A 453647-nucleotide genomic window follows, 5' to 3' on the forward strand; every position below is an offset into this window, starting at 1 on the left:
CGGTGAGCACACCCGAGCCTAAGCACCGAGGCGTGCCCGCAACCGTCGTCCACAGGCGCCGATCTGCGGCGAGCCCGGCGAGCCTGCCGGGCGCGCGCGGTGATCACGGCGACCATGGGTCGCGATGAGCCTTCTCGATCGTGCCCGCAACCTGACCGGTCTCGCCACGCCGCAGTCACCGGCGCAGAGCCGGGACCCCCGGCAGCTCGCGATCGCCGCCGGGTATGGCGCAGTCGGCGCCCTGTCGCTGGCGCTGCTGCTGGTGATCCCGGTGCTGCTCGCCTGGGCGGCCGACCCGCACAGCAGCGTCGGCTGGACCGATGCGCTGAGCTTCAGCGGTGACGGCTGGGCCCTGGCCCACCGCGGGCACGTCGGCGTCGACGGCTCCGGCCGGTCGGTGGTGCTCGCCCCCCTGTTGCTCACCGCACTCGCGCTGGTGCTCGCGCGGACCGCGGCGAAGGCGATGCTGGGTTACCTGTCCGAGCGGTCGGGCGCCTGGTGGGAGGGGCCTGCGTCATACGTCGGTGGGTATGTCGTGACCGGTCTGGTGATCAGCGCACTCGCGATGAGCGGACCCGCGTCGCCGAACGTCTTCACCGTGCTGCCCGGCGCGCTGCTCGTCGGAGTCGGCGGCTGCGCCTGGGCGTTGCTGCGCAGCGAGGAAGCCGTGGCCGGGCAGGCTCGTGAGTTCGTCGACGAGCGGGTGTCGCTGTCGACCCGGCGCGCGCTGCGACCGGCGGCTGAGGGTGTACTCGGCTACCTCGCGATCGGCCTGGTCATCGTGCTCGCGCTGGTCGTCTTCCACCTCGGCGCCATCGGTCAGCTGAACGGTCAGCTGCGGCCGGGCTTCTTCGGCGGCATCGTGCTCTGGCTGGGCCAACTCGCCGCCCTGCCCAACCTGGTGCTCTGGGCGGCCGGCTGGACCACCGGCGCCTCCGCACAACTCGGCGCGGTCAGCGTCGGCACGGGCAGCGTGCACGGCGGCCTGCTGCCGATGATCCCGGTGCTCGGTGCGGTGCCCGACGCCGGTCCGCTGCCCTTCTTCACCACCGTCGCGCCGCTGCTGCCGGTCGCGCTCGGCTGCCTGGTCGGCTGGCGCGCTCTCGGCCGGCTGACGACCTACACCTCGCTGCGCACCAAGGCGGTCACCGCCGCGCAGGCGGCCGCCGTGACCGGCGTGCTGGTGCTGCTGCTCAGCTGGCTGTCCACCGCCGGGGTGAGCGGTGGCTCCCTGGACTACGTCGGTCCCTCGCTGATGCTGGTGCCGCTGCTGCTGGTCGAGCTCGTGCTCGGCGCCGTGGTCACCACCCTGGTGCTGCACTGGCAGCGCGCGCTGCGGCGCTGACGGTTGTCGGTGGGCGGTCCTATCCTCGTCGGATGGATGACGAGGTGGCGCGAGCCCGCCTGCGCGAACTCGGCGAGTCCGCCGACGCACGGCTGCGCGAGCTGCGGGCCAGCTTCGACGACGTGGTCGAGGCGCTGCGCGACAGCAACGCCGACGACGAGCACGACCCGGAGGGCCGCACGATCGCGGTCGACCGCTCGATGATCGACACCCTCGCCAAGGACGCCGCGGCCCAGCGGGTGGCCGTCGACGCCGCGCTGGCCCGGCTCGCCGACGGCAGCTACGGCGTGTGCGAGCGGTGCGGCGCACCGATCGGCGACGGGCGGCTCGAGGCACGCCCGACCACCACCTTCTGCATCGACTGCGCGCGGGCCTCCTAGGGCGTCACGGAGCCTCAGCTGCCCGTGATGAGCCGGCGCATGTCGTTGCTGCGGTCGCTCAGTTGCTGCTTGCACACCGCCTGCGTCGTCTTGGTGTTGGCCTTCGACATGCAGGTCTCGTAGCGCTGGGTCGTGCCCCAGAAGACGTAGGGGACCGCGACCATCACGATCAGCGCGACCGTCAGCGCGAGCCCGACCGACGTCCAGGCCTTGATCGGCCCCGGGGTGCGGGCGGCCGCGAGCGCGCGCAGCGTCAGCACCGACTCGACCGCCGACGCGACGAGCGGCACCAGCGCGACGATGTTGTAGGGCACCGGCATCAGCGTGGTGAGGAAACCGAGCAGCAGATAACCCAGGCCGCGCCGTGCGTGGACCACCGACCGCGGCGTGATCGGCTGGTCGCTCATGCGTGGTCCCCCGGGATGGCTGGTGCGGTCGGCGCGGGCGATAGGTTGGCCCGTCGTGAGCAACGATTCTGCGGCGCCCGAGGTGCCCCGCCCGGCCGGTCCGGTGCCGATCGTGGTGCTGGTCTCCGGCTCCGGCACCCTGCTCCAGGCACTGCTCGACGCGTCCGCCGACCCCGCCTACGGCGTGCGGGTCGTGGCCGTCGGGGCGGACCGGGACGGCATCGAGGGACTGGCGCGCGCGCAGCGGGCCGGGGTGCCGACCTTCGTGCACCGGTTGCGGGACTACCCGGACCGGGCCGCGTGGGACCGGGCGTTGACCGAGGACGCTGCGTCATACGGCCCGGCGCTGGTGGTGTCGGCCGGCTTCCTCAAGCTGGTGGGGGAGGAGTTCCTCGAGCGCTTCGGCGGCCGCTACCTCAACAGCCACAACGCGCTGCTGCCCAGCTTTCCCGGCATCCACGGACCGCGCGACGCGCTGGACTATGGCGTAAAGGTCGCCGGCGCAACGCTTTTCGTCGTCGATGCGGGTGTCGACACCGGCGCGATCGTCGCCCAGTGCGTGGTGCCGGTCGAGGACGACGACACCGTCGACACCCTCACCGAACGCATCAAGCAGGCCGAACGCCCCCAGCTGGTCGAGTGGGTCGGGCGCCTCGCGCGGGAGGGGTTCCGGGTCGACGGGCGGCGGGTGCTGCTCGGCGATTCGGCCGGAGGCGCCGACCCCCGTTAAGCTGGCGGCACACGACTGGCGAGGGTGGGCAACCACCGGGGAGTGGAGTCGCGTGCATCGTCCGCCTGGGTGCGCGCCGGATGTCCGCCGAACTCTGCGAGGAGAGTCATGTCCGAGTCGCCCGCCCCCGACAACTCCGGCCGCCGCCCGATCAAGCGCGCGCTGATCTCCGTCTACGACAAGACCGGTCTGGAGGAACTCGCCCGCGGGCTGCACGACGCCGGTGTCGAGCTGGTGTCGACCGGCGGCTCGGCCACGCTCATCGACGGACTCGGCATCCCGGTGACGAAGGTCGAGGACCTCACCGGCTTCCCCGAGTGCCTCGACGGCCGGGTGAAGACCCTGCACCCGCGCGTGCACGCCGGGATCCTCGCCGACACCCGTGTGCCCGAACACCTCTCGCAACTGGACGAACTCGGCGTTGCGCCCTTTGAGCTCGTCGTGTGCAACCTCTACCCGTTCCGCGAGACCGTCGCGTCCGGTGCCACGCCCGACGAGTGCATCGAGCAGATCGACATCGGCGGTCCGTCGATGGTGCGCGCCGCGGCCAAGAACCACCCGAGCGTCGCGATCGTGACGGAGCCTGCGTCATACAACTCCGTGCTGGAGGCCGTGACCGGCGGCGGTTTCACCCTTGATCAGCGAAAAGCGTTGGCAGCACGCGCTTTTGCACACACCGCCGACTACGACAACGCCGTCGCCAACTGGATGGGCAACGCGTATGTCGACACCAGCGACGGCACCGGCTTCCCGGCATGGTCGGGCGCGACGTTCGAGAAGGCGCAGGACCTGCGCTATGGCGAGAACCCGCACCAGGCGGCCGCGCTCTACCGCCACTGGCGGCCCGGCGTCGCCTCCGCCGAGCAGCTCTTCGGCAAGGCGATGTCCTACAACAACTACGTCGACGCGGACGCTGCGGTGCGCGCGGCATACGACCACGGCGACCTGCCCACCGTGGCGATCATCAAGCACGCCAACCCGTGCGGCATCGCGGTCGGGGACAAGGACGAAAGCATCGCGTCGGTGCACGCGAAGGCGCACGCGTGCGACCCGGTGTCGGCGTTCGGCGGCATCATCGCGACCAACCGGCCGGTCACCCAGGAGATGGCCGAGACGGTCAAGGACATCTTCACCGAGGTCGTGATCGCGCCCGACTTCGAGCCCGGCGTGGTCGAAATCCTGAGCAGCCGCAAGGCGATTCGGCTGTTGAAGCTGCCGGCCGAGCAGGCACAGCAGCGCGACCCCGTCGAGATCCGGCCGATCAGCGGAGGCATGCTCATGCAGCAGGTCGACAAGGTCGACGCAGTGGTGCGCGACGAGTCGGGCGAGATCACCGGTGGCGACGACGCCGCCAACTGGCGGCTGGTCTCCGGCCCGGCAGCCGACGAGCAGACGCTCGCCGACCTGCAGTTTGCCTGGCGGGCGGTCCGCGCGGTGAAGTCCAACGCCATCCTGCTCGCAGCCGACGGAGCATCGGTCGGTGTCGGCATGGGCCAGGTCAACCGGGTCGACTCCTGCGAGCTCGCGGTCGACCGCGCCGGCGCCGAGCGCGCCCGCGGATCGGTCGCCGCCTCCGACGCGTTCTTCCCCTTCCCCGACGGGCTGCAGGTGCTCATCGACGCCGGCGTCAAGGCGGTCGTCGCCCCCGGTGGGTCCCTGCGCGACCAGGCAGTCATCGACGCCGCCACCGAGGCCGGCCTCACGATGTACTTCACCGGGACGCGGCACTTCGCGCACTGAAGAGGAGACGCGAGCGAGCTCGCCTCTCCTCTTCAGTGCCCCGTGTTCTTGGCGCCGGCTCCTCCTCCGCCCGAGCTCGCTGGCGCTCGCCCGGGCGGCATCGTCGCCGGCGCGGGTCTCGGGGCGAGCGACTCGTCATACAGAACGGGGACTTGTCACACAGAGGGGGACTCGTCACACGAAGTGGGGACTCGTCACACAAACAGGGACTTGTCACACAAAGTGGGGACTTGTCACGTGCTGTAGCACGTGACAAGTCCCCACTTTGTGGACGAGTCGCCCCGAGCGTGACAAGTCCCCTTTTCGTGGACGAGTCGGCCCGAGCGTGACCAGTCGCCATTTCGCGGACGAGTCGTCAGCCGGCGGACACGTGGCGCGTTCGGTCAGGAGTTGTTCGCGGCGGCCTCGACCTTGCGCAGGCGGGCCACGAGGGTCTTGAGCAGCGCAGCGGCGATGTCGCCGTCGCCGCGGACCAGCGGCATGAACGCCGCCGACGACAGCGCGAAGGTGGTCACCCCGCCAGGTCCGGCGACCACGGTGGCCGACCGCGGCGCACCGTCGATCATCGACAGCTCGCCGACGTAGTCGCCGACGCCGATCTCACCGCGCGACTGACCACCGACGTCGACCGTGGCGCTGCCGTCGAGCACGACCCGCAGACCGGCCTCCTGCGCGCCCTCGCTGATCACCTTGCCGCCGGCGGCGGTCTTGAACGTCGCGCCCGTGTCGGCGATCTGTGAGATCGCGGCCGGGCTGAGGCCCGCGAAAAGGTCGATACCTGCAAGAACCTGCTTCAGCTGGGCGCTGGCCATGAATCCCTCCGGATGAGAACTGTGCAACAGGCAAAAGCTAGCAGCGGTCGCTGTAACCCGCCGGGTAGATTCGCTCGTCGTGACCACCTGTGCGCGCTGCGGAGCCGAGGTGCCGGACGCCGCGCGCTTCTGCTCGGCCTGCGGCGCCGCCGTCGCCGGGGGCGATCAACAGGCGCCGGTGCGCAAGCACGTGGTCATCCTCTTCTGCGACCTCGTCGGGTCGACGGCGCTGGGCGAAGGTGCCGACCCCGAGGTGCTGCGCGGTCGCCTGGCCCGCTACTTCGACGCCGTGTCGGCGGTGATCTGGCACCACGGCGGCACCGTCGAGAAGTTCATCGGCGATGCCGTGATGGCTGTTTTCGGCGTGCCGAGCAGCCGCGAAGACGACGGCGCCCGCGCGGTCCGCGCGGCGATCGGCATACATCAGGCGGTCGCCGCACTGCCCGATGCACTCCACGTGCGCATCGGGGTCAACAGCGGCGAGGTGTTCGTCACCCATCAGCCGGACGGGCAGTTCTCGGTCACCGGTGACGCGGTCAACACCGCGCAACGTCTGGAGTCTGCGGCCGGCATCGACGAGACGTATGTCGGGGACACCGTCGCCGAGCTCCTCGGGGACGCAGTGGTGCTCGACGAGGTGGGCGAGATCCTGCACAAGGGCAAATCGGCGCCGCAACTGGTCTATCGCGTCGCGGCCGGCCAGACTCCCCGCGACCGCGTGCGCGAACCCGCGTTCGTCGGGAGGGCCGCCGAACTGGCCGATCTCGCCTCCATCGCCGACCGGTCGGCACAGCGTCGCCAGGGCTGGTTGTTGACGTATGTCGGGGACGCCGGCATCGGCAAATCGCGGATGATCCGAGAATTTGCAAGAAACAGAGACGAATTGCGAGTCGTCGTCGGCCGCTGCGACCCGATGAGCACCGGGGCGTTCGCGCCGCTCGCCAGCTGGCTCGCCGATCTCGCCCCGGACTGGCAGGCGTATGTCGGGCGGTTGCTCGGCGACGCCGCGCCGCCGGTGCTGCAGCGGCTGCGGTCCGCCGCCGGCGTGTCGGAGGCGCAGACCTCGTCCGACGACGTCGCGTGGGCGGTGCGACAGGTGCTGGAGGCGCTGTGCGCCGAGTCTCCGGTCGTCTCGGTGTGGGATGACCTGCACTGGGCGACCGAGGCGCAACTCGACCTGCTCGAACTCCTCGCGGCCGCGAGCCGGTCGCTGCCGGTGCTCACCGTGTGCCTCTCACGCCCGGACCTTTTCGAACATCGCCCGCGATGGGGAGGCGGTCGCAAGTCGCGCGTCGAGGACGTCGAACCCCTCGACTTCGAGGACATGCTCGAGATCGCTGCCGATCGGATCGCCGTGCAGGCGACCGACCTCCCGGCCACCGCCGAGGACCTCGTCGACCGGGCGGACGGCAATCCCCAGGTGGTGCAGCTGCTCGCGCAGAACGCTGCGACCGGTGGCGGACTGCCGGCATCGGTCGCGCAGCTCTACGAGGCCGCGCTCGACCGGCTTTCCGCCGACGAGCGGACCTTGGTCGAGGTCGGCTCGGTGGCCGGCCGCGAGTTCGCGCTGGTGGACGTTGATCACACGGCGGCTCTGCGCGACCTGCACGAGGTCGCCGAAACCCTGCGCGCGCGTGGGCTTCTCGAGCTCACATCGTCCGGCGACTACCGCTTCTCCCAGTCCGTGCTCATGCAGACCGCCTACCGGTCGATGCCCAAGCGGAGGCGCGCCGAGCGGCACGCAGCGCTCGCCGCGGACCTCGAAACCCGACGCCGCGACAGTCACGCGGTGTCACTGGCGGCCTCCCACTACGACCGCGCTCACGCGCTACTTGCCGAGATCGGCGACACCGGTGCCGAGCGCGAGGCCGCTCGGCAGCGTGCGCTGGCCACCGGCATACGGGCACTGGACGATCGCTATGCCCGGGGCGAGAGCCACCTTGCCGACGGCTATCAGCACCTCGCCACGCTGCTGCACCGTGATGACGACCTCGTCTTCCGCGTCGGCTGGCGGCTGATGCTGACCGCCCAGCGCGATCAGCGGGACGCGATGCCCGATGCCACGCTGACCCCACTGGATGCCGTGCTCGACGGCGATCCCCAGTGGGTGACGGTGCGCGAGGCGATCACCACCTTCTGGACCCTCGGTCTCGGGCGGGCCCGGCCGTCCGTCGCGCGCGAACGCGCACATGCACTCGTCGCGGCCGCCGAGGCCGACCCCGCAATGTCCGCCGACGGCCGGCTCGCCGTCCTGCTCTTCGCCGCCCAGGCCTACGCGGACGCACAGGCCTTCGGTGAGTGCATCGAGGTGCTGCGCCCGATGCGTGCGCTCGCGCCCGCCGACGATGTCGTCACCGCGCGCGTGATCGACAACTTCGAGATCCAGGTGCTCTGGATCGGTGACGCGTCCGTCGGGCAGGCCGTCGAGGTCGCCGAGCGGATGCGCGCCGACCTCGCCGGTGTCGCCTTCCAGCTCGTGACCGTCAACGCGATCCTCGCCGCCGGCTACGCGGTGATGGGGGACACCGTCCGGTCGGACGCGGCCTGGCGCGCCGCGCAGGACAGCCTGTCGCCCGACGCGGTGCTGCCCGCGCAGTTCCCGCGGCACTATCGCCAGGTGGCGCTGGCCGCACGCGGCGCACACGACGAGGCGGCCCAGGAGTATGACGCGATGAGCGCCGCGGCCGAGCCGATCTCGGCGCTGTGGGCCTGCGGCTGGGCCGCCGATGCGAGCGGGTCGTGGATTCGGGCCGGCCGCCTCGACCGGGCGCGCGCGGCGGCCGGTCGCGCCTCGCGACTCGTCCAGGATGCCTTCGCCGAGCGGGTGCAGCCGCGGCTGGCCGTGGTCTCCGCCGTCGAAGCTGCACTGCGTCGCGAGGCCGCGGCTGCCCGGCACGCGCTCAGCGTCAGCCGAGGAGCGGTCGACCGCGACCTGCTCTGGAATCGGGCGGAGTCGGCGGTCGACCGGGCCATCGTCGAGACCGTGCTGGGGCACACCGATGCCGCCGCGACTGCCGCGGAGGAGGCTCGGGCGGCATACCTCGCCAAGGGCGCGACCGCCATGTCCGAGCAGGTCGACACCTGGCTCGCCAACGCGGCGAAGCTGCGACAGAGCACGCGGTGACTCCTGAGAGAATGCAGCCGTGATCACCTGTGCGCGCTGCGGATTCCAGTCGCCGGTGGGGACCAGGTTCTGCCCCAACTGCGGCGCCGCACTCGCCCAGGGCGGCCTGCAGGCGCCGGTGCGCAAGCACGTGGTCATCCTCTTCGTCGACATCGTCGGCTCCACCAGCCTCGGCGAGTCCATCGACCCGGAAGCGTTGCGTGCCAGCCTCGCTCGCTATTTCGACGCGGTCTCCAAGGTCGTCTGGAAGTACGGCGGCACCGTCGAGAAGTTCATCGGCGACGCCGTCATGGCCGTCTTCGGCGTCCCGGCGACCCGCGAGGACGACGCGACCCGAGCCGTTCAGGCCGCCACCGAGATCCACTCCGCGGTCAAGGAGGTGTCCGGCCGCATGCAGGCGCAGCTCGGGCAGAGCCTGCGGGTGCGCATCGGGATCAACTCCGGCGAGGTCTTCGTCACCCACCAGCCGGACGGGCAGTTCTCGGTCACCGGTGACGCGGTGAACGTCGCGGCGCGGCTCGAGGCGGCCGCCGGCCCCGGTGAGACGTATGTCGGTGACACGGTCGCCGACCTGGCCGGACCCACGGTCACGCTCGACTACGTCGGGCCGATCACGCACAAGGGCAAGACCGAGCCGCAGGACGTCTACAAGGTCTCCGAGAGCGGCACCCGGCACGGGGTGTTGCGCCGAACTCCCTTTGCCGGCAGGGAGATCGAGTTGCGCGACCTCGGCGCGATCGCCGACCGGTCGTTGCGCTACAGCCAGGGCTGGTTCCTGACGTATGTCGGGGAGCCCGGCATCGGCAAGAACCGCCTGGTGTCGCACTTCCTCGACGAGCGCGACGGGATGCGGGTGCTGCGTGGCACTGCCCAGCCGCTCGCGACCGACGGCAGCTACGGACCGCTCGCCAAACTGCTGTCCGCGATCGGCGACGACTGGCCGGACATCGTCACCGGCATGTTCGACGACCCGACCGCGACCGCGATCGTGCGGCGGCTGAAGTCGGCGACGGCCCGCTCCGAGGAGACCACCTCCACCGACGACATCGTCTGGGCGGTCCGCAAGGTGCTGTCCCGACTGGCACTCGCCGGCCCGATCGCGGTGGTGTGGAAGGACATCGAGTGGGCGAGCGACCCGATGCTCGACCTCATCGAGCAACTCGTCGAGCCGCTGCGCACCTATCCGGTTCTCACCATCTGCACCGCGCGTCCCGAGCTCTTCGAGCGGCGCCCGATGTGGGGCGGCGGCCAGCAGTCCCGGGTCGAGCCCGTCGACGCACTCGATGCCGCGGCGCTGCGTGAGATGGCGAGCGAGCGAATGCCCGAACTCGAAGCAGCCGCAAAGGAATCCGGCCAGTCGGTCGACGTCTCGCTCAACGCGCTCATCCGGCGCAGCGACGGCAACCCGCAGGTCTTCCAGGTGCTGCTGGAGTGCATGTGCGACGGGGAGGAGTTGCCCGTCTCGGTGCACACCCTCTTCGAGGCGACCCTGGACCGGCTCACTCCGATGGAGCGCGCATTCTGCGAAGTCGGCAGCGTCCTCGGGCGCGAGTTCTACGCCGAGGCGGTCGGGCCCGTGCGCACCGCCAGCCCCGACCCGGCCGACGACGGCAACGACGTGGCCGGGCGTCTGCGGCAGCTGAACATCCTGGAGTTCGGCGACCAGGACACCAGCGGATTCACCCGCTACCAGTTCGTGCAGTCGATGCTCATGGAGACCGCCTACCGCACACAGGCCCGCCAGGTGCGGTCCGAGCGACACGTGCGCGCGGCCGACTGGCTGGCCGCCAATGCGGAGCGACTCGACGGCTCGCAGCGGCAGGCGATCGCCGAGCACCTGCGTCAGGCGTATGACGAAATCGCAGCCGTGTCAGCCGATCTCGACCTGGTGAACGGCATCCGGGACCGCGCGGCACAGGCGGGCTTCCAGGCAGCAGAGGAGCTTGACCTGCGGGGTGAGCCAGGTGCTCGCGAGTCCTATCTCGACCTGCTGCCGCTCTATGCCAACGGCGACCCCCGCCTGCACGACGTGGCCCACCGGGCGTTCATGCGCACCGACCACATCGAGATGTCCGAGATCGAGGAGATCGTCCAGCTGCTCGACCGCAAGCTGGTGGAGTCGCCGGCCTGGCTGGTGCACCGTGAGGCGATGCTGCTCGCCGGACGACTGCAGACCGGGGTGACCCTCCCGCTCGATGGCATCGACGTGGCCACCGAACTCGTCGGTGCGTCAAGCTCTTTCGCCGACCTGGAGGGCCTTCGCTTCGATGCCGGGTGGGCGCGCGTCCTGGCCTACGGTCTCGCCGGCCGGATGAGCGAGGGACTGACCGAGGTCGGCCGGCTGAGCGACCTCGCCGAGGAGGCCGGCGACCGCCCGGTGCGCCGCCGCCTCACCTTCGCGCGGGTCGAATACGGCATGTGGAGCGACGAGCCGGTGACCACCGTGCTCGAGGACGTCGACCAGGCCCTCGCCGCCGCCGGCGCCCAGCGCGATCGCATCCTCAGCCTGCTGCCGATGCGGGTGTGGTTGCGGGCCATGCGCGGCGACCGCACCGGCGCGACGGCCGACTGGGACCGGGTGCTCGAACTGTCCAGCGGCGCGGACTATCTCGCCCGTGAGACCGACCGGTGGGCGATGGCGCTCTACAGCTTCGGCGACGCCGCCGGTGCCGCCGACGCGCTGCAGGAGAGCCTGCCGCTGCTCACCCCGATCGCGCAGCTCGACAACAGCCTCTGGATCGTGCGGCTGCGCATGCGCGCGGGGGATTTCGCGGGCGCGCTCGAGGTCTTCGACGGCGACCTCGAGGCACCGACCTTGGAGGACGACGGCTACAGCCCCGGCCTGCGGGACAGCGTCACCGGGCTGCTGCTCGCCGCCACCGGCCGGGAGGACCTGGCGCGCGCACGCCTGCAGCAGGCCCGCGACGGCACCCGGGGCATGTCGATGCCGATCACTCTCGCGGAGCGCGACATCGACGAGGCCATGGCGCTGCGCCTGCTGGGCGACGAACCGGCGGCGCGACTGGCGCAGGAGCGGGCGGCCTCGGCATACGACCGCAAGGGGGCCACGGCCATGGCGCGTAACGTCGACACGTGGCTCTCGGTCACCGACACCCTGAAGGGAGACACCGATGCTCACCCACACGCGTGAATTCCGCACTGGGGGAAGCGAAGTCGTGCTCGACATCACCAGTGAGTGCGCCGACTTCGTGACCCGGGCGCCGGACGGGCTGCTGCAGCTCTTCGTGCCGCATGCCACCGCCGGCATCGCGATCCTCGAGACCGGCGCCGGCAGCGACGAGGACCTGCTCGCCGCGTTGCGCGACCTGCTGCCCGCCGACGACCGGTGGCGGCATGCGCACGGCAGCCGGGGGCACGGCAGGTCCCACGTCATGCCGGCACTGATCCCGCCCTACGCGACGGTGCCGGTCGTCGACGGCCGGCTCGCGCTCGGCACCTGGCAGAGCATCTGCCTGGTCGACCTCAATGTCGACAACGCGGTGCGCACTGTGCGCTTCTCGTTGATCCCTGGCTGAACGCCGAACGGTGAACGCGGGACGGCGCGCGGCGTGAAAAGATACGAGCCGTGACCGCGACGATGCTGGACGGCAAGGCAACCCTGGCGACGATCAAGGACGAGCTGCGTGCGCGCATTGCCGCGCTGCGTGAGCGCGGGGTGGTGCCCGGGCTCGGCACCGTGCTCGTCGGCGACGACCCGGGCTCGACCTGGTATGTCAACGCCAAGCACCGCGACTGCGCGAGCGTCGGCATCACGTCGATCCGTCGTGACCTGCCCGCCACCGCGAGCCAGGCGGAGGTCGAGTCGGTCATCGACGAGCTCAACGCCGACCCGGCCTGCACCGGCTTTCTCGTGCAACAGCCCACCGGACTCGACGAATTCGCTTTGCTGTCAAGGGTTTCGCCGGACAAGGACGTCGACGGCCTGCACCCGACCAACCTCGGCAAGCTGGTCCTGGGGGAGCCCGGACCGCTGCCCTGCACCCCGATCGGCGCGATCGAGCTGCTGCGTCGGTATGACGTGCCGCTCGCGGGCGCAGAGGTCGTCGTGGTGGGTCGCGGCATCACCGTCGGCCGGCCGCTCGGGTTGCTGCTCACCCGCCGCAGCGAGAACTCCACGGTCACGCTCTGTCACACCGGCACCCGCGACCTCGCTGCCCACACCCGCACCGCCGACGTCATCGTCGCGGCCGCCGGAGTGCCGCACCTCATCACCCGCGACATGGTCAAGCCGGGAGCGGCGGTGCTCGACGTGGGCGTGTCCCGGGTCGACGGCAAGATCGCCGGCGACGTGGCGCCCGACGTCGCAGAGGTCGCCGGGCACCTGAGCCCCAACCCGGGCGGCGTCGGCCCGATGACCCGGGCGATGCTGCTGACCAACGTCGTGCAGGCGGCGGAGCGGCTCGCCGAGGCCGACGCACCGGCGTGACCGCGTTCCGGCTCGGCCCGCTCTGGTGGCTGCTCGCAGCGGGCTGCCTGCTCGCGCTGGCCGTCCTCGTCACGACCTCCGTGCGCGCCGGCGGCTATCTGCTGGCGGGCTGCCTCGCCGTGGCCGGGCTGTTGCGGATCTACTTGCCGGAGAAGGCAGCCGGCGCGCTCGTCATACGCTCACGAATGGTCGACGGCGTGTTCTTCTTCACGCTGGCCGCGGCGGTCGCCTTCATCTTCAGCATCGTCAAGCTCGGCGGCATCCCGGGCTGAGCACGTCTCGGCGTCAGCCCAGGTCGATCTGCACCGCGGGCGCGGACACGTCGTGCACCGACCAGAGCGCCCAGCCGGCGAGCAGCAGCACGAAACCGACCAGCGCGACGGCGACGACGCGCCGCCCGCCCGTCCTCCCGTCCCCCGCGAGAGCAGCGATCAGCCACGCCCACGCCGGCCACGCGAGGTAGCCGTAGCGAGCCGCGACAGCGGTGAACCAGGTCAGGGTGACGAACCAACCGGCGATGCTCACGGCCGCCGTCATCACGATCGCGAGCTGCGGCTGGGTCAGGGGCCCGGCGGTCAGTCTGCGGATGACGCGCGCTCCGCCGACCACCAGCACCACCGCGGTGACCGCGACCACGGCGGCGTCGATCACCGCGGGGGAGGCGATGACATTGCGCCAGTATTCGGTCGGCGACCACAGGAAGGTGACGACGCCTCGGGCGAGTTCGAGCACGGCATGCGGCGAGGCCGGCAGCCCGCGCGCCGGGAAGGGGGCGCTGCCGAGGTCGCGGGGCGGCAGCGGGCCGCCGAAGGCGACGATGTTGTAGACGTACCACCAGCCGCAGATCACCACCAGCGGCACGAGGTATGACGCAGCGCGCGCCAGGCGGCGCTCCGCCGGACCGGCGAGCAGCACGATGACGACCGCGATCACGACCGCGAGCGCGTTTTGTTTGGCAAGGGCGGCTGCACCCGCCACCACACCCGCGGTCAGTGCCGCGCCCGTCGAGCGGGTCTGCAGCGCTCGGCAGCCGAGGTCGAGCGCCGCGAAACCGAGCGCCAGGAAGAGCGAGTCGTTCTGGATGCTCCACGCCATCGCGAGCAGCACCGGGTTGAGCACGAACGTCGCCACCGCGACGCGCCGGGCGAGCGGCGGGAGCGCGAGGCGGCCGAGCAGGCGCCACAGGAAGACCGCGGCGACGAGGAACTCCATGCCGCCGAGGAGCCGCACCGTGTAGAACTCGGCGGGCACCCCGGCGACGGCGCGGCCGGCACCGCCGGCCAGCGCGGCGAGCAGGTAGGCGAGCGGTGGCTGCTGTTGCTCGTAGGAGAGGCCGGTGTCGCCGGAGTGCGGGAGCCGGTGCTGCTCCAGGAGGAAGTTCACCGCGGTCCAGTGCGACGGTTCGTCGTACGGCACGCCGGGCGGGACCCACGCTGCATAGGCAGCGCCCGCGAGCGCGCCCGCCAGCAGGATGACGAGAAGCCATCGATCCCGCAGAAAGGAGCGCTGGGCCCCGGTCAGTGGCCGCATCGCGTTACTGACCGGGGCCCGGTGTGACTGACTCAGTTGACTGAACGGACTGATCTGACTGATCGGACTCAGATCAGGCCGAGTTGCTTGACGGTGTCGCGCTCGCCCTCGAGCTCCTTGACCGAGGCGTCGATCTTGCCGCGGGAGAAGTCGTCGATCTCCAGGCCCTGCACGATGCTCCACTTGCCGTCGGCGACGGTCACCGGGAACGAGGAGATGATGCCCTCGGCGACGCCGTACGAGCCGTCGGACGGCACCGACATCGACACCCAGGCACCGTCGGTGCCGTTCTGCCAGTCGCGGGCGTGGTCGATGGTGGCCGACGCCGCGGACGCGGCCGAGGAGGCGCCGCGCGCGTCGATGATCGCCGCGCCGCGCTTGGCGACGGTCGGGATGTAGGTGTTCTCGATCCAGTCCTGGTCGCCGACGGCCTCGGCGGCGGACTTGCCGCCCACCTGGGCGTGGAACAGGTCGGGGTACTGGGTCGCGGAGTGGTTGCCCCAGATCGACATCTGGGTGATGTCGGTGGTCTTCACCCCGAGCTTGGCGGCCAGCTGCGCGAGCGCGCGGTTGTGGTCCAGGCGAGTCAGCGCGGTGAAGCGCTCGTTCGGGATGTCGGGGGCGTTGCTCATCGCGATGAGCGCGTTGGTGTTGGCCGGGTTGCCGGTCACGGTGACCTTGATGTCGTCGGCCGCGACCTCGTTGAGTGCCTTGCCCTGCGGGCCGAAGATGCCGCCGTTGTCCTTCAGCAGGTCGCCGCGCTCCATGCCCGGGCCGCGCGGCTTCGCGCCGACCAGCAGGGCGTGGCTGACACCGTCGAAGACCTTCTTCGCGTCGTCGCCGATCTCCACGCCGGCGAGCAGCGGGAAGGCGCTGTCGTCCAGCTCCATGACGACACCCTCGAGTGCCTTGAGCGCCGGAGTGACCTCCAGCAGCCGGAGTTCGACCGGGGTGTCCGGGCCGAAGAGGTCGCCTGCCGCGATGCGGAAGAGCAGGCTGTAACCGATGTTGCCGGCGGCGCCGGTGACGGCGACCTTGACTGGCGTGGTGCTCACGAGATTCCCCTTAGGGCGCGAAATTGAATGCTGGGTTTGCAATTACCGGAAACGACGCTAGCAGCGGCTCTCGTCAGGCACGGTGCCGGTCCCTGGGTGCGAGACGGCGTATGGCGAGGCGCGTCGAACGCGCCAGCCGGCGCAGGCGACGGTCCGGGGAGGTGGTCAGCACGGTGAGGGCCAGCCGCTCCAGGGGGCCGACGCCGCTGCCCGGCAGTTCGTCGACCAACTGGTCGATGAACTCGCTGCGCGCGTAGTGCGCCCGCCGCCGGGGCGATCCCAGCCGGTCCTCCACGAGGTGGGCGAGGAACGCGGTGGTGACGCTGCTGTTGTTCATCCGGGCGGCCGGGTGCACCCGGTAGTAGAAGGCGGGGTGGTCGATGCGCACCGCGCCACCGCCGAGCCGCGCGACGTTGTAGTGGAAGACATGGTCGTCCATCGCGTCGTAGGCGAGCGGAAAACCGCCTGCCGCGGTCGCGAGGTCGGTGCGCACCAGGAACGACGTCGACCAGCTGCCCGGCGCGCGCAACCAGCGATCCGCCCCCAGCGTCTCGACCTCGCCGGTGCCACCCCGCACGGGATCCTCCTCCCGCCGCAGCTGCGCCAGCTCGTCGCCGTCGTCGACCCAGGCGAGCTCGAGCTGCGACCGGCTGTCGCCGATGCGGAGCAGCTCGGAGCGGTCCGCGGACCGGGCGAACAGCCGCTCGGAGGTGCCGACGACGTCGCGGCCGGTGCGGTCGGCGAGGTCGAGCAGCATCGCGGAGCGGTCGGGGTGCCAGAGGTCGTCCTGGTCGAGGAAGGCGACCCAGGGGGAGCGCACCTGCGCCAGCCCCCGGTTGCGGGCGACCGCCACCCCGGCGTTCGGCTGCTCGAGCAGCAGGTCGACGACCGGGTGCCGGCCGGCGATCTCACGGGACTGGTCGGCCGATCCGTCGTCGACGACCACAACCCGGGGGCGCGGCGACTGGGCGGCCAGCGAGTCGAGGGTGGCCCGCAGGAAGGGCGCACCGTCGTGCACCGGCACCACGACGGTGATCGGTGCACTCACAGGTAGTCACGCAGCCTGGACTTGTTGGACCCCTCGCAGTTGCGACCCTTCTCGATGACCACCAGGTTGTGGTAGGCGTGCACCGCGACGACCGTCCGGTCGAGGTCGCTCGGCCGGTAGTCCTCGTCCAGGAACTCCTCGTGGTTGAGGCCGTCGAGCAGGTCCTTCACCAGCGCCATCGTCGTGGTGGTGTCGTGCCGGTCGAGGCTGCCGTTGAAGGTCGGCCAGTATGACGTCTGGGTGTCCTCGATGACGTAGACCCCGTCGTCGGCGAGGAGCGGGAAGAGGGTCGCGAACGTCGCCCGCACGTGGTCGCTGTGGTGGCTGCCGTCGTCGATCACCACATCCGGCCGGCCGGTCTCGCGCACGATGCGTTCCAGCAGCGCGGCGTCGGACTGGTCACCCTGGTAGACCGAGATCCGGCGTCCCGCGTGCACCCTTTTGTCCTCGATGTCGAGCCCGACGATCTGTGCCCGCGGGAAGTATCTGCGCCACGTGCGCAGCGACGCGCCCTCGAAGACACCGATCTCCAGCAGGGTGAACCGTCGCCGCCGGAAACGCGCGAGGTGGCGGGCGTAGTGCGGCGTGTAGTGGTGGTCCCCGACCTTGTCCGTGCCGTAAACCGTTGCCACGTGGGTCAATCCGGAGAGTCCGAATGCCGTCCGCGCGGTGCGCACGGCCTCGGCGGCCTGCCGGAGGCGGGTCTCGCCGACCACTCGTCCCGCCAGCCCTCGCACCGTCATGACGCGCACAATAGCGACCAGCGGTCCGCCGGCCGCCCTGCGGCGCTCGGCCGCCCCGGCCCGGGGGGTTCGAGGGCCGGCGAGTCTGCCGGATAACCTGGAGCCCGCGCGCCACCGCGCGCCCGCCGCCCGGTCGGTGCCCTCGCCCGCTCGGACCGCGACCCCCGCTTTAGCAAGGAGCCCAGGCAGGTCATGGAGAAGATCAAGGTCAAGAATCCCGTCGTCGAACTCGATGGCGACGAGATGACGCGGATCATCTGGCAGTTCATCAAGGACCGGCTGATCCACCCCTACCTCGACATCGACCTGAAGTACTACGACCTGGGCATCGAGAACCGCGACGTCACCGACGACCAGGTGACCGTCGACGCGGCCAACGCGATCAAGGAGCACGGCGTCGGCGTCAAGTGCGCCACGATCACCCCGGACGAGGCGCGCGTCGAGGAGTTCGGCCTCAAGGAGATGTGGAAGAGCCCCAACGGCACGATCCGCAACATCCTCGGCGGCGTGATCTTCCGCGAGCCGATCATCATCTCCAACGTGCCGCGTCTCGTGCCGGGCTGGACCAAGCCGATCATCATCGGCCGCCACGCGCACGCCGACCAGTACAAGTCGCAGAACTTCAAGGTGCCCGGCGCCGGCAAGGTGAAGATCACCTATGAACCCGCCGACGGCAGTGAGCCGCTGGAGCTCGAGGTGGCCGAGTACGGCGACGACGGTGGCGTCGCGATGGGCATGTACAACTACAACAAGTCGATCGAGGACTTCGCCCGCGCCTCGCTCAACTACGCCCTGCAGCGCAAGGTGCCCTGCTATCTGTCGACCAAGAACACCATCCTCAAGGCCTACGACGGCCAGTTCAAGGACATCTTCCAGCGCATCTACGAGGACGAGTTCAAGGCCGACTTCGACGCGGCCGGGATCACCTACGAGCACCGGCTCATCGATGACATGGTCGCCTCCGCGCTGAAGTGGGAGGGCGGTTACGTCTGGGCCTGCAAGAATTACGACGGTGACGTCCAGTCCGACACGGTCGCACAGGGATTCGGCTCCCTCGGCCTCATGACCTCGGTGCTGATGACCCCCGACGGCAAGACCGTCGAGGCCGAGGCGGCGCACGGCACGGTCACCCGCCACTACCGCCAGCACCAGCAGGGCAAGGCGACCTCGACCAACCCGATCGCCTCGATCTTCGCCTGGACCCGTGGCCTGGCCCACCGCGGCAAGCTGGACAACACCCCCGAGGTCACCCAGTTCGCCGAGACCCTCGAGCGGGTCTGCATCGAGACCGTCGAGTCGGGTCAGATGACCAAGGACCTCGCGCTGCTCGTCGGCCCCGACCAGCCGTTCCTCACCACCGAGCAGTTCCTCGACGCGATCGACCAGAACCTGCAGAAGGCGGTCGGTCAGCCCGCGGCCTGAGCCTGCCCCACGCGCTCGAGCAGAGCCCTGACCTGACGCACCCGGTCCGCCCAGTCGACGCCCGTCGGCCGGTGGGCCGGGCGCGGCGTTTTGTGTTCCTCCACGGCACGCCGCACCGCGGCCGGGAACGCCGCACGGTCGGCGATCGTCGCGGCCGGACTGTCGACGAAACCGGCCACGGCGGTGGAGACCACCGGCCGGCCCGCGGCTTCGTACTCATATCGCTTGATCGGGTCGAGGGAGTCGGTGAACTCGTCGACGACATGGGGCACCAGCAGCACGTCGGCGTGCAGCAGGTAAGCGGGCACCTCCGACGCCGCACGTGCCCCGAGTATGACGACGCCCGCGTCCGCCAGGCTCGCGCGAGATGCCGGGTCCAGCGCGTCCGGCCCGAGCAGCACAACCGTTGCGGCGCCTACGAGTTCGGCGGCGGTCGCCCGGACGAGCCCGACGTCGAGCCGGTCGGTGTGCAACGTCCCGGCATACAGCGCGACCGGTCCGGCGGGCAGGTCGCCGGGCCGGGGGAGACCCGCGGCATACGCGGAGAGATCGGCGGCGTTGGGCACGAGCTCGACCCGCCGGCCCTGCCCCTTCACGCGGCGCAGCCCGGGCGAACAGACGACCACCTCGGCAGCTTCGGTGAGCAGGATGTGCTCGTGCGCCGCCAGCCGGGCGATCTCCCGCGACGGCCGCCGCGCGGCGAGCCAGTCGTCGGTGATGTCGTAGAGCGCCGGCCAGCTCGTCCGGGAGAGCACCGCGGCCCCCGCGGGGTCGTTGACCCACAGGAGCGGTGCGGAGAAGCCGAGTCGGTCGGCGGCCCGGACGACCTGGGCCGCCCAGCGCCGGTCCCAGGACGGATCGATCCGGCGGGGCAGCCACTTGGTGGGTCCGAGCAGCCAAAGCCGTTGCCAATGCTGCGAATCCGTGGGCCGGGCACGACGCAGACCCGGCCCCGGTCGCGGTCGTGAGCGGCGTCGTGCGGCATGGATCGGGTCGTGCGCGGGCTCCACGAACAGCACGCGGAGGCCCGGGTGGAGGTCGAGCAGGCCGTCGACCAGGTGCTGATTGCGGCGGCGGACCTGGTCCCAGGGTTCGAGGGAGATCACCACCAGGTCCATCAGGCGACCCCGGCGTAGATCTCGCTGACCCGGCGCGCCATGTGCTCGGTCGTGAAGCGCGCCCGTTGCGCGAGCCGTAGGGCCCGACCGACCTCCTCGCGTCGTGCCCGATCCCGCGCGAGCCCGGCGAGCAGGGCCGCCGCCGCGCGGTGGTCGCCGGGGGCGAACAACAGCTCGGGGGTGACCGACCCGACCGTCTCGCGATGGGCTCCGCCGTCCGCGGCGATCACCGGCAGGCCGGACGCCATCGCCTCCAGGACGGTCAGCCCGAACGCCTCCAGGCGGCTCGGCGCGAGCAACGCCGACGACCCCCGCATCAGCTCCGGCCCGTCGAGCCGAAAACCGAGGAACCGCACCGCATCCGACACTCCGAGCTCGGCAACCAGCCTGCGCAGCGCGGGCCCCTCGGCGCCGTCGCCGGCCACGTCGAGGCACCAGCCCTGCTCTCGCAGGCCGGACGCGGCGAAGGCACGGATCGCCACGCCGGTCTCCTTCTCCGCCTCGAAGCGCTGCATCACCAGCAGCCGCCTGCCCGTGGGATGGGGATGGTCCGGCCGGGCGTCGACACCCGGGTGCACGACCTGCGCCGCGACACCGATGTGTGCCGCGACATAGGCACTCACCGCGATCTGGGCCGCAAGGAGCCGGTCCATCCCGCGCAGCACCAGACTGCGCGCCGACGACTGCCCGCGGCGCCGCGCGAAGTGGCGGGTCGCGACCACCGGCACGAGCGCGGGCGACCGGGGGAGGAGGGCAGCGGTCTCCGAAGCGGTCATGTGAGCACCGACGACGTCCGGTCTCGGCAGCGCTCGTAGCACCCGCCAGCTGTCGACGATGCTGCCGGCAGCCACGAAGCCGGCCCGGCCCTCCGCGAGACGCGGTGCCATGATCTCCGCGGCCCCGCCGACCACGACGACCTCGTGGCCGAGAGCGACCTGCCCGGTGGCGAGCCGGGCGACATACTGCTCGACCCCGGCGAACCGGCCGGAGGTGACGACGTGGACGATGCGCACGATCAGGCACCCGCCGGCACGGTCCGGCGATCGGCCGCCGCACGTTCGGGACCCTCGGTGTTCGGCAGCAGCCGCTGCTCGGCGTTGGCCTCCGCGCCCAGGGCGATGCCGGCGATGAGAAACGGCACCGAGGACAGCGGCGACACCCAGAAGATGTCGAACTGGGTGGCGGCGAACCGGTTGGCGAGCACGGCCAGCGCGACGGTGCCGAACAGCGGGTTCATCCGGGTGACGGTGCGCAAGGTGCCGCCGACCCAGATCAGGAAGCAGATCAGGCCGAGCGCGCCGACCGAGCTCAGCACTTCCAGCTCGGCGTTGGGCGGCTGGAACTTCGGGTAGCGGTCGGTGTACCACCAGCGCAGCCCGGCACCGAACCACGGATTGGCCACCCAGACGTCGAGGGCTCCCTGATACCAGTGCAGTCGCTGGTTCGCGGAGTTGAACTCGTTGGTCGAGGTCAGCTGGTCGCGCACGAGCACACTCAGCACGGCCACCGCGGGCACCGCCGCGAGCACGATGAGCTGCGAGCGCCGCACGTGCTGCCCGCGGCGGAAGACCAGGATGAGCAGCCCGACCGCGAGGCCGACGACCGCCTGCCGCGACTGGCTCGCGCCGATCGCTGCGACATACAGCCAGAAGCAGGCGATCGCCGCCGACTCCGGCAGCTTCAGCCAGGGCGGGCGGGCGTAGGCCACCACCGCGAGCATGGACAGCACCGGACCGCTGAAGTTCTTGTTCATCGGCAGCGGCGCGCCGGTGTAGATCGGCCCGAAGTCGCCGCGCGAGTAGTTGACCAGCGCGCTGCCGATCACGAAGAGCGCGAGCAGCACGCCCGTGCCGAGGAGGAGTTTCGCCGCCATCGCCGCGCGCCCGTGGCGGCCAAGCACCCAGCCGACGAGCAGCGCCCCGGACACGAGCATCCAGGAGTGGAACCACTCGACGAGGTTGGCCGGGTAGGGGTTGGCGACCACGGTGAGCGACGCGGCGGCCTGGTAGAGCGCGGACAGCCAGAGCAGCGACCGCATGGGTGGGGTGAGCGGGCGCGCGCCGGCGACGAACGCCGGTGCGACACACAGACCGAGCGCGAGGTCCGAGGCGGTCAGGCTGGTGTCGGGGCCGCCGACGCGGGACACCAGCAGGAAGAGTGGCGTGCAGATCAGGCACATCAGCGCCGGGTCGGTCAGGCCGAGGGTGAAGACGACCGAGGCGACCACGATCGCGACGATCACGACCTGGTGGGTCGGCAGGAAGTGGCCGACCGCGAGCGCGACGACGACCAGGGCGAGGGCGCCGAGCAGGTGCAGGGCGTTGCGCGCGACCGTCTGCCAGATGGTCATGCGGCATCCCGCTCGAGGTAGCGACGTTCGTGCCGGATCGGACCGGCGGCGAGCCGGCGTGCCCGGTCGACGAACTCCGCCCGCCGGCCCGGTATGACGCAGGCCCGCACCACGGCACCGGAGAAGCCGGCCGCCCGCGCCACCTGCCAGCCGGCGGCGCCGAAGTGCTTGCGCAGAAAGCGCTCCTGTCCGGCCGCGAAGTGCGCCTCGCGGCGCTGCGGGTCGGTGCTGGTCGCGGCGCCGAAGTGGGTGGCGGTCACGTCCGCGCTGACGCCGTGACGCCACCCCAGCTGGACGGCGCGCCGGGCCCAGTCGGTCTCCTCGGCGTAGAGGAAGAAGGAGTCGTCGAAGCCGCCGACCGCGAGGAGCGCCTCCGCGCGAAGCAGCAGCACCGAGCCGATCGCGAAACGGTCGCGACGCAGCCGCCCCAGGCCGAGCGCCTCGACCCAGGCACCGGCCGGTGTCGGCCAGGGCCAGCCGACGCGGGCGTGGTCGCCGGACGCGTCGACCTGTCGCGCGCCGAGACTGGCCAGGCCGGGGTCGGCGCGCAGCTGCTCCTGCAGACGCAGGGCGCCGGCGGTGTCGAGGCGGGCGTCCGGATTGAGCAGGAGCACGTCGGCGCGGTCCGGGACCGTCGCGAGGCCCCGGTTGACGCCACCGGCGAAGCCGAGGTTGGCGCCGGGATCGAGGTAGGTCGCGCCGGCGGCGGTCGCGACCTCGCGCACCGCAGCGTCGGAGGAGTTGTCCACCACCACGACCGGGAGGCCACTGACGCCGCGCAGGCAGGGCTCGAGCAGGTCGGCCGCCCGGTAGGCGACGACGATCACGTGCAGCGGCCGGGCCGGCTCGGCAGCGAGTGGGCCGGCAGCCGGATTGCGTTGTGCGACAGCGTCATACAGCTGCGCGAAGCGTGCGCCGACCGCGCTCCAGCTCCACCGCGGCGCACGCTCCAGCGACCGGTCGCGCAGCCGCGCTCGCAGGTCCGGGTCGGTGCCGACCCGCAGCAGCGCCGCCCGCAGTGCGTCCGGGTCGCCCTCGGGTACGAGCAGCCCGGCGTCGCCGACGACGTCCGGCAGCGCGCCGCTGTCGCTCGCCACCACCGGCGTGCCGCACGCCATCGCCTCGGTCGCCACCCGGCCGAACTGCTCCACCCAGCGCGGGGTGGTGCGGGACGGCACCGCGAGCACGTCCAGCGAGCGATAGAAGTCCGGCAGGTCCTCGTGCGGGACGGTGCCGAGGAAGCGCACCCGGTCACCCGATGCGCGGGCAGCGGCCCGCAACTGCGCGTCCGTGGTCCCGGACCCGGCGATGTCCAGGTGCAGCCGCGGGTCCCCGGCGACTGCGTCGAGCAGCACGTCCACGCCCTTGTGCGACTCGAGCCGGCCGGCATACCCGACCCGGATCCGGTCGGGGTCGGTCGTGGCGGTAGGGGTCGGCGTGCCCGGCGTGAATGTCCTCTCGTCGAGGCCGAGCGGGATCACCCGCGCCCGGCCGGGGAAGCCGCGCCGCTCGCACCGGCGCGCGGCCGCGACGTTGCAGGTCTGCACCGCGGCTGCGTGACGCAGCGCCCACTGCTCCAGCCACCGGAACGGCGGCGGATAGCGCTTGTCCAGGTTCTGCGCCGAATAGAGGATGTATGGCGCAGGTCGCCGACGCAGCAGCCGTAGGGCGAGGACCTGCGCGGTCGCGAGCGCGAAGGGCTCCTCGTGCAGGTCGAGCACGTCGTGGCGCCGGCCGAGCAGTCGCCAGAGGGCGATCGGCTGGTAGACGAACAGCGCGGGGTGCCGGCCGAAGGTGCGCACCCCCACCACATCCTCGCCCGGCCGTGGTCGCAGGGGCACGTCGCGACCGGCCTCGTCCCACACCTGCGCGGTGACCGAGGTGACCTCGTGCCCGAGCGCGCGGGCGACCCGCTCCCGCTCCCGCCAGGCGTCGACGACGCCGCTGTGGCTGATGCGAAGTACGCGCACTGGCAGGCAGGTCTTCCGGTCTCGTCGGGCGGTCTTGGGGTCAAGGATGCACGGGCCGAAGTGTATTGGGCGAAGCGGTCCGTGGCCCGCCATGTGTCAGACTAGGCCCCGGATCGCACGCCGACAGATTGAGGACGCCAGCCGATGACCCTGCGCGAGTTCTTCGCGATCCTGCGCGCGCGATGGAAGATCATCCTCGTCGTCACCGTGCTGGTCGCGGCCGCTGCTGCCGCGGCGTCGTTCGCGCAGCCGAAGGTCTATCAGGCATCGACCTCGGTCTATCTCACCGCGCAGTCCGCTGGGCAGGGCGCGATCGCCCGGCAGGACCTGCTGACCTACACCCAGGTCATCGACTCGCCGGAGGTGACGGGCCCGCTCCGGCAGGACGCCGGGGTGTCGCCGTCGACACCGATCGGGGTCAAGGCGAGCGTGTCGGCCAGTTCTAACGTGCTCAACATCACCGCCACCGCACCGACCGGGGCGCAGGCGGCCGCGGTCGCCAATGCGACCGGTCCGGCCCTGGCCAAGGTCGCCCCGAAGTTCAGCTCGCTGCTCGCCGGCAGCAACTCCACGGTCACCTCCCAGACCATCACCCCGGCGACGGCGCCCGGGTCACCGACGTCGCCCAAGACCGCGCGCAACATCGCGCTCGGGCTGTTGCTGGGCCTGTTGCTGGGCTGCAGCGCGGCCCTGCTGCGCCACGCGTTCGACACCCGCATCCGCTCGGTCGAGGATCTGCAGGGGCTGTCCGACCGACCCGTGCTCGGCGAACTCCCGCTCGGCGCGCACGGTCTCGAGCCCGACAGCCTGGTGGAGGAGCCGGTCGGTGCCGCGATCGAGGCGACCCGGCGGCTGCGCACCAACGTGCGCTTCGCGAGCGTCACCACCGGCAAGCACGCGATCGTCGTCACCTCGCCGGCGCCGGGTGACGGCAAGACGACGACGGCGGTCGCGCTCGCCCTCGCGATGGCCCGCGACGGCGCCGACGTGCTGCTGGTCGACTGCGATCTGCGGCGGCCCAACATCGCCTCGGTGCTGGGGCTGGAGGGCGGCGTCGGCCTCACGACGGTGCTGCTCGGCAACGCATCGACCGAGGAGGTCACCCAGCGCTGGCACGACACCACGCTCGACGTGCTGCCGGCGGGGGAGCTGCCGCCCAACCCGACCGAGTTGCTCGGCTCGGAGCCCATGCAGCAGACCTACGACCAGCTGATCAAGCGCTACGACTTCGTGGTGATCGACAGCCCGCCGTTGCTGCCGGTGATCGACGCGGTGCTGCTGGAACGCCTGGCCGGCAACCTGCTGATGGTGGTGGCGGCCGACCGCACCACCCGCCGCGACGTGCACGCCGCCACGCGGGTGCTGGAGACCGCCGGTGCGCAGCCGTCCGGCTTCGCGCTCAACTTCGTGGCCAAGTCCGGCACCACCGGCCGCTACGGCTACTCCTACTCGTATGGCGACAACCCCCGCGCGTCCACCACGCGGCTGCGCCGGCGCGGCAAGTCCGGCGCACGGGCCGCCCAGCTCGCTCCGGCGAAGCAGAGCAAGGGCTCACGCTTCGCCCGGCGCGGCCGCTGACCGTTGCCCTGACCGCTCGTGCCCTGGCTGAGTCTGCACCGATTGACTCTGCTCTGACTGACTCTGCACCGATTGCTCCTGCAGGTAGCCGTCGCGCAGCAACTGCGCGACGAACTGCTCGGTGGCGTCGGCGACGACCGCGAGCGGTCGCCCGCTGACCGCGCTCACCCGCAGCGTGAGCTCGTCGTCGACGGTCTGCAGCGCGCATTCGAGGATGATCGCCGCCTCGACGGGCAGCATCATGATCGGCCCGGTGCGCAGGTCGGCGAGCCAGCCCGCGGCCGGCGACGTCGACGGGTCGGGGACGTAGCCGACGTGCGGTGCCAGCCGGTAGCGCGCCGTCATGACCGCAGCTCGTCGCGCACCGCGCGGGCGAAGCGGCCGACGAAGTCGCGGGCGAGCTCGACCCGGGACGGCGGGTGACCGAGACGCACCCGCAGGCTCTGCGGGTTGACCAGGACCGAGCGCACCGCGGTGCGTGCGCCGGTGCGCAGGTCGGGTGCGGCCCGCACCCGGGCGACCCACTCCTCACGGCGGCTGCCGCCCTCGGACATGACCTGCCAGATCGCGTGCTGCGGGTGGTCGCGGTGCCGGTCGAAGTCGCCGGTGACGATCGAGAACGCGACCTGGCCGCCCAGCCGGTCGGCGCGGGCGAGCAGGACGCTGCGCAGCTGAGGGGTGGCCTGCTGCCAGGCCTGCGCGACGTCGGGATGGTCGGCGTCGGCTCCGTCGCGGACTGCGTTGATGCTGAGGATGATTCGCTGGTCCGGCAGGCTCGGCGTCGCGCAGCTGATCGCGCAGATCGTCACCTGCTGACGGTCGTGCCAGAGCGTCTCGAACACCTCGGCCGGGTCGCGGGCGAAACCGGGCCAGCTGCGGTGCACGTCGAGGTAGCCCCAGGTCTCGTGCCGCAGCGTCGCGGCGTGCTCGAAGGACGAGCCGTGCGCGAAGTCGGTCTCCAGCTCCCAGCCGTCCTCGACGAGGCGCTCCAGGTAGCCGTCCACCTGATCGGGGTGCACCAGCACGTCCCCGTCGGTCGACATGCGGGGCTCGCCGTCGTGCCACAGCCGCCGGTCGGTCGCCGCTCCCTTCAGGTGGAGCAGCCGCACACCGGCCTCGTCGGCGATGCGTTGCGCGACACCGTGCCCGAACTGCACCACGACCTGCACGGGCACAATGGGGTCGCTCATGGCGTCATCGTATGTCGTCGCCCGCGCCCGGCCGGGCAGCGCGAGCAGCACCACGAGCAGGGCGAGCAGGACGAGCAGGAGGAGTCGGTATGACGATGGCGGTTGCGCAGGTGCTGGTCGTCTGCACCGGCAACGTCTGCCGCTCGCCGGCGGCGGCCGCGTTGCTCGCCGCACACCTCGGGCGCCAGGGCTGCGACGGTGGGACGTCGGTGCGCAGCGCCGGCACGGCCGCACTCACCGGCGCGCCGATGACCGAGGACATGTCGCGGCTGGTGGCGGCGGCCGGTGCGAGCACGCAGCATGCGGGGCGACAGCTCGACCGCGACCTGGTGGCGAGCGCCGACCTCGTCCTGACGGCGACCACGGCACATCGCTCGGAGGTGGTCCGGCTGGTGCCGGGTGCGGTGCGACGGACCTTCACTCTGCGTGAGTTTGCCCGACTGACAATGGATTTCGTCGACGTCGCGGCCCCGTCGACCGGGATGGCTGCGGGCCGCGTGAGCACGTTGGCGGCATACGCGCAGGGCAGGAGGCGTCCGGTGCCGGGCGCCGACGACATCGCCGACCCGTTCGGTGGCACGTCCGACGACTACGAGGCGGCCTTCGCCGCGATCAGCGACGCGGTCGGCGTGATCGCGGCGCGGCTGCTCGGCGCGAGCGGCTGATCAGCCCGGGCGCAGCACCGACCGGGTCGCCTCCAGCCAGGCCCGGCCGTGCACGGTGTCGGGTTCGAGGTGGTTGCCCTCGGCCCACTCGTTCCACGACTTGATCCAGACCAGGCGCTCCTGCGCCGGGCGGTCGCGCACCGCGTCGACCGCGGCGCGCAGGTTGCTGGCATAGCCGTCCGGGTCGGCGCCGGTGAGCACCAGCCCGGCGCGCTTCGCCCGCGGCGTGTTGTCCCAGTTGGGATAGACGCACGGCTGGGTGAAGCCGTCGCCGCTCATCGCCTCCACCGCGTGCTCGTCGTAGGGATAGATCTCCGGGCCACCGCCGAAAGCCTTGCGGCGCAATCGCATTCGCGCCTTGGTGCCGCGCGTCATGCGGGCTGGCAGCCGCATCCGCACAGCCGCGTCGAAGCCGTCGGCTGCCGCGGTGCGGTAGCGGCCGCCGGCGCCCAGCAGGTCGGAGACCTCCGCGACCAGGTAGAGGCCGGGCAGCCCCGCGGCCCGCGCGAAACCCTGCCAGCGGTCGACGAACGCGGCCCCCGACGGCAGCTCCTCGGGCCGGAAGACGTAGAACACCGGGCGCCCGTCGACCCGCAGGTAGCGCTCGTCGCGCAGCGCGGGCAGCACGGTCGCGAAGTGCCGGGCGTCGTCCTCGGCGCCGAGATAGCGCTGCTCGCGCAGCACCCGGTCCGGGGCGCCGTGCCAGGTGCCGGTCCAGCTCTGGTTGGCCCACGCGAGACAGAAGCCGATGTCCGGCGCGCCCGACGCGACGACCTCCTCGACGACCCGCTCCAGGATCCGGACGCCGTCGCCGAACCAGTAGTGCCAGTAGGCAAATGCCTCGATGCCGTGCTCGAGCGCGAGCGCGCTCTGGCGCTCCCGGGTCTCGGGCACCCGCAGGTCGTAGAAGCCGAGTTCGCCGGGCAGCAGCGGCTGACGATGCCCGGGGAAGAGCCGGCGGGCGGCGGCGACGTTGCTCCATTCGGTGAAGCCCGGTCCCCACCACGCGTCGTTCTCCGGGATCGGGAAGAACTGCGGCAGGTAGAAGGCGACGGCCCGTGCGGCGTAATCGGTCAACGGACCCGGTTTCCCTTCGGTCGAGGTAGGCGAGCAGCACGGTAGAGCACTTCGTAGGCGTCGAGCACGGTGTCCATCGCGAAGTCGCGACTGCGCTCGAGCGCGGCTGCCGTCATACGGTCGCGCAGCGGGGTGTCGGTGAGCACCGCGACCAGCGCCTCGCCCAAGTCGTCGAGGCCGGCCAGGGTGCCCGAGCGACCGTCCTCGGTGACGTAGCGGGCGCCCACGTTGGGCGTCGCGACGACCGGCGTGCCGCTGGCCATCGCCTCGGCATAGGGGATGCCGAAACCCTCGTAGGACGAGGGCAGGCAGAAGACCCAGGCGCTCGCGTATGCCGCGGCCAGTTCCTCGTCGGTCAGCCGGCCAAGCACCCGAACGCCCTCGGGCAGGTTGTCCGGCGCGTCCTGCGCGACGAGCAGCAACTCGGCGTTCGGCACCGCCGGCCGGATCTGTTCGGCGAAGATGCGGGTCAGCTCGGCGCCGCGCTTGCGGCCCCGCCACGTCCCCACGAAGAGGATCGTCGGGTGCGCGCTCTTTGCTGCTGCGTCCGGCCGGAAGCGTTCAGTGTCAACGCCGTTCGGGATGACGTCCCGCACCCAGGGCGTCCACCTGCGGGTGTGCGGCGAGACCACGACGGTGCGGTCGGCGACGACGCTGGCGAGGAGTTCGGTGCCGCCGAGCAGCAGCATCCGCAGCTTCTCCTTGAGGCCGGGCACGTGCCGGGCCTCCTCGAAACACGAGCCGTGCAGGGTGCGCACGTGCGAGGCCGTGCGCCGGCGCCACATCCAGTAGTCGTCACCGTGCGCGTGCAGCACGTCATACGAGGAGAAGTCGACGCGACGCAGGCGCGTTGCGAACCGGAAGGTGCGCAGCGCCCCGCGCAGCCGGATGTGCTGGTGGTGGTAACGGGCGCCCTCGACCGGCGGGCACTCGCTGAGCACGGTGACGTCGTGGCCGCGGTCGGTGAGCGCGGTGGCCAGCGCGTGCACCTGGTAGCCGACGCCGATCTTGCTGCTACTCGGCAGGTAGTAGGAGATCATCGCGATGCGCAGCGGCGGGCGGGTCATCGCGGTGCCACCAGCAGGCCAGTCAGCCGGCGTGCGATCGAGTTCGCGCGGTCCGGCACGTGCCGCAGCAGCACCTGCCGGTCGTCCGCGCCGAGCCCGGCACGCAGCAGGTGCACGGCGACCGGGCACACCGCGGCACCGACCACCGCGCTGGCGATGGCGACCAGCCACGGCGCAGCGGGCAGCGTGCCGGCCGCCCACCAGATCAGCGGCACGGCCACGACCGGGGCGAGCAGGTAGCGAACGGCACCGAGCGCCTGCCGGCCGGACAGCCCGAGCCCGGGCAGCTCGACACGCAGCAGCAGGGCCGTGCGCAGGAGCACGGCGGCGGATGCGGCGATCACCGCACCCCAGGCGCCGTATGCCGGGATCAGCGCGACCGACAACGCCAGATCGACCACGAGCGCGACCAGGCTCAGCCAGAACTGCTCCGTGGCGTGGCCGCGGGCCAGCGAGAAGGCGGTGAGCGGGCCGGCGATCACCGCGACCGTGCTGCTCAGCGAGAGCGCGACGAAGATCGGCGCGGCGTCCGCGAAGTCCGAGCCGTAGATGGTCGGGATCAGCACCGCGATCGGCGCCGCCGCGATCAGGCAGAGCACGGCACTGGCGGTACTGGTGACGCGCAACACCCGCAGGAGTGCCGCACCCATGCGCTGGGGAGCGACCGTCCGCAGACCGGCGAGGGCGGGCAGCAGCGGGCCGGTGAGCGCGTTGGCGGGCGCGTACATCTGACCGGCGATGCCGAAGGCGAGCGCGAAGACACCGACCGCGACCGGCGTCGACAACCACTCCAGCAGAAGCACCTCGCTGCGTGAGGTGACCAGTCCGGCGACGAGACCGGCGGCAGCGGTCGGCAGCGCGAAGTGCCAATAACCATCAGGGAATCCGACCGGCAGGCGAGGTCGCCATACGGCATGGCGATAGCGGGGGGCGACGAAGACGACGGCGAGCACGGGCACGAGTGCGGTGATCGCGGCGCGGACGATCCAGGTCAGGTCGGCGTCGCGGGTCACCGCGGCGCACAGCACGACCCCGATCTGCGCAAGCAGGTTGACGCCGAGGACGACCTTGGCCTCGGTCGCGGTCTTGTTCTCCAGCGTCAGGCAGTCGCTGAGCCCCGCGGCGGCCGACGGCACCCATACCGCGAAGACGAGCGCGCCCGCCATGGCCCAGCCGTCGAGGTCGATGGCCAGCAGCATGAAGACCGAGAGGACCGGCGCGGTGACGAGCAGGCGGAAGCCCTGCGTCCGGGTGAGCAGGGCCTGCACCCGCTCGACGTCTCCGGCGGCATGGGCGCGTGCGCCGAACTGCACCATCGCTGACGTGGTGCCGAGGTCGACGAGGGAGACCACGAGTGACAGGGCCGCGGTCAGGTAGGCCAGCCGCGCATAACCGGGCACGGCGAGCAGGTGGGCGAGCACGACGTTGACGACGGTCGCGACCGGCACCCCGACGAACGTGTTGAGCATCGTCCAGGAGACGCCGGCCACCGCTCCACGCTGGAGGTCCGCGCCGTCGACGGCGGGTGGCTCCGAGGGAAGGCTCATGGCTCGTTTCCGGGTTACGGCTGGAGGGGCGCGGCCATCTTCGCATCGGCACCCATCCGACCGTTACCGCTGGTCGCTCGTCATAATCGAACAGGACCGTCGGTCGATGTCCCGCCGAGACAGTCGTGCAGGAGGTAAGAGGTGGCTCACCGCGTGGTGGTGCTGTCCTTCCGTGAGCTCTCCTTGCCTGGCCGTCTGGCCGCACGACCGCTGCGGTCTCTCGCCGGAAGGGGGGCGCGATGACCCGCGTCGCGCTGTTGTTCCACACCCCGCAGCTGGGGGGCGCCGAGCTCGGCTCCGCACGGATGCTGCGCGCGCTGCCGGACGACGTTACGGTCGAGTGCGTGGTGCTCGGCGACGGCCCGCTGGTCGACCTGCTGCGGGCGGACGGACACCGGGTACACGTCGTGCCGGCCGACGACGCGCTGGTCGCCCGGACTCGCGAGCAGACCTCCCGGGTGCGCGCCGTCACCGGGGCGTTCCGCGCGCTGCCGACCGTATGCCGCGTGACCCGCCTGATCCGGCGCCTCGACGTCGACGTGGTCTCCAGCACCTCGCTGAAGAGCGCCCTGCTGTCGGTGCCGGTCGCCCGGCTGACCTGCCTCCCGCTCGTCTGGCACCTGCACGACCGCATCGCGCCCGACTACCTGCCGCGCCACCTGGTGCGGCTCGTGCGCGCGCTGGCCCGGTGGGCACCGAAGGTGGTGGTCGCCAACTCCGCGGCGTCCGCGCGGACGCTGCCCGGTGTGCGGTCGCTCGTCGTCGTACATCCGGGACTCGAGCCCGAGCAGATCGCGGACGATCCACGGCCCACGCCGTCCGGCGCTCCGGTGATCGGCATGGTGGGCCGCCTCAGCGAGACCAAGGGGCAGCGCGAGCTCGTGCAGGCGCTGCCCGCCGTGCTGGCCGCACACCCCCGCGCGCGACTGCGGCTGGTCGGCTCGGCGATGTTCGGCCAGGACGGCTACGAGGAGGAGCTGCGTGCCGAGGTCGACGCGCTCGGGCTCACCGACACCGTCAGTTTCACCGGGCAGGTCGAGGCGGACGACATCCCGGCCGCGCTCGCCGGTTTCTCGGTGGCCGTCCACGCCTCGCCGGTGCCCGAACCCTTCGGCCAGGTCGTCACCGAGGCGATGGCGCAGGGTGTGCCGGTCGTCGCCACCGCGGCCGGCGGCACCCTCGAGATCGTCGCCCCGACCGACGTCGCGTTCGATCGCCCGCTCGGGCTGCTCACCCCACCGGGCAACGTGCCGGCGCTCGCCGATGCGATGATCGCGGTGCTCGACGACCGGCAGGATGCCGAACGCCGCGCGCGGCGGGCACACGACTACGTGCAACGGAGGTTCACGATCCAGCGCAGCGCCGACCAGCTCGCCGAGGTATGGCGAGGGGCCGCGACCCGCGGCCGGCCCCCGGTGGCGATCGGCCACGACTACGTCACCCAGCGCGGCGGCGCGGAGCACGTCGCGATGGCGATCGCCGAGGCGTTCCCCGGTGCGCCCGTGCACACGATGCTCTACGAACCCTCCGGGTCCTTTCCGGGCTTCCGGTCGCTGCCGATGCGGGCGGGTGCGCTCAACCGGGTCCGGACCTTCCGCGAGCACCATCGCCGGTCGTCGCCGTTCCTGCCGTTCGTCGCACCGCTGACCCGGGTCGACGCCGACGTCAGCGTGCTGTCGACGAGCGGCTGGGCGCACGCGTTCCGCGTCTCGGGCCGCAGCGTCGTCTACTGCCACTCGCCGGCGCGCTGGCTCTACCAGACCGGCGCCTACTTCGGCGGTCTGTCCTGGAAGTCGCCGATGACGTTGTCGTTGCTGGCGTTTCGGCCGATCCTGCGCCGCTGGGACCGGTGGGCCGCGCAGCGCGCAGATCGCTACGTGGTCAACTCCCGGGCGGTGCAGGCGGAGGTGCGCGCGATCTACGGGATCGACGCGGAGGTGCTGTCCCCGCCATACGGCGTCGACCCGGAGGGGGTGCGATCGCGGCCCGACGGCGTCGACGGCGAGTTCTTCCTGCTGGTGTCGCGGCTGATGCCCTACAAGCACGTCGACCGCGTCGTCGAGGCGTTCCGCGGCACCCCTTACCGGTTGGTGATCGTCGGCGCCGGTCCGGAGCGGGCGGCGATCGAGCAGCTGCTGCCGGCGAACGTCACGTTGCTGTCCGACATCGACGACGCACAGTTGCGCTGGCTCTACGCGGCAGCCCGGGCGCTGGTCGCCGCCAGCCTCGAGGACTTCGGTCTCACGCCGGTCGAGGCGGCGGTCTTCGGCACCCCGACGATCGCGCTGCGGGCGCGGGGCTACCTCGACACGGTGGTGGAGGGGGAGACCGGGCTGTTCTTCGACGAACCGACCCCGGCGGCGATCGCGTCCGCGGTGCAGCGCGCGCTCGCGGTCGACTGGGACGAGGAGCGCATCCGCCGGCACGCGGAGCAGTTCTCCCCGCAGACGTTCGCGGCCCGCATGCGGGCGCTGGTCGACGACCTCGGCCGGTCGGCACCTGCCTGACGGCCGCGGTCGTGGAAGATGTCGGTATGACGAATCGCAGGCCGGTCAATTGCTGGCTCACCGACATGGACGGCGTGCTGGTGCACGAGGAGCACGCGATCCCCGGTGCGGCCGAGTTCCTGCAGCAGTTGCAGGAGCGGCAGCTCCGCTTCCTGGTGCTGACCAACAACTCGATCTACACCCCGCGCGACCTGCGGGCCCGGTTGCTGGCCAGTGGGATCGACGTGCCGGAGGAGGCCATCTGGACCTCGGCGATGGCGACCGCGCAGTTCCTCGACGAGCAGCGCCCGAACGGCTCGGCATACGTGCTGGGCGAGGCCGGCCTCACGACCGCGCTGCACGACGTCGGCTACATCATGACCTCTCGCGACCCCGACTACGTGGTGCTGGGGGAGACCCGCACCTACTCCTTCGAGGCGATCACGCGGGCGATCCGGCTGATCGAGGGCGGCGCCCGTTTCATCGCGACCAACCCGGACGCGACCGGCCCGTCGACCGAGGGGTCGCTGCCGGCGACGGGCGCGATCGCCGCGCTGATCACCAAGGCGACCGGCGTCGAGCCCTACTACGTGGGCAAACCCAACCCGTTGATGATGCGCAGCGCGCTCAACCGCATCGACGCGCACTCCGAGACGACCGTGATGATCGGCGACCGCATCGACACCGACATCGTGAGCGGTCTCGAGGCGGGTCTGCGGACGATCCTGGTGCTGAGCGGGTCGACCCGGCCGGAGCAGGTCGAGCGGCACCCGTTCGTGCCGACCCGGGTCGTCGAGTCGATCGCCGACGTCGTGCCGCTGGTGGGGCAGCTGGCGCCGAAAACCGATCAGCCGGAGGCGGATCCGGCCTGACGTGATTGATTTCGTCCGCTGTTGCGCCGGACGAAGTCGATCAGGTCGGCGCTCTGCTGCACGCGGCTCGGCTGGTGCACGTAGGTCATGTGTCCCGCCTCGTAGAACTTGTGCTCCAGGCGCGGCAGCAGCTCGGGTGCCAGGCGGGCAACGTCGTCCTGCGCGCAGTAGTAGGGCGTCGCACCGTCGTAGTAGCCGTAGGCGAAATGCACTGCCAGTGAAGGGTTCTGGCGCATCGCACGGGACAACCGGTCGATCACGTAGACGGGGGAGTTCTCGAACTCCTTGAAGCTCCACTCCTCCCCGACGCCCTTGCCGAAGACCCGGAAGACCTCGCCGTCGGTCACGCCGAGGTCGGCGTGCAGGTAGTGCTGGAACGCGGCGGCGTAGGGGCCGGAGATCGCGTCCATGGAGGGGTCGGCGTCCATCGACTCGGCGATGCGGCTGGCGGCGGGGCCGGTGAAGCGCGAGTCCAGGCGACCGACTGTGCTGCCTTCGTCGCGCAGCAGCTCCCCGAAGTAGCGCCAGTGCTCGATGCGCAGGTCGGCGCGGTCGACGTAGTCCTCGGTCAGGCCAGTGAGCCGGGCGATCGTCGAAACCGCTTCTGCGCGCTCGGTTTCGGTGAGGCGGTTGCCGCGGGACAGCACCCAGGGATAGTCGCGCTCGGCATACGCCTCGGCCTCGGCGAGCACCTCCGCGAGCGGCCGGTCCCCGTGCTTGCCGTGGTAGTGCGCGGTCGCGGCGTAGAACGGCAGGTAGAGCACGTGCGCGCGGTCATTGCCGTGCTCGAAGTTGGCGGTGCCGAAGTTGAGCACGCTGCTGATCATGATGAGCCCGTTGAGGTACATCGCGTGATCGGTCTGCAGGTATTGCGCGAGGCCGGCCGCGCGGGTGGTGCCGTAGGACTCGCCGGCGATGAACTTCGGGGACAGCCATCGCCCTTGCGCGGTCACCCATTGCCGGATGACCTCGCCCACCGACTCGATGTCGGCGGTGAAGCCGTGGAAGTCCTTCGGTTTGCCACCCTCCACGACCCGTGACTGACCGGTCGAGACCGGGTCGATGAAGACCAGATCGCTTGCGATGAGCAGGGTTTCGAGGTTGTCGGTCAGGTCGTAGGGCGGTGGGAGCAGGTCTCCTGCGTCGCCCATCACCACCCGTCGCGGACCGAGCAGGCCCATGTGCAGCCAGAGACTGGAGCTGCCCGGCCCGCCGTTGAAGGCGAAGGTCACCGGCCGGTCGTGCGGCTCGGCGTCGTCGAGGGTGTAGGCGGTGATCGCCACCCGTGCGGTGGGTTTGCGCCCCTGCCAGACGCCGTCCTCGATCTTGTCGTCGCGCAGCACGACCGTGCCGGACGTGCTCGTGTAGGCCAGCGGGCCCGACGGGGTCGTCAGGGTGTGACTGCGGGTGACGAGGTGGTCAGTGGGATCAGGCTGCGGATCGGGCGACGTGGTCTCGGGCACGCGCCGAGGCTAGCGTGACCTCAGATCAGCACGCGGCGCCGTCGGCGGCCACCGTGGGGGCTTGTACGGCGATGTCGTCGGAGGTCGAGGTGCCAAGCGAGGCAAAACTCCACTGGTATCGGAAGGTGTAGGACCCGGTCGCCGTGGGTTGGTAGCTGAGACTCACGGTGCCGCTCGATGCCGTGCTGTCGAAGGTGGTGCCGTTGACCAGCACGGTGCCCGTGGACGAGAGAATCTGCGGTGTCAGCGTCTGTGTCACCGTGTTCGTGGTGAGGGCTATCGTTTGGGCGGTGAAGGTGTAGTTGACGCCGCCGCGGAGGCAGATGCTGGTGCTGTACCAAACGTACGGTGTCGTCGAGGAGCGGCAACTGCAGCCCAGGACGCCGCAACCGGATTGTGAGTAGGGGTCGCGCGACTCACCGATCGCGTTGTCCAGGGTCCGTCCGCCGTAGTTCAACGTCCCAGGGCCGTCGAGAGTCGAGCCACTCTGCCAGCAACCACTGGTCCGGGTGGCGGACCAGTTGGCGCCGAACGCCATCGTCGGGCAGGTGGATACGCAGTTGCCGGAGGCGGTCGTGGCGACGGCGGGCGTGCTGATCATGAGAATAGGCGTCGCCCAGGCGGCACCCTTAGCCAGGGTGCGTCGACTCGGCCGAGCGGTGGTTGTCATCCAAACCCCTTCGTCATCCGCGTTTTGCGATGGAGCCGCGTCCGTACGGTCGTCACGATACGGGGCATCCGGCCACTAGTCCAAGCTGGTCAGCGTGCCCGGAGCCCGTGGCGCGGTCCGGTCCGCGGGTTCAAGCTGCTGTGGTCGCCGGTGCGGAGCTGAGTCGTCGTACCCTCGTGCACCTCCGCGCTGAACATCGCGATCTCCGACGCCTGTGTCGCCGGTCGACCCGTTCACCACGGGTCGCGTTCACGATCCAGGTGACGAACATGTCGGTGCCCGCGACGTCGGTCTTCACCCAGGCCAGCAGCGGGCTGAGATTGAGGTCGACGGTCGGCAGGACGCTGCTGCCGTACGTGACCGCGAGCCAGTCCAACACGGTGTTCACCCCGAAGGCGAACATCCCGGCCGGGACCTACACCCTCACCGTCACCACGACATCAGCATTGGCGAGCCTGACGCTCAGCGTCACCTCGTCGGACACGTACCCGGGCGACGACTCGGCGACGGCGAACGTCCTGGCACTCGGGATCTGCGGCTGACTGCCGGCAGAGTCAGCTCGACCGCTGCGCGACGATGAGGTTGATGCCGTTCTTGCTGATCTCCCGGCGCGCGCGTTCGTCGAGTTCGGCGTCGGTGACGAGGGTGTCGACCTTGTCGAGCGTCGCGATCGTGGACAGCCCGATGATGCCCCACTTGCTGTGGTCGGCCACGACCACGATCCGCTTGGCCGACTTGATCAGGGCCCGATTGGTCTGTGCTTCCTGCAGATTGGGCGTCGTGAGGCCTGCTTCGAGGTCGATGCCGTGGACCCCGAGGATCAGCGTGTCCACGTGGACGTCGGCGAGCATCTGGTTGGCCACCGGCCCGGCGAGCGCGTCGGACGGCGTGCGCACGCCGCCGGTGAGCACCACCAGCCGGTCGTGGTCCTCCGGGTCGTAGAGCAACTCCGCGACCCGCGGCGAGTTGGTGACGACCGTGAGCCGCTTGATCGGGCGCAGCTCCTGCGCCACGGCGTACGCCGTCGTGCCGGCGGACACCGCGACCGACGATCCGGGTGAGATCAGACTCGCCGTCGTCCGCGCGATCTCCGACTTCTGCACCGGGTTCATCTCCGACTTGGCGGTGAAACCGGGTTCGTCCGCGCTGCGGTCGGCCTGCGTCGCGCCGCCGTGCACCTTGCGCACCAGGCCCTTGTGGGCGAGCGCTTCGATGTCGCGGCGGATGGTCATGTCGCTGACGCCGAGGTCGGCGACCAATTCCGACACCCGCACTCCGCCGTGCTCCTGCACGGCCTGCGCTATCAGCTCCTGACGCTGACGAGCCAGCATCAGCCCTCCTCCGCTCGGTTTGCGGCACTTTCCCCATATCTAAACACGTTCAAACACCGGGGCGCGCCCACCGCAGCCACCCGGGGCGTCGGCGGCATACGGCCGTGGTGAGAGAATCGCCGCCGGAGTCGACCGACGAGGAGAGCACGACAATTCCATGAGCGACCAATCCGCCACCCCGCGAATCCTGTCGGGCATGCAGCCGACGCACGACTCGCTGCACCTGGGCAACTACCTCGGCGCCCAGGTCAACTGGGTGCGCATGCAGCGTGACTTCGACGCCTTCTTCTGCGTTGTCGACCAGCACGCGCTCACCGTCGGTCCGGCGCCCGAGGAACTGCGCCGGCGCACCCGCGTCACCGCCGCGCAGTATCTCGCCGGCGGCATCGACCCGGATGTCTCGACGGTGTTCGTGCAGTCCCACGTGCCCGAGCACTCGCAACTGGCCTGGGTGCTCAACTGCATCACCGGGTATGGCGAGGCGGCGCGCATGACGCAGTTCAAGGACAAGGCCGGCCAGCGCGGCGCGGAGGGCACCAACGTCGGCCTGTTCACCTACCCGATGCTGATGGCCGCCGACATCCTGCTCTACGACACCACCGCGGTGCCGGTCGGTGAGGACCAGCGCCAGCACCTGGAGCTGACCCGCGACCTCGCGCAGCGCTTCAACGCGCGCTACGGCGACACCTTCGTCATCCCCGAGGCGCACATCCCCGGCGAGACGGCCAAGATCATGTCGCTGCAGGAGCCGACCGCCAAGATGAGCAAGTCGGCGGCCAACCAGAACGGCAATCTGATGATGCTCGACGAGCCGAAGGTGAACACCAAGAAGCTCAAGTCGGCCGTTACCGACACCGACAACTCCGTGCGGTTCGACCCGGAGGCCAAGCCCGGCATCGCCAACCTGCTGCGCATCCACTCGGCGCTGTCGGGCGAGTCGATCGACGCCCTCGTCGAGCGTTACGCGGGGGAGAACAAGTACGGCGCGCTCAAGACCGACGTGGCCGAGCAGGTCGCGCTCGTGCAGGCGCCGTTCAAGGCGCGCGTCGACGAACTGCTCGCCGACCCCGCCGAACTCGACCGCATCCTCGCCCGCGGCGCCGAGCGGGCCCGGTCGGTTGCCGCCGGCGTGCTCGAACGCGCTTATGACGCAGTCGGATTCCTGCCGTCGGTGACGCAGAAGTGAGCGTCGGAGTGAGCCTGGAAGTACGCGCAGAGGTGAGCCGGAAGTGAGCATCGCCCGATGAGCACCATCGGGGTGTCGATCCCGATCCCGCCGCCGTACGGCGGCCAGTTGCAGCAGGCGCGCCGCGATGTCGGCGATCCGCTCGCCGACGCGGTGCCGCCGCACGTGACGCTGATGCCGCCCACCGAGGTCGAGGCGGATCAGCTGGAGCGGCTGCGCGAACACTTGGTGCGGGTCGCCAAGGACGCACAACCCTTCCGGATGACGCTGCGCGGCACCGGCACGTTCCGGCCGCTGTCACCCGTCGTCTTCGTCGCGGTGGCGGAGGGCATCGCCAGCTGCGAGCGCCTCGAGCAGGCGGTGCGGTCCGGGCCGGTCGAGCGCGAACTGCAGTTCCCCTACCACCCGCACGTCACCATCGCGCACGGTCTCGACGATGCCGCGCTGGACCGCGCGTTCGACGAGTTGGCGTCATACCACTGCACCTTCGAGGTTTCCGGCTTCGATCTCTACGAGCACGGCGACGATCAGGTGTGGCGCCCGGTGGAGACCTTCGGCTTCGCCGGCCGTTGACCGCACCCGCGGCGGATGTGACCCACGCCACTTAGGTGGACCTTCTTTCGATGTCAAGGTACTTTCCGGCGTAATCTGAAGATCGTGGCAACCTCAACCGTCTCCAAGCCGCCGCGCACCGGCAAAGCCGGAAGCACCGTCTTCCTCAAGACCCTCATGGCGGTCACCGGCGTCATCTTCGTGCTCTTCGTGCTGGCCCACATGTACGGCAACCTTTTCAAGTTGTTCGACGGGCACCAGGCGTTCAACGAGTACTCCGAACACCTGCGCACCATCGGCGAGCCGATGCTCCCGCGGCACGGGCTGCTCACGATCCTCGAGGTCGTGCTCGGCATCAGCCTCGTGCTGCACGTCTACTCCGCGGCCCAGCTGTGGAAGCGCGCCAAGGCGGCCCGCCCGCAGCGGTATGTCGCCAAGAAGTCGGTCGCGCAGTCGTTCTCGAGCAAATGGATGCGCTGGGGTGGCCTCTTCCTGCTGCTCTTCGTGATCTGGCACATCCTGCAGTTCACCAACCCCAAGATCAACGTCGGCGACGGCGGCAACGGGCCCGCGATCAAGGACGACCCCTACATGCTGGTCGTGCACAGCTTCCAGGTGTGGTGGCTGACGCTGATCTACGTGCTGGCGATGCTCGCGCTCGGCATGCACCTGCACCACGGCATCTGGAGCGCCGCGCAGACGCTCGGCTTCACGCCGACCGCGCGCGCTCGCAAGATCGCCAAGACCACGGCCACCGTGGTGGCACTGGTCGTGGCCGTCGGCTTCGTCATACCGCCGCTGGCCATCCTCTTCGGCGGAATCAAGTAAGGAACGCCCAACATGGCTGAACTCATCGACGACCTCTACCGTCTCGGCGCGCCGATCAAGGACACCAAGGCCCCCGAAGGTCCCATCGAGGACAAGTGGACCGCGGCGAAGTTCGACAACAAGCTGGTCAACCCGTCCAACCGGCGCAAGCTGTCGGTCATCATCGTCGGCACCGGCCTGGCCGGAGCGTCGGCCGCCGCCACGCTCGGCGAGGCCGGCTACCAGGTGAAGTCCTTCTGCTACCAGGACAGCCCGCGCCGCGCGCACTCGATCGCGGCGCAGGGCGGCATCAACGCCGCGAAGAACTACAACGACGACGGCGACTCGGTCTACCGGCTCTTCTACGACACCGTGAAGGGCGGTGACTACCGCTCCCGCGAGGACAACGTCTACCGGCTGGCGGAGGTCGCCAACAACATCATCGACCAGTGCGTCGCGCAGGGCGTGCCGTTCGCCCGCGACTACGGCGGCCTGCTCGACAACCGGTCGTTCGGCGGTGTGCAGGTGGCCCGCACCTTCTACGCCCGCGGCCAGACCGGTCAGCAGCTGCTGATCGGCGCCTACCAGGCGATGGAGCGGCAGGTCGCCGCCGGCACCGTCGAGCAGTTCACCCGGCACGAGATGCTCGAGGTCATCGTCGTCGACGGCAAGGCCCGCGGCATCATCGCGCGCGACATGGTCACCGGCGAGATCGAGACCCACCTGGCCGACGCGGTCGTGCTGGCCTCCGGCGGCTACGGCAACGTCTTCTTCCTGTCGACCAACGCGATGGGCTGCAACGTCACGGCCACCTGGCGCGCGCACCGCAAGGGCGCCTACTTCGGCAACCCCTGCTACACGCAGATCCACCCGACCTGCATCCCGGTGAGCGGCGACCACCAGAGCAAGCTGACCCTGATGAGCGAGTCGCTGCGCAACGACGGCCGCATCTGGGTGCCGAAGAACCGCGAGGACGCCGACAAGGACCCGCGCGACATCCCCGAGGAGGACCGCGACTACTACCTGGAGCGGATCTACCCGGCGTTCGGCAACCTGGTGCCGCGTGACATCGCCTCGCGTCAGGCCAAGTACATGTGCGACGACGGTCGCGGCGTCGGCCCGCTGGTCGGCGACTTCCGCCGCGGCGTCTACCTCGACTTCGCCTCGGCGCTGTCGCGGATGAGCCGCGAGGCGATCGACGAGAAGTACGGCAACCTCTTCGACATGTACCAGCGCATCACCGGGGAGGACCCGCGCGAGGTGCCGATGCGCATCTACCCGGCGGTGCACTACACGATGGGCGGACTCTGGGTCGACTACGACCTGGAGACCACGATCCCCGGCCTGTACGCCGTGGGCGAGGCCAACTTCTCCGACCACGGCGCCAACCGCCTCGGCGCCTCGTCCCTGATGCAGTGCCTGTCCGACGGCTACTTCGTGCTCCCGAACACTATCCGCAACTACCTCGCGCAGGGCCCGTTCGAGCCGGTCGCGCCGGACGCCCCCGAGGTGCGCGAGGCCGAGGAGTCGGTCAAGTCCCGGATCGACACGCTGCTGTCGATCAACGGTGAGCGTTCGGTCGACTCCTTCCACCGCGAGCTCGGCCACATCATGTGGGAGTACTGCGGCATGGAGCGCACCGAGGAGGGCCTGCGCAAGGCGATCGACCTGATCCGCTCGCTGCGCGAGGAGTTCTGGCGCAACGTGCGGGTGCTCGGCAGCGCCGAAACGCTCAACCAGTCGCTGGAGAAGGCCGGCCGGGTCGCCGACTTCCTCGAGCTCGGTGAGCTGATGTGCATCGACGCGCTGCACCGGCGTGAGTCGTGCGGCGGTCACTTCCGCGCGGAGAGCCAGACCGAGGACGGCGAGGCGCTGCGCGACGACGAACACTTCCTCTATGTCGCGGCCTGGGAGTTCGCGGGCGAGCCGAGCGGCGCGCCCGGCGCCCCGGTGCTGCACAAGGAAGACCTGATCTACAAGGCCATCGAGCTGAAGCAACGGAGTTACAAGTGAATCTGACGCTCAAGATCTGGCGACAGGCCGGACCGGAGGCACCGGGTGAGATGGTCACCTACCCGGTCTCGGACATTTCCGAGGACATGTCGTTCCTGGAGATGCTCGACGTGCTCAACGAGCAGCTCAACGCCAAGGGCGAGGAACCCGTGGCGTTCGACTCCGACTGCCGCGAAGGCATCTGCGGCATGTGCTCGCTGATGATCAACGGCGAGGCTCACGGCCCCGAGGTCACCACCACCTGCCAGCTGCACATGCGGTCCTTCTCCGACGGCGACACGATCACCATCGAGCCGTGGCGCGCGAAGGCGTTCCCGCTGGTGCGCGACCTCATCGTCGACCGCTCGGCGTTCGACCGCGTCATCCAGGCCGGCGGCTACGTGTCGGTCAACACCGGAGCCGCGCCCGAGGCCAACAACCTGCAGGTGCGCAAGGAGAAGGCCGACCGCGCCTTCGACACCGCGACCTGCATCGGCTGCGGCGCCTGCGTCGCGGCGTGCCCCAACGCCTCCGGCATGCTCTTCCTCGGCGCCAAGATCACCCACCTCGGTGAGCTGCCGCAGGGGCAGGCCGAGCGCGACGCCCGCGTGGTGAAGATGCTGGGCCAGCACGACGCGGAGGACTTCGGCGGCTGCCAGAACCTCGGCGAGTGCTCGGCCGCGTGCCCCAAGGAGATCCCGCTCGACGTGATCAACCAGCTCAACCGGGACTTCATGAAGGCCAAGCGCTGACCCGCTGACGGCATACGGCCGGCTGGGGCGGGTCGGGCCGGGCTCCGACGGGCTCGGTGGGGCTCGGTCGGCTCCGACGGCTCGGTGGGCACGTTCGGGCGCCCCGGCTCCGTCAAAAGTCGACCCTCGGCATAACAACGCGCCGCGAGACCTCGGTTTCGCGGCGCGTCTGTATGCCGAGGGTCGACTTTTGCCGAGCGTCTCGCGCGGGTATGCCGGGTCAGCCGGCCAGGCCGCGTCGGTCGGGGAAATGCGCGCGCCACGCGTCGGTGCGCCGCGGGAGCACGACGCCGCGCTCGCGGAGGGCGGTGCCGACCCGGTCGAGGGTTGCGCCGGGAGTGCGCCAGATGTCCGGTGACGTGATGACCACGAACCGCCAGCCGGCTTGCTCGAACTCCTCGCGCCGCAGAATGTCGCCGTGCCATTGGCCGGTGCGTTCGATGTGGTGCCGGCCGTCGTACTCCACGGCGAGCAACTGCTCGAGATAGGCCAGGTCGAGCCGGCGGAGCAGGCTGCCGTCGGCGGCGTGGATGCGGTGATCGACGACCGGTTCGGGCAGACCGCCGAGCACGAGCAACAGCCGCAGCATCGTCTCCCGCGGCGAGTCGACGTTGCCGCGCACCAGGGTCGCCGCCCGGCGGGCCAGCCGGATGCCGCGACCGCCTTCGTGCCCGGTGGTGGCGGCGACCAGATCGGCGGGGGTGAGTGCGCAATGGCGAACGAGCGAGTCACCGAGCACGACGAGTGGCACCAACTCGGTGAAGGACGCCAGATCGAGATAGGTGCCCAAGGGTGTGGTGAGTCCAATCCCATTGCGGTGCACCATTTTTGGCGGCTTGCGATATCTGTGCACGCGTATGCCGGGGATCTCGCAGCGCACCTTGTGCGGAACGGCGAGGTGCACGTCCGCGCTCTCGGGCGGTGTGGCGCCCCAGAGCGACGCGGCGGTGTGATGACTCACGCCATACGACATCGGGACGAGTGCGAGCGCGGCGTGGATCCTGGTGAGCAGGTTGAAGTCCTGGCCGGTCGCCACGAAACAGCCACGAAAGACTCGCTGGTAGTCGTCGCCGACGAGTTGCGCCCTGGTGATGCCGGCGGACTTCGCGTCGGCCGGCCGGAACGGTCGGCGGTCGTCGAACGGATGCGTCATCCGTCCGAGCATCGGCGATTTCCGGATCGGCCGTCGGGCGTTGTCCACAGGGGGCCCGAGCCGCTCCGTCGCCCGGCCCGTCAAAAGTCGACCCTCGGCATACGAACACGCCGCCGATCGGGCGGATTGCGGCGTGTCGGTATGCCGAGGGTCGACTTTTGCTGAGCGTGAGGGGCGGGGGTGAGGCGGGCGGTCAGGCGACGCGGCGGGCGTATGCCGGGTTGATCGCGTCCGCGTAGAAGTCGAGCAACTGGTCCACGACCGACGCCCAGCTGCGCTGCTCGACCTTGCGGCGGCCGCTCGCGCCCATGCGGGTGCGCATCGACTCGTCGGCGGCGAGGCTGCCCACCGCCTGGCGCAGCGCGCCGTCGCGCTCGGGGTCGAAGAGCAGACCGGTGACGCCCGGCTTGACGATGTCGAGCGGGCCACCGGCCGCGGGTGCGACCACCGGCAGGCCGGCCGCCATCGCCTCCTGCAGGGTCTGCCCGAATGTCTCGTGGCAGCCGGTGTGCACGAACAGGTCGAGCGCCGCATAGGCCTGGGCCAGCGGGAGGCCCTCGCGGAAGCCGAGGAAGTGCGCCTTCGGCAGCAGCCGCTCGAGCCGGTCGCGCGAGGGGCCGTCGCCGACGATGACGATCGAGGTGTGCGGCAGGTCGGCGACCTCGGCGAGCCGGTGGATCTCCTTCTCGGGCGCGAGCCGCCCGACATACCCGAGGACGGTCTCGCCGTGCGGGGCGACGCACCGGCGCAGGTCGGCGACCTCTTCCTCGAAGCGGCGGTCCGGGTGGTAGGTCACGGTGTCGACGCCGCGACCCCAGAGCGCCGTGCGGGGTATGCCGTGGTCGTTCAGCTCCTGCAGCGTGGTCGAACTCGGCGCGAGCGTGATGTCGGCGAGCGAGTGCAGGTGGCGCAGCCAGCGCCAGGTGGCCCGTTCGACGCCGCCGGAGATCGGTCCGCCGTGCTGCGCGAGGTAGGTGGGCATGTCGGTCTGGTAGACCGCGACCGACGGCAGCCCGAGGTTGCGCGCGGCGGCGAGCCCGCGGGCGCCGTGCCCGAAGGGTGATGCCGCGTGCACGACCTGGGGCGCGTAGTCGGCGAGGATCCGCTCCAGTTCGAAGGTCGGGACGCCGACCCGGAAGCCGCGGACGGTGACGCCGCGCACCGTGCGGACCGGGAATCCGCGGTATGCCGCCGGCGCGGGGCCGGGGCAGACGACCATCGCCTCGTGCCCGGTGTCGGCCAGATGGTCGAGCACTCGGCACACGCTCGTGGTCACGCCATTGAGGGTCGGCAGGAACGACTCGGTCACGATCGCTACTCGCACGACCCTCAGCGTCGGCGTGACGGGTGGAATCGCGGTGAACCGCAGTCGGCCGGTCCAGTGAGCGTCATATGAACGTCATGGTTTAACGTCAGCCCCATGTCTGAGATCTCGGAGGGGCCGATCGACGGTTTCTGGGCCGTCATTCCAGCGGGAGGATCGGGCACCCGGCTGTGGCCGCTTTCCCGATCCGGCTCCCCGAAGTTCCTGCACGACCTGACCGGATCCGGCTGGTCGCTGCTGCAGGGGACCGTGGACCGGCTGGCGCCCCTCTCCGAGCAGCGCCTGCTGATCGTCACCGGCCTGCGGCACGCCGAGGAGGTGCGCGAGCAGCTGCCCGACCTCGGCATCGACTCGTTGCTGGTCGAGCCGTCACCGCGGGAGTCGATGCCCGCGATCGGCCTCGCCGCCGCGATCCTCGCGCAGCGTGACCCCGACGCCATCATCGGTTCGTTCGCGGCCGACCATGTGATCCGCGACGACGAGTCGTTCCGCCGCAGCGTCCGTGAGGCGGTGGCGGTCGCCCAGACCGGGATGCTCGTCACGATCGGCATCGAACCCACAAGCCCGGCAACCGGATTCGGCTACATCAAACTCGGGTCGGAGCTCGATGTGCAGGGCGCTCCGAGAGCGCACGGTGTCGAGTCGTTCGTCGAGAAGCCGGACGCCACGACCGCGCAGTCCTACCTCGACAGCGGCGACTACCGTTGGAACGCAGGCATGTTCGTCTTCAAGGCGACCGCGCTGCTGGAGATGCTCGACCAATATCAGCCCGGGCTCGCGGCCGACCTGCGGGCCATCGCCGGCAACCCGCTGCGGCTGACCGAGCTGTGGCCACGCCTCACCGAGATCGCGATCGACAAGGCCATCGCCGAGCCCGCGGCCGCCGACGGGCGGGTGGCCGTCATACCGGGCGAGTTCGACTGGGACGACGTCGGCGACTTCGACTCGCTCGCCTCCCTGCTTTCCGAATCCGCCGACGGCGTCAAGGTGCTCGGCAAGCCCGAGTATGTCGTGGCACAGGAGACCACCGGCGTCATCGCGCCGCGCTCCGGCCGGGTCGTGGTCACGCTGGGAGTCGAGGACATCATCGTCGTCGACACCTCCGACGCGGTGCTGGTCACCACCCGCGCCCGCGCGCAGGACGTCAAGCGGGTCGTGCAACGCCTCAAGGCCGACGGCCGGGCAGACCTGACCTGACGACTGATCCGTAAACTCGCGCGCATGGACCTGCGGACCCGTGTGCTCGACGCAAGCTACCGCGCGGCCGTCCGGCCGACGCTGTTCCGCATCGGCGGGGGAGACGCAGAAGCCGCGCACCACGCGACGCTGTCCCGCATGGAGCAGCTCGGCGAGCGACCGACGGCGCTGCGCGCCCTGGACCGTGCGCTCCGGGTCGCGACGAAGCCGGTCGAGGTGGCCGGCGTCACCTTCCCCGGACGGGTCGGGCTTGCGGCCGGCGTCGACAAGAACGGCGTCGGTGTGAAGGCCTGGGAACACTTGGGATTCGGGCACGTCGAGCTGGGCACGGTCACCGCGCAGGCGCAGCCCGGCAACCCGCAGCCGCGGCTTTTCCGGCTGCGCGGCAGCGACGCGATCATCAACCGGATGGGCTTCAACAACGACGGCGCGCAGGCTCTCGCCGAGCGGTTGAAGCAGGCCGGCCCGATCGGCATCCCGGTCGGGGTGAGCATCGGCAAGACCAAGGCCACCCCGGTCGAGGAGGCGACCGCCGATTACCTCGCGAGCCTCGCCGCGCTCGACGACTACGCCGACTACTTCGCGGTCAACGTCTCCAGTCCCAACACGCCCGGGCTGCGCTCCCTGCAGGACAAAGAGCCGCTCGCCGAACTGCTCGCCGAACTCGTCGTCGCCACCACCGAGCGCAGCGGCACCCCGATCTTCGTCAAGATCGCGCCCGACCTCACCGACGAGGCCATCGACGACGTGCTCGAGGTCGCCCAGCGCGCCGACGCCAGCGGCATCATCGCGACCAACACCACGCTGAGCCGTGACGGCATCGCCGGGCGGGACCTGCCCCTCGCCGACGAGGCGGGCGGACTGTCCGGCGCTCCCCTCACCCGGCGGGCGCGCTATGTCGTGGGCCGCGTGGCGCAGAGCTCGCAGCTGCCCGTGATCGGTGTCGGGGGAGTGATGACCGCCGACGACGGGAAGGCACTGATCGACGCCGGTGCCTCGCTCGTGCAGGTCTACAGCGGGTTCATCTACCGCGGTCCCGCGTTGGTCGCCGAGCTCAACCGTGCCCTCCAGTGACACCCTGCGATGACCCCGGTGCGCCGCAGCTTCGTGCCGGACTCGCCGGTGTCGTCGGACCGTCCCTGGGCCGGAACGGCTAGCCTGGCCGAATGTTCCAGCGCGCCAAGCAGATTCGCGATGGTTTCATCCCGGCAGTCTTCGGGCTGCTCGTGCTCATCACGCTGCTCTGTGTGCTGGCCGGCTGCTTCGGTAGCACCTCGGGCAGCGACGCGTCGAGCAGTCACGGCACCCTCCCGGCGACAGCCAGCGACTCCGGGCGGCGTGACGGCCTGCCGACGGTGCGCGCGGGCGACCTGCCTCGCGAGGCGCGGGCGACCATGGCCCTGATCGCCCAGGGCGGTCCCTACCCCTACGGGCAGGACGGCGCAGTCTTCGGCAACCGCGAGCGCATCCTGCCCCGCGAACCCTCCGGCTATTACCGCGAATACACAGTGGTGACACCGGGATCCAAGGACCGCGGCGCGCGCCGGATCATCGCCGGCAAGGATGGCACGCTCTACTACACCAGCGACCACTACGACAGCTTCCGGAGGATCGTCCAGTGACCGGTGTGCAGAGTCTGATCGAGAGCGCGAGCTCCGGCATACACCGCACGAGCGATGCGGCCGCCGCGGAGCGGCTCGCTCGTGAAAACGACTGGCGGATCGTCGAGCTCGACACCCGCGACGCACACGACAAGGCCGCCTTCCTGGCCGTATGCCGCAGTGCCTTCGACCTGCCGGACTGGTTCGGTGACAACTGGGACGCGCTGGAGGACTCGCTCACCGACGTCGACGCGACGCCGGGCGTCCTCGTGCTCTGGCGCGGCGCCGCGTCCCTCGACGAGGCCACCCGCGAGGTGGCGACCGACATCCTCGCCGAGCGGGGACGCCGGACCGAGCGCGGTCTGTCGCCGTTCCTCGTGCTCGTCGTGCGGTGAGTGCCGTCGGTTGAGGCCGTCCGGTGAGTGACGCGCCCGACGCGCGTGCTGGGTGGCGGCATACCATCAAGATTTTGTGAGCGATCTTGCAGCCGATCCTGCGACCCCGACGGCGACGACCCGAGCCCTGCTGGCCGAGGTCGACCGTCTGGTGCCGCAGCTCGTGCTGTGGCGGCGCGACCTGCACGCCAACCCCGAGATCGCGCGCACCGAGACCCGGACGACGGCGTTCCTGACTGACACCCTGCGGGCGCACGACATCGCGGTCACCGACCTGCCGCACACCGGCCTGGTGGCGGAGGTCGGCGCCCCGGACCCGCAGCACCGGGTCGCGCTGCGCGCCGACCTGGACGCGCTGCCCGTGCCCGACCGCAGCGAACTGCCTTACGCCTCAACGGTGCCCGGCATCTGCCACGCGTGCGGCCACGACGTGCACACCGCGGTGGTGCTCGGCGCGGCGCTCGCGCTCAAGGCCATCGAGCCGGCGCTGATCGAGCGGGGGCTCGCGGTCCGCTTCCTCTTCCAGCCGGCCGAGGAGGTGATGCCCGGCGGCGCGCACGACCTGGTCGACGCCGGTGCCATGCAGGGCGTGGACCGGGTGCTCGCCGTCCACTGCGACCCGAGCATCGACGTCGGCACGGTCGGCCTCGCCGACGGGCCGATCACCGCGGCGTGCGACGCGATCGACGTGACGCTGACCGGGCCCGGCGGGCACACCTCACGACCGCACCTGACCGCGGATCTCACCTTCGCCCTGGCGAAGCTGCTGACCGACCTGCCCGCTGCACTCAGCCGCCGGCTCGACCCGCGCGCCGGGGTCGCCCTGGTCTGGGGACAGGTCGACGCGGGCAACGCGGCGAACGTGATCCCGGCCACCGGGCACGCGCTCGGCACCCTGCGGATCCTCGACGTCGAGGAATGGCGTCGCCTCGACGGTCTGGTGGAGCGCCTCGCGCAGGAGATCGCTGCGCCATACCAGGTGAGCGCGCGGGTGCAGCACATCCGCGGCGTGCCGCCGGTCGTCAACGACCCGTCGGCCGTGGCGCTCCTGCGCAGGGCGTGCTCGGCGGCGCTCGGCGACGACGCGGCGGTGCCGACCCGCCAGTCGCTCGGCGGTGAGGACTTCGCCTGGCTGCTCGAGAGCTGCTCGGGGGCGATGGCCCGGCTCGGCACGCGCACCCCGGGAGGCCACACCTACGAGCTCCACCAGGGCGACCTGGTGATCGACGAGGCGGCGATCGCCGCCGGCGCCCGAATGCTCGCGGTGGCCGCGCTACTGAGCAGTTAATAACGGTTCGGTCGCAGCCCGGCGACATCCGGGAGACAACCCCGGTGTGACGCCGCTAACCTTGCGCCTTGGCCCACCTCCGCGACCTGCGGCAGCGGTCCGTCACACGGGCTCGGCAGCCCACCGGCAGCCGCGGCAACATTTGAACTAGACGAAGGAGACACCGTGCGTCCGGTGATCAAGATTGCGGCCGTGGGGGCCGTGGCGGCAATGGCACTGGCAGGGTGCGGCAGCAAGCCCGCCCAGAACTCCGGCGGGTCGGCCGCGGGCGGCAGCCAGGGCAGCGCGTCGGGCAAGAAGCTCAGCGCCTGCATGGTGCTGGACACCGGTGGCGTCGACGACAAGTCGTTCAACGAGAACTCCTGGGCCGGCATGCAGGCCGCCAGCAAGGCCAACCCGAACATCTCGGTGAAGTACGTGCCGTCCAACTCGGGCAGCGACTACACCCCCAACCTGACCAAATATGCGCAAGGCGGCTGCGACACCGTCGTCGGTGTCGGTGGCCTCATGGGCGATGCGATGAAGAAGGCCGCCCAGCAGTTCCCGAAGGTGCACTTCGCCGAGATCGACAACTCCGGCCAGGGCATGCCCAACATGTACGGCATCGAGTACAACACCGCGCAGGCCGGCTTCCTCGCCGGTTACCTCGCCGCGGGTATGACGAAGTCCGGCACCGTCGGCACCTGGGGCGGTCTGTCGATCCCGCCGGTGACGATCTACATGGACGGCTTCTGGGAGGGCGTCCAGTACTACAACAAGCAGAAGTCCAAGAGCGTCAAGGTGCTCGGCTGGAACGAGACCAACCAGAAGGGCGGCACCTTCTCCGGCTCGTTCACCGACCAGAACAAGGGCAAGTCGATCACCCAGGCGATGGTCAGCCAGGGCGCCGACATCGTCTTCCCGGTCGCCGGCGCGTCCGGCCTCGGCGCCGGTGCGGCAGCTGCCGCCTCGGGCGGCAAGCTCAACCTGATCTGGGTCGACACCGACGGTTGCGAGAGCGCCGCCAACTACTGCCAGTACTTCATCTCCAGCGCCACCAAGAACCTCTCCGGTGGTGTCGAGACCTACCTCAAGGCGGCCGCCGACGGCAGCTTCCCGACCGGCAACTACGTCGGCACCCTGAAGGACGACGGTGTCGGCCTCGCGCCCTACCACAACTTCGACGGCAAGGTCTCGGCCGAGCTGAAGAAGGAGATCGAGCAGGTCAAGGCCGACATCACCTCGGGCAAGATCAAGGTCACTTCGCCGAGCCAGCCGAAGTGATGTAGTGAGCAGGGTGGGCGCAGCGGTCGCTGCGCCCACCCTGCTGCCTGTTCTGTTTGACTTGACGGCAGGCGTGTAGGACGAAACCGCCCCGAGGAGGACGACCGGTGAAGCTCGAACTGCGTGGGATCACCAAGAGATTCGGCACATTCACGGCCAACGACCAGATCGACCTGGTCGTCGAGCCGGGTGAGATCCACGCACTGCTCGGCGAGAACGGCGCCGGCAAATCGACGCTGATGAACGTCCTCTACGGGCTCTACGAGCCGACTGCGGGCGAGATCCTCATCGACGACGTGCCGCAGCGCTTCTCCGGCCCGGGGGACGCGATGCGCGCCGGCATCGGCATGGTGCACCAGCACTTCATGCTCGTGCCCGTGCTCAGTGTCGCCGAGAACGTCATGCTCGGCGACGAATACACCCGCGCCGCAGGCATGTTGGATGAGAAGCGCGCCGAGAAGGTGGTGCGGCAGCTGTCGCAGGACTATCACCTGGAGGTCCACCCCGACGTGCTCGTGGAGGACCTGCCGGTCGGCATCCAGCAGCGCGTGGAGATCCTCAAGGCGCTCGCGCGCGACGCGAAGGTGCTCATCCTCGACGAGCCGACCGCCGTGCTGACGCCGCAGGAGACCGACCACCTCATGGACGTCATGCGCTCGCTCAAGGAGCGCGGCACGTCCATCGTCTTCATCAGCCACAAGCTGCGCGAGGTGCGCGCGATCGCCGACACGATCACGGTCATCCGCCGCGGCAAGGTCGTCGGCCAGGCGGAGCCGTCGGCCACCGCCGCCGAACTCGCCGCGCTGATGGTTGGCCGCCCGGTGCAGCTGCAGGTCGACAAGGCGGAGGCGCAGCCGGGCGAGACCGTGCTCGACATCGACAACCTGCGGGTGATGGCGCCGACCGGGCAGGTGCTGGTCGACGACGTGAGCCTGGAGGTCAAGGCCGGCGAGATCTACGCGATCGCCGGTGTGCAGGGCAACGGCCAGTCCGAACTCACCGAGGCGATCGTCGGCCTGGTCGAGCCCGCCGCCGGCACGATCCGGCTGGACGGGGCGGACATCACCGACTCCTCCACCGACGACATCCTCGCCCGCGGGGTCGGTTACGTGCCCGAGGACCGCATGCACGACGGCCTCGTCGGCAGCTTCAGCATCGCCGAGAACCTCGTCCTCGACACGTATGACGAGAAGCCCTTCGGCAGCGCAATCTCGTTGAACCTGGGCGCGATCGGCAAGAACGCGACCGAGCGCATCGAGGAGTTCGACGTGCGCACGCAAAGTGCCGATGCGGCCGCGTCCACCCTGTCGGGCGGTAACCAGCAGAAGGTGGTGCTGGCCCGGGAGATGTCCCGACCGCTCAAGCTGCTCGTGGTGTCCCAGCCGACCCGCGGCGTCGACGTCGGATCACAGGAATTCGTGCACAAGCGACTCGTCGCCGAACGCGACCAGGGCACCGCGGTGCTGCTGGTCAGCACCGAGCTCGACGAGGTCATCGGCCTCGCCGACCGGGTCGGGGTGATGTACGGCGGCAAGATCATCGGCGAACTCCCGCCCACCGCGTCGGCGGAGGAGTTCGGTCTGCTGATGGCTGGACAGGCCTCGACGGAAACCAAGGAGACAGCATGAGCACCGGCGGCGACGGGCCGGACTTGAGCAAGCGCGAACCCAAGGCCGAGGAGACCGGCGAGCAGTCGGCGGTGCAGGGCGACACCGAGCTGAAGCGCGCGGAGAGCGGCGACGACCGCACCCGCGAGACGATCACGCAGATCCTGCGCAGCGACCACCCCGCGGTGGTCACCGTGCTCGCGGTCATCTGCGCGATGATCGTCGGCGCGATCCTGATCATCGCCTCCGACGGCCCGACCCGCGACGCGATGAAGTACTTCACCGCCGCGCCGGCCGACACCTTCAACGCCGCCGGCTGGGCCGTCCGGGATGCCTACCTGGCGATCTTCCAGGGCGCGATCTACAACCCGAACGCCGGGCAGAAGCTGGCACCCATCTCCGAGACATTGGTCTACGCGACCCCGCTGATCCTCGCCGGTCTGTCGGTCACGCTCGCGTTCCGCGCCGGGTTGTTCAACATCGGCGCCCAGGGACAGATCCTGATGTCGGCGGCCCTCGCCGGCTACATCGGCTTCGCGTGGGACCTGCCCGCCGGCATCCACATCGTCGTGGCGATCGTCGGCGGCATCGTCGGTGGCGCGATCTGGGCCGCGCTCGCCGGCGTGCTCAAGGCGAAAACCGGTGCGCACGAGGTCATTACGACCATCATGCTCAACTACATCGCGGTGTTCTTCGTCAACTTCCTGCTCACCGAGACGTGGTTCCAGGCGCCGCCGTTCAGCCAGGCCGTCTCGCGCACGGTCGACGACAACGCGCAGTTCTGGCACCTGTTCGGCTCCGACCTGCGGGTGAACTTCTCCTTCGTCCTCGCCGTGCTCGCGACGGTGTTCGTCTGGTGGCTGCTGAAGTACGGCACGTTCGGCTTCCGGGTGCGCGCGGTCGGCGCCAACCAGGACGCCGCACGCACCGCCGGGATGAGTGTCTCCTCGACATACATCTGGGTGATGGTCGTGGTGGGCGCGCTCGCCGGACTCGCCGGTGTGTCGCAGATCCTCGGCAGCGCCAACAACTACCAGGTGACCGCGAGCGTCGACGGCGGCGTCGGGTTCACCGCGATCACCGTCGCGCTGCTCGGTCGCGGCACCGCGTGGGGCACGCTCTGGGCGGGTCTGCTCTTCGGCGCGCTGACCGCCGGCAGCGGGCAACTGCAGGCGTCGACGTCGACACCGCCCGACCTGGTGCAGGTGCTGCAGGCGCTCGTCGTCATCTTCATCGCCGCGCCCGGTCTGATCCGGTTGATCTTCCGGTTGCGCCGTAGCTCCGCAGGCGGTTCCGCCGTGCTCGCGAAGGGATGGAACGGATGAGCCAGCACTCCGTCGAACAGGTCGAGGTCGCGCCGGGCGAGGTCGTCACCCAGCGCCTGGTCGAGGTGCCGATGTCACCGTCCCGCCGCATCGGCATCGGTGCCGCGATCGTCGTCGTCGGCCTCGTCACCGCCGTCCTGCTCGGCAAGTCGGCCGGCTCGTCGTCGACCAAGTTCGACCTCAACGGCTCCGGCGCGGGCATCACCGTGCCGACCTTCTCGGTGCCCGGCACGGGCCTGATCATCGCCTGCGGCATCGTGATCATCGCGCTGGGCGCGGTGCAGATCGTGCGCGGCTTCGGCAAGCGGGCGCTGCGCTTCGTCGGCATCGCGGTCGCGCTGCTGTTCATCGTCGCGTTCCTCACCTGGGCCGGCACCGAGGGCAAGCAGTCGGTGCAGGTCGGCTCGCTGCTGCAGCAGACGCTCTTCCTCGCGACCCCGCTGATCCTCGGCTCGATGGCCGGCCTGATGTGCGAGAAGACCGGCGTCATCAACGTCGCGATCGAGGGGCAGATGCTCTTCGGCGCGTTCGCCGGTGCGCTCTTCGGCACCATCGCCAGCAACTGGTTCGGGCTGCTCGCGGCCGTCGTCATCGGCGGCCTGGCCGGTGCGCTGCTCGCGGTCTTCGCGATCAAGTTCACCGTCAACCAGGTGATCCTCGGCGTGGTCATCAACGCCTTCGCCCTCGGCCTCACCGGTTATCTCTATGACGCGGTCATGGCCAACGACGCCACCAGCACCAACCAGCCGTCGGTCTTCAACCCGATCAAGATCCCGCTGCTCGGCGACATCCCGGTCATCGGCTCGCTGCTGTTCAACCAGACGATCATCACCTACCTGATGTACGTCATCGTGATCGTCATCGACGTCATGCTGCTGCGGTCCCGGTGGGGCCTGCGCACCCGGGCGGTCGGTGAGCACCCGAAGGCCGCCGACACGGTCGGCATCAACGTGCTGCGGCTGCGCTACCGCAACGTCATCCTCGGCGGTTGCATCGCCGGCCTCGCCGGTGCCGCGCTCACGATCGGCTCGGTCGGGCAGTTCAACAAGAACATGACCTCCGGACAGGGCTTCATCGCGCTCGCGGCGCTCATCTTCGGCCGCTGGACACCGCGCGGCGCGCTCGGCGCGTCGATCTTCTTCGGCTTCGCCAGCGCCCTGCAGACCGCGCTGTCGCTGCTTGCGACCCCGGTCAAGATCGACTCCAACCTGCTGCAGATGCTGCCCTACCTGGCCACCATCTTCGCCGTCGCCGGACTCGTCGGGCGGGTGCGCGCACCCGCCGCCGACGGCGAGCCCTACGTGAAGGGCTGAGCGTGCCGGGAGATCGGGTGATCGACTGGGACGCGCTGACCGACACGGCGATCGAGGCGATGCGGACGGCGTACGCGCCATACAGCCACTTCCCGGTGGGGGTGGCCGGGCTGGTCGACGACGGCCGGGTCGTCTCCGGCTGCAACGTCGAGAACGCGGCGTATGGCGTGACGCTCTGTGCCGAGTGCGGCATGGTCAGCGAGCTGGTGCGTTCCGGCGGTGGCCGGCTGGTCGCGGTGTCCTGCGTCAACGCGCAGGGCGAGGCGCTGATGCCGTGCGGCCGATGCCGCCAATTGCTCTGGGAACACGGCGGACCCGAGTGTCAGCTGCGCACGCCGGAGGGCGTGTGGACAATGCAGCAGGTGCTGCCGCAGGCCTTCGGCACCGCCGACCTGGAGCACGTCGCCGGCGACTGACCGGCCTCAGCTCACGCTGGGCACGGCGCTGCCCGCGCCCCTCGCCAGGCACGTCGTGGTGGTCGAGGCGAGCGTGGCCGCGTCGAGCGGGTTGAGCTTGTCGATCTGCCCGGACTGCAGCGCTCGCAGCGTCGTGTCGGAGAACTTGTCGTAGCCGTCGTCGACGACGCAGTCGGCGACGTTGCTCATCAACGCCCGCGGGACACCCTTGCCGACGAAGTAGTCGTTGAGCCCGGTCTTCACCTGCTCCTTGGTGGGCTTGCCGGAGGCGGCCTCACCGGACCCCGTGCCCGGCGCGGCGGAGGGCTGCGACGACGGAGCGGCAGCACTCGAGGAGACCGGCGCCTTGTCCGCCGACGACGATCCGAAGCTGCAGCCGGTCAGGCCGACGGGCAGCACGAGCAGCACCGCGGCTGCGCCGAGCGAGGCGGGGGTGATCGAGCGCATGGGTGTTCTCACTTTCGCGGGACGTTCGTGACCGGCCGTTGGACGCAGCGGAGCCGGTGCCGGTTGCATCGCAGCCGGCACCGGCTCCGCCGGCGATGTCGGGACGGTCGTCAGCGGGCCGTCACCGTGGACTTGCAGCTGTCGGTGGCGTCGGTCAGCGTCTTCTCGTCCTTGGAGTCGATCTTCTCCGAGGTGTTGCCGCTCTTGATCGCGTTGAGCGTCTTGGCGCTGACCTTGTCGTAGCTCTTGTCGAAGATGCAGTCGGCGAGCTTGTTGAAGGTGGCGTCTGGCACCGAGGACGCCATGCTGCCGCCCTCCTTCTTGATCGCCTTGACGTAACCGGCCTTCACCTCGTCCTTGCTCGGCTTGCTGCCCCCGCCACTGCCGCCGCAGGCGCTGAGCGCGATCGGCATGCTGACCAGCATGGCGGCGGCCGCGGTGCGCGTGAAGATCTTCATGATGTTCCCCTCCTGGATGACGGTGCGTGGTGTGGATGTCGAGGCATCGATGGGACTGACGCACCGGCGTGACGACCGGTTCCCCTGCCCTGGCAAGATCCTTGCATGAGTGAGAAGTTCGACGCCGTCGACGTCATCCGCGCCAAGCGCGACAAGCAGCCGCTCGCCCCGGAGCAGATCGACTGGGTCATCGACGCCTACACCCGCGGCGTGGTCGCCGAGGAGCAGATGTCGGCCCTCGCGATGGCGATCCTGCTCAACGGGATGAGCCGGGACGAGATCTCCCGGTGGACCGCCGCGATGATCGCCTCCGGCGAGCGCATGGACTTCGGCTCGCTGTCCAGGCCGACCGCCGACAAGCATTCGACCGGCGGTGTCGGCGACAAGATCACCCTGCCGCTCGCGCCGCTCGTCGCCGTGTATGGCGTTGCGGTGCCTCAACTCTCGGGTCGCGGGCTGGGGCACACCGGCGGCACGCTGGACAAACTCGAGTCGGTCCCCGGCTGGCAGGCGAGCCTCTCCAACGAGGCGATGATGCGGCAGCTGGATGACGTCGGGGCGGTGATCTGTGCGGCCGGCTCCGGGCTGGCGCCGGCCGACAAGAAGCTCTACGCGCTGCGCGACGTCACCGGCACCGTCGAGGCGATCCCGCTGATCGCCAGCTCGATCATGAGCAAGAAGATCGCCGAGGGCACCGGCTCGCTGGTGCTCGACGTCAAGGTCGGCAGCGGCGCCTTCATGAAGTCCACCGCCGACGCGCGCGAACTCGCCCGCACGATGGTCGACCTCGGCACCGACGCCGGCGTGACCACGGTCGCGCTGCTCACCGACATGTCCACGCCCCTCGGTCTCACCGCGGGCAACGCGCTCGAGGTGCAGGAGTCGATCGACGTGCTCGCCGGGGGCGGTCCCGCCGACGTCGTCGAGCTGACCGTGACCCTCGCTCGCGAAATGCTCGCAGCCGCAGGCAAATCCGATGTCGACCCGGCAGAGGCTCTCCGCGACGGCCGCGCGATGGACGTATGGCGCAGGATGATCGCCGCGCAGGGCGGTGACGTCGATGCTCCGCTTCCGGTCGCCACCGAGCACGAGGTCATCACCGCCGACGAGAGCGGCGTGTTGCAGCGGCTCGACGCGCTCGCCGTCGGGGTCGCCGCGTGGCGGCTGGGGGCGGGCCGCGCCCGCAAGGAAGACCCGGTGCAGGCCGGGGCCGGCGTCGTCATACATGCCAAACCGGGGGAGCGAGTGACCGCGGGTCAGCCGCTGCTCACCCTGCACACCGACACGCCCGAGCGTTTCGCCCGGGCGGAGGAGGCGCTGCAAGGATCCTGGACGATCGGTGAATCCGTCGCAGACACAACGCCGTTGGTCATCGACCGGATAGCCTGAAGCAATGGTTGACCTCTATCCCGAGCCGGTGCGCATCCCGGTCCCCGGCGGCAAGATCATCGACGAGCACATCGGCCTGGCGAGCACCGGTGAGCAGCGCGTGAGTGTGGCGCACATGGTGGCGCCGGCGGGCTGGGACGAGCCGTTCCAGACCCCTGAGTTCGATGAGTTCACCGTCGTATTGCGCGGTCAGGTGATCGTCGAGCACGGCGACGGCGAACGCACCACGGTCGATGCGGGACAGAGCGTCAGGACGACGGCCGGCGAGCGCATCCGCTACTCGTGCGGACCGGCCGGCGCCGACTACCTGGCCGTGTGCCTGCCGGCGTTCAACCCCGAGACGGCGCACCGCGATGAGTGAGCAGGCCGTGATCCGCCCCGAGATCAAGGCGTTGCCGAAGGTGCTGCTGCACGATCACCTCGACGGGGGTCTGCGCCCGGCGACGATCGTCGAGCTGGCCGAACAGAACGGTTACGTGGGCCTGCCGACGACCGACCCCGAGGCGCTCGGCAGGTGGTTCCGCGAGGCCGCCGACTCCGGGTCGCTCGAGCGCTACCTGGAGACGTTCGACCACTCGGTCGCGGTCATGCAGACGGCGGACGCGCTGCGCAGGGTCGCCTCGGAGGCCGCCCAGGACCTGGCGGAGGACGGCGTCGTCTACGCCGAGATCCGCTATGCGCCCGAGCAGCATCTCGAGGGTGGGCTCACGCTCGAGCAGGTCGTCGAGGCGGTCAACGAGGGCTTCCGCGAGGGCGAAAGCGCCTCGGGCAACCGCATCGTCGTGCGCGCGCTGCTCACCGCGATGCGGCACGCGGCCAAGTCCACCGAGATCGCGCAGCTGGTGGTCCGCTACCGCGACCAGGGCGTCGCCGGCTTCGACATCGCCGGCGCGGAGGCGGGCTTCCCGCCCACGCGGCACCTCGACGCGTTCGAATACCTGCGCCGCGAGAATGCTCACTTCACCATCCACGCCGGTGAGGCGTTCGGCCTGCCGAGCATCTGGGAGGCGATCCAGTGGTGCGGCACCGAGCGACTCGGGCACGGCGTGCGCATCATGGACGACATCTCCACCGATGACGCGGGCGCCGACAAGCTGGGGCTGCTCGCGGCATACGTGCGCGACCGGCGCATCCCGCTCGAGATGTGCCCGTCGTCCAATCTGCAGACCGGAGCGGCGGATTCGATTGCGGCACACCCGATCACGCATCTGAAGGACCTGCGCTACCGGGTGACCATCAACACCGACAACCGGCTGATGAGCGGCACGTCGATGTCGCAGGAGATGCAACTGCTGGTCGACGAGGCCGGCTGGACCGTCGACGACCTGCGCTGGGCGACCATCAACGCGATGAAGTCGGCGTTCCTGCCCTTCGACGAGCGGCTGGCGATCATCGACGACGTGATCAAGCCGGGTTACGACTGACCGACCACGCGCTCAGAGCGCGTCGGGTGGCAGCAGCCGCGCGCGAATCCCGTTGTCCCGCCGCAGTTTCACGCCGTCGCGGGCGCTGCGCTCGGCCAGCACCGCGGAGAGGAAGTCCTCGGGGTTGGTGTGCGGCGGCGGTGGCGGCGACACCAGCGGCTGCACCTGGCCCAGCAGACTGTCGGTGAGGGTGGCCCGGGCGGCGGGGGAGAGGGTCCAGCGCCGGATCAGGAACTGCCGCACCGCGAGCGCGACCCCGTCGGGCAGCGGCGCGATGTCGGCACTCTGCGCCCACGCCCGCAGGTATGGCGGGGGCTGCGGCGGCGGCACGAGCTTCATGCCGGTCTGCTCGCGCACGACATACGTGCCGGCGGCCAGGTCGCCGAGGCGTTTGCTGCGGGCATTGCTCGCGGCGGCGACGAGCGCGGGGATGCCTTGCAGGGTCCAGATTTCGACGACCGCGAGCAGGCCGCGCACGAAGGCGTGCCGGAAGACGATCGGTCCGCCGTCGTCGCGCACGACCCGCAGTTTCATGATCAGCTTGCCGAGCGACCGGCCTCGGGTCAGTGTCTCGACCGTCACCGGGATCACCAGCAGGCAGAGCACCATCGAGAGCAGCACCAGGGTGCTGAACGTCGCGTCGCTGGCGCCGCCGGAGGCCAGGCTCAGCAGCAGGATCAGGCCCACGAAGAGCAGGACGTAGACGGCCCAGTCGATCACCGCGCCGACCACCCGGGTCGGAAGGGGCGCCGACGGCACGTCGATCAGCACGGCCTCGCCGGTGATCATCAGGTCCTTCTCGGCGCCGCGCAGCCGCCGGGGCGGTTGCTGCGTGCTCGGCGCGGACATGTCAGCACCATATATTGAGCCCGTGGACCTGGACGCTTACGTCATGGCGCATCACGCCGAGTGGGAGCGGTTGCGGGTGCTCGGCGCGCAACGACGGCTCACCGGCGCCCAGGCGGACGAGTTGCTGGATCTCTACCAGCGCGTCGCCACCCACCTGTCGGTGATTCGGTCCGCCGCGCCCGATCCGACTGTCGTGCAATACCTTTCGACGCTGCTCGCCAAGGCACGCACCGCGGCGCTCGGCCGGCGCACGGCCTCCTGGTCGTCGGTCGCCGACTTCGTGGTGCGGCAACTGCCGGCGGTGCTCTACCGGGCGCGGTGGTGGTGGATCGGTGCTGCCGCGGCCAGCATCCTGGCCGCGTTCGTGATGGGGGCGTGGATCGCCCGCAACCCCGACGTGCAGACGTCCTTCGTCTCACCGGAGCAGGCGAAGAAGCTGGTGAACGGCGACTTCCGCGACTACTACTCCGAATACGCCGCCACCGACTTCGCGGCCCGGGTGTGGACCAACAACGTCTGGGTCGCCGCGCTCTGCATCGCCTTCGGGGTGCTCGGCGCACCCGTCGTCTACCTGCTCTGGCAGAACGTCGTCAACGTCGCCATCTCCGGCGGCATCATGGTGTCCTACGGCCACGGGGGAGAGTTCTTCGGACTCATCCTGCCGCACGGAATCCTCGAGTTGACAGCGGTTTTCGTCGCAGCCGGCGCCGGGCTGCGACTGTTCTGGTCCTGGGTGGAGCCCGGTGCGCGCACCCGCTCCGACTCCCTCGCGCACGAGGGCCGCGCGACGGTGATCGTGGCGATCGGTCTGGTCGGCGTGTTGCTCGTCAGCGGCATCATCGAGGCGTTCGTGACGCCGTCGCCGATGCCGACCTGGGCGCGGATCGGCATCGGCATACTCGCCGAGATCGCCTTCCTCGCCTACGTTTTCGTGCTCGGCCGCCGTGCCGCACTGGCCGGTGAGACCGGCGATGTCGGACAGGTCGATCAGGCGGCGGTGCGGCCGGTCAGCGCCTGACCGGCGCGGGTCGGCGCGGCGGGGTGGCGTGCAGAAGTCGCGACGGTTGCGGGGTGTGCACGCGGGGCTGGTTGCTCGTCTCGTAAGCGCCCGTGACGTTAGCCGCACTCCCGCTTACGAGTAGCGCGGGGCTGGTTGCTCGTCTCGTAAGCGCCCGTGACGTTAGCCGCACTCCCGCTTACGAGATGCGTGGCGGCGTGCAGAAGTCGCGACGGTTGCGGGCTGTGCACAGGCTGCGCACGTCGGGCCGTGCGCGCCGACCTACAACAGCCCGCGGCTCTTGAGCAGCAGGTAGTGGTCGACGAGCGCGACCGGGAGCTTGTCCGGTGGCTCGTCGAGCACGGTGACGCCGAGGCGTTCGAGAGCCTCGCGAGTGCGGCCGCGGAGCAACTCGGTGCGTTCGGCGGCGGCGGCGTCATACACCTCGGCGGCGTTGTCCCGCTGCCCCGTCATCGCCCGCACGCTCGGGTCGGCGACCGACGCGACGACGACCCGGTGGCGACTCGCCAGGGTCGCGAGGACCGGGAGCAGTCCCTCCGCGATCGCCGCGGGTTCGAGCGGCGTGACCAGCACGACGAGCGATCGGTTGCGGGGCAGGCCGGTGCCGACCAGATGCGACCAATCCGCTTCCACGAGAGCGGGTTCGAGAGGTGCCATGGCGGTCACCAGGGCATGCAGCAACTCCGCCCGGTCGGTGATGCCGGACACCCGGGCGCGCACGCGCCGGTCACCGGCGAGGAACTGCACCTTGTCACCCGCACGGGAGGCGAGCGCCCCGAGCAGCAGCGTGGCATCCATGCCGGCGTCGAGCCGGGTGAGATCCCCGATGCGGCCGGCGGAGGTGCGGGAGGTGTCGAGCACGACGACGATGCGGCGATCCCGCTCGGGCTGCCAGGTGCGCACCACCGGGTGCTGCCGCCGGGCGGTCGCCCGCCAGTCGATGCTGCGAACGTCGTCCCCGTCGACATAGTCGCGCAGAGAGTCGAACTCGGTGCCCTGGCCGCGCACGCGCACCGCGGAGCGACCGTCGAGCTGCTGCAGCTGCGCCAGCTTGCTCGGCAGGTGGCGACGCGACGGGAAGCCCGGCAACACGCGCACGCTGCCCGGGACCGGCGTCGACCGCTGCCGCTGCGCAAGCCCGAGCGGCCCGGCCGAGCGCACGGTCAGCAGGTCGGTACGACGATCGCCGCGTCGGGTCGGGGTCAGGGTGGTGGTCAGCCGGGCCTGTTCGCCCGGCGGCAGACGCAGCGCCATACGCTCGCCGACCGCGCCGGCAGAGGGCGGCCACGCGTCGCGCACGGCCCCGCGAAACGTGCGGTCGCCGGTGTTGCGCACCAGCAGTTCGCTCGACGTGGACTCGCCGAGGCGGACCTGCCCGGTCGGAACCCGTGTCGGCAGTAGTGATTTCGTCGACGGCGCGAGCCACAGGTCGATGCCGACCAGCGCGGCCACGAGCAGCAGCCACCAGAAGACCGTCCACAGCCCCGGGTGGATGACGACCGCGACGAAGCCGACCGCGGCGAGCAGCGCGGTGCGACCGGTCAACCTCATCGGCGAATCACCTTGGCACCGGGACGGATCCGATCGCGGAGTCCAGCACCGTCGCCACTCCGACGCCCTCCAGCTCCGCCTCCGGCCGCAGCTGCAGCCGGTGCGCGAGCGTGGGCACGGTCATCGCCTTCACGTCGTCCGGGGTGACGAAGTCGCGACCGTTCAGCCACGCCCACGCGCGGCTCGTCGCCAGCAGCGCGGTCGTCGCACGAGGGCTGGCGCCGAGCGAGAGCGACGGCGAGGTGCGGGTGGCCCGCGCCACGTCCACGATGTATGACGCGACGTCGCTCCCGACCTGCACCCGGCGCACCGCCTGGGCTCCCGCGGCGAGGTCGGCCGGATCCGCGACCGGCCGGACACCCGCCGCATCCAGGTCCTTGGGGTCGAATCCCGTTGCGTGCCGCCGCAATACCTCCAGCTCGGCGTCCCGGTCGGGCAGCGGGAGCACGACCTTCATCAGGAAGCGGTCGAGCTGCGCCTCCGGCAGGGGATAGGTGCCTTCGTATTCGACGGGGTTCTGGGTGGCCGCGACCAGGAAGGGCTGCGGCAGGGCGCGCGGCGTGCCGTCGATCGACACCTGCCGCTCCTCCATCGCCTCCAGCAGGGCCGACTGCGTCTTGGGCGGTGTGCGGTTGATCTCGTCGGCGAGCAGCAGGTTGGTGAAGACCGGTCCGGGACGGAAGGTGAACTCCGACGTGCCGGCGTCGAAGACGAGCGAACCGGTGATGTCGCCCGGCATCAGGTCGGGCGTGAACTGCACCCGCTTGGTGTCGATGGCCAGGGCCGCGGCGAGCGCGCGCACGAGCAGGGTCTTGGCGACGCCCGGCACGCCCTCGAGGAGCACGTGGCCGCGACTGAGCAGACCGATCACCAGCGCCGAGACGGCGGCATCCTGGCCGACCACCGCCTTGGCGACCTCGCCGCGCACTGCGCCGAGTGCTTGGCGCGCGCGCTCGGCGGCCTGGTGTTCTTCGGGGGACAGCGGGGTCATCGTCGGACCTGCCTTTCCAGCAGTTGCAGTCTGTGGGCGATGTCGGTCATCGAGGATTCGTCGGCGGCGTCCGGGCCGAGCAGCAGGTCGTGCACGTCGCGCGGGTCCGCACCCGCCGCGTGCGCGACACGCTCGACCAGCGGCCCCGCCGGACCGGACGGGGGAAGGCCGAGGTAGCTGGCCAGTCGTCCGCGGGTGGCGGCGCGCAGCACGCGTGAACTGCGCGCTGTGTCGCCCGCCTTGCGGTAGAGCAAACCGCGGCTGCGTGTCGTCTCGTCGGCGGGGACGACCACCGGCAACGGCTCGGGGACGAGGCGGCCGAAACGCCTTGCCCGCCATACGATCACGAGGATCGCAACCGCCGCCGCCAGCCACACCGACGGCCCGAACCACCGCGGCCAGGCCGGTCCCTGCGCGAGCGGGTTGTCGGCGGTGGCGACGGTCGGGGCGAACCACACGACGCGATCGGCCGAGCCGAGCGTGCGCAGCGCGATGGCGGCGTTGTCGTCGTCGACCACGGTCTTGTTGGCAAACACCGCGTGGCTGCCGACGAGCACGGTCTCGGGGCGACCCCCGTTGATCTCTGGCAGCACGAGGACGGTTCCGCTGCCGCCCTCCCCGAAGCAGGAGGCGCCGACCGATCCGGCGGTGTATTCGACGTCGGCGTAGCTCATCCGCAGACCCTGCAACCACGGCACCGAGCAGACCGTGCTGGGCGCGTCCTCGACCGGCGCGGCCTGCACGTCGGGCAGCTGCATCGCGCGCGCCGTCGCCGGGTCGGCGTCGACCACCACGACGCGGCGTGCACCGGCCGCGTGCTCCATGACCGATCGCAGCGTGTCGTCGGCGAGCAGTTGCGGTCGGGTGATCAATACCGTTGCGCCGGCTACGGATCGGGCACCGAACTCGTCCGGGCTGCGCGCGATGTCGACCGAGAGCCCCTGCTGGCCCAGGACTTGAGCGGCGGCGCGGGTGCCGTCCGGGGCGGGGGAGTCCGGGTCGAGCGGCTCGCTGGCGTTGCGCGGCAGGAGCAGGCTGACCCCGACGAGGACGAGCAGCAGCACCGCTACGACCGCGCCCAGGATCAGCCGCCCGCGCGTGATCACGCCGGAGCTCCGTGGGTCACGGTGTGCTGCGGCCGGGTGCGGGTGAGCGCTGCGTCGAGTGCGCGCATCCTCGTGGCGTCGTCGTCCGTGGCGGTCGCCCCGCCGTAGCGCACTCTGTCGAAAAGGTTTGCGGCAGAGCGCAATTCGTCACGCTGGCTGGGGAAGAAAGTGGATAGCTCGGCGCCGACCTCGTGAGCTGTCCGGCCGGGGCGAGGCACGATCAGCGCGCGCTCCTCGGCTGCGCGTGCGATGGCCCGGAAGAGGTCGAGCGTGGCGGATCGCAGATCACCCTCGGACTGCGCCTGCTCGGCGCGGCGGCGCAGCTGGTCGGCCGTGAGGGTGGTGTCGGCCAGCACGCCGGCCTGCTCGACTGCACGCTTCGTGCGTCCGCGCCGCCGGAGCTGAGTGAGCGCGACGGTGACGACGCCGGCGAGCAGCAGGAGTGCTGGCAGCAGCATCCACAGGGGGAGCGCGGTGCCGATGCCGTTCAGCAGGTCGTTCAGCCGGTCCATGGCCCAGTCCCACAGCCGCTCCAGCCAGCTGCGCTGGTCGGCGTATGCCGGTTTGGACAGCTCCCGCTCCAGCAGGTCGCGCGCCTGACCGTCGCCCGGGTTCAGCGGCGCGTCACGCTGCACCGGCTTTGTCCTGACCGGCCGCCTGCATCAGCGTGACGTCGAGGGCTTCCTTGCGGATCCGCTGGTCCAGGTAGAGCAGGGCGCTCACGCCCGCGACGAACGGTGCGGTGAGGGCGCTGATCGCGACCGTGATCAGCTCGAAGGCGACGATCGCGCCCACCGACGGAGTGCCCGAATCCGCGGCACTGATGCCGAGGATGAGTGCGGCGGGCATGGTGGCGATGCCGGCCACGAAGCTCACCAGCAGCTGGCCGAGGAGCGTGATGCCGAAGATGCGCCACCACTGGCCCTTGGTGAGAGCCCAGGAGCGTTTGAACGCGGCGATCGGCCCGATCCGCTCCAGCACGAGCGCCGCTCCGGCGAAACCGATCTTCACCCAGACGTAGACGAAGCCGACCACCAGCGCGAGGCCGAGCACGATCCCGACGCTCACCGTGACCGCGAGCGGCGCGGTGAGCGCGAGCACCACGACGATGGCGGTACCGATGACGAGGAACACCACGAGGGCGAGGATCTGCAGCATCGTCATCCCGAGCAGCGGCAGCAGCCGGCCACGCACCTTCTGCCAGGTTTCGCCGATCGAGATGCGTCGCCCGAGCACCGCTTCGGCCACGACGATCGTCAGCATCCCGGTGAGGAAGATCCCCGCCAGCCCCATGTAGATGCCGCTGACGTTCTGCCCGATCTGGGTGCCGAAGTTGAGAGTGGTGCCGGAGTCGTCGGTCGTCGACAGGTCGGCGTTGCTGAAGGCGATCGTGGTGAGGATCGCCGGGATCGCGACGACGAGCGCGACGATCGCCGACAGCCCGAGCGTCGCGCCGGGGTTGCCGCGGATGGTGGCGAAGGTGCCTTCGAAGACGTCACCCAGACGCAGCGGACGCAGCGGTATGACGCCGGGTTTCGGTGCCAGCTGGGCATATCCGGGCGCCGGCGCTCCGTAGCCCGGCGGTGCGCCGTACTGCGGGTACGGCGGCTGGGTGGGCGGCTGCGGCGGCCCGTACTGGCCGTACTGAGGGGGAGCCTGCTGTCCGTACTGCCCGTACTGGCCGTACTGCGGCGGAGCCTGCTGCCCGTGCTGCCCGTATTGCGGCGATGGCGGTGGCGGCTGCTCACCGCTCGGCGAGTCTCCCCCGGGGCTCGTCCAACCGTTGCTCATGGCACGACCCTAAATGACCGGACCCTCGATGTCGGCACGCTCGGCGAGCAGCCGCGCCAAATCGTTCGGCCGGATCGGCTGCGCGCCGAGACGCTGCTGCTCGGCGACGATCCGCGGTTCGGCGCGCGCGAGGCGCAGGCCGCGGCGCACGAGGACGGCCGGGGGTTTGCGCCGCTCGGAGAGGTCGCGGACCAGTCGCCGGGCGAAGGTCACCCACCGGTTGTGACACACGCAGTAGGCGCCGTCGAGCAGCCCGCGCTCGCGCAGCGGCTCGATCACGTATGGCGCGAAGATCCCTTCCGCGACGACGATCCGCGCACCGGCCAGCACCAGCCGCTCGGTGCCGGTCGCGGACGACGACCCGATGTCGTAGGTCGGCTTGACCACTTCGCCGGTGCGGCACAACCGGTCGAGCGCGTCGACCGCGGCGTCGAGGTGCCACGACCGCACGTCGTCCCAGTCGGCGATCCCGAGGCTCGACATCGGCAGCGTCGGGTCGTCGCCGTCCTTGTAGAAGTCATCCAGCCGCAGGATCGGCCAGCCGTAGTCGCGGGAGAACTGCGCCGCCCAGCGTGACTTGCCCGACCCGCTCGGGCCACCGAGCACGAGGACGCGGGCCATCGAACTCATGCAGCACCTTCGGGTCGATCGGTTTCCCCCGCGAAGTATCGGCGGGGGAGCGTAGCGGGGGAGCCGAACTTCGTGGGGTGATCGTTCGGGGTGATCGTGCGGGGTGATCACATCCCCTTGGGATGCCAGACCGTCTTGGTCTCCAGGAAGGCGTGCATCCGCGAAAGGTCAGGCGTGGCAAGCCAATCCGGCTCTTCGGCGCCGGAGCCGTCGCCCGCCGGGCGGACGACCCGCTTGAGCGTCTCGGCGGCCGAGGCCTCCAGCTCCGCCCACGGCAGCTCGGTCGCACCGGTGAGGTCGAGGGCGTTGACGTCGGCGTGCGAGGCCAGCCAGGGCGCGAGCTCCGCCGTACGGCCGGTGACGATGTTGACCACACCACCGGGCACGTCCGACGTCGCCAGCACCTCACCCAGGGAGATGGCCGGCAGCGGCCGGTCCTCGCTCGCGACGACCACGACGGTGTTGCCGGAGACGATCGCCGGCGCGATCACCGACACCAGGCCGAGCAGCGAACTGTCCTGTGGCGCAAGCACTCCCACCACGCCGGTCGGCTCGGGCGCGGAGATGTCGAAGTAGGGCCCGGCGACCGGGTTGAGGTTGCCGAGCACCTGCGCGAGCTTGTCCGGCCACCCGGCATACCAGACCCAGCGGTCGATGGCGGCGTCGACGAGCCTGGTCGCCTGCGGCTTGGTCAGGCCCTCGCTCGCGGCGACTTCGGCGATGAACTGGTCGCGGCGTCCTTCCAGCACCTCGCCGACCCGGTAGAGCACCTGACCGCGGTTGTAGGCGGTCGCACCGGACCAGCCCTTGACCGCGCCGCGCGCCGCGACGACCGCGTCGCGGATGTCCTTGCGCGAGCCCTGCGCCGCGTTGGCGAGAAACTTCGGCGACCGGCCCGAGGAGGTGACCTCGTAGGAGCGGCCGGACTCCGAGCGGGGGAACTTGCCGCCGATGTAGAGCTTGTAGGTCTTGCGGACCTCGAGGCGGGGCATCAGTGCGTTCCTTCCGTGTCGAGATATGCCGCGAGGCCCTGTCGGCCTCCTTCGCGGCCGTAGCCGCTCTCCTTGTAGCCGCCGAACGGCGAGGTCGGGTCGAAGCGGTTGAACGTGTTGGCCCACACCACGCCGGCGCGCAGCTTGTCGGCGATCGCGAGGACGCGAGAACCCTTCTCCGACCAGATGCCGGCCGAGAGTCCGTAGGGCGTGTTGTTGGCCTTCGCGACGGCTTCGTCGGGGGTGCGGAAGGTCAGCACCGACAGCACGGGGCCGAAGATCTCCTCGCGCGCGATGCGGTGCGCCTGCGACACCCCGGTGAAAACCGTTGGTGCAAACCAGTATCCGCGCTTCGGCAGCTCGACGTCGGGGCTCCACCGTTGCGCGCCCTCGGCGACGCCGGCCTCGGTGAGCTCGGTGATGCGGGCGAGCTGGGCGGCGGAGTTGATCGCGCCGACGTCGGTGTTCTTGTCCATCGGGTCGCCCACCCGCAGCGTGCGCAGCCGGCGCTGCAGACGGTGCACCACGTCGTCGGCGACCGACTCCTGCACCAGCAGCCGGGAGCCGGCGCAGCAGACGTGACCCTGGTTGAAGAAGATCCCGTTGACGATGCCCTCGACCGCCTGGTCGATCGCCGCGTCGTCGAAGACGATGTTGGCCGCCTTGCCGCCGAGCTCGAGGGTGACCCGCTTGCGGGTGCCGGCGACCGCGCGGGCGATCGCCTTGCCCACGTCGGTCGAGCCGGTGAAGGCGATCTTGTCGACGCCGGGGTGTTCGACGATCGCCTGCCCGGTCGGGCCGGCCCCGGTGACGATGTTGACGACCCCCGGCGGGAGGTCGGCCTGGCGGCATACCTCGGCGAAGAGCAGGGCGGTGAGCGGCGTGGTCTCGGCCGGCTTCAGCACCACCGTGTTGCCGGTCGCGAGAGCGGGCGCGATCTTCCAGGCGAGCATCAGCAGCGGGAAGTTCCACGGGATGACCTGGCCCACGACGCCCAGCGACTTCGGTGCGGGACCCAGCCCGGCATACTCCAGCTTGTCCGCCCAGCCGGCGTGGTAGAAGAAGTGCGCCGCCGCGGTCGGCACGTCGACGTCGCGCGACTCCTTGATCGGCTTGCCGTTGTCGAGCGTCTCCAGCACCGCAAACTCCCGCGCCCGCTCCTGCAGGAGGCGCGCGATGCGGTAGAGGTACTTGCCCCGCTCGGCGCCGCTCATCCGGCTCCAGGTGCGGTCGTAGGCGCGGCGTGCCGCGCGCACCGCCTTGTCGACGTCGGCGGCACTCGCCTCGGAGACGTCGGAGAGCTTCTCCTCGGTGGCGGGGTTGACGGTCTTGAAGGACTTCCCGTCGGCCGGGTCGACGAACTCACCCCCGATGAACAGCCCGTATGACGAGGCGATGTCGACGACGGAGCGCGACTCGGGCGCCGGTGCGTACTCGAATTTCGGTGTCATTACTTGTCTTTCACGTTGGTTGAGTAGGCGAAGGAACGCCGCGGGGGAGCCGCGTCGAAACCAGCGCCGACGGCCACCATGCTCATCAGTCGATCGTCACGTAGTCGGCGCCGGAGTAGGCACCGGTGCGCAGCTTCTGCCGTTGGAGCAGCAGGTCGGTCAGCAGGCTGGACGCGCCGAAGCGGAACCACTGCGGCGTCAGCCAGTCGTCCCCGGCGATCTCGCTCACCATGACCAGGTAGCGCAGCGCGTCCTTGCTGGTGCGGATGCCGCCGGCCGGCTTCACCCCGACCATCTCGCCGGTCAGTTCGCGCCAGTCGCGCACCGCCTCCAGCATCAGCAGCGTCACCGGCATCGTCGCGGCGGGCTGGATCTTGCCGGTCGAGGTCTTGATGAAGTCGGCGCCGGCGAGCATCGCCAGCCAGGAGGCGCGGCGCACGTTGTCGTAGGTCGCGAGTTCGCCGGTCTCGAGGATGACCTTGAGGTGGGCGTCCGGGGTGTCACCGGGACGCGCGCAGGCCTCCTTGATCGCGGCGATCTGGTCGAAGACGAGGCGGTAGTCGCCGGCGAGGAACGCGCCACGGTCGATGACCATGTCGACCTCGTCGGCACCGGCCTCCACCGCGTCCCGGGTGTCGGCGAGCTTGACCGGCATACTCGCCCGCCCGGACGGGAAGGCGGTCGCCACCGCCGCGACGTTGATGTCGCTGCCCTGCAGTGCATCTTTGGCGACACCGACCAGGTCGTTGTAGACGCACACCGCGGCGACCTGCGGGGTGGAGAGGTCGCTCGGGTCGGGCAGTTGCGCCTTGGCGCACAGGCTGCGGACCTTGCCGGGGGTGTCGGCGCCCTCGAGGGTCGTCAGGTCGATCATGCTGATCGCGGTGTCGATCGCCCACGCCTTGCTGTCGGTCTTGATCGACCGCGTGGCAAGGGCCGCCGCGCGGCCTTCGAGCCCGACCTGGTCGACCCCCGGCAGTCCGTAGAGCCAGGTGCGCAATGCTTTGTTCGTGAGAGACGCGACACCGAGCAACTCCCGGGCCTGCGACGTTGCAGTTGAAGGGCTCACCGGTGCAGCCTACCGGGCATGCCGATGAACCCCGCACGTCGCGGCGCCGGCCCGGATGAGGGTGCGCGTCGCACCTATCGCCAGCCGACCATGCTGATCACCGGGCTGATCCTGACGCTCGCCTGCGTCGTCATCCTGGTGATGATCCTCGTCTCGGACGGCTTCGGGCAGGCGCGCGAACTCCTCTGGCCGGTGGCGGGCCTGCTGGTCGTGTGGGTGGTCTTCATCCGGCCGTGCGTCGTCCTGGACCAGGCCGGGGTGCGGATCAAGAACCTCGTGCGCGACGTCTTCATCGGCTGGCCGGCGGTGTCGCTGGTCGAACAGCGTTGGAACCTCAAGATTTTCACCCCGAACGACGAGGGCTACGGCTCGTGGGCGATCGCCGCGCAGCGGCCCAAGCGTCCGCCGCGCAGCGGCATGGGCGGCATGGGCATGGGGCTCGGCGGTGCCCGGGCGACGTCCGCGGAGCCGTCGGTCGACTTCACCGACCGCCCGGCGTCGTCGGCCGGCGTGGCCGACGCGATCCGCCGGGCCAAGGACGACTACGAGGTCGCGGTCGCCAAGGGTGTCGCGGACGAGGCGCCGGCGACCGCGGTGGTGCGCCCGGCGATCGACGCGCTCGTCGCGCTCGCGGCGGCGCTCGTCTGCATCCTCATCGCCGTCGTATGACGGCAGCCCCGATCAGGCCGGTGCCGTGAGCCGTTCGAACTCCGCGCGGGTGGCGGCCAGTTTCGTCGCGGCCATCGCTGGGTCGGCATCAATGGTCTCGAGGTAGACCTTCAGTTTCGGCTCGGTGCCGCTCGGCCGCACGATGACGCGGGTGTCGTCGTCGAGGAAGTAGCGCAGCCCCTCGGTCGGCGGCAGTCCACCGGCACCCTCGGCCAGGTCGTCGACCCGCACGACCTGCCGGCGGGCCACGACTTGCGGAGGCTCGGCCCGCAGGCGTGCCATGATCGCGCCGATCACCGCGAGGTCGGTGACCCGCACCGAGAAGCTGTCGGTGGCGTGGGTGCCGTGGGCGGCGGCGAGATCGGCCAGCACGTCGTCGAGCGTGCGCCCCGTCGTCTTGAGGCCGGCCGCGAACTCGGCGATCAGCAGTGCCGCGCTGATGCCGTCCTTGTCGCGCACCGCGGCGGGGTCGACGCAGTAGCCGAGCGCCTCCTCGTAGCCGTAGGCCAGGCCCGGCACCCGGCTGATCCACTTGAAGCCGGTGAGGGTCTCGGCGTGCGGGACCCCGGCCGCGCGGGCCATCGCCGCGAGCAGCCGGGAGGAGACGATGGAGTTGGCGAAGCACGCGCCGGGCGCGACGCCACGCTCCAGCAGGTAGGCACCGAGCAGGGCACCGACCTCGTCGCCGCGCAGCATCGTCCACGCGCCGTCGCGGGGCACGGCCACCGCGCAACGGTCGGCGTCGGGGTCGTTGGCGATGACCAGGTCGGCGCCGGTGCGCTCGGCCAGGGCGAGTGCGTGGTCGATCGCGCCGGGCTCCTCCGGGTTGGGGAAGGAGACCGTCGGGAAGTCAGGGTCGGGCTGCTCCTGGTCGGTGACCGGGTCGGGTGCCTGAAAACCCGCCTGCAGGAAGGATTTTCGCACCACGGCCGCGCCGACGCCGTGCAGCGCCGTGTGCACGATCGCGAGGTCGCGCGGGCCGTCCGGCTGCACGACCCGGCACACCGCGTCGACGTAGTCGTCGATCACGTCGTCGTCGAGGGTCTGCCAGCCGTCGTCGGCGAGCGGCACGTCGGCAGCGCGCGGGAAGCGGGCGATCGCGTCGGCGATCCGGGCGTCCGCGGGCGGCACGATCTGGCTGCCGTCGCCGAGATAGACCTTGTAGCCGTTGTCCTGCGGCGGGTTGTGGCTCGCGGTGACCATCACGCCCGCGTCCGCGCCGAGATGCCGGATCATGAATGCCAGCACGGGTGTCGGCAGCGGGTGCGGCAGGATCATCGCGCGTCCGCCGGCGCCGACGACGACCGCCGCGGTGTCCCGCGCGAACGTGTCGGAGTGATGCCTTGCGTCATACCCGATGACGAGGGTGACGTCGGGCTTGCCCAGCTCCTGCTGCAGGTATGACGTCAGTCCCGCCGCGGCGCGGATCACCACGACCCGGTTCATCCGCGCCGGGCCCGCGCCGAGCGCGCCGCGCAGCCCCGCGGTGCCAAACTCCAGCAGTCCGGAGAAGCGGTCGGCGAGGTCGTCCAGCGCCGCCTGGTCGCCGGATTCGGCTGCTGTTACTACTTTTTCGAGCTCCGCCCGGGTCGCCGCGTCGGGGTCGTCGGCCAGCCAGTCGCGCGCCTGCACGATGAGGTCGGCGCTCGCCGGGGTGCTCACCGGTCGCCACCTTCGGCGATGCGGGCGACCACCTGCGCGAGCAGGGTGCCGCAGCGTTCGGCGGCGGCCTGCCCGGCCTCGATCACTTCCTGGTGCGAGAGCGGCTGGTCGCTGATGCCGGCCGCGAGGTTGGTGACGAGGCTGACGCCGAGCACCTCGAGGCCGGACTGCCGCGCCGCGATTGCCTCCAGGGTCGTCGACATGCCGACCAGATCGGCGCCCATCGCCTTGGCCATCTGCACCTCCGCCGGCGTCTCGTAGTGCGGCCCGCGGAACTGCGCGTAGACACCCTCGTCCAGACCGGGGTCCACCGACCGGGCGATCGCGCGCAGTTGCGGCGAGTAGAGGTCGGTGAGGTCGACGAAGTTGGCGCCCTCGATGGGGGAGGTGGCGGTGAGGTTGAGGTGATCGCGGATCAGCACCGGGGTGCCGGGGCCCCACGCCGGGTTGAGTCCGCCGCAGCCGTTGGTCAGCACGATCGTGTGGCAGCCGGCGGCGGCCGCGGTGCGCACGCCGTGCACGACCGCCCGCACGCCCTTGCCCTCGTAATAGTGGGTGCGGGTGCCGAAGACGAGTGCGCGAGCGTCGCTGTCGCCGATCTGCACCGAGCGCATCGCGCTGGAGTGACCGGGCACCGCCGCCGCGGCGAAGCCCGGCACGTCGGCGTTGTCGACGGTCGCGACGGTCTGCCCGATCCGGTCGGCGGTCTGCCCCCAGCCGGACCCGAGCACGAGCGCGATGTCGTGGCGCGGGGTGCCGGTGCGGTCGGCGATCACCTCGGCGGCGGAACGGGCGACCTCGAACGGGTCGATCGACGGATCGGCAAGCGGCGCGGTGTCAGTCACGCGCGCCAGCGTATGCCGTGATCCGGCGGCGTGAAATGATGCGGGCCGTGAGTGGGCGTCAGAAGCAGGTCGTGATCATCGGCGGAGGCCCCGGCGGATACGAATCCGCGCTGGTCGCTGCGCAACTCGGCGCACAGGTGACGATCATCGAGGACGACGGGCTGGGCGGCGCCGCAGTGCTGACCGACTGTGTCCCGAGCAAGGCGCTGATCGCCACGTCGGACTTCATGTCGCGCTTCGCGACCGCGGGCCGGCTCGGTGTCGGTTTCGAGGGCACCGAGGAGGACCAGCACGCCGAGGCCAACGTCGACCAGGTCAACCACCGCATCGTCGACCTGGCCAAGGCGCAGAGCACCGACATCAGGGCGCAGCTGGAGAGTGTCGGCGTGCGGGTGCGGCAGGGCCGCGGGCGGCTGCTCGGCAACGGCCGGGTGGCGGCGGAGCTCAGCTCCGGGCAGGCCGGGGTCTCCGGGAAGGCAGGGGCCACCGGGGGCACCGAGGAGTACGACGCCGACGTCATACTCGTGGCGACCGGGTGCAAGCCGCGGATCATGGACACGGCCGTCCCGGACGGCGAGCGCATCCTCACCTGGCAGCAGATCTACGATCTGACCGAGCTACCCGAGCACCTGATCGTCGTCGGGTCCGGTGTGACCGGTGCCGAATTGGCGCATGCCTACTTGGGATTGGACTGCGAGGTCACGCTCGTGTCGTCGCGTGACCGCGTGCTGCCCGGTGAGGACGCCGACGCGGCGACCGTCATCGAGAACGTCTTCCGGCGGCACGGGATGAAGGTGCTCAACCGCTCCCGCATGCAGTCGGTGCGGCGCGAGGGCGACGGTGTCGTCGTCACGCTGGAGGACGGCCGCGAGGTGTCCGGTTCGCACGCGCTGCTCGCGGTCGGTTCGGTGCCGCAGACCAAGGGCATCGGGCTGGAGGAAGCCGGCGTCGAGCTCAGTACGTCAGGGCACATCGTCGTCGACCGCGTCTCCCGCACCTCCGCCCAGGGCGTGTATGCCGCGGGCGACTGCACCGGCGTGCTCCCGTTGGCGTCGGTCGCCGCCATGCAGGGCCGCATCGCGATGGCGCACTCGCTCGGCGACGCGGTGGCTCCGCTGAACTTGCGCGGCGTGTGCGCGAACATCTTCACCGACCCCGAGATCGCGACCGTCGGCTACTCGCAGGCGGACGTCGAGGAGGGCCGGATCGAGGCGCGGGTCGTCACGCTGCCGCTGTCGACCAACCCGCGCGCCAAGATGCGCAACATCCGCGACGGCTTCGTCAAGCTCTTCGCCCGCCCGGGCAGCAACACGATCGTCGGCGGCGTGGTCGTGGCGCCCCAGGCGTCCGAGCTGATCTACCCGATCGGTCTGGCGGTGCAGAACCGCCTGACCGTGGACCAGCTCGCCAATACCTTCTCGGTCTACCCGTCGATGACCGGCTCGATCGCCGAGGCCGCCCGCCGGTTGCACTCACACGACGTGTAGTCCACGACGTGTAGTCGCCGCTCAGGGGCGCCGGGTGTCCGGGTCGTCGTCCTGGCGCGGCGCGTGCGGATCGACCTGGTGGGGGAGCAGGCCGTCCCGCTCCCACGCGCGGTGCCGCTGCTCGCGCAGCTTCGGGCGGATCACCCGCAGGAAGCCGACGACCACGACGACGGCGACGACGAGTGCGACCAGGCTCCAGAACATCCCGCCAATCTACGCGGGCGCGCAGCAGGCCCGCGACCGGTCGGTCGCGGGCCTTTTCGCACGAGGTATGGCGGGAGTTCCCGCCGCGCGGTCAGTGACCGACCGCGAGCCCGCGGTAGTAGCTCACGAACGGCTCGTGACGAGCCAGGCGCTGCTTGCGGTTGGCGGTGAAGAACTTGGTGAGCTCGGTCGCGGCGAAGGCCACGAAGAGCGCGAGGGCGATGGCGTTGATGATCATGAAGCCGATGAAGAAGGTGGTGATGTCAGCCATGACTCGACTCCTTGTCGAAGGTGGAGGATGACTACTACGGGTGTAGTGGTCATGACAATGAAACTACGCCTGTAGTGTCGACTTTGCAACTCGGCGTGCGGTGTCCTCGCTCACACCGGCCACCACCCGTGAGAAAGTGAGCAAATGCCGGTCTCCGCCAAGCGTCATCACCACCGTCGTCGCCGCAACGGCCAAGCACCGGAGGGTGCACAGGCCCGGCAGGAGCACCTGCTCAGCTGCGCGATAGCGGTCGTCGGCCAGTCGGGCATGCGGGGCCTGACCCACCGCGCGGTCGACCGGGAGGCGGGCCTGCCCGAGGGCACCTGCTCGGTCTACTACCGCACGCGGCTGGCGCTGCTCACCGCGCTCACCAACTTCGTGGCCGGCAAGCTCAACGACGACGTCAAGCAGATGGCCTCCGCCCTGCCCGACCCGGGCACCGACGAGGGCCGCGACGCCGCGATCGAGGCCACCACCGACCTGCTGCTCGGCTGGTCGGTGCACCCCGAGCTCATCATCACCATCTCCGAACTCGCGCTGGAGGCCGCACGCAACCCCTCGCTCAGCGGCCCGATCACCGCCTGGCGCGAGGGACTGACCGTGCTGGTGGAGGAGATCGTGCGGCGCGGGGACAGCAGCGAGCCCCGGCGCCGCGCCGAGGCCATCGTGGCCAGCCTCGACGGTGTCGTGCTGAGCGCACTGCTCGCCACCAACCCGGCGGATCGCCCGGCCTACCTGCGGTCCACCGTCGACCTGGTCCTGCGCGGTCTGATCGCCGGCGACGAGGGCGGCTGCTGACCGCCGCCACCCGCACCGACCTCACCGACCGCCGCCACCCACTTCGCCGAGAGGCTCACTTATCGCCGAAAGGCCCGCGTAAGCGGGGCGAAATGCGCCCGAACACGTGAGCCTCTGGGCGATAGGTGAGCCTGTCGGCGGAGGGGGAGCGGAGCGGGTCAGTCCGTGATCTCGGCGAGGACCGCGCCGGCGGAGACGGTTTCGCCGACCTTGGCGGTCAGGCCGCTGATCGTGCCGGCCTTGTGTGCGGTGATGGGCTGTTCCATCTTCATCGCCTCGAGTACCACGACGGTTTCACCGGCCTCGACGGTCTGGCCGTCCTGCGCCACGAGTTTCACGATCGTGCCCTGCATGGGTGCGGTGAGGGAGTTGCCCGACGCGGCGGCGCCGCTACCGCCGGAGCGGGTGCGCTTGGGTGCCTTCTTGCGGGCCGGGCCGGCGCCGCCGCCACCGCCGAGTTGCAGGTCGCCGGGCAGGGAGACGTCGAGGCGTTTGCCGCCGACCTCGACCACGATGGTCTGCCGGGGCGTCTGCTCGGTGTTGGCGGAGGGGGTGCCGGCATACGGCTCGATCTGGTTGTCGAACTCGGTCTCGATCCACCGGGTGTGCACGCTGAACGGCGTCTCGTCGTCGGTCGCGAATGCCGGGTCGGCGACGACCGCGCGGTGGAAGGGCAGCACGGTCGGCATGCCCTCGACGACCATCTCGGCGAGCGCGCGGCGGGAGCGCTCGATCGCTTCGGCGCGGTTGCGGCCGGTGACGATGAGCTTGGCGAGCATCGAGTCGAAGGCGCCGCCGATGACGTCTCCGGAGACGACGCCGGAGTCGACGCGGACACCCGGGCCGCCGGGTGCTTTGAAGACCTCGACGGTGCCGGGCGCGGGCAGGAAGTTTCGGCCGGCGTCCTCGCCGTTGATGCGGAATTCGAAGGAGTGCGCGTGCGGCTCGGGGTCGGGGTAGCCCAGCTGTTCGCCCTGGGCGATGCGGAACTGTTCGCGCACCAGGTCGATGCCGGTGACCTCTTCGGAGACCGGGTGCTCGACCTGCAGACGGGTGTTGACCTCGAGGAAGCTGATCGCGCCGTCTTGCCCGATCAGGAACTCGCAGGTGCCGGCACCGACGTAGCCGGCCTCGGCGAGGATCGCCTTGGAGGCGCGCACCAGCTCGGCGTGCTGTGCTTCGGACAGGTATGGCGCAGGCGCCTCCTCGACCAGCTTCTGGTTGCGGCGCTGCAGCGAGCAGTCGCGGGTCGAGACCACGACCACGTTGCCGTGCTCGTCGGCCAGGCACTGCGTCTCGACGTGCCGCGGCTTGTCGAGGAAGCGCTCCACGAAGCACTCGCCGCGACCGAAGGCGGTGACCGCCTCGCGGACCGCGGAGTCGAACAGCTCGGGGATCTCCTCGATCGTGCGGGCGACCTTCAGGCCGCGGCCGCCTCCGCCATAGGCGGCCTTGATCGCGACCGGCAGGCCGTGCTCCTTGGCGAAGGCCACGACCTCGTCGGCGTCGGCGACCGGGTCCTTGGTGCCGGGCACGAGCGGGGCGCCGGCCTTGGTGGCGATGTGGCGGGCCTTGACCTTGTCGCCGAGGGAGTCGATGGCCTGCGGCGGCGGGCCGATCCAGGTCAGCCCGGCGTCGATCACGGCCTGTGCGAACTCGGCGTTCTCGGAGAGGAAGCCATAGCCCGGGTGCACCGCGTCCGCGCCCGAATCCTGAGCAACCGCAAGCAGTTTCTCCTGCACGAGGTAGGAGTCGCCGGGCGTCGAACCGCCGAGGGAGTAGGCCTCGTCGGCGGCTGTGACGTGGACGGCGTCGCGGTCCGGGTCGGCATAGACGGCGACCGAACCGATACCGGCGTCCGCGCACGCGCGCGCGACACGGACGGCGATCTCGCCACGGTTGGCGATCAGTACCTTGTGCAGTTGCGGCATGGGCCCGACTCTAGCCAGCGACCGAATCCTCCGGTGACGCGGATCACGTGTTTCGGGTGGTGAGACGATGCGCGTGTCCCGGCATACATCGACGACGAGTGAGGTTGGCACCGACATGACGGACAACACCACCAATCCTGTCCCGACAGTTCCGCTGCGCGCCGGCGAAGGCACCGTGGAGATCCCACAGCTCGGCTTCGGCGTCTGGCAGGTGCCCGACGACGAGGTCGGCGGCGCCGTGCAGACCGCGCTGCAGGACGGCTATCGGCACATCGACACCGCGAAGGCCTACGAGAACGAGGCCGGCGTCGGCAAGGCGCTCGCGTCCACCGACGTGCCGCGCGACCAGATCTTCCTCACCACCAAGCTGTGGAACTCCGACCAGGGGTATGACGAGACCCTCGCGGCCTTCGAGGGCTCGCACGAGCGCCTCGGCAAGGACAACCCGGTCGACCTCTACCTGGTGCACTGGCCGACGCCGGAGCGCGACCGCTACGTCGACACCTTCCGGGCGCTGCTGAAGCTGCGTGACGAGGGCAAGATCCGCGTCGCGGGCGTGTGCAACTTCGAGATCGAGCACCTGCAGCGGGTCAAGGACGAGCTCGGGGAGTTCCCCGCGGTCAACCAGATCGAGCTGCACCCCTACCTGCAGCAGCAGGAACTGCGCGACTTCCACGCGGCCAACGACATCGTCACCGAGGCGTGGAGCCCGCTGGCGTCCGGTGGCGATGTGCTGACCGACGAGACGATCAAGAGCATCGCCGACAAGCACGGCAAGACCCCGGCCCAGGTCATCCTGCGCTGGCACCTGCAACTCGGCAACGTGGTGATCCCGAAGTCGGTGACGCCCGAGCGCATCGCGCAGAACTTCGACATCTTCGACTTCGAGCTGGACGAGCAGGACCTGGCCGCGATCAAGGGGCTGGACAAGGGTCAGCGCACCGGCCCGGACCCGAAGACGTTCAACATGGCCTGATCCGGCCGATTGAAAACGTGGCCTGACCCCGGCATCGCGGGACTTGTCACGCCATACGCGACTTGTCACGTAAAACGTGACTTGTCACGTCACACCCCGACTTGTCACGTGCTGTAGCACGTGACAAGTCGGGGTTTCGTGGTTGTAGTCCCGGGCCGACCTGGCATGCTGCTGACTCGTGGGAGAGGTTTTCGCGGGTCGGTACGAGCTCGTCGACATCATCGGCGAGGGCGGCATGGGCTCGGTCTGGCAGGTGCACGACCGCAAGCACGACCAGCTGCTGGCGGCCAAGGTGCTGCGGCAGTCGGACGCCGGCTCGCTGCTGCGCTTCATGCGCGAGCAGGGCGTGCGCATCCACCACCCCAACGTGGTCACGCCGCTCGGGTGGGCGGGTGAGGACGACCGCGTGCTGTTCACCATGCCGCTGGTCGACGGCGGCTCGGTGAGCGACCTGATGCGCGACGGACACCGCACCCTGCCGCCGCTCTATGTCGCCGAGCTGGTCCGCCAGCTGCTCGCGGCGCTCGACGCGGTGCACCGGGCCGGTGTCGTCCACCGCGACGTCAAACCGGCCAACCTGCTGCTCGCCGCGACCGGCACCGACCGGCCGCAGCTGCGCCTCACCGACTTCGGCATCGCGGTGCCGGTCGATTCACCGCGTATGACGACACAGGCCGTCGTGCTGGGCACCCCCGGATATCTCGCGCCCGAGCAACTTCGCGGTGGCGAGCCGGCACCGAGCTGGGATCTCTACGCGACGGGCATCGTTGCGCTGCAACTGCTTTCGGGGGAGAAGGCCGGCGACAACAGGCAGCACCGCGACGACCTTCCGATCCGGCCGCCGCACGTGCCCGACCAGCTGTGGCGAGTGGTCGTGGACCTCGCCGACCCCGATCCGGCGGGCCGGCCGCCGTCGGCAGGAGCCGCTGCGGCGGCGCTCGCCGGGCCTGACGTCGCGTGGGTGCCACAGACCGCGATCAGCGTGCCGCGCCGGGTCGACGCGGACCCGGAGCGCACCAGGGCACAGAGCTTCGACGCGACCGGCACCGCGCCGTTCGGGCAGACCGCCAGCCCGGCGCAGGCGCCCGCGTCGCCCACCGCGGTGCAGGGCAATCAGCAGCCGGCCCAGGGTGCCGGCCGCACGAACGTCCCGGCGCCCGGCGCGGCCCCGGCCCCGGAAGGCGCCCCGGCGCGAGCGACGCCGGGCCGCCGGGCGAAGCTGGCCGGGCTGGTCGCGGCACCGCTCGTCGCGCTCGCTGCGCTGGCGTTCGTCTGGTGGCCGCAGGGCAGCGATGCGGGCAACCTGCCGCCCGGGGCCGCGAAGATCGGCGGCACCTGCCAGTGGCAGGACGCCGGCACCACCGAGGCCGACAGCGCCGGCAAGACACTGCTCGTGTGCACTGCGCAGGGCAGCGAATACACCTGGCAGCGCGTCAAATAACGCGACCGAGCCGGATCACGCCAAGCGGGTCAGCTCAGGCGGCGCAGCCAGATCAGCACGCCCGCGGCGGCGGCCACGATCAGTGCACTGATCCCGATCTTCGGCAGCACCGAGCCGCCGCCGTCCGCGTCGGCCCCGCCGACCGACAGCTGGCTGGCAGGGGGAGCGGTGACCGCTGCGCCGGCGGCATCGGCATACGTCGGCCCGGTGGTCGGGCTGCCGACCACGTCGAGGTTGAGCCGGGCCGGCACCGTGGTCGTCGGTTGGGGTTGCGTGTCGTCGGTGGCGCTGACGTAGATCGCCACCGTGTACCAGCCGGCCGCGGTCGTCCACTGGGCGGAACCGATGCCGATGTCGCCGGTCTTGTTGCCGTAGTCGAGTTGGCGGTTGGCGGCGTTGACCTGCGCGGTGTAGGTGGCGACGGTCTGCTGGTCCCCGCTGTTCTTGCTGATGATGCCGGTGGCGCTCGACCTGACCTGGGACAGTTGCGGACTGAAGAGGGTGAGCGCGACGTTGAGCGAGGTCGGCGGAGCGAAGTTGGTGCCGTTGCGCGGTGCGTCGACCGACGCCGCGAGGCGTTGCCCCCAGCCCACCCGCACCCGCGCGACGGCGAGCTTGCCGGGCTGCAGCGACACCGGGTAGCTGCCCGGTGTCAGCGTGTCCGGCGCGAGCAGCTTGTCGCTGAGCGTCCTGTCGTCGCCCGTGGTCGACTTGGATGCGGCGGTGATCTCGCTGAAACCCGTTGCCGGAGTGGCGGGTTCGAGCTTGGTGATCTTCGGCTCCTCGGTGAGCACGAGTTGCACGTCCCGGCTCGGCGGTGCCGAGCTCGAGGCGGAGGAGCTGGTGGTGTCCGGTGCCTTGAGGGTCAGCCGGAGGTCGGTCACGCTCTCGCAGCCGCTGTCGATGTAGGACTGCCGCTTGGTGGCGGCGCCGTCCAGGAAGATGAAGCGGTATCCGCCGACCGCCTCGAAGCTGCTGGTGTCGGACGAGGAGCAGTCGGTCTTGCCGTCGGCGGTGGTGATGGACGCCTGCACCGCCCCGAAGACGGCGACCGCCACCGAGCCGCCGGCCGGTCGCTTGATCGTCGCGTAGGTCGTGGTGTTGCCGGTCGGCGCCTGTGTCGTGATGCGGCCGGGGGAGAGCACCGGGGCGTCGCCCAGTGCGGTGCTGAACTCCACCGGCTGACTGCCGGGGGCGCCGCCCGGGCCCCCCGTCTCGGCGACCGCGACCGGGGCCGCCGCGAGTCCGGTCAGCAGTAGCGCGGGCACGGCGGCAAGTTTTCGCAGTCGCATGATGGGGCCAGTATGCCGGGGTCGCTTGCCGGGCTCAGCCGATGCCTCAAATGGGCTCTCAGATGGGCTCTCAGATGGGCAACGTCCGGGCGACGAAGTCGCGCAGTTGCTCCAGGTTGCGGCACTCGTGCATCGGCGCGATCCGGCCGTAGACCTGCGCCGCCGAATCTCCCTGCCGCCAGAGGACTTCCGGCTCCGGGTTGAGCCAGGTCAGGTGCCTGGCGCGGTCGGCGATGCGTTGCAGATCGGCGATGCCCGGGTCGGCGAAGTTGTTCCGGGCGTCGCCGAGCACCAGCACGGTCGAGCGCCGCCCGAGCGCGTCGAGGTGGCCGCGCACGAAGGTGCGCAGCGCCCAGCCGTAGTTGGAGTTGGTGCCGCGTGCGATGAGCTCCGGGGTGCCGAGGGCCCAGCTGGTGAGCGACGTGCCGGGCGGCAGGTCGTGCACCACGTCGGTGATCTCCGCGGTGCTGCTCACGAAGCCGAAGATGCGCACCTTGCGGAAGTGCTGGTGCAGGGCCTGCATGAGCAGCATGGTGAAGCCGGAGAAGCCGCCGACCGAGCCGGACAGGTCCGCGAGCAGCACCAGGTCCGGGCGATGTGGCGCGCGGCGCTGGTAGACCGGGTCGATCGGCACCCCGCCGGTCGACATCGACGCGCGCAGGGTGCGACGCACGTCGATCGCCCCACGTCCGGCCCGCTCGCGGGACGTCAGCCGGGCCGCGAGTTTGCGCGCCAGCGGGTCGAGTTCGCGCCGCAGCTGGTGCAGCTGGTCGCTGCCGGCGGTGAGGAAGTCGCGCTGCCGGATCGTGCGCGGTATGGCGAGCCGCGCCACTTGCTCCCGATCGCGCACCTCCGCGTTGCGGCGGCGGCTCTCGCTCTCGACCTGGCGGCGGAACGCCTCGACGCGGGCCCGCAGCTCGTCCCGGTCGATCCGGTCGGTGAAGCGCTCGGGGCGGCCCGGCTCCCGGTCCCAGGGGTTGATCGCCCAGTCGGTGTCGGTGGTCGCGCCCTGCGGCGATGCGGCCGCCATGCCGCCCGCGCCCTGGCCGCTGCCGGGTCCCGAGCCGGCGCCCTCGCCGGGAGCGTCACCGCGCAGGAGGTCCTGCGCCGCGGAGATCGCCCGCTGCGGCGCGAGCGCGTCGAGGGTGCGGGCGGCACTCCATCCTGCGGCGTCGTCGCCGACCCTGCCGAGGAGCTCGACCGCGGCGGCCGCGAGTTGCTCCGCCGCTGCCGTGTCGCCGGCCGCGAGCGCGCGGGCGAGCCGGTCGCGCAACGCGTCGGCGTCCTCGGCGCCGCCCGCGGCTCCCGTCATACGGCGCCCGGCGGCAGCCGGGAAGTAGATGTCGAAGAGCTGGTCGAACGACGAGCGGTCGTCGCTGCGGCGCAACATCGCCGCGGCGACCCCCGCGCGCAACCGCTCGCGGTCGTCCAGTCCGAGTGCCTGCGCGACCCGGGCCGCGTCGGTCACCTCGCTGGTGCCGACCCGCATGCCGTGGGCGCGCATCGCCGCGCCCAGCGCGACGAATCGCGCTGGCAGTGTTTCGGTTTCAGCCGTCGCGGAGGAATCAGCCCGCGAGTTCACGATCCAGGTCCAGCTTCGCGTGGGCGAGCTCGATGTCGCTCTGGTGCTTGAGCACCACACCGAGGCTGTCGCGCACCAGCTGCGGGTCGAGCCGGTCGGCGCCGAGACTGATCAGCGTCCCGGCCCAATCGACGGTCTCGGCGACCGACGGTGCCTTGCGCAGCTCGAGCCCGCGCAGCGCGCCGACGACGCGCACCAGCGACGCGGCGAGCGTGTCGTCCAGATCGGGCACGTGGGACTGCACGATGCGTTGTTCGAGCGCGGCGTCCGGGTAGTCGATGTGCAGGAAGAGGCACCGGCGTCGCAGCGCCTCGGAGAGTTCGCGGGTGGCGTTGGAGGTCAGCACCACCAGGGGCCGGTGCCGGGCGTGGATCGTCCCGAGCTCGGGGATGGTGACCTGAAACTCCGAGAGCAGCTCCAGCAGCAGGCCCTCCATCTCCTCGTCGGCCTTGTCGAGCTCGTCGACGAGCAGCACGACCGGCCGCTCGCTGCGCACCGCGGTCAGCAGCGGCCGGGCGAGCAGGAACTCCTCGCCGAAGATGTCGGTGCGCACGTCGTCCCAGCCGCCGCTCTGCTCGGCGGAGATGCGCAGCAACTGCTTGGCGTGGTTCCACTCATAGAGGGCGCGTGCCTCGTCGACGCCCTCGTAGCACTGCAGCCGCACCAGGTCGTTGCCGGTGGCCGCGGCGAGTGCGCCGGCGAGCGCGGTCTTGCCGACACCGGCCGGGCCCTCGATGAGCAGCGGCCGGCCGAGGGTGGCCGCGAGGTAGACCGTGGTGGCGATCGCGTCCGACGGCAGGTAGCCGGTCTCGGCGAGCCGGTCGCGGGTGTCGTCCACGCTGGTGAAGACGGGCGTACTCATGAGTACATCCTCGCGTATGGCGCGACACCCGCGCGGCATACGCGCTCGCGCCTCAGCCGCCGGCCTCGGCGATCAGCCCGTCGATGGGCGCGGCGAGCCCGTCCGCGCCGGGCACCCCGAACCTCGCCAGCAGTCCGGCGGCGACCGCACCGTCGATGGCGTCGCCGATCGCCCGCACCGTGGCGTTCCAGAGGAGGTTGTGCCTGAGCAGGGCGTTGGGGGTGGGCATCGGGACCGGCAGCGGCGCGCCATACCCGATCCGGGGTGTCTGCGGCTGGTAGTGGTCGCCCGGGCGGGCGTCCGCGCCGAAGGGGTCGAACCGGTAGGCGTGGTCCCCGCTGCGATAGCCCTGCACGCCGTTGGCGACCGCGAGCGCATTGGTGAACGGGTTGGCGGCGTTGCAGATGACGTCGTTCTGGTTGCAGACCTCGCTCACGGCGACGTCGCGGAAGTTGCGCGGCCCGGGTGCGTCGATCGTCGGCAGGTTGGGCAGCATCGTCAGCACCCCGCCGGCGGGTCCCTCGATGCCCTTGGTCTGCGGTGCCCGGCGCGGGTCGCCGTAGAGCACGGCGCTCAGCTGGTTGTGCGGGATGTCGCTCTTGCCGGCCAGGGACTCGACCACGTTGCCGGCCACGAGCGCGCCGAACGAATAGCCCATGAACGCGATGCGTGCGCTCGGGCAGGCGCGGTGGTAGTCGATCGCCGCGCGTTCCAGGCTCGGGACCGCCCTGGCGACGGTGTTGTTGAGTGTCGTGGGGTCGAGCACCGGGATGATGCCGTTGCGGTAGTAGAAGATCTCCCGGTCCCAGCCGGGCGCGGACGCAACGTTGCTCAGGCTGGGTCCGCCGAAGCTCGCGGCCGACTCGCCGCTCTTGTAGCCGTCGACGAGGAAGATCTTGTTGCCGCAGCCGGCGGCGCCCGCGGCGGGTGCCGTGGGCAGCGCCAGGGCGGTCATCCCGGTGGTGGCGAGGGCGGCCGCTGCGGCGGCGGTGGCGATGCTGCGAGGGCTGCGCATGTGCCCTGACGCTAGCGCTGATCGGGCGGCAGGATCAGCTTTGCAGCCGACGCAGATCTGCCCGGCAGCGCCGCTCCATCGACTCCATCTCGGCGAGGGTGCGGTCGATGTCCGCGCGGCGCTGCTCCAGCTCGGCGCGGCGGGCGGCGATCTGGTCGAGCAGGTAGACGAGCTGGCCGGACTCGCCGGGAGTCTCGTCATACATGTCGATGATCGTGCGAATCTCCTCCAGCGGGAAGCCGATTCGCTTGCCCCGCACGATGAGCTCGAGCCGGGTGCGGTCGCGCCGGTGGAAGACCCGCACGGTGCCGCGGCGCTCGGGGGAGAGGAGGCCGAGCTCCTCGTAGTGCCGGATCGTGCGGTGGGTCAGCCCGAACTCCTCGGCCAGCTGCGCGATCGACCAGGTGGCCTCGACGTGCGGGGTTGTCATGGCGGCGATCATGCTTTACGTTTACGTCAACGTCAAGCGTTGTGTGACGGGCCACACACTCGAGATTGCGAAGGACGAGGATGTTCGAGCTGAGCAAGGAGCACGAGGAATTCCGGCAGCTGGTGCGGGATTTCGCCGAGCGTGAGGTCGCGCCGCACGTCGCGCAGTGGGACAAGGAGCACCACTTCCCGACCGACCTGGTCCCGAAGATGGGCGAGCTCGGGCTCTTCGGCCTGGTCGTGCCGGAGGAGTATGGCGGTGCCGGCCTCGACGAGGGCAGCTTCACCTACCTCTGCCTCGCGATCGAGGAGCTCGGCCGGGTGGACCAGTCCATCGGGATCACGTTGTCGGCCGGTGTCGGCCTCGGCATCAACCCGATCCTGACCTACGGCGACGACGAGCAGAAGCAGCGCTTCCTGCCCGACCTGGTGGCCGGCCGCGCCCTGGCCGGCTTCGGCCTTACCGAGCCGGACGCCGGCTCCGACGCCGGGGCCACCCGCACCAAGGCGACGCTCGCTGACGGCAACTGGACGATCAACGGCGCCAAGGCGTTCATCACCAACTCCGGCACCGACATCACCTCGGTGGTCACGGTCACCGCCCGCACCGGCACCGACGACAACGGCCGCGCCGAGATCAGCGCGATCATGGTGCCGGCCGGCACTCCGGGCTTCACCGCCGAGCCCGCCTACGACAAGCTCGGCTGGCACATCTCCGACACCCACGGCCTCACCTTCTCCGACTGCGTGGTGCCCGAGAGCAACCTGCTCGGCCGCCGCGGGCAGGGCTTCAAGCAGTTCCTCAAGACGCTGGACGACGGCCGCATCGCGATCTCTGCGCTCGCAGTCGGGCTGTCGCAGGCGTGTCTGGAGGCGGTCACCGAATATGCAAAGACGCGAACGGCTTTCGGCAAGCCGATCGCGGTCAACCAAGGTGTGTCCTTCCAGATCGCGGACCTCGCCGTCATGGTCGAGGCATCCCGGCAGCTGACCTACAAGGCCGCCTGGCTCAAGGACGAGCTGGAGGCTGGCCGTCGATCCGTCGCCGAAGTGAAGCAGGCCGCGGCCATCGCCAAGCTCTACTCCACCGAGGCCGCGGTCAGCGCGACCCGCATCGCCACGCAGATCTTCGGCGGCAACGGGTTCATGGAGGAATATCCCGTCGCGCGCTTCTACCGCGACGCCAAGATCCTGGAGATCGGCGAGGGCACCTCTGAGGTGCAGCGCATGGTGATCGCACGCGGGCTCGGGCTGCCGGCATGAGTGAGCAGGTCACCACCGAGGTGAGCGGCGACCCGCGAGTCGCCGATGTGCGTGAGCGGCTGGCGGCGGCCTACGAAGCGTCGGCCGCGGCGCCCGAGCGGGCCCAGGCCAAGCTGGACTCGCAGGGCAAACTGTATGTCCGCGAACGGATTTCACTGCTCTTCGACGAGGGGTCCTTCGTCGAGGACGGTCGGTACGCCAACGCCACCGCTGGCAACCTGCCGGCCGACGGGGTCGTCACCGGCCGGGGCACGGTCGAGGGGCGTCCGGCGATCGTGGTCGCCAACGATCCGACCGTGAAGGCGGGCTCCTGGGGCGCGCGCACGGTCGAGAAGATCGTGCGGGCGACGGAGGCCGCGCTGCGGGAGGAGCTGCCGGTCTTCTGGTTCGTCGACTCGGCCGGCGCCCGCATCACCGACCAGGTCGAACTCTTCCCCGGCCGCCGCGGCGCGGGACGCATCTTCCACAACCAGGTCGCGTTGTCGGGCAAGGTGCCGCAGATCTGCTGCTTGTTCGGGCCGTCGGCCGCCGGCGGTGCCTACATCCCGAGCTTCACCGACATCCTCATCATGGTCGAGGGCAACGCGTCGATGTATCTCGGCAGCCCGCGAATGGCGGAAATGGTTGTCGGAGAGAAGGTTTCGCTCGAGGAGATGGGCGGCGCACGGATGCACTGCACCGTCAGCGGCGTCGGTGACCTACTCGCCTCCGACGACGCCGAGGCGATCGAGCTCGCCAAGCTCTTCTTCTCCTACGTGCCGTCCACCTGGCACGACGAGCCCCCGTCATACGTGGGGGAGGAGCCGGCGACCGAGCTCACCGAGCACACCGTGCCGGAGATCGAGAGCCAGCCGTTCGACGTGCACGAGGTCATCGACGGGCTGATCGACGACGACTCGTTCTTCGAGATCAAGCCGCTCTTCGCGCCCGAGCTGGTGATCGGCTTCGGCCGCATGGACGGCAAAACCGTTGGCATCGTTGCCAACAACTCGATGGTCAAGGGCGGCGTGCTCTTCACCGACAGTGCCGACAAGGCCGCACGCTTCATCTGGATGTGCGACGCCTACTCCATCCCGCTGATCTACCTGGCCGACGTGCCCGGCTTCATGATCGGGTCCGAGGTGGAGCGCGGCGGCATCATCCGGCACGGCGCCAAGATGGTGTCGGCGGTGTCCGAGGCGACCGTCCCGCAGTTCTGCATCGTGGTCCGCAAGGCGTATGGCGCAGGCCTCTACGCCATGGGCGGCCCCGGCTTCGGACCGGACGCCACCCTCGCGCTGCCGACCGCTCGCATCGCGGTGATGGGCCCGGAGGCCGCGGTCAACGCCGTGTATGCCGGCAAGATCGCCGAGATCGAGGACCCCGCCGAGCAGGAGGCCTTCGTGCAGGCCAAGCGCGAGGGATACCTCGAGGACGTCGATCTGGAGCGGTTGGCGTCCGACCTGGTCATCGACGGGGTTGTCGAGGCGTCGTCGCTGCGCACCGAGCTGCTGCACCGGCTGGCCTATGCCTGCCGCCGGGACCGGCGCTTCAGCGAGCGCCGCCGCGCCATACCGCCGGTTTAGAGTCCGAGCCGCACGGATGCGGGTCGAGTAGGCCGAGCCCGCTGAGTGCTGGTCGAGTAGGCCGAGCCCCCAGGGGCGAGGCCGTATCGAGACCAGCCCGCGGGCGCTGGTTTCGATACGCGCTTCCCCCGCTTCGCTCCTCCGCGCTACTCAACCAGCGACACCGCTGGTCGAGTGGGCCGAGCCCCCAGGGGCGAGGCCGTATCGAGACCAGCTCACGGGCGCTGGTTTCGATACGCGCTTCCCCCGCTTCGCTCCTCCGCGCTACTCAACCAGCGACACCGCTGGTCGAGTGGGGCGAGTCCCCAGGGGCGAGGCCGTATCGAGACCAGCGACCGAGCGGGGGAGCGCTGGTTTCGATACGCGCTTCCCCCGCTTCGCTCCTCCGCGGTACTCGGGCCAGCGACACCGCTGGTCGAGTGGGCCGAGCCCGCAGGGGCGAGGCCGTATCGAGACCAGCCCGCGGGCTGGTCTCGATACGCGCTTCCCCCGCTTCGCTCCTCCGCGGTACTCGGGCCAGCGACACCGCTGGTCGAGTAGGGCGAGCCCCCAGGGGCGAGGCCGTATCGAGACCAGCGACCGAGCGGGCGAGCGCTGGTTTCGATACGCGCTCCCCCGCTTCGCTCCTCCGCGCTACTCGGGCCAGCGACACCGTCCAGCGACACTGCGACTCACCCCACCGAAGTTCCCGACCACGCGTGGGGTGAGCGGGACTCACGCCTGCCGCCGGTACCGTTGAGCCCGTGAGCGTCGTCGCATCCATCGACCGGACCCAGCGGAGGTTCCCGCCGCTGGGCTACCCGATCGCGGTCGTCTACAAGTTCTTCGACGACCTCGGCAACTTCATGGCGGCGCTGTTCGCCTACTACGCGTTCGTGTCGCTCTTCCCGATGCTGATCCTCGCGACCACGATCCTCGGTGTGGTGCTGGAGGGAAACCCCGGCCTGCAGCAGGAGCTGATCAGGTCGGCACTCAGCGAGTTCCCGATCGTCGGTGACGAGATCAAGGCACCGAGCGCCTCCACCGGCAGCTGGATCTCGATCGCGGTCAGTGCGCTGGTGGCGCTCTACGGTGCGCTCGGTGCGGCACAGGCGTTCCAGTACATCGCCAACTCGGTATGGCAGGTGCCGCGCAACTCGCGGCCCAATCCCTTTGCGGCGCGCGGGAAGTCGGTCGGTCTGATCGCCGTGCTCGGCACCACGCTGCTGGCGACGATCGGCCTGACATCGGTGGTGCCACGAGTCATCCACCTGGCGGGCCTGGCGGCATTCGGGGTCAGGGTCGGCACCATCTGCGTCGACATCCTCGCGATCACCTTCGCCTTCCGCATCGCGACCGCACGGCGCATCAAGACCCGCGACCTGCTGCCCGGCGCGGTGTTTGCCGGGCTGATGTGGCAGGTCCTGCAGACCGTCGGCGGGATCTACGTCGAGCACGTGGTGCAGCGCAACACGGCCATCGCCGGACAGTTCGCCGTCGTCGTCGGCCTGATGATCTTCCTCTACATCGCCGGGGTCGCGATCGCGATGAGCATGGAGATCGACGCGGTGCGGGTGCTGCGGCTCTGGCCGCGGGCGCTGCTCACGCCGTTCACCGACAACGTGCGGTTGACCGCCGGCGACATCCGGGCCTACACGGGGCTGGCCGAGGCGACCCGGCTCAAAGGCTTCGAGCGGATCAATGTCACCTTCGACCGGTCGACCGACCCCGTCGAGGACAGCGCCGACCACGAAGAGGTCGAGCTGCCACTCGATTTCGACGACGACGGCTCACCGGGCAACGAGGTCGAGGCCGTCCCGCCGCACCCCAGCACACCCCAGCACCGGTTGCCCGAGCGGCCCGCGTCGGATGACGACGACGACTTCGATCCGGGCAGCCAGCCGACCATCCCGCTGGTCACCCGGCGCCGACCCGCCGAAGCGGACTCCGACGACTCGTCGATCGTGCGCGGGCCGTGGTCCAAGGGCGGCTGACCGACCCGCGACATGCCCTCAGCGCAGCGGGGTGAAGTCCCGCGCGCCGAGGAACGACGGGCGAGGGGCCGGCGCGGCATACGGTGCGACACAGGTGTTTTCGACGCTGTTGTAGACGATGAACACGTTGGACCGCGGGAACGGCGTGACGTTGCCGTTCGAGGCGTGCATGCAGTTGGAGTCGAACATGATCGCGCCGCCCGCGCTGCCCTCGAGTACGTCGATGCCGTGCTCGTCGGCGAGTGCCGTGAGGGTCTGCCGGTCGGGGGTGCCGGCTCCCTGCATCACCAGCGAGCTCTTGTAGTTGTCCTCCGGGGTGCCACCGACGCAGGAGACGTAGTGGCGGTGTGACCCCGGCATGATCATCAGCGGGCCGTTGAACGAGTGGTTGTCGGTCAACGAGATCGAGATGCTGACCGCCCGCGGGGTGGGCATGCCGTCCTCGGCGTGCCAGGTCTCGAAGTCGGAGTGCCAGAAGAAGTCCTTGCCCTCGAACGCCGGCTTGGCATTCACCCGGCTCTGGTGGATGTAGACATCCGAGCCGAGGAGCTGCCGTGCGCGAGCCACCACGCGCGGGTCGCGCGCGATCGCGCCGAAGACCGGGCTGGTCAGGTGCACGTCGAAGATGCTGCGCACCTCCTGCGACGTCGCCTCGATCACCGTGCGTTCGTCGGCCCGTATGGCGTCGTCCGAGGCCATCCGAGTGAGTTCCCTTCGCATTGCTGCGAGTTCGTCACCGGTCAGCAGCTGGTCGATCAGCAGGTAGCCGCGGTCGTCGAAGTCGCGCAGCGTCTCGGCGTCGAGCGGTCCGTCGCCGGCCGATCCGTGCACGACCGGGCCGGTGCGCGGCAGCACGCGCGGGCGGTCGTCGGTGCGGGTCGGGTAGTCGTCGGTCGGTCTGGTGGTCGTCGTCACGGGGTCTCCTCTCGGGGCGTCAGGCGGTGGCTGCTTCCTCGTGGATCACGGGGTAGACGCCGTGCTCGTCGTGCACCTCCCGGCCGGTGACCGGCGGGTTGAAGACGCAGGCGCAGTGGATCTCCTCCTCGACGCGGACGGTGTGCTTGTCGTGCTTGTCGAGCAGGTAGACCGTGCCCGGCGCGAGCGGGAACTCCTCGCCGGTGTCGCGGTTGAGCAGGGTGCCGCTGCCGGCATAGACGTAGACGCACTCGACGTGGTGGGCATACCAGAAGTCCGACTCCGTGCCGGCGTAGAGCACGGTGTCGTGGAAGGAGAAGCCGACGCCGTCCTTGGCGAGCACGAACCGGCGGCTGCGCCAGTTGCCGTGCTCGACGTCATGCTCGGTGTCGTCGAGATCGTGCAGGTTGATGACTTTCATGGGTTCCCTTTCAACGCAGTCATTTTCGAGATGTATGACGGGGCTCGCTCAGCCGACGAGTGCCGACTCACGGACCGGCGTGGTCACCGCCGCGCATGCCTGCGTCAGCAGCTCCAGGCCCTCCTCGAGCTCGGTCTCGGTGACCGTGAGCGGAGGCATCACCTTGACCACCTCGCCGCTCGGGCCGGACGTCTCGACCAGCAGCCCGCGCTCGAACGCCGCGGCCTGGACCCGGCCGGCGGTCTCGACGTCCTCGAAGGCGATGCCGGCGAGCAGCCCGCGGCCGCGCACCCAGGCGCCCTCGTGGCTGTCGGCGATGTGCTGCAGGCCGGTGTGCAGTTGCTCGGCGCGGGAGGCCACCTGCTGCTGGAAGCGGTCGTCGGCCCAGAAGAGTGCGAGGGCGGCGGTGGCGGTGACGAACGCCGGGTTGTGACCGCGGAAGGTGCCGTTGTGCTCGCCCGGCTCCCACTGGTCCAACTCGGGACGCAGCAGGGTGAGCGCCATCGGCAGCCCGTAGCCGGAGATCGACTTCGACAGGCAGATGATGTCCGGGGTGATGCCGGCCTCCTCGAAGGAGAAGAAGGTGCCGGTGCGGCCGCAGCCGGCCTGCACGTCGTCGACGATCAGGAGCACCCCGTGGCGGCGGCAGAGCGACTCCAGCTCGCGCAACCACTCGGCCCGGGCCGCCTTGAGTCCGCCCTCGCCCTGCACGGTCTCCACGATCACGGCGGCGGGCAGCTCCAGGCCGGAGCCGCTGTCGCTCCACGTGCGGTCCAGCCAGAGGAAGTCCGGCGTCTCGCCGTCGAAGTAGTCGTCGTAGGGCGCGACGTCCGAGTGGTAGAGCGGAGTGCCGGCGCCCGCGCGCTTCATCGAGTTGCCGGTGACGGCGAGAGAGCCGAGCGTCATACCGTGAAAAGCGTTGGTGAAGCTGACGATCGCCTGACGTCCGGTGCACTTGCGGGCGATCTTGAGTGCCGCCTCGACCGAGTTGGTGCCGGTCGGTCCGGGGAACTGCACGACGTGGTCGAGCCCGCGAGGCGTGAGGATGAGGTCCTGGAAGGTCTGCAGGAAGTCGCGCTTGGCGACGGTGTGGGTGTCGAGCGAGTGCACGACGTGGTCGCCGGTGAGGTAGTCGATCAGACGCTTCTTCAGCTCGGGGTGGTTGTGCCCGTAGTTGAGTGCGCCGGCGCCGGAGAAGAAGTCGAGGTAGCGGCGGCCGTCCTCGGTCCACTGGTGGGCGCCCTGCGCGCGGTCGAAGACCGCGGGCCACTCGCGGCAGTAGCTGCGCACCTGGGATTCGCGCGTCTCGAAGATCGTGGTGTCCGTGTTTCTCATGCTCGTCATGCTCGTATTTCCTTCCGTGGCAAGCAGATGCAGCGCAGGTTCAACGTCAGCGCAGGTTCAGTGCAGCGGCGCGATGCGGTAGAGCCGCTCGGCGGAATGCGCGTCGGGAAAGTGGCCCCTGCCGAAGAGCTCGCGCTGGTCGATCGCGGCGTCACGCTCACCGGCGAAGCGGGTGAAAAGCCCGATCGACGCGGTGTTGTCGTCGGTGATGGTCGTCTCCATGGCCGACGCCTCGCCGACCCGGTCGGTCAGCTCGTGCAGCATGCGACGTGCGATGCCCTGCCCGCGGAAGCCCGGATCGACGGCGACCTGCCAGATCATGAGTGTCTGCGGGTCCTCCGGCCTGAGATAGCCGCTCACGAATCCTGTTGCCACCCCGCCGGATTCGGCGATCAGCGAGGTGCGAGCGAAGTCGCGTGCCCAGAGCAGGTAGGCGTAGGACGTGTTGACGTCGAGCTCACCGGCGCCTCTCGCGAGCATCCAGAGCGCGCCGCCGTCGGTCACCTCGGGTGCTCGGAAGGTGATCGTCGAGGTCGAGGCGAGCGGACGGGTGGGCGTTGTCGTCGGGCTGTTCACGCTCAACGAACGTAACGACTCGTCGGTAACAATCAACCGTCATGCGACGAGATCGCACGCCTGGCGGTCGACCAGTGCGGGGTCGCTGAGCGTAGTGAGCGGCGGCATCTCAGGCAATGCCCGGGCCGCGGTCCGGACCGGGGAAAAATCTCGGACGCACCGTCCACGATATGGACGGCCGGGTCGAATTGTGTGACGGGTCACAGCGATTCGAGCTCAGCGCGGGTCGGGTGCGCTCCACTCGCGCTCGCGCAACAGCCGCAGGCTGTTGAGTCCGACGATGACCGTCGAGCCCTCGTGGCCGAGCACCCCCAGGGGGAGGGGCAGGGTGCCGATCAGGTCCCACAGCACCAGGCCGCCGATGAAGACTGCTGCGATCACGAGGTTCTGGAGGACGACCCGGCGCGCGCGTCGTGACAGTCGCACCGCGGCGGGGATGGCGGCCAGGTTGTCGCGCACGACCACTGCGTCCGCGGCGTCCAGGGTCAGATCCGACCCGCCGCCCCCCATTGCCACGCCGGCGTGGGCGGTGGCCAGTGCGGGTGCGTCGTTGACCCCGTCGCCGACGGCAAGGACCCGATGTCCGGCGACCTGGGCGGCTGCGATCGCGTGCACCTTGTCCTCCGGCAGCAGGCCGGCGCGCACGTCGGCGATGCCGACGACGGCCGCCAACTGCGTTGCCGCCGCCTGGTTGTCACCGGTGAGCAATACCGGCGGCGCCGCGGTGAGTTCGGCCAGGGACTGCACCGCAGCGGGTGCGTCGTGCCGCACCCGGTCGGTCAGCCCGATCGCGCCCACGGCCGCGCCGTCGCGCAGCACGATCACCACGGTGCGGCCGGCGGCTTCGAGACGCCGCACCGTCATACCCAGTGACGCCGGCAGGATGGCGGTCACGGCAGATGGTGAGACCACAGCGGTGCGCACGCCTTCGACCACACCTTCGACGCCGCGGCCGGGCACCGAGGAGAAGTCTTCGGCCGGAGCCGGACTACCGGCGGCGTCGACGATCGCCCGCGCGAGCGGGTGCTCACTGAGATGTTCGACCGCGGCAGCCCAGGCCAGCACCTGTGCTCGCGTCGGCAGGTCGGGCCCGGCGGCCGCCTCGACCTCGCTCACCGCCGGGCTGCCTTCGGTGAGGGTGCCCGTCTTGTCGAAGGCGACCTGGTCGACGTGTCCGAGTTGTTCCATCACCACCGCGGACTTGACCAGCACGCCGTGCCGTCCGGCATTCGCGATCGCCGACAGCAGCGGAGGCATCGTGGACAGCACGATCGCGCAGGGCGAGGCCACGATCATGAACGTCATCGCACGCAGCAGGGCATCGGTGAGATCGGCTCCGAACAGCAGGGGCACGGCGAACACCGCGACGGTCACGGTGACCATGCCGATCGAGTAGCGCTGCTCGACCTTCTCGATGAACAGTTGGGTCGGCGCCTTGGTCTGCGAGGCCTGCTCGACGAGCGCGACGATGCGGGCGATAACCGAGTCCTGCGGGTCCCGCCCGACCTCGACCCGGAGAGTGCCGGTGGTGTTGAGAGTGCCGGCGAACACCTCGTCACCGGTGGACTTGTATGCCGGCAGCGGCTCCCCGGTGATGCCGGCCTGGTCGACGTCACTGGCACCACCCGTGACGACGCCGTCGGCGGCGATGAGTTCGCCGGGACGCACCAGGATGACGTCTCCGATCCGCAACTCCTTCGCCGGCATCGTGCGCTCGCCGCCCTCGGCGTCGAGCACGGTGGCGGTGGCCGGCGTGAGGTCGAGCAGCCCACGGATGGAGTCCTGCGTGCGCGCGGTGGCGACAGCTTCGAGGGCGCCCGACGTGGCGAAGATGACGATGAGCAACGCGCCGTCCATCACCTGACCGATGGCCGCGGCTCCGAGGGCGGCGACGATCATCAGCAGGTCGACGTCGAGTGTCTTCTCGCGCAGCGCCTGGAGGCCGGCCCACGCCGGGTCCCAGCCGCCGGTGACGTAGACGGCGGCATACAGCGTCGCCCAGAGCGGGGTGGGAGCGCCCGCGAGGTGCAGGGGCAGCGCCACGAGAAACAGCAGCAGCGCGGCGGTCGCCCAGCGCACCTCGGCGACCGCGAACAGACGGGTCCGGCGTCGCGGAGGGGACAGCGTGTCCGGCATGTGCGGGAGCGTCGTGGTCGTCGTCACGCGGGACAGCGTAACGGAACAATTGAACAGTTATTCAAGTGTCGGAGGCTAGGCTCGCTGCATGGGACATCGCACGGGCGTCGTATCCGCCACGATCGAGCAGCGACTCGATCGGGTCGGGGCCGGGGAGGTCGCCACCACATTGCAGGCGCTCGCGACGCCGTCCCGACTGCGGATCCTCGCCACCCTCGTGGAAGGGCCGTGCGCGGCAGGTGTGCTTGCGGAGCGCGCGGGCCTCGAGGCGTCCGCCTGCTCGCACCAGCTGCGACTGTTGCGGCATCTGGGCCTGGTGAGCGGCGTGCGCGACGGGCGCTCGATGATCTACTCGCTTGCCGACCAGCACGTCGCGGACCTGCTCGAGCAGGCGATCGGCCACGCCGAGCACCAGCGCGACGGTCGCTGACGTCGGCGGGCGCTCTCAGCCGGCCTCTGCCACCGCACTGGTGCGCCGGGTGCCGAACTCGACGCCCCTGCGCTCCTTGCCGATCAGCGTCAGCACGATCACCGCGACGAACACCGGCACCATCGTCGCGGCGAGTGCGAACGGGTAGCCGTGGCGGGACGCGAGCGACTCCTGGATGGGCAGGTTGAACGCGGCCAGGCAGTTGCCGAGCTGGTAGGTCACCCCCGGGTAGAAGCCGCGGATCTCGTCCGGTGACATCTCGGTCAGGTGCGCCGGTATGACGCCCCACGCGCCCTGCACCATCACCTGCATCAGGAACGAGCCGAGGATGACCATCCCGACGGTCGTCGAGTAGGCGAACAGCGGGATGATCGGCAGCGCGACCGCCGCGCAGACCACGATGATGATCTTGCGGCCGTACCGCTCCGAGAGGGCACCCGCGATCGCCCCGCCGGTGATGGCGCCGACGTTGTAGATCACCGCGATCCAGGTCGCGGTGGAGCCGGCGAACCCGAGCCCGTCGTCGACGTGTTCCTTGAGGAAGGTGGGGTAGACGTCCTGCGTGCCGTGGCTCATCCAGTTGAACGCGGTCATCAGCAGGACCAGGAAGATGAACCGTTTCCAGATGGCCGGGTTCTTGAGGATGTCGGAGGCCTTGGTGGTGCTCTGCCGGAAGCGTTGCCGCGTCGACTCCCAGACCTCGGACTCCTCGACCCGCGAGCGGATGATCAGCGAGATCAGCGCCGGGATGATCGACAGCGCGAACATCCACCGCCAGGACAGGCCCCACCAGGTGTTGACCACGAGGAAGGCGAGCGCGGCGAGCAGGTAGCCCATCGAGTAACCGCCCTGCAGGATGCCGGAGAACAGGCCGCGCCGTCGGCTCGGAATCTTCTCCATCGCCAGGGCCGCGCCGAGGCCCCACTCGCCGCCCATGCCCAGTCCGTAGAGCATGCGCAGCACCATCAGCACGGTGAAATTCGGCGCGAACGCGCAGAGGAAGCCGACGATCGAGTAGAAGATCACGTCGACCATCAGCGGGATCCGTCGCCCGACGCGGTCTGCCCAGAGACCGAAGAGGAACGCCCCGACCGGCCGCATGATCAGCGTCATCGTGGTGATGAGCGACATCTCGGTGAGCGACTTGCCGAAGTCCTTGGCGATCTGCGCGTAGATCAGCACAACCAGGAAGTAGTCGAACGCGTCCATCGCCCAGCCGAGGTATGCCGCGGCGAACGCGTTGCGCTGGTCCGCGGTCAGCTTCGGCGGCGCTCCGGCGGTGGCGGCTGGGGACGACATACGGCTCCTTCGGCAGGGTGCCTCGGTGCGGCAGAGTGCATAGTTTGACGAAGGGTCACCGTAGACCCGTCACCTGGAAATCCGGGCGATCCGGGGCAGCCGATTTCGGGCGGGTGGGGAGTGGCGCGAGCGCGGCGTATGGCGTGCAGAAGTCGCGACGGTTGCGCCGTACGCACGCGGGGCCGGCGTATGGCGTGCAGAAGTCGCGACGCTTGCGCCGTACGCACGCGGGATCGGCGTGTGGCGTGCAGAAGTCGCGACGGTCGCGGGGTGTGCACGCGGGATCGGCGTGAGGCGTGCAGAAGTCGCGACGGTCGCGGGTTACGCACGCGAGGCCGGGGCGGGATCGGCGTATGCCGTGCAGAAGTCGCGACGGTTGCGCCGTACGCACGCGGGGCCGGTGTATGGCGTGCAGAAGTCGCGACGGTCGCGCCGTCGGTCGCGGGTTGCGCACGCGGGCCGGCCGAAGAATCAGCCGGGGTGCCGGACTACCCGCGCAGGTCGTGGAATCCGATCCCGAGCTCGGCGAGCATCTCGCGCAGCACCGGCAGGCTGAGCCCGACGACGTTGTGGTGATCGCCCTCGATGCGTGTCACGTAGGGGCCGCCGAGGCCGTCGATGGTGAAAGCGCCTGCGACGTGGAGGGGTTCGCCGGTGGCGACATACGCGTCGATCTCGTCGTCGGTCAGGTCGGCGAAGTGCACGACGGTCGAGGCGACCACTCCGAAGGTCGCGCCCGACGACTCGTCGCGGGCGTCGATCAGCCAGTGGCCGGTGTGGAGCGTGCCGGACCTGCCGCGCATGGCCTTCCATCGCGCGGTTGCCTCGGCGGCGTCAGCGGGCTTGCCGAAGGTCTCCCCGTCGAACTCCAGCACCGAATCGCAGCCCAGCACAAGGGAATCCGACTCGACCTGCGAGGCGACGTCCTCGCCCTTCGCGCGGGCGAGCAGTAATGCGACGTCAGCAGGGTCGAGGCTGCCCAACGACTTCTCGGCATCGGCAACGACGGCCGGCTCGTCGACCGACGAGACGACGACCTCGGGCGCGACACCCGCCGATCGCAGGGTCGTCAAGCGGGCGGGGGAGGCGGAGGCGAGCACGAGTGAGACGGTCACCCGCACAGGCTAGTCACCCCAGCCGGTCGTCCACGAAACACCAGCGCCACGCCTCGCCCGGCTCGAACGAGCGCATCACCGGGTGGCCGTGCTGCTCGAAGTGCTTGCTCGCGTGCCGGCCGACCGAGGAGTCGCAGCAGCCGACGTTGCCGCACTGCAGGCACAGCCGCAGATGGACCCAGGTCAGTCCCTCGCGCAGGCAGTCGGCACAGCCCTGCGGGGTGAGCGGGTCGATGGCGAGCGGCGCGGCCGCCAAGTGTTCACAACCGAATTGGCGCTCTTCGGGGGTGAGGAGCAACCGGTCGGAGGCCTCGGCGTTGGCGGTCTGATAGCGGGTGATCATGGACTCCTCGACGTCGAGGTTGTCCATCACCGCATTCAGCACCTCGTGGTCCATGACGCCCTTGTCGCGCAGCCGCAGCACCTTGCAGCGTTCGGCGTCGAGCATCGCCGCTCGCAGGCGCCGGTAGGCGTCGCCGGGTGTCTCGACCGAGACGTCGTTGTTGCCGAGACGCTCCCACGCGAGGTTGGCCCGGCGGCTGCCCTGGTTGCGCAGCGCGGTGACGACCTCCTCGGGCACCTCGTGCTCGCCGTCGTCGAGCTCCTGGTCGAGGCGCTCGGCGCCGGCCGTCACGGTCGCCTGCATGAGTTGCGCGGTCTGCAGCGCGTCCTCCCGCGGATCCGGCCCGTGCAGGTTGAGCCTGCGCGCGACCCAGCCGAGCGAATACCCTTGGATCACAAGGGTGCCCACCGTCACCGTCAGGGCGATGAAGACCATCGACTGCCGGTGCGGCGTGTCGGTCGGCAGCAGCGACGCCGCCGCCAGCGTGACCACGCCCCGCATGCCCGCCCACGACGCGATCGCCGACTCCTTGCCGGTCAGCGTGGTGTTGGTCCAGCCCATCACCCGGCTCACCGAGGCAAGGCCGAGCAGCCAGATCGGACGCAGCAGCATCACTGTCGCGAGCACCGCCAGCGCGATCAGCGACGTCTCGGCGAGGCCCGGGTCGGAGTCGCGCACCTCGTCGACGATCGTGCGGGTCTGCAGACCGATCAGCAGGAAGACCATGTTCTCCAGCAGGAAGGTCATCGACACCCAGTTGAGCCGCTCGGACACGCGTGCCTGCGCGGTCTGGATCACCGGTGCCGAATGGCCGAGCGCCACCCCGCACACCACGGCGGCGATGACACCGGAGGCGTGCACCTCCTCAGCCGGCAGGTAGGCGACCCACGGGCTGAGGAAGCTGATCGCGACGCTCGGCACGGCGTCGGTGACGTAACGCCATACGAGAGAGACGAGACGGTAGGCGAGATAGCCGATCAACGCGCCGCCGAGCGAGGCCCACAGGAAATCCCGGCCCGCGGTGAGCACGGTGGCCGCGCCCGCGCCTCCGGCGATCAGCCCCTTGGCGGTGTTGACCGTCACCAGCGCGGTCGCGTCGTTGAAGAGCGACTCGCCCTCCAGCACCGACACCACCCGGCGCGGCAGGCCGATGCGCCGCGCGACCGCCGTCGCCGCGACCGCGTCCGGGGGCGCGACGACACCACCCAGCGCGACGGCCGCCGCGAACGGGATGTCGAGCAGCTTCCACACCACGAGCGCCACCCCGAACGCCGTGAACAGCACCAGCAGCACCGACAGGCTGAGGATCTGCCGCCGCTCCCGGCGCAGATCGATCAGCGAGGTGTTGCTGGCGGCGCCGAAGAGCAGCGGCGGCAGGAAGCCGAGCAGGATGATCTCCGGCTCGACCTCGAACGGGTGCGGCACCAGCGGCAGGAACGACGCGGCCGCGCCGAGCGCGGTCAGCAGCAGCGGTGCCGAGAGCCCGTAACGGCGGGCGCAGGTGGCCACCACGACGACGAAGGCCGCGAGCAGGAAGATGGGTAGTGCGACGTCCACCGCACCATCCTTGCAGCGAGTCCGGCTACAACGTGCCGAGGACAGCCCCTCGCAAGGTGTCCAGCCCGACCGAGCCGATGTCGAGCGCGCGGCGGTGGAACGCCTTGAGGTCGAAGCCGGCGCCCTCGCGCTCCTTGACCTCGTCGCGCAGCTGCATCCAGATGCGCTCGCCCACCTTGTATGACGGTGCCTGTCCCGGCCAGCCGAGGTAGCGGTCGAGCTCGAAACGCAGGAACCCCTCGGCCATGTCCGCATGCGCGGTCAGGAACTGCCACGCCTTGTCGTAGGTCCACTCGCCGCCGCCGACCTCTGCCGGCGCCTCGAAGCCGCAGTGCACCCCGATGTCGAGGACTACGCGCGCCGCCCGCAGGGACTGTCCGTCGAGCATGCCCATCCGGTCTCCGGGGTCGGTGAGGTAGCCGAGTTCGTCCATCAGGCGCTCGGCATACAGCGCCCAGCCCTCCCCGTGCCCGGAGCACCAGACATCCATGCGGCGCCAGTTGTTGAGCAGCCCGGAGCGGTAGATCGTCTGGCCGCACTGGAGGTGATGGCCGGGCACGCCCTCGTGGTAGACGGTGGTCAGCTCGCGCCAGGTGCCGAAGTGGTCGACGCCCTTGGGCACTGCCCACCACATGCGGCCGGGGCGCTCGAAACCGTCGCTCGGCGGCGTGTAGTAGATGCCGCCGGATTGCGTTGGGGCGATGCAACATTCGATGGTGCGCACCGGCTCCGGCACGTCGAAGTGGGTGTCGGCCAGCTCGGCGATCGCCGCGTCGGCCTTCTCCTGCATCCAGCGCTGCAGGGCGTCGGTGCCCTGCAGCGTGTATGCCGGGTCGTTGTCGAGCGCGTCCATCGCCTCGCGCACGCTCGCGCCCGGCTTGACCTGGTCGGCGACGCGGGCCATCTCGGCCGTGATGCGCGCGAGCTCCTCCTGACCCCAGGCGTAGGTCTCCTCGAGGTCGATCTCCGCGCCGAGGAAGGCGCGCGAGTGCAGCGGATACTTGTCGCGGCCCACCCCGTCCGCCTCGGGCGCCTTCGGCAGGATCTCCTCGCGCAGCCGGTCGCCCGCCCTGGCGTATGCCGCGGCCGCCTCGTCGATCGCGTCCCCGATCTGCGGGTGCTGCTTCTTCAGCGTCGCGAAGTAGCCGTCGGAGGCGGTGTGGTCCTTGGTCTGCTGGATGCACGCAGTCACCTGCCGCACCGGGCTGACCATCCCGCGCCCGGCGGCCTCGTGCAACGACTCGAACCACTGGTCGAGCGCCCGCGGCACGGCGCGCATCCGGCGGCCGACCGTCTCGACCTGGTCCGGGGTGTCGGTCGGCATCAGGTCGAAGATGTCGCGGATCCCCTGCAGCGGTGACTCGATCACGTTGAGCGATGCGTGCTGGATGCCGGCGTCGTAGACCTCGACGTCGAGACCGAGGCGCTCACGCATCGCGTCGATCGTCACCCGGTCCACGTCGTCCTGGGGCTGCGCCGCGCCGATCTGCGCCAACGCCTCCCGGGTGGCGGCGTCGCGGGCGGCCAGGCCCTCGGGGGAGAAGTCGTCGAGTGCGTCCTGGTGCTCGTCGAGCCCCAGGTAGGTGGCCATCATCGGGCTGAGGGCGACGGCCTGCTCGTGGTAACGGTCGGCGATGGCGTCGACGGGCGTGGGTGTGCGCGTGGTGTCTTCAGTCACACCGCCGAACGTATCGCGAGCAAATGCGGGTGCGCTCGCGGATTCGGTCGGGGACAATGCTCGCATGCAGCACGGAGCCTCTGCGTCATACGGGATCGGGAGAGTGCTGTCGGTGAATATCGGCCGGCGGCAACCCAATTCGGCCAAGGACACCGCAACCGGCATCGACAAGCAGGCGGTGGACTCCGCGCAGCTGCGAGCGCCGGGGCCGAAGCACGGTGGCCTCGGCAGCGGCGTCGTCGGTGACTTCGTGGGCGACACCCGCCACCACGGCGGCGACGACCAGGCCGTGTATGCCGTGGCGCGCGAGGAACTCGACTGGTGGTCGGCGCAATTGGGCCGCGACCTGCGCAACGGCACCTTCGGGGAGAACCTCACGACGTCGGAGCTCGACGTCGACCACGCCCTGATCGGGGAGCGCTGGCAGGTCGGTGACGAGGTGGTGTTGCGGGTCGCCGGGCCACGCATCCCGTGCGGCACGTTCCGGATGCACATGGGGGAGCGGGGCTGGCTGAAAAAGTTTGTCGCGCATGGGCTTTCGGGTGCCTACCTGGCGGTGGAGGCACCGGGCACGGTGCGGCCGGGCGACGCGATCCGCGTGCTGTCGCGACCCGGCCACGACGTCGACGTGCCGACCACCTTCCGGGCGTTCTACGACGACATCGACGCGGTGCGTGCGGTCGTCGACGCGCGCGCTTTCGGCGACGGCGAGCACGAGGCGATGGTGAGCCGCCTGGCGAAGCTGGAGCGCCGAGCGGCGCGGGCCTGAACCGGCCGAAACCTCACCAAGTCTTGACCCGCCACTGACCCGGAGTTCACCTGCGGCGCTGGGCGCGTCGCTAGCGTCGTCATACATGAAACGTCGCACCCTCATTGCGTTTTCGTTGACAACTGTCCTGGCCGCGGCGACCGTCACGCCGGCGCAGGCATCCCAGATCGGCACGGTCTCCGGCACGACCGCCGCCAACCAGCTGAAGCTCGGCATGAGCGGCACCTCGACGCAGGCCACGTCGGACCTGACGACGCTCACCGTCAAGGCGCAGGACCCGATGACCGGCTACTCGCGCGACCTCTTCCCGCACTGGCGGGACGCCTCCACGTGGGGCTGGCCGGTCGCGCCCAACGACGCCTGCAACGCCCGCAACGCGGCGCTCTACCGGGACGGGCAGAACGTGCAGATGTCGTCCACCTGCACCAACCTGACCGGCACGTGGGTCGACCCCTACGGCGCGGGCAAGTACAACGCCGCGTCCGACATCGACATCGACCACATGGTGCCGCTCGGCAACGCGTGGGCGACCGGTGCGGACAGCTGGACAACCACCAAGCGCACGCAATATGCCAACGACCCGCTGGTGCTGGTGTCGGCCAAGGACACCCTCAACCAGAGCAAGGGCGACAAGGACCCGTCGGTCTGGAAGCCGCCGAACACTTCGGCATACTGCCTCTACGCGACCCGGTGGGTGCTGGTGAAGAAGAAGTACAACCTGTGGGTGACGAGCGCCGAGAAGTCCGCGCTCAACATGATGCTGGGTGGTTGCTGATGGCGCAGGACAAGCGCGACTTCACCGCGCCTCCCGGCGGCGTGATGACCGACGAGGTCGGCGCGATCACCGGTGACCTGTCGACCTGGCTGGACCCGGAGGAGACCGGCGCCGTGCGGGTGTCGTATGCCGGGGCGCTCGACACCTACACGGTCACCGGTTCGCCGGTCGCCGACCTGACCATCGACCAGGTCGTGGAGCGACTGTCGAAGGATCCCGGGCCGGACGAGACCGGCAACCCGGGCAGCGCCGACCTGCGCTGACGGTCAGCTGTTCACGCAGCCGGGCCGGGGAGCCGCTCAGCCACGAATCGCGTTGACGGCGCTGAGGATTCCGAGCACGACCATCACGACGGCCGCCGCGCGGGTGATCCACTTGATCGGCAGGAATTTCAGCAGCGTCCGGCCGCCGAGCAGCGCGATCAGGCTGACCGCCCACAGGCCGAGCACGGCGCCGATGCCCACCGACAGCGGGTCGTGATACTTGGCCGCCAGGTTGGCCGTCATGATCTGGGTCAGGTCGCCCCACTCGGCCACGAAGATCACGCCGAAGCCCACCGAGGCGACCTTCCAGAAGCCGGCGCCGTCGGCGACCGACGTCGCGGCCTCCTCGGCGTCGTCTTCTTCGCCCTCGTCGTCCTCCTGACCTTCCCGCCAGATGAGGAACGCGCCGAGCAGGAAGAGCACCGCGATCACCGCCTCCAGCAGTTGCGCGGGCAGCAGGTGCAGCAACTGGCCGGCCGCGAGGGCGACCAGGACGTGCACCACGAACGCGGCCCCGGTGCCGGCGAAGACCCAGATCCAGGGGAAGCGGGTGCCGAGCACCAGGCTGGCGATCGCGGTCTTGTCGGGCAGCTCCGCGACGAAGACGAGCGCGAAGACGGTGAGGATGATGCCGATGTCGAGCACGGGAATCCTTGCGGTCGAGCCGGCCGCCGCGCTCGCTGGCAAACAAAAAAGAACGAGCGCGTCGAACCGGCAGCGGAAAACACTGATGGTTCGAACGTCTCGTCCGGTCACCTGCTGTCGCTGGTGACCCCGGACACCGGGCGGCGGACCGCCAGTATGTCGACATCCGGTCGAGGGACTACTCCCGTTCGGGGAGGGAGCTTAGCGGGCCGGCGCGCTCGCACGCAAAAGTCCGTCACCCCGCCGGGTGTGGTGGGGGTGACGGACTTTCGCGGGGTCAGTGGGTCAGTGGGTCAGTCAGTAGGTCACGACCGCCCGGAAGCGGACATCGCCGGCGGTCACCTTGTCGACCGCCTCGGTGATCCGCTCCTTCGGGAAGACCTCGATCATCGGCTTCACCGCGCCCGACGCGGCGATGTCGAGCGCCTCGGTGAGGTAGTTGAGGCCGTTGTGGGTCGCGCCGATCACCTTCTGCCGCTGGGCGAAGAACGGCTGCGGCTCGGTGGGGATGGTGAAGTCGGCGAACGGGTCCAGCCCGACGAGCACCGCGCGCCCGTCGTGTCGCAGACCCTTGAACGCGTCGCGGCCTGCGTCATACGAGTTGGAGCAGAGGAGGAGCACGTCGGCGCCGCCGGCGGCCTGGAGCTCGGCACCGTTCGCGACGACGAGGTCGGCCCCGAGCTCCCGCGCCAGGTCGTGCTTGTCGGGGGAGTGGGTGACGGCGATCGTCTCGTGCCCGGCCGCCTTCGCGTACTGCACGGCGAGGTGCCCGAGGCCGCCGATGCCGACCACCGCGATCTTCTCGTGCGGCTGCGGCTCGGCGGCGCGCAGGCCGCTCCAGACGGTGTAACCGGCGCAGAAGATCGGCGCGGCCTCCTCATAGGACAGGCCGTCCGGGATCAGGACGGTGCCGGTCGCGGTCGCGGCGAGGTATTCGGCGTGGCCACCCTGGGTGGTGAAGCCGGTGAGGCGCGCATTGGGACAGTTGACTGCCGCCTGGCCGGACAGCGGGAGGTTTTCGCGGCAGTAGTCGCAGCGGCCGCAGGTCGACTGGACCCAGGTGGTGCCCACCCGGTCGCCGACCTTGCGGCTGATGACGCCTTCGCCGACCTCGACGACCTCCCCGACCACCTCGTGGCCGGGGGTGTTGGGGAAGAGGTCGCCGGCGGCGCCGCGGGTGGTCCAGATGTCGGTGAAGCAGATGCCGGTGGCGTGCACCTTGATCAGCACTTGCCCCGGCTCGGCCTTCGGGGTCGGGATGTCGCGCAGTTCCCAGGTGCCGTTGAGCTCCGGGATGACGGCTGCCTTCATGATCGGTTCCTCTCGTCGCGTTGCACCGAATGTGTTGGTGAGCAAGAAATTACGTCGTACGCCGGGCAAAGCCACTGGCATCGAACGCCAGGTTGCTTGCAGTTCGCGCCACTTCAGTGGTGGCGCGGATTGCGAGTGGCGCGGCGGCCGATGTAGGTCCATGGCGGCGCGCGGCTGAGTAGGGTCTCGCCGCATGGCGGGTGACAACTTCGACCTCGACCCGAGCTTCACGGTGCTGCTGCGTGATCTCGGCATACGTCCTGCGCAGGTGCTGCGGCGGGCAGGACTGCCCGGGGACACCTTCGCTCGGCAGCCGGCCGAGCTGAGCGTCGCCGACTACTACCGCTTCTGGGCGGCGATCGAGGCCGAGGGCGGGTCCGGTGGCTCGGGTGACGGGGTCGGCGGCGGGGCCGACGACCTCGCGGTCGCCATCGGCGAGGCGATCTCGGTGGAGCACTTCTCGCCGCCGATCTTCGCCGCGATGTGCAGTCCGGATCTGCGCAGTGCGGCCGGTCGCCTCGCCCGCTACAAGCCGCTGATCGGGCCCGTGCGGCTCGAGGTCGACGCAGGCAGCGAGCTGACTATCGGCTACCGCTGGCCCGCGGGGCAGACTCCGCCCGCGCTTCTCGCCAGTGCCGAACTCGTCTTCTGGGTCGCCCTCGCCCGGATTGCGACCCGCGAGCAGGTGCGTGCCGCACGGGTCACCATGCCTGAGCCGCCCGCAAACCCCGCGGCCCTGGAGCGCTACCTCGGCTGCCGGGTGCGCGCCGGCAGCACCTACTCGGTGGCCTTCGCAGCGGCCGACGCGGTGCGCCCGTTCCTCACCGAGAACGACGCCATGTGGCGGATCTTCCGCCCCGACCTGCGTCGCCGGCTCGCCGACCTGCAGGCGAACGCAACCACCGCCGAACGGGTGCGCGCCGCGCTGGTCGAGACGTTGCCGGCCGGTGACGCCTCGATCGACGCCGTCACCGGACAACTCGCGGTCAGCTCACGCACCCTGCAGCGCGCGCTGCACCAGGAGGGCACGTCGTTCAAGGCCGTGCTCGCCAGCACCCGGGAGAACCTCGCGCGGCATTACCTGACGCGTGACGACCTGCGCACCGCCGAGATCGCCTTCCTGCTCGGCTACAACGACACCACCTCGTTCTACCGCGCCTTCAAGACCTGGACCGGCGTCACACCGGACACTGCGCGCCAGGGCCGGTAGCGGCGGGGGCGTGCAGAAGTCGCGACGGTTGCGGGGTGTGCGCGCGATTCGGGGCGGGGGCGTGCAGAAGTCGCGACGGTTGCGGGGTGTGTGCGCGGATCGGGGCGGGGGCGTGCAGAAGTCGCGACGGTTGCGGGGTGCGCACGCGGATCGGGGCGGGGGCGTGCAGAAGTCGCGACGGTCGCGGGGTGCGCACGCGGATCGGGGCGGGGGCGTGCAGAAGTCGCGACGGTTGCGGGGTGTGCACGCGTGGCGCGTATGGCGTGACGCGTCGGTCAGCGCGGCAGCGCCGGAGACCGCCAGCCGGTGCGCGCGCGGCCGGTCCAGGCCGATCCGCGGGATGGCTCCGGTGCCTCGTCGCCGCCACCGACCGCGGAGAGCACGGCGACGACGGCCGCGATCTCCGCGGCCGTCGCGTTGCCCGAAAGCACCTGCAGCTGAGGCGTTTTCGCCGCTTCGGCTGCCGCCTCGGATGTCGTGTCGGGAGCCGACTCGGGCGTCTGCTGGTCGCTCACAGCGGGATGTTCCCGTGCTTCTTGGGCGGCAGCTTCTCCCGCTTGGTGCGCAGCGCCCGCAGCCCGCGGATCACCTGCACGCGGGTCTCGGACGGGGGGATGACCGCGTCGACATACCCACGCTCGGCCGCGATGTAGGGGTTGGCGAGGGTGTCCTCGTATTCGGCGATCAGCTCCTGCCGCTTGGCCTCGACCGCCGCCGGGTCACCGCCGGAGGACTCCTCGACCTCGGCGATCTGCTTGCGGTAGAGGATGTTCGCCGCGCCCTGCGCACCCATGACCGCGATCTGTGCGGTCGGCCAGGCCAGGTTGAGGTCGGCGCCGAGGTGCTTGGAGCCCATCACGTCGTAGGCGCCGCCATAGGCCTTGCGGGTGATCACGGTGATCAGCGGCACGGTCGCCTCGGCGTAGGCGTATAGCAGCTTCGCGCCGCGGCGGATGATGCCGCCCCACTCCTGGTCGGTGCCGGGCAGGAAGCCGGGCACGTCGACGAAGGTCAGGATCGGCACGTTGAAGGCGTCGCAGGTGCGCACGAAACGCGCCGCCTTCTCCGAGGCGTCGATGTCGAGCGTGCCGGCGAACTGCATCGGCTGGTTGGCCACGATGCCGACCGACTGGCCATCGACGCGGGCGAAGCCGGTGACGATGTTGGGCGCGAAAAGCTCTTGGGTCTCGAGGAATTCGTCGTCGTCGGCGACAGTGCGGATGACCTGTTTGATGTCGTAGGGGACACCCGGTGAGTCCGGCACGAGCGTGTCCAGCTCAAGGTCCGCGGCGTCGATCTCCAACTCCTCGTCGGCGACCGGATCGAAGCGCTCAGGCTCGTCGAGGTTGTTGGACGGCAGGTAGGAGAGCAACTCCTTGACGTAGGAGATCGCGTCGGTCTCGTCCGAGCCCATGTAGTGCGCGACGCCCGAACGCGTGTTGTGGGTGCGCGCGCCGCCCAGCTCCTCGAAGCCGACCTCCTCGCCGGTCACCGTCTTGATGACGTCCGGGCCGGTGATGAACATGTGCGACGTGTGGTCGACCATCACCACGAAGTCGGTGATCGCCGGCGAGTAGACGGCGCCGCCGGCCGACGGCCCCATCACCAGCGAGATCTGGGGTATGACGCCAGATGCGTGCACGTTGCGGCGGAAGATCTCGGCATACAGCCCGAGCGCGACCACGCCCTCCTGGATGCGCGCGCCGCCGGAGTCGTTGATCCCGATCACCGGGGCGCCGATCTTCATCGCCAGGTCCATGACCTTGACGATCTTCTCGCCGAACACCTCGCCGAGGGAGCCGCCGAAGACGGTGAAGTCCTGGCTGAACACGCAGACCGTGCGGCCGTCGACCGTGCCGTAGCCGGTCACCACACCGTCGCCGTAGGGGCGGTTGCGGTCCTGGTCGAAGTTGGTCGACCGGTGCCGGGCCAGCGCGTCGAGCTCGACGAACGAACCCTCGTCGAGCAGGAGCTCGATGCGCTCGCGCGCGGTCTGCTTGCCCCGGGCGTGTTGCTTCTCCACGGCCCGCGCCGAACCGGCGTGCACGGCCTCGTCCACCCGGTGCCGCAGGTCGGCCAGGCGGCCGGAGGTGCTGCGCATGTCAGGTGTCTCAGGGGAGTTCGCGGCGTTCGGTGCCGCTGCGTCGCTCATGACGACTCACAGTAGTGCGGGCTCCGCGAGCACAGTGAGGGCGGTCACGTACTGATCGGTTCGGTGCTGTGACCGGAGTCTCCGGGTGCGCGGACTAATCTTCTATGGCGTGAGCCACTTCCTCGACCGCGCCGAGATGAACGACCGGCTGGCGGACACCCCGTGGGAAGATCTCGACGTGACCCCGCAGATCGGCTCCACCAACGCCGAGCTGCTCGCCGACCCGCACCCGTGGCGGGCGCTGGTCACCGACAACCAGACCGCCGGCCGGGGCCGGCTCGATCGCGCCTGGGTCGCCGAGCCCGGTCAGTCGATCGCGCTGTCCGCGACCCTGCCGCTGCCGGACGACGCGACCCGCTGGGGGTGGGTGCCGCTGCTCGTCGGGGTCGCCGTGCGCCGTGCGCTGCGTGAGGTCGCGCCGCTCGACGTGGGCCTGAAGTGGCCCAACGACGTGCTGGCGCGGCCCGACGCCGACACCGACTGGGGCAAGATCGCCGGCATCCTGTGCAATGCGACCGGCGGCGCCGCGCCGACCGTCGTCGTCGGCATCGGCATCAACGTGCACCAGGAGCCGGGCGACCTGCCGGTCGACACCGCGACCTCGGTGCGCATCTGCGGGGCCGACGTGCGCTGCGAGGACCTGGTGGTCGCACTGCTGCGACAACTCGCCGACATACAACGGCAGTGGGACCTGCCGACGCTGGACGACGCCTACCGGGCCGCCTGCCTGACGATCGGCCAGGAGGTGCGCATCGAGCTGGCCGGGGACGAGGTCGCCTCCGGCCGGGCGATCGACGTCGACGTCATGGGCCGGCTGGTCATCGAGACCGCGGACGGCCCGGTGCCCCATGCCGCGGGCGACGTCGTGCACGTGCGCCCGAGCGGGCCGGCCACCCGCCCGCTCGCCGGGCCGCACGACCGCGCCGCCTTCGTCGACGGGCTGGAGGAGCGGCTGGTCGGCGAGCCCCGCACCCTGCGCCGCGCGGAGGTCGCCGACGCCGCGGGCGTCACCACCGACGACACGCGGAAGCTCTGGCGCGCTCTCGGCTTCGCCAACGCCCGCGACGACGACGTGGTGTTCACCGCGAGCGACGTGGAGGCGCTGCGCTCGGTGGTGGCGACCATCCGCGACGGCGAACTCGACGAGACCACCGCGCTCGGGCTGGCCCGCGCGGTCGGCCGGTCCACCGACCGGCTGGCGATGTGGTCGCTGCAGCTGATCACCGACATGGTCAGCGGCGGCCAGGGCCTCGGCGTCGACAGTCACATCGCGCAACTGGCCGCCGAGCGTGCCGTCGAGCTGTCCGACCAGATGGGCCCCCTCATCGACTACGTATGGCGGCGCAACCTCGCCGTCGCGATCTCGCGCATGATCGCCGACTCCGAGCCGGAGTCGCACGTCGGCGTCATCCGGACGATCGGATTCGCCGACCTGGTCAACTTCACCCAGCTCGTCCGTCAGCTCAGTGAGCGCGAACTCGCAACGCTGGTGCTGCGATTCGAGTCGCTCGCCTCCGACGTGGTGAGCGCGCACGGTGGCGCCATCGTCAAGACGGTCGGCGACGAGGTGCTCTTCTCGCACACCACCGTCGAGGGCGCGATCGCGATCGCGTTCGACCTGCTCGACCAGGCCGCGGCCGACGACCTCATCCCGAGGATGCGCGTCGGTGTCGCGACCGGCCGTGTGCTGGCCCGTCTCGGCGACGTCTACGGCAACACCGTCAACCGGGCGAGCCGGCTGACCGCGGCCGCGGATCCCGGCACGGTGCTGGCGGATTCGGACGTCGCGGCCGCGCTCGCCGACAACGACGACGTGCGCACGATCGCCCGGGAAGCCATCCAGTTGCCCGGCATCGGACAGATCACGCCATGGGTGCTGTCCCGGCGTGGGGGAGAACTACTATCGCCACCATGACGAGCGTGCTGCTGGCCGAGGACGATCCGGCGATCTCCGAGCCCCTCGCCCGTGCCTTACGCCGCGAGGGCTACCAGGTCGACGTCCGCGAGGACGGCGTCGCCGCGCTGGACGGGGCGCAGAGCGGCCCTGACCTGGTCATCCTCGACCTCGGACTGCCGGCCCTCGATGGCCTCGAGGTGTGCCGTCGGCTGCGGTCCTCCGGCAGCTCGGTCCCGGTGCTGATCCTCACCGCCCGCGCCGACGAGGTCGACACCGTGGTCGGTCTCGACGCCGGCGCCGACGACTACGTCACGAAGCCGTTCCGTCTTGCCGAGCTGCTCGCCCGGGCGCGGGCGCTGCTGCGCCGTACCCCGCCCGACGAGGTGGTCACCACCCCGCTAGTGCGGCTCGACGCCGAAGCACGCCGCGCGTTCCTCGGCGACAACGAAATCCAGCTCACCGCAAAGGAATTCGAGCTGCTGCGAGTGCTGGTGCGCGAGCAGGGCAAGGTGGTCTCGCGCGAGCAGCTGATGCACGAGATCTGGGACACCGCCTGGCTCGGCTCGACCAAGACCCTGGACATGCACGTGTCGGTGCTGCGCCGCAAGCTCGGCGACGACGCCACCCGGCCGCGCTTCATCACCACGGTCCGCGGGGTCGGCTTCCGCTTCGAGTCCGCCGGCGGGGCGGACTGATCCGTTGCGCGGCCGACTGGTCCGGACCGGCTGGCGGATCGCGCTGCCGGCGATGCTGCTGGTGGTGGTGCCCGCGCTACTGCTCGTCCCGGGCTGGTGGCAGCGGGCGGTGATCGTCGCCTGCGCGGTCGCCGCAGGTGTGCTCGTATGGCGGGTCAGTCTCGCCGAGGCAGCGGCGACCGCCGCCCCGGTCGAGGAGCTCACCCGCCGCGCCGAGCGGGTCGAGGACGGCCCGGTCATCTTCGAGCCGCTGCGCAGCGGCATCGACGAGATCGACCGCATCTCACAGGTTTTCGAGGGGCGCGCCGCCGAGCTGACCCGCACGCTCGCTGCCGAACGCGAGTTTGCCTCCGACGCCAGTCACCAACTGCGCACCCCGCTGACCGCGCTGCTGATCCGGCTCGACGAGATCTCGATGAGCGAGGAGATCGCCGAGGTGCACGGCGAGGCGATGGTCGCCATCGACCAGGTCGAGCGGCTCACCGGCGTGGTCGACAAGCTGCTGCAACGCGCACGGGAGACCCCGGGCGGCGGGCCGCTGCCGACCATCTCGCTGGACTCGGTGATCGCCGAGCTGCAACGCGAGTGGCAGCCGTCCTTCGCCTCGGCCCGGCGCAGCGTGAAGGTGAGCGGCGAGCGCGGCCTGCAGGTGATCTCCACCCGCAGCGGGCTGTTGCAGATCCTCGCCACGCTCCTGGAGAACACCCTGCACCACGGGGACGGCACGGTCGAGGTGATGGCTCGCCGCAACGGGCCGTCGGTGGTGGTCGAGGTCAGCGACGCCGGCAAGGGTGTCGACCCGTCGCTCGCGCCGCACATCTTCAAGCGGCGGGTGAGCACGGGCGGCACCGGCCTCGGGCTGGCGCTGGCCCGCGACCTGGCGCAGGCCAACGGCGGGCGGCTGGAGCTGCGCAGCTCGCAGCCCGCGGTGTTCGCGCTCTTCCTCTCCGAGGGGACGCCGGTGCGCTCGACCCTGCCCGACCGGCCCGCGACGAGCGCGGAGCTGGGGGCGCCGGGTCAGGCGGAGTGACGCTGGCGCTGGCCGGGCTCGGCGGTGTCCTGCAGCGGCTCGGTGAGTGCCTCGGTGGCGGGCTCGGAGTCGATCGGCTCGTTGGCGAAGACATATTTCTTGTAGGCCCAGAAGCGGAAGATCGTGCCGAGGCCGATGCCGATGAACGCGTTGACGTTGAGCCAGAGCGTGCCGCGCATGTCGAGCGTGTAGTGCGCGAAGGCCACCCACAGCGCCGAGATGCCGAGGGCGATGCCGTTGACCACGAAGAAGAGCACGACCTCGTGGTGCACCGGACGGTTGCGGCGGTGCCGGAAGGTCCAGTAGCGGTTGCCGATCCAGGCCAGCACCGTGGCGACCCCACCGCTGATGATCTTGGCGGTGGTCACCTTGTCGTTCATCGGGCCGTCAACGAGCAGGTTGAACAGGCCGATGTCGACGAAGGTGTTGAGGACGCCGATCACGCCGAACTTGGCCGCTTCACGCCATACCGAGCGGACCAGCGTCTGGATACGTTGCACTAGCACACGCTCCAGCCTACGGGCAGCCACTGGATGGTTGCTGTCAAGAACGAGCGCACCGGCGGATTAAGGTGTGCGGGTGACAGCACCGAAGCGCGCCCCCGGAGGGTTCCCGGTCGTCGGCATCATCGGGGGCGGTCAGCTCGCCCGCATGTGTCAGCCCGCGGCGGAGAACCTCTCGATCACCCTCAGTGTCCTCGCCGAATCCCCAGACGCCGCAGCGGCATTGGTCATTCCGTCCGCGCCCGTCGGGTCACACCTCGACGTCGACGAGGTGCTCGCCTTTGCCCGCGACTGCGACGTGGTCACCTTCGACCACGAGCACGTGCCGGCCCCGGTGTTGCACGCGCTGGTCGAGGCCGGGGTGCCGGTCCACCCGAAGCCCGAGGCGCTGGTCTACGCACAGGACAAGCTCGCCATGCGAGAGCGGCTGACCGAGCTCGGCATCCCCTGCCCGGCGTGGGCGCAGGTGCACGACACCGTCGAGCTGGCCGCGTTCGGCGACCTGCACGGCTGGCCGGTCGTGCTCAAGACCCCACGCGGCGGGTATGACGGCAAGGGCGTCCGCGTGGTCGACTCCGCGACCGAGGCGCAGGACTGGTTCGACCGCGGCGAGCCGCTGCTCGCCGAGGCGAAGGTGCCGTTCACCCGCGAGCTCGCGGTGCTCGCCGCCCGCAGCCCGTCGGGGCAGGCGGCGGTGTGGCCGGTCGTGCAGACGGTGCAGACCGACGGCATCTGCACCGAGGTGCTCGCACCGGCGCCCGGCCTCGACCCCGACCTGCAGGCACAGATCGCGCAGGCGGCGCTGCGCCTGGCCGGGGAGCTCGACATCACCGGGGTGTTCGCGGTCGAGGTCTTCGAGGTGCCCGGCGTAGCCGGCGGGCCCCCGTCATACGTGGTGAACGAGCTGGCGATGCGTCCGCACAACAGCGGGCACTGGACGATGGACGGGTCGGTGACCTCGCAGTTCGAGCAGCATCTGCGGGCGGTGCTGGACCTGCCGCTCGGCGAGGTGGCGCCGCGCGCGCCCTGGACGGTGATGGGCAACGTGCTCGGCGGCGCGGACGAGGAGCTCTACTCCACCTACCGGCACCTGCTCGCCCGCGACCCCGGGCTGAAGGTGCACCTCTACGGCAAGGCGGTCCGGCCGGGCCGCAAGATCGGGCACGTCAACGTCTACGGCGACGATCTTGACCAGTTGCGGGCCCGGGCGCAGCACGCCGCCGACTATCTGGAAGGCACGGTCCGGCAATGACCGCAGTGGGCATCGTGATGGGCAGCGACTCCGACTGGCCGGTGATGAGCGCGGCCGCCGAGGCGCTGGACGAGTTCGAGGTGTCCTACGAGGCCGACGTCGTGTCGGCGCACCGGATGCCCGCCGAGATGATCGCGTATGGCGAGCAGGCCGCGGGCCGCGGGCTGCGGGTGATCATCGCCGGCGCCGGGGGAGCGGCGCACCTGCCCGGCATGCTCGCGTCGGTGACCACGCTGCCGGTGATCGGGGTGCCGGTGCCACTGAAGTATCTCGACGGGATGGACTCGCTGCTGTCGATCGTCCAGATGCCCGCCGGCGTGCCGGTCGCGACCGTCTCGATCGGCGGTGCCCGCAACGCCGGGCTGCTCGCCGTCCGGATGCTCGCTGCCGCCGGTGACGCGGAAGGCGAACGCCTCACCGCCGCGATGCGCGACTTCCAGACCGCGCTGCGCGATCAGGCGCACGCCAAGGGGGCGAAGCTGCGCGAGCAGCTCTAGCTCGCGCCGGGGCGTGCAGAAGTCGCGACGGTCGCGGGGTACGCACGCGAAAGTGGCCTGGGGGCGTGCAGAAGTCGCGACGGTTGCGCCGTGCGCACGCGAAGTGGCGCGGGGGCGTGTAGAAGTCGCGACGGTTGCGGCGTGTGCACGCGAAACGTGCTGGTCGCGTGCACAAGTCGCGACGGTCGCGCCGTACGCACGCGGCAACTCTCCCCAAGCGGCGACCAGGGCACTCCCGGCTCGCGGGACGACAGCTGTTCGCGAGACGTCAGCTGTCGGAGCCGAAAAGGTCTCGGGTGTATACCTTTTCGGCGACATCCGCCAGGTCGTCGGTGCGCCGGTTGGCGACGATCAGGTCGGCCCGCTGCTTCAGCTCGGCCAGGTCGTGGGTGACCTTCGACCCGAAGAACTCGGTCTCCTCCAGTTCGGGCTCGTAGACCAGCACCTCGACGCCCTTGGCCTTCAGGCGCTTCATGATGCCCTGCACGCTGCTGGCCCGGAAGTTGTCGGAGCCGGACTTCATGATCAGCCGGTGGATGCCGACCACCTTGGGCCGGCGGGAGAGGATGTCGGTCGCGACGTAGTCCTTGCGGGTGGTGTTGGCGCTCACGATCGCGCTGATCAGGGTCTGCGGCACGTCGGTGTAGTTGGCGAGCAGCTGCTTGGTGTCCTTGGGCAGGCAGTAGCCGCCGTAGCCGAACGACGGGTTGTTGTAGTGCCGCCCGATGCGCGGGTCGAGGCCGACGCCCTCGATGATCTGCTTGGTGTCGAGCCCGTGCCGGGAGGCGAAGGTGTCGAGCTCGTTGAAGTAGGCCACGCGCATCGCCAGGTAGGTGTTGGCGAACAGTTTGATGGCCTCGGCCTCGGTGGAGTCGGTGAGCAGCACCGGCACCTCGGTGTCCTCGGCGGCCTCGACCAGCAGGTCGGCGAAGCGCTGCGCGCGGTCGCTGACCTCGCCGACCACGATCCGCGACGGGTGCAGGTTGTCGAGCAGCGCCTTGCCCTCGCGCAGGAACTCCGGGGAGAAGACGACGTTGCCGGTGCCGAGCTTCTTGGACACCTCGGCGGTGTAGCCCACCGGCACCGTCGACTTGATCACCATCGTCGCGGTCGGGTTGAGCGCCGCGACGTCGGCGATCACGCTCTCGACCGTGGAGGTGTCGAAGTAGTTGGTCTGCGGGTCGTAGTCGGTCGGGGTCGCGATGATCACGAACTCCGCGCCGTCGTACGCCGACCGCTTGTCGAGGGTGAACGTCAGCGACAGGTCGGCGTGCGCGAGCTGGTCCTCGATCTCCGCGTCGCTGATCGGGCTGCGCTTCTGCTGCAGCATCGCGACCCGGTCGGCGTCGATGTCGAACGCCACGACGTCGGCCACCGACGCCAGCAGGACCGCCATCGAGAGGCCGACATACCCGGTGCCGACCACGGTGATCCTGCTGCGCGAAGACATGCGCCCAAAGGTACCCGGCACCGCGTGATTCCTCCGCAATGGGAACGCAACAGCATGTGAAGTTCGGCGGACCGCCACGTGGCCGGCACCCTGCCCGTGCGGTGGACGACCGCGGCGACCCCGTGCGATCGGGGCGTGAGATTATGCCGGGGATGGACCGGTGAGCCAGCCGTTTGAGAGATGAGTAGGAACTGCCAATCGTGAGTCAGACCGACGACCTCTACCCGCTGTTCAAGACCTCCGAGGACCACGACGCGCTCCGCGACGCCGTGCGTGCCGTCGCCGAGGACAAGATCGCCCCGCACGCCGCGGAGGTCGACGAGAAGAGCGAGTTCCCGCAGGCTGCGCTGGATGCCCTTGTCGCCTCCGACTTCCACGCGCCGCACATCGCCGAGGAGTATGACGGCGTCGGCGCCGACGCGCTCGCGACCTGCATCGTGATCGAGGAGGTCGCCCGGGCGTGCGCGTCGTCCTCGCTGATCCCGGCGGTCAACAAGCTCGGCTCGATGCCGGTGATCCTGGCCGCGAACGACGAGATCAAGAGCAAGTACCTCCCGCCGGTCGCCCGCGGCGAGGCGATGTTCTCCTACGGTCTGTCCGAGCGGGAGGCGGGCTCCGACACCGCGTCGATGCGGTGCAAGGCGATCGCGGACGGCGACGACTTCGTGCTGAACGGCCAGAAGTCGTGGATCACCAACGCCGGCGTCTCGCAGTTCTACACGGTGCTCGCGGTCACCGACCCCGCCGGCGAGCGCGGCCGCAACATCAGCGCGTTCGTGGTGGAGAAGTCCGACGAGGGCTTCGGCTTCGGTGAGCCCGAGCGCAAGCTCGGCATCAAGGGCTCGCCGACCCGGGAGCTGCACTTCGACAACTGCCGCATCCCCGGCGACCGGATGGTCGGCAACCCTGGCGAGGGCCTGAAGATCGCGCTGCGCACCCTCGACCACACCCGCGTCACGATCGGCGCCCAGGCGGTCGGCATCGCCCAGGGGGCGCTCGACTACGCGATCGGCTACGTCAAGGAGCGCAAGCAGTTCGGCAAGGCGATCGCGGAGTTCCAGGGGCTGCAGTTCATGCTCGCCGACATGGCGATGAAGCTGGAGACCGCGCGGCAGATGGTCTACGTCGCCGCGGCCAAGTCCGAGCGCGGCGACGCCGACCTGCCGTTCTTCGGTGCGGCCGCCAAGTGCTACGCCTCGGACGTCGCGATGGAGATCACCACCGACGCGGTGCAGCTGCTCGGCGGCGCCGGCTACGTCAAGGACCACCCGGTGGAGCGGATGATGCGCGACGCCAAGATCACCCAGATCTACGAGGGCACCAACCAGATCCAGCGCATGGTGATGGCGCGCCAGCTGCTGAAGTAGGGCCGGCTCGTACGACGCGCCCGGAGGCGACCCGAGAGGTCACTTCCGGGCGCGTTTGTCGTATGCCGGCGCCTGCGACCGACCTGAGAGGTCACTTCCGGGTGCACTCGTATGCCGGGGCGGCCGCCCGCTACTGGCTGACGCTGATCGACCGGTCGTTGTTGAGGTCGTCGAAGAGTTTCTTCGCGCGGGAGCTGTCCCACAACACGCCGGATTCGCCGCCGACGTAGTAGTTGGCGTCGGCCACCGGCACCTGCACCGACTGGCCGCCGCTGGTGATGCCCTTGAGCGTCCACATGATCTTGAGCGCGCGGAGCGGCGACATGCCTTGGTCGACCGCGATGCCCTGGGCGCCGGACTCGCCGACGCTCTTCAGCCGCCACGGCACGAGCAGGTTGGCCGGGCTCGCGACCTTCTTCATCAGCGCACCGAGGAACTCGCGCTGGTGCTGGGCGCGGGCGAGGTCGCCGGTGGCGAAGGCGTGCCGCGACCGCACGTAACCCAGGGCGTCGGCGCCCTGGAGGTTCTGGCATCCCTTCGGCAGGTTGATGTGCGCGTAGGGGTCGTTGACCGCCTCCGGCAGGCACATCCGCACGCCGCCGACCGCGTCGACGACGCCGGCGAAGCCGCCGAAGCCGATTTCCATGTAGTTGTCGACCCGCAGCCCGGTGGCCTGCTCCACGGTCTGCACCAGCAGCTTCGGGCCGCCGATCGAGAACGCGGAGTTGATCTTGTTGCGGCCGTGGCCGGGGATCTGCACCCAGCTGTCGCGCTGCATGCTGATCAGCGTCGGCTTCCCGCTGTCGGGCACGTGCAGCAGCATGATCGAGTCGGTGCGCGACGTGCCGCCGCCCACGTTGCTGCCGCCGGTGCGCAGCTTCTTGGCCTCTGCACTGGTCATGCCGGCGCGGGAGTCCGAGCCGACGAGCAGCACGTTGGTGCCCTTCCCGCCACCGGGCCGATCGCCGGCGGGGAACGCGTCGACCTTGCGCACCTTGCCCCACGCGGACAGGCCGGCCCAGACCAGCAGCCCGGCCCAGAGCGCGACGATCACCGCGAGTACGACGAGCACCCGCAGCCAGGTCCGCTTGCGACGCGGCGGGCGGGTGGCGGCCGGCGGCGTCGTGTCGGGGCGTGGTCCGCGCGGCCCCCGCGGTCCGTCCGGACCCGGCGGGCGACCGGGACCACCCGGACCACCCGGGCGGCCAGGTCCACCCGAACCACCCGGCCCCCCCGGGCGGCCCGGACCACCCGGCCGCTGCGCGGGCATCGGCACCCCGTCCTGCGGGTAGGACGCGGGCCGGGTCGGCATGACCCGCGTCGAGTCGTAGGCAGGCGGCGCGGGCGCCGGCTCCTCCCGGCGCGGCGGTCGGGCACCCGGTAGCGGCGCTTGCCGCCGCTCGTCCGCGCCCGGGCGCACCGGGATCTGCTGCGGCTCCTCCGCCGGGCGTCGGCGAGGTCGCCGCGGGGCGTCCTTGCCTCGTCGGGTGTCGATGATGATCGGCTCGTCGTCGTCCGGCACCGGACGAGGGTAACGTCCCATGCTGGGTGTCTCATGTAGCCTGGAGAGCGTGCCCAAATCCGAAACACCCTCCGCTGACGGCGTTTCGGTGATCATGCCGATCCTCGACGAGGAGCGGCATCTGGCCGAGTCGGTGGCCGCCGTCCTCGCGCAGGACGTGCCGTGCCCGCTGGAGGTCATCCTCGCGCTGGGACCGTCCGGCGACCGCACCGACGAGGTCGCCGAGGCGCTCGCGAGGGCCGACGACCGGGTCACACTGGTGGCCAACCCGAGCGGGCGCACCCCCGAAGGACTCAACGCCGCGATCGGCGCCGCGTCATACGACGTGGTCGCGCGGGTGGACGGTCACGGGATCCTCTCCGACGGTTATCTGGCCACGGCGCTGCGCACTCTTGCCGAGACCGAGGCGGCCAACGTCGGCGGCATCATGGACGCCGAGGGCACCACCGACTTCGAGCGCGCGGTCGCGGTGGCGATGAAGTCCAAGCTCGGCGTCGGGGGAGTGAAGTTCAAGCAGGGCGGCGCGGCCGGTCCGGCCGACACCGTCTACCTCGGCGTCTTCCGGCGGTCCTGGCTGGACAAGGTCGGCGGCTACGACCCGCGCTTCACCCGCGCCCAGGACTGGGAGATGAACTACCGCATCCGGTCCGCCGGGGGCGCGGTGTGGTTCACCCCGCAGCTCAAGGTCACCTACCGGCCGCGCGGCTCCTTCCGCGCCCTCGCGCGGCAATATCGGCAGTACGGCCAGTGGCGCCGCGTCGTCGCCCGGCAGCACAAGGGGTCGATCAACGCCCGCTACCTGGCCCCGCCCACGGCGCTGGTCGCGATCGCGGTCGGCACCGTCGGCGGGTTCGTATGGCGCCCGCTCTGGGTGGTTCCGGCCGGCTACCTCGGGGCCATCACCGCCGGTGGCGCCGCCATCTCGCGCGGTGCCGGCCCGGCGGTGCGGGTGCGGGTGCCCCCGGTCCTTGCGACCATGCACCTCAGCTGGGGCTGGGGCTTCCTGACCAGTCGCATCCGTCTCACCGAAGACGTTCAGCGGACGTCCAGTGACCGGCGGGTAGCCTGACGACGCTCCAGTCCGGGCGCGCCCCGCGCCATACCGACCGACGATCAACGAGGAACCGATGAACATGGCTGTGCGCCTACGGCGCATCGTCGAGCACCGCAAGGTGCTCTGGACGCTGGTCAAGCGCGACCTGCGGGTGCGATACGCCCGCAGTGTGCTCGGTTACCTCTGGACGCTGATCGACCCGCTGGCGATGGCGCTGGTCTACTGGTTCGTCTTCGGCGTGATCTACAAGACCCGCTCGGAGCTGAGCAGTGACGGTGCGCCGTTCGTGCTCTTCCTGGTGGCCGGGCTGCTGCCGTGGAACTGGTTCAACATGTCGATCAACGAGTCCGCCCGGGCGCTGTATGCCGAGCGACTGCTCGTCCGGTCCACCAACCTGCCGCGCGAGCTGTGGGTGATCCGGCTGGTGATCGCCAAGGGCATCGAGTTCGTTATGTCGCTGCCGATCCTCATCGGGTTCATGCTCTACTTCCGCTTCGGCACCGACCAGATCTACATCCACCCGGAGAAGTTCCTCTACTGGATCCCGGCGCTGGTGCTGGAGTTCCTGCTCTGTGTGGGGCTCGGCTTCGTGATGGCGCCGGTGACCGCCCTGGTCGACGACTTCGTCCGGCTGGTGCGGATCGGCTTGCGGGTGCTGTTCTATCTGACCCCGATCGTGTACTCGACGCAGATCCTCTCCGATCGCGCGCCGTGGGCGCGGCACATCCAGCAGTTCAACCCGCTGACCGGCATCAACGACATGTTCCGGCAGGTCTTCCTCACCCACGTCACCCCCGACTACCACGCCTGGATCTTCGCCGCGGTGGTCACCGTCTTCTGGTTGTTCGTCGGCATGTGGGTGTTCAAGAAGCTCGAACCGGCGGTTCTGAAGGAGATCTGAGATGTCCGACGCCACCCCGCAACTCGGCCCGGTCGGCGACCTCGTCCTGGGCGAGAACGGCAAGCCGCGCTGGCGCCCCGAGCGTCGGCCGAACGACCCGCCCGGCTACGACCCCGAGCACAAGCGCACCCTTGCCGACTACCACTTCCCGCCGGTGCCGAGCACCGTCGACTGGAAGTCGCAGCCCGGCGAACCGGTGATCGAGGTCGAAAACCTCGGCATCGAGTTCCTGCGCGGGCGCAAGCGCAACCTGTCGCTGCGCGAGATCGTCTTCCGCGGGGGCAGCGCGCACGACCGGGAGACGTTCTGGGCGCTGCGCAATCTCAACTTCACGGTGGGCCGCGGCGAGGCCGTCGGCCTGGTCGGCGGCAACGGCGGCGGCAAGTCCACCTTGCTGAAGATGATCGCCGGGACTCTGTTGCCCGACGAGGGTCGCGCGCTCGTCCGCGACGGCGTCGCCCCGCTGATCGAGCTGACCGGTGGCTTTATCGGGGAGCTCTCGGCCCGGGAGAACGTCTACCTCACCGCCGGCCTGCACGGGATGTCCCGTGAGGAGATCGACGAGCGCTTCGACGACATCGTCGACTTCGCCGGACCGCAGGTGCGAGCCGGGCTCGACGTGCCCTACCGGCACTTCAGCTCCGGTATGCAGGTGCGGCTCGGCTTCGCGGTCATCACCTGCCTCGACGAGCCGATCATCCTCGTCGACGAGGTGCTCGCCGTCGGCGACGCCGCGTTCCGCGAGAAGTGCTACAACCGCATGGAGAACCTGCTCGACCAGGGGCGCACGCTCTTCCTGGTCTCGCACTCCTCCGGCGACCTCCTGCGGTTCTGCACCCGCGGCCTCTACCTCAACGGCGGCGAACTCGTCGGCGACGGACCGATGGACGAGATCATGGACCGCTACATGAGCGACCTCATGGGCAAGGCGCACCAGAGCCCGACCCCGGAGGAGATGGCCGACCAGCGGCTGGCGCGGGAGGACGGTCAGATCAAGCGCCGGCTGCAGCGGGAAGAGGACCGCCGGGCGCGGCTGGGTAGCACCATCTGACCCGCTGGCCGACCTGCTGACTCGCTCGCAGACCTGCTGACCTGACCTGCTGACCGTCAAGCTGCCGCGGGGCGCTCAGAGCAGGGGCGCGGCGGTCTTGTCGCGAACCTCGTCCTCGGTGACGCCGTCGGCCACCTCGACGAGTTTCAGCCCGTCCGGGGTCACGTCGATGACTGCGAGGTCGGTGATGATCCGCTGCACGACCTGCTTGCCGGTGAGCGGCAGCGAGCACTCGGCGAGGATCTTGGCCGAGCCGTCCTTGGCGACGTGCTCCATGAGGACGATGACCTTGCGGGCGCCGTGCACCAGGTCCATCGCGCCGCCCATGCCCTTGACCATCTTGCCGGGGATCATCCAGTTGGCGATGTCCCCGGTCTGCGACACCTGCATGGCGCCGAGGATGGCTGCGTCGACCTTGCCGCCGCGGATCATGCCGAAGCTGGTGGCGGAGTCGAAGATCGACGCGCCGCGGCGCAGCGTGACGGTCTCCTTGCCGGCGTTGATCAGGTCGGGGTCGACCTGATCGGCGGTCGGGTAGGCGCCGACGCCGAGAAGGCCGTTCTCGGACTGCAGCACCAGCTCGACGTCGTCGGCCACGAAGTTGGGCACCAGGGTCGGCAGACCGATCCCGAGGTTGACGTAGTCGCCGTCGGCGAGCTCGCGGGCCGCGCGGGCGGCCATCTCGTTGCGGGTGAGCGCCATGTCTACTGACCGTCCTTGGTGGTGACCTTCTCGATGCGCTTGTCGGCGGCCTGCTCGGGGGTCAGGGCGACCACGCGCTGCACGTAGATGCCGGGCAGGTGCACCTCGTCGGGCTCGATGTCGCCCGGATCGACCAGCTGCTCGACCTCGGCGATCGTCAGCCGGCCGGCCATCGCGCACAGCGGGTTGAAGTTGCGGGCGCTGGAGTGGAAGACCAGGTTGCCGTGCCGGTCGCCCTTGGCGGCGCGCACCAGCCCGAAGTCGGTGGCGATGGAGCGCTCGAGCACGTAGGGCCGGGTCTGGCCGAGGAAGTCGAAGTCGCGGGTCTCCTTCGGCGGGGACGCCAGCTCGACCGAGCCGTCGGCGGCATAGCGCCACGGCATGCCGCCGTCGGCGACCTGGGTGCCGACGCCGGTCGCGGTGTAGAACGCCGGGATGCCGGCGCCGCCGGCCCGCAGCTTCTCGGCGAGCGTGCCCTGCGGGGTCAGCTCGACCTCGAGCTCACCCTCGAGGTATTGCCGCGCGAACTCCTTGTTCTCGCCGACGTATGACGCGATGATGCGCCGAATCCGCTTGTCCCGCAGCAGGATTCCCAGACCCCAGTCGTCGACTCCGCAGTTGTTGGAGACGACCTCGAGGTCGGTCGCCGTGCCCTTGTGGAGAGCATCGATCAGCACGCTGGGGATGCCGCAGAGACCGAATCCACCGACCGCGAGCGAGGATCCGCTGGCGATGTCGGCGACGGCCTCGGCCGCGGAGGAGACAACCTTGTCCATGTGATGGAGATTACAAGACGGTGGTCACGCCCTCGGCGGCGAGGCGGTCCTCCCGGCGGCTCGCGTCGGGGGAGCGCTGCAGCACCACCGACCCTCCGGCGAGCAGCACGCGCGCAGCCGTCGTGAGCAGCCCCGCGACCGGCGATTCGACGAGCACCCTTGTGCCGTGCGGGATTTCGGCTGCCGACACACCGGAGTAGGGCGTGGTCGCCGAGTTCGTGGCCGCGGCCACGGTGGTGCCGTCGAACGCTCCCACGCCCTGCGGCGGCGCGTCGGGCATCGCCTGCAGCGGGCTGGCCGCGAGCGAGGCCGTGGGTTCGACGAGGTCGGCGCCGGCCGGGTCGGTGTCGAGCGCGACGACCGCGTCCGCGGCGCCGCCGGTCAGGTCGAGGGTCAGTCCCCGGGTCCAGGCGGCCAGCGCCCAGTAGACCGCTCGCCAGTGGTCCGGCGGTATGGCGAGGCCCACCACCTCACCGGGCTGCAGCGCGGCCTCGAGGTCGAGCCAGTTGCCGGCCTTGGCCACCCAGTTGCCGAGCGTGCGGGAGGACAGCTCGATCCGCTCGCCGGAGCTGTCGTCATACCAGGTGAGGAGTGGGCGGCCGGGGTCATCGGTCCGCAGCGCGGCACGCAGGTCGTCGGGGGTCACCTGTGCACTGTAGGCAACCGGTGGGGATAGCGTCCTACCCCATGCGCGTACGTGTGGTGATCCAGTCGCGGCTGTCCTCCAGCCGGTTGCCCGGCAAGGCGATGCTGACCCTGGCCGGGATGCCCGCGGTGGTGCTCGCCGCGCGCCGGGCCGGCAACTCCGGCCTCGAGGTGGTGGTCGCCACCAGCGACCAGTCCGACGACGACGTGCTGGCCGCAGCGGTGAGCGGCGCCGGGATCCCGGTGTTCCGCGGGTCGCTCCACGACCCGCTCGACCGCTTCGTCCGGGCGACCGACGACCTCGCCGACGACGACCTGGTGGTGCGGCTGACCGGGGACAACGCAGTGCCCGACGGAGAGTTCCTCGGCGAGCTGATCGACACGATGACCGCGGCGGGGGAGGGCTACATCCGGGTGACGATGGCCGACATCTACGGCGTCGGCGCGGAGGTCATCCGGGTGGGGCTGCTGCGCGCCGCCGCGGCCGACGCGACCGACCCCTACGACCGCGAGCACGTCACGCCGTGGATCCGCCGGCACACCGATGATCTCGACTTCGTGCCGACCCTCGCGCCGGGCGACCCGGCCCGGGTGCGCTGCACGATCGACACCCTGCAGGACTACATCGTGGCCGCGACCGCGCTCGGCACCGTGGACGACGCGGTGTCCGCGCCGTGGCGCTCGCTGCTGCGGGCCTGGGCGGCCGCCGGGGGCAGGCTGCCGGAGCCGCTGGCCGGGGGCCGGGACAACGCGATCGGCCAGGGGCCGTGGGTGCTCGGTGCCGTCCAGATCGGCGTCGCCTACGGCGTCGCCAACCGCACCGGCCGGCCCGATCCGGTCGGCGCCGCCCGCATCCTCGCGATCGCCGCCGCGTCCGGTGTCACCCACGTGGACACCGCCCGCGCGTACGGCGACAGCGAGAGCCGCATCGGCAGCTCCCTCGCGCACGGCCTGTCCGAACGCATCGGTGTCGTCACCAAGATCCGGCCCCTCGACGACCTGCCGGTCGACGCCGGTGCCGCGGCGGCCCGTGACGCGGTCGCCGCGTCGGTGCAGGAGTCGCTGCGACTGTTGCGGTCGAGCAGCGTCGGCGCTCTGCTGGTGCACCGCTGGGCTGACTGGTCCCGCGGCCAGGGCGGGGTCGCCGACGCGATGGTCCGCCTGCGCGAGGACGGCGTCGCGCGGGTGGTCGGCGTCTCGCTGTCCACCCCGCAGGAACTGCTCGAGGCGCTCGCCGACGACCGCGTCGGCTACGTGCAGTTGCCGTTCAACCTGCTCGATCGCCGGTGGGTCGGCCCGCGGATCCGGCAGGCGCTGCGCGACCGCCCCGACGTCGTCGTGACCGTGCGCAGCGTCTTCCTGCAGGGGCTGCTGGTCGGCAGTGCCGACGCCCGCTGGCCGGACAACGTGGAGGACGACCGCGCCCGTCTGGAGGAGGCGCTCGCCGCACTGGTCGCCGAGTTGGGCAGGGAGAGCCAGATCGACCTGGCCCTGGCCTATGTGCGGGGCCAGGACTTCGTGACGTCGGTCGTGCTCGGTGCCGAGTCGCCGGACCAGGTGCTGGAGCACGCGCGGCTGATGCAGCGAGAACCGTTGACACCAGCGCAGATCGAGCGGGTGCACGAGGTGCTCCCCGCCGGGAGTGCGACCCTGGTCGACCCGAGCAGTTGGAAGGTGGCGTGATGTCCGACCTGTTCCGCCTCGACGGCGCGACCGCCGTGCTGAGCGGCGCGTCCGGCTGGCTCGGCGTGAGTATGACGGGAGCCCTGCTCGACGCCGGGGCGCACGTGCACGCGCTGGGCCGCGACGAGGGAAGGCTGCGTGCCGCGCTCGGTGCGGCCGCCGATCACGACCGGCTGACCCTGCACGCGATCGACGTCACCACTCCGGAGTGGCCGGACTTCCTGGCCGGGCTGCCGCGGGTGGACGTGCTGGTCAACAACGCCCACGTCGGCCGCGGCGGGTCGCTGCGGACCGCGACCGCGGACAACTTCGACGAGGCGTTCGACCTGGCGGTGAAGGCGGCCTGGGCCGGCCTCAACGCCGCACGCCCCGGGCTTGCCGCGTCGGTGGCGGCCGGGTGGTCGCCGAGCGTGGTCAACGTGGCGTCGATGTACGGAATGGTGTCGCCGGACCCGGCGATGTACGCGACCGAGGAGGGCCGCAACCCGCCGTTCTACGGCGCGGCCAAGGCGGCCCTGCTGCAGCTGACCCGTTATGCCGCAGGCGAGCTCGGCCCCGAGGGCATCCGCGTCAACTCGCTGACACCGGGTCCGTTCCCGTCCTCCGCCGCGCAGGAGAACGCCGCACTCGTCGAGCAGTTGCGCAGCCGCACGATGACCGGCACGTTCGGTGAGCCGGACGACATCGCGACGGCGCTGCTCTTCCTCGCCTCGCCGCACTCCCGCTTCGTGACCGGGAGCAATGTCGTCGTGGACGGCGGCTGGACCGCGCGTTAGCGCGCTCGGTGTCGCCGAGGTAGCACTCGCTGTCGCAATGACCTGCTCATAAGGACACGGAGTACTACCTCGCGGGCCGGGCCGCCCGCAACGGTCAGCGCGGCCCGCCAGGCCGGGCGTCGAGCGCGTCGGCGACCCGCCGGCGGCCGTCCCCGTCGAACATCGCCTGGCCGCGCCGTGCCATGGCGGCGGCCGCGCCGGGGTCGGCGATGAGCGCCGCCAGCCGGTCGGTCGCGACAGCCCGGTCGAAGCCGTCGAGCAGGCCCAGAGGCGCTACGACGCCCGCCTGGGCCGTCTGCTGGTAGCCCAGCTCCTGGTTGTCGGCGACGCAGACGACCGCGGTCGGCACGCCGATCGCGAGCAACTCCCACACCGACGACCCGGAGGCGCTGATCGCCAGGTCGGCTGACGCGGCCAGCCCGGCGAGGTCCGGACTGGGCGGGATCGTCCGAAGGGTCTGCCCGTCGGACGGGACGAGCGCGGCGAGTCGCTCGGCGATTTCGGGGTTTCCGGCAATCACGGTGATGTCGAGCGGTCGTCCCGTCGCGAGCAGCGCTGGTATGACGACGGGCGCCGCGCCCATCGGGTCCGTGCCGCCGAAAACAGCCAGCACCGAACGGATTTCGCCGGGCGTGCCGCTGAGGTCGCGCCGCCGGTCGAGGACCGAGTCGCGGAAGAGCGCATAGTCGGCCCCGGCCAGAGCCACCGATCCGGGCGGCCCGCCGCGGTGCGGGAGGGAGCCGAGGTTCTGGTCGACATAGAGGTCGGCCTCCTGCCCGGCACCGTAATCGCCGTCGACCATCGCCAGGACCGTCCGGCCGTCCGCGCGCAGCCGTGCGCCGGCGTCGGCCGGCAGGTCGTAGCCGTCGAGCACGACCGCGCCGAAGCCGGCCGCGGCCGCCTGTCCGGCGAGGGCCGGGCCGGTCGTGGCTGCCGTCATACGGCCGAAACCGGCGCGTGCGACGAGCGGTTCGAGCCAGCCGGCGCCGCCGAGATCGCCCCACAGGGTGACCGGGTGACCGCGGTGCCGGAGTTCCTCGCCGAGCGCGATGCAGCGCACCGCGTGTCCCACCCCGATGCGGGCGCCGGCGTCGCAGCGCAGGGCGACATGCGCGGGCGGCGCAGCGGGACGGGAGGGCATCGCCCGAAATGTTAACCTCGTGGGTGGTCCGCGCCTCCTGCGCGACCTCTTGTTCCCTTGGATCGCCAGGAGTTTGTGTGTCTGAATTGCAGGGTTCGTCGGTTCTCGTCACCGGTGGCACCGGGTCGTTCGGCAAGGCGTTCATCCGACGGTTGCTCGATGACATCAAGCCCAAGCGCGTCATCGTCTACTCGCGGGACGAGTTGAAGCAGTGGGAGGTCCGTCAGCACTTCGGTGACGACCCCCGCCTGCGCTGGTTCATCGGCGACGTGCGGGACCTGCCGCGGCTGCAGCGGGCGATGCACCAGGTCGACTATGTCGTGCACGCCGCGGCGCTGAAGCAGGTCGACACCGGCGAGTACAACCCGTTCGAGTTCGTCAAGACCAACGTGCTCGGCTCGCAGAACGTCATCGAGGCCGCGATCGACGCCGGCGTGAAGAAGGTCGTCGCCCTCTCGACCGACAAGGCGTCCAGCCCGATCAACCTGTATGGCGCAACGAAGCTCTCGGCCGACAAGCTCTTCATCCTCGGCAACCACTACGCGGCCGCCTACCCGACCCGCTTCGCGGTGGTGCGCTACGGCAACGTGACCGGTTCGCGCGGCTCGATCGTGCCGAAGTTCCGCGCGCTGGCCGAGGCCGGCGAGTCGCTGCCGATCACCGACCTGCGCTGCACCCGCTTCCTCATCACGCTGCCCGACGCGGTGCAGATGGTGCTCGACACCTTCGACATGATGCAGGGCGGCGAGCTGGTGGTGCCGCACATCCCGTCGCACAAGGTGACCGACCTGGCCCAGGCGATCGCGCCCGGCGCCAAGATGCACGACATCGGCCTGCGCCCCGGCGAGAAGCTGCACGAGGAGATGATCTCCCCGGAGGAGGGGCGTCGCGCGGTCATCGTCCAGGACGGCAAGTACTACGTGCTGCAGCCGGAGCTGGCCAGCTGGGGTTACAAGCCGATCGAGAACGCCACGCCGGTGCCGGAGGGCTTCCACTGCTCGTCGGACAAGAACGACATCTGGATCGACGCCGACGACATCCGCAAGATCCTCGACTCGGGCGTCTGATCGGGCGTCCAGTCACCCCGACGACGTTCTCCGCTCGTTCCGCGCAGCGACCCGTTGCGGGGCCGGCATGACTCAAGGAGCCTTTCCACCGTGCTGAACTACGGCCGCCAGTCGATCAACGACGAGGACATCGAAGCGGTCGCCGCGGTGCTGCGCGGCGACTGGCTGACCACCGGCCCGGCGGTGACCGCGTTCGAGCGCGATGTCGCCGACACCGCGGGGGTGGCCGAGCCGGCCGTGTCGGTCACGTCCGGCACCGCCGCGCTCCACACGGCATACGCCGGCCTCGGTGTCGGGCCGGGCGACGAGGTGATCACCACCCCGCTCACGTTCTTCGCCACCGCCACCTGTGCGATGTGGCAGGGCGCGAAGATCGTCTTCGCCGACGTGAGTGAGGACACCGGCAACCTCGATCCGCAGGCGGTCGAGGCGGCAATCACCGGCAACACCAAGGTGATTGCCGGTGTCGACTACGCCGGCCACCCGATCGACGCGCCGGCACTCGGCAAGCTCGCGCACGACAACGGCGCGCTGCTGCTCGAGGACGCCGCGCACTCGATCGGCGGCACGCTCGACGGTGTGCCGGTCGGCTCGCTCGCCGATGTCACGACCTTCTCGTTCTTCCCGACCAAGAACCTCACCACCGCAGAGGGCGGCGCGGTGGTCGGCACCGACCCGGAAGTGCTCGAGCGGGCCCGGATGTTCAAGAGCATCGGCTACACGCGCGACCCGGAGCGGTTGCGCAACCCGCAGGGGCAGGGCGGCTGGTACTACGAGGTGCACGAGCTCGGCCTCAACTACCGCCTGCCCGACGTGCTCGCCGCGCTCGGCTCCAACCAGCTGAAGCGGCTGGCCGACTTCAAGAAGCGCCGCGCCGAGGTGACCGCGCGCTACAACGAGGGCTTCGCCGGCATCGACGCGCTGCGCACCCCGGCCCAGCGCGAGGGCGCCGACCCGATGTGGCACCTCTACCCGCTGCGGATCCTCGACGGCCGCCGCCGGGAGCTGTTCGACCACCTGCGGGCGAACGAGATCGGCGCGCAGGTCAACTACATCCCGGTGCACCACCAGCCGATCTTCGCCGAACTCGGCTGGCGGCAGGGGCAGTTCCCGGTCGCCGAGGCCTACTCCAGCGGCGAGATCAGCCTGCCGATGTTCGCCGGGCTCACCGACGGCGACGTCGACCGGGTGATCGAGCTGGTGCGCGACTTCGTCAGCGGCTGACCGGCGCGCTGACCGCGATGCATCACGCCAACGTCTTCTACGGGCACGCCGCGATCCTGGCGCGCTACTGCGGACTGAGCGATCCGGGGCCGATCCAGGGCTACCTGCAGCACGGTTGGAACTTCCACGACGGCTTCGCCGTGGGGCACGAATTCGTCCCTGGCACACCGAAATTCGTCTGGTCGGAGACTGTGCGTCGACGCGGCTGGTCACTCGGGTTGCGCGACTACTACGTCGTCGGTGCACCCTGGGCATACCTGGTCGCGATGCAGGAGGACCCGCCGCCGCCCGGCGACGGCACGATCGTCTATCCGTTCCACGGCTGGGAGGGGCAGCAGATCATCGGCGACCACGCGGCATACGCCGACGAGGTGCGCGCGATGGAGGGCGACGTTCCCCTCACGATGTGTCTCTACTGGAACGACTACGACAAGCCCGAGGTCCGAAAGGTGTATGCCGACAAGGGTTTTCGGGTGATCACCCACGGTCGCCGGGGTCACATGTACATCGGTGGCGACACGGACTTCCTGGACAACCAGCTGCTCGAGCTCCGGCGCCATCGTCGGGTGGTCAGTAACCGGCTCGGTTCGGCGCTGCTCTATGGCGCGTCGCTGGGCCGGGAGATCGGCGTCTATGGCGATCCGATGGTGTTGCGCAACGATCACGCGGTGCTGGGTGGCATGGCACGGCAGCAGCGACTCTTTCCGCAATTGCACCGCGCGCAGGTCGATCCGGGCGTCGCGGCGGGCGTGGTCCGCGCCGAGCTCGGGACTGAGCTGTTGCTGCCGCCGGGCGCGCTGGCGGCCCGGCTCGGCTGGGCGTGAGAGCCCGGCCGAGCCGGCCGTGTCCTACTTCTTGTTCTTCGCCGCCCGGGTGCGCTGAGCGCGTTTGACGACGCGGTCGACACCGGCGGTGAGTTCGCCGAAGCTGCGCACCTGCGCGGTCCGCTTCACCAGCCGCGCGGCGACTCCCGCACGGGTCGGAGCAGCCGCGGCGCCTGCGCCACCGCCGCCGCCGGGCCGCATGTTGCGGATCACCTGCTCGCGGGTGCGCAGTTGCTTGTCCCGGAAGCCGATCGTGCGTTCCAGTCCGAAGATGTGCCCCTGCGCCTCGGCCAGCTCGCGGCGGGCCTGCGCTGCGTCGGCGAAGGCGGTGCGCAGGTCCGGCACCGTGCCGGACGGCTGCGGCCGCGACCGGCCGATGGCGTCGGCGAGTGCGCGGGCCTGCGCGATCTCCTCGCGGGCCGGTTCGGCACCGGACGCCATCTCGACCCACATCCCGACGAGGGCCTCCCCCTGCACGTGATCGGGCCACGGCTGCCGGACGTGCTCGCGGCGGAGCCGGTCCTGCAACAGCCAGAACGCGGCGGCGAGGGCGTCGGTCGTGCCCACGCTCTCGGTCCACCGGGCTCCGTCGGCGCCCGGGGCGAAATCGCGCCCGGTGACGTGCAGGTTGTCGAAGGTGATCACCCGGCGCTCAGTCACCGGCACCGACTGCACGTAGGCACCCACGGCCTGCGCGAGCTCGCGGAAGGCCGGCACGTCGCCGGCCGTCGCCTGGTCGACGAACAGGTCCTCGACGGTGGCGGTCAGGTGCAGCTGTGGCGGCACGAGCTCCGGGTCGATGTCGACCCGGGCGTCGGCGTCACGCTGTGGTGCGGTCTGCGCGGACAGGTAGTGCGCCGTCTCGGACGGCTGGGCGGTGTCGCGTTCCTCGACCTCGGTCGCGGCGTCGTCCGGCCACTCGGCGGAGCGCACGTCGGCCGCCGACAACACGGCGAGATTGCCTGTGGTGTCGTCGAATTCGCCGATCACCAGGGTGCCGTCGGGAGACACCCGTGCGAGGTCGAAGTCGGCCGATGTCCCGAGCAGGACCAGGCCCCCGTCGGCCGCGTCGGCCAGGCGGCGGCCGCGAGCCAGGGTGCGGATCAGCTCGTCCGGCTGCGCGAGCAGCGGGCGCCGATGCGCGTGCGCCGCATCGATCGCATAACCGGTGATCGCCGGGGGCGCCTGGTCCAGCGTCTCGGGCGCCCCACTCGCCAGCAGCCGCGGGGCGGCCGTCGGGCCGAACACGGCGACCAGGTCGCCGGCTGCGTCGCCGGTCACCGTGGCGACGAGCGCGAGCAGGCCCTCCGCGGTGGTCGGCCGGGTCGGGTCGGCGTGGAAGGCGCGGAACTCGTCGTCGCCGTGCCGATCCTTGGCCGGCCGGGCATCCAGCACGTTGACCGGCGCCGCGTCGTAGGCGTGGGTGAAGGCGACACGGGCGTCCGGCGTCGCCAGGCCCAGCAGCAGCCGGAGGGTGTCGTCGAAGGGGAGTGGCTCGGAGTCGTAGGACAGCACCCGGTCGAGCCCGTCGAGCGCGACGACGACCGAGAACGGTTCCGGCGCGGACTCCACGAAGCCGTCCAGGCTGCCCGCGACGACCTCCGCCGGCAGCCCCTGCGAGGCCAGGGCAGTCGCGTCCGGGGTGCCGCGGACCAGCACGGTCGGTGTGGAGTCGGTGGCCGCCGCGACGGCGGAAACGAGTGCGGGGGAGTGCGGGCCGACGATCAGCACCCGGTCGGCCGCGCCGAGGCCGAGCCGCTGCACCACCGACTCCAGCAGCGGGCCGCCGGCGGCATACGACCGGCCGGAGTAGTCGCTCCAGGGGTCCTGCATCGTCCCGCGGACCACCGCGGGCATCGTCGGTGCGACCTCGAGGGTCGTGGCGTCCGGCTCAGTCATTGGTGCTCCCGTCGAACATGGTGTGTCGGACCTCGTACGGCGTGAGTCGGAAGTCGGCTCCGAGCTCGTGCCGGGTGATCTGTGCGGCGGCGTTCTGGTCGATGTCCTTGCCGATCAGCTCCGGCCACTGACGCTCGACGCGGGCATTGCCGCCGAAGCGCGCGTCCTCCCCGTCCATCAGCATCGGATCGCCGTAGACCGCGACCTCGCAACCCGCGGACGCGCCGTAGAGGATCGCGCTCGACAGCCGGTTGGCCGCGACGCGCCGGTGCCGGCGGATCGCGGCGAGTTGCTTGTAGAGAAAGTCGGGGTCGGTGCCGAGGTAGGAGAAGCCGCGACGCCCGAAGCTGATGACGTCGAAACCGGCGTCGAGGTAACGGTTGCGCACCTCCGGCCGGTCGTACTCGGTGTAGTAGAGCGAGAACGTCACCGGGCCGTCCTCGGTCTCGCGGATCTCGTCGATCAGGCGCTGGTGGTCGCCGTGGATCTTGCCGCCCTCCCACCCGTGGAACAGGAACCACAAGGTCCCCTCGCGCTCGATCGGCTTGCCGTTGTCCTCGTCGAAGAGGCCGAGCGTCGGCTCGAGCTCCTGCAGGTAGAGCCAGGGCGAGCCGACGACGTGGTAGTTGCGTCGCCCGAGAGCGTAGCCGCGCTGCGCGACGTCCGGGCTCCACACGAATCGCGTTGCGCCGTCGAAGAACTCGTGCGTGGGGTTGAAACCGTCGGCGACGTTCCAGCCGTGCTGGAGATAGCCGCGGATCCGTGGGGGCGCCGCGTCGTCGAGACCGGCGTAACGAGCCATGATGTGCGCGTGGCCGTAGTAGTGGTTGTGGTGGTGCATCAGCTCACTTTCCTCCGGACTGCGGGGCCCGAGCGGCGGTCGCGGGCACGTCGAACCGGACGTCGACCTGCAGTGTGTCACCGTGCGGACGCAGCGTGCCGCGTCGCCGGTCGCCGGTGCAGACCAGCGGCAGACGGCTGACGAGCAACGTCTCCGGCAGCACCGCGGTCGACAGGTCGTTCTCGGCGCTGGTGCTGAAGAGTGTCCAGGTGACGAGGCTGGCGAGCGGGTCCACCTCGTGCGGGACCCCCTCCACGTCGAGCAGGTCGGCGACCGGCACCCGGACCGTCCAGTCCGTGCCGGTGACGCTCGTCGCCGCCACCTCGACGTAGTCCTCGGTGCCGGGCAGGTAGCGCCGCCAGGAGAGCACCCAGTCGCCGTCGGCAGCAAGCGACCGCCCGCGGACCACCAGGTCCGGGCCGTCGAGCTCCGCGCTGTCGGCGACCAGCCGGACTGCGGATTCCCAGAGGTTGGCGTAACCGGCAGCGGACCGGGTCAACCGGAACTGGTTGTCCCCGACCCGGCTGATCACACTGCGCCGTCCGGCGTCCCAGAGCAGCGGGTGGTGCTTGCCGCCGGCGCGCACCTGGATGCCGCGGGTGGTGATCCGCAGGAACGGATCGTCGTCATCGGTGCGTGCGGCGACTTCGGACAGCGGGATGCGGCCGATCAGGTGGGTCGCGCCGCCGTCGATGCGACAGGTCGCCGGGTAGCGCAGGTCCTCGGCGTAGCGGTTGCCGGGCAGGACGAACTGCGCGACCTGCAGCGGGCGCGGGGCGCGGGCGGTGAGCACCAGGTCGTCGCCGTCCACCTCGCCGGCGGTGATGGTCCACGGCGCGACGTGCCAGCTGAGGAGAAGCTCCCCGCTGCGGTTCGAACTCGGCTGGACCCACAGCTGATCGGTGAGAAACCCGCCCTCGGGGAAGGTCGCGCTGCCGGGTCGCAGACCACGCAGCAGGCCGTTGCGTCGCGCACCGCCGCTGCTCAGCTGAAGGTCGAATCGCACCGGCGCCTCCGCGGCACCCCATCGGGCGAGCGTCGCGCGGTCGATGACCATCTCGAAGCCGCAGTAGGCGAGTTGGCCGTGCGAGTCGACGTCCTCGAACCGGCGGACCGGGACCTGCTCGCGGATCGCGCTGGACACCGCGAACACCCGCAGCGAGCTGTCGGCACCGGTCGGCAGGTGCCGGACCTCGGCGACCGCACGGACATGCAGACCGTCGTCCTCCCAGCGGACCGCGTTGACGGTCGTGCGCAGGGCCAGATCCTTGGCCGGGGAGAGGAAGACGTCCTTCGGCAGATAGGACCTGCCGTGGCCGGGGTAGGCGTACTCGTATCGGCCGAGGCTGCGCGGCACCTTGAACGCGCGGGCGCCGCCGCGCAGTCCGCCGTCGCGGCGGAACACCGCGAGCTCACGCAGGAGTTCGACGTCCCGGGCGAGCATCGCGTGATACTGCAGCTGGTCGTAGCGGGTGCGCTGCTGCAATGCGTCGATGCCGAGTCGCTCAACGAGCTCGTGGCCGAGGTCGATGAGTTGATAGCACTCATCCTCGGTGGCGGTCGCGAACGCCTGCACGATCGAGACGAAGTCGGACTCCGCGAGCATGACGTGGGTGCGCAGGCGCACGGGTTTCGGCGCGGCGGCGACGAGGTCGACGACCATGCTCGCCGACCGGACGCGATCGAGCAGGTTGTCGTAGCGGAAGACCTGCTGGGTGATCGAGTCGCCTGATTCACGCTCCCGCCAGTAGTAGACCGGCTGGGAGAGGATGTCCACGGTCACCGCATCGAGGTGGGCCTTGAGCGTGACCGGGTAGTCCTCGTAGCGGATCGCCGGGAACTCGTAACCGAACTCGTCCCAGAAGTCGCGCCGGTAGACCTTGTTCCACACCATCCGGTCGCGGGCCAGCACCGGATGATCGAAGACGTGCGTCGCGAACCGCGTGCGGGCGAACGCGTGCAGCTGGGCCCATGACGGCTTGACACCGCTGGAGTTGTTGAAGCGCCGGGCGTTGCCGCCGACGAACGACGAGCCGGTGGTGTCCAGCGCCTCGATCATGCGGCTGAACCCGTGCCGAGTCACCAGGTCGTCGCTGTCGACGAACGTGAGGTACTCGCCGGCCGCGTGTTCGGTGCCGGTGTTGCGGGCCGGTCCGAGGCCGCCGTTCTCGCGGGTGACCACCCGGAAGCGCGGGTCCTGCGCGGCATACGCCTCGGCGACCGAGCGGCTGCCGTCCGGCGAGCCGTCGTCGACCATGATCACCTCGATGTCGCTGAGGTGCTGCACCCGGATCGACTCGAGGCAGTCGCCGATGTAGTTCTCGACGCCGTAGAACGGGACGACGACCGACAGGCGAGGCTTCGAGCCCAGGCGACGGACCGTCGAGGGGGCACTGACGGAAGGCTGCGCCATCGAGGTCAGACCAGGTCCCAGCTGAGGGCCGTGCCGCGCTTGACGTCGGTGGCGAAGGTGCGGCCCTCGACGACCTCGAACAGGTCGGGTGCGAGGCCGCCGGCCGGGCGGATCGAGCGCACATTGTGGCCGGTGACGCGCTCGCCGGCGCGCACGTCCTGCACGACATACAGCGAGCGACGGAAGCGCAGCCCCTCGCGCTCGCCCTCCTTGGCGCCGATGGTCGGCTGACCCAGGCACTGCCAGGCGATCTCGGATTCGCGCACCAGTGCTGCGAGTTCGGCCGGTTCGAGCGAGAACGACGAGTCGACCCCGCCACCCTCGCGGGCCAGCGTCACGTGCTTCTCGACCACGACCGCGCCGAGCGCGACCGCGGCCAGCGGGGCGCCGATGCCGGGGGTGTGGTCGGACAGTCCGATGTGGGCGTCGAACGCGTCGCGCATCACCGGGATGCCGCGCAGGTTGGACTCCTCGGGGTTGGCCGGGTAGTCGGCGGTGCAGGACAGCACGATGATCCGCTCGTTGCCGGTGCTGCGCGCCGCGGCCACCGCGGCGTCGATCTCGCTGATCGAGGCCATGCCGGTGGAGATGATGATCGGCTTGCCCTTGCTCGCGGCCAGGCGGATCAGCGGCAGGTCGACGATCTCCGACGACGCGATCTTGTATGCCGGGGTGTCCAGCGACTCCAGCAGGTCGACGGCGGTCGGGTCGAACGGCGACGAGAAGCAGGCCAGGCCAAGGGAATTGGCCAGCTCGAAGATCGGCTCGTGCCACTCCCAGGGGGTGTGCGCCTCCTGGTAGAGGTCCCACAGGGTGCGCCCGCCCCACAGCTCGTGCCCGTCGGACAGCCGGAAGTCCGGGGCGTCGGACTCGATGGTGATGGTCTCCGGCTTGTAGGTCTGCAGCTTGACCGCCTGCGCGCCGGAGTCGGCGACCATGCGGACGATGTCGAGCGCCTTGTCCAGGGAGCCGTCGTGGTTGCCGGACACCTCAGCGATGATGAACGGCCGGTGGCCCGGACCGATCTGGTGTTTGCCGATGGTGATGTCGGGCAGTCGGGAGTGGTCTGGCTGGTCAGTCATTCGGCATTCTCCTGCGTCGGATGGTGTGCACGACGGTCGGCTCTCCGGCGATCTCGCGCTCCTGCGTGTCGATCTCCTCGAACCCGTTGCGGGTGTTCATGCGGCGGACGGCCTCGTTGGCGTCGAGCACCTCGCCGCGGAGCTCGTCCAGGCCGAGCCCGGCATCGGGTTGTGCGAAGGCGAACTTGACCGCCTCGCGCTGGATCTTGATCCATGCCGGCAGCAACTCGCCGCGCGCGCCGAGGCCCTCGTTGTCGAGGTAGTAACCCCACATCGCCGACTTGGCGTCCTCGTCGATGTCGAAGAAGGTCACCACGCCCGCCGGCTCGCCGCCGCGTTCGTAGATGAACACCCGGCGGGCCGGATTGTCCTGCAACGACTGCCAATAGGCGTCGTGCTGCTCGGGGGAGATGACCTCACGGTTGAGGGAGACCGCGCGCACGTCGGGGTGGTTCCGCCATACGCGCACCAGCTCCTTGTCCGCATCGGTGGCGGGGCGAAGCAATCGAGCCTCCGGAAGGAAAGTGCGGGCGGGTATGGCGTGGCTGCAGGGCAGGCCCAGCCGTCTACACTACAGCAGGCCGATTCGACTACCACGGAGGTTCTTTTGTCCACGCTGAGCCGTGATCAGGTGCGCACGATGATGGGAGAGGTGCTCGCGACGCAGGGCAAGGAGCTTCCCGCCGACGACAGCACCCGGCTCGACGCGATCGGCTTCCGTTCGCTCGACTTCTCCGAGCTGGCGCTGCGGGTCGAGGACGAGCTGGACACCGAGCTCAACTTCGACGCGCCCGAGCTGCGCTCCATCGAGACCGTCAGCGACGTGCTCGACTTCGTCGACCAGCTGCAGCAGGCGTGAGCCAACCGGCCGGCGCGGGCAACCGCATCGTCACCAGCCGGTATGACGGCACCTGGGCCGGCCTGCCGGGGTGGCCCGAACTTCCTTCTGCCGCAGCGGTGCTCGTCGCCGACAACACCGACGCGGTGCGAGCCGTCTGGCAGCACGTCACCGACGGCGACCGGGAGACGCTGATCGCGACCGCCACCCGGGTGGAGGACGAGCAGGCCGAGGGCTTCCGCGCCGACGGCCTCGCGGTGGTGCGCGGCGACGTGGTGCAGCCGGCGACCGCGCAGCGCGCAGCGGACGGCGGACGGGTGTGGCTGCTCACCAGCGGCTCGACCGGCCGGCCGAAGCAGGTCGCCCACACGCTCGACTCCCTGACGACCGTCGCCGGCGACCAGCCGGCCCGGACCTGGCTGTGCCCCTACGCGACCGGCGCATACGCCTGGTGGCAGGTGGTGACGCTGTCGCTGTCGCTGCCCGGGCAGGACGTCGTCTTCGTCGAGCCGTCCCAGCTCGACGAGTGGCCGCAGCTGGCCCTGGAGCACGGCGTCACCGCCGCCTCCGGCACGCCGACCTTCTGGCGGCAGGCGCTCTGGCGCGCCGGCGACGTCGTCGCGCAGCTGAAGCTGGAGCAGATCACCCTCGGCGGCGAGCCGGTCGACCAGGCGATCCTCGACCGGCTGCGCGAGGTCTTCCCGGACGCCCGGATCTCCTGGATCTACGCCTCCTCCGAGGCCGGTGCCGCGATCGCGGTGCACGACGGGCGGGCCGGTTTCCCGCAGGCCTGGCTGGACCGGGAGACCGCCGGCCGGCCGCGCCTGTCGGTCGCGGACGGCGAGCTGGTGATCGCCTCGCAGAAGGCTGCCGAGGGGATGGCCCCCGCCATACGCACCGGGGACCGGGTGGAGATCGTCGACGGCCGGGTGCTCATCACCGGCCGGATCGCGTCCGACGAGATCAACGTGGGCGGGTCCAAGGCGTCCGCGTCGAGCGTGCGCCGGGTGCTGCTCGACCACCCCGACGTCGTGTGGGCGGCGGTGCGCGGCCGCAAGGCGCCGCTGGTGGGCAACATGGTCGTCGCCGACGTGGTGCTGCGCGACGGTGCCGAGGCGGACACCGCACGCCTGCAAGCGTTTTGCGCGGAGCGCCTGCCCGACTATTCCGTGCCGCGCCGGATGCGCGTGCTGCCCGAGATCCCGATCAAGGAGACCCTGAAGAGCGATGTCTGAAGTTGAGCCGATCCCCGCCGCGTCGTGCGTGCTGATCACCGGTGGGTCCCGCGGGCTCGGGCTGGAGCTGGTGCGCGACGCGCTGCGCCGCGGCGCCAAGGTCGCGACCTTCTCGCGGTCGATCACCCCGGAGCTGCAGGCACTCGCCGACGAGCACCCCGACACGCTCTTCGTCGGGTCGGTGGACATCACCGACGACACCGCGGTGAAGCAGTTCATCAAGGACGCGTCGGCCAAGCTCGGGCCGATCGACTCGCTGGTCAACAACGCCGCGATCGGGCAGGACTCGATGCACGTGCACACCTCGCCCGACCGCATCGCCCAGATCGTCACCACCAACCTCACCGCGCCGCTGGTGCTGACCCGGCAGTTCATCCGGCACGCGATGGCCAAGGCCGGTCGCGGCCGCATCGTGATGGTGACCTCGGTCGGCGCCCAGCGCGGCTACTCCGGCCTGGTCACCTACGCCGCGACCAAGGGCGGCCTCGACTCGGCGATGCGCACCCTCGCTCGTGAGATGCACGGCCGCTTCCTGGTCAACTCGGTCGCGCCGGGCTTCTTCGCCTCGGAGATGTCGTCGGTGCTCGGCAACGAGCAGTTGTCGGCGATCAGTCGCCGCACCCCCTCCGGGCGGATGGTGACCCCGGAGAACATCGCGCCGGTGGTCGGTTCGCTGCTCTTCGACGACACCAACCTCAACGGTCAGGTCATCACCGTCGACGGCGGCAGCTCGATCTGACGGCGGCGTCATGGCGTCCTCGCGTGCACGGCAGGTCCTCTCGGTGTATGCCGTGCCCGGGCGCCTCACCGTCGGCGCCTCCCACCAGGTGCGCGCCGCCGGCGTCGGGGTGCGCTCCCACCTCGCGGACGGTCGCGGCGTGGTCTGGGATCCCGCCCTGCCACAAGGGTTTTCGGCCGCGATCGACGCGGAGATCCTGCTGCAGTCGGTGACCCCGCGGCTGGCGCGGCGGGTCGGCAGCGACGACCCGGCGATCGTCTGGCCGCGGTGGACCCGCTGCGAGGTCGCGGCGAAGCTGCTGGACCTGCCGGTGCTGTCCTGGCTGGCCTGGGACCGCCTGCAGCTGCCGGCCGACGTGGCCGCGCGCATTGACACCGCGCACGTGCGGGTCGGTGACGTGCTGGTCTGCTGCGGGGTGCGCGGGCCGGAGGGCTGACCGAGCGGTCAGCGCTGCCACCGGGCGCGGGCCGCCTCGACGATGCGCTGCGTCGGTGCCGTCATCAGGAAGAGCGCGCGGCGCGCCCGCGGCCCGTGCTCGGTCGCGATGGCGTGCTCCAGGGCCCGGACCCGTCGAGTCTGCTTGCCGAGGTCCGCACGCGCCGCGGCCAGCTGGGCGTCGCGCTCCTCCAGGGCGCCGCGCAGCTCGGCGATCCGGTCGGCCGCGGCGTCAGGTCGGGTGCGAGTGGGCTCGTGGCGGTCGGGCAGCGCAAGGGCGAGCCGGAGCGACTGCGCGTCCACCCACACCTGGTCGGGCAGGCCGACCATGGCGCCGAGTTCGTGGGCGAGTGAGTCGGCGGCGAGTTCCGGTGGGTAGCCGGCCGCGGCCCCGGGAGCGGTCGTCGCGTGGGCCAGGTCGAGCATGCCGTGTGCGACTGCGACCTCGACGGGTGGCGCGTGATCGCTGACGGGAGTGGGGGATTCGAGCTGGGTGAAGGTGCCGTCGGCGACGAGGGTGCGCCTCGGCACCGCGAGTGCGCGCCGGTCGGCCGGGAGCGTGCCCACCCACTGCGCGTATGACGACACCAGCCGCCGCAGGTCGAACTGCCGGTCGAGGCGCAGCGCCGTCAGCAGCTCGGCCTCCAGCGACCGGCCGGCCGTCGCGGGCACGTCGAGCGCGGGATCGCCGCCGAGGCGTCGGCTCCAGACCGGGGCGGCCGCCGGACCGGCGGCCCCTCGGGACACCAGCCAGCCGTCCGCCAGAGCGGGCAGCACGCCAGCGTCGACGGCGGTGGAAGTCGCCGGGTGGGTCGAGGTCAGCGCGCGCAGCAGCGCGCGCCCGCCTGGGTCCGAGACGACATCGAGGGCCGCCACGACGACCGGCTCGTCGTCGGTGGTCAGCACCAGATGTGTTGGCTGCCAGGGGAGTTCGTTGAGAGCGGGTGCGCGGTCGTCATACCCGTCGGTGCCGACCCACCACGCGTCGTCACCGTCGAGCCGGTGGACCGGGGGAGACGTCTCACGTCGGGCGCTCAGCGCGCCGGGCACGAACGCCACGAGCCGGCCGTCCGGCGTCAGGTGCCGGGCGGCTTGCTCGACGAGTTCGACGTGCGACCACCCGTCCGAGTCGGGGGTGAGCACGGCGCCGGGCGGATCGAGCAGGAGGACCAGGTCGGCCCGGACGTCGGAGGGCAGCCGGTCGAGGCCGCCACACCGCACATCGACGCCGGCGGCGTGCAGGGCCTCGGCGTCACGCTGTCCGCGCACGACCACCGTCGCGCCCGGGAAGTGGGGGTGCAGCTGTGCGGCCGTGCGGCCGAGCAGCAGCACCGACCCGGGCTCCCCGGCGGTCGCCCGCAGGTGGTCGCCGAGCACCCCCAGCGGGGCGGGCGGATCAGTCCAGTCGGGCATCTCGCCGCCGAGCAGCGGGACACCCCCGGTGGGCGCGGCGTTCGGGACGGACACGGCACGTAGCCTAATCTTCCGCACCAGCCACCGATCCGATTGGAGTCATCCGTGCCCGCGATGTCGAGGACCGACGGGTCCGCGTTGCCCACCGTCGGGGTGGCGATGCTCCACATGGGGGACCGGCCGGCGGAGCTGGCGCGGGCCCTGGAGACCCTGCGCGCCCAGGAGGGCGTCGCACTCGACGTCGTGATCGTCGGAAACGGCTGGGAACCGGTCGGATTGCCGGACTGGGTGCGCACCGTGCACCTCCCGGAGAACGTCGGCATCCCCGAGGGCCGCAACGTCGCGGCGCGCGAGGCGCGCGGCGAGCTCATCTACTTCTACGACGACGACGCGGCGCTGCCGACCACCGACGTGCTCGCCCGGCTGGCCGCCGTCATCCTCTCCGACGACGAGGTCGCGGTCGCGCAGCCGCGCGGGGCCGACCCGGACGGCAAGCCGTCGCCGCGGCGCTGGGTGCCCCGCTTCGACGTGCGCGACGGTGGCAAGGCCGGTCCGGCGACGTGGTTCTGGGAGGCGGTCTTCATGATCCGCCGCACCGCCTTCGAGCAGGTGGGCGGTTGGCCCGGCCGGTTCTTCTTCGGCCACGAGGGGATCGACCTCGCCTGGCGCCTGGTCGACGCCGGATGGCGGATCGAATACGTGCCGTCGATCGTCGTGCACCATCCCGCGACCAGCGCGGCACGGCACGCGATCTACTACCGCACCAACGCCCGCAACCGGGTCTGGGTCGCGCGCCGCAACCTGCCGGCGCCCCTCGTGCCGGTCTACCTCGGCGCCTGGACCGCGGTCACCCTCGCCCGGGTGCACGACCCGGAGGCGCTCAAGGTGTGGTTCAAGGGCTTCGCCGAGGGTGTGCGCACCGACGCCGGGGAGCGCCGGCCGATGTCCTGGCGCACCGTGGGGCGGCTGACCCGGGCCGGCCGGCCGCCGGTGATCTGAGGTGCAGGTCGTCGTCACGGGAGTGCGCAGCCGCACCCACCTGATCCACCTGGCCGCCTACCTGCGTGACCTGCTCTCCCGCGGCGAGCGGCTCACCGTCACCTACCTCGGCGGCGGCACTTTCCTGGGGCACGCATCGGTGACCGAGACCGACGTCCGCCGCCTGCTGCCCGACGACCCCGCGCTGCAGGTGCGTTTCGTGAGCGGGCTCGCCGAGCTCGCCGCCGTCCCCGGCGACGTGACCTACCTGTCCGTCGGCGCCCCCGGCATCAAACCGTGGATTGCGTTGCGGCGAGCCGACATTCGCCGTCGCGTGACGACCGTCGTCACCGACGAGGGCATCGGCACCTATGGCGATTGGCGCACCCGCCGCGACGCGTGGCGGCGCCAGGGCGTGCGCGAACCGTGGACCACCACCCGCGCGCTCGCCATCGAGGGCGCGGTGCGCGGCCTGACCACCACCCGCTTCCCGATGTATGACGAGAGCCGCGATTTCGCGCTGCACCCGGGGATCGCCGCGGAGTTCCGGCGGCACAGCGGGGACGCCGCACCGGACCCGGCGGACGGGCGCGTGGTCTTCCTCGGGTCGCCGTGGGTCGAGATCGGTGCGTTGACGCCGCAGGCCTACCTCGCGCACGTCGACGGCATCGCGCGCCGGGTCGCCGCCGACGGCGGGCGCCTCGTCATACGGCCCCATCCGGCGGAGGACCCGGCCCGCTACGCCGGGCGTGAGGTGATCGCGGGTGACCTGCCTGCCGAGCTCGACCCGCAGGTGGTTGGCGCCTCGGCCGTGATCGGGGGCGCGAGCACCGCGCTGCTCAACCTGGCCGCGCTGCACGGCATGCCGGCGACGAGGGTGCTCACCCCCGGCCTGGAGCACCTGGAGAGCGAGCTGGGGGAGCGGCAGCGGGCTCTGCTGGACCGTTACCTGCGGCCGCCGGCCGGGGGCTAGGGGGCTCGGGTCCGCCTACCTGCCGGCACCGGTCGGTGTCGCCGGTTAGAGTCGATCCTGTGAAGGTCCCGTCCACGGCAGCAGCTCGCATCTCCGGCTCACCCAGCGTGCAACGCGCAGTGGACCGTGCCCGGCAGGCGGCACGCGACACCGCGTCCCGGCTGCCGCATCCGGCCGACCAGAAGGTGTCGCTGCGGGCCACCGACTTCACCGGCATCCGCACCACCGGGCTGTTGCTCGACGGTGCCGAGGCCCGGCTCGCGCGCAAGGCCGCTCGCCGCCTGGGCCTGCCGCGCACCCTCGACGACACCAGCGCCTGGGCGGCGTTCGGCGCGCTCGCGGCGCTGCTGCGCATCGTCGACGACGGCAGCCGCCGCTCGGTGGTCGTCGACACCGCCGGCCCACGGTCGGTCTTCACCCGCTGGGCGACCAAGATCGGCTTCGCACCGGTGCACGTCGACGTGATGCGCGCCGAGGTGGTCGGCACCGACGTCGACCCCGGCTCGGTCGACCTCGTCGTGCGGCTGCACCCGCACTCCAGCGACCCGCAGACGGTCGACGAGGATCTCGCCCGCGGCGCGTCCGCGCTGCGGCGCGGCGGGCTGATCATCGTCACGCTCCGTCTCGGCACCGACGATGCGGGTGGTGTCGGGGTGGCCGACCTGCGCTCGCTCATCGCCCGCGCCGACGAGCAGGGGCTGTCCCTGATCGGCGACATCCCGCTGGAGGAGGGCCGTCAGGCCCGCGCGGTCGCAGAGGGCGAGCCCGGCAACTTCGGGCTGGCGCTGCTGACCTTCCGGCGGCGGTGACGGCCCACCCGGCGACCGCCGACCACGCTCCGGGCCGGCCCGTGCCGCTCGGGTCAATCCTCGGTGCGCTGCGCCGCGGGGCCGGTGACCCAACCTGGCACCAGGAGCGCCACCAGCGCCATCAGGGCCACCAGAGCCACGGTGCGATCTGGCGGGCCTCCCGCACACCCGACGGGCCGGTCACCCTGCGGCTGCACCTCGAACCCGCGCAGACCGGCGACCGGGTGGTCGCCCGGGCGTGGGGGCCGGGCGCGGGATGGGCGCTGCAGGGTCTGCCCGCATTGCTCGGCGCCGACGACGACCCGAGCGGCTTCGCACCCCGCGAGGACGTGCTGCGGCGCGCCGCCCACACCCATCGGCACTGGCGGCTCGGCCGCACCCGGCTGGTGCTCGAGGCGCTGGTGCCGGCGATCATCGAGCAGCGGGTGACCGGCAAGCAGGCGTTCGGCGGCTACCGGCAGCTGGTCCGCAGGTGGGGCGCGGTCGCGCCCGGGCCGCCCGAGGCGATCGCCGCCATGCGGCTGATGGTGCCGCCGTCGGTCGAGCAGTGGCGGCGCATCCCGTCCTGGGAGTGGCTGCGGGCCGGCGTCGACGCCCAGCGCGCGGACACCATCGCGCGCGTGCTGCAGGTCGCGCCCCGGCTCGAGGAATGCTCGGCGTTGCCGTGCGAAAACGCTTGGCAACGCTTGCGATCGGTGCGCGGCGTGGGCGTGTGGACGGCGGCCGAGACGATGCAGCGAGCGTGCGGTGACGCCGACGCCGTCAGCTTCGGCGACTATCACGTCGCCAAGGACATCGGCCACGCACTCACCGGGTCACCCGTCGACGACGAGCAGCTGGAGCGCCTGCTGCGGCCCTATGCCGGGCACCGCTTCCGCGTGCAGTTCCTGGTGACCGCCCAGCGTCTCGGGCCGGCGCGTCGTGGCGCGCGGCTCGCCATACCGACGCACCTGCCGGGGTAGTCGGGCCGTGTTTTGGGAGAGCCCGTCGGTCAGAGGCCAGTGTCGGTGGGGCGCGGGTAGGTCCGCAGGAACTTGCGCACGTGGTTGGTCGTCATCGCCAGCACGCTGGCGCGCCGCTGGGGTGAGCCGTCCGCCGGGTTGGCGAGCGGGTGCGCGACCCGCCCCTGCCGCATGAGCCGCACCACCCGCGAACGCAGTGCCCGCTCGGGCAGGTAGCGCAGCAGGAGCAGCCGCGGCACCACGCTGTAGACGAGGTGCGCGGTCGCGCGCTCCTGCGGCACCGACCGCCCCGCGACCAGGTCCTCGACCGGGAAGCGGGCGACGTTGTGGCCGGCGGCGGTGACGTAGTAGTTGTTGCGGCCGATGCGCGGGTTGACCTCGAAGAAGACCAGCTCACCGGTGCGCGGGTCCTGCTTGAAGTCGAAGTTGGCGAAGCCGAAGTAGTCGGCCGCGTCGAGGAAGCGGGCGGCCGGCTCCATCGCCTCGGTGAAGTCGCCGGTGAGGATCGCGGCCGGGATGCCGAGCGCGTCCGGGGTGTGCTCCTGCAGCAGCACCCGGCCGGTCGCGAGCAGCGTGACCTCGCCGTGGCTGTCGCGGTATGCCGTCAGCGAGCCGAGCTGCGGCTCGCCGCCGGGCACGAACTCCTGCAGCAGGAACGTCCCGGCATACCCCGCCGCCCGGAGGCGGAGCAGGACGATCTCGAGCTCCGCGCGGCCCGCGAAGTGGTGCACCTTCTGCTTCCCGACGAAGTCGACCGCGTGGTAGTCGGCGCTCGAGGCCGGCTTGCCGATCAACGGGTAGCGCAGCGGCACGTCGAGTGCGGCGACGGCCGCGTCGTCGTCGAGGTCGGGCAGGTGCACCGCGACCGTGCGCGGGGTGGCGATGCCGAGCTTCTCGCACAACGCTGCGAAGCGCTCCTTGTCGGAGACGGCGTCGAAGGTCTCCGGCGACGGGAGCACCAGGCGGTAGTGCGGCTCCAGCTGCTCCCGGTGCGCGGAGAGGGTCCGCACGAACCAGTCGGCGTTGGTCATGAGCAGGCGGATGCGGCCCGGGTGCTGCTGGGCGAGCTCGACGAGGGTCTGCACCAGCACGGTCTCGTCGGCGATGCCGCGCTGGACGAGGACGTCGGCGATCCGGGTGTCGATGAAGGGCGACGGTTCGACGGAGCTGATGGCGACGCCGCGCACGCCGTACTCCTCGTGGAAGGCGCGCAAGAGTGCGTAGGCGCCGATGTCGCCGCCGACGACGACGGGCAGCAGGGCGGACGGATCGAAGTCGTGACGGTCGGCTTCGGGCATGGCTGCGATGTTAGCCAGGCGCCCCGCCCGGATCGGACACGGTCACCCGCACCCCGGCGCCGTCCCGCGCTGACCGCGCGTCCAGTCGTTCGCCGGCGAGCGCGACCTCCAGCCGAGCCCAGGCGCGACCGAGAGCCACCGCGTCGTCGCTCGAAAGTTGTATGACGACAGCGGTTTTCGACGCGCTCACGATCTGCGGGTCGGCGGCGTCACCGGCCGCCAGTGCGACGCGGGCGGCTCGTGCGACGCGCTCGGCGAGCGGCTCGGGGTGCACCGACTCGATGCCGACAGCCTCCGACTCGGCGGTGCCGGGAGCGACGCCGAGCGCCGCGCGCACGGCCTCGGCGCGGCCCATCCCGAACCAGTCGCCGGGGCCGGTGCGGACCAGCTCGGCGGCACCCTCCGTGCTCGGGCCGACCAGGGCGTCCAGGCCGCGCACGAGGGCCACCGGCACCCGCTCGAGCTTGCCCTTGACCAGGTCGGCGGCGGCGGCGATCTCGTCGGCCAGGTTGCGCAGGGTGACCGCCAGGTCGCGGCCGTGGGTGTCCGGCAGGCCGCGCAGGTCGTCGAACGGCGCGAGGTGGGACAGCCCGAGCGCGAAGTCGGTGACGCCCGCGCGCCACGGGCGCCCCGAGGTGTCGCTGAGCACCACCCCGATCGGCGGCGCAGGGTCGCCCCATGCGCCCCGGAGGGCGACGCGGATGTCGTCCGCGGCCCGGTCCGGGTCGTGCGGCAGCAACAGGATGCGTTCGTCCTGCGCGTTGGAGGCGTCGATGCCGGCGCCCGCCATGACCGGGCCGGCCGCGGAAACGACCACGCGAGTAGGGGATCCGGTGGTGGCGCGCTCGCTGACGACGCCGACCGACTCCTGCAGCACCAGGGCCGGTCGCGCGGCCGGATCGGCATACAGCCCGAGCGCCTTGGAGACGATCTTGCTGGTGACCACGACCACGTCGCCGGTCTCGAGGGTCATCCCGGCGGCGCGCAGCGCGGTCGCGATCAGGCTGCCGAGGTCGTCGCCGGCCTGCACCTCGGGCATGCCCGGCACGGGCACGATCGAGATCACGAGCGCAATGAAAGGCCGAGATCGACTGTGGAAGCTGCGATTTCGGCTGCGGCGTCGATGTCGGTCATCAGCAGCGGCACGGCGTCGACGGCGATCGAGGCACCGGCCATGCTGGCTTCGTCGGCCTTGTCCACCAGCCAGCCGTCGAGGAAGTCGGCGTAGAGACCGGCGACCCCGTCCGGCGTGACCGGGATGCCGATCGCGGTGAGGCAGGCGTCGGCGTGACCGCGCACCGGTGCGCCGCCGACCAGGGGCGAGACGCCGACCACCGGCGCCTTGGTGCCGCGGAGCGCGTCGCGCACGCCGGGCACCGACAGGATGATGCCGATCGAGACGACCGGGTTGCTCGGCGGCAGGATCACCAGGTCGGCGCCGCGGATGGCGTCGAGCACCCCCGGCGCGGCGGCCGCCTGGTTCATGCCCGCGACCACGAAGCGCTGCGCCGGCAACGACGCCTGATGGCGAACCCACCACTCCTGGAAGTGAATTGCCCGCTGCTCGCCGTCCTCCTCGACCACCACGTGGGTCTCGACGGGGGTGTCGGTCATCGGCAGCAGCGTCACGCCCTGCTCGGGCAGGCCCCACCGGGTCGCGAGGCGCTCGACGACGCCGCTGAGCGGGACGCCCTGGCCGAGCCACTGGCTGCGCACGATGTGCGTGCCGAAGTCGCGGTCGCCGAGCCCGAACCACTGCGGCGTGGCGCCGTATGCCGCGAGTTCGCCTTGTACGACGAAGGATTCGTCGGCGCGGCCCCAGCCCTGCCCCTCGTGGACGCCGCCGCCGAGCGTGTAGAGCAGCGTGTCGAGGTCGGGGCAGACCCGCAGTCCGAAGAGGGTGATGTCGTCGCCGGTGTTGCCGATGACCGTCAGCGTGTGCGGCCCGTCGTCGCGGGTCTGCAGGTGCTGCAGGAGGCCGCGCAGGAAGCGTGCTCCGCCGACTCCGCCGGCCAGTGCGGTGATGCGCATTCGTTCATGGTGTCACGCACGCACCGTCCATCCCGAGGCAGGCCGGACCGTGCAACGCACTCGCGTGTGTCGCGAAAATCGTTGGGGCGGCAAGGACCCGGGCTTGACGGATCGTAATGACACGCGTGTAATTAGGCCCGTCAACGTCAGCAGGACTTTTCAGGAGGAGCCGTGCAGGAGTTCACTCTTTTGACCTTGCACGAAGGGCTCGAAGCAGACGAGGAGTTGACGGAGCTCTCGTGGCAGGAGCGCGCGCTGTGCGCGCAGACCGACCCCGAGGCTTTCTTCCCCGAGAAGGGCGGATCCACCCGCGAGGCCAAGAAGGTCTGCGTCGGGTGTGAGGTCAAGGCCGAGTGCCTCGAGTACGCCCTCGCGAACGACGAGCGCTTCGGCATCTGGGGCGGCCTGTCCGAGCGAGAGCGTCGCAAGTTGAAGAAGCGGGCGGTCTGACCACGACCCAAGCCCGGCTCACCCGGTACTCAGCCGAGCTGGACCGTGCCGGGTTGTCGGCGACCGATGACGACGTCGACACTGCGCTCGCCGTCACCGCACTGCTGGTCGTGCAGCACGCCGACCACCCCCATCTGACCGACACCCTGCAGGCGCTCGCCGCGTCGACGCGCGCCCCCGACCGCCTGGTGATCGTGGACGCGACGCCCGGCCGGGACATCCCCGAGCGGCTCGCCGACCACGAGGAACTCGGCGCGGCATACCCCACGATGTCGGTGGTGACCGTGCCGAGCGGCACGCCGTTCGCCGAGATCGTCGACACCGCGGTGACCGCGCTGCCCGACCCCGGCGAGGACGTCGTGGTCGCGCTGCGCTCGCGGCGGCGGGCCCGCAAACGGCCGGTGCGCCCGCGCGACCGGGACGAGTGGCTCTGGCTGCTGCACGAGGACACCGCACCCGCGCCCGACGCCCTTGAGCGGCTGCTCGCGGTCGCCTCCCGCAGCGACCGCATCGGCATCGCCGGCTGCAAGGTGCTCGACAGCGACGACCCGCGCCGGCTGGTCAACGTCGGGCTGGACCTGACCCGGACCGGACGCCACGTCGGCTCCCGGATGCAGGGCGAGCCCGACCAGGGTCAGCACGACGACCGGCGCGACGTGCTCGGCGTGAGCAGCGCCGGGATGCTCGTGCGGCGCGACGTCTACCTCGTGCTCGGCGGCTTCGACCCGGCATTCGACGGAGACGGTGACGGTCTGGACCTGGCCTGGCGGACACACCTCATCGGCCGGCAGGTCGTCGTCGTTCCCGCCGCTCGGGTGCGCCAGGACCTCGGCGGCAAGGACAGCGACGTCGACCGGCCCGCACCCCGCAGCCCGCGCACGCTGCGCCGGCACCGGCAGGTGGCCCTCGCCCGGTGCTCGCTGCTCACCCTGCCGGTGATGGCGCTCTGGATCCTGCTGAGCTGCACTGCGCTCGGCGTCGTCATGCTCCTGCTCAAGAGGCCGCGCCGGTCGCTCGCCGAATTTGCCCAGGCCACAGCGCCGTTCGGCATCGCCCGCATCCTCGGCGCCCGCTGGCGCTTCGTCGGACGGGCCACCACGCGGCGGCGCAACCTGCGCGGCGTCTTCGTGCCGTGGACCGGCGCGGTCGGCCACGCCCTCGACTCCATCGGTGACGCGGTCGCCATCGAGCCGACGCGGCGCGACATCGCCACGCCCGGGTCGACCGAGACCGGTCCGGTGCCCGACGAGGCCGAGGCGATGCCCGCCTCCACGCGCGCCGGAGGCGTGCTGCGCAACCCCGGCGTCCCCCTCGTGCTGGTGCTGCTCGTCGTCGCCGGCTTCTGCTGGCGCGACCTGATCACCGGCGGGGCGGTCCGCGGCACCGGCAACGGCCTGGCCGGCGGAGCGCTCCAGCCCTTCGCGACCGACGCCGCCGGCGTCTGGCGGATGTGGCGCGACTCGTGGACCGGCAGCGGGCTCGGCGAGGCGGCGACGCCCACGCCATACCTCGTGGTGCTGGCGCCGCTTGCCTGGCTGGTCCAGCAACTGCCCGGGGTGCACGGCTCCGCCTCGGCCGCCGCGGTCGTCGCCTGGCTGCTCGTGCTGGCGATGCCGCTCTCCGGGCTCGTCGCCTACCGCGCCGGCCGCGTCGCCACCCACGCGCGCTGGCCGCGTGCCGCCGCCGCCCTCGCCTGGGCGACCCTGCCGACCCTCACCACCGCGGTCGCCGCCGGCCGCATCGGCGCGGTCGTCGGCCACATCGTCTTCCCCTTCGCACTGGCCGGTGCCTTCGAGATCGGCCGTCGCCGCGCCAGCACACCGGTCACCTGCGGCACCGTGCTCGCCGCGGCGCTGGTCGGCGCGTTCGCGCCGCCGCTGCTGATCGTCGTCTCGCTCGTGGCGCTGCCCTCGGTGCTGCTCGGACCCGGCTGGGCACGGCTGCGCGGCGCGGTCGTCGCGGTGGTGCCGTGGCTGTTGCTCGGCTGGTGGACCCGTGCACTCTTCAGCGACTGGCGGGCCGTGCTCGCCGGCCCGGGCGGGCTCGACGTGCCGCGCGACCTGCCCGCCTGGCAGCTCGCGCTGCTGCACCCCGGCGGACCGGGCTCGTATGCCGTGCTGGCGTCCCTGCCGGTGCTGGTGCTCGGCGTGGCCGGCCTGCTGCGCACCGGCTTCGGCAAGGCATCTTCCGGTCTCGCGCTCGTCGGGCTGCTTGGCCTCGGGGCGGGCCTGGCCGCGGGGCACCTGGACCTGGTGCAGTGGGCGGACGGCCCGCGCACCCCGTGGGCCGGGTTCGGCCTCGACGTGCTCGCCGCGGCGCTGCTCGGCGCCGCGCTGCTCGGGGTGCGCGGAGTGCTCGCCGAACGCCGCGGACCGGCGCCCGCAGCGATCCGCCGGCCGCTCGAGATCCTCACCGCTCTCGCCTGCGTCGTCTTCGTCGCGGTCGCCGCGCTCGTGGGCTGGAAGGCACAGCCGACGCCGTCGCTGCGGGCCGCGCCCGCGGGGCCGCCCAGCGTGATCGCCGAGCAGGTCGGCGGCCCCGCCGCCGTGCGCGTGCTGCGGCTGACCGTCGGTGACTCCGGGGTGCTGACCTACCGGCTGGACGGACGGGAGACCGGGGCGCCCGCGGCGTCGCTGCGCCAGGCGCCACTTAGCGGGGGCGCTCCCACCGCCGGCGTCGTCGCCGGTCTGGTGCAACCGGGTGCGGGCGCCGACGCGGCCCGCGGATTGCGAGACCTGGCAGTCGGTTTCGTCGTGGTCGACGGCCCCGGAGACCGAGCCGGAGTCTCCGACGCACTGCAGCAGGTCGCCGGGCTCACCCAGCTGTCGGCGGCGGCGAAACAGTCGATCTGGCGGGTCGACGGTGCCGCCCCGAGCAGCCGGCTCTGGCTCGAGCAGGGTGGCCGCGCAGTCGGCGCCCTGCCCTCCACCGTCGCGCACGCGCGGTCGATCACCCGGGTGCCGGCCGGCCCGGACGGCCGCTCGCTGGTGATCGCCGAGGGTGCGGGCTGGCAGACCCACGGCCGGGTCACCGTCGACGGCACGCGGATCGAGCCGGTGGTGGCCGACGGACTGCTGCGCTACCCGATGCCGGCCGCCGGCGGCCGGCTCGTGGTCGACCCCGGCCTCGCGCACGACACCGTCAACCTGGCGCAGGGCGCGCTCGCCGCCGCACTGATCTTCCTCGCCGTGCCGTTCGGCAACCGCCGGTCCCGCAGGAGCGCCGCATGAACGCCACCGGGATCGCTCGCGCGGTGGTCGCCGTCGCCGTCGGCGCGGGGATGGTCTGGGGTGCCGGTCAGGCCACCGGCACCGTCGACACCACCCGCCGGTCCGACGCGCGGCAACTCCGCGACGACGCGACGTCGAGCGCGCTGCGGCAGGTCAGCCTCTCGTGCCCCGGCCCGGACCGGGCCGGGGCCGCCGGCAGTGGCGGCCAGGGCCAGTCGGTGACCGTGCTGGCCGCGTCCGCACCGGCCGCACTGCTCGGCGGGACGGGATCCGGCGGCGCGTCGTCCGGGGGCACCGTGACCCTCACCGGTGCCGGTGGGAGGACGACCGATGTCGCCATACGACGTGGGGGAGTGGGGTCGGCGACGGTGAGCGGTGCAGTCGCTCCCACGCTGCAGGCCCGCGGCGGACTCGCCCCGGGTCTCGCCGGCAGCCAGGCCGGTCTGACCGACGACTCCTCCGGCCGTGGACTCACGCTGGCCGCGTGCGGCGCGCCGGTGCGCGACGGCTGGCTCTTCGGCGGCGGCACCGACAAGGGCCGGGTCGCCCGGCTCGTCGTGGCCAACCCGGGTGCCACGCCGGTCACGGTCGACGCCGCGGTGCTCGGTGCATCCGGCGTCGACGCCGGCAAGTCCGTGAAGGGCACCGTGCTGGCGCCGGGGGAGCGGAAGGTGCTGGTGCTGGGGGCGTTCGGCCCGGCGCTCGCGAGTGCCGCCATACATGTGACCGCGACCGGTGGCGGAGTGGTCGCCGCGCTCACCGACGCGTGGATGTCGGGCGAGACTGCGGTCGGCGAGGCGACCGCCGGGCCCGCCACACGGCCCGCGAAAAGCCTTGTGATCCCAGGAGTTTCGGCCTCCACCGCCGCGCCGCAGGTGCGCGTCGCGGTGCCGGGGTCCGAGGACGCGATCGTCCGGGTGCAGGCGGTCAGCACCTCCGGAGCCGTGGCCGCCGACACGGTGCAGACCGTCCCCGCCGGCAGTGCCGGCGCGGTGACCCTGAGCGGGCTGGCCGCCGGCACCTACGCACTGCGGGTGACCGCCGACGTGCCGGTGGCGGCCGCCGCGCTCAGCCGCACGGGACCCACCGGGACGACCGACATCGCCTGGGCGCCCGCCGCAGACGCCGTCGCCGGCTTGACCGGTGGCGCGTTGCCGACGGCGGTCCCGGGCGCGCGGTCCGCGCTCATGCTCGTCGCACCGAAGGGTGTGACCGTCGATGTCCAGACCGTCACCGCCGGCGGCAGTCACACCTCCCGCGTGGCACTGCGGGCAGACCGGCCGCTCGAGCAGCAGCTGCCGAGCGATGTGCGCGCGGTCTGGGTGCGGCCGGCCGGCACGGCGGCGGTGCACGCCGCGGTGACGGTGAGGGGCAAGGATGCCAAGGGCGCTCTGCTCGCGACGATGCCGCTGCAGCCGGTGTCGACCTCCGGCACCTCGGTGTCGATGGTCCCGGCGCGCGACTGACCCCGGGCTGACACTGCGACTGACACCAAGACTGACCTCGGGACGACACTGCGGCTGACGCTGGACTGACCGGAAAACCGGCGCTGGTCTCTAGCGCCGTTGGTCGGCCAGCCACTGCGCGTAGGTGCGGCCGCCGCGTCGCGCCTGAGGGCCGGGCAGATTGCTGCCCTCGGCGAGACCGCGCAGGATGCCACCGACGCGCGGCAGACGCACCTGCCGGGGGGTGCCGCGGCCCTGCACGTGGGCGGTCAGCACGGCCAGCTCGCGCGCGCTCAGCACCTCCGGCCCGGCGAGTTCCGGCGGCTCCGCCGGCACCTGCTCCTCGAACGCCGCATCGACCAATTCCGTTGCCAGCCAACGGGAGTCACAGGGCGCGAAGCGCAGCCCACGCAGGCCGATGCTGAGCCGGCCGAGATGAGCTCCGACGATGCGTTCGACGAGTTCGTGCACCTGGGTCGCCCGCACGATGACGTGCGGACGGCCCGACGCGGTGACCACCGTCTCCGACTCCGCCTTGACCCGGTAGTAGGGCAGCGGGTTGTCCCAGCAGCCCACGATCGACACGTGCACCAACCGCGCGTCGGGTGCGACCTGCGCCATGGCCTCGGTGAGTCGTCCGGTGCCCTCGACGTCGACCGCGCGGCCCTGTTTCGCGTCGGATGCACAGTGGATCACCGCCTGCACCCCGGTGAGCGCCTCCTCGAGGCCGGCGCCGCCCAGCAGGTCGCCCTCGACCAGTTGCGCGCCGGGTGCCGCTCCGGGCCGGGCCAGGCGGGTCAGCACCCGGGCCGGGATCTGCGACTCCAGCAACTCCACGACGACCTGTGAGCCGATCGTGCCCGTGCCGCCGGTCACCAGCACCGGTTGGCGGCCGAGGCCCGGCATGCCCGGGATCAGCGGCGGCGGCAGGGCGGCGTCGGTCATGCTGGTCAGTCCTCCAGATCGTCGGGATGGATGCCGATGACGTGCGCGACCTGTTCGGCCAGGACGTCCTCGACCAGGTCGCCGAGCTCGGTCTCGGTCACCGCCCGGGACTCGATCGGCCGCCGGTAGAGCACCACGCGTGCGGGGCGGCCGCGCTCGGCCGGGAAGCTGCGGCCCAGCGCCAGTTGTGCCTCCCACGGCGCGGGATCGGTGGACGGCACGTCCTCGACGGCGAACTCGATGTCGGCGAGCTGACGACGCAGCCGGCGCTCCAGGGTCTCGACCGCGTCGAGCACGACGTCGTCGAACTGGGCCGAGCGGCTCTGCATGGCGGGCACCGGCGGCCAGGCCAACGGCCCGCGCACGCCGCGTCCGTGCCGGTCGGACCTCATGCGAACCTCACGGAACGACTTTAACCACAGTCATGTCCGCGGCTACGGCGTGCCTGGGCGGCGGGCGCGTCGTCGGGCGTTAGAGTCTCCCCTCGTGACGGCGCCGAGGGTCAAACGACAGTGTTCCCGCACAGCGTGCAGCGGCGGGGCAGTGGCGACCCTCACCTATGTGCACGCTGACCAGACCGTCGTCGTCGGCCCGCTCGCCACGTATGCCGAGCCGCACTCCTACGACCTGTGCGCCGAGCACACCGCACGCCTCACCGCCCCCCGCGGGTGGGACGTCGTACGCCTCGCGATCGACCTCACCGAGCCCGAGCCGACGCCCGACGACCTGCTCGCGCTCGCCGACGCGGTGCGTGCCGCGGGGCGGCCTCCGGCGCCGCGACCGGAGCCCGAGCGAGCCACCGGACGGCCCGTGCTGACGGTGCTGCCCGGGCTGGAGGCGCACCGGTAGGCTGCCCGACTGTGACTAGTCGCCGGCTTGCCGAATTCATCAAGGCGTATGACGTCCGGGGTCTGGTCCCGGAGCAACTCGACGAGTCCGTGGCGGCGGAGATCGGGGCGGCGTTCGCCGACGTCGTGGCGATCCCCGAGGGCGCGAAGAGCATCATCGTCGGCCACGACATGCGGCCGAGTTCGCCGGTGCTGTCCCGGGCGTTCGCGTCCGGCGCGGCGCAGCGTGGCATCGACGTGGTCGAGATCGGCCTGTGCTCCACCGACGGCCTCTACTACGCGAGCGGCGCGCTCGACGTGCCGGGTGCGATGTTCACCGCCAGCCACAACCCCGCGCAGTACAACGGGATCAAGCTGTGCCGCGCGGGTGCGCGACCGGTGAGCCAGGAGTCGGGGCTGGCGGAGATCACCACGCTCGCCCAGCAGCGCCTCGACGGCGGCGAGCCGGAGCCCGCGGCGGCCGCGACACCCGGCACGATCACCCAGCGCGACATGCTCGCCGACTACGCCGCGTTCCTGCGCGGGCTGGTCGACCTGAGCGGCGGCCGGCAGCTGACGGTCGTCGTCGACGCCGGCAACGGGATGGGCGGCCACACGGTGCCGGCGGTGCTCGGCACCGCGGCGGGGCTGCCGGAGCTGCCGCTCAAGGTGGTGCCGCTCTACTTCGAACTCGACGGCACCTTCCCCAACCACGAGGCCAACCCACTCGAACCGGAGAACCTGCGCGACCTGCAGGCTGCGGTGCGCGAGCACGGCGCCGACCTCGGGCTTGCCTTCGACGGCGACGCCGACCGCTGCTTCGTGGTCGACGAGCGTGGCGAGCCGGTGAGCCCGTCCGCGGTGACCGCGCTGGTCGCGACCCGGGAGATCGCCAAGGCCGGTGCCGGGGCGAGCGTCGTGCACAACCTCATCTCCTCGCGTGCGGTGCCGGAGATCGTCACCGAGGCAGGCGGTGTGCCGGTGCGCACCCGCGTCGGGCACTCCTTCATCAAGGCCGAAATGGCAACGTATGACGCCATTTTCGGCGGCGAGCACTCGGCCCACTACTACTTCCGCGACTTCTGGTTCGCCGACACCGGCATGCTCGCCGCCATGCACGTGCTGGCCGCGCTCGGCGAGCAGGAGCTGCCGCTGTCGCAGCTGATGGCGTCATACAGCAGATATGTCGCGAGCGGCGAGATCAACTCGACCGTCACCGATGCACCGGCCGCGACCGAGCGGGTGCGCGCCTGGGCGACGAGCCAGGGCGACGTCAGCGCCGACCAGCTCGACGGTCTGACGATCACCCACGACGCGGCGCCCATGTGGTGGCTCAACGTGCGGGCCAGCAACACCGAACCGTTGCTGCGCCTCAACGTCGAGGCGGCCGATGGTGCGACGATGGAGCGCGTGCGCGACGAAGCGCTGCGTCAGATCCGACAGGAGGCATGACCCGAATGACCACGACCACCCTCGACCCCTGGCTGCGTGAGATCCTGCGCTGCCCGGTCGGCCTGCACGAACTCGTCGACGCGACAGGGACTTCCGGCGACCCGGAGTTGCACTGCGCGGCCGACTGCGGCGGCCCCGGACAGCGTCGGGCCTACCGCATCGACGCCGGGGTGCCGGTGCTGCTGGCCGACGAAGCGCGCGTCTTCACCATCTGACCCATGCCCTACCTCGACGAGTCGTGGATCGACGAGCCGGACGAGCTCGCTCGGCGCGACTCGCGCGACAGCCTGCGCGCGCTGGCCACGGCGGGCGCGCAGGTGCGCGAGGCGGTGACGCTGTCGCAGGAGGGCGGCATCGACAAGGTCGCGTATGGCGAGCGGCCGCGATCGGTCGTGGTCGCAGCGCTCGGTGGGAGCGCCCTCGTGGCCGACGTGCTCGAGTTGCTCGCCGAACCGTCCTCCCCGGTGCCGGTGACCGTGCGGCGCAACCTGCCGCTGCCCGGCTGGGTCGGGCCGCTGGACCTGGTCATCGCGGTCTCGCTCTCGGGCAATGCCGACGGGCCGGTCGCGCTTGCCCGGGAGGCCGCCCGCCGGGGTGCCGCGTTGCTGACCGTCGGTGCCGACGAGTCGCCGCTCGCCGAGGTGAGCCACCGCTCGCGAGGGGTGCACATCGGGGTCGGTCGCGGGCGCACGTCGTCGCGCACCTCGTTGTGGTCGCTGCTGACACCTGTGCTGCTGGCCGCGGACGTGCTCGGCCTGGCGGATGTGCCGGCCGACGTATTTCCCCAGCTGGCAACGCGATTGGACGATCAGGCAGACGCCTGCCGCCCGTCGTCGGAGTCCTTCGTCAACCCGGCGAAGCTGATCGCGGTCCAGCTCGCCGAGACCGTGCCCGTCGTGCTCGGTGACAATGCGCTCGCCGGTGTCGCGGCCCGGCGCGCATCGTCGATGCTGGCGCGCACCGCGCGCATCCCCGCGACGTGGGGTGAGCTGCCCGACGCGGCGTCGCAGGTGGTGGCCTGTTTCGACGGGCCGTTCACCGCGGGCGGCGGAAGCGGTGCCGGCGGCGGCTCGGGCGCGGCGTCGGACCTGTTCGCCGATCCCTTCCTCGACGCACCGGCGCAACCCAAGCTGGGGCTGATGATGTTGCGCGACGTGCCGCCGTCGCCGCCGACGCCCGAGAGTGACGAGGCGGCGGCGCTCACCGAGGCGCTGCTGCAGACCGCGCGTGCCGCGGGGGTGAAGGTGATCGAATCGACCGCCTCGGCCGGCCACCCGGTGGTGCGCCTTGCCGAGCTGGTGTCGTTGGTCGACTTCGCCGCGACTTATCTGGCGATCGGCCTGGGGGTCGATCCCGCGGTGTCGCCGCACATCGCCGACCTGCGCGACCGCACGTCCAGGGAGTGAGACGCACCCGGGTACGGTGCAGGGCGTGAGCCACGACACTTCCCGCGACATGTCCTACGCGGACTACCTCGACCTGCGGACCCTGCTCTCGGCGCAGCACCCGCTGGCCCAGCCGCCGCAGCACGACGAGTTGCTCTTCATCATCCAGCACCAGACGAGCGAGTTGTGGTTCAAGCTCGTGCTGCACGAACTCCGTTCGGCCCGTGAGCTTTTCGAGCGTGATGAGCTGCAGGCGGCGCTGAAGCGGCTGGCCCGGGTCAAGCACATCCAGGCGACCCTGACCGGCCAGTGGTCGGTGCTGGCCACGCTCACCCCGAGTGAGTACTCGCAGTTCCGGGAGTTCCTCGCCACCTCGTCGGGCTTCCAGTCGGTGCAGTACCGCGCGGTGGAGTTTCTGCTCGGGAACAAGAAGGCCGAGATGGTGCGGGTCTTCGACCGCGAGCCGGAGTGGCGTGCGGTGCTCGCCGAGTTGCTCGACCAGCCGAGCCTCTACGACGTCTTCCTCCAGCTGCTGGCCCGCCGCGGGTTCGCCGTGCCGCGGGAGGTGACCGATCGCGACTGGTCGCAGCCCTACACGCCGCACGACGAGGTGCTGCAGGTCTTCCGGCAGGTGTATGCCGATCCGGCGGCGCACTGGGACATCTACGAGACGTGCGAGGAGCTGGTCGACCTGGAGGACAACTTCCAGCAGTGGCGGTTCCGGCACCTGAAGACCGTGGAACGCATCATCGGCACGGCGCCGGGCACCGGTGGCAGCTCCGGGGTGACGTTCCTGCGCAGAGCGCTGGACCAGACGTTCTTCCCGGAGCTGTACGCCGTGCGTGGCGTGATCGCGACGGGTTCGGTGGAGCGGAGCGGTGAACGATGAGCGGCGAGGGGATGATTGACGAGGGCAGAGGCGCGACCGAGGACACGAGCCAGACTCAGGACAGCGGGGAATTCGCCCGGCGCGCAGCGGAACTCGACGCTGCGGATCCGCTGGCGTCATACCTCGAGGAGTTCGTGCCGGTCGACGAGCCGGGTTTCGTGGCCTACCTGGACGGCAACTCGCTGGGTCGGCCGACGAGGCGGGCGGCAGCCGAGCTGGGGGAGCTGGTGCGAGGTGCGTGGGGGACCGACCTGATCCGCAGCTGGACCGACGGGGCCGATCCGTGGATGGAGTGGCCCGAGCGGGTCGGTGACGAGATCGCCGCTGCCTGTCTGGGCGCCGCGGCCGGGCAGACCGTGGTGGCCGACTCCACGACGGTGCTGCTCTACAAGCTCGCCCGTGCGGCGCTGACGGCGCGTCCCGGCCGTGACGAGATCGTGCTGGACACCGACAACTTCCCGACCGATCGCTATGTGCTGGAAGGGATTGCGGGCGAGTGCGGGATGTCGTTGCGGTGGATCGACGCCGACCCGCGTGAAGGGGTGCATGCCGAGCAGGTGGCTGCCGCGGTGGGGGACCGCACGGCGCTGGTCGTGCTCTCGCACGTGGCCTACCGATCCGGCTGGATCGCGGACTTGCCTGCCATTGCGGCGGTTTCGCACGGTGCCGGTGCCTTGTTCCTGGCCGACCTGTGCCACTCCGTCGGCGCGGTGCCGGTGGAGCTGGATGCGTGGGGAGTGGACCTGGCGGTCGGCTGCACCTACAAGTTCCTCGGCGGCGGGCCGGGTGCGCCGGCATTCGGCTACATCTGTCGTGACCTGCAGGATCAGGTGCGTCAGCCGATCCAGGGCTGGATGGGCCGGGCGGACCCGTTCACGATGGGGCCGGGTTACCAGCCGGCCGCCGGCATTCGCTCGCTGGTGAGCGGCACGCCGCCGATCGTGGGCATGGTGCCGGTGCGGGCCGGCGTGGGGCTGGTCGCGCGGGCCGGCATCGACGCGATCCGGTGCAAATCGATCGAGCTGACCACGCTCGCGATCGACATCGTCGACAGCTGGCCGGATGCGCTCGGGGTGCGGGTGAGTTCGCCACGCGACGCGGCGCGACGCGGCGGGCACGTCACGATCAGCAGAGGCGACTTCCGGCAGGTGAACGCCGCGCTGTGGCAGCGTGGCGTCATTCCCGACTTCCGTGCGCCGGACGGCATCCGGCTCGGCCTTGCTCCGCTCAGCACGTCCTATGCGGACGTCGTGCGGGCGCTCGACGTGGCACGCACGGTCATGACGCGAGGTGCCGGGGCTCCCTGAACACCGAGGTGTCCCACTCGTAGTTGACGGCGGCGGCCGACTCGAGCGCGATGACGATGTCGGCGAGCGCGCTGGTCACGATCTCGTCCTGCGCCGGGTCGTCCGCGATCAGCGACGGCTGGAAGCGCACGGCGGCCACGAGCTCGGTGCCGGCGTCGAGCAGCTGCTGCCGGGCGTGGATCACCGGCAGGTCGCTGCCCTCGGAGACGCACACGATCGCCACGGGCAGGTCGGCCAGCGGGTTCGGGATCCGGCGGCGTGGCAGTTCGAGCGCGGCGGTCAGCGCCGTGGTGTCCGACTGCTCGCTGCTGCCGACATAGACAATCGCGGCGTGCGCGCGGTTGAGTCGGACCCGGTAGTCGCGCCGGGCCGCCTGAAGGCGCGCCCGGGTGGAGGAGATCCCGCTGTAGGTCACCGCGTCGAGGGAGAACGGGTCTGGTGGTATGGACCGCGCGAAACTGCCTGCCAGGTCGGCCAGGGTCGCGAGCAGCGGGTCCGGACGGGCACCGGCAATCAGTGCCTGGAGACCGATGGTCGCTGTCGGTGGGCAGGCGAAAGTCGCCGAATGCCGTCCGGTTTGCATATTGATACCTTCCCCACTGATCCGGTTGGGGACGGTAAGGGTGCGGAGTGCCACCTGTCCAGAAAAGAGTGAACATGTGAACTCCATATGACGCAAGTCATGCGTACTCCCACCGGAAGCCGAATGATCCGGGGCCGAACCCCCAGCGGGCAGCGAACAGTTCGCCGTCGTGCAGCGGCACCTCCCAGGAGCGTTCGACACCGGCCTCGTCGGTGACGAACTCGGTGCACCGCACCGGGCGCAGTGCGTTGTCGAAGCGCACCGACACCACGCACTCGACCATCCGGGTCGGAGCGAGGAGTGACCACACCAGGTCCGGTGAGCCCGTCCAGGGCTCGGGCACTTCATACTCGGTCAGGATCGATTCGTGCAGCCGCAGCGGACGTGGGATGACCGCCTGCGCGGCCAACACTCCATGCTCCGCGTCGAACACGACCTCGCCGAGGTCGAAATTGGTGACCGGGCGCACGATGGGGGGACCGTCGATCGCTTTCTCGGCCGCGTAGAAGATCGGGAAGATGCGCGCCCCATCGCGCCGAGCGCGCCAGATGTCCCGGACCGCGACATGGCACGTCTGCCCGCGGTCGTCGACGGTGGCGATCTGCTGGCTGCTGCGCTGCTCGAGCTCGGTCGGCGAGTCCGGCAACGCGGTGGACCGTCCGGCGCGCACCCGATCAATGCCGTCGTCCAATGCGCGGTCCACCAGCGTGCGGTAGCCGACCGCTTTGCTCGGACCGCCGCGGCGAGAGGGCCCGCGCGCTTCGAGCAAGGTCCCGGGCGCCAGGTCCAGCACCTCCTCGATCGCCGAGATCGCGGTGAGCGAGCGTTGCCGCTCGGGCAGGCGGTCGCCGGAGCGCCAGTAGCTCAGGGTCGACAGGCCGATCGAAATCCCTCGGGCGGCGAGTTGCTGATGCAGCGAGCGCAGGGTGCACCCACGATCATCCATGGCGCGACGCAGCGCCTGGTCGAATGTCAAGGTGCGCATTGGGATGAGCGTGCCTCATCGAGCCCGCCTCCGGGTGGATGCGCGCCGGTCATTTGGGCACAGAATGCGAACCGTGAACAGCCGCATCGACCGCAGCCACCGTGAGGAGGACGACGGCGGTGGCCACGAAGACCGTCCGGAGCCCGAAGTGCGCCCCGACATACCCGCCCATGAGCGGTCCGGTGACCTGCCCGACATACTGCGCGGAGACCGAGAATCCGAGGATCCGGCCGACCACCCGGTCGGGGGTCCGATGCCGGATGGCGGCGGTGATCGCGGGCAGCAGACCGCCGAGCGCGGCGCCCATGAGGAAGCGCAGGACGGCGAGCACCGGCACGTTGGGCGCGGCGCCCTGGGCGAGCAGGAGCGCGCCGGCCGCGACGAGGCAGGCGATGACCACCTGCAGGTGTCCGACACGGTCGGCGAGGCGGCCCAGGCGCGGTGCGGTGATGATGCTGCCGAGGGCGCCGAGGGCCATGATGAAGCCGGCGCCGAGCGACGCATGATCCCTGCCACCCGACAGCTCCGCGACCAACAGGGTGATCGTCGGCTCGACCGACATCGTCGCGAACATCACCAGGCTGGCGGTCCCGAGGAGGACGAGGACGACGCCCGGCCGGTCGAGTTGCGACCACGGACGTCCCACCCGAACTCGCCCCTGGCCCGCGGGTTTGCGGTCCTCGTGCAGGAACAACACCGTCGCGAGGAAGGCCAGGAAGATCAGTCCGCCGGAGAGCAGGAAGGTGGTGCGCACGCCGACGAGCTCGGGTGCGAAGCCGCCGAACAGCGGCCCGACGACGTTGCCGGCCATCACGCCGCCGGAGAGTATGCCGAGCGCCCAGGCGCTGCGCTCCTTCGGTGTCTGGGCGGCGACGAGGATCGTCGATCCGGACGAGTAGCCGCCGAGCAGGCCCGCGAGCAGCCGCAGGCCGACCAGCTGCCAGACGTTCTGGGCGAGTCCGATGCACGACATCACGATCGCCATGCCGAGGCTGGCGCGGATCAGCATCGACTTGCGGCCGAAGCGATCGCCGAGCGCGCCCCAGAGGGGCGCCGTGAGGGCGGCGGTGAAGAAGGTCGCGCTGTAGGCGATCCCCGACCAGCGCACCACCGACCCGCGGTCGTCGACACCGAGCTGCTCGACGAAGATCGGCAGGTAGGGGATAAGCATCGTCATCGCCACGATCGTGCTGAACGAACCGGCGACGCAGACGGCGAGATTGCGCTTCCAGTGTGCGCTCCCGGCCGGTGTGTCGGGTGGTGTTGCGACGGGTGCCGTCGCGGGTTCGGGCATGGGGCCCAGCGTGGCCCCGGGGTTCCGGCGCCGAGAGATGGCATCCACAATATGGACGTTTGTCTCGCGATGTGACACGGCCTACTCTGGTGTCGTGACGCATTACGATCTCGCCGTCATCGGCACCGGCTCCGGAAACTCACTGGTCACCCCCGACTTCGACGACAAGTCGGTCGCGGTCATCGAGGAGGGCACCTTCGGCGGAACGTGCCTCAACGTCGGGTGCATCCCGACCAAGATGTTCGTCTATGCCTCCGACGTCGCCGACGCGGTGCGCGGGTCGGGCCGCTACGGCATCGACTCGACCCTCGACGACGTGCGCTGGCTGGAGATCCGCGACCGCGTGTTCGGGCGGATCGATCCCATCGCGCAGGGCGGCAAGGACTACCGGGTGAACGGACCCAACACCACGGCGTACCTCGGCCACGCGACGTTCACCGGCCCGACGTCGCTCACGATCGACGTCGACGGGGTGCCGCAGGAGGTCACCGCGGACCAGATCGTCATCGCCACCGGAGCACACTCGGTGATCCCGCCGGTCGTCGCCGAGAGCGGCGTGCCCTTCCACACCAGCGACACGATCATGCGGATCGACCGGCTGCCGCGCTCGCTCGTCATCCTCGGCGGGGGCTTCATCGCCTCCGAGTTCGCGCACGTCTTCGGTGCGCTCGGTGTCGACATCCGCATCGTCACGCGCGGCCCGGCGATGCTGCGCGCGGAGGACGAGGAGATCAGCCGCGACTTCACCCAGCTCGCCGGCAAGCAGTGGGAGCTGCATCTCGACGCGACGCTGACCGGCGCGCGCGAGCGCGACGGCGAGGTCGTGCTGGAGCTCGCCGGCGGAGAGACGGTGGCCGGCGAGATGTTGTTGGTCGCGACCGGACGCGAGCCCAACACCGCACGCCTCGGGCTCGAAAAGGCAGGCGTCGCAACGCATTCGGACGGCCGGGTGCAGGTCGACGACTACGGACGCACGACGGTGCCGGGGGTCTGGTCGCTCGGGGACGCGACATCGCCATACCAGCTGAAGCACGTGGCCAACCACGAAGCGCGAGTCGTCGCGCACAACCTCGCGCACCCGGACGACCTGCAGAAGTTCAACCACGAGTTCGTGCCGTCGGCGGTCTTCACCCACCCGCAGGTGTCGTCGGTCGGCCTCACCGAGGCCCAGGCGCGGGAGGCCGGCATCGACCTGACGGTCAAGGTGCAGCGGTACGGCGACACGGCATACGGCTGGGCGATGGAGGACACCACCAGCATCTTCAAGGTGATCGCCGACCGGAAGACCCGGCAGATCGTCGGCGCCCACGTGATGGGCCCGCAGGCGAGCTCGCTGATCCAGCCGGTGATCCAGGCGATGAGCTTCGGCCTGCCGGCGCCGGAGATGGCCCGCGGTCAGTACTGGATCCACCCGGCGCTGATGGAGGTCGTCGAAAACGCCGTGCTGGGACTGGACTTCGAGTGACCTGGACGTCTCCTGCATAGACTGCGCGCATGGCTGGAGGACTCGTAGCCCTGCTCGACGACGTTGCCGCGCTCGCCAAGCTGGCGGCGGCATCCGTCGACGACGTCGGCGCCGCCACCGGGCGCGCCAGTGCCAAGGCGGTCGGCGTCGTCGTGGACGACACGGCGGTGACCCCGAGGTATGTCGAGGGTCTCTCCGCCGCGCGCGAACTGCCGATCATCCGCAAGATCGCCATCGGGTCACTGCGCAACAAGCTGCTGCTCATCCTGCCCGTGGCGATGATCCTCAGTCAGTTCGCCGAGTGGGCGCTGACCCCGATCCTGATGCTCGGCGGCACCTACCTGTGCTTCGAGGGTGCCGAGAAGCTGTGGGAGGCGCTGCGCGGGCACACCGAGGACGCGTCGGGCGAGCCGAAGGACGAGAAGACGGTCATCGCAGGTGCGATCCGGACCGACCTGATCCTGTCGGCCGAGATCATGGTCATCGCGCTCAACGAGGTCGACCACGAGCCGTTCGTGTCGCGCCTCATCATCCTGATCGTGGTGGCGATCATGATCACGATCCTGGTCTACGGCGTGGTCGCGCTCATCGTGAAGATGGATGACATCGGCCTCGCGCTCGCCGACGGTGCCACCGGGCTGCGCGAGAAGATCGGCCGCGGCATGGTCAAGGGCATGCCGATGGTGATGCGGGTGCTGTCGACCGTCGGCGTCGTCGCGATGCTGTGGGTCGGCGGGCACATCCTGCTGGTCGGCACCGACGAACTCGGCTGGCACACGCTCTACAGCTTCGTGCACCACGTGGAGACCGCGGTCAAGGACGCCACCGGCGCCCTCGGCGGCGTGCTCGGCTGGATCACCAACACCTTCTTCTCGGCCGTGCTGGGACTGGTCGTCGGTGCGATCGTGGTGGCCGTGCTGCACCTCGTGCCGCGGCGGAAGGCCGAAGCGCACGCCTGAGACGCGTCAGACGACCCGCCGGAACGTCGCGATCGCGGCGGCCGCTGTCGCGATCAGCGCGGTCGCGCACGCGACGGTGAACGCGGCGCGGTAGCCGGAGTGCTGGGCGATCGCCGGCAGTGCCGCCAGGCCGAGCGCTGCGCCGAACTGCTGGGCGGTCGCGAGCAGACCGGCGGTGATCCCTGGGGGTGTCGGGCCGGCGTGCGCGGCGGTGGCGATGTTGGTGGTCATCGCGGTCGAGGGCACCCCGAAGGCGACGATGAGCGTCGGCAGCACGGTGGCTGCGAGGTAGCTGCGGTCCGGCCCGACGAGCAGGGCGAGCGCGCCGGCACCGACCGCGATGGTGGCGAACCCGGTGATCAGGAGCGTCCCCAGGCCGAGGCCGCCGAGGATCCTCGGCAGGAGCGGCGCGATGAGCACGATCGCCACCGACATCGGCAGCAGGATCAGCCCCGCCGCGAAGGCGGTGTAGCCGAGGTTCTCCTGGGGGTACACGCTCACCATCAGGAACATCGGCGTGAGCGTGCATTGAGAACCGGCCGCGAGCAGGAGGGCGCCGAGCATGGGCCGGTTGCGCCATACCGCGCGGGGGATCACCGGTGCCCGGGTGCGCAGCTCGAGCGCGGCGAACGATGCGGCCGCTGCCGCGGCGACCGCGGCGGCGCCCCACACGTGCGGTGAACGTGGCGGGTGTTGCGCAGTGGCAGTGATCGCGTAGGCCTGGCGCTCACCACCACTGACACGAGCCTCCCCGCGCCATCCGAAACCCGCGGGTCGGCGCGGCGATCGCGACGATCAACGCGCGCTATGCCGAGCCGTGGACCGTCCACTCGCTCGCTGCCCACACGGGCGTCTCCGCCTCCACCCTCGCCCGCGAATTCCTCGCGGTCATCGGGACAACCCCCGCCGCCTACCTGCGTGGCCGCCGCATCCTGGAGGCCAAACGCCTGCTCCGCGAGAGCAGCCACCCTCTCGAATCCATCGCGGTCGCAGTCGGATACACCAGCGCCGTCGGGCTCCACCAGGCGTTCGCCCGGGAATGCGGTGAGACGCCCGGTGCCTTCCGCAACCGCAGCAGATCCACCTGACTCACGTGCGGCTCGGCGCGAAAAGCGTTGGCGGTCAAGGTCGTCGGGCTGCTTCAGTGCCCAGGTGAACGACGTCCCAGCGCACGCCTTCTACACCGGCCTGGTGGCCGAGCTCTACTCGACGCTGCGGTCGACCAGCTTCCCGGCGGACCGTTACGCGCGGTTGATCCGCAGGTATGGCGAGCCCGCGCTCGAGCTCGGCTGCGGCGACGGCGATCCGTTGCTCGCACTACGCGAGCTCGGCCTCGACCTCGACGGCATCGACTCCTCCACGGACATGATCGACCGGTTGCGGACGCGGGCGGCGGAGGCCGGGATCGCGGTGAACGCGTGGGTCTCGACGATGCAGGACCTGGCGCCGGCACGTGCGTATCGGACGGTGTTTCTCGCCGGACCGACATTCAACCTGCTGCCGGACGACCAGTCCATGGCGGCGACGCTGCGGTCGATCCGGGGTGCGCTCGCGCCGGGCGGGACTGCCGTCATACCGCTGTTCGTGCCGGAGGCGTATGACGACGCCGATCTCGGGGTCCGGGTGGAGAGTGCGGACGGTGCCATGGCGTGGCAGGTCGTGTCGGCGACGCGGGACGAGGCAGCCCGCACCCAGATACTGCGGCTGCGGTATGAGCGACAGACAGGCGCGAAAACCGAGATGGTCGAACGCGATTGGCTGATGCACTGGGTGACGCCGCGTCGATTCGCCGACCTCGCCGAGGCTGCGAGCCTGGTCGTCGATGCGCTGCCGGACGAGTTCGGGTCGGACGAGCGGGACGTGGCCCTGCGGCGGGAGTCAGTCGGCGCCGTCAGCGCGGCGAGTCAGCCGCTGTGCCCACCGGGGAGGCGACCGTCAGTCCCGGGAGCCAGCCTGTGGCCTCGGCGCGGAATCGATCCCGCGCCATCGCGCCCGCACCGTCCGCTATGACGCCGAGCAGCGGCGCCGGGCCGTCGGCCAGGGTCCGCCGATTGCTCAACTCGACCTGCGACGGATCCCGGGGCCAGGAGCCGATGATCACGCCGGCGATGCGAATCTGCCTGCGCTGCAACGCTTCCAGCGTGAGTGCCGTGTGGTTCAGCGTGCCGAGACCGGGGCGCGCAACCACGACGGTCGAACTCTGCGGCAGGGTGGCTGCGAGGTCGGCGAGAGTCTCGCCGGCTGAGGTGAGTTCGACCAGCAGGCCGCCCGCGCCCTCGACGAGCACGGCGTCGTGCGACGCGGCGAGCCGCTCGATCGTGGCGACATGGTCGGCGAGCGTGGGCAACTCGGCGTCCTCGAGCGCCGCCGCCGGTGGCGGCGCCATCGGCTCCCGAAGTCGCACGCCCTCGACCCCGGCGACGCCGGTGAGTCGCTCGACCTCGGCAACGTCCCCGGCCTCGCCGGCTTGCACCCCGGTCTGGGTCGGCTTGTAGACGACGACGGAGTCGCCGGCCTGCTGCAGCGCGGCGGCGACGGCGGCCGTGGCGACGGTCTTGCCCACGTCGGTGTCGGTGCCGGTCACGATCAGGACGGTCATCAGGCAGGCAACTCCTCGTGTGCGACCGCGTCGCTCACGGCGCGGATCCGGTCTGCGGCGCCGACCGCGTCCGGCAGCGCCAGATCGGCCCGGGCCGTGATGCGGAGCCGGGAGATCCCGTCCGGGACACTCGGCGGGCGGAAGCACCCGACGAGCACGCCCTGGGCGCGCAGCGCGTCGCGTGCCTGCACTGCGGTCGACGGACTCGGCATCGGCAACGACTGGACGGCGCCGGCGGACGGTGCGATTCGGCATCGTGCCGCGATGGCCGCGGCACGCTCGTGGACGGCGGCCGCCAGGTGCGGCGACGACGCCACGATGTTCGCGGCGGTGGCGGCGGCGCCGGCCGCGGCCGGCGCGAGTCCGGTGTCGAAGATGAACGTGCGGGCCGCATTGACCAGGTGATCGCGCAGCCGGTCCGTGCCGAGCACCACGCCGCCCTGTGCTCCGAGGGACTTGGAGAGCGTCGCCGTCACGACCAGGTCCGGTGCTCCGGCGAGGCCGGAGGCGTGCACCAGCCCCCGGCCGTCACCGGCGACGCCGATGCCGTGAGCCTCGTCCACCACCAGCAGCGCACCGTGGCGGCGGCACACGTCATAGAGGTCGGTGAGCGGAGCGGCGTCGCCGAGCACGGAGTAGATCGACTCGACGGCGACGAGGACGCGCACCCCGTCGAGCGCGCGCAGGCGGGCGTCGAGCGCGGCCGGGTCGTTGTGCCCGACGAGTTCGTACGGCGTACGCGACATCCGCGCCGCATCGTGCAGGGAGGCATGCGCATGCTCGTCCAGCACGATGTGCGCACCGCGCCCGGCCAGCGCCGTGACGACCCCGAGGTTGGCCGCGTAACCGCTCGAAAGCGCAAGAGCAGCAGGCTGATCGGTGAGGGCGCGCAAGGACGACTCGAGCTCCCGGTGGACCGGAAGCGTGCCCGTGACCAGGCGTGACGCACCCGCGGAGGCGCCGAACCGGTCGGTCGCGTCGATCGCCGCCGCGATCACCCGGGGGTTGTGCGAGAGGCCGAGGTAGTCGTTGGAGGCCAGGTCGATCACCGCATCGTCCCGCAGCACCCGGTCCGCGCGTTCGGTGCCGCGCTGCCGTCGCAGTGCCGCGCGCTCGGCGAGCCAGTCGTCCCAGGTCATCCGTGCACCTCGCGCACCGCGCCGATCAGGCCGTCGCAGATCTGCGCCACGTCGGCGTCGGTGCAGACGTAGGGCGGCATCGTGTAGACGAGATCGCGGAACGGCCGCACCCACACCCCACGATCGAGGGCAGCTCGTGTCACGGCCGGCACGTCCACCCCACCTCCGAGCTGTATGACGCCAACCGCGCCCAGCGTGCGCACGTCGATGACGGAGGACAGCTCGCGCGCGGGTGCGAGTCCTCGGCTCAACGCCTGCGAAACCCGGGAAACGTTGTGTTTCCAAGTGGATTCGACGATGTCTACGGACGTCCCGGCGATCGCGCACGCCAGCGGGTTGGCCATGAAAGTGGGTCCGTGCAACAGGGCGCCGAACTCCGAACGGGTGATCACCCGGCCCACCTGCGCCGTCATCAGCACGGCGGCCAGGCTGAGGTAGCCGCCGGTGAGTGCCTTGCCGACGCACATCACGTCCGGCGCGACGTCCGCCCACTCGGAGGCGAAAAGCCTTCCGGTGCGGCCAAATCCGGTTGCGATCTCATCAGCGACCAACAGCAGGCCGAGCTCGTCGGCGACCTCACGCATCACCCGCAGGCAGCGGGGGTGGTAGGGCCGCATGCCGCCGGCGCCCTGGAGCACCGGCTCGACGACGATCGCCGCGAGCGTGTCGCGGTGCGCACTCGCCATCGAGCGAAACTCCGATTCCCATGCCGCCAGGGCGTTTTCGTCGGTCCGCCAGGTCTCGTCGTCGGCCAGTCTGGCGATCGGCGGCCGCGGCGCGAAGACGTGCCGGGCGAGCACACCGGGGAAGGCCGAGTGCATACCGTCGACCGGGTCGCACACGCTCATCGCCGCGAACGTGTCGCCGTGGTATCCACCGCGAATCGTGAGGAACCGCTGACGACGGGGCCGGCCGGCCGCCGCCTGATACTGCAACGCCAGCTTGAGCGCGACCTCGACGGACACCGACCCCGAGTCGGCGAAGAAGACGTGCGCCATCGGTCCCGGCGCGATCGCCGTCAGCCGCTCGGCGAGCGCGACCGCCGGCTCGTGCGTGAGCCCGCCGAACATCACGTGACTGAATGCGTCGAGTTGCCGCCGCGCCGCCTCGTCGAGCTCCGGGTGGCGGTAGCCGTGCACCGCACACCACCAGGAGGCCATCGCGTCGATCGCCTCGATCGGCACCCCGCCGTCCGGCGGCTGCAGCGTCAACCGCACTCCAGAAGCGGCCGAAACCCCATAGGGCGCAGGGCCGTTCAGTGGCGCGTACGGGTGCCAGACGAGCCCGCCGTCGCGTGCGGACAGCGAGTCGCGCGCCGCGAGCGAGTCGGTGACGGCCGGAGCCGTGGTCTCAGGCATTCGGCTGCAGCTGAGTCCCTGCGCCGCGCCGCCGGATGGCCGGATCGTGTGACTCCTCGAGTGCCACCGACCCATCCTCGGCCGCCGCGCCCAGGTCTTCGTCCGACCCCAGCACCACGAACCCGTTGTCCCGGATCAGCGCCAGGTCGGCCTCCGCGGCCTGCCCCTCGGAGGTGAGGTAGTCGCCCAGGAAGATCGAGTTGGCCAGGTGCAGGGCCTGCGCCTGCAGTGACCGCAGATGCATCTCGCGACCACCGGCGATGCGGATCTCCTTGTCGGGACAGACGATCCGGGCCATCGCAAGGATCTTGAGGCATCGCAGGGGAGTGAGCTCCCATCGGTCGGCGAACTCCGTGCCGTCGAACGGCATGAGGAAGTTGACCGGGATCGAGTCGGAGTCGAGCTCGCGGAGCGCGAAGAGCGCCTCGACCAGTTGCTCGTCGGATTCGCCGAGCCCGGCGATCAGGCCCGAGCAGGGCGACAGGCCGGCCGACTTTGCCTTGCCGACGGTGTCCACCCGGTCGGCGTAGGTGTGACTGGTGACGATCGAGTCGTGGTGGGACTCGGCGGTGTTGATGTTGTGGTTGTAGGCGTCGACACCGGCGTCGCGCAGTCGCTCGGCCTGACCGTCCTTGAGCAGTCCGAGGCAGGCGCAGACCTCGACCTCCGGGTGCTCGTCCTTCAGCGCGCCGACCATCGCCGACACCCGGTCGACGTCGCGGTCGGTCGGCCCGCGGCCACTGCTCACCATGCAGATGCGGGTGGCGCCGCCGCGCAGCCCGGCCGACGCCTGCTCGATCGCCTCGTCGGTCTGCAGCCACTTGTACTTCAGGATCTCCGCTTTCGATCCGAGGGCCTGCGAGCAGTAGTGGCAGTCCTCCGGGCACAGCCCGGACTTCAAGTTGACCAGGTAGTTCACCTTGACGGTGTTGCCGAAGTGCTCGCGCCGCAGGCGTGCCACGGCCGCGACCATCGGCAGCACCTCCTCGTCCGGGGTGCGCAGCACGGCGAGTGCGTCGGCCTCGGTCGCGGCGTCTCCGGCCAGGATGTCGGTGACTCGCTCTTGGATGGACGGCATGGCACTCCTTCGGGGAAACTGAACGCCGAAACGGCTCTTGAACGCTGTTCAAGTATGCCGGTCCAGGTCGCGCACGGAGAGCGGGGAGGGGAAATCGGGTGCCGTTGTCCACGGACGAGGTCATCGACACGGCCGCCGAGCTGCTGCGCCGGCACGGGCTCGCCGACCTGTCGATGCGCCGTCTGGCGAGCGAGCTCGGCGTGCGGCCGGGCGCGCTCTACTGGCACGTGGAGAACAAGCAGACCCTGCTCGTCCGGGTCGCCGATCGCGTCCTCGCAGACGTGCCGACGACCACCAGCGGCGCGCCGGCCCGGGACATCCGGCGTCTGCTCACCGCCATCCGCACGGCCGTGCTGCCCGTCCCCGACGGCGGTGAGGTCGTCGCCCTCGGCTACGCGCTCGACCCGACCTCGGTGCAGGTCTTCGTCCACCTGCGCCGGCTGATCGGTGACCTCGGTGTCGCCGGCCGCGACCGGGCGGCGGCCACCGACCTGATCGTGCACCACGTGCTCGGCTCGATCGCCGCGCAGCAGGACCGGCAACTCGCGGGCCTGCCCACCCGCGGCGCGTCCGCCGCCTTCGACCGTGGTGTCGCGCTCGTGCTCGACCGGCTCGGCCGGCCAACCGAGACCACCGAGACCGCCGGGGCCACTGAGAGCACGGAGACCACCGACCGGCGCCAGGAGGAAGCGACATGACCGACGAAACACCGATCGTCCCGGACGCCAAGGACTGGACCTGGACCATCGAATCCCGTTGCCCCGAATGCGGATTCGACGCCAGCACCGTCGAGGCGTCTCAGCTCGGCGACGCCATCCGGTCCGCGACCCTGCCATGGGGCGCGGTGCTCGCCCGCGCGGACGTCCGCACCCGCCATACCCCCGGCGTGTGGTCCGACCTCGAGTACGGCGTGCACGTGCGCGACGTCTGCCGGATCTTCGACGAGCGGCTGCGCCTGATGCTCGATCACGACGACCCGGAGTTCGCCAACTGGGACCAGGACGCCGCCGCCGTCGCCGGCCGCTATGCCGAGCAGGACCCCGAGACCGTCGCCCGCGAGATCGGCGCCGACGCGTCGGCGCTCGCCGCCGACTACGACACGGTCACCGGCGACCAGTGGCAGCAGCGCACCGGACGACGGTCCAACGGCTCGCGGTTCACCGTGCTCACCCTCGGCCGCTACTGCCTGCACGACTTGACCCACCACCTGCACGACGTCGAGGCGCCGGACGTGACCGGGTAAGCTCGCGCGTGGCCGGCGTGGGTGATGACCCTTGCGACTCCGTGACGACGGAACGACTCCGAGACGACGGAACGCCATGCAGCCCAGAGGGGCGCGCCGGGTCCGATACCGATCCAGTAGTCGATCTCAAGGAGAACGGGCACCCATGTCCTTCGATCACAAGGTTAAAGACCTGAGCCTCGCCGAGGCCGGCCGTCACCAGCTGCGTCTCGCCGAGCACGAGATGCCCGGCCTGATGGCGCTGCGCGAGGAGTATGGCGCGAGCCAGCCGCTCAAGGGCGCGAAGATCGCCGGTTCGCTGCACATGACCGTGCAGACCGCAGTGCTCATCGAGACCCTCACCGCACTCGGCGCCGAGGTCCGCTGGGCCTCCTGCAACATCTACTCCACCCAGGACGAGGCGGCCGCCGCGGTCGTCGTCGGCCCGAACGGCACCGTGGACGACCCGCAGGGCGTCCCGGTCTTCGCCTGGAAGGGCGAGACCCTCCCGGAGTACTGGGAGTGCACCAACGAGATCCTCACCTGGCCGAACGGCGACGGCCCCAACATGATCCTGGACGACGGCGGCGACGCCACCATGCTGGTCCACAAGGGTCGCGAGTGGGAGGCCGCCGGCCAGGTGCCGCCGACGACCGACGAGGACCCGGAGGAGTTCCAGGTCTTCAAGGAGCTGGTGCGCGAAACGCTGAAGTCCGACCCGCAGAAGTGGACCAAGATCTCCGAGGGCATCCAGGGTGTCACCGAGGAGACCACCACCGGCGTGCACCGTCTCTACGAGCTGGCCAAGACCGGCGACCTGCTCTTCCCGGCGATCAACGTCAACGACTCGGTCACCAAGTCCAAGTTCGACAACAAGTACGGCATCCGTCACTCGCTGCCGGACGGCATCAACCGCGCCACCGACGTCCTGATGGGCGGCAAGGTCGCGGTCGTCTGCGGCTACGGCGACGTCGGCAAGGGCGCCGCCGAGGCGCTGCGCGGCCAGGGCTCGCGGGTCATCGTCACCGAGATCGACCCGATCTGCGCGCTGCAGGCCGCGATGGACGGCTACCAGGTCGCGCGCCTGGAGGACGTGCTCGGCGAGGGTGACATCTTCATCACCACCACCGGCAACTTCGACATCATCACCGCCGACCACATGCAGCGCATGAAGGACAAGGCGATCGTCGGCAACATCGGTCACTTCGACAACGAGATCGACATGGCGGGCCTCGCCAAGGTCCCGGGCATCACCAAGACCGAGATCAAGCCGCAGGTGCACGAGTGGACGCTGGCGGCGACGGACGGCCAGCCGGCCAAGTCGATCATCGTGCTCTCCGAGGGCCGGCTGCTCAACCTGGGTAACGCGACCGGTCACCCGAGCTTCGTGATGTCCAACTCGTTCGCCAACCAGACCATCGCGCAGATCGAGCTGTTCACCAAGCCCGGTGACTACGAGAAGCAGGTCTACGTGCTGCCCAAGCACCTCGACGAGAAGGTGGCGCGCCTGCACCTTCCGGCGCTCGGCGTCGAGCTCACCGAGCTGACCAAGGAGCAGGCCGAGTACATCGGCGTCGACGTGGCCGGCCCCTACAAGCCGGAGCACTACCGCTACTGATCGGGCCGCGGGCCCGTCGAGGGCGCCGACGCCGGGGGCGCGAGCCCCGGGTGTCGGCGCCCTTCGCGTATGACGACATACGCTGGTCCCCGACGCCGCCAGGCCATCGGGGGCACGCGGCGCTTTGACGGAAAGGAACGGGTCAAGAAGGTGACCAACGCACGAGTGCTCGTCGTCGACGACGATCCATCGCTCGCCGAGATGCTCGGCATCATCCTGCAGGGCGAGGGCCTTGAGGTCAGCCACTGTGCCGACGGCAGCGGCGCGCTGGAGGCCTTCCACGAGAGCAAGCCCGACATGGTGCTGCTCGACGTGATGCTGCCCGGCGTCGACGGCATCGAGGTATGCCGCCGCATCCGTGCCGAGTCGCACGTCCCGATCGTCATGCTCACCGCCCGCACCGACACCGTCGACGTGGTGGTCGGCCTGGAGTCGGGCGCGGACGACTACATCACCAAGCCGTTCAAGCCGCAGGAGCTGGTCGCCCGGGTGCGTGCCCGGCTGCGCCGCGGCGACGAGCCGGAGGCCGAGCTGCTCGAGCTCGGCGACCTCACCATCGACGTCGCCGGCCACTCGGTGAAGCGTGACGGCGCGCCGATCGCGTTGACGCCGCTGGAGTTCGACCTGCTGGTCGCGCTCGGTCGCAAACCGTGGCAGGTGTTCTCCCGCGAGACCCTGCTGGAGCAGGTGTGGGGTTACCGGCACGCCGGTGACACCCGCCTGGTCAACGTGCACGTGCAGCGGCTGCGCTCGAAGGTGGAGAAGGACCCGGAGAACCCGGAGATCGTGCTGACCGTCCGCGGCGTCGGGTACAAGGCAGGACCCGCCTGACCGTGTCCGGTCTGCTCGGTGACGCCCGCGACCGCCTCGGACGGCTCGCCGTCCGGGGCGCCCGGGCGATCGCCCGGCTCTGGCGGCGGTCGCTGCACTTCCGGGTGGTGGTGATCACCGTGCTGCTCGGTGCGATGGTCGCCCTCGCACTCGGCAGTTACATGTACCAGCGGATCGCCTCCGGCCTGGTCGACCGGGCCACCCGCATCACCGAGCAGGAGGGTCTGCAGCAGCGCGACAGCACGCAGCGCGCCTTCAACAACGCGCCGAACACCGACCTGGCGTCGCTGCGCTCGCTGGCCGACCAGATTGCCGGCAGCATCGGCTCGAAGGTCGGCGACCAGAATGCCCGCATCGTCATCACCCGCGCGCCGGACAACAGCTTCCAGTCGCTCGGCACGATCAGCACGCTGCCCGGGGACGAGTCGATCGTCCCGGCCTCCCTGCAGAAGGCGGTGCAGCGCGACACCGAGCACGTGCAGATCCAGATCGCGTCGATGCAGGTCGACGGGCGGGACACGCCGGCGGTCGTGGTCGGGTCGCGCATCGTCATACCCAACGCCGGCGCTTACGACTACTACCTGATCTCGCCGATGTCGGCCGAGTCCCAGATGCTCGCGGTGGTCAAGACCAGCTTCGCGCTCGGCGGCCTGGTGCTGGTGCTGCTCCTCGCCGGCATCGCGTATGTCGTGACGCGCATGGTCGTCACGCCCGTGCGGGCGGCCGCCCACGTCTCCGAACGCCTGACCGCGGGCGCCCTCAACGAGCGCATGCAGGTGAGCGGGGAGGACGACCTGGCCCGGCTCGCGACGTCGTTCAACGCGATGGCCGACAGCCTGCAACGGCAGATCCGGCAGCTCGAGGACCTCTCCCAGCTGCAGCAGCGCTTCACCTCCGACGTGTCCCACGAGTTGCGCACCCCGCTCACCACGATCCGGATGGCGGTCGACATGCTGCACGCCAGCCGCGCCGACTTCGCCGCACCCGTCGCCCGGTCGGCCGAGCTGCTGAGCCGTGAGCTCGACCGGTTCGAGGTGCTGCTGACCGACCTGCTGGAGATCAGCCGGTTCGACGCGGGGGCGAGCACGGTCAGCGCGGAGCCGGTCGATCTGCGCGACATCGTGTCTCGGGTGGTCGAGGCGTCCACCCCGCTCGCCGACTCCCACGGGGTGAAGCTGCGGGTGCACGCCCGCAAGCCGGCGGTGGCGCCGATGGATGCCCGGCGCATCGAGCGCATCGTGCGCAACCTGGTCGCCAACGCCATCGAGCACGCGGAGGGCAAACCGGTCGACATCACCGTGGCCGCCAACAGCACCGCCGCGGCGGTCGCGGTCCGCGACTACGGTGTCGGGCTGCGGCCGGGAGAGGCGGCCCAGGTGTTCAACCGCTTCTGGCGGGCCGACCCGGCACGCGCCCGGACCACCGGCGGCACCGGGCTCGGCCTGTCGATCTCGCTGGAGGACGCGCGGCTGCACGACGGGTGGCTGCAGGCCTGGGGCGAGCCCGGCAAGGGTGCCTGCTTCCGCCTCACGCTGCCGGTGCGTCCCGGCATACCGATCCGGCGGTCGCCGGTGACCCTGTCGCCGGACGACTCGGAGATCGGCGGCGCGATGCCCGGCGGCAACAGCCTCACGATCGGCACCCGGGCGGCGCTGCCCACGCTGCAGGGGCCGCCACGGAAGGCCGACTGATGCGGCGCCTCCGGCTGGTGATCGCGACCCTGGCGGCGGTGCTGGTGCTCGCCGGCTGCGGCGGCCTGCCGACGAGCGGTCCGGTCCGGGCGGGCGGCGCGATCAACAACCAGGTGCCGGCGCCTGCCGGCAACGTCGACTACCCGGAGCCGCGCGAGGGCGCCTCCCCGAAGGACATCGTCCTCGGCTTCCTCGACGCCGGCGCCGAACGCAACAGCGACTTCCCGGCGGCCCGCAAATACCTCACGCCGGAGGCGAGCGCCTCCTGGAAGCCGCGCACAGTGTCGGTGGGAGAGGGACAGCAGGACGCCAAGATCACCGGCAACCAGGTGGTGACCGCGACGACGAAGCGGATCGCGACCCTGGATGCCACCGGCCATCTCAGCCAGAGCGTGCAGGCGGCCACCGACAGCGTCCGTTTCAGCATGGCCAAGATCGCCGGTGAGTGGCGAATCTCCGCGCTGCCCAAGGACTTCGGGCTCTGGATCCGGCAGGACGTCTTCCAGACCAACTACCAGCCGCAGACCGTCTACTACCCGGCGTCCACCGGCCACACGCTCGTGCCGGACATCCAGTGGTACCCGGCTACCGGCCTGGTCAGCTCGCTCGCCGCCGCGGTGCTGCGCGGACCGCCGGGGTGGATGCGAGGTATGACGCTGCCCGCGCTGCCGAGTGGCAGCGCGCTCGGTGTGTCGTCGGTGCCGGTCGACAACGACGGGGTGGCGTCGGTCGACCTCAGCGAACGCGTGCTGGGCGCCACGCCCGAGCAGCGGACCGCGCTGTGGGCCGCGATGCTCGCCACGCTGCGCCAGGGCGATGTCCGCCGCGTGGTGTTGCAGGTCGGCGGCGCGCGCCTGCAGGCTCCGGGCCTGCCGCCCGAGCCGACGACGCCGAGCGACGTCGGCTACCAGGTGGTGACCGGCGACTCGACCGCGATGATCGTGCGGTCCAACGCGACCGACCTCAACTGGTACGACCTCGGCGAGAGCGGCATGCAGGGCCGGCCGCTGGAGCGGCCGTCCAACGGTCGCGCGAAGCTGCCGGCGATCAACCGCAACTGGTATCAGCTGGCGGCGTCCGCCGACGGGAGCCAGGTCGCCGCCGTCGACGGCAGCAACAGCCAGGTGGGCCGATGGGTCGGCGGCACGTTGACCCAGCTGCGCGGTTTCGGCGACAACCTGGTCAAGCCGAGCTTCTCCACCGTCCACCTGGGCGGCAACGACTCGGTCGGCGAGCTCTGGATCGGCGGCCAGTCGGCCTCGCCCGCCGGCGCGCAGCGGTCGGACACCAGCGCGGCCACGGTGTGGGTGATCGACACGGCGCTGCCGGCGGCCAACGCCCAGCCGCAGCCGATCGACGCCTCGTGGATCGGCGACCGGTCGATCGTCGCGCTCAAGGTCGCCCCGGAGGGCTCCCGCGTCGTCCTGGTGCTGAAGGACGCCGAGGGCCACACCGGCGTCTATCTCGCCGGCATCGTCCGCGACGCCAAGGGCCGGGCGCGCGCGCTCACCGAGCCGACGACGGTCGCCGCGGCGGTCGACAACGTGCGGGACGTCTCCTGGATCGACTACGTGACCCTCGGCGTGCTCGGCACCACGGACGGGAGCGAGGCGCACCCGCTCAGCGCGCCCCTCGGGCAGTTCGTCACCGACCTCGGCGCCGCGCCCGGCGCCGAGGCGCTGGTGTCGTCGGGGGCCGGCTCCAGTTCGCTCTACGTCGTCACCGATCGCAAGAGCGTGCTGACCCGGGTCGGCGCTGCCTGGCAGCCGATCCGCGGTGCCACCGACCTGGTCGCCCCGGGCTCCTGACGGTCCACATCCCCGCTCCGCCGAGTGCGTCGTCCACCGGTCGATGCGCGCTCGCGCCGGTGTGCCGGGCCGGTCGAGCACACTGGCCCGATGGGCACGGTGGCCGCGCTGCGGGCGTTCGCCGAGCTCGTGCTGCCCAGTTGCTGCGCCGGTTGCGGGGCGCCGGTCGCGCCGCTCTGCCCGGCGTGCGACCAGGTCGTGCGGACCGCGCGGCGGGGGCGCGCCCGGCCCGCCCGGCCGAGGCCGTGCCCGTCCGGCTTCCCGCCCACGTGGTCCGCGGTGCCCTATGACGGGCCGGTCGCGGCGATGCTGCGCGCCTTCAAGGACGCCGGTCGCGGCGACCTCGCGGGGCCGCTCAGCGGTCTGCTGCGCACGGCCGTGGCCGGTGCGATCGCCGGCGACCGGCAGCTGCGCGCGGCGCTGCTGGAGGATCGCCCCGTCCTGGTGGTCCCGGTGCCGTCCCGGGGCGCCTCGGTGCGGGCGCGCGGCCGGGAGCCGATGTCCGAGCTCGCCCGGCACGCGGTCGCCGGCACCGGCCTGCGGGTCGTGCCGGCGTTGCGGATCGGCAGCCTCGTCGCGGGTGCGGGTGTCGACCAGGCCGGCCTCGGCGCCGACGCGCGTGCGGTCAATGTCGCCGGCACCATGCGGGTGCGCCGCCGGGCGGCGGTGGTGCCCGGCAGCGTCTGCCTGGTCCTCGACGACATCGTCACCACCGGCTCGACGCTGGCCGAGTCCGCACGTGCCCTCCGGGCCGCCGGGGCACGCTCGGTGAGCGCCGCGACGGTGGCCGCGACGCAGCGCCATACGACCTCGCTGTGAGTGCGCGATGGATGTTCGTTCCGTGATCATTTGCCGTTTACGTCGGACGCTTCGGTGGATTAACGTCAGGGGATGAAGCACAGGCTGCGTCCGGCGCCGCCGACAGCTGTGCTCGACTCCTGCACCTCCCGATTCAGGGGGTGGTGACCCGGCAGCCACGGGATGCCGTCCCACCTCTGCATGCGAAACCGATGAAGGAGTGCACCATGGAGATCACCGTTACCGGACGCCACGTCGCGGTTTCCGAGCGCTTTCGCCGTCACATCGAGGAGAAGCTGGGCAAGGTCGCCCAGCTCGACCCACGAGTCAGTCGTTGTGACGTGGTGATCACGCACGAGGCCAACCCCCGGCAGGCAAAGGAAGCGGAACGCATAGAGATCACCTGCCACTCCAAGCGCTCGGTCATCCGGGCGGAGGCGAGCGCAGACGAGGAGTATGCCGCGCTCGACGTGGCCATGACCCGGCTGGGCGAGCGCCTGCGCCGGCTGCACGACAAGCGACGCATCCACCGCGGCCGACGCCAGCCGGTGTCGGTGCACGACGCGACGGCGGCGATCAGTCCGCCGCCGGACGAGACCCCCGACGAGGCGGCACCGCTGCCCGCGCACATCGCCAAGGTCGGCGGTGACGAGGACTGCCCGATCCAGTTGCGCGAGAAGGTGCACACCAGCACCCCGATGGGCGTCGACCAGGCCCTCTACGAGATGGAGCTGGTCGGCCACGACTTCTACCTCTACCAGGACATCGAGACCGGGCGGCCGAGCGTGGTCTACCGCCGCCGCGGCTGGTCCTACGGCGTCATCCAGCTCGACGTGAGCGAGGCGCCGGTCGCGCTCGCGGACGCGCCGGCGTGACCGATCACCTGACGAGCGACCCCGCGGCCGGTGACACGCCGGCCGCGGGGTCGCTGCGGGTGGTGCTGGTCGAGGACTATGCGATCTACCGGCGCGGCCTGCAGACCCTCCTCGAGCTCGAGGACGACATCGCGCTCGTCGACCAGGTCGGCACCGCCGCCGAGGGCGTCGCGCGCACCGTCGACCTCGCGCCGGACGTCCTCGTGCTCGACATCTACCTGCCCGACGGCAGCGGGCTGGAGGTGTGCCGCGCGGTGAAGGCCGCGGTGCCGCAGATCCAGATCCTGATGCTCACCGCCTCCGACGAGGAGGGCGACCTGGTCGAGGCGATCAAGGCCGGCGCCACCGGCTACCTGCTCAAGGACGTCGCGCCGGACCAGCTGCCGGGCGCGATCCGCGCCGTCGCCGCCGGCCAGGCGCTGCTGTCGCCGTCGCTCGCCTCCACCCTGCTCTCGGAGTTCGCGGCGATGGTGCGCTCCGGCCCCGAGCCGCACGCCGACCCGGCACCCGCACTCACCGATCGCGAGCGCGAGGTGCTGCGGCACGTCGCCCGCGGCATGTCCAACCGGCGGGTGGCCGAAGAACTCTTCATCTCCGAGAACACCGTGAAGAACCACGTCCGCAACATCCTCGACAAGCTGCAGCTGCACAGCCGGGTCGAGGCGGCGATGTATGCCGTGCGCGGCGGCCTGATCGACGACCCGAAGACCGGCGGCCGCTCCGACTAGTCCTCCTCGCCGGTGCCCGGCGCGACCCGATCGAGCAGTAGCAGGTCGACCACGCTGCCGTCGCCGAGCGCCTCGGCCTGCCGGGCCCGGCCGACGACCTGCAGGCCGGCGCTCTGCAGCGCTCGCAGCGACGCGGTGTTGCCGTCGCCGACGCCGGCGGTCACCCGCCGCACGCCCAGGCCGCCCCGGCCGGGAGCGAGGAACGCGAACGCCACCAGTGCCCGCACGGCGGCGGTCGCAAGACCGTGCCCGCGGGCGTCCGGTGCGAGCCAGTAACCGACCTCGGCGGACGACGCCGGCCCGCCGGTGATGTGCTGCAACCCGGCTACTCCCGCGAAGTCGTCGCTCTCGGCAGCGCAGACGACCCACCACAGGCCGTGCGTCTCGGGGTCGGCGTATCGCTTGGCCCGCACGTAGTCGGCGGCCTGCGCGCCGAGGTCGTCCTGGGCGATCGACAGCCATTTCGCGATCTCCGGGTCGGCCCAGGTGCGCGCGAGCGGGCCGACGTCGTCGCGGCGCAGCGGCCGCAACCGGACATCGGGGAAGTCCAGGGCCGGCGGCGTCGCCGACCTCCGGCTCTCGCGATCGTCGGAGGACAGCAGCTCGAAGTAGGCGCCGTCGGAGATCGTTCCGTCACTCCCGGTGTAGGCCTGCCGGTCCTGCCCCCACCGCCGGAAGCCGGCGCCGGTCAGCAGGGCCTGCGACGCCGCGTTGGCGAGATCGGTGGCGGCGTGGAGCCGTGTCAGCCCCATGCCACCGTCATCGACCGACGAAAAAGCGTGTGGCACAACGAGTTCCAGCGCCTGTTGCAGATAGCCGTGCCCTCGCGCGTCCGGCAGGAGCCAGTAGCCGATCTCGGCCGACGTCGCGGTGCCGTCGCCGATGCCGAAGAGCAGCATGTCGCCGACCGCACGGTCGGTGGCCGGGTCGGCGATGCACCAGGCGACTGCGCTCCCGGAGTCGATGTTGCGGCGCCGCCGTGCGAACCACGCGTCGAAGGTGTCCGGCGTCGGCTGCGCACCGGCCGGCATGAACGTGCGCGCGAGCTCGTCGATCTCCGATGGGAGCGCCTCCCGGTCCGACTCGCGCCAGGGTCGCAACCGGATGGTCTCGTCCTCGAGTACCGGGACGTCCCGTGGCCAAATCGCCTGTGCCGCAACATCGTCGGTGGCGAGCAACTCCCAGTTGAGTGCGTCGGTGTGCGAGCCGTCGGCCTGCCGCAGCACCGACCGCTCGGTGCCCCACGAGCGGAAGCCGGCCCGTCGCAGGGTGCGCTCCGATGCCTGGTTGCGGGCGTCCGTGCCGGCCTGCAGCCGGTGCAACCCGAGACCGGTGGTGCCGCTCTCGTCGGTGCGTTCGGCGAAGGCGTGCTCGCGCACCAGCTCCAGTGCGGTCGTCATCACACCGCGGCCGCGGGCGTGCGGGTAGAGCCAGTAGCCGACCTCTCCGGTGCCGGCGATGAAGTCCACGTCGAGGCCGGTGACCTGGATCTGGCCGAGTGGCTCGTCATGCGCTGCGTCGGCGACGCACCAGACGACCGCCGCGCCGGATGCCATCCGTTCGCCGGTGCGCAGCAACCATGCAGGGAAGTCGCCGGGCGTCGGCTGCATGCGCGTCGCCATCAACCGCATGCCGTCGTCCGGCTCCTGCAGGTGATCGTCCGCGCGCCAGGGCCGCAGCCGAATCCCGTTCTTCTCCAGCACTTTCGGCTTCCACCACGGCCGGGTCGGTGCACCGGTCCAACCCTCCGCGTGCACGTGACCGACCCAGAGGTCCTCGGGTGCGCCGTGACCGTCGGTCGCCTGCGCGGGCCAGACCCCATCGACGGTGAAGCCGGCCGCCCACGCGGCGCGGCGCGAGCCCCAGTTGCCGCGGCCCGCGCGCCAGGTTACCGTCGGCAGCTGCATGTCCTCGAAGGCGTGCCGGACGACCCGGCGGACCGCCGCACTCGTCACCCCCTGACCGCGAGAGTCGGGATGTGTCAGGTAACCGACCTCACGAGCGGCGGGGGAGCGCCGGTGCAGGGTGATCGAGCCGGCGTATTGCCCGGCCGCCTCGACGGCCCACACGCATTCGCTCTCGTCTGCCCATCCTTGCGCGACGTGGGCGAGGTAGTCGCGGGCCTGCTCCGCGGCATACGGAGCGGGCAGTGACAGCCACTGACGCGAGCGGCGATCGTTGCAGCTGCTGACGATGCGCGGGATGTCCGCCTCGGTGTGGGCGCGCAGCAGCACGCCCTCGCCGGTCAGTCGCGGCACGTCCTGCGGAAACCGTGGCATGGCGGCAGCCAATCACGTGCCGGTGAGCGGCGCTACGAGGTTTCGTGGTTCTCGGCGTACTCGCTGGCGAGTAGCTCGAAGTAGGCGCTGTCGTGCGCGGTGCCGTCGGCGGTCACGAACGACTGGTGGTCCTGTCCCCACTGCCGGAAGCCCGCGTCGGCGAGAGTGAGCATCGACGCGTGGTTGTCTGCGACGGTTTCGGCCGCGAGCCGTTCCAGCGCGAGGCCGTCTGCCGAGAAGGCATGGTCCACAACGGCTTTCAGTGCTTCGGCGGTCACGCCGTTGCCGCGTGCCTCCGGCAGCAGCCAGTAGGCGACGGTGCCGCTGCGCAGCGGTGCGTCGAGCCCGCGCACCGACATCGCACCCAGCACCCGTCCCGACCCGGCGTCGGTGACGCACCACCGCACCGCACCCCCGGACAGTGCGTCGGCGCGCAGCTCCGCCAGCCACCGGTCGTATGACGCAGCCGGCGGACGCGGGTCGATGCCCATGCTGCCGACGATCACCGGGTCGCCCTCGGGCTCGGACGTCGGCGCATCGCCGTCGCCCCATGCGCGCAGCACCAGCCGCGCGGTGCGCAGGGTCGGTACCGGCAGGGCGGTGCGGCGCTGCGCGTCGCGGTCGTCGCTCGCGAGCAGCTCGAAGATGTTCTCGTCGGCGACGGTGCCGTCGTCATACGTGAGGACGGCGTCGGCGACGCCGGTCTGCCGGAACCCCGCCGCGCGCAGCGCCCGCTGCGACGGCAGGTTGCTGCTGTCGACCAGGCCGCCGAGGCGACGCAACCCCAGCCCGCCCTCCGTGGGCGGCGAGAACGCATGCGGCACAAGGAGTTCCAGAGCCCGCCCCAACGCGCCTCGGCCGCGCGCGTGCGGCTGCAGCCAGTAGGCGAGCAAGGCGGTGTCGCGTTGCATCGGCAGGTTCATCCGGAAGAGCTGGATGCCGCCGAGCGGCCGGTCGTCGGCGGCGTCCGCGATGCACCAGAAGACGCCTTCCCCGACGGCCATGCGCTCGCGGCGGCCCATGAGCCACTCGGCGAAGTCGTCGGTCGTCGGCGCGGTCCCGTGCAGGAAGCGGGTGATTGCCGCGTCACCTTCGTCCTGCGGTGCGTCGTCCTCTCGCCAGGGCCGCAGCCGGACGGACCCGTCGGTGAGCTCGGCGGGCTCGAACCACGGGTTGCGCGGGGCGACCCGCTCACCGGCCCGCAGGTGGCCGTACCACGTGTCCGCGACCTGGCCGTGGGCGTCGACCCGGGACGCCGGCGCGATGCCGTCGACGCCGAAGCCGAGGGCCCAGCCGACCCGGCGCGATGCCCAGTTGCCGCGGGTCGCCCGCCACTGCAGCACCCGCAGCCCGAGCTCGCCGAAGGCGTGCGCGATCACCAGCCGCGCCGCGTCCGCGACGACCCCCTGCCCGCGGACGTCGGGGTGGGCGGCATACCCGATCTCGGCGGTGCCGGGCACCCGGGCATTGAGACTCACCGTGCCGGCCCACTCGCCGTCGAACTCGACGGCCCAGATCCGGTCGGTGCCCGACTCCCAGCCCGCGCGCACCGTCTCGAGGAACGCCCGCGCCTCCGGATCGCCGTATGGCGCAGGCAGCGCGATGCTCGCCCTGCTCGCCGGGTCGGTGGCGAACTCCACGACGCGCGGCAGGTCCTGCTCGCGCAGTGCGCGCAGCACCACGCGCTCGTCGGCGAGCTCGGGCACGTCGTCGGGGTAGACCGGCATGCCGGGCAGCAAACCATGTCCGGCAACCGATTAGCATGGGTGGGTCTGTCCACTTGTCCGTCATCCCGCGGGGAGCGTCCGTGCCGAAGGTTGTCGAAAAGGTTCTGCGAGCCGGTGAGGGTCGCACCCTCAAAAAGCTGCAGGGCATTGCCGCGCAGGTCAATCTGCTCGAGGAGGACTTCGAGGGGCTGACCGACGCCGAGCTGCGGGCCGAGACCGACAAGTTCAAGAAGCGGATCGCGGCGGGTGAGTCGCTCGACGACCTGCTGCCGGAAGCGTTCGCGGCCGTCCGCGAGGCGAGCAAGCGCACGATCGGCAAGCGGCACTTCGACGTGCAGCTGGCCGGCGGCGCCGCGCTCCACCTGGGCAACGTCGCCGAGATGCGCACCGGTGAGGGCAAGACCCTCGTCGCGACGCTCCCGTCATACCTCAATGCGTTGACCGGCAAGGGTGTTCACGTCATCACCACCAACGACTACCTGGCCGAGTCGCAGTCGGAGATGATGGGCCGCGTGCACCGGGCGCTCGGCCTGGAGACCGGCTGCATCCTCGCGTCGATGACGCCCGAACAGCGCCGTGTCGAGTACGCCAAGGACATCACCTACGGCACCAACAACGAGTTCGGCTTCGACTACCTGCGCGACAACATGGCGTGGTCCAACGACGAGCTGGTGCAGCGCGGTCACAACTTCGCCATCGTCGACGAGGTCGACTCGATCCTGATCGACGAGGCCCGCACCCCGCTGATCATCAGTGGCCCGGCCGACGAGGCGACCCGGTGGTACGTCGAGTTCGCCAAGATCGTCGAGCACCTCAAGCGGTCGCCGAAGAAGGAGAACTCCCAGCCCGGCGACGGCGACTACGAGATCGACGAGAAGAAGAAGACCGTCGGCCTGCTGGAGTCGGGCATCGAGAAGGTCGAGGACCTGCTCGGCATCGACAACCTCTACGAGGCGCACAACACCCCGCTGATCGGTTATCTCAACAACGCGATCAAGGCCAAGGAGCTGTTCAAGCGCGACAAGGACTACGTCGTGATGAACGGCGAGATCCTGATCGTCGACGAGCACACCGGCCGCATGCTCGCCGGCCGTCGGTACAACGAGGGCATGCACCAGGCGATCGAGGCCAAGGAAAGCGTCGAGATCCAGAACGAGAACCAGACGCTCGCCACGATCACGCTGCAGAACTACTTCCGCATGTACGACAAGCTCTCGGGGATGACGGGCACCGCCCAGACCGAGGCCGCGGAGCTCTACCAGATCTACAAGCTCGGCGTGGTCACCATCCCGACCAACAAGCCGATGATCCGCAAGGACCAGCCGGACCTGATCTACCGCACCGAGGAGGCCAAGTTCCGGGCCGTCGTCGACGACATCGTCGAGCGGCACAAGGAGGGGCAGCCGGTGCTGGTCGGCACCACGAGCGTCAACAAGAGCGAATATCTCTCCGAACAGCTGCGCCGCAAGGGGATCCCGCACGAGGTGCTCAACGCCAAGCACCACGAGAGCGAGGCCGCGATCGTCGCGCAGGCGGGTCGCAAGGGCGCGGTCACCGTGTCGACCAACATGGCCGGCCGAGGCACCGACATCATGCTCGGCGGCAACCCGGAGTTCATCGCGGTCGCCGCGCTGAAGCGCAAGGGCCTGGACCCGGTGGAGACGCCGGAGGACTACGAGGCTGCTTGGGACGAGGCGCTGGAGAAGGCCGAGAAGGCCGTCGCCAAGCAGCACGAGGAGGTCGTCGAGCTCGGCGGGCTCTACGTGCTCGGCACCGAGCGGCACGAGTCGCGCCGCATCGACAACCAGCTGCGCGGTCGCGCCGGCCGTCAGGGCGACCCCGGCGAGAGCCGTTTCTACCTGTCGCTGCAGGACGACCTGATGCGGCTGTTCAACGCCAACATGGTCGACCGCTTCATGCAGACCGCGAAGATCGAGGACGACGTCCCGATCGAGTCCAAGATGGTCAGCCGCTCCATCCAGAGCGCGCAGGGCCAGGTGGAGAGCCAGAACTTCGAGATCCGCAAGAACGTCCTGAAGTACGACGACGTGCTCAACCGGCAGCGCGAGGTCATCTACGGCGAGCGTCGCAAGGTGCTGGAGGGTGCCGACCTGGAAGAGCAGGTGCGGCACTTCATCAACGACACCGTCGATGCGTATGTCGACGGCGCCACCGCGGAGGGTTTCTCCGACGACTGGGACCTCGACACGCTCTGGAAGGCGCTGAAGGACCTCTACCCGGTGTCGATCACCGAGCGGGAGATCGAGGAGGAGGTCGGTGGCCGCGCCGGTCTGCAGCCGGACCTGCTCGCCGAGGAGCTGCGCTCGGACGCCCAGCACGCCTACGACGCGCGGGAGAAGGAACTCGGTGACCGGGTCGCGCGCGAGGTCGAGCGCCGCGTCGTGCTCACGGTGCTGGACCGCAAGTGGCGCGAGCACCTCTACGAGATGGACTACCTCAAGGAGGGCATCCACCTGCGGCAGTACGCCCAGCGCGACCCGCTCGTGGAGTACCAGCGGGAGGGCTACCAGTTGTTCGGTGCGATGAACGACGCGATCAAGGAGGAGTCGGTGCAGCACTTGTTCCACGTGCAGGTCGACCCCGCCGAGGTCGAGGCGTCGCTGCCGGCGCCGAAGGAGAAGATGACCTTCACCGCGCCCGGCGAGGACGGCGCCGCGCAGGCGCACGAGGTCGACGACGACGGCCGGGTGCTCGACGAGGACGACTCGAGCCTGCCGCGCGCGCAGCGTCGCGCCAAGAAGAAGGCGAAGAAGACGACGGGCAAGCAGAAGGCCAAGTCGAAGCGGTGAGCCGCATGCGGCGGCGACAAGGCAGCAGGGTTAACCGAGCTCCATCGCGGTGATCATCCAGCGGCCGTCGACGCCGACCATTCGCAGCGCCATCGCCCGCACCCGTCCGTGGTGGTGGACGACGACGCTCGCCTCGGCGACGCCGTCGTCCGGCTCGCACACGTGCACCTTGCGCACCCGCGGCGGGGAGATGGGGTGCGCGCCGCGGCGCCGGGCGATCACGTTGCGCCGGTTGACCCGCTCGAGCACCAAGGGACTGACCCAGCGGGCGATCTGCGACGGGGCGCGCACGCCGGTCATGCACTCCAGCATCGCCGCCGCGAGCTGACGCAGCCACGGCTCCGGGTCGGGGAGTGCGGCGCGCTGCGTGGCCTGGGGTCCGAACATCGGGTCCAGGTCGGCGGCCCGCAGGTGCACCCGCAGCGTCGGCTGGGAGTAGCCCCGGCGCTGGTCGCGGGAGAGGGCGACGGCCTCGTCATACAGCAGGTCGACCGCCTGCTCGTCGAGTGCCGGGGGCCCCCAGCCGGACGCGGGACGCAACCGCAGCGGCGCGGAGTAGGCGGGCAGGCTCATCGCGTTTTCCCTTCGAGGGCGGTGGGTGCGTGCAGTCGGGTGCCGACCCGCAACAGGTCGGGGTCGTCGCCGATCTGGGCGCGGTTGGCGGCATACCACCGGGGCCACTCGCCGGCGACCGCGGTCGCGTCGGCCTGCGGGCCGAGCCTGGCGGCGACGATCGACCAGAGGCTGTCGCCGCGGCGCACCACCACCTCGCCGGACCGGTCCGGCACCGCGCATCCGGCGACGAGGGCGGCGGAGTCGCGCGCCACCTGGGCGGTGCGGGCCGGTTGCTCCGGTAGCCATCCGGGCACCGGCGGCTCCTCGGCGACCGCGCACGGGTCGTGAGCGGTGTGGGCCGCTCTCGCATCGGGTATGACGCCGGCCGCGGCCGCCGGGGCCGCGGCCACCGGAGAATCGGTCGCCGGCGCGGCGCTCGCTGCGGACAGGCCGCCCGTCGCCCCGAACGCGGTCACCGCGAGCAGCACCCCGGCGATCCGGCCGACCAGCCCGGAGCCGCTGGACGCCGACCGGTCGCGGTAGACCTCCGCGGGACGGGTCAGCGCGGCGGTGGCCATCGCGGTCAGCGTGGCCGCCCAGAGCAGCGCGAGCACCAGGGCGCCCCAGAGGACCAGCGGCAGTGCGTCGATCGGGGCGATCGAGAGGCGCGTGCCGAGCCGGCGTGCCTCGTGTGCGGCGCCGCCCGCCCCGGCCACCACCGCGACGAGGAGTGCGACCGTGGCGAGCGTGCCGAGCGCGGCGGCGCGCGCCCGGTGCGTGAACAACCGCGTGACGACCTGCGTGACGACCTGCGTGACTGCCCGCATGACGATCTGCATGACGATTTCCCCTTCCCCAAAGCGGCTGCCGGCCGGGCCGGGTGACGGACCCGGCACAACTGTCATCAACCGACAACAAACGACATTAACTGCACTTAACCACAGCATTGGTCAGGTGTCTACGGATTGCCCCTTTTGATGTCGATCAATGTCAGGTGATGACCTTTGTCACTATGGCGGCGGGCGGGTGGCTACGGTGATCCGCATGCGCTGGCAGGAGCTCTTCGCCGACCTCGAGGCACAGCTGGTCGCCGAGGCGCGGCTGGAGCAGGCGGCGGAGGTGCCCGACCGCACCCGCCGCGAACGCGCCGACGTCTCGTGGCTGGACCGCGCGGCGCGGTCCGCGGGAACGGTGATCACCTGTGCGACCGCCGCCGGAGTGGTGCGCGGGGCGCTGGAGGACCTGGGCCGGGAGTGGCTGCTGGTACAGGAGCAGGGGCGGCACGCCGCGCTGCTGCCGACCGCCGCGGTGCTCTCGGTGACCGGGCTGTCCGTGCGCAGCGACGACGACCGCGGCATGGGACGGCGGTTCGGGCTGGGGGTGGCGCTACGGGCGATCGCCCGGGACCGGGCGCCGGTCGCGGTGCACGACATCGCCGGCGGACTGGCCACCGGCACTATCGACCGCGTCGGATCGGATCACCTCGACCTCGCCGAGCACCCGGCCGATGCGCTGCGCCGGCCGACCGCCCTGACCGGCCACCGGGTCATCCCGTTCGCCGCCATCGCGATCGTGCGCCGCGCCTGAAGCCGGCCGGTCCGCGGGGAGGGCGCGCCGGTGTGGCTTCAGGGCGTCCCGCCCGGAGACCAGCCCTTCGCTGCTCCTTGGTTATTCCTCGGTCTCGGGCTCCGGCTCGGTGTCGGCGAACTCACCCGAGGCGATGCGGGAGCGCGAGTCTTCGTACTGCCGCTGGATGAACGCCTCCAGCTCGACGAACTCGATGCGCCACGCCTTGCCGATCTTGATGGCCGGCAGCGCACCGCTGGTGACCAAGCCGTAGGCCTGCCGCGAGGAGATGTTGAGCGTCTCGGCGACATCCGCGATCGATGCGAAGCGTGGGGCCACGGTCGATGCACTCCCTCTCGGTCTTGCGGTCGTTGTGCGGACCATTGTGGCGCATGATCCGCAAGCCGCCGATACGAGCCTGTGGATAACTTCCGCGGCGCCTTCGCGAATCTCTCTAGTCTGGCCGCCCGGCCACCGGAAGCGGTGGACCGCCGAGCGGAGGAGACATCGGATGGCGCAGAAGGGGCGAGCAGCAGCGGGCGCTGCCGCAGGAGAGGACCAGGGGCTGCCGCGACCGGTCGCGGGCCGCTTGCAGCGACCCTCGTGGCGCGACGCACGGCTGGTCGCCGGTGTGCTGCTGATCCTGGTGGCGATGCTCGCCGGGGCGGCCGCGCTGCGCCACTACGACGACTCGGTCGAGGTCCTGGAGGCAGCCCGGCCCCTGGTCCCCGGCCAGCCGATCACCGCCGGCGACGTGCGCGCGGTCAAGGTGCGCATCGACAAGGGTGGCGCCACCTACTTCCGGGCCGGTGCGCCGCTTCCGTCGGGCGAGGTGCTCCGTGAGGTGCGCCCCGGGGAGTTGCTGCCACGGTCCGCGGTCGGCGCGGCGTCGTCAGTGCGCATGAAAGCCGTTGCCCTTCCTGTGGATTCGTCCCAGTCGACCAATCTGGTCAAGGGCTCCATCGTGGACCTGTGGGTGTCGGCAAAGCAGAAGGGCGCGGCCGGTCAGGAGTCCTTCGACGCCCCGCAGCGGCTGCTCGACCGTGCCGTGGTGTCGCGGGTGCCGCAACGCACCGGTGGCCTGACCGTCGCGACCGACTCCGATGCGGTGCACGTGCTGGTGCTGGACGACAAGGTCGCCGACGTGCTCGCCGCGGTCAACTCCGGCGCGAAGGTCAACCTCGTGCCGGTCGCCGGCTCGCCGTTGAAGGGGGAGTAGATGAGCGTCACCGTGGTCACCGGCATCGGTGCCGCAGGGGAGGCGACCGTTGCCGAGGCGCTCGGCAACGCGGGCGACGTGCGACTGGTGCGCCGTTGCCCGGACGTCGCCGACCTGCTCGCGATCTGCGCCGCCGCCCGCGCGGACGTCGCCGTCGTCGCACCCGACTTCACCGGCCTCGACCGCACCGTCCTCGCCGACCTGCGCTCCGCCGGGGTCGGCATCGTCGGGGTGTTCCGCGCCGGCGACGAGGAGCAACAGCGGGTGCTGCAGCAGTGGGGTGTGGTGACCTCGCTGCCGATCGGGGCCGCCGTGCGCGACCTCACGGCCGCCGTGCACGCCGCCGCGTCGTCGGCGTCGTCGGCGTCCACGGCAGCCGGGCAGGCCGCCGGTGCCCACGGTGCCGAACGCCCGGACCCTGCTGCCGCCACGAGGGATTCGGCCGCTGACCTCGACCGTGAACTCGAGGCGCTGGCCGCGGGCGGCTCCGACGCGGCATACGTCGCGACCAACCCGTTCATCGGCGACGACGCCGTCGGTGGCGCCCCGGCCGAGGAGCACACGGCCGGCCAGGTCGTCACCGTGTGGGGGCCGGTCGGCGCGCCGGGGCGCACGACGCTCGCAGTCAACCTCGCGGCCGAGGCGGCGCGGTCCGGCGTGCCCGCGATCCTGCTCGACGCCGACACCTATGCTGCCTCGGTCGCACAGCACCTCGCGCTGCTCGACGAGGCACCGGGCATCGCCGCGGCCACCCGGCTGGCCGACTCCGGCCATCTCGACCTGCACAGTCTGGCCGGGGTCGCGCCGGAGGTTGCACCTGGCTTCCGGGTGCTCACCGGGTTGCCCCGCGCGGAGCGGTGGCCGGAGCTGCGCGAGGATGCGCTGACCGCGGTCGTCGAGCAGTGCCGGCGGCTCGCGCGGCTGGTCGTGATCGACATCTCCGGGCCGCTCGAGGAGGACGAGGAGCTGAGCTACGACACGGTGGCGCCGCGCCGCAACGCCGCCACCCTCGCCGCGCTCCGGGCGGCCACGACGGTCGTCGCGGTCGGGAGTGCCGACCCGGTCGGCCTGCAGCGGCTGGTGCGCGGTCTGGACGACCTGCGCGCGGTCACCGCCGACCCGCCTCTCGTGGTCGCCAACCGGGTGCGGGCGGCGGCTGTCGGCGGCAGTCCCGAGCGCCGGGTGACCGAGGCGCTGCAACGTTTCGCCGGTGTCACCCGGCTGACGCTCGTGCCCGACGACCGCGACGCGACGGACGCCGCCCTTCTCGCCGGCCGGGTGCTGGCCGAAAAGGCACCGTCCTCCCCGGCGCGGCGAGCGATCGCCGAGCTCGCCGGGCAACTCACCGGCCAACCCGTCACCACCCGTCGGTCGCGCTTCGCGGGGCGCCGCTGACCGCGTGCCACTATGGCCCCGTGGCCGATCGACTGAGCGCCCTCGATGCGTCATTCCTCTACCTGCAGGACCGCACGACGCCCATGCACGTCGGGTCGGTGATGATCTTCGACCCGCCCGACGGCGGCTTCGAGTACGAGAACCTCGTGAGCTTGGTCAGCAACCGCATCGCCTACGTCCCGCGCTACCGGCAGAAGGTGCGCCAGGTGCCGGGCCGGCTGCTGCCGCCGGTCTGGGTCGACGACGGCGGCTTCGACGTGAGCTACCACGTGCGCCGCGCCGCGCTCCCGCGCCCGGGCAGCACCGCGCAGCTCGAGGAGTTCGTGGCCCGGGTGCAGGCCCGCGTGCTCGACGCCACCCGGCCGCTCTGGGAGCTCTACCTCGTCGAGGGCCTCGAGGGCGGACGCTTCGCGATCGTCACCAAGTCGCACGTCGCGCTGGTGGACGGCATCCACGCGATCGACATCGGCCAGATCATCGTCGACCCGGAGGCCGGTCGCGACCAGCCGGTGCCGCACACCTGGCGCGCGTCCCGGACGCCGAGCGAACTCGAGCTGCTGCTCGGGGTCGCCGTCGACGTGGTGCGCCGCCCGACGCGGGTGGTCGAGCTGGCCCGCGGCGGCGTGAGCGCGGCATCGGGGGAGGTGTGCCGCATCGCCCGTCGCGGCACCGCGACCGCGGCCGCGGCGGCCGGCGCGATCGCCAAGGCCACCGCGCGACCCGCGCCGTCCAGCCCGCTCAACCGCTCGGTCGGCGTGCACCGCCGCTTCGTGATGGTCTCCACCCCACTGGCCGACTACCGCCGCATCCGTGCCTCGTGCGAGGAGCGGGTCACCGTGCACGACGTCGTGCTGGCCACCATCGCCGGAGCCCTGCGCGGCTGGTTGCTCGCCCGCGGCGAGGCGGTCGACGCGACCGAGACTGTGCGGGTGCTCGTGCCGCTCAGCGTGCGCGGCGGACAGGCCGCCGAACAGCTCGACGAGGAGGTCATGCCGGCCTTCGTGGACCTGCCGGTCGGTGAGCCGCGGCCGATGATGCGGCTGCACCAGATCGCCTTCGCGATGCAACAGCAGCTCGAGAGCGGCAGCGCAGCCGTCGACGCGGCGTCGATCGCCGGGCTCGCCGGCTTCGCGCCACCCACCCTGCACTCGCTCGGTGCCCGGCTCGGCAACGCCATGTCGCGGCGGATGTTCAACCTGGTGGTGACCAACGTGCCGGGCCCGCAGCAACCGCTCTACGCCGGGGAGGCCCCGATGGTCGAGTCCTACCCCGTCATACCGTTGCCCAAGGGACAGACCCTGGCGATCGGGTTGACGTCCTACAACGGTCGGGTCGATTTCGGGCTCAACGCCGACCGCGATCAGATGCCCGACGTGGACCTGCTCGGCCAGTGCGTCACCGACGCCCTGACCGAGTTGCTGGACGAGATGGAGGCTCGGGCATGACGAAGGACGCCACCAGCCGCAGACGCGTCTACCTACCGCTGGACGACGCGTCCCTGGCACAACTCGATGAGTCGAAAGTGTTGGACGGCAAGGGCATTCACGGTTACGCGGTGACGCCGGAGCTGCGCGAGTCCGAGCCGAACGAAGACGCCGAGGGGCTGGAGTACCTCGCGATGCAGGATGCCGCCACCGCCGCCGCCGGTCGCGACCTGCGGGTCGTCGCGGCGGTCGATCTCGACCCACAGCAGGTGGGGGAGGGCGCGCACGGCGACGTCGACACCGAGGTCTCGCTGCTCGGCGACGTGCGGCTGCGGTGGGTCGCCAGCCTGCACGTGCTGGACCCCGCGGGGGAGCGGGACGTCGACTCCGATCTGGAGCTCTCCTGGTATGACGTGACCGAACTGCCCGACGTACGAACGCTTTTGCAGTCCTGAGCGGTCCTGATCGGGCCTCAGTACTTCTGAGTGGCAAGTCAGCAGATCCGAACAGTCCTGGCACTCCTCCCACCCCGCGCGATTGCACGGGTGCGAGGATGGGATGACCGCTTACGTCATACATCTTCACGAAGGAGCCGCATCGATGGACGCTGTGACCCAGGTCCCCGCACCGGTGAACGAACCCGTACTCGACTACGCGCCCGGTAGCCCGGAGCGTGCCGCGCTGGAGGTCGCGCTCGTCGAAATCGGTTCGGAGCAGGTCGAATTGCCGCACACCATCGGTGGGAAGCGGGTCATGGGTGGTGGCCGTGCCATCGCGGTGCGCCAGCCGCACGCGCACAAGAAGGTGCTCGGCACGATGAAGAACGCCACGGTCGGCGACGCCCAGGCCGCGGTGGACGCGGCGAAGGCGGCGGCGCCGGCGTGGCGTGCGCTCTCCTTCGACGACCGGGCGGCGGTGCTGCTCAAGGCCGCTGACCTGCTCGCCGGCCCGTGGCGGGCCCGGATGAACGCCGCGACGATGCTCGGCCAGAGCAAGACCGCGACCCAGGCCGAGATCGACAGCGCGTGCGAGCTGATCGACTTCTGGCGCTACAACGTGCATTTCGCGAAGGCGATCATGGCCGAGCAGCCGATGGCCAACTCGCGCGGCGTCTGGAACCGCACCGACCACCGCCCGCTCGAGGGTTTCGTCTACGCGATCACGCCGTTCAACTTCACCGCGATCGCCGGCAACCTGCCGACCGCGCCCGCGCTGATGGGCAACACCGTGGTGTGGAAGCCGTCGCCGACGCAGACCCGTGCGGCGCAGCTGACGATGGAGTTGCTCGAGGCGGCCGGACTGCCCGACGGCGTCATCAACCTGGTGACCGGCGACGGCATCAACGTCTCCAAGGTCGCGCTCGCCGACCCCGATCTGGCCGGCATCCACTTCACCGGTTCGACCCCGACCTTCCAGAACCTCTGGCAGACGGTGGGTTCCAACCTGACCAAGTACCGCACCTACCCGCGGCTGGTCGGCGAGACCGGCGGCAAGGACTTCATCCTGGCGCACCCGTCGGCCGACCCGGATGTGTTGCGCACGGCGATGATTCGCGGCGCCTTCGAGTTCCAGGGGCAGAAGTGCTCGGCCGCCTCGCGCGCCTACGTCCCGGCGAGCGTGTGGCGCAAGATCAAGTCCGACCTGGTCGGCATCACCGACTCGATCGCGATGGGCGACGTCACCGACTTCTCCAACTTCATGGGCGCGGTCATCGACGCGCGGGCGTTCGCCAAGCACAAGGACGCGCTCGACATGGCGCACGCGCACAAGGACATCAAGGTCCTCGCCGGTGGCACCTATGACGACAGCGTCGGCTATTTCGTGCGGCCCACCGTGCTCGAGGTCGGCGACCCGGACAACGCGGTGTTCTCGACCGAGTACTTCGGGCCGATCCTCGCCGTGCACGTCTTCCCCGACCGGCAGTACGACAAGGTGCTGGACCAGATGGAGTCGGTGGCCCCCTACGGCCTGACCGGCTCGATCATCGCCCAGGACCGCGAGGCGATCGCCGACGCGCAGGAGCGGCTGCGTTTCGCCGCCGGCAACTTCTACATCAACGACAAGCCGACCGGTGCGGTCGTCGGCCAGCAGCCGTTCGGCGGCGGCCGCGCCTCGGGCACCAACGACAAGGCCGGCTCCGCGGCCAACCTGATGCGCTGGACCAGCCCGCGGTCGATCAAGGAGACGTTCGTGCCGCCGACCGACTACAGCTACCCGCACATGCAGTGACGCCCGTATGACGAAGGCCCCGCAGCGCGTGCGCTGCGGGGCCTTTCGCGTGCCCGCCGGTCAGGCGAGGTACCTGGCCCCGGTCTCGGCCTCGATCCGCACGCCGTTCGAAATCGCCGGTGCCGCAGCGGATTCCACCCGTCCACCGACGAGCGGGATGCGCGCCTTGAGGTCACCGACCAGGTGCATGGTGGTGGTCGCGCCCTGCGGGGTCATGGTGAGCTTGCCGACGTAGTTGACCGGCAGGCCGCCGAGCGAGACGTCGAGATCGGCGGTGCGCACGCCGTCGGCCTCGGGCTGCCCCCAGAGCTGAATCTCGATGATCTTCAACGATTTGCCGACGATCTTGGCGACGTTGTCGGGCAGGCCCGCGGTCGACATCTCGCGGCGGGTCTCGATGACCTCGACGGGCGGCTCGGTGCGGACGTCGACGGTGCTGGAGAGCGCACCGGTTGCCTCGCACTTGGCCTGCTGGAACTTCGGGTCGAGCAGCATCTCGAAGACGCGGTCGGCCGGGGCGTCGTAGCTCCAGGTCTCCTCGATCTTCACGGCGACTCCTCCTTGGTGGTCATATCCGCAGGGTAGCCGCGGCCGCGACTCGCGCCGCGTGCTCGGCGCGCACCACCCGGGCGAGGACCTGGTCGGCGCCGCCGGAGGTGCCACCGGCGAGTCGCCGCATCTCCACGCGCAAGGTCTCGGCGAGCGCACTCAGCGCGCCCGCGAGCTCGCCGAGCGCGCTCGCGATCTGCCGCCCGTGCTCACCGGCCGGATCGTCGCCGTCGCGCGCGCCGGCGACCCGGCGGATCGTCGAGGCGATGCCGCGCAACTCGGTGGACGCGATCTCGATGCTGGCCGGATCAGCAGGGATCACACCGGATTTCACCTGCTCGGCGAGCCGGCGGCTGGCCCGGGTGGGGCTGTCGGACGCCGCGTCGCCGCCGAGGGCGAGGCTGCCGTCATACACCCGGCACGGGCGGATGTCGGCGAGCTCGTCGTGCCAGCGCAGCAGCTCCTCGGCGGCGCGCTCGACCGCCTCGGCGAGCGCGTCGGCGGTCTCGAACTCGGCCGGATCGGCCTGCACACCGAGCAATCTGGGGACCAGCAGGGCAACACTGCGCGTGCTGTCGCTGGTCTGCATTCGAGGCAGGATAGTGGGCGAAGCAATGCGGACGCATCGCGGCGCCCACAGGCCCGCCGGACCTGCCGCCCGGTCACGCGGCGCCGGGGCTAGTCTTGGCCGCAGGGGCCACAACGACGTCGCCCCTGATCGAGTCACGACGAGGGCCGAAGACGATCTATGTCCGTGGACACACCTTCCCGCACTTCCATCCTGCGCGACTGCGCACGCGACGACCACGGGGAGCCGCCGGCACCCTGGTTGCTCGAGCGCTACTACCGGCACGTTGCCGATGAGGACATCGCCGCCTTCGGGCCGCAGCGCCTCGCCGGAGTGCTCCGCTCGCACACGGAGCTGGCCCGGCACCGCGCTCCCGGCACCGCCGACGTGCAACTGATCCACCCCAGTGCCGACGCCGACGGCTGGTCCTGCCCCTACACGGTGCTGCAGATCGTCACCGACGACATGCCCTTCCTGGTCGACTCGGTGGTCGCGGCGCTCGCGCACCGCGACCGCGACGTGCACGCGCTGATCCACCCGCAGATGTTCGTGCAGCGGGATGCGGCCGGCAATCTCGTGCAGATCTACGACACCGACGAGCTGCCGCCGTCGACCGGGAACGGCCTCGCACCGATCGCCGAGTCGTGGATGCACTTCGAGATAGACCTCGCCGCCGACGACGCCGACGACACCGAGCTGCTGGACGCCGTACGCCGGGTGCTGGCTGACGTGCGCGTCGCGGTCGATGACTGGCACCGCATGCAGGGCGAGTGCGAACAGGTCATCGCCGACCTCGACGCGCACCGCCCCTCGTCGGTGCCCGGATGGGCGGTCGACAACACCCAGGGCTTCCTGCGCTGGCTGGCCGACAACCACTTCACCTTCCTCGGCTACCGCGAGTACGAGCTCGACACGGTCGACGGCGAGGACGTGCTGCGCATCAAGCCCGGTTCGGGCCTCGGCATCCTGCGCTACGACAAGCCCGCGTCGCAGTCGTTCAGCAGGCTGACCCCCAACGGCCGCGCGACGGCCCGCGAGCCGCAGCTGCTCACGATCACCAAGGCCAACTCCCGGTCGACCGTGCACCGGCCGACCTACCTTGACTACATCGGCGTCCGCACCTTCGACGACCAGGGCAACGTCACGGGGGAGAAGCGCTTCCTCGGGCTGTTCACCTCCAGCGCCTACACCGAGTCGGTGCGCCGGGTGCCGGTCGTGCGCGAACGGGTCGCCAAGGTGATCGCCCGCACCGGCTTCTCACCCGACAGCCACTCCGGCAAGGACCTGCTCCAGGTGCTGGAGAACTACCCGCGCGACGAGCTCTTCCAGACCTCCAGCGAACAGCTCTACCGCATCTCCACCCAGGTGCTGCGGCTGCAGGAGCGCCGCCAGGCGCAGCTGTTCCGCCGCGTCGACGAGTTCGGCCGCTTCGTCTCGGTGCTGGTCTACCTGCCCCGCGACCGCTACAACACCAGCGTCCGCCTGCGCATCGAGCAACTGCTGCGTGAGGCATATGACGCCGACAGCGTCGACTACACCACCCGCATCGCCGACTCCGCGCTCGCGCTGATCCACTTCGTGGTCCGGCTGCGCCCCGGTGCCGACGTGCCGGAGGTCGACGACGACGAGTTGCACGCCAAGCTGCTGGAGAACAGCCGCACCTGGGGTGAGCGGCTCGGTGCCGTCGCGGCCGAGGAGGACGGCGAGGACGCGTCGGCGCGGGTGATGAGCCTCTACGCCCGCGCCTTCCCGGAGGCCTACAAGGAGGACTTCAGCCCGCGCCAGGGTGTGGCCGACCTGCGCCGCATCGAAGCCCTGGAGTCCGACGAGCACACCCTCTTCACGCTCTATCGCGACCCCAAGAGCGCCGACCCGCGCGAGCGCCGGTTCAAGCTGTTCCGCCGCGACCGGGTCATCCTGACCGACGTGCTGCCGGTCTTCACCGACCTCGGCGTGCAGGTCACCGACGAGCGCCCCTACTCGATGCAGCGCGCCGACGGCGTCGTGGTGCACGTCTACGACTTCGGCCTGCGCGCCGACGACGCCGCGCTCTGGGGCACCGACGACGCGTCGCTGGCCCGGGTGCGCGACCGCGTCCAGGAGGCGTTCCGCGCGGTGTGGGAGGGCGACGCCGAGAGCGACGGCCTCGGGGCGCTGGTGTTGCGCGCGGGGCTCACCTCCCGCCAGGTCGCGGTGCTGCGCGCGATCAGCAAGTACCTGCGGCAGATCGGGTTCACCTTCAGCCAGAACTACATCGAGCAGGCGCTGCGGGGCAACGTCGATCTCGCGAGGTCCCTCGTCGATCTCTTCGAGGCCCGCTTCGACCCGGCGCGCGCCGGTGCCGGTGCCCGCCAGGACACCGACCGCGAGGCGGCGCAGGCCGCGATCGTGCAGCGCATGGAGACCGCGCTCGACGACGTGAGCAGCCTCGACCACGACCGCATCATCCGCACGATGATGGGTGTCATCCGGGCGACGTTGCGCACCAACGTCTTCCAGCGGGACGAGCAGGGCAACCCCAGCCCGGTGATGAGCTTCAAGCTCGACTGCAAGCGGGTGCCGGGGCTGCCCGAGCCGAAGCCGATGTTCGAGATCTGGGTCTACGGCCCGCGCGTCGAGGGCGTGCACCTGCGCTTCGGCAAGGTCGCCCGCGGCGGCCTGCGCTGGAGCGACCGGCCCGAGGACTTCCGCACCGAGATCCTCGGTCTGGTCAAGGCGCAGATGGTCAAGAACGCCGTCATCGTGCCGACCGGTTCCAAGGGTGGTTTCGTCGCCAAGAAGCTGCCGGACCCGGCCGACCGCGAGGCGTGGCTCGCCGAGGGCGTTGCGTCATACAAGCTGTTCATCTCGGGACTGCTCGACGTGACCGACAACCTGGTGTCCGGTGAGGTGGTGCCCCCGAAGGACGTCGTGCGGCACGACGAGGACGACACCTACCTGGTGGTCGCCGCCGACAAGGGCACCGCGACGTTCAGTGACATCGCCAACGGTGTCGCGCAGAGCTACGGCTTCTGGCTGGACGACGCGTTCGCCTCGGGCGGTTCGGCCGGGTACGACCACAAGGCGATGGGCATCACCGCCCGCGGCGCGTGGGAGTCGGTCAAGCGCCACTTCCGCGAGATGGGCGTCGACACCCAGTCCGAGGAGTTCACCGTCGTCGGCGTCGGTGACATGAGCGGTGACGTCTTCGGCAACGGCATGCTGCTGTCCGAGCACATCCGGCTGGTCGCCGCGTTCGACCACCGGCACATCTTCCTCGACCCCGACCCGGTGGCCGCCAGTTCGTATGCCGAGCGCCGCCGGCTGTTCGACCTGCCGCGGTCGTCGTGGGCCGACTACGACACGTCGCTGATCTCGCAGGGCGGCGGGGTCTACCCGCGCACGGCGAAGTCGATCCCGATCACGCCGCAGGTGCGGGAGGCGCTCGATCTGCCCGCCGGGACCACCGCGATGACGCCGACCGAGCTGATCCACGCGATCCTGCTCGCGCCGGTCGACCTGTTCTGGAACGGCGGCATCGGCACCTACGTGAAGTCGGCCGTCGAGGCCAACTCCGACATCGGCGACCGTGCCAACGACCAGATCCGGGTCGACGGAAAACAGTTGCGGGTCAAGGTGATCGGGGAGGGCGGCAACCTCGGCGCCAGCCAGCTCGGCCGCATCGAGGCCGCGCAGCACGGCGTGCGGGTCAACACCGACGCGATCGACAACTCCGCCGGCGTCGACACCTCCGACCACGAGGTCAACATCAAGATCCTGGCCACCGACCTCATGCGTCGTGGCCGCTTCGACCTCGACGAGCGCAACACGCTGCTGCACTCGATGACCGACGAGATCGCGCTGCAGGTGCTGCGGGACAACTACGAGCAGAACACCCTGCTCGGCAACGCGCGGGCGCAGACCCACGCGATGCTGCCGGTCCACCAGCGGCTCATCCGCTGGCTGGAGGAGCGCGGCGAGCTGGACCGCGAGCTGGAGTTCCTGCCCAGCGACAGCGAGATCGACGCGCGGGCCGCGGCCGGCACGGGCCTGACCTCGCCGGAGTTCTCGGTGCTGGTCGCCTACGCCAAGCTGGCTCTCAAGGCCGACCTCAGCCACTCCGGGCTGACCGACGACCCCTGGTTCGGCGGGACGCTCACGTCATACTTCCCGGCGCCGATCCGGCAGCAGTATGCCGACGAGCTCACCGCGCACCCGCTGCGCAAGGAGATCGTGGTCAACTCGGTGGTCAACTCGATGATCAACCGCGGCGGCATCACCTTCGGCTACCGGCTCGCCGAGGAGACCGGCGCGTCCCCGGAGCAGGCGGCGCGGGCCTATGTCGTGGCCCGCGAGGCGTTCGACATGGCCGGGTTCGTGTCCGGCGTCGAGGCGCTGGACAACAAGGTGCCGACCGACGCCCAGACGCCGCTCTACCTGGAGTTCCGGCGGCTGATCGACCGGGCCACCCGGTGGCTGGTGCACAGCCGGCCGGCGCACCTCGACGTCGGCGCCGAGATCGAGCGGTTCAAGCCGGTGATCGCGCAGCTCGCGCCGAAGCTGCCCGACCTGTTGCAGGGCGGGGAGCGCGAACGCTGGGAGCGGAGCCGGGACGAGCTGGTCGAAAGCGGCGTGCCGGAGGAGCTGGCCGGGCGTGCGGCGGCGCTGCTCGACGCCTACTCGCTGCTCGACATCACCGAGCAGGCCATCCGCACCGGCACACCGGTGGCGGACGTGGCCGAGGTCTACTTCAAGCTGTCCGAGCGGCTGGGCATCGACCGCATTCTGCACGCGGTCTCCCAACTGCCGCGCGACGACCGCTGGGACTCCCTGGCGCGTGGCGCGGTCCGTGACGACCTCTATGCCGTGCTCGACTCGTTCACCGCGGCGGTGATCGCCGACACCCCGGCCGACGCGACCGCCGACGAGCGGCTCGACACCTGGGCGGAGGCCAACGCCGACTCGATCAACCGTGCGCAGCAGGCGCTGGTCGGGGTCGCCGACCTCGACGAGCCGGGGCTCGCCCCGCTGTCGGTGGCGCTGCGCACGCTGCGCTCGGTGGTGCGGTCCGGCTCGGCCCGGTAGCAGGCGGCCCGGCGGCCGCCGGGTAGGTTCGCGGCATGCCGTCGATGAACGACGTGCTCACCGAGCACACCGACCTGCCGCAGTCGGCGCGTGAGTGGCTGCACCTGCTGGTCGGCGACTGGCAGTTGCTGTCCGACCTGTCGTTCGCCGATCTGGTGCTGTGGGTGCCGACGCGGGGCGGCAACTGGGTCGCGGCCGCGCACGTGCGGCCGACCACGGGCGTTGGGGTGTTCGTGGAGGACCTGGTCGGCGCCGCCATTGACCACACCCGGGTGCGCCCGGTCGCCGAGGCGTATGACGGCAGGCGCATCGTCCGGTCGCAGTCGACGATGTGGCGCGACGACCTGCCGGTGCGCGAGGAGTCGATCCCGGTGCTGCAGCGGGGCGTGCCGGTCGCGGTGCTGACCCGCCATACCAATCTGGCGTCGATGCGCACACCCAGCCGGTTGGAGGTCACCTATCTGGCGACCGCGGACGCCCTCGCCCGGATGATCGCCACCGGCGCGTTCCCCGACCCGGCGTCGGCCCCGGCCGGTCGCCGCGGCGCGCCGCGCGTCGGTGACGGCGTGCTGCGGCTGGACGCCGAGGGCAACGTCACCTACGCCAGCCCCAACGCGGTGTCGGCGATCCACCGGCTCGGCTACGAGGGGGAGCTGATCGGGGTGCGGCTCGCGTCGGTGCTCGGTGACGTGCTGCCCGAACGCGGCCCGGTCGACGAGGAGCTCATGATGGTGCTGACCGGCCGGGTGCCGTGGCGCACCGAGATGGAGTCACGGAGTGCGTCGGTCAGTGCCCGGTCGATTCCGCTGTCGGAGAACGGCCGCCGGATCGGCGCCGTGCTGCTGGTGCGCGACGTCAGCGAGTTGCGCCGCCGGGAGCGCGAGCTGCTGAGCAAGGACGCCACGATCCGGGAGATCCACCACCGGGTGAAGAACAATCTGCAGACGGTCGCCGCGGTGCTGCGCCTGCAGGCGCGGCGGCTCGACGACCCGGGCGCGCGGGCGGCACTCGACGGCGCGGTGCGGCGGGTCGCGACGATCGCGACCGTGCACGAGACGCTCAGCGGAGAGCTGGACGACACGACGCCGTTCGACGAGATCGCGGCGGGCGCGCTGCGGTCGGCGGTGGAGATCAGCAACCGTTCGCAGGAGCGGGTGCAGGCCGAGCTGACCGGCGAGTTCGGGATGCTGCACTCCGACGACGCCACCGCGGTCGCGATGATCGTCGCCGAGCTGGTGCAGAACGCCATCGAGCACGGCTTCGCCACCCACGGTGGGCGGGTGGTGCTGGATGCCGCCCGCAGCGTGGACGAGACCGGTCAGGAACTGCTGACGGTGACCGTCACCGACGACGGCTCGGGACTGCCGGAGGACTTCAGCCCGGCGACCTCCGGGCTCGGCATCCAGATCGTGCGGTCCTTCGTGCAGGACCTGCGGGGGGAGATCACCTGGCACGCAGAGCAGCCGCGCGGAACGCGGGTGCGTTTCGTCGCGCGGCTGCGGGGGGATATGGGTAGTGGGTGAACGCTTCGCAGGTGCTGTCCAGTGTTATCCGGCGCGGCGAGCCCGGGCGTTGCGGCGCTTGAGAGCGCGCCGCTCGTCCTCGGACAGACCGCCCCAGACTCCGGCGTCCTGGCCGGACTCCAGTGCCCACTTGAGGCAGGTGTCGATGACCTCGCAACGCCGGCAGACCTGCTTGGCGTCCTCGATCTGCTGCAGGGCGGGCCCGGTGTTGCCGATCGGGAAGAACAGCTCCGGGTCCTCGTCCAAGCACGCAGCGCGGTCGCGCCAATCCATGTGGTTCTGCTCCTTGCATCAGCCGCATGCGCACGAAGGCACGGAGCGGCATCGGTCCGTATGGGGATGGTGTGGTGGCCTTGACGGCAAGTGCCACTTGCGTCAAATCAACGCGGGCACGTCACACGCTGTTCCCAACTCTCACAGATTCGAACAACACTCCACAAGTGCTTTGGGTCAGAAATTCGCCCTCGAAGGTGAGGTATCGATCACATCGGGTTCACCCAGAGTTGACCGGGGCGACACGCGCCGGGTGATTCCGGCTCACCTGCCTTGGTATGGCGACCCGGTGTGGCGACCTCTGGCGACGTGGCGACCGGGTATGGCGACCACCGGCTGCGCGCCGCCGCGGGTCTACGCATACGGTGCATGACGTGACCGCGAACTCCCGCCGGACGATGTCCTTCTGGCGCCTTGCCGCCGCCCTGATGGCCGTGCAGACGGCGGTGTTGGTGATCCTGGCCCTGGTGCTGATCGTCGTCACCCTCACCGGGAACAGCAGCGACACCGCCCGGGCGCTCACCGAGGCGGCCACCGTGCTCGCCCTCGCGGTGTGCGGCGGGCTGCTCGCGTTCGGCTTCTGGCGTGAGCGCAGCGTCGCCCGCACCCCGTCGCTGCTCTGGAACGGCCTGGCCGCGATCACCGGGCTGACCCTCGCCACCTCCGGCGCACCGGCGATCGGTGCGGCCGTCGGGCTGATTGCGGTGATCACCTTCGTCATCACCCTCGGCGTGCCGCGATACGAGCTCGAGGACGACGCCCCGGAGAGCTGAGCGCGTCGGGGGTGCTGGGACGTGCTGCGGGCGCGCGTGCAGAAGTCGCGACGGTCGCGGGGTGTGCACGCGGAAGTGGGCTGGGGCGTGCAGAAGTCGCGACGGTTGCGGGGTGCGCACGCGGAACTGGCCCGAGGCGTGCAGAAGTCGCGACGGTCGCGGGTTACGCCCGCCAGCGATACTCCACCTCCGGCCGCCCGGCGCGGGTGGGACGGGTGCCGCGGGTCGCGAGCCGGCGGCCGGCGAGGTGCTCGGCGTAGCGGCGGGCGGTGACTCGGCTGACCGAGAGCGCCACCCCGAGCTCGGCCGCCGTCATACCGGAGTCGGCCGCGCGCAGGGTGGCAGTGACCCGGTCCAGCAGCTCCCGCGACAGCCCCTTCGGCAGGTCCTCGGCCGGCTCGTGGCGCAGCGTGCCGAGCATCCGGTCGACGTCGGCCTGGGTGTCGAGCTCACCGGCGCTCGCCGCGGCATACTCCAGGTATGCCGTGAGCCGGTCGCGCAGCCCGGCGAAGACGAACGGTTTGAGCACGTACTGCACCACCCCGAGCGACACCGCCGACCGCACCACCTCCAGCTCGCGCGCCGAGGTGACCGCGATGACGTCCGCGGTGTGGCCCGCGGCGCGCATCGCGCGCACCACCTCCAGGCCGTGCCGGTCGGGCAGGTTCATGTCGAGCAGCACCAGGTCGACGTCCTCGCGCTGCAACGCCCGCAGCGCATCGGCGCTCGTCTGCACGGTGGCCGCCACCTCGAACCCCGCCACCCGCTGGACGTATGACGTGTGGGCCCGCGCCGCGACCGGGTCGTCCTCGACCACCAGCACCCGGAGCGTCCTCATCGGGCGTCCCTCGAGACCGGCAGCCGCACCTCGAAGAGCGCCCCGGACCGCCCGGCGCCCGGGCCGGTGTAGACCTCGATGCTCCCGTGCAGCCGCTGCACGGTCTGCGCGACGAGCGCCAGCCCGATGCCGCGCCCGTCGGTGGCCTTGGTGGAGAAGCCGGGGCGGAAGACCTCGTCCCGCTCGGCCTCGGTCAGTCCGGGCCCGTTGTCGCTGACGGTGAGCACCAGGTCGTCGCCGTCGCGCTCGCCGGTGAGGCTCACCCGTCGCTCGCTCTCGTTGTCCGCGACCGCGTCGAACGCGTTGTCCACCAGGTTGCCCACGATCGTCACCAGGTCGTGACTGGTCGCGTCCGTCGGTGGCCACACCTCGCCGGCGTCGATCGCCAGGTCGATGCCGCGCTCGTGCGCCTCGGCGGTCTTGCCGACCAGCAGCGCGGCGACGGCCGGCTCACCGGTCACCGACTCGACGACGGTGTCGGTGAGCCGCTGCGCGTGCTGCAACTGTCCGGTCGCAAACTCCACGGCCTCCTCCGGCTGCCCCAGCTCGATCAGCGACACGATGGTGTGCAGCCGGTTGTTCGACTCGTGCGCCTGCGCGCGCAGCGCGGTCGCCAGGCTCCGTGCGGAGTCCAATTCCCCTGTCAATCCTTCGAGTTCGGTGCGGTCGCGCAGAGTCACGACATACCCGAGCACGTCGCCGCGCCAGGTCGCGGCGGCCTTGTTGACGACCAGCACCGCACCGCCCGCGACGTGCAGCTCGTCCTCGCGCGGAAGGCCGTCGGTCAGCACCTGCTCGATCGAGGCGGGCAGCCCGAGTTGCTCGGTGGGCAGCTGCACGGCGTCTGCGGGCAGACCGAGCAGGCGCGCCGCCTCGTCGTTGACCACCCGGAGCCGGCCGTGCGGGTCGGTGAGCAGCAGCCCCTCACGGACCGCGTGCAGCACGGCGTCGTGATAGTCGGTCGCCTCCTGCAGCTGGCGGGCCCCGAGGCCGCGGGTGCGGCGGCGCACCCGCGCGGCGACCAGCACGGTGCCGAGACCGGTGAGCGCCGCCGCGAGGAGGCCGGCGAGCAGCAGCGCGGGCAACTGGTCGCGCACCCGCGCCGCGACCGCGGACTTGGCGACGCCGACCGCGACCAGCCCGACGACCCGGCCGCCCGACGTCACCGGCACGACCGCACGGCGCGAGGGGCCGAGCGTGCCGGTGTAGTCCTCGACGACCTGGCCGCCGCGGCCGGCGTCCGCGATGTGCCCGACGAACTGCTTGCCGATCTGCGCCGGATCCGGGTGGGTGTAGCGGCGACCGGTCGGGCTCATCACGACCACGAAGTCGGTGTGCGTGCTGCGGCGCACCGCCTCGGCGAGCGGCTGCAGGGTGGCCGACGGGTCGGTGGTGGAGAGCGCCTGCGCGACCTGCGGGGTGGCGGCGACCGACTCGGCCACCGACAGCACCTGCGCGGTCGCCTGCCGGTTGCTCGCACTGCGCGCCTGCAGATAGGCCGCGCCGGTGCCGAGCCCGACCACGAGCAGCGCGATCGCCGCCTGCAGGGCGAAGGTCTGCGCCGCGAGGCTCCACCGGGCGGGGGAGCGGGGGCGCCGGGCAGTGGTCACGGACATACCCGACCCGTGAACTCAATGAACACAAACGTGACCCGCATCACTTCCGACCGCACTGTATGACGTGCCCCGATCCGTCCGACTTGGAGACTCTCATGAGCACAGCCGCTCCGGCAGCGCAACCGGTGCAACGCCGCAAGGACCGCACCCACTATCTCTACCTCGCCGTCATCGCCGCGATGATCGCGGGCGCGGCGGTCGGTTTCATCTGGCCGGACTTCGGTGTCTCGCTGAAGTGGCTCGGCACCGGCTTCGTCAGCCTGATCACGATGATGATCTCGCCGATCATCTTCTGCACGATCGTGCTCGGCATCGGCTCGGTCCGCAAGGCCACCCAGGTCGGCAAGGTCGGTGGTCTCGCACTCGGCTACTTCGTGGCGATGTCGACGGTCGCGCTCGCGATCGGTCTGGTGGTCGGCAACATCATCCATCCCGGTGACGGGCTGCACCTGACCCAGGAGTTGCAGGCCGCGGGGCACAAGCAGGTCGACGCCGAGGCCGGCTCGACGCAGGACTTCATCCTCGGGGTCATCCCCAAGACGCTGCTGTCGTCGCTCACCGAGGGCAACGTGCTGCAGGCGCTGCTGGTGGCGCTGCTGGTCGGCTTCGCCCTGCAGAAGATGGGCAAGGCCGGTGAGCCGATCCTGGTCGGCATCAAGCACGTCGAACGCCTCGTCTTCCGGCTGATGGCGATGATCATGTATGTCGCGCCGGTGGGCGCCTTCGGCGCGATGGCGGCGGTGGTCGGCGCCACCGGGTGGAAGGCACTGCAGAGCCTGGCGGTGGTGATGATCGCCTTCTACATCACCTGCTTCCTCTTCGTCTTCTGCGTGCTCGGCGCGATCCTCTGGTTCGTGGCAAAAGTCAATGTTTTCAAGCTGTTTCGTTATCTCGGGCGGGAGTTCCTGCTGATCCTGTCGACGTCGTCGTCGGAGTCGGCGCTGCCGCGGCTGATCGCCAAGATGGAGCACCTGGGTGTCTCGCGCCCGGTCGTCGGCATCACCGTCCCGACCGGCTACTCGTTCAACCTGGACGGCACCGCGATCTATCTGACGATGTCGTCGCTCTTCATCGCCGACGCGCTCGACAAGCCGCTCAGCCTGGGGCAGCAGATCTCACTGCTGGTCTTCATGATCATCGCGTCCAAGGGCGCCGCCGGGGTCACCGGCGCCGGCCTCGCCACGCTCGCCGGCGGGCTGCAGTCGCACCGCCCCGACCTGGTGGGCGGCGTCGGCTTCATCGTCGGCATCGACCGGATGATGAGCGAGGCGCGGGCGCTCACCAACTTCGCCGGAAACTCGATCGCCACCGTCCTGGTCGGCACCTGGGTCGGCGAGGTCGACCGGCCACAGCTGGAGGCGGTGCTCGCCGGGGACCGGCCGTTCGACGAGCAGCAACTGCTCGACGACGAACCGGTGCGGGAGGCGCCGGCCGGGCACAAGGAGCCGGTGCCGGTCGGTTAGCCGGTTCCCGTCATACCTGCTGCTCGTCGCCTGCTCACATGCGGGCGGCGAGCAGCTGCATGATGAGCGGCATCACCTGACCCTGCAGCACCTGGTCGCTGTCGAAGTTGTCCGACAGGGGAGTGAAGTTGTCGGTGTCGAGCTTCAGCTGCATCGCGGTCCTGCCGTTGCCGATGACGACGGTCCAGGAGTTGATCGCGCGACTGAGCCGCTGAGTCTTGAAAGCCCCGTCCTTGTAGTAGACGCGGCCGCTGTTGGGTTTGCCGTCGCCGCCGGTGTAGATCGACTGGTCGCCGCGCCGCTGGGAGTCGTAGTCGCCGAGGACCTTCTCCTCCGTGCCGACCGCGGTGATCGTGGTGGTGATCGTGGAGTCCTCGGAGGAGTTGGGCAGCTTGACCGCGATCTGCACCTTGCTCGGGCCCTGCGGGTTGAGCGCGATCGTGTAGGCGTCCGGGAAGACGCCGATGAGTTCCTTGATGCTGTAGAGCCGCCCGGCGACCGGCCAGTTGCCCTGCTCGACGGTGTCCCCGGAAAGCGGCGGGTCGAAGACCGGCAGCGCCGGGTCGAGCACGACCTTGCGGCCCTTGTCGTTGGCGATCACCACACCCTGGGAGTAGTAGGGCTTGGGTGCCTCGGTGGAGAACGACACCGGCCCGCGCGAAGTCGCGGCGCTGCTGTTGCTCACGACGGTCGCGCCCTTGCTGCACGCGGCCAGGCCGGTCGCCGCGACGACGGCCGCGGTCACTGCGGCGAGTCGCCTCATGATGTCGCCTTCCCAGGGTCGAGTTTGGTGGCCAGCAACCGGACGAGTGCGGGCACGATCGTGGTGCGGTAGCTGTTGCGGGAGGCCAGGTAGTCGCTCTTCAGCCGGGTGAATCCGACACCGCTGAACCAGATCTCGCCGGCGACGTTGCCCTTCTGGAGCAGCACCTTGGTGGTGGTGCCGTCGGTGTAGCTCGCCGAGGCGCCGAGGGCGCCGTTGCGGTAGAAGGTGTAGAGGCCCGGCCGGGCGGCCGACCGTTTGACGTCCGCCGCCAGGTCCTTGGTCCACCGGGCGCCGACGGTCGCCGGCAGCCCGAAGCCGCGGATGTCGACCACCAGCTTGCTGCGGTCGTCGGAGCGCTCGCCGTTCATCGTCAGGGTGAGCGTGCAGGTCGTCGGCTTGGTGGTCGCGCCGCCGCCTGGCCGGTCGCCGGTGCTGCAGCCGGACGGGGTGAGCGCGCTCAGCTGCGGGAGCACCTGGCGCAGTTCGGCCAGCGTGAAGACGTCCTGCGCGGACGGCCAGGTCCCGTCCATCGGCTTCCTGCCGGTGGCATCCACCTGCACGGCGAACGCCGACGACGGGGTGATCGTGGTGGGCATCGGTGCGACCGCTCCGGACGGCGCGGCCGGCGGGGTGTATGGCGTGACCTTCGGCGCGGGGGCGCTCGTCACCGGCGCGGCGGGCGCGGCCGCAGCCGGCCGGGCGGAGCCGGCCCCGGGATGACCGGCCGCGGCATACGCGCCGACGGCGGGGACCGCGACGGCGACCAGGCCGGCAACGGCGATCATCGGCAGCTTGCGGCCGGGGGAGGAGCGTCGTGGGGTGTTCATGCGTATTTCCGGGGGAGTCGGTCGGCGAGGTCGGCGGCCAGCACGGGGAAGATGCCGGTATTCACGGCGCTACGCCAGTCGGGCAGGGAGGTGAAGCCGACGAACCGCAGGTTGATCCAGGCCGCGATGTTGCCGTCGGAGACCAGCACGGAGGCGTTGCCGTTGTCGAGGTAGTAGGCGCCCTTGGCCCCGAACGCGCCCTGCTCGAAGAACCGCTCGTCGGCCTTGCGGCTGGAGAAGCTTGCGTTGCGGGCGTTCTGCCAGTCGGTGGTGATGCGTTGGTCGGCGGCGACCGCGACGAGGTCGACGGTGATGCTGCTCGGGTAGGCGGCGCTGCCGCCGGGCAGGGTGAGGTCCCAGGTGCAGGAGGCGTTCTTGGCGGTGCTGCCGCTCGGGCCGCTGGTGCCCTTGACGCACGACTTCTTGGTGACCGCGGTTGCCTCGGGTACCGCCGCCTTGAGCTGAGCCTCCGTGAGCACGTCGGCCGCGTCCGGCCACTGCTCGGTCGGCACGTTGGGGTTGGTCGAGTCCTTGGCGAGGGTGAACGACCAGGTGCCGTCTCCGGTGGTCTTGCGGCCGGGGCTGCCGGTCGGCGTGCTGCCGGCGATCAGGCCCTGCTGCCCCGGGTCGGCCGACCACGGGGGAGGCGTCGCGGTGTTCCCGCCGCCACCACAGCCGGTCAGCAGTCCGGCACCGAGCGCAATCGCCGCGGACGCGGCGATGCCACGTGCCCTGTGCATGAACGATCCCCCTTCGTCGGCCTGGCAGTTGCCCGCACATTATGACCCGGGCCCGGCCGGAGTCGTTCCATGGCCGCCACGGCGGGTCCGGTGTCAGGCGATGACGAGCAACAGATCTCCGCCGGCCACCTGCTGATGTGACCGTATGGCGAGGCGCGCGATCCGGCCGCTCACCGGCGCCGTCACGACCGCCTCGAGCTTGGTGAGTTCGACGATCGCGACCGCGTCGCCCTCGGCCACCTCGTCGCCGGCGCGGACCAGCAGGGTCACGACGCCGCCGAAGCGGGCGACCACCTCCACGCCGGCGCCCGGGCCCGCCCCGGTGGGATCGTCCGCCGCGACGGCACGCCCGATGCGCTCGCCGTCACGAGGTCCCTTCGCGAGGTCCTCAGCCAGGTCCTTTGCCACGACCGCCACCGTACTCAACGCGCCGCCCGCGGCATACCGGATCGCCGCACTCTGAACACGCACGACCGGCACGACCGGCACCACCCACATCACCACCCGCACCGAAAGGCCCACGTACGCGACGAGAGGCCCACGAAATCACGCGGATTTCGTGGGCCTCTCGGTGCGGTGCTGTGCCTCTCGATGGAGAGAGTGCGCCGGTGCGGCGTCGTCAGCCGACGTGCACCGCGGCTTCCTCGGTGGACAGCTCGTCGTGCTTGATGCCGAGCAGCGCGACGACCAGCACGGTGCCGACGAGCAGCATGCCGGCGGCGAACCAGAACGCGTGGGTCGAACCGAAGGTCTGCGCCTGCAGCTGCGCCTGGTGCGTGGCGTCGGCGATCTGCTCCTTGGTCGGGGTCTGACCCGCCGCGGTGGCCTTCGCCATCGCCGCGCGCCCGGCCTCGGCCAGCTCGTTGCCCTTCTGCGTGGCGTAGTGCGTGAACGCCGTGGTCAGGGCGGCGATACCGACAGCTCCTCCGATTTGCTGTGCGGTGTTGAGCGCCGACGCGGCGGCACCCGAGTCGTTCTTGTCCACGCCTGCTGTCGCGGTGAGCGTCAGCGGGATGAACAGGAAGCCCATGCCGAAGCCCATCACGATGACCCACGGCAGCAGGTTGGTCGCGTAGCTGCTGTCCATCGACAGGTTGGTCAGGCCCCACATCGACACCGTGGTCAGCAGGCCGCCGAAACCGGCGACCCAGCGCGGGTCGACCCGGCTGACCAGGTTGGACGCGATGCCCGCGGCGGCGACGATGCCGACGCTGAACGGCAGGAACGCGAAGCCGGACTTGATCGGCGAGTAGCCCAGCACCTGCTGGATGAACAGGCCGAGGAAGAAGAACATCGCGAACATGCCGGCGCCGATCAGCAGCATCGAGAAGAGGGACACCGCACGCGTGCGGTCGGCGAGGATCCGCATCGGCAGCAGCGGGTGCTTCACCCGGGTCTCGATCAGCACGAACATGCCGAGCATGACGAGTCCGCCGATCAGCGGGAAGAGGGTCTCGAAGTCACCCCACGAGGCACCCTGCTGGCCGGCGTGCGACAGGCCGTAGACGATCCCGAACAGACCGACGGTGCCGGCGACGGCGCCCCAGATGTCGAGCGTGCCGTCGTTGCCCTCCGACTCCACGAGCACGCGCGGCGCGATGGCGGCGACGATCAGGCCGATCGGCACGTTGATGAAAAACGTTGCGCGCCAGTCCCATTCGGTGAGGATGCCACCGAGGATCAGACCGACGGCGGCGCCGGCACCGGACATCGCGGCATACACGGCCATCGCGCGGTTGCGCTCCTTGCCGGCCGGGAAGGTGGTGTTGATCAGCGCGAGTGCCGCCGGAGAGGCGAGCGCGGCACCGGCACCCTGCAGCCCGCGGGCGGCGAGCAGCATGGCGCTGTTGGCGGCGATGCCGCCGAGCAGTGAGGCGATGGCGAAGATCGCCACGCCGAGCACGAACATGCGACGGCGGCCGAAGAGGTCACCGAGCCGGCCACCGAGCAGCAGCAGGCTGCCGAAGGCGAGGGCGTATGCCGTCACGACCCACTGCACACTCGACTGACTGAAGTCGAGGTCGGTGAGGATGTGCGGGGTGGCGATGTTCACGATCGTGCCGTCGAGCACGATCATGAGCTGCGCCATGGCGATCACGATGAGTGCCACGGTGAGGTTTGTCTTCCTCGGTGTGACTTCCTCGTCGCGAGCCAAGTCGACGGGTGTCGTCATTGGCGGTTCCTTCCTGGTTATGAATCTGTTGTAAGCACAGGGGTTTTCGCGCCGTCTGCCAGGTCGGCATGACGGCGGTGGTCTGTTTGGGTCTGGTCACGCCACCGCCCGCGTCGCGGCGGTGCGAGATCAAGTAAGCCGCAGGTTCAGGACGCTTTCGGTCCGCTGGCTATTCCGCCCGGCGTCGCGGGCCCGCGATCAGGAGACCGTGGCGCGACAGGCGGGCAGCATGACGTTGTCGATCACCTGCGTGACGAAGGACTTGTCCGGACAGTCGCCGGTGGTGAGCACCCGGAAGGTGACCGCCGCCGGCAGGATGGAGGCGAGCAGGTCGAGGTCGGCGTCCGGGCCCACCTCGCCCCGCTGTTGGGCACGCTCGATCGCCTTGCGCAGCTCGGCCATGCGTGGTTTGACGAACCGATCGGTGAAGACCGCCGTGAGCTCGGGGTCTCGGTGGATCGCCGAGGTGACCGCTCCGAAGACCTGGATCGAGCGGTCGTTGTACTGCGGGTCCTCGCAGAAGTGGAACGTCAGGTCCCCGACCAGGCTGCCGGTGTCGGGCAGCTTCGGGTCGTGCCCGGCGGGCATCGACTGCGCCTTCAGATGCTCCAGTGCACCCACCACCAGGTCGGGCTTGGTGGGCCACTTGCGGTAGAGCGTCGCCTTGCTGGCACGCACCTTCGACGCGACGGCGTCGAAGGTGAGCCGGTCGTAGCCGACATCGATCAGGGTGTCGATCACGCCGTCGAGGATCTCGGCCTCGCGCTCACCCTCGATGCGCGGCTTGGTGCCGGTCTCGGTGGTGGCGGGCGCATTCATGGTGCTTCCCCTCTCGCGTTGCAGTTCGCGTGCTGGATTCGCTGCCGGATGACCGACGTGGATAGAACGAAACTGTTTCGTTCTATCCACAAGCTAGACCTGCGGCTGCGCCGGCGCAAGTCGGGTTGGTGTGACGTGCACCGCTCCGTCACGGGCTGGGCGTCTGCCGTCGGTCGGGGGAGAGTAGGTTGCTGGGCGCACATCGGCAGGCAATCGACACGCATCCAGGAGGACCCCGTGACGCGGGAGAACGGCGAGATCGTCGGGTGGGCGCGACATCGCGAGGCGGTTGCCGATCTGCAACGACAGCTGGCGGCGATGCCCACCGGCGCGCCGGTCCGGCTGGCCAAGAAGACGTCCAACCTCTTCCGCCCACGAGAGGCGAATGCCGTTGCGGGACTTGATGTTTCGCAGCTCCGAGGTGTCATCGAGGTCGACCCGGAGGCGGGCACCGCCGACGTGCAGGGGATGACCACCTACGAGGACCTGGTCGACGTCACGCTCCGCTACGGCTTCATGCCGTATGTCGTGCCGCAGCTGCGCACCATCACCCTCGGCGGAGCGGTCACCGGTCTCGGTGTCGAGTCGAGTTCGTTCCGCAACGGGCTGCCGCACGAGTCGGTGCTCGAGCTCGATGTGCTGACCGGCGCGGGCGAGATCGTGACCGCGACGCCGGACGGGGAGAACTCCGAGCTGTTCCGCGCGTTCCCCAACTCCTACGGATCGCTCGGCTACTCGGTCCGGCTGAAGATCAAGCTGGAGAAGGTCTCGCCATACGTCCACCTCCGGCACGTGCGCTTCACCGACCTGCACCAGCTGACCGAGCAGTTGCGCACGATCCTCGACCTGCGGCGTCACGACGGTGAGTCGGTCGACTTCCTCGACGGCGTGGTCTTCTCCGCGGACGAGAGTTATCTGGTGCTGGGCAGTTTCGTCGACGAGGCGCCCTACACCTCCGACTACTCGAGCCAGCAGATCTACTACCGCTCGATCCAGCAGCGCACCGAGGACTACCTCACGATTCACGACTACATCTGGCGCTGGGACACCGACTGGTTCTGGTGCAGCCGGGCGTTCGGGGTGCAGAAGCCGGCGTTCCGGCGGATCGTTCCGCGCAGCCTGCTGCGCAGCGACGTCTACAGCAAGATCATCCGGTGGGAGAACCGCCACGGCTATTTCGCCAAGCTCGACGCGGCGAAGGGCAAGCTGCCGAGGGAGCGCGTCGTCCAGGACGTCGAGGTGCCGGTGGAGCGCACCGAAGAGTTCCTCCGGTGGTTCCTCGACAATGTGCCGATCGAGCCGATCTGGTTGTGCCCGTTGGCTGTTCGCGATCGCGAGCACGGCGTGCAGCCGTGGCCGCTCTACCCGCTGCAGCGCGACGAGCACTACGTCAACGTCGGCTTCTGGTCGACGGTCGAGATCACGCCGGGCCGTGAGGACGGCGACGTCAACCGCGACATCGAGCGGGTGGTGCACGACCTCGGCGGGCACAAGTCCCTCTACAGCGACGCCTACTACGACGAGCAGACCTTCTGGTCGCTCTACGGCGGCGACACCTATCAGTTGGTCAAGAAGCAGTACGACCCCGACGGCCGGCTGCCCGACCTCTACTCCAAGGCGGTGAAACGGCGATGACACAACTCAGCATCGGCGAGATCTCCGACCGCATCTTCGGCACCGACGTGCCGTTCGCGGTCACGGCATACGACGGCTCGACGGGTGGCAACCCGGCGGCTGCGGTCACGATCAACATCTCCAACGAGACCGCGCTGCGCTACCTGGTGACGGCTCCCGGCGAGCTCGGCCTGGCCCGCGCCTACATCACCGGCGACCTGATCGTCGAAGGCATCGACCCCGGCGACCCTTACGACTTCCTCGCGCTCTTCCTGGACGACTTCGGCCCGAAGCGGCCGGCGCCCCGCGACGTCGTCGATGTCGCAAAGTCGTTGGGCCTCAGTAGTTTTCGGGTGCCGCCTCTGCCCGCGCAGGAGGTGGCGCCGCAGTGGCGGCGTGCGGTCGAGGGACTGCGCCACTCCCGCAAGCGGGACGCCGAGGCGATCCACCACCACTACGACGTGAGCAACGACTTCTACGAGTTGGTGCTCGGTCCGTCGATGGCCTACACCTGTGCGTGCTACCCGAGCGACGGCGCGACCCTCGAGGAGGCGCAGGAGCACAAGTTCGACCTGGTCTGCAAGAAGCTCGGGCTCCAGCCGGGGATGCGGCTGCTCGACGTCGGCTGCGGCTGGGGTGGCATGGTCAAGCACGCCGTCAAGCACTACGGGGTGACCGCGCTCGGCGTGACGCTCTCGGCGGAGCAGGCGTCGTGGGCGCAGCAGCACCTCAAGGAGGAGGGGCTGGACGACCGGGCCGAGGTGCGGTTCCTGGACTACCGGGACGTCACCGAGGGCGACTTCGACGCGGTCAGCTCGATCGGGCTCACCGAGCACATCGGCGTGAAGAACTACCCGAGCTACTTCAGCTTCCTCTACGGCAAGCTGAAGGAGGGCGGCCGGATGCTCAACCACAGCATCACCCGCCCGGACAACAAGGCTCCGGCGCTCACCCGTGGCGGCTTCATCAACCGCTACGTCTTCCCGGACGGGGAGATCACCGGGGTGGGCACGATCATCTCGGCGATGCAGGACCAGGGTTTCGAGATCCGGCACAGCGAGGACCTGCGCGAGCACTACGCCCGCACGACCCGCGCCTGGTGCAAGAACCTCTCGGCCAACTGGGACGAGTGCGTGCAGGACGCGGGCGAGCAGATCTCCCGCATCTGGGGTCTTTACCTCGCAGGTTCGTCGATCGGCTTCGAGCGCAACAACATTCAGCTGCACCAGGTGCTCGGTGAGAAGCTCACCCGCACCGGCGCGGGCGCCTACCCGTTGCGGCCCGACTTCGGCGTCTGAGGCCCGGCGGCCTGCTTCGCCGCGACCCGGCGACGCAGGCGCTCGGACGGCCAGACGTGCCACCACATCGACGCCAGTCCGAAGGGCAGCGCGATGAGGTATGCCGTGGCGGTGTGCGCGAGGAACGCGCCGATGAAATTGAGGATGATCGGCACCTCGGTGATCGCGAAGCGCAGCATGATGCCGGCGACGTAGGGCGAGGTGGAGGCACCGGCGCCCGCGGCGCTGTCGAGCACCGGGCGGTAGCCGGCCACCTGCGCGACCAGCCAGCCGAGCGCGACGAGCAGCAGCCCGCCGACGACCCAGCCCACTCCGACCGAGCCGACGCCGACCGTGATCGCGGCGACGACGCCGAGGATCACCGGTGCCGCGAGCAGCGCGTAGATCGTGGTGCGCAGCGACTGGGCGCTGGTCGGGGCCTCGCCCGGCGTGGGTAGGTGCGTCATACGGCACGAGCGTAGGCGGAATGCGTTCGCGTCGCGCGGCGTTGGACCGTATGCTCATCCAACACAACTGAACAGTGATGTACCCGCATGTTCGGCCGCCCGGCACAGCTCGAGCGATCGAATGAAGGAAACATCTCATCGACGATGCTTGGACTGACCGAGGAACGAGGTCAGGGCAAGAGGAGGAGATGGGATCGAAAAAACATCTCATCGACGATGCTTGGGACTGACCGAGGAACGAGGTCAGGGCAAGAGGAGGAGATGGGATCAAGTAACACCCAACGGGGGTGATCGGTTTCGACGTTGATTGCCGTTGTAGGGGAAGCGGGTCGAGGAAGCACGGTTATCTCGTTAACGCTCCGTGCACAACCAATAGGTGCCAACTCCAAGCGCACCGACTTCGCCCTCGCCGCCTGAGCGAGCCTCGAAGTCCGTCAGCCTGAGCTAGTTCTCGACTCAGTGTCTGGCGTCAGCTAGAGAACTTGCTGCGTCGTCACGCCGAGGGGCGACGCGGGACTCTTACTCGGCTGGGCCTGTCAGGGAACGTGTGCGTGCGAGCCCTGGGGCCGAGAAAATCCTCAAGCGCACTGCACCCGGAGAAGCCCTACTTCGTGGTCAGCGGACGCGGGTTCGATTCCCGCCACCTCCACGAGCTGTGTACATCACCGCCGAACGCCGCCCGGAGCCGTTGCGCTCCGGGCGGCGTTCGTCTGTCTGCGGCGGGTCAGTGGCGCGCGTCGCCTTCCTTGCGGCGCTCGTCCTGCGAGCCGAGGTCGTCGACGCCGCCGCCGGTCTCCTCGAAGACCTCGTCACGGATTTCCTGCCGGCGCTCGTCGTGCTCGAGGTTTTCCTCGCGGCGTTCTTCGTTGCCTTTGTGGTGGCCCATGGCTGCCTTTCCGTGCGACTGGTGGTGTTCCGATGGCGCGAGTCTAGGTCTCGCGCCACTCCGGTAGGCCCTGCCGCTGCAGGTCGTGCAGTTCCAGTTGGAGCACCCGCCCGTCGGGCAGGAAGTCCAGTGCGGCGACGACCTCCCCGTCGGCGTCGCGGACGGTGAGGGTGCGCGGCTGCTCGCCGACGGCGCGGCGGGTGAAGAAGATCGTCGCCATGTTCGCCTCCGGATCGACATACAGGTCGGCTTCGATCCGGCGAAGCCCTCGATCTTCTGTCGGTTCCGGCATGACCGTGGACGTTAGCCGCGAAAGGGTGTCTTTCGCCATACGCTGACCGCAGCCCTCACCAAAAGGACGCGCATGCGCATCGGAGTCGTCAAGGAGTCACAGCCGGGTGAGACGCGGGTCGCCGCGACGCCGGCGACCGTCACCCAGCTGCGGGGACTCGGGTATGACGTGATTGTGCAGCCGGGCGCGGGCGAGCGGTCCGGCTTCCCCGACGAGGCGTATGACGAGGCCGGCGCGACGATCGGTGACCCGGCGGAGGGCGAGGTCGTCCTCGGCGTGAACGCGCTCGACGCGCAGCAGCTGCAGGCGGTGCGGCCGGGTGCGACGGTCGTCGGCATCCTCGCGCCGCGGCTGCACCCCGAGCTGGGCGAGGAGTGGTCCGCCCCGAGTCTGGGCAAGCCGATCACCGCGCTCGCGCTGGACGCGGCGCCGCGGATCTCGCGGGCGCAGTCCCTGGACGTGTTGTCGTCGATGGCGAACATCGCCGGCTATCGGGCGGTGGTGGAGGCGGCGCACGCCTTCGGGCGGTTCTTCACCGGTCAGGTGACCGCGGCGGGGAAGGTGCCGCCGGCGAAGGTGCTGGTCGCCGGTGCCGGGGTGGCCGGTCTGGCGGCGATCGGCACGGCGGTGTCGCTGGGTGCGGTCGTGCGGGCGACCGATCCGCGCCCGGAGGTGGCCGATCAGGTCGCGTCGCTGGGCGGGGAGTATCTGCCGATCGAGGCCACCGACGAGGCCGACGATGCGCCGAACACCGGCTACGCCAAGGAGATGGGGGAGGACTACAGGGCGCGCGAGGCGCAGTTGTATGCGCAGCAGGCGGCCGACTCCGACATCATCATCACGACCGCGCTGATCCCCGGCCGTCCCGCGCCGCGGCTGCTGACCGCCGACATGGTCGCGTCGATGAAGCCGGGGTCGGTGATCGTGGACATGGCCGCCGCCAACGGTGGCAACGTCGAGGGGTCGGTGCCCGGTGAGGTCGTCACCACCGGCAACGGCGTGACGATCATCGGCTACACCGACCTCGCCGGCCGGTTGCCCGCGCAGGCGTCCCAGCTCTACGGCACCAACCTGGTCAACCTGATGAAGTTGCTCACGCCCGGCAAGGACGGGCAGCTGGTGCTCGACGAGGACGACGTGGTGCAACGCTCGATCACCGTGGTCGAGAACGGCGAGAACCGTTGGCCCCCACCGCCGGTCGAGGTCTCCGCGGCGCCCGCACAGACGGCCGCGGCACCGGCGCCGGCGGCGGAGGCTGGCGAGCCGGCGAAGCCGCCGATGACGCCGGGGCGCCGACTGATGGTGGTGCTGGGTGCGGCGGCAGTGGTGTTCGTGCTGCTGGCGATCTCGCCGGAGGCGTTGACGGTGCATCTGACGGTGTTCGCGCTGGCGATCGTGATCGGCTACTACGTGATCCGCAACGTGCACCACGCGCTGCACACGCCGCTGATGTCGGTGACCAACGCGATCTCGGGGATCATCGTGGTCGGTGCGTTGCTGCAGGTCGGGCACTCCGGGGCGGCGGTCACGACGCTCGCGACGGCGGCGATCCTGCTGGCGTCGATCAACGTGTTCGGCGGGTTCGCGGTGACCCGCCGGATGCTCGCGATGTTCTCCCGGTCCTAGTCGCCGATTTCGTGAATTCATCACAACGACAGGTGTTTTCGACATGCTCACGGTAGCTTCCGCGGCGTCTGCGGCATACATCGTCGCGGCGTTGTTGTTCATCCTCGCCCTGGACGGGTTGTCCCGGCACGAGACGGCGAAGGTCGGCAACAACTTCGGCATCGCCGGTATGACGGTGGCCCTCGCCGCGACGATCGCGCTCGCGATCGACCGGCACATCTCCTCGCTCGGTCTGGTCCTGCTGATCTGCGCGATGCTCGCAGGCGCCGCGATCGGATTGTGGCGAGCCCGGGTGGTCGAGATGACCGGCATGCCGGAGCTGATCGCGTTGCTGCACTCGTTCGTCGGGCTGGCCGCGGTGCTGGTCGGGTGGAACGGCTACCTGCAGGTCGAGCACGACCCGGGCGGTGCCGAGGCCCGCAGCCTGGATGCGATGAGCACCCTCGGCATCCACCACGCGGAGGTCTTCATCGGGGTGTTCGTCGGTGCGGTCACCTTCACCGGGTCGGTCATCGCCTACCTGAAGCTGTCCGCGCGGATCAACTCCAAGCCGCTGGTGCTGCCCGGCAAGAACCTGCTCAACCTCGGCGCGCTGGCGGTGTTCGTGGCGTTGACCGTGTGGTTCGTGATCGACCCGCAGCTGTGGCTGTTGATCGTGGTCACCGTCGTGGCGCTGTTGCTCGGGCTGCATCTGGTCGCGTCGATCGGCGGCGGCGACATGCCCGTCGTGGTGTCGATGCTCAACAGCTACTCCGGATGGGCGGCCGCCGCGTCCGGCTTCCTGCTCGAGAACGACCTGCTGATCGTGACCGGCGCGCTGGTCGGGTCCTCGGGTGCCTACCTGTCCTACATCATGTGCAAGGCGATGAACCGGTCGTTCCTGTCGGTCATCGCCGGCGGGTTCGGCATCGAGGCCGGCCCGGCAGGGGAGGAGGATCTCGGCGAGCACCGTGAGATCACCGCTGACGGTGTCGCCGACCTGCTGTCGCAGGCCAGGTCGGTCGTCATCGCCCCGGGTTACGGCATGGCCGTCGCCCAGGCGCAGTATGGCGTGGCGGAGCTGACGAAAGCCTTGCGGGACAAGGGTGTTGACGTGCGGTTCGCCATACACCCCGTTGCCGGACGGCTCCCCGGACACATGAACGTCCTGCTCGCCGAGGCCAAGGTGCCCTACGACATCGTGCTGGAGATGGACGAGATCAACGACGACCTCGCCGACACCGACGTCGTGCTGGTCATCGGCGCCAACGACACGGTCAACCCGGCCGCCGCCGAGGACCCCGGCTCACCGATCGCCGGCATGCCCGTGCTGCGGGTCTGGGAGGCCGGCAACGTCATTGTCCTCAAACGCTCGATGGCCTCCGGATACGCCGGCGTGCAGAACCCGCTGTTCTTCCGCGACAACACCCAGATGCTCTTCGGCGACGCCAAGGATCAGGTCGCGTCGGTGATCTCCGACCTGCGGTGAGACCGGACCTCGGACCCGGTGGCACGCGCGCGCGGCATAGCGCTTGAATGGACGGCATGAGCGCCCAGCCTTCCGTGTCCAACTCCATCACCGTCCGCCTCGAACTCCCGGGCCGAGCGACCGCCGTCAGTGAGCTGACCGGCGCGGTGGAGCGCAGCGGGGGACTGGTCACCGCGCTCGACATCACCCACTCCGACAACGACCGGCTGCGGGTCGACGCGACCATCGCGGCCCGCGACCAGGACCACGCCGACGGCATCGTCGAGGCGATGCGCGAGATCGAGGGCGTCGAGATCCACAAGGTCAGCGACCGCACGTTCCTCGCTCACCTGGGCGGCAAGCTGAAGATCGAGTCCAAGGTGCCGATCCGCAACCGCGACGACCTGTCGATGGTCTACACGCCGGGTGTGGCGCGCGTGTCCCTCGCGATCGCCGAAAACCCCGAGGACGCAAGGCGATTGACGATCAAGCGCAACACCGTCGCGGTCGTCACCGACGGAACGGCGGTGCTGGGCCTCGGCGACATCGGCCCGCTCGGTGCACTGCCGGTGATGGAGGGCAAGGCGGCGCTCTTCAAGCGCTTCGCCGACATCGACGCCTTCCCGCTGTGCCTCGACACCAAGGACACCGAGGAGATCATCCGCACGGTCAAGATCGTCGCGCCGGAGTTTGCCGGCATCAACCTCGAGGACATCTCCGCGCCGCGCTGCTTCGAGATCGAGCGCCGGCTGCGCGACGAGCTCGACATCCCGGTCTTCCACGACGACCAGCACGGCACCGCGATCGTGGTGCTCGCCGCCCTGCGCAACGCGCTGCGGGTCGTCGGCAAGGACCTCTCCGACGTGCGGATCGTGCAGTCCGGCGCCGGCGCCGCGGGCACCGCGATCGCCTTCCTGCTGGTGCACGCGGGCGCGAAGGACGTCGTGCTCGCCGACATCAACGGGGTCGTCGAGCCGGAGCGTCCCGACATCAAGGCCAACCCCGGAAGCGACCTGGCCCAGATCGCCGCGCACACCAACCCCAAGCGGGTGACCGGCACGCTGAAGGACGCGTTGCGTGGCGCCGACGTCTTCATCGGCGTCTCGGCGCCGAACATCCTGACCGGTGACGACATCGCCACGATGGCCGACGACGCGATCGTCTTCGCCCTCGCCAACCCCACCCCCGAGGTCGACCCCGACGAGGCGGCCAAGCACGCGACCGTCGTGGCCACTGGCCGCAGCGACTTCGCCAACCAGATCAACAACGTGCTGGTCTTTCCGGGCGTCTTCCGCGGGCTGCTCGACGCGGCCGCCACCAAGGTCACCCTCGACGTGATGCTCGCGGCGTCCGAGGCGCTCGCCGACGTGGTGAAGCCGGAGGAGCTCAACCCGGCATACATCATCCCGAGCGTCTTCCAGCCCGACGTGTCCAAGGTCGTCGCCCGCGCGGTCGCCGACGCCGTGCGCACCGAGCACCCGGAACGAGACTGAACTCACGCCGCCGCGTTTTGTCGCCGTGGCATCGGCTCCGCTACGGTTGAAGGGTTAATCACGCGATCTTGCGTTCATTGTTTGTGATGTCTTTGTTCTGAGCGCCGAGATCTTTGGCGCTCAAGGCATCCCTCGAGCAGCACGTCACCCGCCCCACAACTGCGGGTCACTTCATCGTGCTTCGAGGTACGTGCGCCCTTTGGACACGTAAAGGACGTGGGTCACTCATGACCAAGAAGACAATGGACGGCAAGAAGGCCCGGTGGACCCGGGCCCAGAAACTCGAGGCGAAGCGGTCCTCCGCTCGCAAGCAGCGCGGCGCCGATGGCGGCCGCGAATTCGACCGCGACGCAAAGCGTTCCGCGCGCTCCGACCGCTCCGAGCGGTTCGACAAGCGCGCCGGGTCGGCCCGTGCCGAGCGCGGTGACGACCGTCGCCCGCGGCGCGCGTATGACGAGCGCGACGACCGCCGCGGCGGCTCGCGCTACACCGACCGCCGGGACGACAACCGCGGCTCGCGCGGCTACCGCACCGACGACCGGCGCGATGACCGTCGTGACTTCCGGCGCGATGACCGCCGGGACGACCGGCGTGATTTCCGCCGTGACGACCGTCGGGATGAGCGTCGTGACTTCCGCCGGGACGACCGGCGCGATGAGCGTCGTGACTTCCGGCGGGACGAGCGACGGGATGACCGTCGTGACTTCCGGCGGGATGACCGTCGTGACTTCCGACGTGACGACCGGCGCGATTTCCGGCGCGACGAGCGACGGACCGAGCGACCGGCCCCGGCATACCGCGACGACAAGCCCGCCACCCGCGAGCCCGTCGTGCAGGAGCCGATCAGCTTGGACGGCAACGGTTTTGCCGATCTCGGCCTGCCCGAGTCGCTCGTCGAGCGGCTCGCCCGCGACGGCATCACCCAGCCGTTCCCGATCCAGACCGCGACGATCCCCGACGCCCTGGAGGGCCGGGACGTGCTCGGCCGCGGCCGCACCGGCTCCGGCAAGACGCTGTCCTTCGGCCTGCCGGCGCTCACGCGTCTGGCCGCCGGTGGGCGGGCCCGGCCCAACCAGCCGCGCGCGATCGTGCTCGTGCCGACCCGTGAGCTCGCGATGCAGGTGAGCGACGCGCTGCAGCCGCTGGTCCACGTCATCGGGCTGCGCCACAAGCTGGTCGCCGGTGGCATGCCCTACGAACCGCAGCTGTCGGCGCTCGAGCGTGGTGTCGACCTGCTGATCGCCACCCCGGGCCGGCTCATCGACCTGATGGAACGCGGTGCGGCCGACCTCAGCCGCGTCGAGATCGCGATCCTCGACGAGGCGGACCACATGGCGGAGATGGGCTTCCTCGAGGCGATCACCCAGATCCTCGACGAGGTCCCGGCGGACGGCCAGCGGCTGCTCTTCTCGGCGACGCTCGACCGCGGCATCGACACCGTCGTGGAGCGTTACCTGACCGACCCGGTCGAGCACGCCACCGACGACGGCACAGCATCGGTCAGCACGATGGCGCACCACGCGCTGCTGATCGAGCCGCGCGACAAGAAGATCGTGACCGCAGAGGTCGCCAACCGTTCCGGCCGGACGGTGGTCTTCGTGCGCACCAAGCTCGGCGCCGACCGGGTGGCCGCCGAGCTGCGCGACCAGGGCGTGATGGCCGCGGCTCTGCACGGTGGCCTCAACCAGGGTCAGCGCAACAAGGTGCTGAGTGCGTTCAAGGACGGCAAGGTGCCGGTGCTGGTGGCGACCGACGTCGCCGCCCGCGGCATTCACGTCGACGACGTCGGCGTGGTCCTGCAGGTCGACCCGCCGGCCGACCACAAGGACTACCTGCACCGCGCCGGGCGCACCGCCCGCGCCGGTGAGCAGGGCACGGTCGTCACGCTCGCGTTGCCGCACCAGCGCCGCACCATGCAGCGGCTGCTCGACGAGGCGGGCGTCGAGACGACCCTGCAGCGCGCGCAGCCGGGCGACGACGTCATCCGCGCCGCGGGCGGCAGCACCCCGGAGGGGCGCCGCATCACCGACGACGACCTGCAGCGCATCCTCACTCCGCCGCGGGCAAACCGTGGCGGCCGTGGCGGCGACCGTCGTGGTGGCGGTGGCTACCGCGGCGGACGGTCCGGCGGCTACGGCGGCGGGTATGGCGCAGGCCGCCCGCGCCGCGACGGGTTCCGTTCCGGCAGTGGACGATCCGGCGGTTACTCCGGTGGCAGCCGCGGCGGTCGGTACGACCGGCGCGACCGGGACTGACGTTCGCGCGGACCGGTGTCGCACCTGTCGTCATAATGGTGGCGTGGACGATCTGACCAGCCGGCTGCTCGTTGCGGTCCCGCGCGAGCAGTCGGAGGTCCGCGACGACGACGTCTTCGATCGCAGCGTGGTGCTGGTGCTGCACCACGACGACGACGGGGCGCACGGCCTGATCCTCAACCGTCCGCTCACCGCCGAGGTCGACGCGGTGCTGCCCGGCTGGCAGGAGCACGTCTCGCGCCCCGACTGCGTCTTCCAGGGCGGTCCGGTGTCGCTGGACACCGCGCTCGGGCTGGCGTCGTCGCCCGGCGACGAGGACGAACAACTCGGCATCAAGCGGCTCTTCGGCGGGGTCTGCCTGATCGACCTCGACGCGCCGCCGCCGGTGGTCATGCCCTCGCTCGCCGCGCTGCGCATCTACGCGGGTTACGCCGGCTGGGGCCCCGAGCAGCTCGAGAGCGAGATCGAGTCCGGTTACTGGTTCGTGGTCGACGCCGAGGCCTACGACCCGTTCAGCGACGACCCGGACGACCTGTGGGAGCAGGTGCTGCGCCGGCAGCGTTCGTCGATGGCGTTCGCGGCGAGCTTCCCCGACGACCCGGAGCTCAACTAGCGCGGCCGCTCGCGGGCCCGGCCCGAGCGGGCCACCCCCGGCCGGCGAGCACCGTCATACACTTGACGGCCATGAGCACTGTCGACGAACCAGACCGTCTCTCCTCGCCCGAGGCCGCACCGAGTGTGCCCGGCACCTCGACGGCGACGATCGAGCGGCCCGACGTTCAGGAGCAGCTGCAGGAGCCGGGCGACCATGAGCGCTTCGCGCACTACGTGCGCAAGGAGAAGATCATGGAGAGCGCCCTGTCCGGTGAGCCGGTGACGGCCCTCTGCGGCAAGGTGTGGGTGCCCGGCCGCGACCCCGAGAAGTTCCCGGTCTGCCCGACCTGCAAGGAGATCTACGAGGGGCTGCGCGAGCCGCAGGACGGTGGCGACGGCAAGTAGCCGCCACGTGACTCACGCCTCGCGAGTCGCCCGCGGGGGTGTCACTCGCGGAAGTTAGCCTGGTCCACCTATGAGCACCTCCGCCGCCTCGCACCTGTCCCCGGCGTTTCCCGACAAGGCGGCGTGGGGCACGGCGGGCAAGCTGCGCGCCTGGCAGGCGGCGGCGATGGAGCGATACTTCACCGACCAGCCGCGTGACTTCCTCGCGGTGGCGACGCCCGGCGCCGGCAAGACCACCTACGCGCTGCGCCTCGCCACCGAGCTCATGGACCGCGGGATCATCGAGCAGGTGACGATCGTCGCACCGACCGAGCACCTCAAGACGCAGTGGGCCGATGCGGCCTCCCGGGTCGGCATCCACATCGACCCGCGTTTCACCAACGCCCAGCAGGAGCACGCCGCCGACTTCGACGGGGTCGCGGTCACCTATGCGGGCGTCGCCAGCCGCCCCGCGCTGCACCGGATCCGCACCGAGAAGCGGCGCACGCTGGTGATCCTCGACGAGGTGCACCACGGCGGTGACACCAAGTCGTGGGGCGACGCCATGCGCGAGGCGTTCGAGCCGGCCACCCGCCGCATCTGCTTGACCGGCACCCCTTTCCGGTCCGACACCGCGCCGATCCCGTTCGTCCGTTACGAGGAGGGCGACGACGGCATACGGCGCTCGGCCAGCGACTTCACCTACGGCTATGCCGAGGCGTTGCGCGACGGCGTCGTCCGTCCGGTCCTCTTCATGGCCTATGGCGGGGCGATGCGGTGGCGCACCTCTGCCGGTGACGAGATCGCGGCCCGTCTCGGGGAGCCGCTCACCAAGGACGCCACCGCGGCGGCCTGGCGCACCGCGCTCGACCCGACCGGCTCCTGGATCCCGGCGGTGCTGCGGGCCGCGGACAAGCGGCTGACCGAGGTGCGTCGGCACGTCCCGGACGCCGGCGGCCTGGTGATCGCGTCCAACCAGACGGCGGCGCGTTCCTACGCCCGCACCCTGCGTGAGGTCACCGGTGTGCAGCCGGTCGTCGTGCTCTCCGACGACGCCGGAGCCTCATCGCGCATCGAGGAGTTCGCACACTCCGAGGACCGCTGGATGGTCGCGGTGCGCATGGTGTCCGAGGGGGTCGACGTCCCACGACTCGCGGTCGGCGTCTTCGCCACCTCCACCTCGACCCCGCTCTACTTCGCCCAGGCGGTCGGTCGTTTCGTGCGCGCACGGCGGCGCGGCGAGACCGCGACGGTCTTCCTCCCCACGGTGCCGCAGATCCTCGAGCTGGCGTCCTCGATGGAGAAGCAGCGCGACCACGCGCTGGCTCGACCTGAAAAACAAGAGGATTCGATCTGGTCGGAGGAAGAGGGCCTGATCGCGGAGGCCAACCGCGAGGAGAAGGCACTCGGCCCAGACGACGGGAAGTTCGAGGCCCTGGAGTCGGAGGCGGAGTTTGATCACGTCCTCTTCGACGCCCAGCAGTTCGGTCTCGGCGCCGAGGTCGGCAGCGACGACGAGCAGGAATACCTCGGGCTACCAGGCCTGCTCGAGCCCGAGCAGGTCACCGACCTGTTGCGGCAGCGGCAGGACAAGCAGAACAAGAAGGGCCGCGCCCGCCCCGCGGAGGACCAGCCGGTCGCCGCTCACCGGGCCCTCGCCGCGCAGCGCAAGGAGCTCAACGCGCTCGTCGCGGCATACTCGACCAAGACCGGCAAGCCGCACGCCCACGTGCACCACGAGCTGCGGGTCAAGTGCGGCGGCCCGGCGCTCGATCGGGCGTCGACCACCGAGGTCAGCGAGCGCATCACGATGATCCGCAACTGGTTCGTGGGGAGGAAGCGCTGACTTCCGTTGCTTGCAGTCGGCGATTCAGTCGGAGATCGAGTCGCTGATTCAGTCGGTGACGCCGCCGGTCTGCCGCACCAGCGGCAGGGTGCGGTGCGCGACGAGTTCGGCGAGCGCGATCGTGGTGGATGCCCGCACCACGAGGCCGTCGCCGACGACCTGGTCGATCACCCGCTGCAGGTCGCTGTTGTCCTTGGCCACGAACCGCGCGAAAAGGTCCCCGCTGCCGGTGATCGTGTGCACCTCCAGCACCTCGGGGATCTGCGAGAGATGCTCGACGACCTTCTCTCGGCCCTTGCGCTGCTGGATCTCCAGGGTGCAGAACGCCATCACCGGGTAGCCCAGCGCGGCGGGGGAGACCGACGGGCCGAGCGAGGAGATCACGCCCCGCTCGATCAGCCGGTCCAGGCGGGCCTGCACGGTGCCGCGCGCGACCCCGAGCACCCGCGAAGCTCCGAGCACGCCGATCTGCGGGCGCTCGCTGAACAGCGCGATCAGGCGCGCATCGAGGTTGTCGATCGACGGCATGGCCCTGACGGTAGCGGGCGGGGCCGCTCAGCGAGGTGCTAGACCGGCGAGGAAAATGTCCAGCCAGCGCTGCCGGACCGGCTCGGGCTGGTCGACGGGGGCGGTGGCGACGAGCAGCTGGAAGTCGGCCGGGCCCACGTCGGGGCCGAGGACGCCGGCCTCGATGCACGCCTGCACCACCACGGTCAGGCTGCGCATCGCGCGCTGCCGATCACCTACGCGCGACGCGTGCTGCCCGACCGGGTGATCGACGGTGGGGTGAAGCTGATGTTCGGCGCGGCCGGTCGCATGCGCTGACTGCATATCGCAGTGCGGCCGTCGGACGCTGACGACGCGCCCGGCGGCCAGCCAATTCCCGGCATACTCACCGGTAACGCTCATAGTGATGCGGGTCACAGCCGTTTCCCGGTGAGAGGACACCGCGATGTCGTCCGGTTCGGAATTGCCCGCAGACACCGCCCAGGCCTACCTGCGGGTCGAGCAGTCACCTGAATTCAGAGATCTGCGCAGCAGATTCCGCCGTTTCGTCTTCCCGATGACGGCGGTCTTCCTGATCTGGTATTTCGTCTACGTCCTGCTCGGCGCCTATGCGCACGACTTCATGGCGCACAAGCTCTTCGGCAACATCACCGTCGGGCTGGTGCTCGGCCTGCTGCAGTTCGTGTCGACCTTCGCGATCACGATGATCTACGTGCGCTGGGCCAACCGGGTCTTCGACCCGGCCGCCGAGCGGCTTGCCGCATCGGTCGGACTCACCGAGCACGAGGGTGGTGAGTCGCGATGACCGCGATGAGCGCGCTCGCTGCCGCCGAGGCGACCAAGGTCGGCAACTCGACCGTCAACATCCTCATCTTCGCCGCGTTCGTGCTGGTCACGTTGGCGATCGTGATCCGCGCGTCCCGCAACAACAACACCGCGGCCGACTACTACGCCGGCGGCCGGGCCTTCACCGGCCGGCAGAACGGCATTGCGATCTCGGGTGACTACCTGTCGGCGGCGTCCTTCCTCGGCATCGCCGGCGCCATCGCGGTCAACGGCTACGACGGCTTCCTCTACTCCATCGGCTTCCTAGTCGCCTGGCTGGTGGCGTTGCTCCTGGTCGCCGAATTGCTCCGCAACACAGGGCGATTCACCATGGCGGACGTCCTGTCGTTCCGGTTGCGCCAGCGCCCGGTGCGCACCGCGGCCGCCGTCTCCACGCTCGCCGTCAGCTTCTTCTACCTGCTCGCCCAGATGGCGGGAGCCGGAGGTCTGGTCGCGCTGCTGCTCGGCATCGACGGCAAGGCCGCACAGAGCGTGGTCATCGCCGTCGTCGGCGTGATCATGGTCTTCTACGTGCTGGTCGGCGGCATGAAGGGCACCACCTGGGTGCAGATCGTCAAGGCCGCGCTGCTCATCGTGGGCGCCGCGCTGATGACCGTATGGGTGCTCGGCAAGTACGGCATGAACTTCTCCGACGTGCTGCAGGGCGCCGTCGACAACTCCAAGTCGGGCCAGGACGTTCTCGGCCCGGGCCTGCAATACGGCAAGGACTCCACGACCAAGCTCGACTTCGTCTCGCTCGGGCTGGCACTGGTGCTCGGCACCGCCGGCCTGCCGCACGTGCTGATGCGCTTCTACACCGTGCCGTCAGCGAAAGAGGCTCGTAACTCTGTGGTCTGGGCGATCTGGCTGATCGGCATCTTCTACCTCTTCACCCTTGTGCTCGGGTATGGCGCGGCGGCCCTCGTCGGGCCCGACAAGATCCTCGCCGCACCCGGGAAGGTCAACAGCGCGGCGCCGCTCCTGGCATACGAACTTGGTGGGGAAGTCCTGCTCGGGGTGATCTCCGCGGTCGCCTTCGCGACCATCCTCGCGGTGGTCGCCGGTCTCACGATCACCGCCAGCGCGTCGTTCGCGCACGACATCTACGCCAACGTGATCAAGAAGGGCACCGTCGATTCGGCGGGCGAGGTGCGCGTCGCGCGCATCACCGCCCTGGTGATCGGCGTCATCGCGATCGTCGGCGGCATCTTCGCCAACGGTCAGAATGTCGCCTTCCTCGTCGCGCTGGCGTTCGCGATCGCGGCCAGCGCCAACCTGCCGACGATCCTCTACTCGCTCTTCTGGCGGCGGTTCAACACCCGCGGCGCGCTGTGGTCGATGTATGGCGGCCTCGGGTGCGCGCTGATCCTGATCATCTTCAGCCCGGTGGTGTCCGGCAAGGTCGACAAGGCCGGCAAGGCGACGTCGATGATCACCGACACCTCCATCGACTTCCACTGGTTCCCGCTGGACAACCCGGGCATCGTGTCGATCCCGGTCGGCTTCTTCCTCGGCTGGCTCGGCACGGTCACCAGCAAGGAGAAGAGCGACGACGCGAAGTTCGCCGAGATGGAGGTGCGGTCGCTCACCGGCGCCGGCGCGGAGAAGGCCGTCGAGCACTGAGGAGCAACGCTGAGGAGCTCCCGTCATACTCTGGTCAATATGTATGACGAATCCGCATTCATGCCTGACAGTTTGTGCATGGTGACCAGCGGAAAATCGACTGGTTGCGCGGTCACTGTGGTTGGCGCCACAGTGACCGCATGACCTCGACGCTGAACCTCACCCTCGACGAGCTCGCCGCCGGCCAGGACCTCGACCAGCTCAAGCAACTGGTCGGTCTGGTCGACTACGACGCCGACAAGGATCCCTTCCCGGTCACCGGCTGGGACGCGATCGTCTTCGTGTCCGGCAACGCCACCCAGTCGGCGCTCTACTACCAGTCCGCGTGGGGCATGGAGCTGGTCGCCTACAGCGGCCCCGAGACTGGCAACCGCGACCACAAGTCGTTCGTGCTGAAGAGCGGGTCGATCCGCTTCGTCATCAATGGGGCTGTCGACCCGGACAGCCCGCTGGTGGAGCACCACCGCAAGCACGGCGACGGAGTCGTCGACATCGCGCTCGAGGTGCCCGACGTCGACAAGTGCATCGCCCAGGCGCGCGCCGCCGGGGCGACCGTCGTGCGTGAGCCCGAGGACGTCAGCGACGAGCACGGCACGATCCGCACCGCCGCGATCGCGACGTATGGCGAGACGATCCACACGCTGGTCGACCGCTCCAAGTACGACGGCCCCTACCTGCCGGGTTACGTTGCGCAGCAGTCGAATTACCAGCCGCGGCCGGGTCAGCCCAAGCGCCTCTTCCAGGCGCTCGACCACATCGTCGGCAACGTCGAGCTCGGCAAGATGGACGAGTGGGTCGGCTTCTACAACCGGGTCATGGGGTTTGTGAACATGGCCGAGTTCATCGGCGATGACATCGCGACGGACTACTCGGCGCTGATGAGCAAGGTCGTGGCCAACGGCAACCACCGGGTGAAGTTCCCGCTCAACGAACCGGCGATCGCCAAGAAGAAGTCGCAGATCGACGAATACCTGGAGTTCTACCGCGGCGCCGGCGCACAGCACCTCGCGGTCGCGACCGGCGACATCATCGCGTCGGTGGATGCGCTGCGCGCCAACGGCGTGGAGTTCCTCGACACCCCCGACAGCTACTACGAGGACCCCGAGCTGCGCGCCCGGATCGGGCAGGTGCGGGTGCCGGTCGAGGAGCTGCAGAAGCGCGGCATCCTGGTCGACCGCGACGAGGACGGTTACCTGCTGCAGATCTTCACCAAGCCGCTCGGTGACCGCCCGACGGTGTTCTTCGAGCTGATCGAGCGGCACGGCTCGCTCGGCTTCGGCAAGGGCAACTTCAAGGCGCTCTTCGAGGCGATCGAGCGCGAGCAGGACAGGCGCGGCAACCTCTGAGCGACGAGCGGGCCAGACCCTAGAGGGCCGGGAGACCGCGCGAGCGGTGAGCGCGGGTCTACATTCGAGGTCCCGTGACACGCGGCGGAAAGGACCGACATGTCATCCAAGCGCACGTCGTCGAAGGCCGATCCGAAGGTCGTCTGGCTGCAAGAGACCCAGGCGCACGACTACCCGGCCGCCGCGTCATACCTGTCGTTGCTCGCGGTGCCGAAGGTGGTGGACAAGGTGGTCGCCAGCCTGCGCAAGACCACGCCCACCCATTTCAAGGCCAAAGACATCCTGCGGGCCGCGCAGCTGCCGCTGCTGCCGCTCGACAACGAGCACGTGGTCCGCGACCTGCGCAAGATCATCCAGGGTGAGGCGCTGTCGCCGGTGCTACTCGTGCGCGGCGACCTGCGCCTCGGCGTGGCCGCGCAGGTCGCCGACGGCTACCACCGGGTCTGCGCGAGCTACCACGTCAACGAGAACACCGACATACCCGTCACGATCGTCGACCTGCCCACGCGCTGACCTGCGGTGGGATTCGCCGGCCTCGCCCTGATCTGTGCGGTGGCCCTGCTCGGGCCGCTGCTGTCGGTGCCGCGCGGTCTGCACCTGCCGGTCGTCATCGGTGAGCTTGCCGTCGGCATCGTCGTCGGGCAGACCGGCTTGCGGGTGCTGCAGCCGGACAACGGGACGTTCGTCTTCCTGGCCGAGATCGGCTTCGCGCTGGTGATGTTCGTCGCTGGATCCCACGTGCCGATCCGCGACCGTGCCCTGCGCACCGGCCTGGTGCGTGGTGCGGCACGCGCGGTCGCGATCGGCGTGCTCGCGGTGCCACTGGGTCTCGGCGTCGCCGCACTCTTCGGCACCGGGCACGGCGTCCTCTACACGGTGCTGATCGCGTCGTCGTCGGCGAGCATCGTCATGCCGGCACTGCAGGGTATGCCGACCGACGCGCCGGCCATCCGCTCGCCATCGATCCGGAGCATGCGTTGCGGGCGGTTGTCGGTGCTGTCGCGGTCGCCGTTGCTGCCGGGATCCTCTTCGTCGTATTGCGCAGGTTGGTCACCTCCGGGGTGCAGCGCCGCATCCACGTGCTGTCCGAAGACCGTGGTCTGGCAATGGAATTGCGCTTCTCGCTGGCCGCCGTCTTCGCGATCGCGGCGGTCGCCGTGGCCCTGCACGTCTCGGTGATGCTGGCCGGTTTCGCGGCCGGGCTGGCAGTCGCCGGGGCGGGGGAGTCGCGGCGTCTCGGCAACCAGCTCTTCGCGGTGACGGAGGGCCTCTTCGGGCCGATCTTCTTCGTCTGGCTCGGCGCCTCGCTCAATCTCCGGGAACTGGCGTCCCACCCGTCGTCGGTGCTGCTCGGCATCAGCCTCGGCCTCACCGCGATCGCCGCGCACGGCGCGATGGCCCTGACCCGGCAGCCGTGGCCGGTCGCCGTCATCACCAGCGCACAGCTCGGGGTGCCGGTTGCCGCCGCGACGCTCGGCGCCACCCTCGGGGTGCTGCGCCCCGGGGAGAACACCGACATGCTGCTCGGCGCGCTCGTCACGATCGCCGCGACCGCGCTGGTGGCCGGGCGGGTGCGGCGGATCGCCGGCGGGTGAGAGGATCGGTGACCATGACCGATCGCCCGTCGGGTTGGTACGACGACCCAGATGATCCCGACCTGCTGCGCTACTGGGACGGCATCCTGTGGTCCGACCGCACGATGCCGAAGGTGAAGCCCGGCCTCGACCAATCCCGGATCGGTGACTCCAAGCAGCAGTGGGAGGAAGCCGAGGCCCGTCGGCAGGCCGCTCAGGTGGGGTCCGCCCCACCCGCCGGGGGTCCCCGGCCGCCCCTGCAGCCCTATCAGTCCGGTGACCGCGACCCCTACCGCCGCGACGCCGGCCAGCGACCGCCCAGCGGGCAGCGATTCGGCGAACAGGGACCGGCGCCGTACGGGCAGCCTTACGCGCCATACGCACAGCAGGTCGGCAAGACCACCCCTGACGGCGAGCCCACCGCGTCCTGGTGGCGCCGGCTGGTGGCCTACTTCCTGGACTACCTGCTGATCGCCGCGGTGGCGCTGGTGATCGCGCTGCCGTGGGTGCGGCCGTGGATGGACAAGTTCTCGACCTGGTACGGCGACGTGATGGACGCCGCCCGGGCCGGACGATCGCAGCCGCCGATGCCGGACTCGCTGCTGCAGCTGCCGTGGCAGTATCCGCTGATCATGCTCGGGCTCTACCTGGTCTACGAGATCGGGCTCGTCACCTGGCGCGGACAGACGCTGGGCAAGATGGCGCTCGGCATCCGGGTGCGCGGCGCCGGGTCCACCGCACGGCCGCCGCTGGCCGCGGTCGCGGTGCGGTCCCTGGTGAAGGGCATCCCGTTCCTCGGTGGGCTCATCCCGCTCGCCGGGTCGCTCGGCAGCGTCTTCGGTCTCATCGACGGGCTGTTGCCGCTGGGCGACAAGCACGCGCAGTCGCTGCACGACAAGGCCGCCAAAACCTATGTCGTGCCTCGCGATCCGAAGCTCCCGGCATACGGTCAGGGCCCGTATGCCGGACCCCCGCAAGGTCGCTGAGCGGCTACCTGCTGGGGAGGATCGTGCCGCTGACCTCGCCGAGCGCAATGCGACCGCCGCCCGCGGACGGCGCGGTCGCGGTGATCGTGACCACGTCGCCGTCCTCGAGGAACGAACGCTGCGAGCCGTCGTCGAGAGTGATGGGATCCTGGCCGCTCCAGGCGAGCTCGAGCAGACTGCCGCGCTGCCCCGGCTCATCCCCGGAGACCGTGCCGGAGGCGAAGAGATCACCGTCGCGCAGACTCGCGCCGTTCACCGTCAGGTGCGCCAGCATCTGCGCCGGGCTCCAATACATCTCCTTGTAGGGCGGCCGTGACACGACGGTGTCGTTGATCCGGACGATGAGCTCCAGGTCGAGGCCGAAGAGCTCCTTGCCGAGGAGATAATCCAGCGGCTGCGGATCCTGCGCCGGCAGAGGGGTTTTCGCGGCTTCGAGCGCGGCCATCGGCGTGACCCACGGGCTCAGTGACGACGCGAAGGATTTGCCGAGGAACGGCCCGAGCGGCACGTACTCCCATGCCTGGATGTCACGCGCCGACCAGTCGTTGAACAACGCCACACCGAACAGGTGGTCGGCGGCCTCGTCCACGCTCACCCGGGAACCGAGTTCGGTCTGGCCGCCGATGACGAAGCCGACCTCGGCCTCGATGTCGAGCCGCACGCTCGGGCCGAAGACCGGTTGGGCGTCCTTCGAGGTCTTGCGCTGGCCGACCGGACGCACGATGTCGGTGCCGCTGACGACCACGGTGCCGGCCCGGCCGTGGTAGCCGATCGGCAGATGCTTCCAGTTGGGGGTGAGCGCGTCCCCGTCGGGTCGGAAGATCCGCCCGACGTTGGTCGCGTGCTGCTCGCTGGCGTAGAAGTCGACGTAGTCGGCGATCTCGACCGGCAGGTGCAGCGTCACCTCGTCGAGCGGCCTCATGGCCGACCTGACCTCATCACGCCGCGCGTCGTCGCCGATGAGCTGCTGCAGCCACTCGCGGGCCGATGCCCAGGACGAACGCCCTTGCGCGATAAAGGGATTGAGCGACTGGTTGCTCCACGCCCGAGCCCACTTGGGATAACCGTCGAGGGTGGCCAGCGCGGCCAGGTCGATGACGTGATCGCCGAGCCGGGTCACCACGTGGGCGTCCTGGCCCTCGGCGCTCGCCACACCGAAGGGGAAATTGTCGGGACCCCACAGGTCGTCGGCGGACAGGTCGAACGGGTCTGGCGTCATACGTTCCTCAGATCAGGCCGAGCGTGGTCAGGTCGTCGATGGGGTCGAGCACATTGCAGCACCCGAAGCTACTGAAGCTGTTGCGGGTGGTCACCGCGCGCGCCTCGGAGAAGCCGGCGAGTGCGGCGGTGATCGCCTCGGTGTCGCGGCTGTCGAGCAGCGCGGCCGGATCTCCTTCGCGCAGAGCGGCGTCCGTGGCGAGCAGCACGTTGAGGAAGCCGAACTGGTCCTCTGCGCCGTGGCCGGTCGTCACGGTGGTCGAGATCGCGTGGTGCAGGCCGCCGGTCAGTTTGAAGGCCAGGCCCGCGTGCACACACCCGGTGATGAAGGCCGCGAGATCGTCGGTGGACGGGACCGTGTTGCTCGCGGTGGCACCGGTGCGCAGCTTGGCGACGACCTCCTCGCGCGGGCCGGCGAGGTCGGCGAGCAGTCCCAGCCCGATCGAGCCGGCCGGCACCTCGACCGCGATCGGCACCGACAGCTTGATCGCCTCCTGCCAGCCGTCGGCCGCCGGCACCTCGACCCCGGCGAGCGCGTGCGCCGGCGAGTCCGCGACCCGCGTCGCGGCGTCGATGACGTCGGTGATCGGGGTGCCCGCGCGTCCGACGACGGTGATCACCAGGCCGCCCGGATCGGCCAGCGCGTCGTCGACCAGTGCCGGCGGCAGCAGTAGCGGCCCGACGAAGTCCGACGCAGGGGTGCCGCGCCGCCCGGCTCGTCGCTCGATAGCCTCGTCGAGCGGGAAGTTACCCGGTGGGAAGACGGCAGCGTCGTCGATCAGCTGAGTGAAGAGTGCTCGCGTGGGCAGACTCGGCATGGTGGCCACCGTAACGAAGTCAGGAGTGGGAACAATGGCGTTCTACCGAGCGATGGGCCAGTTGCCGCGGCAGCGGCACACCGCGCTGCGCACCTCCGAGGGTGGCGTGTTCTACGAGGAGCTCATGGGGGAGGAGGGCTTCTCCAGCGATTCCTCGCTGCTCTACCACCGGGGTCTGCCGTCGGCGATCTCGGACGCGAAACCGTGGGAGTTCGCGCGGGCGCTGGACACCGAGCCCAATCATCCACTGCTTCCGCGTCACCTGAAGCTGCACGATCTCTTCCCCGAGGGCGAGACCGGCGTCGACGTCGTGAAGGGCCGGCGGCTGGTGCTCGGCAACGGTGACGTGCGGCTGTCGTATGTCGTCGCCGACGCGCCAAGTCCCTGGTATCGCAACGGGATTGGCGACGAATGCCTGTATGTCGAACGCGGCGCCGCACGTGTCGAGACCGTCTTCGGCAGCTTCGACGTCGCCGAGGGCGACTACCTCATCGTGCCCCGCGCGACGACACATCGGTGGCTGCCGGTGACGAAGGGCGACGAGGGCTTCACCGAGCCGTTGCGGGTCTACGCCATCGAGGGCAACTCGCACATCAGCCCGCCCAAGCGCTACCTGTCGCGCTTCGGGCAGCTGCTGGAGCACTCGCCATACTGCGAACGCGACCTGCGCGGACCCCAGGGGCCGCTGCTCGCCGAGGACATCGGCGAGCAGGAGGGCGAGCCGACCGAGGTCTACGTCAAGCACCGGGGGACCGGTGCGGGCTCCAGCGGTGGCATCGTCGGCACGATCTACACCTACCCTTACCACCCGCTCGATGTCGTCGGCTGGGACGGCTGCCTCTACCCCTACGTGTTCAACGTCGCCGACTTCATGCCGATCACCGGCAAGGTGCACCAGCCGCCGCCGGTGCACCAGGTGTTCGAGGGCCACAACTTCGTGGTCTGCAACTTCGTGCCGCGCAAGGTCGACTACCACGAGGACTCGATCCCGGTGCCCTACTACCACTCCAACGTCGACAGCGACGAGGTGATGTTCTACGTCGACGGCGATTACGAGGCCCGCAAGGGCTCCGGCATCGGCAAGGGCTCGGTGTCGCTGCACCCGGGTGGCCACGCCCACGGCCCACAGCCCGGTGCCTACGAAAACTCCATCGGGGTCACCGAATTCGACGAACTCGCCGTCATGGTCGACACCTTCCGCCCGCTCGAGCTGGGCGAGGGCGGCCGTGCCGTCGACGACGGCAAGTATGCGTGGAGCTGGGTCGGCGGACGCTGAGGCGACCGGCCGGGTTGAGGGCGGATGAACGTTGGCCGAACCTGTGGCCCGGTTCGGGCGCCGGGGCGGCCGCCGCCCGCTAGCGTGGACCGGCCGCCACGAGCGGCGTTCCGTCCCATGTGCTCGAGGAGCAAAACATGTCGCACCCCGTCATCCGCACGTCCGCCAGCCGCCGTCAGTTGCTGGCGATGACCGTCATCGGTGGAGCCGGCCTCGCCGGCCTGGCCTCGGCGCCGGCCGCCGACGCGAAGCCCGGCGGGAAGGGGCTGCGGCTGACCGTGCTCGGCACCACCGACCTGCACGGCAACGTCCTCAACTGGGACTACTTCAAGAACGCCGAGTATGACGACGCGAAGCACAACGACGTCGGCGCCGCCAAGTGCGCGACCCTCATCAAGGCGGTCCGTGCCGAGCGCGGCGCCGACACCTGCATCACCCTCGACGCGGGCGACACCATCCAGGGCACGCCGCTGGCCTACTACTTCGCCAAGATCGAGCCGATCAGCGCGACCGTGAAACACCCGATGGCGTTGGCGATGAACGAGATCGGGTATGACGCTGCCGCCCTCGGCAACCACGAGTTCAACTACGGCCTGGACATCCTGCGCACCTTCGAGAGCCAGCTCGACCACCCGCTGCTCGGGGCCAACGCCCTCGACTGGCACTCCGGCGAGGCGGTCTTCCCGTCATACACGCTGAAGACGGTGCAGGTGCCCGGCAACAAGCCGGTGACCGTCGGCATCGTCGGCCTCGTCACCCCGGGCGTGGCGATCTGGGACAAGGCCAACGTGGACGGCAAGGTGAAGTTCAACGGCATCGTCGAACAGGCGAAGATCGTCATCCCCGAGGTCAAGCGGCGCGGCGCGGACATCGTCGTCGTGTCCTGCCACTCCGGCATGGACACCTCGTCGTCCTACGGCGACGCTCTGCCCTACCCGGAGAACGCGAGCACCCTTCTGGCGCAACAGGTCCCGGGCATCGACGCGATCCTCGTCGGTCACGCGCACCAGGAGATCCCGCAGCGCTACGTGACCAACGACAAGACCGGCAAGCAGGTGCTGCTGTCGGAGCCGCTGTGCTGGGGCGAGCGCGTGACCGTCATGGACCTCGACCTGGAGAAGGTGCGCGGGCAATGGCAGGTGAGCAGTGCGACCGCCACGCTGCTCAACTCCAACACCGTCCCCGAGGACCCGGCGGTTGCCGCGCTGCTGCGCCCGCAGCACCAGAAGGTCCTGTCCTACGTCAACGGCGTCATCGGCACCTGCACCCAGGAGATGACGGGAGCCCGTGCGGTTGTTGAGGATTCGGCTGCCGTCGACCTGATCAACCTGGTGCAGGCGCAGGCGGTCAAGGCGGGCCTCGTCGGCACTGCCGACGAGAAGACGCCGGTGCTGTCGATCGCGGCGCCGTTCAGCCGGACCGCGTCGATCCCCAAGGGCGAGGTGACCGTGCGCGACGTCGCGGGCCTCTACATCTACGACAACACGTTGCTCGGCATCAAGTTCACCGGCGCCCAGGTGAAGGCCTACCTGGAGACGTCCGCGCAGTACTTCAAGCAGGTGAGCGGGACTGGCCCGTTCACCATCGACCAGCTCACCAACGCGGTCACGCCGACCGCACCGCGGGGCACGCCGGACTACAACTACGACGTCATGGGCGGCCTCGACGCGCCGCTCACCTACGACATCGACGTCAGCGCCGCCCCGGGCAGCCGCATCAAGAACCTGGCGTATGCCGGGAAGCCGGTCGCCGACGGCGACAGCTTCGTGATCGCGATCAACAACTACCGCCAGTCCGGCGGCGGTGGCTTCCCGGGGGTGACGACCGCACCGGTGGTTTACAACCGGCAGAACGAGATTCGGCAGTTGATCATCGACTGGGTGACCGCCAACAAGGTGATCGACCCGCCGACGTTCCACACGATCAACTGGCGTCTGGTGTCGGGCAGCACCCCAATCACGATCAGCTGACGTCGGACCGGACGGCCACTCCCGCGGCGCGTAGCTCCTCGAGTGCGGCAGACGTCGACTCGGGGGCCACGCCGGCGGTGAGGCCGTCCAGCACGGTCGTGCTGAAGCCCGCCCCGGCGGCGTCCAGCGCGGTCGCCCGCACGCAGTAGTCGGTCGCGATCCCGACGACGTCGACCGTGTCGACGTCATGGTCGCGCAACCAGTCGGTGAGCTTTTCGCCGTCCTCGGTCGCGCCCTCGAACCCGCTGTATGCGGCTTCGTACTGTCCCTTGCGGAAGATCGCCGCGGCCCGCGCGATCGCCGGCTGCACCTCGGAGCGGAAGTCCGCCCCAGGCGTGCCGACCTTGCAGTGCACCGGCCAGCTGTGCTGGAAGTCGGGGTTGTCCGACCAGTGATCGCCCGGGTCGATGTGCCAGTCGGCCGTGGCCACGATCTGGTCGTATGCCGGGTCGTCGCCCGCGACATACGCATTGATCCGCTCGGCGACCTCGATCCCGCCGTTGACAGCGAGCGAGCCGCCCTCACAGAAGTCGTTCTGCACGTCCACGATCACCAGTGCGCGAGCCATGCCCGGAGCATACGGCGATGATCGAGGATTCACCATAATGGACCACAACTAGCCCATTGACGTACCCGCGGGTCCGGTGTTTGATCAGCGCAGCGCTCAGCCACCACGGAGGTTTGCCATGACCGACACTCGCGAGGGCAACGACGAGGACCTGCTCGCCGAACTCGGCTACAAGCAGGAACTGCACCGCGGCATGTCCGCCTTCTCCAACTTCGCCGTGTCGTTCTCGATCATCTCGGTGCTCGCTGGCTGCATCACGACCTACTACCTGGCGATGGACGGCGGCGGTCCGGTCGCGATCACCCTGGGCTGGCCGCTGTGCTCGATCATGGTGCTCTGCGTCGCGATGGCGATGGCCGAGATCTGCTCGGTCTATCCCACGTCGGGCGGTCTCTACTTCTGGGCAGGCCGGCTTGCGCGCACGCGGAAGCGCGAATGGGCTTGGTACACAGGGTGGTTCAACTTTCTCGGTGAGGTCGGAGTCACCGCGTCGGTCGACTACGGCGCAGCCGTGACGTGGATGGCCTTCGCCAACGAGGTGTGGGGCACTGAGGTCACCATCCGCAAGACGTTTGTCCTCTTCCTGGTCTTCATCGTCGCGCACGGATTGCTCAACACGTTCGGTGTCAACGTCGTGAAGGTGCTCTCGTCGGTCAGCGCGTGGTGGCACCTGGTCGGCGTCGCCTTCATCGTCGCGGTGCTGGCGTTCGTGCCGGATCGGCACCAGTCGGTGCACGACACGTTCCTGAAGTTCAACAACGGCCTCGGCTTCACCGACGGCATCTTCGCGACCTCCATCTACGCATTCTTCATTGGTCTGCTGATGGCGCAATACACCTTGACGGGGTATGACGCGTCGGCTCACCTCGCCGAAGAGACCCACGACGCGAGCAGAGAGGCGCCCAAGGGCATCGTGCGGTCGGTCTGGGTGTCGGCGATCGCCGGCTGGGTGTTGCTCATCGCGGTCACCGCCGCGATCCAGAACTTCTCCGCCGAGCGGGAGACCGCCACCGGGCTGCCGCCCGCCCAGATCTTCATCGATGCCGCCGGCCACTCGCTCGGCCTGACGCTGCTGTTCATCTGCGGGGTCGCGCAGTTCTTCTGCGGTATGGCGTGTGTGACGTCCAACTCGCGGATGTCCTATGCGTTCTCCCGCGACGGCGCCCTGCCCGGGTCCTCCCTGTGGGCGCGGGTCAACCCGCGCACCGGGACGCCCACCAACTCGATCTGGTTCTGTGTGGCGTGCTCGGTGGTGCTGACACTGCCGGCGCTGTGGAGCACTACGGCGTTCTTCGCGGTGGTGTCGATCGCCGTCATCGGCCTCTACATCGCCTACACCGTGCCGATCTTCCTGCGGCGCATCAACCGGGATTTCGTGCCAGGACGCTGGCAACTCGGACGCTGGTCGGCACCGATCGGCTGGATCGCGGTGGTGTGGGTGATCTTCATCGTGGTCATGTTCATGCTGCCGCAGTACTACCCGGGCACGATCGGGTCCGACACCTTCAACTACGCCCCGGTCGCGGTCATCGTCGTGCTGGTCTTCGCGACCGGCATGTGGATCGTGTCGGGCCGCAAACACTTCATGCGTGACGTGCCGCCGGGCCACGAGACCAAGGCGGCGGACGAGATCTTCGAGGAGCGCGATCCGGCATGAACCAGGCGACGAGCCCGCCACTGGCCGAGTTGGTGCTGCAGCCGACGGGAGCCAACATCTTCGAGGCGACGGTGCGTCAGCTGGCGACCGCGATCCGGCTGGGTGTCTTTCCCGACGGACAGCAACTGCCGCCGGAGCGTGACCTCGCCGAACAGCTCAAGGTCAGCAGGATGACCTTGCGCGAGGCGATCAGCGCCCTGCGCGACGCCGGGCTGGTGCGCACCACCCGCGGTCGCGGGGGCGGCACCGTCGTCACGTATGACGGGACGTCCGCCGCGGCGGTCGACCGCCCGGACGCCACCACCCCACGTCGCCTGGAGGACGTGCTCGGTTTCCGGCAGGTGGTGGAGCCGGGCGCGGCGGCGCTGGCGGCAGGCCGAGCGCTCGATGCGCAACAACGCGCCTGGCTGGTCGACTCGGCGCGCGAGTGCGCGGCCGCGGTGGGCTCACCGGCATACCGGGTCGCCGACTCCCGCCTGCACCTGGCGATCGCCGCCGTGTGCGGAAGCCAGATGCTGGTCGACGCGGTCACTCAGGCGCAGGTGGCCGTCGGTGAGTTGCTCGGTCAGATCCCCGTGCTGCCGTTGAACATTCGCCACTCGGAGGAGCAGCACCACACGATCGTGCAGGCGATCCTCGGCGGCGATGCCGGCGCAGCGAAGGCTGCGATGCAGGAGCACTGCGACGCCACCGGCGAGTTGCTGCACGGTCTGGTCGGCTCGCGACATCACACCGACGTGCCCGTCGAAGGAGAATCATGAGCGGCCTGACTGTCGACGAGCTCCGTGCCGCGGTCGACGCAGACACGATCGACACGGTGATCGTCGCGTTCACCGACATGCAGGGGCGGCTGCAGGGCAAGCGACTGCACGCCCGCTACTTCCTCGACTACGCGCTCGCCGAAGGTGTCGAGGGCTGCAACTATCTGCTGGCGGTCGATGTCGACATGAACACCGTTGACGGCTATGAGATTTCGTCCTGGAAGACCGGCTACGGCGACTTCCAGCTGGAGCTGGACCTCTCGACCCTCCGGCACACGCCAGGCGATCATCGGTCGGCGACCGTGCAGTGCGACCTCGCGTGGCTGGACGGGAATGGACCTGTCCGGCAGTCGCCGCGCACCGTGCTCAGCGGGCAGGTCGACCGCGCCGCCGGACAGGGATGGGCGGCACTCGCCGGGACCGAGCTGGAGCTCATGGTGTTCGACGACAGTTACGAGAATGCTTGGGACAAGCGCTATCTCGGCCTCACACCGGCAAACCGCTACAACATCGACTACTCGATCCTCGGGGGAGCACGCGTCGAGCCGCTGCTGCGCGAGATCCGGGTCGAGATGGACCGGGCCGGCCTCACGGTGGAGGGCGCGAAGGGCGAGTGCAACTACGGCCAGCACGAGGTGGGCTTCCGTTATGACGAGGTGATCCGCACCTGCGACAACCACGTCATCTACAAGGAAGGCGCCAAGGAGATCGCGGCGCGGCACGGCAAGTCGCTCACCTTCATGGCCAAGTATGACGAGCGAGAGGGCAACAGCTGCCACATCCACCTGTCATTGCGCGGCACGGACGGCACGCCGGTCTTCGCCGACGACTCACGGGACGGCGGGCGCAGTGCTCTCTTCGACCATTTCCTCGCCGCGCTGCGCGAGTTCAGTCTCTTCTACGCGCCGAACATCAACTCCTACAAGCGGTTTGCCGGTAACTCCTTCGCGCCGACCGCAGTGGCGTGGGGCACGGACAACCGCACCTGCGCGCTGCGCGTGGTCGGACACGGCGCGGGCCTCCGGGTCGAGAACCGCCTGCCGGGCGGCGACGTGAACCCCTATCTCGCGGTCGCCGCCATGCTGGCCGGCGGACTCCATGGCATCGAGCAGGAGCTGGCGCTGGAGCCGGCCTTCGTCGGCAACGCCTACGAGAGCGACAAGCCCAAGGTGCCGGCCACCCTTGCCGAAGCGCGGCAGTTGCTGCTCGACTCGCGGCTCGCCCGCGACACCTTCGGCGACGACGTCGTCGAGCACTACGCGCGCAACGCGGAGGTCGAGATCGAGGCCTTCGGCGCTGCCGTGACCGACTGGGAACGAGTGAGAGGATTCGAACGACTGTGACGGCGTACGACGTGGTCGATCCGGCAACCGCCAAGCCGATCAGCACGGTGGAGCTCGCCGACCTCGGTGCGACCGACGCCGCGATCGAACGCGCCGCGCGGGCGGCGCCGGCGTGGCGTGACGTCGCACCCGCCGACCGCGCCCGACTTCTGCGGTCGTTCGCACGGGTCGTCGACGAACACCTCGAAGAACTCGCGCAGCTCGAAGTGCGCAACGCCGGGCACGTCATCGGCAACGCCCGGTGGGAGGCCGGCAATGTCCGGGACGTCCTCGACTACTACGCCGGAGCGCCGGAACGGTTGTGCGGCAAGCAGATTCCGGTCGCCGGCGGAGTCGACATCACCTTCCACGAACCACTCGGAGTGGTCGGCATCATCGTGCCGTGGAACTTCCCGATGCCGATCGCCGGGTGGGGGATGGCGCCGGCCCTCGCCGCCGGGAACACGGTCGTGCTCAAACCCGCCGAGCTCACCCCACTCAGCGCGATGCGGCTCGGTGAGCTGGCGCTGGAGGCAGGCCTGCCGCCGGACGTGTTGACCGTCGTGCCCGGTGCGGGAGACGTGGTGGGGCACCGGTTCGTCACCCATCCGCTCGTGCGGAAGGTGGTCTTCACCGGATCGACGCGGGTCGGCAAACAGATCATGGCGCAGGCGGCGGACGACCTGACGAGAGTGACGCTCGAACTCGGCGGCAAGAGTGCCAACATCGTCTTCGCCGACGCCGACCTCGAGAAGGCGGCCGCTGCGGCTCCCGGCGCGGTGTTCGACAACGCCGGGCAGGATTGCTGTGCCCGCAGCCGGATCCTGGTGCAGCGTAAGGCATTCGACCGGTTCATGGAGCTGCTCGAGCCGGCCGTCCGTTCGTTCCGGGTCGGGGAGCCGGGCGCGGACGACACGCAGATGGGTCCGTTGATCAGTGACGGGCAACGTTCTCGCGTCAGGGGATTCGTGGAGGAGGCCGACGTCGACGTTGCGTTCCGCGGCGACGCCCCGGACGGCGACGGTTTCTGGTATCCGCCCACGGTCGTCCTGCCGCGAGCAACGACGGACCCGGTGTGGCACGAGGAGGTCTTCGGGCCGGTGGTCGGGGTGCTGCCGTTCGACGACGAGGCGGACGCGATCCGCATGGCCAACGACACGGCATACGGGCTGTCGGGGTCGATCTGGACCCGCGACGTCGGCCGCGCCCTGCGGGTCGCGCGCGGGGTCGAGGCCGGCAATCTCGCGGTCAACAGCAACTCGGCGGTCCGCTACGCCACCCCGTTCGGTGGCTTCAAGGGATCCGGCCTCGGCCGAGAGCTGGGCCCGGACGCGCTCGACGAGTTCACCGAGGTGAAGAACGTCTTCATCTCGACCGATGACTGAACGGCTTGAGGAACAAGGAGATTCAGCGATGACAGGACGGCTCGACGGCAAGACGGCGGTGGTGACCGGTGGGTGTTCCGGCATCGGCCTCGCAACGGTGCGGCGGTTTGCCGAAGAGGGCGCCCGCGTCGTCATCGGCGATGTCGACGACGACAGCGGCAAGCAGGTCGCCGACGAGGTCGACGGCCTCTTCGTGCACTGCGATGTCACCGACAAGGCCGAGGTCGATGCGCTCTTCGCTGCGGCGAAGAGCGCGTTCGGCAGCGTCGACGTCGCGTTCAACAACGCCGGCATCTCGCCGCCCGAGGACGATTCGATCCTCACCACCGAGCTCGAGGCGTGGCGCAAGGTGCAGGAGGTCAACCTCACCAGCGTCTACCTGTGCTGCAAGGCCGCACTGCCCTACATGATCGAGCAGCAGCACGGCTCGATCATCAACACGGCATCCTTCGTCGCGGTGCTGGGTGCGGCGACCTCGCAGATCTCCTACACGGCCAGCAAGGGCGGGGTGCTCGCCCTGTCGAGGGAGCTCGGGGTGCAGTTCGCCCGCGAGGGCGTGCGGGTCAATGCGGTGTGCCCCGGACCGGTGAATACCCCTTTGTTGCAAGAGCTTTTCGCCAAAGACCCGGAGCGGGCGCAACGCCGCCTGGTGCACGTGCCGGTCGGGCGCTTCGGCGAGCCCGAGGAGATCGCCAACGCGGTCGTCTTCCTCGCGTCGGACGAGTCGAGCTTCGTCACGGCCACCGACTTCATGGTCGACGGGGGCATCTCGGCCGCCTACGTCACGCCGTTGTGATGGCTGCCGTCGTCGGGATCACCGCCTACGCGGAGCCGATCACCCGCGGGTTCTGGCCGACCGAACGGGCGACGTTCGTGACCCAGCCCTACATCGACAAGGTGTATGCCGCAGGCGGGCTCCCGCTCGTCGTGCCGCCTCGGGTGGGGAACGGCGCCGACTGGGCGCATGCGGTGCTCGATCGGCTCGACGCGCTGATCATCGGTGGCGGAGCCGACCTCGATCCGCAGCACTACCAGGCGGACCCGCACCCGCTCGTGCAGGAATACCGACCCGATCGCGACGACAGCGAACTGGCACTGGTGCGCGCCGCGGTGGAGCGGGACCTCCCGCTGCTCGGCATCTGTCGTGGCATGCAGGTGATGGCGGTCGCGGCCGGCGGCTCGCTCGACCAACATGTGCCGGATCGTGTTGGCCACTATCGACATTCGCCGACAGTGGGTCAGTTCGGCAGCCACCCGGTGCGCACTCGCAGCGAGACCCGGTTGCGTGCGTTGCTCGGCGAGCACCTCAGCTGTCCGACCTATCACCACCAGAGCGTGCTCACCCACCCGTCATACGAGCCGGCGGCGGATGCCGACGACGGTGTGCTGGAAGCGATCGAGGCGCCCGACGCCCGATGGCGCTTCGGGGTGCAGTGGCACCCGGAGGTCGGTGAGGACCCGCGACTGTTCGACGCGTTGGTCGCGGCAGCCCGCTGAGCCGATCGGCACCGTCGCGCAAGCCGCCGACGTGCGCCGAGGTAGCAGTCGCTGCCGTTCTGGCCGCGGCGAAGCGACCTCAGGTGCTACCTCGGCGTGGTTGGGGATGATCAAGGATGATCAGGGCAGTTCGCGGCCCATCACCTGGCGCGCCGGATCGAGCAGGCCGAGCGTGCGCCAGCCGGCAGACCGATAGAGCCGCACTGCCGGGTCGGCCGGATCGCTCGTGGTGCCGAGCAGCGCTCGTCCGGTGAGCCCGTCGAGGAGCGCGTCGTGGAGGCGGCGTCCGAGCCCGCCACCGCGATGGCCGGGATCGACGGCGAGCTCGACGAACTCGAAGTGGTCGCCGATCCAGCCGCTCGTCGCCTCGGGCGGCAGCGTCCGCTCGACCAGGTCGCTCCAGAACTGGCCGCGCTGCCCGACATACCCCCACGCGAAGCCGGCCAGCGCGGTGTCCGCGGTGGCCGTCGCCAGCCGGAAGCCGTCGCGGGCACGATGCCGGTCGAACATCTGCTCGCGCCACGACTCGAAGCTCTCGGCGTCGCCGAACACCTCGTCGTAGAGGCGGAACACCGCAGGCGCCAGGGCCGCGGCGTCGGACGCGGTCAGCACGGCGATACGCGGGTTCACGAGATCGAGTCTGTCAGCGAGGTAGCAGTCGCGGTCGTGATGCGGGCTCACGAAGCGACCGGGAGTGCTACCTCGGCGAGGCGCTGGGTCTCGATACGCGGCTCGTTCCTCGCCGCTACTCGACCAGCAGGGGGTGGCCTACTCGACCAGCAGGCGGGGAGTCAGTCCTCGTAGACCGTCGGGATCACCGGCTCGCCGCGGGACATCTGGCGCGCGGTGGGCGGCAGCTCGTCGCGGGCGGAGGAGTGCAGCTTGCGGGCGTCGTCGAGGGTGCCGTGGAAGACCCGGTCGCCGTCCTTGACCAGCGGGACGAGCAGCTGGCGGTCGTCGCCGTCGTCCTCGGGGCGGGTGCCGATGCCGATCAGCTCGGCCTCGGCGGTGCCCCGCGCGTTGCGGCGGCGCAGGGCATATTTGCGGCCGCCGACGGAGGTCTTGTCCTTGCTCTTCTTGGCGACGCCCTGCATCTGGCCGGTGGAGTCCTCGCGGGCGACCAGCTTGTAGACCAATCCCGCTGTGGGAGCGCCGGATCCGGTCACCAACTGGGTGCCGACGCCGTAGCCGTCGACCGGGCCGGCCTGCAGCGCCGCGATCGCGAACTCGTCGAGATCGGACGTGACGACGATCTTGGTCTTGGTGGCGCCGAGGCTGTCGAGTTGGGCCCGCACCTCCCGCGCCTGTTGCAGCAGGTCGCCCGAGTCCAGGCGCACACCGCCGAGCTCGGTGCCCGCGACCTCCACGGCGAGCTTGACCGCGTTGGTCACGTCATAGGTGTCGACCAGCAACGTGGTGCCGACCCCGAGCGCGTCCACCTGCGACTGGAACGCGGCGCGTTCGTCGTCGTGCAGCAGCGTGAACGAGTGCGCCGACGTGCCGGTCGTCGGCACGCCGTAGCGGCGGCCGGCCTCCAGGTTGGAGGTGGTCGCGAAGCCGGCGATGTATGCCGCCCGGGCCGCCGCGACGGCCGCGTCCTCATGGGTACGACGAGAGCCCATCTCGATGCACGGCCGATCCTCCGCAGCTGCCGTCATACGGGAAGCCGCCGACGCGATCGCGCTGTCGTGGTTGAGGATCGACAGCACGAGCGTCTCCAGCACGACCCCCTCGGCGAAGGTGGACTCGACGATCAGCATCGGCGACCCGGGGAAGTAGACGTCGCCCTCGGCGTAGCCCCAGATGTCGCCGGTGAAGCGGTAGTCGGCCAGCCAGTCGAGTGTCGGCTCGTCCACCACGCCGCGCTCACGCAGGTCGGCGAGCTCGGCGTCGCCGAAGCGGAAGTCGGCCAGCGCGTCCAGCAGCCGGCCGGTGCCGGCGACCACGCCGTAGCGGCGCCCGTCGGGCAGCCGGCGCCCGAATGTCTCGAACACGCTGCGGCGGTGCGCCGTGCCGTCCTTGAGGGCGGCGCTGAGCATGGTCAGCTCGTACTGGTCGGTGAGCAGGGCGGTGGACACGCCCGGTGGTGTCGTCACCCGCGTCACTGTAGTTGTTCACCCGCCGAGGGCCGGGCAGCCTCGCGCGCCGGGCGGTCGGGTGCTTATCGTGGAGAGCGTGTCCGTTGCGCCCCCCGAGCATGCCTCGCCCGACGTCGAACTCGACACCGACGCCGAGCAACAGCTCGACCAGCCGTGGGTCACGATCGTCTGGAACGACCCGGTCAACCTGATGTCCTACGTCTCGTGGGTGTTCCAGAACTACTTCGGTTACTCGCAGGCCAAGGCCGAGAAGCTGATGATGAGCGTGCATCGCGACGGCAAGGCGGCCGTCTCCCACGGCCCCCGCGAACGCATGGAGACCGACACCGAGGCGATGCACGGCTACGGACTGTGGGCCACCTTCGAAAAGGACGTATGACGTGGCAACCCCCTTCAAACGCAAGGGTTCTCGCGTCGTGGCCAAGATGGCGCCCGAGGAACGCGAGGTGGTCAGCGAGCTGCTGACCCAGACCCGGCAGCTCGTCGCACCCGACGACGGCACGACCGGTGACCCGGTCGAGGACATGATGGCGTCGATCGGCCGCACGGCCGACCCCGACGAGCTCGCGTCCCGCGACCCGGCGCTGGCCCGACTGCTGCCGGACGGTCACCGGGAGGACGCCGAGGTCGCCTCGGAGTTCCGGTCGCTCACCGAGCACGGCCTGCGGCAGCGCAAGGCGGCCAACCTGTCCACCGCGATCACCGCCCTCGACACCACGCGCGGCGACAAGCTGGAGCTCGACCTCGGGCAGGCCCAGGCTCTGCTCATCGCGCTCACCGATGTGCGGCTGGCGCTGGGGGAGCGGCTGGAGCTGCGCACCGACGACGACGGCGACCGCCTGCAGCACGACATCGCCGAGGCCGGCGACGCGGTCGGGGAGGACCCGAGGTTGCTGACCGGGCTCTACTACGACTTCCTCACCTGGATGCAGGAGTCGCTCGCGCACGCGCTGCTGTAGGTGTCGCCGGTCCGTCCGTCGGCCCCCTCCGTCGCCGCACGGCTAGCATCGTGCCCATCATGAGCACCGCTACGCCCGCACCCGCCCGCAAGCCCCGCCTGCGCGTCGCGCCGTCGCCCACCGGCGACCCGCACGTCGGCACGGCATACGTCTCGATCTTCGACCTGGCGTTCGCCCGGCAGCAGGGTGGCAGCTTCATCCTGCGCATCGAGGACACCGACCGGACGCGGTTCCAGGCCGACAGCGAGCAGCAGCTCTACGACACGCTGCACTGGCTCGGGCTGGGCTGGGACGAGGGCCCCGACAAGGGCGGGCCGTTCGCGCCCTACAAGCAGTCCGAGCGGCTCGAGACCTACAAGCCGTATGCCGAGCAGCTGCTCGCCGACGGTCACGCCTACCTGTGCTGGTGCTCCAGCGAGCGCCTCGCCGAGATGCGCGAGATGCAGCAGAAGACCAAGCAGCCCACCGGCTACGACCGGATGTGCCTCGGCATGACGCGCGAAGAGCGCTCCAAACTCCCGGGATTCACCGAGACCCCGGTGGTGCGCATGCTGATCCCGGACGACGTGCCGCTGGAGTTCGACGACCTGATCATGGGCCGCACCAAGGCGCCGAAGCCGGACGACCAGGTGATCGTGAAGGCCGACGGCTACCCGACCTACCACCTGGCCGTCGTGGTCGACGACCACCTGATGGAGATCACGCACGTGGTGCGCGGGCAGGAGTGGATCTCGTCCACGCCCAAGCACCTGCTGCTCTTCACCTGGCTCGGCTGGCAGGCCCCGGAGTTTGCGCACATCCCGCTGCTGCGGGACGAGAAGAAGGCGAAGATCTCCAAGCGCAAGAGCCCGTGGGCCAAGCTCACCTGGTTCAAGGACGAGGGCTACGTGCCGGAAGCGCTCGTCAATTTCCTTGCGCTGCAAGGCCACCCGCCGATCATCGAGGACGATGCGTCCGAGCGGGAGGTCTTCAGCTTCGAGGAGTTCAGCAAGAATTTTGCCTGGCACAAGATCAACCCGGCGGGTGCGGTGTTCAACCTCGACAAACTCAACTGGCTCAACGCGCATTACATCCGCGAGTTGTCCGAGCAGGACCTCACGGCGCGGTTGCTGCCCTTCCTGCAGCGTGACGGCGTGCTCCCGGAGAACCCGTCGTTGCCGCAGTTCGGCCGGCTGGGCGCGATCGTGCCGCTGATCCAGACGCGCATCAACCTGCTGACCGAGGCCACCCCGCTGGTGGCACCGTTCTTCGTCGACGACGACAAGCTCGAGATAGCCGATGACGCGCGAAAGCAGTTGAAGGAGAGCGCTCCTCAGGTGCTGGATGCGGCGATCGCCGCGCTCGAGCCGATCAGCGGCGCCATCGGCAACCCGGACGGTTCCGGGCGCGAGTGGACCGCCGACCGCCTCGAGGAGGCGCTGCGCGCCGCGATCGTCGACGGCCTCGGCATCAAGCCGCGGCTGGCGTTCGGGCCCATCCGCACCGCGATCTCCGGGCAGCGCATCTCACCGCCGCTCTTCGAGTCGATGGAGATCCTCGGCAAGGCCTCCACGATGCGACGGCTGCAGGCGCTGCGCGACTCGCTGTGAGCGTGACGTTGGGCGTCCACGCGGTGTTGGTGGACATCGACGACACGCTGCTCGACACCACGGCGGCGATGATCGGCGCCGGCGAGGTGGCGATGGCCGCGGTCTGGCCGGACGAGTCGGACGTATGGCGGCAGGCCGCGGCCCGCCGCTTCCGCAGTGACCCCGGCGGCTTCTTCAAGCGCTACACCGCGGGCGAGCTCGACTTCGAGGAGATGCGCGCGGCACGCCTCGCCGAAGTCGCTGCGACACAAGGGCGTTCGCTGCCCGATGGCGCGATCGACAGCTACGAGACGGCGTTCCGGCCGGCCTTCCTGGCGCGTCAGCGGGTCTACGACGACGTGCTGCCGTTCCTCGACGCCTGCGCCGCGGCCGGCCTGCGCTTCGGCGCGTTGACCAATTCGTCGGCGGCGGCGACGCAGTCGAAGCTCGCGGCTCTCGGGCTCGAAGGGCGGCTGGGACCGGTCGTCACCCGGGACACGCTCGGCGTCGGCAAGCCGGACCCTGCGGTCTTCCGGCACGCCGTCGCCGCGCTCGGCAGCGACCCGTCGCGCACGGCATACATCGGCGACGAGTACGAAGCGGACGTGCTCGGCCCGGCCCGCGCCGGGCTGCAGCCGATCTGGCTGCGCCGGCCCCGTCATACCGAGGTCGGACAGGCGCCCGACGCCGCGATCCCGGACGCGCAGGCGCCGGGCGATGTGCCGTTGATCACGGGACTGGACCAGCTGCGGCCGACGCCCGACGGTGTGGCGGTGCTCGATTTGGGCCGGACGGCACCTGCCCGGTAAGGTTTCTCCTCGGTTCACCTCGCACGGCCGCTACCGGCAAGCGCGGAGTGATACCCCCTTGGGGTATGGTGTAATTGGCAGCACGACTGATTCTGGTTCAGTTAGTCTAGGTTCGAGTCCTGGTACCCCAGCCAATCGGTGAGCAATCACCCGATTGGGCAGAACGCACTGGAACCGGTAATGTTCTGCCAGCCGCGGCCCCATCGTATAGCGGCCTAGTACGCCGCCCTCTCACGGCGGTAACGCGGGTTCGAATCCCGCTGGGGTCACGTTTGAAAAAAGACGGCCCCCGATCCTTGTCCAAGGATCGGGGGCCGTTCTGCGTTGTGCACCCGGGTGCGATCATCGGCCGATGACCGATCGACTCTGGTACGCCGCGTACGGATCGAACATCTCGCCGGAGCGACTGGCCTGCTACCTCGGCGGCGGCCGGCCCGCCGGGGCGACGCGTGACTACCCCGGCTGCCGGGACACGACCCCACCGGACGAGCGCGTGCCCCTGGAGCTGCCCGGCGCCGTCTTCTTCGGCTGGCAGTCGCCCACCTGGGGCGGGGGAGTCGCCTTCTACGACCCCGACGCATCGGGGCGCGCGTTGGTGACGGCCTACCGGGTCGGGGCCGACCAGCTCGCCGACATCTGGGCGCAGGAGATGCACCGGCAGCCGGGAGCCGACCTCGATCTGGACCTCCTGGTGCGGCACGGCTCCCTCGTCGCGGGACCCGGCAGATACGAACGGCTGCTCGTGGTCGACGAATACGGGTCGCAGCCGGTGGTCACCTTCACCTTCCCGCCAGGGCATCGCCCGGTGGAGAATCCGCCGAGCCTCGCGTATGCCGAGACCATCGTGCGCGGGCTGGAGGAGACGCACGGTCTGTCGGCGGACGTCGCGCAGGGCTACGTCGCGTCCCTGGCTCCGGCGGCGTGAGGTCTACTTCTCCTCGAAAAGCGTTGCGCTGCGGTGCTGTTGGGCGAGGCGCCGCAGGGTGGCGAGCACCGGGTCGGTGAGCACCGTCCCGACGACGACCTGGCGCAGCGCCGCGGCCGGGTCGTCCGGGACCGTCGACAGGTCGGCATCCGCGATCGACTCGGCGGCATCCGCCCAGGCCATGAGCGGCGCCCCGTCGTCGACCTCGATGCCGGCCTCGGCGAGGGCGTGCAGCTGCCCGCCCAGCAGGTCGATGAGTGGTTCGTCGTCGCGGATCTGCCAGCCGCGTCGATCGACGAATCCCCTTGCGAAAGCTGACCATTCGGGGTCGCATGTGGTCCCGTCCGGCGTCAACGCGTCCTGTGCCGCACCGAGCAGGTGGTGCCGGCTGGATGGCGGGTCGCCCAGTGCGTCGAGCACCTGACGCACCCGCGCGAGGCTCAGCCCACCCGCTTCGCTCAGTGCCCGGATCAGGCGGACCCGCTCGGCGTGGCTCTCGTCATACCGCGCCTGGGTGCGGCTGGTCTGCTCGCCGGGATGCAGGAGCCCTTCGCGCAGGTAGAACTTCAGCGTCGGCACCGGCACGCCGGTCGCGTCGGAGAGCTGGGAGATGCGCATGCGGTCGATCTTGACATTGGATAGTGCGACTCGCCAATAATGGGGAGTCGCACTATCCGATCGAGGAGCGGGCATGGACAGCACCGGGACCACCGACGCCGGCGAGCGGCTGGAGGTCGCGCGCTTCATCCCGTTCGCGGCAGAGCAGATCTTCGCGGTGCTGACCGACCCGATGGGGCACGTCGACATCGACGCCAGCGGCATGCTCCAGGACGCGGAGGGGAAGCCGGTGACACGGGCGGGCGACTCCTTCGTCGTCCACATGGACCGGGAGGCGCTCGGTGACCTGCCGATGGGCAGGTATGACGTGACCGTCACCATCGAGACCTTCGAGGCGGATCGGGCGATCAGTTGGTCGGTGCTCGGCACCGTGCGGCCGGGCATCGGGCACACCTTCGGCTACCGGCTCGAGCCCGTCGACGGCGGCACCACCGTCACGTCGGTCTACGACTGGTCGACGGCCAGTGCCGAGTGGCGGACCAGCGGCATCTTCCCGGTCGTGTCGCAGGCGGCGCTGCGCGGCACGCTGGGGATTCTGGAGCGAGTCGTCCGGCGGCGCACCGCCGATCCGCAGCAGGCTCAGGCGGTTTCGGTCTGACGCGGCTGCTGGGTGGCGGCGTGGGCGCGCGCCAGCACCTCGGTGAGCTTGTTGGCGCCGGCGACCACGGTGGCGGCGTGCAGGCGGCCGGGCTGGCGTGAGACGCGCTCGATCGGCCCGGAGATGGACACCGCGGCGATGACCCGACCGGAGGGGCTGCGCACCGGTGCGGACACCGACGCGACGCCCTGCTCGCGCTCGCTCACGCTCTGCGACCAGCCGCGCCGGCGGACCGCCGACAGCATGGTCGCGGTGAACTTCGCGCCCTGCAGGCCCCGGTGCAGCCGGTCCGGCTCCTCCCACGCCAGCAGGATCTGTGCCGCGGAGCCGGCCTGCATCGACAGGGTGGCGCCGACCGGGATGGAGTCGCGCAGGCCCATGGGGCGGTCGGCGGCGGCGACGCAGATGCGCTGGTCGCCCTGACGGCGGAACAACTGGGCGCTCTCACCGCAGTGATCGCGCAGGGCGCCGAGCACCGGACCGGCGGCGGCGAGCAGGCGGTCCTCGCCGGCGGCGGAGGCGAGTTCGGCCAGGCGCGGGCCGAGGATGAAGCGCCCCTGCATGTCGCGGGCCACCAGCCGGTGGTGCTCCAGGGCGACCGCCAGGCGGTGCGCCGTGGGACGGGCCAGGCCGGTGTGTGCCACCAGCTGGGCAAGTGTCGACGGACCCGCCTCGAGGGCGGACAGCACGACTGCGGCCTTGTCGAGAACGCCGACTCCGCTAGAGTTGTCCATGCACTGATATTGCAGTCTCATTCCGCGAGACGCAAGTCCTTCCGCAAAATCGGCGAGTCACGCTGAGGACGCAAGGGGCGAGAAGAACATTCGTGAAGGAGGCCCATCGTGGGGCGCACGTTGGCGGAGAAGGTCTGGGAGCAACACGTCGTCCGGCATGCCGAGGGCGAACCGGATCTGCTCTACATCGACCTGCACCTGCTGCACGAAGTCACCAGCCCGCAGGCGTTCGACGGGCTCCGGCTCGCCGGCCGCAGTGTGCGCCGGCCGGACCTCACCCTTGCGACCGAGGACCACAACGTGCCCACCACGCCGGGGCCGATCGTCGACCCGGTCAGCCTGACGCAGGTGGAGACGATGCGGAAGAACTGCGCCGACTTCGGCGTGAAGCTCTTCCCGATGGGCGACGCCGAGCAGGGCATCGTGCACATCATCGGTCCGCAGCTGGGCCTGACCCAGCCCGGTATGACGATCGTCTGCGGTGACAGCCACACCTCCACGCACGGCGCCTTCGGCGCCCTCGCGTTCGGCATCGGCACCAGCGAGGTCGAGCACGTGCTCGCCACCCAGACGCTGCCGTTGAAGCCGTTCAGGACCATGGCGATCAACGTCGACGGCGCACTGCCCGAGGGCGTCACGGCGAAGGACATCATCCTGGCCGTCATCGCCGAGATCGGCACCGGCGGCGGCCAGGGCTACGTGCTCGAGTATCGCGGCGAGGCGATCCGCGCGCTGTCGATGGAAGCGCGGATGACGGTGTGCAACATGTCGATCGAGGCCGGCGCACGCGCCGGGATGATCGCCCCCGACGACACCACCTTCGACTATCTGAAGGGCCGAGACTACGCGCCGGAGGGTGCCGACTGGGACGCCGCCGTCGCCGCGTGGCGCGAGCTGGCGACCGACGACGACGCGACCTACGACGCGGAGATCGACATCGACGCGTCGCAGCTCTCGCCCTACGTCACCTGGGGGACCAACCCCGGCCAAGGACTGCCGCTGTCGGCGAATGTCCCTGACCCCGAGATGCTTTCGGACGACGGTGAGCGCACCGCGGCCGAGCGCGCGATCGAATATATGGGCCTGACGCCGGGCGCACCGCTGCGCGACATCAGCGTCGACACGGTCTTCCTCGGCTCCTGCACCAACGGCCGCATCGAGGACCTGCGGGCTGCGGCCGAGATCGTCAAGGGCCGCAAGGTGGCCGGCAGCGTGCGGATGCTCGTCGTGCCCGGCTCGGCCAAGGTCCGGCTGCAGGCCGAATCCGAAGGCCTGGACAAGGTGTTCACCGATGCCGGTGCCGAATGGCGGCTCGCCGGTTGCTCGATGTGTCTCGGCATGAACCCCGACCAGCTGTCGCCGGGGGAGCGCAGTGCGTCCACTTCCAACCGCAACTTCGAGGGGCGGCAGGGCAAGGGCGGCCGCACCCACCTGGTGAGCCCGCTGGTGGCGGCGGCGACCGCGATCCGCGGCACGCTGTCCAGCCCGGCCGACCTGTCCAACTAGACCCCGCCACCCGAGAGGACTTTCGCCATGGAGCAGTTCAGCAAGCACACCGGCGTCGGGGTGCCGCTGCGCCGCAGCAACGTCGACACCGACCAGATCATCCCGGCCGTCTACCTCAAGCGCGTCACCCGCACCGGCTTCGAGGACGGGCTCTTCTCCGCCTGGCGCAACGACGACACCTTCGTGCTGAACAACCCTGATTTCGCTCAGGGTTCGGTGCTGGTCGCCGGTCCCGACTTCGGCACCGGGTCGTCGCGCGAGCACGCGGTGTGGGCGCTGATGGACTACGGCTTCCGGGTCGTGCTGTCGTCGCGCTTCGCCGACATCTTCCGGGGCAACTCGGGCAAGTCCGGCCTGCTGACCGCGCAGCTGCGGCAGGAGGACATCGAGCTCATCTGGAAGCTGCTCGAGAACGAGCCGGGCATGCAGCTGACGGTCGATCTCGAGGAGCGCACGGTCACCGCCGGCGAGCACGTCTTCGCCTTCGAGGTGGACGACTACACGCGCTGGCGGCTGCTCGAAGGGCTCGACGACGTGAGTTTGACCCTTCGACACGCTGACGAGATCACAAATTTCGAATCCAGCCGTCCGGATTGGAAACCGGCGGTCGAACCGGCCTGAGCCAGACTCGATCCCGCTGATTCGCGTGGGCCACCCTCCGGGGTGACCCACGCGAATTTCATTGTGCGATAAAGGCATTCGGGATTCTGTGGTATGGCGGGGCATCCTGCCCGCGATCGCGCCCCGGCGGTGGCTGCGCCCGACCGACGCAGTGCCCGGACCTCCCAAAGCTGTTGTGCCTTAGGCAAATTCCGCGCGTTGTTGGTTGCCGACCGGGCGTCCTGGGCATACCGTCTGTCTCAATCGAGTGCAAGAAGCTCGAGGTATGCAAACCAGCCGCCCGGCACGTGCCGGCCGCACCTTTGAAGGGGACACGACCCATGAACAAGGCAGAGCTCATCGAGAGCCTCGAATCTCGCCTGGGCAGCAAGAAGGCCGCCAGCGACGCACTCGAGGCTGTCGTGGATGCGATCATCCGCGAGGTTGCCAAGGGCAACAAGGTCGGCATCACCGGCTTCGGCACCTTCGAGAAGATCTCGCGTGCGGCTCGCACCGGCCGCAACCCGCGCACCGGCACGACCGTGCGCATCAAGAAGACCGCCGTGCCGAAGTTCAAGCCCGGCACCGCGTTCAAGTCCGTTGTCGCAGACCCGCGTTCGCTGCCGAAGACCGGCAACGCCGGTGGTCGCGCCTCGGCGGCCGGCACTCCGGCCAAGAAGACCACCACCAAGAAGGCGGCGGCCAAGAAGACGACCGCGAAGAAGGCCACGGCCAAGAAGGCGACGACCAAGACCGCGGCCGCCAAGAAGACCACCGCCAAGCAGGCGGCCTCCAAGACGACCGCCGCGAAGAAGACCACGGCGAAGAAGGCCACGACGGCTGCCGCGAAGAAGACCACGGCCAAGAAGACCGTCGCCAAGAAGGCTCCGGCGAAGAAGGCCCCCGCCAAGAAGACGACCGCCAAGAAGACCACGGCGAAGAAGACCGCGCGTCGCTGACGTCCGCACGCGTTTCGGCCCGCCCCGTCATACGACAGGGCGGGCCGAATTGCGTTGTCGCAGAGGCTTTCGGGTCAGCGAATGCGCTGGCCCGAGCCGATGCCGACGATCCAGAGGCGGCTGACGCCCGAGGAACCGACCTCGATGCTCACCCGCTGGCCGACGCGCAGGTGCCGCAGCTCCGAGGCGGCAAAAACCGTGTGCGAGAAGGGAAGCACCCGGCCGTTGTCGGTCAGCACCGACCCCTCCCCGGAGTCGTGGTCGAATTCGTGAACCGTTGCCTGCATGGGCACGACCCTAGTGCTCCCAGTGCTCCCCAGTGCTTCTGGTGTTGCTCAATGCTTCTGGTGGTCGCCGCGCCCGCGGCCCGGCGACGGCGCCCTACGCGCCGGCGGCCGCCGGCAGGTCCAGCACCCGCCGCGTCCACGGGCCGACGCCGAGCGAGACCGCCTCCCGCAGAGCCTTGTCGTCGTCGACATCGGTGCGCAGCCGGGGCAGTTCGGGTTGCAGCACGGTCGCGGTGCGCGCATGCCGGGCCGCCGACCCGGTGCCGAAGCGCGGCACCAGCCGGCCCGCGTCGTGGTGGGTGAGCAGCACCGTGCCGGTGCCGTCGCGGTCGGGCACGACGGCCGCCTCGGTCGCGGCGCACGCCGCGAGGCCGTCGCGGAGTTCGTCTGCCGTGAGCGCCGGCAGGTCGCCGAGCAGCACCGCCGCCGGCGTGCCGGCGGCCTCGCGGCGGACCCGGTCGATGCCGGCGGCGATCGCGGGGTTGAGGCCGCGACCCGGATCCGGCAGGACGTGTGCTCCGCGGTCCTGCATCTGCAGGCGCACCTCGGCGTCCTCGGTCACGACGATCACCTGCGCCGGCTCGACGACCTCCAGCACCACGTGCAGCGTGTCCAGCGCGATCGCGAGCGCGAGATCGCTGCGGCGCACCCCCGGCGGAGGGTGCAGCCGCGACTTGCCGTGCGCGCTGTGCTTGACCGGCACAATCACGTGCCAGGTCGACGTCGCAGGGGAGTTCACGGGCAAGATGTTCTCAGACCGGCCTGCGGTCACTCGCGGCGGTTCGGTCGCAACTGCGGCCGGTCTCGGTTTAGATAGCCGGTGAGCCGCACGACGCCTCGGCTCACCGGACGACCCAGAGCGAAGGAGACTCGATCCGTGTCTCGGCCACCGATGAGCGAACACATCGAACCGATGTATTCCAAGGTCATTGCGACCCTGTACCCGGTGATGCAGCGCATCACCGTCCGCGAGTGGACCGGCATGGAGAACATCCCGGCGACGGGCGGATTCGTGGTCGCGTCCAACCACACCTCCAACATGGACCACTTCCCGCTGGCGCACTTCCTGGTCGACGCCGGACGGGCGCCGCACTACCTGGCCAAGTCGTCATTGTTCAAACCGCCGGGCGTGAAGCAGATCATGTGGGGCACCGGGCAGATCCCGGTCTACCGGGGCACCACCAAGGCGACGTCGGCGCTGTCGGCGGCCGAGGAGGCGCTCGAGCGCGGCGCCTGCGTGTGCGTCTATCCCGAGGGCACGATCACCCGTGAGCCCGACTTCTGGCCGATGGTCGGCAAATCCGGCGCGGCACGGCTTGCGCTGGAGACCGGCGTGCCGCTGATCCCGATGGCGATGTGGGGCACGCGCGACATCATGTGGCCCTACAAGGACAAGCTGCCGCGGATCTGGCCGCCGAAGAAGGTCAGCGTCAGCGCCGGCCCCGCGGTCGACCTCGACGACCTGCGCGGCGGGCCCGTCGACGGCAAATCGCTGCGGGTGGCGACCGATCGGCTGATGGAGGACATCACCGGTCTCCTGGAAGGCATTCGGGGCGCCAAGGCCCCCGACCACCGTTTCGATCCGCGCACGGAGAAGGCCGCACGCGGCCACGGCGAGGGTCGCGCGCGATGACCCGCGTCGCGGTCCTCGGCGGCGGCAACTGGGGCACGGCCTACGCTGCGGTGATGGCCGACGCGGGCTGCACGGTCCGGCTCTGGGCCCGCCGTGCCGAGGTGGCCGACGAGATCAACCGCACCAGGGTCAACTCCGCCTATCTGCCCGAACTCACCGTCCCCGAAGGGATTTCGGCGACCAGCGACTCAGCCGAGGCGCTCGCCGACGCCGAGATCGTCGTGCTGGCGGTGCCCTCCCAGAGCTTGCGCGACAACCTCGCCGTATGGCGGGAACAACTGCCCGCCGACGCCCCCGTCGTGTCGCTGATGAAGGGCATCGAGCTCGGCACCGGCGAACGCATGAGCGAGGTCATCGCCGACGCCGGGGGAGTGGACCCCGATCGCATCGTGGTGGTGTCGGGGCCCAATCTCGCCCACGAGATCGCCGCGCAGCAGCCGGCCGCGGCGGTCGTCGCATCGGCCAGCCCCCGGGCCCGCGCACGGGTCGCGGAGGCCAGCGCCACCGGCTACTTCCGCCCCTACCTCGGCAACGACGTCGTCGGCACCGAGATCGCCGGCGCGACCAAGAACGTCATCGCGCTCGCGGTCGGCATGGCCTCGGGCATGGGGATGGGCGACAACACCATGGCGAGCCTGCTCACCCGTGGGCTCGCCGAGACCGCCCGGCTCGGAACGGCTTTGGGCGCAGACCCGCAGACCTTCCTCGGGCTCGCGGGCGTCGGTGACCTGGTGGCGACCTGTGCGTCGCCGTTGTCGCGCAACCGCACGTTCGGCTACAAGCTCGGCTCGGGGATGACGCTGGCCGAGGTCACCGCGAGCACGACCCAGACCGCCGAGGGCGTGAAGTCGTGCGAATCCATCCTGCAGCTCGCGCAGGGTGCCGGCGTCGACGTGCCGATCGTCGAGAACGTCGCTGCCGTCGTGCACGAGGGACGCAGCCCGCGTGACGTGGTCGGTGCGCTGATGTCCCGCGCCCGCAAGCACGAGGGTCACTGAGGTCTCTGGGCTCACTGACCTCGTCGGTTCAACCGCGTTCTGGCAGCGGCGGATCCGGCGCCCAGGTGGAGCCGGTCAGCCGCGCAGCGCCTGGTCCAGGTCGCGCCAGAGGTCCTCGACGTCCTCGATGCCGACGGACAGCCGCAGCAGAGCGTCGGGCACGGTCTCGGGCTCTCCGGGGTGGCGCCGGCGGCGTTCGAGCAGCGACTCGACCCCGCCGAGGCTGGTGGCCGGCAGCCACACCCGCACGCGCTGCTCGACGGCCTCGGTGGCCGCGCGGCCACCGACGGGCTCGACCGCGATGACCGCTCCGAAGCCGGGGTAGCGCACGTCCGCGACCTGGGGATGATCGGCCAGCCGGCGCGCGAGCTCGGCCGCGTTGGCGCACGAGCGCTCGAGGCGCACGTGCAGCGTGCGCATGCCGCGCAGCGCCAGCCAGGTCTCGTGCGGGCCGGGGATGGCGCCATACATCACGCGGTGCAGCGAAAGGCGTTCGTAGAGCTCGTCGTTGGCGGTGACGGCGGCGCCGAGCAGCACGTCGGAGTGACCGGCCAGGAATTTCGTCACCGAGTGCACCACGACGTCCGCGCCGAGCGACAGCGGTTGGGCCAGCAGTGGGGTGTTGAAGGTGTTGTCGACGATGCTCAGCACGCCCTTGCTGCGGGCGGCGGTGAGGATCGCGGGCAGGTCACCGACCTCCAGCATCGGATTGGTCGGTGACTCCATCCAGAGCACGTCCGCGCCGTCAAGCGCGGCGACCACCGCGGCGGTGTCGGTCGGGTCGACCCGGCGCGTGCGCAAGCGGCCCTGCTCCTCCTGCGAGGTCAGCAGTGAGGACGAGCCGTTGTAGACGTGCTCCGGCAGCACGACGGTGCCCCCCTGCGGGGTCAGCGACATGGCGGCACTGATCGCCGCCATACCGCTGGCGAAGGCGAGAGCCCGTCCGCCCTCCAGCGCACCGAGGACGTCCTCGAACGCCGTCCAGGTGGCGTTGCCGGACCGGCCGTAGTTGACCGGGCCGTCTGCCACGAACGTCGAGCTCAGCTCCACCGGTGGGCTCACCGGGGCACCCGGCTGTCGTGCCGGCCGGCCGAGACCGACCAGCCGGGTGGCCGGGGAGTGTGCGGTGTCATCTGCCATGCGTTCACCCTGGCACGCCGGGCTGCGTCCGGCCGTCGGCGTTCGCAAGGTGAGCGCCGGACTCCGTTACGCTCCTTCGTGATGAGCACCAGCAACCAGCCCGAGAAGGCCGAGAAGATCGAGGACGCCGGCCGAAAGCCGGTCGTCGCAATTGTTTTCGGTGGACGGTCGAGCGAGCACGCGGTCTCCTGCTCCACCGCCGCGAGTGTGCTGCGGGCGATCGACCGAGATCGCTTCGACGTCGTCCCGATCGGCATCGCGCAGGACGGCCGCTGGTTGCTCATGGCCGACGACCCCGAGCCGTTGCAGCTGACCGCCGAGCACACCCCGAGCGTGCAGGGCGACACCACCGCGCTGATCCCGGCGGACCCGGGCAACCGCGAGCTCATGGTCTTCCCGCCCGACGAGCCGCCGCGCCGGCTCACCACCGTCGACGTCGTCTTCCCGCTGCTGCACGGCCCGTTCGGCGAGGACGGCACGCTGCAGGGCATGCTCGAGCTCGCCGACACCCGCTACGTCGGCTCCGGCGTCGCCGCCTCCGCGGTGATGATGGACAAGGCGCTGATGAAGGTGGTCTTCACGGCCGCGGGCCTGCCGGTCGGGCGCTATGTCGTGATCACCGACAAGGAGTGGCGCCGCGACAAGGCGGCCGCGCTCGACCCGATCGCCGCGCTCGGCATGCCGGTCTTCGTCAAGCCGGCCCGCGCCGGCTCCAGCGTCGGCGTCGTGCGGGTGGACGACCCGGCCGACCTCGAGGCGGCGATCGAGCAGGCGCGCGAGTCGGACCCGAAGGTGCTGGTGGAGGCCGCGATCGACGGCCGCGAGGTCGAGTGCGGCGTCCTGGAGGGGCGCGGCGCGGATCGGCCGCGAGCCAGCGAGATCGGCGAGATCACCGTGACCGGCGACCGCCATACGTTCTACGACTTCGAGGCGAAGTATCTCGATGACGACGCGCAGCTCACCTGCCCGGCCGACCTGCCGAAGAGCGTCGCCGACGAGATCCGCGAGTTGTCGATCAAGGCGTTCGACGCCGCGGGGTGTGAGGGCCTTGCCCGGGTCGACTGGTTCTACACCACCGACGGGCGGTTGATGCTCAACGAGATCAACACGATGCCCGGTTTCACGCCGAGCTCGATGTTCCCGCGCATCTGGGCCGAGACCGGGTTCGACTACCCGTCCCTGATCACCGAGCTCATCACGCTGGCGATGGAGCGGCGCACCGGGCTGCGTTGAGCCGCAGGGTTTCGGCTCAGTTGCAACGGCTCAACTGCAGTGGTGTGAGCCCTGGGGGATCTGCGATGCAGCACCGGAAAACGCCGCGAGCGGCCAGCCGCCGTATTTGGTCGGCACCAGCAGCTCGATGGCCGGGCTCCGGCCGTAGGTGACGTAGCGGGTGCCGTCGGACAGCGGCGTCGCCACCCAGTCGATGTTGTCGGCGCTGACGCACTTGTCGGTGGTCGGGCCGGGGGAGGTGACCCCGCACCGCGCGATGATCGCCGGATCGCCCCACGCCCGCACGGTCGGCGAGTCGGTCGTGACCTTGCGCTGCTTCTCACTCGAAACGGTTGCCGGCCAGTGCTGGGAAACCTTGGTGCACAACGGGTTCGACGCCTGATCGGCAGGTGCGGCGTCGACCGCCTTCTCTCCGCCACCACCGCAGGCGGCCAGCGCGAGAGTGACGCCGACCGCGCCGGTGGCCGCCGCGGCGCGGCGCATCAGCCGCATTAAGGGTGGACGACGGTGCACGTGAGCGTGCGCATGATGCCGGGCGCGTCCTGGATCTTGGCGATCACCAGCGACCCGAGCTCGTCGAGGGTCGGCGCCTCGGCGCGCGCGATCACGTCGTAGGGGCCGGTGACGTCCTCGGAGGACAACACACCGGGGATCTCACGCACCGCGGCGGCGACCGCGGTCGCCTTGCCGAGGTCTGCCTGAATGAGGATGTAGGCCTGGACCATCAGGATCTCCCGAGACTGGCTGGAGTGCGTCGCGGGCGACGCACGAGCGCGGCGCCGTCGCCATGCTCGTGCGCACGCTACCGTGCGGTGCTGTCGCGGAACGAACGAAGGGCGGGATTGGACGTATGACTGGCGATTGCGCACCTCGCACACTCGCCGACCTGGACGAGGACGGTCTGCTGGCGCAGACCCTTCCCCGCTTCGCGACCAGCGACGACGTGCTCGTCGGGCCGGGGGACGACGCCGCGCTGCTGCAGGTGCGCACGGGTGCCGTGATCGCGACGACCGACACGATGGTGCTCGGCCGCGACTGGCTGGACGAGTGGTCGACCGGGTCGGACGTCGGGCACAAGATCGTGGTGCAGAACGTCGCCGACATCGCGGCGATGGGTGGCCGCTGCACCGGCCTCCTCGTGACCCTGATCGCCGACCCGGCGACGCCGCTGCAGTGGGTGCTCGACTTCAACGCCGGCGTCGACGAGGCCGCAACTGCCGCGAAAACCGTTGTGCTGGGCGGGGATCTGTCATCGGCACCGCCTGGGGTGCGTGCGGTCTCGGTCACCGCGCTGGGCGAGCTGGACGGCGTGTCACCGGTGCTCCGGTCCGGCGCGCAGGTGGGCGACGTCATTGCGGTGTGCGGCACGCTTGGCCATGCTGCTGCGGGATTGCTTCTGCTCCAACGGGATTCAGGAGATGCACCGGAGGCGGGGCCGGTGGCGTCGGATCTCGTGCTGGCGCAACGCCGCCCGCGTGCGCCATACAAGCAAGGACCGGTGGCCGCCCGAGCCGGTGCCACGTCGATGCTGGACGTCTCCGACGGCCTGGTGCGGGACGCCGGCCGGATAGCCCGGGCGAGCGGCGTGCGCCTCGACCTCGACGTCGACGCGTTGGCGCCGGACATCGAGATGCTCGCGCCCGCTGTGGGTCCCGACGCGGCCCGGGAGTGCGTGCTGGCCGGGGGAGAGGAGCACGCGCTGCTCGCGACGTTCCCGCCGGAGGGCGTGCCGGCCGGCTGGCGCACGATCGGGTCGGTGCTGCCCGGAGACGGTGTGACACTCGGAAAAGTTCCCCAAACCGGCGGTGGCTGGGATCACTTCGGCGCGCGTTTCCGGTGAATTACACAGGGCCACACGCGTTTCGACGTTCGATTGTGTAGGGGCGGCGGTAGGGTCAACACCGGGCGTGTGTAGCGTGTCACGTCGCTCCATCAAAGCTCACGTGTAGAAAGCCCGAGGTCGACCATGCACATGGATTCCTCCGCGTTGAGGTTGGACGCCGGTCCGATCGACTACTTCCTCATCGCGCTCTACTTCGTCTTCGTCCTCGGCATCGGGCTCATCGCCCGGCGCCAGGTTTCCAGCAGCGTCGACTTCTTCCTGTCCGGCCGGTCACTGCCGGCCTGGATCACCGGTCTGGCGTTCATCTCCGCAAACCTGGGCGCCACCGAGATCATGGGTATGTCGGCCAGCGGCGCGCAGATCGGCATGGCGACCTTCCACTACTACTGGATCGGCGCGATCCCGGCGATGCTCTTCCTCGCCGTGGTGATGATGCCCTTCTACTACGGGTCCGGCGTGCGCAGCGTGCCGGAGTTCATGTTCCGCCGGTTCGGCTCGGCGGCACACCTGGTCAACGCGATCAGTTTCGCCGTCGCCCAGGTGCTGATCGCGGGCATCAACCTCTACCTGCTCGCGACCATCGTGAACACCCTGTTCGGCTGGAACATCTGGATTTCCACGGTCATCGCCGCGATCATCGTGCTGTCGTACATCACCCTCGGCGGGCTGTCGGCGGCGATCTACAACGAGGTGCTGCAGTTCTTCGTGATCGTCGCGGCGCTGCTGCCGCTGACGCTGATCGCGATGCACAAGATCGGCGGCTGGAACGGCCTGTCCGACAAGTTGCACTCGATGAGCTACGCGCACGACCCGATGAAGTCCTGGCCCGGTCAGGGGCTGACCAACTTCGACAGCGCGTTCCTGTCGGTGGTCGGCATCGTCTTCGGGCTCGGCTTCGTGCTGTCCTTCGGTTACTGGACCACCAACTTCGTGGAGGTCCAGCGCGCGATGGTGAGCAAGGACATGAACTCCGCGCGGCGGGCGCCGATCATCGGCACCTTCCCCAAGATGTTCATCCCGTTCATCATCATCATTCCGGGTATGGCGGCCGCCGGCCTCGGTGCCTTTTCCGGCTCGGGCGAGAAGGACTACAACAACGCCCTGCTCTTCTTGATGCGCGACCTGCTGCCCAACGGTCTGCTCGGTGTCGCGATCGCCGGCATGCTCGCCGCCTTCATGGCCGGTATGGCGGCCAACATCTCGGCGTTCAACACGGTCATGTCCTACGACATCTGGCAGACCTACGTGGTCAAGGACCGCGACGACAAGTACTACCTGAGCTTCGGCCGTATCGCGACCATCGTCGCGACGGTCCTCGCGGTCGGCACCTCGGCCTTCGCCAGCCAGTACAGCAACGTCATGAACTACCTGCAGACGTTGTTCGGCTTCTTCAACGCGCCGCTGTTCGCGACGTTCATCCTCGGCATGTTCTGGAAGCGGATGACCCCGACCGCCGGTTGGACCGGTCTGGTGGCCGGAACGCTCGGTGCGGTGCTGGTCGGCATCGCCTCCGAGGACGCGCTCGGTGGTGCGTCCCAGGGCTGGATCGGGTTGTCCGGTCAGGGCGCGAGCTTCGTGTGCGCCGGTGCCGCCTTCGTGATCGACATCCTGGTGAGCGTCGTGGTGACCGCCTTCACGGTGCCCAAACCCGACTCGGAGCTGCGCGGCCTGGTCAAGTCGGTGACGCCCAAGGAGGACCACGCCGAGGAGGCCGTCGCACACTGGTGGCTGTCCCCGGTGAAGCTGGCCGGCGTCTCGCTGGTCATGGTCATCGCCCTCAACGTGATCTTCCACTGACGCACAGGAGCTGAGAGATATGACGACGAAAACTGGCTCCCAGCGGCACACCGCGGGCCTGTTCGACGTGCGCAACATCATCGCCGCGTTGATGGGCATCTACGGCGTGGTGCTGTTCATCATGGGCCTGGTCAACTTCACCGAGGCCGACAAGCAGCGCGCGGACAACTTCAACTTGAACCTCTGGTGCGGCCTCGGCATGTTCGTCTTCGCCGTTTGTATGGCGGCCTGGGCCTACCTGCGACCGATCGTGGTCGACGAGCAGGAGCTCGCCCGGGAGAAGGCGGCGGCCGAGATGGAGAACCCCAACCTGCACAAGTAGTGCCCTCATGAGGCGTCACCCCCGCGGTCGTCTCGTGAGCGACAGTGACGCAGGCGTCACTGTCGCTCACGAGACGCGCGGGGGTGTTTGCCGTTCGCGAGTGGCGGCATACGAAAGCGGGCCGCCCCGGTGAGGGGCGACCCGCTTCGAAGATGCGTCGAGAACGCGTCAGCGCTTGACCTTGCCCGCCTTGAGGCAGGAGGTGCAGACGTTGATCCGCTTCGGGGTCACGCCCGCCTCGCCGACCAGCGCACGGACACGCTGGATGTTGGGGTTCCAACGGCGCTTGGTGCGGCGGTGTGAGTGCGAGATGTTGTGACCGAAGCCGGGTCCCTTGCCGCAGACGTCGCAGGTGGCAGCCACGGTGAATCTCCTTGGAATGAAATGGTTGAGCGTCCGATGCCCGGTGCATGACGCCATGAGATATGGCGAGCAGTCGCACGCGGGAACCGCACAAGCGTAGCCGAGGCGGGGTCGGGACACCAAAACGGCCGGTGAACTAGTCTCGCGGTGGCCAAGCATCCGCCCGAGAAAGTGTGCCTCCTCCATGCCGCTCGCGCAGCTCGACCTGGTGGCGTTGCGTCGTTGGGTGATCACCGCGCGCGCCGACCTCGCCGCCTATGCCGAGGCGCTCAACCGGCTCAACGTCTTCCCGGTGCCGGACGGCGACACCGGCAGCAACCTGCTGCTCACGATGAGCGAGGCGATCGACCAGCTCGGCACCGACGGTCCGGGCGACCTGCGCGACGCGACCGCGACCATGGCCCGCGCCACGCTCGTGGCTGCCCACGGCAACTCGGGCGTGATCCTCAGCCAGCTGGCCCGCGGCGTGAACGAGGTGGTCTCCCAGGTCGAGGGCGACGCGCTCGACGGGCACGACCTGGCCGCCGTGCTCTCCCGGGCCTCGCAACTGGCCCGCGACGGCGTCTCCCGGCCCGAGCGCGGCACCATGCTGACCGTCGCCGGCGCGGCAGCGTCCGCCGCGGTGTCCGCCGACAGCGGCGGCGCAGACCTGCCCGGCGTGGTGGACGCCGCGGTCAACGGCGCCGGTGCCGCCCTGTTGCGCACCCGCACCGAGCACGAGGTGCTGCGCCGCGCCGGTGTGGTCGACGCCGGGGGAGCCGGCTACCTGCTGGTGATCGAGGCGTTGCAGCGCGTGGTGCGCGGCGAGGGCGGCCTCGCGCAGCGACCCGCCGCCGAGCCGGAGTGGCTGCGGATCAGCGCGCAGGGCAGCGCCGTGCGCAACTCCGACCCTGCGGTGCTCGACGGGTGCGACGGCCACGGTGTCGCGGGCGGCCCGGCATATGAGGTGATGTTCCTGCTGGAGGAGTCCGACGCGCCCCGCGTCGCGACGCTCAAGGGCACCCTCGACGGGCTCGGCGACTCGCTCGTGGTCGCGGGCGGACCCGACCTGTGGTCGGTGCACGTGCACGTCGACGACGTCGCCGCTGCCGTCAATGCTGCGGTCGGTGCCGGGCGGGCGCACCGTTTCGTCATCACCCGCTTCGCCGATGACGCCGCGGCGGGCGCGCTCGTCGTGCTGCCACTCGTCGCAAGCGACGGTATGGCGCAGGCGGTCCGCGACGCAGGTTTCGTGCCGGTGCAGGACGCCACTCCCGCACAGTTGCGAAGCCGGCTGCGTGACGCGAACGCCCTTGTGCTGTGCGGCAGTCCGCACCTGCGCGAGCTGGCCGACGACGCCGCCGCGGGCGGCGCCCCGCACGGCGCACCCGACGCCGACCGGGTGCAGGTCGTCGGCACGGACGCCGCCCAGTTGCTCGCGGCGCTCGCGGTGGTCGTCCCGGACGCCGGCCTGCAGGCCGCGGGCGCTGCGGCCCGCGACGCGCTCGAGGGCGTGCGCAGCCTGCGGGTTGTCAGTGCGGTCGGCGACGATGACGCCATGCGGGAGGTGCGGGACTTCGTCGACGGGCTGCCCGGCGACGCCGAGCTGCTGACCGTCGTGGTCGGCGACCCCGGCCCGGCCGCGGCGCGCCTGGAGGCGGCGCTGCGCTCGGCATACCCGCTGGTCGACGTCACGGTGGTCGACGGCGGGGCGGGCGAGCCGCCGCTCACGATCGGGGTGGAGTAGGTGGCGTTCACCCCGGAGTCGTCACTGAAGCCGATCGTCGGCGACCTCGCGACCAGGCTCGCCAAGCACCGCGACGTGCACACGGTCGGTGACCTGCTGGACTTCCTCCCACGCCGCTACCTCGACGCGAGCAAGAGCGGCCGGCTCGCCGATTTCGCGCCCGGTGAGGACGTCGTGCTGGTCGCGACCGTGGTCGCCGCCACCACCCGCACCATGCGGCAGCGCCGCGGCAAGATGCTGACGGTCGTGCTCGAGGACGCCGACGGGCAACGCGCCGACCTGGTCTTCTTCAAGGCCTACGGCCACGAGGCCCGGCTGGTGCCGGGTGCGCACGGTGTCTTCCGCGGCAAGCTGCAGACCTATCAGGGCAGCTGGCAGCTGGCGCATCCCGACTACACCCTGTTCGACGGCGGCGAGGCCGACCCGGTCTATCGCGGCGGGCTGATCCCACTCTATCCGACGGTCAAGGGCGTCACCGACATGCAACTGACCCGCGCCCTGCGGCTGGTGCTGGACGAGGTCGAGCTGCCCGACCCGGTGCCGCCGGGCATCCGGCGCGAGCGCGGTCTGCCGGTGCTGGCCGACGCCTACCGGCTGCTGCACTTCCCGATGGACGCCAAGGACTGGGGCCGTGGCAAGCGGCGGCTGCGCTACGACGAGGCGCTCGTCGTGCAGACCGTCCTCGCCCAGCGGCGGGCCGAGGCCCAGGCCGAGGAGGCCACCCCGCGGCACGCGACGAGCGGCGGGCTGCTTGCGGCGTTCGACGCCAAGCTCCCCTTCGAGCTGACCGACGGACAGCGGCGGGTCGGCGAGCAGATCGAGCACGACCTCGCGCAGGGTCACCCGATGCACCGGTTGCTGCAGGGCGAGGTCGGCTCGGGCAAGACGATCGTCGCGCTGCGGGCGATGCTCGCGGCGATCGACGCCGGTGCGCAGGCGGCGCTGCTCGCGCCGACCGAGGTGCTGGCCCAGCAGCACGCCCGCTCGATCCGGGCGATGCTCGGCGAGCTCGCCGAGGCGGGCATGCTCGGCGGCGCCGACAACGCCACCCAGGTGGCGCTGCTCACCGGCTCGATGACCAAGGCGCAGCGGGAGAAGGTGCTGCTCGACGTGGCCACCGGGCCGGTCGGCATCGTGATCGGCACGCACGCGCTGATCCAGGAGCACGTGATGTTTGCCGACCTCGGCCTGGTCGTGGTCGACGAACAGCACAGGTTTGGTGTCGAGCAGCGAGATGCGTTGCGGGCCAAGGCGATTCGACCGCCGCACGTCCTGGTGATGACCGCCACTCCGATCCCGCGCACGGTCGCGATGACCGTCTTCGGCGACATGGACACCTCGACCCTGAGCGAGCTGCCGCGCGGCCGGCAGCCGATCGCGACCCACGTCGTGCCGGGCATCCGGCCCGACTGGGTGGCGCGCACCTGGGCCCGCGTCGCCGAGGAGGTGCGGGCCGGCCACCAGGCCTACGTCGTCTGCCCGCGCATCGGCGACCCGATGGACGGCTCGCTCGAGGTGGTGTCCGAGGACGACCCGCCCGAGGCCGACGACTACGCCGAAGGGGAGGAGGGCGAGGCGACCCCGCGCGAACTCACCGGCGTCTACCAGCAGATCGAGCGGCTGCGCGAGGAGCCGTCGCTCGCCGGCATGCGCATCGAGATGCTGCACGGCAAGATGCCGCCCGACCAGAAGGAAGCGGTGATGCAGGCCTTCGGCCGCGGCGAGATCGACGTGCTGGTGTCGACCACCGTCATCGAGGTCGGCGTCGACGTGCCCAACGCGACCGCGATGGTCGTGATGGACGCCGACCGCTTCGGCATCTCCCAGCTGCACCAGCTCCGCGGCCGGGTCGGCCGGGGCGGGGCCGCCGGCCTCTGCCTGCTAGTCAGCGACACCGAGAACCCGCTCACCATCGCCCGCCTGGAGGCGGTCGCGAGCACCACCAACGGTTTCGAGCTCGCCGACCTCGACCTCAGCCTGCGGCGGGAGGGTGACATCCTCGGCGCCGCGCAGAGCGGCAGCCGGTCACAGCTGCGCCTGCTGCGCCTCACCCACAAGTCCGACGTGCAGCTGATCGACTTCGCCCGGGAGGACGCCGCGATGCTCGTCGCCGACGACCCCGCCCTCACCGACCACCCGCAGCTCGCGGCTCTGGTCGCCGAACGCCTCGACGCCGAGCAGGCCGCCTTCCTGGAGCGCGGATGACGCGCATCATCGCCGGCGCCGCCGGCGGCCGGCGGATCGCGACGCCGGCCGGCTCGGGCACCCGCCCGACGTCCGACCGGGTGCGCGAGGCGATCTTCGGCCGTCTCGAACACCTCGACGCGCTCGCCGGCAGCCGTGTCCTCGACCTCTATGCCGGGTCCGGCGCGCTCGGCCTGGAGGCCGCGTCGCGCGATGCGGCGTCGGTGCTGCTGGTCGAGTCCGACCGCAAGGCGGCCGCGGTGATCGCGCGGAACGTCCGCGAGCTGCGGCTCGCCACCGCGACCGTGCGCATCGCGCCGGTGGAGAAGGTGGTGGCCGCGCCGCTGCGCCCGCCGGTGGACCTCGTCTTCGCCGACCCGCCCTACGCCGTCGACGACGAGAGCCTCGCCCGGGTGCTCGCGGCGCTCGTCGAGCACGAGTCGCTCGCCGAGGACGCGGTGCTGGTCGTCGAGCGGTCCAGCCGTTCCCCGGAGCCGACCTGGCCGGTCGACGTCGAGCTGATCGGCCCGCGCCGCTACGGCGAGACCACCTGTTGGTTCGCGCAGTTCGTGCCCGAGGGCGAGTCCGCCTGATCTCGCACTGACCCGCGCGGGTACCCGGCACGGCATACAGTCTCGGCATGACCGGCAACCCGCGCCGGGCCGTGCTGCCCGGCTCCTACGACCCGATCACCAACGGCCACCTCGACGTCATCACCCGCGCCAGCCGGCTGTATGACGACGTGGTCGTCGCGATCCTGCACAACCCGAACAAGCAGGGCACCTTCACCCCGCAGGAGCGGGTGGCGCTGATCGAGGCATCGACGGCCGAGCTGCCCAACGTGCGCGCCGCGGCATACGGCGACCGGCTGATCGTCGACGTGTGCCGCGAACTCGACGCGGGCGTGCTGCTCAAGGGGATTCGCGGCTCGACCGACTACGACTACGAGTTGCCGATGGCGCTGATGAACTCCGAGATGACCGGCGTCGAGACCCTGCTGCTGCCGGGCAACCCGGCGCTCGGCCACTACTCGAGCTCGCTGATCCGGCTGATCGCCGCGCACGGCGCCGATGTCAGCGCGATGGTGCCGCAGCCGGTGCTGGGTCCACTGCTTGCGAAGCTGCGCGCCGGCTGAAGAACGCCGTCGCACCGAGCGCGATCGCCGCACCGATCACGATGTAGGCGACGATCACCGCGATCGGGCCGCCGAGGTGGTTGCCGCCGAAATAGACGATGTCGCGGACCGCGCTCGTGCCCGCGCCGTTCGGGATCAACGGACCGACCGCCCGCCAGAAGCCGGGCAGCAGGTCATATTGGTAGGGCCCGCCCGCGGACGGGTTGCCGAGCACCACGAAGATGAGGATCGTCACACCGATGCCGACCACCCCGAGCAGCGCCTGCATGCCGATGGTCATGACCGCGCTGGACAGCACCAGCAGGGTGCCGAGACCCCAGAGCGCCATGAAGTGTCCGGTGAGCGCGCCCAGCATCGGGTCGACGACGATCGCGCCGAGCAGTCCGGACAGCACGGCGTAGGGGACGAGGGCGAGGATCCGTCCGGCCGCGGCGGCCACGGTGGCCGGCCGCGCCGACGCGAGGAAGCCGATCGCCGCGGTCACCAGGTAGCCGCCGACGATCCAGCCGATCACCAGGTAGAAGCCGGTGAGGCCGCGGCCGTCCTCCTTCTGCACCGGGACCAGGTCGACGGTCCGCGCGGTGCGCTGCTGGCTCGCCTCGACCTTGCCGGCGACCTGCTGCACGGCACTGACGACGGCCGGCCCGCCGCCGCCTGCGACATACAGCGTGTCGGTGGTGCCGCGGGGATTCATCACCAGCGCGGCGCTCTTGTCCCCGCCCGTGACCTGCCGCTTGGCGGTGGCCTCGTCGGCGGTGCCGGACGCCGTGAGCGGGGTGCCGTCGATCGCGTTGATCTTGCCGACGACCGTGGTGGTCTGCGGGCCGGCGACCACCGCCACCGGGATGTTGCTGGGCTTCGGGGCGTGGAACGCCGCAACGTAGCTGAAGATGAAGGCGATCTGCAGGACGAGGACGCCGACGAGCAGACCGAGCACTCGTGGCGAGGCGAGGGTGCGCAGTTCGGCGCCGAATTCCGCCCCGAAGCCGCGGCGGCCGGGTGCCTGCCCGACGTGCCCCGCCTCGTGTCGTCCGTGGTGCGTGGCCATGACCTCGATCTTCTCCCGAACCGTGTTACTACATCTGTAGTGGATGGTGACGTTCGATGGTATGACGGTTGCACACCGGAAGGAAAATCGGCCGGTTTGGGAGACTGGCACCGGAGCCGGTAGCCTTGACCTTCGGTCTTGTCGTCCACGCGCAGGGCCGTGCCTTTTCACCTGCAACTCAAACTTTCTCGATGATGAACGCTGATACCCGCCGCCCACTGGTCCTTGACACCAAGGAGCTTGCTCGGCGACCCGGTCAGATGGTCGAGCGCGAGTTGCAGGTGCCGGCGCCGGAGCACTTCGGCACCGACGTGATCAGCGTTCCGGAGGGTCAGCCGATGACCCTGCGGCTGCGGCTGGAGTCGGTGATGGAGGGCGTGCTGGTCTCGGGCACGGTCAGCGCCACGGCGACCGGTGCCTGCGTGCGGTGCCTGGAACCAGTCGAGCTCGACATCGACGTGCCGTTTCAGGAGCTGTTCGCCTACACCGACAAGGCCGCTCACCACCACGAAGTGGCCGGTGAGGACGAGGAAGAAGACGTGCACGAGCTGGACGGCGACCTGGCCGACCTGGAGCCCGTGCTGCGGGATGCGGTGGTGCCTGCACTGCCCTTCCAGCCGGTATGTCGGGACGACTGCCCGGGCCTGTGCTCCGAATGCGGCGCACGCCTGGCGGACGACCCGACGCACCACCACGAAGTGATCGACCCCCGGTGGTCGGCGCTGGCGGACCTCGCCGGCGGCGAAGACACCACCGACACCGACGAGAAGAGGAATTGACGTGGCTGTCCCGAAGCGGAAGATGTCGCGCGCCAACACCCGTTCGCGCCGTGCGCAGTGGAAGGCGACGCCGACCGCGCTCGCGACCTGCCCCAACTGCGGCGCAGCGAAGCAGGGCCACATGGCGTGCCCCAACTGTGGCACCTACAAGGACCGCCACTACAGCGCGGCGGAGCGCACCGAGCACCAGAACTAAGGGCTCGAACTCTCCGCATGAGTCCTGCGAAGCGGCCTCGTGCTGACGTTCCCCAGCGGCCCGTCGGCGACCTCGCCTCGATCCTGCAGCAGCGGTCGGGAGCGGTCGTCGACGAGCCGCTGCTTTCGCGTGCGCTCACGCACCGATCCTTCGCCTACGAGAACGGCGGCATCCCGCACAACGAGCGCCAGGAGTTCCTCGGCGACGCCGTGCTGGGGCTGGTCGTCACCGACCACCTCTACGACGCGCACCCCGACCTGCCCGAGGGGCAGCTCGCGAAATTCCGTGCCGCCGTGGTGAATTCGCGTGCCCTGGCCAAAGTCGCCCGCGAGCTGGAGCTCGGCGGCTTCCTCATGCTCGGGCGGGGCGAGACCACGACCGGCGGCCGTGACAAGGACTCGATCCTGGCCGACACGATGGAGGCCGTGATCGGCACCGTCTACCTGTGCGGCGGACTGCCCGCGGCCACCAAGCTGGTCCACGACCTGATGGGGGACCTGATCCAGCAGTCGGCGCTGCTCGGCGCCGGGCTGGACTGGAAGACCTCGCTGCAGGAGATCACTTCCACCCTCGCGCTCGGCGTGCCGTCCTACCAGGTCGAGGAGGATGGGCCCGACCACGACAAGACCTTCACCGCCCGGGTGATGATCGCTGAGGAGCAACTCGGCTCCGGCGTCGGCCGCAGCAAGAAGGCCGCCGAGCAACAGGCCGCCGAGGCCGCCTGGCGTGAGCTCAAGGCGCGCAGCGACGCCGCCGCCACCGGTGCCTGAGCTACCCGAAGTCGAGGTCGTCCGCCGCGGCCTCGAAGGCCACGTCGTCGGAAAGCCCTTCTCGGCCGTGGAGATTCGCGGCCCCCGGGTCGCGCGCCGGCATGTGCCGGGCCCGGACGATCTCGCCGCGCGGTTGCGCGGCCGGCTGGTGGCAGCGGCCCGGCGGCGCGGGAAGTATCTCTGGCTGGAGCTCGACGGGGGAGAGGCTCTCGTCATACATCTGGGGATGAGTGGGCAACTGCTCGTCGAGGCCGCCGACGCGCCCCGCGAGAAGCACGCGCACGCGATCTTCGACCTGCCGGACGACCGGCAGCTGAGGTTCGTCGACCAACGCACCTTCGGTGGTCTGCAACTGGTCGACCTCGCCGAGGACCCGTATGGCGGGACGCCCGTCCCGGACGTGATCACCCACATCGCGCCGGACCCGCTCGAAGCGGTCTTCGACCAGGTGGCCGTCGGGCGGGCGATGCGGCGCCGGCGCACGCAGCTCAAGCGGGCGCTGCTGGACCAGACCCTGGTGTCCGGCATCGGCAACATCTACGCCGACGAAGCGCTCTGGCGGGCGAAACTGCACGGCGAACGACCGACCGAGCGGCTCGCGGCAGGTGCCGTGCTGCAGGTGCTCGACCACGCCACGGCCGTGATGACGGAGGCGCTCGGCAAGGGCGGCACGAGCTTCGACGCGCTCTACGTCAACGTCAACGGCGCGAGCGGCTACTTCGAGCGGTCCCTGAATGCCTATGGACGCCAAGGTGATCCGTGTCGTCGGTGCGGCACGCTGATGGTGCGGGAGAGCTTCATGAATCGCTCGTCGTTCAGCTGCCCGGTCTGCCAGCCGAGGCCGCGGGTGCGCAAGTAGGGATCTGCCGACGCGGGCGGTGAGCTGTCGGCTAGTTTGCTGCGGTGACCGAGTTGCAACCGCAGGCCCTGCCCACCGCCGAGGACGCCGAGGACTGGGTGCGCGCAGTCGGCGACGGCGGGCTGACCAGTGCCCGCAGTCTCGTCGAGGCGTTCAAGGCGCAGCCGCCGGCCGAGCCGGTCGCCGTGCTGCAGGCCTGGAACGACATCCAGCTCGCCCTTGGCAATGCTGCGTCCGTGGTCGGCGTCTACTCCGAGGTGCACCCGAGCGCGACAGTGCGCGAGGCGGCCGAGGCCGCGATGCAGGAGCTCGACGCGTTCGCCACCGAGCTGGGCATGGACGTGCGGGTCTTCGAGATCATCGACGGTGTCGACGCCGACGCGCTCGACGAGGACGCGCGGCGGCTGCGGGACCACGCGCTGCGCGACTTCCGGCGCAGCGGAGTCGACCGGGACGACGCGACCCGCGCCCGGCTCGCCGAGCTGGCGGAGCTGGAGCTCAAGGCGAGCCAGGAGCACAGCAAGAACATCCGCGAGGGAGTGCGGCAGATCCGGGTGCAGCCCGAGGCGCTCGCCGGGCTGCCCCAGGACTGGCTCGACGCCCACCCGGCGGAGGCCGACGGCCTGGTCGCGGTCACCACCGACTATCCCGACTCGATCCCGCTGATGACGTTCGCGCAGGATCCGCAGACGCGCAGGGCGATGTCGATGGAGCGGCTCAATGTGGCATGGCCGGCCAACGACGCCGTCCTGCAGCGACTCCTGGGCTTGCGTGCGGAGCACGCGCAGCTGCTCGGCTACCCGACCTGGGCCGACTACGACGCCGAGGTCAAGATGATCGGAAACGCCTCTGCCATCGGCGAATTCATCGACAAGATCACCGATGCGGCGACCGACAGTGCGCTGCGGGACAAGGAGGTCCTGCTGCGCAGGCTGCAGCAGGATCAGCCGGACGCGACCGACATCGGCTCCCCGGACGTCACCTACTACTCCGAGCTGGTGCGCAAGGAGGACTACGCGGTCGACGCGCAGCAGGTCCGCACCTACTTCTCCTTCCCGAAGGTGCGGCAGGGGCTGCTCGACGTCACCGGCCGGCTGTTCGGCATCGGCTTCACCCCGGTGGACGCGCAGACCTGGGACGAGGACGTCGCGGCATACGACGTCACCCGGGACGGGCAGCGGATCGGGCGGATCTACCTCGACCTGCACCCGCGGGACGGCAAGTTCAAGCACGCTGCGCAATTCGACCTGCGCCCCGGGGTGCGTGGCCGCCAGTTGCCCGAAGGCGTGCTGGTCTGCAACTTCAGCCGCGGGCTGATGGAGCACGACGACGTCGTCACGCTCTTCCACGAGTTCGGCCACCTCATCCACCACGTGCTCGGCGGCGACCAGGATTGGGTGCGCTTCTCGGGCGTCGCGACGGAGTGGGACTTCGTCGAGGCGCCGAGCCAGATGCTGGAGGAATGGGCCTGGGACGCCGACGTGCTCGCGACCTTCGCCACCAACGAGGCGGGCGAGACGATCCCGGCCGACCTGGTCGAGCGGATGCGCAAGGCCGACGACTTCGGCAAGGGCTTCCAGGCGCGCACGCAGATGTTCTACGCGGCGCTGTCGCTCGGCCTCTACCTGCGCCCGTATGACGATCTCACCGCCGTCGTGCGGGAGTTGCAGGCGAAGTACTCGGTCTTCCCCTACCTGCCGGACACCCACTTCCACTGTGCCTTCGGGCATTTGGACGGTTACAGCTCCGGCTACTACACCTACATGTGGTCGCTGGTGATCGCCAAGGACATGTTCAGCGCGTTCGACCGCGAGCGGCTCTTCGACGCCGAGGTCGCCGGTCGCTACCGGGACCGGGTGCTAGTGCCGGGTGGCCGCAAGGACGCGGCCGACCTCGTCGCCGACTTCCTCGGCCGGCCCTACACGTTCGACGCCTACGCCTCCTGGCTCGCTGAATAGCGATAGCTATCAAGCACTTCCGCGTCGTAGCAGCTCGACCGGGACGAACTCGCCTGGTGCGCCGGTCGGGCCGTCGAGTTCGGTCAGGAACCGGTCGACGACCCGACCCGCGATGTCGTGCAGGTCGGTGCTGACCGTCGTGAGGGCGGGGGAGAGGTTGCGGCCCACGATCCAGTCGTCGAATCCGGTCAGGGCCAGGTCCTTGCCGACCTCGATCCCGCGGCGGCCCGCCTCGGCATACAGGGCGACGGCGAGACGGTCGCTGGAGCAGACGATCGCCGACGGGCGTCCGCGACCGAGCAGCTTGCGGGCGGCCGCCTCGATGTCCTTGTCGGTCGAGCCGCAGAGGGCGACGCGCGATTTGAGTCCGGCGCGGGCCATCGCCTGCAGGTAGCCGTCACGGCGTTCGGCATCCCAGAAGTAGGGGCTCTCATGACCGAGGAAGGCGATCGTGCGGTGCCCGGTCTCGATCAGCAGCGTCGTCGCCTCGTCGGTGCCGTCCGCGTTGTGGATGTCGACCCAGGTCTGCGGGAGGTCGGGCGCGGTGCGCCCGAAGCAGGCGAACGGCATGCCGAGCCGGTGCGCGGTCTCCATGCGCGGATCGTCCGGTTGCATGCCGGTGAAGACGAATCCGTCGATGCGGCCCGAGCGGCAGAGCTCGGCGATCTCCTCGGGATCGCCGTCGGACCGGGTGAGCACGACGTGATAGTCGTGCGTCGCGGCCGCGGCCACCAGCCCGCGGATGAACTCGACGTTGATGTTGTTGGTGGGTTCGAAGGACTGTGGCGGCATCGGGTGCGCGAGCTGCCCGGTGCGGTTGGACCGCATGCTGCTCGCGCCCGGATGCGGCACGTAGTTGAGTTCGCTGATCACCTTGGCAACCCGCTCCCGGGTCGCCTCGCCGACGCGCCCGCGGCCGCGAATTACGTTGGAAACAGTCTGTATTGAGACTCCGGCAGCATTCGCGACCTGGGTGATCGTGGTGCGTTGGTCACGTGCGGGCACCGCGCCGACCTTCTTTCCTTGTTGTGGTGCACATCACCCGAAAGTCTTGACGTGCAGTGGTCCAGGTGGCAGCTTAGTCATCCAGCGTGAACGTTCAACCAGGATTCGATCACGAGCCTGACGTTCCGACCGAGGGGGTCCTCGATGGCCACGGACACCGGCAATCGCCGACGACAACGACTCGCCGCCTACGGCCTGCTCGCGCCGAGCCTGTTCGGCGTGACGGTATTCCTCGCGGTGCCCATCATCCTGGTGATCGCGTTCTCTTTCCTGCGCTGGAATCTGCTCAACGCACCGGAGTTCGTGGGCCTGGCCAACTACGTCGACGTGTTCCGTTACGAGGGTGCCGGGCACGCGCTGTGGATCACCGTCCTCTACGTGCTGCTCAACATCCCGCTGCAGACCGCGCTGGCACTCGGTATGGCGATGCTGATGAACCGCACTGGCCGGTTCACCTCGGTCGTGCGCGTCCTTTGCGTGCTGCCCTATCTGGCGACGCCGGTCGCAATGGCGGTGGTCTGGCAATGGATCTTCGACCCCACCAACGGGATGGTGAACACGCTGCTGTCGGCGGTGGGCATCACCGGCCCGGACTGGCTCAACTCGAACATGTGGGCGCTGCCGGTGGTCGCCTTCGCCAACATCTGGCAGTACGTCGGTTACAACATGCTGTTCTTCCTCGCCGGGCTGCAGGCGATCCCGGCGCAGGTCTACGAGGCGTCCTCGATCGACGGCGCCAGCCGCTTCCGGCAGTTCCTGCACATCACGCTGCCGCTCCTGCGCCCGACCCTGCTCTTCGTGTTGGTGACCGGGGTGATCGGCTCGTTCCAGGTCTTCGACACCGTCTACGTGATGACCAAGGGCGGCCCTGGCAAGGCGACGACGGTGATGAACCAGCTGATCTACACCAGTGGCTTCCAGGGCTTCCGCATCGGTGCTGCGTCTGCGCTGTCGGTGATCCTCTTCCTGATCATCCTGGCGGTGACGATCGCGCAGTTCACCTACTTCCGCAAGCGCACCGTCTACGAAATGGTCTGAGGGGCAACGATGTTCATCAATCAGATAGCGCGGCGGACGGCATACGTCCTGCTGCTGGTGGTGATCGCGGCGGTCTTCGTCACGCCATACGTCTTCGCGGTGATGGCCGCGTTCAAGCCGCTCGGCGAGATCCAGTCGGGACACGCCTGGGACCTGCCGCAGCACTTCACCTTCGACAACTTCACGACGATCTTCGGCGAGTACCACTTCGGCGACTACCTGCTCAACACCGCGGGCGTCACGCTGATCCTCGCGGTCGGCCAGGTCGGCTTCTCGCTGATGGGTGCCTATGCATTCGCGCGGCTGGACTTCCCGGGCCGGGAGGCGATCTTCTGGGGCTACCTGATGATGCTCATGGTGCCCAACGTGGTCACGATGATTCCGCTCTACGTGATGATGTCGAAAGCCGGTGCGGTCAATACCTATTGGGCGTTGTTCCTGCCGTACGTGTTCGGCACGCCATACACGGTGTTTCTGATGCGGCAGTACCTGCTGAGCATCCCCGGCGAGGTGATCGAGGCGGCGCGGCTCGACGGCTGCTCCGAGCTGCGCATCCTCACCCGGGTGGTGGTGCCGATGGCCCGCCCGATCATCGTGACGGCGACGATCATCGCGGTGATCTTCGGCTGGAACAACTTCCTCTGGCCGCTCATCGCCACCGATTCCAACGCCCTGCAGACACTGACGGTCGGTATCGCAAACTTCAACTCCAACTTCGCCGCGCAGTGGAATCTCGTGCTCGCCGGCTCACTGGTGGCGCTCATCCCGATGGTGGTGCTCTTCGTGGTCTTCCAGAAGCACATCGTCAACTCGGTCAACGTGTCAGGAGCGAGCCGATGACCAGGTTGCGTATGACGGCGGTGGCCGCGGCCGGTGTGCTCGTCCTCTCCGGCTGCTCGGCGGCCGGCTGGGGGTTGCCGTCCGGTGGCGGCGGGAAGGTGCATCTCACCTATGCGCTGTGGGATGCCAACCAGCAGAAGGGATATCAGCGTTCGATCGACGAGTTCGAGAAGCAGCACCCGAACATCGACGTCACGATCGAGCAGGTGCCCTATGCCAGCTACCAGCAGAAGATCACCGCGCAATACATCTCCGGCAACGCGCCGGACGTCTTCTGGGTCAACACGCCGTGGCTTGGCGACTGGGTCAGCGGCGGCCTGCTCGCGGACATCACCGACCGGGTGAAGGCGGCGAACATCGATCTGGGGCAGTACTACTCGTCGTTGGTGAAGCTGCACGAGAAGGACGGCCGGCTCTACGGGCTGCCGAAGGACTGGGACACGATCGCGCAGTATTACAACAAGGACTACCTCGCCACGATCGGCGTGCGATCGGTGCCGACCGACCTCTCCTGGAACCCGGTCGACGGCGGCAGCTACCTGAAGTTCCTCAAGCGGATCACCACGGACACGAGCGGCCGGAACGCTCTGGATCCCAAGTTCGACCCGCGCTCGGTCAAGACGTATGCGATCGCCAGCACCAACGACCCGCAGGCGCAGCTGCTGAGCTTCTTTGCGATGAACGGCGGCTCGATGCTGCCGGCGCCCTTCGCCAAGAAGTCCAGTCTGAACAGTCCGCAGAACCGGCAGACGCTCACCTTCCTGACCAGGATGCTGCAGCAGGCGCATGTTGCCGTGCCGGCCGGGCAGACCGGCCCCAACGGCGACGACACCAACGCGCAGACCCTCTTCGCGTCGGGACGGACGGCGATCTGGCAGACCGGGGACTGGCAGACGCTCGGACTGTCCGGGCTGTCGAAGTTCACGATCGGCGTGGCACCCTTGCCGTCCGGACCGAAGGGGCGGATCAGCGTCTTCAACGGGTTGACCGACGGCATCGCCAGCAACACCGAACACCCCGAGGAAGCGTGGCAGTTGGTGCAGTGGCTCGCCGGCGAACAGTCGCAGCGATTGATGGGCAGCGGCGGCTATGTGTGGCCGGCGATCGAGAAGCTCGACCCGTTGTTCCTCGACTACTGGAGGCGCAAGGGCATCGACCTCACGCCGTTCCTCGACGAGGCGAAGGGCAAGACCGTCAACTTCCCGGTCGCCACGGGCCTCGCGGAGGCGCTGTCGGACGTGAGCATCGCGCTCGGCCCGACCTACCTCGGTCAGTCCTCGCCGGCGCAGGGACTGCGTGACGCGCAACGCATCCTCGATTACCGCATTTCCTACACCAAGTGACCGAACCGACCACCCACCAAGGAGATTGCCGCCCCGATGATGTTTCCCAGTGACACCCCGAGCCCCGCGACCACCATCCATCTCCAGGAGGCCGAGGACGGCACATTGCCGCTCGTGCACGCGGTCACCCACGGCGGCGCTGACGGGTCCGCCGCGCTGCTGGCGGGGCACCCGGGCGTGCCGATGCTGCGCGAGGAATGGCGCTCCTTCTTCGGCCGTCCGGGGCTGCGCGGACACCGGCTGGCGGCACCGGCCGGGGCGGTCAGCCCGGCCCGTGCCGACAGCCGGGACATCGCCGGGCGGGACTGGGCTCCGCGCTTCGAGAGGGTGCGCGTCGAACAGACCGGCGACCGGCTGCAGGTCCGGGCCGTCGACCCGGTGGCCGGACTGGAGCTGCTGACCGAGGTCGAGGCGTTGCCGGGTGGCGCGCTCCGGGCTCGTCACACCGTGACCAACACCGGTGAAACTCCTTATCTGGTCGATGGACTCGACGTTTGCGTGCCAGCGCCGGTCGGTGCCGACGAGATCCTGGACTTCAGCGGTCGGCACGAGCGGGAGCGAGTGCCGCAGAGGCGCCCGATCGCGGACGGTCAGTGGGTGCGCGAGGGACGGCAGGGGTACCCGGGGCACGACGCGTGGACGATGACGGTCGTCGGGCCGCAGGGCTTCGGCTTCCAGCGCGGAGACCTGCTCGCCGTGCACGTGGCGACGAGCGGCAACCAGACTTCGGTCGTGGAGCGCAGTGGTGCGCAGCGAGCGACCGTGTCCGCCGGTGAGCTGTTGATGCCGGGCGAGGTTGTGCTGCAAAACCGTGAGTCCTACACCACCCCATGGATTTTCATCATCGCGGGGGAGGGGCTTGACGGTGTGGCCGCGGCGCTGCACGAGTGGCAGCGCACCCTGTCCTCCCACCCGCGCGAGTCGAAGGTGACGCTGAACGTGTGGGAGGCGGTCTACTTCGACCACCAGCTGGACCGGTTGCTGGAGCTTGCCGAACTCGCGCATGAGGTCGGCGCTGAGCGGTACGTGCTCGACGACGGATGGTTCGGCTCGCGGCGTGATGACACCTCGGGTCTCGGCGACTGGACGGTGTCGGCGGATGCCTGGCCGGACGGCCTCGGGCCGCTCGTCGACAGGGTGCGGGCGCTCGGCCTCGAGTTCGGGTTGTGGTTCGAGCCGGAGATGGTCAACCCCGACTCCGACCTCTACCGTGCGCACCCGGACTGGGTGCTGCAAACGGGCGACCGCACGCCGCTTCAGCACCGCAACCAGTTGGTGCTCGACCTGACGAATCCGCAGGCGTGGCAGCATGTTCGGGACCAGGTCGATGCGGTGCTCTCGTCATACGACATCGGATTTGTGAAGTGGGACTTCAACCGCGACGAGCTCGACGCGGGCAGCAATGCGCACGGGGGAGCACCGGCGTTCCACGCGCAGGCGGAGGCCTACCGTCAGCTGCTGGCCGACCTGCGGGAGCGGCACCCGAAAGTCACGTGGGAGTCGTGCGCCGGCGGGGGCGGTCGGATCGACCTCGACGTGATCGAGCAGGTGCAGAGGTTCTGGACCTCGGACATGACGGACGCGTTGGCGCGGCAGCAGATTCAGCGGTGGACTGGCCAGCTGATCGCCCCGGAGTATCTCGGGGCGCACGTCTCAGCCACCCGGTCGCACCAGACCGAGCGCACGCTGAGCGTCGGATTCCGAGCGGTCACAGCACTTTTCGGATCGATGGGCATCGAGTGGGATCTCACGCAGGCGACTGACGACGAGCGCGCCGAGCTAGCCTCCTGGATCGCCCTGCACAAGGAGCACCGCCGGTTGTTGCACACCGGACGGGTCGTGCGGGTCGAGGTCGACGACCCGGCGATGCTGGTGCACGGCGTCGTGTCGCAGGACGGCGACGAAGCGTTGATCGCCGTCCTGCAGCTCGACGAGTCGGTGCACAACCGCGGGACGGCGATCCGGCTGCCCGGTCTCGCGCCGGACGCCACGTTCCGGCTCGACTGGGTCGGCGGTGACCGAGCACCCGAGCCGGTGCTACCCGACGGGGTGACGGCCACCGGTGCCGCACTCGGCGCGCACGGTGTCTGGCTGCCGCGCAGCCGACCAGAGGTTGCGCGGTTGCTGCACGTGCACCGCTGACGGGCCGGCTGCCGGCGTCGAGGTGGGGCGAGTTCACCTGACCGTGTGGCTGCGTTCACCCCGGGGCTCGGCGGGGGCAGCAGGATCGGGCGCATGCTCTCTCGACTCGCTGCGCCTCTTGCTGCCACCGCCCTGCTCGCCGCCGTGGCCGCCCCCGCCTCTGCCGCACCTGCCGCCTCGGGGCAGGACAAGCCCGGCAGCTACAGCTTCGCCGTCATCGGCGACGTGCCCTACGGTGCCGACCAGATCGCCGCGTTCCCGGGCTGGATCGACCAGATCAACGCGGCGAACCCGGCCTTCACCGTGCACGTCGGCGACATCAAGAACGGCTCGACGCGCTGCGACAACCCCTACTACGGGATGATCAAGGACGACTTCAACCGCTTCCGCAACCCGCTGATCTACACGCCGGGCGACAACGAGTGGACCGACTGCCACCGCGCCAACAACGGCGGCTACAACCCGCTGGAGCGCCTGAGCTACGACCGGTCGGTGTTCTTCGCCCAACCGGGCACGTCGCTCGGGCAGCGGCCGACCAAGGTCGACGCGGACACCGCGAACGGCTTCCCGGAGAACGTCACCTTGCGCCGGCAGGGTGTCGACCTGGCGGTGGTGCACGTCGTCGGCAGCAACGACGACCTGAAGCCCTGGACCGGCATCGGCAACACCACCGCGACCCCGGCGCAGGTGGCCGAGGAGAACGCGCGGATGGCCAGCTCGATCAGCACGGTCGAGTCGGCCTTCGCGTCGGCCAAGCAGAAGCAGGACCGTGCGGTCGCGATCTTCCTGCAGGCCGACATGTTCGACCCGACGTACGCGCCGGCCTGGGACGACATCTCGGCCTTCAAGCCGTTGGTGCAGACGCTGATCGACCAGTCGCGGGCGTTCGACGGCAAGGTCTACCTGATCAACGGCGACAGCCACATCTTCAACGCCGACAAGCCGCTCGCCACCGGATCTCCGTGGCTGACGACGTATGGCGTCACCGGCTCCGCGGACAACCTGGAGCGCCGCACCGTCGACGGGTCCAGCAACAACAAGGACTGGCTCAAGGTCACCGTCAATCGGCCGGGTGCCGCCGAGCCACTGTCCTTCGAGCGGGTGCCGTACACGTCCTGATGGGGTGAGGGGTCTCGATACGCCGAGCGTCGGCTCGCAGGCTCGCCGACGCTCGGCTACTCGACCAGCATGAGGGGAGCGGCGGCTGGCATCTCACACCCCGGCCCCACGGTCGCCGCAACGGGTGAGACGCTTGCCACATGGCACAGACTCAGCAGGCAGTGGAGCAGGTGAAGAAGCAGCTGTTCATCGGTGGTGAATGGCGTGACGCCGAGGGCGGCAAGACGTTCGAGGTGGACAACCCGGCGACCGGCGCCGAGCTGACCCGTGTCGCCGACGCATCGGTCGCCGACGGCGAGGCGGCCCTCACCGCCGCCGCCGACGCGCAGGCCGACTGGGCCGCGACCGCGCCCCGCGACCGCAGCGAATTGCTGCGCGCGGCATACGAATTGATCGTCGAACGCACCGACGTGCTCGCCGAGCTGATGACGCTCGAGATGGGCAAGCCGCTGGCCGAGTCGCGCGGCGAGGTGACCTACGGGTCGGAGTTCTTCCGCTGGTTCGCCGAGGAGGCCGTGCGCATCTCCGGCCGCTGGTCGGTCGCCCCCAACGGACAGACCCGGCTGATGACGATGAAGCAGCCGGTCGGCCCGACCCTGATGATCACGCCGTGGAACTTCCCGCTCGCGATGGGCACCCGCAAGATCGGTCCGGCGATCGCCGCCGGCTGCACGATGGTCGTCAAGCCCGCTGCCGAGACGCCGCTCACGATGCTTTATCTGGCGCAGCTGCTCGAGGAGGTCGGGCTGCCCAAGGGTGTGCTCAACGTCGTCACCACGACCGACAGCGGCGGCGTCATGGAGCCGCTCATCCGCGACCCGCGCTCGCGCAAGCTGACCTTCACCGGCTCGACCCCCGTCGGGCGCAAGCTCGTCGAGCAGTCGGCCGACCAATTGCTCCGAGCGTCAATGGAACTCGGCGGCAACGCGCCCTTCATCGTCTTTGGTGACGCCGACGTCGACAAGGCAGTCGAAGGCGCGATGCTGGCCAAGATGCGCAACATCGGCGAGGCCTGCACCGCCGCCAACCGGCTCTTCGTGCACGCCGACATCGCCGACGAGTTCGCGAAGAAGTTCGCCGCCAAGATGGACGCGCTGAGCGTCGGCGACGGCATGGGCGACGGCGTCGAGGTCGGCCCGCTGATCAACCAGAAGGCGGTCGACAAGGTGACCTCGCTGGTGCGGGACGCGACCGACCGCGGCGCGACCATCGTCACCGGCGGCGCCAAGGGCGACGGCCCCGGCTTCTTCTTCAACCCCACGGTCATCACCGGTGTGCCCGGCGACGCCGCGATGGCCAAGGAGGAGATCTTCGGACCGGTCGCCGGCATCCAGGTCTTCACCGACGAGGACGACGTCGTACGCCGGGCCAACGACACCGAATTCGGTTTGGTGGCCTACTTCTTCACCCGCGACGTTGCGCGCGTGATCCGCGTCAGCGAGGCCCTCGAATACGGAATGGTCGGCGTCAACCAGGGCATCGTCTCCAACCCGGCGGCGCCGTTCGGCGGCGTGAAGTCCAGCGGGTTCGGCCGGGAGGGCGGCTTCGAGGGGATCGAGGAATACCTCGAGACCAAGTACGTCGGACTGGCCCTCTAACTCCGGGCGACGCCGGACCGCTGTGGATAACTTCTGCGGCGGTATGGCGGGGGCTCCTACTGTCGAGCGAAACGCACGACAGGAGGAGTCGCCATGGCCTACTTCGCGGTCGATCCGCAGACCCTGGGCTCGGTCACGCCGACGCTGCGCGCGGCCTCGCTGGACGGCGTGGACGCCGCCGCAGCGGCGGCCGCCGGCGCCATCGCCGCCAGCGTCGGTGGGGGTGAATGCGCAGCAGCGGCAACCAGATTGGCCGGCTCACTGGGCAGCGTGCTCGGTGTGCTCGGCACCCAGCTCGGCAACTTCGCGGCCGCGACCGGCGTGTCCGCCTCGGCATACGGCCGGGTGGAGCGGCTGGCCGGTGGCGTGTTCGGCGGCGCGCGATGACCGCGCTCGACGGAGACCCCGTCGCGCTGCGTGCCACGGCCGACCGGTGCCTGGTCATCGCCGGTGAGTGCGACGCCGCCGACACCGCGCTGCTGGGCGCCCTGGCGACCGCGGGCGCCGGCTGGACCGGCACTGCCGCCGTCCAGTTCGCTGGCATCGGTGGCGACCACCGGCGACTGCTGCAGACCGCCCGCGAGTCCCTGCACACGCTGGCGGGTGAGGTCCGGGTCTTCGCCGACCTGCTCGACGAGGCCCAGCGGGAGCGGGACCGGTTGCAAGCCCGTGCCCGCGACGGCCGCGAGCAGCTGAGCGCGCTGCACGCCCGCGAGCGCCTCGCCGTGCAAGCCGGTGAGGAGGAGACCCGCGCCGCGGTCGGTCGGCTGATCGAGGACGCGCGCAGCACCCTCGTCGGCATCGACGCCCGCATCGTCGAGCTCGACCACCGGATGCTGCTCGCCCGCCACCGGTTCGCCCGGCAACTGGACGAGCTCCTGCCGGCGGGCATGCTCGGCGACATCGAACGCCTGGTTTCGACCGGCCAGCTTGCGATCATGCTCGGCGGCGCGGTCGGCAAGGTGTTCAATGCCGGGAAGCTGCTGGTCGGCACCGCGCGTTACGGCACGGGTGCCTTCGGCCGGGACCTGGAAGCGCTGGAGAAGCCACTCGCCAACCTGCTGCGCGGACCGAGCGGGACCGCGCGGCTCTGGTCGGACCGGCTCGGCGTCAGCCGGCGCCTCCCGGGCGGCATCACCCGGGCACTGAGTGCCGACACGGTCGCCCGATCTCCTGCACTACGAAGGCTGCTCCTCGAATACGAAGCCGCCGCGCCCGGCATCAAGGACCTGGTCATGGGCCGTGGTCACGACGGGCCGCGGGATGCCGCGGACCGGGCCATGGGGCTCATCGAGGTCGGCGGCGTGCTGATGCTGCGCGGGCCCGGCTGGTCCAAGGTGGTCGGTGCGGTCGCGATCGGCAGCTGGGCGGCGTGGCGCATCGGCGGCGCGATGGTCGACCACAAGGTGACGCTCAAGGACATCGGCGACCGGGCCCGCCTCGACGGATCGGCCGTTCTGGGGTCCGAGGCCGGCCAGCAGCAACTGGCCAAGGATCTGCGCCGCACCGAACCGGTCGTGCACGGCATCGCCCAGCAGGCCGACGACCTGTTCGCCGGCATGGTCACCAGCATCACGAAGGTGCCGCGGATCCCCGGCATCCCCAACCCGCTCTACGACCGGCTCCCCAAACTGAGCGACCACACCGACGACGTGTTCGACAAGATCACCGCCGACTCGCTCGGGGAGGCGTTCGGCAGGCAGGCGCCGCCGGTCGTCATCCCACCCCCGATCATCGCGCCGCTGCCACCGTCGCGGGCGGAGCTGCCTTGGCACCAGCCGCTCTCGGCCCTGCGCGCGCCGCTGCAGCAGCCCCGTGGACCGGTCTTCGTGCGCACCGGTGCGCTGTCGTGAGCACCGCGAATCCAGCGAGTCCAGCCAGCCCGGCCAGCTCGACGAGCCCGACCAGTTCGGCCAGCTCGAGCAGCCCGGCTAGGCCGGCCAGCCCGGCCGGGACGGACCGGGTGCTGCCGCTGGTGCGGCTCACCGACGAGGAGTTGGTGCTGATGGGCGCCTCGCACCCCGCGGTGGCCGCGCCGTTCCTCGACGGCCTCGACCCCGCGGGCCGCCAGGTCGCCACGCAGGTGGCCTACCGGTCGCTCTGCGCGCACGGGCTCGAACCCACCGCCGACGGCACCGCGCTCGTCGTGCCGGAGGGGGTGGTGTCGATGATGCAGGTGCGCGCGGCAGCCCGCGCCGTGCTGTTCGTCAGCCGCACCACCCCGGACGGGCAGCTCGTGCGCTACCACCACGTCGGCGACCAGATCGTGGTGCTGGAGGACGTCGCGGGCGACGGCGTGCACGACTTCGCGCTGGTCGACCACGACGGCCTGTCCGCAGCCCTGCGTGAGTTCGTCGCGGCCGACGGTGCTGCCGACGGCGCCGGGCCGCCCGTCGTGATCACCGCAGACGCGCTGGCAGCAGGGGAGATCGACGAAGCGCCGTGGGGCGAGGTCGTCGCACAGCTCGACGTGACCGTATGGCGCCCGCACACTTGCGACGACGACGGCCCGCCGGTGTTACTGGGTTTTCTGCTCGGCCGGCGCGGCAGCTGGTGCAGCAGGAACGTCGCCGGCGACAAGGCGCCGATCGAGCTGCATCCGGTCCGGCCGGCCGAGGTCGCGGGCGCCATCGAGGCTTTAATGAGGGCGTGACCGACACCGCGCCGCAGCCCGAGCCCACCACCGCACCCGGGGAGCGCACCGTCGCGATCCTCGGCTCCACCGGATCCATCGGCACCCAGGCGATCGACATCGTGCGGCGCAACCCCGACCGCTTCCGGGTGGTCGCGCTCAGCGCGGGCGGTAGCCGCCTCGATCTGCTCGCCGAGCAGGCGGCGCAGCTGCAGGTGCCGCTCGTCGGGGTGGCCACCGATGATGTCGGGAGTGTCCGCGCGGCGATTGCGAATGCGGCTGCTGCGCAAGGGCTTTCGTCATACACGCCGGAGGTGGTGGGCGGTGCCGACGCCTCCGAGCAGGTCGCGTCCTGCGGCGCGGACGTCGTGCTCAACGGCATCACCGGCTCCATCGGGCTGCGACCGACGCTCGCCGCGCTCGCCGCTGGCTCGACGCTCGCGCTGGCCAACAAGGAGTCGCTGATCGTCGGCGGCCCGATCGTGAAGCGTGCCGCGGCGCCCGGTCAGATCGTGCCGGTCGACAGCGAGCACTCGGCGATCGCGCAGTCGCTGCGGGCCGGCTCCGAGCGCGAGGTGCGCAAGCTGGTGATCACCGCGAGTGGCGGGCCGTTCCGCGGGATGCCGGCGGACGAGATCAAGCAGGTCACCCCGGCGCAGGCGCTGGCGCACCCCAACTTCGCGATGGGCAAGGTCATCACCACCAACTCCGCGACCCTGGTCAACAAGGGCCTGGAGGTGATCGAGGCGCATCTGCTCTTCGACGTGCCGTTCGACCGCATCGAGGTGGTGGTGCACCCGCAGCAGTTCATCCACTCGATGGTGGAGTTCGTCGACGGGGCGGTCGTCGCGCAGATCGGGCTGCCGACGATGCTGGTGCCGATCGCGCTCGGGCTCGGCTGGCCGGACCGGGTGCCCGACGCCGAGACACCGATCGACTGGACGAAGGCGTCCGACTGGCGCTTCGAGCCGCTCGACGACGACGCGTTTCCCGCCGTACGCCTCGCCCGGCAGGTGGGCGAGGCCGGGTCGACCTTCCCAGCGGTCTACAACGCCGCCAACGAGGAATGCGTGGAGGCCTTCCACGCCGGGCTCATCGGTTTCCCCGACATCGTCGGCACCGTGCAGCGGGTGGTCGAGGAACACCAGGCGCCCGGCGGCGAGCTCACCGTCGAACAGGTGCTGGCCGCCGAGGACTGGGCGCGGGCGAGGGCACAGGAGATTCTGCGGCAACGCTGAGCGGGCACCGCGCCGTCGGCGTCGGCACGACCCGGCCGGCCGTGCGACGATTGCACACGTGCTGTACCTCCTCGGCGTGATCTTCCTGCTGCTCGGCGTGGGCGTGTCCATCGCCCTGCACGAGATCGGTCACCTGCTGCCCGCCAAGAAGTTCGGCGTCAAGGTGACCCAGTACATGGTCGGCTTCGGCCCGACGATCTGGTCCCGGCGCAAGGGCGAGACCGAGTATGGCGTCAAGGCCATCCCGCTCGGCGGCTACATCCGGATGATCGGCATGTTCCCGCCGGCCCGCGGTCAGGACGACGGTATGGCGCGGGTCTCCTCGACCGGCCGGTTCAGCCAGATGGCCGACCAGATGCGCGAGGCGGCATACGAGCCGATCCCCGCCAAGGATCGTGACCGGGTCTTCTACAAGCTGGCGACCTGGAAGAAGGTCGTCATCATGTTCGGCGGCCCGTTCATGAACCTGGTCATCGCGCTGGTGCTGCTGATCGTGATCGCGAGCGGCATCGGCCTGCCGGTGCAGAAGTCGGCATCGATCGCCAAAGTCCAGCAGTGTCAGGCGCTTTCGGACGGCACCGTCCCGCAGACGTGCTCGGCGGCCGACCGCACCCCGGCCGCTGCGGCCGGCCTCAAGGAGGGCGACCGGGTGCTGTCCGCGGGCGGCGAGGCGGTGACGACGACCAGTGACCTCACCGACGTGATCCGGTCGCACGCCGGACAGGCGGTGCCGATCGTCGTGCAGCGCGGCGACCAGCGCCTCACGCTCACCGTGACCCCGCAGCAGCGGCTGATGCCGAAGCTCGACAAGAGCGGCACCGAGGTCGTCAACTGGAAGGGCCAGGTCGAGACCGAGCAGGTCGGCGTGATGAGCGCCTCGATCGGTGGCACCTACCGCACCGAGCGCCAGTCGATCCCGGCCGCGCTCGGCACCTTCGGTGACGCGCTGCAGCGCACCGCCTCGGTCTTTGTGAAGATCCCGCAGAAGATGGTCGGCGTCGGCTACGCCGCGTTCGGCGACGGCACCCGCGACAAGAACGGCCCGCAGTCGGTGGTGGGCGTCGGCCGCACCGCCGGCGACGTGGCGTCGGCGCCGGCCAGTTTCGGCGACAAGCTGACCTTCCTGCTGATGATCATCGCCTCGCTCAACCTGGCGCTGTTCGTCTTCAACCTGGTGCCGCTCCTGCCGCTCGACGGCGGTCACATCGCGGGCGCGCTCTGGGAGGCGGTCAAGCGCCGCATTGCCCGCGCCCGCGGCATCGAGGGTCCCGTCTACGTCGACGTCGCCAAGGCCCTGCCCATCGCGTATGCCGTGTCGATCGTGCTGCTCGTGATGTTCGGGTTGCTGGCCTATGCCGACATCGTCAACCCGATCAAGCTCGGCTGAGCCGAACAGAAAATCGTTGGCGTCCGGACGGCCGGGTCCGCGAGGCTCGGGCTATGACGAGCAGCGACCTCTGGGATGCCGACACCGCGGCCCGCTACGACGCGGAGTCACCCGAGATGTTTGCCCCGGAGGTGCTCGACCCCACGGTCGCGTTTCTCGCCGACCTTGCCGGTGACGGCCGGGCGCTGGAGTTTGCGATCGGCACCGGCCGGGTCGCAATCCCGTTGGCGGACAAGGGCGTCGACGTCGTCGGCATCGAGCTGTCCGCGCCGATGGTCGAGCAGCTGCACGCCAAACGACCCGAGCTGCCGGTGACGGTCGGCGACATGGCGACGACGGTCGTGCCGGGGGAGTTCAGCCTCGTCTACCTGGTCTTCAACACCATCGGCAACCTCCGCACGCAGGCCGAACAGGTCGAGTGCTTCCGCAACGCGGCTCGCCATCTCGCGCCCGGCGGCCGGTTCGTGATCGAGCTGGGACTGCCCTCCATACGCCGTATGCCGCCCGGCCAGGTCGCGGCACCGTTCGACCTCAGCCCCGAGCACGTGGGCTTCGACACCTACGACCTGTCCACTCAGGCCGGGATCTCACACCACTACACGCGGGAGGCGGACGGCAGCTTCCGCTACGGGATCCACAACTTCCGCTACATCTGGCCGGCCGAGTGCGACCTGATGGCGCAACTGGCCGGGCTGGAGTTCGAGAGCCGGGCCGCGGACTGGGCGGGCGCACCCTTCACCGGCGACAGCGAGAGCCACGTCTCGGTATGGCGCAAGCCGGAGTCATACTGAAGGGGTGACTGTTTCCCTCGGTATGCCGAGCGCGCCCGCGCCGGTGCTCGCACCCCGCCGCAAGACCCGCAAGATCAAGGTCGGCAAGGTCGACGTCGGAGGTGACGCTCCGATCTCGGTGCAGTCGATGTGCACCACGCCGACGACCGACATCAACGCCACGCTGCAGCAGATCGCGGAGCTGACCGCGTCGGGCTGCGACATCGTGCGGGTCGCCTGCCCCAGCCAGGACGACGCCGACGCGCTGCCGGCGATCGCGCGGAAGGCGCAGATCCCGGTGATCGCCGACATCCACTTCCAGCCCAAGTACGTCTTCGCCGCCATCGACGCCGGCTGCGCGGGCGTGCGGGTCAACCCGGGCAACATCCGCAAGTTCGACGACCAGGTCAAGCAGATCGCGCAGGCGGCCAAGGACGCCGGCGTGTCGATCCGGATCGGCGTCAACGCCGGCTCGCTCGACAAGCGGCTGCTCGACAAGTACGGCAAGCCGACCGCCGAGGCGCTGGTCGAGTCGGCGGTGTGGGAGGCGAGCCTCTTCGAGGAACACGACTTCCACGACTTCAAGATCTCGGTCAAGCACAACGACCCCGTCGTGATGGTGCAGGCCTACGAGATGCTCGCCGAGCGCGGCGACTGGCCGCTGCACCTCGGGGTGACCGAGGCCGGCCCGGCGTTCCAGGGCACGATCAAGTCGGCGACCGCGTTCGGCGCGCTGCTGTCGAAGGGGATCGGCGACACCATCCGGGTCTCGCTGTCGGCGCCTCCGGTCGAGGAGGTGAAGGTCGGCAACCAGATCCTGCAGAGCCTCAACCTCAAGCCGCGCAAGCTGGAGATCGTCTCCTGCCCGTCCTGCGGCCGCGCCCAGGTCGACGTCTACACGCTCGCCGACCAGGTCACCGCCGGGCTGGAGGGTATGACGGTGCCGCTGCGCGTGGCCGTCATGGGTTGCGTCGTCAACGGCCCGGGCGAGGCCCGCGAGGCCGACCTCGGCGTCGCGTCCGGCAACGGCAAGGGCCAGATCTTCGTCAAGGGCGAGGTCATCAAGACCGTGCCGGAGGCACAGATCGTGGAGACCCTCATCGAGGAGGCGATGCGGATCGCCGAGGAGATGGGCGAGCCGATCGACGAGGAGTCCGCGGGCAGCCCGAGCGTCACCGTCGGCTGACCCCGAGGCGGCCAGTTAGTCTGCCTCGGTGACGACCACGCCCGCTGCCGAGGAGCAACCGGGCAGGTTCGTCGCCTTCGTCGAGCGCCGCTCGGAGCTGGGCCTGATCGTCGGCTGGCTCGCGCTGCTCGTGAGCTTCGCGCCCAGCCTGCTGCCGCGCCCGTGGTATGTGCAGGCGGCCGCGTCCGCGCTCTCGGTGGTCACCGGCTATGCCGTCGGCGCGCTCCTCGGATCGATCGTCCGGGACGTCGCGGGCTGGCTCGGTGTGCGGGTCTTCGTGGTCGACCACCGGCACCGGGTGCGGCTGAACGTCGTGCTCTACACACTCGCCGCACTGATCACCGTCGTGGTGTGGGGAGCCGGTTATCAGGGCCGCCGGCACAGTGCGTCGCTGGTCGGGCTGCCGGCCCCGTCGCTCGGCACCGACGCGCTCTCGCTCCTCGCGGCGGTCGGCGTGACCGGTGTGCTGATGGCGCTGATCTGGACGGTACGCAGCGCTTTTCGGGTGTCGCGGCATGTGCTGCGCTTTGCGTTGCCGAAGCCGGTCGCCGGACTCCTCGCCGTCTGCCTGGTGGCGCTCGCCGGCACCTGGCTGTCGACCAGCGTGATCGCCGCGCAGGGTCTGGAAATGCTGTCCGCATCCGCGTCGAAGGTGAACAAGCAGTCGCCGGAAGATGTTTCGGCGCCCACCTCACCGCTCGTCTCGGGCGGTCCCGGCGCCACGCAGCCGTGGGCCGACCTCGGTCGCGAGGGACAGATCTACACCGCGCACACGCCGACGCCGGCCCAGTTGCAGGCACTCACCGGCAAGCCCGCCCAGCAGCCGATCCGGCTCTATGCCGCGCCGCCCGACGGGCACGTCGAGGCCGACCAGCTCGCCGACACCATCGTGCGCGAGATCGAGCGCACCGGAGCACTCCGCCGCAGCTATCTCAACCTGGTCGGCACGACCGGCAGCGGCTGGGTCGACGAATACAACGTGCGCTCGCTGGAGGCGCTGACCGGCGGTGACGTCGCGACCGCGGCCGTGCAGTATTCGTTCCTGCCGAGCGTCGCGCAGTTCCTCACCAACCGCTCGCTGCCCGCGCAGGTGGGCCGCACGCTCGTGCGTCGCGTCATACGGCTGGTGGAGGCGCAGCCCGCCGACCGACGGCCCAAGCTGCTGCTGTCCGGGGAGTCGCTCGGCGCGCTAAGCACGGAGGCGGCGTTCGGCAACGCCGGCGAGTTGCTGAAATCGCCGGTGGCCGGCGCGCTGTGGACCGGCACCCCCAACTCCACGCCGCTCTGGCGCTCGATCACCGCGTCCCGGCAGAAGGGCAGCCCGCAGATCGCGCCGGTCATCGACAACGGCCGCACCATCCGCTTCGCCGGCAACCCCGGCCAGATCGACGCCGACGCCTACGGGCGCCCGCTCGGGCCGTGGGGCGACCGGCGCTTCCTCTTCATGCAGCATCCGTCGGACCCGATCGTGTGGTGGGACTGGTCGCTGATCTACGACCGGCCGTCGTGGAGCCGGGAGCCGTCCGGTTTCGACGTCGACGGCGACCTCAGCTGGTATCCACTCGTCACCTTCTGGCTGACCACGGTCGACCTGATCTCGGCCAATTCCGCGCCGGGCGGTCACGGGCACCGCTACCGCGCCGAGCAGGTCGACGGCTGGGCCGGGGTGCTCGACGTGCCGGTCGGGCCGGGGGAGAAGGATCGGATCGTCGCGTCCGTCGAGGCGCTCGACAAGGACTGAGTCAGGCATGCCGCCGGATCGTCCGCGCCAGGGCGAGGCCGCCGGCCACCTTCGCCGCATTGAGTATGACGGGGGCCGCGCTCGACGGGCCCGACGTCAGGTCGTTCGGCACCAGCTCGAGCACCAGACCGTAGACGCCCCACGCGACCCAGGCACCGGACCCGGCGAACAGCACCAGCAGCGCCGACCAGCGCGGGAGCGCCGTCATACCGCGGGAGAGGGCGAGGAGGGCGAGGACGGCCAGTGCTCCGAGGCCCGCGTCGGTGAGCCATGGGACGCCGTCGCGCAGGTCACCGCGGGTGAGGCCGTAGCCGGCCAGCGCCAGCGCCACGAGCACGGCCACGCTGGTCGTGAAGGCTGGAACTGGTTGTGGCGCAACAGATTTCAATGGGCGTGACCAATCTCGCCCCCACCGGTCGCGGGCGTAGAGCGCGAACGCCGGCAGCAGGCAGAGCCCGATGCCGCAGAAGCCGGTGTAGACGACGGCATACACCCAGCCGGCGATCGCATCCGGCCCCGCGCTCGCGCTCGTGGTGGGTTGCAGCAGGGTCGCCGGCACGATGAGCAGCAGGATCTGGCCGAGCAGTCCGTAGCCGATCCACATCGGCGGCACGACGAGCAGGCTGCGGGGACGGGCGTTGCGGTAGAAGACGGTCGCGAGCCCGAGGACCGCGAGGTCGAGCCCGAGCGTGGCACCGTTGAGGGCGTGCATCACCGCGCTGCGGCCGAAGTCCGGGTCCTGGATGCCGATGCGCGAGCCGGACAGCCAGACCACCTTGAGCATGAAGTAGGGCAGGGCGAGCAACGCCGCACCGATGGCGAGGATGCGCTGCGCGCGACCGGCGGAGCGGGTCGGCCCGGACGACATGCGGCCGCGCGCGCTGTGCAGTGTGGTCATGACGTCACCTCCTCGGGTGCCGCGACCTGCCGCGCCGCCCAGGTGCGCCCGATCGACCGCAGCAGCGGCCGCCCACGATGTTCTGCGATCGGAAGTCGCATGCTGTCCTCCACCTCGTTTGTCGGTGGTCCCACGCTCGCTGCTCGGCGCGGGTCGGCGCGCCACCCCTGCCGGGGATCCGGTTCCCCCGCGCGGGGGATCTTTGCTCGTGTTCCGCCCGGCAGGATGGGGCCATGACCCGAGCGAGTAGAGGTGCGGCGCTGCTCGTGCTGGGTGCTGCCGGGGCGGCGCTGGTGGGCTGGCTCTGCTGGGCGTTCGCCTACACGATCGGGCGGACGTCGGGCGGCGACCGGGCGATGGTCGTCGCGCTGGCCGGGCTCGCGCTCGCGATCGCGGCGGTCGTGCTGCTCAGCCCGCCGGTGCGCGACGCCGAGGTGGCGCTCGCCCGGCCGCTGCTCGGGGTGCAGCTCCCGCCGGTGCGCGACCGGCGGTCCTGGGACAGCCGGTGGCACGGCGCGGCCTGGGCGCTGTGGGTCGCGCTGGTCGGTGCGGTCGCCGCGGTCGTGCTGCTCAGCCTGGTGCCGCTCGGGGTCGGGCTGATCGTCGGTGGCGTGCAGGGCGACGGCGTATGGCGGGTGCCGCTCGGGCTGGTGCTGGTGCCGGCGGCGTTCGCGGTGCAGACCGTCTTCGGGCTGTTGCTGGTGCGGACGGCGCCGCGCTTCCTGGGACCGACCGCGGCCGACCGACTGGCGTACGCGGCGGACCGGGAGGCAGAGCTGGCGCAGGCCAACGCGCTCGCCCGCGAACTGCACGACAGTGTCGGGCATGCGCTGACCGCGGTCGACGTGCAGGCTCAGGCGGCCCTGCTGCACCGGCCCGCGGGCCCGGTCGGCGACGCGCTGGAACGCATCCGGGCCACCACCGAGCGCGCCCTCGGCGAGTTGGACCAGCTGCTCGGAGACCTGCGGGGGAGCGCGGACGAATCCGCGAAAAGCGTTGTCACCGAAGAGGATCTGCGCCGTCTGGTGGCGGCTGTGCCCGGTCCGGTCGAGCTGACGGTGCGCGGCGACTTCGCGGCGCTCCCCGCGCGGGTGCGGCGCACGGCATACCGGGTGGTGCAGGAGGGGCTGACCAACGCAGCCAAGCACGGCACCGGCCCAGCGCAGGTGCGCGTCGAGGCCGGCGACGGTGCGGGGATCACCGTGACCAACGCGATCGGTGAGCCGTCGCCCGGTGGCGGCCGCGGGCTGCCCGGGCTGCGGGAACGGCTGCGGCTGGTGGGTGGCAGTCTGCAGGCCGGCGACCAGGAGGGGCAATGGGTGCTGACCGCCGTGATCCCGCAGTGAACTCCGACGTGCAGCCCGACGTGCAGCCCGACGCCGCAGTGCGGGTGCTGGTCGTCGACGACGACGCGATGGTGCGCGACGGTTTTGCCGCGATCATCGGCAGCCAGGACGACCTCATCGTCGTCGGCACCGCCGCCGACGGGGTCGACGCGATCGCAGCCGCGCGGGAGCTGCGCCCGGATGTCGTCGTGATGGACGTGCGGATGCCGGCACTGGACGGCATCGAGGCCACTCGCCGCCTCCTCGGGCTGCCCGCGCCACCGCGGGTGCTGGTGGTGACCACGTTCGAGCACGACTCCTACGTGTATGACGCGCTGCTCGCGGGCGCGTCCGGCTTCCTGCTGAAACGCGCGGGCGCCGAGCAACTGCTGCTCGCGGTCCGCACGCTGGCCCGCACCGACGCGGTGCTCTTCCCGGCCGCGATCCGCGACCTCGTGGCCGCTCGCCGCACGCGCCGGGCGCTGCCGCAACTCACCGCGCGCGAGCAGGAGGTGCTGCGGCTGCTCGCCACCGGCCTCTCCAACGCCGAGATCGCCGCCGAGCTGGTCGTCGGCGCCGAGACGGTGAAGTCGCACGTCACCGCGCTGCTGGCCAAGCTCGGGGTGCGGGATCGCACCCAGGCGGTGATCGCCGCCTACGAGTCGGGCTTCGTGGGCTGAGCCGGGCTTGGGGTGGCCGTCGTCACCCGGTCGCCGTGCGGCCGGCCTGGAAGCGGCGCAGCCAGTCCCAGCCGGTGCCGTCGAACGCCCCGCTGCGGTCGCGCACCGCCCGAAAAACCTGCCGGGTGTCCTGCTCGGCCCGTGCAACGACATCGTCCGGGTAGCCGAATTGCCTTCGGTGCTCGGCGAATTCGTCCTCGTCGTCGACGAACGTGAAGCCGTCGACCCGCTGGATGACGTCCAGGTCGAGATCGATCATCGTGACCCGCCAGCCGCTCTCGTCATACGACCAGGTCGGGGTGGTGGTGATGTCGACGTAGACCGCGATGCGCTGCGCCTCGGCCTGGTCGTTGAAGGCCGGCGTCCAGCCCGCGTCGGGGAAAAGCGAGATCGAGTCGCAGTTGATGTCGAAGGCAGCTCCCGGCCGCTCGAAGTGCGTCCCGGCCGGGACCGCGACCCAGACGCCGTGCTCGTCGACCCCGGCGACGACGCCGTCGCTCTGCCAGTGCGGTGAACCGTCCCACTTGCGGTAGTCGACGTGCACCGGGGTACCGGGCTCGCTCGGCCGGTCAGTGCGCGTCCGGTCGGTGCTCGTCCGGTCGGTGGGCCGGTCAGGTGGTCGGGGCATGGTCGGAGGTTACCGATCTGGTCCGACATTCAATCGTTCGCCCGTTTTCCGCGCGCAGCGGGCTCGCACGGTGCAGGGTAGAGGTGTGTTACGCACTCTCAGCGCCGCGCGGACCCTCGGTCCGGGCGACTACAACGCGGCGCTCGACCTGTGCGCGACCGACCCCCTGGCCAACGTCTTCGTCGCGGCCCGTCTGATCGAGGGCGGACCGACGTTCACCGGGTCGCTGCTCGGGGTCGAGGCGTCGCGGCAGTTGCGTTCGCTGTGCTGGATCTCCGCCAACGTCGTGCCGGTTGCCGCCGACGGTGAGGCGCTCGACGCGTATGCCGCGCGGTTGCGCCGCAAACGCCGCCGCTGCTCGTCGATCTTCGGTGACTCCGAGCAGGTGCTCGGCCTGTGGTCGCGGCTGGAGCGGCACTGGGGCGGCGCGCGGTCGGTGCGCCCGGATCAGCCGATGATGGCGGTGTCGACCGCGCCGCTGCTCTCCGGTCGGCCGATCGACTCGCGGGTGCGCCCGGCGCGGGTGGACGAGGTCGACATCGTGCTGCCGGCGTCGGCGCGGATGTTCACCGAGGAGATCGGCTATGCGCCATACCTCGGCTCCGACCGCGACTACCGGCGGATGGTCGCCGCGTTGATCCGGGCCGGCCACACGTTCGTGATCGTCGAGGACGGCCGGGTCATCTTCAAGGCCGACATCGGCTCGCTCGCGTCTGGGGTCGCGCAGATCCAGGGCGTGTGGGTGGCGCCCGACCGCCGTGGGCAGGGCGTCGCCGTACCCGCGATGAATGCGGTCGTGCAGCAGGTCATCGACACCATCGCGCCGACGGTGACGCTCTACGTCAACGCCTACAACGAACCGGCCCTGCGCACCTACCATGCGGCTGGGTTCCGGCAGGTCAGTCGGTTCGCGACCGTCATCCTCTAGGATCGCCGAGCGTCGCTCCCGGAGCGCCACGTCGGTGAGCGCCATTCCGCTGAGCGTCACGCCGGGGCGCGGCTCTGGGCAGACCGCCCGACATCCGGGCCGAGGCCTGGGTGGCTCGCCGCTGCCTGGCAGAGTGGGCGGCATGACTCAGCCATTGCGTCCGACCGCCAAGGTGCTGGTCGCTGCCTTCGCCGGATCCGGGATCATTCACCTGGTGCGCCCGCAGGTCTTCGAGCCGATCGTGCCGCCGCAGTTGCCGCGTGCGCGTGAGCTCGTCTATGCCTCCGGTGTCGCCGAACTGGCTTGTGCGGCAGGGCTTTTGCTGCCCCGCACCCGGCAGATTGCCGGGAAGGCATCGGCCGGGCTCCTGGTGGGGGTGTTGCCGGCGAACCTGCAGATGACCCTCGACGCCGGGCGCGCCGTCGCCGCCAAGGGTGCGGCCGTGCCCAGGGTCGGCTTCTTCGCCGGCACGGTTGCCCGGTTGCCGTTGCAGTGGCCGCTGATCCGGGCCGCCTGGACGGCCGGTCGCTGAGTCGGGTCTCCGGGTCGTCGGGACGGTCACCGCTGCGTAGCCGTCGGCATCGACGGGCCGAGTCGCAAGGACATCCACGCAAAGGCTCGCTGTCCAGCACCGGGTAGCCGTTCATGCTGCGGCGTGGGCGTGGCCGGGCATGCGGCCGGGGGTGAGATCCCAGGTGACGCCGTCGGGACGGACGTGTGCCATGAACCCGTGTCGGTGGACTTCCTGATGATGTCGGCAGCACAGGATGGCCGAGTTGGTGAGGCTGGTTTCGCCGCCGGCCCACCAGGGTCTGACGTGATGGACTTCGCAGAAACCCGGTGGCCGATCACAGCCGGGGAAGGTGCACCCGCCATCGCGTATGACGACAGCCGCGCGTAAACCCTTGGTGACCAGGCGTTCTCGCCGGCCCACATCCATCGGTTGGCTGGGTCCGCCGAGGACCGCGGGGATCAGGTCCGCGTCACAGGCGGCGCGGCGGGCGGCTCCGGCATCGAGCACGTCACCGCCCGGGGTGGTCGCCCCGCCGAGCCCGTCGGTCAACGCCGACAGTTCCATGGTCAGCAGGATCGTCGCCGCCGACCCGACCGGCGCGACCTCACCGGCGGCAACTTTCGCGCCTGCAGCGATCAGCTCCATCAACGCATCCGCGCGGCGCTTGCCCGGAGTTCGGTCGTCCCGCACGGTTTCGCTGGTGCTGGTGCTGGTGCTGGTGCTGGTGCCTTTGCCGCGCGGCTCGCCGGCCTCGCCCGTGCCGTGTTCGTTGTGTGATCCGGTGGGCCCGGAACCGCCGGTGTCGGCGGTGTCGGCGGTGGCGGGTCGTGGTGCGGACCCGGCCGTGATCGCGGCCTTCAAGATCGCAGCATTCGCGGGTGCCAACTCCGCGACCAACCGGGTCATCCCGGTAGCGGTCTTGCCCCAGGTGAGGGTTTCAACGTGTTCGAGTTTCGCGTCCTGCGCGGAGAGGGCTTCGGTGGCGTAGGTCGCGAGGATCTTCCGCGTCAAGGCCTGCACCCCACGTGCACCCAACGCCGGGTCGAGTTGGAGGAACCAGGCCAGCACTTCACCGCGGTCGGCGGTCGGGATGACCGGCGCCACCTTGTCTGCATTGATCAACGCCGCCCGCGCGGTCGACACCGTGCACGAACCTCGTGCGACCGCGGCGGCGATGACTGCGTTCTTGCGCTCCCGGCACGCCTCGGCGACTACCGCGATCGTCTTCGCCTCGACCGGTTCGATCGGCACCCCGGATGCTTCGGCGTGACGGCATACCCACTGGGTGGTGTTCGCCGCTATCGAGCTCGCGACCGTGCCCCGATCCACCGCATCAGCAGTCACCACCGCAGCAACCTGCGCCGAACGCCCATGCAACCGCAACAACACCTGCGTCAACGACTCCACCTGGGCGTCCCCGAGTTGATGGATCAGGGCGGGCATCTCGTCAACGACCGCTACGAGCGTCTCCAACTCCTGCAGCGCGACTGGCCCGCGACCCGGCTCAACCGGCCCCCGCACATCACCCTCCGGCGCGCCGGGGCGCTCGGGCAGCGGCACAGCAGAATCGAGAGACATGGACCGAATCTCCTTCCGCCGCAGTGGTTTTCGTCGTGTGATCATCATACCGCGAAGCACCGACAATGGACATATGTTCGAGGAGAAGATTCCGTCTGATCACTCCCTAACTGTGCAGCAATCGCCAGTCGGTGGACCGACTGCTCACTGTTCACCCGACCCCGTCAGCGTGAGCACGGCCGGGGGCCGTGGGCATCGCAGCCACGGGAACGCTCGACGGAGCCACTACTCCCGCTGCCACCACTCGGGAACATCGGCGCCGTATCGCGTTGGTGCGGTGGGATATTCGAGCGGCACGTCACCGGCGAAAACGGGCGGCCGCACCCCCTCCAGCAGGCCGTATGACGAATCAGCCTGCTCCAGCCACAGCGGGCAGTCGGGGCCGTCGAACGCATCCGCGTCCACCGTCCCTCCGACGGCGGGCGCCTGCAGCAACCAGTCGGCGGTGCGCGCGAGCGCCAGACGTGCGGAGGCACCACCCTCCTGCGGGCGCCGGCTGAGCAGTCGCATCGCGCTGGTCGCCATCAGGTAGCCGGTGGCGTGGTCGAGTGCCTGCACGGGAAGGGCGCCGGGAGTGCCATCCGCTGCGGCATACCGGCTGGCGATCCCGGTGACCGCCTGCACGATGCTGTCGAAGCCGCGCTGCGTCGCCCACGGCCCGGTGTCACCCCATGCGGACAGCTCCACCACGACCAGGTGCGGGTGACCGGCGAGCAGCGAATCCCGGTCAAGGCCGAAGCGTTTCAGCGCTCCCGGCCGGTAGGACGACAGCACGATGTCCGCCGACCCGGCCAGCTCGCGGGCGGTCGCCAACTGGTCGTCGGAGCCGAAGTCGAGCACCGTGCTCCGTTTGGCGAAACCGGTGTCCAGATGCTGCCCGAGCAGCTCGGGCATCGCCGGGGGGTCGACGCGCAGCACGTCGGCACCGAGCGCGCCGAGGAAGCGGGCGGCGGTCGGGCCGGCGATCACCCGCGTCAGGTCGAGTACGCGAATCCCGCTGAGCGGCAACGAGACCGATGGCTCAAGCGGTCGGACTGCGCCGGTCGGAGTGCCGACGGTGACCAGTCCGGTGCCGGCGATCGCGGCGGCATGGTGCGGATGCTCACGCCAGGCATCCGGACTGCGCACCGCGCCCGCGATGCCACCGGCCGCGCGCACGGCTGCCTCGACCTCGAGGGCTGCGCGCGAGCGCACGGCCGCTGCGACGCCCGCACGATCGCCCGCCTGATCGCCCGCGCGCCCGTTCGCGTCGAGCACCCGCCGCAGCACCTCGGCATGATGCGGGTAGTTGCCGTGCAGCCGCACCCAGCCGTCGGCCGCAGCGAAGAAGCCGGACAACTCGGCCCATTCGGCGACCGGCGAGCCGTCGACCCGCAGCCGGCCGATGGACCCGAAGGACGCGCCCACCAGGCCACTCGCCACCCAGCCGCTCCAGGGGCAATCGCGAGCAATCGCAACGGTGTTCGCCGCCGACACGGCGGCCCGCACGCTCCCGACCGCCAGCCCCTCGACGTCGAGCGGGCCGTCCCACCACCGGCGCGGTCCGCGCACCTGTGCGGTCGTCGGCCAGGGCAGCGGCAAGGTCGGCCAGGTCACGTCGTGGGGTAGAGCTGTGCGGCGTATCGCTGCTCGGCGTAGTGCGCCTCGACCTCGGCCGGGTCGTCGCCCTTGCGCCACAGCTCCTTGGCGACGTCGGCGTAGAGGCGCACCGCCTCCGGCGCCCAGGTGTCCGGCTTCCACACTCCGGCGCGCATGAACGCCTTCGGGCAGTGGTAGAAGACCTCCTCCACGTGCACGATCGTTGCCAGCGTCGGCCGGTGACCCTTGACGACGAGGTCGTCGAAGAACGGGCCGTCGGTGACCAACTGGGCAATTCCGTTGACCCGCAACGTGTCTCCGCGACCGGGGATCACAAAGTTGAGCCCGATGTGCGGGTTGGCCAGGATGTTGTGGAAGCCGTCCATGCGCTTGTTGCCGGCGCGCTCGGGGATGACGATCGTGTGGTCGTCGAGCACCAGCGCCAGGCCGTTGGGGTCGCCCTTCGGCGACACGTCGCACCGGCCGTCGGGGGTCGCCGTGCCGACGAAGACCAGCGGTGATGCGGCCAGCCACTCCTTGTCGAGCGGGTGCAGCACGTCGCGCACCTTGTCGCGGACCGCCGGCTCGGGCGTGCCGAGGAGCTCCAGCTGCGCGACGTCGGTGATCGTCGGCAGGCCGGCGTAGGGGTTGCGGCTCTCGTCATACACCGGTCTAGCTCCACTCCACTCGCATGTTGTCCCGCCAGAAGCCGATCACGTCCAGCCCGTCCTGGCCGATCTGGCGGCCACGGTTCCAGAGCCCGAGGTAGAGCTCGGCGGCGGTGCCGGTCCAGGTCGAGTCCGCCCGGTCGGGCAGCCCGAGGTCGCAGGTCGTGCCGTCGGGGGAGAGGCGCAAGGTCCAGCTCTGCTCGACGTCGTCCGGCTGCACTGCGACGCTGATCGGGCGACTGGTGAGCATCGACTCCTTGCGGCGCGTGGCGAACCCGCGGAGCAGCTCGTCGATGCCGTCCGCCGCGATCCGCGGGTCGAGCTCGGCGTCCGCGGCCGACGGCACCTGCCCGAGCCGGGCCGCCAGGGCGTCGAACGCGTGCACCGTCGTCTCGTGACACTGCCGCCGCGCCCAGGCCAGGCGGGACTCGGGGGCGTCGTTGAGGAAGAAGAACACGTCGAGGTCGGCCGGGGCGTCGCGCAGGGCGCGCTCCAGGGCGTCCGACCCGGCGAGCAGCCAGCCACCAGGGTCGGTCTGCTGCATCCCCTCCTCCTCCAGCCCCGCGCTGTATGACGGGGCCTTCGCCGCCTCGTCGCCACGGATGACGGCGGTCGCCCACCGGTGCACCATCCCGGTGTGCGCGATGAGCTGGAGGGCCGACCACTGCGGGCAGGTCGGCACCATCGACTCCTCGGGCAGCTCCGCGGTGTCCTCGCGTAGGCGGGCCGCCGCCGTCGCGAGGCCGTCCAGGTAGTCGTCGAGCGCTAGCGAAGCAGGCATGGACCGACCGTATCGCTGACCCTGGTGCCGATGTCCTACTCGTGAGTAGCCTGGGTCACATGCCCGAGTTCCAGGACCCGTTCGCCCGCACCCCTGGCAACCAGGTGCCGCCACTCGCCGGCCACAACACGGTGACCGGTGATGCCGCGCTGCTCGACGCGATCCGTGCGCAGACTGGCGGCGACGCCGACACCGTGATCGCCTCGCTGACCGAGGTCGGCGCGGTGGCCGGCTCCGCCGAGGCGCGCGAGCACGGGATGCTGGCCAACGAGCATGAGCCGGTCTTCCGCGCCGTCGACCGCTATGGCAACCGGGTCGACGAGGTCGACTACCACCCGAGCTGGCACTGGCTGATGGACAAGAGCATCCGTTTCGGCCTCGCCGGCACCGCCTGGGCCGACGACGGGCCGAGTCCGCACGTGCGGCGCGCTGCCGGGTCGGTCGCCTGGAGCGCGGTCGAACCCGGCCATGGGTGCCCCGGCTCGATGACCTACGCGGCCGTGCCCGCACTGCGCGCGGACGCTGCCCTCGCGGCGGAGTTCACCCCCGGATTAACCTCTCGCACTTATGATTTCGGCCTTCGCCCGACTGCCGAGAAGGCCGGTCTGCTCGCCGGGATGAGCATGACCGAGAAGCAGGGCGGCTCCGACGTGCGCAGCAACACCACGGTCGCCGCACCCCAGCCCGACGGCAGCTACCGGCTCACCGGGCACAAGTGGTTCACCTCGGCGCCGATGAACGACATCTTCCTCACCCTCGCCCAGGCGCCCGGCGGCCTGACCTGTTTCGTGCTCCCGCGGGTGCTGCCCGACGGCAGCCGCAACACGCTGCGCATCGTGCGGCTGAAGGACAAGCTCGGCAACCGCGCCAACGCCTCCAGCGAGCTGGAGTATGACGGGGCCCACGGCATACGGCTCGGGGACGAGGGTGCGGGCGTGCGGACGATCATCGAGATGGTCGCCTCGACCCGCCTGGACTGCGTGCTCGGGTCCGCGTCGCTGATGCGGCGCAGTGTCGCGGAGGCGACCTGGCACGCGGCGCACCGCAGCGCGTTTGGCGGGCTGCTGGCCGACAAGCCGGCGATGCGCAACGTGCTCGCCGACCTCGCGGTGGAGTCGGAGGCGGCCACGCACCTCGGGCTGCGGCTGGCCCGCGCGGTGGACCAGGCGGACGACCCGGCGGAGCGGGCGTTCCGGCGCATCGGTCTGCCGGTCGCGAAGTTCTGGGTGTGCAAGCGCACGTCGTTCCACGTCGCCGAGGCGCTGGAGACGCTCGGTGGCAACGGTTACGTCGAGGAGTCCGGCATGCCGATGCTCTTTCGCGAGTCGCCGCTCAACTCGATCTGGGAGGGCAGCGGCAACGTCAATGCACTCGACGTGCTGCGGGTGCTGCAGCGCACTCCCGAGGGCGTGGACGTATGGCGCGACGAGGTCGACGCCGCAGACACCCCCGAGCTGCGGGACGGCGTCGACGAGGTGCTGAAAACCATTGCCAACATTACCGATCCGGAGAGCGCGCAGTATGTCGCGCGCTGGCTCGCGGCGCGCATGGCGGTGCTGCTGCAGGCGAGCCTGCTCGTGCGGAACGCGCCGGCCGCGGTGGCCGACGCGTTCCTGGTGTCGCGGGTGCTCGGGCAGGGCGCCGGGGTCTTCGGCACCCTGCCCGCGGGTGTCGACACCGCCGCGATCGTGCGGCGGGCGACCCCCGTCATACCGTGATCAGCTCTGCTTGCCCTTGCCCTTGCCCTTGGACGGGGGCGTCACGGACTGCACCGAGCCGTCGGCGTTGAGCAGCACGGTGTCGGCCTTCGGGCTGCCGCTGAGCAGCGACCCGAACGATGCCGCGCGGGCGTCGAAGGAGCCGTTGCCGAGTTGCGGCAGCTTCCAGTTCTGCTCGATGAAGGTCAGCACCGACGCCTGCTCCAGCGGCGCGTGACCGATCGAGTTGGGCTTGGCGTAGGGCGAGATCACGAGGAACGGCATGCGCGGGCCGGGGCCGCACCGGTCGTCCTGCGGGCCGGACGCGGTGACCGGCTCCTTGACCGCGGTGCACATCGGCTCGTTGAGCGAGGCGTCCTGAGCGCCGGTGAGCACCTTCGAGCTCCGGTGGTCATACCAGCCGTCGGAGTCGTCATACGTCACGACGATCGCGGTGCTGCTCCACTCCGGTGACTGCTGGATCTTGTTGATCTCGTCGACCAGGAAGTGCTGCTCGTCGATCGGGTCGGAGTAGCCCGCGTGACCGTCCTGGTATTCGCCGGCCTTGAGGAAGGACACCGCCGGCATGGTGCCCGCGGCGAGCGCCTTGTCGAAGTCGGTCAGGTCGTACTCGTGGTTGGCCTGCCCGTTGTGGCCGATCTCGGCGGTCGACTTCGGCGGCAGGTGGTGCGGGTTCGAGGTCGACTTGTAGTACTCGAACGGGTTGTGGTGCGGGCTGTAGTCGACCGACGAGGCGCCCGCGATGTTGGTGTGCGAGGTCTTGCACTGGGCGTAGGTGCCGTCCCCGGCGTACGCCGTGCTCGGCGCGAATCCGCCCTGGAACCAACCCCACGAGACGCCGGCGTCGTTCATCGTGTCGCCGATGTTCTTGCCGTCCATCACCGCGAGGTTGTTGGTGGAGGTGTGGTTCTTGCCCGAGCAGTCGTCGTATGCCGGGTCCGGGTCGTTGGTGACCGTGCCGACTCCCTTGGCGTTCGCCCCCGACAGGACGTAGCTGTCGGTGGCCGGCTTGCCGGTCTTCGGGTCGACCGCGTGCACGCCGTAGGTCTGTCCGGCGATCAGGTTGAGTGCGCCGGGGGTCGACGGACCGTAGGTGGAGCTGTACATGTTGTCGCTCATCGCGTAGTGCTGGGCGTAGTTCCAGAGGCCGGTGACAGTGTTGCCGTCGTAGTAGCCCATCGCCAGGCCCGGCGCGCCGTACTGCCCGGTGCAGGTGTCGACGCTGGTGTTCTCGACGTACTTGTCGTTCTTACCGTCGTTCACCGCCTTCTGCTCGGGGCGGTAGGAGTGGTTCTGGTCGCAGGTGACGGCCTGCTTCGACGAGAGCCGGAAAGGGTTGTAAAGATTGGGATTTGACCGGATCAGCCCCGCGTTCTGCACGGTGTTGGCCTTGGGCGTATGAGACGCCGCGGTGAACTTCGTGCCGTCGGTATTGGCGGCGTTCGGGTAGGTGCCGAAGTAGTGGTCGAAGGAGATGTTCTCGTCGAACAGCACGACCACGTGCTTGATCGGACCCTTGGCGGATGCGGCCTTCACCGGTGTGGCGTCGGCGCCTCCGCTCAGCGCGACGGTGGCACCGGACGCTGCGACGGTGGCACCGGACGCTGCGACGGCGACTCCGGCGCATGCCGCGAACACTGCTGCACGCTTCTTACGCATGTTCTCTCCCATGGTGTGGGTGTGACTGGGATTGGGTGTCCTACGCCAGCAGGGCGCTGCCGTAGAAGTCTCGGGCGTTGCGCACCCCCGGCAGCGCGAAGAAGTAGCCGCCGCCGACCGGGGTGATGTAGTCCGCGAGCGGTTCGTCGGCGAGCCGCTTCTGGACGGTGACGAACTGCCGGTCGAGGTCGTTGTTGAAGGCGCCGAACATCAGCCCCATGTCGAGGTTGCCGACCGAATCCACGCCTGCGTCATACGAATACGAGCGCCGCAGGAACTGCGAGTCGGCGCTCTGCGGGGTGCGCGGGTTGGCCGACCGGATGTGGCTGTCGAGCGGGATCGCGTCGCCCTTGGGGTCGTCGGTGTAGTCGGGCGCGGTCGTCTCGGTGCCACCGGTGAGCGGGGCCCCGGAGTCCTTGCGGCGGCCGAAGATGCGCTCCTGCTCCGAGGTCGACACCCGGTCCCAGAACTCCACGAGCATCCGGATGCGACGCACCACGTAGTAGCTGCCGCCGGCCGCCCATGCGGGTTCGCCGGCGCCGGACCAGACCAGCTTCCGCAGCTGCGCGTCGTCGGTGGTGTCCGGACCGGCGATGCCGTCCTTGAAGCCCAGCAGGTTGCGCGGTGCTCCGCTCGGGCGCGGGGGAGCGGTGAAAGCATCCTGTTTCCAACGGATCTGCATGGCTCCGCGGGTTGCCCGGCATACCTCCCGCAGGGCGCTCAGCACGACGTCGCGCTCGTGGCTCTGGAGAGTGAGCAGCAGGTCACCGCCGCACCAGGCCGGGTCGAGCTGGTCGTTGGCGAAGGTGTCCATCGGTCGCAGCCGCCGCGGCTTCGCACCCTGCAGGCCGAATCTGCCGGTGAACACACCGGATCCGAGCCCGACGATCGACTCGAGCGCGTTGCCCGGCGCGTCCGGCCCGAGGATGCCGGTGCCGGCGGTCGTCGTGACGCCGACCGGCGCCGGTATGCCGCCGGCCGTCTGCGCCCGGAGCGTGTCGGTGAGAGTGTGCAGCAACGCGGACAGCTCGGACCTGCCGGTGACAGTGAGGTCGAATGCGGTGAAAGTCGCTGCTGGCAAAGGGCTTCCGAGCACGCCGCCCTGGTGGGCGCCGTGGAAGCCGGCGATCGCCCGACGCTGCGACGCGGCGGGAGCTGACGGTGACGGCGACCCGCCGGCCCGCAGCGCGGCCGCGAACGCACCTGCGCCCGCGGCGAACGTGCCCGCCTGCAGCAGGCGACGCCGGCTTGGGGTGGAAGCTCCCGCGGTCCGCACCGCGTTCGTGTCCTCGGCTCGGTCGGCGCTCAGGTTTTCTGTCGCGCCTCTGCCCTCACTCATGCGACCCTCGGCTCCAGCCTCGTCGGCACCGGCGCCAGCAACTCGGCGAGCTGCGCGATGTCGGAGTCGACAAGGGCGTGTCCGGCGGACGGGGCGGCGCCTTGCGCCGGTGCCTGCCAGCCGCGCTGGGCCCGAATGTCCTTGGCAGACTTGGTGATCAAGGCATCCACCTGGGCGAGTCCGGCGTAACGGGGCGCGAGCAGCGGACGAAGGCTCGCGAGCACCTGCGTGGTGCCATCGAGCTCGGCGAGCGCCTCGTCGAGCTGCACGTGGGCGCCGTAGTCGTGGTTGCCGGTGAGTGTCTCCTGCAAGGTGTCCTCGCTGATCTCATGGGCTCGTTTGACGACGTCGACCGGCTGGAACTGCGTGCTCGCCAGCTCGCCTGCCAACCGGCCAAGGTCGGTCCGCAACCGGTTGCCGAGCGCGCTGAGAGACGTCGTGGATTCCCCGTGCCAGAGCCCGTATTCGATGCGCAGCAGGCCGGTCCAGGCCGGGTCGATGACACCCTTGGGCAGCCCGTGCGCGTCGCCGTCGATCGCCTCGCCGGTGGCGCCGAACGCACCGTAGGCGCCGCCCATCGTGTGCCAGGTGTGGTCGGCGGTCCGCCAAGCGGCCTGTGCGCCTGCGCGGTCGCCGGACCCCAGTCGCCGCGCCAGCACGTCGGTCTGGGACTGCAGCATGGTGAGCCGGCCGCGCACCCACTTCTGGTAGGCGATGACGGCGGGCACCAGGTCGGCGGAGGTCACCGGCCGGACGCCCGTGCCGCCGCCGCCCGCACCGGTCACCCGCACGGTCGGGCCGTTGACCGGATCGCCGTCGTTGACCGAACACCGCAGGTGGTAGTCCCCGGCGGCGAGGTCGGCGGTCAGCGTCGCGGTCGCGCCCGGCCCGAGCGGGTCGATCTCGCCGTAGAGCTTCCCCTCGGCGTCGGCGATGTAGACCTCCGCGGCATTGACGTCGGTGTTGCGCACGTCGAGGCGCACGATGCCCGCCTGCGCGCCGCTCCAGCCCGCGCCGCAGTGACTGCGCGAGGCCTGCACCGTCGGTGGCGGCTTCGCCCGCGACGAGGCGGCGGAGTCGCGGTGCCCGGAGCACGCGGCGAGCGCAGTCACCGCCGCGACGGCAGCAGCGAGCGCACGGATCTTCCCTCGGGGCACCCGCACACCGTAGGGAGCCGAACCGGCCGAATGTCCTGTCGTTGATGGGAATTGGCAACTGCTGGCCGGGAGTTCACCCCCGCGTCGCCGAATTACCAGGGTCTTCCCAGGCTTGCACTCAGGTGGCGTTCAGGATCGGCGTGCTCGGCACCCGGGGCCGGGCCGATATTCTGTGCGGGCGTCCGGCCGGTGCGGCCGGCGTCGTCATACCCCGAAATCCCTCAAACACCGAAACGCCCTGAGGAGCTCCCCGTGGCCCTGCGCATGTCGACCCTGTTCCTGCGAACCCTGCGCGAGGACCCGGCCGATGCGGAACTGCCGGGTCACAAGCTGCTCGTCCGGGCCGGCTACGTGCGGCGGGTCGCGCCGGGCATCTACACCTGGCTGCCGCTCGGCATGCGGGTGCTGTCCAAGGTCGAGAACATCGTGCGCGAGGAGATGAACCGCATCGGCAGCCAGGAGGTGAAGTTCCCGGCACTGCTGCCGCGCGAGCCCTACGACGCCACCGGCCGGTGGACCGAGTACGGCGACAACCTCTTCCGGCTCAAGGACCGCAAGGACGCCGACATGCTGCTCGGCCCCACGCACGAGGAGATGTTTTGCCTCGCGGTCAAGGACATGTACTCCTCCTACAAGGACTTCCCCCTCGCGCTCTACCAGATCCAGAACAAGTACCGCGACGAGGCGCGTCCGCGGGCCGGTGTGCTGCGCGGCCGGGAGTTCATCATGAAGGACTCCTACTCCTTCGATGTCGACCAGGCCGGTCTGCAGAAGGCATACGACGCGCACCGCGAGGCCTACATCCGCATCTTCAACCGGCTCGGCTTCGAATACGTGATCGTGCAAGCGGATTCGGGCGCAATGGGCGGGTCGGCGTCCGAGGAGTTCCTCGCGGTCAGCCCGCACGGTGAGGACACCTTCGCGCGCGACGCCTCCGGTTACGCCGCCAACGTGGAGGCCGTGGAGGTGCCGCCCGCGCCCGAGGTCGAGGTGACCGCCGGGCCGGCCCACGTCGAGGACACCCCCGACACCCCGACGATCGACACGCTGGTGGCCGCGCTCAACAAGGACCACCCGCGCGCCGACGGGCGGGCGTGGACCGCCGCCGACACCCTGAAGAACGTCATCGTGATGCTCGTGCACCCCGACGGCACCCGCGAGCCGCTCGCGATCGGTCTGCCCGGCGACCGCGAGGTCGACGCCAAGCGCCTGGAGGTCAAGGTCGCTCCGGCCGAGGTCGCGGCCTTCGAGGAGAAGGACTTTGCGGCATACCCGATGCTCGCCAAGGGCTACATCGGCCCGGGCGTGCTGGGGGAGGAGAAGGCAAGCAAGATCCGCTACCTGCTCGACCCCTCCGTGGCGGTCGGCTCGGCGTGGGTGACCGGCGCCGACGAGTCGGGCAAGCACGTGCTCGACCTAGTGCACGGCCGCGACTTCACCGCCGACGGCACCATCCAGGCCGCGGAGATCCGCGACGGCGACGCCTCGCCGAGTGGCCACGGACCGCTGCGGCTGGACCGCGGCATCGAGATGGGCCACATCTTCCAGCTCGGCACCAAGTATGCCGAGACGCTCGGCCTCAAGGTGCTCGACGAGAACGGCAAACTCGTCACCGTCACCATGGGCTCCTACGGCGTGGGCGTCACCCGCGCGGTCGGTGCGATCGCCGAGGACAACCTCGACGACATCGGCCTGATCTGGCCGCGCAACGTCGCCCCGGCCGACGTCCACCTGGTCGCCACCGGCAAGGACGAGGAAGTCTTCGTCAAGGCCGAGGAGATCGTCGCGGGGCTGGAGGCCGCCGGCATCGAGGTGCTCTTCGACGACCGGCGCAAGGTGTCGCCGGGCGTGAAGTTCAAGGACGCCGAGCTCATCGGGGTGCCGACGATCGTGGTGGTCGGCAAGGGCCTCGCGGACGGCAAGGTCGAGATCAAGGACCGCCGCTCCGGCGACCGCCGCGAGGTGCCGGTCGACGGCATCGTCGCCGAGGTGGCCCGGGAGATCGCTCCGCAGGAGGACGCCGAGGCGGTGCTGTGAGCGCTCCGATCGAGGCCGTCATCTTCGACTGGGGCGGCACCCTCACGCCCTGGCACGACATCGACTTCGAGGCGGAGGCGATGTCGTATGCCGCGGCGTACGGCGACCGCGAGCTCGCCGCGCGCTTCCTGGAGGAGGCGACCGCGTCCTGGGCGCGCGCCCGTGAGCAGCACAGCAGCGCACGCGTCGAGGAGATCCTCGTCGCCGCGGGTGCGGACGTCGCCGGGGACGCGCACCGGGCGGGGCTCGCGGCATACCGGGACTTCTGGGAGCCGCACACGCTGACCGACCCGCAGGTGCGGCCACTGTGGGAAGGGTTGCGCGCCAAGGGGATTCGCGTGGGGGTGCTGTCCAACACGATCTGGGACCGCGACTACCATCGCGGCATCTTCGAGCGTGACGGTGTGCTCGACCTGATCGACGGCGACGTCTACTCCAGCGAGATCCCGTGGGTGAAACCGCACGCGTCCGCATTCCGCGCGGCGGCCGATGCGGTCGGGACCGACCCCGCCCGCTGCGTGTATGTCGGGGACCGGCTCTTCGAGGACGTGCACGGCCCGCAGCAGGTCGGCATGCGCGCGATCTGGATCCCGCACTCGGTGCTGCCGGAGGCGCAGGTGGTGGCGACCGAGGCGCAGCCCGACGCCGTTGCGCACGAGTTGCTGGAGATCCTGGCGATCGTGGACGGCTGGCAGGGCGCGTAGCGCGACGCGCCTCGGCATACAGCCCGGTGATCTACCCTGTCCGCCGTGGCCTCGCAGATTGACGCTTCGTCCCGCACGCCCAGCACGGCCCGGTGGCACTCCCACCCGGTGACCGAGTGGATCGGCGTCGCCGCACGTCTCATCCTCGGCATCACCTACCTGGTCGCCGGTGTGCTCAAGGCGCGGCAGCTCGAGACGACCCGCATGGACACCCGGGCCTTCCAGATCCTGCCGTATGACGTGGCGAATATCTGGGGCACGTTCATGCCGTTCCTGGAGATCCTGCTCGGCGTGCTGCTCATCATCGGGCTGCTCACCCGGATGACCGCGGTGCTCGGCGGGCTGCTGATGATCGCGTTCATCATCGGCATCGCGTCGGTGTGGTCGCGCGGCATCATCATCCAGTGCGGCTGCTTCGGCAGCAACGGCAAGCTGCCCACGATGTCGGCCTACAAGTGGGACATCCTGCGCGACGTCGGCCTGCTCCTCTGCGCTGTGTGGCTGGTCATCTGGCCGCGCACCAAGCTCAGCGTGGACCGCGCCCTGTGGGGCTGAGCCGGTGCGGAGTTCTTAGCCTCGCCGGTTAGGGTGACCCCCATGCCACGCCCTGATGCCTCGCAGAAGCTCGCCGCGTCCAAGCCCAAGGACGGGCCGTCGAAGGGGCTGATCGCCTCGATCGTCGCCGTCGTCCTCGTGATCGGCGTCGTCGCCGCCGTCTTCGTCAATCAGGCGGGCAAGAGCAGCACCTACTCGGGTGGGGCCCCCAAGGGCGGCACCAGCGACGCCAAGGGTCTGGTCGCCTATCCCAACGTGACGCTGAAGCCGGGCGCGCCGACGGTCGACCTCTACGAGGACTTCCAGTGCCCGATCTGCAACGACCTCGAGAAGGCCAACGGCGAGCAGATCATGGCCAAGGCGAAGTCGGGCGACATCAAGCTGGTCTGGCACCTGATGACCTTCCTGCAGGACAACCTGCAGAACGCGCCGGCGTCGGCGATCGCGGCCAACGGGCTCTACTGCGCGGCCGACGCGGGCAAGACCGCCGAGTACCACGCGGCGAACTTCGCCGGCCAGCCCGCCAAGGAAGGCGCCGGCTACTCGGTGGCCGACATCAAGAAGTTCGGCAAGGAGGCCGGCATCAGCGGCGGCGCGCTCGACACCTTCAACAAGTGCGTCGACGACAACAAGTACAAGGACTACGTCGCCAAGACCGCCGAGAACGCCGGCAAGGACGGCGTCACCGGCACCCCGACGATCAAGTTCAACGGCAAGGCCGTCAGCAACTCCTCGCCGGAATACACCCAGCTGCTGCAGCAGCCGGGCTCCTTCGACGCGGTCCTGAAGAAGGAGACCGGCAAGTAGGAGCAGGCGGCCGGCCGGTCACCCGGCAGTCGCCCCGCTCAACGCAGCCGCTCGCCCCAGTCGATCCCGGTGCGCAGGCCTCCCTTGAGGATCTTGCCGCCGGGGTTGCGGGGGAGCGGCTCGTGGCGTATCGCAATGTATTGCGGCACCTTGAAATCCGCGATCCGCGTCGCGAGGTATGCCGTCACCGCCTCCGGGTCGATGGTGGTGCCGGGGCGGGGCACGAGCACAGCACCGACCGCCTCACCGAGGCGCTCATTGGGGACGCCGACCACAGCGGACTCGGCCACCCCCGGTGCGCCGGCGAGGGCGTTCTCGACCTCGACGCAGTAGACGTTCTCGCCGCCGCGGTTAATCATGTCTTTCGCGCGGTCGACGATGTAGACCCGGCCGTCCTCGTCGATGCGAGCCATGTCGCCGGAGCGCAGCCAGCCGTCGACGAAGGCAGCCTCGGTCTTGGCCGGGTCGTTCCAGTAGCCGACCGTGATGTTGGGCCCACGCATCAGCAACTCGCCGATGCCGGTGACCGGATCCGGGTGGTAGAGCGCGTAATCGACGACCGCGGTCGGGTAGCCGACCGAGTCGGGGTGTGCGTCGGCGTCCTCGTCGGGCAGTGACGTCGCGAGGGCCGCCGTCTCGGTCATGCCGTAGCCGTTGCCGAGGGCGGCCTTCGGGAAGGCCTCCCGGATCCGTCGCAGCAGGGCCGGCGGCATCGGTGCCCCGCCGTAGCCGCAACGCTGGACCGTCGAGACGTCGGCGTCGGCGAAGCTCTCGTGGCCGAGGAGCATCGCGTAGATCGCGGGCACTGTCGTGAGATTGGAAATGCGTTCGTCGCCAAGGGCTTTCGCCATACGGGCCAGATCGAGGGTTGGCATGATGACGGCCGTGCCGCCGACGTAGGTGGCGGCCAGCAGTTGCGAGTTGCAGCCGGTGACGTGGAAGAGCGGGACCGTGATGAGCGTGCGGTAGGCGGTGCCGATGACCGGCGGATGTTGCGCCGAGCCGCGGTTGGCGGTGCTCTCGCAGTTGCTCAGGAACGCCTCGTGGGTGGTCATCGCGCCCTTGGGGCGACCGGTGGTGCCGGAGGTGTAGAAGATCGCGGCGACGTCGGTCAGGTTGCTGTCGGTGTGCCACGGATCGCCTTGCGGCAGAGGGTGATCCGGCGCGAAGACGAAAGCGGCGCCGCTGTCCTGCAGGACGTGCTCGATCTCGGGTGCGGCGAAGCGGGTGTTGACCGGGACCGCGATCACCCCGGCGAGGAAGCAGCCCCAGAGGGCGACGGTCCAGTCCGCGCCGGCCGGCAGCGTGATCGCGGCGCGGTCGCCCGGGCGCAGTCCGGCATCGCGCAATCCGCCGGCGACGCGGGAAGCGCGGTCCCACAGCTGGGCGAAGGTGAGCCGGTCGGCGTCGAGCTCGACGACGGCCTCGTCGTCCGGCTGCGTGCGGGCGCGCTCGGCCAGCAGCGTGGTCATCGAGGCCGGGAGGTGGGCGTAGTGCGCCGCGCCGGAGTCGTCGCGGACCACTCCGGTGAGGTCGGCCTGACGGCCCGGCGGAGGAGGCAGGATGTGGAGCTGTGCGTGCGTCATACGGCGTCGGGGGTGAAGTAGGTGCGCGGGTTGGTGACAAGCATGGTGTCGATCTGCTCCTCGGTGACGCCTTGCTCGCGCAGTGCCGGCAGCACGTCGTCGTGGATGTGGGTGTACTTCCATTGCGGCTGCAGCTGAGCGGGCAGGCCCGGCGGGAACCAGTCGATGTAGCAGGACGCGTCCTGTGCCAGGACGATGCGCTCGGCGAGGCCGCGCTCGACGAGGCGTGCGACAGTGCGCACGCGGTCCTCGAAGGGCAGCAGGATGTTGAGACCGAACCGGTCCATGCCGACGTAGCTGCCACCGTCGATGAGGCGTTGCAGGTAGTCGAGGCCGGTCGAGTCCCCACTGTGCCCGATGACGACCTTGGTGAGATCGACGCCCTGCTCGCGGAAGATCTCCTGGACCTCCAGGCCGCGGTGGTGAATTGCGTTGGTGTGCACGGTGATCGGGGCGCCGGTCTGCCGATGGGCGTCGGCGACGGCGTGCAGCACCCGGAGCACCCCGGGCGTGACGCCCTGCTCCTCGACCGCACACTTGAGGAAGGCCGCCTTCACCCCGGTGTCGGCGATGCCCTCGGTGAGGTCCCGGACGAAGAGCGGTGTCATGGGTTCGTCACCGCCGAGCATGGTGCCCGGCCCGGTGAGCGAGAAGACGAACGGCAGCTCGTTGTAGGTGTAGAGGCCGGTCGCCGCGATGATGTTGAGGTCGACCTCGGCGTTGACTCGCATGATGCGCCGGATGTCGCGGCCGAGACCGAGCACGGTGGGATCGACGATGGTGTCGACACCGACGGCCTTGAGCGCGCGCAGCCGGTCGACGGCGTCGCGGACCCGGGTCTCCTCGTCCCAGTGGTCGGGGTAGTTGAGCCGGTATTCCTCGTTGAGCACGAAGACGTGTTCGTGCATCAGCGTCTGGCCGAGCGCGTCGACGTCGACCGGTCCGCGCACCGTCTGCACCGTTGCCATGTTGCTCCCGTCGTCGTTGTCGGGTGGTCGCTGCGCCCGACACTACGCCCGTAGCCAGCCTATGTATGGCGGAGCGGCCCGGTGTCGCCGGCAATCGTCGGCATAGTAGGTGCATGGTCGATCGGATCGCGGTGCTGAGTGACACGCACGGGGTCGAGCCGTGCCTGCGTGCGGTGCTTGCCGAGCTGGAGGTGCAGGCTGCCGATCTGGTGGTGGTGACCGGCGACCTCGCGGCCGGGCCGCAACCGACGCAGGTGCTCGATGCCCTGGTGGCCCTGGGGGAGCGGGGCGTGCTGGTGCGGGGCAACGCCGACCGCGACCTGGTGACGATCGCGCGGGGCGGGACGCCTCCCGAGGGGACGACCGAGGTCGACTGGTGGGCGGCCGGGCAGCTGCCTTCGTCATACGTCGAGCTGCTGGGGGGCCTGCCTCATCCGGTGGTGCTCGAGCTCGCGGGGGTGGGCGCGGTGATGTTCTGCCACGGCAGTCCTCGGGACGATGACGAGGTGGTGCTGGTCGACACCCGGCCGGCACGGTGGGCCGAGGTGCTGGCGGACGTCCCGGACGAGGTGCGGGTGGTGTGCTGTGGGCACACGCACATGCCGTTTGCCCGGCTGGTCGACCGACGGTGGGTGGTGAACAGTGGCAGCATCGGCATGCACTACGGCAGCACCGGCATCCCGTGGGCGTTGTTGGACGCCAAGGGTATTCAGCTGCGTTCGGCGGTCATCGATCCTCGAGCGGTGGCCGCGCACGTGATTGCGGACAGCGTCTTTCCTGGCGTGACGGCATGGGTGGAGGAGTATGTGCTCAACCCGCCGTCCGATGTCGACGCGGTGCTCGCCTTTGCGGGCCGGGACGGCCGTCCCGCCGACTGGAACGCGAGCTAGCTGCTCTCCTGCGCCTTGACCTGCGCGACCCAACGCCGACTGAGCTCGATGAGTTGTCGTTCCATGCGTGACGTGGTCGGTGGCGGGTGTCCGGGTGGTGCCGGCGGGCGACTGGTTGCGCTCAATCCGCCTGTGGTGGTGATCGTTTCGGCGGCATCGCCGGTGACCGTGAGGTCGGGGTGTTCCTTGGCGTAGTTGCAGCGTGCGCAGAGGCCGGTGCCGTTGCGCTCGCTGGTGGGGCCGCCGGCGGTGTGCGGCGTGATGTGGTCGATGTGCGCGATCGGGGCGTCGCACCAGGGCGTGCGGCAGGTCTGGTCGCGCAGCCGGATCAGCTTCGCCAGAAGCCCGGGGTAGGCGCGGGAGCGCGACTCCATGTCGATCAGGTCGCCGGTGCCGGGATAGGTGAACAGGCGGCGGATCCGCAGACGGTCCTTCCGGCCCGGGCGGTGTGGTGGGTCACCGACCGACGTGCCCGGATCCACCGCCGGATTATCGGGTCGCCCTGCATCATCAGTGTTGTCCGCGTCCAGGACGAGTTCGCGGGCGAGGTCGGCCGGGATGGGGCCGTAGCCCGGAAGGTGCGCGGGTGTGTCGCCGGTCAGGGTGTCCAGCGGCATGAGCAACTCGACCTGCAGGCCGATGGGACTGTGGTCGGCGGCATCACGCCCGGTGACGCGGTCGGTGAGGGTGTCGGCCATCACCTGCCCGCGGGTGCGGTCGGTGCCGTCGGAGCCCGCCGCGGCGGTGAGGGCGGCGTAGCAGGCCAAGCCGTCGGTGACGGGTAGCAGAGCGGTCAGCAACGCGATGCAGTCCGGGGCGGGGCGGAGGGTGACACGTCGACCGGTTTCGGCGCGGGCGCGACGGGCGACGATCGCGGCCGGGTCGGCGTGGTAGGCGTGCTGTCGGGCGAGTGCGGCCAGGCGCGCCTGCGAGACGGTGCCGAGGTCGTCGCGCAGCAACTCGTCGACCGCGATGCGCTGGTCGCGGGCGAGGCCGGCGGTTTCGCGGGCGATCAGGGTGGCGTGCCACTCGGTGATGACGCCGGCCTGCAGCGCGGAGAGCGTGTGGGGGAGTTGGTCGACCAGCGCGTGCGCCAGGTCGAGCAGGCGGGAGCCGAGATGCGGGCTGCAGCGGCGGGCGAGTGCGACCTGGGAGCCGACGAGTCGCTCGGTGTCCGCGGACTTGAGGTCGCGGGCCCGGTCGCGGCTTCGTTGGTGCTCGCGCACCGCCACGGTGAGTCGTGCCTGCCGGGCACTGATCGCGTTCTTCAGTTCTTCGAGGGCGCGCAGCTCGGCCAGCAGCGGCTCGCTGTCATCACCCTCGGGAAGCGGCACGTCGAGCCGGTCGTGGAAGGCACGCACCGTGTCGGTGCTGAGGGAGTCACGCCGGGCACGGCCGGCTGACCGGCGTGCGCCCTGGGTCCCTTTGACTTCGTTCACGTGTTCGACCATAGCGCTGAATCATGCTGCACCACAACAGTTTTCGCCGACCAGTGTTATCCACATCCCTCATGTGGCAGCCGCGATATCCACAGGGCGAGCAAGCCACCGCGGCAGTAGCCTTTCCTCGTGAGCATCACCCACGAACGCCCGCCGAGGAACGCCACCGAATCCGACCAGCTGATGGGCTGGTTCCGCCTGCAGCGCGGCATCGTGCTGACCAAGTGCGCGGGTCTGAGTGACGCGGACGCGCACCGCAGCCTCATGCCGACGTCGCCGCTGATGACGGTGGCCGGCGTCGTGTCACACCTGCGCTGGGCCGAAGAACTCTGGTTCCGTGAAGTGCTGCTCGGCGAGACAGGCGTGGGGCGTGGCTTCCGCCCGGAAGATGACGGCGTCGAGGACGCAGAGTTCCGAGTGGACGGGATCCCGCTGGCCCAGCTTCTTGCCGAGTATGCCGAGGAAGCCGATCGGTCGGATGCGGCGATCGAGCGGGTCGGACTGGACGGAACCGGTTCCACCGCAATCCATTCCGTCGGTGATGCTTCCGTGCGCTGGATGGTGCTGCACATGCTGGAGGAGACCGCGCGGCACGCGGGTCACCTGGACATCATCCGTGAACGCCTGGACGGAGCCAAGGGCTACTACTGAGCCTCGCGCGACGAAATCACCGAGAACACCAGGGCATCGGAGACCTTGCCGCCGGACGTGAGGAAGCTGCGCAGGCGGCCCTCCTCCAGATAGCCGGCGCCACGCAGCACGCGCTGTGACGCGATGTTTTGGGGCACCACCCATGCCTCAAGTCGTTGCAGCCCAAGCGAATTCAGCGCCCACGGCGTCACCAGTCGCACCGCGGCCGCGGCGGCGCCACGCCCTCGCGCCGACGGCACGACCCAGTAGCCCAGACCTGCGACGCCTGGCTGTGGTCGCAGCGTCACCGCAACCAAGCCGACCGCCACGTCGGTCGTTGCGTCGACAATCGCCTGCGCAACTCCCGTGCCTGACTCGGCGCGGCTCCACTGGCGGCGGATGAAGGCAAGTCCGTCGTCGTGCGTGAATGCCGTTGGCACCGTTGTGCCGTCGACGATCCGCGGATCCGACGACGCCTCCCGGACGCAGTCGACGTCACCCTCTGACCAACGGCGTATGCCGATCCGACCATCGGTCAGAGCCGGCTCCGGATAAGGCAGCGCGCTCACTCCAGCATCGCCTTCGCCGCCGTAACGAAGACCGACAGCATGTGCTGATCGGGCTCGGACTCGGCCGCCTCCCACACGGCGTTGCACACCAGGCGCACGAAACTCCATGCGAGAGCGCGAGATTCGTCGATGCCAGCGGCTTCGGCGACGAGCCCCAGTCGCAGCCGCAGCTGCGTCCTCAAGCTGTATGACGCAGCCGCCTCGTCCCACCGGTTCCAGAGCACTGGCGCGACCGCGAACGTCCACTCGCCCGACAGCGGCTTGGGGTCGATCGCGAGCCAGGGCGCCCGTTCGGCGGCCAGCACGTTCTCGAAGTGCAGATCCTGGTGGATCAACCGGCCGTCGCAGCCCTCCCGCAGGTCGGTCATCATCCCGGCGGCCTGGTCGGTCATCCGGCGCGGGACGAGCGGAGAACCCTTGCGGCACTGCGCGATCCACCGATCCGTCTGTGCGCTCAGCAGATCGAACTGCGGCGACGCCGGCCGGTCGAGCTGCCGGAAGAGCCCGCCGATCTCCTCGCACGCCTCGAGCAACCCGATGGAGGTGAGGTCGCGATCGTGGGAGAGCGGTTCGAGCAGCATCGCCCAGTGCGCCGGGTCGGCGGCAAGCAGCCGCACCGCGCCCCGGCCGCCCCACTCCCGCAGGGCAAGGTGCTCCAGTCTCGCCTCGGAGTGCGGCCAGCTGACCTTGAGCACCACCGGCTCGCCGGCGCGGTGGCACGGCACCACCACCGCGCACACGCCGTGCCACACCGGCCCGTCGGCCACGAGGTCCCAGCGGTGGGCGAGTTCGGCCATGGTGCGCGGCAGTCCGCGCAGCCAGTCGTCACCCGTCAGGTCCGGTGCGCCGGGGCGGCCGGCCAGCGCGTCCCGGAAGTCGTCCGGCACCGCCGTGCCGAAGTCGGTCAGGTCGGCAGGTTCGCTCACGACGAGAGCCTGGGGAAGGCGGTCGGCGCCACTCCCCACTGCCACGCCAGGCCGACCGCGTCGGACCAGACCTGCGCGAGCCCGCCCAGTTGCGGCGCACGGCCTCGCACGTCGGTGACCTGGCTGGCCGCGGCGGACGCGACGTCGGTGAGCAGCCGTCGTGCGAGCGCCCGCCGGTTGTCCGGAGTCGTCGGCTGCACGGGCAGGGCGTAACCCGGCGGCTCGACCGGAGCGGCGGTCCCGGCGGCGGCCTCCCACGCGGCACGGGTCGCGGCAATGATCTTCAGCGCCGCGGCCGCGTCCTTGCGGTCCTTCACCGGCGTCTTGGCGGCCAGCACCTCGAAGCCGTACGTCGCGGTCCGCAGCGAGGGCAGCACCCCGAGCAGGACCTTCTGCTCCGGCAGCACCCGCCCGGCGAACTGTGCGGGTTTGCCGAGCACCCGGCACGCGGCGGCCTGCGACACCACCACGGCGACCGCCATCGGCAGGTTCGAAGCCGTCACCGACGCCACCGACGCCAGCGCTGCGGCGCCGGCCTGTTCGGTCGCGAGCAGGCCGGTCCCGGCCGGGGCTGCCGAGCCGGTGCGTGCCGTCATACCCTGCGTCGCCATCACCTCGGTCAGCCGCGTCGCCTGCTGCCCGTGTATGGCGGAAAGTCTCGGCCCCCACGCGGATTTGTCGGCGGTGGCTGCCGCCCGAGCCGCGGACGCCCGGTCGAGCAGCCCCTGCAGAGCGGCCTGGTCCGCGGGCGGGCCGGCGGTCTTGAGGCCCGGGATGTGAGGAGCGTCACGCTCCAACCGGATGCCGCAACCGGTGATTGTCAGCAGACTGGCACCCGCGGCACCGGTCAGCAGCGCTCGGCGCCGCAGCATCGCGCCGTCTCCCCGGTCTGGCATGCGCCTGATCTTGTCATGGGCGCCCCTGATCGCCCGACCGCGTCCCGGTGTTGCCACCGTCTCGCCCGCTGAGAACGCCGCATCATTATTTGACCGACACCTTTCCAAAATGCAAAGTTATGTCGGTGGCGACCAGAAGCAATGGCCAGTGGGCACTCGGCGAGCGTGAGCCGCTGAACCCCAACGAGGTCTTCAAGCAGGAGGACGACGGCCTCAGCGTGCGCGCGCGCATCGAGGACACCTATGCCCGTGAGGGATTCGCCTCGATCGACCCGACCGACCTGCGCGGCCGGATGCGCTGGTGGGGCCTCTACACCCAGCGCCGCGAAGGCATCCCGGGCGGACGCACCGCGACCCTGTCCCCGGAGGAGCTCGAGGCGCCCTATTTCATGATGCGGGTGCGCATCGACGGCGGTCAGCTCACCACCGAGCAGCTGCGCGTGATCGCCGGCATCTCGCAGGAGTTCGGCCGCGACACCGCCGACCTCACCGACCGGGAAAACGTCCAGTTCCACTGGATCGAGATCGAGAACGTCCCGGAGATCTGGCGGCGCCTGGAGGCGGTCGGCCTGGAGACCACCGAGGCCTGCGGCGACTGCACCCGCGTGGTGATGGGATCGCCGGTGGCCGGGTTGAGCGTCGACGAGGTGCTCGACGTGACGCCCGCGATCGAGGAGATCAACCGCCAGTATGTCGGCGACCCCGATCTGTCCAACCTTCCGCGCAAGTTCAAGAGCTCCATCGCCTGGCTGCCGGACGCGGCGCCCGAGATCAACGACGTGTCGTTCGTCGGGGTCCAGCACCCTGAGCTCGGGCCCGGCTTCGACCTGCTCGTCGGCGGTGGCCTCTCGACCAACCCGTTCCTCGCCGAGCGGCTCGGCGTCTTCGTCACGCTCGAGCAGGTGCCGGAGGTCTGGGTGTCGGTGGTGCGCATCTTCCGCGACTACGGCTACCGCCGGTCGCGCAACAAGGCGCGGATGAAGTTTCTGGTCGCCGACTGGGGCACCGAGAAGTTCCGGCAGGTGCTGGAGACCGAATACCTCAAGGCGCCCCTTCCGGACGGTCCCGCTGCGGTCAAGCCGCGGGCGACGATGGACCATGTCGGCGTCCACGACCAGCGGGGCGGCGGCAAGTACGTCGGCCTGACCGCGGTCGCCGGCCGGCTCAGCGGCTCCAAGCTGGAGGCGGTCGCCGATGCTGCCGAAGCGGCCGGTTCGCAGCGCGTCCGGCTGACGCCATACCAGAAGTTGATCGTGGCCGATGTGCGCGACGACGCCGTCGACGAACTCGTCGAGACGCTGGATGCCGTTGGTCTGAGCGCCAATCCGACGCCGTGGCGGCGCACGATTATGGCGTGCACCGGCGTCGAATACTGCAAGCTCGCGATCGTCGAGACCAAGGAACGCGCCCACTCCCTGCTGCCGGAGCTGGAGCGCCGCCTCGCCGACATCTCGCCGGACAACCCGATCTCGGTGCACCTCAACGGCTGCGCCAACTCGTGCGCCCGCATCCAGGTCGCGGACATCGGTCTCAAGGGTCAGATCGTCACCGACGACGACGGCAACCAGGTGGAGGGCTTCCAGGTGCACCTGGGCGGACGCCTCGGCCAGGAGGCCGACTTCGGCCGCAAGCTGCGTGGCCACAAGGTCACCTCGGCCGAGCTCGACGACTACATCGAGCGGGTGACCCGCAACTACGTCGCCGGGCACGCCGAGGGCGAGACCTTCTCCGAGTGGGCCGTGCGCGCCGACGAGGAGGCGTTGCGATGACGCTCACCGACACCCAGCTGCGCGACCTCGCCGAGCAGGGCGTGCGCGAGGTCGGTGACGCGTCCGCGCGGGAGGTGCTGCAGTGGGCGGTCGACTCCGGGTTGCGGCTCGCCGTGGCCGGCTCCATGCAGGACACCGTGCTGATCCACCTGGCCAGCACCGTCCTGCCCGGAGTCGACGTGCTCTTCCTCGACACCGGCTACCACTTCGCCGAGACCTTGCAGACTCGCGATCGCGTCGCTGAGCGCTACCGGGTCACGGTGCGCAACCTGACGCCTCGGCAGACCGTCGCCGAGCAGGACGCCGACTACGGCGTCGCCCTGCACGAGCGGGACCCCGACCTGTGCTGCGCGCTGCGCAAGACCCAGCCATTGGACGAGGCACTCGACGAATACGACGCGTGGGCAACGGGTTTACGCCGTGCGGAGTCCGAGAGCCGTCGCAACACCGCGACGGTCAGTTACGACGACCGTCGCGACAAGATCAAGCTCGCCCCACTGGCCGCGTGGACCGACGAGCACGTTGCGGCGTACATCGCCGAGCACGACCTGATCTCCAATCCGCTGCTCTCCCAGGGCTATCCGTCGATCGGCTGCGCTCCGTGCACCCGTCGCGTGCTCGCCGGCGAGGATGCGCGCGCCGGACGTTGGTCGGGCAGTGAGAAAACCGAGTGCGGGATTCACCTGTGAGCGCCGACCCGAGCGAGGACACGAACGCAGTGAGGCCCGCAGCGAGGGACAGAGGCGCGACAGAAGGCATGCGCGGGGTAGGTGCGGGGACGACCATCTGGCTGACCGGGCTGTCCGGCGCCGGGAAGTCGACGATCGCGGAGGCGCTGGCCGCCGAACTCGCCGAGGCGGGGGAGCGGGTGCAGATCCTCGACGGTGACGAGGTGCGCACCAATCTGTCTGCCGGACTTGGGTTTTCGCGGGAGGACCGTACGACGCACGTCACGCGTGTCGGGTTCGTCGCGGAGCTGCTGGCCCGGCACGGCGTCACCGTGATCGTGCCGGTCATCGCGCCGTATGCCGACGCCCGCGACCGGGTGCGTGCCCACCACGAGGCGCACGGCACCCCCTATCGCGAGGTGTATGTCGCCACCTCCCTGGAGGAGTGCCGCCGACGTGACGTCAAGGGCCTCTACGCCAAGTCAGCCTCCGGTGAGCTGACCGGCCTGACCGGTGTGGACGACCCCTACGAGCCGCCGGCCGCACCCGACCTCACCATCGACACCGCCCAGGTTGCCGTGCCCGCAGCAGTCGCCCGCATCCGCGGGCTGCTGCCCGACCTCCAGGAGTCCGCGTGAGCACCCCACGACGTTCCTCCCCCGCTCCGCTCCTCCGGATACTTCGAAGGGACCCCGCATGAGCATCCCACGAAGTTCCTCCCCCGCTTCGCTCCTCCGGATACTTCGAAGGGACCCCGCATGAGCATCCCACGAAGTTCCTCCCCCGCTTCGCTCCTCCGGATACTTCGAAGGGACCCCGCATGACCACCGTCATCCCCACCGCGACCGACGTGTCGCTGCGCGAGCTCGAAGCCGAGGCGATCGAGATCATCCGCGAGGTGGTCGCCGAATTCGACCGTCCCGCACTGCTGTTCAGCGGTGGCAAGGACTCCGCGGTGCTGCTGCACCTGGCCCGTAAGGCCGTCTGGCCGGCACCGCTGCCGATCACGCTGCTGCACGTCGACACCGGCCACAACCTGCCCGAGGTGCTCGACTTCCGCGACCAGGTCGTTGCCGAAGGCGGTCACCGGCTGGTCGTCGCCGAGGTCGAGAAGTGGCTGGCCGACGGCCGGCTCACCGAGCGCCCCGACGGCACGCGCAATCCGCTGCAGACCGTGCCGCTGCTCGACACGATCGCCGAGCAGCGCTTCGACGCCCTCCTCGGCGGCGCCCGCCGCGACGAGGACCGGGCCCGGGCCAAGGAGCGCATCTTCTCGGTGCGCGACGCGTTCGGCAGCTGGGACCCGCGCAAGCAGCGCCCCGAGCTGTGGCGCATCTACAACGGACGGCACGCTCCCGGCGAACACACCCGGGTCTTCCCGATCTCCAACTGGACCGAGCTCGACGTATGGCGCTACATCGCGGCCGAGAACGTCGCCCTGCCGAGCATCTACTACGCCCACGAGCGACCCGTCTTCCAGCGCGACGGCATGTGGCTCACGCCCGGCCCGTGGGGCGGCCCGCGCGGCTCGGAAACGCTGCAAACGCTCAGTGTTCGCTACCGCACCGTGGGTGACGGCTCGTGCACCGGTGCCGTCGAGAGCTCTGCCGGCACCATCGCCGAGGTCATCGAGGAGATCTCGGTCAGCACCCTCACCGAGCGCGGCGCCACCCGCGCCGACGACCGGCTCTCCGAGGCGGCCATGGAAGACCGCAAGCGGGAAGGCTACTTCTAAACATGACGATCACCGAGAGCACCGCCACCGACGTCGCCTCGCGTGACCAGCTGCGGCTGGTCATCGCCGGCTCCGTCGACGACGGCAAGTCCACCCTCGTCGGCCGCCTGCTGCACGACACCAAGTCGATCCTCGCCGACCAGTTCGAGGCGACGCTGCATGCCAGTCAGGGCCGCGGCGCCACCGAGATCGACCTCGCGCTGCTCACCGACGGCCTGCGTGCCGAGCGCGAGCAGGGCATCACCATCGATGTCGCCTACCGCTACTTCGCGACCCCGCGGCGCAGCTTCGTGCTCGCCGACACTCCCGGGCACGTGCAGTACACCCGCAACACCGTGACCGGTGCGTCCACCGCCGACGCAGCCGTCGTGCTGGTCGACGTGCGGGGCGGAGTCTCCGCGCAGACCCGCCGCCACGCGGCCGTGCTGTCGCTGCTGCGCGTCCCGCACGTGGTCTTCGCGATCAACAAGATGGACGCCGTCGACTGGTCGGAGGAGCGGTTCGCGCAGGTCGCCGACGACGTGCGCGACGTCGCCGCCCGAGTCGGGCTGTCCACGCCGGAGATCCTGCCGATCAGCGCACTCACCGGCGAGAACGTCGCCGCCCCCGGCCCGGACTGGTATGCCGGGCTGTCATTGCTCAGCGTGCTCGAGGAGTTGCCGACCCGCATCGCCGACGTCGACGAACCCTTCCGGCTGCCAGTGCAATTGGTGATCCGCCCGCGCACCACGGAGCACCCCGACTACCGGGGCCTGGCCGGTCGTGTCGCGTCTGGCTCGCTCAACGTCGGCGACACGGTCACGGCATACCCGAGCGGATCCAGTTCGGTGGTCGTCGGCATCGACGGCGCCACCGGCGAGCAGAGCCGCGCGACCGTCGGTGACTCGGTCACCGTGCGGCTGGCCGACGAGCTCGACGTCGCCCGCGGCGAGGTGCTCGCCACCACCGTGCCGATCCGCACCACCCAGCAACTCGACGCCGTCCTCACCTGGCTCGACGAGCGGCCGCCCACCCCGCGGCAGCGAGTGCTGGTCAAGGCCGGGACCAAGACCACCCGGGCGATGCTCGGCGTGACCCAAGGCGTCTGGAATGTCGACGAACTCTGTTGGCAGGACTCGTCGGCACCCTTGCAACTCAACGACATCGGCCGGGTGTCTGTGCAACTCGCCGAACCCGTCGCGGTCGACGACTACGCCGACCACCGGGCCACCGGTGCCTTCGTCGTCATCGACCCCGACACCGGCGCGACGCTCGCGGCCGGACTGACCGGCGCCGACCTCGGCGCGCTCACCACTCCCTGATCCCCCGAGGACTTCCCATGAACCGCAATCGCTCGGCGACCGTGCTCGCCGTGCCCGTCATCGCTGCGCTCGCGATCGCGTCGCTCAGCGGCTGCTCCCGCAGGGCCACCGCTGCCGACAACCAGACCCCGAGCACCACCAGCGCCGCCTCGACCCTGAGGCTCGGCTACTTCCCGAACATCACGCACGCCGTGCCCGTCCTCGGTGTCGCCGACGGCGTCTATCAGAAGGACCTCGGCTCCACCGCCCTCAAGACCCAGACGTTCAACGCCGGGCCGGCCGCCACCGAGGCCCTGCTCGCCGGGTCGATCGACGCGGTCTACCTCGGCCCCAACCCGGCGATCAACGCCTACGTCAAGACCAAGGGCGACGGCGTCCGCCTGATCGCCGGTGGTGCCTCCGGCGGGGCGTCACTCGTCGTCAAACCTGGCATCACCAGCGTGTCCCAGCTGGCCGGAAAGACCCTGGCCACACCGCAATTGGGCGGCACCCAGGACATCGCGCTGAAGTACTTTCTGAAGAAGAACGGCTTCACCGTCAACGGCTCCGGACCCAAGAACGTCAAGGTCGTCGCGCAGCAGAACGCCCAGACCCTGCAGCTCTTCCAGCAGGGTCAGATCGACGGCGGCTGGCTGCCCGAGCCGTGGGCGACCCGTCTGCAGGTGCAGGCCGGCGCCAAGACACTGGTCGACGAGAAGTCCCAGTGGCCCGGCGGGCAGTTCGTCACCACCAACCTGCTGGTCTCCACGACGTTCCTCAAGGAGCACCCGCAGACGGTCGAGGCTCTGCTCAAGGCACAGGTGCAGACCGTCCAGCAGATCAAGAAGGACCCGGCCGGATCGGCGACGCAGCTGGACGGCGCGCTCGCCAAGCTGACGGGCAAGCACCTGCCGAAGGGTGTGGCGGCAAAGGCGCTCGGCAACGTGCAGGTCGGCTGGGACCCGTATGCCGCGAGCCTGCAGCAGACCGCCGAGCACGCAGTGGCGGTGGGTCTGCTCAAGAAGCCCGACCTGGCCGGCATCTACGACCTGACCCCGCTCAACAACGTGTTGAAAGCCCAAGGTCTGCAACCAGTTTCGGATGCAGGGCTCGGCAAGAGGAGTGGCTCATGACCCTGGTCGACGAACGTTCCCCGCAGACGCAGGCTTCGCCCCGCGCGACCGTGCGTGGCGTGACGAAGGTCTTCAGTCAGGGCAACCAGGGCGTGACGGCGCTCGACGGCATCGACCTCGACGTCGCGCCGGGGGAGTTCGTCACCGTGCTGGGCGCATCCGGCTGCGGCAAGAGCACCCTGCTGCAACTGCTGGCCGGTCTCGACAAGCCGACCAGCGGCACGGTCGAGACGTCGTCGCAGCCGGCGCTGATGTTCCAGGAGTCCGCGCTCTTCCCGTGGCTGACCGCGGCCGGCAACATCGAGCTCGCCCTCAAACTGGCCGGGGTGCCGCGCAAGCAGCGCGCGGACCGCGTGCAGGAACTCCTCACGCTCGTCCGTCTCGGCTCCGCCGGCGAGCGCCGGGTGCACGAGCTCTCCGGCGGCCAGCGGCAGCGCATCGCGCTGGCCCGCAGCCTCGGCCAGGGCGCCGACCTGTTGCTGATGGACGAGCCGTTCGCCGCGCTCGACGCGATCACCCGCGACGTGCTGCACGAGGAGCTTGCCGATCTCTGGCAGCGCACCGGGATGAGCGTCGTCTTCGTGACCCACAACGTCCGGGAGGCGGTGCGGCTCGGACAACGCGTCGTGCTGCTCTCGTCGCGGCCCGGCCGGGTGCTGCGCACCTGGGACGTCGAACTCTCCCAGCCGCGCACGATCGAGGACCCCGGCGTCGGCGCACTCTCCGCCGAGATCACCGCTGCCCTGCGCCAGGAGATCAGCCGCCATGCCGCAGCCTGATCTGGTCGAGGACCGCCCCGAACTCTCCAGCGTCAGCGACGGTCTCGACGCGCTCGAGCAGGCGCCCCCGCGCCGGCGGCGCATCGACTGGACCGCGATCGTCGCGCCGATCCTGGTGCTCGCCGCGTTCATCGGCATCTGGCACTTCGTCTGGTGGACGGCCTGGAAGCCCGAGTCGACGCTGCCCTCACCGGCCACTGTCGGGCAGTCGCTCTGGCACTCGATCACCAACGGCACCGCCCTCGGAGCCGTCTGGACCAGCCTCAGCCGCGCGATCCTCGGCTTCGTCATCGCGGTCGTGCTCGGCACCGTCCTCGGCGTACTCGTCGGGCAATTCTCCTTGCTGCGCAAGGGTTTTCGGCCGATCCTGTCGGCGCTGCAGTCGCTGCCGTCGGTCGCCTGGGTGCCGTTCGCGATCATGTGGTTCGGCCTCAGCCCGGGCACGATCTACTTCGTGATCCTGATGGGCGCCGTGCCGTCGATCGCCAACGGCCTGATCGGTGGCCTCGACCAGACACCGCCGCTGCTGCGCAAGGCCGGCGTGGTCCTCGGGGCGGGACGGCTGCAGCTCATCCGCAAGGTGCTGCTCCCGGCGGCGCTGCCGACATACCTCACCGGGTTGAAGCAGGGGTGGGCCTTCTCCTGGCGGTCGCTGATGGCCGCGGAGGTCATCGTCGCCAGTCCCGACCTCGGCACCGGCCTCGGTCAGCTGCTGGAGAACGGCCGCGAGCTGCTCGACATGCCGTCGGTCATCAGCAGCATCTTCCTGATCCTGGTCGTCGGCGTGGTCGTCGAGCTCTGCGTCTTCGCGCCGATCGAACGCAAGGTCCTGCGCGACCGCGGCCTCGCCGCGAGCGGGCTCTAACCCGCCAGCCGGTCGAGCACGTCACTCCAGCCCTGCCGCAGGTCCGCCGGGTCGGTGTCGGCAGCGAGCTCGTGGGTAAGCGCGATGCGGGTGCCGTCGCCGTCCGGGCTGAACCGCACCCGCACGGTGTCCGGCGCGGCCGGGCCCGCACCGCCGAGCCAGATCCAGCTGAAGTCGAGCGCGTGCGGCCGGTCCACCCGGGTGAATTCACCGGTCGCGCCGATGCCGGCCGCCGCCGACTCGAAGCGGTAGCGCCCGCCCACCCCCGCCTCGATCTCGTATGACGTGTCGGGCAGTTGCGGCCACCACCAGGTCGCGAGTCCGGCGGGGGTCGTCCAGAGCTCCCACACCTCGCCGGGCGGGAGGGCGATCCGTCGGTCGAGCGAACAACTGGTCATCGGGCGCTCCTTGGCTGTGGTCCAGCGGGTCGAGCATGTCGAGCAGATGCGGTCGCCGGGCATGTCGGCGACCGCATCTACTATCCGCCCATGACCGCTGATCTGGTGCCCGGCTGCTACTCCTGCGACATCCAGGCGATGGAGCGGATTCCCGCGCGGGAGGACGTCGTGCACACCGACCACTGGCGGGCGGCCCTGGCGTTCAACAGCACGCTGCCGGGCTGGCTGGTGGTGGTGCCGGCGCGGCACGTCACGTCATACGCCGAGCTGAGCGAGGAGGCGGCGGCCGAGCTCGGCGGCCTGTTGCACCGGCTGAGCCGTGCGCTCGAGGAGGTGACCGGGTGCGTGAAGGTCTACCTGATGCAGTTCGCCGAGGCCGAGGGCTACAGCCACCTGCACGTGCACGTGGTGCCGCGGGCGGCCGACCACCCGCCCGAGGCGAAGGGGCCGCGGGTGTTCAGCTTCCTCGCCGACGACGAGGCCGACTGGTTCACCGAGTCCGACCGCGACGCGCTCGCGGCGCGCATCCGGGCGGCGTTGCCATGAGGCCGCTCACGGTATGGTGATCTCTCCCACTCGAGAACAGCAGGAGCCGAAGGTAGAGGTATGAGCGCCGACAGCCAGTCCGCCCGCACCGAGCGGATCGCTACCGACCTCACCGGGGTGCTGGCTCCGCTCGGTCTCGTGGTCGAGGACATCACCGTCATGCCCGCGGGCAAGCGCCGCCTCGTGCGGGTGCTGGTCGACCGGGAGTTTCCCGCAGACGCAGACCCGACGGCGCCCGTGCCGCCGCTCGATCTGGACCAGATCGCCGACGCGACCCGCGCGGTGAGCGACCGGCTCGACGAGACCGACGCGATGGGGGAGCAGCCCTACGTGCTCGAGGTGAGTTCGCCCGGCACCGACCGCCCGCTCACGCAGCCGCGGCACTTCCGGCGCAACGTCGGCCGGCTGGTCGAGGTCACCGCGGACGGCGCCGAGCCGGTCACCGGCCGCATCACCCGCGCCGACGACACCGGCATCACGCTGGCCGTCCCCGGGCAGAAGGGCGGCGCGGCGAGCGAGCAGGTAAGAACGTATGACGAAGGCCTGCGTGGCGCGGTGCAGGTCGAGTGGAACCGCAGCGACGACGCGCCGGCGAGCGGAGAGGGAGACGACGACTGATGGACATCGACATGGCCGCCCTGCGGGCACTGGAGCGCGAACGCGACATCCCGATGGACGTCATCGTGCCCGCGATTGAGCAGGCGCTGCTCACGGCATACCACCGGGAGGACGGCACCTTCCGCAACGCCCGGGTCGAACTCGACCGCAAGAGCGGACACGTCGTGGTCTGGGCGCGCGAGGACGCGCCGGTCGACGACGAGGGCAACCGCGGCGAGCCGGGCCCTGAGTTCGACGACACCCCGAGCGACTTCGGCCGGGTGGCTGCGGCGACCGCCCGCCAGGTCATCGTCCAGCGGATGCGCGACGTCGAGGACGAGGCGATCCTCGGGGACTTCCGCGGCCGTGAGGGCGACGTCGTGGCCGGCGTCATCCAGCAGTCGAGCGACCCGCACGCGGTGCACGTCGACTTCGGCACGGTCGAGGGCCTGCTGCCGTCGGCCGAGCAGGTGCCGGGGGAGCGCTACGTGCACGGCGAGCGGCTGCGCTGCTACGTCGTGAGCGTCAAGCGCGGCCCCAAGGGCCCGCAGATCATGCTGTCCCGCAAGCACCCCAACCTGGTGCGCAAGCTGTTCGCGCTGGAGGTGCCTGAGATCGCCGACGGCACCGTCGAGATCAAGGCACTCGCCCGCGAGGCGGGCCACCGCAGCAAGATCGCGGTCAAGGCGACCGTGCCCGGCGTCAACGCCAAGGGCGCCTGCATCGGCCCGATGGGTTCGCGGGTGCGTGCGGTGATGACCGAGCTGCACGGGGAGAAGATCGACATCGTCGACTACTCCGACGACCCGGCCGAGTTCATCGCCGCGGCCCTCTCACCGTCGCGGGTGCAGTCGGTCGAGATCGTCGACGACCGCGCGCGGTCGGCCCGGGTCGTCGTCCCCGACTTCCAGCTCAGCCTGGCCATCGGCAAGGAGGGGCAGAACGCCCGCCTGGCCGCGAAGCTGACCGGCTGGCGCATCGACATCCGGCCCGACACCGCGGCCGGTGGTTCCGGCGGGTCCGGGACGGCCGACCGGCTGCGGTAGGCTGTTCATGAGCGGTCGCACGCGAGACCGCCGCACCCCACACCTCACCGCGGGGCCGCACGCCGGCCTGCGCACCTGTGTGGGATGCCGGGCTCGCGACGAACGATCAGCGTTGCTGCGGGTGGTTGCACTCGACGGGAATGCCGGCACGACATACGACGTTTCGTCGGTCGAGCTGGTCCCCGACGAGCGTGGCCGGTTGCCGGGCCGGGGGGCTTGGCTCCATCCGTGCGCCGATTGCCTCGATCTGGCCGATCGGCGGCGTGCCTTTCCCCGGGCGCTGCGTCTGACCTCCCCGGTCGACGTGAGCCGGGTGCGGGACTGGATTTCGCAGCACGTGCGTGATCTGTAAGTGGTAACTGACCGAAAGCGGGTATGACGCTGATGAGCACCCGATGAGTACTCAGCGATGAAGCACCCCTAACTGGCGGTCCATGCTGCCCGGCTGACTCGGCCGGCTCGCCCGGACCGCCGCGATTCCAAGGAGAAGTGTGGCTAAGGTTCGGGTTCACGAGCTGGCGAAAGAGCTCGGAATGCCAAGCAAGGATTTGCTTGCGTACCTGAAGGAGCAGGGCGAGTTCGTCAAGACGGCGAGCTCCACCATCGAGGCTCCGGTGGTGCGCAAGATCAAGGAGAACCCGCCGGCCGGCGCGAAGCCCGGCGACGCGGAGGCTCCCGCGGCCAAGAAGGCCGCAGCGAAGAAGACCACGACGAGCGAGACGTCCAGCGGCGCGACCGCGACGACGACGCCTGCGCCCGGTCCTTCGCCCACCCCGGCACCGGCGAAGAAGGCCGCTGCCACCCCCGGTCCGAAGCCGGGCCCGAAGGCTGCCCCGGCTCCGGCGGAGAAGGCCGCGCCCGCCGCACCGGCGGCGTCTGCCCCTGCTGCCCCCGCCGCGTCCGCTCCGGCGGCCCCGGCACCGGCCCCCCCGCCGAAGGCGACCCCGGCACCTGCCGAGCCCGCCGCACCGGCGGCTCCCGCCGCGCGTGAGGGCGGCGGTCCCCGTCCGGGTCCGCGCCCGCGTCCGGGCGACGCGCAGCAGGGCGGCCGTCCCGCGGCCCGCGGCGGCAACGCCCCTCGTCCGGGTGGCGCACCGCGTCCGGGCAACAACCCGTTCTCGTCGAGTCAGGGCATGCGCTCCGGTTCGCCGCGCCCGGGCAACAACCCCTACTCCTCCAGCCAGGGCATGCCGCGTCCCGCCTCGGGCCGTGGCGGCGCCGCCGGTGCCGGTGGCCCGCGTCCGGGCGCCCCACGTCCGGCCGGTGCCGGTGCGGGTGGCCCGCGTCCCGGCGGCCCCCGTCCCAACCCGGGCATGATGCCCGACCGTGCGGCGGTGCGTCCGGGTGAGCGCCCGGCCCGCGGCGGCGGCCGTGGCGGTCCCGGCGGCGGTGGCCCCGGTGGCGGTGGACCGCGTGGTGGCGGCGGCTTCGGCGGTCGTCCCGGCGGCCGTGGCCCCGGTGGTCGTGGCGGCACCCAGGGTGCGTTCGGTCGAGGCGGCGGAAAGGTCCGCGGCCGCAAGTCCAAGCGCGCCAAGCGCCAGGAGTTCGAGCAGATGCAGGCGCCCACCATCGGTGGTGTGCAGGTGCCTCGCGGCGACGGGTCCACCGTCGTACGCCTGCGCCGCGGTGCCTCGCTCACCGACTTCGCCGACCGCATCGACGCCAACGCCGCGTCGCTGGTGACGGTGCTGTTCCACCTCGGTGAGATGGCGACCGCGACCCAGTCGCTCGACGAGGACACCTTCCAGCTGCTCGGTTCCGAACTCGGCTACGAGGTGCAGATCGTCTCCCCAGAGGACGAGGAGAAGGAGCTGTTCAACTCCTTCAACATCGACCTCGACGCCGAGGAGGACGACGAGAACCTCCAGCCGCGTCCGCCGGTGGTGACCGTCATGGGTCACGTCGACCACGGTAAGACCCGCCTGCTGGACGCCATCCGCCACGCCGACGTGCAGTCGAGCGAGGCCGGCGGCATCACCCAGCACATCGGTGCCTACCAGGTGCACGTCGACCACGAGGGCCAGGACCGCGCGATCACCTTCATCGACACCCCCGGTCACGAGGCGTTCACCGCCATGCGTGCCCGCGGTGCGAAGGTCACCGACATCGCGATCCTGGTGGTCGCCGCCGACGACGGCGTCATGCCGCAGACCATCGAGGCGCTCAACCACGCGCAGGCGGCCGACCTGCCGATCGTGGTGGCGGTCAACAAGGTCGACGTCGACGGGGCCAACCCGGCCAAGGTGCGTCAGCAGCTGACCGAGTACAACCTGATCGCCGAGGAGTACGGCGGCGACACCATGTTCGTCGACGTCTCGGCCAAGCAGGGCCAGAACATCGACGGGCTGCTCGAGGCCGTCCTGCTCACCGCGGACGCCGCGCTCGACCTGCGGGCCAACCCCGACCGCGACGCCCAGGGTGTCGCGATCGAGGCCAACCTGGACCGTGGCCGCGGCGCCGTCGCGACCGTGCTGGTCCAGTCGGGCACGCTGCGCGTCGGTGACGGCATCGTCGCCGGCACCGCACACGGCCGCGTCCGGGCGCTGCTCGACGAGCACGGCAACAACCTGCAGGAGGCGGGCCCGTCCCGTCCGGTGCAGGTGACCGGTCTGGCCTCGGTGCCGCGCGCCGGCGACACGTTCATCGTGGCGCCCGACGACCGCACCGCGCGGCAGATCGCCGAGAAGCGCGAGGCGGCCGACCGTCAGGCGTCGCTCGCCAAGGCCCGCAAGCGGATCAGCCTTGAGGACCTCAACGACGCGCTCGCGGCCGGCAAGGTCGAGACGCTCAACCTCATCCTCAAGGGCGATGTGTCCGGTTCGGTGGAGGCGTTGGAAGACGCCCTCATGCAGATCGACGTCGGCGACGAGGTCGACCTGCGCATCATCGACCGCGGCGTCGGTGCGATCACGATGAACAACATCAACCTTGCGGTGGCCTCCAACGCGGTGATCATCGGCTTCAACGTGCGAGCCGAGGGTCAGAACGCGGAGTACGCCGACAAGGAGGGCGTCGAGATCCGCTACTACTCGGTGATCTACCAGGCCATCGAGGAGATCGAGCAGGCGCTGAAGGGCATGCTCAAGCCGGAGTACGAAGAGGTCGAGCTCGGCACCGCCGAGATCCGCGAGATCTTCCGCTCCAGCAAGTTCGGCAACATCGCCGGTTCGCTGGTGCAGTCGGGTGAGATCAAGCGCGGCTCGAAGGCGCGGATCACCCGTGGCGGCACGGTCATCTCGGAGAACGTCGAGATCACCGGTCTGCGCCGGTTCAAGGACGACGTTACCGAGGTCCGCGAAGGCTACGAGTGCGGTATCAACCTCGGGTCGTACAACGACCTGCAGATCGGTGACCTGATCGCGACCTACGAGATGCGCGAGAAGCCCCGCGACTGACCCCCCTCCGTCGAGAGGCTCAGTAATCGCCGAGAGGCCCACATATTCGCTCCCCGAGGGGGCGAATATGTGGGCCTCTCGCCGTTAAGTGGTCCTCTCGGCGGGGAGGGGCCGCGCTCGTGGTGAGGGCGGCCCCTTTCCCGCTACCGCTCCTCGAGCGCGGCGATGATGCGCGGGCGCAGTTCGGTGCCCTCGATCACCGCGTCCACCGAGCCGACCTGCACCGCGCGGTGGATGTCGTGCTTGCGGTCGAACTCGGTCGCCACCTCGGACAGCTTCTCGCTGCGCACCTCCTGGCGCACCTGCGCCAATTCGGTTGCCAGCGAAGCGCGTTCGGACTCGGAGGCCGCGGTGAGGCGCTGCTGCAGGTCGCGCACCCGCGGGTCCTGCGCGGTGCGGGCGTCCACGTCGCGGGTGAAGACGACGGCCGCAGCAGGCGCGCCGCCGATCACCGACGCGAACGAACCCTCGACCGCGAGCACCGTCATACGGGGATTGAGGGTCTTGGAGAAGACCACGAACGCGCCACCGTGGTAGCGGGAGATCACGCAGAACACGATCGGGCCGTCGAAGTTGACGATCGCCCGGCCGATCTCGGCGCCGTACTCCAGTTGCACGCTGCGCATCGACTCCGGTGAGCCGTCGAAGCCGGACAGGTTGGCCAGGACGACGACCGGCCGCACACCGCTGGCCGCGTTGATCGCGCGGGCGGTCTTCTTCGACGACTTCGGGAAGAGCGTGCCGCCGGTGTAGACGTCCGGGCCGTCCGTGGGCGGGAAGCCCCGCCGTGGGGTCGGCTTCGACTCGATTCCGATCAGGGTGACCGGGATGCCGCCGAGGTGCGCGTCCCACACCACGGAGGTCTCGGCGTCCGCCATGCCGGCCCAGCGCTCCAGCGTCTCGTGGTCCTGGTCGGCGAGTGCCGCCATCACGGTGCGTATGTCGAAGGGCTTCTTGCGGTCGGGGTTGGCGGTGGCGGAGAAGATGTCGCCGACCGTGCTGAACCCGGCGTCGGCCGGATCGTGCGGGTAGCCCGTCACGTCGCGGTCGACCGGGTCGGTCGTCGTCGCCCGCCGGGGACCGGACTCGCCGGGCGCGGCGTAGGTGTGGTCGTAGTGGGTCATCAGGATGCGGTGCGCACCCGCGAGATCCGCCGCCCAATATTGCGCCTGGCCGTTCGGGCCCATGACCCGGTCGTAGCCGCCGATGCCGTAGTTGTCCTCGGCGGACACGCCACCGGAGAAGTCCAGCGACTGCTTGCCGGTCAGCACCATCGCGCTGTCGGGTGTCATCACCAGCACACCCTTGGTGTGCATCAGCATCGTCGCCTCGGCGTTCCAGTAGGGCTGCGCGCCGACGTTGATGCCGGCGACCACGATGTTGATCTCGCCGCCGTCCTGGGTGAACTCCACGATCCGCTTGAGCGCCTTGGCCACCCAGTCCATGTTCTCGGTGCCGGACTCCATCGAGATGCGGGCGCCCGCGGACACGGCATACCACTCGATCGGCACCGCCAGCTCGTCGGCGAGGTCGATGGCGGCGATGACCCGGGCGCACTCGGCCTCCGACAGGGCACCGAGCGCGCGCAGCGGATCTCCGCACAGCAGCACGCGCTTGACGCCTTCGGGGTAGCGCTCGGTCGGCGTGCTCACGACCGCGGCGACGATGCCGGCCTTGTTGAGCCCGGCCGGCCGGTCCACCGGGGCCAGGCGGCCGGTGTCGTCCAGGTCGTACTCGGCGACCTCGCCGTCCGGGCCGGCGAGCATCCGGAAGAGCTCATAGGGGTAGACGGTGCCGCGGGACCTCGCGCGGGCGACCTTGCGGTCGTAGTCGTCCAGCGGGCGCAGGCGCTCGGTCGGCCGGCCGCCGAGCGAGGACACCACACCGGACCCCGGCTCGAAGTGGAAGCTGGCCGAGACCGCCTCGGGACCGGTTGGGAACGCCACGGTGCCGTCCACGACGACCTCTTCGACGCCAGCCCGCGCGGTGACCGGGGCGATCCGGTCCTTGAGCGAGGTGAGCTGGTCCAGGTCGGCCTCGATGGTGGGCCAGATGTGCACCCACACGTAGTTCATGTCGTAGACCGCGTTGCCCTCGGCGCGCACGCGGCGAATCGCCTCCAGGCAGTTGGAGATCGCGCGCTCGGCGTGGGGCAGGCCGGTGACCTGACCGGTCTCGTCGGTGGTGACGGTCAGCTGGCGCACCTGGGCCAGTGCGACGAGCCGCTTGTCCGACTCGTTGTCGCGCGCGACGCAGCGGTAGAGCAGCACGTCCTCGGGGGCGTCGAGCCGCGTGATGTCGAAGTCCCGCAGACGCCACAGGTTGAGCCGGCGCCCGACCATCGGGTGCACGCCGCGCACCAGCGCGTCCTCGGCGAGTGAACCGTCGTCCTGCGGCCGGAAGATGAAGTAGCCGACCGGCTTCCCGCCGCCGGGGGAGACCGCGACCGACACCCGTCGTACGTCGTGGGCGAAACCGAGTGGCTCGAGCAGGGCGCGGAGCGCCTCGGAGGCGTCGTCGGCCGACTCCGGAGCTTCGGGCCACGCAAGGTAGAGGTCGACGACGCTCTGCGAACCGGACGGCGTCGCCGCCACTTGCCCGGTGACCGCGTCCACCAGGTCGCTGCCGGGCTGGAGCTCGGAGACGCGCCCGATCGTGGACACCACGTGCGTCGGACGGTCGTCGAGCACATAGTCGGCGGACGCGAACGGCCTTGAGCCGACTGCGGATTCGCGCAGGTCATGCATGTCGTAGCCGCGGTAGTGGCGTTTGATGAGCACGGCGAGCATCGGCTCGTCCGGGGGCAGTGCCGGGCCGTCGATGCGCTCGGCGAGGAACCGCACCAGCTGCTCCGGTATGGCCGCCAGCTCGTCGGTGCGGCGGTCCCGCTCGGGGCCGGCCAGCATGCCGGTGATGTCGGCGAGTTCGTCGCGCACCTGGCCGAGCACCACGGCCCGCTCGGCGTCGACGGCCGGCTGGTCGAACCAGCGGAAGCGGACACTACGGGCGAGGTCACCGATCGCCGGGAAACGCAGCTGGGTGGCCCACACCAGCCGGTCCAGCACGTCGCGCACGGCGGCTCCCGACTCCGGTGCCGGCGGCGGCTGGGCGATCCACTGCTGCAACAGCGCGGTCACCAGTTGCACGTCCGGCGCGGTGCGCTGCTGGGTCAGGAAGATCCGGAAGACCGCCGATTCCAGGTCGGGCGTGCGGTCCAGGGAGGTGACGCCGTAGTGACCGAGCACGCGCAGGAGCCGGTCGCGGAAGGCATCCGGCAGCGCGGCGCGGTCGGGGTCGAGGCTCTGCAGGTAGGCGTGGTAGTGCTCGCGAGGGCTGTGCACCCGGTCGTCGAGGTTCTGGTCGTCGTCGGCCGGGCGGTTGCGGGACAGATCAGCGAAGTCGGCGAACGTGCCGAGCAGCGAGATCTCTTCGTCGATGGTCGAAAAACCTTGTGCCGCAGCGGCATCGCGCAGCGTGAGGTAGTCGGCGAGGGCGCGTCCCTCGTCGCGCGGGTCGACGTCGTAGCCGAGCAGCATCGACGTCAGATCGCCGGTGAGTCGCTCCGCGTGACGCGCCGGGTCGCTGTCGGAGGAGGCGGCGGGCAGGTCGAGGTCGACTGCGGCACTGTCGCCGGCACCAGCCCCAGCACCGTCACCGGCCGTCTCCTCGGCCTCGCCGAGCGGCTCGAGCCGCACGAGCGGCGCGCCGGTCTCGACCTGGCCACCGGAGGCGACCAGCAGCTCCTTGACGCGGGCCGGGAAGGGCGCCGGGAGCACGGTCTCCATCTTCATCGACTCGAGCACGACGACCGGTGCGCCCTGCTCGACCTCGGTGCCGACCGGCGCGGGTGTTGCGACGACGAGCGCCGGTGCGGGAGAACGCAATACGCCGCCCTCGTCGATGCTGATGCGGTGGGCGACGCCGTCGACCTCGATGAGCTGCACCGGCCCGTGACTGGCCGACGTGACCCGGTGCGCGCGGTCGCCGACGGTCACCCGGCTCTTGAAGTCGTCGAGCTGCTCGACGTCGGCGTCGACCGTCTGCTCGGTGCCGCCGGTCGCGATCGTGACGCGGAAGCGGTGCGGCCCGATGCGTGACACCGTCAACTTGTAGGACGTGCCGCGCAGCTTGAGGTCGATCGTGCGACCGCCCTTGTGCTGCACCTGCGGCCGGCCGCCGCGCGCGGTCTCCAGCAACCGGGCGCGCTCGACCGACTCGTGGAGCTCATATGCCTGAATCCCCGCTGCCACCAGGGCGATTCCCGAGTAGCGGTGCGCGACGAGACCACCCGCGGCGCGGGTGCGGTCGATCCAGCCGGTGTCGGCCGAACCGTCGATCACCTCGGGTGCGTCGAGCAGGTCGAGCACGAAACTCTTGTTGGTCGCGCCGCCGTCGATCACGACGGTGGTCTCGCCCATCGCCCGCCGCAGCCGGGCGAGTGCCTCGTCCCGGTCGCGCCCGAACGCGATGATCTTGGCGATCATCGAGTCGAAGTCGGCCGGGATCGAATCTCCTTCGGCCACACCCGTGTCCACCCGTATGCCGGGGCCCGCGGGCAGATCGAGCCGCGAGATGTGGCCGGGCGACGGGGCGAAGTCGCGGTCGGGGTCCTCGGCGTTGAGCCGCGCCTCGACGGCATGGCCCTTCTCGGCCGGCTTGTCGCCCTCGAGGCGACCGCCGGACGCCACGTGCAGTTGCAGCCGCACCAGGTCCGTGTCGGTGGTGACCTCGGTGATCGGGTGCTCCACCTGCAGCCGGGTGTTGACCTCCAGGAAGGCAAAACGCCGGTCCTGCGGGTGGTAGAGGAACTCCACGGTGCCGGCCCCGGCATACCCGACGGCGACGGCGAGGCGCTCGGCACTGGCCTTCAGCTCGGCGGTCTGCGTCTCGTCGAGCAGGGGGGAGGCCGACTCCTCGATGATCTTCTGGTTGCGCCGCTGCACCGAGCAGTCGCGCACGCCGATGGCCCAGGCGGTGCCCTGCCCGTCGGCGATGACCTGCACCTCGACGTGCCGGGCGCCGGTGACCAGCTGCTCGAGGAACACCACGCCCGAGCCGAAGGCGCGCTCGGCCTCGTCGCGGGTGCGCTCGTAGGCGTCGGTGAGCTCCGCGTCCGAGGTGACCTTGCGGATGCCGCGACCGCCGCCGCCCGCGGTCGCCTTGAGCATCAGCGGGTAGCCGATCCGGGCGGCCGCGGCCTTCGCGTCCTCCAGGGTGTCGACGCCGCCGCGGCTCCACGGCGCGACCGGCACGCCGACCTCCTCGGCGATCAGCTTGGAGCCGATCTTGTCGCCGAGCTTGCGCATCGCCTCCGGGCTCGGTCCGATGAAGGTCACGCCGATGCGCTCGCACATCGCGGCGAAGTCGGCGTCCTCGGCGACGAAACCCCACCCGACCCAGGCGGCGTCGGCGCCGCTGTCGCGCAGCGCACGCTCGAGCAGCGCGTGGTCGAGATAGGGGCGGGCCGACGCCGGACCGAGGTTGACCGCGAGGTCCGCCTCGCGCACGAACATCGCCTGCCGTTCGCCCTCGGTGTGCAGTGCCACCGTCTCGATGTAGTGCCCGTCCCGGCCCGCCTGCGCGTTGAGGTCACGGACGGCATGGATGAGTCGCATCGCGGCTTCACCGCGGTTGACGATGGCAATACGCGAGAACATCGCGGGTGGTTACCTCCGGGTCGGTTCGGCGACGGCGTCGGTCGCCAGGAGCCAAGGTTCTCAGGGTCGCACCCGAACGCGCGAGTAACCCACCGATTGGCGTGGCTCGTCCGCGCTCGAATGGCCCGTGGGCGACCGGGTAGGCGTACGGTCGACACGACCAGCTACGAAGGGACGAGCGACATGGCTTCCAAGACCCCGGTGCCGGACCGGGCCGAGCACAACGCCTTCTTTCCGTCGGACTACTCGCTGGGCCAATATGTGCCGCCGCGAACCGATTTCGACGGCGCGCAGCACGAACAGGTCAGCTCCGGGCCGCGCAAGATCCTGATGATCGCGACCGACGAGCGCTACCTGCCGGTCGAGGGGGACAAGTTCTTCTCGACGGGCAACCACCCGGTCGAGACGCTGGTGCCGCTGATGCACCTGCTGGGCGCCGGTTACGAGGTCGACGTGGCCACCCCGTCGGGCAACCTGGCCAAGCTCGAGCTGTGGGCGATGCCGGCAGAGGACGAGAACGTGCGGGCGGCATACGAACAGTTGCTGGAGAAGCTCCAGCAGCCCAAGGACCTCGCGCAGGTCGTGCGGTCCGAGCTCGGTCCCGACTCGGAGTATGCCGCCGTCTTCGTGCCGGGCGGGCACGGCGCGATGATCGACATCCCCTATTCGCAGGCCGTCGGCGACGCGCTCGCCTGGGCGCTGGACAACGACCGGTGGATCATCAGCCTGTGCCACGGCCCGGCGGCGCTGCTCGCGGCGCGCGACAACGACGGCCGCTCCCTGTTCGACGGCTACAGCGTGTGTGCCTTCCCCGATGCTCTCGACGAGGGCGCCAACGTCGAGATCGGTTACATCCCAGGCAAATTGAAGTGGTTGCTGGCCAAGCGCCTCGAGGAGGCCGGCGTGCGGGTGGTCAACGACGACATGTCCGGCATGGTCCACCAGGACCGCAAGCTGCTGACCGGTGACAGCCCCCTCGCGTCCAACGCGCTCGGTCGGCTGGCGGTCGAGGCGATGGCGGGCGACGCCGGCAAGGGCTGACGCCGGCCACTACCCGGCCGGATTGCAGACCTGCTGCAGCAGCGGGTCGGTGGAGGCGCACGTGGCGTCGACGCGCTGCCACTGCCGCAGGCCGAAGCGGTCGCGAGTGGAGTCGACATACAGCTCGAAGGTGCCGTTGCTGCGCACCCGCAGGTAGGTCACGATCGGGTCGCCCTCGCTCGTCGGCTGGGTGATGCGTGCCTCGGCGGTCTCGTGACGGGCGCGGGCGGTCTGCAGGCAGCTGCTGAGCTTCACCGGCATGAGGCTGGTGGTGCCCTGCGGCAGCCGCGCCTTGCCGCAGGAGAGCATCGGCGCGCGGCTCTCGAACGCCGCCTCGACCGGATCCGTCGTCGGCTGGCTGCTCGAGCACGCGCACAGGACGAGCGCGACCGCCGTCCCGCCGAGCACCTTCCTCACCCGCACCATCTTGCCCCTGCTGCGATCATGTGCCGCATGAGATTCGGACTGGTCGGCACCGGACACTGGGCGCGGGTCACGCACGCGCCGGGACTGCACGCCTCCGAGCACGACCTCGTCGGGGTCTGGGGCCGTGACGCGACCAAGGCGGCCGCGCTCGCCGGCGAGGCCGGCGTCCCCGCTTTCGGCTCGTATGACGACCTGCTCGCGTCCGTCGACGCCGTCGCCTATGCCGTGCCGCCCGACGTGCAGGCGCCGCTCGCGCTGCAGGCCGCGGCCGCCGGCAAGCACCTGCTGCTCGACAAGCCGGTCGCGCTCGACCCGGCCGTCGCCCGTGACCTGCGCGACGCCGCGCACACGCACAACGCGCGGTCGGTCGTCTTCTTCACCGCCCGCTTCACCCCCGAAACCCGTTCGTGGCTGGGCGAACTCGCCGCGGCGGACGGCTGCCAGGGGGCGTGGGTGCAGTGGGTCGTTGCCAACCAGCGACCCGAGAGCCCCTACCGCGACTCGCCGTGGCGGCAGCGCGAAGGTGCGCTCTGGGACATCGGGCCGCACCTGCTCGCGACGCTGATCCCCGCGCTGGGGCCGGTGACGCGCGTGGTCGCCGTCCCGGGCGAGGGCGACACCGTGCACCTGACGCTGACCCACGAGGGCGGCGCGGTGAGCACGGCGACGCTGGCGTTGTGGGCGCCGCCTGCGGCATACACCTGGCAGACGCGGGTGTGGGGCGGCTCCGGGGTGAGCGAGGCGCCCGGCAAGCAGACGCCCGCCCACCTCGCGCTCGCCACGGCCGCGAATGAGCTCGGGCAGGCGGTCGCCGACGGCCGGGAGCACCCGCTCGGCCTCGACTTCGGCGCGCGCGTGGTGGAGCTGCTCGCCGAAGCCGGCGGCCAACTGCGCTGAGGTCAGCCCCAGTTGGCCATGTTGGTCACACAGAACGGGTGGCCCGCGGGGTCGAGCAGCACCGTCCACCGGTCACCGCCGGGCTGATCGTCCGGCTTGGTCGCGCCCAGTTCGACGCACCGCGCGACCGTGCCGTCGACATCCTCCGCGCCGAGGTCGAGGTGGAACTGCTTGCTGCCGTGGTTGGGCCAGTCGGGTCGCTGGTAGTCCGGGATCGTGCCGAAGCCGAGCCGCCGGTCGCCGTCCTGCAGCATCGCGTAGTTGCCCTCGTCGTCGGCATAGGCCAGCTGCCAGCCGAGCACGGCCCCGTAGAAGTCGGCCATCGCCTTGGCGTCGTCGCAGTCGATGCTGACCATCGCGATGGTGGCCGTCGGTGCACTGGAGTTGTGGTCGCTCATGCCACGAGGCTCCTAGGCTGCGCACCATGCCGGCTAGGACAAAGGCGACATCGAACGGGATCATCCTCGACCCGGCGCAGTTCGCCCGCGTCGCGACCCTGGACCGGCCCGCCCCCGACCCGGCTCTCGAGGCGTGGGTCGAGCACTATTGGCTGCTGCGCTGGCAACTCCCGAGCGGTATGACGTATCGCAGCTCGACCGTGCCGGTGTCCTCCTGCAACCTCACCGTCGAACACGGTGGCTGCCGTCGGCACGGCGCCGCGACCGGCGGGGTCTTCGTCACCGGAGTGGTCAGCCGTCGCCGGTTCGACGTCGAGCTGACCGGCAGCGGGGGAGTCGTGGGGGTGAAGTTCCGGCCCGGCGGCTTCACGGCGCTGACCGGCCTCGACGCGGCGGCCCTGCGCGACCGGGTCGTGCCGGCGGCGTCGTTGTTGCCGTCGGCCGAGGGGCTCGCCGACTGCCGGCCGGATCAGGCCGACGTCGTGGCACGGCTGGACCGCTATCTGCTCGGCTTGCCAGCGCGCCGCGACGACGACTTCGCCACCCTCCGCCGCGCGATCGAGATCCTGGAGTCTGCCGAACCAGCAATCACTGCAGCCGAATTCGCGGACCAGTGCGGTCTGGGGCTGCGCAGCCTGCAGCGGCTGTGCCGGCGCTATGTCGGGGTTGGCCCACAGTGGCTGATCGCCCGCGCCCGGGTGCACGCCGCGATCGAGCGGCTGCACGACGGCGACGACGCGCCGCTTGCCGAGCTGGCGACCGACCTCGGCTGGTTCGACCAGGCCCACATGGGCCGCGACTTCGCGGCGCTGGTCGGCGAGCCGCCCGGCGCCTACCGCGACCGGCAGCGGGCGATCGAGCGGTCCTAGCCCACTACCGTGTGCAGGGTGCCCGAACACCTGATCCTGCTCGCCCCCTCCGCCAACCGCGTCTATGCAGCGGACGCTCCACGTCTCGTCGGCGCCGAGTTGCAAGCACTCGCAGCAGGATTCGGTATGACGGGAGCCGCGGTCGAGCCGGTCGCGCTGGCCGGCGTGGACTATCTCGCCCTGCACACCGAGGACGCCCTGGACGACACCGGCCGGGCAGTGGTGGCCGCGCTGTCGGCCGCACACGCGGTCTTCCGCCGGGAGGGCGACCTGCTCGCGCCCGTGCGACTGCCCCGGCTGGGGCGTTATCCGGACGACCTGGTGACGGTCCAGAAATATCAGGGCAAGACCAACGAGCAGTGGACCCGCCTGCTGCTCAACGTCACGGCCGCGGCGACCCGCGAGCCGGGACGGCTGCTCGACGGGGGGCTGCGGGTGCTCGACCCCATGTGCGGCCGCGGCACCACGCTCAACATCGCGCTGTCGCTCGGCCTCGACGCGACCGGTGTCGACGTGGACCGCAAGGATTACGAGGCATATTCGGCATTCCTCAAGACGTGGATGCGCCAGCACCGGTTGAAGCACACCGTCGACGACGCCCAGCTGACGATCGGCGGGGCCAAACGCGGACGCCGGCTGCAGGTCGAGGTCGCGCCCACCAAGGACGACTTCAAGGCCGGGGACGTGCAGCACCTGACCTACCTGTCGACCGACACGACCGACCTGCAGGGGCTGGTGCGGTCGGGCAGTGTCGACGTGATCGTGACCGACACGCCATACGGCGTGCAGCACGGCTCGCACGGCGACCGGCTCGCCCGGCGCCCGCTCGACCTGCTCGACCGGGCACTGCCGGAGTGGACCCGGGTGTTGCGCACCGGGGGAGCGATGGGGCTGTCCTACAACCGGCACGTCGCACCGCGCGACGACCTCACCGCGCTGCTCGCCGCCCACGGGCTGTCGGTGGCCGACGAACACGGTGCGGGCGAAGACCCTGACGCATTCCGGCACCGGGTGGACGCCTCGATCGACCGGGACCTCGTGGTCGCCCGGAAGTAGACCTGATCGTAGGGTGGAGGTTCGACGACTTCCGCGGAAGTCGGACGTGCTGCACCCGCCCAATCGAATGGAGTGAGACCGATGGCTGACCCGGCCCGCGCCCGCAAGATCGCCGAGCGCACCAAGACGCTGGTCGCCGACTTCATCGAGCGCCGCGTCAAGGACGAGCGGCTCGGCTTCCTCACCGTCACCGACGTGCGCGTCACCGGCGACCTGCAGCACGCGTCGATCTTCTACACCGTCTACGGCAACGACGAAGAACGCGCGGACACCGCTGCGGCGCTTGAGGATTGGCGCGGGCGCATCCGCTCGCACGTCGGCAAGGGCCTCGGCATCCGGCTGACCCCGTCGCTGGAGTTCATCCCCGACGCGATCCCCGAGGGCGCCGCCCACATCGAGGAGGCGCTCAAGGCCGCTCGCGAGCGCGACGACGAGCTCGCCCGCGCCAAGCAGTCCGCCAGCTACGCCGGCGAGGCCGACCCCTACAAGAAGCCCGCCGACGAGGAATCAGCCGCCGAAGGATGATCCGATGACTGCCGACGGTCTGCTCATCGTCGACAAACCCGCGGGCTGGACGAGCCACGACGTGGTCGCCCGGACCCGCAGGCTGGCGCGCACGCGCCGCGTCGGCCACGCCGGCACGCTCGACCCGATGGCGACCGGGGTGCTGGTGCTCGGCCTCAACAAGGCGACCAAGCTGCTGACCTTCCTGGTCGGCTGCGACAAGACCTACACCGCGACGATCCGCCTCGGTCAGACCACCGTCACCGACGACGCCGAGGGTGAGGTCACCGGGTCCCATGACGCTGCGTCGCTCACCGACGACGCGATCTCCGCCGCCGTGCGCGACCTCACCGGCGACCTCCAGCAGGTGCCGAGCTCGGTCAGCGCGATCAAGGTCGACGGGGTCCGCTCCTACGCCAAGGTGCGCGGCGGTGACGAGGTGAAGCTCGCCGCGCGGCCGGTGCACGTCGAACGCTTCGAGGTCGTGGGCGACCGGGCCGTGCGCGACGACGTGAGCGGTCACACCTTCCGCGACCTCGATGTCGAGGTCGACGTCTCGTCCGGCACCTACGTGCGCGCGCTCGCGCGCGACCTGGGCGCCGCGCTGGGCGTCGGCGGCCACCTCACCGCGCTGCGGCGCACCCGGGTGGGCCGGTTCGACGTGGACGCCGCGCAACCGCTCGCCGAGCTGGAGGAACAGGTGGAGCAGGAGCAGCCGCTGCCCGTCATACCGATGGGGCAGGCCGCGGCCGAGCAGTTCCCGGTGCGCACGGTCACCCGGGACGAGGCGCGCGACCTGCGGCACGGCAAGCGACTCTCGTCCCGGCCCGAGGCGCCGGAACTGTCCGCGGCGATCACGCCCGCCGGCGAACTCGTCGCGATGCTCGACGAGAGCGGCGAGGTGCCGAGGTCGCGGGTCGTCTTTCCAGCCTGACTGGCCTCACCCCCAGGGGTGAAATGTCGCGCGACGCCCGCAATACCGCAGCGTAACCAGCACCCGTTGTGCTTCGCTGCACGGTGCTTCGGGGGAAATTCGTCTCGGGGAGATGAAGGAATCTCATGTTCACTGACAAGCTCCGCATCATGACCGCCGGCACCGTGCTCGCCACCGCGATCGGCGTCGGTGCTGCTGCGACCACCCCTGCCCTCGCCGCGCCGGGCAACTCCGGCAAGGCCGCCGCGCACGGTGCGCGGCAGGCGGCGACCTCGCTGCCGGTGACCGGCACGCTGCCGGACGGCACCGCGTTCAGTGGCACGCTCAGCAACCTGCGCACCTACGTGGAGAACGGCGCCCTGATGGTGAAGGGCACCGTCCGCGGCACCGGCCTGCCCACCGGCGGCACGACCTTCACCGCGCCGGTGCAGCAGGTGAACGGCCAGGCGGCGACCGCCGGCACGGGCGCGGCAGCGGCGCAGGCCGCGGCCGCCAAGAGCTGCTCGGTGCTCAACCTGGTGCTCGGCCCGTTGCACCTGGACCTGCTGGGTCTGGTGATCGACCTCAACCAGGTCGTGCTCAACATCACCGCGGTGCCCGGTGCCGGCAACCTGCTCGGCAACCTGCTCTGCGCGATCACCGGCCTGCTCGACAAGGGCGGCCCGCTCTCCGGGCTGTCCGCGCTGCTCAACAACCTGCTCTCGGCGCTCGGCCTGGCCCTGCCGGTCGCCTGAGTCACGCCCACCGCACTGCCCGGTCAGCCGCTCCGGCTGGCCGGGCAGTCGCGTGCGAGCGACCGGTAGATGCGACGCAGTCGCGGCCAGTGGCTATGCTCGTGATTCATGGCGACCGTCACCGCACCGAGTTCCGGAGCCGCCGCGAAGGCGCGCGCATTCGTCGCGGACTTCACTCCGGCAGAACGTCGTTCGGTGTTCGGCATGGCCATGTTCATCCTCGCGCTGCACGTGGTCGGCTGGGGTTCGCTGTTCTTCCTCGTCGAACCGCAGCACTTCAAGCTCGGCAGTGACGCCGGCCACGCCCAGGTCTTCGGCATCGGACTGGGAGTCACGGCATACACCCTCGGCATGCGGCACGCGTTCGACGCCGACCACATCGCCGCGATCGACAACACCACCCGCAAACTGCTCACCGACGGCCGCCGCCCGATGTCGGTCGGGTTCTGGTTCTCGCTCGGTCACTCCAGCGTGGTGTTCGGGCTGTGCTTCCTGCTCGCGCTCGGGATGAAGGCGCTCGCCGGCTCGGTCGAGGACGACAACTCCACGCTGCACGACATCACCGGCGTAGTCGGGGTCACCGTGTCCGGCACGTTCCTCTGGATCATCGGCATCCTCAACCTGATGGCGCTGATCGGCATCGTGCAGGTATGGCGCCGTGCCGGCCGCGGCGAGTTCGACGAGGCGGCGCTGGAGCACCACCTCAACTCACGGGGCTTCATCAACCGCTTCCTCGGCGGCCTCACCAAGTCGGTCACCAAGCCGTGGAACATGTACCCGATCGGTTTCCTCTTCGGGCTCGGCTTCGACACCGCCACCGAGGTCAGCCTGCTGGTGCTCGCCGGCGGCGCGGCGGCGTTCGCGCTGCCCTGGTATGCGATCCTCACCCTGCCGGTGTTGTTCGCCGCCGGCATGAGCCTGCTCGACGCCGCCGACGGCGTCTTCATGGCCAAGGCCTACCGGTGGGCCTTTGCCAAGCCGCTGCGCCGGCTCTACTACAACGCCACGGTCACCGCGCTGTCGGTCTTCGTCGCGCTGGTGATCGGCACGATCGAGCTCTGCAGCGTGCTGTCCGACCGGTTCGCCTGGGAATCCGGCCCGGTCGCGGCGATCGGCTCGATCAACCTGGACGGTGTCGGCTTCGTCATCGTCGGGGTGTTCGTGGCGACCTGGATCGTCGCGCTCGCCGCGTGGCGGCTTCTCGGACTGTCGGACAAGGAACTGCCGACCGGCTGATCGCCCCGTCATACGCCGCGCACTACAGTTGCGCCCGTGCTGCGTGCGACGAAGCTCCGTGACCTGCCCGCCGATTTCGGCGAAAGCGTCGTCACCATCGGCAATTTCGACGGTGTGCACCGCGGGCACGCCGCCCTCCTGGCCAGCGTCGTGGAGCTGGCTCGCGAGCGCGGCGCCACGTCGGTCGCGGTCACCTTCGAACCCCACCCGCTGCGGGTGCTCTTCCCGGACCGGGCGCCCACGCTGATCTCCTCCTCGACCGAGCGCCTCGAACTGCTCGAGGCGACCGGCCTGGACGCCGTCCTCGTGCTGCCGTTCACCACGGAGCTCGCCGCGCTCACCCCCGAGGAGTTCGTCCGCGAGTTCTTCGTCGACGGGCTGCATGCCACCGCCGTGGTCGTCGGCCGCGACACCCGCTTCGGGGTGAACAACTCCGGCGACGTCGACACCTTGCGTGCCCTGGGGGAGACGTTCGGCTTCGACGTGCGGGTTCTCGCCGACGTGGGCGAGGGTCACCGGATCTCGTCCACCGAGGTGCGGTCGGCCCTCGGCGACGGCGAGGTGGACCGGGCCGCCACCGTGCTCGGCCGCCCGCACGAGGTGCGCGGCGAGGTCGTCATGGGCCTGCAGCGCGGCCGCGAACTCGGCTTCCCGACCGCCAACCTGAGCCCCGAGCCGGAGGGCATGGTGCCCGCCGACGGTGTGTATGCCGGGTGGCTCGAGCGCGAGTCGCTGCCGGCGGACGACCCCGAGCACCGGATGCCGGCCGCGATTTCGGTGGGCACCAACCCGACCTTCGACGACGTGCCGCAGCGGACCGTCGAGGCCTACGTGCTCGACCGCGACGACCTCGATCTCTACGGCGAGACCGTGCGCGTGCAGTTCGTGCAGCGGTTGCGCGGCAACACCAAGTTCGACTCGATCGACGCCCTGATCGAGCAGATGACCCGCGACGTCGACGCCGCCCGCGACCTGCTGCGCTGACCGCCCGGCACGATGACGGGCGTGACGCAGCTGACAGGACGCCGGCCGCTTGGCGCCACCGACCACCGGCAGCTGCCGCTGGCGCGCACCGACTGGGGGCTGGTGGTCGCCGCGTTCGCGCTGTCGGTGACCGGGGCCCTGCTCGTCTGGTCGGCGACGAGGCATGCGGACGGCTCGGCATACCTGATCCGGCACCTGTTCAACCTGGGCGTCGGTATGGCGCTGGCCGCGCTCGTGATGCGCATCGACTTCCGCGCGATCCGCGCCTTCGCGCCGTGGGTGTATGTCGCCTCGCTCGTCGGCCTGCTGCTGGTGCTGTCGCCGCTCGGCTCCACCATCAACGGCTCCCGGTCGTGGATCCAGGTGCCCGGCTTCTCGATCCAGCCCGCCGAGTTCGCCAAGGTGGCGCTCTGCGTCGGGCTGGCGATGATCCTCGCCGAACGCGGTGAGCGCGACGCGCCGCCGCCGGCGCGGGACGTCGCGGTCGCGGCGGTCGTGCTCGGCATACCCGTGCTGCTGGTGCTCGCGCAGCCGGACCTCGGATCGGCGACCGTGCTGGTCTTCATGGGCATCGGCGTGATCGCGGTGAGCGGCGCATCACGCTGGTGGCTCGTCGGTTTCGCCGCCGCGCTCGCGGCCACGGTCACCGCCGCGCTCACGACGCCGGTCCTCAGCGGCTACCAGCGCAACCGGCTGACCGCCTTCGCCGACCCGTCGGTCGACCCGACCGGCATCGGCTACCAGGTGCAGCAGGTCAAGATCGCCGTCGGGTCCGGCGGCTGGACCGGGGAAGGTCTCTTCCACGGCCGGCAGACCCAGGGCGGCTTCATCCCGTTCCAGCAGACCGACTTCATCTTCTCGGTCGCGGGGGAGGAGCTCGGCTTCGTGGGTGCGGCCGGCATCGTGCTGCTGCTCGGATTCGTCGTCGTACGAGCGCTGTTGATCGCCCGGCGCACCCGCGACTCCTTCGGCCGGCTGGTCGCGGTCGGGGTCGCGGTGTGGTTCCTCTTCCAGATCCTGCAGAACGTCGGGATGAATCTCGGGCTGCTGCCGGTGACCGGTCTGCCGCTGCCGTTCGTGTCCTACGGCGGGTCCAGCATGTTCGCCTGCTGGCTCGGCATCGGCCTGCTCGGCAACGTGCACCTGAGCAGCCTGCGGCGACTGAGCTGAGGTCGGTAGAGTCCGGAGCATGGTGAAGTCGCTCAGCGAAGAGCAGCCCGATCTGTCCGTCATCGAGCAGCGGGCGTCCTCGGTGGCGCAGCTGTTCATCGACCGGGTCGCGGCCAGCCCCACCCGTGAGGCGTTCCGCTATCCCGTCGGGGAGCAGTGGCGGTCGATGACGTGGCGGCAGGCCGACGAACGCGCCCGCCGCATCGCCGCCGGCCTCGTCGCGCTCGGCGTCGATGCCGAGGACCGGGTCGCGATCGCCGCCGCCACCCGCCTGGAGTGGGCGCTCGCCGACCTCGGCATCATGCTCGCCGGCGCCGCGACCACCACGATCTACCCGACGACGACCGCCGACGAGGTGCTCTTCATCGTCTCCGACTCGGGCAGCAAGGTCGTCTTCGCCGAGAACGACGACCAGGTCGCCAAGCTGCGCGACGGCCGCGACGCGATCCCGGGCGTGCGCAAGGTCGTACTCATCGACGGCACCGGCGACGGTGACTGGGTGATCACGCTCGAGGAGCTGGAGCGACTCGGCACGGCATACCTCGCCGACCACCCGCAGGCGCTGGACGAGCGCATCGCCGCCATCGAGCCGGACTCGCTCGCCACCTTGATCTACACCTCCGGCACGACCGGCCGGCCCAAGGGCGTGCGGCTGCCGCACGACGCGTGGACCTACGAGGCGGCCGCGGTCGACTCCACCCACATCCTCGGCGAGGACGACCTGCAATATCTCTGGCTGCCGCTCGCGCACGTCTTCGGCAAGGTGCTGCTCACCCTGCCGCTGCAGATCGGCTTCCCGACCGCGATCGATGGCCGGGTCGACAAGATCGTCGACAACCTGCCCGATGTGCGGCCCACCTGGATGGGCGCGGCACCGCGCATCTTCGAGAAGGTCTACGGCCGCATCACCACGATGATGGCCGAGGAGGGCGGCGCGAAGGCCAAGCTCTTCGACTGGGCCAGCGGTAACGCCCGCAAGGTCGCCGACAGCCGCGCCGCCGGCACGTCGGCAAGTCCGCTGCTCGGCGCGCAGCACGCGGTCGGCGACAAGATCGTGCTCGGTAAGATCCGCGACCGCTTCGGCGGCCGGGTGCGGTTCTTCATCTCCGGCTCCGCCGCGCTCAACCAGGACGTCGCGAAGTGGTTCGACGCGATGGGTATGCCGATCCTCGAGGGCTACGGCCTCACCGAGACCTCGGCCGCGTCCTGCGTCAACCGCCCGGACGCCAATGTCGTGGGCACCGTCGGCTGGCCCGTGCCCGGCACGCAGGTCAAGATCGCCGACGACGGCGAGGTGCTGATCAAGGGCCCCGGCGTCATGCAGGGCTACCGCGGCCTCGACGACGTCACGTCCCAGACCCTGGTCGACGGCTGGTTCCACACCGGCGACATCGGTGAGCTGCTGCCGAGCGGGCACCTGAAGATCACCGACCGCAAGAAGGACCTCTTCAAGACGTCCAACGGCAAGTACGTCGCGCCGAGCCTCATCGAGGCGCGCTTCAAGGGCATCTGCCCCTACGCCTCACAGTTCGTCGTCGAGGGCGACGGCCGCAAGTTCGTCTCCGCGCTGGTCACCCTCGACCCCGACGCCATCGGCGACTGGGCCGCATCGCACGGCATGCCGGGCGCCGACTACCGCACGATCGTCACCTCCGACGCCGCCCGCGAGATGGTGCAGGAATACATCGACGAACTCAACCTCGGCCTCAACCGCTGGGAGCAGGTCAAGAAGTTCGTCATCCTCCCGCGCGACCTCACCGTCGAGCAGGGCGAGATCACGCCCAGCCTGAAACTCAAGCGGACCGTGGTGACCCGCAAGTTCAAGGATGAGCTCGACAGCCTCTACGACTGATTCTTCTGCTCCGGCTCCTCCTCGCGGTCCTGACGGCGGGGCCGGCTCGCAAGCTCGCCCGTGATCTGGGTTGGTTAACTTTGGTTAAACGCTTGACCACCCTGTGACGCGCGCCATACGCTCCTGCGCAAACGTTTAACCGCTGGTCAACCGCTGTGCTGACCCAGCCGTCTTCAGGAGCGTCATGACCCGGCCCGCCTTCTTCCAGCCCGTCGACGGATGGGTCGGTGACGTCATCCCGGCGGTGGCGGCGGGCGGGGATGCCGTCGAGCTCTACTACCTGCACGACCGCCGTGACCCCGCGCTCGGTATGCCGTGGCACCTCGCCACCACGAGTGACTTCGTGACCTTCACCGACCGCGGCGAGGCACTGTCGTCGGGTGGCTCGGACGCGGCCGATCTCAACGCCTACACCGGCTGCGTGGTCGACGGACCCGACGGCTGCCGGCATCTGTTCTACACCGGCCAGCATCCGGCCCGGCTCGGTGCCGACGGCCGGCCCCTGCAACTGGTCATGCACGCCACCGGTGACGGGACGGGCGGCTGGGTCAAGCATCCGGGGCACACGTTCGGCGCTGGTGAGGGTTACGAGACCGGTGACTGGCGGGATCCGTTCGTGATCCGCGACGACGAGCACGGCGTATGGCGGATGCTGCTCGCCGCCCGGCACGACAAGGGACCGGAGCGCCGCCGCGGAGTGATCGCACAATGCGTCTCACGCGATCTCGTCCACTGGGAGTCGGCCGAACCCTTTTGGGACCCAAGAAGATTCGTCACCCACGAGTGCCCGGACGTCTTCCGCTGGGGCGACTGGTGGTATCTCGTCTTCTCGGAATTCTCCGACAGCTTCGCCACGCGCTACCGGATGGCGCGCACTCTGGACGGCCCGTGGTTGGTGCCGCACCACGACACGATCGACGGTCGCAGCTTCTACGCCGCCAAGTCCGTGTCGTATGACGGGAGGCGCTACCTCGTCGGCTGGATCGCCACCCGGGAGGGCGACTCCGACGACGGGCCCTGGCAGTGGGCCGGCACCATGGCGACCCTGCAACTCGCCCAGAATGCCGACGGCACACTGCGATTCGCGCTCCCGGACACACTGCTCGCCAGCTTCGACCGCCCGGGTCAGGCCGGTGTCCCGCTCACCACGCTCCACGCACCGGATGGTTACGCCGCCGTGGTGGGCTCGGCGCCGCTCCCGCGGCAGGGTCTCCTGCGAGTCACCCTCGAGATCGCGGCAGGGACCACCGAGTGCGGACTACTCCTGCGCGCCACCGATGACGGCGACCAGGCGCACGCGATCCGGTTGGAGCCCAAACGGAACCGGCTCGTCCAGGACCGCTGGCCACGCCGACGCACCGGCGGCGAGCAGTGGCAGATCAGTGGCGACGTGCCGCACCTGATCGAGACCGAGCGGCCGGTCGCCCTGCCGGCCGGCGCGCACACGCTGGACGTTGTGTTCGACGGATCGGCGGTCCAGGTCTGCATCGACGACAGCGTCACCCTCAGCACCCGCATGTATGACGAGCGCGGCGATCGCGTCGGCATCTTTGTCGGCGAGGGCACCGTGACGATCACCGATTTCCAACTGTACGAACGGAATTGACCATGAGTGCAGCACGCACAACCCGTCGTCTCCGCGCCGGTCTCGCCGCAGTCGCCGCAGTGGCGAGCCTCGGCGCCTGCAGCGGAGTACGGGGCGACTCCGGAGCGGTCACTCCGCCCGGTGAGGTCAAGGCGCACCCGGTGACCTGGTTGCTGTCGCGGCCGGCGGACGGGGCGACGATCACCGTGATGAAGCAGATCGCCGCCGACTACGCGAAGAACCACCCAGGCTTCGAGCTCAACCTGATCACGACGCCGGACCGGCCGTCATACATCCAGAAGTTCGAGACCCTCGCGGCGGCCAACAAGCTGCCGGAGTTCTTCGACACGGACGCGACGCCGTTCGCGCAGAAGCTCGCCTCGCAGGGGCGCATGCTCGACGTGTCCAAGCTGCTGCGCAGCTACGGGATCTACGACGACTACCGCCCGATTGCCTTGAACTATCAGCGTTTCGACGACGGGCGCCTCTACACGATCCCGTTCGAATACCAGGCAGAGTACTTTTTCTACAACAAGGCGTTGTTCGCCAAGGCCGGGGTGACGGTGCCGCGGACACTCAACGACCTCCCGGCGACCTGCACCGCCCTGCGCAAGGCCGGCATCACGCCGATCGCGCTGGACGGGCAGGACCAGTGGCCTTTGGAGCGCTATGCGGCCTACCCGGCGTTCCGCGCCGCCGGTCCGTCCTACATCACGAAGCTGAAGTATGACGACGCCAGCCTTGCCGATCCGCCCGGCCAGGCAACCGTCACCTGGCTGGCCGCGCTCGGGAAGGCCGGATGTTTCCAATCCGGTTTCTCCGCAACGGGTTACGCCGACGCCCAAAACCTCTTCACCTCGGGCAAGGCCGCGATCTACAACATCGGCACGTGGGAGCTGCCGAGCCTTGCCACCTCCAAACTCGACCCCAAGGTGCGCCAGGACGTCGACTTCTTCACCCTGCCGAACAACCCCGGGTCACCCACTGCCGACAACGAATTCGTCGCACCCTCCGGCATCGGCATGGCGGTCAACTCGCTGACCTTCGACCCGTTGGTTCGCGACTTCCTGCAGCTCGCGCTCACTCGCTACCCGTCGCTGTATGCCGCAACCGGCGCACTGTCGCCGACCACGAACGTGACGACCACGATCCCGAAGGACGCGACTCCGCTCTACCGGAAGGCGCTCGACCAGGCGGCCCGGGTCGGTCCACAGCTGGTGATGCCCTGGGACACCCAGCTCGACCCGACCTCCAACACCCGCCTGCAACAAGACCTCGTGTTGCTGGTGCAGGGCGACCAGTCCGCCGGCTCGTTCACCCAGAAGATCGACCGCACGATCGCGCAGAACGCCCCGAAAAAGCCTGGAAAGTAAGGACTTTGCGATGCTTCCCTATCGATCCAGACTCTCGGTCGCGGTCTTCCTGGTGCCGCCGCTGGCACTCTATGCGGTTGCCGTGCTGCTGCCCATCGGACAATCCCTCTTCCTCAGCCTGTTCAGCTGGGACGGCATCACCGACTCGCAGTTCGTCGGATTGGACAACTACCGGCACCTGCTCACCGACGGGGTCTTCTGGCGGGCGTTCGCCAACTCGCTCGGCTACCTGGTGATCTGCCTGGTGCTGCAGCTGGGTGGCGCCCTCGCGATCGCCTGCCTGCTGACGTCGATCAGGCGCTGGCGCGAGGTCTTCAAGGTGCTCTACCTCCTGCCGGCGGTGATCTCGACGGTGGCGATCGCGTTCCTCTTCGCCCGGATCTATTCCGTGGAGCCGGAAGGCCTGCTCAACGGGGTGCTCGGGGCCGTCGGTCTCGACGCGCTGCAGCGGCCCTGGCTGTCGGACGTGAGCACGGTGCTGGCGGCGGTGTCGGCGCCGGAGGGTTGGCGGTTCGTCGGCCTCTACACGATCATCGTCTACGCGGCTCTGCTCGCCGTACCCCGTGACCTGCAGGAAGCCGCCGCCCTGGACGGCGCGAATGCCTGGCAGATCTTCTGGCGGATCCGGTTTCCCTACATCCGCCCGGTCTGGATCACCACGACGATCATGGCCACCACCTATGCCCTACGCGGGTTCGACATCCCCTACCTGCTCACCGGCGGCGGTCCCGGGCAGTCCTCGGAGCTGGTCACCACCTACATGTACAAGACGGCCTTCACCAGCACCAACTACGGCTACGCCAGCACGATCTCGGTCTTCATCGTGGTCGAGTGTCTGGTCGCGGTCGGCCTCATCCTGCTCGTCCTGCGTCGGGAGAAGACAGCATGACCACCACCATCGCGCCCGCCCGCACATCGTCGGTCGACGCACCTCCACCGCCGGCGCCGTCCGCGCAGCACCGGCGCAGTCCGGCCCGCATCGTCTCTCGCGTCCTCGTCGTCCTGATCGCGATGGTGCAGGTCTACCCGCTGCTCTGGCTGTTCGTCACCAGCGTCCGTCCCGAACGCGACTTCGCCTCGGGCAACCCCTTCGGCATACCCGGCTCGATCACGTGGGACAACTACGCCCGGGCGTTCGACCAGGGACACCTCGGCCAGAACATCCTCAACAGTCTCATCGTGACCGCCGGTGCCATCGCGCTCATCGTGGTCCTCGGCATGATGGGCGCGTATGCGTTGCAGGTGTTGGGTTTTCGCGGCAGTCGCGCCGTGCGGGCGCTCTTCCTGCTCGGCATCGTCGTGCCGGTGCAGATCGCGCTGGTGCCGCTGTTCATCGACTACTCCCGGGTCGGCCTGCTCGACACCTACCCGTCGATGATCATCCCGCTCGCGGCGTTCGCATTGCCGATGTCCATCTATCTGTTCTCCTCGTTCTTCGAGTACATCCCTCGGGAGACCTACGAGGCGGCGTCGATGGACGGCGCCGGGCCCTACCGGATCTTCGCGCGGATCACGCTGCCGCTGTCGCTCAACACTGTGGTCACCGTGGTGATGGTCAACGCGATCTTCATCTGGAACGACTTCATCTTCGCCAACACGTTCGTGCTCTCCGAAGGCCGCAAGACGATCCCGCTCGGGTTGCAGAACTACATCGGCGCGATGGGGAAGGTCGACTGGACCGCGACGTTCGCCGCCGTGTGTGTCACAGTCACACCGCTGTTGCTGGTCTTCCTGGTGCTCAACCGGGCGATGATCTACGGACTCGAGAGCGGGGCGAACAAGGGATGACGGGGAGCGATGCGGGCCGCCCGGTGACGATGCGTGACGTCGCGGCGGCGGCAGGAGTGTCGGTGGCGACCGTCTCCCACGTCGTCAACGACAAGCCGGGTGCTCGCATCGGCCCGGAGACCCGCCGCCGGGTGCAGGCCGCGGTTGCCGACCTCGGCTACCGGCCCAACGCCATGGCGCAGAACCTCGTCAGGGGCGGCTCGAAATTCATCGGGCTGGTCGCCGACGCCATCGCCACGACGCCGTTCGCCGGGCAGATCATCCACGGCGCCCAGGACGAGGCGTGGCGGCACGGTTACGTCCTGCTCGTGGCCAACACCGAGGGCAACGACGCCGCCGAAAAGGAAGCGCTGGCAATGATGCTCGAGCACAAGGTGCGCGGTGTCATCTACTCCACGTGGTATCACCGGCGGGTCGAGTTGCCGCCCACGCTGACCGAGTCCGACCACGTGCTGGTCAACTGCTTCGCGACCGACCCGGGAGTGCGTGCCGTCATACCCGACGAGATCGGAGGTGGTCGCACCGCCGCACAACTGGCGATCGACGCCGGCCACCGCCGGATCGGCTTCGTCAACACCACCACCGCCTCACCGGCTCGCGACGGGCGACTGATCGGTTACCGGGACGCGCTGAAGGCGGCCGGTCTGCCGGTGGACGAGCGGTTGATCATGGACACCCGCCCCGATCAGGAGGGCGGTTACGCCGTCGTGCCGGCGTTGCTCGAGCGCGGCGTCACGGCGGTGTGCTGCCACAACGACCGGGTCGCGATGGGCGTGTATGACGGGCTGCGCGAGCGCGGGGTCGGGGTCCCGGATGACCTGGCGGTCATCGGCTTCGACAACCAGGAGGTCATCGCCGCACACCTGCGACCGCCACTGTCGACAGTCGCGCTGCCGCACTACGAGCTGGGAGCCGCGGGCGTGCGCGTGCTGCTCGGGCTGGACGACACCGCGGTCACCGGCATCGTCAGCATCCCGTGCCCGCCGGTGCGCCGGGCGTCCGCCTGACCCCACAGCGCACGACCTCACGTCACCCGCGCGACCCGCCTCACCCCGCACGACCCCCACAGGAGGAGCCGATGACGTCTCACCTCTCCCGCCGCACCCTGATGACCGGATTGTGTGGCGCTGCCACGCTGCCCGCGCTGGGCGCAGCTGCCGGGAAAGCCGTTGCGCAACAAGCAGTTTCACTGCGCGCCGCCTATCATCTCACCCCACCGTCGGGCTGGCTGAGCGACCCGCAGCGGCCGGCCGTGACGCCGGCCGGGCACCAGCTCTACTACCTGCACAGTGACCGGAACAACGCACCCGGGTGGTGGCAGCGCGCGAGCAGTCCCGACGGGTTGACCTTTGCCGACGGGGGCACCGCCATACCGTTGGAGCCCAACTTCCCGGTCTGGACCGGCTCGAGCGTGATCGACACCGAGAACACCGCCGGATTCGGCGCGGGTGCGATTGTCGTCCTCGCGACCCGCCCGTCCGGTGGCGACCGCTTCCGGCAGGAGCAGTACCTCTACTTCTCGACCGACGGGGGAGTGAGCTTCACCGCCTACGGCGCGCCGGTGATCCCCAACCCGGACGGCAGCGACTGGTTCCGCGACCCGAAGATCCACTGGGACGCCCACCGCGGCGAGTGGGTGGTGGTGATCGGGCGGCCGCAGTCGTTCTGGTTCGCCACCTCACCGGACCTGATCCACTGGACCTATCGGTCGAGCTTCGGCTACGCCGACCCCAACATCGGCGGCTTCGAGTGCCCGGACCTGTTCGAGCTGACCGCCGACGATGGCACCAGCCATTGGGTCCTCGGGGGCAGCACCCAGGGCGACTACACCGGCCGGCCGGACACCTACGCCTACTGGACCGGCAGCTGGGACGGCGCCACCTTCCGGCCCGACAGCCGTGATCCGCAGTGGCTCGACTGGGGCTGGGACTGGTATGCGGGTGTCACCTGGCCCGATCCGGGGAGCCCGACCACGCGGCGCTTCGGACTGGCCTGGATGAACAACTGGCACTATGCGGCGCGGACGGTGCCGACCGACGTCAGCGATGGCTACAACGGGCAGATGTCGATCACCCGGGAGCTCCGGCTGGCGCGGCAACCGGGCGGCTGGTACACGCTGCTGTCCCGGCCGCACCCGGCCCTCGCGCGGCGCGCGAAGAGGACGGTCGTCCTGCCGGATCAGAACGTCGACGGGGCAAAGGTGCTCGAATTTGCTTCTGACGCATACCAACTCGACCTTGAGATCAGTTGGTCGGATGCTGCGAACGTCGGTCTGTCGGTGGGCCGCTCGGCCGACGGATCCCGGCATACCAACATCGGCGTCTACGCCGGATCGGTGTATGTCGACCGGCGCCCGAGTGACCGCGCGGACTACTCCTTCGGCACCTACGGACAGAGCGAGGCGCCGATCGACCCGACCGCCCGCTCGGTGCGGCTGACCGTGCTGGTCGACCGGCAGAGCGTCGAGGTGTTCGTGGGCGCAGGCTTCACCGTGCTCTCCCACCAGGTGTTCTTCCGGCCCGGCGACAACGGCCTGTCGCTCTACACCGACGGGGGAGCGGCGCGCTTCTCCGGGATCGTGGTGCGGGACTTCGCCTGATCGGCACCGGTGATTTCACGCGGGACCGGCCCGCGCCATACCCTGGAAACATGGCAGGTGAGTCCCTTTTCCCGCAGCTCGAGCCGCTGCTCGAGCGCGTGAGCAAGCCGATCCAGTATGTCGGCGGCGAACTCAACTCGTGCGTCAAGGACTGGCAGTGCGGGGGGTTCGGTCCCGGCGGTGACGAGCTGACGACCCGCTGGGCGCTGATGTATCCCGACGCCTACGAGGTCGGGCTGCCCAACCAGGGTGTGATGATCCTCTACGAAGTGCTCAACGAACGCGCCGACGCACTCGCCGAACGCACGTATGCCGTGTGGCCCGACATGGAGGCCGCGATGCGCGAGGCGGGCGTGCCGCAGTTCACCGTCGACGGACACCGGCCGGTGCGCGACTTCGACGTCTTCGGGCTGTCCTTCTCCACCGAGCTCGGCTACACCAACATGCTGACCGCGCTCGACCTGGCCGGCATCCCGCTGCACGCCGCCGACCGCACCGACGACGACCCGATCGTGCTCGCCGGCGGCCACGCCGCCTTCAACCCCGAGCCGATCGCCGACTTCATCGACGCCGCCGTCGTGGGCGACGGCGAGGAGGCCGTCCTCGCGATCACCGAGCACATCCGCGCCTGGAAGTCGCAGGGCCGGCCCGGCGGCCGCGTCGAACTGCTGCTGCGGCTCGCGCGCACCGGTGGCGTCTACGTGCCGCGGTTCTACGACGTCGACTACCTGCCCGACGGCCGCATCAAGCGGGTCGCGCCCTCGCCGGACGCGACCGGCGTGCCGTGGCGGGTCTCCAAGCACACGGTGATGGACCTCGACGAGTGGCCCTACCCCAAGCATCCGCTGGTGCCGCTGGCCGAGACCGTGCACGAGCGCATGTCGGTGGAGATCTTCCGCGGGTGCACCCGAGGCTGCCGCTTCTGCCAGGCCGGCATGATCACCCGCCCCGTGCGGGAGCGGTCGATCACCGGCATCGGCGAGATGGTCGAAAAGGGCCTGGCCGCAACGGGATTCGAGGAAGTCGGGCTGCTGTCGCTGTCGTCGGCGGACCACTCCGAGATCGCGGACATCACCAAGGGTCTGGCCGACCGCTACGAAGGCAGTCAGACCGGCCTGTCGCTGCCCTCGACCCGCGTCGACGCGTTCAACATCGACCTCGCCAATGAGCTGACCCGCGGCGGTCGCCGCTCCGGGCTGACCTTCGCGCCCGAGGGCGGCTCCGAGCGCATCCGCAAGGTCATCAACAAGATGGTCAGCGAGGACGACCTCATCAACACCGTCGCCGCGGCGTTCTCCGCCGGCTGGCGGCAGGTGAAGCTCTACTTCATGTGCGGGCTGCCCACCGAGACCGACGAGGACGTGCTGCAGATCGCCGACATGGCCAAGCGCGTCATCGAGACCGGTCGGAAGGTGAGTGGCCGCAAGGACATTCGCTGCACCGTCTCGATCGGCGGTTTCGTGCCCAAGCCGCACACGCCCTTCCAGTGGGCGGCGCAGCTCGGCGCGGAGGAGACCGACGCCCGGCTCGCAAAGTTGCGCGAGGCGATCCGGTCCGACCGTCGTCTCGGCTCGTCGATCGGCATGCGCTACCACGACGGCAAGCCCGGCATCGTCGAAGGACTGCTGAGCCGTGGCGACCGCCGGGTCGGTGCGGTCATCGAGGCCGTATGGCGCGACGGCGGCCGCTTCGACGGCTGGAGCGAACACTTCAGCTACGACCGCTGGATGGACTCTGCGGCAACGGTTTTCGCCGACAGCCCGGTCTCGGTCGACTGGTACACCACCCGCGAGCGCAGCGAGCACGAGGTGCTGCCCTGGGACCACCTCGACTCGGGCCTCGACAAGGACTGGCTCTGGGACGACTGGCAGGACGCGCTGGACGAGACCGAGGTCGAGGACTGCCGCTGGACGCCGTGCTTCGACTGCGGCGTGTGCCCGCAGATGAACACCGAGATCCAGATCGGCCCGACCGGCAAGAAGCTGCTGCCGCTGACCGTTGTATGACGGATGACGGCGTGACGGCGTCGGCCGGATGACGACGACACGAGGCGGCGCCCGGTCGGGCGCCGCCTCGCGTCATACGGTGTGCCGGGTCGTGCGGCTGACGGGTCAGTCGCCCTTCAGGCCGAGCGCCACCGACATCGTGGTGAACAGGTCGGTCTGGTTGGTGACGCCCTCGACCCGGTCGGCCTGCGGGCCGCCCGCCGCGATCCGGATCTGGGTGCCGGTGTGCTCCTGGCCGGTCAGCTCCGCGGAGGTGGCGTAGCTGATCGTCATCGGGGCGTTGTCCGCGGTGGTGAGGGTCGCGGTGAAACCGGCGGTCTTGCTGCCGGCGCCGACGATCTGGCTGGTGTGGCCGTGGTCGCCGGTGACGACGACGAGCGTGTTCGGGTTCTTCTTCTGGTAGTCGAGCGCCTTGCCGACGGCCTTGTCGAACTCGACGTTCTCACCGATCTGACCGCACGGGTTGGCCGCGTGGTCCTGCTTGTCGATCGAGGCGCCCTCGATCTGCAGGAAGAAGCCCTTGTCGTCGCTGCCGCCGCGGCCCTTGGCGCCCTTGCCGTCGCGGCTCAGTGCGTCGAGCCGGTTGATGGCGACGTCGGCCATCTGCGACAGGTGCGGCTGCGCGGCGTCGCGCTTGGGGTTGACCGCGCAACGCTGCGCGGGGGTGCCCTCGCGGGTCGGTGTCGGGCCGACCCACTCCAGGTCGAGGTTGCCCGGTGCGAACGCCCCGAGCAACGGCTTGCCGAGCGGAGCGTTCTGCAGCTCGGTGGCGTTGGTGGCCACCTGGTAGCCCTGCGCGCGACCCTGGTCCAGGACCGTCTGGCCGGCGTACGTGCCCGCGGTCACCTTCTCGTCGAGATACTTGCGGCCGCCGCCGAGCAGCACGTCGGGGCGCGTCTGCATCAGCTGTTCGGAGATCGACCCGTCGCCGCCGTTCTCGATCGCGTTGGCCGGGCACTTGGCGCTGGTCGCCGACGGGCCCTTGCAGTCGCGGCTGGTCACGTGCGAGCCAAGCACCGCCGGGGTCGCGTCCTGCATCTCGGCGGTGCTGACGTCGCCGGTGTTGTAGCCCGCCGCCTTGGCGTTCTCCAGGATCGTGGGCACCTTCTTGCCGTTGGTGTCGACGCTGATGGCGCCGTTGTAGGTCTTGGTGCCGGTGGCCCAACCCGAACCCGACGCCGCCGAATCCGTCACGTAGTCAGGGGTGTTGGTGCCCTTCATCAGCGAGTAGGTCGTGTAGGCACCCGTGCTCGGCAGGGTGTCCAGGTTGAGACGGCCGTTCGCACCCACCTGGTAGTTGCGCGCCGCCGTGATCTCGGAGTCGCCCATCCCGTCGCCGATCAGCAGGATGACGTTGCGCGGCTGCTTCCCGCCCTTGCCGTGGCCGTTGCCGCCCGCCGTCAGGGGGCTGGCGGTCGCGGCCGCCGTGCCGACCAGGGCAGCGGCCGCGATGCCCGCGCCGAGGACCTTCGCGCGACGCGAGACGCGCTTACGTGCAGTCATGTTCGTCCCTCCACCGGGCGCCGGCGGTGCGTCGGGGATGCACTCCTTGAGGTCCGGGCCCAACCCTTGATGCAAGCGGCCGTAGTTGCCGGGGACCCGACCTGCCGTTGAAGACCCGGTGAACACCCGGTGCTCCCGTCATACCTCGGCGACGGCCTGGCGGATCAGCGGACGGGTGAGCCGCACGGTGCCCAGCATCAGCGCCACACTCGCGACCACCGCGACGACGATCCAGGCGCCGGTCGCCGGGCTCAGGTAACGCGCGAACGGCGCCATCATCACCATCGTGAAGCCCGTCGAGAGCACCACGGTGATCGCGAGCGGCAGTGAGGTCTCGCGCAGCGCGGCGGCGATCAGCGTCTGCCCCTGCGCGCCGCTGCGGGACAGCGCGCGCAGCTCGCCCCGGCGGTCGACGACCCGGGCCGCCTGCACCACGCAGGTCGAGGTGGCGGCGATGACCGCGATGATGCCGACGGTCAGCAATGACCCCGTGCGCATGTCCTGGGCGATGAGCTGCTGACTGCGGTCCATGCCGGAGCTGTCGATCGATCCCATCGAACCGCCCACTCCCGCAACGGTGATCGCCAGACCCATCGAACCCACCGCGCGCCACGCGTTCTTGGGGTCATCGACGATCCGGCGCGCCGCGAGCAGCGTCGGCGCGTGGCGTGCGGTGCGTGCGATGACCCGGCCCGCCAGCCCGAGCACGAACGGTCCGACGACATTGGCGACCGCGACCATCACCGCGACGATGAGCATCAGCACGACGATGTCCGCCTCCTGCAGCGCCGTGCCGATCGCGATCCAGGTCACGGCGACCAGGGCGGTGACGAGCAGCCGGACGACACTCAGCCCGCGGGGTGTATGCCGGGCGGTCACGCCCAGCGGGCTGATCGCCACCCGTCGCAGTCCGATCGCTCCGGACCCGACCGCGAGGAGCGTCACGCCGAGCACGACCAGGGGGAACCACCAGAGCGGCACCACGAGTTCGCCGTAGCTGAAGGGCTTTCCGCCGAAGTGGAGGGTCGACAGTGGAGCGAGACTCACGGCATACAGCACGATGCCGATGAGTGAGCCGACCAGCGCGAGGCGACCCGACTCGGCGAGGGTGATCACGACGACCTGGGTGCGGGTGGCTCCCGCCAGGCGCAGTGTGGCGAGTCGATGGTCGCGGCGGCCGACGGTCAGCCGGGCGGCGACGCCGCCGAGGGTGAGCACGGGTGCGGCGAGGAGTCCCGCAGCACACGCCGCGAGGCCGACGTAGGTGTAGGACACGTCGGTCGGCTGGGTCGCGTCGCGCACCTGGAAGGCGTGCACTCCGGCGAGCGCGATCAGCAGGGCCGCGGTCGCGACCGAGAAGGCAACGATGGCAAGGGTGTTCGGCAGTCGCCCGGACGAGTCGGTCGCGCGCTCGATGCGCCGTGCGGTGTGCAGCGCGGGCAGGAGGTTCATCGGCGGGCCTCCCCGACGATGCGGCCGTCCTGCATGTGCAGCGTGCGGTCACACCAGCCCGCGACGTTGGCGTCGTGGGTGACGATCAGCAGGGACGCGCCGAGGTGGCGACTCAGCCCGGTCAGGTGGTGCATGACCTCGCCGCTCGTGTGCTGGTCGAGTGCGCCGGTCGGTTCGTCGGCGAAGACGACCCCCGGTGTGCCGACCAGCGCGCGGGCGATCGCGACCCGCTGTGCCTGGCCGCCGGAGAGTTCACCCGGCCGGCGCCGTTCCAGTCCGGCGAGCCCGAGCGGCGCGAAGAGTGCGGCGGCGCGCGCTTCGGCCCGGCGACGATCGGTGCCGCCGAGCAGCAGGGGGAGCGCGACATTCTCGACCGCCGGGAGCTCGGGAATGAGCTGCCCGGACTGGAAGACGAAGCCGAAAGCGCTGCGGCGCAACGTGGTTCGGCTGGCGTCGGAGGCGCTGCGCAGGCTGGCGCCGTTCCAGATCACGTCACCCTCGTCCGGGCGCACGATGCCGGCGAGCACGTGCAGCAGGGTGGTCTTGCCCGACCCGGACGGCCCCATGACCGCGACGGACTCGCCGGGGGCGACCGCGAGTGAGACGCCGGCGAGCGCCGGCGGACTGTCCTGCACCGAGGGTGCATAGCGCTTGACGAGGTGATGGCCGACGAGGGTGCGGTCGGCCGTCGGCGGGGGAGTGGTGGCGTGCAGCTGTTGTGTCATGTCACCACCGTCGCCGCGGCGCCGCTACGCGCGGATCGCCCGTGAGTCGCGTCCTGCCTGCGACCGCGGTCGTAGGGGTGGACCCGGAGGTATCAGTCGCGCGGCGCCGCCCGCGCTCCGCGCAGGTGTATGGCGAGGGACGGCGCCACGATGCGCACGAGTTCGTCATGGGACGCCTCGGCATACGCGGGCACCTGCAGCAGGTAGCGCGTCGTCAGCAGGCCGGCGGTCGGCACGAGCAGGCCCATCGCGCGCCGATGCGCGTCGCGGCCGCCGAGGTGACGCTCGATCCGGCCGATCAGCTCCCGCTCCAGGAATTCATCGAGGGCGCGCCGGGCGACCGGGTCGGAGGCACCGGCGAGCAGCGTGTGCACCGCGGCCGGCCCGGCCTGCGGGTGGTCCCACACGCGCAGCACGGTGCGCAGGATCCGCTCCGGCCACTCCTCGATGGGGGCGTCGAGCGCCTTCTCGATCTCGTCGCCAGGCCGGATCGGCAGGGTCATCGCTGCCGCGAAAAGCCCCTGTTTCGAACCGAAGTGGTAGCTCAGCAGCGCGACGTCGACATCGGCGGCGGCCGCGATCCGCCGCATCGGGGTGCGCGCGTAACCGCTCGTCAGGAACGCCTCGCGCGCGGCACGCAGGATCTCCTCGCGGGTCTGCGGGCTGCCCGGACGGCGCCCTCGCGACTTATTCATCACCGTTGAATCTAGCCGGCCCGGAGGACGACCGTGGCGAGGTCGGCGCGAGCGCGCCGGGCGTCATACGCGGTGCTTCGCCGTCCTAGGTGAAGGAGTGACAACGGTGGCAACTCTGACAACTCGGAACGATTCCATCCGGCACCGTGCCGCGCTGGTCGCGGTCTGCCTCGCCCTGACCGCGGTCGTCTCGGCGGTCTCCTCGCTGATGGTGGCGTTGCCCGACCTGGCCCGCGCGACCGGTGCCACGCAGACCGAGCTGTCCTGGATCGTCGACGGTTACGCGCTGACCTTTGCCGCGCTGCTGCTGCCCGGCGGCTATCTCGGGGATCGGCTCGGCCGTCGCCGGGTGCTGCTCGCCGGGCTGACGCTCTTCGTCGCGGCCACCCTGGCGGCAGGTGTCACCGACCGGCCCGCCGCGCTGATCGGCGTGCGGGTGGCGATGGGGGTCGCGGCGGCCCTGGTCATGCCGGCCACCCTGTCGACGATCACCGCGACCTTCCCCGAGGCCGAGCGGATCCGCGGCGTCGCCGTCTGGACCGGGCTCGCCGGTGCCAGTGCCGTGCTCGGCCTGCTCGGCTCCGGGCTACTGCTCACCTGGTGGTCGTGGCGCTCGATCTTCTTGCTCAGCAGCACTATTGGCGGCATCGCGCTGATCGCGTCGTGGCGCAACGTGCCCGAGTCGCAGGAGCCGCAGACCGGCCGCTTCGACGGCGTCGGTGCCGCGCTCGCGGTCGTCGGCCTCGGCGTCGGCGTCTACTCGATCATCGAGGCGCCGACCTACGGCTGGTCGGCCGGGCGCACGGTCGTGGGGCTGATCGCCGGCGCTGTCGTGCTCGCCGGATTTGTGCTCTGGGAGCTGCGAACACCCGCACCGTTGCTCGATGTTCGGCTCTTTCGCCATGGAGGCTTCACGGGCGGCACGCTCGCGGTCAGCGCGCTGTTCTTCCTCTTCTTCGGGTTCGTCTTCGTCTTCGTGCAATATCTGCAGTTCGTCCGCGACTGGTCGCCGCTGGTCACGGCGTGCGCGGTCCTGCCGCTCGCTGCCGGCCTGATGCCGGGTGCGCGGGTAGCGCCCCACCTCGTCGCACGCTTCGGTGTCCGGCCCGTCTGCGCAGCCGGTATGACGCTGGTCGCGGGCGCGATGTGCGGGCTCGCGACGGTGGGGGCGTCCACCACCTACTGGCTGGTGGCGGCGCTGCTCTGGGTGCTCGGCACCGGCATGGGCTGGGCGATGACTCCCGCGACATCGGCGATCACCGATGCCCTGCCGCGCGATCAGCAGGGCGTCGCCTCCGCGATGAACGACCTGGCCCGCGAGTGCGGCGGCGCGCTCGGCATCGCGGTGCTCGGCAGCATTTTGTCCAGCACCTACCGCTCCCAGGTGCAGGTGCAGCGTCTTCCTGCGACCGCCGCGGAGCGGGCGCGCGAATCCGTCGCTGCGGCAACGCACTTCGGCGGACCGGTCGCCCGGTCGGCACGCGATGGATTCGTGGCGGGCATGCACCACGCGCTCTTCACCGGGGCCGGTGTCGTCGCGCTCTGCGGGCTGCTCGTGGTCGTGTTGCTGCGGTCACGGGAGGGGGATGGCACCCCGCCCCGGCAGCTACGGTTGGCCGGTGGCCAGACAACGCGTGCCGGAAGGCCCGGCTCCCGACCCGGCGGTGCAGAAGCTCCGCGTGCAGTACGCCAAGCGCGGCCGTCTCCGTTTCTCCTCGACCCGTGACTTCCAGCGGGCCCTGGAGCGGGCGCTGCGGCGGGCCGACATACCCACGGCGTTCTCCGCGGGGTTCCACCCGCACCCGAAGATCAGCTACGCCAACGCCGCGCCCACCGGCACCGCCAGCGAGGCGGAGTACTTCGAGGTGCAGTTGCGCGAACGCCGCGAGCCGGATGCCGTGCTGACCGCGCTCAACGCGGCGCTGCCGGACGGGCTCGACATCCTCGCGGTCGCCGAGGCCGGCCACGGCGCGCTCGCCGACCGGCTCGAGGGCAGCCGGTGGCGCCTGGACTTCCCGGCGGAGACCGCGCAGCAGCTGGCCGACGCGACCGCGCGCCTGCTCGCGATGGACACCGCCGAGGTGTCCCGGATGACCAAGCGCGGCGAACGCACCTTCGACGTGCGCGCCGCGATCCTCGCGCTCACCGCCGACGGCGGCTCACTCGACCTCGTCCTGCGGCACCAGACCCCGCTGGTGCGCCCCGACGACGTGCTCGCCGCGCTCTGCCGGCACGCCGGGCTGGACGAGGCGTCCCGGCCACTCGTCACCCGACTCAGTCAGGGCCCGCTGGCGGGCGATCAGGCCACGATCGGGAACCCGCTGGAAACCGGTTGACAGCTCTGCGGGCGATCGTGTGCGACAATGGCAACGGTCGTCGGCACTACCACAACGTGCCCACGCCCCGTCGATATCCGCTTTCGAGCCCGCGAGACTTCGCGACCAGCCGAGTGCCGGATCGACGGCGGCCGACCCACGGAAGCCGCGCTCATGCCGCGAATCCGGGCCGGACGTAACAGCCGACTTTGCGTCGCAGGGTCACCCCTCGCCGAGGGGCACCCACACGCGACGAACTATCCGCGACATGCGGACGTGCGGGCACTGCCTCGTTGTGGGCGCGTTCGCGTGCTGGACCAGAAAGAGGGCCATGGCCCCCCAGGACACCAACCCGTTCCTGGCGCCCGGTGCAACCACCGATGGCGTCGACGAACCCACTTCGGGCGAATTCGCCCAGACCGCCGAGCCCACCGAGACCACCGAGTCCAGTGACTCCACTGACGTGACGGGCTCGACCGAGTCGGCGCGTGACAGCGCGTCCTCGCAGCCGGCCGCCGAGCAGCCGAGCGCGGCGCCGATGAACTTCGGCCTGCTCTTCCAGGCGCCGGACCCGCAGACCCGCGCCCCGCGCCGCGAGCAGGCCGAGGCCGCCCACGACGCCGACTACTCCGACGACGCCGGCGATTCCGGTGACTCCGGTGAATCCGGCGACGCGACGTCGCACGACTCCGACGGCGACGCCGACCAGCAGCCGAGCGGCCGGTCGCGCCGGCGCGGTGGCCGTGGCCGCCGCAAGGACGACGCGGACAAGCCGGACGACGGCGGCGACGGCGAGCCGAAGGGCAAGGGCCGCAAGAACGCCAAGAAGTCCGACGCCAAGCAGGACGACTCCGAGCAGTCCGACGGTGACGCCGCCGACTCGGGCGACGCCGACCACGACGACGAGCAGTCCGAGGGCAGCCGCCGTCGTACCCGCCGGCGTCGCCGCAGCGGCAGCACCAGCGAGGGCGACGACCCGCCCGGCACCGTCACCAAGGTGCGCGAGCCGCGCAAGGAGCGCGACGAGGTCACCGCGATCAAGGGCTCCACCCGCCTGGAGGCCAAGAAGCAGCGCCGCCGCGAGGGCCGCGAGGCCGGCCGCCGCCGCACGGTGATCACCGAGGCGGAGTTCCTCGCCCGCCGCGAGAGCGTCGACCGGCAGATGGTGGTGCGTGAGCGCCACGGCCGCACCCAGATCGGCGTGCTCGAGGACGGCGTGCTCGTCGAGCACTACGTCTCCCGCGAGGTGCAGCAGGCCTCGATGGCCGGCAACGTCTACCTCGGCAAGGTGCAGAACGTCCTGCCGAGCATGGAGGCCGCCTTCGTCGACATCGGCCGCGGCCGCAACGCCGTGCTGTATGCCGGTGAGGTCAACTGGGACGCCGCCGGTCTCGAGAACGGCCAGGCCAAGCGCATCGAGAACGCCCTGAAGTCCGGCGACACCGTGCTGGTGCAGGTCACCAAGGACCCGATCGGTCACAAGGGCGCCCGGCTGACGAGCCAGGTGTCGCTGCCCGGCCGGTTCCTGGTCTACGTGCCCGGCAACTCGATGACCGGCATCTCCCGCAAGCTGCCCGACGTCGAGCGGGCCCGGCTGAAGAAGATCCTCAAGGAGGTCGTCCCGGCCGACGCCGGCGTCATCGTGCGGACCGCCGCCGAGGGAGCCAGCGAGGAGGACCTGCGCGCCGACGTCGAGCGCCTGCAGGCCCAGTGGGAGCAGATCCAGGCCGACGCCAAGACCGCGAACGCCCCGAGCCTGCTGCACGGCGAGCCCGACCTCACCGTCCGCGTCATCCGGGACGTCTTCAACGAGGACTTCAGCAAGCTGGTCGTCCAGGGCGACGGCGCCTGGAAGCAGGTCGAGGGTTACGTCACCTCGGTCGCGCCCGATCTCGCCGAGCGCCTCGAGAAGTGGACCGGTGAGCAGGACGTCTTCACCGTGCACCGCATCGACGAGCAGCTCGCCAAGGCACTCGACCGCAAGGTGTGGCTGCCGAGCGGCGGGTCGCTGATCATCGACCGCACCGAGGCCATGACGGTCATCGACGTCAACACCGGCAAGTTCGTCGGGTCCGGCGGCAACCTCGAGGAAACCGTCACCAAGAACAACCTCGAGGCGGCCGAGGAGATCGTCCGGCAGCTGCGGCTGCGCGACATCGGCGGCATCATCGTCGTCGACTTCATCGACATGGTCCTGGAGTCCAACCGCGACCTGGTCGTCCGCCGGCTCCTCGAGTGCCTCGGCCGCGACCGCACCAAGCACCAGGTCGCCGAGGTCACCTCGCTCGGCCTGGTGCAGATGACCCGCAAGCGGGTCGGATCCGGTCTGCTCGAGGTCTTCTCCGAGCCCTGCGACCACTGCAGCGGCCGCGGGATCATCGTGCACACCGACCCGGTCGACAAGCCCTCGGGCGGCGGCAACAACGGCAACAACGGCGGTGGCGCCAACTCCGGCGGCAACGGCAAGTCCCGCAAAGGCCGCGGCAAGAAGCAGCAGGACGAGCCCGCCAAGCCGAGCGGTCCGACCGCGGCCCAGATCGCGGCCGCCGCGCACGCCGCCGCCGTCTCCGCCGACAAGCACGAGGACGACGGCGAGGCAGCCCACGCGACGGTGTCCGACACCGTCGCCGCCGAGGCCATCGACCGGCCCGACCTCGCGGTGACCGGCCGCGCCGGCAGCCAGCGCCGCCGCGCGCAGGACGCCGACGGTGCGGCAGGGGAGTCCGGGCAGGCCGGCTCCACCGCCTCCACCGCGCAGACCGAGTCCACCGAGCAGAGCGAGGAGCCGGCGCAGCAGCCCGCGCCGAAGCTCACCGGCCGGGCTCGCCGCCGGCGGGCGACCGCCGCCGCGGGCAGCGCCCCGCACGTCGACACCCCGGCAACCCCGGCCCCGGTGACGGTGACCGCGGCGGAGGCTGCGGAGACCGCGGCGGCCGCTCCGGCGAGCGAGCCGGCCGAGGCCGACGCGCCGGCATCGGACGCCGCCCCGGTCACCAAGCCGGCGCGCGCGCCGCGCCGCAAGCGCACCCGCGTAGTCGCCCCGGCGGGACCGCCGACCGGCGACGACGCCTGACCTCCCCGATCCGTATGCCGTGAGGAGTCCCGCACGGCATACGGATCCGGCGATTTGGAGCGCGCCGAGCGTGACCGGTAAACTCGTGCCTCGGTGTGCCCACCGAGCGGGCGTCCCGGTGTCCCCGGGGTCGCTGCCCGCCGGTCATCCATCAAGAGCGCACTCATGACGAAAGAGAGTTCCAACGTGTACGCGATTGTTCGCGCAGGCGGCCGCCAGGAGAAGGTCTCCGTCGGCGACATCCTGACCATCGACAAAGTGACCGTCGCCCCGGGCGACAGCATCGAGCTGAAGCCGCTGCTGATCGTGGACGGCGCGACCGTGACCTCCGACGCCGGCAAGCTGGCGAAGGTCACCGTGAAGGCCGAGGTCATGAAGGCCACCAAGGGCCCGAAGATCACGATCATGAAGTACAAGAACAAGACCGGCTACCGCAAGCGGCAGGGTCACCGTCAGCCGCTGACCCAGGTCAAGGTCACCGCGATCGACGCCTAAGCCTTGCGCTTCGGCTCTCGCGTCCCACCAGCACACTCTCAAGCAAAGGCACTAAGACATGGCACACAAGAAGGGTGCGTCCTCGACCCGCAACGGTCGTGACTCCAACTCCCAGCGCCTCGGCGTGAAGCGCTTCGGCGGCCAGCTCGTCGGCGCGGGCGAGATCATCGTCCGCCAGCGCGGCACCCACTTCCACCCCGGTGAGGGCGTGGGCCGTGGCGGCGACGACACGCTGTTCGCACTGCGCGACGGCGCCGTCGAGTTCGGCGCGAAGCGCGGCCGCAAGACCGTCAACGTCGTCGAGGTCGAGCAGGCCTGACGCCGGACGGCGCGCACATCTCAACCCGAAGGGGTGGGTCCCAGCTGGTGACCCGCCCCTTTCGGCATACACCTTTGATTCGGTAGGAGAACCCCCGTGGCAACCAATTTCGTCGACCGCGTCGTGCTGCACGTGCGCGGTGGCAACGGCGGCCACGGCGTCGCGTCCGTGCACCGCGAGAAGTTCAAGCCGCTCGGCGGCCCCGACGGTGGCAACGGCGGCCACGGCGGCAACGTCGTGCTCGAGGTCGACCCGCAGTCGACCACCCTGCTCGAATACCACCGCAGCCCGCACCGCGCCGCGCCCAACGGGCGACCGGGTGCCGGCGACGAGAAGAACGGCGCCGACGGCGCCGACCTGGTGCTGCCGGTGCCCGAGGGCACCGTCGTGAAGGACGCTCGCGGCGACGTGCTCGCCGACCTGGTCGGGCCGGGCACCCGCTATGTCGCCGCGGCCGGCGGCCGCGGCGGTCTCGGCAACAAGGCGCTGGCGTCCCCGCGCCGCAAGGCTCCCGGCTTCGCGCTGCTCGGCGAGCCCGGCGACGAGCACGACATCACCCTCGAGCTCAAGACCCTCGCCGACGTGGCGCTGATCGGTTTCCCGTCCGCCGGCAAGTCCAGCCTGGTGTCGGCGATGTCCGCCGCCCGGCCCAAGATCGCCGACTACCCCTTCACCACTCTGGTGCCCAATCTCGGTGTGGTCACGGCAGGTTCGCAGCGTTACACGATCGCCGACGTGCCGGGTCTCATCCCGGGCGCGAGCGAGGGCAAGGGCCTCGGCCTGGAGTTCCTGCGGCACGTCGAGCGCTGCTCGGTGCTGGTGCACGTGATCGACTGCGCCACGCTGGAGGCCGGCCGCGACCCGATGACCGACCTGGAGGTCATCGAGCAGGAGCTGTCGCAGTATGTCGCCGACGACACCCTCGGCGGCAAGCCGCTGTCCGATCGCACCCGCGTCGTGGTGCTCAACAAGGCCGACGTGCCCGACGCGCGCGAGCTCGCCGAGCTGGTCAAGCCCGACCTGGAGGCACGCGGTCTCGAGGTGCACATCGTCTCCGCGGTCGCCCACGAGGGCCTGCGCGAGCTGAGCTTCTCGCTCGCCAAGCACGTCGACGAGGCACGCGCCGAGATCGAGATCGCCACCGCGCCGCAGCGGATCGTGTTGCGCCCCAAGGCGGTTGACGACTCCGGCTTCCACATCCGCAGGGAGAAGCACGGCGACGAGACGATCTTCCGGATCATCGGTGAGCGGCCCACCCGCTGGGTGCGGCAGACCGACTTCGCCAACGACGAGGCTGTCGGTTACCTCGCCGACCGCCTCAACCGCCTCGGTGTCGAGGAGGAGCTCTTCAAGGCCGGGGCGGTGCCCGGCTCCACCGTGCTCATCGGACCCGACGACAACGCCGTCGTCTTCGACTGGGAGCCCACCATGGCCACCGGCGCCGAGCTGCTCGGCCCGCGCGGCACCGACCTGCGCCTGGACGAGTCCGGCCGCGCGACGCGTGCCGAGAAGCGCGAGCAGTTCCACCAGCGCAAGGACGCCCAGCGCGAGGCACGTGAGGAGTTGCAGGCCGAGCGGAAGGCGGGCCTGTGGACCGACCGCGACCCGGTGCCCTCCGAAGACACCGGCGATGACAGCTGAGGCGAGTCTGCGCGACCGCGTCGCGACCGCCGAGACCGTCGTGGTCAAGGTCGGCTCGAGCTCGCTGACCGACCCCGAGGGCGGCCTGTCAGCCGGTCGCCTCGCCGCGCTGGTGGACGCCCTCGCCGCCCGCCGGCTGGCCGGCAGCAACGTGGTCCTCGTGTCCTCGGGGGCCATCGCCGCCGGCATGGTGCCGCTCGGGTTGCGGCGGCGACCGCGCGACCTGGCGACCCAGCAGGCCGCCGCGAGTGTGGGGCAGGGGGCGCTGCTTGCGGCATACAGCGCCGAGTTCGGGCGGCACGGCCTCACCACCGGCCAGGTGTTGCTGACCGCCGACGACGTCACCCGGCGCGGGCACTACCTCAACGCACGCCGCACCATCGAGCGGCTGCTCGACCTCGGCGTGGTGCCGGTCATCAACGAGAACGACACCGTCGCCACCCACGAGATCCGCTTCGGCGACAACGACCGCCTCGCCGCGCTCGTCGCCCACCTGATCGACGCGCGTGCGCTGGTGCTGCTCTCCGACGTCGACGCCCTGTATGACGCGCCGCCCTCGCACCCCGGCGCCCGCCGCATCGACACGGTCACCGACCATGCGCAGCTCGATGGTGTCGACATCGGCGGCACCAGCTCACATGTCGGCACCGGCGGCATGATCACCAAGATCGAGGCCGCCGAGATCGCCACCTCGGCGGGCGTCCCGACGGTGCTCACCGCCGCCGACCGGGCCGCGGCGGCGCTCGCCGGGCAGGACGTCGGCACGGTCTTCGCGCCGACCAAGACCCGGCCGAGCGCGCGGCAGCTGTGGTTGCGCTACGCGACCTCGCCGCAGGGCCGGCTGCTGCTCGACGCGGGCGCGGTCGAGGCGGTCACGCGGCGCGGAAAGTCCTTGCTGCCCGCCGGGATTCGTCAGGTGGCCGGGCACTTCGTCGCCGGTGACGCCGTTGACCTGATCGACGAGTCCGGCCGCGCGGTCGCCCGCGGGCTGGTCAACTACGACTCCAAGGAGTTGCCCGACCTGCTCGGCCGCAGCACGCACGAGCTGGCGCGGGACCTCGGCCCGGCATACGAGCGGGAAGTGATCCACCGCGATCACCTCGCCGTGCTCGACCGGGTGCGGGACCGACGATGAATTTTGCCCCCGGATGAACGAGGATTGACCACGTGAGCACAGCAGGGGAGCCCGTGCGCCCGGTCGCCGCGGATCCTGGCCCCAGCCAGCCCAGCCAGCCCAGCCAGCCCAGCCAGCCCAGCAAGGTCGACCTGGACAAGCAGGCCGCCGCGGTCGACGCCGAGCAGCCGCCCACCAAGGAGTGGTGGGACGACCCACGCATGCCCTGGAAGGGCAAGCCCGGCAAGGCCGAGCTCTGGTGCATCGGGTTGATCATCGCCACCGGCGCCTACGGCCTGCTCACGATCCCGGTGCGGCCGTGGATCCTCGGCAACTTCTCCGCGCCCGCCCGCGACTACATCCTCGCAGTCTTCAGCGGCTCCAACATCGCGATGGTCGACATCGGCGCGCTGATGCGGGTCGGTCAGCACCAGCCGATGTGGTGGGCGGCGCTGATCGCGGCCGCGCTCACCTCGATCAAGTTCGACTGGCTGTGGTGGTGGGCCGGGCGGCTCTGGGGGCGGGGCGTCATCGACATGATCGCCTCCCGCTCGAAGTGGGCCGGGCGCACGGCGCGCTACGCCGAGGGCATCGCCCGCAAGTTCGGCGGCCCGGCGGTATTCCTGGTGTGGTTCATCCCAATCCTGCCCAGCTCGATCGTCTATGCCTTCGTCGGCGACGCCCGGATGAGCCTGCGGAAGTTCCTGCTGATCGATTTCTCCGCGGGCATCGTCTACCGCGGCTTGTGGATGCTCGCCGGCTACCAGATGGGTGAGCCGGCCAAGGACCTGGTCAACCAGCTGGCGAAGTACAGCATGTGGCTGACGATCGGTGGCGTGATCATCGTCTTCATCGGCGTCTACCGCCAGCAGCGGCGGTTCGCCGCCCCGTGAGCCCGCGGTGAGGCTGCTCGTCACCGGGGGCACCGGGCTGCTCGGCAGCGAGGTCGTCGCCCAGGCGATCGCGCGCGGCGACGAGGTGGTGGCCACCACCTCGCGCACGCCGGGTCTCGACACCGCCGGCGGGGTGCGCTGGCGGCACCTCGACATCACCGACCGGGAGGCGTGCGCCGCGCTGCTGCGTGAGGTCGCACCCGAGGCCGTGGTGCACACGGCATACAACTATCGGGACTGGACCACGACCGCCGACGGCGCCGCGCACGTCGCGCTCGCGGCCACCGCCGTCGGCGCGCACCTGGTGCACGTGTCGAGCGACGCGCTCTTCTCCGGCCGCCGTGCGTCGTATGACGAGAGCTGCGTCCCGGACCCGATCACGCCCTACGGCGCGGCGAAGGCCGCCGCGGAGACCGCCGTGCGCGCGGTCGCGCCCACCGCGACCATCGCTCGCAGCAGCCTCGTGCTCGGACCGGGGTCGCCGATGGAGAAGCTGGTGCACGACCTCATCGGCGGCGCCGACGGCGTGCTCTTCTCCGACGACGTGCGCTGCCCGGTGCACCGGTCGGACTCCGCGGCCGCGCTGCTCGAGCTCGCCGGCGCCCGCCCGACCGGGATCTTCCACTGCGGCGGCGCGGATGCGGTGAGCCGGGTCGCCCTCGGCGAGCTCATCGCGGCCCGCGACGGCCTCGACCTCACCGGGGTGCGGACCGGCTCCCGCCGCGATCTGCCCGAACCCGGGCCGATGGAGGTCCGCCTCGACTCGCGCCGCACCCAGGCCGCCCTGCGCACCCGGTTGCGGGGTGCGCGGGAGTTCCTCGCGCCGTAGCGCAGCCCGGTGACCGCGTCCGGCCGCGACAAAAGTCGACCCTCGGCATACGGACGCGCCGCGGTCAGCGCCGAGACCGGTGCGTCGCTATGCCGAGGGTCGAGAAACGCTCGGGATCCGGTCGCGCCCGACCGCCCGCGACAAAAGTCGACCCTCGGCATACGAACGCGCCGTGTTCGCCGGCCAGACCGGCGCGTCGCTATGCCGAGGGTCGAGAAACGCTCGGGAAATGCTCGGGACGCGGGCCGCACCCGGGCGTCTAGGCTGGACCGCATGACCACGCTCGATCAGCCGGTGCTCACCGACGCCCGCAGCCGGGTCGACGCGGCCGGCCGGGCCGGGCGGCGCGCCGCCAAGCAGCTCGCCCTGCTCACCCGGGCCGACAAGGACGCCGCGCTCACCGCGCTGGCCGACGCCCTGGTCGCCGCGACCGACCGCATCGTCGCCGCCAACGAGGCCGACCTCCTGCGCGGCCGCGGGGCCGGTATGCCGCAGGGCCTGCAGGACCGGCTCACGCTGACCCCCGAGCGCATCGCCGACATCGCCGGCGCCCTGCGCGCGCTCGCGGCGCTGCCGGACCCGGTCGGCGACGTGGTGCGCGGCTCGACCCTCGCCAATGGTTTGCAGCTGCGGCAGGTGCGGGTGCCGATGGGTGTGGTCGGGATGGTCTACGAGTCGCGGCCCAACGTCACCGTCGACGCCGCCGGGCTCGGCCTCAAGAGCGGCAACGCGATGATCCTGCGCGGCGGTTCGGCGGCCGCCGACACCAACCGCGTCATCGTCGACGAGCTGCGCAAAGCCCTTGAGAAGCAAGGCATTGCGCCGGACGCAGTGCAGCTGCTCGACGGCGGCCACGAGGACGTCGACGCGCTGATCACCGCCCGCGGACTGGTCGACCTGGTGATCCCGCGCGGCAGCGACCGCCTCATCCAGGCCGTGGTGCAAGGCGCGACCGTGCCGGTCATCGAGACCGGCGTCGGCAACGTGCACGTCTACGTCGACTCCGCCGCCGACCTGCAGCAGGCGCTCGCCATCGCGCTCAACGCCAAGACCCACCGCCCCAGCGTCTGCAACGCCGCCGAGTCGCTGCTGGTGCACCGCGATGTCGCCGATACCTTCCTGCCGCAGATGTATGACGCGCTGCGCGACGCCGGCGTGCGGTTGCACACCGACCCACGGTCGAGCGCCATCGCGGAGCGGGTCGGCACGGCATACGAACCGGCGACCGAGAGTGACTTCGCCACCGAATATCTCGACCTCGACGTGAGCGTCGGCGTGGTCGACGACCTCGCGGCCGCGATCGACCACATCGACCGCTACGGCTCGGGGCACACCGAGGTGATCGTGACGCAGGACCGCGCTGCGGCGCGGCGCTTCCAGGCGCAGGTCGACGCCGCGGTGGTGATGGTCAACGCGTCGTCGCGGTTCACCGACGGCGGCGAGTTCGGCTTCGGCGCCGAGATCGGCATCTCCACCCAGAAGCTGCACGCGCGCGGGCCGATGGGTCTGCAGGAGCTCACCAGCACCAAATGGCTCGTCGACGGGGACGGCCAGGTGCGATAGGAGGCGGTGAGGCGCGGTGAGCGACTCTCGTCATACCCGATAGGCTGCCCCGCATGAAGTCGTCCCTGGTCAACCTCGCAGCGGAGTCCACCGTGCCCAAGCTGGAGGAAAATCACCTGCCGATGCCGCACATCGTCTACGGCATCATCGCGATGGGCGTGTTCCTCGCGCTGCTGGGCCTGCTGTGGTCGTTCCGCAACACCGCCGCCAAGACCGCGTCGGCCGACGGGAAGTCGGAGCACTGACCACCCGCCTGGGGGTGATGGGCGGCACCTTCGATCCCATCCACCACGGCCACCTGGTCGCGGCGAGCGAGGTGCAGGCCCGACTCGGCCTCGACGAGGTCGTCTTCGTCCCCACCGGGCAGCCGTGGCAGAAGGCCGGCCGGGACGTCACGCCGGCCGAGCAGCGTTATCTGATGACGGTCATCGCCACCGCATCCAACCCACGCTTCACGGTCAGCCGGGTCGACATCGACCGGCCCGGGCCGACCTACACCCTCGACACCCTGACCGATCTGCGGGCGCAGCGGCCGGACACCGAGATGTTCTTCATCACCGGCGCGGACGCGCTCGCCCAGATCCTCTCCTGGCGCGGTGTGGACCAGATGTGGCCGCTCGCCAACTTCATCGGCGTCACCCGCCCCGGGCACGAACTGTCCGACAAGGGTCTGCCGCGCGATCGGGTCAAACTCATGGAGGTGCCGGCGATGGCGATCAGCTCGACCGACGTGCGGCGCCGGGTCGCCGACGGGCAGCCGGTCTGGTATCTCGTGCCGGACGGCGTCGTGCAGTACATCGGCAAATATCAGCTCTACCGGCCGCAGGCCGAGACCGCAAAGGAAGACGTCTGACGTGGCAGCCACCACCCGCGCCATCGACCTGGCCAAGGCCGCGGCGGTTGCCGCCGAGGACAAGCTCGCGACCTCCGTGATCGCGATCGACGTGAGTGACCAACTGGCGCTCACCGACGTCTTCGTGGTCGCCGCCGGCGCCAACGACCGCCAGGTCAGCGCGATCGTCGACGCGGTCGAGGAGCGGCTGCATTCGTTGGGGGCCAAGCCGATTCGCCGGGAGGGTCAGCGTGAGGGTCGCTGGGTCCTGCTCGACTTCGGTGACATCGTGGTGCACGTCCAGCACGAGGAGGAGCGCGAGTTCTACGCGCTCGACCGGCTGTGGCGCGACTGCCCGGTGATCGACCTGGAGGCGTAACCCGTGACCGACGCCCCGCGCCGTCTGCTCGTATGGCGACACGGTGAGACCACCTACAACGCCGCCGGGCGATGGCAGGGGCAGTTCGACGCGCCGCTGTCCGAGCGCGGTCGCGAACAGGTGGCCACGGCGGCGAAACTCCTTGCGGCATACGGGCCTTCGCGGATCGTGGCGAGCGATCTGTCGCGCGCGGCGGACACCGGGCAGGCGCTCGCCGACGAGGCGGACATCCCGATCTCCTTCGACAAGCGCTTCCGTGAGGTCGACGTCGGCGACTGGTCGGGGCTGACCAGCGCCGAGGTGCGGGCCCGCACCGGCGACCTGCTCGATCGCATCGACGCGGGCGAGGACCTGCGACGCGGCGGCACCGGGGAGACGATCAGCGAACTCGCGGCCCGGGTCGAGCAGGGCGCGCTCGAGGTGGTGGCGCAGCTGGAACCGGGGGAGACCGTGGTGATCGCCTGCCACGGGATGACGTCCCGCACGCTGTGCGCGGCGCTCGTCGGGATGCCGCAGTATGTCGCGTGGACCAGCCTGCAAGGCATGAGCAACTGCCACTGGGCGGCGCTGCAGGAGCACGGCACCGGCTGGCGGATCGCCGGATGGAACCTGCCGCGATGAGCCGCTCGAGGACGTCGCGCTTCGGCGAGCGCCGCCGCATCCCGCCGCAGTGGCTGGCGCGGGCGCTCAGCATCTACCCGCCGTTGCTGGGTGCGGGGATCCGGGTGGTGGAGTTTTCCGACGACTGGACCGTATGCCGCACCCGGTTGCGCCTGACCCGCTGGAACCGCAACCAGCAGGGCACCGCGTTCGGCGGCTCGATCGGCTCGATGTCCGACGCGTTCTTCGCGATCCTGCTGATGAACCAGCTCGGTCCGGGTTACTACGTGTGGGATGCCAAGGCCGAGATCGACTACCGCAGTCCCGGCACGTCGACGGTCTACGGCCGCTTCGAGGTGCCGCGGGAGACCGCCGAGGCGATCCGCGCCGAGGCGGAGTCGGGCAGCAAGGTGCTGCACTGGTTCGAGACCGACCTGCTGCTGCGCGACGGCACCGTGGTCGCGCACGTGCGCCGGCAGGTCTACATCCGCAAGAAGCCCGAGGGCCGCTGACCCGGTTTCTGCCGGCCGGTTCCTGCGGTTAGAGTTAGGCATACCTAACTTCAGGAGCTGACGGCATGGCCCGTACCCCGCAGGACTTCCACGTCGTGGAGACCGTTTCGCTGAGCCCGCATTGTGTGCGGGTGTGGCTCGCCGGGGACGGCTTCGACGCGGTCGCCGCACGGCGTCATACGGATGCGTATGTGAAGCTGGTGTTCCTGGCGCCCGGCTTCGACTACCCGAAGCCGCTCGACCTGGACGTGGTGCGGGACAGCTTCCCGCCGGAGGCGCAGCCGGTGCTGCGCACCTACACGGTGCAGCAGGTGGACGACGAAAACCGCCGCATCGCAATCGATTTCGTGGTCCATGGTGACGAAGGTGTCGCGGGTCCGTGGGCGCTGGCGGCCAAGCCGGGCGATCCGGTCACGGTGCTCGGCCCGGGCGGCGCCTACAGCCCGCAGGCCGAGGTCGACTTCCACCTCTTCGTCGGCGACGAGACGGCGTTGCCGGCGATCAGCGCCGCGCTGCGTGCGCTGCCGGGGAGTGCGAGGGGCGCGATCTACGTCGAGACCGCAGATGCCGCCGACGAGCGCGACCTGGATCGTCCGGAGGGCGTCTCGCTGACCTGGGTGCGCCGGGTCGGGGAGGACCATTCCGCGCTGTATGACGCGGTCACGAGCGCCCCCTGGCCGGCCGGTGTCGTGCAGGTCTTCGTGCATGGCGAAGCCGAGCTGACGATGAAGCAGCTGCGGCCCTACCTGCGCAAGGATCGCGGTGTCCCGGCCGACCTGGCGTCGATCTCGGGCTACTGGCGGCACGGCCGCACCGAGGAGGGCTTCCGGCGCTGGAAGCGCGAACTCAAACAGGCCGAGGAAGCCGCTCCCGTCGCGTGACCCGCGGCCGCACCCGATTTGGTGGAGGCGAGCTGGATTGGCTAGAGTGTGTCGGTCGCCGCAGGTAGGTCGCGGCGCCCGTTTCACGGGGCATTGGCGCAGTTGGTAGCGCGCTTCCATGGCATGGAAGAGGTCAGGAGTTCGAATCTCCTATGCTCCACTTTGTATGCCGTCTCACGACGTCTGCAAGGACCGAACCCTCAGGGAGGGTTCGGTCCTTGTTGCTTTTGGGGTAGTTGCGGCTGGGGTCGAGGGTGAGTTGGCGGCTCACGTGGCCGGTGGTGGCGTCGATGATGGTGATTTGAAGGTCTTGGACGAGCAGAATGACGCGGTGGCCGTTCCATGCCCGGTCGATGCCGATGTGGTGCATTCGGCTGGCGTAACGCAGGGAGACGGTTCCTTCGCTGACTTTGTCGTGACGGACTGACCTGTTCCCGCTTTCTCGGGCACCTGGACTGGGGTGATGATCGTCTCGGATTGGAGTGTGTGAGATGCCTGCACCGAAGTCATCGGAGTTTCGGCAGCGTGCTGTGGAACTGGCGCCGGGGCCGTGCGAAGCCGGTCGTGCAGATCGCGAAGGATCTGGGGATCAGCGAGTCGTGTTTGCGGTGGTGGATGGACCAGGCTGATGTCGATGACGGACATAAGCCGGGCTTGTTCAAGGATGAGCGCGCTGAGTTGGTCCGGCTACGTCGGGAGAATCGACGGCAGCCGATGGAGATCGAGATGCTCAAGCGCCAGCGCGTATATCGCGCAGGAGAACGTTCTCCCGCAATGACGTGCCCGGCGGTGGCGACATTAACCTTCAGAACCACGCCTCGCCCGCGGCATGATCAACCAACCACAACAGTCCGGGGAACCGGGTACAGGTCAAGGGACTTGCTGCCCGAATAGCTCGCTCGTTGTTGGTCCCACCGCGACGGACAACATGCGTCTGCGCTACTCCACGTTCCCTGGGCCGCGCCAGGCGCACCTATCCGCTCCCAATCTGTCCGGTCTCTCTGGCAGGCTCTGCCTAGAAGGCGGAAAGAATTCAGGAGTGTGACGTTGAAGGCAGATGCGTTGAGTCCTCGGCAGTTGTTCGACGGGAAGATGCACTACGAGATTCCGCCGTTTCAGCGACCGTACGTCTGGAACGAAGAGGACCAGTGGGCGCCGCTGTGGGCTGACGTGATTCGCGTGGCTGAGAGCTATGTCGTTGCTGACGGCGCAGCTCCGATGGTCCCGCATCACTTCCTCGGAGCAGTCGTCTACGAGTCGAAGCCGCCCGTCGTTGGGGACGTTACTCGTCACCTCGTTATCGACGGCCAGCAGCGCACCACCACCCTCCAGCTCATGATCGACGCAGTTCAGGCGGTCGTCGAGGAGCGCGGGCATGAGTTGCTCGCCGAGGACCTTGAGGAACTCATTCTCAATCGATCCTCCGCCTTCCGTGGCAAGCCGGAGCGGTTCAAGCTGTGGCCCTCGAAGCACGACCGCAAGGCGTTCGCGCAGGCGATGGATCCGAAGGACGACTGGAGCGGCGAACACCGCATCTTGTCGGCACACAAGTTCTTTAGCGACGAGGCTCGCGCCTGGCTGACCGGAACGCCCGATGAAGACGGCAAGGTGTCGCCGGGCACGGAAGAACGGCGCGCTTCAGCTTTGTCGGCAACGCTTCGTGATGGTCTCTATATCGTTGCCATCAACCTGACGGGTCACGACGACTCCCAGCTGATCTTCGAGACCCTCAACGACCGGGGCACCCCGCTGCTGAAGGCTGATCTCATCAAGAACTGGGTCTTCCAACAGGGAGAGAAGGCGGGCGCGGATGTCGACGAATGGTCGGAGACGCATTGGGTCGACTTCGACGATGAGTGGTGGCGAGCCGAGATCGTGCAGGGTCGTCACCAGCGCTCGCGCATCGACATCTTCGTGCAGTACTGGCTGACCATGCGTCTGAGCGACGAGGTCAAGACCGAGCATGTATTCCGGATCTTCACCGAGCACGCCGCGCCATACATGAAGAGCGGCGACTCCGCCGATCAGCTCCTCAGCGAGTTCCGTAAGGATGCGGATACCTACCGCGCACTTGCGAATCTCTCCGAGCAGAGTGCCCAGGGTTCGTTCTACAGTCGCGTCATCGAAACGATGGGGCTCGCAGCAACCAGCCCGCTGCTGCTTTGGCTGCTTTCCGACAACCATCAGGTTCCCGAAGACCAGGTCGTAACCGCGCTGGGAGCCCTGGAGAGCTGGGTGATTCGACGAACGCTTCTTCGGATGACCATGAAGGACGTTAACAAGACGATGGTCTCGATCCTCAAGCTGCTGGATAGGACCCCAGTTGACATCGCTGGCGAGACGGTCCGGAACTTCCTCGCGGCTCAGCGGGCCGACGTCGCTGAGGCTCTACGGCAACGTCGCTCAGTATCGGCTGCGTGTGATCCTGGCGGCCTTGGAGCGAAAGCTGCGGACGGACTTCCACGAGAACGTCACGCTGCCGGACAAGTTGGAGATCGAGCACGTCATGCCGCAGGGCTGGCAGGCGCACTGGAATCCGGAGCCGCGCTTGTCGCCTGAGGAGGCCGCCGACAGGGATCGTCGGGTACATACCCTCGGGAACCTGACGCTTGTCGCGAAGAGCCTGAACGGCTCGTTGTCCAACCGGCCGTGGACCGACTCTGAGGCTTCGTCGATGAAGGTCGGCGGAGAGGCTGGGCGGGGCAAGCGCAGCCTGCTTGAGAAGTACAGCCTCCTCGTGCTCTCCAAGGACCTCATCCACGAACATCCGAGTGCATGGACGGACGCCGACATCGAAGCGCGCTCAGCCAAGTTGACCGACCATATCTGCGAGCTGTGGTCGGGACCGCCCACCGACGTCGAGCCGATCGAGGAGATCGAGGAAGTCCGTGGACCGGGCTCGACCACAACCCACTCGCACGTCGAGTAATAAGCGGACGAGCTGGCCGACTACGCCGCTAGCACGGCAGGAATGACCCTGGACTTCGTCGATTACGTCGCTCGACAGCGGACAGATCTCAGGAATCGCAGGCGCCCTGGCAGGCAAGACCTGGAGTACATATGAGCGCAGCAATCCGCCGATCGAGTTCGTGAAGGGTGGTGGCCGGTGGCACTACCGGATGCCGTAGCGTCAGCCGAGCGGTCCTGGGCGATTGAGACAAGAGCAAGGGCATCCTCCAAGTGGTGAGGCCCCCAGTGCGGAGAGGACGACGCCGCGTTGCTGGCAGGCGTCGGCGGGATCATGGCGCAGCTTGCGACGCAACAGGCCATGGAGGTAGCGCCAAGCGAATCGGGAGAAACCTTCGACCGAGCAAGGGCGACTACGGACCGGATCCTCAAAGCGAGTTGCTGAGCAAGTACGGTGCTCACCCTCCTCGCCCGCGTCTTGATGGACGCGGACGAGGAGGACGTCATCTGTGTTGGGAGTCCGTTCGGCGAGGGGAGTCGGACCTAGCGACCGGCACCGGAGACGCGTGGCTACGCTTCGTCGCAGCCTTCCGATCGGGGGAATCCCACGTGACCGAATGTGTGGCCGGCAGCATCGCGTCGCCCGCGTCCGACGCCATGGCGCGGGCAGCCATCGGCAAGCGCTGGACCGCGCGCTCGGTGCCGGACCTTGCGGGGCGACGGGTTGTGCTCACCGGTGCCACCCGCGGGTTGGGTCGCGCGACAGCGCTCGCACTGGCCAGCAAAGGCGCCTCTCTGGTGCTCCCCGTGAGGAGCCCGGCGGCAGGGTATGCCGTGGCGGAGGAGATCCGCCGGGAGCACGGGGTCGACGTCACGGTCGGTCACCTCGACCTGGCCGACCTCGCGACCGTCCGGTCGTTCGTCGACGAGTTGGACGGGCCGGTGGACGTCCTGATCAACAATGCCGGCCGGATGTGGGGTCCGCGCATGACGACCGTCGACGGTTTCGAGGCCCAGCTCGGCACCAACTACCTGGGCCACTTCGCGCTGACCGGACTCCTGCTGCCCACGCTCCTGGCCGGCCCTGCACCGAGAGTGGTCAGCCTGAGCAGCGTCTTCCACCGCTTCGGCAGGTTCGCCTTCGACGACATGCACTTCACTCGCGGCTACGCACAGAACGCCGCCTACGCACGCTCCAAACTTGCCACTCTCGTCTTCGCTCGCGAGCTGGCCCGGCGGGCTGCGGCAGCCGGCACAGCTCTGCGTAGTTATGCCGCGCATCCCGGCTACTCGGCGACCGACCTGCAGACCGACGGGGTCGAGGGCGTCACCCGCCTGACGATGAGACTCGGCAACGCCCTTCTTGCCACTTCCGCGGAGGAGGGCGCCTGGCCGACCGTCTGCGCCGCCACGCTACCGGAGCTACCCAACGGCACCTTCGTCGGCCCGAGCAAACTCGGCGGCTACCGCGGCACCCCCGGTGTCGCGGCATCGAGCCGGCTGTCCCGGGACGAGGCCGTCGCGTGCGAGCTATGGGAGTTCTCCGAGCGCGAGTCCGCCGTCCGGGTCCGTTTGCCTACGGGACCGCTCGGGTAGGCGGCGATCGTAAAGATTGACGCGAGCGAAGGAGCCGACGTGAAGGCACTGACCTGGCAGTCCCGGGAGAACGTCGAAGTCATCGACGTGCCGGACCCACGGATCGAGGAGCCGCACGACGCGATCGTCCGCGTCACCTCGACCGCAATCTGCGGGTCCGATTTGCACCTTTACAGCGTCCTCGGCCCGTTCCTCAGCAAAGGCGACGTGCTCGGGCACGAGACGATGGGCATCGTCGAGGAGGTCGGTGCCGCCGCGGGCGACCTGCGTCCCGGCGACCGAGTCGTCATACCGTTCAACATCTCGTGCGGCAACTGCTGGATGTGCAACCACGGCCTGCAGGCGCAGTGCGAGACGACCCAGGTGCGTTCGCAGGAGAAGGGCGCCGCGCTCTTCGGCTACACCAGCCTCTACGGCTCGGTGCCGGGTGGCCAAGCCGAATTCGTGCGCGTGCCCCAGGCGCAATACGGGCCGGTGAAGGTGCCGGAGAGCGGGCCAGACGAGCGCTGGCTCTACCTGTCCGACATCCTGCCGACTGCCTGGCAGGCCGCCCGTTATGCCGACGTCACCGACGGCGACACGGTGTTGGTCGTCGGACTCGGCCCGGTGGGGCAACTCGCCACCCGAGCCGCTCAACAGCAAGGCGCCGCAAGGGTTTTCGGCGCGGACCTCGTCGACGAGCGGTTGGCGATGGCGGATGCGCACGGGGTCGAGACGATCGACATACGCCGCGACAAGGATGTCGGCGATGTCGTCCGGCAACTGACCGGTGGCCGTGGAGCCGACCGGGTGATCGACGCCGTCGGCATGGAGGCACACGGCGACCCACTGGCCAAGACCGCGACCTCCGCAGTGACCCGTATGCCGCAGGCCATCGCCCGAAAAGCCATGGAGCGGGCCGGAATCGACCGGTTGAAGGCGCTCTACACCGCGCTCGACGCGGTGCGCCGCGGCGGCACCGTCTCCCTCAGCGGCGTCTACGGCGGCATGGTCGACCCGATGCCGCTGATGGATATGTTCGACAAGGGGATCACGCTGCGGATGGGTCAGGCGAACGTGCGCCGCTGGACCGACGAACTGCGCGACGTGCTCGGCCGCGACGAGGACGTCTTCGACGTCGAGGGCCTCGCGACCCACCACCTCCCGCTGGCCGATGCCGCCAAGGGGTACGACATGTTCCAGAAGAAGGAGGACGGCTGCATCAAGGTTGTGCTGCAGCCGTGAGTCGCTGTCAGCGGTAGCGGGCACCCCACTCGTCCATCGCGGCGACGATGTCGGCGAGGCTCCGCCCGAGGTCGGTGAGGCTGTATTCGACGCGCGGCGGCACCTCGGCATACACCGTCCGAGTGACGATGCCGTCCTCCTGTGAACGGACCGTGTTGTGGACCAGTGCGCATCCGGAAGCGACGTCGCTCACCGGCACCCTGCGACAAGACGCCGCACGCGTATGTCGAGTCGCTGCGCGTCGAGGCGGCCCGCAACCGACTGGAGACAACCGACGACACGCTCGACCGGATCGCGGGCGCCTGCGGTCTCGGCACGGTCGACACTCTGGTGCGGGCCTTCCGGCGGCGGCTCGACACCACTCCTACCGAGTATCGCCGACGGTTCCGCACTCAGCCGAGCACGCAGTCGCCGCAGACGGCTTCGCGGGTGCCCGCGGCGCGGTAGATCAGGCAGCAGCTGCGCCGCCGGAAGCGGGGGCCGCTGTGGAGGCCACCGCCGTCGACGCGCGGATCCGCGAGGACAGCATCGGCCTCGGCGGTCGCGGCCGGCACGAGGTCGGGCCTCGCCATGCCCATCAGCGTGACCGTGCTGTTGGCGGCCGAACCGACGTTGCCCCACAGGACCCGCTCGCTGACCGCGAAGCTGCCGGAAACGGCGGTGGTGAAAGTCTCGATGACACTGTCCTGCAACGGATCTCGCGGGTATGTGGCAGCCGCGAACGAGAACGCCAACGGTCCATCCGCGGTTTCCCGGCACCACACCTGGTCCGGTGACAGCACGACTCCAGGCCACCCCAGTGCCCGCGCGCCGATGTGCGCGGCAACCAGCTTCGCCACGATGCCCAGGTGCGCCGTCGAGGCCGCCACCCGCCGTTCGACGGGTGCGCCGCCGGGCTGACGCAGCAGCCGTTGGACGGTGTCCACTCGCTGCCTCAACCACGCGGGGGAGAGCAGTTGCGTCATACGACTCCACGACCCATCCGGGGCCGCGGACGCCTCGTGCAGGTCGAAGGCGAGGTAGTCGCCGAGTGCCGACGTCAGGCCGAAATCCGTTCAGTCGCAACGGCACCCGCCGCATCGGCGCCTACGCGGCGAAGCAGCAGGCGATCCATCAGCCCGCCGAAGACAAACGCGATCCCCGACCAGACGATGACCTGTTCGATGAGCGAATACCAGCGGAACTTCCACAAGACGTCCGGGTCGAAGCCAGGGAAGACGATCTGACCCGGTGCGTAGCTGAAGCCGTCCACCGTGACCGTCTTGTCGAACGTGTTGGTGATCGGTTGCGGCGTTTCCGTTGCCGCCCGGGCAAATCCGAGGTCGTGCGCGACGGCGACGTTTGCCGGCAGGTCGCCGACCGACGGAAAGAGCGCAAGGGCCACACCGAAGAGCGCCAGGAAACAAAGCCCGGCGAGCAGCACGGCCCGCAGTGCCCCGAGTCGCGGCGTCAGCTTGTATGCCGCGAAGACGGCCAGTCCCAGCAGGACGAGCGACACGAGCACCAGCGACAGGTAGAGCACGCCGCGGGTGCGGATGGTGAACTCGTGGCCGACGGCCGGTGGACTCGCCGGATACTTCACGAACGGCAGCAGGAAGATGCCGAGGAAACCGAAGCCGGCGATCTGCCAGGCGAGCGTGCGCGGCCGCACGTGCACCTTGCCGTGCAGCACCAGGAAGCCCACCGCGACCAACACACCCATCGCAACGGAGATGCCGACGACCCCCGTCGCCGCACCGAACGTCTCCTGAGTGGTGCGCGAAAACATCTCGTGCCCTTCGGTTTCCACCGACAGGCCCGCAGCTCGCCGCAGTGCGGCGATCATCTCGTCGCGGCTCGACTCGTAACTCACCGCCTGGTCGATCAGCGGTTCGGCGAAGATGCGCATGAAGACGAAGCCCAGGATGCCGGCAACGAGACCGGCGAGGGCTCCGCGCCCGATGACGCGGATTTCCATGACTGACGGCTCAGTGGCAGGGAAAGCCGAGGAAATGCCGCGAGTCGTGCATCCACTCATGGATGCCGGTCGACTTCCCGAACACCGACGTCATCCCCTGATCGACGCCGATGAAGTAGTAGACGACCAGCGCCGCGAAGACAGTGAACGCAAGCAGCGCGATCCGCCCTGCTTGACTGAGCGTGTAGGTCGAGACCTGGGTGGCCGGTCGCTGGCGCGACTCGACGGAAACGGTGCTCATGGGTCAACTCCTCCGGGATGATGCGTCCCGATCGTGGATCGTTGTCCGTCACAGCCGAGTGTCTGACTCATCCGCGGGGTGGGCGGACACACAGTGGCGCAACCGCGCCGGATTTTCACCGGCTTCCTCATGCTGTGACGCGGCGCCAGGCTACACCCTCCGCGACGCCCGCCGCGTAGTCTCTCGCGGGTGCGTGTGTTGCTGCTGGGCGGAACAGCCGAGGCGCGGGCCCTCGCCGAGATCCTGTATGCCGCGGGCCACGACCTGACGTCGTCGCTCGCCGGCCGGGTGACTGCCCCGCGCCTGCCGGTCGGGCAGGTGCGGATCGGTGGCTTCGGCGGTGTGACCGGGATGCGCGACTACCTGACGGAGCACCGGATTGAGGCAGTCGTCGACGCAACCCACCCCTTTGCCACCGGGATGCGGGAGAACGCCCGAAAAGCCTGTGCTGAGAGCGGGATTGCGCTCATCAGGCTGGCGCGCCCCGGATGGGCCGAACACCCTGACGCGCACACCTGGCACTGGGCCGACGACTACGACGCGGCACGCGAGATCGCCGAGCGATGGGGACAGCGGCCGTTCCTCACGACGGGGCGCCAGACGCTGCCGTTCTTCACGTCCGCCTGGGCCGGCCGGGAGGTGCTGCTGCGCGTCGTGGACCCCGACGTCGAGGTGCCGACCGCATGGCGGGTCGTGCACGATCGCGGGCCCTACGCCATACCCGGGGAAGTGGCGCTGATGCGGCAGCACCGGATCGACGTGCTGCTGACCAAGGACTCCGGCGGCAGTTACACCGCCGCCAAACTGGCTGCCGCGGCGCAGCTCGGGGTGCTGGTCGTCGTCGTGCGCCGCCCCGCGCAGGCGGCCGGTGTCACCACGGTCGACAGTCCCGAGGCGGCTGCCGCCGCGGTCGCACTCCTCCCTGGGTCGTAGGACACACCAGACCTGGGCACGATGTGGGTCACGTCGATCGTTCGTACCGTCGAAGGCACGCCATCCGATCCGTTCCAGGGGGACCGACCCGTGCTCGAAGCCGTCAACGACTTCATCCTGCAACTCGCCGGGCAGCCGTGGGTGTATGCCGTCATCGGCGCGCTCGGGGCGCTCGACGCCTTCATCCCGCCGCTGCCCAGTGAGTCGGCGATCGTCGCGCTGGCCGCGCTCGGGGAGGCGGGCGGAGTCAACCTGTGGCTGCTCGGCATCGTCGGCGCGGTCGGTGCACTGCTCGGCGACACGGCCGCCTACCTGATCGGCCGCCGCCTCGGCACCAATCGCTTTGCCTGGCAACGCAAACCGCGGGTGGCAAAGGCCCTGTCCTGGGCCGGCAGCGAGCTGGAGCGCCGAGGCGGCCTGCTGATCTTCACTGCGCGCTACATCCCGGTCGGGCGCATCGCGGTGATGATGACGGCGGGCGCCACGGGCATGCGGGCACGCCGGTTTCTGACCTACGCCGCGATCGGGTGCGCCGCCTGGTCGGGCTGGTCGGTGCTCGTCGGGGCGCTGGCCGGCCGGTTGCTCGGCGACAACCCGCTGCTGGCCGCGGGCGTCGGCATCGCGATCGCGCTCAGCATCGGCCTGCTCATCGACCAGGTCGCCGCAAGCTCACGGCGACCGAAACAGCAGCAGCCGCAACGGATATCTGTCGCAGCAGCCGGACGGCAGACCGAAGATCGGTGATCGCCGGAGGTCCTCCGTCGCCGAGCGTGCCGCGGTCCTCGGGTCCCGACGCGTAGACGTTCCGGCCGCCCAGACGCACCCCCAGGGCCGCCGCGAACGCACTCTCCACGACACCCGCGTTGGGGCTCGGGTGCGCCTTCGCGTCACGAGCCACCGTGTGCCGTATGACGGCAGCCTCGCCCGGCCGGACCGCCGCGACCAGCAGGGCCGTGAGCCGGGCCGGCAGCAGGTTGGCCGCGTCATCGAGGCGCGCGGCCGCCTTGCCGAAGCGCTCGAAGCGTGCGGTGCGGTGGCCCCACATCGCGTCGAGCGTGTTGATCGCCCGGTAGCCGATCAGGCCGGGCACCCCGACGACGCCGCCCCACACGAGCGGTGCGACGACGGCATCCGAGGAGTTCTCGGCCACGGATTCGGTTGCCGCCCGGACGATCTCGGGCTCTGTGAGCTCGTCGGTCACCCGGCCGACGAGATGGGTGACCTGCCGCCGCGCGGACGGGAGATCGCCCACGGCGAGCTGGTCTGCGACGAGCGTCGCCTCCCGGGCCAGGGTGTGGCCACCGAGCACCACGAAGGTGGCGCCCGCGGTCGCCATACAGCGCACCAGCGGTCCGCGACGCTCCAGCACCGCGCCGAGCGCGACGACCGGGAGCACGGCGACGGCCTCGGCGAGCAGACCGGCAGCGACCGAACCGTCGTTGAAACGCCGCTCCAGACGTGCTGCGGCGGACCCGAACAACGCCACCGGATGCCCCCTGCGCGGGTCGCCGAAGGCACGGTCGAGCGCGCAGCCGGCCAGCAAGCCGGTCGCCCGCGGCCAGTCGCTACGCATCACGCCGCCCGGCGCCAAGCGTGCCGGGCAGCGGCGCCGAACCCTTGACGGGCAGCACCTGTCCGCTCACACACAACAGCACCGCGTCGGCTGCGGCCGCGACCCGCTGGTTGAGCCGGCCCAGCTCGTCGGCGAAGATCCGGCCCGACCGGTGCTCGGACACCAGGCCCCAGCCCACCTCGTTGGTGACGACCACCAGATCCACCATCGACTGCTGCATCGCGTCGACCAATGCCGTTGCCCGCCGGCCATATTCGGCCTCCCACGCTCCGCGGGGGGCATCCCACGCCCCCAACCCGTCGAGCACTCCGGTCAGCCAGGTGCCGAGACAGTCGATGAGGGCGCCGGCGGGTGCGTCGGCGAGGGCGACCGGCACGTCGAGCGTGCCGACGCTGCTCCAGGCGGGCGGCCGTCGACGCTGGTGCTCGCGCACGCGCTCGGCCCAGTCGGCGTCGTCGCGGTCGGGGCCGGTCGCGACATAACGGATGGGGGCGGTCGGGTCGAAGAGTCGCTCGGCGAGTGCCGACTTGCCCGACCGCACCCCACCAGTGACCAGGACGAGCGTCATCGCACACCGGCCGACAGCACAAGCAGGGTCGCGGCCAGGGACACCTCGATCGCGGCACCGAAGACGTCACCGGTGACGCCACCGATGCGGTGAATCACCCTCTGCAGCAACAACAACACGGCCGTCACGGCGCACGCGGCGGCCACGGGACCGAGCCAGACGCGATCGGGCCCCGCGGACTGCCACCACCAGACCGCGGCGGACAGGATCGCGGCGTGGGCGAGCACCACACCCGCTGCCAGCACCGTCGGCACGGAGCCGGCGACGACCGCCCCCATCCCGTCGGACCTAGCCGCCGGGAGGCGGGCGTCGGCGGTGAGCGCCGTGGCGATCCGGGAGAAGCAGACCGCAGCGGCCGTGACGAGCCACCCGCGGGGTGTGCCGAGCACGGCGCCGAGAGCGGCGGACTGGACGATGAGCGCCAGGACGACCGCGGAGACTCCCATCGGTCCCACATCGCCGCTGCGCATGATCTCCAGTGCGCGCTCGCGCGTCCAGCCGCCGCCCAAACCGTCGACGGTGTCGGCCAATCCGTCCAGGTGCATCGCGCGAGAGCCGTAGGCAAGGACACCGATCATGATCGCGCCGGCGACGATGTCCGGCAGGTGCAGGTGGGCTGCCAGTGCGCCGGCGGCGGTGGCGAGGACGACGATCGGCAGCACTGCGACGGGTGTCAGCACCATGGCTGAGCGCGCGACCGACCGGTCGATCTGCGGGATCCGGCCGACCGGGATGATCGTCGTGGTGCCCGTCGCGAGCCGCAGACCAGCAGCAGCACTCACTGCGCGGTCTCCGGCAGGGCGTCGACAACGTCACCGATGACAGTGATCGCCGGCGCTCGGACTCCCTCTGACTGCACGGTTTTCGCGATCGCGTCGAGCCGGGCACGCACTGTGCGCTGGCCGTTGATCGCGGCATTCTCGATCGTGGCTGCCGGGGTGTCGGGCGACCGGCCGGCATCGATGAGAGCGCGAGCGACCGCGTCCAGGGTTGCCACGCCCATCAGGATCACCAGCGTGAGGCCACTGCGTGCGAGCGCTGCCCAGTCGACGTCGCTGCGCGGGTCGTCGGGCGCAACGTGGCCGGAGACGACGGTGAAGCCCTGGGTCAGGGAACGGTGGGTGAGCGGGATGCCGGCGAGTGCCGGCGCCGCGAGCGCACTGGACACGCCGGGGACGACACGCACGGCGATTCCCGCGTCGGCACACGCGATCCACTCCTCACCGCCGCGGCCGAAGACGAAGCTGTCACCGCCCTTGAGCCGCACGACGCGCCGGCCTGCGCGGGCGTGCTCGACGAGGAGCCGGTTGATCGTCTCCTGCGGGGTGCTCTCTCCCCGCGGGATCTTGCCGACGTGGATCACCTCGACATCGGGGCGCAGCCGGTCGAGCACGGCGACCGGGGCGAGCCGGTCGGTGAGCACGACGTCGGCGGTCTCGATGGCCCGCACGGCGTCGAGCGTGAGCAGTCCTTCGGCACCTGGTCCGCCGCCGACGAGGACGACCTCACCGCGCCGGCCGGCGGGTCGGGACGAGGGCTCATCGGCGACGCGGTCCCGCATGACGACGTCGTATGCCGCGAGCTGCTCGCCGTCGAGGGGGCCTTCCACGACGGTGACCAGTCCACGGTCGGCCAGATCGGCGACGGTGGGGTGCGGGGTGTCCAGCAGCACCGCGACCGTGGCTCCGGCGGCCACCAGCGCGTGCACCGACTCGGCGATCCGCAGGCCGGGGGAGTGCAGCAGGACCGTGCGGCCGGCGACCTTCAGCTCAGACATGGGCGGCCTCCTCGGCGGGTCGCAGGACGGACTGCAGGCTGGTGACGAGCGCGTCGGTGGTCACCAGGTCGCGCGCGGCGATCCGCACCCAGCTCGCGTCGAGACCCGGGAAGGTGTCGCAGCGGCGCACGGCAAATCCGTTGTCACGCAGGAGTTCTCGCACTCCTGCACCCGGACGGGCGAGGACGAACGGCGCGGCACCCGGGATGGCAAGCACACCGATGGCGTCCAGACGACGAGCCAGATGGTCACGCTGGACCAACTGCTGCGCGGCCGCCCGCCCGGCCTCCGCCCGCGCCGGGCCGGTGCAGACGGCGAGCACGGCCTCGGCGGCGAGAGTGCTGACCGGCCAGTGCTGCTGGGCCGCCCGCAGACGATCGACGACCAGCGGAGCAGCGATGACGTAACCGATGCGGAGACCGGCGAGCCCCCACGTCTTGGTCAGCGACCGGACGACGATCACGTCGTCGCGCTGTGTGCCCCGCAGGAACGACTCCCTCTCGCCCGGCACCGCGTCGAGGAACGCCTCATCGACGACGAGCAACCGGTCCGGACCGGTGAGTCGCTCCAGGGCTGCGCGCGGGTGGAGCACCCCGGTCGGGTTGGTCGGGTTGCCGACGACGATCAGGTCGGCAGTGGATTGCGTTGCACAGGAGAGGGTTTCGTCGGTGAGGGTGAAGTCGTCATCGGCACGGAGCATGATGCGTTCGACCGTGTGCCCGGCCCGACGTAGCGCAGCCTCCGGCTCGGTGAACTGCGGGTGCACCACGGCCGGCCGTGTGGTGAGGCCGGACCGGGCGATGAGTGTGAAGGCCTCGTCGGCGCCGGCGGTCAGCAGCACCCGGTGCTCGTCGACGCCGTGCCGCTGCGCGATCGCCCACCGGGCCGCGTGCACGTCCGGGTAAGCGGCCAGTTGCCCGACGCCCTCCCGCAGCCGCGCGGCGAGCCACGCCGGCGGGGTGGCGACCCGCACGTTCACCGCGAGATCGACCAGATCGTCGGCGACCTCCTCGTCGCCGTGATGATGCAGCGGATCGGCGACAGCAGGGTCGAGGGGCGCCGGCGGCTCGGCTGCCGCCATCGGGACGGGCACCTCGGTGCCGGCGAAATCCCTTGCGGCGTCAGCGAAACTCGTCGCGAGGTGGGCGTGGCCGGCCCAGGCCACATGCAGGTATGACGCGACGAGGCTCGCCCTGCCGACGCCGGCCGGGTCGGTCGCGAACCCGTCCGGCGCGGCGGGACTCCCGTCATACGAGAGGAGCCAGGCGGGGTCGGTGCCGGCGGACGGCGTGACTCGCGTGCGGTGGAACTCGTGGCCGGTGACGGTGGTGCCGGCCGGCCCGAGCACGCTGTCGGTGGCGAGCCGGGCGTCGCGATAGCCGAGCACCAGGCGGGGGTGCATCGCCCCTGTCGCCGCGAGGGCGCCGGTCATCGGCCGCCCGTCGAGTGTGTCGGCGAGATAGAGCAGCCCGGCACACTCGGCCACCGTCGGCATGCCGGCATCGACGGCGGCCCTGATCTGGCTGCGCAGGGACCGGTTGTGGGAGAGCGCTGCCGCGTGCACCTCGGGGAAGCCCCCGCCCAGGTAGAGGGCGCTGGTGCCGGCGGGCAGTGCCTGGTCGGTGACCGGGTCGAAGAACTCGACGCGGCACCCGGCGGCCCGGAGCAGCTCGGCCGTCTCCGGGTAGCGGAAGGTGAAGACGCGACCACCGGACACTGCGACGACCGGTGCGCCAGAGGTCGATCGAGCGGCTCCTGCGGATCCGACGGCGGTCGCGGGATCCCAAGCAGGACAGCCGAGTTCGGGCGCAGTGCCGGCCAGCGTGAGCACCAGGTCGAGATCGACGTGATCGGCCACCACACCGGCGACGGTGTGGAGTGCTGCGGCGGCACGGTCGTGTTCGTCGACCGGCACCAGACCGAGGTGCCGGGACGGCACGTGCAGACCCACGTCGCGCGGGATGACACCGACCACCGGTATGCCGGTGCGCTCGACCGCCCTGCGCGCCTCGTCGGCGTGCCGGCTCGATCCTGCCTTGTTGAGGATGACGCCGGCGACCTGCACACCCGGGTCGGCGGCGGCCAGCCCGGACACCAACGGACCGACGGTGTTGGCCAGGTGGGAGATGTCGACGACCAGGAGCACCGGCGTCCGGGTGTGGGCCGCGACCCAGCCGGACGACCCGAAGCCGTCGGTGCCGAGGCGTCCGTCGAACAGGCCCATCACACCTTCGACGACGGTGACGTCCGCGGGCGTGGGCACCTCGGCGGCTCGGCGCAGCAGGGGACCGATGAGACCCGGCGAGGTGAGCACCGCGTCGAGATTGCGACTCGGCCGCCCGGTGGCCAATGCGTGGTAGCCCGGGTCGATGTAGTCCGGTCCAACCTTCGCCGCGCCGACGGTCCGGCCCGTGGCGCGCAGCGCTGCCATGAGGCCGACGGAGATGGTCGTCTTGCCCTGGCCGGATGCCGGGGCGGCCACGAGAAGCCTTGGTACGTCTACCATTCGATGCCCCGCTGGCCCTTCTGCCCCTTGTCGAAGGGGTGCGCGGTCTTGACCATCTCGGTCGACAGGTCGGCGATCGCCAGCAGGTCCGGATGAGGATCGCGGCCGGTGATCACCACGTGCTGGTAACCCGGGCGGTCGCGCAGCGTGTCCACCACCTCGGCCGTGTCGACCCAACCCCACTTGAGGACGTAGCTGAACTCGTCGAGCACGTAGAGGGTGTGGCGTTCATCCGCGAGCCGGCGCTTGATCTCCGTCCAGCCCTCCCGGGCATCGGCGGCGTGGTCGTCCTCGCTGCCCTGCTTGCGCGACCAGGACCAGCCGGAACCCATCTTGTGCCACTCGACCGGGCCGCCCTCGCCGGTCTCGGCGTGCAACCGGCCCAGCGCTTCCAGCGCAGTCTGCTCGCCGACGCGCCACTTGGCCGACTTCACGAACTGGAAGACACCGATGTCCCATCCCTGGTTCCAGCCGCGCAGGGCGAGACCGAACGCCGCGGTCGACTTTCCTTTGCCCCCACCGTGATTGACGACCACGAGCGGCTGGTTACGACGCTGTCGTGTGGTCAGGCCGTCCTTCGGCGTGACTTCTGTGTTGCCGCGCACCATCAGGCGCTCCTGCCCAGTCGGGTGGTGGATGCGGCGACGTGGTCGACGAGGGTCTGGGCGGCGACGTCGCCGACCGGCACGTGGCGCGCATGCATGCGGGCTGCGAGCCGGGCCGCGAGAGCGAGCCTCATCCGGCCGGCTTCGCAGTCGAGCACCAAGGTTTCCCAACCGGTTTCGGGCCAGCGGTCGGCGATTGCGTTGGCGCGGTCCAGTGCGTCGGGGGTTGCCGTCGCGCGACCGTCGGTGACGAGCACGACCAGGGGCCGGCGGCGCGGGTCACGCAGCCGCGCCAGCCGCAGGGTGTGCGCGGTGAGCTCAAGACCCTCGGCGAGGGGAGTGCGGCCGCCGTGCGGGAGCTCTGCCAGCCGGGCCGCTGCCGCGTCCACCGAGCTCGTCGGCGGCAGCGTGAGCTCCGCGGTGCGTCCGCGAAAACTGATCAGGCTGACCTGGTCACGGCGCTGGTAGGCGTCGAGCAGCAGCGACAGGACCGCGGTCTTGACCTCGGTCATCCGCTTGTGTGCGGCCATCGAGCCGGACGCGTCGACCACGAAGAGCACCAGGTTGGCCTCGCGCCCCTCGCGGACCTGGCGACGGAGGTCGTCACGCACGATCCTGAGCCGGCGGGGGGACGCGGCCGAGCGCGCTTCGCGGAGCGCGGCGCTGCGGATCGTCGCCGGCAGGTGCACGGAGCCCCCGTCATACACCGCATGGGAGACGGTGCGGCCGGCGTCGGTGCGTGCCTTGCTGCGCCGCCCGAGGGCGCCTTCGCCCACGCCACGGACCTCGAAAGCCTTTGCCCGGTAGGGGGTTTCGGCGCCAGCGACGCCGATGGGTGCGACGCCTGCCGAGGGAGCGTCCGCAGTGTCGCCGGCGTCGGTGTCATGCGGCGCGTCGGCGGTCTCCTCGGGCGCACCCGGCTGCTGCGTCGGCGCAGGAGCGTCGGCGCCGGCCGGCGGGTTGTCCGCGGCATCGGGTGCGTTCGTCTGCTCGCCGCCGCCGGGGCCGTCGTCGGGCCCGTCCGGTCCGTCCGGTCCCTCGTGCGGGTCGTCCGGCAGGCCGGATTCGTCGAGCAACTGGTCGAGCAGGTCCTCGTCCATGCCGGGCGCGTCGAACGGGTTGCGCCGCCGGCGGTGGGGGAGGGCGAACATCGCCGCCGCGCGGATGTCTTCGCGCAGCACCTCGGCACCCCCGCGCCAGGCCGCATGGGCCAGCGCGGCACGGGCGGTCACGATGTCGGCGCGCATCCCGTCGACGTCGAATCCCGCACAGACGCGGGCGATCGCGGCCATCGCCCGGTCACTGAGCTCGACCTCGGGCAGGCGCTTGCGGGCGGCGGCGAGGCGTGCGGACAGGTCCGCTTGCGCGTCGGCATACCGGGTGGTGAACGACTCGGGGTCGCTGTCGAAGGCGAGCCTGCGCCGCACCACCTCTGCGCGCTCCTGCGGGTCGCGGCTGGCGGCCACCTCGACGGTCAGCCCGAAACGGTCGAGCAACTGCGGGCGCAGCTCGCCCTCCTCGGGGTTCATCGTGCCGATGAGCTCCATGCGTGCTGCGTGGCTGACCGAAACCCCGTCGCGTTCAACGGTATTGCGCCCCATGGCCGCGGCGTCGAGCAACACGTCGACGAGATGGTCGGGCAGCAGGTTGACCTCGTCGACGTAGAGGATGCCGCGGTTGGCGGCGGCGAGCAGACCGGGCTCGAATGCCGCGTGCCCCTCCGAGAGTGCGGCGGACAGATCCAGCGACCCGGTCACGCGGTCCTCACCGGCACCGACGGGCAACTCGACGAGATGCGGCCGGCGCCGCACGGTGGTCTGTTCGTGACGGGCGGTGTCGGGGCACTCCGGGTCGGGCGCGCCCGGGTCGCAGCCGAAGCGACATCCGGCGATGACGTCCTGCTCGGGCAGCACCGCGGCGAGTGCCCGCACGAGCGTCGACTTGGCGGTGCCCTTCTCGCCACGCACGAGCACGCCGCCGATCTCCGGCGCGACACTGGTCAGCACGAGTGCCAGCGACATGTCGTCGGCGCCGACGACGGCGGTGAAGGGGAAGGTGGACACAGCGAAACCTCCTCGGTGAGTGCCTCGCTCACCGTTGCCCGGACACGCCCCGCGGCGCGGGGAGTGTGCCCCCGGTGACGTTCTGACTCTCCCGGGCAGCCCGGGATCACAGCGGCGGGACCGTCCCGGATTCACACCGGAGTTCCTCGCCGAGGGCATGGGCATCATGTCACGGTGCGCGCTCGCGCATTACTGTGGCGGCGTGATCGAGGTCGTCGGCTGCCCTGCGAGCGGCGTCGCCGATCTGCCCGGCGCCCAGCTCTCCCTGCTGTATGACGCAGCGCTCGTCGTCTCCTCGCCCCGCCTGCTCGACACTCTCGACTCGTTGGAGCCGGCACCCAGCGCGGCACGCCGCGCGTGGCCCGAGCCGTTGCTGGCCGGTCTCGACGACCTGATCGACTCGTTCGGCGCGTCCGGCGATCGCCCGGTCGTGGTGCTCGCGACGGGCGACCCGCTGCTGTCCGGCATCGGCACCACGCTGCTGCGGCGTCGTGGTCCGGAGGGGGTCCGGGTCCACCCCGCGGTGTCCTCGGTGGCGCTGGCGCGGGCCCGCATGGGCTGGCCCGCCGAGACCGCCGCGTGGGTGTCGGTTGTGGGGCGCCCGCTCGGACGGGTCACGGCGTTGCTCACCCCCGGCGCGCGCCTGGTGGTGCTGAGCTCCGACGAGACCACGCCGGCCCGACTGGCGAGCCTGCTCGCCGAGCGCGGCCTCGGCGCGGCCCGCCTCACCGTGCTCGGCGACCTCGGCACGCCGTCGGAGTCCCGGCACGACTGCACTGCGAGCGAATACGCTTACGCCGCACCGCGACTCAACGTCGTTGCAGTGGAGCTGCCGCCAGTCGCAGCGCCGTCCGACGGGCCGTTCGGTGGCCCGAACGCGTTGCTCGGCAGTGTCTCCGGCCGGCCCGACGACGCGTTCCACACCGACGGGCAGCTCACCAAGGCCGAGATCCGCGCCGTCGCGCTGTCCCGGTTGCGGCCCGCACCCGGCGCCGTCCTGTGGGATCTCGGTGCCGGCACCGGGTCCGTGGCCGTCGAGTGGTGCCTGCGCCATACCTCCGCCCGGGCGTATGCCGTGGAGCGGCGCGCGGACCGGGTCGCGCTGATCCGCCGCAACCTCGCCGAGACCGGCGCCGACCTGCGCGTGCTGGAGGCCGACATCGGCGCCGCCCTGGTGCAGCTGGTCGACCTGGACAGGCCGGACGCGATCTTCCTCGGCGCCGGGGTGACCGAGCCGGTGCTCGACCGCTGTCTCGCGGCCTTGCGGCCCGGTGGGCGGCTCGTGGCGCACGCGGTCACGCTGGAGTCGGAAAGCGTGCTGGTGCAGGCATATCGGCGCATCCGGGCGGACGCCGGCAACGTCACGTTGCGCCGGATCGCCGTGGAGTCGGCCGAGCCGCTCGGCGACTACCTGAGTTATCGCCCGGCCCGCGCGGTCGTGCAACTGGCTGTCCAGCAGGATGGTGCCCCGTGACCGTCCACTTCATCGGCGCCGGCCCCGGCGCTGCCGACCTGCTCACCCTCCGTGCCGTGCGACTGCTCCAGGCGAGTCCGGTCTGTCTCTATGCCGGCACCTATCTCGACGACGCAGTGCTCGCGCACTGCCCGCCCGGCGCCAAGCTCGTCGACACCCAGCATCTCGACCTCGACACGATCACCGCCGAGCTCGTCGCCGCTCACGAGGCGGGACACGACGTCGCGCGCCTCTGCTCGGGCGACCCGTCGGTCTTCTCGGCGGTCGCCGAGCAGGCGCGGCGGCTCGACGCCGCCGGTGTGCCGTGGGACGTCTGCCCCGGTGTGCCTGCGTATGCCGCGGCCGCCGCGCTCATCGGCCGCGAGCTGACTGTGCCGGAGGTCGCCCAATCGGTGGTCCTGACTCGCACACAACGGGATTCGACCCGGATGCCCAGCGGCGAGCAGCTCGAGTCGTTCGCCGCGACCGGCGCGACACTGGTGCTGCACCTGTCGATCCGACGGGTGCGGGAAATTGCCGAGCGGCTCACGCCGTTCTACGGCGCCGACTGCCCGGTCGTGATCGGCAGCCGGGTCAGCCAGCCGGAGGAGCTGGTGCTGCGCGGCACGCTCGCCGACATCGCCGAGCAGGCGGAGCGGCACGCCCTGAAACAAGCCGCGGTCATCATCGTCGGCCGCGCGGTGAACAGCCGTGATTTCGTGGAGTCACACCTCTACTCGGGTGCGCCGCGCACGCCGGGTGCCGCTCAGGACTGAGAGCGCGGCGTCCACACCGCGCCCGAGCTGCTGACCACCGTCGAGCTGGATCCGACGATCACCAGGCAACCCATGTCGACGGTTTCCGGGTCGAAGTCGCCCAGGGTGGTGACCGTGACCGATTCCTGCTCACGACCGATGTGCCTGCCCACGACCACGATCCGGTCCTCATCGGTGGCTTCGAGCAGCACCTCGCGGGCCCGCCCGAGTTGGTCGGGACGGCTTGCGCTGCGCGGGTTGTAGATCGCGATCGTCAGGTCGGCGTGTGCCAGTGCACGCAGTCTGCGCTCGATCACCTCCCACGGCTTCAGCCGGTCCGAGAGCGAGATCAGCGCGTGGTCGCCACCCAGGGGAGCGCCGGCCCGCGCCGCCGCGGCGTGTGCGGCGGTGACCCCCGGATGCACCCGCACGTCGACCTGCGCATATGACGGGTCGTCCGATGCGGCGGTCTCCTGTGCTTCCAATACCGCTGACGCCATGGCGAATACGCCCGGGTCACCGCCGGAGACGACGGCGACGTCGTGACCGGCACGCGCCAGGTCGAGCGCGGCGACGCCGCGGTCGACCTCGACCGTGTTGCCCGAGAAATGGCGGGTGAGGCCCTCCCGCGGCGCGACGCGTTCGACATACGGCCGGTAGCCGACGACATGCCGCACCTGCGCGAGGATCCGCTCCGCCTCGGGGGTGACCCAGTCGTCCGGGCCCGGGCCGAGTCCCAGCACGTGCACGGTGCCGGCGCCTGCGGTGGCCGGTTGCGGGTCCGGTGTCTCGGAAACCGTTGGTGTCATTGCTCGTCCGGCCGCGTCAGCGCGCAGGTCGCGTCCGGTGACGACGACGAGGGACATGTAGGGCACGGTGGCGGGGTCGACGTGAAGGATGGGTCTGACCCGCTGGTGCTCGCTGCTCGCCCGCTCGACGTACCAGGCCCGGTCGAGCAGGCCGGCCTGCCGGACGGCTTCCAGCACGTTGGGGAAGGTGCGGCCGAGTTTCATGACGACCGCCGCGTCGGTCGCGCTCAGCCGATCGGCCAGTTCGCGCACCGGCAAGGTGCCGGGCAGCACGGTCAGGGTGTCCTCGTGCCGGCAGAGGCCGGTGCCGACGGCGGCGGTGGCTGCGGCCATCGACGTCACGCCCGGGACTACCTCCACCGGGAAGCGGGGCTTCAACAGGTCGTGGACATACATGAACGACCCGAAGAAGAGCGGGTCGCCCTCGGCGAGCACGACGACGGAGCGGCCGGCGGACAGGTGGGCGGCGAGCCGGCCGGCGCAGTCGTCGTAGAACTCGGCCAGGAGCGCGTGATAGCCGCCGGGGTGATCGGTGCTGCCGGTCGTCACCGGGTAGACGAGCGCCTCGTGGGTCACGTTGTCGGACAAGTAATCCCGCGCGATGGACAGCGCGACCGAGTCCTTGTGCGCGGCTCGGTGGTAGGCGACGACATCCGCACTGCCGATCAGGCCGGCGGCGGCGACCGTCACCAGGGACGGGTCGCCCGGACCCACCCCGACGCCGTAGAGATGGCCCGGCTCGGCGGATCGCGACGGTGTCCTGCGGCCGACGGTCATGCGAGCTCGTCCGGGTTGGCGAGCGCGTTGAGCGCGGCCGCCGCCATGGCCGACCCACCGCGGCGGCCGCGCACGACGAGCCACGGCACCTGCCCGCCCGGCAGCTCGTGCTCGGCGAGCGCGCTCTTGGACTCCGCCGAGCCGACGAAACCGACTGGCATGCCGACGATCGCGGCCGGTCGCGGTGCCCCGTCGGCCAGCAGCTCCAGCAGGTGGAACAGCGCCGTCGGCGCGTTGCCGATCGCGACGACGGCGCCGTCGAGCCGCTCCCGCCACAGTGACACCGCGGCGGCCGAGCGCGTGGTGCCCCACTCGGTGGCCAGCTCGGGCACCCGTGGATCACGCAGGGTGCACAGCACCTCGTTGCGCGCGGGGAGGCGGCGCCGGGTGACGCCGCGGGCGAGCATCTCGCTGTCGGTGAGGATGGCCCCGCCCGCATCGAGCGCGGCGCGCGCGGCCTCGACGACGTCGGGGTGCGCAGCAAGCTCGCGCACCACCTCGGTGTCGCCGGCGGCATGGGCGACGCGCACGGCTACGCCGCGCAATGACTCGGGAAGCTCGTGCAGCGGTGCCTCGGCACGAATGATGCCGAAGGACTCCTTGTAGATCGCGAGCCCGTCGGTCTGGTAGTCGTAGCGCCGGCTCGGACGGCGAATCTCCTTGTCAATCATGTGTTGTCGTGCTTCTTCCAGGCATCGATCAGGGCATCGGGTGTCGCGTCGGATGGTGGCACGATCGCGATGTGGGCGCGTGCCGGGGTGCCGCAGCGGCGTGCGCAGCCGCTGAGGTGCAGGGCGGTGCCGGGTGCGTCGGCCCGCGCCATGAGCTGCCGGGCGAGCGGGAGCGTCTCGACGTCGGTCCGTGCGCACCACGGCGCCCCGATGCAGGCGGTCACCGGCGCGGCGGGCTCGACCAGCAGGCCGGCATCGGCGGCCATCGCCAACGCGGCAGGCACGTCCTGCGGCCGCGCGACGGGCAGCGCGACCGCCTTCCACGGCGTGAGCTCGACGCGGTCGGTGCCGAGCCGGTCGGCGAGCTCCGTCAGTGCGGACACCTCAGCCGCACCCGCCAGGCCGAGCGGTATGCCGGCCAGGACGTATCGCCCGTGCACGCCCGGTTGCGGGGGATCGGCGATGGTGGGGGACCAGCTCGCCATACCCGCGAAAAGTGTTGCGCTGGAAGGAAGTTGGTGAGTCCGCCATACACCGACGTCAGCGCGTTGCCGGAGGAACTGTTCGGCGAGGTCGAGCGCTGCGGGGATCTCGCCGCCAGAAGGGACCGACCGGCCGACGTAGCCGAGATCCGGTCGGCGCACCGCAACGGCGCCGGGACGGATGACGATGTCGGCGCCGGCAGCGGCGATGGCGGCCGACGGCGTGTCCTCCACCGCGAAGAGGAAGCGGCCGGGCAGCTCGGCGAGCGCCGGACGTGCGCACAGCGCGCGGTCGAGACGGCGGGCGGTCGCCGCGGCGTCGTGGGAGAACGGCGCGGTCAGGATGTTGCGCACGCGCTCGTGGGTCGTCGACGGCAGCAGTCCGAGGTCCGCGATCTCGGTGACGACACTGTCGGGCAGCGGATCCGGCAGGCCCCTGACCTGCAGGTTCGCCCGCGAGGTGAGCTGCAGGAACGGCGCCCCGTGCTCGCCGGCGACCCGCAGTAGTCCCTGCATCGTCGCGAGCCGGAGGTGTCCGCCGGGCACCCGCAACCGCACGATCGCGCCGTCGCCACCGGGAAACGGCCGCAGCAGCCCGGGGCAGGCGTCGGGAGCGGGCGGTTGCGGCGTCACGGCTCCCGAGCGTACGCGGCGGCCTCGGTGGATTAGAGTCGGTCGCGGTCGGGTGGTCTGGAAGCCGGTGTGAATCCGGCACGGTCCCGCCACTGTGAGTCGCGCATGAGCGGCGAGTCAGGAACAGCGCCCGGCCGGCGCGCGACAGACGTCACGTGTCACACACCGGATCGCAGGGGCGCGGACCCCGCGAAGGAGACCCGCCGATGACTCGCATCGCCCTGCTGTCGACGTCCGACACCGACCTGCTGTCCGCCCGCGCGAGCGGCGCCGACTACGTGCTGGCCAACCCGACCCGGCCCGGGCCGGTCGACCCGTCCACCGCGGTCACCGATGCCGACATCGTCGTGGTGCGCATCCTCGGAGCGCCCGACGAGATGCAGCAGCACTTCGCCCGGGCCCGCGAGGCCGGCAAACCGCTGGTCGTGCTCGGCGGTGAGCAGACGCCCAACGCCGCGCTCATGGAGCTGTCGACCGCTCCCGCCAACGTGGTGCACCAGGCGCACACCTACTTCGTGCAGGGCGGCGCCGACAACCTGCGCAGCCTGCACGGCTTCCTCGCCTCGACGCTGCGGCTCACCGACGACGACTTCGACCCGCCGACGACCCTGCCGACCTGGGGAGTCCTGGATCGCCCTGCAGTTGCTGATGATTCGGCGGTGCGGCCCAAGGTCGGCATCCTCTTCTACCGTGCGCAGTATGTCGCGGGCAACGACGCCTACGCCCACGCTCTTGCGGATGCCGTCGACGCGGCGGGAGGGGTCGGTCACCCCGTCTACGTCAGCTCGCTGCGCGACGCCGACGACGACCTGCTCGACCACCTGCAGTCCTACGACGTGCTGGTCACCACTGTCCTGGCCGCCGGAGGCACCAAGCCGGGCACGGCCGGAGCCGGTGGCGACGACGAGGCCTGGGACGTCGCCGCACTCGCGGCCCTCGACGTGCCGATCATCCAGGGGCTCTGCCTGACCTGGTCCCGCGCGGAGTGGGCCGCCTCCGACGACGGGATGTCCCCGCTCGACGTGGCGACCCAGGTCGCCGTGCCGGAGTTTGACGGCCGCCTCATCTCGGTCCCGTTCTCGTTCAAGGAGATCGACGTCGACGGCCTCCCGGCGTACGTGCCGGATCCGGAGCGCTGTGCGGCTGTTGCGGGGCTCGCGGTCAACCACGGACGCCTGCGCCATACGCCTGCGGCGAAGCGGCGGGTCGCGGTCGTGCTGTCGGCATACCCGACCAAGCACTCGCGCATCGGCAATGCGGTCGGCCTCGACACCCCGGTCTCCACGATCCGGCTGCTGCGTGCGATGCGTGACGCGGGCTACGACCTCGGAGATCCGGCGGTGATCCCGGGGCTGGAGCCGCTGCCGGCCGTCGAGGGGGAGGAGCCGGACACCACGAGCGGCAACGCGCTGATCCATGCGCTGATCGCGGCGGGCGGACAGGACCCCGACTGGCTCACCGAGCAGCAGCTGAGCGAGCACGTGGTGCGAATCCCCGCCGCGCGTTACCGGCGCTGGTTCGACGCCCTGCCTGGCGACCTGCAGGAGTCGATGACCGAGGCCTGGGGGGAAGCCCCCGGATCGCTCTACCTGGACACGTCGCGGGTGGGGCAGCCGGGTGCGGATCCCGATGGCGAGATCGTCTGTGCGGCAATGGTTTCCGGCAATGTGGTGATCCTCGTGCAGCCACCGCGCGGCTTCGGTGAAAACCCGATCGCGATCTATCACGACCCGGACCTGCCGGTCACCCACCACTACCTCGCGACCTACCGGTGGTTGCAGGAGGAGTTTGGCGCGCACGCCGTCGTCCACGTCGGCAAGCACGGCAACCTCGAATGGCTGCCCGGCAAAAACCTCGCGATGTCGCCGAGCTGCGGCACCGACGCGGCGCTCGGCACGATGCCGCTGATCTACCCCTTCCTGGTCAACGACCCCGGCGAGGGCACCCAGGCCAAGCGGCGTGCGCACGCGACGGTCGTCGACCACCTGGTGCCGCCGATGGCCCGCGCCGAGTCCTATGGCGACATCGCCCGGCTCGAGCAGCTCCTCGACGAATACGGCAACGTCGCGGCGATGGACCCGGCGAAGGCCCCGGCGCTGCGCGCGCAGATCTGGACGCTGATCCAGGCCGCGAAGATGGATCACGATCTCGGCGTTTCCGGTGTGGACGTTGATGATTCGGATGCCTTCGACGAGTTCGTGATGCACGTCGACGGCTGGCTGTGCGAGGTCAAGGACGTGCAGATCCGCGACGGGCTGCACATCCTCGGGCAGACGCCCGCCGGCGAGGGCCAGGTCAACCTGGTGCTGGCGATGCTGCGCGCGGCGCAGATGTTCGACGGCACGACGGCGGCTGTGCCGGGCCTGCGCACGACGCTCGGACTCGACGAGTCCGAGGGCGACCGCGGCGCGGTCGACCGGGCCGAGCAGACCGCCCGAGACCTCGTGCAGGCCGTCGCCGACGCGGGCTGGCAGGTGGACGCAGTGGATCGGGCGGTTGTCGACGTGCTCGGTGAGACGAACGAGAATGCTTCTGCTGCCTTGCGATTCGCCTGCACCCAGATCGTGCCACGCTTGGAGCGCACCCCGGACGAGCTGACCAACGTGCTGCGCGCGCTCGACGGTCGCTACATCGCCGCGGGTCCGTCGGGGTCCCCGCTGCGTGGCCTCATCAACGTGCTGCCGACCGGTCGCAACTTCTACTCGGTCGACCCCAAGGCCATCCCGTCGCGCCTCGCGTACGAGACCGGACAGTTGATGGCGGAGTCGCTGCTCGACCGATACCGCGAGGAGACCGGCGCACTCCCGCGCTCGGTGGGCATTTCCGCATGGGGCACGTCCGCCATGCGCACCTCCGGTGACGACATCGGCGAGATCCTTGCGCTGCTCGGCGTGACCCCCGTGTGGGACGAGGCATCCCGCCGGGTCGTGGGCCTCGAGCCCATCGGGCTGGCCGAGCTCGGCCGTCCGCGGATCGACGTCACCGTGCGCATCTCGGGCTTCTTCCGGGACGCCTTCCCGCATGTCATCGCCCTGCTCGACGATGCCGTCGCGCTCGTGGCCGGACTCGACGAGCCCGACGAGCACAACTTCGTGCGCGCCCACGCCCGGGCCGACGAGGCCGCGCACGGTGACCCCCGCCGGGCGCGCACCCGGATCTTCGGGTCGAAGCCGGGCTCCTACGGGGCCGGGGTGCTCCAGGTGGTGGAGTCCGGCGACTGGCGCGGCGACAGCGACCTCGCCGAGGTCTACACCGCCTGGGGCGGCTACGCCTATGGTCGCGACCTCGACGGCAAGCCGGCGCGGGAGGACATGGAGCGCAGCTATCGCCGCATCGAGGTGGCCGCCAAGAACATCGACAACCGCGAGAGCGACATCCTCGACGCGGACGACTATTTCCAATATCACGGCGGCATGGTCGCGACCGTGCGTCAGCTGAGCGGCCGGGAGCCGCGGGCCTATGTCGGCGACTCGACCAATCCCGGTGCGGTGCGGACGCGTTCGCTGCAGGAGGAGACCAACCGGGTCTTCCGGTCGCGGGTGGTCAACCCACGCTGGATCGGCGCGATGCGCAAGCACGGCTACAAGGGCGCGTTCGAGCTGGCGGCCACCGTCGACTACCTCTTCGGGTTCGATGCCACCGCCGGCGTGGTAGCCGACCACATGTACGAGCAGATCGCCGGTGCCTACGTGCTCGACAAGGAAAACCAGGACTTCCTGCGCCAAGCCAATCCCTGGGCGCTCCAGGGCATCGTCGAGCGCCTCACCGAGGCGGTCGAACGAGGCCTGTGGGAAGCGCCGGAGCAGGAGACCATCGAGGCGATGCAGCGGGTCTATCTGGACGTCGAGGGTGACCTCGAAGATGACGGCGCCTGAGCACGGCTTCCGGCGCCCGACGCCGGTCGTCGGGGACCGCTCGTCGGCGCGGGAGCGGGGCGCGGACCCGACGGGCTGGCGGATGAGCGAGGCGGTCGTCGAGGGACTGGACGCCGCGATCGGCGCACGCCGCGACCTCCGGCGCTACCGGCCCGACGCCGTGCCCGAGCCGTATGTCGAAAAGGTCCTCCGGGCAGGGCATTCCGCGCCGTCGGTCGGACACTCCCAGCCGTGGCGCTTCATCGTCGTGACCGACCCCGCCCTGCGGGACAGGGCGGCGCACATGGCGGACCGCGCGAGGATCCGGCAGGCAGCAGGCCTCACCCCGGACCGGGCCGCGCGGTTGCTCGATCTGAAACTCGAGGGGATCCGCGAAGCACCGCTCGGCATCGTCGTCGCCTGCGACCGTCGTGCGGCCGCTGGCGGGGTGCTGGGCCGGGCGACCTTCCCCGACACCGATCTGTGGTCGTGCGCCTGCGCGATCCAGAACATGTGGCTCACCGCGCGGACCCTGGGTCTGGGCATGGGCTGGGTCACCCTTTTCGAACCCGTCGAGCTGGCCGAGCTGCTGGGCCTGCCGGACGGCGTCGAGACGCTCGGCTGGCTGTGTCTGGGCTGGCCGGACGAGCGACCACCGTCCCCCGGACTGGAACGCGCCGCGTGGTCCCGGCGACTGCCACTGGACGAGGTCGTCATGCGCGACGGGTGGCACGAGCACGCACCGCCCACCTCGCATCTGCGCGGGCCCGGTGCCGAAAAGCTGGTAACGGCAACGGATTCCGCGGATGACGTGCTCACCCCGCCGGATGCGCTCGGGGTGCTCGACCGGGCCGTGTCGCGGGTCGCTGCGCTGCTCGATGGTCGTGTCGCCGGTGGCAGTCTCGTGCTCGCCGGAGCCGACCACCCGGTCGCTGCCTTGGGCGTCAGCGCGTTCGAGCCGTCGGTGACCCGCGACGTGCTGACCGCTGCCGTCGAGGGCACCTCGGCCGGCGCGGTCGCGGCCCGTGCCGCCGGCCTCGAGGTCGTCGCGGTGGACGCCGGGGTGAGCGGGGACCCGGTCGCGGGCGCGGTCGACGCCCGGGTCGCCGGCCCGCGCGGCGACCTGGCCGGCGCACCCGCACTGAGCGCGAGTGCCGTGCGCGAGCTTGTCAACCGCGGACGCACGATCGGCGCATCCGCTGCCGCGACAGGCATGGTCGCCCTCGGCGAGGTCGGCATCGGCAACACGACGATCGCGGGTGCACTGACCTGCGCACTGCTGACGCTGCGACCGGACGAGGTCGCCGGGCTCGGTGCGGGTGCCGATGACGCGATCGTCGCCCGCAAGCGGCAGGTGATCGCCGACGCCCTGTCCCGTGCCGGCGCGGTTGCCGACCCGATCGAGTTGCTCGCCGAGCTCGGCGGCCCGGAGATCGCGGTGCTGACCGGTGTGGTGCTCGGTGCCGCTTCGGCGGGCGCGCCGGTCGTGCTGGACGGACTCGCGACCTCGGTGGCCGCAGCTCTCGCCATACGCATCGAAGGGGGAGTGCAGGCCTATCTCGTTGCCGGACAACGCAGTCGGGAGGCGGCACACGACGCGGTGCTCACCGAGCTGGGCCTCGAACCGTTGTTGCAGCTGCGGCTGCGTGCCGGCGAAGGCGTCGGAGCGTGTCTCGCGGCGTCGTTGCTCGCGCAGGGCGCCGCGATCCGGGCAGGCACCGCCAAGACCATCGCGCCCACTGACGGCTCCCTCGGCGATTGACGGCCTGATCGGAGCGTCAGTCGCCGAGGGAGCCGTCAGTCGCGGGGTCTCGTCGCGGGGGCGCTCAACGCATAGACGTCCATCACCCAGCCGTCGCGCCGGCGGATCTCCGCGCGCGTGCTGGTGATCCGGTCGATGACGTCGCAGAGGCGTCCCGCGTCGAGGGCTTGTGACGGCAGACCGAGCTGGGCGCCCCAATGGATCTGCAGGTCGGGGAAGCGCTCGACCAGCTCGGCGCACCGCAGGTGGCCGTCGAGCATGACCACGACCGTCCCAAGGGCGGGGGAGTAGGACTCGACGAGCCGCCGCCCGGTGGTGATGTGCACCGGCTCGCCGACGCCGTGCAGCACGATCCCGTGGGCGGCGGCCAGGGCTTGAAATGCGGTGATGCCGGGCGTGATGCGCACGTCCAACGGCATCCGCTCGGCGAGGTTGTCCACCACCCGGATCGTGCTGTCATAGAAGGCCGGGTCGCCCCACACGAGGAAGCCGACGACGTGGTCGGCGGGCAGCTCGGCGATCACCTCGGCGTAGGCGGCGGTCCGTGCCTCGTGCCAGTCGCGCACTGCTCCGGCGTATGCCTCGGCCGGTCGCGCGGCGTCGGGCCCGCGCTGCGGGTCGGGCAGCGTCACGAAGCGATGGGGATGGTCGCCGGCACTGCGCCGCACGACTTCCTCACGTAGGGCGACCAGCTGTCGTTTCGCGTCGCCCTTGTCGGCCACCAAGAAGGTGTCGACCCGCCGGATCGCGTCGGCGGCCCCGGCAGTCAGGTGATCGGGTGCCCCGGCGCCGATGCCGATGACCTCGACCCGCCGAACGTGCCTGGCACTCATCGTGATTCACCCGCAACTTCGATCATGCGGTCAACGTCGGCATGGGTCTCCAGTGCGTCCGCGAGGCGGTCGATCATCGCTTCACGGGCGGCGGCGAAGCGCGGCCGGTCGGCTGCCGGCCGCCACGGCGACCCGGCCGCCTCCGCGACCTGCCGCAGCCACTCGGCGCGGAAGTCGTCGCTCTCGAAGATGCCGTGCCACATGGTGCCGGTGACGGTGCCGGTCGTCGCGCCGCCGGGGAACGAGCCATCCGCGTCGGGCCGCCCGTGATGGATCGTGTAACCCGCGACCGGGAGCCCACGCCATACGTCAGTGGGACGCCCCAGCACCTTGTCGGCGGTGAATCGCACTGTGCCACCGAGCATTCCGAGCCCGTCCACGGCACCGGCTCCGCTCTCGACCGGGTCATCGATGCCTTCGCACAGCATCTGGTAGCCGCCGCAGATGCCCAGCACCGGCCGCCCCGCTGCGGCACGGTCGCGCACCACGTCGGCGATGCCGGACTCGCGCAACCAGCGCAGGTCGGCGACGGTCGCCCGCGAGCCGGGCAGCACCAGCAGGTCCGCGGCGGCGCACACCCGCGGGTCGCGGGTCACCGTCACATCGACACCGGGCTCACTCTCGAGCGGGTCGAGATCGGTGGCATTGGAGGTGCGGGGCAGCGCCACGGCCGCCACCGAGAGCGTCGGCTCCTCGGCGGTCACCGGTGCGTAGCGGCCGTTGGACAGGGCGTCCTCCGAGTCGATCCAGACATCGGCCAGCCACGGCAGCACACCGTATGACGGGAGCCCGCATCGCCGGCTCAGCTCCGCCAGGCCCGGCTCGAGCACGGACTCGTCGCCGCGGAACTTGTTGACCAGGTAGCCGCTGAGCAGCGCACGGTCGGCATCGTCCAGCAGCCCCCAGGTGCCGTAGAGCGCCGCGAGCGCGCCACCGCGGTCGATGTCGGCGACCAGCACGACCGGCAGGCGGCCGTGCTGCGCGAGACCCATGTTGACGTAGTCGCCGCCGCGGAGATTGACCTCGGCTGGAGAGCCGGCCCCCTCGCAGATCACTAGGTCGTGGGTGGCTGCCAGCTCGTCATACGCGGCGAATGCCGCCTGCGCCAATGCCGTTCGGCCCGTGGCATATTCGCCGGCGCGAAGCTCGCCGGCAGGCCGGCCCCGGAGCACCACGAAGGAACGCCGGTCGGAGGACGGCTTGAGCAGCACCGGGTTGTGCAGGCTGCCCGGCTCGACGCCCGCGGCGAGTGCCTGGAGATATTGCGCGCGGCCGATCTCCGACCCATCGGAGCAGACCATCGAGTTGTTCGACATGTTCTGGGCCTTGAACGGCGCAACCCGTAGGCCACGTCGGTGCAGCGCGCGGCACAGTCCGGTCGTGACGAGGGACTTGCCGGCGTCGGAGGTCGTTCCGGCAACGAGGATCCCAGGCACGGGCCAAGTGTAGGTGGGCGCCTCCGGAGTGGACGGGCACGTAGGCTGGCCACGATGCGCACGATCTTCCTGGTCCGGCACGGACAGTCGACCTGGAATCTCGCCCGTCGTCTGCAGGGACAGACTCCGCACCCGCCGCTGACCGACCTCGGCCGTGCGCAGGCCGCCCGTGCGGCGGAGCACCTGCGATCCGCGCTCGGCCCGCAGTGCCGGCCGGCGCTCTGGACCAGTGATCTCGTGCGCGCCCGGCAGACGGCCGACGTCATCGGCGCTGCACTCGGACTGACGCCGCAGGTGTCGGCGGCCCTGCGTGAGCAGTCGATCGGCGACCTCGAAGGACGGGGTTATGGCGAGCTCCACCCCGAGGATCATCCGGAGGGCTCCGAGAGCTTGGATATCAGCGAAATCCGTTGGGGCGGTGGCGAGTCCGTGCTCGATGTCCACCGCCGCCTGATGCCGTTCCTGACCGGCCTCGACGACGGCACGCACATCCTGGTCAGTCACGGCGACGCGATCCGGGTCGCCCTCGCGATCCTGGACGGTCGGACCCACCGCGAGGTCGACTGGGACAGCCCGATGCCCAATGGCGTTGTCACGCGCCGGGATTGGCCTCCAGCCACTGAGCCCGACCGAGCAACCGGCGCCTGATCTGGTCGGTGAGGCCGGTGGCATCGTCAGCCAGCTCAGGCAGCTCGGCGACGTCGGGCCGGTGCTGCCGCACCCACAGCAACCGCCACCGCCGGAGTCGGATGCTTCTCGCCGCGATCGGCAACGTGGTTGCGCCGGCCGCAACCAGGTTGCGGATCGCGGCGAGGACTGCATCGTTCCGGCGGCCGCGGCGGCCCGCGACGTGGACCGCGTCGAGGCGCACGTCGACCGTCATACGAAATCGGCCGGCGGGGCGACGGTCGCGTCCTGCCCGGCGCGACGCAGCGCCTCGGCGACGAGCCCGGTCGACTTGGCGTGCTCCACGAACGCTCGCAGGTATGACGCAGCGACCGCCGGCAACGCCTTCGGCCCGGCGACCGCCTGCTGGATCTGCATGAAGGCGGGCTCCAGGACTCGCAGGTCGTAGCGTTCGGCGTGCGCGAGCACCGGCTGGCGGATGCCGGCGGCCACCTCGAGGTGGGCCGACTCGAGCACCTCGACACCGTCCGAGCCACGCACCACGGTCGCCTGCTCCAGGGTGCGCGTCAGGAAGAGGTCATAGGCCGAACCCTCTTTGACACCAACTCGATTGCCGGGACGGTCGACGTCCTTCGCGTGCTGCAGGTCGCTGTCGGCGGGCACGGCATACACCCCCTCGATCAGCACGTAAGGCGCCGTGAAGCTCACCTCGGCGGCACGCGCCGGTTCGTCGGCGAGGAAGGCGATGTCCACCTGGCCGGACGTCAGCGCGGCGAAGGCGTCGCGCGCCGCGTCGACCGTCCGCAGCTCCACGGGCACGCCCAGGCCACGGCCGAGCTCCTCGGCCAGTGCGACCGTCACGCCGGTGGGTTCGGCCGCGGTGCCGCCGGCCAGCACCGGGTTGCCGAGGTTGATGGCCGCGCGCAGGGTGCCGGTCGGGGCGAGGGCGCGGACGACGCTCGAGGCTTCCATGCAGCCGATCCTGTCAGGTCGGCTCCGACACCGCGACCGGTGCGGGCGGCACCTGGGCTGACGACGGGGTCGAGGTGCGCCGGATCGTGAGGCAGACGGCGGCGGCGACCAGGCAGAGGACGGCGGCGAGGTAGAACGCCGACGCGTAGGTGCCGGTGTCGTCCCGGATCCAGCCGGCGCCCCACGCCGCGACTGCGGCACCCAGCTGGTGACAGGCGAAGATCCACCCGAAGACCACCGGCGCGCGGTCGCCGAAGTGCTCCCGGGCGAGCGCCATCGTCGGTGGCACCGTCGCCACCCAGTCGAGGCCGTAGAACAGCACGAACGCCAGCATGTTCGGGTGCATCGAGGAGGAGAAGAGCGACGGCAGCAGACTCAGCGCGACGCCGCGTAGCCCGTAGTAGACGACGAGCAGCACGCGCGGGTCGACCCGGTCGGTGAGCCAGCCGGACCCGATGGTGCCGACGATGTCGAAGATGCCGACGAGCGCGAGCAGCGACGCGGCGGTCGTCTCGTGCATGCCGTGATCCATCGCGGCCGGGATGAAGTGGGTGCTCACCAGCCCGTTGGTCGTCGCCCCGCAGATCGCGAACGTGCCGGCGAGAAACCAGAACGCCCGGTTGCGACTGGCGATGCGCAGTGTCTGCAGCGCCATCCGGGCTCCGCCACCGGTGCTGGGCGAGACGTAGCCGTCGGGAGCGCCGTAGGCGACGGCGCCGATGTCCTCGGGCCGGTTGCGCATGAAGATCAGCACGAGCGGCACCACCGCGAAGGCGGCCAGCCCGACCACCGCGGTCGCCCATCGCCACCCGGCCGCATGCGAGATCGCCGCCAGGACGGGCAGGAAGATCAGCTGGCCGGTGGCGTTCGCCGCGGTGAGCACACCGGAGACCAGGCCGCGCTTGGCGTGGAACCAGCGACCGGTGACGGTGGCGACGAGTGACATTGACATCGACCCCGTGCCGAGCCCGATGAGCAGACCCCAGCAGAGGATGAGTTGCCACGGGCTGGTCATCCAGACCGGCAGGATGGCGCCCGCCGCGACCAGGACGAGGGCGACCAGGCACACCGGGCGGATGCCGAAGCGCTCCATGAGGGCCGCCGAGAACGGCGCGGTGAGTCCGAAGAGCACCAGGTTGAGCGACACGGCGGACCCCATCAGACCCATCGACCAGCCGAACTCCTGGTGTAGCGGATCCATGAACACGCCTGGTGCAGCGCGGAATCCGGCCGAACCGATCATGGTGAGGAAGGTGACGGCCGCGATCGCCCAGGCCGGGTGCAGTCGCGGGATGCGTCGGGTCTCGCTGGTCACCGGTTCAGCGTGGCGCGCTGCGGCATACGACGCGAGTGGCCGGAGAGCCACTATGTGCAAGAATCAGGCCATGCCGCATCACGTGGTCGTCCTGGCGCTGGACAACGTCGTCGCGTTCGAGCTCGGCCTGCCGGCGCGCTTCTTCGCCACGGACTCGCTGCTGCCCGGCTGGCCGGAGGCGCCGCAGGGCGACCCGCCGTATGTCGTGTCCCACGTCACCGTCGACGACGGGCCGGTGACCACCTCCGCCGGCTACTCCGTGCTGCCCACTCATCCGGTCGAGACCCTGGCCGAGGCCGACACGGTCGTGATCTGCGGGATGCCCGGTCACTCGGTGCTGGAGGACGGCACGCTGTCCGCCGCCGAGCACGCGGCGCTCGACCTGGTGCCGGCCGGCGCCCGGTGGATCAGCGTGTGCACCGGCGCGTTCGTGCTCGCCGCGCGGGGGATGCTTGACGGCCTGCGGGTGACCACGCACTGGCAGCACGCCGAAGCGTTCCGCCGCATCTTCCCGCACATCGAGCTCGACCCCGACGTGCTCTTCGTCGACAACGGCGACATCCTGACGTCGGCCGGCAACGCAGCCGGAATCGACTTGCTGCTGCACGTGATTCGGCGCGACCACGGTGCGGCGACGGCAGCCAACGTCGCTCGCGGTTGCGTGGTGGCACCGGCGCGACCCGGCGGGCAGGCGCAGTTCATCGACCGGCCGGTGCCGACCGGTGCCGGGGAGGGCACGGGCGACACTCGTGCCTGGGCGCTGGCACATCTGCACGAGCCGCTCGCTCTCGCCGACCTGGCCCGGCACGCCCGGATGAGCGTGCGCACCTTCACCCGGCACTTCCGGGCCGAAACCGGTCAGTCCGCGGGTGAGTGGCTGACGGCGGCCCGCATCACGCACTCCCGGCGGCTGCTGGAGGAGACCGTCCTGTCGATCGACCAGGTCGCCGCGGCGTGCGGCTTCGGCACCGCAGCCGCCTTCCGCGCCCAATTCCGTTCCTGCGTCGGGATTTCGCCTAGCAACTACCGGCGCAGCTTCACCGCCGATCGGGTGGGTTGAGCCGGTCTGGGTGATCCGTCAGCGGCCCGGGTGATCCGTCAGCGGGCCGGATCGGGCAGGTCAACCCGGCCGACGTGGTCGAAGCCGTGCACCTGCTCCCCGTCGCCGCCGTGCTTGTGCAGGTAGGCGACGGCGCGCCGCAGGTCGGCGACGAGGTCGTCGGCCAGGTCGCGGCTGAGCCCGTTGCGGATCACCATGCGCTGCACCGTGCGATCGGACAGATTGTCCGGCAGGGGATAGGCGGGCACCTGCCAGCCGTTCGTGCGCAGCTGGTTGGACACGTCGAACGCGTCCCAGCCGGTCACGTCCTTGGCCAGCCGCCAGGTCACCACCGGCATCGACATCCGGTCGGTGAGCAGCTCGAATTCCGGCATGGCTGCTACCTGTTCGGCGATCCACCGAGCAACGTCGAGGCTTGCCTGCTGCACCTGGCGATAGCCGGTGCGGCCCAACCGCAGGAATTGGTAGTACTGCACGGTGACCTGCGACGCGGGACGGGAGAAGTTGAGGGTCAGCGACGGGGTGTCCCCGCCGAGGTAGGCGACGTGGAAGATCATCTCCTCCGGCACCGCGTCGGCGGACCGCCAGACCACCCACCCGACGCCCGGCGTGACCAGGCCGTACTTGTGCCCGGAGGTGTTGATCGACTGCACCCGGTCCAGCCGGAAGTCCCACTCGAGCGAGGGGTCGACGAAGGGCGCGATCATCCCGCCAGACGCAGCGTCGACGTGCAGACGCACGTCGAGCCCGGTGTCCTGCTCGAGTTTGTCCAGGGCAGAAGCGAGTTCGGCGATCGGCTCGTAGGCGCCGGTGTAGGTCACGCCGAGGATGCCCACCACCCCGATGGTGTTCTCGTCGACGTATGACGGCAGCTGCGCACCGGTCAGCGTCGGGCGCTCGTCGTCGATCGGCACCATCCGGGCCTCGACGTCGAAGTAGTTGCAGAACTTCTCCCAGCACACCTGCACCGCCGAGCTCATCACCAGGTTGGGGGAGTCGGTGGGCTTGCCCGCGGCGCGCCGGGCAGCCTGCCAGCGCTTCTTCAGAGCCAGGGCACCCAGCATCGCCGCTTCCGAGGAGCCGACCGTCGAAGTGCCCAGCGAATGCTCAGGATTGGGGGCATGCCACAGGTCGGCGAGCATCCGCCAGCAACGGTGCTCGAGCTCCGCCGCCATCGGATATTCGTCCTTGTCGATCAGGTTGCGATCTGCGGTCTCGCGGTAGAGGTCATAGGCCCGCTCGTCCATCCACGTGGTCACGAACGTCGCGAGGTTCTGCCGCGCGTTGCCGTCGAGCTGTGCCTCGTCGTGCACCAGCTGGTAGGCGGTGTCCGGCAGGCTCGCGTCGTCCGGCAGGCGATAGCGCGGCACGGTCCGCATCAACTCCGGACGGGCGAAGATCGGGCAGACCTCGAGGTCGGCGGGGCGTTCGGCGTTGTAGCGGACCATGTTTCACCCTGCTACGGGCGGCGAGCCGCTGGCAAGAGGCCACGGCAAGAGGCGACGGCACCGCGGACGGCAGGTCGGGTGCCTCAGGTGGTGTAGTGGCCCGCCTCGATGTCCTCGACCAGGCTCGGGTGGGTCGGCTCCCAGCCGAGCGCCTCTCGCGTCCAGCTCGCCGAAGCGGGTTGGTCGATCGACAGCAGGCCGCCGAGGAAGCCGAAGTCCGGGGCAGGCCGCTCGGCGGTCGGCACCCCCAACTGAGCTCCGAGGAGCGCGGCGATCTGCCGCGTCGGCACGCCCTCGTCGCCGACCGCGTGCAGCATCGTGCCCGGCTCCGCCTGCTCGATCGCGAGGCGGAAGAGGACCGCCGCGTCGAGCACGTGCACGGCGGGCCAGCGCTGTGTGCCGTCGGCGACATAGCCGGAAACGCTTGAAGTGCGGGCCAATTCGCTCAGGCGGGAGATGAACCCGTGCTGCTCGCCGGCGCCGTGCACCGAGCGCGGCAGTCGCACCACCGACGACCGGACCCCGCGGTCGGCGAGCGCGAGCACGGCATAGCCGTTGTCGTCCCGGCCGGAGGCGGGCGTGCCGGCCGCGGCGCGATCGTGCTCGGTCGCGACCTGCCCCGGTATGGCGGGGGTCCCCGACGCGATGGTGAGCGCCTTGCCCGTGCCCTCGAGAGCGTCACCGAACGCTGCGATGAGCGCGGCGTCCTCGGCGACCGACTCCTGCATGTGGGAGAAGTCGTGGTTGAAGGCGAGGTGGATGACCGCGTCGGCGTCCCGTGCGGCAGCGCTCATCGCGGCCAGGTCGGTCATGTCCGCGCGGACGACCTCGACGTCACGGTCGGCCAACGAGCTTGCGGCGGAGCCGGATCGGGCGAGGCCGACGACCGAGTGACCGGCCGCCTGCAGCTCGGGCACGAGCGCCGAGCCGACCCAGCCGGACGCTCCGGTGACGAAAATGCGCATGGTTGCTCCTAGCTTTCGGGGGAAGTGCTGTCAGGGGTTTCGGCAGGCGCGGTCAAGGGTTGGGTCAGGCCGGCCGCCAGCACCTCGCGGAGGGCGCGGTGCTGATGCCGGGCGACGACGGCGAAGTCGCGCGTGCCGGTGGCCCATTCGCCGATGGACTGCCGCAGGCAGAGCACCGCGAGACCTGCGGCGACCGTCGCGGCCTCGGGCACCACCCCGCGTGCCTCCAGGGCCGCGGCGAGGGTGTCGGTGAGCGCCTGCCGCTTGAGGAGCTCGCGCTCGAGCAGCTCGGGAGCCGACGCCACCGCCGCCTGCCGGGTGCGGACGAAGTCGCGCCGCTCCGCGGGGAAGATCTCGCCGACGCTCTCCACCGCCAGGGCCACCGTCTCCCAGACGGGCGTGCCCTCGGGGGCCGCCTGGATCGCCGCGCTCATCCGCTCGCCGAGCAGGGCCCGCTCGGCGAAGATCACCTCCCGCTTGTCGCCGAAGTAGCGGAAGAAGGTGCGCCGGGTCAGCCCCGCACGGTCGGTGATCTCGGCGACCGAGGTCCGGTCGTAGCTCTGCTCGACGAACAGCTCCATCGCAGCCTGCGAGAGGCGCTCACGCGCGCCGGGTTGCCATCGAGCCATGACTCCACCGTAACACCAGTGATGACACTATGTGACATCACCGGGCATTGCGACGTTTCGCAACTCCGACTGATGCCATCAGCAACTTATGTGAGAAGTAATACGGCGTTACGATCGTCGGGTGGCACGACTCCTCGACTTCCCCAACCCGGTCAACGAGAAGGCGGCGCGCAGCGTCGCGGCCGGGGTGCTGGCGCTCAGCCTGATCACCGTCGTCACCGGATGGTGGTGGCTGACCGTGCCCCTGGCCTACGGCTTCGTCGCGCGCGTCCTCGCCGGCCCGCGGTTCAGCCCGCTCGGCCGGCTGGCGACGCGCGTCGTCGCGCCCCGGCTGGGTGCGCCCAAGCTCGTCCCGGGTCCGCCGAAGCGCTTCGCGCAGGGCGTCGGGGTCGTCTTCTCGCTGGCCGGGCTCGTGCTGGCGTTCGCCGGGCAGCAGACCGCCGCCACCGTCATACTCGTGGTGCTCGCGGTGTTTGCCGGCCTGGAGTCGATCGTCGGATTCTGCGCTGGTTGTTACGTTTTCGGCCACTTGATGCGCCTCGGCGTCATTCCCGAGGACACCTGCGAGGCGTGTGCCGACATCAGGCTGCGCCAGTCTGCCTGACTGGCCCGCTCTCAGTCGCCGCTGACGAGCTGCGCCACCGCCTGTCCCGTCGGCACACTGTCCCCAAACGTCCGTATGACGTGGGTCGCGCCCTCCAGCTCTTCGTCGTCGGTGACGTAACCGAGGGCCACGACCAACGCCGCGGGGTTGCGCTGCAACGCCGCGCGCAGCTGGTCGCGCTCGGTCGCGTCGCGCGCCGGAGCGCCGACCACGAGCACGTCGGCGACGGGCAGGTCCGCGTGGGCGAGAAGCCGGTCGTCGCCCGCCTGCCCCTCTCCGCCCCCACCCGACGTGAACGCGCTGGTGACGACCGAGCCCGGACGGGCGTGCACCAGAGCGGTCACGACCGAGGCGGTCAGCGCGCCGCTTGCGACATTGCGCTGCCGGCGCAGGTCGACGATCTGCAGCGGCCGGCCCGGGAGCGCCATCGCTCCGCGCACGGCCAGCGATCGTGCCGCGGCGATCCGGTCGGCCTCGGCATCCGCGTTGGCGTCGGCCCTGGCGTCGCCCTGCCCGCCCGGACGGCCCGGCCCGTGCGAGCCGCACCACTGCCACAGCCGGTCCACCCGGTCCGCCGCCTCCTCCAGCCGGCCGACCGGCAGCCGTCCCTGCATGGCGGCGTCCACCAGCGCCCCGCGCGCTTCGGCGAAGACGCGCTCGTCGCTGCCCGGGTGGTCGGCGCCGAGCACCGGGTTGCCGAGTCCGAGCAGATCGGCGCCGGCAAGCAATGCCTGCACGCAGCCCTCACCGAGGCCGATGGTGTCGCGGATCGCGCTCATGTCGAGCGCGTCGCTCATGATGACGCCGTCGAAGCCGAGCTCGTCCCGCAGCATCCGCAGCGCCGCCGGGCTGATCGTGGCCGGCCGGTCCGGGTCGACCGCGCCGATGATCACGTGGGCGGTCATGACCGCCTGCACCCCGGCCCGCACCACGGCCGCGAAGGGCGCGAGTTCCCGCTCGCGCAGCACCTCCATCGGTGCGTCGACGTGCGGGAGCCCGACGTGCGAGTCGACGGCGGTGTCGCCGTGCCCGGGGAAATGCTTTGCCGTTGCTGCGATTCCGGTGTGTTGCAGACCCTCGACATACGCCACGCCGTGCCGGGACACGAGCTCGGCGGTGGCGCCGAACGACCGCACGCCGATGACCGGGTTGGCCGGGTTGCTGTTGACGTCGACCACCGGCGCGAGGTCGATGTCGATGCCGGACGCGGCGAGGTCGTGACCGATGGCGGCGGCCACGCGCCGGGTGAGACCGGGGTCGTCGGCCCGGCCGAGCGCCGCCGCACCGACGTGCGGTGAGCCGCCCCGTGCGCCGAGCCGGCTGACGATGCCGCCCTCCTCGTCGGTGGCGATCAGCACCTCGCCGGCAGCGTGCAGCTGCGCCGAGAGTGCCGCGGTCTGCTCCACGTCGCCGATGTTGTGGCTGAAGTAGACGACCCCGCCGAGGCCCGTCTCCACCGCACGCGACAGCCAGGCCGGGGGAGCCGACCGGCCGGCGAAGCCGGGCTTCAGCACCCGGTGCACCAGACGGTCGACCGCCGGGTCGATCACTTCACCGCTCCGGACACCAGGCCGGCACCGAGCCGGCGCTGCGCCAGCACGAAGACGACGACGACCGGGATCGTCACCATGGTCGAGGCGGCCATCAGCCCGCCCCAGTCGTTGACGTGCGCACCGAAGAATCGTTGCAGACCGACACCGACGGTGAGCCGGTCGTCCTTGCTCAGGAAGGTCAGCGCGAAGGTGAACTCCTCCCAGGCCATCACAAACGAAAACGCAGACGTGGCAACCAATCCCGGCACGACCAACGGCAGCAGCACGGACCGGAACATCCGCCACCAGCCGCATCCGTCGAGATAGGCCGCCTCCTCCAGTTCGCGGGGCACGGCGGCGACGAAGCCCTGCAGGTTCCAGATCGCGAACGGCAGCGAGAAGGCGATGTAGACCAGGATCAGGCCGAGCAGCGAGTTGAGCATCCGCCAGTCCTTCATCTGCAGGAAGAGCGGGATCACCAGGGCTTCGGCGGGCAGCATCTGCACGATCAGGATGAGCACCAGCATGGTGGACCGGAAGCGGAAGCGGAAGCGCGCGATGGCGACCGCGCCCAGCATCGCGAGCGCGCCGGACACCACGGCCGTTGCCACCGTCACGATCGCCGAGTTGAGCATGTACCGCCCGAAGTGGTTCTCGGTGAAGGCCCGCCGGAAGTTGTCCAGGGTCACGTCGGCCGGCACGAGACTGTCCGTGCCGGAACCGTTCTGGCCGTTGAGTGCCGTGCTCAGCATGAAGTAGACCGGGAAGAGCGTGAAGAGCAGCAGCGCGACGACGGCGACGGTCTTGCCGATGCCGGTCCAGGTGCGGGTTTTCATGCGGTGTCCTCCTCACGGAAGAGCAGGCGCAGGTAGACCAGCGTGATCAGCAGCAGCACCACGGTCAGCAGCACCGCGATCGCCGAGCCGAGGCCGTATTTGGTCTGGTTGATCGACGACACGTAGGACCACACCCCGAGGTTGAACACCTCGGGGTTGCTGCCGTCGCCGCCGGGCATCAGGTAGATCTGCGCGAACACCTTGAAGTCCCAGATCGTCGAGAGGATCGTCACCACCGCGAAGGCCGGCCGCATGAGCGGCACGGTGATCGACCAGAAGCGCCGCCACGCGCTCGCGCCGTCGATCTTGGCGGCCTCGTGCAACTCCGTCGGCACGGTCAGCAGCCCGGCGAAGATGGTGATCGCCACGAACGGGTAGCTGTGGTGCACCACGTTGAGCAGTGCGATCGCGTAGAACGAGTAGCGGTCGGTGAACCAGTTGTGACCTTCGCTGCCGACCAGGCCGATGCTCTGCAGGAAGTGCAGCGCAACCCCGTTGTCCGGGTCGAAGATCCACACCCACACGTAGGTGCCGGTCACCGCCGGCAAGGCCCACGCGATCAGCGCCGCACCGATCACCACCGCCCGCGTTTTCGGGCCCACCGACTGGAGCAGCAGGGCGACCAGAGTGCCGAGCACGACGGTGAGCACCACTGCCAATGCTGCGAATACGACGGTGTTGGGCAGGATCGTGCGCCACAGGTAGGACGCGGGCAGACCCGGCGCACCGGTGAAGATCTGCCGGTAGTTGTCCCACCCGATGAACACCGGGCTGCCGCTGATCACCTCGCGCAGGTTGTAGCGCTGGAAGGACAGCGTCGTCACCCGGACGATCGGGTAGAGCAGCAGTCCGGCGATGACCAGCAGCGGCCCGGCGAGCAGCAGCCACGGCCGCGTCTTGGATTCGCGCACCGATCAGCTCGTGCTGTTGAGGGTCGCGGTGATCGACTGCGACGCCTTGGTCGTCGCGGCATCGACCGAGGTGCCGGTGAGGATCGACTGCAGCATCTGGCTGATCGTCTTGTTGCCCTCGACCGTGCCCCACTGCGGCGCGTTGGGCACGTTGCGGCCGGCCTCGAGCATCGCCTTGGCGAAGGGCGCGACCAGCGGATCGGAGCTGCCGGCATACGTCTTGAGCAGGCTGGTGGTGGTCGGGAAGAACCCGCTCGCGTCGGCCCACTGCTTGGCGAGCGTGCCGCTCGTCATCAGCTGGACGAACTTCCAGGCCAGGTCGGGGTTCTTGCTCTTGGCCATGATCGCCAGGTTGGACCCGCCGACGAACGCCGGCGCGAGGCCGCCGTCCTTGCCGGGTATGGCGAAGGCCCCGATCTTGCCCTTGAGCTCGGGGTTCTGCTCCTCGACCGTCTTCGGCGTCCAGTTGCCCTGGATGACCATCGCCGACTTGCCCTTGGCGAAGGAGTCGAGCAGGTCGGTCTCCTTCCAGGTCGAGGCGGCGGTGGTCGACGAGCCGTCCTTGAGCGCGAGCCCGGTGTAGAAGTTGAGGCCGTCGCGTGCCTTCGTGCTGTCGAGCGCGCCCTTCCACTTGCCGCCGTCCTTGGTGGCGAAGTCACCGCCGTCGCCCCAGATGAAAGGCGCTGAGGCGTATGACGATCCGCCCGCGATCGGGAACGGCGTCATGCTCGGCTCCTTGGCCTTCAGCGTCTTGACCGCCTGCTGCAGCTGCGCCCAGTTGGTCGGGGGAGTGATGCCGGCCTTGCTGAAGACGTCCTTGCGGTAGACGATGCCGCGGACCCCGGCATACCAGCCCACGCCGTACTGCTTGCCGTCGTAGGTCGCGGAGTCCTTCAACGCCTGCAGCTCGTCCTTGCCGGTGCCGGAGGAGCCGACCTGCTGGGTGACGTCGGCGAGGCCGCCGACCGCGGCGAACTCCGGGGTCCAGGTGGTGCCGATCTCGGACACGTCCGGGCCGTTGCCGGCCGCGAAGGAGCGGACCAGGCGGTCGTGCGCGTCGGCCCACTCGACCTCCTGGATGTTGAGCGTGGCGCCGGTCTGCTTCTTGAACTCCGCCTTCGCGGCGGCGTAGAACTTCGAGGCGTCGGGGTTGGTGCCCTTCATCACCCAGAAGGTGAGCGACTTGCTGCCGCCGGCCGCGGCTCCCGAGCCGGAGCCGCCTGCGCCGCCCGCGCCGCCGGTGCTGCCCGAACCGCCGCTGTCGCCGCAACCGGCGAGGGCGAAGCTGAGAGCCGTGACGGACGCGACAAGTGCGGCTGTGCTGGTGCGCATGGTGTTCCTCCCGTGGTCCTGCCGCCTGACGTACGCGGCTTATCGACCGACCCTAGAGAAAAATTGCTCCGTAATGCCGACACATCGGGAAAAATCTTTCGCGCGCGTCGCGGGTGGGACGATGGGCGCATGTTCCGCATCGACGACGCGGTGGACACCCCGCCGTACCAGCAGATTTGCGACCAGGTGTCGGCGGGGATCGACTCCGGGGAGCTCGCCGCGGGGACCCGGCTGCCGTCGGTGCGGGCCCTCGCCGCCGAGCTGCACGTCGCGCCGGGCACCGTCGCCAAGGCCTACACCCAGCTGGAGCAGGCGGGCCTGATCGAGACCGCCGGTCGGTCCGGCACCCGCGTCGCCGCGACGGGCGGGCCGGTGGCGCTCGCGGCGGAGGCGGCCGCCGCCTTCGCCGACCGGGTGCGGCCGCTCGGCCTCGACGACGAGCAGCTGGTGAAGCTGGTGCGGGCGGCCCTCACGCCCTAGTCGGTATGCCGCGGCGCGCGCGTGACGTACGCCCGCGCGGGTGTGCGCGATCTCACCATCGCTGGAGTGGCGGGAATACCGGACGCCGGGATAGGGTTTTCGATATCGAAGTTCTCGACACCGAACGTCTCAAAGGAGAGACCCCAGCATGACCTCGCTCGCCCACGCCATCCGCTCCCGCCGTGAGTCCGCCCGCAGCCGTCGCGCCCTGATGCGCGCGATCGACAGCGCCTCGACTCCCTCGGCACGCGAGGACCTGCTCATCGCGATGCAGCGCTCGCAGGACGTCACGCGCTGACGCACCTGCACTGAGCCGGCCCGCCGGCATACAACGCCGGTAAGACAAAAGGCCCGATCCCTTTGGGGGAGCGGGCCTTTCGCATGCTGGTCTCGATACGGCCTCGCCTAGCGGCTCGGCCTACTCGACCAGCATGGGGTGGCTTGTCTAGCGGCTCGGCCTACTCGACCAGCATGGGGTGGCTCGGCCTACTCGACCAGCATGGGGTGGCTTGTCTAGCGGCTCGGCCTACTCGGCCAGCGTGAGTGCGGCTCGGCCTACTCGACCAGCGTGAGTGCGGCTCGGCCTACTCGACCAGCGTGAGTGCGGCTCGGCCTACTCGGCCAGCGTGAGTGCGGCTCGGCCTACTCGGCCAGCTACTTCAGCTCACTGGAGCTGAGCTCGAGCTGGCGCCGTGCGACGACGAGCAGCTGGATCTGCTGGGTGCCCTCGAAGATGTCGAGGATCTTGGAGTCGCGTGCCCACTTCTCGAGCAGCTCGGTCTCGGCATACCCGCTCGCACCGCACAGCTCCACGCACTGCAGCGCGATGTCGACGCAGGTGCGGCCGGCCTTGGCCTTGGCCATCGACGCCTGCATCGAGTTGGGCTTGCCGTTGTCGGCCATCCACGCGGCGCGGAGCGTGAGCAGGTAGGCCGACTCGTAGTCGGCCTCCATCTGCAGCAGGCGGGCGGCGGCGTGCGACTGGGAGTGCAGCGGCGCTGTCGGGTCGGGCTTCACCCCGGCCTTCCCGAGCAGCTCGGTCGCCAGGTCGAGCGACGCGCGCGCCAGGCCGACGGCCATCGCGGCCACGAGCGGGCGGGTGTTGTCGAAGGTCTGCATCGCGCCGCCGAAGCCGCCCTCGATGCGGATCTCCGGGTCACCGAGCAGGTCCTGTGCGGGCACCCGGCAGTTGTCGAGCGTGAACGCTGCGGTGTCCGACGCGCGGATGCCGAGCTTGTGCTCCAGCCGCACCAGCTTCAGCCCCGGGTTGTCGCGGCTCACCACGAACGACTTGATCGCCTGCTTGCCGAGCGACCGGTCGAGCGTCGCCCACACGACCACGAGCTCGGCGCGCTCGCCGCTGGTGACGAAGATCTTCTCGCCGTTGAGGACGTATTCGTCGCCGTCCTTGGTCGCGGTGGTGCGGATCGCGCCGGAGTCCGAGCCGGTGTCCGGCTCGGTGATCGCCATCGCGGCCCACTTGGTGCCGTAGCGCTCCTTCTGCTCGTCGTTGGCGACCGCCGCGATCGCGGCGTTGCCGAGGCCCTGGCGGGGGATCGACAGGGTCAGCCCGACATCGCCGCGGCAGGTCTCCATGATCGACAGCACCGACGACAGGTTGGAGCCGTTCTTGTTGCCCTTGCCGGACTTGGCCTTGGTGCCCGCGCCGACGCCGGCCGGCTCCTCCTTGGCGCCGCCACCGCTGGTGGTGCGCGCTCCGGCGCCCTGCGATGCGCCGGAGTCGGACAGCCCGTCGATGAGCGCCGACATCAGGTCCAGCTCGCGCGGATACTCGTGCTCGGCCAGGTCGTACTTGCGGCTGATCGGGCGGAACACCTCGTCGGCGAGGCCAGCCGCCTGCTTGACCAGCGGCACGAACTTTTTCGGAACCTCAAGATCGATCATTGCTTCAAATCCTTTGTCACAAAAGAGTTTTCGGGAGGTATGACGGGAGCTGCTCGGACGATGGTCGCCCCGTCATACAAGAAGGACGCCCTCGAGCAGGCCCGCACCGCGCAGGTCGCGATACCAGCGCTCGTTGTCGAACTCCTTCACGAAGCCGTGGCCGCCGAGCAGCTGCACGCCGTCGGAGCCGATCTGGGCGCAGTGCTTGGCGGTGAGCGCCCGGGCGTGCGCGATCTGCTCCGACGCGTCGACGTCGCGGTCGAGACGGGCAGCGGCGCGCCATACGACGAGGCGCAGGCCCTCCAGCTCGATCGCAATGTTGGCAACGGTGAAGGCGACCGCCTGGCGGTAGGCGATCGGCTCGCCGAACGCCTTGCGCTCCTTGGTGTAGGTCTTCAGCTGGTCGAGGATCGCCTGCGAGGTGCCGACCGCGGCGGCGGCCCAGGCGAGCCGGCCGCGGGCGACCGCGTCGGCGTGGTCCGCGGTGGTGCCGAGCAGGTTGGCCTTCGGCACCCGCACGTCCGCCAGGTGCAGCGCGCCGGTGTGCGCGGCGCGGATGCCCATGGCCGGGTCGTCGGTGGTGGTCAGGCCCTCGGTGCCCGGGGGCACGATGACCAGGCGCGGCTCGCCGTCGACCAGGGCCGAGACGATGAAGAGGTCGGCCGAGTCGGCACCGGGCACCAGCGCCTTGTGGCCGTTGAGCACCAGCTGGTCACCCTCGACGGTGCCGGTGGTCTGCGGCTTGGCCGGGTCGAAGAGCGGCTGCGGCTCCATGATGGCGAGGGCGCCGGTGGCCGGCTCCTTCTCGTCGGTGAACGGCGGCAGGTAGGTCGCCTGCTGGTCCGAATCGCCATAGTTGACAAGGGCGTTCGCGACGGCGGCAGATGACATCACCGCGACCGCGAGACCCATGTCGCCACGGGCCAGCTCCTCGACGACGAGCACGCCGGTCACCGCTGATGCCTCCTCGGCAACGCCGCCGAGGTCGGTCGGCACGCCGAGCAGCGTCATGCCCATCTGCGCGGCCTGGTCGCGGACCTTGTCCGGCACCGTGCGGTCGGTGTCGGCCTGTGCGGCGGCCGGGCGCAGCACCTCGTCGGCGAGCTCGCGAGCGGCCTCGCGGATCATGTCCTGGTCGTCGTTGGGGGAGAGGTCGAACTCGATGCGCTGCTTGGCCGGCTTGGACCGGGTCGGCTCACCGGAGCCCGACTTCTTGGCGAAGGCGCGGCCGGCGACCGTCTGGGCCTTGAAGCCCTGCCGGGCGCCGCGGTAGAGCACCTTCTCGATCTTGGCCCGCAGTGCGGGGTTCTTCATGGCCTCCAGGCCGCCGGCCCTGGTGATCAGCCGCATCCCGAAGGACTGGCCGCGATCGGCCAGGGTCGGCTTTCCGTGCAGGTTGCTCATGTCTGCCTTTCGATCGGTTCCGGTGCCCGTGCGTGGCTCTCGCGCGCAGCGCCTGACCCGGATCACTCAGAGTTACGCGTACTTACGGTACCGGAAACAATGAGTATCGGGTACTTTCTCCGGCAGAAATCTTGCTCAGCGGCTCCCGAACGCCGCCCGCACGGCGGTCGCCACGATCTCGAACCGGTCGCGCGGCAGCACCGCGCCCTCGCGCCGGATCGCTTCTTCGGCCAGCCGGATCACCCGGTTGACCCGCACCTCGCTGGCCCGGCGGTGCGGGTCCCAGTCGCCGGTGCCGATGTCGCACCAGAGGCGGCCCGCGCGGCGCTCCTGCTCCTCGTCGCGGTCGTGGTCCTTGCTGGTGAGCATCAGCCCGAGCAGCCACTGCGCATCGCGACCGACGAGCAGCACCGGTCGGTCCTTGCCGCGGGTGAAGTCTTCCTCGTAGGGCACCCAGCCCCAGACGATCTCGCCCGGGTCGGGCCGGCCGTCCGGCTTCGGGGCGTAGTCCAGCGGCGGCACGCCCCGAAAGTCACCGGGGTATGCCGGGTCAGGCGGAGCCATCGAGTGCCTTTCCGAATTCCCTTGCCACGGCCGCGATCTCGGGTCCCGCGCGTTCGGCGGTCGCCCGGTCGAAGCGTTCGGTCGGGCCGGACACCGACAAGGCAGCGTAGGGCCACTGCGGTCCCGGTGCGACGGCGGCGACGCAGCGCACCCCGATCTCCTGCTCCTCCTCGTCGATCGCGTAGCCCTTGGCGCGCACCGCGCTGAGCTCGGCGCTCAGGTCGACGCGGTCGGTGATCGTATGCCGGGTCGCGGCGCGCAGATCGAGCCGGTCGATGAGCGCGGAGGCCTCGTTCGGCCCGAGCGCGGCAAGCGTCGCCTTGCCGACGGCGGTGCTGTGCATCGGCACCATGCGGCCCACCTCGGCGAAGATCCGTAGCGAGTGCGGGGAGGGCGACTGCGCGACATACACCATCGAATTGCCATGCTGCACAGCGACATTCGCCGACTCGCCGAAGATCGCCGTGAGTCGTCGGGCGAAGGGCAATCCGATCGCGGCGACACTCTGGCGGCTGAGGTCGGCCAGGCGCAGCGCCGAGGGCCCGACGACATACTTGCGCTCGTCGTCCTGGACGACGTAGCCGCGCTCGGTGAGGGTGGCGAGGATCCGGTGCACGGTGCCGACCGGCAGCCCCGTCTCCACGGCGAGCTCGCTGACCCCGCGCGGCCGCCCCTGACCGAGCGCCTCGACCAGGTCGAGCGCCCGGTCGATGGCCTGCACGCCGGGCCGGCGTGACTGCGCCTGCTCGGTCATCGTGCACCGAGCAGCGCGTCGACCGGCAGCCCGCGGATCGAGGCATCGAGCACGATCGCGGTGTGCGCCATCGGCACCGGCCTGCCGAGCCGGTCCAGCGCGGTGGCGATCTGCATCAGGCAACCGGGATTGGCGGTGACGATCAGGTCGGCGCCGGTGCTGAGGATGTCGCGGGCCTTCTTCTCGCCGAGCTGCGCCGCCGGCTCCGGGTTGAGGATGTTGTAGATCCCCGCCGAGCCGCAGCAGATGGCCGCGTCGGGGATCTCCACCAGACGCAGCCCGGGGATCTCGCGCAGCAGCTCGCGCGGCTGATCGCGCACGCCCTGGGCGTGACCCAGGTGGCAGGCGTCGTGGTAGGCGACGGTGATCGGCAGCGGATGCCGCTCGGCGACCGTGCCGAGCCGGGTCAGCACCTCGCTCAGGTCCTGCACCCGGGCACCGAACGACTCCGCGGATCGGCTTGCCGCTGCGTCGGATTCGCCCTCGAAGAGGTAGGCGTAGTCCTTCATCGCGCTGCCGCAGCCGGCCGCGTTGGTGACGACCGTCGTCGCCTTCCCAGCCTCGCCAGCGTCCCCGGGCTCCCCGGCGTCGGCGAAGGAGGCCATCGTGGAGCGGGCGAAACGCTGCGCCTCCGGCTCGCGGCCCGAGTGACTCGACAGCGCACCGCAACACCCCTGGTCCTGCGGTATGACGACGCGGCACCCCTCGGCGGCGAGCACGCGGGCGGTCGCCGCGTTCACGTCGGAGAAGAAGACGTCCTGCACGCAGCCCTTCAGCAGGGCGACGACCTCGCGCTCGGGCCCGGCCGCAGGCACCTCCGCCGGGAGCGTCTGCGCGGGTCCGAGGGCTGGGGTGAGGCGTTCCATCGCGGCGAGGCCGGGCAGGAAGCGCTCGAGCAGCCCGGTGGAGCACAGTCGCCGGTCGAGGCCGAGGCGCTGCGTCATACGCAATGGTCCGCGGAGCCTGCGCAGTCGGTCCGGGTAGGGGAAGAGCTTGAAAATCGTTTCGCGCAGCGCCTTTTCGGCTCTGCTGCGTGGATGGTTGCGTTCGACCTGCGCGCGGGTCTGTTCGAGCAGCCGGTCATATTGCACGCCGCTGGGACAGGCGGTGACGCACGCCATGCAGCCCAGGCAGGCGTCGAAGTGACCGGCCATCTCGTCGGTCATCGGGGTGCCCTCGTTGCCCGCCTGCATGAGGTGGATGCGGCCGCGCGGGGAGTCCATCTCCTCGCCCCAGAGCACGTAGGTCGGGCAGGTCGTGAGGCAGAAGCCGCAGTGCACGCAGTCCGAGATCAGCTCGGGTGACGGCGGCTTGTGCGCGTCGAACGCACCGGCCCGCGTGACCTCGGTCATCAGATGCCTCCCACGAATCGGCCGGGCGCGAGCAGCGCGGCGGGGTCGAACTGGTCCTTGAGCCGCCGCATGATCGGCGTCGCCGGCACCGGGCCCCACACGTCGACCGCGTCGCGCACGGCACGGGGCGCGTCGAGCACCACGACCGCGCCACCGTGGTCGGCGGCGAGCGGCCGCAGGGTGTCGAGGGCGGCGGCGACCTCGACCGCATCGGCGCCGGGCGGCAGCGCCGCGTAGAGCACCCCGGTGCCGGCCGAACCGCGCACGTGCAGACCGAGATCGGTCGCGCCGGCGGTGAGGGTGGCCACCCCACCCAGGGTGCAGGTGATCTTCAGTCCGGTGTGGTCGCCGTCGGTGCCGAAGGGGTAAAGCCACGGCCAGTCGAGGTCGTCGACCAGCTCCGCGTCGTCGCCGATCTCGGCGCGGGCGGCTGCGAGCCGCCCCGGCACTCCGGCGGTGGTGCCCTCGACGAGCAGCGCTACGGTGACGGAATCGCCTGGGGGAGCGTCGATCTCGAGTGCGGCAGGGGCGAGCTGGGTGCGGCAGAGCCGCTCGAGGAGCGGCTCCAGGCCGTCGCGGTCGACCCGCACCGTGGCCCAGCCCGAAGCGTCCGGCGCCGGGTGCAACCGGAAGGTCGCCTCGGTCACCACCGCGAGCGTGCCGAACGAGCCGGTCATCAGCTTGCAGAGGTCGTAACCGGCGACGTTCTTGACGACCTTGCCACCGGAGTGCGCGACCGTGCCGTCGGCCAGCACGACGGTCACGCCGATCAGCAGGTCACGCACGGTGCCGGTGTGCAACCGGCGAGGACCGCTGGCATTGCTCGCGATTAGGCCGCCGAGCGTCGTCCCCGCGACCGGTTCGTCGACCCCGAGACGCTGACCACTGGCCCGCAACTGCTCCTGCAGATCGGCCAGCGGCATACCGGCCTCGGCACGCACGATGAGATCACCCGGCTGGTGCTCCAGGAGCGTGCGCATGCCGCGGACGTCCACGAGCAGGTCGGCCTCGGTCGCCGGCGCGCCCCAGCGCAGTTTGCTGCCGTTGCCGCGCACCATCGTGACCGCCCCCACAGCGTGCGCGGCGCGCATCGTCGCCGAGACCTGCTCGGTGGAGCCCGGTCGGGCGACGAGACGCGGGACCCGGCCGTCGACGGCGTCGCCGGGGGTGCCGGCGCGCACGTCGATATCGTGCGACCGCAGGTCGTCCAGCAGCGCCACTCAGAACACCTCGCCCAGGCCGGCCTGCTGCGCCGGGTGTGCGGCCTTGCGCTTGCCGGGCACCTCACCGCAGAGGCGCGGCGTCGGGAAGACCTTGCCGGGGTTGGAGATGCCCTGCGGGTCGAACGCGCAGCGCACCAGCTGCATGGTGTCCAGATCGTCCTCGGTGAACATCTTCGGCATGTGCTTGGCCTTGTCGGAGCCGACGCCGTGCTCGCCGGTGATCGAGCCGCCGTGCGCCAGACACAGGTCGAGGATCGCCCCCGAGGCGTCCTCCGCGGCGTCGCCCTGACCGGGCACCTGCTCGTCGAAGAGCACGAGCGGGTGGAGGTTGCCGTCGCCGGCGTGGAAGACGTTGGCGACCCGCACACCGCGCTCGGCGGCCAGCTCGCCCATCTGCCGGAGCACCTCCGGCAGCGCGGTGCGGGGGATGACGCCGTCCTGCACGATGTAGTCCGGGCTGATCCGCCCAACGGCGGCGAAGGCCGACTTGCGGCCGCGCCAGATTGCTTGCCGCTCAGTGTCATTGGCGGCGACCCGGATCTCGAAGGCCCCGGCCTCCCGGCAGTGGTGCTCGGCCGCGGCGAGCTCGGCCTCCACCTCGTGCTCCGGGCCGTCGAGCTCGACGACCAGCACCCCGCCGGCTCCCGGCGGGTAGTTGCAGGAGACGGCTGCCTCGGCCGCCTCGATCGCGAGCGCGTCCATCATCTCGATCGCGGCCGGCACGATGCCGGCCCCGATGATCGCCGACACCGCGGCTCCGGCCGCGTTGCAGTCGGCGAAGCCGGCGAGGAACGTCTGCACGCTCTGCGGGTTGCGCAGCAACCGCACGGTGACCTCGGTCGCGATGCCGAGCGTGCCCTCGGACCCGACGAACGCGCCGAGCACGTCGTAGCCGGGAGCGTCCGGCGCGGTGGTGCCGAGCATGGTGCGCTCTCCGTCGGGCGTGACGACCTCGGCGGACAGCACGTGGGTCGCGGTGAAGCCATACTTCAGGCAGTGCGCGCCGCCGGAGTTCTCCGCGACGTTGCCGCCGATCGTGCAGATCTGCTGGCTCGACGGGTCGGGCGCGAAGTAGTAGCCGTCCGGCCGGGTGCGCTGCGACACGGCCAGATTGATGACTCCCGGGTCGACGACCGCCCGCTGGTCGCGCGGGGAGACCGCACGGATCTCGCGGAAGCCGCTCATCACGATGAGCACGCCGTCGGCGTGGGGGAGCGCGCCACCGGACAGGCCCGTGCCCGAGCCGCGCGCCACGAACGGCACGTCGTGCTCCACGCACGCGCGGACCGCCAGCTGCACGTCGTCGGCGCTCTTCGCGAGCACGACCAGCGCCGGGCTGACGCGGTAGTGCAGCAGCCCGTCGCAGTCGTAGGTCGCCAGTTGCGTCGGGTCGTCGATGACCGCGCCGGTGGGCAGCGCCGATCGCAGCCGTGCTGCGACGGCCGCGATCGGCGCTGCCTGCGGCATACGCTCAGGCCATCCGCTCGTAGGCCGGCAGGGTGAGGAAGGCGGCGTAGTCGTCGGCCACCGCGACCTCCAGGAAGGTCGCCTTCGCGTCGTCGTAATCGCTTGCCTCGCCTGGCAGTTCGGCGATCACCTCGTCGACGAGCTTCAGCACCATGTCCTTGGTCACCGTCTCGCCGGTGTCGGCCAGCTTCACCTCGTTCTTGATCTGCTGCCAGATCTGCGAGCGGCTGATCTCGGCGGTCGCGGCGTCCTCCATCAGGTTGTGGATGCCGACCGCGCCCCGGCCGGTGAGCCAGGTGCGCAGGTATTGCAGGGCCACGTCGATGTTGCTGCGCAGTCCGGCAGAGGTGACCTCGCCCGGCGTCGACTTCACGTCGAGCAGCTGGGCCGCCTCGACCGACACGTCCTCGCGCTGCTTGTCCTCGATCTGGTTGGGCTTGCCGCCGAGGATGTCGTCGAAGACGGTGAAGCAGGTCTCGACCATCGCCGGGTGCGCCACCCACGAGCCGTCGAAGCCGTCGGTCGCCTCACGGGTCTTGTCGTCGGTGACCTTCTCGTAGGCCGCGGTGTTGACTGCCTCGTCCTTGCTCGGGATGAACGCCGCCATGCCGCCGATCGCGGACGCGCCGCGCTTGTGGCAGGTGCGCACCAGCAGCTCGGTGTAGGCGCGCATGAACGGCACGGTCATCGTCACGGTGTTGCGGTCGGGCACGATGTAGTCCGCGCCGCGGGTTCGGTAGGTCTTGATCACCGAGAAGAGGTAGTCCCAGCGGCCGGCGTTGAGGCCGGAGGAGTGGTCGCGCAGCTCGTAGAGGATCTCCTCCATCTCGAACGCGGCCGGCAGCGTCTCGATCAGGCAGGTCGCCCGGATCGTGCCCTGCGGGATGCCGAGCGCGTCCTGCGCAATGACGAACGCGTCGTTCCAGAGCCGGGCCTCCTTGTGGCTCTCCATCTTCGGCAGGTAGAAGTAGGGGCCCTTGCCGCGGTCGATCTGCTTCTGGGCATTGGCCACGAAGTAGAGCGCGAAGTCGACCAGCGACCCGGACGTCTCCTCGCCGTCGACCAGGATGTGCTTCTCCGGCAGGTGCCAGCCGCGCGGCCGGACGATGATCGTGGGCTGCTTGTCCGCCTCGACGAGCTTGTACTCCTTGCCCTCCGGGCTGGTGAAGTCGATCGTGCCGTCGAGCGCGTCCTTGAGGTTGAGCGGGCCCTCGACGACGTTCTCCCACATCGGGGTGTTGGCGTCCTCCTGGTCGGCCAGCCACGCCTTCGCGCCGGAGTTGAGCGCGTTGATCGTCATCTTGCGGTCGGTGGGACCGGTCATCTCGACGCGGCGGTCCTCCAGGCCCGGTGCGAGCGGCGCGACCTTCCAGCTCGGGTCCTCCCGCACCGACCGGGTCTCCTCGAGGAAGCCCAGGTCCTCGCCCGCGGCGACCTTGGCGACGCGCTCCTCGCGCGCCGTGAGCGCCTCCAGCCGCCGGCCGTTCAGCTCGCGGTGCAGCGTGGCGATCAGCTCCAGCGCCTGCGGGCTGAGGATCTCGGCGTAGCGCTCCTTCACCGGGCCGGTGACCTCCACGCCCTCGGGCAATTCCAAACCGGTCGTGTCTGACATGCGCACCTCCGTGCTCGTAGGCATCTTTTCATGATGCGGAAAGACTGGCTCGCTCCGTGGAAAATACTACCCACAGCCGGGCGCCCTCACTCACGGTGGGGGTCGCGTGGAGACCACGCCTGTATGGCGTGAATCCGCTCACGTCCGGCCCTTCTGACTCGCCAGTAACCGGCCCGCGCCGGAACACTGGATCGGTGACCGAACAAACCGCCCTGCACGACATCTGCGACGACGAACTGGCAGACCGTGCGCCGCGCGCTCCCCGCAGCACGCACCTCGGACTGGCGCTCTTCGCGCTGGCACTGGGCGGATTTGCAATCGGTACAACCGAATTCGTCACCATGGGACTGCTTCCGCAGATCGCGGACGGGGTGGGCATCAGCATTCCCACCGCCGGTCACGTCGTCTCGGCATACGCCCTGGGGGTGGTGGTCGGTGCTCCCACCATCGCCACGCTCGCGGCGAGAGCGCCGCGCAAACAGGTGCTGGTCTGGCTGATGGTCGCCTTCGCGGCCGGCAACATCGGGTCCGCGCTCGCGCCCAACTACGTCACGCTGATGATCGCCCGGTTCGTGAGTGGGCTGCCGCACGGCGCGTTCTTCGGGATCGGCTCGGTCGTGGCCGCGTCCCTGGTCAGCCGCGAACGCCGCACCTGGGCGGTGTCGATGATGATCGCCGGCCTGACCGTCGCCAACATCGTCGGCGTGCCGCTCGCCACCGTGCTCGGCCAGCACCTCGGCTGGGAGTGGCCCTACGCGTTCGTCGGGCTGCTCGCGCTGGTCACGATCGGGGCGGTGTGGCTGTGGGTGCCGCGCCAGCCGGCCGACGTCGCCGCCTCGCCGCGGGGCGAGTTGCGGGCGCTCAAGGGACCGCAGGTGTGGCTCACCCTCGGCATCGGCACCGTCGGCTTCGGCGGCATGTTCGCCACCTTCTCCTACATCACCCCGACGATGACCGAACTCGCCGGCTTCGGCGACCGCGCGGTGCCGATCCTGCTGGTCGTCTACGGCGTCGGTATGACGGTGGGCGCGGTCCTCGCCGGACGCGTCGCAGCGCTCGGCATGATGCGCGGCATGTTCGGCTCGCTGATCGCGATCGCGGTCCTGCTCGCGCTGTTCGGGCCGATGGCCCACCAGAAGCCGACCGCGGTGCTCGGAGTGTTCCTGCTCGGCCTGCTGCCGTCCCTGCTGGTGCCGATGCTGCAGACGCGGCTGATGGACGTCGCGCACGAGGGTCAGTCGCTGGCCGCCGCGCTCAATCACTCGACGCTCAACATCGCCAACGCGCTCGGCGCCTGGCTCGGCAGCCTCGTGCTGTCGCACGGCCTCGGCTACGAGTGGCCGAGCCGGCTCGGTGCGTTCCTCGCGCTCGGCGGCGTCGGGATCACCGTCGTGTCGGCGCTGTTGGCCCGGCGTACCGCCGCGTCCGCGGCCTGACCCGCCGCGCACCGATTCGGGGCGATGGCGCGCGTCGTGGGAGACTGGAGAGTCACCACGCAAGCCCGGCACACCCCGAGGTAGTCACTTGTCACCCATGGCCCGCAACGCGCTGCAACCTGCCGCGACGCCGCCGGACCTGATCCGCAACTTCTGCATCATCGCCCACATCGACCACGGCAAGTCCACCCTGGCCGACCGCATGCTGCAGATCACCGGTGTGGTCGAGGAGCGGGCGATGCGCGCGCAATACCTCGACCGCATGGACATCGAGCGGGAGCGCGGCATCACGATCAAGAGCCAGGCGGTGCGGATGCCGTGGGAGCTCGAGGACAAGACCTACTGCCTCAACATGATCGACACCCCCGGGCACGTCGACTTCACCTACGAGGTGTCGCGCTCGCTGGCGGCGTGCGAGGGCGCGGTGCTGCTGGTCGACGCCGCGCAGGGCATCGAGGCGCAGACGCTCGCCAACCTCTACCTGGCGATGGAGAACGACCTCACGATCATCCCGGTGCTCAACAAGATCGACCTGCCGGCCGCGCAGCCGGAGCGGTATGCCGAGGAGCTCGCCGGCCTGATCGGCTGCGACCCGGGCGACGTGCTCAAGGTCTCGGGTAAGACCGGCGCCGGCGTCGAGGAACTGCTCGACGAGATCGTGCGACAGTTCCCGCCGCCCGTCGGCAACGCCGACGCCCCCGCGCGGGCGATGATCTTCGACTCCGTCTACGACACCTATCGCGGCGTGGTCACCTACGTGCGGGTCGTGGACGGTGAGCTCAAGCCGCGCGAGCGCATCGAGATGATGTCGACCCGGGCGACCCACGAACTCCTCGAAATCGGGGTGATCTCACCGGAGCCGGTGCCTGCGAAGGGTCTCGGGGTCGGCGAGGTCGGCTACCTGATCACCGGGGTGAAGGACGTCCGTCAGTCGCGGGTCGGTGACACCGTGACCTCCGCTCGCGACGGCGCGACCGAGGCCCTCGGCGGTTACCAGGACCCGAAGCCGATGGTCTTCTCCGGGCTCTACCCGATCGACGGCTCCGACTACCCGATCCTGCGTGACGCGCTGGACAAGCTGAAGCTCAACGATGCCGCGCTGGTCTACGAGCCCGAGACCTCCGCGGCGCTCGGCTTCGGCTTCCGGGTCGGCTTCCTCGGCATGCTGCACCTGGAGATCGTCCGGGAGCGGCTGGAGCGGGAGTTCGATCTCGACCTGATCTCCACGCTGCCGAGCGTGGTCTACGACGTGACCCTCGACGATGACCGCACGGTCACCGTGACCAACCCGAGTGAGTTCCCCGAGGGCAAGATCGCCTCGATCACCGAACCCGTAGTGCGCGCAACGATTTTGGCGCCCAGCGAGTTCATCGGCTCGATCATGGAGCTGTGCCAGTCGCGGCGCGGCAACCTGCTCGGCATGGACTACCTCTCGCCCGAGCGGGTCGAGATGCGCTACACCCTGCCGCTCGCCGAGATCGTCTTCGACTTCTTCGACGCGCTGAAGTCCAAGACCCGCGGATATGCCTCTCTCGACTACGAACCCGACGGTGAGCAGACCGCCGACCTGGTCAAGGTCGACGTGCTCCTGCAGGGCGACAAGGTCGACGCGTTCTCCACGATCGTGCACCGGGACAAGGCCTACGCCTACGGCGTGATGATGGCCGGCAAGCTCAAGGACCTCATCCCGCGGCAGCAGTTCGAGGTGCCGATCCAGGCGGCCATCGGCTCGCGGGTGATCGCCCGCGAGACCATCCGCGCCATCCGCAAGGACGTGCTCGCCAAGTGCTACGGCGGCGACATCAGCCGCAAGCGCAAGCTGCTCGAGAAGCAGAAGGAGGGCAAGAAGCGGATGAAGATGGTCGGGTCGGTCGAGGTGCCGCAGGAGGCCTTCATCGCCGCGCTGTCCCAGGACGGCAGCGCCGTCGAGAAGGCGAAGAAGTAGGTGTCCGAGGCGTTTTCGGGTCCGGCGGCGCGCACGCGGTCGTTCACCCGCCGTGGTGGGCGCATGCCTCCCCGGCATCATCGCGCGCTCGCCGAGCACGGCTCGTCATACCTGATCGATGTGCCGATGCTGGGGGAGGGCACGCTGGTCGACCCGGCCTACCGGCTCGACGTGGCGGAGGCGTTCGGCAGGTCGGCGCCGCTGGTCGTCGAGATCGGCTCGGGCGGGGGTGACTGCGTCGTACACGCGGCGCAGGAGCATCCGGAGCTCGACTTCCTCGCCGTCGAGGTATGGCGCCCGGGCGTCGCGCAGACGATCGCCAAGGCGGTGCACGAGGACGTGCGCAACGTCCGGCTGATCTGTGCGGACGCGGCGCAGGCCCTGCCGGCGATGCTCGGCGACGGCAGCGTGCGTGAGTTGTGGACGTTCTTCCCCGACCCGTGGCCCAAGACCAAGCATCACAAGCGCCGGCTGGTGCAGCCCGAGTTTGCTGACAGGGTCGCCGCACTCCTTGAGCCGCAAGGTGTTTGGCGGCTTGCGACCGACTGGTCCGATTACGCCTGGCAGATCCGCGACGTCGTCGAGGGCTGCCCTGCACTGCGCAATCCGCATGCCGGCCGGCTGGCCGACCCCGGCGACCCGGAGGTCGACCCGCGCGGTGACCACGGCGGCTTCGCACCTCGCTTCGACGGCCGGGTGCTCACGCGCTTCGAGCGCAAGGGTTTGCGGGTGGGGCGCGTGGTGCGCGACGTCGAGGCAATTCGCGACTGAGGGTCGCGGCCGGCGGTTACTCATGAGTAACATGCCGGCATGACCTCGACCTACCAGCTCTACCGGCGACTGTCGGCCCGCCCGCTCGGCAAGCAGGTGTTCGGCATCGGCTTCATGCTGCGCGCGCCCTACTTCTCCACCGTGCAGCCGCAGGTGCTCGAGATGGCACCGAACCGCGCGGTCGTGCGGATCCGCAAATGGTGGGGCGTGCACAACCACATCGGCACGATCCACGCGATCGCGGTCGCCAACGGCATGGAGGCGGCGATGGGTCTGCTGGCCGAGGCGACGGTCAAGCCCGGAACTCGCTGGATTCCCAAGGGAATCGAGCTGCACTACCTCGCCAAGGTGACCAGTGCCGTCGAGTGCATCGCCGAGACCGACCCGGTCGACTGGGACAAGCCGCGTCCGCACGAGGTCACGGTGCGCCTCACCGGTCGTCTCGGGGACGGGACCGAGGTGGTCACCGGCCACATCCCGATCTGGGTCACCGACAACCCGCGCGGCTGAGCCGGTATGGCGGGCGCCCGGCTTCCGGTCGGGCTCGTTGTCGGGCGGTCGGGTCAGGGACGGTCGGCTCGGTCGGGTCTGGAGCGGTCGGCTCGGTCGGGTCTGGGGCGGTCTGGCCGGGACGGCTCTGGTCAGGGAGGCTTTGGTCAGGGCGGCTCGGGTCAGGGCGGCTCGGGTCAGCGGCGGGCTCTGGTCAGGGGCGGCTCGCGACGGCGAGCAGGTCGGCTGCGGCCCCACCGAGCCGCCGGGGCCCGGTCCAGACCGCGCGCAGCGGGCGCCGCAGGTCGAGCCCGGCGACCGGCACCTCGCACAGTGATCCGGCGGCCAGCGCGTCGTCCACCGCCAGCCGGCTGAGCACGGCGGGCGCACCACCGGAGGCGACACTGACCCGCACGGCGGCATTGCTGGGCAGCTCCATCGCCGGTTGCACCGGCCGGCCGAGGGCCTGGTCGAGCGCGACGCGGGTGCCCGACCCGGATTCCCTTGTCACCAAAGGGGTTTCGCTCAGCTCGTCGGCCGTCACCGGTCGCGAGCGCGTGCTCCACGGGTGGTCGGGTGAACAGACCAGCACGAGCTCGTCCTCGGCCACCACCAGATGGTGCACACCGCCCGGCGGGCGCGGGCCCTCCACGAAGCCGACGTCGCACCGGCCGGCGAGGAGGGTGTCGACGACTTCCTGGCTGTTGTGCACCTGCACCATCACCCGCACCTCCGGGCGGCGGGCGCGGAAGAGCGCGAGCCACGCGGGCAGCAGGTGCTCGGCCACCGTCTGACTCGCCGCGACCACGATCGTCTCGGTGCCGTCGGCGGCCAATGACCGTGCTCCGTCGACCACCTCGCGGGCCGCGTCCATCACCGTGCGCGACCAGTCGACCACGAGCAGTCCTGCCGGGGTGAGGCTCGAGCCGTGCGTCGAGCGATGCAGCAGGGACACCCCGAGGTGGCGCTCGAGCCGGGCGATCGAGCGACTGGCGTTGGGCTGCGCCATACCGGTTGCGCGGGCGCCGGCCGACAGGCTGCCGTGGTCGGCGACGGCCACGAGCAGTTCGAGTGCGCTGAGGTCCGGCCACGTGCTCATATGCACAGGATATATCGGTATGGGAAAGCAATGTCTACCGGTCGGCGGCGCCACGGATCGATGCTGTTCGGTATGACGAGTGCAGAGGGGCATGCGGCGGGTCATGCGGGGCGGGGCGGCGCCGCGGAGTTCGACGGCGCGCGGGTGCTGCGGGCGCTCGGACCGCTGCTGCCCGGCCTGCCGATCACGGTCGTGATCGCTTGTGGCGCAACGCTGCTCGGGCATTTCTTCCCGGTCGTCGGTGGCCCGGTGTTCGGGATCCTGCTGGGGCTGCTGGCGGGCACGGCCGTGTCGTGGCTGCGTGACGGCCAGGTCGCCGTCGGCGCCAGGTTCGCCGGGCGAGCGGTGCTGCAGGCGTCGGTCGTCGTGCTCGGCACCGGGCTGTCGCTCACGCAGGTGCTGGACGTCGGCGGCGGGTCGCTGCCGGTGATGTTCGGGACGCTGGCCGTCGCACTCGGGGGTGCCTACCTGCTCGGGAGGGTGTTGCGCATCAACACCGAACTCGCGACGTTGATCGGGGTCGGGACCGGCATCTGCGGTGCGTCGGCGATCGCGGCCGCTTCGGCCGTCATGCGGCCGAAGCAGAGCAACGTCGCCTACGCGATCGGCACGATCTTCACCTTCAACATCGCCGCGGTGCTGCTCTTCCCGCCGCTTGGGCACCTGCTCGGGCTGAGTGGTCATGCGTTCGGGTTGTGGAGCGGCACCGCGGTCAACGACACCTCGTCGGTGGTCGCCGCCGCCTACAGCTTCGGTGACGGTGCCGGTCCCTACGCGATCGTGGTGAAGCTGACCCGGTCGCTGATGATCATCCCGATCGTGATGGTGCTCGCGGTGCTCACGGCCAAGCGGGAGGCCGCGGCGCAAGGGGAGCAGGTGCGCATCCCCGTGCGCAAGATCGTGCCCGGCTTCCTGCTCGGCTTCCTTGCCGCCGCTGCGCTCAACTCGGCCGGCGCGATCCCGGCGGGCTGGCACGACGGGCTGACCCTCCTCGGGACCTTCCTGATCACCGTGGCGCTGACCGGCATCGGCCTCGGCCTGCGGCCCACCCAGTTGCGGAACGCGGGGCACCGGCCGTTGCTGCTCGGTGCGCTGTTGTGGGTGTGCGTCGCGGTCACCAGCCTGGGCTTGCAGGCGGTGACCGGGACGATCTGACCGGAGTGGGTGGCAGGGAGTGGGCGGTAGGCGCGGGTTGTGGTCGGGGGCGGCAGAGCGCGGGTTGTGGTCGGAGGGTGACAGGGCACGGGTGGTGCGAGGCGGGTAGTAGTCGCGGCTGGCCCTGGCGCCGGCTGGTCAGGTGGAGGTGCGGCCGGCCGGGGTTGGGCGAGAGTGTGCGCGAATTGCGGCCAGGGAGGCCGTGATTCGCCTATGCGAGGCCGCGCTGACGTCGTATCCGGCGGCGCGCAGACTCATGACGACGGCTCCCGTCATACCGTCGGCGACCGGGGTGAGTCCGGTCCAGCCGTGTTCGGTGAGCAGTGCCGAAAGTCGGTCCCGCAGTGCTTGCTGGTGGAAGAGCACGCTGCCGCCGACGACGAGTGCGGCCGGGTCCGGCGGTGCTCCGAGCGCGATCACCGTGCGCGCAAGTCCGGTGGCCGCCTCGTCGACGATGCGACGGGCGGTGTCGTCAGTTTCGCTGTGGGCGAAGGCAATCGGCGCGAACGTGGCGATGCCCGGCGCGCCGATTCGGTAGGTCGCGGTGACGAGCGCCTGCGCCGTCGCCTCGCGATCGGTGAGGTCGGTCGGCTGCCCGATGCCGGCCAGGACGGCGGTGGTCATGGACGTCGGCGCGCCGAAGCCGTCGATGTGGGCGGTGACTGCCCGCAGCACCCGGCGGGCGATCCAGAAGCCCGAGCCGACGTCACCGAGCAGCCAGCCGCGGCCGTCGACGGTGCGGGCCACCGCGCCGTCACGGACCGCTACGGCCGCCGCGCCGGTGCCGGACACCAGCGCGGCACCGTCCAGCTGATGGGTGCCGCTGGCGAAGATCGCCTCCAGGTCGCCGGCGATGGTGAGCTCGGCGGTCACGCCGAGGCGGGCGAGACCGCCCTCGACGCCGGGTGCCGCGGTGCGCGAGCCGGCCATCGCGGCGAGTGCGAAACCGACCTGCACCGGCTCCGCGCCGGCCTGCGACAGCGCCTCATCCGCAGCCGAATACATAGCATCGGCAACGGCATTCGCGCCGACCGCCGTCGGGTTGCCGGAGCCGGCGACGCCATAGCCGAAGCTTCGGCCGTCGCTGTCGTGCACGACCGCCCGGGTCGAGGTGCCGCCGGCGTCGATGGTGAGGAAGAGCGTGGTGTCCGGTCGGGCGTCCTCGGGCGCGTGGTCGCCGGGCGATGCCGTGCGGGTGGGGGACGGCGTGCGGGCAGGTGACGGCTGGCCGGCCTGCGCTGTCTGGCGGTCGGCCATGGTGCTCCTTCGGCGGTTGGTCGGTGGCGGCTCCGATGTTTGCACACGTCCCGCTGCGCGGGGTGGTGGACGTGCGGGTTGCGGGTGCACCGTGGCGCGGGGCGAGGGACCGCCTTCGCGGCCTCACTCCGCTTCGCTCCGCTAGCGCTCCGCTTCGCTTCATAGGGCCGCTCACGCGGCCCCTCGCCCCGCTCGGTGATCTCGCTGCTCACCTGATCGTGCTCCGTCCGCAACCTGGCGGCTGGGGTTCCGTTGGCGCTGGTGGAGTAGGACACGAGCAGCCCCTGATGGTGGTCGAGTAGGGCGGAGGAGCGAAGCGGGGGGAGCCCGTATCGAGACCACCCACCCCACCACGCAACACCATCCCACCGGCCACTGACAACCCTGTCGAATCTCACGAATCGCACTGGAAACAGACCGGATTCATCGCGTTCAACCCTTCCCACCCGATTCGAACAGGTGTATGGTTGTGGTATGTCGCACCTGCAGCAGACCCTCACCGATCAGGTGATCGCCGCTGCCACCACGAGCGAACTCCTGGAGGCGGCGCAGACGCTGCTGCGCGCAGCGTTCGACAAGACCCGCGACGACGCCGACCGCGGACGGGGCGAGGGGTCGGGTCTCTCAGACGACCAGCTGCTCGATCAGGTGCTCGCGACGCAGCAGGTGCAGAACTCTGCCTGGGCGACCCAAACCCTGCGGCTGGAGCAACTCGCGCAGCGTGAATACGACAAGCACCCGCACGACCCGGATATGTGGACGCCGTTGGAGGTGGGTGCCCGGTTGGGGTGGACCGACCGGCAAACCAGTCTGCGACTGACCCAGGCGGTTGAGAGTGTGCGTCACACGCCGCTGCTGCTCGACCGGGCCGGGACTGGGGAGTTGGAGGGACGGAAGGTGGTCGCGGTCAGCGACGCCCTCGCCGATGCGGCCGGCGCGTTGGACACGCCCGGCGAGTCGACGAAGGTCGCAGACGCGATCGAGGCCGACATCCTCGCCAGTGACCCGGAAGCATCCACATCGACCAAACTGCGGCGGCGCACCCAACGCCTCTTGGTGCAGCACGCACCCATCGCAGCCTCCCAAGCGGCAACGGCACGGCGGCGGGACTGCACGAACGTGACCGTCGAACCCCATTGGGAGCCGGGCATGTCCACCCTCACCGCCGTGCTCCCCTCCCTTGACGCCGCGAAACTCATGGCCGCGGTCAACACCCACGCCCGCCTGCTGCACGACTCGACTACTGACAGCAAGAGCCTCGGGGAATGCCGCGTCGACGCCCTGACCGACCTGCTGCTGTCGAACGCGCACGTGACGACCGAATTGGTGCTGCATGTCCCGTTCCACCCGGACACCGCCCGGTCCACCAACACGAGCCCGGGAAACGGCACTGGCGTTGGCGGGGCCGAAGCGCCTGGCCGCCACGGGGCGACGGGCACAGGCGACGCGACGGGCACGGGTGAGACGACCGGCCCAAGTAACGCGACGAGCACGAGCGACGCATCGGGCACGGGCACGGGCGGTGGGGTCGGTGTGCTGGACCGGTCGAGCCTCATTGACGACGCAGCAGCAACCGGCGCGACACCCGGGGCCGTCGGCGCGTGGACGGCGAAGGTGCGACCGCCCGGTCCGCCGAAGGTCATCCTCCCCGTCAACCGGAGGGTCCTCGACCTCGGCAGCTACCGACCGATCAGTGAGGCCGAACGCCAACTCCAAGCGATGTTGTACGAAGCCGCACTCCGCACTGGCACCCGACCACCGCCCGAGCAGATCCGCTCCCAGCAGTTCACACCCAGTGAAGATCCCGCTCCCGCCGCGGACCCGGTGCGTTACCGCCTCGGCGACGTCCAGGTGCCCGGCGTCGGCGTCATCCCCGCCGGCGTGATCCGGGAACTGTCCGGCCTACTTGGAGCGAAGTTCACCCGCGCCCTGGTGAATGCGGAAACCGGGACCGTTGCCGAAACCGGCTGCGAGACCTACACCCCGGGCGCCCGGTTGGCGCGGTTCGTGCGCGCCCGCGACCAGCACTGCCGGTTCCCCGGCTGCACCCGACCCGCGAAGCTCACCGACCTCGACCACGTCACCGCCTACCCGGATGGTCCGACCGCGGCCCACAACCTGCAGTGCCTGTGCCGGCATCACCACCGTGCCAAGCACGAAGCCGGCTGGACCGTGTCCATGACAACTGATGGCGTGTGCGCTTGGACCAGCCCCGCCGGACACACCTACACCACCCAACCCGCCGACTAAGACACAGCTGATCTCGATACGGCCTCGCATAGCGGCTCGTCCTACTCGATCAGCGTGAGCGAGGGCTCGGCCTACTCGATCAGCGTGAGGGAGGGCTCGGCCTACTCGAGCAGCGGGGCAAGCGGCGGCTCGGCCCCGACGGACTCCCGACGACCGTCACTCGAGCCGGCGC

Annotated in this window: 421 protein-coding genes, 3 tRNA genes, 1 other RNA gene, 1 pseudogene and 4 riboswitches (1 of these 430 only partly in view); of the genes and pseudogenes, 249 read left to right on the forward strand and 177 right to left on the reverse strand. The window is 70.4% G+C overall.

Annotated elements, in window-relative coordinates; all coding sequences use genetic code 11:
- Positions 1-10 carry the 5' end (the start) of a prepilin peptidase gene (locus HJ588_RS12385; RefSeq protein ID WP_171156019.1) on the reverse strand. It extends 473 nt beyond the left edge of the window, so the window shows 10 of its 483 coding nt (coding positions 1-10); it begins with the start codon at positions 8-10; the stop codon falls past the left edge of the window.
- A gap of 114 nt (positions 11-124) precedes the next feature.
- Here HJ588_RS12385 and HJ588_RS12390 point away from each other — a divergent pair, with 114 nt between their 5' ends.
- Both HJ588_RS12390 and HJ588_RS12395 read left to right on the forward strand, forming a co-directional pair.
- Positions 125-1345: a cell division protein PerM gene (locus HJ588_RS12390; RefSeq protein WP_171156021.1), complete on the forward strand. Its 1221-nt coding sequence runs from the start codon at positions 125-127 to the stop codon at positions 1343-1345.
- Positions 1346-1377: 32 nt separating this feature from the next.
- Positions 1378-1725, forward strand: coding sequence for a TraR/DksA family transcriptional regulator (locus HJ588_RS12395; RefSeq protein ID WP_171156025.1), 348 nt, complete (start codon positions 1378-1380; stop codon positions 1723-1725).
- Positions 1726-1739: 14 nt separating this feature from the next.
- On the opposite strand, the gene HJ588_RS12400 is transcribed toward HJ588_RS12395, so the two are convergent.
- Positions 1740-2132: a hypothetical protein gene (locus tag HJ588_RS12400; RefSeq protein ID WP_171156027.1), complete on the reverse strand. Its 393-nt coding sequence runs from the start codon at positions 2130-2132 to the stop codon at positions 1740-1742.
- Positions 2133-2187: 55 nt separating this feature from the next.
- Here HJ588_RS12400 and purN point away from each other — a divergent pair, with 55 nt between their 5' ends.
- Positions 2188-2862, forward strand: a complete 675-nt coding sequence (gene purN / locus HJ588_RS12405; protein WP_343036702.1) for a phosphoribosylglycinamide formyltransferase — start codon at positions 2188-2190, stop codon at positions 2860-2862.
- A 2-nt stretch (positions 2863-2864) separates the two neighbouring features.
- Positions 2865-2940: riboswitch (ZMP/ZTP riboswitch) on the forward strand.
- Between the two features lie 30 nt (positions 2941-2970).
- Positions 2971-4602, forward strand: a complete 1632-nt coding sequence (gene purH, locus HJ588_RS12410) for a bifunctional phosphoribosylaminoimidazolecarboxamide formyltransferase/IMP cyclohydrolase (RefSeq protein ID WP_171156031.1) — start codon at positions 2971-2973, stop codon at positions 4600-4602.
- A 383-nt stretch (positions 4603-4985) separates the two neighbouring features.
- Here purH and HJ588_RS12415 read toward each other — a convergent pair whose 3' ends face one another.
- The gene (locus HJ588_RS12415; RefSeq protein WP_171156033.1) at positions 4986-5414 is read right to left on the reverse strand and encodes a cyclic nucleotide-binding domain-containing protein; all 429 of its coding nucleotides are present in this window, start codon (positions 5412-5414) and stop codon (positions 4986-4988) included.
- A 79-nt stretch (positions 5415-5493) separates the two neighbouring features.
- Between HJ588_RS12415 and HJ588_RS12420 the strand changes: the two genes are divergently transcribed.
- The 5 genes from HJ588_RS12420 to HJ588_RS12440 are packed head-to-tail and all read left to right on the forward strand — an operon-like array spanning position 5494 to position 13257.
- Complete coding sequence (locus HJ588_RS12420; RefSeq protein ID WP_171156035.1) at positions 5494-8538, forward strand: AAA family ATPase; 3045 nt, start codon at positions 5494-5496, stop codon at positions 8536-8538.
- A 19-nt stretch (positions 8539-8557) separates the two neighbouring features.
- A complete protein-coding gene (locus tag HJ588_RS12425; RefSeq protein WP_171156037.1) occupies positions 8558-11689 on the forward strand; it encodes an adenylate/guanylate cyclase domain-containing protein in 3132 nt (1043 codons plus the stop codon).
- Positions 11670-12074, forward strand: a complete 405-nt coding sequence (locus HJ588_RS12430; RefSeq protein ID WP_171156039.1) for a secondary thiamine-phosphate synthase enzyme YjbQ — start codon at positions 11670-11672, stop codon at positions 12072-12074. Before HJ588_RS12425 ends, HJ588_RS12430 begins: the two co-directional genes overlap by 20 nt.
- 50 nt (positions 12075-12124) lie before the next feature.
- A complete protein-coding gene (locus HJ588_RS12435; protein ID WP_171156041.1) occupies positions 12125-12985 on the forward strand; it encodes a bifunctional methylenetetrahydrofolate dehydrogenase/methenyltetrahydrofolate cyclohydrolase in 861 nt (286 codons plus the stop codon).
- Complete coding sequence (locus tag HJ588_RS12440) at positions 12982-13257, forward strand: DUF3017 domain-containing protein (protein ID WP_171156043.1); 276 nt, start codon at positions 12982-12984, stop codon at positions 13255-13257. The genes HJ588_RS12435 and HJ588_RS12440 overlap by 4 nt, the downstream gene beginning before the upstream one ends.
- Positions 13258-13270: 13 nt before the next feature.
- Here the strand turns inward: HJ588_RS12440 and HJ588_RS12445 are convergent, their stop codons facing one another.
- From HJ588_RS12445 to HJ588_RS12460, 4 genes are all read right to left on the reverse strand, one after another.
- The gene (locus HJ588_RS12445; protein ID WP_212755899.1) at positions 13271-14401 is read right to left on the reverse strand and encodes a glycosyltransferase family 39 protein; all 1131 of its coding nucleotides are present in this window, start codon (positions 14399-14401) and stop codon (positions 13271-13273) included.
- A 182-nt stretch (positions 14402-14583) separates the two neighbouring features.
- Positions 14584-15570: a malate dehydrogenase gene (locus HJ588_RS12450; RefSeq protein WP_171156047.1), complete on the reverse strand. Its 987-nt coding sequence runs from the start codon at positions 15568-15570 to the stop codon at positions 14584-14586.
- A 73-nt stretch (positions 15571-15643) separates the two neighbouring features.
- Positions 15644-16618 carry a glycosyltransferase gene (locus HJ588_RS12455; RefSeq protein ID WP_171156048.1) on the reverse strand — a complete coding sequence of 325 codons (975 nt, stop codon included), beginning with the start codon at positions 16616-16618 and terminating at the stop codon, positions 15644-15646.
- Positions 16615-17361, reverse strand: a complete 747-nt coding sequence (locus tag HJ588_RS12460) for a class I SAM-dependent methyltransferase (RefSeq protein WP_171156050.1) — start codon at positions 17359-17361, stop codon at positions 16615-16617. Before HJ588_RS12460 ends, HJ588_RS12455 begins: the two co-directional genes overlap by 4 nt.
- Positions 17362-17553: 192 nt before the next feature.
- Here HJ588_RS12460 and HJ588_RS12465 point away from each other — a divergent pair, with 192 nt between their 5' ends.
- Complete coding sequence (locus HJ588_RS12465; protein ID WP_171156052.1) at positions 17554-18783, forward strand: NADP-dependent isocitrate dehydrogenase; 1230 nt, start codon at positions 17554-17556, stop codon at positions 18781-18783.
- Here HJ588_RS12465 and HJ588_RS12470 read toward each other — a convergent pair.
- Genes HJ588_RS12470 through HJ588_RS12485 form a run of 4 tightly spaced genes read right to left on the reverse strand, consistent with a single transcriptional unit; the run spans position 18768 to position 24221 of the window.
- Positions 18768-19901 carry a glycosyltransferase gene (locus HJ588_RS12470; RefSeq protein WP_171156054.1) on the reverse strand — a complete coding sequence of 378 codons (1134 nt, stop codon included), beginning with the start codon at positions 19899-19901 and terminating at the stop codon, positions 18768-18770. The two genes, HJ588_RS12465 and HJ588_RS12470, sit on opposite strands and share 16 nt — an antisense overlap.
- Entirely contained in the window at positions 19901-20914 is a 1014-nt protein-coding gene (locus HJ588_RS12475) for a glycosyltransferase (RefSeq protein ID WP_171156056.1), read from the reverse strand. Before HJ588_RS12475 ends, HJ588_RS12470 begins: the two co-directional genes overlap by 1 nt.
- Positions 20915-20916: 2 nt before the next feature.
- Positions 20917-22251 (reverse strand): O-antigen ligase family protein, encoded by a 1335-nt coding sequence (locus HJ588_RS12480; RefSeq protein ID WP_171156059.1) that lies wholly within the window; start codon positions 22249-22251, stop codon positions 20917-20919.
- Positions 22248-24221, reverse strand: coding sequence for a glycosyltransferase (locus HJ588_RS12485; RefSeq protein ID WP_343036703.1), 1974 nt, complete (start codon positions 24219-24221; stop codon positions 22248-22250). Before HJ588_RS12485 ends, HJ588_RS12480 begins: the two co-directional genes overlap by 4 nt.
- A gap of 144 nt (positions 24222-24365) precedes the next feature.
- Between HJ588_RS12485 and HJ588_RS12490 the strand changes: the two genes are divergently transcribed.
- Complete coding sequence (locus tag HJ588_RS12490; RefSeq protein ID WP_171156061.1) at positions 24366-25799, forward strand: tyrosine-protein kinase domain-containing protein; 1434 nt, start codon at positions 24366-24368, stop codon at positions 25797-25799.
- On the opposite strand, the gene HJ588_RS12495 is transcribed toward HJ588_RS12490, so the two are convergent.
- Both HJ588_RS12495 and HJ588_RS12500 read right to left on the reverse strand, forming a co-directional pair.
- Positions 25773-26144, reverse strand: a complete 372-nt coding sequence (locus HJ588_RS12495) for a hypothetical protein (RefSeq protein ID WP_171156063.1) — start codon at positions 26142-26144, stop codon at positions 25773-25775. The two genes, HJ588_RS12490 and HJ588_RS12495, sit on opposite strands and share 27 nt — an antisense overlap.
- Positions 26141-26989, reverse strand: coding sequence for a nucleotidyltransferase family protein (locus HJ588_RS12500; RefSeq protein WP_171156065.1), 849 nt, complete (start codon positions 26987-26989; stop codon positions 26141-26143). Before HJ588_RS12500 ends, HJ588_RS12495 begins: the two co-directional genes overlap by 4 nt.
- Before the next feature lie 89 nt (positions 26990-27078).
- Here HJ588_RS12500 and HJ588_RS12505 point away from each other — a divergent pair, with 89 nt between their 5' ends.
- Positions 27079-27654, forward strand: a complete 576-nt coding sequence (locus HJ588_RS12505) for an arsenate reductase/protein-tyrosine-phosphatase family protein (protein WP_171156067.1) — start codon at positions 27079-27081, stop codon at positions 27652-27654.
- Here HJ588_RS12505 and HJ588_RS12510 read toward each other — a convergent pair whose 3' ends face one another.
- The 3 genes from HJ588_RS12510 to HJ588_RS12520 are packed head-to-tail and all read right to left on the reverse strand — an operon-like array spanning position 27655 to position 31345.
- Complete coding sequence (locus HJ588_RS12510) at positions 27655-28731, reverse strand: glycosyltransferase WbsX family protein (RefSeq protein ID WP_171156069.1); 1077 nt, start codon at positions 28729-28731, stop codon at positions 27655-27657.
- Positions 28728-29798 carry a glycosyltransferase family 4 protein gene (locus HJ588_RS12515; protein WP_171156071.1) on the reverse strand — a complete coding sequence of 357 codons (1071 nt, stop codon included), beginning with the start codon at positions 29796-29798 and terminating at the stop codon, positions 28728-28730. The genes HJ588_RS12510 and HJ588_RS12515 overlap by 4 nt, the downstream gene beginning before the upstream one ends.
- Positions 29795-31345 (reverse strand): lipopolysaccharide biosynthesis protein, encoded by a 1551-nt coding sequence (locus HJ588_RS12520; protein WP_171156073.1) that lies wholly within the window; start codon positions 31343-31345, stop codon positions 29795-29797. Before HJ588_RS12520 ends, HJ588_RS12515 begins: the two co-directional genes overlap by 4 nt.
- A 239-nt stretch (positions 31346-31584) precedes the next feature.
- Here HJ588_RS12520 and HJ588_RS12525 point away from each other — a divergent pair, with 239 nt between their 5' ends.
- The gene (locus tag HJ588_RS12525) at positions 31585-33852 is read left to right on the forward strand and encodes a glycosyltransferase family 4 protein (protein ID WP_171156076.1); all 2268 of its coding nucleotides are present in this window, start codon (positions 31585-31587) and stop codon (positions 33850-33852) included.
- A 26-nt stretch (positions 33853-33878) separates the two neighbouring features.
- On the forward strand, positions 33879-34703 hold the full coding sequence (locus HJ588_RS12530; RefSeq protein WP_171156078.1) for an HAD-IIA family hydrolase: 825 nt from the start codon (positions 33879-33881) through the stop codon (positions 34701-34703).
- On the opposite strand, the gene HJ588_RS12535 is transcribed toward HJ588_RS12530, so the two are convergent.
- Positions 34679-36166: a S10 family serine carboxypeptidase-like protein gene (locus HJ588_RS12535; RefSeq protein WP_171156080.1), complete on the reverse strand. Its 1488-nt coding sequence runs from the start codon at positions 36164-36166 to the stop codon at positions 34679-34681. The two genes, HJ588_RS12530 and HJ588_RS12535, sit on opposite strands and share 25 nt — an antisense overlap.
- Before the next feature lie 25 nt (positions 36167-36191).
- A complete protein-coding gene (locus tag HJ588_RS12540) occupies positions 36192-36704 on the reverse strand; it encodes a hypothetical protein (RefSeq protein ID WP_171156082.1) in 513 nt (170 codons plus the stop codon).
- Positions 36705-37105: 401 nt separating this feature from the next.
- On the opposite strand from HJ588_RS12540, the gene HJ588_RS12545 reads away from it, so the two are divergent.
- On the forward strand, positions 37106-37378 hold the full coding sequence (locus tag HJ588_RS12545) for a hypothetical protein (RefSeq protein WP_171156084.1): 273 nt from the start codon (positions 37106-37108) through the stop codon (positions 37376-37378).
- Between the two features lie 12 nt (positions 37379-37390).
- Here HJ588_RS12545 and HJ588_RS12550 read toward each other — a convergent pair whose 3' ends face one another.
- Positions 37391-38167 carry a DeoR/GlpR family DNA-binding transcription regulator gene (locus HJ588_RS12550; RefSeq protein ID WP_171156086.1) on the reverse strand — a complete coding sequence of 259 codons (777 nt, stop codon included), beginning with the start codon at positions 38165-38167 and terminating at the stop codon, positions 37391-37393.
- A gap of 157 nt (positions 38168-38324) precedes the next feature.
- On the opposite strand from HJ588_RS12550, the gene trpS reads away from it, so the two are divergent.
- From trpS to HJ588_RS12575, 5 genes are all read left to right on the forward strand, one after another.
- On the forward strand, positions 38325-39353 hold the full coding sequence (trpS, locus tag HJ588_RS12555) for a tryptophan--tRNA ligase (RefSeq protein WP_171156088.1): 1029 nt from the start codon (positions 38325-38327) through the stop codon (positions 39351-39353).
- Between the two features lie 57 nt (positions 39354-39410).
- Positions 39411-39926 carry a 2'-5' RNA ligase family protein gene (locus HJ588_RS12560; protein WP_171156089.1) on the forward strand — a complete coding sequence of 172 codons (516 nt, stop codon included), beginning with the start codon at positions 39411-39413 and terminating at the stop codon, positions 39924-39926.
- Positions 39927-40010: 84 nt separating this feature from the next.
- Positions 40011-40733, forward strand: coding sequence for a succinate dehydrogenase/fumarate reductase transmembrane subunit (locus tag HJ588_RS12565; RefSeq protein ID WP_171156092.1), 723 nt, complete (start codon positions 40011-40013; stop codon positions 40731-40733).
- A gap of 12 nt (positions 40734-40745) precedes the next feature.
- The gene (locus HJ588_RS12570) at positions 40746-42725 is read left to right on the forward strand and encodes a fumarate reductase/succinate dehydrogenase flavoprotein subunit (RefSeq protein ID WP_171156094.1); all 1980 of its coding nucleotides are present in this window, start codon (positions 40746-40748) and stop codon (positions 42723-42725) included.
- Positions 42722-43456: a succinate dehydrogenase/fumarate reductase iron-sulfur subunit gene (locus HJ588_RS12575; protein ID WP_171156097.1), complete on the forward strand. Its 735-nt coding sequence runs from the start codon at positions 42722-42724 to the stop codon at positions 43454-43456. The genes HJ588_RS12570 and HJ588_RS12575 overlap by 4 nt, the downstream gene beginning before the upstream one ends.
- Positions 43457-43676: 220 nt before the next feature.
- Here the strand turns inward: HJ588_RS12575 and HJ588_RS12580 are convergent, their stop codons facing one another.
- Both HJ588_RS12580 and HJ588_RS12585 read right to left on the reverse strand, forming a co-directional pair.
- Entirely contained in the window at positions 43677-44609 is a 933-nt protein-coding gene (locus HJ588_RS12580) for a hypothetical protein (protein ID WP_246242427.1), read from the reverse strand.
- Positions 44610-44802: 193 nt separating this feature from the next.
- The gene (locus HJ588_RS12585; protein ID WP_343036704.1) at positions 44803-45933 is read right to left on the reverse strand and encodes a glycosyltransferase family 4 protein; all 1131 of its coding nucleotides are present in this window, start codon (positions 45931-45933) and stop codon (positions 44803-44805) included.
- Positions 45934-46029: 96 nt separating this feature from the next.
- Between HJ588_RS12585 and HJ588_RS12590 the strand changes: the two genes are divergently transcribed.
- From HJ588_RS12590 to HJ588_RS12635, 10 genes are all read left to right on the forward strand, one after another.
- The gene (locus HJ588_RS12590; protein ID WP_171156099.1) at positions 46030-47130 is read left to right on the forward strand and encodes a mannose-1-phosphate guanylyltransferase; all 1101 of its coding nucleotides are present in this window, start codon (positions 46030-46032) and stop codon (positions 47128-47130) included.
- A 24-nt stretch (positions 47131-47154) separates the two neighbouring features.
- The gene (locus tag HJ588_RS12595; RefSeq protein ID WP_171156101.1) at positions 47155-48204 is read left to right on the forward strand and encodes a quinone-dependent dihydroorotate dehydrogenase; all 1050 of its coding nucleotides are present in this window, start codon (positions 47155-47157) and stop codon (positions 48202-48204) included.
- A 92-nt stretch (positions 48205-48296) separates the two neighbouring features.
- Positions 48297-48752 (forward strand): guanyl-specific ribonuclease, encoded by a 456-nt coding sequence (locus tag HJ588_RS12600; protein ID WP_171156103.1) that lies wholly within the window; start codon positions 48297-48299, stop codon positions 48750-48752.
- On the forward strand, positions 48749-49126 hold the full coding sequence (locus HJ588_RS19795; RefSeq protein WP_212755908.1) for a barstar family protein: 378 nt from the start codon (positions 48749-48751) through the stop codon (positions 49124-49126). Before HJ588_RS12600 ends, HJ588_RS19795 begins: the two co-directional genes overlap by 4 nt.
- Before the next feature lie 76 nt (positions 49127-49202).
- On the forward strand, positions 49203-50414 hold the full coding sequence (locus HJ588_RS12610; RefSeq protein WP_343036705.1) for an amidohydrolase: 1212 nt from the start codon (positions 49203-49205) through the stop codon (positions 50412-50414).
- 165 nt (positions 50415-50579) lie between these two features.
- Entirely contained in the window at positions 50580-51677 is a 1098-nt protein-coding gene (locus HJ588_RS12615; RefSeq protein ID WP_343036706.1) for a BMP family lipoprotein, read from the forward strand.
- Between the two features lie 107 nt (positions 51678-51784).
- Positions 51785-53305 (forward strand): ATP-binding cassette domain-containing protein, encoded by a 1521-nt coding sequence (locus tag HJ588_RS12620; protein WP_171156105.1) that lies wholly within the window; start codon positions 51785-51787, stop codon positions 53303-53305.
- Positions 53302-54609 carry an ABC transporter permease gene (locus HJ588_RS12625; protein WP_171156108.1) on the forward strand — a complete coding sequence of 436 codons (1308 nt, stop codon included), beginning with the start codon at positions 53302-53304 and terminating at the stop codon, positions 54607-54609. Before HJ588_RS12620 ends, HJ588_RS12625 begins: the two co-directional genes overlap by 4 nt.
- Positions 54606-55922, forward strand: coding sequence for an ABC transporter permease (locus HJ588_RS12630; protein WP_171156110.1), 1317 nt, complete (start codon positions 54606-54608; stop codon positions 55920-55922). Before HJ588_RS12625 ends, HJ588_RS12630 begins: the two co-directional genes overlap by 4 nt.
- Positions 55923-55924: 2 nt before the next feature.
- Positions 55925-56338, forward strand: coding sequence for a cytidine deaminase (locus tag HJ588_RS12635; protein WP_343036707.1), 414 nt, complete (start codon positions 55925-55927; stop codon positions 56336-56338).
- Between the two features lie 6 nt (positions 56339-56344).
- Here the strand turns inward: HJ588_RS12635 and HJ588_RS12640 are convergent, their stop codons facing one another.
- Together HJ588_RS12640 and HJ588_RS12645 are read right to left on the reverse strand one after the other, a co-directional pair.
- Positions 56345-56785 carry a hypothetical protein gene (locus HJ588_RS12640; RefSeq protein ID WP_171156113.1) on the reverse strand — a complete coding sequence of 147 codons (441 nt, stop codon included), beginning with the start codon at positions 56783-56785 and terminating at the stop codon, positions 56345-56347.
- A 110-nt stretch (positions 56786-56895) separates the two neighbouring features.
- Positions 56896-57243 carry a hypothetical protein gene (locus HJ588_RS12645; protein WP_171156116.1) on the reverse strand — a complete coding sequence of 116 codons (348 nt, stop codon included), beginning with the start codon at positions 57241-57243 and terminating at the stop codon, positions 56896-56898.
- A gap of 105 nt (positions 57244-57348) precedes the next feature.
- Between HJ588_RS12645 and HJ588_RS12650 the strand changes: the two genes are divergently transcribed.
- From HJ588_RS12650 to HJ588_RS12660, 3 genes are read left to right on the forward strand one after another with little or no spacing between them, the layout of a single operon-like run.
- Positions 57349-58632, forward strand: a complete 1284-nt coding sequence (locus HJ588_RS12650) for a thymidine phosphorylase (protein WP_171156118.1) — start codon at positions 57349-57351, stop codon at positions 58630-58632.
- 4 nt (positions 58633-58636) lie between these two features.
- Entirely contained in the window at positions 58637-58993 is a 357-nt protein-coding gene (locus tag HJ588_RS12655) for a cupin domain-containing protein (RefSeq protein WP_171156120.1), read from the forward strand.
- Positions 58986-60056, forward strand: coding sequence for an adenosine deaminase (locus HJ588_RS12660; protein ID WP_171156122.1), 1071 nt, complete (start codon positions 58986-58988; stop codon positions 60054-60056). The genes HJ588_RS12655 and HJ588_RS12660 overlap by 8 nt, the downstream gene beginning before the upstream one ends.
- Before the next feature lie 12 nt (positions 60057-60068).
- On the opposite strand, the gene HJ588_RS12665 is transcribed toward HJ588_RS12660, so the two are convergent.
- On the reverse strand, positions 60069-60905 hold the full coding sequence (locus HJ588_RS12665) for an RDD family protein (protein ID WP_246242428.1): 837 nt from the start codon (positions 60903-60905) through the stop codon (positions 60069-60071).
- Between the two features lie 22 nt (positions 60906-60927).
- Between HJ588_RS12665 and HJ588_RS12670 the strand changes: the two genes are divergently transcribed.
- Positions 60928-61923, forward strand: coding sequence for a stage II sporulation protein M (locus HJ588_RS12670; protein ID WP_171156124.1), 996 nt, complete (start codon positions 60928-60930; stop codon positions 61921-61923).
- 261 nt (positions 61924-62184) lie between these two features.
- Here the strand turns inward: HJ588_RS12670 and HJ588_RS12675 are convergent, their stop codons facing one another.
- From HJ588_RS12675 to deoC, 9 genes are all read right to left on the reverse strand, one after another.
- Positions 62185-63474: a DUF58 domain-containing protein gene (locus HJ588_RS12675; protein WP_171156126.1), complete on the reverse strand. Its 1290-nt coding sequence runs from the start codon at positions 63472-63474 to the stop codon at positions 62185-62187.
- Between the two features lie 7 nt (positions 63475-63481).
- Positions 63482-64465 (reverse strand): AAA family ATPase, encoded by a 984-nt coding sequence (locus HJ588_RS12680; protein WP_171156128.1) that lies wholly within the window; start codon positions 64463-64465, stop codon positions 63482-63484.
- Positions 64462-65571 carry a DUF4350 domain-containing protein gene (locus HJ588_RS12685; RefSeq protein ID WP_171156129.1) on the reverse strand — a complete coding sequence of 370 codons (1110 nt, stop codon included), beginning with the start codon at positions 65569-65571 and terminating at the stop codon, positions 64462-64464. The genes HJ588_RS12680 and HJ588_RS12685 overlap by 4 nt, the downstream gene beginning before the upstream one ends.
- A complete protein-coding gene (locus HJ588_RS12690) occupies positions 65568-66206 on the reverse strand; it encodes a DUF4129 domain-containing protein (RefSeq protein ID WP_171156130.1) in 639 nt (212 codons plus the stop codon). The genes HJ588_RS12685 and HJ588_RS12690 overlap by 4 nt, the downstream gene beginning before the upstream one ends.
- Complete coding sequence (locus tag HJ588_RS12695; RefSeq protein ID WP_171156131.1) at positions 66196-67362, reverse strand: DUF7847 domain-containing protein; 1167 nt, start codon at positions 67360-67362, stop codon at positions 66196-66198. The genes HJ588_RS12690 and HJ588_RS12695 overlap by 11 nt, the downstream gene beginning before the upstream one ends.
- Positions 67363-67371: 9 nt before the next feature.
- Positions 67372-67992: a uridine kinase family protein gene (locus tag HJ588_RS12700; RefSeq protein ID WP_246242429.1), complete on the reverse strand. Its 621-nt coding sequence runs from the start codon at positions 67990-67992 to the stop codon at positions 67372-67374.
- Between the two features lie 107 nt (positions 67993-68099).
- Positions 68100-68984, reverse strand: a complete 885-nt coding sequence (locus tag HJ588_RS12705; RefSeq protein ID WP_171156132.1) for an aldehyde dehydrogenase family protein — start codon at positions 68982-68984, stop codon at positions 68100-68102.
- The gene (locus HJ588_RS12710; RefSeq protein WP_171156134.1) at positions 68984-70435 is read right to left on the reverse strand and encodes an aldehyde dehydrogenase family protein; all 1452 of its coding nucleotides are present in this window, start codon (positions 70433-70435) and stop codon (positions 68984-68986) included. The genes HJ588_RS12705 and HJ588_RS12710 overlap by 1 nt, the downstream gene beginning before the upstream one ends.
- Before the next feature lie 85 nt (positions 70436-70520).
- Positions 70521-71504, reverse strand: coding sequence for a deoxyribose-phosphate aldolase (gene deoC / locus HJ588_RS12715; protein ID WP_171156135.1), 984 nt, complete (start codon positions 71502-71504; stop codon positions 70521-70523).
- An 18-nt stretch (positions 71505-71522) separates the two neighbouring features.
- Here deoC and HJ588_RS12720 point away from each other — a divergent pair, with 18 nt between their 5' ends.
- A complete protein-coding gene (locus HJ588_RS12720; protein WP_171156137.1) occupies positions 71523-72173 on the forward strand; it encodes a hypothetical protein in 651 nt (216 codons plus the stop codon).
- Positions 72174-72185: 12 nt separating this feature from the next.
- Here HJ588_RS12720 and HJ588_RS12725 read toward each other — a convergent pair whose 3' ends face one another.
- On the reverse strand, positions 72186-73835 hold the full coding sequence (locus HJ588_RS12725) for a phosphohexomutase domain-containing protein (RefSeq protein WP_171156140.1): 1650 nt from the start codon (positions 73833-73835) through the stop codon (positions 72186-72188).
- On the reverse strand, positions 73832-74689 hold the full coding sequence (locus HJ588_RS12730) for a purine-nucleoside phosphorylase (protein ID WP_171157185.1): 858 nt from the start codon (positions 74687-74689) through the stop codon (positions 73832-73834). The genes HJ588_RS12725 and HJ588_RS12730 overlap by 4 nt, the downstream gene beginning before the upstream one ends.
- Positions 74690-74727: 38 nt before the next feature.
- Here HJ588_RS12730 and HJ588_RS12735 point away from each other — a divergent pair, with 38 nt between their 5' ends.
- Entirely contained in the window at positions 74728-76167 is a 1440-nt protein-coding gene (locus tag HJ588_RS12735; RefSeq protein ID WP_343036709.1) for an NAD(P)H-quinone dehydrogenase, read from the forward strand.
- 21 nt (positions 76168-76188) lie between these two features.
- Here HJ588_RS12735 and HJ588_RS12740 read toward each other — a convergent pair whose 3' ends face one another.
- Positions 76189-76371 (reverse strand): hypothetical protein, encoded by a 183-nt coding sequence (locus HJ588_RS12740; RefSeq protein ID WP_171156143.1) that lies wholly within the window; start codon positions 76369-76371, stop codon positions 76189-76191.
- A gap of 91 nt (positions 76372-76462) precedes the next feature.
- The gene (locus tag HJ588_RS12745; protein WP_171156145.1) at positions 76463-76642 is read right to left on the reverse strand and encodes a hypothetical protein; all 180 of its coding nucleotides are present in this window, start codon (positions 76640-76642) and stop codon (positions 76463-76465) included.
- 144 nt (positions 76643-76786) lie between these two features.
- On the opposite strand from HJ588_RS12745, the gene HJ588_RS12750 reads away from it, so the two are divergent.
- On the forward strand, positions 76787-77440 hold the full coding sequence (locus HJ588_RS12750; protein ID WP_171156147.1) for a TetR/AcrR family transcriptional regulator: 654 nt from the start codon (positions 76787-76789) through the stop codon (positions 77438-77440).
- 158 nt (positions 77441-77598) lie between these two features.
- Here the strand turns inward: HJ588_RS12750 and HJ588_RS12755 are convergent, their stop codons facing one another.
- Complete coding sequence (locus HJ588_RS12755) at positions 77599-79371, reverse strand: acetyl/propionyl/methylcrotonyl-CoA carboxylase subunit alpha (protein WP_171156149.1); 1773 nt, start codon at positions 79369-79371, stop codon at positions 77599-77601.
- Between the two features lie 115 nt (positions 79372-79486).
- On the opposite strand from HJ588_RS12755, the gene HJ588_RS12760 reads away from it, so the two are divergent.
- The gene (locus HJ588_RS12760) at positions 79487-80347 is read left to right on the forward strand and encodes an aldo/keto reductase (RefSeq protein ID WP_171156152.1); all 861 of its coding nucleotides are present in this window, start codon (positions 79487-79489) and stop codon (positions 80345-80347) included.
- 178 nt (positions 80348-80525) lie between these two features.
- A complete protein-coding gene (locus HJ588_RS12765; protein ID WP_171156154.1) occupies positions 80526-81788 on the forward strand; it encodes a protein kinase domain-containing protein in 1263 nt (420 codons plus the stop codon).
- A gap of 29 nt (positions 81789-81817) precedes the next feature.
- Here HJ588_RS12765 and HJ588_RS12770 read toward each other — a convergent pair whose 3' ends face one another.
- From HJ588_RS12770 to HJ588_RS12790, 5 genes are all read right to left on the reverse strand, one after another.
- Positions 81818-83056, reverse strand: coding sequence for a hypothetical protein (locus tag HJ588_RS12770; RefSeq protein ID WP_171156156.1), 1239 nt, complete (start codon positions 83054-83056; stop codon positions 81818-81820).
- Positions 83057-83150: 94 nt separating this feature from the next.
- On the reverse strand, positions 83151-84584 hold the full coding sequence (locus HJ588_RS12775) for a VWA domain-containing protein (RefSeq protein ID WP_171157186.1): 1434 nt from the start codon (positions 84582-84584) through the stop codon (positions 83151-83153).
- Between the two features lie 61 nt (positions 84585-84645).
- Positions 84646-85524, reverse strand: coding sequence for an AAA family ATPase (locus HJ588_RS12780; protein WP_171156158.1), 879 nt, complete (start codon positions 85522-85524; stop codon positions 84646-84648).
- A 52-nt stretch (positions 85525-85576) separates the two neighbouring features.
- Entirely contained in the window at positions 85577-86539 is a 963-nt protein-coding gene (locus tag HJ588_RS12785; RefSeq protein ID WP_171156161.1) for a cutinase family protein, read from the reverse strand.
- A gap of 34 nt (positions 86540-86573) precedes the next feature.
- On the reverse strand, positions 86574-86969 hold the full coding sequence (locus HJ588_RS12790; protein ID WP_171156163.1) for a MerR family transcriptional regulator: 396 nt from the start codon (positions 86967-86969) through the stop codon (positions 86574-86576).
- An 80-nt stretch (positions 86970-87049) separates the two neighbouring features.
- Between HJ588_RS12790 and HJ588_RS12795 the strand changes: the two genes are divergently transcribed.
- The 3 genes from HJ588_RS12795 to HJ588_RS12805 all read left to right on the forward strand — a co-directional run bounded on the left by HJ588_RS12795 (position 87050) and on the right by HJ588_RS12805 (position 91769).
- The gene (locus tag HJ588_RS12795; RefSeq protein WP_171156165.1) at positions 87050-88231 is read left to right on the forward strand and encodes an acyl-CoA dehydrogenase family protein; all 1182 of its coding nucleotides are present in this window, start codon (positions 87050-87052) and stop codon (positions 88229-88231) included.
- Positions 88228-89796, forward strand: coding sequence for an acyl-CoA carboxylase subunit beta (locus HJ588_RS12800; protein WP_171156167.1), 1569 nt, complete (start codon positions 88228-88230; stop codon positions 89794-89796). The genes HJ588_RS12795 and HJ588_RS12800 overlap by 4 nt, the downstream gene beginning before the upstream one ends.
- 743 nt (positions 89797-90539) lie before the next feature.
- A complete protein-coding gene (locus HJ588_RS12805) occupies positions 90540-91769 on the forward strand; it encodes a YhjD/YihY/BrkB family envelope integrity protein (protein WP_212755914.1) in 1230 nt (409 codons plus the stop codon).
- Positions 91770-91787: 18 nt separating this feature from the next.
- Here HJ588_RS12805 and thpD read toward each other — a convergent pair whose 3' ends face one another.
- The 5 genes from thpD to HJ588_RS12825 all read right to left on the reverse strand — a co-directional run bounded on the left by thpD (position 91788) and on the right by HJ588_RS12825 (position 97188).
- Positions 91788-92684, reverse strand: coding sequence for an ectoine hydroxylase (thpD, locus tag HJ588_RS12810; RefSeq protein ID WP_171156170.1), 897 nt, complete (start codon positions 92682-92684; stop codon positions 91788-91790).
- Between the two features lie 19 nt (positions 92685-92703).
- Positions 92704-93105, reverse strand: a complete 402-nt coding sequence (locus HJ588_RS12815; protein WP_171156172.1) for an ectoine synthase — start codon at positions 93103-93105, stop codon at positions 92704-92706.
- A gap of 48 nt (positions 93106-93153) precedes the next feature.
- The gene (gene ectB / locus HJ588_RS12820; RefSeq protein ID WP_212756016.1) at positions 93154-94440 is read right to left on the reverse strand and encodes a diaminobutyrate--2-oxoglutarate transaminase; all 1287 of its coding nucleotides are present in this window, start codon (positions 94438-94440) and stop codon (positions 93154-93156) included.
- 66 nt (positions 94441-94506) lie between these two features.
- Complete coding sequence (ectA, locus tag HJ588_RS19045) at positions 94507-95025, reverse strand: diaminobutyrate acetyltransferase (RefSeq protein ID WP_343036710.1); 519 nt, start codon at positions 95023-95025, stop codon at positions 94507-94509.
- A 216-nt stretch (positions 95026-95241) separates the two neighbouring features.
- Positions 95242-97188 (reverse strand): heavy metal translocating P-type ATPase, encoded by a 1947-nt coding sequence (locus HJ588_RS12825; protein ID WP_343036711.1) that lies wholly within the window; start codon positions 97186-97188, stop codon positions 95242-95244.
- Between the two features lie 61 nt (positions 97189-97249).
- Between HJ588_RS12825 and HJ588_RS12830 the strand changes: the two genes are divergently transcribed.
- Positions 97250-97591, forward strand: coding sequence for an ArsR/SmtB family transcription factor (locus HJ588_RS12830; protein WP_171156174.1), 342 nt, complete (start codon positions 97250-97252; stop codon positions 97589-97591).
- Positions 97592-97606: 15 nt separating this feature from the next.
- Here the strand turns inward: HJ588_RS12830 and HJ588_RS12835 are convergent, their stop codons facing one another.
- The 4 genes from HJ588_RS12835 to HJ588_RS12850 all read right to left on the reverse strand — a co-directional run bounded on the left by HJ588_RS12835 (position 97607) and on the right by HJ588_RS12850 (position 103583).
- Entirely contained in the window at positions 97607-98890 is a 1284-nt protein-coding gene (locus tag HJ588_RS12835; RefSeq protein ID WP_171156176.1) for an MFS transporter, read from the reverse strand.
- Between the two features lie 488 nt (positions 98891-99378).
- A complete protein-coding gene (locus HJ588_RS12840; RefSeq protein ID WP_171156178.1) occupies positions 99379-100011 on the reverse strand; it encodes a Maf family nucleotide pyrophosphatase in 633 nt (210 codons plus the stop codon).
- Positions 100012-100018: 7 nt separating this feature from the next.
- The gene (locus tag HJ588_RS12845) at positions 100019-101905 is read right to left on the reverse strand and encodes a Na+/H+ antiporter (protein ID WP_171156180.1); all 1887 of its coding nucleotides are present in this window, start codon (positions 101903-101905) and stop codon (positions 100019-100021) included.
- A 25-nt stretch (positions 101906-101930) separates the two neighbouring features.
- A complete protein-coding gene (locus HJ588_RS12850) occupies positions 101931-103583 on the reverse strand; it encodes a DUF885 domain-containing protein (RefSeq protein ID WP_343036712.1) in 1653 nt (550 codons plus the stop codon).
- A 64-nt stretch (positions 103584-103647) separates the two neighbouring features.
- On the opposite strand from HJ588_RS12850, the gene HJ588_RS12855 reads away from it, so the two are divergent.
- The 3 genes from HJ588_RS12855 (at position 103648) to HJ588_RS12865 (ending at position 105390) form a co-directional block, all read left to right on the forward strand.
- Positions 103648-104352, forward strand: a complete 705-nt coding sequence (locus HJ588_RS12855) for an MOSC domain-containing protein (RefSeq protein WP_212755916.1) — start codon at positions 103648-103650, stop codon at positions 104350-104352.
- A gap of 85 nt (positions 104353-104437) precedes the next feature.
- Complete coding sequence (locus tag HJ588_RS12860; RefSeq protein ID WP_171156185.1) at positions 104438-105127, forward strand: HNH endonuclease family protein; 690 nt, start codon at positions 104438-104440, stop codon at positions 105125-105127.
- The gene (locus HJ588_RS12865) at positions 105127-105390 is read left to right on the forward strand and encodes a hypothetical protein (protein WP_171156187.1); all 264 of its coding nucleotides are present in this window, start codon (positions 105127-105129) and stop codon (positions 105388-105390) included. The genes HJ588_RS12860 and HJ588_RS12865 overlap by 1 nt, the downstream gene beginning before the upstream one ends.
- A gap of 36 nt (positions 105391-105426) precedes the next feature.
- On the opposite strand, the gene HJ588_RS12870 is transcribed toward HJ588_RS12865, so the two are convergent.
- A complete protein-coding gene (locus HJ588_RS12870; RefSeq protein WP_171156189.1) occupies positions 105427-106035 on the reverse strand; it encodes a TMEM165/GDT1 family protein in 609 nt (202 codons plus the stop codon).
- A gap of 297 nt (positions 106036-106332) precedes the next feature.
- Positions 106333-107346 carry an alcohol dehydrogenase catalytic domain-containing protein gene (locus HJ588_RS12875; RefSeq protein ID WP_171156191.1) on the reverse strand — a complete coding sequence of 338 codons (1014 nt, stop codon included), beginning with the start codon at positions 107344-107346 and terminating at the stop codon, positions 106333-106335.
- Between the two features lie 193 nt (positions 107347-107539).
- Here HJ588_RS12875 and HJ588_RS12880 point away from each other — a divergent pair, with 193 nt between their 5' ends.
- Positions 107540-108556 (forward strand): AraC family transcriptional regulator, encoded by a 1017-nt coding sequence (locus HJ588_RS12880; RefSeq protein WP_171156193.1) that lies wholly within the window; start codon positions 107540-107542, stop codon positions 108554-108556.
- A gap of 275 nt (positions 108557-108831) precedes the next feature.
- On the opposite strand, the gene HJ588_RS12885 is transcribed toward HJ588_RS12880, so the two are convergent.
- Positions 108832-109071, reverse strand: a complete 240-nt coding sequence (locus HJ588_RS12885) for an acyl-CoA carboxylase epsilon subunit (RefSeq protein WP_171156195.1) — start codon at positions 109069-109071, stop codon at positions 108832-108834.
- Entirely contained in the window at positions 109068-110708 is a 1641-nt protein-coding gene (locus HJ588_RS12890; protein ID WP_171156197.1) for an acyl-CoA carboxylase subunit beta, read from the reverse strand. Before HJ588_RS12890 ends, HJ588_RS12885 begins: the two co-directional genes overlap by 4 nt.
- A gap of 109 nt (positions 110709-110817) precedes the next feature.
- Between HJ588_RS12890 and HJ588_RS19500 the strand changes: the two genes are divergently transcribed.
- The 3 genes from HJ588_RS19500 to HJ588_RS12905 are packed head-to-tail and all read left to right on the forward strand — an operon-like array spanning position 110818 to position 114330.
- The gene (locus tag HJ588_RS19500) at positions 110818-112623 is read left to right on the forward strand and encodes a biotin--[acetyl-CoA-carboxylase] ligase (protein ID WP_343036713.1); all 1806 of its coding nucleotides are present in this window, start codon (positions 110818-110820) and stop codon (positions 112621-112623) included.
- Complete coding sequence (locus HJ588_RS12900) at positions 112620-113300, forward strand: response regulator transcription factor (RefSeq protein ID WP_171156199.1); 681 nt, start codon at positions 112620-112622, stop codon at positions 113298-113300. Before HJ588_RS19500 ends, HJ588_RS12900 begins: the two co-directional genes overlap by 4 nt.
- 4 nt (positions 113301-113304) lie before the next feature.
- Positions 113305-114330: a sensor histidine kinase gene (locus HJ588_RS12905; protein WP_246242431.1), complete on the forward strand. Its 1026-nt coding sequence runs from the start codon at positions 113305-113307 to the stop codon at positions 114328-114330.
- On the opposite strand, the gene HJ588_RS12910 is transcribed toward HJ588_RS12905, so the two are convergent.
- Positions 114318-114836, reverse strand: coding sequence for a GtrA family protein (locus tag HJ588_RS12910; protein WP_343036714.1), 519 nt, complete (start codon positions 114834-114836; stop codon positions 114318-114320). The genes HJ588_RS12905 and HJ588_RS12910 overlap by 13 nt on opposite strands.
- A gap of 73 nt (positions 114837-114909) precedes the next feature.
- On the opposite strand from HJ588_RS12910, the gene HJ588_RS12915 reads away from it, so the two are divergent.
- Both HJ588_RS12915 and purE read left to right on the forward strand, forming a co-directional pair.
- Positions 114910-116085 carry a 5-(carboxyamino)imidazole ribonucleotide synthase gene (locus HJ588_RS12915; RefSeq protein ID WP_171156203.1) on the forward strand — a complete coding sequence of 392 codons (1176 nt, stop codon included), beginning with the start codon at positions 114910-114912 and terminating at the stop codon, positions 116083-116085.
- Positions 116082-116582 (forward strand): 5-(carboxyamino)imidazole ribonucleotide mutase, encoded by a 501-nt coding sequence (purE, locus tag HJ588_RS12920; protein WP_171156205.1) that lies wholly within the window; start codon positions 116082-116084, stop codon positions 116580-116582. The genes HJ588_RS12915 and purE overlap by 4 nt, the downstream gene beginning before the upstream one ends.
- A gap of 268 nt (positions 116583-116850) precedes the next feature.
- On the opposite strand, the gene HJ588_RS12925 is transcribed toward purE, so the two are convergent.
- Positions 116851-118032 (reverse strand): nucleotide sugar dehydrogenase, encoded by a 1182-nt coding sequence (locus tag HJ588_RS12925; RefSeq protein ID WP_171156208.1) that lies wholly within the window; start codon positions 118030-118032, stop codon positions 116851-116853.
- Positions 118033-118232: 200 nt separating this feature from the next.
- Here HJ588_RS12925 and HJ588_RS12930 point away from each other — a divergent pair, with 200 nt between their 5' ends.
- The gene (locus HJ588_RS12930; RefSeq protein ID WP_171156210.1) at positions 118233-119399 is read left to right on the forward strand and encodes an acyl-CoA dehydrogenase family protein; all 1167 of its coding nucleotides are present in this window, start codon (positions 118233-118235) and stop codon (positions 119397-119399) included.
- Positions 119400-119529: 130 nt separating this feature from the next.
- Here the strand turns inward: HJ588_RS12930 and HJ588_RS20050 are convergent, their stop codons facing one another.
- Positions 119530-120921 (reverse strand): LCP family protein, encoded by a 1392-nt coding sequence (locus HJ588_RS20050; protein WP_343036715.1) that lies wholly within the window; start codon positions 120919-120921, stop codon positions 119530-119532.
- A 94-nt stretch (positions 120922-121015) separates the two neighbouring features.
- On the opposite strand from HJ588_RS20050, the gene HJ588_RS12940 reads away from it, so the two are divergent.
- Genes HJ588_RS12940 through HJ588_RS12950 form a run of 3 tightly spaced genes read left to right on the forward strand, consistent with a single transcriptional unit; the run spans position 121016 to position 123927 of the window.
- The gene (locus HJ588_RS12940) at positions 121016-121990 is read left to right on the forward strand and encodes a glycosyltransferase family 2 protein (protein WP_171157200.1); all 975 of its coding nucleotides are present in this window, start codon (positions 121016-121018) and stop codon (positions 121988-121990) included.
- 58 nt (positions 121991-122048) lie between these two features.
- Positions 122049-122876: an ABC transporter permease gene (locus HJ588_RS12945; RefSeq protein WP_171156212.1), complete on the forward strand. Its 828-nt coding sequence runs from the start codon at positions 122049-122051 to the stop codon at positions 122874-122876.
- 1 nt (position 122877) lies between these two features.
- On the forward strand, positions 122878-123927 hold the full coding sequence (locus tag HJ588_RS12950; protein ID WP_171156214.1) for an ATP-binding cassette domain-containing protein: 1050 nt from the start codon (positions 122878-122880) through the stop codon (positions 123925-123927).
- A 75-nt stretch (positions 123928-124002) separates the two neighbouring features.
- Here HJ588_RS12950 and HJ588_RS12955 read toward each other — a convergent pair whose 3' ends face one another.
- From HJ588_RS12955 to HJ588_RS12965, 3 genes are read right to left on the reverse strand one after another with little or no spacing between them, the layout of a single operon-like run.
- Positions 124003-124629, reverse strand: coding sequence for a 3-oxoacid CoA-transferase subunit B (locus HJ588_RS12955; protein WP_171156216.1), 627 nt, complete (start codon positions 124627-124629; stop codon positions 124003-124005).
- A gap of 2 nt (positions 124630-124631) precedes the next feature.
- Positions 124632-125405: a CoA transferase subunit A gene (locus tag HJ588_RS12960; RefSeq protein ID WP_171156218.1), complete on the reverse strand. Its 774-nt coding sequence runs from the start codon at positions 125403-125405 to the stop codon at positions 124632-124634.
- A 10-nt stretch (positions 125406-125415) separates the two neighbouring features.
- Entirely contained in the window at positions 125416-126051 is a 636-nt protein-coding gene (locus tag HJ588_RS12965; protein WP_171156220.1) for a TIGR03089 family protein, read from the reverse strand.
- A 41-nt stretch (positions 126052-126092) separates the two neighbouring features.
- Between HJ588_RS12965 and HJ588_RS12970 the strand changes: the two genes are divergently transcribed.
- Together HJ588_RS12970 and HJ588_RS12975 are read left to right on the forward strand one after the other, a co-directional pair.
- Positions 126093-127733 (forward strand): aldo/keto reductase, encoded by a 1641-nt coding sequence (locus HJ588_RS12970; protein ID WP_171156222.1) that lies wholly within the window; start codon positions 126093-126095, stop codon positions 127731-127733.
- A complete protein-coding gene (locus tag HJ588_RS12975; protein ID WP_171156224.1) occupies positions 127733-128509 on the forward strand; it encodes an SDR family NAD(P)-dependent oxidoreductase in 777 nt (258 codons plus the stop codon). The genes HJ588_RS12970 and HJ588_RS12975 overlap by 1 nt, the downstream gene beginning before the upstream one ends.
- A 94-nt stretch (positions 128510-128603) precedes the next feature.
- Here HJ588_RS12975 and HJ588_RS12980 read toward each other — a convergent pair whose 3' ends face one another.
- Entirely contained in the window at positions 128604-129650 is a 1047-nt protein-coding gene (locus HJ588_RS12980) for a PseG/SpsG family protein (protein WP_171156227.1), read from the reverse strand.
- A gap of 77 nt (positions 129651-129727) precedes the next feature.
- Between HJ588_RS12980 and pseB the strand changes: the two genes are divergently transcribed.
- The 3 genes from pseB (at position 129728) to HJ588_RS12995 (ending at position 132765) form a co-directional block, all read left to right on the forward strand.
- Positions 129728-130717, forward strand: coding sequence for a UDP-N-acetylglucosamine 4,6-dehydratase (inverting) (gene pseB, locus HJ588_RS12985; RefSeq protein ID WP_171156230.1), 990 nt, complete (start codon positions 129728-129730; stop codon positions 130715-130717).
- Positions 130718-130807: 90 nt separating this feature from the next.
- Positions 130808-131941, forward strand: coding sequence for an aminotransferase class V-fold PLP-dependent enzyme (locus HJ588_RS12990; RefSeq protein WP_171156233.1), 1134 nt, complete (start codon positions 130808-130810; stop codon positions 131939-131941).
- A 17-nt stretch (positions 131942-131958) separates the two neighbouring features.
- Entirely contained in the window at positions 131959-132765 is an 807-nt protein-coding gene (locus tag HJ588_RS12995) for a hypothetical protein (protein ID WP_171156234.1), read from the forward strand.
- A 24-nt stretch (positions 132766-132789) separates the two neighbouring features.
- Here HJ588_RS12995 and HJ588_RS13000 read toward each other — a convergent pair whose 3' ends face one another.
- The 5 genes from HJ588_RS13000 to HJ588_RS13020 are packed head-to-tail and all read right to left on the reverse strand — an operon-like array spanning position 132790 to position 139505.
- Positions 132790-134664: a hypothetical protein gene (locus HJ588_RS13000; protein WP_171156237.1), complete on the reverse strand. Its 1875-nt coding sequence runs from the start codon at positions 134662-134664 to the stop codon at positions 132790-132792.
- A complete protein-coding gene (locus tag HJ588_RS13005; protein WP_171156239.1) occupies positions 134657-135505 on the reverse strand; it encodes a hypothetical protein in 849 nt (282 codons plus the stop codon). The genes HJ588_RS13000 and HJ588_RS13005 overlap by 8 nt, the downstream gene beginning before the upstream one ends.
- A gap of 4 nt (positions 135506-135509) precedes the next feature.
- On the reverse strand, positions 135510-137918 hold the full coding sequence (locus tag HJ588_RS13010) for a glycosyltransferase (RefSeq protein WP_171156242.1): 2409 nt from the start codon (positions 137916-137918) through the stop codon (positions 135510-135512).
- A gap of 5 nt (positions 137919-137923) precedes the next feature.
- A complete protein-coding gene (gene pseI / locus HJ588_RS13015; protein WP_171156244.1) occupies positions 137924-139000 on the reverse strand; it encodes a pseudaminic acid synthase in 1077 nt (358 codons plus the stop codon).
- Entirely contained in the window at positions 138993-139505 is a 513-nt protein-coding gene (locus tag HJ588_RS13020) for a GNAT family N-acetyltransferase (RefSeq protein ID WP_171156246.1), read from the reverse strand. Before HJ588_RS13020 ends, pseI begins: the two co-directional genes overlap by 8 nt.
- 102 nt (positions 139506-139607) lie before the next feature.
- On the opposite strand from HJ588_RS13020, the gene HJ588_RS13025 reads away from it, so the two are divergent.
- The 4 genes from HJ588_RS13025 to HJ588_RS13040 are packed head-to-tail and all read left to right on the forward strand — an operon-like array spanning position 139608 to position 142248.
- On the forward strand, positions 139608-139859 hold the full coding sequence (locus HJ588_RS13025; RefSeq protein WP_171156248.1) for an acyl carrier protein: 252 nt from the start codon (positions 139608-139610) through the stop codon (positions 139857-139859).
- The gene (locus HJ588_RS13030; protein ID WP_171156251.1) at positions 139856-141073 is read left to right on the forward strand and encodes an AMP-binding protein; all 1218 of its coding nucleotides are present in this window, start codon (positions 139856-139858) and stop codon (positions 141071-141073) included. The genes HJ588_RS13025 and HJ588_RS13030 overlap by 4 nt, the downstream gene beginning before the upstream one ends.
- The gene (locus HJ588_RS13035; RefSeq protein WP_171156253.1) at positions 141066-141812 is read left to right on the forward strand and encodes an SDR family NAD(P)-dependent oxidoreductase; all 747 of its coding nucleotides are present in this window, start codon (positions 141066-141068) and stop codon (positions 141810-141812) included. Before HJ588_RS13030 ends, HJ588_RS13035 begins: the two co-directional genes overlap by 8 nt.
- 10 nt (positions 141813-141822) lie before the next feature.
- Entirely contained in the window at positions 141823-142248 is a 426-nt protein-coding gene (locus HJ588_RS13040; RefSeq protein ID WP_171156255.1) for a hypothetical protein, read from the forward strand.
- A gap of 8 nt (positions 142249-142256) precedes the next feature.
- On the opposite strand, the gene HJ588_RS13045 is transcribed toward HJ588_RS13040, so the two are convergent.
- The gene (locus tag HJ588_RS13045; protein WP_171156257.1) at positions 142257-143714 is read right to left on the reverse strand and encodes a hypothetical protein; all 1458 of its coding nucleotides are present in this window, start codon (positions 143712-143714) and stop codon (positions 142257-142259) included.
- A gap of 60 nt (positions 143715-143774) precedes the next feature.
- Here HJ588_RS13045 and HJ588_RS13050 point away from each other — a divergent pair, with 60 nt between their 5' ends.
- The 4 genes from HJ588_RS13050 to HJ588_RS13065 are packed head-to-tail and all read left to right on the forward strand — an operon-like array spanning position 143775 to position 147382.
- Positions 143775-144659 (forward strand): glycosyltransferase family 2 protein, encoded by an 885-nt coding sequence (locus tag HJ588_RS13050; RefSeq protein ID WP_246242432.1) that lies wholly within the window; start codon positions 143775-143777, stop codon positions 144657-144659.
- A 1-nt stretch (position 144660) separates the two neighbouring features.
- Entirely contained in the window at positions 144661-145611 is a 951-nt protein-coding gene (locus HJ588_RS13055) for a polysialyltransferase family glycosyltransferase (protein WP_171156260.1), read from the forward strand.
- Positions 145612-145670: 59 nt separating this feature from the next.
- The gene (locus HJ588_RS13060; protein WP_171156261.1) at positions 145671-146420 is read left to right on the forward strand and encodes a hypothetical protein; all 750 of its coding nucleotides are present in this window, start codon (positions 145671-145673) and stop codon (positions 146418-146420) included.
- Complete coding sequence (locus HJ588_RS13065) at positions 146417-147382, forward strand: DNA-3-methyladenine glycosylase family protein (RefSeq protein ID WP_171156263.1); 966 nt, start codon at positions 146417-146419, stop codon at positions 147380-147382. Before HJ588_RS13060 ends, HJ588_RS13065 begins: the two co-directional genes overlap by 4 nt.
- Positions 147383-147411: 29 nt before the next feature.
- Here the strand turns inward: HJ588_RS13065 and HJ588_RS13070 are convergent, their stop codons facing one another.
- From HJ588_RS13070 to cofD, 3 genes are read right to left on the reverse strand one after another with little or no spacing between them, the layout of a single operon-like run.
- On the reverse strand, positions 147412-148680 hold the full coding sequence (locus HJ588_RS13070; RefSeq protein WP_171156265.1) for a carboxylate--amine ligase: 1269 nt from the start codon (positions 148678-148680) through the stop codon (positions 147412-147414).
- Positions 148681-148690: 10 nt separating this feature from the next.
- On the reverse strand, positions 148691-149746 hold the full coding sequence (locus tag HJ588_RS13075) for a coenzyme F420-0:L-glutamate ligase (protein ID WP_171156267.1): 1056 nt from the start codon (positions 149744-149746) through the stop codon (positions 148691-148693).
- A complete protein-coding gene (cofD, locus tag HJ588_RS13080; RefSeq protein WP_171156269.1) occupies positions 149743-150711 on the reverse strand; it encodes a 2-phospho-L-lactate transferase in 969 nt (322 codons plus the stop codon). The genes HJ588_RS13075 and cofD overlap by 4 nt, the downstream gene beginning before the upstream one ends.
- 189 nt (positions 150712-150900) lie before the next feature.
- Here cofD and HJ588_RS13085 point away from each other — a divergent pair, with 189 nt between their 5' ends.
- The 3 genes from HJ588_RS13085 to HJ588_RS13095 are packed head-to-tail and all read left to right on the forward strand — an operon-like array spanning position 150901 to position 155857.
- Positions 150901-151161: a WhiB family transcriptional regulator gene (locus tag HJ588_RS13085; RefSeq protein WP_171157204.1), complete on the forward strand. Its 261-nt coding sequence runs from the start codon at positions 150901-150903 to the stop codon at positions 151159-151161.
- Positions 151162-151214: 53 nt separating this feature from the next.
- The gene (locus HJ588_RS13090; RefSeq protein ID WP_171156271.1) at positions 151215-154391 is read left to right on the forward strand and encodes a glycosyltransferase; all 3177 of its coding nucleotides are present in this window, start codon (positions 151215-151217) and stop codon (positions 154389-154391) included.
- Positions 154388-155857 carry a DUF5719 family protein gene (locus tag HJ588_RS13095; RefSeq protein ID WP_171156273.1) on the forward strand — a complete coding sequence of 490 codons (1470 nt, stop codon included), beginning with the start codon at positions 154388-154390 and terminating at the stop codon, positions 155855-155857. The genes HJ588_RS13090 and HJ588_RS13095 overlap by 4 nt, the downstream gene beginning before the upstream one ends.
- Positions 155858-155947: 90 nt before the next feature.
- Here HJ588_RS13095 and HJ588_RS13100 read toward each other — a convergent pair whose 3' ends face one another.
- Together HJ588_RS13100 and HJ588_RS13105 are read right to left on the reverse strand one after the other, a co-directional pair.
- Complete coding sequence (locus tag HJ588_RS13100) at positions 155948-156781, reverse strand: SDR family oxidoreductase (protein WP_171156275.1); 834 nt, start codon at positions 156779-156781, stop codon at positions 155948-155950.
- A gap of 5 nt (positions 156782-156786) precedes the next feature.
- A complete protein-coding gene (locus HJ588_RS13105; protein WP_171156277.1) occupies positions 156787-157173 on the reverse strand; it encodes a metallopeptidase family protein in 387 nt (128 codons plus the stop codon).
- Between the two features lie 94 nt (positions 157174-157267).
- On the opposite strand from HJ588_RS13105, the gene HJ588_RS19510 reads away from it, so the two are divergent.
- From HJ588_RS19510 to HJ588_RS13135, 6 genes are read left to right on the forward strand one after another with little or no spacing between them, the layout of a single operon-like run.
- Complete coding sequence (locus HJ588_RS19510) at positions 157268-157630, forward strand: DUF3499 domain-containing protein (RefSeq protein WP_343036717.1); 363 nt, start codon at positions 157268-157270, stop codon at positions 157628-157630.
- Positions 157631-157641: 11 nt separating this feature from the next.
- Positions 157642-159060, forward strand: a complete 1419-nt coding sequence (locus HJ588_RS13115) for a phosphomannomutase/phosphoglucomutase (RefSeq protein WP_171156282.1) — start codon at positions 157642-157644, stop codon at positions 159058-159060.
- Between the two features lie 5 nt (positions 159061-159065).
- A complete protein-coding gene (locus HJ588_RS13120) occupies positions 159066-159275 on the forward strand; it encodes a Trm112 family protein (RefSeq protein ID WP_171156284.1) in 210 nt (69 codons plus the stop codon).
- A gap of 3 nt (positions 159276-159278) precedes the next feature.
- Positions 159279-160466, forward strand: a complete 1188-nt coding sequence (locus tag HJ588_RS13125; RefSeq protein WP_171156285.1) for an SIS domain-containing protein — start codon at positions 159279-159281, stop codon at positions 160464-160466.
- A gap of 25 nt (positions 160467-160491) precedes the next feature.
- Positions 160492-161334 (forward strand): tryptophan 2,3-dioxygenase, encoded by an 843-nt coding sequence (kynA, locus tag HJ588_RS13130; protein WP_343036718.1) that lies wholly within the window; start codon positions 160492-160494, stop codon positions 161332-161334.
- Between the two features lie 11 nt (positions 161335-161345).
- Positions 161346-162641 carry a kynureninase gene (locus tag HJ588_RS13135; RefSeq protein WP_171156286.1) on the forward strand — a complete coding sequence of 432 codons (1296 nt, stop codon included), beginning with the start codon at positions 161346-161348 and terminating at the stop codon, positions 162639-162641.
- Here the strand turns inward: HJ588_RS13135 and HJ588_RS13140 are convergent.
- The 3 genes from HJ588_RS13140 to HJ588_RS13150 all read right to left on the reverse strand — a co-directional run bounded on the left by HJ588_RS13140 (position 162613) and on the right by HJ588_RS13150 (position 165503).
- Positions 162613-163224 (reverse strand): hypothetical protein, encoded by a 612-nt coding sequence (locus HJ588_RS13140; RefSeq protein ID WP_171156287.1) that lies wholly within the window; start codon positions 163222-163224, stop codon positions 162613-162615. The two genes, HJ588_RS13135 and HJ588_RS13140, sit on opposite strands and share 29 nt — an antisense overlap.
- Before the next feature lie 97 nt (positions 163225-163321).
- Positions 163322-164209 (reverse strand): helix-turn-helix domain-containing protein, encoded by an 888-nt coding sequence (locus HJ588_RS13145; RefSeq protein WP_171156288.1) that lies wholly within the window; start codon positions 164207-164209, stop codon positions 163322-163324.
- Between the two features lie 49 nt (positions 164210-164258).
- Positions 164259-165503: an MFS transporter gene (locus tag HJ588_RS13150; protein ID WP_171156289.1), complete on the reverse strand. Its 1245-nt coding sequence runs from the start codon at positions 165501-165503 to the stop codon at positions 164259-164261.
- A gap of 94 nt (positions 165504-165597) precedes the next feature.
- Between HJ588_RS13150 and HJ588_RS13155 the strand changes: the two genes are divergently transcribed.
- The gene (locus HJ588_RS13155; RefSeq protein WP_171156290.1) at positions 165598-166968 is read left to right on the forward strand and encodes a mycothione reductase; all 1371 of its coding nucleotides are present in this window, start codon (positions 165598-165600) and stop codon (positions 166966-166968) included.
- Between the two features lie 29 nt (positions 166969-166997).
- Complete coding sequence (locus HJ588_RS13160; protein ID WP_171156292.1) at positions 166998-167927, forward strand: DUF808 domain-containing protein; 930 nt, start codon at positions 166998-167000, stop codon at positions 167925-167927.
- A 6-nt stretch (positions 167928-167933) separates the two neighbouring features.
- Here the strand turns inward: HJ588_RS13160 and HJ588_RS13165 are convergent, their stop codons facing one another.
- Positions 167934-168599, reverse strand: coding sequence for an MFS transporter (locus HJ588_RS13165; RefSeq protein WP_171156294.1), 666 nt, complete (start codon positions 168597-168599; stop codon positions 167934-167936).
- Positions 168600-168721: 122 nt separating this feature from the next.
- Here HJ588_RS13165 and HJ588_RS20215 point away from each other — a divergent pair, with 122 nt between their 5' ends.
- Positions 168722-169015 carry a helix-turn-helix domain-containing protein gene (locus HJ588_RS20215; RefSeq protein ID WP_425483557.1) on the forward strand — a complete coding sequence of 98 codons (294 nt, stop codon included), beginning with the start codon at positions 168722-168724 and terminating at the stop codon, positions 169013-169015.
- A 64-nt stretch (positions 169016-169079) separates the two neighbouring features.
- Positions 169080-169937: a methyltransferase domain-containing protein gene (locus HJ588_RS13175; RefSeq protein WP_171156296.1), complete on the forward strand. Its 858-nt coding sequence runs from the start codon at positions 169080-169082 to the stop codon at positions 169935-169937.
- Here HJ588_RS13175 and bioD read toward each other — a convergent pair.
- The 4 genes from bioD to bioB are packed head-to-tail and all read right to left on the reverse strand — an operon-like array spanning position 169819 to position 174101.
- Positions 169819-170526 carry a dethiobiotin synthase gene (gene bioD, locus HJ588_RS13180; RefSeq protein ID WP_171156299.1) on the reverse strand — a complete coding sequence of 236 codons (708 nt, stop codon included), beginning with the start codon at positions 170524-170526 and terminating at the stop codon, positions 169819-169821. The two genes, HJ588_RS13175 and bioD, sit on opposite strands and share 119 nt — an antisense overlap.
- Positions 170526-171665 carry an 8-amino-7-oxononanoate synthase gene (locus HJ588_RS13185; protein ID WP_171156301.1) on the reverse strand — a complete coding sequence of 380 codons (1140 nt, stop codon included), beginning with the start codon at positions 171663-171665 and terminating at the stop codon, positions 170526-170528. The genes bioD and HJ588_RS13185 overlap by 1 nt, the downstream gene beginning before the upstream one ends.
- Positions 171662-173023: an adenosylmethionine--8-amino-7-oxononanoate transaminase gene (gene bioA, locus HJ588_RS13190; protein ID WP_171156303.1), complete on the reverse strand. Its 1362-nt coding sequence runs from the start codon at positions 173021-173023 to the stop codon at positions 171662-171664. The genes HJ588_RS13185 and bioA overlap by 4 nt, the downstream gene beginning before the upstream one ends.
- The gene (gene bioB / locus HJ588_RS13195) at positions 173016-174101 is read right to left on the reverse strand and encodes a biotin synthase BioB (protein ID WP_171156306.1); all 1086 of its coding nucleotides are present in this window, start codon (positions 174099-174101) and stop codon (positions 173016-173018) included. Before bioB ends, bioA begins: the two co-directional genes overlap by 8 nt.
- A gap of 98 nt (positions 174102-174199) precedes the next feature.
- On the opposite strand from bioB, the gene HJ588_RS13200 reads away from it, so the two are divergent.
- From HJ588_RS13200 to HJ588_RS13240, 9 genes are all read left to right on the forward strand, one after another.
- Entirely contained in the window at positions 174200-174799 is a 600-nt protein-coding gene (locus HJ588_RS13200; protein ID WP_171156307.1) for a TetR family transcriptional regulator, read from the forward strand.
- On the forward strand, positions 174796-175344 hold the full coding sequence (locus HJ588_RS13205; RefSeq protein ID WP_171156309.1) for a DinB family protein: 549 nt from the start codon (positions 174796-174798) through the stop codon (positions 175342-175344). Before HJ588_RS13200 ends, HJ588_RS13205 begins: the two co-directional genes overlap by 4 nt.
- A gap of 145 nt (positions 175345-175489) precedes the next feature.
- On the forward strand, positions 175490-176941 hold the full coding sequence (gene ahcY, locus HJ588_RS13210; protein WP_171156311.1) for an adenosylhomocysteinase: 1452 nt from the start codon (positions 175490-175492) through the stop codon (positions 176939-176941).
- A 150-nt stretch (positions 176942-177091) separates the two neighbouring features.
- Positions 177092-177772 carry an MtrAB system response regulator MtrA gene (gene mtrA, locus HJ588_RS13215; protein WP_343036719.1) on the forward strand — a complete coding sequence of 227 codons (681 nt, stop codon included), beginning with the start codon at positions 177092-177094 and terminating at the stop codon, positions 177770-177772.
- Positions 177773-177774: 2 nt separating this feature from the next.
- A complete protein-coding gene (mtrB, locus tag HJ588_RS13220) occupies positions 177775-179463 on the forward strand; it encodes an MtrAB system histidine kinase MtrB (RefSeq protein ID WP_343036720.1) in 1689 nt (562 codons plus the stop codon).
- Positions 179463-181271 carry an LpqB family beta-propeller domain-containing protein gene (locus HJ588_RS13225; protein WP_171156317.1) on the forward strand — a complete coding sequence of 603 codons (1809 nt, stop codon included), beginning with the start codon at positions 179463-179465 and terminating at the stop codon, positions 181269-181271. Before mtrB ends, HJ588_RS13225 begins: the two co-directional genes overlap by 1 nt.
- Positions 181272-181361: 90 nt before the next feature.
- Positions 181362-182090, forward strand: coding sequence for a ComF family protein (locus HJ588_RS13230; RefSeq protein ID WP_171156319.1), 729 nt, complete (start codon positions 181362-181364; stop codon positions 182088-182090).
- Between the two features lie 206 nt (positions 182091-182296).
- The gene (gene hpf, locus HJ588_RS13235; RefSeq protein WP_171156321.1) at positions 182297-182944 is read left to right on the forward strand and encodes a ribosome hibernation-promoting factor, HPF/YfiA family; all 648 of its coding nucleotides are present in this window, start codon (positions 182297-182299) and stop codon (positions 182942-182944) included.
- On the forward strand, positions 182941-183672 hold the full coding sequence (locus tag HJ588_RS13240; protein ID WP_171156323.1) for a response regulator: 732 nt from the start codon (positions 182941-182943) through the stop codon (positions 183670-183672). Before hpf ends, HJ588_RS13240 begins: the two co-directional genes overlap by 4 nt.
- Here HJ588_RS13240 and HJ588_RS13245 read toward each other — a convergent pair.
- Positions 183669-185951: a GNAT family N-acetyltransferase gene (locus tag HJ588_RS13245; RefSeq protein WP_171156325.1), complete on the reverse strand. Its 2283-nt coding sequence runs from the start codon at positions 185949-185951 to the stop codon at positions 183669-183671. The two genes, HJ588_RS13240 and HJ588_RS13245, sit on opposite strands and share 4 nt — an antisense overlap.
- Before the next feature lie 32 nt (positions 185952-185983).
- Entirely contained in the window at positions 185984-187678 is a 1695-nt protein-coding gene (locus HJ588_RS13250; protein WP_171156327.1) for a GNAT family N-acetyltransferase, read from the reverse strand.
- A gap of 80 nt (positions 187679-187758) precedes the next feature.
- Here HJ588_RS13250 and secA point away from each other — a divergent pair, with 80 nt between their 5' ends.
- Entirely contained in the window at positions 187759-190488 is a 2730-nt protein-coding gene (gene secA, locus HJ588_RS13255) for a preprotein translocase subunit SecA (protein ID WP_171156330.1), read from the forward strand.
- A gap of 30 nt (positions 190489-190518) precedes the next feature.
- Here the strand turns inward: secA and HJ588_RS13260 are convergent, their stop codons facing one another.
- Positions 190519-191061, reverse strand: coding sequence for an Rv3235 family protein (locus tag HJ588_RS13260; RefSeq protein ID WP_171156332.1), 543 nt, complete (start codon positions 191059-191061; stop codon positions 190519-190521).
- Positions 191058-191882 carry a LysM peptidoglycan-binding domain-containing protein gene (locus tag HJ588_RS13265; RefSeq protein ID WP_171156334.1) on the reverse strand — a complete coding sequence of 275 codons (825 nt, stop codon included), beginning with the start codon at positions 191880-191882 and terminating at the stop codon, positions 191058-191060. The genes HJ588_RS13260 and HJ588_RS13265 overlap by 4 nt, the downstream gene beginning before the upstream one ends.
- 205 nt (positions 191883-192087) lie before the next feature.
- On the opposite strand from HJ588_RS13265, the gene HJ588_RS13270 reads away from it, so the two are divergent.
- Positions 192088-192630 (forward strand): hypothetical protein, encoded by a 543-nt coding sequence (locus HJ588_RS13270; RefSeq protein WP_171156336.1) that lies wholly within the window; start codon positions 192088-192090, stop codon positions 192628-192630.
- Between the two features lie 81 nt (positions 192631-192711).
- Here HJ588_RS13270 and HJ588_RS13275 read toward each other — a convergent pair whose 3' ends face one another.
- Positions 192712-192948, reverse strand: a complete 237-nt coding sequence (locus HJ588_RS13275; RefSeq protein WP_171156338.1) for a helix-turn-helix domain-containing protein — start codon at positions 192946-192948, stop codon at positions 192712-192714.
- A gap of 172 nt (positions 192949-193120) precedes the next feature.
- On the opposite strand from HJ588_RS13275, the gene HJ588_RS13280 reads away from it, so the two are divergent.
- The 5 genes from HJ588_RS13280 to pruA all read left to right on the forward strand — a co-directional run bounded on the left by HJ588_RS13280 (position 193121) and on the right by pruA (position 198876).
- A complete protein-coding gene (locus HJ588_RS13280) occupies positions 193121-193828 on the forward strand; it encodes a CpaB family protein (RefSeq protein ID WP_171156340.1) in 708 nt (235 codons plus the stop codon).
- The gene (locus HJ588_RS13285) at positions 193829-195223 is read left to right on the forward strand and encodes a CpaE/TadZ family protein (protein WP_171156342.1); all 1395 of its coding nucleotides are present in this window, start codon (positions 193829-193831) and stop codon (positions 195221-195223) included.
- Positions 195224-195243: 20 nt separating this feature from the next.
- Positions 195244-196668, forward strand: coding sequence for a wax ester/triacylglycerol synthase family O-acyltransferase (locus HJ588_RS13290; RefSeq protein ID WP_171156345.1), 1425 nt, complete (start codon positions 195244-195246; stop codon positions 196666-196668).
- Positions 196665-197102, forward strand: a complete 438-nt coding sequence (locus HJ588_RS13295) for a DUF6912 family protein (protein WP_171156347.1) — start codon at positions 196665-196667, stop codon at positions 197100-197102. The genes HJ588_RS13290 and HJ588_RS13295 overlap by 4 nt, the downstream gene beginning before the upstream one ends.
- 145 nt (positions 197103-197247) lie before the next feature.
- Positions 197248-198876 carry an L-glutamate gamma-semialdehyde dehydrogenase gene (gene pruA / locus HJ588_RS13300; protein ID WP_171156348.1) on the forward strand — a complete coding sequence of 543 codons (1629 nt, stop codon included), beginning with the start codon at positions 197248-197250 and terminating at the stop codon, positions 198874-198876.
- A 60-nt stretch (positions 198877-198936) separates the two neighbouring features.
- Here pruA and HJ588_RS13305 read toward each other — a convergent pair whose 3' ends face one another.
- Both HJ588_RS13305 and HJ588_RS13310 read right to left on the reverse strand, forming a co-directional pair.
- A complete protein-coding gene (locus HJ588_RS13305; RefSeq protein ID WP_171156349.1) occupies positions 198937-199425 on the reverse strand; it encodes a DUF2505 family protein in 489 nt (162 codons plus the stop codon).
- 19 nt (positions 199426-199444) lie between these two features.
- Positions 199445-200014 carry a hypothetical protein gene (locus tag HJ588_RS13310; RefSeq protein ID WP_171156350.1) on the reverse strand — a complete coding sequence of 190 codons (570 nt, stop codon included), beginning with the start codon at positions 200012-200014 and terminating at the stop codon, positions 199445-199447.
- Between the two features lie 159 nt (positions 200015-200173).
- Between HJ588_RS13310 and HJ588_RS13315 the strand changes: the two genes are divergently transcribed.
- Both HJ588_RS13315 and HJ588_RS13320 read left to right on the forward strand, forming a co-directional pair.
- Positions 200174-205057 carry an NAD-glutamate dehydrogenase gene (locus tag HJ588_RS13315; protein ID WP_171156351.1) on the forward strand — a complete coding sequence of 1628 codons (4884 nt, stop codon included), beginning with the start codon at positions 200174-200176 and terminating at the stop codon, positions 205055-205057.
- A 35-nt stretch (positions 205058-205092) separates the two neighbouring features.
- Positions 205093-206580 (forward strand): sensor histidine kinase, encoded by a 1488-nt coding sequence (locus HJ588_RS13320; protein WP_171156352.1) that lies wholly within the window; start codon positions 205093-205095, stop codon positions 206578-206580.
- A gap of 24 nt (positions 206581-206604) precedes the next feature.
- Here the strand turns inward: HJ588_RS13320 and HJ588_RS13325 are convergent, their stop codons facing one another.
- The gene (locus HJ588_RS13325; protein WP_123270792.1) at positions 206605-206853 is read right to left on the reverse strand and encodes a WhiB family transcriptional regulator; all 249 of its coding nucleotides are present in this window, start codon (positions 206851-206853) and stop codon (positions 206605-206607) included.
- Between the two features lie 374 nt (positions 206854-207227).
- Here HJ588_RS13325 and HJ588_RS13330 point away from each other — a divergent pair, with 374 nt between their 5' ends.
- The gene (locus HJ588_RS13330; protein WP_171156354.1) at positions 207228-207626 is read left to right on the forward strand and encodes a hypothetical protein; all 399 of its coding nucleotides are present in this window, start codon (positions 207228-207230) and stop codon (positions 207624-207626) included.
- A gap of 163 nt (positions 207627-207789) precedes the next feature.
- On the opposite strand, the gene HJ588_RS13335 is transcribed toward HJ588_RS13330, so the two are convergent.
- Both HJ588_RS13335 and HJ588_RS13340 read right to left on the reverse strand, forming a co-directional pair.
- Positions 207790-208464: a response regulator gene (locus tag HJ588_RS13335; RefSeq protein WP_171156356.1), complete on the reverse strand. Its 675-nt coding sequence runs from the start codon at positions 208462-208464 to the stop codon at positions 207790-207792.
- Complete coding sequence (locus HJ588_RS13340) at positions 208461-210080, reverse strand: sensor histidine kinase (RefSeq protein WP_171156358.1); 1620 nt, start codon at positions 210078-210080, stop codon at positions 208461-208463. The genes HJ588_RS13335 and HJ588_RS13340 overlap by 4 nt, the downstream gene beginning before the upstream one ends.
- A gap of 95 nt (positions 210081-210175) precedes the next feature.
- Here HJ588_RS13340 and HJ588_RS13345 point away from each other — a divergent pair, with 95 nt between their 5' ends.
- A complete protein-coding gene (locus HJ588_RS13345; protein ID WP_171156360.1) occupies positions 210176-211543 on the forward strand; it encodes a cation:dicarboxylate symporter family transporter in 1368 nt (455 codons plus the stop codon).
- Positions 211544-211577: 34 nt separating this feature from the next.
- Here HJ588_RS13345 and HJ588_RS13350 read toward each other — a convergent pair whose 3' ends face one another.
- The 6 genes from HJ588_RS13350 to HJ588_RS13375 all read right to left on the reverse strand — a co-directional run bounded on the left by HJ588_RS13350 (position 211578) and on the right by HJ588_RS13375 (position 216868).
- Complete coding sequence (locus HJ588_RS13350; RefSeq protein WP_171156362.1) at positions 211578-212306, reverse strand: hypothetical protein; 729 nt, start codon at positions 212304-212306, stop codon at positions 211578-211580.
- Complete coding sequence (locus tag HJ588_RS13355; RefSeq protein WP_171156364.1) at positions 212303-213136, reverse strand: hypothetical protein; 834 nt, start codon at positions 213134-213136, stop codon at positions 212303-212305. Before HJ588_RS13355 ends, HJ588_RS13350 begins: the two co-directional genes overlap by 4 nt.
- Positions 213133-213876, reverse strand: coding sequence for a hypothetical protein (locus HJ588_RS13360; RefSeq protein ID WP_171156366.1), 744 nt, complete (start codon positions 213874-213876; stop codon positions 213133-213135). The genes HJ588_RS13355 and HJ588_RS13360 overlap by 4 nt, the downstream gene beginning before the upstream one ends.
- 93 nt (positions 213877-213969) lie before the next feature.
- Complete coding sequence (locus HJ588_RS13365; protein WP_212755929.1) at positions 213970-214398, reverse strand: biotin/lipoyl-containing protein; 429 nt, start codon at positions 214396-214398, stop codon at positions 213970-213972.
- Between the two features lie 97 nt (positions 214399-214495).
- A complete protein-coding gene (locus tag HJ588_RS13370; protein WP_171156368.1) occupies positions 214496-216049 on the reverse strand; it encodes an MFS transporter in 1554 nt (517 codons plus the stop codon).
- Between the two features lie 198 nt (positions 216050-216247).
- Positions 216248-216868 (reverse strand): TetR/AcrR family transcriptional regulator, encoded by a 621-nt coding sequence (locus HJ588_RS13375; protein WP_171156370.1) that lies wholly within the window; start codon positions 216866-216868, stop codon positions 216248-216250.
- A 237-nt stretch (positions 216869-217105) separates the two neighbouring features.
- Here HJ588_RS13375 and HJ588_RS13380 point away from each other — a divergent pair, with 237 nt between their 5' ends.
- Positions 217106-218503 carry an FAD-binding oxidoreductase gene (locus tag HJ588_RS13380; protein ID WP_343036721.1) on the forward strand — a complete coding sequence of 466 codons (1398 nt, stop codon included), beginning with the start codon at positions 217106-217108 and terminating at the stop codon, positions 218501-218503.
- Positions 218500-219780, forward strand: a complete 1281-nt coding sequence (locus HJ588_RS13385) for an SAM-dependent methyltransferase (protein ID WP_171156374.1) — start codon at positions 218500-218502, stop codon at positions 219778-219780. Before HJ588_RS13380 ends, HJ588_RS13385 begins: the two co-directional genes overlap by 4 nt.
- On the opposite strand, the gene HJ588_RS13390 is transcribed toward HJ588_RS13385, so the two are convergent.
- Positions 219750-220226 carry a hypothetical protein gene (locus tag HJ588_RS13390; protein ID WP_171156377.1) on the reverse strand — a complete coding sequence of 159 codons (477 nt, stop codon included), beginning with the start codon at positions 220224-220226 and terminating at the stop codon, positions 219750-219752. The two genes, HJ588_RS13385 and HJ588_RS13390, sit on opposite strands and share 31 nt — an antisense overlap.
- A gap of 283 nt (positions 220227-220509) precedes the next feature.
- On the opposite strand from HJ588_RS13390, the gene ssrA reads away from it, so the two are divergent.
- Positions 220510-220878, forward strand: a transfer-messenger RNA (tmRNA) gene (gene ssrA, locus HJ588_RS13395).
- A gap of 72 nt (positions 220879-220950) precedes the next feature.
- Here the strand turns inward: ssrA and HJ588_RS13400 are convergent.
- Entirely contained in the window at positions 220951-221112 is a 162-nt protein-coding gene (locus HJ588_RS13400; protein WP_171156378.1) for a hypothetical protein, read from the reverse strand.
- A 43-nt stretch (positions 221113-221155) separates the two neighbouring features.
- Positions 221156-221404: a hypothetical protein gene (locus HJ588_RS13405; RefSeq protein WP_171156379.1), complete on the reverse strand. Its 249-nt coding sequence runs from the start codon at positions 221402-221404 to the stop codon at positions 221156-221158.
- 72 nt (positions 221405-221476) lie between these two features.
- On the opposite strand from HJ588_RS13405, the gene HJ588_RS13410 reads away from it, so the two are divergent.
- The 7 genes from HJ588_RS13410 (at position 221477) to HJ588_RS13440 (ending at position 231049) form a co-directional block, all read left to right on the forward strand.
- Positions 221477-223030 (forward strand): Re/Si-specific NAD(P)(+) transhydrogenase subunit alpha, encoded by a 1554-nt coding sequence (locus tag HJ588_RS13410; RefSeq protein ID WP_171156380.1) that lies wholly within the window; start codon positions 221477-221479, stop codon positions 223028-223030.
- A gap of 43 nt (positions 223031-223073) precedes the next feature.
- A complete protein-coding gene (gene pntB / locus HJ588_RS13415; protein ID WP_171156381.1) occupies positions 223074-224498 on the forward strand; it encodes a Re/Si-specific NAD(P)(+) transhydrogenase subunit beta in 1425 nt (474 codons plus the stop codon).
- 56 nt (positions 224499-224554) lie between these two features.
- Positions 224555-225970, forward strand: a complete 1416-nt coding sequence (locus tag HJ588_RS13420; protein WP_171156382.1) for an NAD-dependent malic enzyme — start codon at positions 224555-224557, stop codon at positions 225968-225970.
- A 227-nt stretch (positions 225971-226197) separates the two neighbouring features.
- Complete coding sequence (locus HJ588_RS13425; RefSeq protein WP_171156383.1) at positions 226198-228225, forward strand: DEAD/DEAH box helicase; 2028 nt, start codon at positions 226198-226200, stop codon at positions 228223-228225.
- Positions 228226-228268: 43 nt separating this feature from the next.
- Positions 228269-228838 carry a YqgE/AlgH family protein gene (locus tag HJ588_RS13430; RefSeq protein ID WP_343036722.1) on the forward strand — a complete coding sequence of 190 codons (570 nt, stop codon included), beginning with the start codon at positions 228269-228271 and terminating at the stop codon, positions 228836-228838.
- A 71-nt stretch (positions 228839-228909) separates the two neighbouring features.
- Positions 228910-229224 carry a DUF3039 domain-containing protein gene (locus HJ588_RS13435; RefSeq protein WP_171156385.1) on the forward strand — a complete coding sequence of 105 codons (315 nt, stop codon included), beginning with the start codon at positions 228910-228912 and terminating at the stop codon, positions 229222-229224.
- Positions 229225-229294: 70 nt separating this feature from the next.
- Positions 229295-231049 (forward strand): DEAD/DEAH box helicase, encoded by a 1755-nt coding sequence (locus HJ588_RS13440; RefSeq protein WP_171156386.1) that lies wholly within the window; start codon positions 229295-229297, stop codon positions 231047-231049.
- 48 nt (positions 231050-231097) lie between these two features.
- Here the strand turns inward: HJ588_RS13440 and HJ588_RS13445 are convergent, their stop codons facing one another.
- Positions 231098-231577, reverse strand: a complete 480-nt coding sequence (locus tag HJ588_RS13445) for an Lrp/AsnC family transcriptional regulator (protein ID WP_171156387.1) — start codon at positions 231575-231577, stop codon at positions 231098-231100.
- A gap of 27 nt (positions 231578-231604) precedes the next feature.
- Positions 231605-231775, reverse strand: a complete 171-nt coding sequence (locus HJ588_RS13450; RefSeq protein WP_171156388.1) for a hypothetical protein — start codon at positions 231773-231775, stop codon at positions 231605-231607.
- A 226-nt stretch (positions 231776-232001) separates the two neighbouring features.
- On the opposite strand from HJ588_RS13450, the gene HJ588_RS13455 reads away from it, so the two are divergent.
- The 7 genes and pseudogenes from HJ588_RS13455 to HJ588_RS13480 all read left to right on the forward strand — a co-directional run bounded on the left by HJ588_RS13455 (position 232002) and on the right by HJ588_RS13480 (position 237910).
- Entirely contained in the window at positions 232002-232361 is a 360-nt protein-coding gene (locus HJ588_RS13455) for a DUF485 domain-containing protein (RefSeq protein WP_171156389.1), read from the forward strand.
- A 5-nt stretch (positions 232362-232366) separates the two neighbouring features.
- A complete protein-coding gene (locus tag HJ588_RS13460; RefSeq protein ID WP_171157214.1) occupies positions 232367-234004 on the forward strand; it encodes a sodium:solute symporter family transporter in 1638 nt (545 codons plus the stop codon).
- A gap of 140 nt (positions 234005-234144) precedes the next feature.
- Positions 234145-235350: a 4-hydroxyphenylpyruvate dioxygenase gene (hppD, locus tag HJ588_RS13465; RefSeq protein WP_171156390.1), complete on the forward strand. Its 1206-nt coding sequence runs from the start codon at positions 234145-234147 to the stop codon at positions 235348-235350.
- A 99-nt stretch (positions 235351-235449) separates the two neighbouring features.
- Positions 235450-235863 (forward strand): hypothetical protein, encoded by a 414-nt coding sequence (locus tag HJ588_RS13470; protein WP_171156391.1) that lies wholly within the window; start codon positions 235450-235452, stop codon positions 235861-235863.
- Positions 235864-235929: 66 nt separating this feature from the next.
- A pseudogene (locus tag HJ588_RS19800) lies at positions 235930-236214 on the forward strand (cation:proton antiporter domain-containing protein); the annotation flags it as partial.
- 173 nt (positions 236215-236387) lie between these two features.
- On the forward strand, positions 236388-236945 hold the full coding sequence (locus HJ588_RS19805) for a cation:proton antiporter domain-containing protein (protein WP_281358898.1): 558 nt from the start codon (positions 236388-236390) through the stop codon (positions 236943-236945).
- Between the two features lie 14 nt (positions 236946-236959).
- Positions 236960-237910: an RDD family protein gene (locus HJ588_RS13480; RefSeq protein ID WP_171156392.1), complete on the forward strand. Its 951-nt coding sequence runs from the start codon at positions 236960-236962 to the stop codon at positions 237908-237910.
- 4 nt (positions 237911-237914) lie between these two features.
- Here HJ588_RS13480 and fahA read toward each other — a convergent pair whose 3' ends face one another.
- Entirely contained in the window at positions 237915-239129 is a 1215-nt protein-coding gene (gene fahA / locus HJ588_RS13485) for a fumarylacetoacetase (protein WP_171156393.1), read from the reverse strand.
- Between the two features lie 7 nt (positions 239130-239136).
- Complete coding sequence (locus HJ588_RS13490; RefSeq protein ID WP_171156395.1) at positions 239137-239946, reverse strand: hypothetical protein; 810 nt, start codon at positions 239944-239946, stop codon at positions 239137-239139.
- Between the two features lie 34 nt (positions 239947-239980).
- On the opposite strand from HJ588_RS13490, the gene HJ588_RS13495 reads away from it, so the two are divergent.
- Both HJ588_RS13495 and HJ588_RS13500 read left to right on the forward strand, forming a co-directional pair.
- Positions 239981-241222 carry a homogentisate 1,2-dioxygenase gene (locus HJ588_RS13495; RefSeq protein WP_171156397.1) on the forward strand — a complete coding sequence of 414 codons (1242 nt, stop codon included), beginning with the start codon at positions 239981-239983 and terminating at the stop codon, positions 241220-241222.
- A gap of 137 nt (positions 241223-241359) precedes the next feature.
- On the forward strand, positions 241360-243192 hold the full coding sequence (locus tag HJ588_RS13500; protein WP_171156399.1) for a bifunctional metallophosphatase/5'-nucleotidase: 1833 nt from the start codon (positions 241360-241362) through the stop codon (positions 243190-243192).
- Here HJ588_RS13500 and HJ588_RS13505 read toward each other — a convergent pair.
- Positions 243185-243760: an isochorismatase family protein gene (locus HJ588_RS13505; protein ID WP_171156402.1), complete on the reverse strand. Its 576-nt coding sequence runs from the start codon at positions 243758-243760 to the stop codon at positions 243185-243187. The two genes, HJ588_RS13500 and HJ588_RS13505, sit on opposite strands and share 8 nt — an antisense overlap.
- Positions 243761-243878: 118 nt before the next feature.
- On the opposite strand from HJ588_RS13505, the gene HJ588_RS13510 reads away from it, so the two are divergent.
- From HJ588_RS13510 to HJ588_RS13535, 6 genes are read left to right on the forward strand one after another with little or no spacing between them, the layout of a single operon-like run.
- On the forward strand, positions 243879-245417 hold the full coding sequence (locus tag HJ588_RS13510; protein ID WP_171156403.1) for an amino acid permease: 1539 nt from the start codon (positions 243879-243881) through the stop codon (positions 245415-245417).
- Complete coding sequence (locus tag HJ588_RS13515; protein ID WP_171156406.1) at positions 245414-246178, forward strand: FadR/GntR family transcriptional regulator; 765 nt, start codon at positions 245414-245416, stop codon at positions 246176-246178. The genes HJ588_RS13510 and HJ588_RS13515 overlap by 4 nt, the downstream gene beginning before the upstream one ends.
- Positions 246175-247521, forward strand: a complete 1347-nt coding sequence (locus HJ588_RS13520; RefSeq protein WP_171156408.1) for a glutamine synthetase family protein — start codon at positions 246175-246177, stop codon at positions 247519-247521. Before HJ588_RS13515 ends, HJ588_RS13520 begins: the two co-directional genes overlap by 4 nt.
- Complete coding sequence (locus tag HJ588_RS13525; protein WP_171156409.1) at positions 247518-248885, forward strand: aldehyde dehydrogenase family protein; 1368 nt, start codon at positions 247518-247520, stop codon at positions 248883-248885. The genes HJ588_RS13520 and HJ588_RS13525 overlap by 4 nt, the downstream gene beginning before the upstream one ends.
- Positions 248886-248913: 28 nt before the next feature.
- Positions 248914-249681, forward strand: a complete 768-nt coding sequence (locus HJ588_RS13530) for a 3-oxoacyl-ACP reductase (protein ID WP_171156411.1) — start codon at positions 248914-248916, stop codon at positions 249679-249681.
- Complete coding sequence (locus HJ588_RS13535; RefSeq protein ID WP_171156413.1) at positions 249681-250382, forward strand: gamma-glutamyl-gamma-aminobutyrate hydrolase family protein; 702 nt, start codon at positions 249681-249683, stop codon at positions 250380-250382. Before HJ588_RS13530 ends, HJ588_RS13535 begins: the two co-directional genes overlap by 1 nt.
- Before the next feature lie 120 nt (positions 250383-250502).
- Here the strand turns inward: HJ588_RS13535 and HJ588_RS13540 are convergent, their stop codons facing one another.
- The gene (locus HJ588_RS13540) at positions 250503-251012 is read right to left on the reverse strand and encodes a GNAT family N-acetyltransferase (RefSeq protein WP_171156415.1); all 510 of its coding nucleotides are present in this window, start codon (positions 251010-251012) and stop codon (positions 250503-250505) included.
- Positions 251013-251173: 161 nt separating this feature from the next.
- Positions 251174-252478, reverse strand: coding sequence for a nicotinate phosphoribosyltransferase (locus tag HJ588_RS13545; RefSeq protein WP_171156417.1), 1305 nt, complete (start codon positions 252476-252478; stop codon positions 251174-251176).
- 79 nt (positions 252479-252557) lie between these two features.
- Between HJ588_RS13545 and clpS the strand changes: the two genes are divergently transcribed.
- The 7 genes from clpS to HJ588_RS13580 all read left to right on the forward strand — a co-directional run bounded on the left by clpS (position 252558) and on the right by HJ588_RS13580 (position 256742).
- Positions 252558-252860 carry an ATP-dependent Clp protease adapter ClpS gene (gene clpS, locus HJ588_RS19515; RefSeq protein WP_343036724.1) on the forward strand — a complete coding sequence of 101 codons (303 nt, stop codon included), beginning with the start codon at positions 252558-252560 and terminating at the stop codon, positions 252858-252860.
- A gap of 1 nt (position 252861) precedes the next feature.
- Positions 252862-253440, forward strand: coding sequence for a DUF2017 domain-containing protein (locus HJ588_RS13555; RefSeq protein WP_343036725.1), 579 nt, complete (start codon positions 252862-252864; stop codon positions 253438-253440).
- Between the two features lie 59 nt (positions 253441-253499).
- Positions 253500-255029, forward strand: coding sequence for a glutamate--tRNA ligase (gene gltX / locus HJ588_RS13560; RefSeq protein ID WP_171156421.1), 1530 nt, complete (start codon positions 253500-253502; stop codon positions 255027-255029).
- A gap of 2 nt (positions 255030-255031) precedes the next feature.
- A complete protein-coding gene (locus HJ588_RS13565) occupies positions 255032-255817 on the forward strand; it encodes an HAD-IA family hydrolase (RefSeq protein ID WP_171156423.1) in 786 nt (261 codons plus the stop codon).
- Positions 255818-255876: 59 nt separating this feature from the next.
- Positions 255877-255951: transfer RNA gene (locus HJ588_RS13570), tRNA-Gln, on the forward strand.
- Between the two features lie 62 nt (positions 255952-256013).
- Positions 256014-256086 (forward strand) — tRNA-Glu (locus tag HJ588_RS13575).
- A gap of 83 nt (positions 256087-256169) precedes the next feature.
- Entirely contained in the window at positions 256170-256742 is a 573-nt protein-coding gene (locus tag HJ588_RS13580; RefSeq protein WP_171156425.1) for a histone deacetylase, read from the forward strand.
- A gap of 3 nt (positions 256743-256745) precedes the next feature.
- Here the strand turns inward: HJ588_RS13580 and HJ588_RS13585 are convergent, their stop codons facing one another.
- Entirely contained in the window at positions 256746-257360 is a 615-nt protein-coding gene (locus HJ588_RS13585; RefSeq protein ID WP_171156427.1) for a MerR family transcriptional regulator, read from the reverse strand.
- A 73-nt stretch (positions 257361-257433) separates the two neighbouring features.
- Here HJ588_RS13585 and HJ588_RS13590 point away from each other — a divergent pair, with 73 nt between their 5' ends.
- The gene (locus tag HJ588_RS13590) at positions 257434-257958 is read left to right on the forward strand and encodes an SRPBCC family protein (protein ID WP_171156430.1); all 525 of its coding nucleotides are present in this window, start codon (positions 257434-257436) and stop codon (positions 257956-257958) included.
- On the opposite strand, the gene HJ588_RS13595 is transcribed toward HJ588_RS13590, so the two are convergent.
- Positions 257940-258692: an IclR family transcriptional regulator gene (locus tag HJ588_RS13595; RefSeq protein WP_171156433.1), complete on the reverse strand. Its 753-nt coding sequence runs from the start codon at positions 258690-258692 to the stop codon at positions 257940-257942. The genes HJ588_RS13590 and HJ588_RS13595 overlap by 19 nt on opposite strands.
- Positions 258693-258800: 108 nt before the next feature.
- Between HJ588_RS13595 and leuC the strand changes: the two genes are divergently transcribed.
- The 3 genes from leuC to HJ588_RS13610 all read left to right on the forward strand — a co-directional run bounded on the left by leuC (position 258801) and on the right by HJ588_RS13610 (position 261757).
- A complete protein-coding gene (leuC, locus tag HJ588_RS13600) occupies positions 258801-260198 on the forward strand; it encodes a 3-isopropylmalate dehydratase large subunit (protein ID WP_171156435.1) in 1398 nt (465 codons plus the stop codon).
- Between the two features lie 27 nt (positions 260199-260225).
- The gene (leuD, locus tag HJ588_RS13605; RefSeq protein WP_171156437.1) at positions 260226-260819 is read left to right on the forward strand and encodes a 3-isopropylmalate dehydratase small subunit; all 594 of its coding nucleotides are present in this window, start codon (positions 260226-260228) and stop codon (positions 260817-260819) included.
- Positions 260820-261139: 320 nt separating this feature from the next.
- Positions 261140-261757 carry an HU family DNA-binding protein gene (locus HJ588_RS13610; RefSeq protein ID WP_171156440.1) on the forward strand — a complete coding sequence of 206 codons (618 nt, stop codon included), beginning with the start codon at positions 261140-261142 and terminating at the stop codon, positions 261755-261757.
- A 74-nt stretch (positions 261758-261831) separates the two neighbouring features.
- On the opposite strand, the gene HJ588_RS13615 is transcribed toward HJ588_RS13610, so the two are convergent.
- On the reverse strand, positions 261832-262044 hold the full coding sequence (locus tag HJ588_RS13615) for a hypothetical protein (RefSeq protein WP_171156442.1): 213 nt from the start codon (positions 262042-262044) through the stop codon (positions 261832-261834).
- A gap of 94 nt (positions 262045-262138) precedes the next feature.
- Positions 262139-262783 (reverse strand): 2-phospho-L-lactate guanylyltransferase, encoded by a 645-nt coding sequence (cofC, locus tag HJ588_RS13620; protein WP_171156444.1) that lies wholly within the window; start codon positions 262781-262783, stop codon positions 262139-262141.
- A 138-nt stretch (positions 262784-262921) separates the two neighbouring features.
- On the opposite strand from cofC, the gene HJ588_RS13625 reads away from it, so the two are divergent.
- Complete coding sequence (locus HJ588_RS13625) at positions 262922-263677, forward strand: lysophospholipid acyltransferase family protein (RefSeq protein ID WP_343036726.1); 756 nt, start codon at positions 262922-262924, stop codon at positions 263675-263677.
- Positions 263674-264675: an NAD(P)H-dependent glycerol-3-phosphate dehydrogenase gene (locus tag HJ588_RS13630; protein ID WP_171156446.1), complete on the forward strand. Its 1002-nt coding sequence runs from the start codon at positions 263674-263676 to the stop codon at positions 264673-264675. Before HJ588_RS13625 ends, HJ588_RS13630 begins: the two co-directional genes overlap by 4 nt.
- 75 nt (positions 264676-264750) lie before the next feature.
- Here HJ588_RS13630 and HJ588_RS13635 read toward each other — a convergent pair whose 3' ends face one another.
- Positions 264751-265815 (reverse strand): trans-sulfuration enzyme family protein, encoded by a 1065-nt coding sequence (locus HJ588_RS13635; RefSeq protein ID WP_171156448.1) that lies wholly within the window; start codon positions 265813-265815, stop codon positions 264751-264753.
- A gap of 81 nt (positions 265816-265896) precedes the next feature.
- On the opposite strand from HJ588_RS13635, the gene HJ588_RS13640 reads away from it, so the two are divergent.
- Complete coding sequence (locus HJ588_RS13640; protein ID WP_171156450.1) at positions 265897-267048, forward strand: D-alanine--D-alanine ligase family protein; 1152 nt, start codon at positions 265897-265899, stop codon at positions 267046-267048.
- Positions 267049-267078: 30 nt separating this feature from the next.
- Here HJ588_RS13640 and HJ588_RS13645 read toward each other — a convergent pair whose 3' ends face one another.
- Positions 267079-267531 carry a DUF3515 domain-containing protein gene (locus HJ588_RS13645; RefSeq protein WP_171156452.1) on the reverse strand — a complete coding sequence of 151 codons (453 nt, stop codon included), beginning with the start codon at positions 267529-267531 and terminating at the stop codon, positions 267079-267081.
- An 8-nt stretch (positions 267532-267539) separates the two neighbouring features.
- Positions 267540-267773 carry an Lrp/AsnC family transcriptional regulator gene (locus HJ588_RS13650; RefSeq protein ID WP_171156454.1) on the reverse strand — a complete coding sequence of 78 codons (234 nt, stop codon included), beginning with the start codon at positions 267771-267773 and terminating at the stop codon, positions 267540-267542.
- A gap of 125 nt (positions 267774-267898) precedes the next feature.
- Here HJ588_RS13650 and thiL point away from each other — a divergent pair, with 125 nt between their 5' ends.
- The 3 genes from thiL to HJ588_RS13665 all read left to right on the forward strand — a co-directional run bounded on the left by thiL (position 267899) and on the right by HJ588_RS13665 (position 271010).
- Positions 267899-268888, forward strand: a complete 990-nt coding sequence (gene thiL / locus HJ588_RS13655) for a thiamine-phosphate kinase (protein ID WP_171156456.1) — start codon at positions 267899-267901, stop codon at positions 268886-268888.
- A 132-nt stretch (positions 268889-269020) separates the two neighbouring features.
- Positions 269021-270688: a sodium:solute symporter family protein gene (locus tag HJ588_RS13660; protein WP_171156458.1), complete on the forward strand. Its 1668-nt coding sequence runs from the start codon at positions 269021-269023 to the stop codon at positions 270686-270688.
- A 19-nt stretch (positions 270689-270707) separates the two neighbouring features.
- Positions 270708-271010, forward strand: coding sequence for a hypothetical protein (locus HJ588_RS13665; RefSeq protein WP_171156461.1), 303 nt, complete (start codon positions 270708-270710; stop codon positions 271008-271010).
- Between the two features lie 168 nt (positions 271011-271178).
- Here the strand turns inward: HJ588_RS13665 and rpmB are convergent, their stop codons facing one another.
- Positions 271179-271373: a 50S ribosomal protein L28 gene (rpmB, locus tag HJ588_RS13670; RefSeq protein WP_171156463.1), complete on the reverse strand. Its 195-nt coding sequence runs from the start codon at positions 271371-271373 to the stop codon at positions 271179-271181.
- Positions 271374-271557: 184 nt separating this feature from the next.
- Here rpmB and HJ588_RS13675 point away from each other — a divergent pair, with 184 nt between their 5' ends.
- From HJ588_RS13675 to coaD, 4 genes are read left to right on the forward strand one after another with little or no spacing between them, the layout of a single operon-like run.
- Positions 271558-273099, forward strand: coding sequence for a DAK2 domain-containing protein (locus HJ588_RS13675; protein WP_171156465.1), 1542 nt, complete (start codon positions 271558-271560; stop codon positions 273097-273099).
- Positions 273100-275304: a helicase-related protein gene (locus HJ588_RS13680; RefSeq protein WP_171156467.1), complete on the forward strand. Its 2205-nt coding sequence runs from the start codon at positions 273100-273102 to the stop codon at positions 275302-275304. It begins immediately after the preceding gene.
- Complete coding sequence (rsmD, locus tag HJ588_RS13685) at positions 275301-275876, forward strand: 16S rRNA (guanine(966)-N(2))-methyltransferase RsmD (protein ID WP_171156470.1); 576 nt, start codon at positions 275301-275303, stop codon at positions 275874-275876. The genes HJ588_RS13680 and rsmD overlap by 4 nt, the downstream gene beginning before the upstream one ends.
- 47 nt (positions 275877-275923) lie before the next feature.
- On the forward strand, positions 275924-276418 hold the full coding sequence (gene coaD, locus HJ588_RS13690; RefSeq protein WP_171156473.1) for a pantetheine-phosphate adenylyltransferase: 495 nt from the start codon (positions 275924-275926) through the stop codon (positions 276416-276418).
- Here coaD and HJ588_RS13695 read toward each other — a convergent pair.
- Positions 276357-277466 carry a DUF3533 domain-containing protein gene (locus HJ588_RS13695; RefSeq protein ID WP_171156475.1) on the reverse strand — a complete coding sequence of 370 codons (1110 nt, stop codon included), beginning with the start codon at positions 277464-277466 and terminating at the stop codon, positions 276357-276359. The two genes, coaD and HJ588_RS13695, sit on opposite strands and share 62 nt — an antisense overlap.
- Before the next feature lie 191 nt (positions 277467-277657).
- Here HJ588_RS13695 and HJ588_RS13700 point away from each other — a divergent pair, with 191 nt between their 5' ends.
- Genes HJ588_RS13700 through HJ588_RS13720 form a run of 5 tightly spaced genes read left to right on the forward strand, consistent with a single transcriptional unit; the run spans position 277658 to position 282028 of the window.
- Positions 277658-278245 (forward strand): YceD family protein, encoded by a 588-nt coding sequence (locus HJ588_RS13700; protein ID WP_171156477.1) that lies wholly within the window; start codon positions 277658-277660, stop codon positions 278243-278245.
- Position 278246: 1 nt separating this feature from the next.
- Positions 278247-278441 (forward strand): 50S ribosomal protein L32, encoded by a 195-nt coding sequence (rpmF, locus tag HJ588_RS13705; RefSeq protein ID WP_171156479.1) that lies wholly within the window; start codon positions 278247-278249, stop codon positions 278439-278441.
- Between the two features lie 17 nt (positions 278442-278458).
- On the forward strand, positions 278459-279211 hold the full coding sequence (gene rnc / locus HJ588_RS13710) for a ribonuclease III (protein ID WP_171156481.1): 753 nt from the start codon (positions 278459-278461) through the stop codon (positions 279209-279211).
- Positions 279204-280070, forward strand: coding sequence for a bifunctional DNA-formamidopyrimidine glycosylase/DNA-(apurinic or apyrimidinic site) lyase (gene mutM / locus HJ588_RS13715; RefSeq protein WP_171156483.1), 867 nt, complete (start codon positions 279204-279206; stop codon positions 280068-280070). Before rnc ends, mutM begins: the two co-directional genes overlap by 8 nt.
- A gap of 44 nt (positions 280071-280114) precedes the next feature.
- Positions 280115-282028: a M3 family metallopeptidase gene (locus tag HJ588_RS13720; protein WP_171156485.1), complete on the forward strand. Its 1914-nt coding sequence runs from the start codon at positions 280115-280117 to the stop codon at positions 282026-282028.
- A 9-nt stretch (positions 282029-282037) separates the two neighbouring features.
- Here HJ588_RS13720 and HJ588_RS13725 read toward each other — a convergent pair whose 3' ends face one another.
- Complete coding sequence (locus tag HJ588_RS13725; protein WP_171156487.1) at positions 282038-283033, reverse strand: substrate-binding domain-containing protein; 996 nt, start codon at positions 283031-283033, stop codon at positions 282038-282040.
- Between the two features lie 144 nt (positions 283034-283177).
- On the opposite strand from HJ588_RS13725, the gene HJ588_RS13730 reads away from it, so the two are divergent.
- From HJ588_RS13730 to HJ588_RS13790, 14 genes are all read left to right on the forward strand, one after another.
- A complete protein-coding gene (locus HJ588_RS13730) occupies positions 283178-284071 on the forward strand; it encodes a carbohydrate ABC transporter permease (protein ID WP_171156490.1) in 894 nt (297 codons plus the stop codon).
- A 9-nt stretch (positions 284072-284080) separates the two neighbouring features.
- Entirely contained in the window at positions 284081-284911 is an 831-nt protein-coding gene (locus HJ588_RS13735; RefSeq protein ID WP_171156491.1) for a carbohydrate ABC transporter permease, read from the forward strand.
- Positions 284908-286254 (forward strand): ABC transporter substrate-binding protein, encoded by a 1347-nt coding sequence (locus HJ588_RS13740; RefSeq protein ID WP_171156493.1) that lies wholly within the window; start codon positions 284908-284910, stop codon positions 286252-286254. Before HJ588_RS13735 ends, HJ588_RS13740 begins: the two co-directional genes overlap by 4 nt.
- 36 nt (positions 286255-286290) lie before the next feature.
- Complete coding sequence (locus HJ588_RS13745; protein ID WP_171156496.1) at positions 286291-288396, forward strand: alpha-galactosidase; 2106 nt, start codon at positions 286291-286293, stop codon at positions 288394-288396.
- Between the two features lie 93 nt (positions 288397-288489).
- Positions 288490-289515, forward strand: a complete 1026-nt coding sequence (locus tag HJ588_RS13750; RefSeq protein ID WP_171156498.1) for a hypothetical protein — start codon at positions 288490-288492, stop codon at positions 289513-289515.
- Between the two features lie 140 nt (positions 289516-289655).
- The gene (locus tag HJ588_RS13755) at positions 289656-291113 is read left to right on the forward strand and encodes an NAD-dependent succinate-semialdehyde dehydrogenase (RefSeq protein WP_171156500.1); all 1458 of its coding nucleotides are present in this window, start codon (positions 289656-289658) and stop codon (positions 291111-291113) included.
- 93 nt (positions 291114-291206) lie between these two features.
- Entirely contained in the window at positions 291207-291500 is a 294-nt protein-coding gene (locus HJ588_RS13760) for a hypothetical protein (RefSeq protein ID WP_171156502.1), read from the forward strand.
- On the forward strand, positions 291497-292966 hold the full coding sequence (locus HJ588_RS13765) for a hypothetical protein (RefSeq protein ID WP_171156504.1): 1470 nt from the start codon (positions 291497-291499) through the stop codon (positions 292964-292966). Before HJ588_RS13760 ends, HJ588_RS13765 begins: the two co-directional genes overlap by 4 nt.
- On the forward strand, positions 292963-293766 hold the full coding sequence (locus HJ588_RS19525; protein WP_246242445.1) for a hypothetical protein: 804 nt from the start codon (positions 292963-292965) through the stop codon (positions 293764-293766). Before HJ588_RS13765 ends, HJ588_RS19525 begins: the two co-directional genes overlap by 4 nt.
- Positions 293763-294983: a 1-deoxy-D-xylulose-5-phosphate reductoisomerase gene (gene dxr / locus HJ588_RS13770; protein ID WP_343036727.1), complete on the forward strand. Its 1221-nt coding sequence runs from the start codon at positions 293763-293765 to the stop codon at positions 294981-294983. Before HJ588_RS19525 ends, dxr begins: the two co-directional genes overlap by 4 nt.
- A 58-nt stretch (positions 294984-295041) precedes the next feature.
- Positions 295042-296370, forward strand: coding sequence for a site-2 protease family protein (locus HJ588_RS13775; RefSeq protein WP_171156508.1), 1329 nt, complete (start codon positions 295042-295044; stop codon positions 296368-296370).
- Between the two features lie 53 nt (positions 296371-296423).
- Complete coding sequence (locus tag HJ588_RS13780) at positions 296424-297161, forward strand: class I SAM-dependent DNA methyltransferase (protein WP_171156511.1); 738 nt, start codon at positions 296424-296426, stop codon at positions 297159-297161.
- Positions 297162-297165: 4 nt separating this feature from the next.
- Positions 297166-298326, forward strand: coding sequence for a flavodoxin-dependent (E)-4-hydroxy-3-methylbut-2-enyl-diphosphate synthase (ispG, locus tag HJ588_RS13785; protein ID WP_425483555.1), 1161 nt, complete (start codon positions 297166-297168; stop codon positions 298324-298326).
- A gap of 28 nt (positions 298327-298354) precedes the next feature.
- The gene (locus HJ588_RS13790) at positions 298355-300067 is read left to right on the forward strand and encodes an alpha/beta-hydrolase family protein (protein WP_171156513.1); all 1713 of its coding nucleotides are present in this window, start codon (positions 298355-298357) and stop codon (positions 300065-300067) included.
- 1 nt (position 300068) lies between these two features.
- On the opposite strand, the gene HJ588_RS13795 is transcribed toward HJ588_RS13790, so the two are convergent.
- Entirely contained in the window at positions 300069-300965 is an 897-nt protein-coding gene (locus HJ588_RS13795; RefSeq protein ID WP_171156515.1) for a hypothetical protein, read from the reverse strand.
- Between the two features lie 233 nt (positions 300966-301198).
- Between HJ588_RS13795 and HJ588_RS13800 the strand changes: the two genes are divergently transcribed.
- Together HJ588_RS13800 and HJ588_RS13805 are read left to right on the forward strand one after the other, a co-directional pair.
- The gene (locus tag HJ588_RS13800) at positions 301199-302311 is read left to right on the forward strand and encodes a sensor histidine kinase (RefSeq protein ID WP_171156517.1); all 1113 of its coding nucleotides are present in this window, start codon (positions 301199-301201) and stop codon (positions 302309-302311) included.
- On the forward strand, positions 302281-302970 hold the full coding sequence (locus tag HJ588_RS13805) for a response regulator (protein ID WP_171156520.1): 690 nt from the start codon (positions 302281-302283) through the stop codon (positions 302968-302970). The genes HJ588_RS13800 and HJ588_RS13805 overlap by 31 nt, the downstream gene beginning before the upstream one ends.
- A 22-nt stretch (positions 302971-302992) precedes the next feature.
- Here HJ588_RS13805 and HJ588_RS13810 read toward each other — a convergent pair whose 3' ends face one another.
- Positions 302993-303598 carry a DUF402 domain-containing protein gene (locus tag HJ588_RS13810; RefSeq protein ID WP_171156522.1) on the reverse strand — a complete coding sequence of 202 codons (606 nt, stop codon included), beginning with the start codon at positions 303596-303598 and terminating at the stop codon, positions 302993-302995.
- Positions 303599-303683: 85 nt separating this feature from the next.
- Between HJ588_RS13810 and HJ588_RS13815 the strand changes: the two genes are divergently transcribed.
- Positions 303684-304526: a GNAT family N-acetyltransferase gene (locus HJ588_RS13815; RefSeq protein WP_343036728.1), complete on the forward strand. Its 843-nt coding sequence runs from the start codon at positions 303684-303686 to the stop codon at positions 304524-304526.
- 142 nt (positions 304527-304668) lie between these two features.
- Complete coding sequence (locus tag HJ588_RS13820) at positions 304669-305058, forward strand: DoxX family protein (RefSeq protein ID WP_171156526.1); 390 nt, start codon at positions 304669-304671, stop codon at positions 305056-305058.
- Between the two features lie 111 nt (positions 305059-305169).
- Here HJ588_RS13820 and HJ588_RS13825 read toward each other — a convergent pair whose 3' ends face one another.
- From HJ588_RS13825 to HJ588_RS13840, 4 genes are all read right to left on the reverse strand, one after another.
- Entirely contained in the window at positions 305170-306618 is a 1449-nt protein-coding gene (locus HJ588_RS13825; RefSeq protein ID WP_171156528.1) for an HNH endonuclease signature motif containing protein, read from the reverse strand.
- Between the two features lie 225 nt (positions 306619-306843).
- Complete coding sequence (locus HJ588_RS13830; protein ID WP_343036729.1) at positions 306844-308214, reverse strand: CoA transferase; 1371 nt, start codon at positions 308212-308214, stop codon at positions 306844-306846.
- Positions 308211-308864, reverse strand: a complete 654-nt coding sequence (locus tag HJ588_RS13835; protein ID WP_171156531.1) for an MSMEG_1061 family FMN-dependent PPOX-type flavoprotein — start codon at positions 308862-308864, stop codon at positions 308211-308213. The genes HJ588_RS13830 and HJ588_RS13835 overlap by 4 nt, the downstream gene beginning before the upstream one ends.
- A 4-nt stretch (positions 308865-308868) precedes the next feature.
- Positions 308869-309645: a maleylpyruvate isomerase family mycothiol-dependent enzyme gene (locus HJ588_RS13840; protein ID WP_171156533.1), complete on the reverse strand. Its 777-nt coding sequence runs from the start codon at positions 309643-309645 to the stop codon at positions 308869-308871.
- 59 nt (positions 309646-309704) lie between these two features.
- On the opposite strand from HJ588_RS13840, the gene HJ588_RS13845 reads away from it, so the two are divergent.
- Positions 309705-311363, forward strand: coding sequence for an acyl-CoA dehydrogenase family protein (locus HJ588_RS13845; protein ID WP_171156536.1), 1659 nt, complete (start codon positions 309705-309707; stop codon positions 311361-311363).
- On the opposite strand, the gene HJ588_RS13850 is transcribed toward HJ588_RS13845, so the two are convergent.
- Genes HJ588_RS13850 through HJ588_RS20055 form a run of 3 tightly spaced genes read right to left on the reverse strand, consistent with a single transcriptional unit; the run spans position 311364 to position 315518 of the window.
- Positions 311364-313022, reverse strand: coding sequence for a phospholipase C (locus tag HJ588_RS13850; protein WP_171156538.1), 1659 nt, complete (start codon positions 313020-313022; stop codon positions 311364-311366).
- 40 nt (positions 313023-313062) lie between these two features.
- Positions 313063-314361, reverse strand: coding sequence for a Dyp-type peroxidase (locus HJ588_RS13855; protein WP_171156540.1), 1299 nt, complete (start codon positions 314359-314361; stop codon positions 313063-313065).
- Entirely contained in the window at positions 314358-315518 is a 1161-nt protein-coding gene (locus HJ588_RS20055; protein WP_171156542.1) for an imelysin family protein, read from the reverse strand. The genes HJ588_RS13855 and HJ588_RS20055 overlap by 4 nt, the downstream gene beginning before the upstream one ends.
- A 252-nt stretch (positions 315519-315770) precedes the next feature.
- On the opposite strand from HJ588_RS20055, the gene HJ588_RS13865 reads away from it, so the two are divergent.
- Genes HJ588_RS13865 through HJ588_RS13880 form a run of 4 tightly spaced genes read left to right on the forward strand, consistent with a single transcriptional unit; the run spans position 315771 to position 319621 of the window.
- Complete coding sequence (locus HJ588_RS13865; protein WP_343036730.1) at positions 315771-317555, forward strand: proline--tRNA ligase; 1785 nt, start codon at positions 315771-315773, stop codon at positions 317553-317555.
- Positions 317552-318259 carry an HAD family hydrolase gene (locus HJ588_RS13870; protein WP_343036731.1) on the forward strand — a complete coding sequence of 236 codons (708 nt, stop codon included), beginning with the start codon at positions 317552-317554 and terminating at the stop codon, positions 318257-318259. Before HJ588_RS13865 ends, HJ588_RS13870 begins: the two co-directional genes overlap by 4 nt.
- A 45-nt stretch (positions 318260-318304) precedes the next feature.
- Positions 318305-318814 carry a MauE/DoxX family redox-associated membrane protein gene (locus HJ588_RS13875; RefSeq protein WP_212755934.1) on the forward strand — a complete coding sequence of 170 codons (510 nt, stop codon included), beginning with the start codon at positions 318305-318307 and terminating at the stop codon, positions 318812-318814.
- 42 nt (positions 318815-318856) lie between these two features.
- Complete coding sequence (locus HJ588_RS13880) at positions 318857-319621, forward strand: DsbA family protein (protein ID WP_171156544.1); 765 nt, start codon at positions 318857-318859, stop codon at positions 319619-319621.
- Positions 319622-319659: 38 nt separating this feature from the next.
- Here the strand turns inward: HJ588_RS13880 and HJ588_RS13885 are convergent, their stop codons facing one another.
- Both HJ588_RS13885 and HJ588_RS13890 read right to left on the reverse strand, forming a co-directional pair.
- Positions 319660-321207, reverse strand: coding sequence for a class I adenylate-forming enzyme family protein (locus HJ588_RS13885; protein WP_171156546.1), 1548 nt, complete (start codon positions 321205-321207; stop codon positions 319660-319662).
- Positions 321204-322175 (reverse strand): phosphotriesterase family protein, encoded by a 972-nt coding sequence (locus HJ588_RS13890; protein ID WP_171156548.1) that lies wholly within the window; start codon positions 322173-322175, stop codon positions 321204-321206. Before HJ588_RS13890 ends, HJ588_RS13885 begins: the two co-directional genes overlap by 4 nt.
- A gap of 113 nt (positions 322176-322288) precedes the next feature.
- Between HJ588_RS13890 and HJ588_RS13895 the strand changes: the two genes are divergently transcribed.
- Positions 322289-323065, forward strand: coding sequence for a metallophosphoesterase family protein (locus HJ588_RS13895; protein WP_171156551.1), 777 nt, complete (start codon positions 322289-322291; stop codon positions 323063-323065).
- On the opposite strand, the gene HJ588_RS13900 is transcribed toward HJ588_RS13895, so the two are convergent.
- A complete protein-coding gene (locus HJ588_RS13900; protein ID WP_212755936.1) occupies positions 323062-324504 on the reverse strand; it encodes an HNH endonuclease in 1443 nt (480 codons plus the stop codon). The genes HJ588_RS13895 and HJ588_RS13900 overlap by 4 nt on opposite strands.
- Before the next feature lie 129 nt (positions 324505-324633).
- Between HJ588_RS13900 and HJ588_RS13905 the strand changes: the two genes are divergently transcribed.
- Entirely contained in the window at positions 324634-325155 is a 522-nt protein-coding gene (locus tag HJ588_RS13905; RefSeq protein ID WP_212755938.1) for a mycothiol transferase, read from the forward strand.
- Here HJ588_RS13905 and HJ588_RS13910 read toward each other — a convergent pair.
- From HJ588_RS13910 to HJ588_RS13920, 3 genes are read right to left on the reverse strand one after another with little or no spacing between them, the layout of a single operon-like run.
- The gene (locus HJ588_RS13910) at positions 325149-325703 is read right to left on the reverse strand and encodes a GNAT family N-acetyltransferase (protein WP_212755940.1); all 555 of its coding nucleotides are present in this window, start codon (positions 325701-325703) and stop codon (positions 325149-325151) included. The two genes, HJ588_RS13905 and HJ588_RS13910, sit on opposite strands and share 7 nt — an antisense overlap.
- Positions 325700-326629 carry an aminoglycoside phosphotransferase family protein gene (locus HJ588_RS13915; RefSeq protein WP_171156557.1) on the reverse strand — a complete coding sequence of 310 codons (930 nt, stop codon included), beginning with the start codon at positions 326627-326629 and terminating at the stop codon, positions 325700-325702. Before HJ588_RS13915 ends, HJ588_RS13910 begins: the two co-directional genes overlap by 4 nt.
- Positions 326626-327525: a DUF4439 domain-containing protein gene (locus HJ588_RS13920; protein ID WP_171156559.1), complete on the reverse strand. Its 900-nt coding sequence runs from the start codon at positions 327523-327525 to the stop codon at positions 326626-326628. Before HJ588_RS13920 ends, HJ588_RS13915 begins: the two co-directional genes overlap by 4 nt.
- 119 nt (positions 327526-327644) lie before the next feature.
- On the opposite strand from HJ588_RS13920, the gene HJ588_RS13925 reads away from it, so the two are divergent.
- The 8 genes from HJ588_RS13925 (at position 327645) to HJ588_RS13960 (ending at position 335754) form a co-directional block, all read left to right on the forward strand.
- Positions 327645-329294 (forward strand): nitrite/sulfite reductase, encoded by a 1650-nt coding sequence (locus tag HJ588_RS13925; RefSeq protein ID WP_171156562.1) that lies wholly within the window; start codon positions 327645-327647, stop codon positions 329292-329294.
- The gene (locus HJ588_RS13930; RefSeq protein ID WP_171156564.1) at positions 329291-329983 is read left to right on the forward strand and encodes a phosphoadenylyl-sulfate reductase; all 693 of its coding nucleotides are present in this window, start codon (positions 329291-329293) and stop codon (positions 329981-329983) included. Before HJ588_RS13925 ends, HJ588_RS13930 begins: the two co-directional genes overlap by 4 nt.
- 68 nt (positions 329984-330051) lie before the next feature.
- Entirely contained in the window at positions 330052-330600 is a 549-nt protein-coding gene (cysC, locus tag HJ588_RS13935; protein WP_171156566.1) for an adenylyl-sulfate kinase, read from the forward strand.
- A 182-nt stretch (positions 330601-330782) separates the two neighbouring features.
- Positions 330783-331697 (forward strand): sulfate adenylyltransferase subunit CysD, encoded by a 915-nt coding sequence (gene cysD / locus HJ588_RS13940; protein WP_171156568.1) that lies wholly within the window; start codon positions 330783-330785, stop codon positions 331695-331697.
- 2 nt (positions 331698-331699) lie between these two features.
- The gene (locus tag HJ588_RS13945; RefSeq protein ID WP_171156570.1) at positions 331700-332998 is read left to right on the forward strand and encodes a sulfate adenylyltransferase subunit 1; all 1299 of its coding nucleotides are present in this window, start codon (positions 331700-331702) and stop codon (positions 332996-332998) included.
- A 17-nt stretch (positions 332999-333015) separates the two neighbouring features.
- The gene (locus HJ588_RS13950) at positions 333016-334110 is read left to right on the forward strand and encodes an ABC transporter substrate-binding protein (RefSeq protein WP_171156572.1); all 1095 of its coding nucleotides are present in this window, start codon (positions 333016-333018) and stop codon (positions 334108-334110) included.
- Positions 334107-334889, forward strand: coding sequence for an ABC transporter ATP-binding protein (locus tag HJ588_RS13955; protein ID WP_171156574.1), 783 nt, complete (start codon positions 334107-334109; stop codon positions 334887-334889). The genes HJ588_RS13950 and HJ588_RS13955 overlap by 4 nt, the downstream gene beginning before the upstream one ends.
- The gene (locus tag HJ588_RS13960) at positions 334876-335754 is read left to right on the forward strand and encodes an ABC transporter permease (RefSeq protein ID WP_171156576.1); all 879 of its coding nucleotides are present in this window, start codon (positions 334876-334878) and stop codon (positions 335752-335754) included. The genes HJ588_RS13955 and HJ588_RS13960 overlap by 14 nt, the downstream gene beginning before the upstream one ends.
- Here the strand turns inward: HJ588_RS13960 and HJ588_RS13965 are convergent.
- A complete protein-coding gene (locus tag HJ588_RS13965; RefSeq protein WP_171156578.1) occupies positions 335751-336152 on the reverse strand; it encodes an SRPBCC family protein in 402 nt (133 codons plus the stop codon). The genes HJ588_RS13960 and HJ588_RS13965 overlap by 4 nt on opposite strands.
- Before the next feature lie 90 nt (positions 336153-336242).
- On the opposite strand from HJ588_RS13965, the gene HJ588_RS13970 reads away from it, so the two are divergent.
- From HJ588_RS13970 to infB, 5 genes are all read left to right on the forward strand, one after another.
- Positions 336243-336698: an HIT family protein gene (locus tag HJ588_RS13970; protein ID WP_171156580.1), complete on the forward strand. Its 456-nt coding sequence runs from the start codon at positions 336243-336245 to the stop codon at positions 336696-336698.
- Between the two features lie 60 nt (positions 336699-336758).
- Positions 336759-337316, forward strand: coding sequence for a ribosome maturation factor RimP (rimP, locus tag HJ588_RS13975; RefSeq protein WP_171156583.1), 558 nt, complete (start codon positions 336759-336761; stop codon positions 337314-337316).
- Positions 337316-338341 (forward strand): transcription termination factor NusA, encoded by a 1026-nt coding sequence (gene nusA, locus HJ588_RS13980; protein WP_171156585.1) that lies wholly within the window; start codon positions 337316-337318, stop codon positions 338339-338341. Before rimP ends, nusA begins: the two co-directional genes overlap by 1 nt.
- A 121-nt stretch (positions 338342-338462) precedes the next feature.
- Positions 338463-338693, forward strand: coding sequence for a YlxR family protein (locus tag HJ588_RS13985; protein ID WP_343036732.1), 231 nt, complete (start codon positions 338463-338465; stop codon positions 338691-338693).
- A 139-nt stretch (positions 338694-338832) separates the two neighbouring features.
- Positions 338833-341736, forward strand: a complete 2904-nt coding sequence (infB, locus tag HJ588_RS13990; protein ID WP_171156589.1) for a translation initiation factor IF-2 — start codon at positions 338833-338835, stop codon at positions 341734-341736.
- Between the two features lie 143 nt (positions 341737-341879).
- On the opposite strand, the gene HJ588_RS13995 is transcribed toward infB, so the two are convergent.
- Entirely contained in the window at positions 341880-347393 is a 5514-nt protein-coding gene (locus HJ588_RS13995) for an ATP-binding protein (protein WP_171156591.1), read from the reverse strand.
- A gap of 183 nt (positions 347394-347576) precedes the next feature.
- Here HJ588_RS13995 and hchA point away from each other — a divergent pair, with 183 nt between their 5' ends.
- Entirely contained in the window at positions 347577-348434 is an 858-nt protein-coding gene (gene hchA / locus HJ588_RS14000) for a glyoxalase III HchA (protein WP_171156594.1), read from the forward strand.
- 9 nt (positions 348435-348443) lie between these two features.
- Here hchA and HJ588_RS14005 read toward each other — a convergent pair whose 3' ends face one another.
- Positions 348444-348851 (reverse strand): DUF4362 domain-containing protein, encoded by a 408-nt coding sequence (locus HJ588_RS14005; protein ID WP_171156596.1) that lies wholly within the window; start codon positions 348849-348851, stop codon positions 348444-348446.
- A 36-nt stretch (positions 348852-348887) separates the two neighbouring features.
- Here HJ588_RS14005 and HJ588_RS14010 point away from each other — a divergent pair, with 36 nt between their 5' ends.
- Complete coding sequence (locus HJ588_RS14010; RefSeq protein WP_171156598.1) at positions 348888-349757, forward strand: Gfo/Idh/MocA family protein; 870 nt, start codon at positions 348888-348890, stop codon at positions 349755-349757.
- A 2-nt stretch (positions 349758-349759) separates the two neighbouring features.
- On the opposite strand, the gene HJ588_RS14015 is transcribed toward HJ588_RS14010, so the two are convergent.
- Entirely contained in the window at positions 349760-350155 is a 396-nt protein-coding gene (locus HJ588_RS14015) for a VOC family protein (RefSeq protein WP_171156601.1), read from the reverse strand.
- A 26-nt stretch (positions 350156-350181) separates the two neighbouring features.
- Here HJ588_RS14015 and HJ588_RS14020 point away from each other — a divergent pair, with 26 nt between their 5' ends.
- From HJ588_RS14020 to HJ588_RS14095, 16 genes are all read left to right on the forward strand, one after another.
- Entirely contained in the window at positions 350182-351024 is an 843-nt protein-coding gene (locus tag HJ588_RS14020; protein WP_171156603.1) for a helix-turn-helix domain-containing protein, read from the forward strand.
- 18 nt (positions 351025-351042) lie between these two features.
- Positions 351043-352080, forward strand: coding sequence for a TRM11 family methyltransferase (locus HJ588_RS14025; RefSeq protein ID WP_171156605.1), 1038 nt, complete (start codon positions 351043-351045; stop codon positions 352078-352080).
- A gap of 81 nt (positions 352081-352161) precedes the next feature.
- Positions 352162-352605: a 30S ribosome-binding factor RbfA gene (gene rbfA / locus HJ588_RS14030; RefSeq protein ID WP_171156608.1), complete on the forward strand. Its 444-nt coding sequence runs from the start codon at positions 352162-352164 to the stop codon at positions 352603-352605.
- A gap of 4 nt (positions 352606-352609) precedes the next feature.
- Complete coding sequence (truB, locus tag HJ588_RS14035) at positions 352610-353518, forward strand: tRNA pseudouridine(55) synthase TruB (RefSeq protein ID WP_171156610.1); 909 nt, start codon at positions 352610-352612, stop codon at positions 353516-353518.
- A gap of 125 nt (positions 353519-353643) precedes the next feature.
- Entirely contained in the window at positions 353644-354252 is a 609-nt protein-coding gene (locus tag HJ588_RS14040) for an ABC transporter substrate-binding protein (RefSeq protein ID WP_212755945.1), read from the forward strand.
- Positions 354253-354360: 108 nt separating this feature from the next.
- On the forward strand, positions 354361-355488 hold the full coding sequence (gene nicT / locus HJ588_RS14045; RefSeq protein ID WP_171156612.1) for a Nickel transporter NicT: 1128 nt from the start codon (positions 354361-354363) through the stop codon (positions 355486-355488).
- Positions 355489-355524: 36 nt separating this feature from the next.
- Complete coding sequence (locus tag HJ588_RS14050; RefSeq protein ID WP_171156614.1) at positions 355525-356472, forward strand: bifunctional riboflavin kinase/FAD synthetase; 948 nt, start codon at positions 355525-355527, stop codon at positions 356470-356472.
- Positions 356473-356484: 12 nt separating this feature from the next.
- Positions 356485-357642 (forward strand): rod shape-determining protein RodA, encoded by a 1158-nt coding sequence (gene rodA / locus HJ588_RS14055; protein WP_171156616.1) that lies wholly within the window; start codon positions 356485-356487, stop codon positions 357640-357642.
- Positions 357643-357661: 19 nt separating this feature from the next.
- The gene (locus HJ588_RS14060; RefSeq protein ID WP_171156618.1) at positions 357662-359494 is read left to right on the forward strand and encodes an AMP-dependent synthetase/ligase; all 1833 of its coding nucleotides are present in this window, start codon (positions 357662-357664) and stop codon (positions 359492-359494) included.
- A 184-nt stretch (positions 359495-359678) separates the two neighbouring features.
- Complete coding sequence (locus HJ588_RS14065; protein WP_171156620.1) at positions 359679-361100, forward strand: GH32 C-terminal domain-containing protein; 1422 nt, start codon at positions 359679-359681, stop codon at positions 361098-361100.
- A gap of 2 nt (positions 361101-361102) precedes the next feature.
- Entirely contained in the window at positions 361103-362452 is a 1350-nt protein-coding gene (locus tag HJ588_RS14070; protein WP_171156622.1) for an ABC transporter substrate-binding protein, read from the forward strand.
- 10 nt (positions 362453-362462) lie between these two features.
- Positions 362463-363341: a carbohydrate ABC transporter permease gene (locus tag HJ588_RS14075; RefSeq protein ID WP_171156625.1), complete on the forward strand. Its 879-nt coding sequence runs from the start codon at positions 362463-362465 to the stop codon at positions 363339-363341.
- On the forward strand, positions 363338-364240 hold the full coding sequence (locus HJ588_RS14080) for a carbohydrate ABC transporter permease (protein ID WP_171156627.1): 903 nt from the start codon (positions 363338-363340) through the stop codon (positions 364238-364240). Before HJ588_RS14075 ends, HJ588_RS14080 begins: the two co-directional genes overlap by 4 nt.
- A complete protein-coding gene (locus HJ588_RS14085; protein ID WP_171156630.1) occupies positions 364237-365247 on the forward strand; it encodes a LacI family DNA-binding transcriptional regulator in 1011 nt (336 codons plus the stop codon). The genes HJ588_RS14080 and HJ588_RS14085 overlap by 4 nt, the downstream gene beginning before the upstream one ends.
- A 71-nt stretch (positions 365248-365318) precedes the next feature.
- Positions 365319-366839, forward strand: a complete 1521-nt coding sequence (locus tag HJ588_RS14090; RefSeq protein WP_171156631.1) for a glycoside hydrolase family 32 protein — start codon at positions 365319-365321, stop codon at positions 366837-366839.
- Between the two features lie 50 nt (positions 366840-366889).
- Positions 366890-368845 carry a TIGR03960 family B12-binding radical SAM protein gene (locus tag HJ588_RS14095; RefSeq protein WP_171156633.1) on the forward strand — a complete coding sequence of 652 codons (1956 nt, stop codon included), beginning with the start codon at positions 366890-366892 and terminating at the stop codon, positions 368843-368845.
- Between the two features lie 105 nt (positions 368846-368950).
- Here HJ588_RS14095 and phoA read toward each other — a convergent pair whose 3' ends face one another.
- The 4 genes from phoA to HJ588_RS14115 all read right to left on the reverse strand — a co-directional run bounded on the left by phoA (position 368951) and on the right by HJ588_RS14115 (position 373220).
- Positions 368951-370348: an alkaline phosphatase gene (gene phoA / locus HJ588_RS14100; protein ID WP_171156635.1), complete on the reverse strand. Its 1398-nt coding sequence runs from the start codon at positions 370346-370348 to the stop codon at positions 368951-368953.
- Positions 370349-370486: 138 nt separating this feature from the next.
- Entirely contained in the window at positions 370487-371800 is a 1314-nt protein-coding gene (locus tag HJ588_RS14105) for an FtsX-like permease family protein (RefSeq protein WP_171156637.1), read from the reverse strand.
- Positions 371797-372525, reverse strand: coding sequence for an ABC transporter ATP-binding protein (locus tag HJ588_RS14110; RefSeq protein ID WP_171156639.1), 729 nt, complete (start codon positions 372523-372525; stop codon positions 371797-371799). The genes HJ588_RS14105 and HJ588_RS14110 overlap by 4 nt, the downstream gene beginning before the upstream one ends.
- Positions 372526-372617: 92 nt before the next feature.
- Positions 372618-373220: a TetR/AcrR family transcriptional regulator gene (locus tag HJ588_RS14115; RefSeq protein ID WP_171156641.1), complete on the reverse strand. Its 603-nt coding sequence runs from the start codon at positions 373218-373220 to the stop codon at positions 372618-372620.
- Positions 373221-373326: 106 nt separating this feature from the next.
- Between HJ588_RS14115 and HJ588_RS19535 the strand changes: the two genes are divergently transcribed.
- The 22 genes from HJ588_RS19535 (at position 373327) to HJ588_RS14225 (ending at position 394393) form a co-directional block, all read left to right on the forward strand.
- The gene (locus tag HJ588_RS19535; protein ID WP_343036734.1) at positions 373327-374946 is read left to right on the forward strand and encodes an MFS transporter; all 1620 of its coding nucleotides are present in this window, start codon (positions 373327-373329) and stop codon (positions 374944-374946) included.
- On the forward strand, positions 374885-375556 hold the full coding sequence (locus HJ588_RS14125; RefSeq protein WP_343036756.1) for a TIGR03936 family radical SAM-associated protein: 672 nt from the start codon (positions 374885-374887) through the stop codon (positions 375554-375556). Before HJ588_RS19535 ends, HJ588_RS14125 begins: the two co-directional genes overlap by 62 nt.
- Before the next feature lie 310 nt (positions 375557-375866).
- A complete protein-coding gene (locus HJ588_RS14130; RefSeq protein WP_246242448.1) occupies positions 375867-378608 on the forward strand; it encodes a ribonuclease E/G in 2742 nt (913 codons plus the stop codon).
- Between the two features lie 186 nt (positions 378609-378794).
- Positions 378795-379103: a 50S ribosomal protein L21 gene (gene rplU / locus HJ588_RS14135; protein ID WP_171157235.1), complete on the forward strand. Its 309-nt coding sequence runs from the start codon at positions 378795-378797 to the stop codon at positions 379101-379103.
- A 58-nt stretch (positions 379104-379161) separates the two neighbouring features.
- Positions 379162-379422, forward strand: a complete 261-nt coding sequence (gene rpmA / locus HJ588_RS14140) for a 50S ribosomal protein L27 (RefSeq protein WP_171156647.1) — start codon at positions 379162-379164, stop codon at positions 379420-379422.
- Positions 379423-379518: 96 nt separating this feature from the next.
- Positions 379519-381063 (forward strand): GTPase ObgE, encoded by a 1545-nt coding sequence (gene obgE, locus HJ588_RS14145; RefSeq protein ID WP_171156649.1) that lies wholly within the window; start codon positions 379519-379521, stop codon positions 381061-381063.
- On the forward strand, positions 381053-382198 hold the full coding sequence (gene proB, locus HJ588_RS14150; RefSeq protein WP_171156651.1) for a glutamate 5-kinase: 1146 nt from the start codon (positions 381053-381055) through the stop codon (positions 382196-382198). The genes obgE and proB overlap by 11 nt, the downstream gene beginning before the upstream one ends.
- A gap of 32 nt (positions 382199-382230) precedes the next feature.
- Positions 382231-383070 (forward strand): VTT domain-containing protein, encoded by an 840-nt coding sequence (locus HJ588_RS20060; protein ID WP_171156653.1) that lies wholly within the window; start codon positions 382231-382233, stop codon positions 383068-383070.
- Positions 383071-383077: 7 nt separating this feature from the next.
- Positions 383078-383899 carry a sugar nucleotide-binding protein gene (locus HJ588_RS14160; RefSeq protein ID WP_171156655.1) on the forward strand — a complete coding sequence of 274 codons (822 nt, stop codon included), beginning with the start codon at positions 383078-383080 and terminating at the stop codon, positions 383897-383899.
- 273 nt (positions 383900-384172) lie between these two features.
- The gene (locus HJ588_RS14165; protein WP_171156657.1) at positions 384173-385462 is read left to right on the forward strand and encodes a glutamate-5-semialdehyde dehydrogenase; all 1290 of its coding nucleotides are present in this window, start codon (positions 384173-384175) and stop codon (positions 385460-385462) included.
- Positions 385463-385515: 53 nt separating this feature from the next.
- Positions 385516-385707 (forward strand): hypothetical protein, encoded by a 192-nt coding sequence (locus tag HJ588_RS14170; protein WP_171156660.1) that lies wholly within the window; start codon positions 385516-385518, stop codon positions 385705-385707.
- Positions 385704-386315 (forward strand): nicotinate-nucleotide adenylyltransferase, encoded by a 612-nt coding sequence (nadD, locus tag HJ588_RS14175; protein WP_281358920.1) that lies wholly within the window; start codon positions 385704-385706, stop codon positions 386313-386315. Before HJ588_RS14170 ends, nadD begins: the two co-directional genes overlap by 4 nt.
- A 1-nt stretch (position 386316) precedes the next feature.
- A complete protein-coding gene (rsfS, locus tag HJ588_RS14180) occupies positions 386317-386673 on the forward strand; it encodes a ribosome silencing factor (protein ID WP_171156664.1) in 357 nt (118 codons plus the stop codon).
- A 3-nt stretch (positions 386674-386676) separates the two neighbouring features.
- Entirely contained in the window at positions 386677-387294 is a 618-nt protein-coding gene (locus tag HJ588_RS14185; RefSeq protein WP_171156667.1) for a histidine phosphatase family protein, read from the forward strand.
- Positions 387291-387785 (forward strand): PaaI family thioesterase, encoded by a 495-nt coding sequence (locus HJ588_RS14190; protein WP_171156669.1) that lies wholly within the window; start codon positions 387291-387293, stop codon positions 387783-387785. The genes HJ588_RS14185 and HJ588_RS14190 overlap by 4 nt, the downstream gene beginning before the upstream one ends.
- A 65-nt stretch (positions 387786-387850) precedes the next feature.
- A complete protein-coding gene (locus HJ588_RS14195) occupies positions 387851-388666 on the forward strand; it encodes a siderophore-interacting protein (protein WP_171156671.1) in 816 nt (271 codons plus the stop codon).
- Between the two features lie 87 nt (positions 388667-388753).
- Positions 388754-388826, forward strand: a tRNA-Ala gene (locus tag HJ588_RS14200).
- Positions 388827-388832: 6 nt separating this feature from the next.
- Positions 388833-389093, forward strand: coding sequence for a hypothetical protein (locus HJ588_RS14205; protein WP_171156673.1), 261 nt, complete (start codon positions 388833-388835; stop codon positions 389091-389093).
- A 614-nt stretch (positions 389094-389707) separates the two neighbouring features.
- The gene (locus HJ588_RS14210; RefSeq protein ID WP_171156675.1) at positions 389708-391225 is read left to right on the forward strand and encodes a GmrSD restriction endonuclease domain-containing protein; all 1518 of its coding nucleotides are present in this window, start codon (positions 389708-389710) and stop codon (positions 391223-391225) included.
- A complete protein-coding gene (locus tag HJ588_RS14215; protein ID WP_246242641.1) occupies positions 391113-391595 on the forward strand; it encodes an HNH endonuclease family protein in 483 nt (160 codons plus the stop codon). The genes HJ588_RS14210 and HJ588_RS14215 overlap by 113 nt, the downstream gene beginning before the upstream one ends.
- 587 nt (positions 391596-392182) lie before the next feature.
- Entirely contained in the window at positions 392183-393169 is a 987-nt protein-coding gene (locus tag HJ588_RS14220) for an oxidoreductase (RefSeq protein WP_212755949.1), read from the forward strand.
- Between the two features lie 39 nt (positions 393170-393208).
- Positions 393209-394393: an alcohol dehydrogenase catalytic domain-containing protein gene (locus HJ588_RS14225; protein WP_171156678.1), complete on the forward strand. Its 1185-nt coding sequence runs from the start codon at positions 393209-393211 to the stop codon at positions 394391-394393.
- 7 nt (positions 394394-394400) lie between these two features.
- Here the strand turns inward: HJ588_RS14225 and HJ588_RS19815 are convergent, their stop codons facing one another.
- Positions 394401-394586, reverse strand: coding sequence for a winged helix-turn-helix transcriptional regulator (locus HJ588_RS19815; RefSeq protein ID WP_343036735.1), 186 nt, complete (start codon positions 394584-394586; stop codon positions 394401-394403).
- Between HJ588_RS19815 and HJ588_RS14235 the strand changes: the two genes are divergently transcribed.
- The gene (locus HJ588_RS14235; RefSeq protein WP_343036736.1) at positions 394559-394840 is read left to right on the forward strand and encodes a helix-turn-helix domain-containing protein; all 282 of its coding nucleotides are present in this window, start codon (positions 394559-394561) and stop codon (positions 394838-394840) included. The genes HJ588_RS19815 and HJ588_RS14235 overlap by 28 nt on opposite strands.
- On the opposite strand, the gene HJ588_RS14240 is transcribed toward HJ588_RS14235, so the two are convergent.
- From HJ588_RS14240 to HJ588_RS14250, 3 genes are all read right to left on the reverse strand, one after another.
- A complete protein-coding gene (locus tag HJ588_RS14240) occupies positions 394786-395358 on the reverse strand; it encodes a (2Fe-2S)-binding protein (RefSeq protein ID WP_171156682.1) in 573 nt (190 codons plus the stop codon). The two genes, HJ588_RS14235 and HJ588_RS14240, sit on opposite strands and share 55 nt — an antisense overlap.
- 74 nt (positions 395359-395432) lie before the next feature.
- On the reverse strand, positions 395433-396350 hold the full coding sequence (locus HJ588_RS14245; protein ID WP_171156684.1) for a CbtA family protein: 918 nt from the start codon (positions 396348-396350) through the stop codon (positions 395433-395435).
- A gap of 10 nt (positions 396351-396360) precedes the next feature.
- Complete coding sequence (locus tag HJ588_RS14250; protein WP_171156686.1) at positions 396361-396591, reverse strand: CbtB domain-containing protein; 231 nt, start codon at positions 396589-396591, stop codon at positions 396361-396363.
- A 36-nt stretch (positions 396592-396627) separates the two neighbouring features.
- Positions 396628-396760: riboswitch (cobalamin riboswitch) on the reverse strand.
- Positions 396761-396780: 20 nt separating this feature from the next.
- Here HJ588_RS14250 and HJ588_RS14255 point away from each other — a divergent pair.
- On the forward strand, positions 396781-397524 hold the full coding sequence (locus tag HJ588_RS14255) for a cobalt-precorrin-6A reductase (protein ID WP_171156688.1): 744 nt from the start codon (positions 396781-396783) through the stop codon (positions 397522-397524).
- A 90-nt stretch (positions 397525-397614) separates the two neighbouring features.
- Positions 397615-398268, forward strand: a complete 654-nt coding sequence (locus tag HJ588_RS14260) for a DedA family protein (RefSeq protein WP_343036737.1) — start codon at positions 397615-397617, stop codon at positions 398266-398268.
- Here the strand turns inward: HJ588_RS14260 and cbiB are convergent.
- The 7 genes from cbiB to HJ588_RS14295 are packed head-to-tail and all read right to left on the reverse strand — an operon-like array spanning position 398171 to position 406616.
- Positions 398171-399097 carry an adenosylcobinamide-phosphate synthase CbiB gene (gene cbiB, locus HJ588_RS14265; protein WP_171156693.1) on the reverse strand — a complete coding sequence of 309 codons (927 nt, stop codon included), beginning with the start codon at positions 399095-399097 and terminating at the stop codon, positions 398171-398173. The genes HJ588_RS14260 and cbiB overlap by 98 nt on opposite strands.
- Complete coding sequence (locus HJ588_RS14270; protein WP_171156695.1) at positions 399090-399665, reverse strand: bifunctional adenosylcobinamide kinase/adenosylcobinamide-phosphate guanylyltransferase; 576 nt, start codon at positions 399663-399665, stop codon at positions 399090-399092. Before HJ588_RS14270 ends, cbiB begins: the two co-directional genes overlap by 8 nt.
- A complete protein-coding gene (locus HJ588_RS14275) occupies positions 399662-400447 on the reverse strand; it encodes an adenosylcobinamide-GDP ribazoletransferase (protein ID WP_171156697.1) in 786 nt (261 codons plus the stop codon). The genes HJ588_RS14270 and HJ588_RS14275 overlap by 4 nt, the downstream gene beginning before the upstream one ends.
- Positions 400444-401442: a uroporphyrinogen-III C-methyltransferase gene (gene cobA / locus HJ588_RS14280; protein WP_171156699.1), complete on the reverse strand. Its 999-nt coding sequence runs from the start codon at positions 401440-401442 to the stop codon at positions 400444-400446. The genes HJ588_RS14275 and cobA overlap by 4 nt, the downstream gene beginning before the upstream one ends.
- Positions 401435-403948 (reverse strand): bifunctional hydrogenobyrinic acid a,c-diamide synthase/histidinol phosphate aminotransferase CobBC, encoded by a 2514-nt coding sequence (gene cobBC / locus HJ588_RS14285; RefSeq protein ID WP_171156702.1) that lies wholly within the window; start codon positions 403946-403948, stop codon positions 401435-401437. Before cobBC ends, cobA begins: the two co-directional genes overlap by 8 nt.
- On the reverse strand, positions 403942-404556 hold the full coding sequence (gene cobO / locus HJ588_RS14290; protein WP_171156704.1) for a cob(I)yrinic acid a,c-diamide adenosyltransferase: 615 nt from the start codon (positions 404554-404556) through the stop codon (positions 403942-403944). Before cobO ends, cobBC begins: the two co-directional genes overlap by 7 nt.
- Positions 404556-406616 (reverse strand): VWA domain-containing protein, encoded by a 2061-nt coding sequence (locus tag HJ588_RS14295; protein WP_171156706.1) that lies wholly within the window; start codon positions 406614-406616, stop codon positions 404556-404558. Before HJ588_RS14295 ends, cobO begins: the two co-directional genes overlap by 1 nt.
- Positions 406617-406682: 66 nt before the next feature.
- A riboswitch (adenosylcobalamin (AdoCbl) riboswitch) is annotated at positions 406683-406774 on the reverse strand.
- A gap of 44 nt (positions 406775-406818) precedes the next feature.
- Between HJ588_RS14295 and cbiE the strand changes: the two genes are divergently transcribed.
- Together cbiE and HJ588_RS14305 are read left to right on the forward strand one after the other, a co-directional pair.
- Positions 406819-408090 carry a precorrin-6y C5,15-methyltransferase (decarboxylating) subunit CbiE gene (gene cbiE / locus HJ588_RS14300; protein WP_171156708.1) on the forward strand — a complete coding sequence of 424 codons (1272 nt, stop codon included), beginning with the start codon at positions 406819-406821 and terminating at the stop codon, positions 408088-408090.
- Entirely contained in the window at positions 408087-408845 is a 759-nt protein-coding gene (locus HJ588_RS14305; protein ID WP_171156710.1) for an SAM-dependent methyltransferase, read from the forward strand. The genes cbiE and HJ588_RS14305 overlap by 4 nt, the downstream gene beginning before the upstream one ends.
- Here the strand turns inward: HJ588_RS14305 and HJ588_RS14310 are convergent.
- Genes HJ588_RS14310 through HJ588_RS14320 form a run of 3 tightly spaced genes read right to left on the reverse strand, consistent with a single transcriptional unit; the run spans position 408836 to position 412196 of the window.
- Complete coding sequence (locus HJ588_RS14310) at positions 408836-410410, reverse strand: precorrin-2 C(20)-methyltransferase (RefSeq protein ID WP_171156712.1); 1575 nt, start codon at positions 410408-410410, stop codon at positions 408836-408838. The genes HJ588_RS14305 and HJ588_RS14310 overlap by 10 nt on opposite strands.
- Positions 410407-411081 (reverse strand): precorrin-8X methylmutase, encoded by a 675-nt coding sequence (locus HJ588_RS14315; RefSeq protein WP_171156714.1) that lies wholly within the window; start codon positions 411079-411081, stop codon positions 410407-410409. Before HJ588_RS14315 ends, HJ588_RS14310 begins: the two co-directional genes overlap by 4 nt.
- Entirely contained in the window at positions 411078-412196 is a 1119-nt protein-coding gene (locus tag HJ588_RS14320; RefSeq protein WP_171156716.1) for a cobalamin biosynthesis protein CobG, read from the reverse strand. The genes HJ588_RS14315 and HJ588_RS14320 overlap by 4 nt, the downstream gene beginning before the upstream one ends.
- A gap of 33 nt (positions 412197-412229) precedes the next feature.
- Positions 412230-412344, forward strand: a riboswitch (cobalamin riboswitch).
- A gap of 58 nt (positions 412345-412402) precedes the next feature.
- Here HJ588_RS14320 and cobN point away from each other — a divergent pair.
- Positions 412403-416071, forward strand: a complete 3669-nt coding sequence (cobN, locus tag HJ588_RS14325; RefSeq protein WP_171156717.1) for a cobaltochelatase subunit CobN — start codon at positions 412403-412405, stop codon at positions 416069-416071.
- Positions 416058-417812, forward strand: coding sequence for a 5,6-dimethylbenzimidazole synthase (gene bluB / locus HJ588_RS14330; RefSeq protein ID WP_171156720.1), 1755 nt, complete (start codon positions 416058-416060; stop codon positions 417810-417812). The genes cobN and bluB overlap by 14 nt, the downstream gene beginning before the upstream one ends.
- Positions 417813-417847: 35 nt before the next feature.
- Here bluB and cobF read toward each other — a convergent pair whose 3' ends face one another.
- Both cobF and HJ588_RS14340 read right to left on the reverse strand, forming a co-directional pair.
- A complete protein-coding gene (cobF, locus tag HJ588_RS14335) occupies positions 417848-418645 on the reverse strand; it encodes a precorrin-6A synthase (deacetylating) (RefSeq protein WP_171156722.1) in 798 nt (265 codons plus the stop codon).
- Complete coding sequence (locus HJ588_RS14340) at positions 418642-420081, reverse strand: cobyric acid synthase (RefSeq protein WP_171156724.1); 1440 nt, start codon at positions 420079-420081, stop codon at positions 418642-418644. The genes cobF and HJ588_RS14340 overlap by 4 nt, the downstream gene beginning before the upstream one ends.
- A gap of 54 nt (positions 420082-420135) precedes the next feature.
- On the opposite strand from HJ588_RS14340, the gene HJ588_RS14345 reads away from it, so the two are divergent.
- Complete coding sequence (locus tag HJ588_RS14345; protein ID WP_171156726.1) at positions 420136-420729, forward strand: histidine phosphatase family protein; 594 nt, start codon at positions 420136-420138, stop codon at positions 420727-420729.
- Here HJ588_RS14345 and HJ588_RS14350 read toward each other — a convergent pair.
- Genes HJ588_RS14350 through HJ588_RS14360 form a run of 3 tightly spaced genes read right to left on the reverse strand, consistent with a single transcriptional unit; the run spans position 420674 to position 422995 of the window.
- A complete protein-coding gene (locus tag HJ588_RS14350; RefSeq protein WP_171156728.1) occupies positions 420674-420964 on the reverse strand; it encodes a hypothetical protein in 291 nt (96 codons plus the stop codon). The two genes, HJ588_RS14345 and HJ588_RS14350, sit on opposite strands and share 56 nt — an antisense overlap.
- Positions 420961-421680, reverse strand: coding sequence for a transporter substrate-binding domain-containing protein (locus HJ588_RS14355; RefSeq protein WP_171156730.1), 720 nt, complete (start codon positions 421678-421680; stop codon positions 420961-420963). The genes HJ588_RS14350 and HJ588_RS14355 overlap by 4 nt, the downstream gene beginning before the upstream one ends.
- 13 nt (positions 421681-421693) lie before the next feature.
- Entirely contained in the window at positions 421694-422995 is a 1302-nt protein-coding gene (locus HJ588_RS14360; protein WP_343036739.1) for an MFS transporter, read from the reverse strand.
- Positions 422996-423065: 70 nt separating this feature from the next.
- On the opposite strand from HJ588_RS14360, the gene HJ588_RS14365 reads away from it, so the two are divergent.
- Positions 423066-424055 (forward strand): GlxA family transcriptional regulator, encoded by a 990-nt coding sequence (locus HJ588_RS14365; protein ID WP_212755951.1) that lies wholly within the window; start codon positions 423066-423068, stop codon positions 424053-424055.
- 38 nt (positions 424056-424093) lie between these two features.
- Here HJ588_RS14365 and gad read toward each other — a convergent pair whose 3' ends face one another.
- The 3 genes from gad to HJ588_RS14380 all read right to left on the reverse strand — a co-directional run bounded on the left by gad (position 424094) and on the right by HJ588_RS14380 (position 427097).
- Positions 424094-425503 (reverse strand): glutamate decarboxylase, encoded by a 1410-nt coding sequence (gad, locus tag HJ588_RS14370; protein ID WP_171156735.1) that lies wholly within the window; start codon positions 425501-425503, stop codon positions 424094-424096.
- 83 nt (positions 425504-425586) lie between these two features.
- On the reverse strand, positions 425587-426468 hold the full coding sequence (locus tag HJ588_RS14375) for an SDR family oxidoreductase (RefSeq protein ID WP_171156738.1): 882 nt from the start codon (positions 426466-426468) through the stop codon (positions 425587-425589).
- 8 nt (positions 426469-426476) lie between these two features.
- A complete protein-coding gene (locus HJ588_RS14380) occupies positions 426477-427097 on the reverse strand; it encodes a TetR/AcrR family transcriptional regulator (RefSeq protein WP_171156740.1) in 621 nt (206 codons plus the stop codon).
- Positions 427098-427218: 121 nt separating this feature from the next.
- Between HJ588_RS14380 and HJ588_RS14385 the strand changes: the two genes are divergently transcribed.
- Positions 427219-427701: a DUF4395 family protein gene (locus HJ588_RS14385; RefSeq protein WP_171156742.1), complete on the forward strand. Its 483-nt coding sequence runs from the start codon at positions 427219-427221 to the stop codon at positions 427699-427701.
- 11 nt (positions 427702-427712) lie between these two features.
- Here HJ588_RS14385 and HJ588_RS14390 read toward each other — a convergent pair whose 3' ends face one another.
- Genes HJ588_RS14390 through HJ588_RS14405 form a run of 4 tightly spaced genes read right to left on the reverse strand, consistent with a single transcriptional unit; the run spans position 427713 to position 432312 of the window.
- Positions 427713-429251, reverse strand: a complete 1539-nt coding sequence (locus HJ588_RS14390; RefSeq protein WP_212755953.1) for a glycoside hydrolase family 3 N-terminal domain-containing protein — start codon at positions 429249-429251, stop codon at positions 427713-427715.
- Entirely contained in the window at positions 429248-430069 is an 822-nt protein-coding gene (locus HJ588_RS14395) for a carbohydrate ABC transporter permease (protein WP_171156744.1), read from the reverse strand. Before HJ588_RS14395 ends, HJ588_RS14390 begins: the two co-directional genes overlap by 4 nt.
- Positions 430066-430980: an ABC transporter permease subunit gene (locus tag HJ588_RS14400; RefSeq protein ID WP_171156746.1), complete on the reverse strand. Its 915-nt coding sequence runs from the start codon at positions 430978-430980 to the stop codon at positions 430066-430068. The genes HJ588_RS14395 and HJ588_RS14400 overlap by 4 nt, the downstream gene beginning before the upstream one ends.
- 3 nt (positions 430981-430983) lie before the next feature.
- The gene (locus tag HJ588_RS14405; protein ID WP_171156748.1) at positions 430984-432312 is read right to left on the reverse strand and encodes a sugar ABC transporter substrate-binding protein; all 1329 of its coding nucleotides are present in this window, start codon (positions 432310-432312) and stop codon (positions 430984-430986) included.
- A gap of 129 nt (positions 432313-432441) precedes the next feature.
- Between HJ588_RS14405 and HJ588_RS14410 the strand changes: the two genes are divergently transcribed.
- Positions 432442-432792: a GntR family transcriptional regulator gene (locus HJ588_RS14410; protein WP_171156751.1), complete on the forward strand. Its 351-nt coding sequence runs from the start codon at positions 432442-432444 to the stop codon at positions 432790-432792.
- A 148-nt stretch (positions 432793-432940) separates the two neighbouring features.
- Entirely contained in the window at positions 432941-433090 is a 150-nt protein-coding gene (locus HJ588_RS14415; protein WP_171156753.1) for a hypothetical protein, read from the forward strand.
- 356 nt (positions 433091-433446) lie between these two features.
- On the opposite strand, the gene HJ588_RS14420 is transcribed toward HJ588_RS14415, so the two are convergent.
- The 8 genes from HJ588_RS14420 to aceB form a co-directional block, all read right to left on the reverse strand.
- Entirely contained in the window at positions 433447-434697 is a 1251-nt protein-coding gene (locus tag HJ588_RS14420) for an acyl-CoA dehydrogenase family protein (protein WP_171156755.1), read from the reverse strand.
- A gap of 72 nt (positions 434698-434769) precedes the next feature.
- Positions 434770-436101 (reverse strand): acyl-CoA dehydrogenase family protein, encoded by a 1332-nt coding sequence (locus tag HJ588_RS14425; protein ID WP_171156757.1) that lies wholly within the window; start codon positions 436099-436101, stop codon positions 434770-434772.
- Between the two features lie 135 nt (positions 436102-436236).
- A complete protein-coding gene (locus tag HJ588_RS14430) occupies positions 436237-436665 on the reverse strand; it encodes a type II toxin-antitoxin system PemK/MazF family toxin (RefSeq protein ID WP_171156759.1) in 429 nt (142 codons plus the stop codon).
- Positions 436652-437419: an IclR family transcriptional regulator gene (locus tag HJ588_RS14435; RefSeq protein WP_171156762.1), complete on the reverse strand. Its 768-nt coding sequence runs from the start codon at positions 437417-437419 to the stop codon at positions 436652-436654. The genes HJ588_RS14430 and HJ588_RS14435 overlap by 14 nt, the downstream gene beginning before the upstream one ends.
- A complete protein-coding gene (locus HJ588_RS14440) occupies positions 437416-438771 on the reverse strand; it encodes a (Fe-S)-binding protein (protein ID WP_171156765.1) in 1356 nt (451 codons plus the stop codon). Before HJ588_RS14440 ends, HJ588_RS14435 begins: the two co-directional genes overlap by 4 nt.
- Entirely contained in the window at positions 438771-439991 is a 1221-nt protein-coding gene (locus HJ588_RS14445) for an FAD-binding oxidoreductase (protein ID WP_212755955.1), read from the reverse strand. The genes HJ588_RS14440 and HJ588_RS14445 overlap by 1 nt, the downstream gene beginning before the upstream one ends.
- Positions 439992-441461 carry an FAD-linked oxidase C-terminal domain-containing protein gene (locus tag HJ588_RS14450; protein ID WP_171156767.1) on the reverse strand — a complete coding sequence of 490 codons (1470 nt, stop codon included), beginning with the start codon at positions 441459-441461 and terminating at the stop codon, positions 439992-439994.
- Between the two features lie 4 nt (positions 441462-441465).
- The gene (aceB, locus tag HJ588_RS14455; protein ID WP_171156769.1) at positions 441466-443073 is read right to left on the reverse strand and encodes a malate synthase A; all 1608 of its coding nucleotides are present in this window, start codon (positions 443071-443073) and stop codon (positions 441466-441468) included.
- 194 nt (positions 443074-443267) lie between these two features.
- Here aceB and HJ588_RS14460 point away from each other — a divergent pair, with 194 nt between their 5' ends.
- The 4 genes from HJ588_RS14460 (at position 443268) to HJ588_RS14475 (ending at position 447735) form a co-directional block, all read left to right on the forward strand.
- Positions 443268-444509 (forward strand): MFS transporter, encoded by a 1242-nt coding sequence (locus HJ588_RS14460; protein WP_171156771.1) that lies wholly within the window; start codon positions 443268-443270, stop codon positions 444507-444509.
- A gap of 97 nt (positions 444510-444606) precedes the next feature.
- Positions 444607-446454: a translation elongation factor 4 gene (gene lepA / locus HJ588_RS14465; RefSeq protein WP_171156774.1), complete on the forward strand. Its 1848-nt coding sequence runs from the start codon at positions 444607-444609 to the stop codon at positions 446452-446454.
- A gap of 63 nt (positions 446455-446517) precedes the next feature.
- Positions 446518-447225 carry a tRNA (guanosine(46)-N7)-methyltransferase TrmB gene (trmB, locus tag HJ588_RS14470; protein ID WP_171156776.1) on the forward strand — a complete coding sequence of 236 codons (708 nt, stop codon included), beginning with the start codon at positions 446518-446520 and terminating at the stop codon, positions 447223-447225.
- 39 nt (positions 447226-447264) lie between these two features.
- Positions 447265-447735, forward strand: a complete 471-nt coding sequence (locus tag HJ588_RS14475; RefSeq protein WP_171156778.1) for a hotdog fold domain-containing protein — start codon at positions 447265-447267, stop codon at positions 447733-447735.
- A 193-nt stretch (positions 447736-447928) separates the two neighbouring features.
- Here HJ588_RS14475 and HJ588_RS14480 read toward each other — a convergent pair whose 3' ends face one another.
- Complete coding sequence (locus tag HJ588_RS14480; RefSeq protein WP_171156780.1) at positions 447929-448813, reverse strand: LysR family transcriptional regulator; 885 nt, start codon at positions 448811-448813, stop codon at positions 447929-447931.
- Positions 448814-448885: 72 nt separating this feature from the next.
- Here HJ588_RS14480 and HJ588_RS14485 point away from each other — a divergent pair, with 72 nt between their 5' ends.
- Complete coding sequence (locus tag HJ588_RS14485) at positions 448886-449968, forward strand: YeiH family protein (RefSeq protein ID WP_171156782.1); 1083 nt, start codon at positions 448886-448888, stop codon at positions 449966-449968.
- Between the two features lie 138 nt (positions 449969-450106).
- Here the strand turns inward: HJ588_RS14485 and HJ588_RS14490 are convergent, their stop codons facing one another.
- The gene (locus HJ588_RS14490) at positions 450107-451225 is read right to left on the reverse strand and encodes an N-acetylglucosamine kinase (protein WP_171156784.1); all 1119 of its coding nucleotides are present in this window, start codon (positions 451223-451225) and stop codon (positions 450107-450109) included.
- A gap of 474 nt (positions 451226-451699) precedes the next feature.
- Here HJ588_RS14490 and HJ588_RS14495 point away from each other — a divergent pair, with 474 nt between their 5' ends.
- Positions 451700-453475 (forward strand): HNH endonuclease signature motif containing protein, encoded by a 1776-nt coding sequence (locus HJ588_RS14495; protein WP_171156787.1) that lies wholly within the window; start codon positions 451700-451702, stop codon positions 453473-453475.
- Positions 453476-453647: the final 172 nt, after the last annotated feature.

The organism is Flexivirga aerilata (genome assembly GCF_013002715.1).
Lineage (GTDB): Bacteria > Actinomycetota > Actinomycetes > Actinomycetales > Dermatophilaceae > Flexivirga > Flexivirga aerilata.

What these genes read in the sequence shown, in the direction of transcription:
- HJ588_RS12540 (WP_171156082.1), bottom strand. Translation starts at nt 36,704, where the DNA reads ATGGCGTTCGGCGCCAACTGGTCCGCCACCCGGACCAGTGGTTGCTGG.
- HJ588_RS12560 (WP_171156089.1), top strand. Translation starts at nt 39,411, where the DNA reads ATGAGCACCATCGGGGTGTCGATCCCGATCCCGCCGCCGTACGGCGGC.
- HJ588_RS13840 (WP_171156533.1), bottom strand. Translation starts at nt 309,645, where the DNA reads ATGCCTGCTTCGCTAGCGCTCGACGACTACCTGGACGGCCTCGCGACG.
- HJ588_RS12760 (WP_171156152.1), top strand. Translation starts at nt 79,487, where the DNA reads ATGACGGACAACACCACCAATCCTGTCCCGACAGTTCCGCTGCGCGCC.
- HJ588_RS14080 (WP_171156627.1), top strand. Translation starts at nt 363,338, where the DNA reads ATGACCACCACCATCGCGCCCGCCCGCACATCGTCGGTCGACGCACCT.
- HJ588_RS14345 (WP_171156726.1), top strand. Translation starts at nt 420,136, where the DNA reads ATGCGCACGATCTTCCTGGTCCGGCACGGACAGTCGACCTGGAATCTC.
- HJ588_RS13850 (WP_171156538.1), bottom strand. Translation starts at nt 313,022, where the DNA reads ATGCGTAAGAAGCGTGCAGCAGTGTTCGCGGCATGCGCCGGAGTCGCC.
- HJ588_RS12835 (WP_171156176.1), bottom strand. Translation starts at nt 98,890, where the DNA reads ATGTCGTCCCCAGCCGCCACCGCCGGAGCGCCGCCGAAGCTGACCGCG.
- HJ588_RS13355 (WP_171156364.1), bottom strand. Translation starts at nt 213,136, where the DNA reads ATGAACACCCCACGACGCTCCTCCCCCGGCCGCAAGCTGCCGATGATC.
- HJ588_RS13765 (WP_171156504.1), top strand. Translation starts at nt 291,497, where the DNA reads ATGACCGCGCTCGACGGAGACCCCGTCGCGCTGCGTGCCACGGCCGAC.
- HJ588_RS14410 (WP_171156751.1), top strand. Translation starts at nt 432,442, where the DNA reads ATGTTCCGCATCGACGACGCGGTGGACACCCCGCCGTACCAGCAGATT.
- HJ588_RS13135 (WP_171156286.1), top strand. Translation starts at nt 161,346, where the DNA reads ATGATTGACGAGGGCAGAGGCGCGACCGAGGACACGAGCCAGACTCAG.
- HJ588_RS12480 (WP_171156059.1), bottom strand. Translation starts at nt 22,251, where the DNA reads ATGACCATCTGGCAGACGGTCGCGCGCAACGCCCTGCACCTGCTCGGC.
- HJ588_RS14040 (WP_212755945.1), top strand. Translation starts at nt 353,644, where the DNA reads ATGTTCACTGACAAGCTCCGCATCATGACCGCCGGCACCGTGCTCGCC.
- HJ588_RS13970 (WP_171156580.1), top strand. Translation starts at nt 336,243, where the DNA reads ATGACCGCTGATCTGGTGCCCGGCTGCTACTCCTGCGACATCCAGGCG.
- HJ588_RS13100 (WP_171156275.1), bottom strand. Translation starts at nt 156,781, where the DNA reads ATGACCGACGCCGCCCTGCCGCCGCCGCTGATCCCGGGCATGCCGGGC.
- HJ588_RS12780 (WP_171156158.1), bottom strand. Translation starts at nt 85,524, where the DNA reads ATGAGTACGCCCGTCTTCACCAGCGTGGACGACACCCGCGACCGGCTC.
- HJ588_RS12595 (WP_171156101.1), top strand. Translation starts at nt 47,155, where the DNA reads ATGGACCTGCGGACCCGTGTGCTCGACGCAAGCTACCGCGCGGCCGTC.
- HJ588_RS13965 (WP_171156578.1), bottom strand. Translation starts at nt 336,152, where the DNA reads ATGACCAGTTGTTCGCTCGACCGACGGATCGCCCTCCCGCCCGGCGAG.
- purE (WP_171156205.1), top strand. Translation starts at nt 116,082, where the DNA reads ATGACCGCAGTGGGCATCGTGATGGGCAGCGACTCCGACTGGCCGGTG.
- HJ588_RS13930 (WP_171156564.1), top strand. Translation starts at nt 329,291, where the DNA reads ATGACGCTCACCGACACCCAGCTGCGCGACCTCGCCGAGCAGGGCGTG.
- HJ588_RS13435 (WP_171156385.1), top strand. Translation starts at nt 228,910, where the DNA reads ATGAGCACTGTCGACGAACCAGACCGTCTCTCCTCGCCCGAGGCCGCA.
- HJ588_RS13730 (WP_171156490.1), top strand. Translation starts at nt 283,178, where the DNA reads ATGGCCACGGACACCGGCAATCGCCGACGACAACGACTCGCCGCCTAC.
- pseI (WP_171156244.1), bottom strand. Translation starts at nt 139,000, where the DNA reads ATGACTGACCAGCCAGACCACTCCCGACTGCCCGACATCACCATCGGC.
- HJ588_RS13225 (WP_171156317.1), top strand. Translation starts at nt 179,463, where the DNA reads ATGCGGCGCCTCCGGCTGGTGATCGCGACCCTGGCGGCGGTGCTGGTG.
- HJ588_RS13150 (WP_171156289.1), bottom strand. Translation starts at nt 165,503, where the DNA reads ATGCCCGAACCCGCGACGGCACCCGTCGCAACACCACCCGACACACCG.
- HJ588_RS14195 (WP_171156671.1), top strand. Translation starts at nt 387,851, where the DNA reads ATGGCCCGTACCCCGCAGGACTTCCACGTCGTGGAGACCGTTTCGCTG.
- HJ588_RS12655 (WP_171156120.1), top strand. Translation starts at nt 58,637, where the DNA reads ATGGTTGACCTCTATCCCGAGCCGGTGCGCATCCCGGTCCCCGGCGGC.
- HJ588_RS14015 (WP_171156601.1), bottom strand. Translation starts at nt 350,155, where the DNA reads ATGAGCGACCACAACTCCAGTGCACCGACGGCCACCATCGCGATGGTC.
- HJ588_RS13895 (WP_171156551.1), top strand. Translation starts at nt 322,289, where the DNA reads ATGGTCGATCGGATCGCGGTGCTGAGTGACACGCACGGGGTCGAGCCG.
- HJ588_RS14165 (WP_171156657.1), top strand. Translation starts at nt 384,173, where the DNA reads ATGACCACGCTCGATCAGCCGGTGCTCACCGACGCCCGCAGCCGGGTC.
- HJ588_RS13270 (WP_171156336.1), top strand. Translation starts at nt 192,088, where the DNA reads ATGCGCTGGCAGGAGCTCTTCGCCGACCTCGAGGCACAGCTGGTCGCC.
- HJ588_RS13405 (WP_171156379.1), bottom strand. Translation starts at nt 221,404, where the DNA reads ATGCCGGAACCGACAGAAGATCGAGGGCTTCGCCGGATCGAAGCCGAC.
- HJ588_RS13010 (WP_171156242.1), bottom strand. Translation starts at nt 137,918, where the DNA reads ATGGCGCAGCCTTCCGTCAGTGCCCCCTCGACGGTCCGTCGCCTGGGC.
- HJ588_RS12890 (WP_171156197.1), bottom strand. Translation starts at nt 110,708, where the DNA reads ATGAGCGACGCAGCGGCACCGAACGCCGCGAACTCCCCTGAGACACCT.
- HJ588_RS13125 (WP_171156285.1), top strand. Translation starts at nt 159,279, where the DNA reads ATGCCCTACCTCGACGAGTCGTGGATCGACGAGCCGGACGAGCTCGCT.
- HJ588_RS14110 (WP_171156639.1), bottom strand. Translation starts at nt 372,525, where the DNA reads ATGACACAACAGCTGCACGCCACCACTCCCCCGCCGACGGCCGACCGC.
- HJ588_RS14130 (WP_246242448.1), top strand. Translation starts at nt 375,867, where the DNA reads ATGGCCCCCCAGGACACCAACCCGTTCCTGGCGCCCGGTGCAACCACC.
- HJ588_RS13665 (WP_171156461.1), top strand. Translation starts at nt 270,708, where the DNA reads ATGACGACGAAAACTGGCTCCCAGCGGCACACCGCGGGCCTGTTCGAC.
- HJ588_RS13145 (WP_171156288.1), bottom strand. Translation starts at nt 164,209, where the DNA reads ATGCGCACCTTGACATTCGACCAGGCGCTGCGTCGCGCCATGGATGAT.
- bioA (WP_171156303.1), bottom strand. Translation starts at nt 173,023, where the DNA reads ATGCCTGAGACCACGGCTCCGGCCGTCACCGACTCGCTCGCGGCGCGC.
- HJ588_RS13820 (WP_171156526.1), top strand. Translation starts at nt 304,669, where the DNA reads ATGACTCAGCCATTGCGTCCGACCGCCAAGGTGCTGGTCGCTGCCTTC.
- HJ588_RS14065 (WP_171156620.1), top strand. Translation starts at nt 359,679, where the DNA reads ATGACCCGGCCCGCCTTCTTCCAGCCCGTCGACGGATGGGTCGGTGAC.
- HJ588_RS12665 (WP_246242428.1), bottom strand. Translation starts at nt 60,905, where the DNA reads ATGTCCGCGCCGAGCACGCAGCAACCGCCCCGGCGGCTGCGCGGCGCC.
- HJ588_RS13460 (WP_171157214.1), top strand. Translation starts at nt 232,367, where the DNA reads ATGAGCGCGCTCGCTGCCGCCGAGGCGACCAAGGTCGGCAACTCGACC.
- HJ588_RS13360 (WP_171156366.1), bottom strand. Translation starts at nt 213,876, where the DNA reads ATGCACAGGGCACGTGGCATCGCCGCGTCCGCGGCGATTGCGCTCGGT.
- HJ588_RS14270 (WP_171156695.1), bottom strand. Translation starts at nt 399,665, where the DNA reads ATGACGCTCGTCCTGGTCACTGGTGGGGTGCGGTCGGGCAAGTCGGCA.
- HJ588_RS13675 (WP_171156465.1), top strand. Translation starts at nt 271,558, where the DNA reads ATGCCGCTCGCGCAGCTCGACCTGGTGGCGTTGCGTCGTTGGGTGATC.
- HJ588_RS12650 (WP_171156118.1), top strand. Translation starts at nt 57,349, where the DNA reads ATGAGTGAGAAGTTCGACGCCGTCGACGTCATCCGCGCCAAGCGCGAC.
- HJ588_RS13660 (WP_171156458.1), top strand. Translation starts at nt 269,021, where the DNA reads ATGGATTCCTCCGCGTTGAGGTTGGACGCCGGTCCGATCGACTACTTC.
- HJ588_RS12945 (WP_171156212.1), top strand. Translation starts at nt 122,049, where the DNA reads ATGAACATGGCTGTGCGCCTACGGCGCATCGTCGAGCACCGCAAGGTG.
- HJ588_RS13520 (WP_171156408.1), top strand. Translation starts at nt 246,175, where the DNA reads ATGAGCGGCCTGACTGTCGACGAGCTCCGTGCCGCGGTCGACGCAGAC.
- HJ588_RS13640 (WP_171156450.1), top strand. Translation starts at nt 265,897, where the DNA reads ATGAGCACCAGCAACCAGCCCGAGAAGGCCGAGAAGATCGAGGACGCC.
- HJ588_RS12395 (WP_171156025.1), top strand. Translation starts at nt 1,378, where the DNA reads ATGGATGACGAGGTGGCGCGAGCCCGCCTGCGCGAACTCGGCGAGTCC.
- hppD (WP_171156390.1), top strand. Translation starts at nt 234,145, where the DNA reads ATGACCTCGACGCTGAACCTCACCCTCGACGAGCTCGCCGCCGGCCAG.
- HJ588_RS13855 (WP_171156540.1), bottom strand. Translation starts at nt 314,361, where the DNA reads ATGAGTGAGGGCAGAGGCGCGACAGAAAACCTGAGCGCCGACCGAGCC.
- HJ588_RS12960 (WP_171156218.1), bottom strand. Translation starts at nt 125,405, where the DNA reads ATGGACAAGGTTGTCTCCTCCGCGGCCGAGGCCGTCGCCGACATCGCC.
- HJ588_RS14405 (WP_171156748.1), bottom strand. Translation starts at nt 432,312, where the DNA reads ATGCGCACCAGCACAGCCGCACTTGTCGCGTCCGTCACGGCTCTCAGC.
- HJ588_RS13000 (WP_171156237.1), bottom strand. Translation starts at nt 134,664, where the DNA reads ATGACTGAGCCGGACGCCACGACCCTCGAGGTCGCACCGACGATGCCC.
- HJ588_RS12955 (WP_171156216.1), bottom strand. Translation starts at nt 124,629, where the DNA reads ATGGCGCTCACCCGCAACGAGATGGCCGCCCGCGCGGCCCGCGAGCTC.
- HJ588_RS12460 (WP_171156050.1), bottom strand. Translation starts at nt 17,361, where the DNA reads ATGACGGTGCGAGGGCTGGCGGGACGAGTGGTCGGCGAGACCCGCCTC.
- HJ588_RS13120 (WP_171156284.1), top strand. Translation starts at nt 159,066, where the DNA reads ATGACCACGACCACCCTCGACCCCTGGCTGCGTGAGATCCTGCGCTGC.
- HJ588_RS13450 (WP_171156388.1), bottom strand. Translation starts at nt 231,775, where the DNA reads ATGCGCAGCCTGACCGTGGTGGTGCAGGCGTGCATCGAGGCCGGCGTC.
- HJ588_RS12830 (WP_171156174.1), top strand. Translation starts at nt 97,250, where the DNA reads ATGGGACATCGCACGGGCGTCGTATCCGCCACGATCGAGCAGCGACTC.
- HJ588_RS12750 (WP_171156147.1), top strand. Translation starts at nt 76,787, where the DNA reads ATGCCGGTCTCCGCCAAGCGTCATCACCACCGTCGTCGCCGCAACGGC.
- bioB (WP_171156306.1), bottom strand. Translation starts at nt 174,101, where the DNA reads ATGCCGTCCATCCAAGAGCGAGTCACCGACATCCTGGCCGGAGACGCC.
- HJ588_RS13735 (WP_171156491.1), top strand. Translation starts at nt 284,081, where the DNA reads ATGTTCATCAATCAGATAGCGCGGCGGACGGCATACGTCCTGCTGCTG.
- HJ588_RS14350 (WP_171156728.1), bottom strand. Translation starts at nt 420,964, where the DNA reads ATGACGGTCGACGTGCGCCTCGACGCGGTCCACGTCGCGGGCCGCCGC.
- HJ588_RS13700 (WP_171156477.1), top strand. Translation starts at nt 277,658, where the DNA reads ATGATGAACGCTGATACCCGCCGCCCACTGGTCCTTGACACCAAGGAG.
- HJ588_RS12530 (WP_171156078.1), top strand. Translation starts at nt 33,879, where the DNA reads ATGACGAATCGCAGGCCGGTCAATTGCTGGCTCACCGACATGGACGGC.
- rsmD (WP_171156470.1), top strand. Translation starts at nt 275,301, where the DNA reads ATGACGCGCATCATCGCCGGCGCCGCCGGCGGCCGGCGGATCGCGACG.
- rnc (WP_171156481.1), top strand. Translation starts at nt 278,459, where the DNA reads ATGAGTCCTGCGAAGCGGCCTCGTGCTGACGTTCCCCAGCGGCCCGTC.
- HJ588_RS12640 (WP_171156113.1), bottom strand. Translation starts at nt 56,785, where the DNA reads ATGCGCTCGATCACCCCCGCCTCGCTCGGCGCAGCCGCGGTGCTGCTC.
- HJ588_RS12865 (WP_171156187.1), top strand. Translation starts at nt 105,127, where the DNA reads ATGGCGCAGGACAAGCGCGACTTCACCGCGCCTCCCGGCGGCGTGATG.
- HJ588_RS13645 (WP_171156452.1), bottom strand. Translation starts at nt 267,531, where the DNA reads ATGCGCCGCGCCGCGGCGGCCACCGGCGCGGTCGGCGTCACTCTCGCG.
- HJ588_RS13320 (WP_171156352.1), top strand. Translation starts at nt 205,093, where the DNA reads ATGCCGTCGATGAACGACGTGCTCACCGAGCACACCGACCTGCCGCAG.
- HJ588_RS13920 (WP_171156559.1), bottom strand. Translation starts at nt 327,525, where the DNA reads ATGCCAGACCGGGGAGACGGCGCGATGCTGCGGCGCCGAGCGCTGCTG.
- HJ588_RS14105 (WP_171156637.1), bottom strand. Translation starts at nt 371,800, where the DNA reads ATGAACCTCCTGCCCGCGCTGCACACCGCACGGCGCATCGAGCGCGCG.
- HJ588_RS12700 (WP_246242429.1), bottom strand. Translation starts at nt 67,992, where the DNA reads ATGAGTTCGATGGCCCGCGTCCTCGTGCTCGGTGGCCCGAGCGGGTCG.
- pntB (WP_171156381.1), top strand. Translation starts at nt 223,074, where the DNA reads ATGCTCACGGTAGCTTCCGCGGCGTCTGCGGCATACATCGTCGCGGCG.
- HJ588_RS13310 (WP_171156350.1), bottom strand. Translation starts at nt 200,014, where the DNA reads ATGCAGACCAGCGACAGCACGCGCAGTGTTGCCCTGCTGGTCCCCAGA.
- HJ588_RS13070 (WP_171156265.1), bottom strand. Translation starts at nt 148,680, where the DNA reads ATGCCCGAAGCCGACCGTCACGACTTCGATCCGTCCGCCCTGCTGCCC.
- HJ588_RS12775 (WP_171157186.1), bottom strand. Translation starts at nt 84,584, where the DNA reads ATGCGCGCCCACGGCATGCGGGTCGGCACCAGCGAGGTGACCGACGCG.
- HJ588_RS13420 (WP_171156382.1), top strand. Translation starts at nt 224,555, where the DNA reads ATGAGCGCCCAGCCTTCCGTGTCCAACTCCATCACCGTCCGCCTCGAA.
- HJ588_RS12415 (WP_171156033.1), bottom strand. Translation starts at nt 5,414, where the DNA reads ATGGCCAGCGCCCAGCTGAAGCAGGTTCTTGCAGGTATCGACCTTTTC.
- HJ588_RS13805 (WP_171156520.1), top strand. Translation starts at nt 302,281, where the DNA reads ATGGGTGCTGACCGCCGTGATCCCGCAGTGAACTCCGACGTGCAGCCC.
- HJ588_RS13325 (WP_123270792.1), bottom strand. Translation starts at nt 206,853, where the DNA reads ATGGATTGGCGCGACCGCGCTGCGTGCTTGGACGAGGACCCGGAGCTG.
- HJ588_RS14450 (WP_171156767.1), bottom strand. Translation starts at nt 441,461, where the DNA reads ATGCCGCAGGCAGCGCCGATCGCGGCCGTCGCAGCACGGCTGCGATCG.
- HJ588_RS12545 (WP_171156084.1), top strand. Translation starts at nt 37,106, where the DNA reads ATGTCGGTGCCCGCGACGTCGGTCTTCACCCAGGCCAGCAGCGGGCTG.
- aceB (WP_171156769.1), bottom strand. Translation starts at nt 443,073, where the DNA reads ATGTCAGACACGACCGGTTTGGAATTGCCCGAGGGCGTGGAGGTCACC.
- HJ588_RS14425 (WP_171156757.1), bottom strand. Translation starts at nt 436,101, where the DNA reads ATGAGCAACCTGCACGGAAAGCCGACCCTGGCCGATCGCGGCCAGTCC.
- HJ588_RS13630 (WP_171156446.1), top strand. Translation starts at nt 263,674, where the DNA reads ATGACCCGCGTCGCGGTCCTCGGCGGCGGCAACTGGGGCACGGCCTAC.
- HJ588_RS13595 (WP_171156433.1), bottom strand. Translation starts at nt 258,692, where the DNA reads ATGGACAACTCTAGCGGAGTCGGCGTTCTCGACAAGGCCGCAGTCGTG.
- HJ588_RS14475 (WP_171156778.1), top strand. Translation starts at nt 447,265, where the DNA reads ATGACCTCGACCTACCAGCTCTACCGGCGACTGTCGGCCCGCCCGCTC.
- rbfA (WP_171156608.1), top strand. Translation starts at nt 352,162, where the DNA reads ATGGCTGACCCGGCCCGCGCCCGCAAGATCGCCGAGCGCACCAAGACG.
- trmB (WP_171156776.1), top strand. Translation starts at nt 446,518, where the DNA reads ATGCCTCCCCGGCATCATCGCGCGCTCGCCGAGCACGGCTCGTCATAC.
- HJ588_RS12855 (WP_212755916.1), top strand. Translation starts at nt 103,648, where the DNA reads ATGCAGCACGGAGCCTCTGCGTCATACGGGATCGGGAGAGTGCTGTCG.
- HJ588_RS12495 (WP_171156063.1), bottom strand. Translation starts at nt 26,144, where the DNA reads ATGACGGCGCGCTACCGGCTGGCACCGCACGTCGGCTACGTCCCCGAC.
- HJ588_RS13590 (WP_171156430.1), top strand. Translation starts at nt 257,434, where the DNA reads ATGGACAGCACCGGGACCACCGACGCCGGCGAGCGGCTGGAGGTCGCG.
- HJ588_RS14315 (WP_171156714.1), bottom strand. Translation starts at nt 411,081, where the DNA reads ATGATTGACAAGGAGATTCGCCGTCCGAGCCGGCGCTACGACTACCAG.
- HJ588_RS13760 (WP_171156502.1), top strand. Translation starts at nt 291,207, where the DNA reads ATGGCCTACTTCGCGGTCGATCCGCAGACCCTGGGCTCGGTCACGCCG.
- HJ588_RS13340 (WP_171156358.1), bottom strand. Translation starts at nt 210,080, where the DNA reads ATGTCCGTGACCACTGCCCGGCGCCCCCGCTCCCCCGCCCGGTGGAGC.
- HJ588_RS13285 (WP_171156342.1), top strand. Translation starts at nt 193,829, where the DNA reads ATGAGCGTCACCGTGGTCACCGGCATCGGTGCCGCAGGGGAGGCGACC.
- HJ588_RS12785 (WP_171156161.1), bottom strand. Translation starts at nt 86,539, where the DNA reads ATGCGCAGCCCTCGCAGCATCGCCACCGCCGCCGCAGCGGCCGCCCTC.
- HJ588_RS13615 (WP_171156442.1), bottom strand. Translation starts at nt 262,044, where the DNA reads ATGCAGGCAACGGTTCACGAATTCGACCACGACTCCGGGGAGGGGTCG.
- HJ588_RS13260 (WP_171156332.1), bottom strand. Translation starts at nt 191,061, where the DNA reads ATGAGCCTGCCCGCCTACTCCGCGCCGCTGCGGTTGCGTCCCGCGTCC.
- nicT (WP_171156612.1), top strand. Translation starts at nt 354,361, where the DNA reads ATGGCGACCGTCACCGCACCGAGTTCCGGAGCCGCCGCGAAGGCGCGC.
- HJ588_RS13425 (WP_171156383.1), top strand. Translation starts at nt 226,198, where the DNA reads ATGACCAAGAAGACAATGGACGGCAAGAAGGCCCGGTGGACCCGGGCC.
- HJ588_RS13925 (WP_171156562.1), top strand. Translation starts at nt 327,645, where the DNA reads ATGTCGGTGGCGACCAGAAGCAATGGCCAGTGGGCACTCGGCGAGCGT.
- HJ588_RS13095 (WP_171156273.1), top strand. Translation starts at nt 154,388, where the DNA reads ATGAACGCCACCGGGATCGCTCGCGCGGTGGTCGCCGTCGCCGTCGGC.
- HJ588_RS14090 (WP_171156631.1), top strand. Translation starts at nt 365,319, where the DNA reads ATGACGTCTCACCTCTCCCGCCGCACCCTGATGACCGGATTGTGTGGC.
- HJ588_RS13825 (WP_171156528.1), bottom strand. Translation starts at nt 306,618, where the DNA reads ATGTCTCTCGATTCTGCTGTGCCGCTGCCCGAGCGCCCCGGCGCGCCG.
- HJ588_RS13400 (WP_171156378.1), bottom strand. Translation starts at nt 221,112, where the DNA reads ATGGGCCACCACAAAGGCAACGAAGAACGCCGCGAGGAAAACCTCGAG.
- HJ588_RS14495 (WP_171156787.1), top strand. Translation starts at nt 451,700, where the DNA reads ATGTCGCACCTGCAGCAGACCCTCACCGATCAGGTGATCGCCGCTGCC.
- HJ588_RS12970 (WP_171156222.1), top strand. Translation starts at nt 126,093, where the DNA reads ATGCGCGTACGTGTGGTGATCCAGTCGCGGCTGTCCTCCAGCCGGTTG.
- HJ588_RS12520 (WP_171156073.1), bottom strand. Translation starts at nt 31,345, where the DNA reads ATGAGCCTTCCCTCGGAGCCACCCGCCGTCGACGGCGCGGACCTCCAG.
- HJ588_RS14070 (WP_171156622.1), top strand. Translation starts at nt 361,103, where the DNA reads ATGAGTGCAGCACGCACAACCCGTCGTCTCCGCGCCGGTCTCGCCGCA.
- HJ588_RS13370 (WP_171156368.1), bottom strand. Translation starts at nt 216,049, where the DNA reads ATGACGACACCCGTCGACTTGGCTCGCGACGAGGAAGTCACACCGAGG.
- HJ588_RS14115 (WP_171156641.1), bottom strand. Translation starts at nt 373,220, where the DNA reads ATGAATAAGTCGCGAGGGCGCCGTCCGGGCAGCCCGCAGACCCGCGAG.
- HJ588_RS14060 (WP_171156618.1), top strand. Translation starts at nt 357,662, where the DNA reads ATGGTGAAGTCGCTCAGCGAAGAGCAGCCCGATCTGTCCGTCATCGAG.
- HJ588_RS13050 (WP_246242432.1), top strand. Translation starts at nt 143,775, where the DNA reads ATGTCGAGGACCGACGGGTCCGCGTTGCCCACCGTCGGGGTGGCGATG.
- HJ588_RS12745 (WP_171156145.1), bottom strand. Translation starts at nt 76,642, where the DNA reads ATGGCTGACATCACCACCTTCTTCATCGGCTTCATGATCATCAACGCC.
- HJ588_RS14010 (WP_171156598.1), top strand. Translation starts at nt 348,888, where the DNA reads ATGAGATTCGGACTGGTCGGCACCGGACACTGGGCGCGGGTCACGCAC.
- lepA (WP_171156774.1), top strand. Translation starts at nt 444,607, where the DNA reads ATGGCCCGCAACGCGCTGCAACCTGCCGCGACGCCGCCGGACCTGATC.
- HJ588_RS13530 (WP_171156411.1), top strand. Translation starts at nt 248,914, where the DNA reads ATGACAGGACGGCTCGACGGCAAGACGGCGGTGGTGACCGGTGGGTGT.
- phoA (WP_171156635.1), bottom strand. Translation starts at nt 370,348, where the DNA reads ATGACTGCACGTAAGCGCGTCTCGCGTCGCGCGAAGGTCCTCGGCGCG.
- gltX (WP_171156421.1), top strand. Translation starts at nt 253,500, where the DNA reads ATGAGCACCGCTACGCCCGCACCCGCCCGCAAGCCCCGCCTGCGCGTC.
- HJ588_RS13375 (WP_171156370.1), bottom strand. Translation starts at nt 216,868, where the DNA reads ATGAATGCGCCCGCCACCACCGAGACCGGCACCAAGCCGCGCATCGAG.
- coaD (WP_171156473.1), top strand. Translation starts at nt 275,924, where the DNA reads ATGACCGGCAACCCGCGCCGGGCCGTGCTGCCCGGCTCCTACGACCCG.
- cysD (WP_171156568.1), top strand. Translation starts at nt 330,783, where the DNA reads ATGACCACCGTCATCCCCACCGCGACCGACGTGTCGCTGCGCGAGCTC.
- HJ588_RS13500 (WP_171156399.1), top strand. Translation starts at nt 241,360, where the DNA reads ATGTCGCACCCCGTCATCCGCACGTCCGCCAGCCGCCGTCAGTTGCTG.
- HJ588_RS13245 (WP_171156325.1), bottom strand. Translation starts at nt 185,951, where the DNA reads ATGCCACGGTTTCCGCAGGACGTGCCGCGACTGACCGGCGAGGGCGTG.
- HJ588_RS12720 (WP_171156137.1), top strand. Translation starts at nt 71,523, where the DNA reads ATGCCGATGAACCCCGCACGTCGCGGCGCCGGCCCGGATGAGGGTGCG.
- rpmA (WP_171156647.1), top strand. Translation starts at nt 379,162, where the DNA reads ATGGCACACAAGAAGGGTGCGTCCTCGACCCGCAACGGTCGTGACTCC.
- HJ588_RS13490 (WP_171156395.1), bottom strand. Translation starts at nt 239,946, where the DNA reads ATGCCGAGTCTGCCCACGCGAGCACTCTTCACTCAGCTGATCGACGAC.
- HJ588_RS13695 (WP_171156475.1), bottom strand. Translation starts at nt 277,466, where the DNA reads ATGGCCACGCACCACGGACGACACGAGGCGGGGCACGTCGGGCAGGCA.
- HJ588_RS12710 (WP_171156134.1), bottom strand. Translation starts at nt 70,435, where the DNA reads ATGACACCGAAATTCGAGTACGCACCGGCGCCCGAGTCGCGCTCCGTC.
- HJ588_RS12465 (WP_171156052.1), top strand. Translation starts at nt 17,554, where the DNA reads ATGGAGAAGATCAAGGTCAAGAATCCCGTCGTCGAACTCGATGGCGAC.
- cobA (WP_171156699.1), bottom strand. Translation starts at nt 401,442, where the DNA reads ATGTCTGAGCTGAAGGTCGCCGGCCGCACGGTCCTGCTGCACTCCCCC.
- HJ588_RS14365 (WP_212755951.1), top strand. Translation starts at nt 423,066, where the DNA reads ATGCCGCATCACGTGGTCGTCCTGGCGCTGGACAACGTCGTCGCGTTC.
- HJ588_RS12880 (WP_171156193.1), top strand. Translation starts at nt 107,540, where the DNA reads ATGGCGGGTGACAACTTCGACCTCGACCCGAGCTTCACGGTGCTGCTG.
- cofD (WP_171156269.1), bottom strand. Translation starts at nt 150,711, where the DNA reads ATGCGCATCACCGCACTGGCCGGCGGAGTCGGCGGAGCACGCTTCCTG.
- HJ588_RS13185 (WP_171156301.1), bottom strand. Translation starts at nt 171,665, where the DNA reads ATGACCTGGGACGACTGGCTCGCCGAGCGCGCGGCACTGCGACGGCAG.
- HJ588_RS13440 (WP_171156386.1), top strand. Translation starts at nt 229,295, where the DNA reads ATGAGCACCTCCGCCGCCTCGCACCTGTCCCCGGCGTTTCCCGACAAG.
- HJ588_RS14085 (WP_171156630.1), top strand. Translation starts at nt 364,237, where the DNA reads ATGACGGGGAGCGATGCGGGCCGCCCGGTGACGATGCGTGACGTCGCG.
- HJ588_RS12470 (WP_171156054.1), bottom strand. Translation starts at nt 19,901, where the DNA reads ATGGACCTGGTGGTGATCTCCCTCGAACCCTGGGACCAGGTCCGCCGC.
- cysC (WP_171156566.1), top strand. Translation starts at nt 330,052, where the DNA reads ATGCGCGGGGTAGGTGCGGGGACGACCATCTGGCTGACCGGGCTGTCC.
- HJ588_RS13650 (WP_171156454.1), bottom strand. Translation starts at nt 267,773, where the DNA reads ATGGTCCAGGCCTACATCCTCATTCAGGCAGACCTCGGCAAGGCGACC.
- HJ588_RS13585 (WP_171156427.1), bottom strand. Translation starts at nt 257,360, where the DNA reads ATGCGCATCTCCCAGCTCTCCGACGCGACCGGCGTGCCGGTGCCGACG.
- HJ588_RS13505 (WP_171156402.1), bottom strand. Translation starts at nt 243,760, where the DNA reads ATGGCTCGCGCACTGGTGATCGTGGACGTGCAGAACGACTTCTGTGAG.
- fahA (WP_171156393.1), bottom strand. Translation starts at nt 239,129, where the DNA reads ATGACGCCAGACCCGTTCGACCTGTCCGCCGACGACCTGTGGGGTCCC.
- HJ588_RS13950 (WP_171156572.1), top strand. Translation starts at nt 333,016, where the DNA reads ATGAACCGCAATCGCTCGGCGACCGTGCTCGCCGTGCCCGTCATCGCT.
- HJ588_RS13280 (WP_171156340.1), top strand. Translation starts at nt 193,121, where the DNA reads ATGGCGCAGAAGGGGCGAGCAGCAGCGGGCGCTGCCGCAGGAGAGGAC.
- HJ588_RS12490 (WP_171156061.1), top strand. Translation starts at nt 24,366, where the DNA reads ATGACCCTGCGCGAGTTCTTCGCGATCCTGCGCGCGCGATGGAAGATC.
- ectB (WP_212756016.1), bottom strand. Translation starts at nt 94,440, where the DNA reads ATGAGAAACACGGACACCACGATCTTCGAGACGCGCGAATCCCAGGTG.
- HJ588_RS13960 (WP_171156576.1), top strand. Translation starts at nt 334,876, where the DNA reads ATGCCGCAGCCTGATCTGGTCGAGGACCGCCCCGAACTCTCCAGCGTC.
- HJ588_RS13385 (WP_171156374.1), top strand. Translation starts at nt 218,500, where the DNA reads ATGACACAACTCAGCATCGGCGAGATCTCCGACCGCATCTTCGGCACC.
- HJ588_RS12815 (WP_171156172.1), bottom strand. Translation starts at nt 93,105, where the DNA reads ATGAAAGTCATCAACCTGCACGATCTCGACGACACCGAGCATGACGTC.
- HJ588_RS12695 (WP_171156131.1), bottom strand. Translation starts at nt 67,362, where the DNA reads ATGAGCAACGGTTGGACGAGCCCCGGGGGAGACTCGCCGAGCGGTGAG.
- HJ588_RS12590 (WP_171156099.1), top strand. Translation starts at nt 46,030, where the DNA reads ATGTCTGAGATCTCGGAGGGGCCGATCGACGGTTTCTGGGCCGTCATT.
- HJ588_RS12995 (WP_171156234.1), top strand. Translation starts at nt 131,959, where the DNA reads ATGCATCACGCCAACGTCTTCTACGGGCACGCCGCGATCCTGGCGCGC.
- HJ588_RS13455 (WP_171156389.1), top strand. Translation starts at nt 232,002, where the DNA reads ATGTCGTCCGGTTCGGAATTGCCCGCAGACACCGCCCAGGCCTACCTG.
- HJ588_RS14380 (WP_171156740.1), bottom strand. Translation starts at nt 427,097, where the DNA reads ATGGCTCGATGGCAACCCGGCGCGCGTGAGCGCCTCTCGCAGGCTGCG.
- HJ588_RS12645 (WP_171156116.1), bottom strand. Translation starts at nt 57,243, where the DNA reads ATGAAGATCTTCACGCGCACCGCGGCCGCCGCCATGCTGGTCAGCATG.
- HJ588_RS13795 (WP_171156515.1), bottom strand. Translation starts at nt 300,965, where the DNA reads ATGACCACACTGCACAGCGCGCGCGGCCGCATGTCGTCCGGGCCGACC.
- HJ588_RS13140 (WP_171156287.1), bottom strand. Translation starts at nt 163,224, where the DNA reads ATGCAAACCGGACGGCATTCGGCGACTTTCGCCTGCCCACCGACAGCG.
- HJ588_RS13250 (WP_171156327.1), bottom strand. Translation starts at nt 187,678, where the DNA reads ATGCCGGTCTACCCCGACGACGTGCCCGAGCTCGCCGACGAGCGCGTG.
- HJ588_RS13580 (WP_171156425.1), top strand. Translation starts at nt 256,170, where the DNA reads ATGACCGATCGACTCTGGTACGCCGCGTACGGATCGAACATCTCGCCG.
- HJ588_RS12570 (WP_171156094.1), top strand. Translation starts at nt 40,746, where the DNA reads ATGGCTGAACTCATCGACGACCTCTACCGTCTCGGCGCGCCGATCAAG.
- HJ588_RS13005 (WP_171156239.1), bottom strand. Translation starts at nt 135,505, where the DNA reads ATGCACCACCACAACCACTACTACGGCCACGCGCACATCATGGCTCGT.
- HJ588_RS13810 (WP_171156522.1), bottom strand. Translation starts at nt 303,598, where the DNA reads ATGCCCCGACCACCTGACCGGCCCACCGACCGGACGAGCACCGACCGG.
- HJ588_RS14415 (WP_171156753.1), top strand. Translation starts at nt 432,941, where the DNA reads ATGACCTCGCTCGCCCACGCCATCCGCTCCCGCCGTGAGTCCGCCCGC.
- HJ588_RS13885 (WP_171156546.1), bottom strand. Translation starts at nt 321,207, where the DNA reads ATGACGCACGCACAGCTCCACATCCTGCCTCCTCCGCCGGGCCGTCAG.
- HJ588_RS14170 (WP_171156660.1), top strand. Translation starts at nt 385,516, where the DNA reads ATGAAGTCGTCCCTGGTCAACCTCGCAGCGGAGTCCACCGTGCCCAAG.
- HJ588_RS12940 (WP_171157200.1), top strand. Translation starts at nt 121,016, where the DNA reads ATGCCGATCCTCGACGAGGAGCGGCATCTGGCCGAGTCGGTGGCCGCC.
- HJ588_RS13880 (WP_171156544.1), top strand. Translation starts at nt 318,857, where the DNA reads ATGCCACGCCCTGATGCCTCGCAGAAGCTCGCCGCGTCCAAGCCCAAG.
- thiL (WP_171156456.1), top strand. Translation starts at nt 267,899, where the DNA reads ATGACTGGCGATTGCGCACCTCGCACACTCGCCGACCTGGACGAGGAC.
- HJ588_RS13515 (WP_171156406.1), top strand. Translation starts at nt 245,414, where the DNA reads ATGAACCAGGCGACGAGCCCGCCACTGGCCGAGTTGGTGCTGCAGCCG.
- HJ588_RS12800 (WP_171156167.1), top strand. Translation starts at nt 88,228, where the DNA reads ATGAGTGAGCAGGTCACCACCGAGGTGAGCGGCGACCCGCGAGTCGCC.
- HJ588_RS14250 (WP_171156686.1), bottom strand. Translation starts at nt 396,591, where the DNA reads ATGAGCACCGTTTCCGTCGAGTCGCGCCAGCGACCGGCCACCCAGGTC.
- bluB (WP_171156720.1), top strand. Translation starts at nt 416,058, where the DNA reads ATGACGGCGCCTGAGCACGGCTTCCGGCGCCCGACGCCGGTCGTCGGG.
- proB (WP_171156651.1), top strand. Translation starts at nt 381,053, where the DNA reads ATGACAGCTGAGGCGAGTCTGCGCGACCGCGTCGCGACCGCCGAGACC.
- cbiB (WP_171156693.1), bottom strand. Translation starts at nt 399,097, where the DNA reads ATGCGTAGCGACTGGCCGCGGGCGACCGGCTTGCTGGCCGGCTGCGCG.
- HJ588_RS12790 (WP_171156163.1), bottom strand. Translation starts at nt 86,969, where the DNA reads ATGACAACCCCGCACGTCGAGGCCACCTGGTCGATCGCGCAGCTGGCC.
- HJ588_RS12875 (WP_171156191.1), bottom strand. Translation starts at nt 107,346, where the DNA reads ATGAAGGCAGCCGTCATCCCGGAGCTCAACGGCACCTGGGAACTGCGC.
- cobO (WP_171156704.1), bottom strand. Translation starts at nt 404,556, where the DNA reads ATGGTGCGCGGCAACACAGAAGTCACGCCGAAGGACGGCCTGACCACA.
- HJ588_RS12390 (WP_171156021.1), top strand. Translation starts at nt 125, where the DNA reads ATGAGCCTTCTCGATCGTGCCCGCAACCTGACCGGTCTCGCCACGCCG.
- cobBC (WP_171156702.1), bottom strand. Translation starts at nt 403,948, where the DNA reads ATGGTAGACGTACCAAGGCTTCTCGTGGCCGCCCCGGCATCCGGCCAG.
- hchA (WP_171156594.1), top strand. Translation starts at nt 347,577, where the DNA reads ATGGCTTCCAAGACCCCGGTGCCGGACCGGGCCGAGCACAACGCCTTC.
- HJ588_RS14245 (WP_171156684.1), bottom strand. Translation starts at nt 396,350, where the DNA reads ATGGAAATCCGCGTCATCGGGCGCGGAGCCCTCGCCGGTCTCGTTGCC.
- HJ588_RS13345 (WP_171156360.1), top strand. Translation starts at nt 210,176, where the DNA reads ATGAGCACAGCCGCTCCGGCAGCGCAACCGGTGCAACGCCGCAAGGAC.
- HJ588_RS12500 (WP_171156065.1), bottom strand. Translation starts at nt 26,989, where the DNA reads ATGAGCGACCCCATTGTGCCCGTGCAGGTCGTGGTGCAGTTCGGGCAC.
- hpf (WP_171156321.1), top strand. Translation starts at nt 182,297, where the DNA reads ATGGAGATCACCGTTACCGGACGCCACGTCGCGGTTTCCGAGCGCTTT.
- HJ588_RS12600 (WP_171156103.1), top strand. Translation starts at nt 48,297, where the DNA reads ATGTTCCAGCGCGCCAAGCAGATTCGCGATGGTTTCATCCCGGCAGTC.
- HJ588_RS13495 (WP_171156397.1), top strand. Translation starts at nt 239,981, where the DNA reads ATGGCGTTCTACCGAGCGATGGGCCAGTTGCCGCGGCAGCGGCACACC.
- HJ588_RS13480 (WP_171156392.1), top strand. Translation starts at nt 236,960, where the DNA reads ATGACCGATCGCCCGTCGGGTTGGTACGACGACCCAGATGATCCCGAC.
- HJ588_RS12430 (WP_171156039.1), top strand. Translation starts at nt 11,670, where the DNA reads ATGCTCACCCACACGCGTGAATTCCGCACTGGGGGAAGCGAAGTCGTG.
- rodA (WP_171156616.1), top strand. Translation starts at nt 356,485, where the DNA reads ATGACGGGCGTGACGCAGCTGACAGGACGCCGGCCGCTTGGCGCCACC.
- HJ588_RS12675 (WP_171156126.1), bottom strand. Translation starts at nt 63,474, where the DNA reads ATGAGGTTGACCGGTCGCACCGCGCTGCTCGCCGCGGTCGGCTTCGTC.
- HJ588_RS12505 (WP_171156067.1), top strand. Translation starts at nt 27,079, where the DNA reads ATGACGATGGCGGTTGCGCAGGTGCTGGTCGTCTGCACCGGCAACGTC.
- nusA (WP_171156585.1), top strand. Translation starts at nt 337,316, where the DNA reads ATGGACATCGACATGGCCGCCCTGCGGGCACTGGAGCGCGAACGCGAC.
- HJ588_RS13105 (WP_171156277.1), bottom strand. Translation starts at nt 157,173, where the DNA reads ATGAGGTCCGACCGGCACGGACGCGGCGTGCGCGGGCCGTTGGCCTGG.
- HJ588_RS12400 (WP_171156027.1), bottom strand. Translation starts at nt 2,132, where the DNA reads ATGAGCGACCAGCCGATCACGCCGCGGTCGGTGGTCCACGCACGGCGC.
- gad (WP_171156735.1), bottom strand. Translation starts at nt 425,503, where the DNA reads ATGGTCCGCTACAACGCCGAACGCCCCGCCGACCTCGAGGTCTGCCCG.
- HJ588_RS14375 (WP_171156738.1), bottom strand. Translation starts at nt 426,468, where the DNA reads ATGCGCATTTTCGTCACCGGAGCGTCCGGCTGGGTCGGCTCGGCGCTC.
- HJ588_RS14440 (WP_171156765.1), bottom strand. Translation starts at nt 438,771, where the DNA reads ATGACCGAGGTCACGCGGGCCGGTGCGTTCGACGCGCACAAGCCGCCG.
- HJ588_RS13755 (WP_171156500.1), top strand. Translation starts at nt 289,656, where the DNA reads ATGGCACAGACTCAGCAGGCAGTGGAGCAGGTGAAGAAGCAGCTGTTC.
- HJ588_RS13535 (WP_171156413.1), top strand. Translation starts at nt 249,681, where the DNA reads ATGGCTGCCGTCGTCGGGATCACCGCCTACGCGGAGCCGATCACCCGC.
- HJ588_RS13035 (WP_171156253.1), top strand. Translation starts at nt 141,066, where the DNA reads ATGTCTGAAGTTGAGCCGATCCCCGCCGCGTCGTGCGTGCTGATCACC.
- HJ588_RS13265 (WP_171156334.1), bottom strand. Translation starts at nt 191,882, where the DNA reads ATGCAGATCGTCATGCGGGCAGTCACGCAGGTCGTCACGCAGGTCGTC.
- HJ588_RS14420 (WP_171156755.1), bottom strand. Translation starts at nt 434,697, where the DNA reads ATGATCGATCTTGAGGTTCCGAAAAAGTTCGTGCCGCTGGTCAAGCAG.
- HJ588_RS12980 (WP_171156227.1), bottom strand. Translation starts at nt 129,650, where the DNA reads ATGCCCTCCCGTCCCGCTGCGCCGCCCGCGCATGTCGCCCTGCGCTGC.
- HJ588_RS12925 (WP_171156208.1), bottom strand. Translation starts at nt 118,032, where the DNA reads ATGTCTTCGCGCAGCAGGATCACCGTGGTCGGCACCGGGTATGTCGGC.
- HJ588_RS13205 (WP_171156309.1), top strand. Translation starts at nt 174,796, where the DNA reads ATGACCGACGAAACACCGATCGTCCCGGACGCCAAGGACTGGACCTGG.
- HJ588_RS14435 (WP_171156762.1), bottom strand. Translation starts at nt 437,419, where the DNA reads ATGACCGAGCAGGCGCAGTCACGCCGGCCCGGCGTGCAGGCCATCGAC.
- ahcY (WP_171156311.1), top strand. Translation starts at nt 175,490, where the DNA reads ATGTCCTTCGATCACAAGGTTAAAGACCTGAGCCTCGCCGAGGCCGGC.
- HJ588_RS14490 (WP_171156784.1), bottom strand. Translation starts at nt 451,225, where the DNA reads ATGGCCGACCGCCAGACAGCGCAGGCCGGCCAGCCGTCACCTGCCCGC.
- HJ588_RS13635 (WP_171156448.1), bottom strand. Translation starts at nt 265,815, where the DNA reads ATGGCAGATGACACCGCACACTCCCCGGCCACCCGGCTGGTCGGTCTC.
- HJ588_RS12515 (WP_171156071.1), bottom strand. Translation starts at nt 29,798, where the DNA reads ATGACCCGCCCGCCGCTGCGCATCGCGATGATCTCCTACTACCTGCCG.
- HJ588_RS13410 (WP_171156380.1), top strand. Translation starts at nt 221,477, where the DNA reads ATGCGCATCGGAGTCGTCAAGGAGTCACAGCCGGGTGAGACGCGGGTC.
- HJ588_RS14355 (WP_171156730.1), bottom strand. Translation starts at nt 421,680, where the DNA reads ATGGAAGCCTCGAGCGTCGTCCGCGCCCTCGCCCCGACCGGCACCCTG.
- HJ588_RS12625 (WP_171156108.1), top strand. Translation starts at nt 53,302, where the DNA reads ATGAGCACCGGCGGCGACGGGCCGGACTTGAGCAAGCGCGAACCCAAG.
- bioD (WP_171156299.1), bottom strand. Translation starts at nt 170,526, where the DNA reads ATGACCGTCCTGATCGTGACCGGCACCGACACCGACGTGGGCAAGACC.
- HJ588_RS12680 (WP_171156128.1), bottom strand. Translation starts at nt 64,465, where the DNA reads ATGACCCCGCTGTCCCCCGAAGAACACCAGGCCGCCGAGCGCGCGCGC.
- HJ588_RS12975 (WP_171156224.1), top strand. Translation starts at nt 127,733, where the DNA reads ATGTCCGACCTGTTCCGCCTCGACGGCGCGACCGCCGTGCTGAGCGGC.
- HJ588_RS14430 (WP_171156759.1), bottom strand. Translation starts at nt 436,665, where the DNA reads ATGGCTCCGCCTGACCCGGCATACCCCGGTGACTTTCGGGGCGTGCCG.
- HJ588_RS13750 (WP_171156498.1), top strand. Translation starts at nt 288,490, where the DNA reads ATGCTCTCTCGACTCGCTGCGCCTCTTGCTGCCACCGCCCTGCTCGCC.
- HJ588_RS13995 (WP_171156591.1), bottom strand. Translation starts at nt 347,393, where the DNA reads ATGTTCTCGCGTATTGCCATCGTCAACCGCGGTGAAGCCGCGATGCGA.
- HJ588_RS13445 (WP_171156387.1), bottom strand. Translation starts at nt 231,577, where the DNA reads ATGCCGTCGATCGACAACCTCGATGCGCGCCTGATCGCGCTGTTCAGC.
- HJ588_RS12580 (WP_246242427.1), bottom strand. Translation starts at nt 44,609, where the DNA reads ATGACGCATCCGTTCGACGACCGCCGACCGTTCCGGCCGGCCGACGCG.
- HJ588_RS13295 (WP_171156347.1), top strand. Translation starts at nt 196,665, where the DNA reads ATGACGAAGGACGCCACCAGCCGCAGACGCGTCTACCTACCGCTGGAC.
- HJ588_RS13745 (WP_171156496.1), top strand. Translation starts at nt 286,291, where the DNA reads ATGATGTTTCCCAGTGACACCCCGAGCCCCGCGACCACCATCCATCTC.
- HJ588_RS14310 (WP_171156712.1), bottom strand. Translation starts at nt 410,410, where the DNA reads ATGACCGTCGGCCGCAGGACACCGTCGCGATCCGCCGAGCCGGGCCAT.
- HJ588_RS13845 (WP_171156536.1), top strand. Translation starts at nt 309,705, where the DNA reads ATGCCCGAGTTCCAGGACCCGTTCGCCCGCACCCCTGGCAACCAGGTG.
- HJ588_RS14020 (WP_171156603.1), top strand. Translation starts at nt 350,182, where the DNA reads ATGCCGGCTAGGACAAAGGCGACATCGAACGGGATCATCCTCGACCCG.
- HJ588_RS12860 (WP_171156185.1), top strand. Translation starts at nt 104,438, where the DNA reads ATGAAACGTCGCACCCTCATTGCGTTTTCGTTGACAACTGTCCTGGCC.
- HJ588_RS13610 (WP_171156440.1), top strand. Translation starts at nt 261,140, where the DNA reads ATGAACAAGGCAGAGCTCATCGAGAGCCTCGAATCTCGCCTGGGCAGC.
- HJ588_RS14480 (WP_171156780.1), bottom strand. Translation starts at nt 448,813, where the DNA reads ATGAGCACGTGGCCGGACCTCAGCGCACTCGAACTGCTCGTGGCCGTC.
- HJ588_RS13230 (WP_171156319.1), top strand. Translation starts at nt 181,362, where the DNA reads ATGGGCACGGTGGCCGCGCTGCGGGCGTTCGCCGAGCTCGTGCTGCCC.
- HJ588_RS13890 (WP_171156548.1), bottom strand. Translation starts at nt 322,175, where the DNA reads ATGGCAACGGTGCAGACGGTGCGCGGACCGGTCGACGTCGACGCGCTC.
- HJ588_RS13160 (WP_171156292.1), top strand. Translation starts at nt 166,998, where the DNA reads ATGGCTGGAGGACTCGTAGCCCTGCTCGACGACGTTGCCGCGCTCGCC.
- HJ588_RS13470 (WP_171156391.1), top strand. Translation starts at nt 235,450, where the DNA reads ATGTCATCCAAGCGCACGTCGTCGAAGGCCGATCCGAAGGTCGTCTGG.
- purH (WP_171156031.1), top strand. Translation starts at nt 2,971, where the DNA reads ATGTCCGAGTCGCCCGCCCCCGACAACTCCGGCCGCCGCCCGATCAAG.
- HJ588_RS13800 (WP_171156517.1), top strand. Translation starts at nt 301,199, where the DNA reads ATGACCCGAGCGAGTAGAGGTGCGGCGCTGCTCGTGCTGGGTGCTGCC.
- HJ588_RS14205 (WP_171156673.1), top strand. Translation starts at nt 388,833, where the DNA reads ATGCCGTCTCACGACGTCTGCAAGGACCGAACCCTCAGGGAGGGTTCG.
- HJ588_RS12630 (WP_171156110.1), top strand. Translation starts at nt 54,606, where the DNA reads ATGAGCCAGCACTCCGTCGAACAGGTCGAGGTCGCGCCGGGCGAGGTC.
- HJ588_RS12900 (WP_171156199.1), top strand. Translation starts at nt 112,620, where the DNA reads ATGACGAGCGTGCTGCTGGCCGAGGACGATCCGGCGATCTCCGAGCCC.
- cobN (WP_171156717.1), top strand. Translation starts at nt 412,403, where the DNA reads ATGACTCGCATCGCCCTGCTGTCGACGTCCGACACCGACCTGCTGTCC.
- HJ588_RS12660 (WP_171156122.1), top strand. Translation starts at nt 58,986, where the DNA reads ATGAGTGAGCAGGCCGTGATCCGCCCCGAGATCAAGGCGTTGCCGAAG.
- HJ588_RS14190 (WP_171156669.1), top strand. Translation starts at nt 387,291, where the DNA reads ATGAGCCGCTCGAGGACGTCGCGCTTCGGCGAGCGCCGCCGCATCCCG.
- HJ588_RS14395 (WP_171156744.1), bottom strand. Translation starts at nt 430,069, where the DNA reads ATGAAAACCCGCACCTGGACCGGCATCGGCAAGACCGTCGCCGTCGTC.
- HJ588_RS13315 (WP_171156351.1), top strand. Translation starts at nt 200,174, where the DNA reads ATGTCCGTGGACACACCTTCCCGCACTTCCATCCTGCGCGACTGCGCA.
- truB (WP_171156610.1), top strand. Translation starts at nt 352,610, where the DNA reads ATGACTGCCGACGGTCTGCTCATCGTCGACAAACCCGCGGGCTGGACG.
- HJ588_RS14095 (WP_171156633.1), top strand. Translation starts at nt 366,890, where the DNA reads ATGGCAGGTGAGTCCCTTTTCCCGCAGCTCGAGCCGCTGCTCGAGCGC.
- HJ588_RS13350 (WP_171156362.1), bottom strand. Translation starts at nt 212,306, where the DNA reads ATGAGGCGACTCGCCGCAGTGACCGCGGCCGTCGTCGCGGCGACCGGC.
- HJ588_RS12755 (WP_171156149.1), bottom strand. Translation starts at nt 79,371, where the DNA reads ATGCCGCAACTGCACAAGGTACTGATCGCCAACCGTGGCGAGATCGCC.
- HJ588_RS13510 (WP_171156403.1), top strand. Translation starts at nt 243,879, where the DNA reads ATGACCGACACTCGCGAGGGCAACGACGAGGACCTGCTCGCCGAACTC.
- leuD (WP_171156437.1), top strand. Translation starts at nt 260,226, where the DNA reads ATGGAGCAGTTCAGCAAGCACACCGGCGTCGGGGTGCCGCTGCGCCGC.
- HJ588_RS12740 (WP_171156143.1), bottom strand. Translation starts at nt 76,371, where the DNA reads ATGTTCTGGAGCCTGGTCGCACTCGTCGTCGCCGTCGTCGTGGTCGTC.
- rimP (WP_171156583.1), top strand. Translation starts at nt 336,759, where the DNA reads ATGAGCGCCGACAGCCAGTCCGCCCGCACCGAGCGGATCGCTACCGAC.
- HJ588_RS14485 (WP_171156782.1), top strand. Translation starts at nt 448,886, where the DNA reads ATGACGAGTGCAGAGGGGCATGCGGCGGGTCATGCGGGGCGGGGCGGC.
- HJ588_RS13040 (WP_171156255.1), top strand. Translation starts at nt 141,823, where the DNA reads ATGGCGTCCTCGCGTGCACGGCAGGTCCTCTCGGTGTATGCCGTGCCC.
- HJ588_RS13335 (WP_171156356.1), bottom strand. Translation starts at nt 208,464, where the DNA reads ATGAGGACGCTCCGGGTGCTGGTGGTCGAGGACGACCCGGTCGCGGCG.
- HJ588_RS14075 (WP_171156625.1), top strand. Translation starts at nt 362,463, where the DNA reads ATGCTTCCCTATCGATCCAGACTCTCGGTCGCGGTCTTCCTGGTGCCG.
- HJ588_RS12795 (WP_171156165.1), top strand. Translation starts at nt 87,050, where the DNA reads ATGTTCGAGCTGAGCAAGGAGCACGAGGAATTCCGGCAGCTGGTGCGG.
- trpS (WP_171156088.1), top strand. Translation starts at nt 38,325, where the DNA reads ATGAGCGACCAATCCGCCACCCCGCGAATCCTGTCGGGCATGCAGCCG.
- HJ588_RS13945 (WP_171156570.1), top strand. Translation starts at nt 331,700, where the DNA reads ATGACGATCACCGAGAGCACCGCCACCGACGTCGCCTCGCGTGACCAG.
- HJ588_RS14240 (WP_171156682.1), bottom strand. Translation starts at nt 395,358, where the DNA reads ATGACGCAACTGCTCTCCCCCGCGTGGTTGAGGCAGCGAGTGGACACC.
- HJ588_RS13390 (WP_171156377.1), bottom strand. Translation starts at nt 220,226, where the DNA reads ATGACGCACCTACCCACGCCGGGCGAGGCCCCGACCAGCGCCCAGTCG.
- pruA (WP_171156348.1), top strand. Translation starts at nt 197,248, where the DNA reads ATGGACGCTGTGACCCAGGTCCCCGCACCGGTGAACGAACCCGTACTC.
- HJ588_RS13740 (WP_171156493.1), top strand. Translation starts at nt 284,908, where the DNA reads ATGACCAGGTTGCGTATGACGGCGGTGGCCGCGGCCGGTGTGCTCGTC.
- HJ588_RS12705 (WP_171156132.1), bottom strand. Translation starts at nt 68,984, where the DNA reads ATGCCCCGCCTCGAGGTCCGCAAGACCTACAAGCTCTACATCGGCGGC.
- cobF (WP_171156722.1), bottom strand. Translation starts at nt 418,645, where the DNA reads ATGAGTGCCAGGCACGTTCGGCGGGTCGAGGTCATCGGCATCGGCGCC.
- HJ588_RS12550 (WP_171156086.1), bottom strand. Translation starts at nt 38,167, where the DNA reads ATGCTGGCTCGTCAGCGTCAGGAGCTGATAGCGCAGGCCGTGCAGGAG.
- HJ588_RS12950 (WP_171156214.1), top strand. Translation starts at nt 122,878, where the DNA reads ATGTCCGACGCCACCCCGCAACTCGGCCCGGTCGGCGACCTCGTCCTG.
- HJ588_RS13780 (WP_171156511.1), top strand. Translation starts at nt 296,424, where the DNA reads ATGACGAGCAGCGACCTCTGGGATGCCGACACCGCGGCCCGCTACGAC.
- HJ588_RS13955 (WP_171156574.1), top strand. Translation starts at nt 334,107, where the DNA reads ATGACCCTGGTCGACGAACGTTCCCCGCAGACGCAGGCTTCGCCCCGC.
- HJ588_RS12525 (WP_171156076.1), top strand. Translation starts at nt 31,585, where the DNA reads ATGACCCGCGTCGCGCTGTTGTTCCACACCCCGCAGCTGGGGGGCGCC.